Origin of the sequence: Thioalkalivibrio sp. ALgr3 (genome assembly GCF_000377325.1) — a bacterium.
Classification (GTDB): domain Bacteria; phylum Pseudomonadota; class Gammaproteobacteria; order Ectothiorhodospirales; family Ectothiorhodospiraceae; genus Thioalkalivibrio.
This window is the reverse complement of sequence record NZ_KB897976.1, coordinates 56267-506172: the sequence shown is the minus strand read 5'-3', so window position 1 is coordinate 506172 and position 449906 is coordinate 56267. Positions and strand designations below refer to the sequence as shown.

Genomic DNA, 449906 nt, shown 5'->3' with positions numbered 1-449906 from the left:
CGCCAATGGAGCCGTACTTGATGATGCCTTCTTCGGCAAACCAGACCTCGGCCGGCGGAAGTCCGGGCGCGCCCGGTTCGGACCGGGTGATCTTGCCCAGCTGCTCCTCGTAGTCCTTGCCCTGAGCCTCGTAAACCGCGCGGACAAAGCTATCGTCCACCCAGCGGTCAAAGTCCAGTTCGGGGACCGAACGCTCCCGCTGCAGCGTCGCATGGTGATACTTCAGCGCATCCACCCACTCGGGTTTCAGGGTCGGATCGACCGAGGTAATACCGCCCTCACTGAAGTAAAGGTACAGAACCTCTTTCTCGATCGTGGTCCACTCTTCCAGCTTGGTCGCCGCCCGCATGGGGTCTTCCATGATCCAGTCCTGCGCCTCCATCGTGGCTGAAATGTACGCCTCAACCACGCGCGGATGCTCTTCCGCGAAGTCGTCACGGACCACCGTGCCATGGAACGTCGGCTGGCCGACTTCGCTACCGTCGAAGACCTTACGGCCAAACCCGCGATACTCCATCACCTCGGACCACGGGGTGAAGTTCGAATGAGCATCGATATTACCGGTGCGGATATTTGCCACCCCGACCGGTGGCCCCTGGTCGCGGAGCTGGATGTCATCCAGGATACCGGCTTGGCTCAGCGCATCCAGGGTCATGCCCCAGGCGGCACTGCCGAACGGCGTCGAAAGCTGCTTACCGGCAAGCTCCGACAGGCTCTGCGCAGGGGAGTCGACAGGAACCACAATGCCATTACCCGTACCGCGGGCGTTGTACCCGGTCATGGCAACGAACAGGGATTCGGCACGACCGGTGTCCTGGAAGGTCGCTCCGTTTACGATCAACGGATAGTCGCCCATTACCCCGAATTCGAGCTGGCCTGCGATCATTCGATTAGTGATTGGCGGACCCGAGTCGAAATCGGCGTACTGCACGACAAAATCGACATCCTGGTATTCCCCATCGGTTGGCAGATGTTCCTCGAACAGTCGCAAGCGCTCGATCACGACCCCACCCGATACGGTATTGGTGACCTGGCTCTGGTGGCCGACCCGAATCTGAATCGTTTCGGCCACCGCGGCCCCGGAAAAGGCGGAAAGAGCGACCGCCGCAACAATTGGCTTCCAACGCATGGTTGTTCTCCCAAATTTAGGTGTCCGCTCATTGGCGGGTGCAACACTTGAATGGCCGGCTGATCCCGGCCGGGAGATCGCTTGTCCTGTACTGACAGGCCATAACTGATCTACAGGGGAACTAAGCAGGTTCCGTGCCCACACCATGCACTGCGAAAAGAATATTCTTTTTTATTGTATTTATTGGCTTTTTTGACACCATGCACAATCTCTGCGGATACGAGGCCCGTCGGTTCCCGCTCCACACTGGGGAATACCTGCGCCATCCGAGTGCCATGCCCCGTCCGGGCGGACCCAAAACCATGACAAGTAAGACAGCCTCCCTCCCGCCCCGCGCCGTGCGACTTCCCGCCATCCTCGTCACACTAGGCAGACGTGCTACCAACGGAAACCAACTTATGACACGATATAATGAGTACCCCACAAGAAACCCGAGCCACTCCCATGGAACCCCCAAGCCCGAATCGCCAGCCCCTTCAGGAATCGCCGCAACCCCTCTATGTACAGATCAAGGAAACCCTGCGTCAGCGGATCCTCGACGGGACATACGAGCCGCACCAGAAACTGCCCTCGGAGAGTGAACTCACGCGGCGATTCGGCGTCAGCCGCATCACCATCCGCCAGGCGCTGCGTGACCTGCACAACGAGGGGCTGATCTTCAGCTCGCAGGGCAAGGGCAGTTTTGTCAGCAAGCCAAAGGCGGTGCAGAACGTCCGCCGTCTGGAGGGTTTCGGCGAGGCCATGGCTGCGCAGGGCTACGAGGCGACGGCCCGAGTCGTATCAATCGAGGAAATGCAGCCGCCCAAGAGCGTCCGGGACGCCCTCGGCCTGTCCGGACCGCAGGCGGGCTCCGTGGTCGAAGTCAAACGCGTGCGCTATCTGAACCGGATCCCGGTCTCCCTGGAGATCAGCTATTTCCCGCTGGACGTCGGGCGACCGCTGTTCAGCCAGGATCTCTCCGGCGACATCTTCCCGTTGTTGGAGAACTTGTCGGGCACCCCCCTGGGGGCGGCCAACATTAGCATTGACGCAGGCCTGGCGAATGACGAGGTTCAAGAACTGCTGGGGATGTCGGAGGCAGGCCCAGTCTTGCAGGTGGAGCGCCTGACCCACGATCGGTCCGGACGCCCGATCGACTTCGAGTTCCTGTTCTTCGTGGGCGACGCGTTCAAATACCGCTTCGAAATCGAACGCTCGTGAACATCAGCCGGGGGAACCTCATGCCCCCGGCGCTTACTCAGGCTTCCGCGAGTTGCGAATCAGGCTCGCCGCGAAGCACACGGATCTTCTCCTGGAGCTGGGGCAGGATCTCGAACAGGTCCCCTACCAACCCGTAGTCCGCCACGCCGAAAATCGGCGCATCGGGGTCCTTGTTGATGGCGACGATGACCTTGGACCCAGTCATGCCGGCAAGGTGCTGAATGGCGCCAGAGATTCCCACCGCAATATACAGCTCGGGTGCGACCACCTTGCCGGTCTGCCCCACCTGACAGTCGTTGGGGGCATAACCGGCATCCACGGCCGCGCGCGAGGCGCCCACGGCGGCATTCAGATCGGCTGCGAGTTCCTCCAGCAAACGAAATTTCTCCACGCTGCCAAAGGCCCGCCCACCAGAAACCACCACCCCGGCGGATTCCAGTTGCGGCCGATCGGACTCGTCCAGTTGCAGGTCCACTTCGCGCGACTGGCCTCGTGACTCGCCGACTTCGACAGGTTCGATCCGGCCGTCGCCGCCATCCACTACCTCCCTGGCAAACGCGGTCGGTCGGATGGTCAACAGCTTGTGTGGCTCCAGCACCCGCAGAGTCTCGTCGGCGTTGCCTGCGTAGATCGGGTGCACGAAGGTTTCCGGGTCCCGAATCCCGGTGACATCCGACACCATCTGGATGTCCGCCAGTGCGGCGATCCGTGGCAGCAGGTTCTTCCCGAACGTAGTAGCCGGCGCCAGCACGTGGCTGTAATCGCCGACAAGCTCCGTGATCAACCCAGCCAGATCTTCTGCCAGGCCACCGCCGAGATGCGGCGCTTCCGCAGTCAGGACGCAGCGCACGGTCGCCATCGCGGCCAGCCCCTCGGCGGCCTTTCGGATCTGCGCGCCTGCCACCAGGATATCCACGGTATCGCCCAACTCCCGGGCAGCCGTCAGGGTGGCCAGAGTACTCGGCGCGACCGCATCGCCCGTGGCTTCTGCCAGGACCAGTATGGTATTGGTCATATCAGATCACTCCCGCTTCGTTGCGTAGCTTGTCCAGTAGCTCGTCCACATTCGCGACCTTTACACCCGCCTCGCGGGGAACGGGCTCGGAAACCTTGACCCGCTCCACCCGCGGACGCATATCCACGCCCAGGGCCTCGGGCGTGCGTTCCTCGATGGGGCGTTTCTTCGCCTTCATCATCGCGGGCAGCTTCACGAACCGGGGCTCGTTGAGTCGCAGGTCCGCTGTCACCACGGCAGGCAGGTCCAGTTCAACGGTCTGCTGCCCGCCATCGATCTCGCGTGCTATCCGCGCCCGGCCCTCTGCGATGCTCAACTCGGACGCGAAGGTACCCTGGGGCCAGCCGAGCAATGCAGCGGTCATCTGCCCGGTCTGGTTGGCGTCATCGTCGATCGCCTGCTTGCCAAGAAGCACCAGGTCGACGGCCTCCTCGCGCGCGACCGCGGCCAGCAACGCGGCCACATTCAGGGGTTGCGGGGATTCCGGCACATCGATCCGGATCGCGCGGTCCGCGCCCATTGCCAGGGCGCTGCGCAGAACCTCCTGGCTGGCCTCGTCACCCGCCGTCACCGCCAGCAATTCGCTGCAGATACCAGCCTCTTTCAGGCGTACGGCCTCCTCCAGCGCAATCTCGTCGAAGGGATTGGCGGACATCCGGACATTTTCCGTCTCGACACCGCTACCATCCGACTTCACGCGGATGTTCACGTTGTAATCGATCACGCGTTTCACGCCGACCAGTACTTTCATCGCATTCACTCCCGTTGACTTTGCGGCCCGGCAATCGGCCTCGATGCGGCCTACATGCCCGAATAGATCGGGCCCTCGCCGCCTTGCGGTACCTGCCACTGGATATTCTGGGTGGGGTCCTTGATGTCACAGGTCTTGCAGTGCACGCAGTTGGCTGCGTTGATCTGCAGGCGCGGCCCCTGGTCGCCATCGACAATCTCGTACACCCCGGCCGGGCAGTAGCGTGTCTCCGGCGCCCCGAATTCGGCCAGGTTCACCTGGATCGGGACATCGGGGTCACGCAACCGCAGATGGCAGGGCTGGTTCTCGTCATGGTTGGTGTTGGACAGGTGCACCGACGACAACAACGGGAACGTGAGCTCCCCGTCCGGCGCCGGATACTCGATGGGCGAGGCCTCCGACTGGCGCTGTAACTGGTCGTGATCCGCGTGCTGGGAGAACGTCCATGGCGCACGGCCACCGAACAGATACGTGTCCGCAGCGGCATATGCGAGCCCGCCCCACAGGCCCCAGCGGGCAAAGGCCGGGCGGATGTTGCGCGCACGCCAAAGCTCGGACCAGACCCAGGAATCCGCCAACTCCCGGTCCACGCCAGTAGCCGCCGCCGGCTCGGATGCGTTCGCCCAATGCTCGAACACCGCCTCCGCCGCCAGCATGCCGGACTTCATGGCGGTGTGGGTGCCCTTGATGCGCGCCACGTTCAGCAGGCCCGCGGCATCTCCCACCAGCATCCCGCCCGGGAATTCCAGCTTGGGGCAGGACTGCACCCCTCCTTCGACCAGGGCCCGCGCACCATAGGACAGGCGGCGACCGCCCTCGAGATGGCGGCGAATCTCCGGGTGGGTCTTGAACCGCTGCATCTCCTGGTAGGGCGAGAGATTCGGGTTGGTGTAATCGAGCCCGATCACGAACCCCACAGACACGCGGCGCTCGTCGAAGTGATACAGGAAGCCGCCGCCGTAGGTCCGGGCGTCCAGGGGCCAGCCGACGGTATGCACCACGGTGCCCGGCCGGTGGACGGCTTCATCCACTTCCCAGACCTCCTTGATGCCAATCCCGTAGGTCTGCGGATCGGCATCTTGATCCAGTTCATAGGCGGCAATCACCTGCTGGCTCAACGATCCACGGCAGCCCTCCGCCAGCAGGGTTCGGCCGGCCACGATCTCCACGCCGGGCTCGTGCTGCGGGCCGGGCGTACCGTCCGGCTGCAAGCCGGTGTCCGCGGTGGCAACGCCCCGCACGGAACCCTGTTCGTCATACAGGACCTCGGCCGCCGCGAAGCCCGGGTAGATATCCACTCCCAGTGCCTCCGCCTGCTCGCCCAGCCAGCGGCACAGGTTGCCCAGTGAGCCCACATAGTGGCCCTCGTTACGCAATGCAGCCGGGGTGGGCAACCGCAGGCTTCCATGCTCTCGCAGCAACAGGAAGTGATCATCCACGGCGGGCGTTTTCAACGGGGCTCCGAGATCGCGCCAGTCGGGGATCAATTCGTCCAGCGAGCGAGGATCAACCACCGCGCCGGAAAGGATATGCGCCCCGACCTCGGGCCCTTTTTCCAATACGCAGACCGAGAGATCGTCCCGGCCCTGGTCCTGCGCCAACTGGCGCAGCCGAATCGCGGCCGCGAGGCCCGCAGGACCCGCACCCACGATGACCACGTCCATCTCGATCTGCTCGCGTTCCATAATTGTCTCCCGCTCAGTCAGCGCCGAAGGACTACTGTTCGACGAAGGCCCGCTCGATCACGTATTCACCTGGCACACCCGTTTTGGGCGAGGCGGTAAACCCCATCCGATCCAGGAGGTTCGACAGATCCTCGAGCATCGCCGGGCTGCCGCAGATCATGGCGCGGTCCTGTTCCGGGTCGAGCTGCGGCAGACCGAGGTCTTCAGCCATCTTGCCGTTCTCGATGAGGTCCGTGATGCGTCCCTGGTGAACGAAGTCCTCGCGCGTGACGGTGGGGTAGTAGAGCAATTGGTCCTGCGCGAACTCGCCGAGGTATTCGTGGTTCGGGAGCTCCTCGGTCAGGTATTCCTGGTAGGCCAGTTCGCTTTTGTACCGCACACCGTGGACCAGGATCACTTTCTCGAAACGCTCGTAGGTTTCCGGGTCGCGGATGATGCTCATGTAGGGCGCAAGGCCGGTACCCGTACCGAACAAATACAGGTTCTTGCCCGGCAGCAGATCGTGTATCACCAGCGTGCCGGTGGCCTTGCGGCTTACCAGGAGCTGGTCACCCTCATTGATGTGCTGCAGGCGCGAGGTCAACGGACCATCCGGCACCTTGATGCTCAGGAACTCGAGGTATTCCTCGTGGTTCGGGCTCACGATGCTGTAGGCCCGCAGCAAGGGCTTGCCCTCCACCTCGAGGCCGATCATCACGAAATGACCGTTCTCGAACCGCAGGCCCGGGTCGCGAGTAGTCGTGAAACTGAACAACGTGTCGTTCCAGTGGTGCACGCTCAGCACCTCTTGCGGGTCACAGGCTGCCATGGGGTCTACCTCCCAGATTCCAGTCGGGTTGTCTTTCCATCATTGGTTGAATGGGCCGGGGTCCTGACGCTGATCTCCCACAGATAACGCCACGGATAGATGCCCTGTTCGTGGCCATCGGAGAACACTAAACGCACTCCACTGACCCCGAACGGAACGATGTCGACCACATCCACTTGAGTGGCATCCGTTACCGGTTCGTCCCGCCGGCGGGCCACGGTGCACTGGGCACAGCGACAAGCCAGGCGCAGTGCCTCGAACCCCTTGCAGGTGACCTCACCGGTCTGCCAATGAAACTGAACCTCACCGGTCTGCCCCTGCAGGCGGATCTCCTTCGGCGGTTGCATGCTCATTAAGCATGCCCTCCGGTGGCCATCGGGCCGCCCTCCACGGGGCAGGTTCGAGCCAGTTCGGCGAGCACGGTTTCCTCGATCACCAGGGTAGTTACCGGCGGCCACAACAGGGGGTTATCCGGGTCGTCCACCGGACGCGCGCCCATCAGCGTCGCCACGCCGGTCAGCCACGCCCCCAGGAAAGCACCGCGCATTAGCCCACTTGTAATGATAAGTCGAGACATAACGAATCAGCGCTCCAGCTCGGCCAGCTTGCCCGTGCGTTCGATCCACTCTTCCGCGTCGGGAAGCGGGTTCTTCGCAGACGTTATTACCGGCCAAATGGCCGCCAGCTCGGCATTCAAGTCGAGGAGATGTTTCTGATCCTCGGCCAACTCACCTTCTGGCTGGATCGCCTCGGGCGGACATTCCGGTACACACAGGTCACAGTCGATGCACTCCACCGGGTCGATCACCAACATGTTGGGTCCTTCGTGGAAACAGTCCGCCGGACACACTTCGACGCAATCGGTGTACTTGCACCTGATACAGTTCTCGTTCACTACGTAGGTCACGTTCGCCTCCTTTCGGCTAGACGTCGCACTCGTGGAATGCGCACGGCAAATCAGCTCGCCACACGCAGCTTCGATTGGGCCCACAGGGCAGTCTTGCGGACATCGGGGTCCGGATCGTCCAGAGCACTTTCCACATACGCCTGCGCCGTCGAATCACCGATCTCGCCCAGCGCGCCGACCGCAGCCTTGCGCAGGTTCGACACCGGGTCATCGGTGCACACGCCCACCGCCTCAACAGCCTGCGGGTCACCCAAAGTGCCCAGGGCCTCGACGGCCTTCTCACGTACCTGCCAGAAGGAATCACGTGTGCACTCAATCAGCGTCTCCAGGGCCAACCGCAGTCGCAGCTTGCCGATCATTGAGGCCGCCTCGGTGCGGACCTGCCAATTCTCGTCCTGCAGCCCGGCCAGCAAGGCATCACCAATCGAGTCCGGATCGCCGTACGACAGGGCGCTCACGGCGACACGCCGCACATCCGGGTCGGCGTCGTCGCGTGCCCGCTCGATCAGGACAGGAAGATTCGCCGGTGAACGCAGCCATCCGAGGACGGATACCGCCTCACGACGCACTCCGGCATCCGCATGCTGAAGCAAGGCCAGAGCTGGTTCGCAGCTCTCGGCAAGCCGCATGGGCTTGAGGGCCCCCAGTACCCCGACGATGACAAACGGATCGTCGCTCCCTTTCAGGGCACCGAGTAACGGCTGCGCAGCATCGGTATCCTTCAGGTCCGCGAGGGCATGTGCTGCAGCATTGCGGACCGCTTCGTCGCTGTCGCTAAGGGCTGCCAGCAAGGCGTCCGCAATGTCGGCGGATTCGAACTCGTCGACCACCTTGGCCGCCTCGCGGCGGACCGAAGGGTCGGGGTCCTTCAGGGCCATTGTCAGCAGATCAGCGGCTTCAGGTTCCGCACTGTCCACCAGGGCAAGCACACCCACTCGGCGCATTTCCACATCGTCGGAGGCCAGCTTGTCTGCAATGTCCTGCAGTTCGGGGTCGTCGTATTGGCTCATGTCGTCCACCTTCAGCTCAGCAGGTACGGGATATTCACGGTGACCGCGTCGGTCGGACAGTCCTTCTCGCACGGCATGCAGTACCAGCATTCGTCGTAATGCATATGGGCCTTGCCCGTGACTTCATCGATCAGCAGGACATCCAGCGGACAGACGTCGATGCAGACCCGGCACCCCTTGTCGGCGATGCACTTTTCTTCATCGACGACCACCGGGACAGTCGTCTTGTGGTTCGCTACAGGCATGTCACTTCCCCTTTATTCGGCGGCGATTTCGTCGGTGTTTTCGATCCGCATGGACTGGTAGGCCGACAGCTCGTCGTCATCCAGCGGGATGATGTAGGGGTCCACCGGACGCGTGCCGGTGCACATGGATCCGTCTTCGCCCTTGTACAGGCGGCTGTGACAGAACCAGTTCTGGTCGTCGCGCTCGGGGTGGTCGATGGAGTAGTGGTACAGCCCCCACCGGGACTCCTTGCGTGCCATTGAGGCGCGGGCAGCCATCTCGGCGCAGTCGACAATCGAGTGCACCTCGAGGGCCCTCAGCAGCTCGTGAGGATCCCGGGCGTGGAGCTTGGCCAGGTCTTCGCGCACCTGAAGGATTCGGCTGAGACCGATTTCCATCTTCTTGGTGATCTTGGGCGGCTGCAGGTAGTCGTTCACCAGGCGGCGCACCTTGTACTCCATCTGCTCCGGCGGAATGCCGTCCTCCGCATTCAGCGGTGCCATCACGCGTTCGAGTTCCGCCGCAATCAACGACTCGTCCAGGGGTGCGTCGGTCCAGTCACTGACGTAACGCGTCGCGCTCTCGCCGCAGATCTGGCCGTACACGAATGCGCCCAGCATGTAACTGTGCGGCACGGAACCCATGTCCCCAGCCGCATACAGGCCCGGCACGGTGGTCTCGCCGTGCTCGTTGATCCACACCCCGGAAGCCGAATGGCCGCTGCAGAAGCCGACCTCCGAGATGTGCATCTCCAGCATGTGCTCGCGATAGTTGGTACCGCGCCCGGCATGGAAGCGTTCGCGCGACGGGCGTTCGTTGGTATGCAGGACCGTCTCGATCTCCTGGATGGTCTCCTCGGCGAGGTGATCCACCTTCAGGTAGACCGGGCCCTTGCCCCCTTCCAGCTCGCGGTAGAACTCCAGCATCATCTGGCCCGACCAGTAGTCGCACTCGATGAAGCGCTCGCCCTGGGCATTCGCCGTGTAGCCGCCCAGCGGGCCGGTTACGTAGGCACAGGCCGGACCGTTGTAGTCCTTCAGCAACGGGTTGATCTGGTAACACTCCAGGTTCGCCAGGTCGGCGCCGGCGTGATAGGCCATCGCATGCCCCTCGCCCACATTGGTCGGGTTCTCGTAGGTGCCGTACAGATAACCGGAGGTCGGCAGGCCCAGGCGTCCCGCGGCGCCGGTCGCCATGATCACGGCCTTGGCGCGGATCAGCAGCGGCTCGGAGGTACGGGTGTTCACCGCGAAGGCCCCGGCGATCTTGCCGTCGCGATCCTTCAACAGGCGCGTGGCCTGATAGCGATTTTCCACCTTGACCCGGTTACGGCGCAGGCGCCGATACAGGATCTTCTTGACGTTGTGGCCCTCGGGCATGGGCAGCACGTAGCTCCCCATGTGATGGACCTTCTTCACGTCGTAATCGCCGGTCTCGTCCTTCTGGAAGTGCACACCCCAGGAGTCAAGCTTCTGGATCATGTCGTAGGAACGCTCGGCATAGGCCAGGACCGCCTTCTGATGGACGATGCCGTCATTCGCGGTCGTGATTTCCTTCACATACTGTTCCGGTGTGGCACGGCCCGGGATAATCGCGTTGTTCAGGCCATCCATCCCCATGGAGATTGCGCCGGAACGCTTCACGTTGGCCTTCTCCAGCAGCATCACATCCAGATCCGGGTTTTCCTCCTTGACCGTAACGGCCGCCAGCGGCCCTCCGGTTCCTCCGCCGATCACCAGGACATCCATCTCGATCGTTTTGATTTCGCTGACTTTCATAGGTACTCCTCGTTGGGATCCGTACGGAACTTGCAGTTGAACGTGTCTTCCCGGAACGTCAGGCACTCCACATCGAAGGTGCGACCGGAACGGTCGAGAAAGACGCGTGTAAGCTTCAGGACAGTGGCGTCGGCCGGAAGCGCAAGCGCTTCCCTAACCGCGGGTTCGGGGTGACAGGCTTCGATCTCGATACGGGCCCTGCGGACGCCCAGGCCCAGTCGATTCTTGACTACGTTCAGGGTGTCTAACGTCAGGTCGCGGCTGAAGATACGGCGCCCGATCGCCAGGGGTAGATAGCTCTCGCTCACCATCACTGGATGCGAGCGCAGATACTGCACCTGCCGAATACGGGTAACACGATCCTCCGGCGTCAGCCGCAACTCGCACGCTACGCGAACGGGCGGCGCAATTTCCCGCATCGAAAGAAGCCGCACGTCCACTTCGCCAACCTGGCTGGAAACGGTCTCGCCGAAGGACTCCATGCGCCGCAAATCCTGGCTTACCCGGGGTCGCGCGACGAAGATACCTCGGCCCTGCGCGGTAACGACCAGACCTTCTGCACGAAGCTCTCGGAGGGCGCGGCGCACGGTGATCCGGCTAACCCCAAAGGCCTCCATCAACTCCTTTTCGGTCGCTAGTCGTTCGTTCGGAGCACACGTGCCCCGCAGGATCTGGCGGCGCAGACTGTCTCTGACCCAGCCATACAGGTGCCTCGAGCCACCTGTATGGCTGACAGGGCGCGGCGACACATTACGTGCAAGCACTTGTTGGCGGTGTGTTTTCAGCATATGTTCTATCCTATCATAACAAGTTATGACGTGTAAGAGGATCCAGTCATTCGAATGCCCTAAACCTTCCCCTGCTGCTCGAACGCCCGTGTCGTCTCGGCGCGAATCAGGTCCAGACACTGTTTTTTCAGCTCAACGAAACGCGGGTCGGTCACGACCTCGTGGGTACGCGGGTGCGGAATGTCGACCCGGATATCCTCGATCAGGCGCCCTGGGCTGGCGCTCATTACGATGACCCGGTCGGCCAGGAATACGGCCTCTTCGATGTCATGCGTGACGAATACGATCGTCGTGTGGAATTCCTGACGCAGATCGACCAGGTTCTGCTGCATCATTGAACGCGTCTGGGCGTCCAGAGCGCCGAAGGGCTCGTCCATCAACAGCACGTCAGGGTAATTCGCCAGTGCCCTGGCGATCCCGACACGCTGCTGCATACCGCCGGATAGCTGTGCGGGATAGTGGTTGCCATAGGCCAACAACCCGACCATCCCGAGAAAGGTGCGCGCGATGCTGTCCGACACCGTCGCCGAGTGGCCGGCCATGCGCGGACCGAATGCCACGTTTTTGCGTACGCTCTTCCAGGGAAACAGCGAGTGCTGCTGAAAGACCATGCCGCGTTCAGGGCCGGGCCCCTGCACCCGCTTGCCATCGACCTCCACATACCCAGCCGTTGGCTCGACAAACCCCGCCACTGCGTTCATCAAAGTCGACTTCCCGCAACCCGAAGGACCCAGCAAGCAGATGAATTCACTGGGTTCAACCTCCAGGTTGGCGCCATCCACCGCTACGTTTCGACGGCCTCCGGTATTAAACTCAATGGATACATCCGAAATCCGGATGCGCCCCGCCTCCGGGCGAGTACCCGCTGCTCCAGCGTGAGCGGGCTTTCCGCGCGAGGGCCCCTCGCCAAATGCCCACAAATTACCAAGTCTCATTACGAACCCCGTTGCAAGATTGTTTTGACAGACGAACTGGACAGACTGTCTGCACGCTCAACGCTGCCAGCGCAAGAAGGGCCGCGTCCCGTATCGCACCAAAAGGGTCGACAAGGTTCCCAGCAGCCCGATGGTGACCATCCCCACGATGATCTGCGGGTACTGGATCAGCGAATACGAACTCCAGGTGAAGTAGCCGATACCGTACTGGCCACTGATGATTTCGCCGGCCAGCAGCGAGAACCACGCGATGCCCATGCCAATCGCCATACCCGCGACGATGCTGGGCAGCGCGGCCGGCAAGACCACATGAATCAGGATGGAGGTACTGGATGCACCCAGCGCTCGTGCGGCGCGCACCAATTCCTTGGGTGTCTGGTCAACGCCATGCATGGTGTTCAGCACGATCGGGAAAAACGCGCCCAGGAACGTTATGAAGATGATGCTGCTCTGCTCCGTCGGGAGCATCAGGATCGCCAGTGGAATCCAGGCCACCGCGGGAATGGGACGGAAGATCTCAACGTAGGGCGAGAATACGTCCTCTATCAGTCGGTTCCGGCCCATGAAGACGCCGAGTACCACCCCGGATACCGTGGCAAGTCCGAAGGCAATTGCGACCCGCTCAACGCTGGCCGCGATATGCCGATAAAACGTGTCGGAAGACAGCAACTCAACCAGCACCGCGCCCACGACACTCGGCGCAGGCACATTCTCGAAGTTGAGTAACAACCGGAAGTCATTGGTCGATGCCAGATGCCACAGACCGATCAGGGCCAGCACCGACAGGATTCGGATGGTGTAGCGGCCCCACCAGGTACCGCTGGATTTCTTGAACCAGGCGCCCGTACTCGCACCTTTGGCTGCCAGCCCGGCGCTCGCACCCACGTGGGCCTTGGCTGTCGTTACGTCCGTTCCGGACCGGACCGTAGCCCCAGCGGGAGCATCCGTTATGGTTGCGCCGCCTTCCGGCGCGGCTGGCCCGACCTTGGCCCGGTCGTCCGCAACAGACTCAATTTTGTCAGTCATCAACCATTCCTCGTTTCCGTGGATCCCGGCGAGAGGCTCGGGAGATCGAACACCCCACTTGTTCTGACGTGTTCTTACGTCCAATGAACCGAGCAGCATTTATGCCAACACGCCCGCCCAGAGAGGAAGATGGTGTAAGGGGCTGTTTACAGGGAAGCGCCTGCAACCCCAGGGCTAACGCAGGACAGCGAGGCATGGAAGGATGTGCATCACGTTCGGGCACGCCAGCCCCAATGCGGGGCGACAAATTCGAAAAACCGGGGGGTCCAGAGGACAAGTGACCGCCCGTGGCCGGGGCGCGGCTGACCGATCAGCACCCGAGCCCCCGGTGATCAGTGCTGCCGCAGGCCAGCCTGTCCCTCAGTCAGGTGGGCGCGCGGGGTTCCGCGCAACCCCGGTTCGACCTGCGGGGCCTGGCGGTCCATGCGCGGCAGGCAGGAGATGCGCAGATCGGGGAAGGTTACTTCCATCGCCTCGAGGATCGGGAGCAGCCGCTTTCGGTGACGCTCTCCAGGCGCAGGGTTTCCTCGACAGCGGCGGTGTCGCGGCGGTCGGGAAAGCGCTGCTCCAGGACCCAGCGGGCCATCGGTTCGGCCATCACGGGGCTGTTCATAACCTCGCCCTGCGCCACGCTACTGTTTAGCACCCAGCGCCAGGGCGCGTTCGCGGGCCGCCGCCCGCTGCTCGGGGCTATTGTCCGGATCCCCCAGCCACGGCGCCAGATGCCGCCCGGCGAGTTCGGCCAGGAACTGCAGATGGTCGTCGCGATCGTTGAGCGCGGGGATGTAATGGAAACGCTCGCCGCCGGCCTCGAGGAAGATCTCGCGGTTCTCGTCGGCGATCTCCTCCAGGGTCTCCAGGCAGTCGGCGGAGAAGCCGGGGCAGATCACGTCCACCGAACGCACGCCCTGGCCCGGGAGCGCCTCCATGGTCTTGTCGGTGTAGGGTTGCAGCCACTCCTCGCGCCCGAAACGTGACTGGAAGGTGACCTGCCACTGGCCTTCTTCCAGGCCCAGGGCCTGCGCCAGCTTGTGCCCGGTGGCATGGCACAGGCAGTGGTAGGGGTCGCCATTGAGCAGATAGCGCTTCGGCACGCCATGGAAGGACATCACCAGCCGTTCGGGCTGGCCGTGCTCCTCCCAGTGTTCGCGCACGCTGTTCGCCAGCGCCCGGATGTAGCCATCCTCGGCGTCGTAGCTGGCGACGAACTGCAGATCCGGCACCCAGCGCCAGCCCTTCAGCACCTCCGCCACGGCGTCGAAGGTCGAGCCCGTGGTCGAACCGGAATACTGCGGATACAGCGGCAGCACCACCACCCGGCGCACGCCCTGGCGCCGCAGCTCGTCCAGCCCTTCCTCGATCGACGGGTTGCCGTAACGCATGCCCAGCGCCACCGGCACGTCCTCGCCGGTCTGCTCCGCCAGGCGCGCGCGCACGCCCGCCGTCTGGCGCCGGCCGATGGCCAGCAGCGGCGAACCTTCGTCGGTCCACACGGTGGCGTATTTCGCCGCGCTGCGCCGCGGACGCACGTTGAGGATGATGCCGTTGAGGATCAGCCACCAGATCGGCCGCGGCACCTCGACCACACGGGGATCCCACAGGAACTGCTTGAGGTAGCGCCGCAGTGCCGGGGCGGTGGGTTCATCGGGGGTGCCCAGGTTGGTGAGCAGCACGCCGGCGTCGCGCGCCTGGCCGTGGCGGTAATCCGACTCTCCGAAGTACTTCATGACGTTCCTTAATGGCTGGATCCGGCGATGCATGGGAGTCCCGGCCACCGTCAAAGGTTCGACCGGAACGCATCAGGATAGCGCGTCGCCCTCGAGACGTCCCCGCAGCGGGCTGGTCCGCGGGAAATGGGCCTGCAGGAATTCCATCTGGTCCGCCAGCACCCGGCGTCCCTTCAGATAGATGTACTCGGCATGCGTGGGCGTGAACGGGATCGCCAGCAGCTGCATGCCGGCCTGTTCCGGCGTGCGGTCGGCCTTGTGGTTGTTGCAGCGCTTGCAGGCGGTGACCACGTTCTTCCACACGTCCTGCCCCTGCTGGCTGACCGGGGTCACATGATCGCGCGACAGCTCGCGGGCGGGGAAATGGCGGCCGCAGTAGAGACACAGGTGGGCGTCGCGCCGGAACAGGGTGGGATTGTTGAGCGGGGGGACGTAGTTATCACCCTGGCGGGCGCGGGTACCGTGGGTGGCGATAATGGAGTTGACCTCCACCAGGGACTGGCGGCCGGAACGCGCGTTGATGCCGCCGCGCACGCGATAAAGCGGTCGGCCGCAGGCGTAGGCCACCTGCTCGCAGTAATAAAGCCGCACGGCCTGTTCCAGGCCGATCCACTCCAGCGGCATCCCGGAGGCATCCGTGCGCAGGACCTGATGCTCGGTCGGTAACATGACCTCGCCCACCCTCAAGGAAACACGGATTTCCTCACGCGGCTCACGGTTCCGGCGACACCCGCGCCCGTGAACAAACCGGTGTTTCCTCGGCACGTTTTCGCACAATAAACGGCGTCGGCGCGCAATACAATTTCATCCACATGAATCGTCCCGTCGCCATACTCCGGCTCGGACTCCGGTTTATGCGCGACGGCGATTCCGCTACACTCACGGGCTCGTTTTTCGCTGCGGGGCGCTTTCGGCCCCGCGGCATCCGGTTTTTCCACCACCCGCGAGCGTGGTCGTGCCTCCCTTTGCCATTGGGGCCATCGGGATTGCGGGAACGCACGGCCCGGGGAGAAAGCGCATGGCAATCAGACTAACCGTACCCAAGGAGAGTGCCAGCGGCGAACGCCGTGTCGCACTGGATCCGCTGGTCACCGGCAAATTCGGCCAGCTGGGCGTAACCGTTCAGGTCGAGAAGGGCGCCGGCGAAGCCGCCGGTTTCCCCGATTCGGCCTACGAGGGCGCCACCCTGCTGGACACCGAGGCCGCCTATTCACAGTCGGACATCATGGTCCGCGTGGCGCCGCCCACGGTCGATGAGGTCAACCGACTGCCGGAAGGCTCGACGCTGGTGGGGCTGTTCCACGCCCACCGTCATCCCGACGTCGTCCGGGCCATGCAGGAGCGGCGCATCCAGAGCTTCGCGATGGAGCTGATTCCGCGCATCTCGCGCGCGCAGAGCATGGACGCGCTGTCCTCGCAGGCGGCCGTGGTCGGTTACAAGGGCGCCATCCAGGGCGCCGACCTGGCCTGCCGCTTCTTCCCGATGCTGACCACCGCGGCCGGCACCATCCGTCCGGCCAAGGTGATCGTGATCGGCGCCGGCGTGGCCGGCCTGCAGGCGATCGCCACGGCCAAGCGTCTGGGCGCGATCGTCGAGGCCTACGACGTGCGCTCGGCGACCAAGGAGCAGGTGGAATCGCTGGGCGCGAAGTTCCTCGACCTGGGCGTATCCGCCGAGGGCGAGGGCGGCTACGCCCGCGAACTGACCGCCGAGGAAAAGAAGCAGCAGCAGGATGCGCTGGGCGAATTCATCGCGCAGGCCGACGTGCTGATCACCACCGCGGCGATCCCGGGCCGCGAGTCCCCGAAGCTGGTGCCCGAAGACATGGTCAAGGGCATGAAATCCGGCGCGGTGATCGTGGACCTGGCCTCGGAAGGCGGTGGCAACTGCGTGCTGACGCAGCCCGGCGAGACCATCACCCAGCACGGCGTAATCATCCACGGCCCGCTGAATGTGCCGTCGCAGGTTCCGCTGCATGCCTCCGAGATGTATGCCAAGAACCTGCTGAATTTCCTGACCCCGATGCTTCCCGAGGGCGAATTCCAGCCCGATTGGGAAGACGAGGTCATCGCCCAGAGCGTGCTCACGCGTGACGGCGAGATCGTGCATGCCGCCACCCGTGATGCCATCCAGGGAGCTTCCTCATGATCGAGATCTCAGGTTTCGTAGCGCTGTATATCTTCATGCTCGCGGCCTTCACGGGCTTCGAGGTGATCTCCAAGGTGCCGGTCATCCTGCATACCCCGCTGATGTCCGGTTCCAACTTCGTCCACGGGATCGTCCTGGTCGGGACCATGGTCGCGCTGGGCCACGCCCAGACGCCGCTGGAGCAGGCGATCGGCTTTATCGCCGTGATCCTGGCCGCGGGTAACGCGGCCGGCGGCTACGTGGTCACCGAACGCATGCTGGAGATGTTCAAGTCCAGCAAGGACGACAAGGGAGACAAGGCATGAGTCTGATCATCAACCTCGCCTACTTCGTGGCGGCGGTGCTGTTCATCGTCGGCCTGAAGCAGATGTCGTCGCCGACCACCGCCCGGCCCGGCATCATCTGGGCCGGTGTCGGCATGCTGCTGGCCACTCTCATCACCTTCGTGCACCCGGAGATCTCCGGCGGCGTGAACTACACCCTGATCGTTCTGGGTATCGCCATCGGCGGCGCGCTGGCCTGGTGGAGCGGCAAGAAGGTCCAGATGACCGACATGCCGCAGATGATCGCGCTGTACAACGGCATGGGCGGCGGCGCCGCGGCCGGCATCGGCGCAATCTACCTGCTGCAGGCCACCCCCGAAACGGTCACCACCACCGGCCTCGCCATCGCGGTGATCGGCTCGGTGATCGGCTCGGTGGCGTTCTCCGGCTCGCTGGTGGCCTACGCCAAGCTGCAGGGCCTGATGAAGAAGACCCTGAACTTCCCCGGGCAGCAGCTGCTGAACCTGGTGATCATCGCCCTGGTGGTGATCCTCGGCTTCATGATGGCGCTGGGCGACGGCACCATCGGCGGCGGCACACTGCTGGCGTTCTTCATCCTTTCGCTGGCCTTCGGCGTGCTGATGACCCTGCCGATCGGCGGCGCCGACATGCCGGTGGTCATCTCGCTGTACAACGCCCTGACCGGCCTGGCCGTCGGCTTCAAGGGCATCGTGCTCGACAACCCGGCCCTGATGATCGCGGGTATCGTGGTCGGTGCCGCCGGCTCGCTGCTGACGCAGCTGATGGCCCAGGCCATGAACCGGCCGCTGAAGAATATCCTCTTCAGTCAGTTCGGTGGTGGTTCCGCCGCCGCGGAAGAGGAGATCGAAGGCACGATGAAGGAGATCCAGGCCAACGACGCCGGGATCATGATGGCCTACTCCAGCAAGGTGATCATCGTGCCCGGCTACGGCATGGCCGTCGCCCAGGCCCAGCACAAGATCTGGGAGCTGACCGAGCTGCTGCAGAAGCGCGGCGTGGACGTGAAGTTCGCGATCCACCCGGTGGCCGGCCGCATGCCCGGGCACATGAACGTGCTGCTGGCCGAGGCCGGCGTGCCGTACGACATCATCTATGACCTCGACGAGATCAACGACGAGTTCAAGACCGCCGATGTCGCGATGGTGATCGGGGCGAACGACGTGGTGAATCCGGTCGCCCGGACCAACCCCGATTCGCCGATCTACGGCATGCCCATCCTCAACGCCGACGAGGCGCAGAACGTTATCTGCGTCAAGCGCGGCCGCGGTTCCGGTTTCTCCGGCATCGAGAACCACCTGTTCTATGCCGAGAACAACCGCATGCTGTACGGCGACGGCCAGAAGGTCGCCGCGGAGCTGGTGGCCAGCGTCAAGGCGCTCGGCTGAAGCTCGCGGCCGGAGGGCGGCATCGCCGCCCCTCCGGGACGCCCCGGACGGACCCGGAGACCCGGCCCCTGTGGCCGGGTTTTTTGTGCCGGCACGCCGTGCGCGGCCCGCAACTTGTACACAACCCCTACAGGTCCCGCGCTCGCCCGGCGACCATGGCGCACTTGCAGCAACGTGCGCTCAAACGAGCTTACATAATCTCGATATGTCTTTGTTTTTTAAGTTTTTCTTAGAAAGATGGTCATTCCGTAACCAATTTGTCATCGTCCGCGACAGTACAAGGGTTTAGGAAGTTTCCCACCGCTTCTTCCACAGAGTTATCCACAGGTTCTGTGGAAAACCTCGCCCCACCCACGGACTCGGGAGGCGTGGCCACGTCGCGTACACTGACCCCATGCCCGACACCCCCTCATCCACACCGTCCATCGTCCGGGTCGCCATCGACCGCCCGCTGGACCGCCTGTTCGACTATCGCACGCCGCCGGATCGCGACGTGCGGCCCGGCATGCGCGTGCGGGTCCCGTTCGGCCCCACCCGCCTGACCGGGGTGGTGATCGAAACGGGGGTCACCAGCGAGATGGAACCCGAGCGCCTGCGTGCGATCAGCGAAGTGCTGGACGCCACCCCGATCCTCCCCGACTCGCTGCGTGAACTGCTCGGCTTCGGTGGCCGGTACTACCACCACCCGATCGGCGAGGTGGTGCTGGGGGCCCTGCCACCCGCCCTGCGTCGCGGCCGGCCACTCCCGCAAGCCGCCACGCCCGAACCGCTGTGGGCGGTAACCGAGCAGGGACACCGCGCCCTGGCCGACGGCGCCGTGCGCGGCGAACGCCAGCGCGCCATCCTCGCGGCGCTGGCCGACCCCGACAGCGCCCCCGGTGGTCGCCTTGATCGTCCGACCCTGGCCGGCATCCTCGGCCGCCGACCCGCCCCGCGCGAGCTGGAACGCCTCGCCGAACGCGGCTGGCTGGAGTGCCGCGCCCCGGAACACCCGACGGATGCCCCGCCGGAGGCCGATAGCGCGGCGGGGCGCCCCCTGACCCCCGAACAGCAGGCCGCGGTGGACGCGCTCACCCCCGGCGAAGCCCGACCCCTGCTGCTGGAGGGCGTGACCGGCTCCGGCAAGACCGAGGTCTACCTGCGAATGGCGGAACGGGTCGTCGCGCGTGGCGAGCAGGTCCTGGTGCTGATCCCCGAAATCGCCCTGACCCCGCAGCTGGCGGCCCGTATCCAGGCGCGTTTCCCCGGCCGGGTCGCGCTGCTGCACTCCGGCCTGGCCGAGGGCGAACGGCTGCGGGCCTGGGCCAGCGCGGCGCGCGGCGAGGCCCGGGTGGTGGTGGGCACCCGTTCGGCGCTGTTCACGCCGCTACCCGAGCCCGGCCTGATCGTGGTCGACGAGGAGCACGACGCCGCGTTCAAACAGCAGGACGGCTTTCGCTACAACGCCCGCGACCTCGCGATCAAGCGCGGCCAGCTGGAGGCCATCCCGGTGGTGCTGGGCTCGGCCACGCCGACCCTGGAGACCCTGCAGGCCGCCCGCCAGGGCCGCTACACCCACTGCCCGCTGCGCACCCGCCCCGACGGCACGGCCCCGCCGCGGATCGAGGCCGTGGACACCCGGGTCCACACCCCCGACGAGGGGCTGACCTCGCCGCTGCTGGACGCCATGCAGGCCACCCTCGCCGGCGATCAGCAATGCTTCGTCCTGCTCAACCGGCGGGGCTATGCCCGCACGCTCGCCTGCGATCACTGCGGCTGGGTGGCCGACTGCCGCCACTGCGATGCCCGCCTCACCGTGCACGCCGGCAACCCGCGGGCGGTCTGTCACCTGTGCGGGCACCACGAACCGGTCCCCGACCGCTGTCCGGACTGCGGGGCCGAACTGGCCCGCCGGGGGCTGGGCACCCAGCGCCTGGAACAGGCCCTGGCGCGGCACTTCCCGCAGACCCCGCTGATCCGGCTGGACCGCGACAGCATCCGCCACAAGGGGGCGCTGGAGGAAGCCCTGGAGCGCATCCGTTCGCTGGACGCGGCGATCGTGGTCGGCACCCAGATGCTGGCCAAGGGCCACGACTTCCCGCGCGTGGGACTGGTGGGCGTGGTGGACGTCGACCAGGGCCTGTACTCGGTGGACCTGCGCGCCGCCGAACACACCCTGCAGCTGATCGTGCAGGCCGCCGGGCGCGCCGGACGCGGCGAAGCCGGCGGACGGGTGCTCCTGCAGACAGGGCACCCGGAGCATCCTCTGATCCGCGGTCTGGACGCCGCGGACTACACCGCCATGGTGCGCCCCCTGCTGGACGAACGCGCGGAGAGCGGCTTCCCGCCCTTCGGTCATCTGGCCCTGGTGCGGGTGGAGGCCGAGGACGCGAACACCGCGGAGACCCGCGCCGGCGAGGTGGCCGCGCCCCTGCGCCGCGCGGCTGCGCCCGGCGTGCGCGTCCTGGGTCCTGCCCCGGCCCCGCGCCACCGCGTGAACCGGCGCTACCGCGAGCAGATCCTGGTGCAGTCCGGCGACCGCCGTGCCCTGCACGCGACCCTGCATCAGGCGCGCCGGGCCTGGGAGGGGCTGACCCTGCCGCGCGAGGTGCGCATCGCGCTCGACGTGGATCCGGTCAGTCTCGCCTGAAGCGGCCCTGTTCGCCTGCAAGCAGGCGAACAGGGCGGCATCCCGGGGCCCGAAAGGTTAGAATGCGCGTTTTGCCAGCACGGACCCGCGACCCTTGAAAGACACCCTGACCCAGGCCCTGGAAACCGCCCTCGCAACCCTCGTCGCCGACGGCCGCGTGCCGGCCGATCATGGCGTGTCGGTGGAGGTCAGCCGCGCGCGCGACCGCGAGCACGGCGACTTCGCCAGCAACCTCGCCATGCAGCTGGCCAAACCCGCGCGCAGCAAGCCGCGCGACCTGGCCGAGGCCCTGACCGCCGCAATGCCCGAGGTCCCCGGCCTGGCCAGCACCGAGATCGCCGGTCCCGGCTTCATCAACTTCCGCCTGGCCGCCGATGCGCGCACGCAGGTGCTGGGGCACATCGCGGAACGGGCCGGCGATTTCGGCCGCTCGAACGCCGGCGGCGGACGCCCGGTGCAGGTGGAATTCGTCTCCGCCAACCCCACCGGGCCGCTGCACGTGGGTCATGGCCGCGGGGCGGCGTTCGGCGCGACGGTCGCCGACCTGCTGGACTTCTCCGGCTACGACGTCACCCGCGAGTACTACGTCAACGACGCCGGGCGGCAGATGAACATCCTCGCGGTCAGCGTGTGGATGCGCTATCTCGAGCGCCACGGCGTGGAACTCCCGTTCCCGGCCAACGGCTACCGGGGCGACTACATCTACCCCGTCGCCGATACCCTGACCCGGCACATCGGCGATCGCGGCGTGCATCCGGCCGCGGACGTCACCCGTGACCTGCCGCCCGACGAACCCGACGGCGGCGACAAGGAGACCTACATCGACGCGCTGGTGACGCGCGCACGGGACCTTCTGGGCGAGGCGCTGTGGGACGAGTTCTTCGAAGGCGGCCTGAACGCCATCCTCGAGGACATCCGCGACGACCTGCGCGAGTTCGGGGTGGAATACCAGTGCTGGTTCTCCGAACGCAGCCTGGCCGACTCCGGCGCGATCGACGCGGCGGTGGAGGACCTGCAGGCGCGCGGCGCGCTGTATGAACAGGACGGCGCGCTGTGGTTTCGCTCCAGCGACTTTGGTGACGACAAGGACCGCGTGGTGCGCCGCGAGAACGGCGACTACACCTACTTCGCCTCCGATATCGCCTACCACCGCGAGAAGTTCCAGCGCGGCTTCGACCGGGTGATCAACATCTGGGGCGCCGACCACCACGGCTACGTCCCGCGCGTGCGCGCCGCCCTGCAGGCCCTGGGCCTGGAGGCCGACCGCCTGGACGTGCTGCTGGTGCAGTTCGCGATCCTCTACCGTGGGGGCGAACGCCTGCCGATGTCCACCCGCGCCGGGCAGTTCGTCACCCTGCGCGAGCTGCGCGACGAAGTCGGATCGGATGCAGCTCGCTTCTTCTACGTGCAGCGCCGCTGCGACCAGCACCTGGACTTCGACCTCGACCTGGCCAAGTCGCAGTCCAACGACAACCCGATGTACTACATCCAGTACGCCCACGCGCGCATCAGTAGTGTGCTGCGCACCGCGGGCGAACGCGGCCACCAGCCCGCCGCAGCACAGGCCGACGGCCTCGCCGAACGGCTCGTCGAGCCGCACGAGGACGAGCTGCTGGACCGCCTGGACCGCTTCCCCGAGGTGGTCGCGGCCGCCGCGCAGGCCTGCGAGCCGCACCAGATCGCCCAGTACCTGCGCGAACTGGCCGGTGGCTTCCACACCTATTACAACGCCGTGCCGTTCCTCAACGCCGGAGACGACGAGCTGATCCGGGCCCGCCTGGCGCTGGTGACCGGCATCAAGCAGGTGCTGGGTAACGGCCTGCGCCTGCTGGGCGTGCACGCCCCGGAGCAGATGTAACCCCATGGCCCAGGCCCGCAAGGTACGCCGCAAGCCGGCACAAAAGAAAGAACGCGGTCCGCTGCCCGGCTGGGTCTGGCTGCTCGCCGGCCTGCTGATCGGGCTGGGCGTGGCCGCGGTGCTGTACCTCCAGGGGGCGGATCGCCCCGACAGCCTGAGCGACTGGCTGAGCGAACGCGATCGCCCCGCGGCCGAACCGCGTCCGGAACCCGTGCCCGACCCCGCTTCCGAACGCGAGCCCGAGCGCGAGGAGCCGCGCTTTCGCTATTACGAACTCCTGCCCGAGGACGAAGTGACGGTGCCCGACGCGCCCGCCCGCGACGATGCGGATACCGACGCCCCGCCCGCGCCGCTGGATACACCGGATGCCGACGGGCCGGTGGTGCTGCAGACCGGCTCGTTCCGGCGCGCGGAGCAGGCCGACGAGATGCGCGCCCGGCTGACCCTGCTGGGCCTTTCCCCCGAGGTCCGCGAAGCCGAGATCGACGGCGACACCTGGTACCGCGTGTACCTCGGGCCGTACAACGATCCCGAGCGCACCCGCGAAGTCCTCGAGCGGCTGCGCTCGGAAGGCATCGAGGCCCTGCGCCTGCGCGACCGGGGCTGACCATGGAGACCGGGGAGAGCGCCGCGCCGGATCTCGACGCGCTGTCCGCCGAAGTCGACGGTCTCCAGCGCATCGCCGAACGGCGTGACCTGCAGGACCTGCTCCGCCGCGCGCGACGCCGGCGCGACCGTGGCCAGGCGTTCGACCGCCTGGCCCGCAACCTGCAGCAGCGCCTCGCGACGGAACAGCAACGCGAGGCCGCGGCCGAAGCGCGGCGGCCGCAGCCGGTGTATACCGGGGGCCTCCCGGTGCACGCGGAACGCGACCGGATCATCGAGGCGATCCGCACCCACTCCGTGATCGTGCTCTCCGGCGAGACCGGCTCCGGCAAGACCACCCAGCTGCCCAAGCTGTGCCTGGAGGCCGGACGCGGTCGCGGCGGGCTGATCGGCCACACCCAGCCGCGGCGCATCGCCGCGCGCTCGGTGGCCGCACGCATCGCCGAGGAGCTGGGCACCCCGCTGGGCGAGGAGTCCGGCGCCGCGGTGGGCTGCAAGGTCCGCTTCTCCGACCGCACCGGGCCGGACAACTTCGTCCGCCTGATGACCGACGGCATGCTGCTGGCCGAGATGGCCCACGACCCCGAGCTGCTGGCCTACGACACCGTCATCGTCGACGAGGCCCACGAGCGCAGCCTCAACATCGACTTCCTGATGGGGGTCCTGCAGCGCCTGGTGCGCAAGCGCCCGGAGCTGCGGGTGATCATCACCTCGGCCACCCTGGACCCGGAACGCCTGTCGCGATTCTTCGACGACGCCCCGATGATCGACGTGCCCGGGCGCACCTATCCGGTCGAGCTGCGCTACCGCCCGCTGGAAGCGGACACCGCGGACGCGGGCGAGGGCGAGGGCGAGGGCGAGGACGATGACGGCGGCGAACGCGACCTGTTCACCGGCATCCGCGACGCGGTGCGCGAATGCCGCCGCGCCGGCCCCGGCGACATCCTGGTGTTCCTGCCGGGCGAACGCGAGATCCGCGATGCCCACCGCGCCCTGCGCGGCGAGGAATCCGCGCCCGACACCGAGGTCCTGCCGCTGTACGCCCGGCTGTCGGCGCGCGAGCAGTCGCGGGTGTTCCAGGCGCACTCGGGCCGGCGCATCGTGCTCGCCACCAACGTCGCCGAGACCGCGCTGACCGTGCCCGGCATCCGCTACGTGATCGACTCCGGGCTGGCCCGGGTGTCGCGTTATTCGTGGCGCACGCGGGTGCAGCGGCTGAGCCTCGAACCGGTATCGCAGGCCGCCTGCGACCAGCGCGCCGGCCGCTGCGGCCGCCTCGGGCCGGGGGTCTGCATCCGCCTGTTCTCCGAGGAGGACTACCAACAGCGCCCGGCCTTCACCGACCCGGAGATCCAGCGCTCCAATCTGGCCTCGGTGATCCTGCAGATGGCCGCGCTGAAACTGGGCGACCCGCGGCGCTTCCCGTTCGTCGACCCGCCGGATTCACGCCTGATCAAGGACGGCTACCGCCTGCTGGAGGAACTGGGCGCGGTGGATGCCGACCATCGCCTGCAGGAGCGCGGCCGCCAGCTCTCGCGCATGCCGGTGGATCCGCGCCACGGGGCGATGCTGCTGGCCGGCGCCGAGCATGGCTGCGTGACCGAGACCGCCACCATCGCCGCGTTCCTGTCCCTGCAGGACCCGCGCGAGCGCCCCGCCGACGCCACGCAGGCGGCCGACACCGCGCATGCCGAGTTCCGCGTCGAGGGCTCCGACTTCATGGGCATGCTGCGGCTGTGGCAGGCCTGGCACGACGCGCGCGAGGCGCGCGGCTCGAACGCCCTGAAGCGCTGGTGCCGCGAGCACTTCCTCAACTTCATGCGCATGCGCGAATGGCAGGAACTGCGCAGCCAGCTGCTGCGCCTGGCGCGCGACATGGAACTGCACCCGGGCCGCGCGACGGCCGAACCCGAGTCCGTGCATCGCGCCCTGTTGAGCGGGCTGGTCAGCCAGATCGGGCAGAAGACCGAACGCGGCGACTACCTCGGCGCGCGCAACCGCCGCTTCCAGATCCATCCGGGCTCGGTGCTGGCGAAGAAAAAGCCCAACTGGGTGGTCAGTGCGGAGATTGCCGAGACCACCCGGGTGTATGCCCGCGAGAACGCGCGCATCGAACCCGACTGGCTGCTGGAGGTGGCCCCGCACCTGCTGCGCCATCATATCTTCGAACCCCATTTTCAGCGTCGGAGCGGGCGGGTGGGCGCCTACGACCGCATCACCCTCTACGGCCTGGTGGTCGCGGCGAAGAAGCCGGTGGACTTCGCCCGCCACGACCCCGAGGAGGCCCGGCGCATCTTCATCCGCGAGGGACTGGTCGGCGGCCAGCTGCGCACCCGTTCGCGCGGCGTGCGCGCCAACCGCGAGGCGGTGGCCGCGATCACCGAGGAGGAGGCCCGCGGCCGGCGCCGCGACCTGCTGGCCGAGGAGGACCGGCTGTTCGAGTTCTACGCCGCGCGCATCCCGGACGACGTGCGTGACGGCCCGTCGTTCGAGCGCTGGGTGCGCAAACGCGAGCAGAAGGACCCCGATTGCCTGCGCATCGACCCCGCCGAGCTGCGCAACGAACCCGAAGAATCCCTGCCGCAGGGCGCCTACCCCGACCACCTCGAACTGGAGGGCCTGCGCCTGCCGCTGCATTACCGCTTCGAGCCCGGGCAGGAAGACGACGGGGTGACCGTGGACGTCCCGGTGGCGGTACTCAACGCGGTGCCCGACTGGCTGGGCGACTGGCTGGTGCCGGGCCTGCTGGAGGAGCGGGTCACGGCGCTGCTGAAGAGCCTGCCGAAGAGCCTGCGGCGCCAGTTCGTGCCCGCCCCGGACTTCGCCCGCGCCGCGCTGGCCCGGCTGGAGCACCGCCAGGGCCCGCTGCTGCCGGCGCTGGCGGAAGAACTGGAGCGCATGACCGGCACCGCCATCCCGCCCGATGCCTGGCGCCCGGACACGCTCGAACCGCACCTGATCCTGCGCTTTCGCATCCTCGACCCGGAGGGGCACGAGCTGACCGCCGGGCGCGACCTGCCGGCGCTCAAGGCCGAACTGGGCGGCACCGCGGAGGCCACCTTCGACCCCGGCCCGACGAGCGGCCCCCAGCGCGAGGGCATCACCGAATGGGACTTCGGCGCGTTGCCGGAGAGCGTGGAGCACGAACACCAGGGCGCCCGCATGCGCGCCTTCCCGGTGCTGGTGGACCGCGGCGACAGCGTGTCGCTGGAACTGGAACCCGATCCGGCCGCGGCCGAACGCCGCCATCGCGCCGGGCTGCGCCGGCTGTTCCTGCTGGCCCTGCGCCCGGCGGTGCGCGATCTCAAACGCCAGCTGCCGGACATGGACCGGGCCAGCCTGCACTACGCCACGCTGGGACAAGGCCGGGGTGAGGGCATCGCCCTGCGCGACCAGGTGCTGGAGGCGGCGGCCGACCGGGTGTTCCTCGCCGACGCCCCGGAACAATGGCCGCGCGATGCCGAGGCCTTCGCCGAGCGACTGGAAGCCGGGCGCAGCGAACTGGGTCCGGCCGCTACCGAACTGGCCCGCCTGGCAGCCGACATCCTCGCCCGCTGGCACGACCTGCGCAGCCGGCTGCACGGCGATCTGCCGCTGTCCTGGATCGAGGCGGCGCGCGACATCCGTGACCAGCTCGACGCCCTGGTCCCGCCGGATTTCCTGCTGAGCACCCCGCCCGACGTGCTGCCCGAGTTCCCGCGCTACCTGCAGGCCATCGACCGGCGCCTGGAACGCCTGTCCCGGGCCCCGGACAAGGACCGCGCCGGCCGGGTGGCGGTGGAACCGCTGTGGCAGAAGGCCCGCGACCTGCTGGAGCGCCGTCCCGACGACCCCGACGTCCTGGCCTTTCGCTACCGCATCGAGGAGTTCCGCGTATCGCAGTTCGCCCAGGAGCTGGGCACCCGCGAAAAGGTCTCGGCACAGCGCCTGGAACGCGAGTACGACACGCTGATCAAACGCTTTGCCGGATCTTTGTAGGCAACGGGAGGGGAGCGCATGCATGTGGTGGTCATCGGAGCCGGCGTGATGGGGGTCACCACCGCGTGGTATCTGCGCGAGGCCGGACTCGATGTCACCCTCCTGGATGCCGCGACGGAACCGGCGGCCGGCGCCAGCCATGCCAACGGCGGCATGCTGCACGCCAGCCATGCCGAGCCCTGGAACACCCCCGGCGTGGGCCTCGACCTGCTGCGCTATCTGGGGCGCGAGGACTCCCCGCTGCTGATGCGCCCGCGCGCCCTGCCGGGACTGGCCGGCTGGGGTCTGCGGTTTCTGTGGCACAGCCGGCGTTCGGCCTTCCAGCGGCACGCCCTGGTCAACGCCCGCCTGGCCGCCTTCTCCCTGCGCGAGACCCGGCGCCTGAATCGGGAGCTGGCCGGCTCCGGCCTGGACTTCAACTTCCGTGAATCCGGCATCCTCAAGGTCTTCCGCGACCCGCAGAGCCAGGCCCGCAATCGGCATGCGGCCGAGGCCATGCAGGACGAGGGCGTGCGGTTCGAGGCCTGGGAAACCGAGCAGGTGATCACCCGCGAACCGGCGCTGGCCGGGGTACGGGACGAACTCTGCGGCGGGCTGTATTTCCCGGATGATGCCATCGGGGATGCGCGCCGCTTCACCACCGGACTGCTCGAGCTGGCGCGGGACCGCGGCCTGCGCTACCGGCCCGCGACACGCGTGCGGCGACTGCGCACGTTCCAGGGGCGAATCGACGCGATCGAGACCGATGAGGGACCAATCGCGGCCGATGCCTGCGTAGTCGCGAGCGGACACGAGGCCCCGGCGCTGCTGCGCCCGCTCGGGCTGCACCTGCCGGTGGCCCCGGTGAAGGGCTATTCCCTGAGCCTGACGATGGATGCCTCACGGCGACTGAACCTGCCGCTGATCGACGACGCCAACAAGGTGGTCATGACCCCGCTGGGCGATCAGCTGCGGCTGGCCGGCACCGCCGAGTTCGCCGGCACCGACGCGCGCATGGAACCCCGACGCGCAGCCAACGTGCTGGCCCAGTGCCGGCGCACGCTGACCGCGCTGCCGGCGGAGCTCGACCGCGAGACCATGGCCCCGTGGGCCGGGCTGCGCCCGATGAGCGATCGCGGTACGCCGATCCTGGGGCCCACGGCGGTACCGGGTCTGCATCTCAACACCGGCGCCGGGCATCTCGGCTGGACCTTTGCCTGCGGCGCGGCGGCGCTGGTGCGCGACGGGCTGCTGGGGCGGGCGCCCGAGGCCTCGCTGGAGGACTTCCGGCTCTGAGACGGGCGCACACGGGCCTCAGTCGCCGACCGGGGCGAACACCAGCCGCAGCCGCGCGCCACCCAGCTCCGGCGCACGCTCGATCTCCAGCTGACCACCATGATCGCTGACCAGGGTGTGGATGATGCTGAGCCCCAGGCCCTGGCCCGCCGCCTGTCCGTCCGCGTCTTCGCGCGTGTCGGCCCGCTGGCCGCGTTCCAGGACCCGCTCGCGATCGGCGGGCTCGATACCCGGCCCGTCGTCATCCACCGTCAGCACGGTTTCCCGCTCATCGCAGTGTGTGGTGATCCGCACCCGCGAGCGGGCGTGGCGCACCGCGTTGTCCAGCAGATTCCCCAGGAGTTCAAGCATCGCGCCCGAATCCATGCGCAGGGCACAGCCCTCCGCCACATCGGTCTCCAGCGACACCGCCTGGTGCTCCGCCAGCCGCCGCAGGGCGCGGCAGGTGCGCTCGATCACCGGGGCCAGGGGCTCGGGCGTCTGGAACGGCACCGGGCCCACCCGCTGGGCCTGGTTGAGCTGGTGCTGGACCATCGCCTGCAGGCGGTCGACCTGGCGCCGCAGGTCTTCGTGATCGGGGGCGTGTCCTTCCAGATTCAGGCGCAGCGAGGCGATCGGGGTCTTGAGACTGTGGGCAAGATCCGCCAGTGCGTTCTGCTGGCGCACCAGGCGCTCGCGCTCGAAGTCGATCAGGTCGTTGATGGAGCCGGTCAGCGCCCCGATCTCGCGCGGATACGGTCCCTCCAGATGCACCCGGTCACCGTGGCGCAGGGCGTCCAGCTCCGCGCGCACCCTGCGCAGCGGCCGCAGGCCCCAGAACCACAACGCCAGGATCAGGGCCACGATCAGCGACAGGGTCATGGTCAGCAGGCCCTGCCACAGGCTGTAGCGGTAGCTTTCGACCTGCTCGTCGAATGCGCTGCGATCCTCCAGCATCTGGAACACCAGCGGCACCGATTCGCCATCCAGCTGCCAGCGCACCGTCATGCTGTAGGCAAAGTATTCGTCGCGCGTCCAGTCATTCAGTTCGGTGGCCACCGCCGACGGCGAACGCCAGACGGTATCGCCGGTGGGCCCGAGGATACGCGCGTACAGCCCGCCGCCGGGCAGCTGCAGCCGGCTCTCCGGCAGCATCTGCGGCACCCGCACGTCGTCTTCCGCGAGCACCTCGACCATGCCCATCAGCAGCAGCACCTGCGCCTCCAGCCGGGTTTCGGCCGCGTCCGCGGCATTGTCGCGAAAGGCCGTTTCCAGCACCCATGCGGTCAGCACCGAAAACAGCAGCACCACCGCCACCGCCACCAGCCCCATGCGCAGGAGTAACGGCGCGCGGGCGGCGCGATCGGCCAGGGAACGCTCGGCAAGGGCCATGGAGGGGCGTGACGTAACCGTTCAGGCGTCGGCCGAAGCGGCGTCGGGCTGCAGGGCGAAGCGATAACCGCGGCCGCGCAGGGTCTCGATCACGCCCAGCCCGCCGTCCGGGTCCAGCTTGCGCCGCAGGCGCCCGATCAGCACCTCGATCACGTTGCTCTCGCGGTCATCGTCGTGCTCGTAGAGATAGTCGGCCAGGGCGTCCTTGCTCAGCACCCGGCCGGGCTGGCGGGCCAGATGCAGCAGCAGGCGGTACTCGAAGGTGGTCAGGCTGACGCCCTCGCCGTTCAGCCACACGGCATCGGAGGCAGTGTCGATCACCAGCGGGCCAAAGCGCAGCGCCTCGTGCCCCGACTGCAGGCTGCGGCGCGCCAGCGCGCGCAGGCGCGCCACCAGCTCCTCCACATGGAAGGGTTTGGTCAGGTAGTCGTCGGCGCCTGCCTCCAGACCCTCGACCTTGTCCTGCCAGCGGTCACGGGCGGTCAGCACCAGGATCGGCAGCCGCGGCTTGTGTTCGCGGGTCCGGCGGATCACGTCCAGGCCGTCCATCCCGGGCAGGCCCAGGTCCACCACGGCGATGTCACAGTTGTATTCGGTCAGCAGATACAGCCCGGTGTCGCCATCGGCGGCGGTGTCCACCCGGCAGCCCGATTCCTGCAGCTCTCCGGCCAGCTGGCCGCGCAGCGCCGAATCATCCTCCACCAGCACGATTCGCAGGTTCATCGCTGCACCTCCGTGCCCTGTTCGATCCGCAGCGTCCGGACCTCCTGATTCTCGGTCAGGATACGCACCACGAAGACCCGTACGCTGCCCTCGCCGTCATTTTCCCGGGCCGAAAGGATCCGCCCGGGATACAGCGCCTCCACCTGTTCGACCGCCTCGTCCAGCGTCCACACCGGGTTGCGATCCGCCCCGTCCTCGCGCGCACCGGCGCCCCCCGCCAGCAACAGGATCAGAAGGAACACCACGGGGGCAAGACGGGACATTCGGATTCCCCACACACTGGACAACATCAACAATCTCTCCCTGACTGAGTTCGACGGACGGTTGCAGTGCCAAGGGTATCCGCCTAGCCTGAACCGCATCTGAAATCCGCATGCGACACAGCCGAGCCACCATGTCCGAACCCAGCGATCTTCCCGTCGAACCACCGGCCGACCCCGAGGCCGAAATCCCCATCGAGGAGGAGGCCGGCCCCATCCGCTGGAGCGAGCTGATGCCCCATTTCGCCCGCGGTGTCGTGATTCGCGTGGCGCCCGAACTGGACCTGATCGAGGTGGCCCGCGCCTTCCGTGACGATGCCACCCACGAGGTCAGCGCGTGGCTGGCCAGCGGCCAGGTGGCGCGCGCCTCCGACGAGGACGCCCGCCGCTGGACCGAGGCCGATCCGGTGTTCACCGCCATCGTGGCCGCCCCGTGGGTGCTGGCCCAGGAGCGGACGACGGCGCATTAGGCGGGTCGGCCCTGATCGGCCGGAGGGCCGGCCTCCTACCCCCCGACCGTAGGAGGCCAGCCCTCTGGCCGATTGGGCTACCCCGCTCGTTCAGCCACCGAGGGCCTCGGGGTCGAACCTCACCGCAATGCCGTCCTCGTGCACACGCACGACCTGGGCACGGACCTTCGGTGGCGCGTCACCATCCCCCAGCAGGCCGAAGACCTGCAGCATCAGCTCGTCGTCCGACTCGAGCTCGAGCAAGCCCCTGAGGTCCGGTTTCTGCCCCTCCTCCCAGCGCAGGAAGGCCCCGCCACCGGAGATGTCATTGGTGGTCAGGGTCACCGGCTCGCCATCGCCCGCCGATACCACCACGTTGACCGTCATCGGTATCCGCGGATGACGTCGCCGCTCCTCGATCATGGTTCCATCCCCTTGCTGTCTTAGAAAACGCTAATCGAAAACGATTTTTTTTTGTGCTATACCGTCGAGGCAATGATCGACCCAAGGCGAGATCATGCGCAAGGCCGGGCATGAACCCGGCCGCGCCAATGAAGAGCCCGGATCGTCACACCGGGCCGGAGGATGAAGGCAGCGCATCACGGCTGTCGCCGCTAAAACAGCAAACCTTCAAGACGGAGGAGTCCGTAACAATGAAGAAATCGCGCCTTACTTTCGCGGGGCTGGTCGGGGCCGTGGCCCTTGCCATTCCGTTCGCTCAGGCCACGGCCGGCGACGAAATCACGCGTGGACAGCTGATGGCCGACACCTGCGTGAACTGCCACAGTGCCGCGTCCGCCGAGGCCGGGGGTGCCCCGGATCTCAGTAACTATCCCTCCAGCCTCATTGTCAGCCAGATGAAGGCGTTCCGCGATGGCGAACGCCCGGCCACGGTCATGGACCGTCACGCCACCGGCTACACCGATGAGGAAATCGAGGCCCTGGCCGCCTACTTCGGCCAGTGAACGGCCCAGCACACAAGAGAGGGAGAGACATCATGCAGGAATTTTCCCGCCGTAATTTCATCAAGGTCGTCGGCGCGGGGAGCGCCGTGGCCCTGACCGGCATCGGCTGTGCGCCGCACAAGACGCGTGCCCCCGAAAAGGCCCATGTCGTCGTGGTCGGTGGTGGCTCCGGTGGCGCCACCGCCGCGAAGTACCTGAAAAGGTATTCGCCGGAACTCAACGTCACCCTGGTCGAGCCCAACGCCCGCTATTACACCTGCTATGGCAGTAACTGGGTGCTGGGCGGCATCGTCGACATGGACTTCATCGAACAGACCTACGGCGCGCTGGAAAGCCGCCACGGGGTCCGGGTCGTGCAGGATCGCGTGACCGCGGTGGACGCCGACGGCCGCAACGTCCGTCTCGCCAGTGGCGAGACCCTGCAGTACGACAAGCTGGTCATGTCCCCGGGCATCGATTTCCGCTACGACCGCACCGAGGGCATCAGCGAGGCCGACGCCGAGCGCATCCCGCACGCCTGGAAGGCCGGTGACCAGACCCGTATCCTGCGCCAGCAGCTCGAAGACATGCCCAATGGCGGCACGTTCGTGATGGTGGCCCCGCCGAACCCTTTCCGCTGCCCGCCCGGGCCGTATGAGCGCGTGTCCCTGATCGCGAACTACTTCAAGCAGGAGAAGCCCCGCTCCAAGATCATCATCCTTGACCAGAAGGACGGCTTCTCCAAGCAGGGCCTGTTCGAGGAAGGCTGGGAACAGGAATACGGCGACATGATCGAATGGCGCCCGGCCTCGGACGGCGGTCTGGTCGAGGAGATCGACGTCCGCAACATGACCGCGGTGACCGAAGCCGGTTTCGAGCGGGTCGAGGCCGACGTGATGAACTTCATCCCGGCCCAGCACGCCAACCAGGTCATGCACGACGCCGGACTCACCAACGCGGAGGGCTGGTGCCCGGTGCGCCAGGACACCTTCAGGTCCGAGCGTGACGACAACATCTATGTGCTGGGCGACGCCTCCGTGGCCGGTGCGATGCCGAAGTCGGGCCATTCCGCCAACACCCAGGGCAAGATGGTCGCCGCCGCGATCAGCCACGAACTGGCCGGCCGCGATCCGATCACCCCGACCGCGGTGAACACCTGCTACAGCCTGGTCACGCCGGACTACGGCATCAGCGTGGCGGCGGTGTACCAGTTCAAGGACGGCCAGATGGCCGGCGTGGAAGGCGCCGGCGGTGTCAGCCCGACGGGTGCATCCAGCCGCTTCCGTGAGCAGGAAGCGCAGTACACCCGCGGCTGGTACGCCGGCATTACCGCGGACATCTGGGGCTGATCGGCCCGCTTCGCCTCATCACACGAACGGGAAGGATCCCGTTGACGGCGCCCTCCGGGGCGCCGTTTTTTTGCTGCCCTTCCCCCGGCCCTGGCCCCTCCTCAGGCGTTCAGATCCGGGATCAGGCGGCTGCGCAGCCGCGCAATGGTGTCCTTGAGCTGAAGCTTGCGCTTCTTCAGCCGACGGATCTCGAGAAAATCCGGGGACGGCCCGGCGTGCATGGCGGCGATCGCCGAATCCAGCGCCCGGTGCTCCGCCTCCAGTTCCGTCAGTCGTGCCCTGATCTCGCTGTCGTATTCCACGTCCGCTCCCCGGAGTCCGTCGCCTCGCGTATCATCCCAGACCGGTCCGGCCGGGGCCACAGCCCCGACCATCCCGCCACTTCGGAGACCGGAACATGGCCATACGCAACACCTCGCTGTCCATCCCCACGCCGCGCGGAGTCCGGCTGAGCGGCGTCCTGGTGGAACCCGAGTGGCCGCCGCGCGGCAAGGCCTGCATCGCCCACTGCTTTGCCTGTTCCAAGGACTTCCCCGCCACCGTGCGCCTGGCCCGCTCGCTGGCCGAGGAGGGCTACGCAACCCTGCGCTTCGACTTCGCCGGACTGGGTGAATCCGAAGGGACGTTCGCGGACTCCACCCTCCAGACCGGCCGCGAGGACCTGGAAGCCGCGCTGGACACCCTCGCCGCGCATCATCCGGACACGGAGCCCACCCTGCTGCTCGGCCACAGTTTCGGCGGAGCGCTGGCCATTCTCGTCGCTCCCGAACGCCCGGAGGTCGACGCCGTGGTCACCATCGCCGCCCCCAGCCGCCCCGGGCACGTGCGCCACCTGTTCCAGGATCACGCCGAAGAGATCGCGCGGGAGGGACACGCCCGGCTGATCATAGGGGGGCGCCCGGTCACCATTGGCCGGGCGCTGCTGGAGTCCATCGAGGAGCCCACGCTGGAGACCGCGCTGGCGCGGCTCAACCGACCGATCCTGCTGCTGCACGCCCCCGGGGATACCGTGGTCAACGTGGACCATGCCGGGCACATCTTTCGCATGGCGCAGCACCCGCGCAGCTTCGTCGCCCTCAACCGCGTCGACCACCTGCTCTCGCGCCCCGAACACACCCGCTACGTCGCCGGCCTGATCCGCGCCTGGTCCGCCAACCTGACCGATTGACGCACCCACCGCCGGATCGCGCAGGGGGCTGCGCTCCTACGAGACCTCCCCCGGCCGCAGGAGGCCAGCCCTCTGGCCGACCGGGGCTTCCCCGGCGCCGGATCGCGCAGGGGGCTGCGCTCCTACGGGGCCCGCCCGAGCCGTAGGAGGTCAGCCCTCTGGCCGATCGGGGCTTCCCCGGCGCCGGATCGCGCAGGGGGCTGCGCTCCTACGAGACCTCCCCCGGCCGTAGGAGGCCAGCCCTCTGGCCGATCGGGCCATCCCCGGCGCCGGATCGCGCAGGGGGCTGCGCTCCTACGGGGCCCGCCCCGGCCGCAGGAGGCCAGCCCTCTGGCCGACCGGGGCTACCAGTAGCTCTCGGTGGTGAGATGCCCCGGCTTGCGCCGGCGGTTCTTCTGCAGGCCGCGTTCGCGCAGCAGGGCCTGGGTGTCGGAAACCATGTCGGGGTTGCCGCAGAGCATCACCTGGGAGTGCTCCGGCGCAAAATCGATCCCCGCCTGCGCCTCCAGCTCGCCCTCCGAAAGCGCCGTGGTGATACGCCCCTGGATGGCACCGGGGTGTGCCTCACGGCTGACGAAGGGGATGTACTGAAACCGCTGCGCATCGCGCTCCGAAAAGCCCGCAATGGTGTCCTGGTAGGTAAGCTCCTCGGCGTGGCGCACCGCATGCACCAGACGGATGTTCTCGAAGCGCTCCCAGGGCTCGTCGGTCTTCAGGATGGACAGGAACGGCCCGATCCCGGTCCCCGTCGACAGCAGCCACAGGTCACGTCCGTCAGGGATCTCGTTCAGGGTGAAAAACCCCGTGGCACGCGGCATCAGCTCCACCGTGTCGCCGGGTTCGAGCTGCACCAGGCGGTTGGACAGCGGCCCGTCCGGCACGGTGATCATGTAGAAATCCAGCGGGCGCTCGTCCGGGGCGTTCACGTACGAGTACGGCCGCCCCACCAGTTCGCCGTCGATCTCCATGCGCAGACGATTGAACTGCCCGGCCACGAACGGTTCCACGTCCGCATCGATGCGCAGCGAGAACAGGCGGTCGGTCCACTGCTTGCGTTCCTGCACGGTGCCGGTCACCCAGCCCATATTCCTGACTCCTGTACTTGGTTAAAGGCAAGCATGCGGGCGGCGCCCGGGCATTTCAAGCAACCCCGGGGCGGCCCCTATAATAGCGGGCATCTCTGAAAACCACAGACAGGAGCACAACCGATGGCACGCACCCCCTCGCAGATGATCGAGCTGGGCACCGAAACCCCCAACTTCCAGCTGCCCGATGTCGTCTCCGGCGAGACCATCAGCCTGGACAGCTTCCCCGACGCCAAGGGCTACATGATCGCGTTCATCTGCAACCACTGCCCCTTCGTGCAGCTTATCCGCCACGAGTTCGCGCGCTACGGGCGTGAATACACCGAAAAGGGCATCGCAGTGATCGCCATCAACTCCAACGACATCGAGGCCGTCCCCGAAGACGCCCCCGACGCGATGCGCGACGACGCCCGGCGCTTCGGCTACAAGTTCCCCTACTGCCTCGACGAAGACCAGTCCGTGGCCAAAGCGTACCAGGCTGCCTGCACTCCGGATCTGTACCTGTTCGACGCCGAGCGCAAGCTCTACTACCGCGGCCAGTTCGACAGCACCCGCCCCGGCAGCGACCGCCCCGTCACCGGCGAAGACCTGCGCAACGCCACCGAGGCCCTGCTCGCCGGCCAGCCCGCACCCGAACCCCAGCACCCCAGCCTCGGCTGCAACATCAAGTGGAAGCCCGGCAACGAACCCGCGTATTTCGCCTGAATCCCGTCGACGAACGCCGCGATCGGCGAGAGGGCTCGCCTCCTACGGGCCGGGGGCGCCTTGTGGGAGCGCAGCCCCCTGCGCGATCCGGCCCGGGGCTGGCCCGATCGGCCAGAGAGCGGGCCTCCACGAGAGGAGGGGGAGTGCGGGAACCTTCGCCCATCTTCGGGATCGATGATACATTGGTAAAACGAATTATCGATCGATCAGGGTGCTGAAAATGGAAGCCCTCACCATCTCTCCGAAATATCAGGTCGTCATCCCCAGGGCGGTACGCGAGGCGCTGCATCTTCGTGCAGGCCAGAAGGTGCAGATTATTGCGTACGACGACCGTATCGAACTGATTCCCGAGCGGCGTATGAGCGAGATGCGGGGGTTCCTCAAGGGCATTGACCCCGATGTCCCGCGCGAGGGAGATCGCGTGTGAACGTGGTCGATTCGTCCGCGTGGCTGGAATACTTTGCCGACGGCCCCAATGCCGAAGCTTTTGCAGACGCCATCGAGACCACGCGAGAACTGATCGTCCCAACGATCAGCCTCTACGAAGTCTTCAAACGGATACTCCAGCAACGAGACGAGGCGGCAGCCTTGCAGGCAGCCGCATTGATGCAGCAGGGCGAACTCGTCGAACTCACGGGGCCTTTGGCCCTGTCCGCCGCCAATCTCGGCAACCAGCATGGTCTCCCGCTCGCCGACAGCATCATCTACGCCACCGCGCGCGCCCATCAGGCCGACCTCTGGACTCAGGACGCCGATTTCGACGGGCTTCCGGCTGTTCACTACATCCCGAAGCCTTCCCCGTAAGAGGCCAGCCCTCTGGCCGATCGGGCCTGTCCAACACCCAAATCGGCGAGAGGGCTCGCCTCCTGCGGGCCGGGGTTACCTTGTGGGAGCGCAGCCCTCTGCGCGATGCGGCGCGCGGTCAATCACGCACGTAATACCCGTGTCGCGTCGGTCCCTGCGAATCGAAACAGTGCGAAATCCGGTTGAACAGCGCGCTGTCGCCGCGTTCGTGATGTCGATAGAGCGCATGAGCCACCAGATCCGCCAGCTGGATCAAACGCGACGCTCTCGAATCAAGGAACACCGGGACTTCGGCGTAGTTGTACGTCTTTCCCCAGGCGTGTCCGTAGTGCTTGAAATCTCGCGCCAGAGACTGAATCCGCTGCTCGGTAGAGGATTTATCCAGAAGGATCAGGCCCCGCTGAGGATCGCCGTGCCGGGCGTAACAGCGCTTCAGGAACAGATCGAACCGGACCGCAATCGCGTTAAGCTCGTCCTCGAGGAAATGGGCCTTGCGCTCGAAGACACTCACGCCAGCCAGGACGAAGAAATCCTCGGCCGAATTCGCGACGCTCCCTGACTCATCCAGGTAAAGGAGATGCATGGCTTCCCTGCCCGCTTACAAAAAGGCCGCCCTGATGGCGGCCATTCAGACATTTTGAGGGAGCCGAGGGAGTAACGGAACTCCAAACATTGCAGGATAAGGCAACGCTACCCGACTCGCATAATGGATGCTGCGACCGGATCGTCCCAATGTCAAGAGCCGGACACGGGAACGAGCGAGGAGTGCGAGCCTCAACGCGATGCAGCATCGCAGGATACCCCAATCGGCCAGAGGGCTGGCCTCCTGCGGGCCGGGGTTACCTTGTGGGAGCGCAGCCCCCTGCGCGATGCGGCGCGATTTTGGGCGGGTGCGGCGGGGTCGTATACTCGCCGGACGTATACGCAACCAGCGGTGCCGCATGCCCCCGAGCAATATCGTCGAAGGCCCTCGCGTAGCCACCTGGCACTGTCCCTCCTGCCGCGAATCGGTGCCGCGACTGCTGCCCAACGGCAGCGCCAACCGCGTGACCCTGCCGCCCGAACGCACCATGCTGCCGGATGACGACATCCGCGCGGCCTGCGAACGGGTACAGGGTCTGCGCGCCCCGGAGGTATGCTACGCCTGCGACCAGGCGTTCCAGGAACTGCTGGGCACGCTGGTGCGCCCGCCGGCCGAGGAAGGAGACGCCCGGGGCGAACCCGGCCTGAACGACACCGGCGTGATCGGTGCCCTGGTCCCGCTGGCCGAACGCGGGACCCAGCTGCTTATCTTCAACGTGATCGCCGGCGAACTGCGCTGCACCGAGATCGAATACCTGACCGATTTCGACCCCGACCGCCTCACCTACCCCGGATCACGCGGGGCGATTGCCCCGCGGATCTGGGCACTGTACGAGCAGCACCTCGCCGAACTACACGGCACCCCGTCAGAGGGCGAGTGAATTGGAGCCAAGGAGCAGCTCTCAATTCCGCGACTGTGAGACATCGCCCGGAACGTCGAGACGATCAGTCTCGTCGGTCTGCGGTTACCAGCACTGGGATACGCTGCCGTCCTGCGTGGTGCGGTCTCCAGTATGGTCCAGCGAAAGATCGCCACAGCCATCATTCGCCTGGCGCCCCTGCGCATTGGCCCGGATCAAAAAGCTAGTGTCATCCGATTGCGCATCAACCCGCTCAAAGGTGTAACGGCCTTCGTCTTCGATCTCACTGCGGCAGCCACGGTTCGGGAGCGATCCCGGATAACTCATGGTGCTGGTGCGCTCGCGCTCCATTGCCTGTGCCAGCTCCGCAAGACACCCCGTCGCCTTGGCCCGCCACGAGTTATCCACGTGGTTCAAATAAGCCGGGTAACCAATCGAGACGATGATCGCCAGAATCGCGATCACGATCATCAGTTCGATCAGAGTGAAACCTTCGTTTCTGCGTAGAAGCGTCATGGATCACCCCTGCGGCGAGCTGTACACAATGACGTCACGGACAGAAGGTCTGTCGGCCCGGTCGTCATCGACAACTCGATACTCGATCCACTGTCCCACTTCTACCCGGCCCAGGCTTGTGGAACCTCCATCCTCCGTCTCAAGCCTCACGGACGTGGGGACGCGGAACCAATGGTCGTCAATCTCGATGGCATGCTCGACCACATCCACATCCGTCACCTGCCCCATATAGCCCCCCTCCATATCGGCGGCCGCCGGGAAAGCCAGCATAAGGACCAGCAGCACCCCGACCAGGGCACTTCTTGAGATCCAGACAAATGTTTTCATTGCTCCACCTCTCATGATCAGCGCAACTGAATCCAACTGCGCGGTCCCAGCCCGGCGGCGCCCGGCGCTTCGTCAATTTTCTCGTCTTCCGTCCCGCTAATGAGGCGGAAGACTTGCCCGGTCTCCGGATCACGGACCACCGTCGGCCGTCCGGCGATGCCGACACCCGGGTCCACCGCGCTCGGGGGAATCTCTTCGCCATCGTGTTCGACGAGATCCTCTTCGCCGAAGCTGCCGGAACTGCCTCCGATGTCGAAAACCGGGTCATCAGGCCGCCCCCCACTGGCCGCATCCAGGGCAAAAAGGAACGAAGTTCCACCACCGCGACACGGATCATCGAACGGGATCAGAGTAACAAATTCGACCCGACCATCGATCAGGACCGGCTGGGTAACCACCCGCTCCCCTTCGGCGTCCTCGGCATCGAGCGCCAGCTTCCAGCCTTCGTGCTCATCGGGGTCGAGCGTTTCCTCCGAGGTCACGCGCCAACGAATCCCGTCGCCGGTCATGCCATACCCCTCGATTTCCTGTGTCAGCAGATCATCGTCCGCATCCACCGGGGCATCCGTATCCTCGTGGATCCGGATCCCGTAAAAGGCCTCCGTGGCCTCCGTTTCCCCGGACACTTCATTGTCGCCCTCGGCGAAATACTGTCCGGTTCCGAACAGCACGATGGAGCCTCCTTCAGGGAAACTGCCCAGCGCCGGTTTGGCCGTAATCGGCCGATCCGCCTCGAACAGCGGACGCGGGGTGTTTCCCTGCTTGAAGGTCACGTCCCAGTGATCTGCCGAGGGGTCCTGCTGGCCGGGCGGGTCTACCTCGAAGGCCCACATGTTGCCCTTCAGATCACCGGCAAACCCCGCCTCGAGGATGTTCCCGGAGTCCGCCCGGAACGCCACCGGCGACAGACCATTGTTACCACCGGAGTCTGTTTCGATCGCCTCGTGCACCGTCCCGTCTTCGAGGTCCAGGATCATCAGCACCGCATCGCCACTATCGCTGTCATAGCCGTTCCCGAAGAGCACGCTCCATTCATCAGGGCCCGTTCGCGCGACAGTTGGCTCACCGTCAATCGTGTAACCCAGATGCTCCGAGTCGTCGGCAGTGAACTCCCAGAGAACGTCCTCATCCGGGTTCTGACCAAAGGTTTCCGGATCCGTAACATCCAGTGCGTACAGCCCCTTACCCCCTGCGCCGAGTGTCCCGATCAGGATGGTCTTCCATTCCCCGTCCACCTGAGCGTGGGTGATGTGCTGGCTGCCGTCCACGTAGTACCGGTGCTGATAGTCCGGGTCCGCCAGATCCGGCAGATGCTCCAGCAGCATGGACGGAACGTAGGCGAACAGCTCGTCGCCCGTTTCCGCATCGAATGCATGCAGCATGCCGGCGTTGGAGCCGACGTAGACGACTTCCGCCCGGTCTTCGTTGTCTTCCAGGAAGCCCGAGTACCCCGTCAGGTTGCTGTAACCCATATTCAGGTTGGGCCCCTGGTAAGTGGGATCCGAATTCACGATGTCGCCCATCACCGAACCACGATTACGATAAGGGCCACCGTTGGCGATTTCGTTCGAGTCATCCCCTGCCAGATAGTCGACCAGGCCATCTTCTTCATCCCCGAAGATCTGATCCGCATCCGGGATTTCACCCCACTCAAACGACACCGCCTCGCCCGAATCGCGGTCAAAGGTAAACACGCTCCGATCCCCGAAGCCGTTTGCCTCAACCCGCGCATCCAGCAAATCCGCAGCCGACCAGGCCTCTACGAATTCAAGCGTCTCGAAATCGGCCTCCAGCGCCACCAGATCACCCGACCAGTCCGCCGAATTGAAATGGGCCTGAAAGACCCGCGCCCCTTCATCGACACTCACCTGGGTCGACTCGGTCGCCAATGACGTACGTGATGCCCCCGCGCGATCGGATATCTCCGCCAGAACGCCCGACAGCTCCTCTGCGAATACATCGGGGTCGAGTGCGGAGAAGAAGCCGCCGCGTGAGTTCACGCCAGCATGCAAAAGGTCATCGATCTTGTCCTCGTCAGAGAACTCCCAGCGCGGGTTTTCCGCTTCCGGCCAGTCGATCTCATCGCCGGTGTGGATAGCCTCCATGGCCTCGTCCGGATCAATCGAACCGGTCACTCCCAGACCGACACCGTACGTGACCATGTGCTGCCAGAACGCCGGATTCAGCGAATCCGTCGGAACCCTGTTCTCCAGGTCCGATCGCAAATCCCTTTTCCAGTAATGCATGGCCACGTCGGCCAGCGTATTGGAAGTCCCATCGGCGAAAGGCGGTCCTGGCGTATATTGAAAGGTATCGCCATCGGGCGATTCGTGGTCCGGTCCGGGCGAGTTGTCGGCATTACCCACGGGCGGACCCGGTCGGTTCCAGAAGCCATCCGTCATCAGGATGGTGTAGCTCTGCCGGCATTCCAGATGCTCGCCCCGGGGGTCACCAGGTTCACCGGGCGTCTCGCTCCAGGGGCCCTGGTTATCGGTGCGCTCGAAATACTGTCCGGCGTCCCAGAGTGATTGACGCAAGGGCGTTCCACCCCAAGGATGGAATTCATACAGCTTCTCAAACCAATCCTCGCGGTGCTGCCCTTCAAACGGTGAGACATCCATCAGCACCGCTCCCGCATTGATGGCACCGAACCCGACCCGGAACTCACTCCCCTGTTCAGCGAAGGCCCGACCGATCCCGGCCGCGCCGGTCAACATGCGGTTGCGGTGATAGGTAAAGAAGTTGGCGAAGTTCTGGATCTCTTCGTCGTAGGTACACACGCCCTGTGCTGCATTCTGACAGTCGGACCGAGCCTCGCGACCATGCCCCTCGAACGGGCCTTCACCGGGCAGGATCTCCACGCGTTCGTAATTGTCGAGTTCGAATAATGACCCGCCTGTATGATAGTAGTACAAAGGATATTCTTCAGATGAACTCCACCAAGGTCCTACCGTATGCACCGTCGTCAGGTCACGGGTGCCGGCGCCGGTGTGGATCGGATGATAATACGCCGCTTCCGGATCAGCCGGCTCCATCTCCTGCCCGTTATGGTCCACCCACGGTCGATATGTCCTCGACGGATCATAGTACTGGGGGTTACCTGCCACACTGCGATATCTCGCCGCCTGCAAGCTATGATTGAAATTGGAAACAGACCCAGACGAATAGAGGTTGTTGCCGGGCCCGAACATTCCACTCGCTGGCGTAAAGTTGTAGTAGGGTTGCACCATGTTGTCCGGAATGGACTCCCACTGCATCGACCCGGAATCGTCGAGGATAAACAGGACGTTCGGGTCCACCGGGCTGGTGAGGAAAAGAGGAACCTGCGCGGGAGTCTGCGCCTGCGCCGGCCCTGCAATGCCTACAAATGCGGTTGCCAGGGCCAGCGTCAGGGCACTCTTGCGAAAGGTTCGCCGGGCACCAGGAGTCCGTTCCATCCCTGCTTCTCTGGTTTTCATCGCAGTCACCTCTTTTCCCTTTCTATCGTTCAATTCGTCACGCGAATGACGGCCTGGAGCACAACCCGAGTCTGATCCGTCCCACCAACACCCACGGATGTAATGCGATACGCGCTGACGGACTCCGCAGGCCCGAATTCTTCATCACAGACCTGCCCGGGCGGGCAGGAGTCCTCACCGACCAGAGACAGAAGTTCCACATGCGTGTCATGCGCCTCGGTATCACCGGGATCCAGGAGATCGAGCCACCCCTCCACATCGAGCGGTGAAAAGCTGATCGAGCCATCCGGAGACCCCGGGACCTGGTCCCGCGCAGCCGCACGCAAACCGGCTTCGGCCTGCTGGAAGGCAAGGTTGCGATCGTGCATGTTGCCGGCCATGCGTTCCTGCAGCACGGTGTTCTGCATGCCGGCGACCGCGAGTAGCGTGATCACGACCAGGAGGATCAGGCCGACGACCAGGGCGGCCCCCTGCTGGCGCCGCTTTCTGCGGCGGGCAGGTGCCATACGGGATGGGTGGCGGGATGGATGGATTTTCATATCGCGACCTCGGGATCACTCGAGCAGGTTTCGGGCAGCCACGGTGGTACTGAACGTCTGATAGAGCCGCCGGTCGGTTGCATCAAACGTTGCCTGGACCTGGGGGTCACCGTCACCCTTTCGGGGGAAGAACAGGTTCTGACGAGGCTCGTCGACGATGTTGTCTGCCTGCCCGTTGTAGACGAGCAGATGGACACGCACCGCCACGGCGTCGGCCCAGTCACCCGGATTCATATCGGTGGCCCACTCGAATCGGTCGACCTGGCGGTCGTCGTTGTCATCCAGGCCATACTCCACACTCATGTCGTATACGCCGGCGACAATCTCGACGGTTTCGTGATCGGGATCCCCATCGGCGTCCGAAGTTGTCGTCCTGCGGTAAAGGCTGTAGGTCTCGCCGTCTGGAGATTGCCCGACATAATAGGTCCTGCTGGACAGCGCGAGGATATCAATCGGGCCATCAAAAACGGTGTAGTCAATTTGCCCTGGCGGACCAATATTCCCGGGATCGACATTCTGCCCGGGGCCACGGTTTATTTGGCCCGGCCCGGCCGGTACGTTCTGGAACTGCTCGCAGTCTCCGGTGGCCGGATCGGCGATGAGAAGGATCTGACCCTGTTCGATTTCACTCTTGTCGCCTTCGTCAAGCCCAAATGAGGGTACGTCACTCCCGTCTCCCTTAAAGGGCCCCCCATCGACTTGCGCCATGGACGCAATGGTCAGGACATCTCCACGCGCGTAGTCAGTCAGGTCGTCAGAGTCGACATCGATGAACGCATCGCCCAGCTCATGAAGATCGGGGTCATAGTCGGCGCTAGCGGTATTGAGGAGGTTATTGACCGATCCGGGGCACCCACCGTACCCAGCCTCGCGCGCGTCGCGCGCGATAATATCGAGGGCAAAGCGGCCGGTTTCCTGCACGCTGGACATCGCCTCCTGTGTACGGTTGGTCTGCTGCGTGCCGATGAACACGTTGATCACGCCGGCCGTGAGCAACAGACCGAGCAGGATCGCGACCATCAGTTCGACGAGCGTAAGACCTCGCACCGAAGAGACGACCGCCGGTATCCGTTTCCCGTTGGCGTCGTTCATATCTCGGTCTCCGTGGTAAAGACTTCGGTGTAACCATCGGCCGGAGCGTCGTCGTCATCGTCGATGCGGTCTTCCTGCCAGCGAACGGTGATAGTGAACGTATCGCCACTTCGGGAAACACTGGCCTGACCGGCGGGGAGGGTACAGGCGATCGCGTTTTTCCATTGAGCAAGGTCCTGGTCAGCGAGATCGCCGGTCAGGCTCAGGTTAGGATCGCAGGCACCACCCGTCCCCTCATGATCTGCGAAGGCGGTATTGTAATCACCCGACAGAGCGGCCTGGCGGTTAGTCCGCATGCGGTCGGCGATGTCGTAGGCCAGGTTGGTGGCCTGGGAACGCATGTACGAACTGTGATTGGCCTGCAGCGCGTTGGCCTGCAGGGCAGCGAGTCCGATCAGGCCGATCGACAGGACAAGCACGGCAACGAGTACCTCGATGAGGGTGACGCCCCGGGACTTGCGGGGCGTCGGGCGTTGCTGGAATCCCGATTGGGTCATTGCGGTTTTCCCTTGCATTCTTCGGTCCTCGCGGATCAGGGGCAATCGGAGCGGACGATGCCGACCTTGCCGCCAGGTCCAATGTTCAGATCCCGTGCACGTTCGCCGGAGCAGTTCTCGGCATAGACGTAGAACATGGGATCGCTCGGATCATCCCGCCCGGGGCTTTCGCGCCCACCCAGCGGCCCGAAGGTGACGTGGCTCTGGTCCTCGATGTTGTCATCGATGACGACCCGACCGGAGATGTCCTCCCAGCGGCGCAAGGGATTGGCCATTTCGGCCGGGGCACAATCATTCCCCAGAACCACCCGCCAGCCGTCCGGGTGCCAGTCGCCGCCGGCATCGACCGGGCAGACAGAGACCTCGACCCCGCGAGTGACCGCTTCGCTGCGAGCGAAATTAAACGCTGTACTGAGTTGGTTCGCAGCCGTCGTGGCCCGGTTGTTCTGCACCAGACTCTGGAAACCGGGGACGGCGACCGTGAGCAGGATGGCCGCCACGGCGATGGTGACCATCAGCTCGATCAGGGTGAATCCGATAGCGTTACGAGACATGCCGCGGGTCCTTGTGGAATCGGTCGATTTCACTATGGGCGCAAGCCATGTGACGAGCAAGGGTTTCAGTGCCGAACGGTCGGCAAAGGCTACCGAATGGTTATGGATCGAACGGGCAGCCCTGATGGGCGACGCGAGGGCGACCGGCGCGGTTGATGACGACGGCCCGGCCTGCCGCTTCGTTGCAAACCTTCAGCGTACCCATCTGGAGGGCGCCGGAGAGGCGCCGGGTGGCCCCGAGCGCTCCGTAGGTGACGCGATGCCGCACCGGGAGATTGCCACGGATTTCTAGGCCCCCGTCGGGGTTCCCCTGCCGCCGGCGAAGGATGTCGTTCGCGCTGGCAGGCTGGGTTGCGAGACCGGGGTTGTGGAAAACCAGCCACCCGGACTCCCAACGGGCATCGTCGGAACAGTGAACGCCGTTGGCACTGGCACAGAGAGTAACCGGCGCAGCGGTCCGGACGGCCTCGCTGCGTGCATGATGGAGAGCGGTGACGAGTTCGTTGGTGGTGGCGATCAGCCGGAACCGGTCCACGAGTTGCGCAAACGACGGGATGCCCACGGTCACCAGCAGGACGAAGACCAGCAGGGCCACGAGCAGTTCAATGAGCGTGAGCCCGCGGGTCCGCGGGCGGTATGCGGTCGGGGTCACGTCGGCTCCTCCCTGAGTCCGGACATGGTTGCGGGCGTTTGGCTCGCCCAGGGTGGCAAGCTAGCGTGCGGGCGCCGTGGCTGCAAGGGCATTGTGGCGAGGCGCGGGCCCGGCGGGTTCGCGGGAACCCGGCACCCCGGGCGCTGCCTTATGGGGTAGAGCCGTGGAGTCACCCGGAGGGATGATGGCGAAGAACGTTCAGCAGATGGATCAGGCGCAGTTGCTGGAGCTGCAGCAGCAGGCCGCGCGGGAGGCGCGCCGGGACACGGTTTTCCGCGACGAGGCCCGGTCGGGCGTGCCCACGCCGGAGCTGGTGGTGATCCCGCCAGGAGAGCTCGAAATCGGTTCCGATGCGCGGGAGTTCGGCCGCCAGGAGCACGAGGGCCCGCGGCGGCTGGTGACGCTGGAGCGGCCGTTCGCGCTGGGGCGTTTTACGGTCACGCTGGAGGAGTGGCTGGCCTTCGAGGAGGCCACCGGGCACGAGCGCTGGGACTGGCTGGTGCGCCCGAAGACGCCGCGCACGCCGATGTTCAACATCAAGCCGGCGGGAGTGCGCAAGTATCTGGAGTGGCTGAGCGAGGAGACCGGGCAGCGTTACCGCCTGCCGACCGAGGCCGAGTGGGAGCATGCCTGCCGCGCGGGGACGACCACGCCGTTCGCCTTCGGCGAGGTGGTGGGCTGCCGCGACGTGCATTTCAATTCGCTGTTCCCGTACGAGGAGCGGCGCCAGCGGCGCAAGTGGTATATCCCGGCGTGCTTTCCGCTGAACCGGCCGCTGGATGTGGGCAGTTTTCAGCCGAACCTGTGGGGGCTGTACGACATGCACGGGAACGTGCAGGAGTTCACCGCGACGCCCTGGCACGACAACCACGCCAGCCTGCCGCGCGACGGGGTTTACGGGCCGGAGCCGGATAACGAGTGGCTGGTGACCAAGGGCGGCTCGTGGTTCGACCCGGCGGTGCTCACGCGCAGCGCCGCCCGCCGGCGCCGCAACGTGGACGAGATGGACACCAACCTGGGATTTCGCGTGCTGCGGGAGCTGGAGGGGTAGCGCCGGCGGTTCGTCGCTGCGCTTCCGGCGATTAAAGGCATCGTGCTCGGTCCGGCATCTACCCGCACCGGATGATGCGGACCGGGCGGGTCACTGCGAAGGATTTTCCCGTATCCGGGTCACCTCCTCGACTGACAACCCAACGATTTCGGCAATCGTGCGGTCATCCATCTCGGCAGACCGGATCAGATTGCGCGCGGTCTCGCGACGTCCTTCCTGAAGTCCTTCCTGAAGTCCTTCCTGGCGCCCTTCCTCGCGCCCTTCCTGGCGCCCTTCCTCGATCCACCGGTCGGGCCAGTGCTTGATCCGTTCGGCCAGCATGTCGTGTACCTCGTGCAAGTCCTGAAGGTCGTTGAACGGCGGCAGTTCCATCCCCGGTGCTCGATGCGGGAGCATCACCCGGCGCATCCACACCACGAACGAGCGCCGCAGCCCCGTCTGCTCCGGGGACCGCAGCCATTCCACCAGACGGCCCAGCACGTCCAGCAGGTCCTGCTCGTTGCGGTTGTGCTCCAGCCGGAACAGCGCCGCCGCCACGTTGCGCGTCTCGTCCGACCAGTCGGGCGCCTCCACGATCGCGCCCTCGTCCAGCAGCAGATAGCTCAGATCGGGCCGATAATGCTCCAGGCCACCCGGTACCCTTTCGACCAGCTCGCCCACGTTTTGTGCGGCCGTCCAGCGCGTCTCTCCATTGTAGAGCACCACCGGCAGCACCGGGGGCAGGCGGCCGCCGGGCGTCAGGGCCTTCTGCCGGATCAGGTCCTGATACAGCAGCCCGAGATACGTCATCATCCGCACCGCCATGAAACGGTCCACGCTCGACTGGAACTCCAGCAGCAGGTACACGTAAAGCCAGCCGCCGCCCCAGCGCACGCGCCAGACGATGTCGTCTTCGCGGTCGCGCAGCTCGTCGGTCACATAGGACCCGTTGACCTTCTCGAGCGTGGAGAAATCCAGCTCCCTCACCCAGTCCTCCCGGACAAAACCGGTCAGCAGGTCCCGCACCATCTCGGGATGCGAAAACAGGAGCTTGTAGCTGTTGTCGTGGTGATCCGCCATACCGACACTCCCTGTCCGGTCAGAGCCGAAGCGTAACACGGCCTCCTTACTCCGACCCCTGGCCTGTCGGCATGTTTCTCGGCGAGCCAGACAATCTCCAGCTGGAATTCGAACTCAGGCAGGCGCAGCTCGAACTTGCCGAGCGGGTGCGCCGCGAGATCGAACCGCGAGCGGCCTGAGGCGATCGCTCGGGTCAGTAGTGGTAGCGGAGCTGTGCGATAAGCACAGTGTCTTCTTCGATCTTGTAGACGATCCGATGTTCGGTGGAGATTCGGCGGGACCAGTAGCCTGAAAGGCTGTACCTGAGCGGTTCGGGTTTGCCAATGCCTTCGAAGGGGTCGCGCTGAATGGCGCGAATGAGCTCATTGATGCGCTTGACGGTCTTCCGCTCGTGGCGCTGCCAGTAGAGATAGTCTTCCCACGCATGCTCGGAGAAGAGCAGCTTCATTCCTCGATGTCCTTCTCCAGACCTCCCCCGCGTTCCAGTTCGACCACGGATTCAAGAAGCCGGCGGGCGTTCTCGGGGGCACGGAGCAGGTACGAGGTCTCCTGCAGGGCTTCATAGTCTTCCAGCGACATCATCACCACGGATGGAGCCTTGCTCCGGGTAATGATGACGGCCGAATGGTCCTCGCAGACCTTCTCCATCGTCCTGGCCAGCTGACTCCGGGCCGCCGTGTAGCTAATGGCATCCATGGTATACCTCGCCGTCATTGAACCTGTACATGTACGCAATACTGTACGCATTCTCCAGCGATGACAAGCATCCCTCCCGGAGAACGCCTGGTAGCCAGCTGACACCGCGCGCCGGCGTCGCAACGTGGGCGAGATGGACACCAATGAGCACCGGATCGCGCAGGGGGCTGCGCTCCTACAAGGCACCCCCGGGCCGCGGGGCCCGTCCTCTGGCCGAAGACGGCATGAGTGAGACCTTATTCCGGTCGGAACAGATGGATTTCGAGGCCTTCGATGTGGCGGTAGTGGCGATCGTTGGCCGTGACCAGAGGCAGGCCAAGCTGGGTGGCCGTTGCGGCAACCAGGGCATCGGCCATTTGCATGTTGTGGCTGAGCGCATACGTCTCGACCAGGAAGGTGGCACGAGTCGAAATCGCTTCGCTGACGGGCTGAATCGTGGCATCCCAGTAGCGCATGGCCTGCCGAAGCATCCGGAATTCGACCTGGTTCCGCAGGCCCTGGACCAGCTCCATGTACGTCACCGCAGACACCGCGAATCCGGGCGAACTGTCGAGCCAGTCCCCCGCTTTCCGGTTCCCGCGCAGGTTCCAGATCAGGACGTCCGTGTCCACCAGCATCAGTCGAACGCCCTCGGTTGGCGCATCCGCCGAACCTGGTCGTCTACCGATCCGGTCCGGTCACCCCAGAGTCCGAACAACGGATTGCGAGCCCCCTCTTCTTGCCCGTTTTCCTCGCGGAGGGTGAAGGGGACCAGACGCGCCCGCTTGCGGCCATGATAGGTGATCACGATCTCCTCTCCGCGATCGATCGCGGCGAGGAGTTCGCGGCTGTGGAGCCGCATGTCCTTGGTGGTGGCTTCCATCTTTGCCTCCCGGAGTTACACTTTTCAGTGTAACTCTTGGGCCTGTACTGCCCAAATCCCATGGCCCGCGCCCCATGAGCTGCGGGTGGAACAGGCCGCCCGGGGCTGCACCATCACAGCCAGCGGGCGAGCCAGAGGCGGAAGCGCAGTTCCAGGGGCGGGGCGTAGCCCTGCTTGCGGAAGACGACGTCGCCGTCGGTGTTGATGATGAAGCTGGCGGGGACGCCCTGGACGCCGTAGCGGGCGGCGAGCTGGCCCTGCGGGTCGTTGATGGTGGCCAGTTCGCGCTCGCGTTCGTTGAGGTGCGCGATGACCTCTTCGCGCTCGCCGGACTGCATGGCGACGGTCAGTACCGGATGGCTGTCCGACAGGCGTACGATCTCGCCTTCCTCCAGCCGGCAGATGGCGCACCAGCTGGCCCAGAAATGCAGCAGCACGGGTTCGTCGCCCACGTAGTCGGCGAGTGCCACGGGCGAGCCGTCGAGCAGTTCGGCCTCGAACTCGGGGGCCGGGCCTTCCACCATGTCGCGGGCCATCCATGCGCGCACCAAAAGGAAGATGGCCAGCGCGATGGCGATCTGGATGCCCCAGCCGAGCGCACGGCGGCGCGCGGTGGGTTTCGGGCGTTCGGGTTTTTCGGGCTGGGTATCGGTCAACGGATCATCTCGGCCTGGCCGGGTCGGGCGCGGGTGCCGCGCTGCTTGGGGCCCTTGCGCACGGCAATGCGTACCAGTTCGTCCTCGTCGTCCATCAGTTGTTCCCGCTGGTCTTCGCTCAGCAGCGGGTTGCGGGCCACGAAGTAGCGCAGGTTGGGGTCGCGGTCGTTCACGCAGGCGGCCACCTGCTCCGGCGTGAGGTCGGGCCGCTTGGCGCAGTTCAGGCGCACGGTCTGGTTGGGGTCCGCCAGCAGCAGGGCCACTTCGTCGGGCTGCAGATCGAGGCGGCGGGAGAAATACGCCTTGACCTGGGCATGCTGGTCGCGCACCAGGAACGGGCGCCAGCAGGGGTCGAGGTCGGCGGCCAGCGCCATTTCCATGCGCTGGTCGAAAGAGAGTTGTCGATACTGTTGCTCAAGCTCGGTCATGGCAGGGCCGAACGACACCGGAAAGGGGGCTGTCGTATTATAAGCAGACTGTAATGACGGCGAGGATTCCCATGACCGCACCGGTGGCCGAAAAACCGCTGTTCCACGTGCCGTCCACGGCGCACGTGACCGCCGGGCTGCACCACCTCGGCGAGGCCGAGCGCGCGGAGCTGGTGGAACGCATCAAGCGCCTGCTGCGCGAGCGCGACGCGGTGCTGGTGGCGCATTATTACGTAGACGAATCGCTGCAGCGCCTGGCGGACGAGACCGGCGGCTGCGTGGCGGATTCGCTGGAGATGGCGCGCTTCGGCAAGGACCATCCGGCCAGCACGCTGGTGGTGGCCGGGGTGCGTTTCATGGGCGAGACGGCCAAGATCCTCAGCCCGGAAAAGCGCGTGCTGATGCCCACGCTGGAAGCCGAGTGCTCGCTGGACCTGGGCTGCCCGGCGGACGAGTTCGCGAAATTCCGCGCGCAGCACCCGGACCACACCGTGGTGGTGTACTCGAACACCTCGGTGGACGTGAAGGCGCAGGCGGACTACGTGGTCACCTCCAGCATCGCGGTGCCGCTGGTGGAACACCTGCGCGATCAGGGGAAGAAGGTGCTGTGGGCGCCCGACAAGCACCTGGGCGACTACATCCGCCGCACCACCGGCGCCGACATGGTGCTGTGGGACGGCTCCTGCGTGGTGCACGACGAGTTTCGCTCGTGGGCGCTGGAGGATCTGCGCAGCCGTCATCCGGACGCCGCCGTGCTGGTGCATCCGGAGTCGCCGCGCGAGGTGATCCATCAGGCCGACGTGGTGGGCTCCACCAGCCAGCTGATCGCCGCGGTCAAAGACCGCGACGAGCCGGAGTTCATCGTGGCCACCGACAAGGGCATCTTCTACAAGATGCGCGAGGCGGCCCCGGACAAGACCCTGATCGAGGCCCCCACCGGCGGCGAGAGCGCGACCTGCACCAGCTGTGCCCACTGCCCGTGGATGGCGATGAACGATCTGGTCTCGCTGGCCAATACGCTGGAAGACACCGCCGAACCGGCCACCCACGAGATCTTCATCGACGAGGACGCCCGCCTGAAGGCCCTGACCGCAACGCAGCGCATGCTCGACTTCGCCGCCGAGCACCGCAAGGCCACCGCCGGCGACGCCTGACCGGGAATCGGGATGATGCCGCCTCATGCGACCGATACAACGCTTGCGGGACAGCCCCCCGCATCATCGCCACTTGAACGTGACCGTGTCCTGGCGACACTCCGGGCGCATCGCGCCATACTGATCCGCGAGTTTGGCGTACGAGAGCTCGCGCTGTTTGGCTCGCTCGCCCGAAACGAAGCCGCCCATGAAAGCGACATCGACATCCTCGTCGATTTCCCCGACCCAGCCTCAGCACAACAGTATTTCGGGCTGCAGTTCTACCTCGAGGACCTGCTCGGACGCCCTGTAGACCTGGTAACCGAACGAGCCCTGCGCCCCGAACTACGGCCGTATGTGGAACGCGAGGCCATTCATGTCTGAATCGTCACCCTCTCGGGCATGGCATCCCGTGATTGGGCTTGAGCAGTTCCCCGTCAGCGATCGTTGAGCCAGGCGGCCCACTGGGAGTGGGTGGAGGCGTCCACGCCGTCGGCCTTCGCTGCCTGCTGGAGGTGGGCCTGCAGGTCTTCCATCAGTTTCGAGTCCATCAGCTCCGGCTGCAGGGTCAGCTGGGCATGCAGCGTGGTATACACCAGCTTCAGCTCGCTCAGGGCATACTGCGACCAGTCGAATTCGGCCATCAGAGGTTCTCCGCGATGAATGATGATCCCGGCATCCTGCGGCCCCGCGCGGGCCGTCGCCAAATGAACCCGCAGGGGAGCGGAGATGTTTAAGCGCCGGGCGCGGCTGCTGGTGGCCGCCGCCGGGGATGACGGCCGCGCCGATCGCGTGGCCGAACTGGCCGCGCAGGACAGGGACGTGGCCGAATGGCTGGAGGTGCGCCCGCGCCCGGCCATGGGCGAACTCGCGCGCGAGGACCTGGAGTGGGCGGACCTGCTGGTGGCGGTGGACGCCGAGGCCGCGGAGGCCATGCCGGCCGGTCGCCCGCCCGGCTGCCGCCCGAAATACTGGCAACTCCCGCCGGCCAGCGTGCTGCACGACGACCCGGCCACATTCGACGAAGCCACCCACTCGGCACTGACCTGCATGGCCGGCGGCATGCGCATGCTCGCCCGCATGGACGCCGAGGACCCGGCCGAACCGGCATCCTGACGCCCACCAACCCGGACTACGTTCGCCTGCAAGCAGGCTCCCACATGCGTCAGGCGTTGGCGGCGGCGCGCGAGGCCTTTTTGCGCTCGTGCTCCAGCAGGAGCTTCTTGCGGATGCGGATGGCGCTCGGGGTGACCTCGACGAGTTCGTCGTCATCGATGAACTCGATCGCCTGCTCCAGCGTCATGCGCACCGGCGGGGTCAGCTGGATGTTCTCGTCGGTGCCGGCGGCGCGCACGTTGGTGAGCTGCTTGGCCTTGAGGGCGTTCACGACCAGGTCGTTCTCACGCGCGTGCAGGCCGATGACCATGCCCTCGTAGACCTCCTCGCCGGGGCCGATGAACAGCTTGCCGCGGTCCTGCAGGTTGAACAGGGCGAAGCCGATCGCCTTGCCGGGACCGTTGGCGATCAACACGCCGTTCTGGCGCGAGGCCACCGAACCGGTCGTGGACAACGGCCCGTAGTGGTCGAACACGTGGTGCAGGATGCCGGTGCCCGAGGTCGCGGTCATGAACTCGGTCTGAAAGCCGATCAGTCCGCGCGAGGGGATGGTGTAGTCCAGGCGCACCCGGCCCTTGCCGTCCGGCATCATGTTGGTGAGTTCGCCGCGGCGTTCGCCCAGCTTCTCCATCACCGTGCCCTGGTGCTCTTCCTCGATGTCCACGGTCACGGTCTCGTAGGGCTCCTGCTTGACCCCGTCGACCTCGCGGATGACCACCTCGGGGCGCGAGACGCCCAGCTCGTAGCCCTCGCGGCGCATGTTCTCGATGAGGATGCCCAGGTGCAGCTCGCCGCGACCGGAGACGCGGAACTTGTCGGGGTCCTCGGTATCTTCCACCCGCAGGGCGACGTTGTGCTTGAGCTCCTCGTCCAGGCGCTCGCGAATCACGCGGGAGGTGACGTACTTGCCCTCCTTGCCGGCCAGCGGGGAGGTGTTCACCTGGAAGGTCATGCTCACCGTGGGCTCGTCCACGGTCAGGGCCGGCAGGGCCTCGACATTGCTCGGGTCGCACAGGGTGTCGGAGATAAACAGCTTGTCCATGCCGGTGAAGGTGATGATGTCGCCGGCGTTGGCCTCGCTGACATCCACCCGGTCCAGCCCGTGGAAGCCCATGATCTGCAGCATGCGGCCGTTGCGCACGCCGCCTTCGCGGTCGATCACCTTGACCTGGGTGTTCGGGGTGATGCGCCCGCGCTTCACCCGGCCGACGCCGATCAGGCCCTGGTAGGAGTTGTAGTCCAGCGAGGAGACCTGCATCTGGAACGGGCCGTCGGCGTCCACGTCCGGCGGCGACACGTGCTCGACGATGGTCTCCAGCAGGCAGGTCATGTCGCCGTCGGTCACGTCCGAATCCATGCCGGCGAAGCCGTTGAGCGCCGAGGCATAGACGATGGGGAAGTCCAGCTGCTCGTCGCTGGCGCCCAGGCGGTCGAACAGATCGAAGACCTGATCCACGGCCCAGTCGGGGCGCGCGCCCGGGCGGTCGACCTTGTTGACCACCACGATCGGCTTGAAGCCCATCGCGAAGGCCTTCTGGGTCACGAAGCGGGTCTGCGGCATGGGGCCATCCACCGCGTCCACCAGCAGCAGCACGGAGTCGACCATCGACAGCACGCGCTCGACCTCGCCGCCGAAGTCGGCGTGCCCGGGGGTGTCGACGATGTTGATGCGGTAGTCCTGCCACTTGATGGCGGTGTTCTTCGACAGGATGGTGATCCCGCGTTCCTGCTCCAGCGCGTTGGAATCCATGACCCGCTCGCCGTGGTCGCCACGTTCGTCGAGGGTGCCGGACTGGCGCAGGAGCTGGTCGACCAGCGTGGTCTTGCCATGGTCGACGTGGGCGATGATGGCGATGTTGCGAAGCTTCTCGGTCATGGAATACGAACTCTGGGTACTGGCAAAAGGGCCGTCACTATACAGATTTATGCAGAGCAGTGCTTGGCTAGCGTTGTCGCGACAGCGTCCCTCGCATAGACTAACCAGATGACCAGGTCGTACAGGTGCCTTGATGACCACCACCGTGAACGTGCATGAAGCGAAAACTCATTTATCGCGTCTGCTGAAAAGGGCACACGACGGCGAGGAGATCATCCTGTCGCGCGCCGGGCGCCCCTATGCACGGCTGGTCCCGCTGGAGGGCACACCGCAGAAACGGCAGCCCGGCAGGGTTAAGGGCCGTGTGGAGGAATCCTTCTTCGAGCCCCTGCCCGAGGAAGAACTTCGCGCATGGGAAGAGTGATGCGAGTCCTGCTGGATACGCACGCCCTCTTGTGGTGGATGACCGACGACCCGAAGCTCTCCACCACTGCCAGAAATACCATCCAGGACGAAACACACACGGTGCTGGTGAGTGCGGCCAGCGCCTGGGAGATCGCGACCAAGTACCGCCTGGGCAAGCTCGCGATCGGAGCGGAGGTGCTCAGCGACTTCGACGAGCTGATCACCGCCGACGGGTTCTCCCATCTGGCCGTGAATTACCGACAGGCCATCCATGCCGGGTCCTACCCGCAGGAACACCGGGACCCGTTCGACCGGGTCCTCGCAGCTCAGGCCGAACTGGAACAGGTCCCGCTGGTCACCGCGGACCCGGCCCTGCAGACATTCCCGATCCGCTGCCTCTGGTAAGCGTCCGCTCCGATCAGCCCGACACCCCGCCCTGCCACGGGTCGAGCTTGTCTTCCCGCGGCGGGACCTGCAGGTGGAAGCCCTGGTCCTTCAGATTCGCGAGGACCTTCTGCGGATCTTCCTGCGCCAGGGTGCGGTCGGGGGTCAGCTCGAACTCCAGTGCGAATTCGAGGCTGCCCAGGGCCTTCATCAGGGTGTCGGGCAGATCGGAGAAGTCGTCCTTCTCCGGCAGATAGACATAGGTGTCGGCGCGCCGCGTGGCGCGATAGACGTAGCACTGCATTTCAGTCCTCCAGATAGGTGTAGCCGGTCAGGCCGTGCTCCAGTTCCGCCAGCAGCCGCCCGGCCGCCTCGCCGCGCAGGCCGGCGGCGTCGATGCGGGCGCGGAACGCGCGGCGCAGGTCGTCGGGGGCGAAATGCACGTAGGACAGCAGTTCATCCACGGTGTCGCCGCGCTCGGGGTCGACCAGACGGTAGCCGCCGTCGGCGGTGAGCTCGACGTTCACCGTGTCGGTGTCGCCGAACAGGTTGTGCAGATCGCCCAGGATCTCCTGATAGGCCCCCACCAGGAAGATGCCCAGATAATACGGCTGCGCGGGCTCCCATTCGTGCAGGGCGAGCGTGGTGTGGGTGCCTTCGCGCTCCACGTAGTACTCCACGTGGCCGTCGGAGTCGCAGGTCAGGTCCTGCAGCACCGCCCGGCGCGTGGGCGCCTGATCCAGCCGGTGCAGCGGCATGATGGGGAAGATCTGGTCGATCGCCCAGGTGTCGGGGATGGACTGGAACACGGAGAAGTTGCAGAAGACCTTGTCCGCCAGCTTGTCGGTCAGTTCGGCATGGATCTCGGCCGGCAGGGCGTCCGGGTCCGCCAGCAGTCGCTGGCACAGGGCGAAGTACAGCGCCTCCGCGCGGGCGCGGTCGGCCAGCGACAGCATGCCGCGGGCGAACTGCGCCTGCACCTCGGCCAGATGCCAGGCGGCGTCGTGGAAGACCTCGGACGGCGGACGCGCGCTGTCCTCCAGCAGCGCCCGCAGGGTCGCGATCTCGGGCGGCTCGTCGGCGGCCGGCGGCGGCACGGGGCCGTCCCCGGGGGCCGGCTCGCAGTCGATCACGTTGGTGATCAGCACCGCGTGATGCGCGGTCAGCGCGCGGCCGGATTCGCTGAACACCTCGGGCATGGGCAGGTCGTGCTCGTGGCAGATACGGCTGAGCGGGCGCAGGATGTTGAGGGCGTATTCCTCCACCGAGTAGTTGATGGAGCATTCGTTGCGCGAGCGCGAGCCCTCGTAGTCGATGCCCAGGCCGCCGCCCACGTCGACCACGCGGATACCGGCCCCGGCCTCGTGCAGCGCGGCGAAGTAACTGGCCGCCTCGCCCATGCCGTTCTGGATGTCGCGGATGTTGGCGATCTGCGACCCCATGTGGAAATGCAGCAGCTGCAGGCGATCGAGCCAGTCGAGCCCGCGCAGGCGCTCGAGGATTGCCAGCACGTCCGCCGCGGAAAGGCCGAACTTGGCCTTCTCGCCGCCGGTGTTCTGCCACTTGCCCTTGCCGATGGACGCCAGGCGCACACGCAGCCCCAGCAGCGGCGAAACGTCCATGGCTTCGGCCTGGCGGATCACCTCCTCGAGCTCCGAGGGTTTCTCGATCACGATGTACACCCGGTGGCCGAGCTGCCGCCCGATCAGGGCCAGGCGCACGTATTCGCGGTCCTTGTAGCCGTTGCAGATGATGACCGACCCCGGGCGCGACTGCGCCAGCACCGCGATCAGCTCGGGCTTGGAGCCGGCCTCCAGCCCCACCTGCGGCCGGTGGCCTTCGGCATCCGCGTGGTCGCCGGCGGCGAGGATGCGCTCGACCACCGAGCGCTGCTGGTTGACCTTGATCGGATAGATCGCGGTGAAGTCACCCTGGTAATCCAGCTCCTCGGCCGCCCGCGCGAAGGCACGCGACAGGCGCCGCACGCGACCGTCGAGGACGTCCTGAAAGCGCACCAGCACCGGCGGGCCCACGTGCTCCTCGCGCAGGCGGCAGGCCAGCGCGTGCAGATCCACACCGGGGTGTTCCGGCCAGTCCGGCCGGCGCATGCAGACATGCCCGGACGCATTGATCTCGAAGAAGTCCCCGTTCCAGTGATCGATGCCGTAGGTACGGCGCGCATCATCCAGGGTCCAGGACGTGGCAGACATGGCGGTTCCGCGGTTGGGGAGGGTCGGAGTTGCCCGCAGGATACAGGGCACTATCATGACGGCGCATCCTACCGTTCACCCATGCACAAGGGGAGCCCGCCCGATGGCACTCGACGACCACTGGTTCACCGAACCCGACAAGGACATCGCGATGTCCCTGCGCATCACGAAAAAGCTCCACGAGGAGCAGACGCCCTATCAGAAGATCGAGATCTTCGAGACCACGGGCTTCGGCAACCTGATGGTGATCGACGGCTTCGTGATGCTCACCGGCCGCGACAACTTCATCTACCACGAAATGATGTCGCATCCGGTCCTGTATTCGCACAACGCACCGAAGAACGTGGTGATCATCGGCGGCGGCGACTGCGGCACCCTGCGCGAGGTACTCAAGCACGACGAGGTGGAAAAGGCCACGCAGGTGGACATCGACGAACGCGTCACCCGCCTGTCCGAGCAGTATTTCCCCGAGCTGTGCGACGCCAACGACGACCCGCGCGCCGAACTCCTGTTCGACGACGGCATCCAGTACATCAAGGACGCGGAACCCGGCTCCATCGACGTGATCATCGTCGACTCCACCGACCCGGTCGGCCCGGCCGAGGGGCTGTTCTCCGCGGATTTCTACCGCGACTGCGTGAAGGCGCTGGGTTCCGACGGCCTGCTGGTGCAGCAGAGCGAATCGCCGCTGCTGCACACCGACAGCATCCTGCGGCCGATGCACGACAGCCTGCGCATGACCGGCTTCATCGACGCCCTCACCATGCATTTCCCGCAGCCCACCTACCCCTCCGGCTGGTGGACCTGCACCATCGCCTCCAAGGACGCCCCGGTCGCCTTCCTGCGCGAGGAAGCCGCCGAGGAGATCCCGTTCGTCACGCACTACTACAACGCGGCCATCCACCGCGCCGCCGGCGCCACCCCGGAATTCTTCCGCCGCAAGCTGTTCGCCTGATCCGGCCGCGCCGGTCCGCCACCCCGGCGCCGGGCCGGCGCGGGGTGGCGGCTTCAGCCGGGAGTAACGCCTCTGCATGCCTTCCGGCATCCGCCCGGCATCAGCAGACACCGCCTCGAAACCTCCCGCGCTCGCACACTCTCAGGGCAGCCTGATCCATCTTGATGCAACCCCGAGACGGGCTGCACCACGACGGAACATTCGCTGCGCGGATCGCCCCCCCCGTAACCCGCCTCCACGCTCCACAATCCCTCCCGGGAAGCCATGGCATGGCTCCTGCTTGCACGGGTTACGGCCGGCGCATTCCTGCGCGCCGCACCGAGATTCCAGCGAGGAGAACCATGCTGCATCGACGCTGCATCGCATTCGTTGTTCTGTTTCTTGCGCCCGTGATGGCGCTGGCCCATCCCCACCACGGGCACCACGTCCACGAACAAGCGGGCTTCGCTGCGGGTTTTCTGCACCCGTTCACCGGCCTCGATCACCTGCTGGTCCTGCTCGGAATCGGGTTCTGGATGGCCCGCTCACAGCGAATCCCGGGCACCCTGACCGTCGGCGCGGCGGTACTGGCCACTCTGGCTCTCGCCTTCGCCGTGGGGGTGGCGCAAGGACCACTGCCGACCGTCGAATTCGGCATCCTCGCCTCGCTGTTGCTGACCGGCGTGCTGGTCTTTCTGGGCACGCGTCTCCCGCTGGTGGTGACCGCCGCGATCGCGGCCGGCTTCGCCGCGCTGCACGGCTTCGCCCACGGTGCCGAAATGGCGGCCGACCTGTCCGCACTGAGATTCGCCGCCGGTTTCCTGCTGGCCAGCGCCCTGCTGCTGACCGCCGGCGCACTGGCCGCCCCCCGGATACGCGATACGGCTCTCGATCGCCCGGTGGGACAGGCAGCCGGAGGGGCCATGGTTGCCGCCAGCGTCTATCTGTTGCTGGTGGTCTAGCGGCGTGGACATGACCCCCGTGGAACTGGCTGGCGCTACAGAGACCGTCCCGGAGACCCGGGACGGATGGCTCGGGCGCCTGGAGCTGGGCTTCGCCTCGCGTGGCGGACGGACCCGGCTGGCCCGCCGCCGTCACGAGGGCCCTCTGCTGGTGCAGCGAAGCTTCTTCCCCGAAGGCGATGTCTGCCACTGCTACGTGATCCATCCCCCCGGGGGCGTCGCCGGCGGCGATCGCCTGCAGCTGGAAGCGGAGCTGGACGCCGGCAGCCGGGCGCTGCTGACCACCCCTGCCGCGGCCAAGTTCTACCGGACGCAGGCAGCCAGCGCCCGCCAGGAACAAAGCTTCACGGTGGGGCCCGACGCGAGCCTGGAGTTCCTGCCGACGGAAACCATCCTGCACGGTCGCTCCCGCGTGACGCTGCACAACCACTTCCGCCTGGGACCCGGCGCGCGCCTTTGCACCTGGGATGTCCTGTGCCTGGGACGCCCGGCGCACGGCGATTACTACGAGGGCGGAGCCTGCACCCAGGATCTGTGGATCGAACGCGAAGGCCGACCGCTGGTGCATGACCGCCTCGATCTGGCCCATGGCGACCCCCTGCTGAGCCGCCCGTGGGGCCTCGACGGCTTCCCCGTGGTGGGCCAGCTGGTGGCCACCCCGGCCCCCGAGGGACTCGAACCGGCACTGCGCGAGCATCTCGGAACGCCCGACGCCCTGCGCCTGGGCATCTCGCGAATTGGGGATGTCCTGTTCCTGCGTTGTCTGGGCCATGGCGCGGAGACCGTGCGCGCGCTGCTGCAGCGGGCCTGGGCCTTCCTGCGGGAGCCGGTCATCGGGCGCCCCCCGTGCACCCCCCGTATCTGGAACACCTGACCACCGGAAGATCCATGGAACTGACCCCACGCGAGAAAGACAAGCTGCTGCTGTTCACGGCCGCCCTGCTGGCGGAACGCCGCCAGGCGCGCGGGCTGAAGCTCAACTACCCGGAGGCCATGGCGTTGATCTCGGCCGCCATCCTCGAGGGGGCCCGCGACGGCCGTTCGGTCGCGGAGCTGATGAGCCTGGGCGGGGAGGTGCTGACCCGTGACGACGTACTCGAAGGCGTCCCGGAGATGATCCCGGAGGTACAGGTCGAGGCGACCTTCCCGGACGGGGTCAAGCTGGTCACCGTTCACGAACCCATCCGTTAAGAGGAAGTGCCCGATGATCCCCGGTGAACTCCTGCCCGCGGACGGCGACATCACCCTGAACGCCGGCCGCGAAACCGTCACCCTGGAGGTGGCCAACAGCGGCGACCGGCCCGTCCAGGTCGGTTCTCACTATCACTTCTTCGAGACCAACAACGCCCTGCGCTTCGACCGCGAGCGCGCGCGGGGCTTTCGCCTGGACATACCGGCGGGAACGGCCGTGCGTTTTGAACCGGGGCAGACCCGCAGCGTGCAGCTGGTGGCCTACGCCGGGGAGCGCCGGGTGTTCGGATTCCAGGGCCTTATCGGTGGCCCGCTGGACGGAGATGCGCAATGAGCCAGACCATTCCCCGCCGCGCCTATGCCGAGATGTTCGGCCCCACCACCGGCGATCGCCTGCGCCTCGGCGACACCGCGCTGCTGATCCAGGTGGAGCGCGACTGGACCGTCTACGGCGACGAGGTCAAGTTCGGCGGCGGCAAGGTGATCCGCGACGGCATGGGCCAGAGTCAGCGGCACGACGAAGCCGTGGTGGACACGGTGATCACCAACGCGGTCATCCTCGACTACTGGGGCGTGGTCAAGGCCGATGTCGGCCTGAAGCAGGGCCGGATCCACGCGGTGGGCAAGGCCGGCAACCCGGATACCCAGCCGGGCGTCGACATCGTGATCGGTCCGGGAACCGAGGTCATCGCCGGCGAGGGCCGGATCCTGACCGCCGGTGGCATCGATGCCCATATCCACTTCATCTGTCCGCAGCAGATCGAAGAGGCCCTGGCCTCCGGCATCACGACCATGGTGGGTGGCGGTACCGGCCCCGCCACCGGCACCAACGCCACCACCTGCACCCCCGGACCCTGGCACATCCAGCAGATGCTGAAGGCCGCCGAGGCATTCCCGATGAACCTGGGCTTTCTGGGCAAGGGGAACGCCAGCGAACCCGGCGCCCTGCACGCGCAGGTCGAGGCGGGGGCACTGGGCCTGAAGCTGCACGAGGACTGGGGCACCACCCCGGCCTCGATCGACTGCGCCCTGTCGGTCGCCGACGCGCACGACATCCAGATTTGCATCCATACCGACACCCTGAACGAATCCGGCTTTGTCGAGGACACCCTGGCGGCATTCAAGGGGCGCACCATCCACACCTATCACACCGAGGGCGCCGGCGGCGGCCATGCCCCGGACATCATCAGGGCCTGCGGCGAGGCCCACGTCCTGCCGTCCAGCACCAATCCCACGCGGCCGTTCACGGTGAACACCATCGACGAACACCTGGACATGCTGATGGTCTGCCACCACCTGGATCCGCACATCGCGGAGGACGTCGCGTTCGCCGAGAGCCGGATCCGGCGCGAGACCATCGCCGCGGAGGACATCCTGCACGACCTCGGTGCGTTCTCGGTGATCGCCTCGGACTCACAGGCGATGGGACGCGTGGGCGAGGTGATCCTGCGGACCTGGCAGACCGCCCACAAGATGAAGACCCAGCGCGGCTCGCTGGCCGGCGACCCGGCCGAGCACGACAACTTCCGCGCACGGCGCTATGTCGCCAAATACACCATCAATCCCGCGCTGGCGCACGGCATGGGCCACGAAGTGGGCTCCGTCGAACCCGGCAAACTGGCCGACCTGGTCCTGTGGGATCCGGCCTTTTTCGGCGTCAAGCCGGCGCTGATCATCAAGGGCGGGATGATCGCCTCGGCCCCGATGGGCGACCCCAACGCCTCCATCCCCACGCCACAGCCGGTGCATTACCGGCCGATGTTCGGCAGCTACGGCCCGGCCATGACCGGCACCTCCGTCAGCTTCGTCTCGCAGGCCGCCCTGACCGCCGGGATCGGCGAACAGCTGGATCTGCAGCGAAGGCTGGTTGCGGTCCGCGGCTGCCGCGGGATCGGCAAGCAGGACATGCGGCTGAACGACTGGCTGCCGAAGATGGAGGTGGACCCGGAGACCTACGAGGTCCGTGCCGACGGCGAGCTTCTGACCTGCGAACCCGCCACCGAGCTGCCGCTGAGCCAGCGTTACTTCCTGTTCTGAGGTCCCCATGATTCGCCTGATCGAACGCGCCGAGAGCGCCCCGACCACCGTGACCGGAACCCTGCATCTGCCGGTCGAGACACGGATGAAGAGCCGCTTCCGGGCCACCCTCGACACCGGCGACGAGGTCGGCGTATTCCTCGAGCGGGGCGGCATGCTGCGCGACGGGTCCGCCCTGCGCGCGGACAGCGGCGAGTGGGTCACGGTGCGTGCCGCGCCGGAACCCGTCAGCACCGTGTACTGCGAGGACCCGCTGCTGCTAGCACGCGCGGCCTACCACCTCGGCAACCGCCACATTGCCCTGCAGATCGACCCGGGCCGGCTGCGTTACCTGCACGACCACGTGCTGGACGACATGCTGCGCGGCATCGGACTCGATCCAATCTTCGAGCACGCCCCGTTCGAGCCGGAGGCCGGCGCCTACGGGCACGGACACGCCCACGGCGGTCACGGCCATGGCCATTCGCACTGATCCGGGGCTGACTGACCCGGGCCTGGCACGGCGACGTCTCTGGCAACTGGTGAGCCCCACGCTGCCGGTCGGGACCTACAGCTATTCCGGTGGCATGGAATGGGCCATCGAAGCGGGCTGGCTCGCGGACGAGGCCGCGGTGGCCGACTGGATGCAGGGCCAGATCCGCCACAGCCTGAGCCGGATCGACATCCCCCTGCTCGCACGCCTGCACCGGGCCTGGCTGGAGGACGACGACGAGGCCGTCGAACGGTTCAGTGCGTGGCTGGGCGCCAGTCGCGAGACCCGCGAACTGCGCGCCGAAGACCGTCACCTCGGGCAGGCGCTGGCGCGTCTGCTGTCCGAGCTCGATCTGAACGAGGCCGACCGGTGGCAGGGTCATCCCGACGCCACCTGGGCCACGCTGTTCGCGCTGGCGCTGGCGCGCTGGTCCATCCCGGTCGAGGAAGGAGCCGAGGCGATTCTCTGGTCCTGGTGCGAGAACCAGGTCGCGGCCGCGATCAAGCTGGTCCCGCTGGGGCAGACCGCCGGTCAGCGCCTGCTCCACCGCCTGGCCTCGACCATCGGCGGGGCTGCACGGGAGGGGCTTGCGCGGGACGACGCGGCGATTGGCGGCACGGCCCCCGGTGTCGCCATCGCCAGCGCCCTGCACGAAACCCAGTATTCACGCCTGTTTCGCAGTTAGGCCCCTTCCCCAGTCAGGAAAGCCCCTCAGGAGAACCCCATGTCACTGAATCCCCGAGTCCTGCGCGTCGGCATCGGCGGGCCGGTCGGCTCCGGCAAGACCGCCCTGCTCCAGGCCCTGTGTCAGCGCATGCGCGAGATGTACAGCATCGCCGTGGTCACCAACGACATCTACACCCGCGAGGATGCCGAGTTCCTGACCCGCCACGATGCGCTGGAGGCCGAACGCATCGTCGGGGTGGAGACCGGCGGGTGCCCGCACACGGCGATCCGCGAGGATGCCTCGATGAACCTGTCGGCCCTGGCCGACCTCGGCATCCGTTTTCCCGGCCTCGAGGTCGTATTCGTCGAGAGCGGCGGCGACAACCTGTCCGCGACGTTCAGCCCGGAGCTGTCCGATCTGACGATCTACGTGATCGACGTCTGCGCGGGCGACAAGATCCCGCGCAAAGGGGGGCCCGGCGTGACCCGTTCCGACCTGCTGGTGATCAACAAGATCGATCTCGCCGAGGGGGTCGGTGCATCGCTGGAGGTCATGGACCGCGACAGTCGGCGCATGCGCGGCGAGCGCCCGTTTGTCTTCACGAACATGCGCACGGGCGAGGGCCTGGATGAAGTCGTCCGGTTCATCATCGAGCATGGAATGCTCCCCGCCAGGGAATCGGCCTGAGCAGCGACCGCCCGGCGGACGATGCACACCCGTGCGGCAACCTCCGCCCCATCACGAGACAGATGCACCATGTGCATGCAGTCCGCCCTCCCCTCCCGACCGGAGATGACTGCGGACACCGGGCGCAAGACCCCGTTTTCCGTTCATGGCACACAGCTTGCTGCCCCGGGAATGTCCGGCGCCGGTATTACCGAGTGCCGGGTTGTTCCCTGGAAACGATCCCTAGCGGAGAACGGAGACAGTCGATGCATCCAAACACGAGCCACCCCCCGCAAATTTCGCTCGCGCGCCGGGCCACCCGCACCGCCACCGGTGTCGCACTGGCCCTGGGCCTGGCAACCGGCGGAGGCATAACCGCACAGGCCGACGAAGATCCGATCAAGGTGGGCATCCTCCACTCGCTGTCGGGCACGATGGCCATCAGCGAGACGTCCCTCCGGGACGTGGCCCTGATGACCATCGAGGACATTAACGAAAACGGCGGCCTGCTGGGCCGCGAACTCGAACCGGTGGTGATGGACCCCGGCTCCGACTGGCCCACCTACGCCGAACACGCCCGTGAGATGATCGAGCGCGAGAACGTGGACGTCATCTTCGGCTCGTGGACATCAGTGTCCCGTGAAGCGGTCCTGCCGGTCCTCGAGGAACTCAACGGGCTGATGTTCTATCCGGTCCAGTACGAGGGCGAGGAGTCCTCGCGCAACATCTTTTACACCGGCGCCGCGCCGAACCAGCAGACCCTGCCCGGCGTGGAATATCTGATGAGCGACGAGGGCGGCGGCGCCGAGCGCTTCTTCCTGGTCGGCACTGACTACGTCTTCCCGCGGACCACCAACCGCATCGTGCGTGCCTATCTGAATGCCCACGGGATTTCGGACGACGCCATCGAGGAGGTCTACTTCCCGTTCGAACATGCCGATTTCCAGACGCTGGTCAGCGACATCGACAGCTTCTCCCAGGATGGCCCCACCGCGGTGATCAACACCATCAACGGCGATTCCAACGTGGCGTTCTACCAGGAGCTGGCCAACCAGGGCATTGATCCCATCGACGTTCCGGTACTGGCGACTTCGGTGGGCGAGGAAGAACTCCGCGGCATGGACACCGACCCCCTCGCGGGCCACCTCGCCGCCTGGAACTACTTCATGTCCATCGAGACCCCGGAAAACGAACGCTTCACCGAGCGGTGGATGGAATACGTGGAACAGGAAGGCCTGTCCGGCGGTTCCGACCGGGTGACCAACGATCCGATGGAAGCCACGCACATCGGCATGCGCATGTGGGCCCAGGCGGTCCTGCAGGCAGGCACGACGGACGTCGACGCCGTTCGCCAGGCGGTGTACGGGCAGTGCGTCGATGCGCCGTCCGGGTTCGAGGTGTGCATGGACGACGAGAACCACCATCTGCACAAGCCCGTGATCATTGGCGAGATCCAGCCGGATGGTCAGTTCTTCCCGGTCTGGGAAACCGATGACGTGGTCCGCGCCGAGCCGTGGAGCGATTACGTCGAAGGTAACGAAGACCGTGTAGCGAACTGGCGCTACCCCTGGGTCTGCGGCGACTGCGAAGAACCCACCTACGACCTGCGCTTCTGAGTCCGGGTACGTCCGGCCGGCACCACACCGGTGCCGGCCTTCCCGATTGCCCCCCGCGCATCCGTGGCGGGGCACCCTGAGGAGAGAGAATCATGCGACTCACCGCACGTGTCGCCATCGGCCTGCTGTGCGCAATGCTCCTGACGCCCCTGCTGTCACCGGGCGCATCGGCGGCCATGGGAGAGGCCCGGGAACAGGCCGAACAGCTCGAAGAAGAGCAGGAAGAACAACTGGAAGCCGAGCTGGCCGAAGTCACCGACGAAGAACTGGCCGAAGATACCGCAGAACTCCTGAGGGCCATGGCCACTCAGGACATCCGGGCGCTGCAGGCCGCCATCGAGGACATCGCGGCCAGTCAGGACGCGGACACGCTGCCCGCCCTGCTGGCGCTGCGCGACCGTCGGCTGTTTTTCACCGATGACGAGACCCTGATCATCGAGGATGCCCGCGACGGGACATTCCGGGAGGCCATTACCGGTGAACCCCGGGAGGATCTGGACACAGGCGATCTGAACGAACCACGTGCGACCAACCCCATCCGCCGGATCCTGCGCCCGACCATCGGCGCATTGCAGATCTTCGCGGACGACCCGGCCGCCCGCCTCGCCGCGGCCGAAGAACTGGCGGAACGCCCCCGTCCGGAGATGCGCGATGCCATCGTCGCCGCCCTCGACGAGGAAACGGCCGCGGAAACGGAACGCCTTCTGAACATTGCCCTGGCCCAGCTGGACCTCGACAGCGAGGACGATGCCCGTCGGCTGGAAGCCGTCGAGATCGTGGCCGAGGTGCGGGCCAGCCGCCTGCGCAGCGATCTGCAGGCCCTGCTGGAACGCGACGACGACGGCCAGCCCGTCGAGACGAACCCGGAGATCCGCGAAGCCGCCGCGGCCGGGGTTCGTGCAATCGAGCAGCGTGAACGCACGGCCCGCTTCGTGTCCGACCTCGTCTATGGACTTTCGATGGGCAGCGTGCTTCTGCTGGCCGCCATGGGTCTGGCGATCATCTTCGGTCTGATGGGAGTGATCAACATGGCCCACGGCGAACTGCTGATGGTCGGGGCCTACACGACCTTCATGACCCAGGCCCTGTTCGCCCTCCTGATTCCGCAGTACTTCCATTACTACCTGATCGCGGCCGTCCCACTGGCCTTTCTGACGGCCGGTGCCGTGGGCATTGCCATGGAACGCGGCGTGATCCGTTTTCTTTACACCCGTCCGCTGGAGACGCTGCTGGCCACCTGGGGCATCAGCCTGGTCCTGATTCAGTCCGTCCGCATGATCTTCGGTGCACAGAACGTCAGCGTCGCCAGCCCGCCGTGGTTCTCCGGCAGCGTGCAGATCATGCAGGGGGTCAGTCTGTCGACCTCGCGCGTCGGGGTCATCGTGTTCGCGATCTTCGTCGTCGGGCTGGTCTGGGTGCTGATGAACCGGACGCGTCTGGGCCTCGAGGTCCGCGCGGTCATGCAGAACCGGGACATGGCCGCCTGTCTGGGCGTCCCGGCGCGCCGGGTCGACATGTGGACCTTCGGCATGGGCGCCGGCGTGGCCGGACTGGGCGGGGTCGCGCTGTCCCAGATCGTGAACGTGGGCCCCGAGATGGGACAGAACTACATCGTGGAGTCGTTCATGGTCGTCGTGCTGGGCGGCGTGGGCAGTCTGTTCGGCCCCGTGCTGAGCGCCCTCGGCATCGGCGTGACCACGAAATTCCTGGAACCGGCGGTCGGCGCCGTGCTCGGCACCATCATCGTCTTCGCCGCCATCATCCTGTTCATTCAGTGGCGTCCTCAGGGGATCTTCGCCCTGAAGGGCCGCTCGGCCGACGATTAGGAGACCGTCTTCATGCATTCGTCCAGCGCAATCTCCCGTCTCGGCCGGCTGCACAGCGGAACCGCCTGGGCCATCCTCGCGATCCTCGCGTTCCTGGCGCTGGTGGTGGTGCCGGTGCTGTACTGGTTCGTGCCACCGGATTCGCCGTTCCACATGCCGGGCTGGATGGTCACCCTCGCGGGGCGTTTCCTCGCCCTGGCCATGGTCGCCCTGGCCCTGGATCTGATCTGGGGCTACACCGGGATCCTGTCCCTGGGCCACGGGGTCTTCTTCGCCATGGGCGGCTACGTGATGGGTGCCCATCTCACGCGGGTCAGCTACGAGGACCGCCTGCCCAATTTCCTGCAGTGGCTGGATTACAGCGACTGGCCCTGGTACTGGGCCGGCTTCGATTCGTTCCTCTTTACCCTGCTGATGATTGCCCTGGTCCCGGGCGTGCTCGCCTTCGTGTTCGGCGTGCTGGCGTTCCGTTCACGGGTCCGGGGGGTGTATTTCGCCATCATCACGCAGGCGCTCACCTTCGGCGGGATGCATCTGTTCTTCCGCACCGAGACGGGCTTCGGCGGCGACACCGGCCTGACGAACTTCACCTACCTGCTGGGTCTCGACCTCGGTACCCCGCAGGCCCGGCTGGTCCTGTTCTGGGCCTCGGCCCTGGCACTGATCCTGGCCTACCTGCTGTGCCGCTGGATCGTGACCTCCAAGCTCGGGCGGGTCCTCACTGCCGTGCGGGATGCCGAGAACCGGGTGCGCTTCACCGGTTACGATCCGCTGCGCTACAAGCTGTTCGTCTGGGTGGTCTCCGCGGTCCTGTGCGGGGTCGCCGGCGCGCTCTACGTCCCGCAGACCGGCGTCATCAACCCCTCGGAAATGGTGCCCTCCGCATCCATCGAGATGGCGATCTGGGTCGCGCTGGGGGGCCGAGGAACGCTGGTCGGGGCCATCCTCGGCGCCGGCGTGGTGAACGTGGTCAAGACCTGGGCCACCAGCGCCCACCCCGATCTCTGGCTGTTCATCCTCGGCGGCATCTTCATCTTCGTCACGCTGCTGATGCCTCGCGGGGTGATCGGCCTGTTTTCGCGCCGCAAGGAGGGCAAGGCATGAACGGCGTGTCGCAAGGTCTCGAACGGTTCCGCGAGACGATGCGCCGGGACCGGGTGTTCGACCTCGTCAACAATCCCGCGGAGAACCCGGCGCTCGACGTCTCGCACGGCATGGCGCTGTACCTGGAGGGCATCACCAAGTCGTTCGACGGATTCCGCGCGCTGGATGACCTCACCCTGTACATCGGCGACGGCGAACTGCGCTGCATCATCGGCCCGAACGGGGCCGGCAAGACCACCCTGATGGACGTGATCACCGGCAAGACCCGTCCGGATGCGGGCACCGCGTGGTTCGGCAACCGGATCAATCTGCTCCGTCTGAAGGAACACGAGATCGCCGGCAAGGGGATCGGGCGGAAGTTCCAGAAGCCGACCGTCTTCGAAAACCATTCGGTGCACGAAAACCTGGAGCTGGCCCTGCACGCCGACCGCGGCCTGCTGAGCAGTCTGACCTGGAAACTGAACGGCGAACAGCGGGATCAGCTGGACGAGACACTGGAGCTGATCGGCCTGACGGAGCGGCGCGACGCCCCGGCCGGCTCGCTGTCGCACGGGCAGAAACAGTGGCTGGAAATCGGGTCGCTGCTGATGCAGAAGCCGCGCCTGCTGCTGGTGGACGAGCCGGTGGCCGGGATGACCGGCCAGGAGACCGAGGCGACCGCCGAACTGCTGACCAGCCTCGCCGGCCGCCATTCCGTGGTGGTGGTGGAACACGACATGGACTTCGTGCGGTCCATCGCCCGCCAGGTCACGGTCCTGCATCAGGGCAGCGTGCTCGCCGAGGGCCGCATGGACGAAGTTCAGGCCGATCCGCGCGTGCGCGAGGTCTACCTGGGCGAGGAGGACTGAGTCGTGGCACCGATCCATACCGGGACCATCCGCACGCCCGCGTCTCGAACATTCCACGGGAGGACCTGAACGTGCTTCGGATCGAAGGCCTCAACCAGTATTACGGCGGCAGCCACATCCTGCGCGACATCGACCTGGACATCCTTGAAGGCAGGACCAACTGCCTGATGGGCCGCAACGGGATGGGCAAGAGTACGCTCCTGAAATGCGTGATGGGCCTGCTGCCGATCGCGGGCGGAAAGATCCTGTTTCAGGGCGAGGACATCAGTCGCCGCAAGCCCCACGAACGCGGGCGGCTGGGTCTGGGCTACGTGCCCCAGGGCCGGGAGATCTTCCCGCGCCTGACGGTGGAGGAAAACCTGCAGGTCGCCCTCGCCAGCAAACGCTCCCGCGACATCCCGGAACGGGTGTATGAACTCTTCCCGGTGCTCAAGGACATGGCACGCCGCCGCGGTGGCGACCTGTCGGGCGGGCAGCAACAGCAGCTGGCGATCGGCCGTGCCCTGGTGCTGAACCCCTCCATCCTGCTGCTGGACGAACCGATCGAGGGCATCCAGCCGAACATCGTGCGCGAGATCAGCGACGTCATCCGGCTGCTCAACACCGAGATGGGCCTGACGATCCTCCTGGTCGAACAGAAGCTGCCGTTTGCCAGGGCCACCGCCGACCGCTTCGACATCATCAACAACGGCCAGATCGTGGCCGGCGGCGAGATGGGCGAACTGAGCGATGACCTGGTCCGGGAGCACCTGACCGTCTGACGCGTTCCGTTCGTTCGTCTTCAGGTGTGGCGTCCGGGCTTCAGACGGTCCAGGCGCAGACGCTGGCGGTGGTCGAACAGGCGGCTGGATGCGAACCACACCGCGCCGATGGCGCCGAAGCCGGTGCCGGCGGCGATCAGGAACATGATCAGGATCTGGTACTTGACCGCCTCCACCGGCGGGGCGCCGGCGAGGATCTGTCCGGTCATCATGCCCGGCAGGCTGACGATGCCCGCGGCGGCCATCGCGTTGATGGTGGGCATCAGTCCGGAACGCGCCGCCTCGCGGCGCATGGTGGTGACGGCCTCGCTCCACGACGCCCCCAGCGCCAGCCGGCCCTCGATGGTGCGCCGCTCGCGCCAGACGTTCTGCGTGAGCCGGTCCAGGCCCAGGGCGATGCCGGTCATGGTGTTGCCCAGCAGCATCCCCAGCAGCGGGATCGCGTACTGCGGCTCCCACCACGGGCTGGGGCCGACCATGGTGGTCAGTGCCAGCACCGTAATCGCGAACGAGGACACGAACATGGTGGCCGCGCCGATCCCGTAGCCCCAGATCCCGGCAAAACGTCGCTGCTGGCGGGCCATCACCTCGTAGCCGGCCACCGCCAGCATCACCACCGCCATCAGCGCGACCCAGCCCAGGTGGGCATGATCGAACAGGGTCTGCAGCACCAGGCCCACCAGCAACAGCTGGATCACGGTGCGCACGGCGGCGACCAGCAGGGTGCGGCCCACGCCCATGCGGGCCCACATCGTCACGCCCGCGAGCAGCACCACCAGTACCGCCGCCAGCGCGAGGTCGAACGGGCTGAGCCGGATCAGGTCCATGATGTGCCCTCCGGCCGGCCGTCACTCAGCGTCAGGATGCGCCCGCCCAGACGGTCGCGCTGCTGGGTGTCGTGGGTGACCCACAGGGCCGCGGCTTCGCGTTCGGCCATCCAGGCCCGCACCAGCCGCTCGAAGCGGCGGGTATTCTCCAGGTCGAGGTTGGCGGTGGGTTCGTCCAGCAGCAGCACGCGCGGACCGGTCAGCAGGGCCCGCAGCAGCCCCAGACGCTGCTTCTCGCCGCTGGACAGTCGTTCGACCTCCCAGTCCAGGGCGCCGTGTTCCAGCCCCAGATGCTCGAGGAAGGACTCGGCATCGTCGCGCGCCCAGTCCGCGGGCAGATGCTCGTCCACGCGATCGCCCCACCAGGCGGTCTCCGCCGGGACGTAGGCCACCTGCCGGCGCCACTCCGGGGGCGTCAGCGCGTCACGCGCCGCCCCGTCCAGCCACACCTCGCCGGTGTTCGGATCCAGGTCGGCGATCGCGCGCAGCAGCAGCGACTTCCCCGCGCCGGAGGCGCCGGTGATCTGCACCAGCTCGCCGGGCTGCACGCGCAGGTCCACCGGGCCGAGGCGGTCGGTGCGCAATTGACGAATTTCCAGCAGGGGCTGCATGACATCACTCGTGGGGACGAGCGCATGATGGTAACCGTCGGGAACCGCACGGGCCATCGCAAAAAAAGAGGGCGCCGCGAGGGCGCCCTGAAGGCCAACTTCCGGGTCCTGGGAGAGACCGTGCTGTCGGCGTCGGAGGAGACAAGTTGCGGGGCCGGCCTTCCGGCCCCGTCCAGCCTGCGTACAGGCTATGGGTTTCGCGTTACTTGTTCGTGAACTCGGGGTAGGCCTCGAGGCCGCACTCGGTCACGTCGGCACCGATCTCTTCTTCCTCTTCACCCAGGCGGATGCCCATGGCCATCTTGAGGATGAACCAGACCAGCAGGCTGGCGAGGAAGACGAAGACGAAGATCGCCGCAAGACCCGCGATCTGCGCCACGAAGGTGGCGTCCGGATTGGACAGCAGGACCGCGAGCACGCCCCAGATGCCGGCCGTACCGTGGGCCGAGATCGCACCCACCGGGTCATCGATCTTGACCTTGTCCAGCGCGACGATGGAGAAGACCACGATCACGCCACCCACGGCGCCGATGAAGGTCGCCAGCAGCGGGCTGGGCATCAGCGGTTCGGCGGTGATGGACACCAGGCCGGCAACCGCGCCGTTCAGGGCCATGGTCAGATCGGCCTTGCCGAACATCAGGCGGGTGGTGATCAGCGCGGCAATCACGCCCCCGGCCGCGGCCAGGTTGGTGTTGGTGAACACGGCCGCCACGGCATTCGCGGATTCAACGTCGGACACCTTGAGCTCGGAACCGCCGTTGAAGCCGAACCAGCCCAGCCAGAGGATCAGCACGCCCAGCGTCGCCAGCGGCATGCTGGAGCCCGGGATCGCGTTGATCTGGCCGTCCTTGCCGTACTTGCCCTTGCGCGCCCCCAGCAGCAGAACGCCCGCCAGCGCGGCCACGGCACCGGTGAAGTGGACGATGCCCGAACCGGCGTAGTCGAGATAGCCGATCTGGTCCAGCATGCCGCCGCCCCAGCTCCAGAAGCCCTGGATCGGGTAGATCACGCCGGTGAGGACCACGGCGAAGGCGAGGAAGGCCCACAGCTTCATGCGTTCGGCAACCGCCCCGGAAACAATCGACATCGCGGTGGCCACGAACACCACCTGGAAGAAGAAGTCCGCGCGGTCGGAGTAGTAGATGTCGCCACCGCTGCCCAGCACCTCGGACACGGCGTTGTCACCGGTGATAAAGAAGCCCAGGCCCGGGATCAACGAGGTGAGCCCGTCGCTGTACATGATGTTGTAGCCGATCAGCATGTACATGACCGAGGCGATGGAATAAAGGGAGATGTTCTTGGTGAGGATTTCGGCCACGCTCTTGGTCCGCACCATGCCGGCCTCGAGCATGGTAAAGCCCGCGGCCATCCACATGACCAGTGCGCCGGCCATCAGGAAGTAAAAGGTGTCAAGGGCGTAGGCCACCTCGACGACTTGCTGTTCGATATCCATTTTCGGATTACCTCATCTAATAATGACCGAGATGGGCGCTCAGAGCGCTTCGGTTCCGGTTTCACCCGTGCGGATTCGCAGGACCTGCTCGACCGGCGAGACAAAGATCTTTCCGTCCCCGATCTTGCCGGTGCTCGCGGCCTTCGAAACGGCTTCGATCACCTGGTCGACCAGGCTGTCATCCACCGCAACCTCCAGCTTGACCTTGGGCAGAAAGTCCACGACGTATTCAGCACCGCGGTACAGTTCGGTGTGGCCGCGCTGGCGACCGAAACCCTTGACTTCGGTCATGGTGATGCCCTGCACACCGATCTCGGACATCGCCTCGCGCACATCATCAAGCTTGAACGGCTTGATCACGGCAGTAATCATCTTCATGTCAGACTCCTCTCCGGCGAGCCGCTGCCCGGGGGGCAACGACCCGCAACGATGTTTTGCTTCCGGTTCAACGATCAGAAGGATTTCGACCAGCCCACCCAGGCGCGCATGTCTTCGTCATCGACATCGGCGTAGGCCAGGTTCAGGCTGAATTCGCCGAACTCGCCGGCATCGCGGGCGAGGCTGGCGGAGTAGTGGGTGTAATCGTCATTGTCGCTGTCGTCGTACGTCTGACGTCCGACCATGAAACCGGCGCTGTAGACCTCGGCGAACGGCACATCCAGGCCGCCGTAGAAATAGACGTCGTCGCTTTCGAGGAGCGACTCCGAGGCGCTGTCGGTCACTACCCACTGGATCCCGCCATAAAAGCCGATCACGTCCATGTCATAACTGACCGACCCGACCAGCTCGCCGAAATCGTAAGAGACGGAAGACGAGGACGACGTCCCATCATCTTCGTCAACAGTAGTTACAGACGCATCCGGATAGGCGTAGTAGACATAACCCACGTCATAGCCGAACCCGTTATCAAATGAATCTGCAAAACCAAGATAAAGATCCAGCTCGTAAGTGGTGTCGTCCGTTACAGTCACACGTTCGTCATCGTCGTACGCACTGCCGAAATCGACATTAGATGCCCAAGTGCCCATGTAGAAGCCTGAGGCATGCTCCCAGTCAAAACCACCCTGGATAGCGGCACCTCCGTCGGTCTCGGAAAAGCCCCGCAGTTCATAATCGGACACGATCGAGATATTGGCCGACACCTCGGCGGCCGCGCTGGAAGTAAAGACTACACCCCCGGTGGACCCGACGGCCAGGATCGCGGTGGCGACGGCGGAATAGGCGAATTTCTTCATTGATTGACTCCCTCTGCGTGTTTTCTGGATGTCGCTGCTTGTCGACACCCGTTCCTTGCAGGGGGCGTGCCAGAAACGTGAAACGGGGCAAAATCCGGTTTTATGCAACGCTGTTGCGGGCAAACCACGGGTGATTGCCACGAACGGGTGCAATCACAAAGTGCAGACGCACCAAAAGAGGGCAATACGAGCCGGGGACGCCACCGGAAAGGGCGCCGCGCGGGAAGGAGCAGTGCGGGAAATCTGTGCGGGAAACAGGAGCAGGAAGCGCGGAAGCGTCCTGGCGGTCGGTCGGGGCCTGCTCGGTCTCAGTCGGTGGCGAGCGAGCCGCGTTCGATGGTGATGCCCACCTCGCGCACCCCGGCCACCGCGCCCGGTTTGCCCAGGGTAATGCGCAGCCACGGCGAACCGAACTGCGCCATCAGGGTCTCGGCGATCTCCTCGGCGAGGGATTCGAGCAGGATGTGGGGTTCGCGGGTCACGATGGCCCGCACCGCGTTGGCCACGGCCTCGTAGTCAACCGTGTCTTCGATCTCGCCGGAGTGGGCGGCCACGCGAGTGTCCGCCGCCAGCTCGATGTCGAAGCGCAGCGGGCGCTGCATGCGCTGTTCCCAGTCGTAGACGCCGACCACGGCGGGGATTTCGAGATCGCGCAGATAGATACGGTCCATGCGGGACACCGGGGACACAGGGTTGCGAAGGGGCTTATCGTACTGCCTGCCCCCGCCCGCGTACACCGGGGCGTGCGATCGTGGCGCAACGCGCTACCATGCCCGGACAGTCCGACCGAACAGCGTCGCCAGGAGAGCCGCCGCATGTCCACCACTTCGTTTCAGCCACTGCCGTGGACCCGGACCCCCGAGGGGGCCCTGCGCCGGGTCGGCGTGGAAATCGAGATGGCGGGCGTCTCGCTGGAGACGATGGCCCGCGCCATCATCGACGAATTCGGCGGGCAAATCGAGGCCGAGCATGCCTTCGTGCTGCATGTCCGCGACAGCGACGCGGGGGATTTCCAGCTGGAGCTGGATGCCCGCGTACTCAAGGACCGCGGCTATCGCGAGCACCTGGCCCGCCTGGGGGTCGACCTGGAAGACCGCGACCAGGAAGCACTGGAGGCCTGGCTGGCCGATGCCGCCGGGCGCCTGGTCCCGCACGAGATCGTCGCGCCACCCCTGGAACCTGCGCAGCTGCCCCGACTGGACCGGGTGCGTGCCGCACTGCAACAGGAAGGCGCGCTGGGGACCGAGCGCTCGCTGCTGTACGCGTTCGGGCTGCAGCTGAACATCGAGATCCACAGCCGCGAGCCCGAATGGCTGCTGGCCGTACTGCGGGCCTTCGTGCTCATGTACGAGATCCTCGCGCAGGCGGGGGCCATCGACCTGTCGCGCCGCCTGTCGCCCTATATCCGGCCGTTCCCGGGCGCCTTCGTGCGCTACATCCTCGATCCCGATTTCACCCCGGACCGTGCATCGCTGATCGACACCTGGCTGGCGCACAACCCCACGCGCAACCGTCCGCTGGACCTGCTCCCGGTACTGGCGGAGCTGGACCCCGAACGCGTTGCGGCGGCGCCGGTGGAACACGAACTGATCAAGCCGCGTCCCGCCCTGCATTACCGGTTGCCGGACTGCCGCATCGACGACCCGGCCTGGAGCCTGGCGCACCCGCTGAACGGCTGGGTGGAAGTGGAACAGCTGGCCGCTCATCCCGAACGTCTGGAACGGCTCGCGCGGGAGTATCTGGAGCGCCCGGGCCAGGCAGTTGGCCGCTGGACCGATGAATGGATGCAGCGACTGCGTGCCTGGTTCTGAGCGCCCGCAGCGTCCGGTGATCGCCGTCACCGGCCCGGACCGTGGCGGCACGCCCGCGTGGCTGTTCACCGCCCTGGCGGTGTGGCGGGCCGGCGGCCGTCCCCTGCGCATCCGCCCCGGGCACCCCCGCCGCAACCGCCGCATCGACGCGCTGATCGTCGGCGGCGGGGCCGACGTCGACCCCGGGCTTTATGGCGAAACCCTGCCAGGGGGCCCTGACACCACTGCCATCCGCCGGGCGGAGCAACGCCTGTCGCAGCGCCTGATCGGCTACGCCTTCTATCCCGCGCTGTGGTTGCTGCGCCGGCTGTTCCAGTCGAAGAGGTCATCGCTGGACCCGGAGCGCGACCGGCTGGAGAAATCCCTGATTCACCACGCGCTGGACGAGCACCTGCCGATCCTCGGCATCTGCCGCGGGATGCAGCTGATCAACGTGGTGCGCGGCGGCAGTCTGCATCGCGACCTGGCCGCGTTCCACGCGGAGACCCCCAACGCCCGCAGCCTCTTGCCGGTCAAACAGGTACGACTGGATCCGCACTCGCGGCTGTCCGCCATCCTTGGCGATGCACCGCTGCGCGTGAACGCCCTGCACGATCAGGCCGTCGACCGCCTTGGCCACGACCTGAAGGTTGTCGGACGCGAACCCTCGCGCGTGGTCCAGGCCATCGAGGCCGGCGGCCGTGATTTCTGTATCGGCGTGCAGTGGCACCCCGAATACCTGCCGCAGAAGGCCCGCCACCAGCGCCTGTTCCGCGCGCTGGTGGCCGCGGCCCGCGAACGGATCGCTCAGACCGGGGACGGATAGGCGACGCGCAGGCCACCCAGGCCGCAATAGCCATCCGGAACCTTCGCCAGATACTGCTGGTGGTAGTCCTCGGCGAAGTAATAGGCCTCCAGCTCGCGGATCTCGGTGGTGACCGGTCCCAGTCCCGCTGCCTGCAGCGCGGCGTTGAAGCGCTCGCGGCTGGCCAGCGCGGCCTCGTAATGGACCGGATCCACGGTGTAGATCCCGGAGCGGTACTGGGTCCCGACATCATTGCCCTGACGCATCCCCTGGGTCGGGTCATGTCCCTCCCAGAAGGTGCGGAACAGGGTCTCCGTCGACACCGCGCGTGGATCGAACACCACCCGCACCAGTTCGGCATGGCCGGTCCGGCCGCTGCAGACCTCGCGGTAGGTCGGATTGGGGGTGTACCCGCCGCCGTAACCCACGCTGGTGGAATACACCCCGTCGAGCTGCCAGAACAGTCGCTCGGCGCCCCAGAAGCAGCCCATGCCGAAGTGGATGATCTCCATGCCATCGGGGTACGGCGGCGCCAGCGGGGTCCCCAGCACCGCATGGCGTTCCGGCACCGGCATGGCCTCGGCCCGTCCGGGCAGGGCGCTCTCGGGCTCCAACATCTGCGGCTGCATCCAGTCGCCGAACATCATTCGCTCCCGTGGTCGCCGGCCGGGCGCAGCCGCAGCAGCTCGCCGGGGTTATGATCGGTCAGCACCCAGATCGCGCCGTCGTGTACGCGCACGTCGCGCACCCGGCGGTTCAGATCGGGCAGTACCTCCACCTCGCTGACCAGCTCGCGATCATCGAAAGTCAGACGGCGCAGGGTACGGTGGGCCAGCCCGCCCGCCAGCAGGTCGCCGTCCCAGTCGGCAAAGGCCGGATCCCGCAGGATCGCCATACCGGAAGGCGCAATCGACGGCGTCCAGTGGTGCAACGGGGAGACCATCCCCTCCTTCTCGGTGATGCCCTCGCCGATCTGGCCGCCACCGTACTCCTCGCCATGGGTAATCACCGGCCAGCCGTAGTTGTTGCCCGGCTCGATGATGTTGACCTCGTCCCCGCCCTGCGGACCGTGCTGGTTCTCCCACAGGACGCCGGTCTCGGGGTCCATCACCATGCCCTGGGAGTTGCGCACGCCATACGCCCAGATCGCGTCGCGCCGGTCCGCATCATCCACGAACGGGTTGTCCGCCGGGATCGTACCGTCGTCATGCAGACGGATGATGGTACCGATGTGGTTGGAGGGATCCTGTGCCTGATGACGGTCCCCGCGGTCGCCGACGCTGATGAACACGTGAGCGTCGTCGTCGAACACGATGCGGCTGCCGAAATGGCGCCCGCCCCGCACGCCCGGCTCGGCGGTAAACAGGGTCTCGACGTCGTTCAGGGCCCCGTCCTCGAGACGCCCGCGCGCCAGACGCGTGGTCAGCCCGCCGTCCACGCTGGCCGCATAGGTAAAGTACAGCCAGCGGTTGTCGGCGAAATCCGGGTGCAGGGCCAGGTCCAGCAACCCGCCCTGATTGCGCGCCCGCAGGTCATCCGGCAGCCCCGGCACCAGTTCACCCCGACCGGAAAAATCCGGGCCGTCGTCGCCGGCCGGGAAATGCCGCAGCGCGCCCGGGCGCTCGCTGATCAGCGCGCCACCGTCGGGCAGGAACGCAATGGCCCAGGGATGATTGAGCCCCTCGTGCAGGATCTCCACCGACAGCCCGTCGGCCGAGGCCTCCACCGTCTCGGGCGACGGGGCCGAGGCCCCGGAGCATCCCGCGACCAGAAAACTGCCGGCCAGCATCGCGGCCAGGCTGCGACGCAGCACGTGAACCGGTTTCGTCATGACGTCTCTCCCCGTGGATGCCTGTTCTCATTGGTCCGAACGAACGCCACCGGGGTTCCGGGACGACCCCGCCACGCCCTCCGGCTGGCAGACCGGACACCACCAGGTCGCACGCCCGTGCTGCCCCAGCAGGGCCCGCCGCACGACGGCGGCACAGCGCCGGCAGGCCTCGCCTTCACGCCCGTAGACGTACAGGAAGGCATCCGGCTCCGCACGCTCCCGCGTGATCCGCGGCCCCGGGCGCAGGTTGCGCCGCAGCAGCCGCACCGCGTCGGCATACAGCGCCCGCAGCACGGGGTCACTCACCCGCCCGACCGGGGTCCGCGGGTGACAGCCATGCAGAAACAGCAATTCCGATTTGTAGACGTTGCCGATCCCCGCCGCCAGCGACTGGTCGAGCAGCACGTCCGCCAGCGGCCGGTCCGCAGCCGCATCCCGGCGAACCCGCGCTACCACCGCATCGACATCCACATCGGTAGCCAGCAGGTCCGGCCCCACCCGGGCATTAAGACGCTCGACATCCGCCGCTTCCGCTCCCACTGCGGGCATCCTGCGCCAGGCCAGTTCGCGCGGGTGGAAACACACCAGCATCCGATCTTCGAGGGTCAGCACCGCATGGGCCTGGTGCGGAGGCTTCGACCACTCCGCACCGCGGGCGTATTCGTGCCAGGTGCCCCACATCCCGAGGTGGGTGCGCAGCAGCCACGGCGTATCGTCAGGCCCGGTCAGCTCCATCAGCAGGTGCTTGCCGCGGGCGCGCAGCGCATCGGCCCGCATCGGGCCGTGCTCGCGCAGCGGCTCGCCGCGTCCGGCGCGGGTCGCCACCGCCTCCAGCGCCGCCCCTTCCAGGCGCGGGCGCAGCATGGCCGCCAGCCGGTGGATGGTATCGCCCTCGGGCATGGGTCAGTAGAGCGGAGGCTCGCCCTCGGGACGCGTGCGGAACAGGCGCAGGGTCCACAGATACTGTGCCGGGGCCTGTTCCACGCCCCGTTCGACGGCGGCGTTCATGGCCCGGGCATCGGCCGCATCGTCGCCCGAGGGGAAGTCCTCCATTGGAGGCCACAGGCGCATCACGTATTCGTCACGGGCGAGGTCGTACCAGGCGAAACTCGGCAGCACCACCGCCCGCGACATGCGCGCCAGCCGCCCCAGGGCGGTCAGCGTGGCCTTGGATACACCGAAGAAATCCACGAACACCGCGCCGTCGGCGCCCAGGTCCTCGTCCGGCAGGTAATAGAAGAACCGCCCGCGGCGCAGCTGGCGAATCGCCGGGCGCAGCCCCTGCTCGCGGGCGAAGATGTCCCCGGAGTAGCGGGTGCGGCTGCGGTGGTTGATCCACTCCAGCACGGGGTTCTTCATCGGCTTGGCGAAGGAGACCCCGTCATACATCTGGCTCATGCGCACCCCGCCGTAATCCAGCCCCAGCGAGTGCGGGGCGAGGATGATCACCGGTGTCCCGTCGGAGCGCGCGCGTTCGTAGTGCTCCAGCCCGTCCACCCGGATGCGCGAGGCATGCTCGCCGGGCTTGCCGAACCACAGCAGGCCATAGTCCAGCACGGTTTGTGCCTGGTAGCGGTAGAAGGCGGCCAGCCGCGCCTCGCGTTCGGCCGCATCCAGCTGCGGGAAGCACAGCTCGAGATTGCGTTCGGCAATCCGGCGGCTGCGCCCCGAGCGGCGGTACAGCAGGCGGCCGATGCCCCGGGCCAGCGCCTGCACCGCCGAACGCGGGATCTGCTGCAGCACCCAGGCCAGCGCCACGCCGACCCAGGTGAGCCAGTAGCGGGGGGCGAAATGCCGCGCGGTCAGCGGCGCCCGGTAGGCACCGACGTCCGCCTCCTCCCCGGGGGCATCCTCACGGCTCATGTGTCCGCATCACCCCCGGCCTCCAGCAGGCGGCGGGCGCGCTTCGCGGAGACCTCCATTTCCTTGACCGCCTGCAGGTCGCCCTTCTCCTCGGCGATGGCCATGCCCCGCTCGCAGACCTCCAGCGCACGCTGCGGGCGCTCCAGGGCGACCAGGGTCTTTGCCAGCAGTTTCCACGCCGCGGAGTAGCCCTCGTCCAGCTCCAGTGCGCGCTCGAGGTGCTCCACCGCCGCCTCCTGCTGGCCATCGGTCACCAGGGCGTTGCCCAGCGAGAAACGCAGCATCGCGGAGTCCTCGCCTCCGTCCAGCATGTTCTGGAAACGTTCGACCATCTGTGACATGGACGACCTCCTGTCCTTGAATTCGCTCCTACCCTAGCGCTGCCAGAACGCCGGGGACAGAAGCACCAGCACGGTGAAGATTTCCAGACGCCCCATCAGCATGGCGAGGATCAGCACCCATTTGCTGAAGTCGTTGATGGACTGGAAGTTCGGCCCCACCTCGCCCAGGCCGGGGCCGAGGTTGTTGAGGGTGGCCGCCACCGCCGAGAAGGCCGTGACCTGATCCAGTCCGGATGCCATCACCGCCAGCATCATCACCACGAACACCATCACATAGGCCGCGAGAAAACCCCACACCGCCTGCACCACGCGGTCCGGGGCCTCCTTGCCGTTGACCTTCACGGCGATGCGCGCATGCGGATGGATCAGGCGCTTCACCTCGCGCATGCCCTGCTTCATCAGCAGCAGCACGCGCACCACCTTGATGCCGCCACCGGTGGATCCGGTGCAGCCACCGACGAACGACAGGAAGATCAGCAGCACCGGCAGAAACCCCGGCCAGAGGTAGAAGTCGTCGGTGGCGTAACCGGTGGTGGTGCCGATGGACACCACGTGGAACGCGGCCCGGCGGAAGGCGTCCGCGCCGTCCGCGGCAAAGCCGGTCACCAGCATGTAGGCCACCACCACGGCCACCGCCGAGGCCATCAGGATCAGGTAGGTGCGCAGCTCCTCGTCACGCCGATAGGGCGCGACCGACGCACGGTGCAGGGCGAGGAAATGCACCGCGAAGTTCATCCCGGCGATCAGCATGAAGACGATCGCCACGCCCTCGATGGCGGCGGAATCGAAGTGGCCAAGGCTGGCGTCGTAGGTGGAGAACCCGCCGATCGCCACGGTGGTGAAGGAATGCGCGATCGCGTCGAAGACCTCCATCCCGGCGACCCAGTAGGCCACCGCACAGGCCACCGTCAGGCCGAGGTAGATGTACCACAGGTTGCGCGCGGTCTCGGCGATGCGCGGGGTCAGCTTGTTGTCGCGGATCGGGCCCGGGGTTTCGGCCTTGAACAGCTGCATGCCGCCCACGCCCAGCAGCGGCAGGATGGCCACTGCCAGCACGATGATGCCCATGCCGCCCATCCATTGAAGCTGCTGGCGATACCACAGCAACGCCTTCGGCATGTCGTCCAGCCCGGTCAGCACGGTGGCGCCAGTGGTGGTCAGCCCCGACATCGACTCGAAGGCCGCATCGGTGAAACTGACGTTCAGATGCGGGTCGAGCACCATCGGCGTCGCCCCGGCCAGGCCCAGACCCAGCCAGAACATCACCACCAGGATGAACCCGTCGCGCGGCTGCAGTTCGCGATGCGCGCGATACAGCGGCCCCCAGAGCATCCCGCCGACCAGCAGCAGCACGATGAACGCCTGCATGAACACGTACGCGGTGGACTCGTCGTAGATAAACCCGACCAGTGCGGGCGGCAGCATGCTCAGGCTGAACAGCGTGAGCAGGATCCCCAGCAGGCGCGCGGTGGAGGCGAGATGGAGCACGGCGGACGGCTCAGAAGAACAGCGGGCTGGGCTGGAACAGGCGCTGGACCTGCTTCACCTTGCCACGGTCGGTGAGGAACAGGATGACGTGATCCCCCGAATGGATCACCGTGTCGTGGTGCGGAATGATGACCTCGTCGTCGCGCACCACGGCGCCGACGCTGGCCCCCTCCGGCAGGTTGATTTCGTCGATCCGGCGGTCCACCACCTGCGAGGTGCGCGAATCGCCGCTGACGACCGTCTCGATCGCCTCGGCCGCGCCGCGGCGCAGGGTATGCACGGTGGCGGTCCCGCCCTCGCGCACCCGGGCCAGCAGGGCGCTCACCGTGGCCTGCTGCGGCGACAGCGCCACGTCGATGGTGCCGCTCTGCAGCAGATCCACGTAGCTCGGGCGGTTGATCAGCGACATCACCTTGCGCACGCCGTAGCGCTTGGCCAGCATCCCCGCGAAGATGTTGGCCTGATCGTCGTTGGTCACCGCACAGAAGACGTCGCTGTGCTCGACGTTGATCGCCTCGAGGAAACGGTCGTCGGCGCTGTCGCCCTGCAGTACCAGCACGTTGCCGGGCAGTTCCCGGGCGAGCTGGTCCGCCCGCTCCGCATCGCGCTCGATCACCTTCACCCGGTAGCGCTTGCTCAGCGCTTCGGCCAGCCGCCGGCCGATGTTGCCGCCGCCGGCGATCATGATCCGCTTGTAGGGCTTCTCCAGCTTGCGCAGCTCGGAGGTGACGGCACGGATGTTCTTCTTCGCCGCGACGAAGAACACCTCGTCGTCGGCTTCCACCACCGTGTTGCCGTCCGGCTGGATGGAACGGTCCTGACGGAAGATCGCCGCGACCCGGGTATGGACCCCCGGCATGTCGTAGCGCAGGTTCTTCAGCTCGTGGCCCACCAGCGGCCCGCCGTAGTAGGCGCGCACCCCCACCAGCGACACCCGTCCCTCGGCGAACTCCAGCACCTGCAGCGAGCCGGGGTGCTCGATCAGGCGCTGGATATGACTGGTGACGATCGCCTCCGGCGAGATCAGCATGTCCACCGGCATCGCGTCCTGGGCGAACAGCTCCGGGGTCTCGTGATAATCGCGGGCCCGCACCCGAGCGATCTTGGTCTCGATGTTGAACAGCGTGGAGCCGACCTGACAGGCCAGCATGTTGACCTCGTCGGAGTCGGTCACCGCCACCAGCATGGACGCGTCGCGCCCCCCGGCCGCATCCAGCACCGACGGATGGGCACCGAATCCGTGGACCGTCTTGATATCGAACTGGTCTTCCAGCTCGGCCAGGCGCTCGGCGCGGTTGTCGACGACGGTGATGTCGATCCCGTCGGCACTCAGGGCCTCGGCCAGGGAATGACCGACCTGACCGGCCCCCAGGATGATGATCTGTTTCATGCGTCAGCCGTCGGATTTCACGCGGCGCGGATCGATGCCCAGCGCCTTGAACTTGCGGTAGAGATGCGTACGCTCCAGTCCGACCCGTTCGGCCAGACGCGTCATGTTGCCCTCGGAGCGTTCCAGCTGCTGCATCAGGTATTCCCGTTCGAACTGTTCGCGCGCCTCGCGCAGGGGCAGGTCGGGGATGGTCACCACCCCCTCGGCGCTCTCTTCTTCCACCCGCCGCGGCTGCCCCGACAGGGTGCGGTCCACCTCGTCGCGGGTGATCTCGTCGCCGGAGCCCAGGATCATCAGGCGCTGGACCAGGTTGCGCAGTTCGCGCACGTTCCCCGGCCACGGATACTGCTGCAGGCATTCCAGGGCCGGTCGCTGGAACGTGCGCTGCGGCAGGCCCTCCTGCTGATGCAGCTGGCGCATATGGTAGTCCAGCAGTTCGGGGATGTCCTCGGCGTGCTCGCGCAGCGGCGGCACGTTCAGCGGCAGGACGTTGAGGCGGTAATAGAGATCCTCGCGGAACAGCCCCTGCTCCACGGCCTCGCCCAGATCGTGCTGGGTGGCCGCCACCACGCGCACGTTCACGCTGATCGGCTGGTCCCCGCCGATGCGCGTGATGCGACCGGTGTCCAGGGCATGCAGCAGGCGCGCCTGAGTCTGCAGGTCCATCTCCGCAACCTCGTCGAGGTACAGCACCCCGCCGGAGGCCTGCTCCAGCAGGCCATAGCGCACCCGCTCGCCCTGCTCGCTGCCGAACAGCTCGGCCACCGCCTCGTCGCCCGACATCGATCCCACCGAGACCACGATGAACGGGCTTTCGCGCCGCGCGCTGCGGGCGTGCAACATGCGCGCGAAGGTCTGCTTGCCGGCCCCGGGCTCGCCGGTGATCAGCACCCAGGTATCGTGCTGGGCCATGCGCTGCACCTGGTCGCGCAGGTTGACCATCACCGCACTGCTGCCGACCGGATCGGTCACCGGGGCGGCCTGGCGCCGCAGACCGGTGTTCTCCCGCTGCAGGCGCGCGGCCTCCAGTGCGTTGTTCAGGGTGATCAGCAGCTTGTCGATGGTCAGCGGCTTCTCGATGAAATCGTAGGCCCCCAGGCGGGTCGCATCCACCGCACTCTCCACGTTGCCGTGGCCGGAGATCATCACCACCGGGCACATCGCTCCCTCGTCCTCCTGCCACTCCTTGAGCAGCGAGATCCCGTCGCCGTCGGGCATCCAGACGTCCAGCAGGATCGCATCCGGCCGCCGGCTGCGCCGCTGGGCCTTGGCCTCGGCCACCGAGCCCGCCAGCGCGACCTGGTAGCCCTCGTCCTCCAGCACGTCGCGCAGCAACATGCGGATGTCGGGCTCGTCGTCGACCACGAGAATGTAGGCGTCGCTCATTGCGGCTGTTCCTCCTCGGCAGCGGACGCCCCGGACGGGCCGCCCTCGTCCACCGGGATGCGGATCACGAAGACCGCGCCGCCCGCCCCGGAATCATCATTATGGCACTCGATGATACCCCCGTGCTCCTCGACGATCTTCTGCGCCACCGCCAGTCCAAGCCCGGTTCCACGCGGCTTGTGCGTCGTGTAGGGCTCGAAGATGCGCTCCAGCAGCTCCGGCCGGATCCCGGGACCGTTATCCCGGAGACGCAGTTCGATCCAGTTTCCGGAGGCGCTTTCGACATGGTCGGTGGAGACGTACACCTCCAGGTCGTCGCCGCGCTCCTGCTCCTCGGCGGCCTCCATGGCGTTACGAACCAGGTTGTGCAGCAGCTGGCGCAGACGACCGCCGTCGGCCCGGATCATCGGCACCCCCTCGCCCAGATCCAGGCGAACCCGCGAGCTGCCGTCCGCGCCCAGATACAGCTCGGAGACGTCGCGCACCAGCTGGTTCACGTCGGTGTGGCCGAGTTCCAGTTTGGGCGCCTGGGCGTAGTCGCGGAAGGCGTTGACCAGGGTCTTCATCGCCTCCACCTGCTGGATGATGGTGCCGGTCGCACGTTCCAGCACCTCGTGATCGGCCCCTTCGAGCACCCGGCCCAGCCGGCGCGAAAGCCGTTCGGCCGACAGCTGGATGGGCGTCAGCGGGTTCTTGATCTCGTGGGCCAGGCGCCGCGCCACCTCGCCCCAGGCCGCATCGCGCTGGGCCTTCAGGAATTCCGTCATGTCATCGAACACGATCGCGTGCAGCCCGCGCCCGGATCCCGGGGTCGGCAGCCAGACCGCACGCGTCATCAGCACCTTGCGCCCGCTGCGGGTGAACACCACCACCTGGCGCGACCATTCCGCCTCGTGCCCGGCCAGCGGATCGCGGATGGCCTCGAAGAACTGGTGCACCAGCGGGCACTCGCGGCCGACCTCGGCGATGTCCCGGGTACGCGCGCCCGGCAGGTCGCATTCGAGGATCTGGCCGGCGGCGTCGTTGGCGGTGCGCAGGCGCAGGCTGCCGTCCAGCGCCAGCACGCCCGAACGCAGGTGCTTGAGCACGCTCTCGAGATAGGCCCGCTCGGCATCCAGCAGCCGGCGGTTGCGCTCGGCCTCGTTGCGCGCCTCGCTGAGGGTGCGGGTCATCGCGTTGAACGACTGCACCAGGAAACCCAGTTCGTCCGCCCGCCGCACCTCCAGCCGGGTGTTGTAGTCCCCGGCGGCGACCATGCGCGTGCCCTGCACCAGATCGGACACCGGCTGCACCAGCCGCCGTGCGACCACCAGCCCGGCCCACAGCGCGGCCATCAGCGAGATCGCCAGCGCCAGCGACATGGTGAAGATGAAGCCCTGGGTGATCGGCCCGCGCAGATAAGCGAACTCGCGGTAATCGGCAAACGCGTCCTGCACCCGCAGGGACAGGGCGCTCATGCGCGGATCCACGGGGTACACGGCCTGCAGGATGCGGTTGTCGGTGCCGGGTCGGCGCGCGGCCGTGGTCGCCACCACGCGGATCACCAGCTGATCATCGGGGCGTGGCTCCAGACGCGAGTAGGGCTGCCCCGGCCGCACGCGCATCAGGATGTCGGAGCTGGGCGGTGACGGCAGCTGGCGGATGGGGCTGTCGGTGCTCGACGCGATGATGCGGTTGTTGGCGCCCACCAGGGTCAGCTCCTGCGCTCCCAGACTGCGCCGGTAATCGTTGAGGGTCAGCCCCATCAGGCCCTCGGAGACACCTTCCAGATCTTCCATGATCTCCTGGGTCTCTTCGGCCAGCTGGCGCACGCGCAGATCCAGCGAGGAGCGCGACAGTTCCAGCGCGTCTTCCAGCGCCGAATCCACGCGCACGTCGAACCACGAGTCCACGCCTTCACTGAGAAATTCGTAGGAGAAGTAGTACACCACCGAGACCGGCAGCACCGCGACCAGCATGAACCCGCCGACCAGGCGCAGGGTCAGGCGGCTGCCCGGCACCCCGTGGCGGTACTGCCAGAACATGCGCACCACCTGATAGATAATCAGGCCGGCCAGCACGATCAGCACCGCGGCGTGGAACACCAGCAGCCAGATGAACAGCTGCTCGAAACGCGCCTGGTGCTGGGCCGCGTCCCCCATCACCAGCAGCGAGGCCAGCAGGAGGACGAACAGCAGGATCATCCCCAGCAGCCCCCAGGGCAAACCCTTCAGTCGAGCGACCATCCGTACCATTCCTGTCGGGCCGTGAGTTCGCCGCGCAGGCCGGCGTCCAGCTGCAACGGCAGCGGCAGCGCGGTGTAGTCCAGCGACAGCCGGGCGTTCAGGCGGTGGTCACCCGGGGCCTCGCGCAGCGCCTCGGGGACGTCCTCCAGCCGGATCCGCCCCAGGCGGCGGGCACTCTGCTCCAGGGCATCCCCCAGCGTGGGGCGCAGCTCCATGCGCTCGCCATCCCGCGAGGTCACCAGATAATGTCGGTTGAGGGGGTAGTAGCGCAGCTGCACGCGGTTCTCCGCGCGTACCAGCGGTCTCCCCGGCAGCATGCGGTCGGGCTCCGCCTGCGCCTCCAGCCGGAACCCCAGGGTCACGCCGTTCTCCAGCGCGTCCACCAGCACCTCGGGCAGGGCCATGTCCAGGTCCAGGCGCGCCAGCAACGTGGTGTCATCCAGCCACAGGTGACTGGCCTCGCGGATCTCGAGCGCCGGGGCCACCCCCGGCGCCAGCACCAGCACCAGCAGCCAGACGAGCCGCCGCATCAGCCCGCGACCTTCTCCAGCAGGGCATAGTAGAACCCGTCGCCACCGGCCAGCCCCGGCGGGATGGACACCCCGGAGGAACGGGACAACGCCCCGGGAATCGGGCTTTCCGCGCCCGTCTCCACGGCACGCGCGTCACCGGTCGCCTCGACGAACGGGGTCACGACTTCCTGGTTTTCCGCGTCCAGCAGGGAACAGGTCGCATACAGCAGGCGTCCGCCCGGACGCAGCAGGTCCCAGGCCGCGCGCAGCAGACGGGCCTGTTCGGCGGCCAGACGCGGGATGTCGTCCGCGCGGCGCAGGGTCTTGATGTCCGGATGCCGGCGAATCACGCCGGTGGCGGAACAGGGCACATCCAGCAGGATCGCGTCGAACGGCCGCCCGTCCCACCAGGCGTCGGTGTCGCCCAGATCGGCCGCGGTCAGCGTGGCCTCCTGCTGCAGCCGGTCCAGGTTCTCGCGCACCTGTTCCAGGCGCGTGGCGTCGCTGTCCAGGGCCACCAGATCCAGCTCGCCGCCGGCACGCTCCAGCAGATGCCCGGTCTTGCCGCCCGGAGCGGCGCAGGCATCCAGCACCCGCTCGCCCGGGCGCGGCGCCAGCAGATGCGCGGCCCACTGCGCGGAAACGTCCTGAACCGACAGCCGGCCGTCACCGAACCCCGGCAACGCGGTCACGTCGGTGGCCGCCTCGAGCGTCAGAGCACCCTCGGGAGCCTCGTGCAGCCGCGCCTCGAAGCCCGCCTCGCGCAGCGCCGCCAGCGCCTCGTCCGGGCTCCAGCGTCCGGTATTGACCCGCAGGGTCAGCGGGGCCTCGCGCAGCAGCTCGCCCAGCACGGCCTCCGCGCGCTCGGGCCACCCGGCCTCGATCGCCTCGATCAGCCACGCCGGGCAGGCATGCCGCAACACCGGGTCCTCGGCGATGCGGGCCTCCAGCGCATCGGTCTCGCGCAACGCGCGACGCAGGATCGCGTTGATCAGCCCCACGGCTCCGGGCCGATGGATGCGACGCGCGGTCTCGGCGGTCTCGCGCACCGCCGCGTGATCGCGGGTGGAGAAATGCAGGATCTCCGCCAGCCCCTGGGCCAGCAGCACGCCGATCACGCCGTCCTTGCGCCGCAGTGGCCGGTCCAGGCTTTCACGCACCAGCGCCTCCAGCTGCGGATACCAGCGCAGGGTGGTGTACACCAGGGCGCGGGTCCAGGCGGCCTCGCGCACCGGGAGATCCGCCACCGCGGGTTCCAGCACGCTGTTGAGCGAAGCCCCGTGCAGCACCACCTGTTCGGTGGCTTCCACGGCGCACTGGCGGGGGGCAGGCTGGCGGGCCATCAGGTATCACCTCCGAGTCGCTGACCGGTCAGATCACCGGTATTGGCCCAGTCGGCGGCACTCACCGGCCGCCGGCCGGGCAGCTGCACGCGCTCCAGCCGCAGGAGGCCGTCGCCGGTCATGACGTCCACGCCCTCGCCGCCCGCGGCGACGATAGTGCCCGGCGCGGCATCGGCGGGCGTCACGGTCGCCGCTTGCTCCGTCTCAACGGGCCGGGCGGCATGGATGCGCAGGACCGCCTCGCCGTCCGGCAGCCGGGTCCAGGCGACCGGCCACGGGTCGAAGGCGCGCACGCGGCGGTCCAGCTCGCGGGTCGGCTGAGCCCAGTCCAGTCGCGCCTCGTCCTTCTCGAGCTTGGCGGCATAGGTCGCCCGGGCATCGTCCTGCGGCTCGGGCACCGACTCGCCACGCGTGATCGCCGGCAGGCGCTCCACCAGCAGTTCCGCCCCCATCCGCGCGAGGGCGTCGTGGACCTCGCCGGTGGTCGCACGCGGGCCCAACGGCAGCCGCCGGCAGGCGTGGACCGGGCCGGTATCCAGCCCCGGGGCCATCTGCATCAGGCACACGCCGGTCTCGTCATCGCCGGCGAGGATCGCGCGATGGATGGGTGCCGCCCCGCGCCAGCGCGGCAGCAGCGAGGCGTGGATGTTCACCCCGCCCAGAGGCGGGATCTCCAGCACCGCGCGCGGCAGGATCAGCCCGTAGGCCGCGACCACGAGCAGGTCCGGCTGCCATTCGGCCAGCCGCGCCCGCGCCTGCGGATCCCGCAGCGATTCCGGCTGCTCCACCGGGATCCCGGCGGCCGTCGCGACCTGCTTCACCGGCCCCGGACGCAGCTTGCGGCCCCGGCCCGCCGGGCGGTCCGGCTGCGTGTAGACCGCGACCGGCGGGTGACCCGCCGCGATCAGGGCCTCCAGCGCGGGAACCGCGAAGTCGGGGGTTCCCGCGTACACGATGCGCGGCGCCGGGGCGTCCCTGTCGGCAGCCGCCATCAGACCGCGGGCGCCGCGGCCTTGCCGGAACCGCCGGCGCGCGCGCCCTGCTTCTCCAGTTTCTTGCGGATGCGACCGCGCTTGAGACTGGACAGGTAGTCCACGAACAGCTTGCCGTCGAGATGATCGATCTCGTGCTGGATGCACACCGCCAGCAGCCCGTCGGCCTCGGCCTCGAAGGGCTGGCCGTCGCGACCCAGCGCGCGGAAGCGGATCCAGTCCGCGCGCCGCACCTTCTCGTAGTAACCGGGCACCGACAGGCAGCCCTCGTCCATCTCTTCCTCGCCCCGGGTCTCGAGGATCTCCGGATTGATCAGGGCCCAGGGCTGGCTCTGGTCCTCGGAGACGTCGGCCACCAGGACACGCTTGTGAACGTTCACCTGCACCGCCGCCAGGCCGATGCCCGGTGCCGCGTACATGGTCTCGAACATGTCGTCCACCAGTGTGCGGATGGAGTCGTCCACCTCGGCGACCGGTTCGGCCTTCTGCCGCAACCGGGGATCGGGAAAGTGGAGAATTTCTCGCTTCGCCATGAAAAACCTCAATCTTTGTGCTGTACAGTCCCGTCAATTCTGCTAACGTTGGACCGCATCATCCGCCGAAGCGTCACCGAATTCGGACCGGGCCACAGGATGGCCCCGGGGAGTGCGGACCTGACAGGGGAAACCATGATGTTGAAAACCAGAGCGACCACGACCTCTTTCGTGCTGCCGGGCGTACTGTTCAGTGTAACGCTGTTTCTGGGGGGCTGCGCGGCCACCGGAGACACTGACACCGGCAGCGGCGCCGAAGATCCCGAGAACCGGACTGCCGAAACCGCCACCCCGGACAACGGGGAACGCCAGGAGACCAGCGACTCCGCCACCGAGGAAACTCCGGAGATCCGGGATTCCGCGCCGGAGCGCTACGTCGTCAAGAAGGGCGACACCCTCTGGGACATCTCCGCCATGTACCTTGACGAACCCTGGTACTGGCCGGAGATCTGGGCGGTGAATCCGGAGATCGAGAACCCGCACCTGATCTATCCGGGTGATGTCCTGAGCATCCACTACGTGGACGGCGAACCGCGCATCACGGTCGACGGCGGCCCGCGCGTGCGGCCGACCAAGCGCCTCTCGCCGGAGGTCCGCGTGGAGGAGCTCGACGACGATACCCCGCCGATCTCCACGCTGCAGTCGTTCATGTTCCAGCCGCAGGTCCTCGACGAGGAGACCCTGGAACAGGCGCCCTACATCGTGGCCGCGGACGACGATCGCGTGATCTACGGCCCGGGCGACCGGGTCTATGTCCGCAATGCCGAGGACACGGAAGAATACGAGATCTACCACATCGTCCGGCGCGACGAGATGCTGCTGGATCCGGACACCGGCGAGGAACTGGGCGTCGCCACCATCCCGGTGGGTGAAGCCGAGATCGTCGAACCCGGGCACGTGGCGCGTGCGAACATCCGCCGTGGCGAACGCGAGACCATCCGCGGCGACCGCCTGGTTCCGTTCGCGGAAGAACAGGACATGCTGTTCGAGATCGGCCGCCCGCCGGAAGGCATCGACGGTCAGGTCATCAAGCTGTTCGATGCGATCAGTCAGATCGGGCGCTACCAGGCCGCGGTCATCAACCGTGGCGCGCGGGAAGGGGTCGAGAACGGTCAGGTGTTCGCCGCCTACACCGCCGGCCGCACGGTGCGCGACCCGATCGCCGGGACCAACGAGTCCGTGGACCTGCCCGAAGAACGGGTCGGCGAGGTGATGGTCTTCAAGACCTTCGAGAAGGTCTCCTACGTGCTGGTGACCGAATCCGAGCGCACGCTGCGCGAGGGGTACACCGTCCGCCATCCGTAAGCCATGAGCACCAGGGCGGATTCCGCGATGGAACGCGAGTCCCGCAACGACGCAGCCACGGCCGGGGTCGACCCCGGGCCGTGGCTGCGTCTTTTGCATACCCCCGGACTGGGGCCACGGCGCATCCAGCGCCTGCTGGAGGCCTTCAGCTCGCCACAGGCCGCGCTGGCCGCGCCCGCCCGGCAGTGGAGGGACGCCGACGTCGGCGTGGCCCCGCCGGAAAACCCCGACGATGACCACCCCGGCGTGGCGGCCGACCTGGCCTGGGAGCGCGCGGACGAGCGTCACCGCATTCTGTGTCGCGACGATCCCGACTATCCGCCGCTGCTGACGCAACTGCCCGACCCCCCGCCGGTGCTGTTCCTCAACGGCGACCCGACCCTGCTGACCGCACCGCAGGTGGCCATCATCGGCAGCCGCGACGCGACTCCGCAGGGACTCAAGCTGGCCCGCGAGTTCGCTCGCGAGCTGGCGAGCGCCGGGGTCACCATTACCTCGGGTCTGGCGCGCGGGATCGACGGCGCCGCCCATCAGGGCGCACTGGACGCCCCGCAGGGGCGCACCACTGCCGTGGTCGCAACGGGCCCCGACCGCATCTATCCGGCCGCGCACCGGCGGCTCGGGCACCGCATCGCCGATCACGGCCTGATCGTGTCGCTGTGGCCGACCGGCACCCAGGCCCAGGCCGGACACTTCCCGCAGCGCAACCGCGTTATCAGTGGCCTGGCACTGGCCACCCTGGTGGTGGAAGCGGGCGACAACAGCGGCTCGCTGATTACCGCGCGGCTCGCCGGAGAACAGGGCCGGCAGGTCTACGCCGTCCCGGGCTCGGTGTTCAGCCCGGTCAGCCGGGGCTGCCACCGGTTGATCCGCGAAGGGGCGCAACTGGTCGAGACCGCCGGCGAGATCCTCGACGACCTGGCCGACTGGCTGGGCGTCCCGGCCGCCCCGCAAGCCCCGGGGCCGGCGCCCGCCGAGCCGGTGGATCCGGAGCACGAAAAGGTCCTGCAGGCGATGGGCTTCGACCCGGTGGACATGGAAACCCTGCGCAGCCGGACTCAATTGACCATCGACACGCTTTCATCCATTCTCGTTTTACTGGAACTCAATGGCCGCGTGGCCGCCCTCGATCACGGGCGCTATCAGCGCCTCGACGCAGGATCCCCCGAATCATGAACGAAAGCGTGCTGGACGTGCTCATGTATCTGTTCGAGCACACCCTCGACGAAGAATCCGAGGCCGAACCCGATCGCGGCGAGCTGCAGCGGCAGCTGGTCGAAGCCGGTTTTGCGTCCGGCGAGATCGAGCGCGCCCTGGGCTGGCTGGACCGGCTGATGAGCGAGGCCCCGCTGGCCAGCCGCGGCGGTGACAGTGCGGCCTGCCGCGTGTTCGCACCCGAAGAACGCCAGCGCCTGAACATGGAAAGCCGTGGCTTCCTTCTCAATCTGGAGCAGAACGGTCTGCTCAGTGCCGGCACCCGCGAACTGGTGATGGACCGCGTGATGGAACTGGACGCCGAGGAGATCGACCTCGACCAGCTGCGCTGGGTGGTACTGATGGTGCTGTTCAACCAGCCGGACGACGCCGTCGCCTACTCCCGGCTCGACGAGGTCATGCGCGACCATATCGGCCCCACCGAGATGGATTATCTGCACTGACCCCGGCGTCACCGCCTCCCACGGAACCCGCCGCCACCGAGACGGTCCCGAGTCCCCATGAGCAAGCACCTCGTCATTGTTGAGTCCCCCGCCAAGGGGAAGACCATCGAGAAATACCTCGGCCCCGAGTATCAGGTCATGGCCTCCTACGGCCATGTGCGCGATCTCGTGCCCAAGGAAGGGGCGGTGGACCCGGAGGACGGGTTCCGCATGCGCTACGACGTGATCGAGCGCAGCGAAAAGCAGATCGACGCGATCGCGAAGGCCCTGAAGAAGTCCGACGACCTGATCCTCGCGACCGACCCCGACCGCGAAGGCGAGGCGATCTCCTGGCATCTCTACGAGGTCCTGCGCGAACGCGGCCTGCTGGAAGGCCGCAACGTCTACCGCGTGGTGTTCCACGAGATCACCAAGAAGGCCATCCAGGAGGCGATCGAACAGCCGCGCGAACTCGCCCAGCCGCTGATCGACGCCCAGCAGGCGCGCCGCGCGCTGGACTACCTGGTCGGCTTCAACCTCTCGCCGCTGCTGTGGCGCAAGATCAAGCGCGGGCTGTCCGCCGGGCGCGTGCAGAGCCCGGCGCTGCGCATGATCTGCGAGCGCGAGAACGAGATCGAGGCCTTCGTCCCGCAGGAATACTGGACGCTCGACGCGAAGGCCGAACGCGAGGGCCAGCCGTTCACCGCGCGGCTGACCCACCTGGACGGCAACAAGCTCCAGCAGTTCGACCTCAACAGCGCCGAGCTCGCCCACGAGGCGCAGGGCCGCCTGAACGAGGCCGCGAACGGTGAACTGCGCGTGGCGAAGGTCGAGAAGAAACAGCGCCGCCGCAACCCGGCCGCGCCGTTCACCACCTCGACCCTGCAGCAGGAGGCCTCGCGCAAGCTGGGCTTCAATGCCAGCCGCACCATGCGCACCGCCCAGCAACTGTACGAGGGCATCGACCTGGGCTCCGGCGCGGAAGGCCTGATCACCTACATGCGAACCGACTCGGTCGCGCTGGCCGGCGAGGCGATCGGCGAGGCCCGCGGCCTGATCGAAGAGCGCTACGGGCCCGACAACCTCCCGGACAGCCCGCGCCAGTACAAGACCAAGTCGAAGAACGCGCAGGAGGCCCACGAGGCGATCCGCCCGACCTCGGTGCGACGCATCCCGGACGAGATCCGCAACCGTCTGACCAGTGACCAGGCCCGGCTGTACGACCTGATCTGGAAGCGCACCGTCGCCTGCCAGATGATCCACGCGACCTTCGATACCGTGGCCGCCGATCTGGTCCCGGGCGACAGCGAACACCGCTTCCGCGCCACCGGTTCCACCCTGCGCCACGCCGGCTTCATCGCGGTCTATCAGGAGGGCCGCGACGACAGCGCGGACGACGACGAGGACAAGCGCCTGCCGGAGATGGCCGAGGGCGACACCGTCGCGCTGCACGAGGTCACCGCCGATCAGCACTTCACCGAGCCACCGCCGCGCTACACCGAGGCCAGCCTGGTGAAGACCCTCGAGGAATACGGCATCGGCCGCCCGTCGACCTATGCCAGCATCATCTCGACCCTGCAGTCGCGCGAATACGTGGAGATGGACGGCAAGCGCTTCATCCCGACCGATACCGGCCGGATCGTGAACAGCTTCCTGACCCGGCATTTCGATCGCTACGTCGACTACGACTTCACCGCGAACCTGGAAGACGAGCTGGACGCGATCTCGCGCGGGGAAAAGGACTGGGTCCCGGTACTGGAGGACTTCTGGTACGACTTCCGCGACCGGGTCAAGGAAAAGGAAGAGAAGGTCACCCGCGCCGAGGCGGTGCAGTCGCGCGAACTGGGCACCGACCCGAAAAGCGGGCGGCCGGTCAGCGTGCGTCTGGGCCGTTTCGGGCCGATCGTGCAGATCGGCACCAAGGACGACGAGGAGAAGCCGCGCTTCGCCGGGCTGCTGCCCGGGCAGAAGATGGACAAGATCACCCTCGAAGAGGCGCTGGAGCTGTTCAAGCTGCCGCGCGAGCTGGGCGAGACCCCCGAGGGCGAACCGGTGATGGTGAACATCGGGCGCTTCGGACCATACGTGAAGTACGGTTCCAGGTACGTCTCCCTGGGCCCGGACGACGACGTCTGGACCATCGAGCTGCCGCGCGCCCTGGAACTGGTGGCGGAGAAGAAGAAAAAGGACGCCGAACGCTTCATCAAGAGCTTCGACGACGAAGGCATCCAGGTGCTGAACGGTCGCTACGGCCCCTATGTCACCGACGGCAACAAGAACGCCAAGGTGCCCAAGGAGACCGATCCCAAATCCCTGACCCTGGAGCAGTGCCAGGAACTGATCGCCAACGCCCCCGAACGCAAGGGGCGCGGTCGCAAGGGCGGCAAGGCCGCGGCCGGCAAGTCGGGTGGCGCGAAGAAGACCGCCTCGAGCGCGTCGAAGTCGACCGGGTCGAAGGCAAAGGCCACGGGGTCGAAATCCACGGGGTCGAAATCCACGGGGTCGAAATCGTCGAGTTCCAAATCTGCGGGTTCGAAGGCATCGACGGCCAAAGGTTCGGGCACAAAGGCCACGGGCACGAAGTCCGCGAGTACAACATCGAGCAAGTCGAAAACAACCGCGACAGGCAGCAAGTCCTCCGGCAAGGCCGCCACGAAAAAATCCGGTGGCAACTCGTCCGAGGGCAAATCGGGCGGCAAATCCGGGGGCGACACCGGATCCGGGGAAACCCCGGCGACCAGCGATACCGTGACCGCCAGCGGCCGTGACTCCGGCTGATATCCCGGCCCCCGGGACCCGCACGAACTCCGTGGAAGCCGTAGCGCGCATCCTGCGTGCCGGTGGCGTGGTGGCCTACCCCACCGAAGGGGTCTTCGGTCTGGGCTGTCGCCCGGACGACCCGGCCGCCGTACGCCGCATCCTGGCCCTGAAAGGCCGTCCCGACGCCAAGGGCCTGATCCTGATCAGCGACCGTCTGGAGCGCCTTGCCGGATGGCTGGCCCCCCTGGAAGCCGACGCGCGTGTCCGGGTGGAGGCCAGCTGGCCGGGGCCGGTCACCTGGCTGTGGCCGGCCGCCCCGGATTGCCCGGCCCTGCTGCGCGGCGAGCACGACACCCTGGCGGTACGCGTCACCGCGCATCCCCCGGCCCGAGAGCTGTGTGCGGCCGTGGAGAGCGCCCTGGTCTCCACCAGCGCCAATCCCGCCGGCGAGCCGCCGTGCACCGATGCCGCCTGCGTGGAACGCCGCTTCGGCGACGGGGTGGATGTCATCCTCCAGGCCGAATGTGGCGACCTGGCCGGGCCCACCGCCATCCGCGATGCCCGCACCGGCGCCTGGCTGCGCGGCGGCGACACCGAACCCGAAACGGATCATTGAGAGGAGCCCACATGGCCCGCGAAGACGACGTCTCCATCGATCGCGTAACCGAATACCTGCGGGGGCTGCAGGACCGCATCTGTGCCGGTATCGAGGAACTCGACGGCGAGGCCGGTTTCCACGAGGACGCCTGGGACCGCCCGGCCGGCGGTGGCGGGCGCACTCGGGTACTGTCCGGCGGCGCGACCTTCGAACAGGCCGGGGTCAACTTCTCGCACGTGATGGGCGACACCCTGCCGGCCTCGGCCACCGCCCACCGTCCGGAACTCGCCGGGCGCTCGTTCCAGGCCGCCGGGGTCTCGCTGGTGATCCACCCGCACAATCCCTATGTGCCCACCTCGCACGCCAACGTGCGGATCTTCGTCGCAGAAAAACCGGGCGAGGATCCGGTGTGGTGGTTCGGCGGCGGCTTCGACCTGACGCCCTACTACGGCTTCGACGAGGACTGCATCCACTGGCACCGCACCGCCGAGGCCGCCTGCCGGCCGTTCGGCGAGCACCTCTACCCCGAGCACAAGAAGTGGTGCGACGACTACTTCTTCCTCAAGCACCGCGGGGAACCGCGCGGCATCGGCGGGCTGTTCTTCGACGACTTCAACGAGGGCGGCTTCGAGCACGCCTTCGGCTACATGAAGAGCGTGGGCGATGCCTACCTCGAGGCCTATGCCCCCATCGTGCGCCGCCGCCGCGATCTCGAATGGGGCGAACGCGAACGCCAGTTCCAGCTCTACCGCCGCGGGCGCTACGTGGAGTTCAATCTGGTCTACGACCGGGGTACCCTGTTCGGCCTGCAGTCCGGCGGGCGCACCGAGTCCATCCTGATGTCGCTGCCCCCGCTGGTGCGCTGGGAATACAACTACCGGCCGGAAGCCGGCACCCCGGAGGCCGAACTCTACGAGCGCTACCTGGTGCCCCGCGACTGGCTGGCCGAGGCTGACTGAGAAAACCCGATCGAGGACGCGCACATATGACCGCCCCCATCGCCCCCTATCCCGCCAGCCGTCCACGCCGCATGCGCCGGGATGCCTTCTCCCGGCGGCTGATGCGCGAACATCGCCTGAGCGCCGACGACCTGATCCTGCCGGTGTTCGTGACCGAAGGCGAAGGGGTGCGCGAACCGGTGCCCTCGATGCCCGGCGTGGAGCGGGTCTCCATTGACCAGCTGCTGGTCGACGCTGCCACCGGCCACCGCCTGGGCATCCCGGCCCTGGCCCTGTTCCCGGTGGTCCCGGGGCAGAAGAAGAGCCTGGACGCCGCCGAGGCATGGAACCCGGAGGGCCTCGCCCAGCGCGCGGTGCGCGCGCTGAAGGCCGAACTGCCGCAACTGGGCGTGATCACCGACGTCGCCCTGGACCCGTTCACCACCCACGGCCAGGACGGCATCATCGATGACGACGGCTATGTGGTGAACGACATCACCGTGGAGGCCCTGGTGCGTCAGGCGCGTTCGCATGCCGCGGCCGGCGCCGACGTGGTCGCGCCCTCGGACATGATGGACGGACGCATCGGCGCCATCCGTAACGCGCTGGAAGACGACGGCCAGGTCCACACGCGCATCCTCGCCTACTCGGCGAAGTACGCCTCGGCGTTCTACGGCCCGTTCCGCGACGCGGTGGGCTCGGCCGGCAACCTCGGCCGCGGCAGCAAGGAGACCTACCAGATGGATCCGGCCAACGGCGAGGAGGCGCTCCACGAGGTGGCCGCCGATCTGGCGGAGGGTGCCGATATGGTGATGATCAAGCCGGGCATGCCGTATCTCGACGTGGTCCACCGCATCCGCGAGCGCTTTCAGCGCCCGACCTTTGTCTACCACGTATCCGGCGAATACGCGATGCTCAAGGCCGCCGCCGAACGCGGCTGGCTCGACGAACGCGCCTGCGTGCTGGAGGCCCTGACCGGCATGAAGCGCGCCGGCGCCGACGGCATCCTCACCTACTACGCCCGGGCGGCGGCCGAATGGCTGGCGGAGGACGCCACGTCATGAGCCGTCCCGATCGCTACGCGGTGGTGGGCAACCCGATCCATCATTCCCTGTCGCCGCGCATCCACGCCCTTTTCGCCGAACAGACCGGGCAGGCGATGACCTACGAGGCACGCCGCGGCACCCCGGGGCAGTTCGCCGAAGAGGTTGGCGGCTGGCTGGCCGGGGAACTGCGCGGCGTCAACGTGACCGTCCCGTTCAAGGAAGACGCCTGCCAGCTCGCGGCCGTCCTCTCCGACCGCGCCCGCCGCGCCGGGGCCGCCAACACCCTGTGGACCGGCGACGACGGCCGCATCCATGGCGACAACACCGACGGCGTCGGCCTGCTGCGCGATCTGGAAGACCGCCTCGGCTGCGAACTGACCGGTCGAAGCATCCTGATCCTGGGGGCCGGCGGCGCCACCCGCGGCATCCTGCAGCCGCTGCTGGAACGCCGACCCTCCAAGCTGATGATCGCCAACCGCACCCCGGCCCGGGCCGAGGGCCTCGCCCGCGACTTCGCCGATCTCGCCGGCGACACCCGCCTGGAGGCCTGCGCGCTGGACGCCCTGCCGGACGGCCCGTTCGATCTGATCCTCAACGCCACCGCCGCCGGGCTGTCCGAGGATGCGCTGGAGCTGCCCGCGGGTCTGGTCGGTCCGCGGACCACGGCCTACGACCTGGTCTACGGCCCGGCCGCGCTGCGCTTTCTCGACTGGGCCGAGGCGAACGGCTGCGCACTCAGCAGCGACGGTCTGGGCATGCTGGTGGAACAGGCCGCCGAGGCCTTCGCAATCTGGCGCGGGGTGCACCCCGAAACCGGACCGGTGCTGGCGACCCTGCGCCACGAAGCCGCCGACTGACCCGCCCCGGCCATGACCCCGCGCGAGCGCCTGTACGAGTACGCCCGCCTGACCCGGCTGGACCGGCCGGTGGGCATCTACCTGCTGCTGTGGCCGACGCTGTGGGCGTTGTGGATCGCCGCCGACGGCCTGCCGCCCTGGCATCTGCTGTTCATCTTCGTCGCCGGGGTCACCCTGATGCGCTCGGCCGGCTGCGCGATCAACGACTACGCCGACCGCCATTTCGACGCCCATGTCACGCGCACCCGCGACCGCCCGCTGGCGATCGGCAGCATCACCCCGCGCGAGGCCCTGGCGGTGTTCGCGGCGCTGTGCCTGGTGGCCTTCGTGCTGGTACTGTTCACCAACCCGCTGACCATCGCGTTCTCGGTGGTGGCGGTGCTGCTGGCGGGCACCTATCCGTTCTCCAAGCGTTTCCATCATTTCCCGCAGGTGCACCTGGGCGCGGCGTTCGCCTGGGCGGTGCCCATGGCCTTTACCGCAGTGAACAACGAACTGCCGCCGCCGGAGGCCTGGCTGCTGTTCGTGATCACCCTCGCATGGACCACGGTCTACGACACCTTCTACGGCATGGTCGACCGCGAGGACGACCTGAAGATCGGGGTGAAATCCACCGCCATCGCCTTCGGCGAGCTGGACCGCGCCATCACCGGGGCGCTCCAGGTGATGGTCTGGGTCGGCCTGTTCCTGCTGGGACGCAACCTGGAGTTCGGCGGGGTGTACATGGCCGGGCTGGCGGTGGTCGCCGCGCTGATGTTCTACCAGCAGTTCCTGATCGCCGATCGCCAGCCGGTCGACTGCCTGCGGGCGTTCAGGAACAATCATTATCTCGGCGCGGTGGTGATGCTGGCGATGATCGGCGACCACCTGTGGCGAGCGGCCGCCTGAGCCGCAAATCGCGCCCCGCGAACGACGCACCTCAGGCCCGCGCGAGCGTCAGCGCCTCCACCCGCGCCGCCCCCGCCGCATACAGGGCCTCCGCCAGCGCATCCAGCGTGGCTCCGGTGGTCGCCACGTCATCCACCAGCAGCACACGGGCCGCCGGCGGCAGCTCCGCGCCGGGTCTCAGGGCAAAGGCGCGTGCCACGTTGCGACGGCGTTCGCGCCGCCCCAGCCCCTGCTGCGACTCGGTGGCACGCACCCGGACCACCAGCCGCGACGCCAGCGGCGCCTCCAGCACCCGCGCCACTTCGCGCGCCAGTTCCAGGGCCTGATTGAAGCCACGCTCGCGGTAACGCTCGGGATGCAGCGGCACCGGGACCACACAATCCGGCCCCGGGTCCGTGCCATGTTGTGCATCCGCCAGCTCGTCGGCCGCGCGCCGGGCCAGCTCCCGGAGCACGCGTGCCGCGGTCGCGTCATCGGCATGCTTGCGCGCGAGAATCAGGCGATCCAGCGGCCAGGTATAGCGCCACGGGGCATGCAGTGCCGCCAGCCGCGGGTCGCGATCCCGACACCGGGGACACGGACCCGCCACGGTGTCCGGCTCGCCACAGCGCGGACAGGGGGCCACCACCCGTTCCAGTTCCGCCAGACAGCCCGCGCACAGGGCATCGCCCGGACCAACGCCGGCCCCGCAAAGCCCGCAGGCCGACGGAAACGGCCCCTCCAGCCAGCGCCGTACCCGCATTCCCGCTTTCCCCGTCATCCATGAAGGGCCGCGTGCCATGATGCTAAACTCCGACCTTTTACCGGCAGGATAGCTCATGGAAACGAAGACCATCTCCGGACGCCGATCGCGGCGGGCGGCATCGCTGTTCGACATCGGGAACGTCATCGTCATCAGCGTGGCCGGTATCCCCCTGTTCCTCGTCGGCGGCGACGGGGTCGGCGTGGGCTTCATCATCGCGGCGATCGTGGGGATCGTCCCGCTGATCCTCTGGTTCGGGGGCTCCATGGTCGTCTATGCCCTGAACAAGCATCACCCCGACCCGCGCGTGGGGCACCACACCCAGTGGGCCGCCTACCGGCTGTACGGCCTGATGGGCGCGCTGATCGTGGTGGCAACCTTCTTCCCGCCCGACATCGACTACTATCGCGCGTACTGGGCCGTGGCCGCGGTGATCCTGCTGCCGTGGTCGCTGTATGCCCTCTACACCATCTATCGCGAGCCATGGTCGGACATCGAAGTCCCGGCCGAGGCCGACCAGGAGCACCACCTATGAGCGAGCTGCGCCACGACTGGACCACCGAGGAAGTCGAAACCCTGCTGGATCTGCCGCTGAACGACCTGATCTTCCGCGCGCAGTCCGCCCATCGGGAACATTTCGACCCCAATGCGGTGCAGGTCAGCACGCTGCTGTCGATCAAGACCGGTGCCTGCCCGGAGGACTGCGCCTACTGCCCGCAGAGCGCCCACCACGACGTGGAACTGGAGCGCGAGCGCCTGCTGCCGGTCGACGAAGTCGTCGAGGCGGCCCGCAACGCCCGCGCCCAGGGCGCGACCCGCTTCTGCATGGGGGCCGCCTGGCGCAACCCCACCGACAAGAACCTGGAACGCGTGATCGAGATGGTGCGCGCGGTCAAGGACGAGGGGCTGGAGACCTGCATGACCCTCGGCATGCTGAAGGCCGAGCAGGCCCGCCGCCTGTCCGAAGCGGGGCTGGACTACTACAACCACAACCTCGACACCTCCCCGGAGTTCTACGGCCACATCATCTCCACCCGCACCTATCAGGACCGGCTGGAGACCCTGGAGCACGTGCGCGAGGCCGGCATGAACGTCTGCTGCGGCGGCATCCTCGGCATGGGCGAGTCGCGCCGTGACCGCGCGCGCATGCTGCAGCAGATGGCCAACCTGCCGAAGCATCCGGAATCGGTACCGATCAATCAGCTGATCCAGGTCGAGGGCACCCCGCTGCAGGACGTGGAGAACATCGATCCGCTGGAGTTCGTGCGCAGCATCGCGGTCGCGCGCATCGTGATGCCCGCCTCCTACGTGCGCCTGTCCGCCGGGCGCACCGAGATGTCCGACGAGATGCAGGCCCTGTGCTTCCTCGCCGGCGCCAATTCGCTGTTCTACGGCGACACCCTGCTGACCACGCCGAACCCGGGCGAGAATCACGACCTCGCCCTGTTCGAGCGCCTCGGCCTGCAGCCGGAAACCGCCGACGGGCACACCGGCGAGGACGCCGCCGAACCCGCCGCGCGCAGCGCGTGACCCCGGGCCCGCCGGACGGGCGGGCCTTCTCCTCCACGACGCAGCCGCAGGCACCCCGGCCGGGCATGAGCGACTCCCTGCAACGCTTCCTACAGCAGCGCCTCGAGACCGTCTGCGAGGCCGGGCTGTGGCGTCGCCTGCGCACGCTCGACGGGCCGCAGCAGCCGGAGCAGATCATCGACGGGCAGCCGGTCGTCGCCTTCTGCTCCAACGACTACCTCGGCCTGGCCGCCGACCCGGCCGTCAGCGCCGCCGCCCGCGAGGCCCTGGTCGAATACGGCACCGGCGCCGGGGCCGCCCACCTGATCAACGGCCACACCCGGGCCCATGCCGAGCTGGAACAGGCGCTGGCGCGTTTCACCGGGCGCGAGCGGGCACTGGTCTTCTCCACCGGCTACATGGCCAACCTCGCGCTGGTGCAGACGCTGGTCGGGCGCCACGACACGGTGTTCGAGGACCGCTGGAACCACGCCTCGCTGATCGACGCCGTGCGCCTGTCCGGCGCGCGCAGCCAGCGCTACCGCCACGCCGACCCCGAACATCTGCGCCAGCGCCTCGAACGGGCACCCGCCGGTGGCCACCGGCTGATCGTCACCGACGGGGTCTTCTCCATGGACGGCGACATCGCCCCGCTGCCGCAGCTGGCCGCGCTGGCCCGCGAGTTCGACGCCTGGCTGATGGTGGACGACGCCCACGGCTTCACCGTGCTGGGCGAGACCGGGGGCGGCAGCTGCCAGCATTTCGGCCTGGATACCGGCGACGTACCGATCCTGATGGGCACCCTGGGCAAGGGCTTCGGCACCGCCGGGGCCTTCGTCGCCGGCAGCGAAGCGCTGATCGAGACCCTGATCCAGACCGCCCGGCCTTATATCTACACCACGGCGATGCCCGCCGCGCTGGCCGCCGCTACCCTGGCGTCCGTGCGCATCGCCGGGGCGGCCGGCGACCGCCGCGATCATCTGGGCGCCCTGATCCGGCGGCTGGGCGCCGGACTGGATGCCCTGGGCCTGCCCCATCCACCGCCGGACACGCCCATCCAGCCGGTGATCCTCGGCGATGCGGCGCGCGCCACGGCCATCGCCGAGCGCCTGCAGCAGGCCGGCTTCCTGGTTCCCGCCATTCGCCCGCCCACGGTCCCCGAGGGCCAGGCCCGCCTGCGCATCACCCTGTCCGCCGCCCACAACGAAGCCCAGGTCGACGCCCTGCTGAACGCACTCGAGCGCGCCCTCCACGCCAGCCCCGGAGGTTGAGCCTCGTCAGGCGCCGCGGGCAACCCCCAGGTCGGCGGCCGCGCAATGCAGCCGTCGATCCCGGGTCCACAGACGCGTGCCCGGCGTCAGCAAGCCGGAAGCAAGCAGATGGGCATCGGCATACCCGATACCGCGACCCATCAATTCGCGGGCCTCGATGCACGCGAGCACCTCCTCGTCCGTTGCCCGGGTCGCGTGCGGAAGGTCGCCCAGCAGCCGCAGGATCTCGCCCCGGTTGCGCAGATTTCCGCATGCGAGCTCGCCGATCACGAAGGCATGGACCAGCACCCTCGATTCATGGAGCAGAACCTCCAGTTCCGGCTCCCCCTCGCGCAGATGATCGATCCATACCGAAGTATCGACGAGGATCATCCCGCCATCGGGCGCCGGCGGGGAACCGCCTCCAGGTCGGGTTCGCTGCCGCCCAGTTGCGCGAGGCGACGGGCGCTCTCGCGCTCCACCAGCGCCCGCAGGCCTTCCCGAACGAGGATCGTCTTCTCGCTCACCCCCGTCATGCGTCGCGCTTCTTCCAGCAACTCGTCGTCGATGTTGATCGTTGTCCGCATGGCTCCTCTCCCGCGACTCCGGCCGGACCGGCCCCGTTCGCCGATGCACTAATAATACACCATCCGATGCCGTTTTATGCATACATGCCTCGCGGGTTACTCTCACAGCTCGCCGCGTTCGGCCAGCGACACGGCGGTGTCGCCAATGATCAGGTGATCCAGCAGGCGCACGTCGATCAGCGACAGTGCCTCGCTCAGGCGCCGGGTGATGAGCGCATCCGAGCGCGAGGGCTCGGCCACGCCGGAAGGATGGTTGTGGGCGAGGATGACCGCGGCGGCGTTGTGGTGCAGTACCCGCCGCACCACCTCGCGCGGGTGCACGCTGGCGCCGTCGATGGTGCCGCGGAACAGCTCCTCGAACGCCAGCACCCGGTGGCGATTGTCGAGGAACAGCGCGCCGAAGACTTCGAACGGGTAGTCGCGCAGGCGGGCACTCAGGAACCGGCGGGTGGCCGCCGGCGAGGTCAGCGCCTCGCCGCGCTCCAGGTCCGCCTCCAGATGCCGACGGCCCATCTCCAGCACGGCCTGCAACTGGGCATACTTGGCCTGCCCCAGCCCCGGTGCCGCGCAGAACCCGGCCTCGTCGGCCTGCAGCAGCGGGCGCAGGCCCCCGAAACGGGACAGCAGGTCGCGCGCGACATCCACCGCGCTCTTGCCGGTCACGCCGGTGCGCAGGAAGATCGCCAGCAGTTCGGCATCCGACAGCGCGGCGGCACCGCGTTCCAGCAGTTTCTCGCGCGGGCGCTCGCCCGCCGGCCAGTCCGTGATGGCCATGTCCACCTCCCTGTGGTCCGTATCCGGTTCGATCCTGCCCCGCCCGGCCAGCGCGCGCAAGCCGCGACGGCGGGCCCGCTGTTAGAATCTACCGAATGAACGAAACGACCTGCAGCGACGGGGACTCCGGCGGGCCACGCATCCTGGTGGGGGTCAGCGGCGGCATCGCGGCGTACAAGGCCTGCGAGCTGGTGCGGGAACTGCGCCGCCGCGGCTGCGCGGTGCGCGTGGTGATGACCGCGGGGGCGCAGGCCTTCGTCACCCCGCTGACCTTCCAGGCCCTGTCCGGCGAGCCGGTGCGCACCCATCTGCTGGACGCCGAAGCGGAATCCGGGATGGACCACATCGCGCTGGCGCGCTGGGCCGACCACGTCGTGGTCGCCCCCGCCAGCGCCGACCTGATGGCGCGCATGGCCCAGGGGCTGGCCGACGACCTGCTGACCACCCTGCTGCTGGCCACCACCGCCCCGGTGACCCTGGCACCGGCGATGAACCACCGCATGTGGGAACACCCGGCGACCCGTGCCAACCATGCCACCCTGTGCGAGCGCGGCGTGCGGTTCGTCGGGCCGGACAGCGGCGAGCAGGCCTGTGGCGAGCAGGGCGCCGGACGCATGGCGGAACCCGCGACCATCACTTCCGCCCTGCTGGATACAACCCCCGGCCCGCTGCAGGGCCGGCGTGTCCTGATCACCGCCGGGCCGACCCGCGAACCGGTGGACCCGGTACGCTACCTCGGCAACCGCAGCTCCGGACGCATGGGGTTTGCCGTGGCCGCCGCCGCGCACGATGCCGGCGCCCGGGTCACCCTGGTGCACGGTCCCTGCGAGCTGGCGGTACCGCCCGGCGTACAGGCCCACGCGGTGGAGACGGCGGCGGAGATGCATGCGGCGGTGCTGGAGGCGCTGGAGGGCACGGAGGTGTTCATCGCCACCGCCGCGGTGGCCGACTACCGGCCCTCCGACCCGGCCGCGCAGAAGCTGAAAAAGACCCGCGAAGACCTGACGCTGGAACTGGAACGCACCCCGGACATCCTCGCCGACGTGGCCCGGCGGGTCGACGAGCTTGCAGCCCGGCCGCTGCTGGTCGGATTCGCCGCCGAGACCGACAACCTGCGGGAATACGCCCGCGACAAGCTCGTCGCCAAGGGCCTGGATCTGGTCGCCGCCAACCGCGTGGACGGCGGCCGGGGTTTCGGCCACGGCGACAACAGCCTGCTGTGCCTGTGGCCCGACGGCGAACGCGAACTGCCGCGCCAGCCCAAGGACCGCCTGGCCCGCGAACTGATCACCCTGATCGCCGAGCGCCTGCAGACGCACCCGGCCAACCCCTCTCCGACCCAAGGAAACTGACGCATGCCCGCCCCGGAAATCGATCTGAAGGTCCTTGATCCGCGCATGGGCACGGACTTCCCGCTGCCCGCGCCCGCCACCGAGGGCTCCGCCGGCGTGGACCTGCGCGCCATGCTGGAAGAACCGCTGAACCTGGCCCCGGGCGAAGCCGAGCTGCTGCCCACCGGACTGGCGGTGCACATCGCCGACCCGGGCTACGCCGGCATGATCCTCCCGCGCTCCGGGCTGGGTCACAAGAAGGGCCTGGTGCTGGGCAACCTGGTGGGGCTGATCGACGCCGACTACCAGGGCCCGCTGATGGTGTCCGCCTGGAACCGCAGTAATGCACCGATCTCCATCGACGTCGGCGACCGCATCGCGCAGCTGGTCATCGTGCCGGTACTGCAGCCGCGGTTCCGCGTGGTCGATGACTTCGAGCAAAGCGAGCGCGGCGCCGGCGGCTTCGGTTCATCCGGCCCGCGCTGATCGACACCAGCCCGCAACGCCGGGTGATAAACTCCGCCCCCGAACGTCAACCGGACCCCCAGCCATGGACACCGACACCGCCCATTCCGTCGCCCATGTCCTGATCGAGGCGCTGCCCTACATCCAGCGTTTCGCAGGCAAGACCATCGTCATCAAGTACGGCGGCAACGCCATGACCGAAGACCACCTGAAGGCGAGCTTCGCGCGCGACATCGTGCTGCTCAAGCAGGTGGGCGTGAACCCGGTGGTGGTCCACGGCGGCGGCCCGCAGATCGGTGAGCTGCTGGATCGCCTCGGCAAGAAATCGGAGTTCGTCGACGGCCTGCGGGTGACCGACCGCGAGACCATGGACGTGGTGCAGATGGTCCTGGGCGGGATCGTCAACCAGGAGATCGTTTCACTGATCAACCGCTACGGCGGTCGCGCGGTGGGCCTGACCGGCAAGGACGGGCAGATGATCCGCGCCACGCCGCTGCGCGGCGAGGACCCCGACGTGGATCTGGGCCATGTCGGTCAGGTCGAAGGCGTGGATCCGGCCATCGTCCATACCCTCGACCACAGCAGCTTCATCCCGGTGATCGCCCCCATCGGCTTCGACCGCGAGGGGCGCGCCTACAACATCAACGCCGATACCGCGGCGGAAAAGCTCGCGGTGGTACTGGATGCGGAGAAGCTGTTCCTGCTGACCAACACCCACGGGGTGCTGGACGGTACCGGCACGCTGCTGCCGAAGCTCGCCGCGCCGCAGGTGGACGAGATGATCCGTGACGGGACCATCCATGGCGGCATGATCCCCAAGATCCGCTGTGCCCTGGATGCGGTGCGCAGCGGCGTCAACGCCACCCACATCGTCGACGGCCGGGTGGAACACGCAGTCCTGCTGGAGCTGCTGACCGACGAGGGCGTGGGCACCCTGATCAGCCGCTGACCCGCTCCGCGCCCGGGCACGGCACGGTGCGGCGCGCTCAGTCCTCCTCTTCCAGGACCAGTTCGCGGTAGTCTTCGGCGTCCGCGTCGAACTGCGCGTTCATCTCGTCGATACGGGCCTGCTGGCGTTCCTGGTAGGCCCGTTCGCGCTCCAGCCGGCCCTGCACGTCCTCCAGCTCGTCGGCGTAGCGCGCCCGCAGGGCGGCGCTGTCCGGATTGCGGGCCTGCTGGCGTTCGATGCGGTCGCGTTCGCGCTCGAGGATCCGCGCCTGACGCTCACTCATGCGGATATTGTTCTCCAGCGCGGCGATGCGCCGCTCACGCAGGGACTCGATCTCGGCAAGCGAATCGTATGCGCGCTCCAGCTGACGCTTGCGGGCCGCCTGGTCGCGGGCGGCACCCTCACCCGACTCCTGCGCCTGCTCGGCGCGCCGGCGTTCCTCGGCCGCGGCCTCGCGTTCCTCGGCGGTGGGCGGGGCCGGCACCACCTCGCGCACGAAGCCCTGGCGGTCGTACACTTGCCGCTCGCGGTCGCTGGATTCCGGCCTCGGCTTGTCCGAAAAACGTACCGTGCCATCATCATCCACCCAGCGATGGATGTCGCCGGCCACCGCCGGTGCCACCGACATGGCCAGCAGCATGGCCAGGGCGCCGAGCAGCACCCCGACAGCCATCCCGTTCCCGTACATTGGTCCGCTTACTCTCATGTCCATCCTCGAGCATCTCGGGCTCGCGCTCGTGGCCCTCATCGCCAACGGCTTCTCCGCGCTGGCGGGCGGCGGCGCGGGGCTCTTGCAGCTCCCGGCCCTGATCTTCCTCGGCCTGCCCTACCCGGTGGCCCTGGCGACTCACAAGATCGCCACGGTGGCCCTGGGGGCGGGCGCCGGCCTGCGACATGTGAAGGAAAGCACATTTTCCCCGGCTCGACTAGGGGTCATCCTGGGGGCCGGCGTACCGGGCGTACTGCTGGGGGCCTGGCTGGTGCTGGAGATCCCGCCACGCGCCGGGGAGATCGCCCTTGGCCTGCTGACCGTCGCCCTGGGGTGGTATTCCTGGCGGCGCCCGCAGCTGGGACAGAAGCGCCGGGTCACCTCCGACAGCCTCAACCACGCCCTGATCGGTGCCGCCGGGCTGTTCGTGATCGGCGCGCTCAACGGCTCGCTGGCCTCCGGCACCGGGCTGATGGTCACGCTGTGGCTGGTGCGCTGGTACGGCATGAGCTACACCGAGGCCGTCGGCTACACCATGGTGCTGGTGGGGCTGGTGTGGAATGGCGCCGGCGCGCTGATGCTGGGCACCTTCGGCACGGTGCAGTGGGACTGGCTGCCGGCGCTGCTCCTCGGCAGCTTCATCGGCGGTTATCTGGGCGCCACGCTGGCGATCCGCTACGGCAACCGCCTGGTCAAACGGGCGTTCGAGGTGGTGACGGTCCTCACCGGCATCGCGCTGCTGCTGCCGGTGCCCTGATCCCCTTTTCCGTCTGCGCGTCCGCCCCGCGCGGGAGACCCCGGAACCTCAGCAGGTGTGGCCGTTGCCGGGCACGTCGCAGCGGTTGAGCAGATCGAAGTGCTCGATCCCCTCGAGGATACCGCGCGCATGCGTGGCGCGGGCGAAAAAGATCCGCTTGAAGCCACGCAGGGACTGCAGCTCGGGCTGATGGTTGCCCACCACCACCCCCAGCAGGCGCCCGCGCAGCATGTCCTCGTCGTTGCCCGAATCACCGGCGACCAGTACATGCTCCAGCGGGATGCCCCACTTGTCGGCGAAGTAGCGCACCGCCAGCCCCTTGGATGCCCGCACCGGGAGCAGGTCCAGGAAGCGTTCGTGGGAATAGATCACGTGGGCATGCAGATCGGCCCGGTACAGCCGGGTCTCGATCGCCTCCACGTCGATGCTGCCGGGCGGTTCGACGAAATAGCTGACCTTGTGCGAGCGCTGGTCGATGTCCGGCTGGGGCACCAGCCCGGGCTCGCCGTCCAGTTCCTCGCGCAGGCGATCGGGTTCCCAGCGATGGCTGATATGCCGGGCCCAGCCACGATCCGGGGTCTGTTCGGACCCGTAGTGGATCTCGCTGCCCACCGAGGTGATCCAGACGTCCGGCATCGGCACGCCGTGTTCCTCCAGCACCGCGGCGGCGGAATCGATGCGGCGCCCGGTAGCCACGCCGAAGGCCACCCGCTTGCGGTTGCGCCGCAGCCAGGCGACAAACGCCCGGGTCGCCTTCGTGTCGCCCAGCAGGGTGTTGTCGATGTCGGTGATCACCGCGCGGTCCACTTTCGCCAGGCGACCGGAGACCTGGCGCTGTTCGTGCCGCACCTGACGCACCTCGCGCGACAGCGAGCGCAGCAGGCGCACGTATTTCTCCGCGTGCCCGTCCCAGGAATAGTGCTTGCGCACGCCCTTGAGCCCGTCGCGCGAATAACGCTGCCAGCGCGGGCGATCGGCAAGGATCGCCTGGATGGAATCGGCGATCCCCTCGGGATCCAGCGGATCGATCAGCAGGCCGTTGTGGCAGCGCGAGACGATCTCGTCCGGGCCGCCATCGTTGGTGGCGACGATGGGGGCACCGCTGGCCGCCGCCTCGATCAGGGTCAGGCCGAACGGCTCGGTCAGGGCGGGATTCACGAACACCCCGCGGGTAGCCGCCACCAGGCGGTAGAGATCGGGAACATCGTCCGAGCCGTGGTGCTTGGGGTAGGCCACCTTGCCATACAGGTCGTGGCGGTCGATGCGCAGCAGCAGGTCCGTGAGGACCTCGCGCGCGCCCTTTTCCAGATCGCGGATGTCGTCACGGTTGCCGGCCACGATCAGCAGGTTGGCGTTCTCGCGCAGCCATTCGTTGCCGGCATACGCATCCACCAGACTGCGGATATTCTTGCGCTCGTCGGCGCGCGACAGCGCCATGATCAGCGGCCGGTCGGGCTTTTGCAGGAAACGCCGGATCTCGGCCCAGATCGGCGGTTTGCGTGCGCCGCGTTTCGGCGGATGGAAGCGTTCGAGGTCGGTCCCCGGCGGGATCACCTCCATGCGCTCGGGCTGATAGTTGTCGTAGGTGGCGTACTGCTCGTCCACCTCCTGACGCGTGCTGGCGATCACCCGGTGGGCGTGCGCCAGGGCCTCCTCCTCGGCATGGATGCGGGTGGAGATGTTGTAGCGCGACTCGATGTCGGCGTCCGACAGCCCGCCCTCGCGCAGGCGCTCGCGCTTGACCCGCCCGAGCGAGTGCCCGGTCTGCAGCATGGGCACGCCCAGCAGGTTGGAGAGCCGCACCGCGACATGGCCGGCATCGGCATAATGACCGTGGATCACGTCCGGGCGCAGCCCGACCCGCCGGATATGCGCCAGGGCGTTGTCGGCGAAGCAGTCAAGATACGGCCAGAGCTTTTCCTTGCGCAGGTAGCGCTTCGGCCCGCAGTCCAGGCGCACGATATGGGCACCGTCACCCAGATCCTCCACCGGTTCGGCATAGTCGTCGTCGACCCGGCTGTCGACCACCCGCCGGGTCAGCAGGTCCACCCGTCCGACCTGCGGATGCCGCGCCAGGGCACGCGCCAGTTCGACCACGTAGAGGGTCTGCCCGCCGGTGTCGGCATCCCGGCCGAGTTCCAGATTCTCGCCTCGAATGAGGCCATGCACGCTGATCAGAACAAGATAAAGGCCTTCGCCCTGGCGGGACTTGCTCTGAGTCTTCTTCATGGCGTCTCCGGTTCCGGACTGTCGAACAGCGACAGGTTTTCGGGGTTGTCGATCATCGCCTGGGACAGCAGCACCGCCGTGGCCGACCAGGTCTGGCGGTAGTTGGCCCGCCGCCCGATCAGACGGCCGTGGCGGCCGTCGTAGTATTCCGGCCAGTCGTCGCGATGCAGCCGCTCGGCCGCCACCGCATGCACGCTGCGGGCGAGGTCCGGGCGGCCCACGCGCAGTGCCGCCCCGGTAAAGGCCCACAGCAGCGCCGGCCAGTTCCCGCCGTTGTGGTAGGACCAGGGCGTGTTCTTGGGGTCCGAGCCGGTCAGCAGGCGCCATTCCTCGCCCATCATCGCGGGGTAGCAGATCTTCACCGGCATGGTGCCGATCAGGTCCTCGAAGCGCTGCTCGAAGGTCTGCATGATCAGCCGCGACTCGTGTTCGTCGGCCAGCCCGAACAGCACCGCCAGCAGGTTGCCGAAGCTGAAGAAGCGGAAATCCATGCGCCCCGGACCGAGGTTGCCGACCAGGTAACCACTCTCCGACGGGATCCAGTCCACCAGCCAGTCGGGGATGCTCTCGGGGTAGATGTTCAATGCGTTCTCCGACTCGTGGCCGAAGTGCTCGGTACGGTAGCGATGGATGGCGTTCAGGCGTTCCAGGTCCAGCCAGTAGTAGTGGCGGATGTAGTCCGCCAGCTGCCGGGTACGGATGGCCGACTGCTCGCACAACTGCTCGGAGTCCGTATCGCAGGGCTCGAGCATCGCCAGCGCGGCCTTGAGCATGCCGTAGAACAGCGCCTGGATCTCCAGCGGATGCCCGTACACCCCCATGCGCCGGTCGATCATGAAACTGCCGTCGGGCACCAGCAGGGTCGGGAAGACCTCGAAGCGGTCCTGCAGACAGATGCTGAGAATCAGGCGGATGCCACGCTGCACGTCGGGCGACTTGATGAACTCGTGGTCGCCGGTGCGGTTCTGGTAGGCACGCGCCAGCAGCACCCACCACATCATTGAATCCACCGGGGCCACCCGGCCGATCGCGCGATCGCCGAAGTCGGCGGCCAGGGTCTCGCGCCCCTTCGGATCGGTCACCACGCGGAAGCTGGCCGGCATCACCCGCGGCAGGCGCCGGTGACCCTCGATCTCCTCCTGGGTATCGCGGATGCGCAGGATCAGACCGAGGAAATCGCGCACCACCTCGGGTTCGTCGTGCAGCAGATAGACCAGCCCGGAGGGCACGAAGTCGCGGATGAAGCAGTCGGCATAGTTTTCCGCCGGGGCGCGGCTGTCGAGGCTGGCCACCGTGCCGACGGTGCGCCCCTGATAGCGCACCTCGGCATCGCGCAGCAGCTGGGCGGCCGCTTCCAGCGTGGGATTGCGGGCATCATGCGGCAGAGTCGTCATGGTCCTCAGTTTAGTTAAGCCCGGTCCGATGTGCACATCGGCGCCTGCACAATCCGCAGGAGGCCGGCCCCCTGCCGAGCGGACACCCATCGACACCCCGTAGGAGGCCGGCCCTCCGGCCGATGTCGGCGGGAGGTCGGCCTCGGCCGTCGAGGCAGCGGATGGGCCTGATCGGCGAGAGGGCTCGCCTCCTACGGCACCTCGGGATCGGGATGTACCGGCGCCGGCGGTTCGGCCGCCGGCCGGGCGAACAGGAACCCCTGGCAGTAGTCGACCCGGTCCTTCAGCCAGCCCCACTCCTCCACGGTCTCAATGCCCTCGGCCACGATACGGATGTCCAGCTCGCGCGCCAGTTCGATGATCTTGCCGAGGATCTTCTGCTGGTATTCATCGGCGTCGATGCCGCGGACCAGTTCGCGGTCGATCTTCACGAAGTCCGGTCGCAGCTGCGACAGCAGGTTGAGCGACGCATAGCCCGCGCCGAGATCGTCCAGGGCCACCCGGAAACCGGCGTTGCGATAGCGATCGATGATGCGCCGCAGGTGTTCGGTGTCGGTGATCTGGTCGCTCTCGATCACCTCGAACACGAAGCCCGCGGGGGCGGGTACATCCGGTGCGATGCCGCGGATCTCGCGCACCGTCGTTTCGAGACAGAACGCCGGGTCGTAGATCGCGGTGGGATTGAAGTTGATGAACAGCTGGTCGCGGATCCCGCGCTCGGTCGCACGGCGGATCGCATTGATGCGCGCCGCGCGATCGAGGTGGAACATCATCTCCGCCGCCCGTGCCTGATCGAACAGGATGTTCGGCGGGATCAACTCCCCCGCCGGCGAGCTGGCCCGCACCAGCGCCTCCCAGGCGAACACCTGATCCGGCCGGGCCGCGTGCACGATGGGCTGGAAATGAAAGTCCAGGGCATCACTGGCGAGGATGGCCGCCAGATCGCGCGCGTTGTGCCGGGCGATCAGCGTGGACAGCAGATGCGTGTCCTGCAGGTGCTCCACGCCGAATCGTTCGCCCTCGGGCACGAAGGTCGCGCGGCATCCGCTCTGCTCCGAATGACTCAGTGCCTCGTCGAGACGCGACAGGGTCGCCCCCAGGTCGTGCTCCGGATCCACCGCCACCGCCAGGATCCCCGAAGCCGGTTCGCTGCAGGGAAAGCGCTCCTCGATCAGCCGCTGGCGCAGAGTGGCACGGGTATGCGCCAGCACCGGCGCGAGGTAGAGAGTCCCCGCACCGGTCGGAAGGACGTTGATGCGTTCACAGTCCGGACAGCTCAATATGATCTCCTCGCCCGTGGCCATTCGCTGGTGAATCCGGCTCGCAAGATAACACTAATTTCCGCGGAGGCACTGACATGACCGACCACCCGCATCCTGACACCCCCGTCGACGAAGACGAACTGCGCCGGCGCCTCACCCCGGAGCAGTACCGCATCGCCCGCCAGGCGGGCACCGAGCCGCCGTTCACCGGCGAATACCATGACCACAAGGCCTCCGGTCGTTATCACTGCGCGGTGTGCGGCGCGACGCTGTTCGACAGCACGGCGAAATTCGATTCCGGCAGCGGGTGGCCCAGCTACACCGCGCCGGTCACCGCCGAAGCCGTTTCCGAACACCGCGACGCCTCGCTGGGCATGGAGCGGACCGAGGTGCGCTGCGCCACCTGCGACTCGCACCTGGGGCATGTCTTTCCGGACGGTCCGCCGCCCACGGGACTGCGCTACTGCATCAACTCCGCAGTCCTGGCATTCCGGCCACGCGAAGTAAACGGCCCGGAGTAGAAACCACACGCTGAAGTGTCTAAAGTGGGAGCAGTCGACCTTCCATGGAGCAGTTCGCCATGTTTTTCAAGCCCTCTCGCCTTACTCTCGCCCTGTTCTCCGCCGGCCTGCTGGCACTCTCCGGTCAGGCTGCCGCCAGCACCGGAGACACCGCAGAGCCCGGTGACATGGAACTCGATCCCGAGGCCGAGGGGTATGAACCGCCGGGACGCTCCATCTATTTCTACGTGGACGCCCTGGATCTCGAGGAGCTGGCGGCGAAATACGCCCGCGACGAGGTCCACGTCATCGACGTGCGCACGCGCTACGAATACGACACCCTGCGTATCGACGGCGCACGGCACGTGAGCATCGACGACGAGGACTTCGTCGACAAGGTGCTCGAGATCCACGAAGAGGACCCGGACAAGCCGGTCGCCTTCTATTGCCGGGGCCATACCTGCTTCATGAGCTATCAGGCCGTGGAACGCATGAAGGCCGCCGGCTTCGACGACGCCATGGCCATGGATTACGGCATCTTCGACTGGGCCGAGCATTACCCCGAGGACACCGCCCTGTTCGGGGAGGCGCCGATCGAACGGGCCGATCTGATCGACTTCAACGAATTCCGCGAGCGCCTGTTGCCGCCGATGGAGTTCTCCGAGCGCGCGCAGCGCGACAATGCCCGGGTGCTGGACATCCGGCGCCCGTTCGAACAGGACCAGGTCGGTCTGTTCCTCAATTCCGAGACCAACATCCCGGCGGGGGACACCGAAGCCCTGGAGGATTACCTGGAACAGGCCCGCGACTCCGACGCCCCGCTGCTCGTGTATGACATCACCGGGCACGAAATCAAGGCGTTCCAGTACACCCTGGAAGAATACGGGATCGAGGATTACTACTTCATGGAAGGCGGCTTCAAGGGCTTCCAGGAGGAAGTGCTGCAATAGCCCCGCTTCCGGGTAGCGCACCGATCAGGCCATCCGGTGCCCCGACGACCGGGGCCGGTCCACCGCCGACATCGGCCGGAGGGCCGGCCTCCTACCGAACGGGCACCAATCCACACCCCCCTTGTAGGAGGCGAGCCCCCTCGCCGATCCGGCCCAACCGATGCCCCGAGACCGGGGCCGACCCACCGCCGACATCGGCCGGGGGGCTGGTCTCCTGCCAATCCGCCCCGGGATCCCGGCCCGCAGAGAAGACAAACACCCCCGAAATACTGCAAACTGCGTCACATAATTGTGGCCAGTCGCCGTCCGCGACTGACGCAACGGGCCCATTACCCGATCGGACACCCACACATGAAAGGACTGCTCGGCCGCTTCCGGGACCGCACCCCCCGATGCCTGGGTCTGGCCTGCCACGACCGGGGCTTCGGGCTCGCGCGGGTCGAACCGGATGCGGCGTACTGCGACACCCCCGAAGGCCCGGACGCCCTGGAACAGACCGTCCGCCGCCATCGGCTGGGCCGCCATTCCGCGCATCTCGTCCTGGACCAGGGCACCTTCCGTCTGTTGCCCACGGAGCAGCCCGATGTCCCGGAAGCAGAACGGCGCGAAGCGATCCGCTGGCAGGTCGCGGACCTGGTCGACTTCGACGTCACCCACGCGGTCATCGATTTCTGCCCGATGGGCGACGGGGTCAGCCACCACGGCAAGCCCATGGTGTTCGCGGCCGTAGCCCCGGCGGACCACGTGCGTCAGGCCATTCACTCGGTGCGCCGGGCCGGTCTGCGCGTGGCCAGCGTCGGGGTCCCGGAACTCTCCCTGCGCAATCTTGCGGCGCGACTGCCCGAGGCGGCCAGCGGCCTGGTGCTCCTGTACGCGCGCGCCCGCTCCGCCACCATCCTGCTGGTGTACGGCACCCACCTGTTCGTGGCGCGGCACGTGGACGTGGCCATCGATGACGACGGCGCCGGCGGCCCGGACACGCTGCTGCTGGAGATCCAGCGTGCGCTGGACTACTACGACGGCCACTTCGCCCTTCCGCCGATCCGGAACCTGGCGGTGATGGGGGACATGCCGGTGGAGGACGAGGCCCTTGGTTACCTGAGCGGGCAGCTGCGGATGGAAGCCCGCTGGATCCCGCTGAGCCGCTTCGCCGAGGACCTGCCGGAAGGCGGTGCCGGCTGCGCCCGCGCACTGGGCGCGGCGTTCGGCCCACCGGAACCGTCTCCCGCCCCGCCCCCGGAAAACGCCACTGGAGGCGCCTGACATGCACCAGAGCCTCGACCTGTACCGGGAAGAACTCGACCTCCGCCGCGAATGGCCACCGCGCTGGCGCCTGCTGCTCCTGTTCGCGGTCTCGCTGCTGCTGGGTCTGTTCCTGTGGACGGTGGAATACCGGGCGGCACAGGAACGCGCCGACGCGCTGGCCGCCGCACAGGCAGAACAGCAGGCGGCCGAGGAACGCCTGATGGAACTCCGGGGCCTGCGCGACACCCCCGAGGTTCGTTCGGCACAGGCCGCCGCGGAACGGGCCGAACTTCGCCGCGAACAACTGGCGGAAGCCGAGGCGCTGCTGCAAGCCCGTCTGGACCAGGCCCGGGCCTCCGCCCCGGCGGAACCCCTGACCGGCCTGGCCCGGGCGGCGACCCGCCCCGAGGCCACGAACATCTGGATCGAGCGCATGCATATCGACGGCGATACCGGCGAACTCGCGATCGAGGGCCGCGCCCTGCGGGCCGACGACCTGCCGCCCTATCTGGAAGTACTCGGGGAAACGGGCGCACACGAGGGCGAGCCCGAGTTCGAACTGCACGGCGGGGAAGACACGCTGCGGTTCGTCTTCCGGCCGGGGAGGACACCCCGTTGAAGATGCCCGTCGCAGCCGCCCTGGAATCGCTGGACACACGCGTTCGCGCGCTCTCCGGGCGCGAACGCCTGCTGCTTTACGGTGCCGTGCTGCTGACTCCGTTCCTGCTGATCTTTCAGTTCGCGGTGGTCCCTCAGGAGCAGCGCCTGGCAGAGCTCGACGAGCGCATCGAACAGACCCGTGCCGACACCCGGACCCTGCGGGAACAGACCGCCGAGATCGCCGTGCAGGACGACCCGCTGCAGACGTTCCGGCAACGCGAACGCGAGGCGCGGGAACAGGCCGCGGAGATCGAGCGGCGCCTGCAGACCGCCGCCCGCGACCTCCTCGGCCCCGACCGCACGGCGCGCCTGCTGCGCGAACTGCTGGCAGAGCGCGGAGCGATCGAGCCGGAAACCCTGGTGCGCCGGGCCCCGGAAACCCTGGCCCGTGGCGACGAGTCCGGCATCCGGATCCGCAGCCACCGCATTGAACTGGCCATGACCGGTGACTACCTCGAACTCCTGCGCTACGTACGCCATCTGGAGGCACTGCCCATGCTGTGGCTGTGGGGCGACACCGAACTGACCCTGGTGGACGGCACGCCCCGGCTGCGCCTGGCGGTGGACGCCATGGACCTGGACGGCCTGGAGGAGACGCAATGAAGCGGAAGCGGTCTTCCCTCCTGATGCCGACGCTCCTCGCCTGCGGGCTTCTCCCGGCCTGGGGGGCCTCTTCCGTTCTGGCGGAAGAACTGGCCGACCCCACCCGACTGCCCGCGGCACTCACCGCGCCCGAGCCGGCCACCGTCCCGGGCACCGCTCCCGACGCCGCCGAAGCCCGCGAAGAACCCGACACCCGCTTCGCGGATGTCCGGGTCTCCATGGTGCGGCTGAAAGGCGAGCGCAGCGTGGCCCGGATCCACCACGCGGACGGCCGCGAACGCGAGGTGCGCGCCGGCGACACCATCGGCCGCGCCGAGATCCTGCACATCGAACCCCGGGGCATCGTGGTCCGCACCGCGGACGGCGAAGAACGCCACCTGCCCGTTACCCGCCCTGTCGAAATGGAACTCAGGAGACACCCATGATCCGGCTCCCGGCCCTGCCCTGGCTGCTGCTCACCCCCGCCATCGCCTTCCTCGCCGGCTGTGCCGCCCCCGGCGAACTCGGCTCGGACGCGCGCGATCGGACCCAGCAGAGCCTGGACGACATGGAACGTCCGGTGCCCCGGCCCATCCCCGCACCGTCCGCGGAACCGGCCGCCCGCGACACCGGAGAGCCGCCGCTGGCCGAACCCGATATCCCCCCCGACGAGCCGGTGTTCGACCTGCGCGTGGAGGATGCCGAGGCCCGCGGATTCTTCTACACCCTGGTGGAGGACACCGCCTACGGCATGGTCGTGCACCCCGATGTGGAGGGCCGCATCAGCCTGCAGCTCAACGCCGTGACCGTGCCGGAGATCCTGGAGATCGTCGAGGAGACCCACGGCTACGCGATCACCCGCCGCGGCTCCACCTTCCGCGTCGGGCCTGCCGGCCTGCAGACCCGCACCTTTTTCGTGGACTACCTGAACGTCAACCGCGAGGGTCAGACCGGCCTGCAGGTCAGCGCCGGACAGCTCGCCGCCGAGGAGGACGAACCGGAGACCTCGGGGACGACCATCCGCACCAGTTCCGAATCGCATTTCTGGGGTGACCTGCGCGATTCCCTGGAGATGCTGGTGCTGGGCGAAGAAGGCAACGACCGCGAGGGCCGCCGGGTGGTGGCCAGCCCCAACACCGGCGTGATCGCCGTGCGTGCGCGCCCGGATGAACTCCGCGACGTGGCCGGGTTCCTCGACGCCGTGCAGGAATCCGCGCAACGCCAGGTCATCCTCGAGGCCAAAGTCGTTGAAGTGGCGCTCGGGTCGGAATTCGAGGCCGGGATCAACTGGTCACGCCTCAACCAGATCGCCGGCGGCGAACTGCAGATCGGGCAGGCCAGTCCCGGATCCCTGGCGGATTCGCGACGGACTCCGATCGAGGGCGACATCGGGACCATCGGCGAGGTCACCGGAGGCGAATTCGAGGCCCTGGGCGGTATCCTGACCGCGGCCTACAGCGGTACCGGGTTCAACGCCTTCCTCGAACTGCTGGAAACCCAGGGAGACCTCACCGTCCTGTCCAGCCCGCGGGTCTCCACCGTCAACAACCAGAAGGCGGTGATCAAGGTCGGGGACGACAGCACCTACATCACCGATTTCCAGCTGCGCACCGAGAGCACGGGGACCGGCGACGCCCGCACCGACCGCCTGCTCCCGGATCCCACGTTCTCCCCGCTGTTCGATGGCGTGGCCCTGGACGTCACGCCGCAGATCGCCGGCAGCGGCGACGTCATCCTCCACGTCCGCCCGAGTGTCAGCGAGGTGCGCGAACAGGTCACCAGCTTCCGCTTCGACGGCCGGGAATACTCGTTCCCGCTGGCCAGCTCGTCCATCCGCGAATCCGACAGCGTGGTGCGCGCCGAGAACGGTCAGGTCATCGTGATCGGCGGGCTGATGCAGGACACCACCGAGGAGATCATCGCCAGCACGCCCCTGCTGGGCGACCTGCCAGTACTGGGCGGCCTGTTCCGCCACACCCGCCAGGAGCAGCGCAAGAACGAACTGGTCATCCTGCTGCGCCCCGTGGTGGTCGACGACGACGGCGAGGCCTGGGAAGACGAGATCCGGCGCAGCCGCGAACGCCTGCGCGACTGGGAAGGCGTGGACCACCGCACCCTGGAGATGTAGGACCTGGGCGCCCCCCTTCTGTTCAGCGTGCTTCAGGAGCCGGCGTAGGACCAGTTCTGGCCTTCGCCCAGTCCCTGGCATCCGCTCGCGGAAGCAGCCTCGATACTCCGAAAATAGTCTTCGCCCTCAACGATAGAAGTCGTTCCCTGACCGGTTACCGAAACCGGTCCATCCGCCATGATCACCAGGCATGAGACGTCGGAGTTATTGCCAACGAACACGTCCACGGCTCCTCCCGCATCGATGACCACATTCTCAATCTTCGACCCCTGCCCCCCGAGGGAAACCGAAACACTCCCCCCCGCCTCGATCCAGGTATCCGAGAGGGTCGAGTTGTTACCCAGAGCGACATCCACGGCCCCGCCTACATCAACCGTCAGGGACGACACCTGGTGAGACTGACCCGTACCTGACACCGTCGCGCTGTCAGGGTCCTCGATCGTGCCGTTTTCCAGCACTCCTCCATTACCCAGATTCTGGTTCGATGCGAGTTCGTCCCCGTTCGGCGCCCCGATACCGGGACCGCCAAAGGGATCGGCACAGAGTTCATGCGCGGCCGGGGCATCCGCCCAGTCGCCGGCACCCGTCCATCCTTGAATCAGGTACCGGCTACTATCTCCGCAGACGTCATCCGAAGGTTCCGTGCAGTCCCAGTGGGCGCTATCCCCCACATCAAACGGCCCATCGTCGCAATCCAGGTTCGGGTCCTGAATACGCAGGATCCCGCTCTCCGCCGCGAACAGGGCCTTTTCCCCCAGCACGCGGTCGGCGCCGGTCACCGTTCCGCCCGCCACCAGTGCGGCCACACCCGTTGCCACGACCACGGCCACCAGCAGCATCACCAGCGCCAGCCCCAGCAGGCTGCCGCGTTGCCCAGCTACGGGGCGAAACCTGCCGTCAGGGCCGCTGCCACGCATGGGTCGACGCCTCATATCCGCTGTCCATGTTGAGTTGGAGCGCGTACAAATCGGAGATACCCCAGGGGGCCTCCTCACAGGTCAGCCCGTCCGGGGAAGCCAGTCCTTCGATGAGGACACCCCGATCCCCGTCAACCTCCAGCAACAGCCCCCCGTCATCGGGTTCGAACAAAAACGTTTGTCCGCCGCGCTGCACCTCCAGCTGACCAGACTCGCATGCCGTCACATCGCCACCCCGAACCTCCCGGGCCATCCGATCCAGGGCAAAACCGGCTTCGGACCGCTGATCCTCATACTCCCGGGAAACGGAAACAGCTTCCAGCGCGCTCAGCAGAAACCGGGACGCCACCATCGCCACGAGTCCGGTGATGACCAGCACCAGCACCAGCTCGAGAAGAGAGAAGCCCCACCCCCTGAACCGACTTTTGGTGCACCCCGTCATGGGCAGCACCCACAGAGGAGCCAGCACAGAGGCCAGGGCCATGCGCATTCGCATTCCTCCCCGTTGTCGTCGTCATCCTCGTCATCGTCGTCGCCATTGTCCGGATCGTCATCGACGCCAGGGATCAGCAGGGTGAGTTCCGTTTGCCCCAAGTCGGCGGACCGCAAGTCCACCCGAAATTCATTGCCCAGATTTTCACAGCGCAGCTCCAGCGCATCGCTGACACACAAGTCCGTCAGAGCGGCATCCCCATTCACGTTGCTCTCGGCATCGTCGTCCCACCACTGTGCCGGATCCCCCACCACGCCACCCGGGCAGTCCTGCCCCGGCTGGAGAGCATCGGGATCCTCATGCCTCAAGGCCAGCAGAAGCTCGCCACAGGCCCTCCCTTCAGCGGCAAACCGCTCGGCATCGGTGGACTGGGTGGCGGCGTTCATCAGCACGATGCTCGTGGTGAGTGCGAGCATGGCCACGGCCAGGACCACCAGGCCGACCAGCACCCCGACCAGCGATGCCCCCACAACCGACGGCTTGCGGCCACTCCGGAACATTCAGCATCCCCCTCGATGGATCGCGCCCGAAGAAGCCCGCACACAGACGCCGCCTGATTCGCCACCCGCTTCCAGGGTCACGGTCACATTGTCCTCCTCGACCAGCGCGCCGAACGGGTAGCGAAAGTTGAAATCGGTCCCGGACACCGTCACCCCGTCGAGATTGCGCGGGCCGCTCAGGCTGGCGGCCAGACAGTTACGGGCGCCATCCATGGTCCACTGCCCCCCGTTGAAGCCCACCGCCACGGTCCGGTTATGTCCGCAGACCATCGCCCCGGCGCGTGCCTGGCGCAGATCGCCGACCAGCTGGTCCTCCGCGGCCTGCAGGTCGGGCGCGGGGCCCAGCAGGCCGGCCGGGATCCGCGGGATGGCCACCACGGCCAGCACGCCGAGCACCAGCAGCACGAGTACCAGCTCGAACAGGGTGAATCCGGCCATCGGGGCGGGCGGCGGACGCGGGCTCATGCAAGACTCGAATTGCGACGAATATCTCGGAATATAACAGGAGAATAGCCGACAGGCGCGCACGCCGGAGGCCACGGAGGAGGTCACTCCCGGGAGGCCGCAAGGTTGTCGCAGCGCCCGGGTTTGGGCAACCTGTCACGGATTCGCCGTCCCAACGCCGCACCGGGTGGCCTTACGAGGAAGCTCCATGCGTTTTTTCCGCAAGCCGGAATCCGGTGACCAGGACCGGCCGCCGCGCGAGTCCGACACGGCCTCCGCCACCGAGCCGGCCGCGAAGGCGCCGTCTCCCCGTCGCACCCGCAGCCTGGGCGAGACCCTGGTCGACACCGGCGTGATCACCGAGGAACAGCTGCAACAGGCCCTGGCCGAACAGCGCGACTCCGGGCGCAAGCTGGGGCGCGTGCTGACCGACATGGGACTGTGCACCCAGGAAGACATCGCCGGGGCGCTGCAGGAACAGATGCGCCGCATCCGCATCGGCGACCTGCTGATCGACTACGGATACATCGACGAGAGCCAGCTGGAACAGGCGCTCAAGCGGCAGAAGGAAACCGGGCGCAAGCTGGGCCAGGTGCTGGTGGACATGGAACTGGTCGACCGCCACCAGATCGTCGAGGTACTGGCCGACCAGCTGCAGGTCCCGCGGGTCGACCTGCGGCGCTACCAGTTCGATCCGGAAGTCGCGCGCAAGCTGCCGGAGACCCTGGCGCGACGCCTGCGTGCCCTGCCCCTGTCCGAGGGACGCGACGGCATCCTGGTGGCCATGGCCGATCCCACCGACCTGTTCGCCCAGGACGAGATCGCGCGCCAGCTCGGCCAGCAGCCGCAGATCGCCGTGGTCGCCGAGGAAGACCTGCTGGCCACCCTGGACCGGGTGTTCCGTCACAGCGAGGCAATCTCGCGGGTGGCCGAGGAGCTGTCGGAGGAACTCGCCCGCAGCGACTACGACCTCGACCAGCTGGTCGAAGCCGAAATGAAGGTGGACGCCCCGGTGGTCCGCCTGCTGCAGACCCTGTTCGAGGACGCGGTCCAGACCGGCGCCTCGGACATCCACATCGAACCCGATGATCGCGTCCTGCGGGTACGCCAGCGCATCGACGGGATCCTGCACGAACACGAGTTCAAGGAACGCCAGATCGCCGGGGCGCTGGTCTCGCGGCTGAAGATCATGGCCGGGCTCAACATCTCCGAGCGCCGCCTGCCGCAGGACGGGCGCTTCAACATCCGCGTGCGCGACCGCTCGATCGATGTCCGCGTCTCCACCCTGCCGCTGCAGAACGGCGAATCCGTGGTCATGCGCCTGCTCGACCAGTCCACCGGCGTGCTGTCGCTGGACAGCCTGGGCATGCCGGAGCACGTGCTGGAACCGCTGCGGCGCCTGCTGCGCGACCCGCACGGGGTGATCCTGGTGACCGGGCCGACCGGTTCCGGCAAGACCACCACGCTGTATTCCGCGCTGCGCGAGCTCAACGAGCCGGGGAAGAAGATCATCACCGTCGAGGACCCGGTGGAATACCGCCTCCCGCGGATCTGCCAGGTGCAGGTGAACGCGCGCATCGGACTGGACTTCCCTCGCGTGCTGCGCACCGCGCTGCGCCAGGACCCGGACATCGTGCTGGTCGGCGAGATGCGTGACCAGGAGACCGCGGAGATCGGGGTGCGCGCCGCGCTTACCGGCCATCTGGTGCTGTCCACCCTGCACACCAACGACGCCATCTCCACCCCGATACGCCTGCTGGACATGGGCGTGGAGGGTTATCTGCTGGCGCCCTCGGTGATCGGCGTGCTGGCCCAGCGCCTGGCCCGGCGGGTCTGCCCGGACTGCGCCGAGCCCCACGAACCGGACCCGCGCATGCTGGCCGCGCTGGAACCGCTGGACGACCGCCCGCAGGCCCCCGCCCACTGGCGACGCGGCACCGGCTGCAACCGCTGCAACAACACCGGGGTGTCCGGCCGCATCGGCATCTACGAACTGCTGGAGATCGACAGCGACATGGCTGCCGCACTGCGCGCCAACAACCACCAGGGCTTTGCCGACGCCGCACGCGTCGCGCCCGGTTTCCGGCCGCTGGGGCAGGTGGCGCTGGACTACGCACGCCAGGGCCTGATCCCGCTGGACGAGGTGCTGCGCATCGCCGGCGAATCCGCCCGCCTGGAGGAGGAGCCCGCCGTCCCCGAGGCCCCGGGGAGCCCCGCCGCGCCGTCCGCCGGCGCGGAGCCCGGCGACGGCTCCGGTGCCGAGCCTCCCGAACCCGCCGATCCCGGGTCCGATGCCGGGTCCGGTTCCGACGACGACCCGGGGCTCGTCCTGCCGGACGCCCCGTTGCGCGACTGATCCAGCATGCCCCTGTTCGATTACCGCATCCGCACGACGGATGGCCGCACCGAGAGCGGCCGGGCCGAGGCCGAGAACGCCGCCGCCCTGGCCCGACGGCTGAACGCCGGCGGCACACCGCCGGTGGGGATCGAACCGGTCGCCGAGTCCTCCGGCGGAGGGACCGGCGCGGGCCTGCGGTTGCGCGGCGGCCGGCCGCGCCACGAGGACCTGGAGCTGTTCTGCCGCCAGATGCACAGCCTGACCCGCGCCGGCGTGCCCATCGTCCGGGGGCTGCAGGGCATCGCCGAGACCACCCACAACGCCCGCCTTGCCAACGCCCTGCGCGGCATCGCCGAATCACTGGAGGCCGGCCGCGAACTGCACGCGGCCATGCGCGAGCACTCCGCCGTCTTCCCCGCGCTGCTGATCAACATGGTGCGTATGGGCGAGGACACCGGGCGCATGGAAGAGACCTTCGAGCAGCTCAGCTTCTACCTGGAACGCGAACGCGAGACCCGGCAGCAGATCAAGCAGGCCACCCGCTACCCGATCTTCGTGCTGACCGCCATCCTCGCCGCCATCGCGATCATCAACGTGGTGGTGATCCCCGCCTTCGCCGGCATGTTCGAGCGCTTCGACGCCGAACTGCCGCTGCCCACCCGCATCCTGATGGCGACCTCGGCGTTCACCCTGGATTACTGGGCGTGGATGCTCGGCGGCGTGGTCGCCGCGGTCCTCGGGTTCCGCCAGTACACCCGCAGCACGGGTGGCCGCCTGTGGTGGGACCGGATCAAGCTGCGCCTGCCGGTGATCGGCTCCATCCTGGAACGGGCGCTGCTGGCGCGGTTCGCCCGCGCCCTGACCATGGCCACGCGCTCCGGGGTCCCGATCCTCGAGGGCCTGGACTCCATCGGCCGCGCGGTGGACAACGCCTGGGTGGCCGATCGCGTGGGCCACATGCGCGAGGCCCTGGAGCGCGGCGAGTCCCTGGGCCAGGCGGCCGCCGGCACCGGCCTGTTCACGCCGCTGGTGCTGCAGATGATCGCCGTCGGCGAGGAGACCGGCCAGGTCGACGACATGATGGAGGAGGTCGCGCGCTTCTACGAGCAGGAGGTCGACTACGAGCTGAAGAACCTCTCCAGCGCGATCGAACCGATCCTGATCAGCATCATCGGCGCGATGGTACTGGTGCTGGCGCTGGCCATCTTCCTGCCGATGTGGGACCTGGCCGGAGCCGCCCTTTGACCGGCACTGTTGATGCGTGTCAACTCGATTTCTGGAACTGCGTCACATTCAGTGTTAGCGTTCAGATAATCGAACGGTGCGGAGACCGCCGCGCTGCCCATGCAAGGACATTTTTCCAGGGAGAAGCACCATGCATAACCCCGCCCGCCTCTCGCAGGCCCGCCACTCCGGCGGCTTCACGCTGATCGAACTGGTCATCGTGCTGATCATCGTCGGCGTACTCGCCGCCGTCGCCGCCCCGCGCTTCGTCGACTTTTCCGACGAGGCCGAGGAGCGCACCGTCCAGGCCCAGGCCAACAACCTGAGTTCGGCCAACACGATTAACGTGGCTGCCTGTGCTCTGGGTAAGGATGTCGACGATGAAGAAGATTGCGTACAGATCGGCTCTTGTGGCGATGCGACGAAACTCGTCGACTGGGATAGTGATCAATTCAGCATCGTTAGTGACGGGGGCGGAGAACCCTTCGATCTGACTGAGATTTCTGGCGACGGCGATGTGGAAGACGCAATCGAGGGCTGCGGCGTAGTTGCAGCAGACTAAGCTGCTTCGAACAGGCCACCCAAGGGTCGGCCCACCGCCGACATCGGCCGGAGGGCCGGCCTCCTACCCAAAGGGCACCCATCGACACCCCCCCTTGTAGGAGGCGAGCCCCCTCGCCGAGCAGGCCCATCCGATGCCCCGACGACCGGGGCTGGCTTACCGCCGACATCGGCCAGGGGGCTGGCCTCCTACCGATCAGGCTCCATCCGGTACCCCGACGACCGGGGGCCAGCCCACCGCCGACACGGGCACCAATCCACACCCCCGTAGGAGGCGAGCCCCTCGCCGATCAGGCCCAACCGGTGCCCCGACGACCGGGGACCGGCCCACCGCCGACATCGGCCGGAGGGCCGGCCTCCTACCGGCGGGTTTCGCCGTCGACGTCCCGGACCTCCTCGTCCAGTGACTCCAGCCGCCGCGTGGTGGCCAGCGGGGAGGTAGTGCCGCGGGCGATCAGGTAGTAGGTGGCCGGGATCACGAACAGGGTAAACACGGTCGCGAACAGCACGCCGGAGAACACCGCCACCCCGATCACGAAACGCGTCTCCTCGCCCGGGCCGGAGGCCAGGATCAGCGGGATGGAACCGGCCACGGTGGTCAGTGCGGTCATCAGCACCGGGCGCAAGCGCAGGCGTCCGGCCTCGATCACGGCATCGCGGAACTCACGCCCGCGATCGCGCAGCTGGTTGGCGAACTCCACGATCAGGATGCCGTTCTTCGCCGCCAGCCCGATCAGCATCACGATCCCGATCTGGCTGTAGATGTTCAGCGTCTGCCCGGTCAGGCTGAGCCCCAGCAAGGCGCCCACCACCGCCAGCGGCACGGTGAGCATGATCACGAACGGGTGCACGAAGCTCTCGAACTGGGCCGCCAGCACCAGGAACACCACCAGCAGCGCCAGCGCGAACACGAACAGGATCGCCTCCGAGCCCTCGCGCAGGTCCAGCGACTCGCCCTTGTAGTCGATCTGCGCCTCGTCCGGCAGCACCCGTTCCGCCGCCGCGTCGAGGGTGTCCAGCGCCTCGCCCAGGGTCAGGTCGCCGCCCACGCCGCCCTGCAGGGTCACCGCACGGCCCCGGTTGAAGCGCGACAGCGAGGCCGGCCCGGCACGTTCCTCGTAACGCACCACGCTGGACAGCGGCACCAGCTCGCCGGATTCGGCGCGCAGGTGGATGTTGTCGATGGCCTCGGTGGTGCGCCGCTGGTCGGTCAGCCCCTCCAGGATCACGTCGTATTCCTCGCCACGGTCCTGCCAGCGGGTCACCGCCCGTCCACCCAGCAGGATGTCCAGGGTACGCCCGATGTCGCGCATGGAGATGCCCAGATCCCCGGCGCGGTCGCGGTCCACGCTCAGGCTCAGCTGCGGCTGGGTCGGCTCGTAGTCCAGCCGCAGGTTGCGCAGGCCGTCCACGTCGCGCACCTCGTCCAGCACCGCGTTGCCCCATTCCTCCAGGGTGTCGAAATCGGGCCCGGCGATCACGAACTGCACGGGTGGCCCGGGCGCACCGGTACTGAGCCCCTGACGCATGAACGCGCGGACCTCCACGCCCGGCATCTCGCCGACGCTGCCCTCGATCCAGTTCATGACCTCGCGCCCGGAGGGTTCGCGGTCGTTCCAGTGCTCGAGGATCACGATCACGAAACCGTCGTTGACCGTTTCCACGCCGCCGAACCCGCGCGGCGTGCGCACCAGGGCGCGCCGGATCGGTCCGCCTTGCTCGCTCATCAGCGGCTGCAGACGCTCTTCCACCTCGGCCATCTGCCGGCTCATGTAGTCGAAACTGGCGCCCTCGGGGCCATCCACCATCACGAAGAACGCACCGCGATCTTCCTCCGGCGCGAATTCTTCGGGGAGGCTGTCGAACAGGTACCAGGCCCCGATCAGCACCCCGCCCAGCAGCGGAACTACCAGCCAGGACACGCGCAGTCCACCGGACAGCAGTTTCCCGTAACCGGTCTCGATGGCGCCGAACGCCCGCCCCACCAGACGCGCCGCACCGGTCTCGTCATCGCCCTTGTGCATCAGGCGCCCGGAGAGCACCGGCGCCAGGGTCAGCGCCACGATGCTGGAGAACACCACGGCGATCGCCATCGCGATCGCGAACTCGGCGAACAGCCGCCCGACCATGCCGTCGAGGAAGGCCAGCGGCACGAACACCGCCACCAGCACCGAGGTGGTGGCGACGATCGCGAAACCGACCTGACGTGCCCCGCGCCACGCGGCCAGCAGCCCGGGCTCGCCGCGCTCGATGCGCCGATGGATGTTCTCCAGCATGACGATGGCATCGTCCACCACCAGCCCGACCGCCAGCACCAGCGCGAGCAGGGTCAGCAGGTTCACCGAGAAGCCGAAAAGGTTGATGCCGATGAAGGCCGCGGTCAGGGCCACCGGCACGGTCACCGCCGGGATCAGCGTGGCGCGCCAGCTGCCGAGGAACAGATAGATCACCGCGACCACCGCCAGGGTCGCGACGCCCAGGGTCACGTAGACCTCCTGCAACGCCCCCTCGATGAACACCGATTCGTCGTAGGTGGGGACCAGCGAGGTCCCCTCCGGCAGGCTGCCTTCCAGGTCGGCGGCCAGTGCCTTCACCGCACTGGCGACTTCCAGCACGTTGGCGTTGGACTGGCGGATGATCCCCAGCCCGATCATGTCCTCGCCGTTGCCGCGGAACTCGGTGCGCTCGGTGTCGGCGCCGATGTTGACCGCCGCCACGTCGCCCAGCCGTACCAGCTGACCGTCCGCGCCGCGGCGCAGGACCAGGTTCTCGAAGTCCTCCGGCGAGCGATAGCTGCGTTCCACGCGTATGCGGAATTCGCGCTCGTCGGAATCCAGCCGCCCGGCCGGCAGTTCCACGTTCTCGCGCTCCAGCGCGTCCTGGATCTCGAGCACGGTCAGGTCGCGCGCCGCCAGCGCCTCGCGGTCGATCCACACGCGCATGGCGTAGCTGCGTGCACCGCCCAGACGCACCAGTGCCACGCCGTCCACCACCGACAGGCGGTCGACCAGATTGCGCTCGGCATAGTCCGCCAGCTCCAGCGCGTTCATGCGATCGCTGGAGAGGTTGAGCCAGAGTATGGGGGAGGAATCCGAATCCGCCTTGGTGATGCGCGGCGGTTCGACCTCGTCGGGCAGATTGCGCTGCGCCCGGCTGACCGCCTCGCGCACGTCGTTGGCGGCGGCGTCGATGTCGCGGTCCAGACCGAATTCGATGGTGATGCGCGAGCGCCCGTCGTCGCTGGAGGACTCCATGTAGCGGATACCCTCCACGCCGGCGATGCGGTCCTCCAGGCGCTGGGTCACCTCGCGCTCGATGATCTCCGCGCTGCCGCCGGGATAGTTGGTGTCCACCGTGACCACCGGCGGGTCGACGTCGGGGTATTCGCGCAGCGGCAGCTGATCCCAGGCAATCAGGCCGAAGGTCACCAGCAGCAGGTTGAAGACGATCGCCAGGACCGGCCGGCGATTGGCGACATCCGAGAGGATCATCCGTCGTCTCCGGACTCCAGCACGCGCACGGTCATGCCGTCACGCACCCGCGAAACGCCCTCGGAAACCACCGTGTCGCCGGTTTCCACGCCGTCCAGCACCTCCACCCATCCGGGCGCGCGGCGACCGATGCGGATGCGGTCGCGACTGACCGTTTCATCCTCCTGCAGGCGGAAGACGAAGTGCTGGTCGGCGGTCTGCACCACCGCGCCCTCGGGGACCGCCGGCGCCTGCTGCGGGTCCAGCGCCAGGCGCACCGTGGCCAACATGCCCGGGCGCAGGCGTTGTTCCGGGTTGTCGGCCACCGCGCGCACGTTCAGGGTGCGCGTGGCCGCGTCGATGCGGTTGCTCAGTGCGGTCACGTCGGCCGCGAAATCGCCGACCGCGCTGTGCCCGGTGACCGGCATGCCCAGTTCGATGGCCCCGGCAAAACGCTCCGGCACCGGGAAGTCCAGGCGCACCGTGCGGATGTCGTCCAGCTCCACCAGCGCGGTGTCCGGCGTGACCATGGCCCCGGGGCTCACCTCGCGCAGGCCCAGGGTGCCGGTGAAAGGCGCGCGGATGGTGCGGTCCTCAACCTGCGCCGTGGCCGCGGCCAGCGCGGCCCGGGCCTCGGCCAGGCGCGAGGCCTGCTGGTCGACCTCCTGGCGGGTCACGATGCCGTCCTCCACCCGGTCGCGCACCCGCGCCAGCTCGCGGCTGGCCTCCTCGACCCTCACGCGGGCCTCGTCGCGGCGCGCGCGCTCCTCTTCCGCGCGCAGCTCCACCAGGACATCGCCCGCCTCGACGCGATCACCGTCCTCGAACTCCAGTGATTCCACCCGCGCGGTCACCGGCGCGCGCACCGTGACCGACTCGCGCGCGGCGACCGTGCCCAGCGCCTCGATCACGGTCTCGAACTCGCGCGGCGCCACCTCGCTGACGCGCACCGGCGTGCGTTCGTCACGCTCGCCGGAGGCCGGCAGGGTCGCGCGCGCGGCCCCGGCATCGTCCTGCTGCTGCAGCCACCACGCCCCGCCCGCCGCCAGGGCGAGGACCAGGATGCCGCCGATGATCCCGCTTGCCTTCACCAATGGACTCCTTTCATCACGCCACCCGCGGGGCAGGGCCGCCCGGCAGGCGGGTGCCTGTACATGACCAACCGACCCGGTTCATTCGCCCGGGTTCCGCAGGGTCCCGGGGAGGGCGCCCAACGGGCGCCCGTGCGCGGCGTCGAGATCGATGACCGGCCCCTTCGGCACGATCCCCGACGGGTTCAGCATCGGGTGCGAACCGTAATAGTGCGCCTTGATGTGGTCCATGCGCACGGTATCGGCCACGCCCGGGCGCTGGTAGAGCATGCGCAGATAGGCCGACAGCGCCGGGAAGTCGCTCAGACGCTGGCGGTTGCACTTGAAGTGGCTGTAGTACACCGGATCGAAACGCACCAGCGTGGTGAACAGTCGCCAGTCGGCCTCGGTGAGACGGTCACCGACCAGGAAGGGTTCACGCGCGAGGCGTTCCTCCAGCCAGTCGAGGGTCTCGAACAGGCGGTCGAAGGCGGCATCATAGGCCTGCTGGGTGGTCGCGAAGCCGCAGCGATAGACCCCGTTGTTCACGTTCTCGTACACCCGGTCGTTGACCGTGTGGATCTCCTCGCGCAGGTCTTCCGGATAGAAATCCAGGGTGTTGCCGGTGATGTGATCGAAGGCACTGTTGAACATGCGCACCAGATCCAGCGACTCGTTGTTCGCGATGCGGTCGCGCTCGGTGTCGAACAGCACCGGCACGGTCACGATGCCGGTGTAGTGCGGATCGGTGCGGGTGTAGAGCTCGTGCATGTAACGCGAGCCGTGCACCCGGTCCCCGGTGCAGCCGTCGCAGTCATCGAACGACCAGCCGGCATCGCCCATGTAGTGGTGCACCACCGACAGCCCGATATGCGGCTCCAGCCCCTTGAGCCGGCGCAGGATCAGCGCGCGATGGGCCCACGGGCAGGCATACGACACGTACAGGTGATAGCGCCCGGATTCGGCCGGGTAGCCGCCCTCGCCCAGCGGGCCGGGGCTGCCGTCGGCGGTCACGTAGTTGCGGTACTGCTGATCCTGGCGCACGAACTCGCCGTTCTCGTCGGATTCCTCCTCCAGCCAGCCTTCGCGCAGCTCGCCGTTGATCAGCAGACTCATGGCCATTCCTCCGGATGATTCGTCCGGATGATGATCCCATCGATGCAATCGAATGAAAATCGCGGATTTTCGCGAAAATCCGACGACAAAAACGAACGGTATCGACCCTCCTCGCCGGAATCACTCGCCACTCCGGCCGGCGGCCTCCAGCAGGGCGCCGGAGAAGTCCGGCATGCCGAGATCGGGCATCCATCCCAGCGCCTCCAGCAGGGTCCACAGGCCGATCAGCAGGAACAGCGCCGCGGCGAACCAGCGCAGCGTGCGCACCGGCATGCGCTCGGCAAAGCGCCGCCCCAGCAGCAGCCCGGGCACGGTGATCAGCAGGATCCCCAGGGTCGCACCCAGCACCACCGGCACCAGGCTGCCGGAGGCCCCGGCCAGGGCGACCACGGCCAGCTGGGTCTTGTCCGCCATCTCGAACAGGAAGAAGGTGGTCGCAGCGGTGAAGAACAGACTGCGGGCGCAGGGGTTCTCCGGCACCCCGTCCTCGTCGTCCTCCGGGATCAGCACCCAGACCGCCATGGCCAGGAACGCGATCGCGACCAGCCACAGGTGCCAGTCGGCGTCGATCACCGAGAACAGCCACACCCCGGCCACGGCCGACACCAGCTGATTGGCGAACAGCCCGGCAGCCATGCCCCAGAACACCGGCCACAGGCGGTTGCAGCGCAGGCCGAACAGCGCGGCGAGGAACATCGACCGGTCGCCGATCTCGGCCACGGCCACGGCGAAGACGGAAAGGAGAAAGAGTTCCATGACGGGCGATCCGGGCCGGGCGGGCGATGACCGGTGGCATCGACCCCCGCCGCCCGGCCACGAGCACGCCCGCCGCCGTTACGGCGGGCCGGAGGTCCATGCCACAGGTCTCGTCGGGCCGGATGCGGCTGCCTGCGCCACGGCCCGTGCGGGCCAATGATGTTGACGCAGGCCCCCGTCACGCGCGGACGGGGTGACTACTCCCCTGAGCAGGTGCAGAGTCTATTCACGGCCTTGCGCCCTGTCCAGAAACCGCGCTGCCCGGTTCAACGGTAGAGGCGGACCTCCTGACGCCGGCCTTCCACGCCACGGTTGGCGCAGAACGCCTGCTCCTCGCCGTCGGCGTAGCGCACCTCCATGTTGAAGCCGGCCGCCGGGGGATGGTTGAGCGCCACGTCGCGGCGCTCGCCCGGCCGGATACGACCTTCGCGCATCTCCGTCAGGCTCTGACCGTGGCTGAAACTGAAATGGATCGCCTCGATCATCTCGTCAGTGTCGTTGTGGACCGTGACCAGCAGCATGCCCTCCGGGACCTCCGGCTCGGTGAACAGGTGCATCGCCAGCCCCCCGACGACCAGGCCGACCAGGAACAGCAGGGTGGCCGGGGCGCGCAGGAAATCGATCACGCGGTCACTCAGCTCGCGCGGATCATGCTCCTCCGGGTTCTTGCTCATGCCGGCCTCCCTCTCTAATATCAGCCAGCTCTAATATACCGGCAGAGGCGAAAGAAGAGAACCGGCACCCCCGGCCCGGTGACCGGAGCGGCACATTCCGGTATTTTTCGCCCCTTCATCCAGCAAGTTCGATCCAGCAAGGCGGTCCGCACGTGGGAAGCGACGAACGCAATCTGCAGGCTCTGGTGGCGCGACTGGCGGAACGGCTCCCCGCCGGCAGCCTGCATGGCCGCATCGGCCTGGAGAAGGAAACCCTGCGTGTCGGCGCGGACGGCGCGCCGGCGCGCACGCCGCATCCTCCGGCACTGGGTTCGGCGCTGACCCATCCGTACATCACCACCGACTACTCCGAGGCCCTGCTGGAGTTCGTGACCCCGCCGTTCGACGACGTGCGCGAGACCCTCGGCTTCCTCCACGACCTGCAGGCGTTCGCCGCGGCCAGCGTGGGCGACGAGATCCTGTGGTCCACCTCCATGCCCTGCGTAACCGCCGACGACTCGGCGATCCCGGTGGCCGACTACGGACCCTCCAATGCCGGGCGCATGAAGACCGTCTATCGCCTGGGCCTGGGCCACCGCTACGGGCGCAAGATGCAGGTGATCGCCGGGGTGCATTTCAACTACTCCCCGCGCGAGGAGTTCTGGCCGGCGCTGGCCGAGGTGCTGGGCGAGACCGACACCCGCGAATTCCGCGACGCGCGCATGATGGGGATGATCCGCAACCTGCTGCGCTTTGGCTGGATGGTGCCGTATCTGTTCGGCGCCTCGCCGGCGGTCTGCAACTCGTTTCTCGAGGGACACGGCACCACGCTGGAGGACTTCGACGACGACACCAGCTACCTGCCGCATGCCACCAGCCTGCGCATGGGCGATATCGGCTACACCAACCGCAAGGAGGCGGACACCGGCATCAAGGCGGACTACAACTCGCTGGCCGGCTACGTCGATTCGCTGCGCTGCGCGATCAACACCCCCAGCCCGGAGTGGGAGGCGCTGGGGGTCAAGGTCGACGGCGAATACCGCCAGCTCAACGCCAACATCCTGCAGATCGAGAACGAGTACTACTCCACCGTGCGGCCCAAACAGCCGCTGGAGCGCTTCGAAAAGCCCACCGACGCGCTGGAGGCCCGCGGGATCGAGTACGTGGAACTGCGCTCGGTGGACATCAACGCCCAGCACCCGCTCGGCGTGGACGAGACCCAGCTGCGCTTTCTCGAGACGTTCGCCCTCGCCTGCCTGCTGCAGCCCAGCCCCGCGTTCGGCCCGGGCGAGCTGGACGCAATCGACGCCAATCTGCTGCAGGTGGCGCACTATGGCCGGCGCCCCGGACTGGAACTCCAGCGTCCGCAGGGCGACACTCCACTGGCGGACTGGGCGCGCGAACTGCTGGCGCTAATGCGCCCGGTGGCCGCCGTACTCGACCAGGACCGCCCGGGCGACCCGTATCGCCGCGCTCTCAGCGAGCAGTGGGGCAAGGTCGAGCAGGCCGACCTGACCCCGTCGGCGCGCATGCTGGAAGACATGATGGCGCGCGAGGAGGGGTTCCACGTGCACGCCCGGCGCCTGTCGGCCCAGCACCGCGAGGCGTTCCGCTCCAACGGACCGCTGCCGCGCGCCGACATGCTGGAGGCCCTGGCGCGCCAGAGCCTGGCCGAGCAGGCGGAGATCGAAGCGGCCGACACCCTGGACTTCGACACCTTCCTGCAGCGTTACTTCGACGGCACCCTGCGCCACGCCTGACCGGCGGTTAGAATGCCCCGGCGCGGCCAGGCGTGCCTGAGCCGAACACACCCCTCGCGACCGGGAGCCCGCCGATGGCCGAATCCGACGATCGACGCCTGTCCACCCGCTGCATCCACGCCGGCGAGATCGGCGATGCCCATGGCAGCGCACTGACGCCGATCTACCCGACGACCACCTTCAAGTACCGCTCCACCGCGGCCATTCTGGACGTGGTGGAGGGCCGCACCAGCGGGAGCCTGTACACCCGCTACGGCATGAATCCGACCATCCGCAGCGTGGAATCCAAGCTCGCCAGCCTCGAAGGAGCCGAGGCCGCGCTGGTATTCAGTTCGGGCATGGCGGCGGAGACCGCGCTGTTCCTGGCCCTGGGCCGCGCGGGGGTCGTCTGCATCGGCGATGCCTACGGCGGGACCATGGAACTGCTCTCGGAGCAGCTGCCGCAGCTCGGCATCCGCACGCAGTTCCTGCTGGGCGACGAGCTCGACCGCCTGGACGCCTGCCTGGAACAGGGTGCCGGACTGGTGTTCCTGGAGACCCCGACCAATCCGGCCCTGGAGGTGTTTCCGATCTCCGAGATCGCCGCCCGGGCGCACGCCCGCGGGGCGCTGCTGGCGGTCGACAACACCTTCGCCTCGCCGGTCAACCAGAACCCGCTGGCGCTGGGTGCCGACCTGGTCAGCCACAGTGCCACCAAATACCTGGGCGGCCATTCCGACCTGACGGCCGGGGCCCTGATGGGCTCGGCGGAGCACATCGCGACCGTGGCCGGGTGGCGCAAGAACCTGGGTTCCACGCCCGCCCCGGAGACCTGCGCGCAGCTGGCCCGCAGCCTGCACACGCTGGTGGTGCGGGTCCGCCATCAGAACGCCGCGGCCCGGGCCATCGCCGAGGCGATGCAGAGCCACCCGCGGGTTACCCGCGTGCGCTACCCGGGCCTGCCGGGGGATCCCGGGCATGCGCTCGCGCGCGAACAGATGTACGGCTTCGGCGGCATGCTGACCCTCGAACTGGATGCCGACACCGAGGGCACCAGCGCGGTGGTCGACCGCCTGCGCCTGTTCGCCATCGCCCCCAGTCTGGGCGGCACCGAGAGTCTGGTGACCCAGCCGGTCACCACCACCCATCACGGCGTGTCGCCGGAGGAACGCGAACGCCGCGGGATCACCGGTTCGATGGTGCGCCTGTCGGTCGGCCTGGAAGATCCGCAGGACCTGATCGACGACCTCTGCCAGGCCCTGGGGTAACACCGGCCAGACACCCGCGCTTTCCCGTGCACTTCCCGGGGGGCGCTTTGCAGCGCGCGCGGGTTCTGGCAGTTTGGTCATTCATCCCTTCGGATCCGCATCCATCGTGAACCTGCCCCTGCCCCGACGCCTGGGAGACTGGCTGCGCAGCCTGGGCCGCCCGCCCCGGGCGGGCGACGGGCGGCGCGTGACCCTGGCGGACACCGAATGGACCGACCTGCGCCGGCGGGTCCCGTTTATCCGCACCCTGAACTCGGCGGAGGCCGAACGCCTGCGTGAACGCATCGAGGGGCTGCTGGGCAGCAAGGAGTTCGTCGGGATCGACCACGAACCGGAACCCTGGCAATGCCACGTGATCGCCGCCTACGCCGCCCTGCCGGTCCTGGAACTGGGGCTGGAACCCTACCGCGACTGGCATACCGTGCTGATCTACCCCGACACCTTCGTGCCCGATCACGAATGGGTGGACGAGGACGGCATCGTGCACCGGGGGGCGATGCCCCAGGCCGGTGAGGCCTGGGAGCGCGGCCCGGTGATCCTGTCGTGGAACGATGTGTTCGAACACGGCGCGGTGGTGGTACACGAGGTGACGCATATCCTGGACGGCGGCAACGGCGACGTGAACGGCTTCCCGCCGCTGCCGCGCGACCGCGACCCGGCCGCCTGGACCGCCGCCTTCAGCGAGGCCTGGGAATGGTTCAATACCCGGGTCGACGCCCCGGGCGTATCCGAGGACGACCTGCCGCTGGATCCCTATGCCGCCACCGCGCCCGAGGAATTCCTCGCGGTGGCCGCCGAGGCCTTCTTCTTCGAGCCCGACCGCCTGCGGCGGGACCTGCCCGCGGTCTACGAGGAAATGGCGGGTTACTTCCGCCAGCAGCCCCATCGCCGCGCAGCGGCGGTCGCGACATCCATCCCCGAACCGAGACCGACATGATGCCCCGATCCGTGAAACAGGCCGCCTCCCGCACCGGGCTCCCGGCCCTGATCCTGCTTGTATTGCTGGCGCTGGCCGCCGTCCCGGCCTCAGCGGAAGACGGCGATTCGCGCTACGTAACCCTGGACAGCCTGGTGGTCAACCTCGAGGACCCCGGCGCGGCCCGTTACCTGCAGACGAACATCCAGCTGGAGACCGCCTCACAGGAAGACGCGGACCGAGTGCGCGACCACATGCCCGCGGTCCGCGACCGGCTGATCCACGTCATGGGCGGACGCGACCCGGCTGAAGTGCGCCGCAGCGACGGCCGCGAAGCGCTGCGCGACGAAGCCGTGGAGGAGCTGCGCGAGCTCATGGAAGAGCTTGCCGGCGCCCCGCTGATCGACGCCCTGTACTTCTCCAACTTCATCATCCAGTAGGAGGCCAGCCTCTGGCCGATCCGGCGCCGGACCCCATCGGCCGGAGGGCCGGCCTCCTACGGCCATGATCCGGCCCACCGCGCAGGAGGCCAGCCCCCTGGCCGATCCGGCACCGGACAACCCCGGCGTTGTTCAATGCGGGCGATGCAGAAACGGCATGTCGCCGCGATCGGTCATGTGCCGGATCAGCGACACGCGACCCGGCTCTTCCTTTTCCAGCTCGTCCGCGCATTCCGAGGGCTGGTGCGTGACCTCGGACAGCAGGACCTCGAGTTCGCGCAGATCCACCTTCGGCCGCTGCAGGTCCTCGGGCTTCGGGTTCTCGACCTGATTCGTCTCCCAGAACATCCGCGGATGCCACATGTGGTTCTGCGCGTCCGGGTGATGGAAGAGTTCGACACAACGACGATTCAGCTCCTGTGCGTTCATCGCATGACTCCTCGTTTCGTTGCACTCACCCGTTTATATAGACCCGAAAATTTCCGAGTTCAAGGGTCGGCCTTTCACTTCTCCGCCGGGGAGCCTCCGGCATCGGGGCGTGCCGCTTCCAGGGCCTCCATGGCCTCCATCCATTCCCCTTCGTGGTCCTCCAGCCGGCGACGCAGCTCGCCCTGCTCGCGCGTCAGCGCCGCCAGGCGGTCCGCGGCCTCGGCATCACCGGTGTACAGCTCGCCGTCAGCCAGTTCGGCCTCGATCGCGTCCAGCCGCTCCTGCAGGCGCGCGCACTCCGCCTCGGCGCGGTCGGCGCGCTGCTGCAGGGGCTTGAGGGCCTCGCGGGCCCGCGCCGCCTCGCGCCGGCGATCCTTCTGCGACAACGCCGGGCCACCCCCGGCTTCATCTCCGGAAGCCACCGCCGCACCACCCGGCCCGGCCGGTTCCGGTCCCGCTTCATCCCGGCTCCGACGCTCCTGGAGTTCACGAGCATAGTCATCGAGATCGCCGTCGAATTCGCTCAGATGACCGTCCTCCACCCGCCAGAAGCGGTCGCAGACCCGCGCCAGGAGCTCGCGGTCGTGGGCCACCACCACCAGTCCCCCGGCGTAGGCCTCCAGCGCCTCGCCCAGCGCCTCGCGCATGTCCAGATCCAGGTGGTTGGTGGGTTCGTCGAGCAGCAGCAGCGATGGCGCCTGCCACATCAGCTGTGCCAGCACCAGGCGCACGCGCTCGCCCCCGGAGCACTCGCCCACCGGACGGTCGGCCCGCTCGCCGCCAAACCCCAGCCCACCGAGGAAATTGCGCAGGTCCTGTTCCGCAGCGCGCGGATCCTGCCGCTGCAGATGCGCCAGCGGCGAGGCGGCCAGGTCCAGCTGCTCGCGCTGATGCTGGGCAAAATAACCGATGCGCAGGTCCGGGGCCGGCTGCCGTTCGCCGGTATCCGGCTCCAGCTCGCCGGCCAGCAGGGCCAGCAGCGTCGATTTTCCGGCACCGTTGGGACCGAGGATCCCGACCCGGTCCTCCGGGCGCAACCGCAGGCTGGCCGGATGCAGACGCCGCGACTCGCCATGGCCCACGGTCGCGTGGTCCAGGGCCAGCAGGGAGTCGGGCAGCCGCTGCGGCGACGGGATATGCAGGTGCACCGGGCGCGCCGCCCGGATCACCGCGACGTCCTCCAGCGCCTCCAGCCGCTTGAGCCGGCTCTGGGCCTGGCGCGCCTTGCTGGCCTTGGCACGGAAACGCCGCACGAACTGCTCCAGATGGGCGCGTTCCGCGGCCACCTTCGCCGCGGCCGCCTCGCTCTGCGCCATGGCCTCGGCGCGCCGGGCCTCGGCCTGGGTGTAGCCGCCGCTGTACAGGGTCAGGGCGCCGCGTTCGATATGGGCGATATGCGTGACCACGGCGTCGAGGAAACGCCGGTCGTGGGCGATCACGATCACGGTGCCGGGGTAACGTGCCAGCCAGCCTTCCAGCCAGACGATGGTTTCCACGTCCAGGTGGTTGGTGGGTTCGTCCAGCAGCAGCAGGTCGGAGCGGGTCATCAGGGTGCGCGCCAGCCCCAGGCGCATGCGCCAGCCGCCGGAGAAATCCGACATCGGCCGGTCGCCGTCCGCGTCGGAAAACCCGAGCCCGGCCAGCAGGCGCCGGGCGCGGGCCTCGGCGGTCCAGCCGTCGATCGCATCCAGGCGCGCGTACAGCCGCGCCTGTTCCGCCCCGTCCCCGTCGTGTTCTTCCTCGAGGCGCCGCTGCAGTTCGCGCAGTTCGGCGTCACCGTCCAGCACGTACTCCACCGCCGGGCGCGCGCTGCCCGGAACCTCCTGCGGCAGATGCGCGACCACCCAGTCGTCCGGCTGCTCGATGGATCCGGCATCCAGTGACAGTTCGCCCTGCAGCGCGGCCAGCAGACTGGACTTGCCGGAACCGTTCGCGCCGGTCAGGCCGACCCGCCAGCCGGGGTGCACGGTGAGTTCCGCCCCCTGCAGCAGGATCTGGCGTCCGCGTCGCAGTTCAACGTTGTGCATGCGGATCATGGCGGCACTTCTCCCACGGTGGCCTGTACGGTGCGGCAGCATAGGGAAACGCCGTTCGATGTGCACGTGGCGTGCCGCCATCCTGAATGGCGTCGAAATCCTGCCGCTTTTTGCCGGTCGACCCGGCGGATTTTTTCCGGCCCGCCCGAAAAAAGTGCCGGCAACCCGACACCCCGCCCGCCTCGACTGGCAAAAAGCCAATCGGAAACAGCATTTTGTGAACCTGGCACGGTTCTCGCTTCTGCTTCGGCCAGGAATCATCGATCACCGCGAGGCAGCCATGAACAGCGACAACAACGCCACCAACCTGCGCCTGGTCTCCAGCAACGGCGGGGGACCGCAGCGCAACGCGCCGCTGGACGCCCTGGGATTCGTCCAGACGGTAACCGCCACGCTGGAGCTGGGCGCGGTGATCGACCGTATCAACGAGCATCTGGTCGGCCACCTGGAGCACAGCGGCTGGATCTATTCCACCGACGACGGCGAGATCCGTGAAGGCGGAGAAGCGGACCGCCATCGGATCGAATACGCCCTCAGCTACAACGGCACCGACCTCGGCTCCCTGGTGCTGATGCGCGGCCGGCGCTTCGACGACCAGGAACAGGCCCTGGTGGAATCCATCCTCGGCCTGGCGGCCCCGGCCCTGCACAACGCCTGGCGCTTTCGCCGCCTGCGGGCCAACCTGGAACGCGACGAGCTGACCGGCCTAGGCAACCGGCGGGCCTTCGAGATCCAGGGCGAGCAGTGGCTGGCCGACTGTCTGCGCCAGGAGCGCCCGATGTCGCTGCTGGCGGTGGATCTGGACCACTTCAAGCAGCTCAACGATCGCTTCGGCCATACCGTGGGCGACGAGATCCTGCGCGAGGTGGCCCGTACCCTGCGCGAATCCACCCGTCAGTCAGACCTGTCCGTGCGCATGGGGGGCGAGGAGTTCCTCGTGGTCCTGCCCGGGGCGGACCTGCGCGCCGGCATGGACTGCGCCGAACGGATCCGGCAGGCGATCGGAGGCGTGCGGGTCTGCGCGCGTGGCGAGGAGGACGCCGCCGTCGAAAGCGACGGGGTGGCCGCCGTCACCGCCTCCATCGGCGTGGCCGCGCTGGGCCGCCACACGACCCTGCAAGGCCTCTATCAGACGGCTGACGAGGCCCTTTACGCGGCCAAGACCTCGGGACGCGACCGGGTGCTGGCCCGACACTGACGGACCGGCAGCGGGTCAGCCGTCGCCGTCTCCCGGCCGGATGAAGTCCACGCAGGTCAGCGGGGTCTGCAGGATCGCCTGACGCAGGGCCTCCACCGCCTCCGGCCGCGGGAACCGGCTGCGCCAGGCCAGCGCCACGCGGCGCGACGGCACGGGCTCTTCGAAACGCCGGACCGCCAGCAGCCGCTGGGCGTAGCGGTCGGCCCCGGCGGCGGTGCACGGCAGGATGGTCACGCCCATCCCGGAGGCGACCATGTGGCGGATGGTCTCCAGCGAGGACCCCTCCAGGTTGCTCGGGGTACTGCCGTCCGCGGTGACGGTTTTTTGACACTCCGGGCAGCGTTCCAGCACCTGATCGCGGAAACAATGCCCCGCACCCAGCAGCAGCAGGGTCTCCTGCGCCATCTCCTGCAGTTCGACCGTATCCCGCTCCGCCAGCGGATGACTCCCCGGCAGAACGCCGACGAACGGCTCGTCATACAGCGGCAGGGTCACGATCCCCGGTTCCTCGAACGGCAGCGACACGATGATGACGTCCAGATCGCCCTGCTTGAGGCGTTCACGCAGCCGGCTGGTGTAGTTTTCCTCGATCACCAGCGGCATCTGCGGCGCGCGTTCGTGCAGCACCGGGATCAGCTCCGGCAGCAGGTACGGCGCGATAGTGTAGATCGCCCCGAGCCGCAGCGGCCCCACCATCGGGTCCTGACTCTGTGCCGCCACGTTGCGCAGCTGCTCCACCTCGGAAAGCACCTGGCGCGCCTGGGCGATCACCCGCTCGCCGGCCGGCGTCACGCTGATCTCGCCGTGGCCGCGTTCGAACAGCATCACGCCCAGTTCGTCCTCCAGCTTGCGCACCGCCACCGACAGCGACGGCTGCGACACGTGACAGGCCTCCGCCGCCCGGCCGAAATGCCGCGCATCGGCCACGGCCACCGCGTAGCGCAACTCACTCAGGGTCATGACTGCCGCCTCCGACTTCATCCACCGTTCGCCCGCCTTCGGGCCAGTCCAGGGTGATACGCTCCAGCGCCGCCCCGCGCAGGATCAGCCAGCCCCGCCGCCGTTCCACGCCGTCGCCGGCAAACTCGAACACGTATTCGCGCCGCAGCACCGGATTGCCCCGATGACGCACCGGCCGCAGCCGTCGCCGCACCACGCTGCTGTCGAGAAACTGTACGCCGGCGCGGTCGCATGCCTGCCGCGCGATATGCCGCGCGCGCTCGTGCGCCCGCCAGTTGGCGTTCAGGTAGGCCACCAGCGCGGCCAGGGCTAACAGGATCAACACACCGGTCATGGATCGGTATGATACGCATACTGACACCGCAAACGCCCGCCGATCCGCCGGATGTGCCGCCATCCCCGGGTCCCGGCGCCGCACAGACGAGGCCCGGCCCCGTCCAGGAAACCGCATGAACGGCAACAGCATCCCTTTCTCCGCCCTTCTGGAAGGCCTGCGGACCATCGGTCGGGAAGAGCTCCTGCCGCGTTTCGCCAGCGGCACACGGGTGGACTACAAGGCGGACGGATCGGTGATCACCCCGGCCGACCATGCCGCGGATGCCGCGGTGCGCCGTCTGTTGCGGGACTGCGGCATCGACGAACCGGTGCTCAGCGAGGAACAGGACGAACCGGAACAGCAGCGCGTGCTCGACGAAGCCCCGGCATTCTGGCTGCTGGACCCCCTGGACGGCACCAGCAATTTCGCCACCGGGCTGCCGTTTTTCGCCATCTCCCTGGCACGCATCGAGGGCCAGCGGGTAACCCACGGGGCCACCCTCGACCCGGTGCGCGGCGAACTGTTTTCCGTCACGGAGGACGGCCCGCTGCTGCTGGACGGCAGCGAGCCGGACACCGCCGCCACCGCTCCACCCGAAATCCGGCGCTGCATCGCCCTGGTCGACTACAAGCGCGTTCCCCGCACCCTGGGACGGGCGCTGCTGGACGCGGCCCCGTTCGCTTCGCAGCGCAACCTCGGCGCCTGCGCCCTGGAATGGGCATGGCTGGCGGCCGGGCGTGCGGATCTGTACCTGCACGGCGGCCAGGCGCTGTGGGACAGTACCGCCGGCACCCTGATGCTGGAACGGGCGGGCGGCGCGATGGCGGACCTGTCCGGCGCACCGGTATTCCGCCGCGATCTGGCCCGGCGCCCGGCGATCGCGGCCCGCGCCCCGCAGCTGCAGGCCGTCTGGCATGCCTGGATTACCGAACAACTGGACCCGCCCGGCTCCGGAGCGTCGGCATGATGCGGCTGTTCCGTCGCGGGGGGCCACCGGAACAGCGGCGCCCCGCGGATTTCACGCCCCGCTATCTGCCGATCGCCTGGAAGATCGTCGCGGTGATCGCCGGGCTCACCCTGACCGGGATCGGCGTGCTGGCGTGGGTGATCCTCAGCCAGGTCAGCACGGTGCTGAACAACCAGATCCAGGCCCAGGCCGAACTGACCGTCGCCCCGGTGGCCCGCACCTCGGGTGAACTGATCCTCGCCGAAGATCACCTCACGCTGGAGACCCTTCTCAACTCGCTGGTCGAGGACGGTCGGGTCGAGCACATCGCCGCCTACGCCATCGACCGCGGCCGGGTCGCCGAGGCCGGGTCTCCGCCGGCCGACGACGCCGACGGGGTCTGGCCGCTGACGGCCGGGGCCGAACCCTACCGGCAGGAAGTGCGATTCCAGGACGTCCAGGTCGGCTACATCGAGGCCCGGATCGACTCGGCACCGATGCAGGAACTGATGCGCAACACCATCAATGCGGGCGTCATCACCGCCGCGATCGTGTTCCTGCTGAGCCTGATCCTCGCCATCGACATCTCCAAGCGCCTGGTGCGCCCGCTGGAACGCCTGGCCGAATCCATGCGCGAACGCATGCAGCCCGGCCCGGACGACCAGGACGACCCGCGGGTGGTGCTGCGGCGCGACGAGATCACCCAGCTGACCGAGGCGTTCAACACCATGGCCCACGACCTGCTGCGCAAGGATCAGGTCGAGGCCGCGCTGCGACGCTATGTCTCCACCGGAGTGGCCGAGGACATCCTCGACAACCTGGACCGCGTGGAGCTGGGCGGCCGCGCGGTCGAGGGCTCGGTGCTGTTCGCCGACATCACCGGCTACACCGCGCTGTCCCAGCAGTGCACCCCGGAGGCACTCGGACGCATGCTCAACGAGTTCTTCGGCCCCATGACCGAGTGCATCGCGGAGCACGGCGGCACGGTGGACAAGTACATGGGAGACTGCACAATGGCGGTCTTCGGCGCGGCCCGGCCCGATCCCGACCATCGCATCACCGCCCTGCGTACCGGCCTGGCACTGCTGGACACCATCGCCGGCATCAATGCGGAGCGCGAGGCACGCGGCGAACGGCGGGTGGAATTCCGCATCGGCCTGTATGCCGGCGAGATGCTGGCGGGCAACATGGGGGCCCGGGAACGCATGCAGTTCACGGTGGTGGGCGAGACGGTCAATCTGGCCGCCCGCCTGGTGACCATCGCACCCCCCGGGGGCCTCGTCACCACGCGCGATTTCATGGAGCATCCCCACATGAGCCAGCACAATACCGGGAAGCTGGTGCAGGAAGACCTCGGCCAGCATGCCCTCCACGGCCTGAGCGAGCCGGTCGACGTGGTGCGGGTGCACCCCTCGCGGACCATGGCATGACCCGACGCCGGATCCGTTACATCCTGCTCGCGGTGCTGCTGGCGCTCGCCACGCTGCACGGCTGCGCCCTGCTGGAGCCGCTTCAGGACCCCGACACGCGCGTCGATCGGCTGGTGGCCGAAGGCGACTATGGCGCGGCACTGGAAACCCTCGACGCACTGCCCGACGAGGAGCGGGCAGCGCGTGAAGACCGCCGCGAGACCATCGAGGCCCGCGCGGCCGAGGCCGCGGAAAACGCCCTGCAAAAGGCCGGGGAGCTGGCGGCCGAAGGCGCCGTGGGGCGGGCCCTGGACATCCTCGAGGAGGCCGATGCCCGACTGCCGGCCAGCGAGGAACGCCAGCGCCGCATCGCCGAGCTGGAACGGGACCGCCGCACCGGTCTCAGCGCCCTGGAGCGCCGGCACCGAATGATGGAGGCACGGGCCCTGGCCGAACGCCTGCGGCTGCTGGACATCATGCAGCCACTGGCGCGTGATGACGACACCCTGCCCGAAAACATCGACGATCTGCGCCGCCGTGGCGCCCGCCTCGCCGCCGAGCTCGACCGCGATGCCCGCGACGCCGCCCCCGAGACCGCACTGGAACGTCTGCGGCTGGCGCGCGAACTCGAGCCCGATCCGGAGCGCGACCGGCGCATCGCCGAGCTGGAGGCCGAACTCCGGCCGGACCCCGAACCAGTGAATCAGGAAGACAGCACGGCGTTGCTGGATGCACTGGAACGCGCGCTGGACGAGGAGGACCTGATCGCGGCCCGGGAGCATTGCCGCAACATCGCCACCGACCGCCTGGATGACAGCGCTCGCGACCGCCACGATGCCCTGTGCGAACGCTGGGAGGAGCAACGCGACGCACGCACCGCCGAATTGCTGGAACAGGGCAGCGCGCATTACGCCGCCGGCCGCATTCACGAGGCTCTCGACACCTGGGAACGCGCCCTGGACCTCGACCCCGAACACGCCGGGCTGCGCAGCGCGCGTGAACGCGGCCGGCGCGTGCTGGAGCGTCTGGACTCCCTGCGCGGCCCGGCGGAAGGCCCGGAGACCCCGGGTGAGCCGTTGTCGCCCGCCCCGTGAACCGGCAGGCGGCGGACGAGCCTGATAGGATTCGATCACCCGAAAACAGCCCACCGGCCCGAACATGACTCCGAACGTCGAGGACCTGATCGCCAGCGAACCCCATCGCGTACTGCAGCTGGGGGACACCGAGGTCGTGCTGCTGGGCACCGCCCATGTCTCGCGGGCCAGCGCGGACCGGGTACGCAGCCTGATCGACACCGAAAGCTTCGACGCGGTCGCCATCGAGCTGTGCGAAAGCCGCCAGCGGGCCATGCTGGACCCGGATGCGCTGGGCCGCATGGATCTGTTCAGCGTGATCCGCCAGGGCCAGGCCCCGATGATCGCCGCCAGCCTCGCCCTCGGGGCCTATCAGCAGCGTCTGGCCGAGCAGTACGGGATCGAGCCGGGTGCGGAGATGCGCGCGGCCATGGACGGCGCCCTCGACCAGGGCGTACCGCTGGCACTGATCGACCGCGATCTGGGCCTGACCCTGCGGCGCACCTACCGGGCCGTGCCGTGGTGGCAGCGCATGGGTCTGGTCGGCGGCCTGCTGGGCAGCGTGCTCAGCCGCGAGAAGATCGACGAGAGCGAGATCGAGCGCCTGAAGGAAGGCGACATGCTGGAGAACACCTTCAGCGAGTTCGCCGAGCAGTCCGAAGCCCTGTACGGCACGCTGATCCACGAACGTGACCTGTACATGGCCGCGCATCTGCGGCGCATGGCCGCCAGCGGCGAGCACCGGCGCATCCTCGCGGTGGTCGGCGCCGGGCACCTGGCCGGCATCGCCGAACAGGTCGGCCAGCAGCAACAGCCGCCGGACGAGATCCTGGACGAACTCGATCAGGCCCCGCCGAAGGCCCGCTGGCCGAAGGTGGTCCCGTGGGTCGTGGTGGGGGTGATCCTCACCGGCTTCGTGATCGGATTCCTGCGCAACCCCGACATCGGGATACAGATGATCATCGACTGGGTGGTCATCAATGGCGGACTGGCCGCGGTGGGAGCGGCGATCGCCCTGGCCCATCCGCTGACCCTGCTGACCGCGGCGCTGGCCGCGCCGCTGACCTCCCTGAACCCCACCATCGGGGTCGGCTTCGTGGCTGCCGCCGCGGAGATCTTCCTGCGCAAGCCCCGAGTCTCGGATTTCGCCCGCCTGCGCCAGGACACCACCCACGCCCGGGGCTGGTGGCACAACCGGGTCTCGCGCGTGCTGCTGGTGTTCCTGCTGACGACCCTGGGCTCGGCCGCCGGCACCTACATCGGCGGGGCGCGGGTATTCAGCCACCTGTTCGGCGGCTGAAGACCCGGCTCCCCGCTCAGGCCCGCCTCGGTCGGGCCCGCATCAGTCAGGGATGCGCAATACCAGCTTGCCGCGACGCCCGCCGGCCTCGATCCGCCGGTGCGCCTCCGCGGTCTGCGCCAGCGGCAAGACGTCCTCGACGTTGACCTCCAGGGTGCCGGCCTCCAGGCGTGTCAGCCCGTCGGCCACGATCTTCGCCTGACGCGCCAGCCCCGTCCGGCTGCGCTGCAGCATCGGCGTCAGCATCAGCTCCAGATGGATAGCCGCGTTCTGCAGCCGCGCCGGGTTCCAGTCCATGCCGTCGGGCGGTGCCAGCAGGGTCACCAGGCGCCCGGCAAAGCGGATCTGCCCCAGTCCCTCGACGAAGGTGTCACCACCGACGGTATCCAGCACCAGGTCGAAATAACGTCCGTCGGTAAAGGCGGCGATATCCGTCGCGGCACGGTCACTGCGGATGTCGACGTGATCCGCTCCCAGGGCACGCATCACCTCCACACCGGCATCGCTGCGCACCAGCCCGAGCACCCGGGCACCGGCGGCCCGCGCCAGCTGCACCGCCATCTGCCCGACTCCTCCGCTGGCCGCATGCACCAGAACATAGTCGCCCTTCTGCAGGCCGCCGCGGTCGATCAGCGCCTCCCGGGCGGTGATCCACGCCAGCGGCAGCGCCGCCGCCTCGGCGTCGGAGACCGCATCGGGCACCGGCACCAGGGCGGCCTCGGGCACCACCGCCTGTTCGGCACAGGTCCCCGGGTCGGCGCCGGTGCCACCGAAACAGAACGCCACGCGCTGCCCCGGGCGAACGTTCTGTACCGCGTCGCCGCAGGCCTCGACGACCCCTACGCCGTCACAGCCGGGGGTGTTGTGCGGCGCGCCCTCGACCAGCATGCCGCCCGCACGGACCTTGGTGTCGACCGGGTTCACGCCGGCCGCCAGCAGGCGCACGCGCACCTCGTCGGGCTCGCGGATCACCGGGTCGGGGCATTCGCCCAGGTATAAAACGTCGGCAGAGCCGGGCTCGTTGAACTGGATGGCTTGCATGTCACTCCCTGATTGAAACGGTTGAACGGGTCACAGTCCGATCCCGATACCGATGCCGAAGTTCACCCGTCCGGGCGCGGCGGGAGTGCCCGCCGGCCACAGATGCAGCTGCCGGGCTTCCAGTACCGGGAAGCGGTATTCCGCCTCGCCGATCCGGCCAGTCTCGACCGCGGTGACCGGTCCGGTGGCCGTCACGCGGCGCCCGGGGCGATAATCCACCGGATCGAGGAAGCCGTCCACCACGACCCGGAAACGCCCCTGACTGGCCGCCCCGGTGCGTGGCTCCTGCCCCCGTAATGGATAGGCCAGAACCTCCAGCACGGTGGTTTCGGGGCCGTGGTCGACCTCGGCGATGACGCCGCCCCACATCTGGTCGGTCTGCGGCAGCCGCTCGGCGGTAACCGCGCGCGGCTCCACCGGTTCGGCGGGACGCGGCGCCTCCAGCGGCGTGGCCGCGCAACCCGCGAGGGCCAGCGCCAGCAGGGCCGCCAGCAGAGCCCGCGCAACGCCCGACACGCGACGGGACAAACAACGGTTACCGGATCTGTCTTCGTGCATCGGATTCACCGGAAGTGCCCGTCGTGATACGGATCGTGATGCAGCAGACGGGGGTGACGCCAGCCGGGCCCGTAGTAACCGCGGGGCTTGCCCGAGTGGTACCACGGGTCATACCACGGGTCGTACCAGGGATCGTACCGTCGATCCTGCGGCGGCGGGCGTCGTTCCCAGAGATGCACGGCCTCGGCCTCCACCTGCACGAACTCGTAGACATGCTCGCCAATGCGGCCTTCTTCGCTGCCCGCAATCCGTCCGCGCACGGTCACCTCGCGCCCCGGGGCATGGTCCCGCGGTTCGAGGAAGTCATCCACCCACACGCGAAACCGCCCGGGAGAGACATCGGTTTCCCGCGGCCGCGCATCGCGTCCGAGAGGGCGCGCGACGATCTCCAGACGGGTCCCGTCGTCGGTATTATCGACCCCCGCGACCACCCCGCCCCAGACCACGAGCGCACCTTCGGCGGCAGCCACATCGGCACGCACCGTAGCCAGATCCAGGCGCTGGTCGGGAAGCGGCCCCAGCCGCTCGGGCACCGAGGCGCAACCGACCACGCCGAGACCGACGATCAGCAGCAGTGCCAACCGCAGCACACGCCCGGAACACGGTATTCCGGGAGCAGGGCAAGCGCGGGAGCAACGGGTCATGGCAAGTTCCTCACAGTCGTTCCGGTAGACCGCCGCCGCCCCGCCCGGGTTCTCGCATGGCCATCAGCCGGCCGGCGTACCCACCTCCGGATCGGACAGGGCCTGCACCGCCAGGACCTCGTGCTGGGCGTCTTCCACCGCCTGCAGCAGCATTTCCGGCGAGACCCCGGCGATCGACCAGGCCTGCTCCTCCAGCGGCGGCGCGTCGGCCCAGTCGCGCGAATCGATCTCGGCGAGATGGGCGCCGGTGTTGGCCAGATGCACCAGGGCCACCGAGGGTCGATGGCGATCGCTGGCGGAAAGCGGATCGTGGTGCCAGGCAATGCCCTCCACCAGGGCCTCGGGCAGCCCCCAGCGCTCGGCCAGTGCCCCGCCCAGACGGGCGTGGTCGAAGCCCATCTGTTCGCGCTCGGCGGCCTGCGGCGACGGGCCCTGCGCGGTATCCAGGCTCGCCAGGAAGGCGCGGTGCGCCGCTTCGGGCGACTGCGAGAACAGCAACAGCTTGCCCAGGTCGTGCAGCAAGCCCGCCAGAAAGACCACGCCGGCCGCACGCGGGGCCACCGCCTGCGCCAGCTGCCGGGCGATGACGGCGCAGTAGGCCGAATGACGCCAGAAGGTCTCCAGCGGCAGACGCTCCTGCTCGGGGAGGGTGTTCATGGAGCGCGTCACGGCACTCGCCACCACCAGACGCTGCAGGACGTCGCGCCCCAGCATCGCCACCGCCCGCTCGATCGAATCCACCGCGCGCGACGGCGCGTAGGCCGGGCTGTTGGCCAGACGCAGCACATGAGCCACCAGACCGGGATCACGCCCGAGGGCCGCAGCGATCTGCGGCTGGGTACTTTCGTCGTCGTCCAGCAGCCGCGAGACCTCGAACACCACCTGCGGCATGGCCAGCAGCCGGTCGGCCGCCTCCACCCGGGCCTCGAGGCTCGCAAAGCCCGTCTCGTCGCTCATCGGATCTCCTCCCGTGCGGCATTACCTTTCCGCGCCGCATTTCCAGCTTAGCCCCTGCGCGGCCCCGACGCATCCCGGAACGGGCGCTCTTGTTCGCATTCCGGAGCGGGACCATACTCGAATGGCCGATTCGGCGATTCGACAAGGAGACACCCATGCAACCACTGCGAACCCTGAGTGCCGCCGTGGCGCTGGCCTCACTGTTCCCTGGCCTGGCGCTGGCCGACCTGCACACCGAATCCGTGACCTACGAGCACGACGGGCAGACCTTCGAGGGCTTCATCGCCTGGGACCCGTCGGTCGACGGTCCGCGTCCGGGCGTGCTGGTGGTCCACGAATGGTGGGGGCACAACGACTACGCCCGCAGCCGCGCCGAGCAGCTGGCCGCGGAAGGCTATACCGCCTTCTCGCTGGACATGTACGGCGACGGCCACACCGCGGACCATCCGTCCGAGGCCGGCGAGTTCGCCGGGCAGGTGCGCGAAAACCGGGACATGATGCTGGAGCGCTTCGGCGCCGCGCACGACTACCTGCGCGGCCACGATCAGACCGCGGACCAGCCGGTGGCGGCCGTGGGCTACTGCTTTGGCGGCACGGTGGCGCTGGAAGCGGCACGCGCCGGCGCCGATCTGGCCCTGGTGGCAAGCTTCCACGGCGCACTGGCCACCGAGCACCCGGCGTCGGCCGACACCCTCAAGCCCGAGGTCCTGGTCTTCAATGGTGCGGCCGACCCGATGGTGCCGAAAGAACAGGTGGATGCCTTCCGCGAGGAGATGGACAACGCCGACGCGGACTGGACCCTGGTGGATTTCGGTGGCGTGCTGCACAGCTTCACCAACCCCGACGCCGACAGCATCGCCGAGCGATTCGACATGCCGGTGGGCTATGACGAACGCGCCGACCGGGATTCCTGGCAGTACCTGCTGGGGGCCCTGGAGCGTCGTCTGAAATAGGCCCGACGCGGGCGCTGCACGAACCTCCGGGGGCTCAGAACCCCCGGAGGTAGATCAGCACGCCCAGGAAGATCACGGCCAGCACCGCGGCCACCAGCACCCCGCGGAACCATGGCCGCGACCACAGGCGATCGCTGGGGGGATCAAAGCTGGCTTTCCCGGAGCCGGTCGCGGCCGGGGCCTCCCCACCCTGCTCCGAGGCAGGCCCCTCGGCCTCCGGCGCGGCCTTCGGCCCCCCGTTGAGCTCCAGCTCCAGATCACGGATGCGCGCGCGCAGGGACTTGTTCTTGTGCATCGCCTCCGACAGCTCGCGTTCACGCTGTTCAAGGCTGTCGCGCAGCTGGGCCAGCGTACTCTCCTGATCGGAGCACTGCGTCTCCAGCTCGTGCTGCGCGGCCTCCGCCGCCGACGCGCGTTCGGTCTGCTGATTGCGTTCCCCGCGCAGGCGCTCGGCGGTCTTGTTCGCCGCATCGCGTTCCTCACGGGCCTTGTCGCGCTCGCGCTCCAGCTCGACCAGCTCGTGCTCCAGCCGGATCACCTCGCCTTCCAGCTCGGTCACCCGCTGCTGGCGGTCGTCGTCGGACGCGGCCCCGGCCTCCTCCGCCGATTGTTCCTGCGCCTGCTCCAGGGTCTCGCTGGCCTCGCTCAGGCGCTGGCGCGCCTCTTCCAGCTCCTGCTCGAGCGAACGGCTCTTTTCCTCGTATTCGTCGGCGCGCTGATAGGCAGCGGTGGCATCGTCGCGGGACTCGGCGAGGGCCTGGCGCAGCCGGTCCAGTTCGTTGTGCAGCTCGCGATCCCCGGAGGAACTCTGGCGCAGCATCAGTTCGCGCCGCAGCCGCTCGACCTCGTCACGCAGGTGGCGCAGCTCGGCCTCGGTCTCCTCGTCGGCCACGGGATGCTCTGGCAGGAGCTCGGCCACCACCTCGCGGACCCGTCCCGGCACGAACGGTTTCTTGAGCACGGCGTTCGCGCCCATGGAACGCCAGTCTTCCTCGGACTGTTCGTCGTTCTCCTGCCCCGTAACGATCCCCACGGGGAGATCCGCGGGAACGCCGTCGGCGCCGTCCCGGATGCGCATCAGGAGGTCCTGCCCGTCGAGCCTGGGCATGGAGAGATCGGTCAGCACCAGACCGATGTCGTTCTGTTCCTGCAGGCGGGCCCATGCCTCTTCGCCGTCCGCGGCCTCGTACACGGTATGGGTATCCCGGAGGATGCGCTGCAGGGCCACGCGGATCACCTTGGAATCGTCCACGACCAGAACGGCCGTACGCGGCCCGCCGGCAGACGCCCCGGGCGTTTCGCTCGTCACTGCTTCCGCCATGGTTACCCCCTGAAAACCTCGATGCCTTTCCGTGGCCTCCTGCGCCCACGGCAGCGGACGACACGTCCGTAGTTCAGATTACGGCTGATGATCGAACAATACCACCCCGCCCCGGCGGGGATCCGCGGAAGATCTTCACGTTTTGGCTCCGGACGTCTCTATACGGGGCTGGATTTCCAGTCGATCGCGTAGAGATCCCGCCGACGGTCCCGCAGATTGCGCACCGAGCCGTGGTTGCGCAGTTCCTTCAGGTTGTCGAGGTCGAGATCCACGATCAGGGTCATCTCGGTGTTCGGGGTCGCCTCGGCGGCCACCGCGTCGTGCGGGAACGCAAAGTCGGAAGGGGTGAACACCGCGGCCTGCGAGTACTGCATGTCCATGTTCTCCACCCGCGGGAGGTTACCCACCGAGCCGGACATGACCACGTAGCACTCGTTCTCGATCGCCCGGGCCTGGGCGCAGCGGCGTACCCGCAGATAGGCGTTCTTGGTGTCCGTCCAGTACGGCACGAACAGGATCTGCAGACCGTGATCGGCCATCACCCGCGGCAGCTCGGGGAACTCGACGTCGTAGCAGATCAGGATGCCGATCTTGCCGAAGTCGGTATCGAAGACATGCACCTCGTCGCCGCCCTGCAGCCCCCAGTAGCCGATCTCGTCGGGGGTCACGTGCAGCTTGTACTGGCGATCCCAGGTCCCGTCGCGGCGGCACAGGTAGGACACGTTGCGGAGCACGTCGTCGTGGTATTCGGGCATCGAACCGGCGACGATGTTGATGTTGTAGGACAGCGCGAGACGCACCATCTCCTCGCGGATGTCCTCGGTGTATTCCGCCAGGCGGCGCACGGCCTCGGCCGGATAGTCCTGGTTGAACGCGCCCATCAGCGGTCCGTTGAAGAACTCCGGGAACAACACGCAGTCGGCGCGGTAACCCGACACCGCGTCCACGAAGTACTCCACCTGCTGGAACAGGGCATCGAGGTCCGGGGTCGGCCGCATCTGCCACTGGACCACGCCAATGCGCACGTCCGAACGGCTGCCGCCGATCAGCTTTTCCTTTTCCTCGTAATAGATGTTGAGCCACTCGATCAGCGTGGCATACGCCCCGGACTTTTCGTCGTCCGGGAGGTAGTCCGTGATGATCTTGCGCACGTGGAAATCGTTCGCCAGCTGGAAGGTCAGGATCGGATCGGTGACCTCGTGGTTCTTGACCTTCTCCACGTACTGCTGCGGCGTCATCTCGTCGCGATGGACCTCGTATCCGGGGATGCGGCCGCCGGCCACGATCGCCCGCAGGTTCAGCTTTTCGCACAGCTCCTTGCGCGCGTCGTACAGGCGCCGCCCCAGGCGCAGGCCGCGGTAATCGGGGTGCACGAAGATGTCCACGCCGTAGAGCGTGTCCCCGTCCGGGTCGTGAGTGGTGAGAAAGCCGTTGCCGGTGATCTGCCAGTAGTTGTGGTGATCGCCGAAGCGCTTGTACTCGACGATCAGGCTGATGGCGGCGGCCACCACCTTCCCGTTGTCCTCGATGCAGATCTGGCCTTCGGGGAAACGCGTCACCTGGGAGCGGAACTGCGCTTCGCTCCACGCCCCGTCCAGGTCCTGGTAGACCCGCTCCATGATCTCGCGGATGTCGTCATAGTCCTCCAGCCGGGTCTGGCGCAGGGTGAGGACGTGCTGGGTGGAATCGCTTTCCTGACCTGAGGTCATGCGGGGCTCCGTTGGGATGGGGCGACGAGCGCGGGCGCCCGCCGGGACATGCCTGCAGGATACAAACATCCGGCGACGCGCGGAAACCGGGGCAGGTCTTCCACGGTATTCCACCCACGAAAAAGGCCCCGCACGGGGCGGGGCCTGATTCGGGTCGCAGGGCGGACCCTGCGGTTACGCGCTGCGCGCCTCGCGCTCGGCCGCGGCTTCCGCCTTGGCCTCGTCGCTGTCGTCGTAGCCGATATTCGGCGCGAGCCAGCGCTCGGCCTCCTCGAACGACATGCCCTTGCGCTTCGCATAGTCCTCGACCTGGTCGCGGTTGACCTTGCCGAGGCCGAAGTAACGCGACTCCGGGTGCGCGAAGTACCAGCCGGAGACGGCCGACACCGGCAGCATGGCGTAGCTCTCGGTGAGCGTCATGTCGGCGTTTTCCTCCGCCTGCAGCAGCTCCCAGAGCGTGGCCTTCTCGGTGTGCTCGGGGCAGGCCGGGTAACCGGGTGCCGGACGGATGCCCTGATACTTCTCTTCGATCAGGTCCTCGTTGGCCAGCTGCTCGTCCGCGACGTAGCCCCAGTAGTACTTGCGCACGTATTCGTGCATGCACTCGGCAAAGGCCTCGGCCAGGCGGTCCGCCAGGCTCTTCACAAGGATGGCGTGGTAGTCGTCGTTGGCCTTTTCATATTCTTCGGCCTTCGCATCCACGTCACCGCCGGCACTGACGGCGAACGCACCGATGTAGTCCGGGCCACCGGCCTCCTTCGGCATCACGAAGTCCGCCAGCGAGTGGCTGGGCTGACCGCGACGCTTCTCGGTCTGCTGGCGCAGGTGGTGCAGCTTCTTCAGCACCTGGCTGCGGTTCTCGTCGGCATAGACCTCGATGTCGTCGTCATCGACGCTGTTCGCCGGGAAGAAGCCGACCACGCCGCGGCAGGTCACCCACTTCTCGTCGATCATGCGCTGCAGCATCTCCTGGCCATCCTTGAACAGCTTGCGTGCCTCTTCCCCGACCTTCTCGTCTTCGAGAATGCGCGGGTAGGCCGCATGCAGCTGCCAGGAATGGAAGAACGGCGTCCAGTCGATGTACTCCTTGACCTTGTTCAGGTCGAAGTCATCGAAGCGCAGCAGCACCGAGCCATCGCCGTGCGGATGCAGCACGGTCGGCTCGCCCGGCAGGTCGTCGGTCTCCAGCGCCTTCGGCCTGGTCGGGGCGTAGGCGGACCAGTCGATCTCCGGCTTGTTGGAGCGGGCCTTCTCCAGCGACAGCCACTGGACCTTCTTCTTGCGCCCGGCGTTCTGCACGCGCAGCTTCTCGTATTCCTCGCGGATCTCGGCGGCGTAGTTCTCGCGCAGTTCGGGGCTGATCAGGCTCTGGGCCACGCCCACCGCACGCGAGGCGTCCTTCACCCAGACCACCGGGCCGGAGTAGTTCGGCTCGATCTTGACCGCGGTGTGGGCGCGCGAGGTGGTCGCCCCGCCAATCATCAGCGGCGTGGTCATGCCCTCGCGCTCCAGATCGGCGGCGAAGTTGGCCATCTCCTCCAGCGAGGGGGTGATCAGGCCGGACAGACCGATGACGTCGACATCATGCTCCTTGGCGGCCTTCAGGATCTCGGCACCCGGCTGCATCACGCCGATGTCGATGACCTCGAAGTTGTTGCACTGCAGGACCACGCCGACGATGTTCTTGCCGATGTCGTGCACGTCGCCCTTCACGGTGGCCATCAGGATCTTGCCGTTGTTCTCGGTACCGGTCTTCTCGGCCTCGATGTACGGGATCAGGTGCGCCACGGCCTTCTTCATAACGCGCGCGGACTTGACCACCTGCGGCAGGAACATCTTGCCCTCGCCGAACAGGTCGCCGACCACGTTCATGCCGTCCATCAGCGGGCCTTCGATCACCTGGATCGGGCGGTCGTAGGCCTGACGGGCCTCTTCGGTGTCGTCCACCACGTAGGTGTCGATACCCTTGACCAGGGAGTGCTCGAGGCGCTTGCTGACTTCCCACTCGCGCCACTCGAGGTTCTCTTCCTTCTTGCCACCGCCCTGGCCCTTGTACTCCTCGGCCAGCTCGAGCAGGCGATCGGTCGCGTCATCGCGGCGGTTCAGGACCACGTCCTCGACCGCTTCCTTAAGCTTCGCGTCGATATCGTCGTAGACCGCCAGCTGGCCGGCGTTGACGATGCCCATGTCCATGCCCGCCTTGATGGCGTGGTACAGGAACACCGCGTGGATCGCCTCGCGCACCGGCTCGTTGCCGCGGAACGAGAACGACACGTTGGACACGCCGCCGGAGACTAGGGCGTGCGGCAGGTCCTTCTTGATGCGGCGCACCGCTTCGATGAAGTCGACGCCGTAGTTGTTGTGCTCTTCGATGCCGGTCGCGATCGCGAAGATGTTCGGGTCGAAGATGATGTCCTCGGCCGGGAAGCCGACCTTCTCGGTCAGCAGCTTGTAGGCGCGGGTACAGATCTCGACGCGGCGGTCCTCGTTGTCGGCCTGGCCATCCTCGTCGAAGGCCATGACCACGATCGCGGCGCCGTAGCGGCGGCACAGTTCGGCCTGCCGGATGAAGTTCTCCTCGCCCTCCTTCATGGAGATCGAGTTGACCACCGGCTTGCCCTGCACGCATTTCAGGCCGGCCTCGACGATCTCGAACTTGGAGGAGTCAATCATCACCGGCACGCGGGCGATGTCGGGCTCGCCGGCCAGCAGATTGAGGAAGCGGACCATCGCATCCTGCGACTCCAGCATGCCCTCGTCCATGTTGATGTCGATGATCTGGGCGCCGCCCTCGACCTGGTTCAGCGCGACTTCCAGCGCGACGTCGTATTCCTCGTTCTGGATCAGGCGCAGGAACTTGCGCGAGCCGGTCACGTTGGTGCGCTCGCCGACGTTCACGAACAGCGAGTTATCGTCGATGTTGCACGGCTCCAGACCGGACAGGCGGCAGGCCGGAGAGACCTCCGGCACCTTGCGCGGCGGGAACTTCTCGACCGCCTCGCGGATCGCGCGGATATGCTCCGGCAGGGTGCCGCAGCAGCCGCCGATGATATTCAGCAGGCCTTCTTCGGCCCACGGGCCGACGTCCGCGGCCATCTGCTCCGGGGTCTCGTCGTAGTCACCGAACTCGTTGGGCAGACCGGCGTTGGGGTGCGCGGACACGTGGGTGTCGGCAATGCGCGACATCTCGGCCACGTACTGGCGCATCTCCTTGGCCCCCAGCGCGCAGTTCAGACCGATGGAGATCGGGTTCGCATGGCGCACGGAATTCCAGAAGGCCTCGGTGGTCTGGCCCGAAAGGGTACGACCGGAGGCGTCGGTGATGGTGCCGGAGATCATCACCGGGAGGTCCTTCCCGAGCTCGTCTTCCAGGGTCTTGACCGCGAAGATCGCGGCCTTGGCGTTCAGGGTGTCGAACACCGTCTCGATCAGCAGCAGGTCCACCCCGCCCTCGACCAGCGCCTCGGCGGCCTCCTTGTAGGCCTCGACCAGGGTGTCGAAATCGACGTTACGCGCGCCCGGATCGTTCACGTCCGGCGAGATGGAAGCGGTGCGGTTGGTCGGGCCGAGGATGCCGGCCACGTAGCGCGGACGATCCGGGGTCTTCTCGGTCCAGGCATCGGCGGCCTTGCGCGCGAGCTTCGCGGATTCGCGGTTCAGCTCGGGGACAAGATCCTCCATGTGGTAGTCCGCCATCGCGATGCGGGTACCGTTGAAGGTGTTCGCCTCGATGATGTCGGCGCCGGCCTCGAGGTAATCGTTGTGGATCTGCTCGATGATGTCCGGGCGGGTCAGGGAGAGCAGGTCGTTGTTGCCCTTGAGGTCGCCTTCCCAGTCCTTGAAGCGCTCGCCGCGATAGTCCGCCTCCTGCAGATCGTACAGCTGGATGGTCGTGCCCATGCCGCCATCCAGAATCAGGATGCGTTCCTTCAGGGCGTTCTCGAGATCTTGTCGCGTTGCCGTCATGTGCCGTACACCATTGGTTTCAAATGTCATTACTTTAGCATGCCGGGCATCGAACCCCGGTCATGTCCCGCCGGTGGCGGGGGCACGGCCCGGTATGCGTTGGCGCCCCGGGCCGGAGCTGTCAGGATAGCGGAATGCAGGAATCCCCGATCCGCTGGTATCTGACTGCCCCGCAGCCCTGTCCGTACATCACGGACGGGCGCGAGATGCAGTCCCTGCTGGTCGACCCCGAGGCCCGGCTGGATGCCGCCGGCTTCGGGGCCCTGCTGGCCGAGGGCTTTCGCCGCAGCGGCCGTTTTGTCTATCGCCACCACTGCCCCGCCTGCGATGCCTGCGTGCCGGTGCGCATACCGGTGGCCGCCTTCCGCCCGAACCGCAGCCAGCGCCGCTGCCTGCGCGCCAACGCCGACCTCGATATCGAATATCGCGCCCCGCCGGGGGCGGGCGACGGTCGCACCGAGGCCGACCTGGACGAACACATGCCGCTGTTCCTGCGCTATCTGCGCAACCGCCACGCGGGTGGCGGCATGGAGCAGATGAATCGCGAGGAATACGCCGGCATGCTGACGGAACGCAGCGCCCCGGTGGAGCTACTGGAGTTCCGCCGCGCCGGACAACTGCTCGGCGTCGCCATCACCGATCGTACGCCGCAGGGGCTGTCGGCCATGTATACCTTCTACGAGCCGGACCTTCCGGCCCGTGCGCTGGGCACGTTCGGCATCCTGTGCCAGATCGAGCATGCGCGGAACCTGGGGTTGCCGCATGTCTATCTCGGGTACTGGATCCCGAACGCACCCCGCATGGACTACAAGATACGATTCCGCCCCGCCGAGGGTCGACGGGGCGGAGCCTGGCGGGCCCCGGACGACGCACGCCCGCAGGACCCGCGATAACGGGCCTTCTTATTCCGGCTTGCGGAAGCGGAAGATGCCCCAGGTCAGGTACCCGGAGTTGCCCCCGTCGACCCAGTGCTGCAGGCCCTGCTTCATGCGGTCGATGTAGTCCTGCGAGATGAAGCGCTTGAGCTCCTCCTCGCGCGACTCCAGTTCCTGCTTCACCCGACCGTAGTGCGTCGAGATCTGCCCGGAATGTTCCTCGAAACCGATCTCGCGCAGCCCGGCCTTCTGCGCCGCATCGCGGTACAGGGACGGGGAGGCCAGCGAATCGAGGTGGATGCGTGCAAGGATCGGATCCAGCACGCCCTCGGGGCAGTCATCGGTCTGCATCGGATCGGTGAAGATCAGCCAGCCACCCGGCTTGAGCAGCCGCGCTGCCTCCTGGATGACCTTGTACTTGTCCTCGTTCGGGCTGTGCAGGAACGAATCCTCGGACCACACCACGTCGTAGGACTCGTCCGGCTCGTCCACCTTCTCGAAGGAGCCGTCGACCACGGTGATCTTGTGGTCCAGCTGACGCGCCCGGTTGATCTCGCGATCGCGCTCGTTTTCCTTCTCGGAGAGGTTGAGCGCGGTCACGTCACAGCGGTAGTTCTCCACCAGGTAGCGGGCCACGCCACCGTAGCCCGCGCCCATGTCGAGCACGCGCCAGTGCGGCTCCGGCTCGCCCAGCATGTCGGCCATGTGAGCCACGGTGCGCCGGCTGGCGTCACCGATCGGCTCGTCCTGGTACTCGTACAGGCCGATGTGCAGGTCTTCGCCACCCCACACCATCTTGTAGAAGGTGTCGGCATCCTCGCTGTTGTAGTAGTCGCGCGCCGTTTCAACGACGTCGGAATAGTCCTGGCTCATCGATTCTCGTCCTCGAGATAGGTCTTGTCGGCGACGTGAATGAAGAAATCCGGATCGGCTTCGCGGTAGGTCTCCTGGAAGTCCCCGTAGGTCTCGATCTGCTGGAAACCGACCTCGCGCATCAGACGGCGGACATAGGCCTTGCGCAGCGGGAACATGTTCAGGAAGTACTCGGACCCGTCGGGGAAGCGGTACTGGAAGCGGGCCAGGCCTTCGTCGACGTGGGCCGGTTCCACCTGCACGTCGTCGCCACAGTAGTAGTACGTGTGCTTGGACGAGTAACCGTGATCCAGGATGGTGTCGTAGTTGCGCTGGTCCAGGATCAGCACGCCGTCATGGTTCAGGGCGGAGTAGAACTCGGCCAGGGCCTTGCGGCGGTCGTGCTCGTTGAACAGATGGGTGAAGGAGTTGCCCAGGCAGACCACGGCGTCGTAGCGGCCGTAGATGTCGCGGTTGAGCATGCGCCAGTCGGCCTGCACCGTGCGCAGGATGTGGCCGCGCGAACGGCCGTTCTCGAAGGCCTTCACGAGCATCTCGTGGGCGCCGTCGGCGGTCACCACGTCGAAGCCGGCCTCAAGCAGCTGCACGGAATGGAAACCGGTGCCGGCGGCGACGTCGAGCACGCGCTTGGCGCCACGCTTCTTCAGTTCCTCGATGAAGAACGTGCCCTCGCTCTTGGCGCGGCTGTCCCAGTCGATCAGGTCGTCCCACTTGTCGACAAAACCGGTGGTGTATTCCTGGTGGTAGTTGTCGGTATCGCGGCGTTCAATCGGCTCGTCGCCGAAATCCTGATCGTTCTTCACGTTCGCTGACATGCTGATTCCTCTTGGCTTTGCTGCAATGAAGTGCGTCCGGCCCTCGTGGCCACGGATGCACCGGGTTACAACGCCTGCACGACCGAAGACGATCCCGCACCCCGGGTCGCTGGCATGAAACTTCTCCTGCGAGGACCGGGTACGGGCGGCCCGTCATCGCGGGCTCCCGATACGGATGCGTTGTTTCCAGCATCCGGCGCCGGCCTGGCCGGCGGTTCCTGACACCCGGAAGGATTCGGTGGTTGCCCGGGTGCCGAGCCGTGGTCTGGCGGCTTTCGCGCGCCTGGCTCGGGGATCGCAAACGGTGCCATGCGTTGCGTCGGAACGCAGGCGTTGTGTCCGAAAGTGTTTTTATACGCTAAAGGTTTTGCGCCCAAATTACAAATCGGCCACCGGCCGCACCGTCCGGCACTGCACCCGCCCGCACGGCCGCGACATCCCCGACACCTTCGCTATAATGGCCGTTTTGACGCGATTTCGAGGTCCCATGACTACCCAGGCTCCCGTGCGCCGCGCGCTGCTGTCCGTTTCCGAAAAAACCGGCGTGGTGGAACTCGCCCGCCACCTCCACGAACGCGGGACCGAACTGCTGTCCACCGGCGGCACCGCGCGTCTGCTGGGCGAGCACGGGGTCCCGGTGACCGAGGTCTCGGAACACACCGGTTTCCCCGAGATCATGGACGGTCGGGTGAAGACCCTGCACCCGCGGATCCACGGCGGGCTGCTGGGCCGGCGCGACACCGACGCCGGGGCGATGGAGACCCACGACATCCCGCCGATCGACCTGCTGGTGGTCAACCTGTACCCGTTCGAGAACACCGTGGCGCGCCCCGACGCCACACTGGAAGAGGCGATCGAGAACATCGACATCGGCGGCCCGGCGATGCTGCGCGCGGCCGCCAAGAACTACCGCGACGTGACCGTGGCCACCGATCCCGGCCAGTACCGCGCGATCGTCGAAGCCCTGGACGAACACGGCGGTATCCCGGCCGCGCTGCGCTTCCGCTTCGCGGTGGCGGCGTTCGACCACGTGGCCCGCTACGACGCGGCCATCAGCAACTATCTGTCGGCACTGGACGACGACGGCCACCGGGAAAGCTTCCCCGGCCAGCTCAACGCGACCTTCCAGCGGGTGGAGACCCTGCGCTACGGCGAGAACCCGCATCAGAACGCGGCGTTCTACCGCGACCCGCAACCCGCGCCGGGCTCGCTCGCCAGTTTCCGCCAGCACCAGGGCAAGTCGCTGTCGTACAACAATCTGGCGGACGCGGACGCAGCCTGGGAGTGCGTGCGCCAGTTCGACGAGGCGGCCTGCGTGATCGTCAAGCACGCCAACCCCTGCGGGGTCGCGGTCGCCCCGTCGCAGCTGATGAGCTACGAGCGCGCGTTCCAGACCGACCCGACCTCGGCCTTCGGCGGCATCATCGCGTTCAACCGCCCGCTGGAGGGTGACACCGCGCAGGCCATCGTCAGCCGGCAGTTCGTCGAGGTGGTGATGGCACCGGAGATCACCCCCGGGGCCCTGCGCGCGCTGTCCGCGAAGAAGAACGTGCGCGTGCTGGAGATCCCCGACGCCCCTGCGGCCCCGGGACTGGACTACAAGCGCATCGGGGGCGGGCTGCTGGTACAGGATACCGACCGCGGCTCGCTGGGCGACGTGGACCTGAAGATCGTCACCGCGCGCACCCCCACCGAGCAGGAGAACCGCGACCTGGCCTTCGCCTGGCAGGTGGGCAAGTACGTGAAATCCAATGCCATCGTGTATGCCCGTGACCAGCAGACCGTCGGCGTGGGCGCCGGTCAAATGAGCCGGGTGTATTCCGCGCGCATCGCCGGGATCAAGGCCGCCGACGAGGGCCTGCAGGTGGCCGGTTCGGTGATGGCCTCGGACGCCTTCTTCCCGTTCCGCGACGGCATCGATGCCGCCGCCAGCGCCGGCATCACCGCGGTGATCCAGCCGGGCGGCTCGATGCGCGACGAGGAGGTCATCGCCGCGGCCGACGAGCACGGCATCGCGATGGTCTTCACCGGCATGCGCCACTTCCGCCACTGATCGCGGCCGCAGGAGAACGCTCATGAACGAAACGGCCATCAACGTCCTGGTGATCGGCGGCGGCGGGCGTGAACACGCCCTCGCCTGGAAACTGGCGCAGTCCGCGCGGGTCGCGCGGGTGCTGGTCGCGCCGGGCAATGCCGGCACCGCCGGCGAACCCGGCTGCGAGAACGTCGACTGCGCCGCCACCGACATCGACGGCCTGCTAGCCGTGGCCCGGAACGAGGATGTCGCCTTCACCGTGGTCGGGCCCGAGGCACCGCTGGTTGCGGGCGTGGTGGATGCCTTCCGCGCCGCCGGCCAGCCGATCTTCGGTCCCACCGCCGACGCCGCGCGCCTGGAGGGATCGAAATCCTTCGCCAAGGATTTCATGCAGCGCCACGGCATCCCCACGGCGGCGTACGGCAGCTTCGAGGACGAGGACGCCGCGCTGGCGTTCATTGACACCCACGGCGCGCCCATCGTGGTGAAGGCCGACGGCCTGGCCGCCGGCAAGGGCGTGATCCTCGCGCAGACCACCGACGAGGCGCGCGCCGCGGTACGCGACATGCTGGCCGGCAATGCCTTCGGCGAGGCCGGGCACCGGGTGGTTGTCGAGGAATTCCTGCAGGGCGAGGAGGCCAGCTTCATCTGCATGGTGGACGGCGAGCACGTGCTGCCGCTGGCCTCCTCGCAGGACCACAAGGCGCGCGATGACGGCGACCGTGGCCCCAACACCGGGGGCATGGGTGCCTATTCGCCGGCCCCGGTGGTCACCGACACCCTGCACGACCGCATCCTGCACGAGGTCATCGAACCCGTGGTGCGCGGCATGGCCGCCGACGGCGAGGCCTATACCGGGTTCCTGTATGCCGGGATCATGGTCGATGCCGACGGCAACCCGAAGGTGCTGGAATTCAACTGCCGTTTTGGCGACCCGGAGACCCAGCCGATCCTGATGCGCCTGGAAAGCGACCTGGCGGGTCTGGTCGAGGCCGCGCTGGACGGCCGGCTCGACCAGGTGGAGGCCCGCTGGGACCCGCGCGTGGCGCTGGGCGTGGTCGCCGCCGCCGAGGGCTACCCGGACGCATACCGCAAGGGCGATGTGATCGAGGGCCTGGAGGCGGTGGAGCCGCTTCCCGACGCCCGCGTGTTCCATGCCGGCACCACCATCGACGACCATGGGCAGGTCATCACCGCCGGAGGCCGCGTGCTGTGCGTGGTTGGTCTGGGGACCGATTATGCCGACGCGCAGAAAAAGACCTACACCGCCCTCGGGGAAATCCGCTTCGAGGGTATATACTTCCGTACCGATATTGGACACCGCGCCATCGACCGCCCCGCCTGAACGGCGCCGGGGTCGATGGCGGGCGTGTCCGGCCGCAACCCCCCGGAGAAAAAAGATGTCCACCAGCGCCGACACTACGGCCCCCCCGCTCAGCCCGCTCCCGCACGATACCGAGGGCCTGAAACAGTCCATCCGCGATGCCATGGTGCGGTTCGTCGGAAAGGATCCGAAACAGGCCACCCAGCGCGACTGGCTCGATGCCACCTCGTTCGCGGTGCGCGAACGCATGATCGAACGCCGGCTGCTGACCCGCCGCCAGTTCGACGCGGAAGACGTCAAGCGGGTCTATTACCTGTCGATGGAATACCTGATCGGGCGCATGCTGGAGGCCAACCTGCGCAACACCGGCATCCTCGACGAGACCCGCGAGGCCCTCGCTCAGCTGGGACAGGACTACGACGAGATCGTTGCCTGGGAGGATGACGCCGCGCTGGGCAACGGCGGCCTCGGGCGCCTGGCCGCCTGCATCCTCGAGTCGCTGGCGACCCAGGGCTATCCGGGCTTCGGCTACGGTATCCGCTACGAGTACGGCATGTTCCGCCAGCAGTTCGAGCCCTACCGTCAGGTCGAGCACCCGGACAACTGGCTGCGCTACGGCAACCCCTGGGAGTTCCCGCGCGCGGAACGCAAATACCCGATCCGCTTCTACGGCGAGGTGGTGGAACACCACCGGAGTGACGGATCGGTACATTACTCCTGGGAAGACGGCGAACAGATCCTGGCGATGGCCTATGACTACCCCACTGCGGGTTATGGCCGGCGCAACGTCAACAACCTGCGCCTGTGGGGGGCCAAGGCGACCCGCGACTTCGACCTGCGCTATTTCAACGAGGGCGACTACATCCGCGCGGTGGCCGACAAGAGCCAGTCGGAGAGCATCTCCATGGTGCTCTACCCCAACGACGCCACCGCCATCGGCAAGGAACTGCGGCTGAAGCAGGAATACTTCTTTGTCGCCGCCTCGCTGCACGACATCCTCGATCGCCACCTGGAGCTGGGCTATACCCTGGACGACCTGCCCCACCAGGTCGCGATCCAGCTGAACGACACCCACCCGGCAATCGCGGTGGCGGAGATGATGCGCCTGCTGATGGACCGCCATGAGCTGCACTGGGCCCGTGCCTGGGAGCTGTGCCGCAAGGTATTCGCCTACACCAACCACACCCTGATGCCCGAGGCCCTGGAAACCTGGTCGGTGGACCTGATGACCCGCGTGCTGCCGCGGCACATGCAGATCATCTACCGCATCAACCACGAATTCCTCGAGATGGTGCGCCGGCGCTTCCCCGGCGACGAGGAACGCCTCAAGCGGCTGTCGCTGATCGACGAGGAAGGCGGGCGCAACGTCCGCATGGCCCATCTGGCGGTGGTCGGTTCACACCAGATCAACGGCGTCGCCGCCCTGCATACCGAGCTGCTGAAACAGACCCTGTTCGCCGATTTCTACCAGCTGTGGCCGGAACGCTTCGTCAATGTCACCAACGGCGTCACCCCCCGGCTGTGGATGATCCAGGCCAATCCGGAGCTGACCGAGTTCCTCGGCGAAAAGATCGGCCACGACTGGCAGTACGACCTTGAACGCCTGCGCGCGCTGGAGCCCTGGGTCGCGGATCCGGAGCTTCAACAGAAGTTTCAGCAGGTCAAGCGCAAGAACAAGGAGCGCCTGGCCGCGCTGGTGCGCGAACGCACCGGCATCCGCATCCGCACCGACGTCCTGTTCGACGTACAGATCAAGCGCATCCACGAATACAAGCGCCAGCTGCTCAAGCTGCTGCACGTGATCGAGCTGTACAACCGCATCCGCGACGGCGAGGACGTGCCCCCGAGGGTGGTGATCTTCGGCGGCAAGGCGGCCCCCGGCTACCAGCGCGCCAAGGACATCATCCAGGTCATCAACGAGGTCGCCGACATCATCAACCACGACCCGCAGGTGGGGGACCGCCTGAAGTGCGTGTTCATCCCCAACTACGAGGTCAGCGCCGCGACCGTGATCATCCCCGCGGCGGACCTCTCGGAGCAGATCTCCACCGCGGGCTTCGAGGCGTCGGGCACCGGCAACATGAAGCTGGCCCTGAACGGTGCGCTGACCATCGGTACGCTGGACGGTGCCAACATCGAGATCCGCGACGCGGTCGGCGAGGAGAACATCTTCATCTTCGGCATGACCGAGTCCGAGGTGGTCGCCCACCGCGCCCGCGGCGAGCCCCCCGAGGCGATGCTCGCCGGGCGCCCGGCCCTGACGCGTACGGTGGAGATGCTCGAGCAGGGCTATTTCACCTGCGACGACAACGCCACCCATGCGGAACTGGGGCACTATCTGCGCCATCAGGATCCGTTCTTCGTGCTCGCCGATTACCCCGCCTACCGCGAGGCCTGCGAGCGGGCCGACGCGCTGTATGCACAGCCGGAATGCTGGAACGCCGCGGCGCTCACCAACATCGCGCGCATGGGCTTCTTCTCCATCGACCGCACGGTGCGTGACTACGCGGAGAAGATCTGGGACGCCACGCCGGAACCGGTGGCCCCGAAACGCAACGGCGGCTGAGCACGGCCGCCGAGCGAGGCCGCCCCGGTCACTCGTCCGGGTCGGCGACCTCGGCGATCAGGTCGTGCTCGCGGGTGTCCGTGACCCGCACCTCGATGAAGTCCCCCGCCTCCACCGAGTCGGGATCGGCATCCGGCACGCGGATCACCCCGTCGATCTCCGGCGCCTCCGCGGCCGAACGCGCGACCACGACGCCGTGTTCGTCGGTGCCGTCGACCAGCACCACCGGCTGCGTGCCCACCCGACGGCGCAGGCGCTCGGCACTGATCTCCGCCTGCACCTCCATGAACCGCGCCAGGCGTTCCTGGCGCACGGGCTCGGGCACCGGGTCCGGCAGGGCATTGGCCTCGGCCCCGTCCACCGGCGAATAGGCAAAGGCCCCGACGCGGTCGAGCTGCGCCTCGCGCAGGAAGTCCAGCAGGGTCTCGAACTCGGCCTCGGTCTCGCCGGGGAAGCCCACGATGAACGTCGAGCGCAGGGTCAGGTCCGGCACCTGCGCGCGCCAGTCGGCGATCCGCTCCAGCACCTTCTCCGCCGCAGCCGGACGGCGCATCGCCTTGAGCACCCGCGGGTGGCCGTGCTGCAGCGGCATGTCGAGATAGGGCAGCAGCCCGCCCTCCTCGCCGGACCCCATCAGCGGGATCAGGCGATCCACATGCGGATAGGGATAGACGTAGTGCAGCCGCACCCAGATCCCCAGCCGCCCCAGGGCCTCGGCGAGATGCGCGATGTCGGAACGGATCGGGCGCCCGCCGTGGAAGCCGGTACGGTATTTCACGTCCACGCCGTAGGCGGAAGTGTCCTGCGAGATCACCAGGATCTCGCGCACCCCGGCCTCGGCCAGGCGCTCGGCCTCCGCCAGCACCTCGCCAATCGAGCGGCTGACCAGGTCGCCGCGCAGGCCGGGGATGATGCAGAAGCTGCAGCGGTGATTGCAGCCCTCGGAGATCTTCAGATAGGCGTAGTGGCGCGGGGTCAGACGAATGCCCTCCGGCGGCACCAGGGTCTCGAAGGTGCCCGCCGGCGGCGGCAGGTGCTCGTGCACCGCCGTCACCACGTCCTCGTAGGCGTGCGGCCCGGTCACCGCCAGCACGTCCGGGTGGCGCTCGTGGATGGTCTCGGCATCCTTGCCCAGGCAGCCGGTCACGATCACCTGCCCGTTCTCCGCCAGGGCCTCGCCGATCGCCCCCAGCGATTCTTCCACCGCTTCGTCGATGAACCCGCAGGTGTTGACCACCACCAGGTCCGCCCCGGTGTAGTCCCCGACGATCCCGTAGCCCTCGGCACGCAGCCGGGTCAGGATGCGCTCGGAATCCACCAGCGCCTTGGGACAGCCCAGGCTGACAAAGCCGACCTGCGGCACTGCGCTTGACAATGCGGACATGTTATTCACAACGCGACTCCCGTCCTTTCACGCCGGTCCCGACCCCGGGCAGCACCGGGCCCGGGCCCATTGACATACAAGGAACACTTTATTTTCAGTAATATAAAAACTCTGGGCAAAAACTGACCAATCCAGAGTCCTGCGCCGCAGCAAGCCGCTGGCGCCATCCAGTGACAGTTCGTCCACAAAGTTTTCCACAGGTTTCGGGGAAAACTCGCGCGCCCCGGCACAACGCCCCGCAAGACAACGACTTGCCCGTACCGCCCGGAGAGCAGCCCGCCGGCCCTGTTCGCCTGCGGGCAGGCTCCCGCCATCGCGAGTCGCAGCCCCCTCGCCCCGTCATTGCGAGGAGCCGAAGGCGACGTGGCAATCGGCCGAAGCGGGCTGCATGCAGGAACAGGTGGCTTCGGATGGAGATCGCCACATCGCTTCGCGACTCGCGATGACGGGAACGTGCTCGGACGCGAACCGACCGGTTTCGGGCAAAACGCACGCCCCGCCGGAACGCCCCGCAAGACAACGAGTTGTTCGCACCGCCCGACAGCACGTCCGGATCCCGGCCGCCCCCCGCGAAGACCGCCGTCGACTTGCGCCCGGCCACAGGAGGCGGCTATGCTAGCGCACTTTTCGCCCGAACACGCGTGAGTCGACCATGAAAGCCGAGATCCATCCCCAATACCGCGAAGTCAACGTGATCTGCACCTGTGGCACGAAGTTCACGACCCGTTCCACCCTGGGTCAGGACGAGATGCACCTGGACGTCTGCTCGCAGTGCCATCCGTTCTACACCGGCAAGCAGAAGATCGTCGACACCGCCGGCCAGGTGGACAAGTTCAAGCGCCGCTTCGCGTTCTGAAGTCCCGCGCGAGGTCGCATCACGCGGCCCCGCAGGCAGGCGGCGGCCCATCGGCCCCGCCGGCGTGGCCGATCCGGCGAGGGCATCCTTCGGGGTGCCCTCGTTTGCGTGCGGGCTCCGCAGGGCGGTCCGCAGGGTGTATGCTGAAGAGGTGTCATCATCCCGCATCCCCGCGGGACCTGCAGGCAGAAACCGCATGAACTGGTCACGCATGAACTCGCTGTTCCGTCCGCTGCGCCGGCGCCTGCCGGTGCTGGCCCTGATCGCCGTACTGGGCATGGCCCTGGGCCTGCCCGCCTGCACCACCAATCCGGTGACGGGACGTTCCCAGCTGATGCTGGTCTCGGAGAACCAGGCGATCGACGCCTCGCGCGAGGCGTACGTGGAGATGCTCTCCGGCGCACGCGACGAAGGCCGGATCAACGCCGACCCCGAGATGACCGAACGGGTCCACGGCATCACCGGCCGGGTCGTGGCACAGGCCATCGAGTACCGCCCCGAAACCGCGGACTGGGACTGGGAGATCGCGGTCATCGAGGCGCCGGACACCCTCAACGCGTTCGCCATGGCCGGCGGCAAGATGGCGATCTACTCGGGCATCATCGAACAGCTGGAACTGACCGACGACGAACTGGCGCAGATCATCGGCCACGAGATCGGCCATGCCCTGTCCGCCCACAGCGCCGAGAAGATGTCGGTGGCGATGGCCTCCAATCTGGCGGTCACCGGCTTCGCCATCACCGGCGACCGCTCCGAGCTGGCGCTGACCGGCGCCGCGCTGGGCGCGGTGCTGGCGGTGCAGCTGCCCCACAGCCGGCGCATGGAAACCGAAGCCGACGAGATCGGCATCGAACTGGCGGCCCGCGCCGGCTACGACCCCGACGCCGCCCCGGCGCTGTGGCGCAAGATGGCGGAACAGTCCAATGGCAGCCGCCATCCGGTGTTCCTCAGCACCCATCCGGCGCCGGAAGGGCGCCAGCGCGAGCTCGCCCGGCTGGCCGACGAGGTACGTCCGCTGTACGAGGCGGCCCGCGACCGCAACGATCTTCCGACCCACCCGATCAACTGAACCCACCGCCCGCACAAGGCCCGTCCGCAACCATGTCCGACGATTTCAACCAGCGCGCCCTCGACTACCACGCCCGCGAACCGGCCGGGAAACTGGCCATCCACGTCACCAAGCCGACCGCCACGCAGGACGACCTGTCGCTGGCCTATTCGCCCGGCGTGGCGGCCCCGGTGCGCGCCATCGCCGACAATCCCGACGAGATCTACCGCTACACCGGCAAGGGCAACCTGGTGGCGGTGATCACTGACGGCACCGCGGTACTGGGACTGGGCAACACCGGTGCGCTGGCCTCCAAGCCCGTGATGGAGGGCAAGGGCGTGCTGTTCAAGACCTTTGCCGGGATCGACGTGTTCGACATCGAGGTCGACGCCGCCCAGCCCGAGGACTTCATCAATACCGTGGCGCGGATCGCCGGCGGCTTCGGCGGCATCAACCTCGAGGACATCGCGGCGCCCCACTGCTTCGAGATCGAGCGCCGCCTGAGTGATCGCCTGGACATCCCGGTGTTCCACGACGACCAGCACGGCACGGCCATCATCACCGCGGCCGGGCTGCTCAACGCCCTGGCCATCCAGGGCAAGGACCTGGCCGACGCCCGGATCGTCTGCGTGGGCGCAGGCGCAGCCGGCATCGCCTCCATGCAGCTGCTGGTGCGCCTGGGCGCGAGCAAGCATCTCATCCACATGGTCGACCGCAATGGCGTGATCCACAGTCACCGTGAAGACCTCAATGAATACAAGCAGATCTTCGCGGTGGACACCGAGGACCGCACGCTGGAGGACGCCTGCCGCGACGCCGACGTATTCATCGGGCTGTCCGGCCCGGACATCCTGACCCCCGAGATGCTGCAAAGCATGGCACCGAATCCGGTGATCTTCGCGCTGTCCAACCCGGACCCGGAGATCCGGCCGGACCTGGCCCGCGAGACCCGGGACGACCTGATCATGGCGACCGGCCGTTCCGACTACCCCAACCAGGTCAACAACGTGCTCGGGTTCCCGTTCATCTTCCGCGGGGCGCTGGACGTGCGCGCCCGGCGCATCAACGACGCCATGCTGGTCGCGGCCACCCACGCGATCGCCGACCTGGCGCGCGAACCGGTGCCGCAGAGCGTGCTGGACGCCTACGGCCGCGACCACCTGGAGTTCGGACCGGACTACATCCTGCCCACGCCGTTCGATCCACGCCTGATCGAGACCATCCCGGAGGCGGTGGCTCGGGCGGCCCGCGACAGCGGCGTGGCGCGAACCTGAACACACAGTCCGAGGAGCGCAGGCCATGCAGAAGATCGCCATCGTCGGAGCCGGGCGGGTGGGGGAATCCACCGCGCAGTTCCTTGCCCGCCGTGACCTCGCCCGCGAGATCGCGCTGCTGGATGTCCATGAAGGGACCGCCGCCGGGGCCGCACTGGATATCCAGGAGACCGCGCCCCTGCTGGGCTTCGACACCCGCCTGACCGGTTCCCACGAGGCGGACGTCATCGCCGGTGCGGAACTGGTGATCATCACCGCCGGGCTGCCACGCAAGCCGGGCATGTCGCGCTCCGATGTCCTCGACAAGAACGTCGCGATCCTCGACGAAATCCTCGACCAGGTCCGGCGCCACGCCCCCGACAGTCGCCTGCTGGTGGTCTCCAATCCGGTGGACGTGCTCACCTGGCGCGCGGCGCAGCAGACCGGCTGGAGCCGCGACCGGATCATGGGCCAGGCGGGCGTGCTGGACACCTCGCGCATGGCGGCCTTCATCGCGCTGGAGACCGGCCTGTCGGTGCACGACATCCAGGCCCTGGTGCTGGGCGGGCATGGCGATGCCATGGTCCCGCTGCTGCGCTACTCGCATGTCAACGGCATCCCGCTGGACCGGTTCCTCGACCGCGAAACCCTCGACTCCATCGTCGAGCGCACCCGCCACGGCGGCGCCGAGATCCTCGCCCTCAAGCAGACCTCCAGCGCCTATGCGGCCCCGGCCGCGGCGATCGCCGAGATGGTCGAGGCGATCGCCCTCGACCGGCGCCGGGTCCTGCCCACGGTCGCGCTGCTGGACGGCGAATACGGCCAGCGCGATGTCGCCACCGGCGTCCCCTGCATCCTCGGCCAGGGGGGCATGGAACGCATCGTGGAACTGGATCTCCAGGCCGACGAACAGGCGGATCTCGAGCGTTCCATCGCCGGCATCCGGAAGGATCTTGAACGCCTGCAGTGAACCCGTGGCCACCCCGACCTGCACGGTCGTGGACACCAGCATCTTCGTGTTCCGCGCCTGGTTCGCGCGCGGCCTCGATCCCGACCCGCAGGGCCGGCCCGGCGGTGCGCTGCACGGCTTCGTCCACTCCCTGTGCCAGTGGCTGCCACGGCGTGCCCCGGGGCCGCTGGGCTTCTGTTTCGACACCTCGCTGCGGCGCGGTTTCCGCCACCGCCTCGACCCCGGGTACAAGGCCCATCGTCCGCCGGCACCCCCCGAACTGCGGGCTCAGTTCGAGCGGATCGGCGAGCTGCTGGACGCCCTCGGGCTGGCCCGCTTCTCACACCCCGAATACGAGGCCGACGATCTGATCGCCACCCTGGCCCGCAACGCGCGCACGGCAGGGCTGCCGGTCGCGGTGATGAGCGCCGACAAGGATCTGGCACAGACCATCCTCGGCGACCGGGACCACCTGCACGACCCGGAACGCGGCCGACCCATGGATCGCCGAGCCCTCGAGAAGCGCCTGCGCGTGCGCCCCGACCAGGTGGCCGACCTGCTGGCGCTGGCCGGTGACCGCAGCGACAACATCCCGGGGATCCACGGCCTGGGCCCACGCGGAGCGGCCCGCATCCTGCGCCGCCTGGGTGACCTGGAAAGCGTGCTTGCCGATCCCGACGCGGTTCGCCGCTGCAACCTGCGCCGCGCCACCGCCCTCGCGCAGGCGATCGCCGCCGACCCCGAACGCCTGCGTCTGTCGCGCCGGCTGACCGGTCTGGTGGATCACGTCCCGGGACTCCCCCGGGGTTCCGATCTGCTCGCCGAACTGCAGCCGCGCGGACCGGTCAGGGACATATACGCCCGGCTGCATGACCTCGGCGTGCACCCCGACTACCACGAGCGGCTGCTGCATGCCGCCGCCCCGACCCCGGAGGCCATCCCGGCATGAACCCGGTCCGCAAACAACCGCGCCTCGCGACGAGCCTTGCCACATTCCTGCTGCTGGCCGCGACGGCCGGCCTGCCCGGCACCGCAGCCGCCCATCCGCACGCCTGGATCGATCTCGAGGTCGACTTCGAGCGCGACGCCACCGGCCAGCTGGTACGCATGCATCACCTGTGGCAATTCGACCCGATGTACTCCGAATACCTCCACGAAGACGCCCTGGCCCACCAGGAGGGCGACAGCGACGCCGAGCGCCTGAACGCGCTGGCGCGCGAGATCCTCGACAATCTGGAGGAATACGACTGGTACACGCACTTCGAGGCCGAAGGCCACGCGATCGAGGTGCGGCCGGAGGGCGAGGCGCGGATGGAAAAGGACGGAGACACCCTGGAATACCGGTTCACCCTGGCGCTCGAGGGTGCACCCGACCCGGCGCGGACGCCGGTGGATTACCGCGTCTTTGATCCCACCTATTTCATCGAGATCCTGCATCCCGATGAACGCCCTCCGCGGGTGCGCGGGGCACCGGAATGCGAGGCCGAGGTCGACCGGCCACGGCCCGATCCGGCGATGGTCGCGCGCGCCATGGCGCTCGACTACGGTGCCGAACCCGAAGAAAACCTCGGCCGCCACTTTGCCGACCGTGTGACCCTGCGCTGCGACTGAGGGCATGAGCCGGATCCTGCTGTTCCACAAGCCCTGGGGCGTGCTCAGCCAGTTCACCGACCGCGAGGGCCGTCCCACCCTGGCCGATTACATCGACCTGCCCGGCGTGCACCCGGCCGGACGTCTGGACCGCGATTCCGAGGGCCTGCTGGTGCTCACCGACGATGGCGTCCTGAACGCCCGCATAACCCGCCCCGGCCCCGACTCCGCGGGCAAGACCTACTGGGTGCAGGTGGAAGGCGATCCCGACGAGGCCGCGCTGGAGGCCCTGCGCACCGGGGTCGAACTACGCGACGGACTCACCCTGCCGGCGAAGGTCGACCGTATGGACCCGCCGGACCTGCCGGAACGCGACCCGCCGGTGCGCTTTCGCCGCCACATCCCCACCCGCTGGCTCGCGATCACCCTGTACGAAGGGCGCAACCGCCAGGTCCGGCGCATGACCGCCGCGGTCGGCCATCCGACCCTGCGCCTGGTGCGCTACCGCGTCGCCTCCTGGACCATCGACGGGCTGGCCCGCGGCGAGACCCTGCTGCTTTCCGGCTGATCGGGCGGCATTGCGCGTCATGCCGCGCAAAACACGGGCACGGGGATTGCCAGCCCGCCGGACCTGACGGATGATGGTGGAATACGCGGAGGCTCAGGAGACACAGGCATGCGCATTCGTCAGCGGCTGATCGCCGGCGGCCCCGGCACGATCTTGGCCATGGTCCTGACCCTGCTGGTCGGCGGCCCCTCTGCCGCGGACTCCGGTTCCGGCGCGGAAGAAACTCGCTACGCCTTCGAGCGCGGCCTGTTCGTCACCGCCGAACGGGCGCTCAACCGCGGCAACACGGAGGCCTTCGAACGCGCGCGCGAGACCCTGGCCGATTACCCCCTGGCCCCGTATATCGACTACCGCCGCCTCGCCCGCAACCTCGGGCGTGCGGAGCCCGAAGCGGTGCGCGAATTCCTCGAGCATCACGGCGACACCCCGCTGGCCGACCGCCTGTACGCCATCTACCTGCGCCATCTCGGCGAGGAATCCGAATGGGATACCCTGCTCGCGATGGTCGACGACCAGCGTTCTTCGGGGGTAACCCAGGACTGCTATCGCCGCCAGGCCCTGCTGGAGCGAGGCGAGAACGACGCCGCCCTGGAAGACATCGAATCGATCTGGCTGCACGGCCATTCGCGGCCGTCGGCCTGCGACCCGGCCCTGGATGCCTGGCGCGCGGCCGACGGCCTGACCAGTGAACTGGCCATGCAGCGCTTCGCCCTCGCCATGGACGCCGGCCAGACCGGGCTGGCCCGCTACCTGCGCCGCTACCTCGACCGTGACGACGAAGCCTGGGCCGAACGCTGGCTCGAACTCCGGGAACGGCCGGCCCGGGTCGCGGAGGCCGACTTCGACGCCGACGACCACCCGCAGGCCGGCCCCATGGCCGAAGACGCCTGGAAGCGCTGGATCCGCTCCGATCTGGACGCCGCCCTGGACGCCTGGCAGGAGCGGCCCGCGAACGGCCCGGCGACCCTGGATAGCGAGGGCCGCAACGCGGTGGCCCACGCCCTGGGCCTGCGCCTGGCGGTGCGCTACCGCGACGAGGCCCCCGAGTTCCTCGCCGGACTGGACGAAGAGGTCTTCGACGCCCAGCTGCGCCAGTGGCAGGTACGCGTGGCCCTGCGGGCGGGGGACTGGGAAACCGTGCGCGACGCGGTCCGCGCCATGCCGCGCGAGACCCGCGAAGAGGCCCAGTGGCGCTACTGGTTCGCGCGCGCCGAAGAGGCCCTGGGCAATGCGGACAGCGCCCGCGATCACTACGAGCGGGCCGCCACCGAACGCAATTTCCACGGTTTTCTCGCCGCCGACCGGATCGGGCAGCCTTACCGTATCGGACATCGGCGCGCGGATCTGGACAACGGCCTGCGGGTGCGCGTGCGCAACCAGCCCGCGATGCTGCGGATGCGCGAACTGCTGCGCCTGGATCGCCACGCCGAGGCGCGGCGCGAATGGCAGCACGCGGTCGCGCGTATGGACAACGACGAGCGGGTGGCGGCGGCACACGAGTTCGCCGAATGGGGCTGGCACGACCGGGCGATCTTCACCGTGGCCCGCGCGCGCCAGTGGGACGATGTCGAACTGCGCTTTCCGCTGGCCTTCGACGATCTGATCGTTGCCGGCGCCCGCGATCAGGGCATTGATCCGGCCTGGGCCATGGCGGTCGCGCGCCAGGAGAGCGCTTTCCTGCATGACGTGCGTTCACACGCGGGCGCGCTGGGCATCATGCAGATCATGCCGGCCACCGGGCGCAACATCGCCTCGGCCGCCGGCGTGCAGGTGAATTCCGACTGGGACATCCTCGAGCCCGCGAACAATGCCCGCCTGGGCACCTACTATCTCGGGCGCAATCAGGAGCGCTTCGGCGGCCACGGGCTGCTGTCCACCGCCGCCTACAACGCCGGGGCCCATCGGGTCCGGCAATGGCTGCCGGAAGACGGCGAGACCCTGGATGCGGACATCTGGGCGGAACTGATCCCGTTCTCCGAGACCCGCAAGTACATCCGCCGGGTGTACGCCTACCGCATCCTGTACGCCGTGCGTCTCGGTCAGGAACCGCCGTCGATGGCCAGCCTGCTGTACCCGGTCACGGCGGAACCGCACCTGGCCGAGGCCCGTCAGGCCCATCTGCGCGAGGTGCACGGCGGGGACGACATCGCCCTGAATCGCGGCTACTGCGGCTTTCCCGGCGGCGGCGCGGACCCCTGCTGACGCCGCCTCAGCCGGTCAGGATGTCCTGACGCATGCGGCTGGCGATACCCTCGGCCAGCTGCTGCCATTCCTTCGCGTGCGCCGGATCCAGCATCTCGTCGGTGGTCGCACGGAAGTGCTCCATCCACGCCTGAAGATCGTCTTCGGTCAGCTTCAGCGGCGCGTGCTTGCCCACCATGTCGATGGTCGGTGGCTGTTCCAGGCGCCCGCCCAGGTTCTGGTACCAGAAATCGCTGATCCGCCGTACGTGATCCTCGAAATCCTCGATGCGCTCGAAGTGGTGCCCGATCCGGGGATCGGCCGACACGCGGCGATAAAACTCGTCGATCACGGCGCGGATCTGCTCCGCCCCGATCTTGTCGCATAGGGGTTCCAGTTTGCGGAAGGCCATCTCGGGACTCCTGACGTTCGGGGTGTGTAGTGGTTAACCTGTCAGCCACATCCGCCACGGGAGACAGACGCATGACGCGAAGCAGCGCACGGGACGACGACCTGACCGCCGCCCTGGCCCGGTGCATCACGGACCATACCGGAGTGCCGTTCGAGGCGACAGGCCGCAGCGCGCGCTCCGGCGGCTCCATCAACCAGGCCCTGCGTCTGGAGGGCACCGACGGCCGCCGCTTCTTCGTCAAGCTCAACCGCGGCGACCACGCCGGCATGTTCGCCGCCGAGGCCCGTGGCCTGACCGAACTGCAGCGCTGCGAGGTACTGAAGATCCCCGCGGTGATCGGCACCGGCGAGGCCGCCGGCGCCCGTTTCCTGATCATCGAGGACCTGGACCTGGGCGGCCCGCGCGACGCGGTGGCGCTGGCGCACGGCATCGCCGACATGCATTCGCACACCGCCAGCCGCTTCGGCCTCGACGAGGACAATTTCATCGGATCCACGCCACAGTCCAATCGGCCGCATGCGGACTGGGTGGATTTCTATCGCGAGGAGCGCCTGGGGTTCCAGCGCCGCCTGGCCCGCGACCGCGGGGCCCCGCGCGGGCGTCTGGACACCCTGGCCGAGCTGGAGGAGCGCCTGGACGGCTTCTTTACGGACTACCGCCCGCAGCCATCCCTGCTGCACGGCGACCTGTGGAGCGGCAACTGGGACTTCCTCGGCGACGGCCGGCCGACGCTGTTCGACCCGGCCACCTATTACGGCGACCCGGAGGCCGACCTGGCGATGATGGAACTGTTCGGCCACCCCGGGCGGGACTTCTTCGCGGCCTACGCCGAACAGCGGCCGCTGGATCCGGGCTATGCCACCCGCCGGACGCTGTACAACCTGTACCACATCCTCAACCACGACCACCTGTTCGGCGGCGGCTACGGCTCGCAGGCCGAGCGCATGGCACAGCAGCTGCTCGCCGAAGTGCGCTGACGCGGGTCAGTCGCGGTTGCCGGCCTCCGGCACGATGGACGAATAGATGGCCGAGTAGTCGGCATCGCCCAGCCCCCGATCGGCGGCCTGCTCGAGCAGATCCGCCAGCAATGGCAACCAGGGGTCGGACAGTCCCGCGTCGGCGGCTGCCTGATGGGTCAGGCGCACGTCCTTGAGCAGATGCTTGACCGGGAAGTTAGCGGTCCCGAATTCCCCGGAGCACATCTTGTCCAGCTTCTTGTCGAAGGTGGGTGCGTAGAGGGCGCTCTCGCGCAGGATCTCCATGAAGGTGTCGACCTCCACACCCTCGCGCCGCACCAGTCCCAGGCTCAGGGAGAATGCCGCCGTAAGGCTGGCGATCAGCTGGTTGAAGGCCAGTTTGAGCGCGGCGCCCTGCCCCGGGCCGCCCACGTGCCGGACCGTGCTGCCCAGCGCCTCCAGCACCGGGGCGACCCGCTCCACGTCCACCTCATGCTCGACACCGGCCATGATCAGCAGCCGGCCCTCGCGGGCCTCCGGGATGGATCCCAGCACCGGGGCCTCGACATAGCACCCTCCGGCCGTCCGCACGCGCTCGCCCAGGGCCCGGCTCTCGGCCGGCAGGATGGTGCCCATCTGGATGAAACAGCGCCCGTCGAGCGTTCCCGGGGACAGATCGGCGAGCACGGACTCGATGGCAAGGGCATCGCTGAGCATCAGAATCACCCAGTCCGCGCCCTGTACCGCGGCGTCCGGGGTGGAATACACGGTTGCCCCGGCGCGGGCCAGATCCTCGGCCCGCGTCGGGGTGCGGTTGTATGCCTGCAGCGGGAACCCCGCGTCCAGCAGCCGCAGGCCCATGGGGGTCCCCATCAGCCCGCAGCCCAGCAGTGCCACCTGTGACATCGATGCCTCCTAGCGGATCTTCTCGTCGAGGTCTTCGGTGTAGCCGAACAGCGTATGCGGCGGCGGTGCCTCGCGCTGATAACGGCTGGGCGTGACGGCCTCGGTCTGCTGCAGCGAGCGGTACAGCCCCACCATCATGATCAGCATCACGATGGAGAACGGCAGGCCGACACTGATCGCCGCCGCCTGCAGCGCGCCCAGCCCCCCGGCCACCAGCAGCACCGAGGCCACGATCCCTTCGGCCACGGCCCAGTACACGCGCTGGGTCACGGTGGGATTGCGCACGTCACCCGAGGCCAGGGTGTCGATGACCAGCGAACCGGAGTCCGAGGAGGTGACGAAGAAGGTGACGATGAGCAACGTTGCCGCAGTCATCACCGCGATCGCCATCCAGTCCAGCATCGGCAGGGCCTCGATGGTCAGGAACAGCGCGGTCTCCATCTGTTCGGACACCTGCCCGGCCACGTCGGCCACGCCGTCCAGCTGGAAGCCCATAGCCGTGCCGCCGAACACCGACAGCCAGACGAACCCGGCCGCGGTGGGCGCCAGCAGCACGCCGGTCACGAATTCGCGGATGGTGCGCCCGCGCGAGACCCGCGCGATGAACATGCCGACGTACGGCGCCCAGGAGATCCACCAGCCCCAGTAGAAGATGGTCCAGGTCGTGGCCCAGCCGGAATCCTCGATGGTATCGGCCCACAGGCTCATCGCGGGCAGGTTCTGGACATAGACCCCGGTGGATTCGACCAGGGTCCGCAGGATGAACAGTGTGGGCCCGAGCACCAGCAGCAGCGCGATCAGCACCACGCTCAGGCCGATGTTGAAGTTGGACAGCCGCTTGATCCCGCGGTCCACGCCCAGGGCCACGGAGCCCACCGCGATCAGGGTGATGATCGCGACCAGCACGACCTGGTTCAGGGTGGTTTCCTCGATGCCGAAGACGAAGTTGAGGCCCGAGTTGATCTGCATGACCCCCAGACCCAGCGAGGTCGCGACCCCGAACATGGTCCCGAACAGTGCAAGGATGTCGACCAGGTGCCCCCACGGGCCGTAGATGCGGTCGCCGATGAACGGGTACAGCGAGGAGCGGATCAGCAGCGGCAGGTTGTGTCGGTAGGCGTAGTAGGCCAGCGACAGACCCACGATGATGTAGATCGCCCAGGCGTGCAGTCCCCAGTGGAAGAAGGTGTAGCGCATCGCCTCCATCGCCGCCGCGCTGGATTCACCCTCGGCATGCGGCGGCGACATGTAGTGGTACATCGGCTCGGCGATGGAGAAGAACAGCAGCCCGATGCCCATGCCGGCGGAGAACAGCATCGCGAACCAGGACGCATAGCTGAAACGCGGGGGTTCGAACTGATCGCCCAGACGCACCCCGCCGTAACGGCTGAACATCAGGTACAGGGCAAAGATCAGGAAGATCGTCACCACCAGCATGTAGTACCAGCCGAGGTAACGGGAGATGCCGTCGCGCGTCTGCACGAACAGGCCTTCGGCCGTCTCGGAAAACGCCGCCCCGAAAAGCACGAAGGCCACGATGATGATGCTGGCGATGATGAAGACCGGACTGCAGATGACCCCGAAGCCGCGCACGCGCGTCTGGGACAGACCGGGGGTGGATGATTCATCCATGGATGACTCCCCTTGTGCATGGGTAGCGTGGCGGCCGGGTCGTGGGACGCTGACGCCGGCCCCGCACGCGGATGGAAATGCCTTGAACGGATGATCCTACGGTAGCGAATGCCCCGGGGTACTGCAAAAAAGCGGCTCCGCCGGCTCCAGCAGCAGCCCCCGGGCCTGCCCTGCGGTGCGCTCGCGCAGGATGTGCCACTGCGCCCCCGTCACCTCCGCCGGGTCGCGATGGGCTTCCAGCTCGACATACACGCGCCCCCCGGGCGCCAGCCAGCCCTCACCCGCCAGGGTGCGCAGAGCCGGGGCGAGCAGGTCGCGCTCGAACGGCGGGTCGAGGAACACCACGTGGAACGGGGCGGCGACGTCCGGGCCCGCCTCCAGCAGGCGCGCCGCATCGGCGCAGCGCACCTCCACGCCGCTGGCGCCCAGCTCTTCGACGGCCTGCTGCAGCCGCGCGACGGCACGCCGGTCGCGCTCCACCATCAGCACCGACTGCGCCCCGCGCGACGCGGCCTCGAACCCCAGGGCCCCGGTACCGGCGTACAGGTCCAGCACCCGCGCACCGGGCAGATGCGGCTGCAGCCAGTTGAACAGGGTCTCGCGCAGGGCGTCGGCGGTAGGACGCAGGCCCTGTACGTCGGCCACCGGCAGCCAGCGCCGGCGCCACGCGCCGCCGATGATGCGGACCCGGGACTCGTGGCCGCGGCGCCCCGCGGAACCCGCCCCGCGCCTACGGTTCTTCGCCACCAACGATCACCGAGACCAGGGCCTGCGGATCGACCCGTTCCCGTATGGCCCGCTGCACGTCGTCCGGCGTCACCGCTTCCATCCGTGCGGGGTAGTGCGTCAGATAATCCGCGCCGAGATCGTAGAAACCGATCAGGGCCAGATGCGACACGATCCCCGAGCTGGACGCCAGGCGCAGCGGGAAGCCGTTGACCACGTTGGCGCGCGAGGCCTCCAGCTCGGTCGGCTCCACGCCTTCGGCATGCCAGCGCCGGATCTGCTCGTGCAGGGCTTCCACCGCCTCGCCGGTCTGCTCGGTGCCGGTCTGCATCGAGACGCTGAACGGCCCCTCCGCGGCGCGCGACCCGAAACTGCTGCTAACAGAGTACGCCAGTCCGCGCTCGCTGCGCAGCTCGCGGAACAGACGCGAGGTGAAGCCACCTCCGCCCAGGACGTGGTTGCCCAGGGTCAGCGGGTAATAGGCATCGTCCCCACGCCGCAGGGCCGGTGCGCCGATGCGGATGTGCGCCTGCTCCGAGGGGAACGGGACATGCTCGGTCACCGCACCCTCCAGCGGCGGCACCGGCGGCAGCGGTTCGGCCGGTTCACCGGGACGCAGGGCCTGCGAGACCCGCGCCGCCAGAGCTTCGGCCTGCTGGCGATCCACGCCGCCGGTGATCGCCAGCACGCCGTTGCGCGCCGTGTAATACCGCTCGAAGAAGCCGTGCGCATCCTCGGCGCTCATCGCCTCCAGGCTCTCGCGATCCCCCGCCGGCCAGTTGGCGTACGGATGACCGGCGTAAACCAGCTCGTGGAAACGCCGCGCGGCCACACTGCCCGGCTCCTGACGCTCGCGTTGCAGTCCCAGCAGGGCCTGGCGCCGCGCCCGGTCGAAGTCGTCCTCGGGGAAGGCGGGTTCCGCGAGCACCGTGGTCAGGGTTTCCATCGCGGTGTCGAGCCAGTCCGTCTCGGTGAGACTGCGCAGCGAGACCACGGCCATGTCCCGCTGGGAGCTGGTACTGAAGCGGGCACCGACGGACTCGAAACGCTCGGCCAGCGCATCGGCATCCATCTCCGTCGTGCCGTGACGCAGGCTCCGGCTCGTCATGCGCGCCAGCCCCGGCAATTCGCCGTCCCTCGCCGCACCGGCATCAAAGGTCAGGCGCAGGTCCACCATGGGCAGTTCGGGCGCCTCGACGTACAGCACCTGCAGGCCCTCGTCGGTCTCCCAGCGGTCGATCTCCATCGCCGCCGCGGGCGCCGCGCACAGCGCCGCCAGCACCACTCCCGTCCAGCGAATCACAGCTCACCTCCATATTCGGCGGCCGGTTCCTCCGACTCGCGTTCATCCAGCGGCAGCGGATCCAGGATCCCCACCGTCAGGGTCTCCGGCACCAGGTATTCCTGCGCGACGCGGCGCACATCCTCCGCGGTGACCGCGCGCACCCGCTCGACGAAGGCGCCCAGCTCGCGCCAGCCGATGCCGACCGTCTCCAGCATCGCCAGCTGCGAGGCCTGCGAATGCACCGAGTCGCGGCCGTAGACCTCGGACGCCACGACCCGCGCCTGCACGCGCTCCAGCTCGTCCTCGCCCACCGGTTCGTCCCGCAGGCGCTCGATCTGCTCGCGCAGGGCGGCCTCCAGTTCCGCGAGATCGGTGTCCGCCGCCGGCACGCCGCCCAGCATGAACAGCCCGTCACGGCGGGTGAACGGGCTGTAGCTGGCCGAGGCGGAGCCGGCGATCTCGCGCCCGCGCTCCAGCTCGCGGGCCAGCCGCGAGGCCTCGCCGGAGGACAGCACCCCCTCCAGCACCAGCAGGGCATAGGCATCGCCCGGCTCTTCCAGCGAGTTCAGCGACGGCGCCTTCCAGCCCATCATCACGTAGGGCAGCTCGGCCGGCAGCTGCACCGTAACGCGCCGCTCTCCGGTCTGCGGGGGTTCACTGCGTGCCGGACGTTCCACACCGGGGCCGGCGGGGATGTCGCCGAAATGACGTTCGGCGGCGGCCACCACCGCCTCGGCGTCGACGTCCCCGACCACCGCGACCACCGCGTTGTCCGGGGTGTACCAGGTGTCGTACCAGTCCTGCAGGGCCTCCACACTGTACTCGTCGATGTCGCTCATCCAGCCGATCACCGGCTGGCCGTAGGGATCGGCATGGAAGGCCGTGGCCATGAACGCCTCGCGCAGGCGCGCGTTGGGCCGGTCCTCGACGCGCTGGCGCCGTTCTTCGCGCACCACCTCGCGCTCGGGCAGGAACTCCTCCTCGGTCAGGCGCAGGTGCTGCATGCGCTCGGCCTCCATCTCCAGCAGGGTCTCCCAGTGGTCGCTGCCCAGCAGCTGGTGATAGCCGGTGTAGTCGCGCCCGACGAACGCGTTCTCGCGACCGCCCAGGCGCGACACGACGCGCGAGAACTCACCGGGCTCGAAGGCCTCGGAGCCGCGGAACATCATGTGTTCCAGCATGTGCGAGATGCCGGTGACCCCGCCGTATTCGTCGGCCGAGCCCACGCGATACCAGATCTGGGTGGAAACCACCGGCGCCCGCCGGTCCTCCAGCACCAGGACGGTCAGACCGTTGTCCAGACGGGTCTCGACAACATTGTCGGTGATGGAACCGGATGCCGCGGCGGGAGCCGCGAACAGGGCGGTCAGGCAAAACAGCAACGGGGCCAACCCCGGGACGTGAACACGCATTTTGCGCTCCTGCCTCGTGCTAGGATTGTGCATCTCTCAACAGACCTCTCCCGGCATGTTCGGTTTCCGCAAAAAGAAAAAGTCCGAAGACTCCGCGAACGACGCGACACCGGCCGCCGAGGAAAAACCGGCGCGCGGCGGGTGGTTCCAGCGCCTGCGCCAGGGCCTGTCCAAAACCGGCCAGGTGCTCAACGCCGATCTCGGCAGCCTGTTCCGCCGGCGCATCGACGACGAGCTCTTCGAGGAACTGGAAGAGCGCCTGCTGATGGCGGATGTCGGCCTGGAAGCCACGCAGAAGATCATGGACCGAATCACCGGCGAGGTGAAGCGGCGCGAGCTCGACAACGCCGAAGCGCTGATGGACGCGCTGGAAAACGCGATGATCGAGGTGCTGGAACCGGTCTCCGAACCGCTGACCCTGCCCGATGATCCGGGGCGGCCGTTCTCCATCCTGGTGGTGGGCATCAACGGCGCGGGCAAGACCACCACCATCGGCAAGCTGGCCCATCACTTCCGCGCCGACGACTTCTCCGTGATGCTGGCCGCCGGCGACACCTTCCGCGCCGCGGCGGTGGAACAGCTGCAGAACTGGGGCGAACGCAACGAGGTGCCGGTGATCGCCCAGGGCACCGGCGCCGACTCCGCCTCGGTCGTCTACGACGGCCTTCAGGCCGCCACCTCGCGCGGCATCGACGTGATGATCGCCGACACCGCCGGGCGCCTGCACACCCAGACCAACCTCATGGACGAAGTACGCAAGGTCAAGCGGGTGATGGGCCGGCTGGATGCGCAGGCCCCGGACGAGGTCCTGCTGGTGGTGGACGGCGGCACCGGGCAGAACGCCCTGAGCCAGGCACAGCAGTTCCACGAGGCGCTGGGCCTGACCGGCATCGTCGTCACCAAGCTGGACGGTACCGCCAAGGGCGGGATGATCTTCGCCCTGGCGGAACAGCTGGGCGTTCCGGTGCGTTTCATTGGCGTGGGCGAGAAGCCCGAGGACCTGCAGCCCTTCGACGCCCGCCGCTTCGTACGGGCCCTGCTCGGCCGGGACGACGACTGACCCGTCGATGATCTTCCTGCAGCGCGTCACCAAGCGGTTCGGCTCCCACTCCGAGGCCCTCAGTCAGGTCAGCCTGAAGATCGACCCCGGGGTTATGGCGTTCATCACCGGCCCGTCCGGGGCGGGCAAGAGTACCCTGCTGCGCCTGATTGCCGGGCTGGAACGTCCGACCCGTGGCCGCCTGCGGGTCAACGGCTTTGATCTCGATCAGCTCTCCGCGCGCGACATCCCGCAGTTTCGCCGCAGCATCGGACTGGTCTTCCAGGATCACCGCCTGCTGTATGACCGCCCGGTGTACGACAACATCGCCCTGCCGCTGGAGATCATGGGGTACCGGCGACCCGAGATCCGCCGCCGGGTGCGCGCGGCGCTGGACAAGGTGGGCCTGCTGCAGCGCGAAGGGGCACGGCCACAGACCCTGTCGGCCGGGGAACAGCAGCGGGTCGGGATCGCCCGCGCGATCGTCCACCGCCCGGCCCTGCTGCTGGCGGACGAGCCCACCGGGAACCTCGACCCGGCACTGTCACGCGAGATCCTGGCCCTGTTCGCCGATTTCAACCGGATCGGCATGACCGCGCTGGTGGCCTCGCACGACCAGGAGCTGGTGGAACGCATGCCGCATCCGGTGCTGCATCTGGAGGACGGGCGCATCGAGGCCCGCGCACGCCAGGAGGCCGGCGCATGAACCGCGCCCGGGCCCTGCGCGACCGCCTGGGCGCCTGGCGCGAGGCCCACGCGGACGCCGCCCGGCGCAGCCTCGCACGGCGGCTGCAGGCCCCGATCATGTCCCTGATCAGCATCGCGGTGCTGGGGTTCATCCTGGCGCTTCCCGCATTCCTGTGGGTCCTGCTGGACAATGCGCGGGCACTCTCCGCGCACGTCGACCATGAACCGCGCATCGCGGTCTATCTGGAAGCCGGCGAATCCGGCGCACTGCAGGAGCACGCGCGGGAGCTGGAGCGGCTCGCGGATGTCGGCCGCGTGACGGCCGTCCCGGCCGAACGCGCCCTGGAGGACTATCGCGCCGACCTGGCCGATCCGGCCCTGCTCGACTGGATGGACGGCAACCCCCTGCCGGACACCCTGGACGTGGTGCCGGAGCGCAGCGACCCGGAAACGGTCACGCGTCTCGAGACGACCCTGGCGGAGCGTTTCCCCGACGCCACGCTGGTCAGTGATGACGAGTGGGTGCGCCAGCTCAACGCTCTGTACCAGCTCGGTACGCGGGTCCTCACGATCGTCGCCGGCCTGCTGGGCCTGGGTGCCCTGCTGGTGCTGGCCCTGGCCAGCGCGTCCGAACTGCGCGAGCGGCGCGAGGAGATCACCATCGCGCGGATCAGTGGCGCAACCCACCGCTTCCTGCGCCGTCCGTCGCTCTATGGGGGCGTCTATGGCGGGCTGGGCGGGGGGCTGTTCGCCGTGCTCCTGCTCTACCTCGGCACCTGGCTGGCGCGCGAGCCGCTGGAGACGGCCGCCGGGGCCTTCGATATCGACTATGCCCTGCGTTTACCGGGCCCCGAGGTTGCGTTGGGCGTGGTCATGGCGGCGGTTATCCTCGGCTGGGCGGGCGCACGTCTGGGCAGCGGACACGCCCTGCGGGATGCCCCGTGATCCCCGTGACCGACCCCGGGTTGAAATCGGCGGTGCACACCCCATATTGCGGAACTTCCGGAGGGTTTAGCACTCGAATGGCTTGAGTGCTAAGGTTGAAGCGGTTACGAACGGAGGGATGCGAATCCATGAGTCAGGCACTGATGCCCCATCGCGCGGACATGCCCGTACCGGTGGGCGATCTCAATCATTACATGCAGGCGGTATCGCAGATCGAGGTACTGAACGCCGAGCAGGAGCGCGAGCTCGCGCTGGAGCTGCACGAGCGCAACAACCTCGAGGCCGCCCGCAGCCTGATTCTGCACAACCTGCGGTTCGTGGTGCACGTGGCCCGCGGCTACAGGGGCTACGGCCTGCCGCTGGGCGATCTGATCCAGGAAGGCAACGTGGGCCTGATGAAAGCCGTGCGGCGTTTCGATCCGCACCAGGGCGTGCGCCTGGTCTCCTTCGCCGTACACTGGATCCGGGCCGAGATCCACGAGTACATCCTGCGCAACTGGCGCATCGTGAAGGTCGCGACGACCAAGGCGCAGCGCAAGCTGTTCTTCAACCTGCGCAGTGCCAAGCAGCGCCTGGGCTGGATGAACCGCGAGGAGGTGTCGGCCGTGGCCGAAGACCTCGGCGTCAGCGAGGCGGAAGTCTGGGAGATGGAAAACCGCCTGGCCAGCCAGGACACCAGCTTCGACCCGCTGCCCGAAAGCGATGACGAGGAGCGCGCAGCCCTGGCGCCGGCGCAGCGCCTGAGCCTGGAGGACATGAGCGACGATCCCGCCCGGGTGGCCGAGGAGGCCGACTGGGAGGCGCATTATCGCTCGCGCCTGGGCGAGACCCTGGAAGGCCTGGACGAGCGGTCGCGCGACATCCTGATGCGCCGCTACATGGGCGAGCAGAAGGCCACGCTCCACGAGCTGGCGGCGGAACATGGCGTCTCGGCCGAACGCATCCGGCAGATCGAGAATGCCGCAATCCGCAAGATCCGCACGGCCTTCGCCGACTGATTCGCGGATTTGCGCCCTTTCGCAGGGGCCGTGATCGAAAAAGCCCCCGGCGATTGGCGTCGCCGGGGGCTTTTGCGTTCGCGGTCTTCCGGTAGCCCCTCAGCCGAAGAGGATCACCGAGAAAAAGCTGAACCAGGAGAAAATGATCAGCGCCGCCGTGAAGGTCAGCGGGAAATTCTCGAAGGTAAACCAGTTACGCATGACGGCACCTCAACATCCATTACGTTTTCGGGGGCAAGATTAAGCCGGTTCGGCGACGGGCGCAAGGGGGTCAGCCGTCGCGCGCGCCCGAACCGGCCTCCTCCGGACGCCGGGAGGCCCGGGACTGCCCGTCGTCCTCATGCCGCTCCTTCTCCGCCCTGCGCCCGCCGGACCCGCTGGCCGGAGGCTGCGTGGGAATCCTGGGGTCATCGTCGTCCATCAGGATACGGTGGGCCGGCCCCTCGAGGTCATCGTACTGTCCGGAGCGGATCGCCCACAGCAACAGCAGTCCGACCACCAGGGCGAACAGCATGGCCAGCGGAATGAGCAGGTACAGGATGTTCATGCCTCCAGTGTACGGAGGCAGCGGCGGGCGTCAAAACCCCGCGCGGGTACCGCTCAGGTCGAGTCACGCGGGCGCGGCGGCCGCAGGCGCAGGGCGTTGCCCACCACCAGCAGCGAACTGAGCGACATCCCCAGCGCGGCCAGCCACGGGGTCAGGATGCCGGAGGCGGCCACGGGCAGGGCCACGACGTTGTAGCCGATGGCCCAGATGATGTTCTGCCGAATCACGTGCCGTGTCGCCCCGGCCCGCTCGAACACGCCGGGCAGACGGTCGAGGCGATCCGACAGCAGGACCAGGTCCGCGCGGGTGCGCGCCAGGCTGCTGCCACCGCCCATCGCCAGGGATACGTCGGCCCCGGCCAGCACCGGAGCATCGTTGACCCCCTCGCCCGCCATCAGCACGCACTCGCCACGTGCCTGACGTTCGCGCACATGGGCCAGCTTGTCGTCCGGCGACAACCCCCCGTGGGCTTCCGCGATCCCGAGCCGCTCGGCGAAACTCGCCGCCGCCTCGGGCCGGTCACCGGTCAGCAGGACGACCCGCAGGCCGCGGTCCTGCAGGGCCCGGACCGTGTCCGCGGCCTCGGCGCGCGGGGTATCCGCCAGCCAGAAGGTCGCCACCACCCGGCCGTCCACCGCCAGCCACACCGGCGAGGCCAGCGGGTCGGGCGTGGTGTTCGGGCCGGTTGGCGGGGCGACGGGCATCAGCGACGCGCCGCCGACAGCGACCGGATGCCCGTCGATCGTGCCGGTCAGACCCTCGCCGGGGTGATTCTCGACCCCGACCGCGACCGGCTGCCCGCCCGCCTCGGCGACCAGCGCGCGTGCCAGCGGGTGTTCGGAATGCCGCTCCAGAGCCGCGGCCCAGGCCAGCGCGCGCCCGGGATCGAAAGCGGGGTCATGTATCTCGGTCGTCACCCGGCGGGGCCGGCCTTCTGTGAGCGTTCCCGTCTTGTCCAGGCACACGGTGGTGACACCTGGCAGGGCCTCCAGCGCGGGGCCCCGGGTCAGCAGAACGCCGTCGCGCGTCAGGGTCCCCGTGGTCGCGGTGAGCGCCACCGGCGTCGCCAGGGCGAGGGCGCACGGGCAGGTCGCGACCAGCATGGCGACCATCACCCACAGGGCGCGGCCCGGGTCGATCAGGAAATACCAGACAAGCCCGGCCAGCAGCGTGAGGACCAGCACCGCGGCGACGAACCACCCGGTACCGGCCTCGGCCATGCGCGCGACCCGGGGCTTTTCGGTCTGCGCCCGATCCAGCAGCCGCTGGATCGCCGCCAGGGTGGTCTCCGCTCCGACCCGGCGCACCTCCACCACCAGCGGGCTCTCGACGTTCACCGTGCCTCCGACCACATCGGTACCGGCACTGGCCGGGCGCGGCTCGGGTTCCCCGGTCAGCAGGGCCCGGTTCACCGTCGATCGCCCATCCACCACCACCCCATCCGCAGGCACCGATTCACCCGGCCGCACCTGCACCCGATCGCCGGGCTCGAGCTCGGCGACCGGCACCGACTCGGCTTCGCCATGGTCGGTGACCCGACGTGCGATCGCCGGTACCAGACGGTCCATGCGATCCACCGCTTCGCTCGCATGCTGGCGCGCCATCAGCTCGAGGTAACGCGAGGTCAGCAGGAAGAAGACGAACATCACCACCGACTCGAAATAGACATGCTCGCCGGTGCCGGAGAACACCGCCCACACGCTGGCCAGGTAGGTCGCGATGATCGCGATACTGACCGGGACGTCCATGCCCAGTTGTCGGTGGCGCAGGTCCCGCCACGCGCTCTGATAGAACGGAATCGCGGAGTACAGCACCACCGGTGTGGCGAAGATCGCGGCCACCAGGCGCATGAAATCGATGATCGGCTCGTGCTGCGGATCTCCCTCGCCCAGCCACAGGGCCACGGCGAGCATCATCACCTGCATCATGCCGAGCGCGGCAACCCCCAGGCGACGCAGGGCGAGCCCGCGTTCGCGCGCCAGAGCCTGTTCGCGCGTGCCGGGGTCGTAGGGATGGGCGCGATAACCGATGTCCCGGATCGCACGCAGGATATCGGACAGCGCCAGACGCTCGGGGTCCCAGGTCACCCGGGCCCGATGCGTGGAGTAGTTGACGCGAAATTCCTCGACGCCGTCCAGTGCCTGGACGTGGCGCTCGTTCAGCCAGACGCAGGCCGCACAGGTGATGCCCTCGAGGATCAGCGACGCCTCGCGACGTTCACCGGAGGCGGCCTCGCGCGCCGTCACGAACTGGCGCTGAACCGCCGGGGCGTCAAACAGTTCGAGTTCGCGCAGCTCGTCGGGGACGATGCTGTCGCCCGATGCGGCCGGCGGCGCGGTGCGATGATGATAATACGACCCCAGGCCGCGCTCGATGATCGCGCCCGCAACGGCCTGGCAGCCGGGGCAGCAGGTGGGGCGACAGGTGCCCTCGAACTCCACCGGGTAGTCGGCACCGGGAGGCACCTCGAGACCGCAGTGAAAACAGTGCTCCTCCGGCGCCGCCTCCGACGGGGCCGGTTCGTTCACCGCATGCTGGCTCACGACAGGGTCAGACGCATGGCCTCATCGGGACCCGCGCCGTCAGCCCGAGTGACCGTGAACGCGCGTGTTCGCCTGCTGTTCGACCTGCGCCCCGTCGCGTTCGACGAAGAAGCGCAGATCCCAGCGCCCGGCCTCGGGAAGTGCCACGTCGACCTCGTAGAATCCGTCACCGCGTTCGCGCATGGCGAAGGGCTGATCCTTGCGATGGTCGGCGAGCCAGAGGAAGGTACCCGTGACCTCTGCCCCTTCCAGAGGCCGGCCCTCGGCGTCGCGGACCTCGACCCGCAGGGTCTCGGTCTCCCCCTTGCGGGGCTCTCCCAGCCACCCCTGCCGGATCTCCCAGCCACGCGAGGCCTGTTCCTCCAGTTCGCTCATGCGATGTACCGCCAGCGCCTGGTCGCGGTCCTCGAAGCCGTCGACCAGCCCCGGGAACGCCGAGGTCACACGCTCCACGGGGGCGTCCGGCTCGGGCAGCAGGGTACCGATGAAACGGTCCGGCATGCCGTTGTGGGCGAGGGTAATCAGCACGGCCTGAACCGTCGCGATGATGGTAAAGAACCCGACGATCACCATCGGGGCCCAGTGCAAACGACCCACGTGGGCCTTGCCGGCGGCTGCCTCGGCCTCCTTCTGGCTGAACACGATCCCGAGCCCGTAAGGCACAATCACGTACAGCGCCAGATGGATGGCGAAGACATCGGCCCCCTGCCAGGTAAGGATGGAAGCCGGGATGAACACGAACAGCATGACCGCCACCACGACGGCAGCCGCATGATAGGCGCGCAGGCGCGTGAAGCGGTAGATCAGGAAGAACAGCAGCGCCAGGGCGGCACTGCCCAGGCCAAGGGTAATAACCAGGTTGCTCATGATGCCTTCAACGTCCACGGGGACGGGGTTGCGTCCGGTGTTTGCGAACCCCGGCGTATCCGTTTGCCGGGGTAGAGGTCCGCCCTCCGGTCAGCGTGCGTAGCTGAACTGGGAGCCGATCGTGTAGGGGTCGATCCGACCCTGACGATCCGTAATCACGAAGTCGAACGGGATCCGGGATCCGGAGGCATCCGGCGGAACATCGTAGCGCACTCGGGCCAGCACCGTCAGGCGTTCGCCCGGCTCCAGGCGGATGTCCGACACCTGCCCCAGATCCAGCGTGGCATCGTCCAGACCAGCGATTCCCAGTTCAAAGTCGAGCACTTCCTGACTCGTATTGTTCAGGCGGATCTCGTAGGAGTTCTGGATCTGGCCGTCCGACATCTGGACGTAGAGGGGCTGGCGGACCTGATTCACGTTGGCATCCATCGGCGGACGATCCAGGATGCTCGCCACCAGGGCCCCCAGGATGACCAGCATCACCGCCCCGTAACCCACGGTCTTCAGGCGGATCGGGTGCGTCTTGCCACCTTCCAGCTCGCGTTCCGAGGTGTAGCGGATCAGGCCGCGGGGCCAGCCCTGCTTGTCCATGATCGTGTCGCAGGCGTCCACGCACAGCGCGCAGTGGATGCACTGATACTGGAGACCGTCCCGGATGTCGATCCCGGTGGGACACACCTGCACGCAATAGCCGCAATCAATGCAGTCGCCGACGCCCGCCGCCTGGCGCTCCTCGCGCGTCTGAAGCCCCTTGACCGGTTTCGCCCGCCCTGCCGAACCTTCGCCGCGGTCCTCGTCGTAGGACACGATCATGGTGTCCTTGTCGAACATCACGCTCTGGAACCGCGCGTACGGGCAGATAAAGGTGCAGACCTGCTCGCGTGCCAGCCCCGCGGCCGTGTAGGTGGTGGCCGTGAGGATACCCGCTGTCACATAGGCCGCGAAGACGGCCTCGCCGACGAAGAACTGCTGCACGATGGTGGGCGCATCCCCCCAGTAGAGGACAAACCCCAGCCCGGTCGCGAACGCAACCAGCAGCCAGGAGGCATGCGTCGCGGCATATTTCAGGATCTTTTCGCCGTTCCATGGCTGCTTCGACAGCCGGATCCGCGCCGGCCGCTCGCCCTGGATCTTCCGCTCCAGGTACATGTACACGTCGGTCCACAGGGTCTGGAAACAGAAATAGCCGCAGAACACGCGACCGGCCAGGCCGGTCACAAAGAACAGAGTGACGGCCGCTAGCATCAGGAAACCGGCCAGCCAGAAAATATCCTGGGGATATACCACGAGATCGAACAGGAAGAACTGGCGACCCGGGATATCGAAGAGGATGGCCTGGTTGGGGCCGTACTCGCGCTCCCAGCGGATCCACGGAAGCAGGAAATAGACGCTGTAGGCGACGAGCAGGATACCGGTCTTGAGGTTGCGGAACCGCCCTTTAACCGAACGCGGATGGATCGGAATACGGGCTTCGTACATCGGCTGCTGTTCCGCCATCAATGCCTCCCGGGGAACGGCCCCGGATCAGGGACGCCGCAGGTCCGGTGTCCCATGGGATTTGAATCATTAACAGCTAATGCGGGTGCGAGGTCAAGAACCTCGCACCCATGCGGTCGGATATCGACGCGGCAGAGGCAGCGGGCTTACTGCCCGCCACCGAGGGAGTGCACGTAGGCCGTCAGGATCTTGATCTCTTCATCCGACAGCCGATCCGCGAAGGCCGGCATCTCGCGCTGGGCCCCGTTGCGGATGAAACGCGCGACCTGACGCTGACGCTCGCCATCGTCGGCGGCACCGTGGACGTCCACCAGACCCCAGATGTCATTGGTCAGGTTGGGCGCGCCCTGGGATTCGATCCCCTCGCCCCCGGTACCGTGGCACTGGAAGCAGCCGCCGTCATAGCCGGTGAAGACCCGCTCGCCCGCCTCGACCGCGGCCGGATCCATATCGTAGCCGTTCATCGACAGGACGAAAGCGGAGACGTCATCCAGCTGCTCGTCCGAAAGCCTGCCCCGGTAACCGGGCATGTAACCCAGGCGCCCCTGAACCAGGGTTTCTTCGATCTGCTCGACCGTGCCGCCCCACTTCCAGTGGTCGTTCCGCAGGTTGGGATACTGGCCGATCACGCCGGCACCGCCCACCTGATGGCAGGCCGCGCACCAGGTCCCGAAGGAACCCTGCGCGTAGGCGTTCACGAAGCTCATGGCATCCGCGTCCTGCAGGATTTCGGCGTACTCCATACCCGCAACCTGCTCCAGCATGTCGCGCTGGCGCACGGCGTACTCACCGGTCTGCATGTCCCGGTAGAACAGCGCACGGGTGTTCCAGTGCGTGGTGACCTCCTCGCCGTCCTGCTCGTAGGTCACCGAGGCCAGTCCCTTGGTAAAAGTGTCGCCGATCGGCCAGGCCGGGTAGAGGACCCAGTAGACCAGGGCGAACACGACCGTGGCGTAAAAGCCCCACAGCCACCAGCGCGGCAGCGGATTGTTGTATTCGGCGAGGTCCTGGTCCCAGACGTGACCGGTGGTTTCCACCTCACCCTGACCCGGTTTGCGATTGTCCTGTGTGCTCATTGCTCGTCACTCTCGGTTTTGTCACGCCGGGACGTCGTCGGCTCCCGATGTGAATCATCATCATCCAGAGGAATGTAGCGATACGTCTCGAATTTCCGTGCACGCCGGGGGTTGGCGAACAGATAGATCACCACCCCGACGAACGTGCTCATGAACAGGATCAGGGCCAGGGTCTTGCTGTTGCCCATGTCCTGGATCCATTCCCACAAACTCAGCATGACGGAATCGAGCTCCCTGACGGCTTACCGGAATTCGGCAAAGTGGCCGTCATCGTATTCACTGAAATCGACCATGGTTCCCAGAACCTGCATGTAGGCAACAATGGCGTCCATTTCGGTAATGGTGGCGCTGTTGCCGTCAAAGTTCTCGGCCTGGGCCTGTTCGATCAGGTTTTCCTCTGCCCGGTTGATGTCGAACATGCGGGCGTGTTCTTCGCCGTACTTCTCGACGTTACGCTCGTACTCCTCTTCCGTAAGGGAGTAAGGAACGCCCACCCGCCGCAGGGCAATCATCCGGTCCTCGAGGTCGGACATGTCCAGAGGCGTCTCCGCCAGCCACGGGTAACCCGGCATGATGGATTCCGGCACCAGCGACTGCGGGTCGATCAGGTGCTGGACCTGCCACTCGTTGGAGTACTTGCCGCCCACCCGGGCCAGGTCCGGGCCGGTCCGCTTGGACCCCCACTGGAACGGGTAGTCGTACTGCGACTCGGCCGCCAGCGAGTAATTGCCGTAACGCAGCATCTCGTCACGGAAGGGCCGCACCATCTGCGAATGGCAGGCGTAGCAGCCTTCCCGGATGTAGATGTCGCGCCCCCGCTGCTCCAGCGGGGTATAGGGCCGGACGCCGTCCACCTCTTCGACGGTGTCGTCGATGTAGAACAGCGGGACGATCTCGACCAGGCCGCCGACACTGATGACGGCCAGAGTCAGGACGATCAGGAGTCCGGCGTTAGTCTCTACGCTTTCGTGCTTCATGATTCCTCTTCTCCCCTGATCAGGCCGTGCGGGCTTCGGCTTCGATGGCTTCCTGACGGGCACGGGCTTCCGCCTTGATGCCCGAGCGGACCGTCATGAAAATGTTGAACGCCATGATCACCATGCCCAGGAGGAACAGACCGCCGCCGATGGCACGCACCACGTACGGCTGATGCAGGAACACCACGGACTCGGTGAAGGTGTAGGCCAGGTTCCCGTACTGGTCGAAGGCGCGCAGCATCAGGCCCTGACCGATACCGGCCACCCACATCGCAGTGATGTAAAGCACGATGCCGACGGTGGCGAGGAAGAAGTGCACGTACACCAGCTTCAGGCTGAAGAGGTTCACGTTCCACAGCCGCGGGATCAGGTGATAGAGCGAGCCGAAGCTGATCATCGCCACCCAGCCCAGGGCACCGGAGTGCACGTGGCCCACCGTCCAGTCGGTGTAGTGGGACAGCGCGTTCACGCTCTTCAGCGACATCATCGGACCCTCGAAGGTCGACATGCCGTAGAACGCCAGCGCGGTGATCAGGAACAGCATGATCGGGTCGGTGCGCAGTTTGTCCCAGGCGCCCGACAGGGTCATGATCCCGTTGATCATGCCGCCCCAGGACGGCAGCAGCAGCAGGATGGAGAAGGTCGCCGCCAGGGTGGAGACCCAGTCCGGCAGGGCCGTCCAGTGCAGGTGGTGCGCACCCACCCACATGTACAGGAAGATCAGCGCCCAGAAGTGGATGATCGACAGCTTGTACGAGTAGATCGGACGGCCGGCCTGCTTCGGCACGAAGTAGTACATCATCCCGAGGAACGCGGCCGTCAGGAAAAAGCCCACCGCGTTATGGCCGTACCACCACTGACGCATCGCGTCCTGCACACCGGAGAACATCGGGTAGGACTGCGGGTTGAACAGGCCCACCGGCACTTCGATGTTGTTGAAGATGTGCAGCAGCGCGGTCGCAAGGATGAACGACATGAAGAACCAGTTCGCCACGTAGATGTGCGGCTGGTTGCGGCGCAGCAGCGTCATGGTGAAGACCAGGAAGTACACCACCCAGGTCACCAGGATGATCAGGTCGATCTGCCAGTTGAACTCGGCGTATTCGCGACCCTGCGTGATCCCGGCCATGTAGCTGATCACGCCCAGGATGAGCGCGAGGTTCCAGCCATAGAACGTGAAACTGGCCAGGGAGTCGTTCCACAGTCGCGCGTGACAGGTGCGCTGAACGACGTAATAGGACGTGGCGAACAGGGCGTTACCCCCGAAGCCGAAGATCACCGACGTGGTGTGCACCGGGCGGAAGCGCCCGAAGGTGATCTGCGCGATGTCGAAGTTCAGGAACGGCCATGCGAGCTGCGAGGCAATCCAGACCCCGGCGGCCATGCCGAACACGCCCCAGAGGACGGCGGCAACCGCGAACTTCTTGACGATCGCGTAGTTGTACTGCTCGGTTGAAGCGACTGACGCTGCGGGTGCGGCACCCGCGGTAGTGGCTGCTTGTGACATGACTTTTCCACCTTGCTGCGGGGAACACGAAGGTCCCGATGGATCGGGGGCTCAGAACTCTACCCCATTACCGGTCGACAAAAAAAACCAAGACCACCCCCTGCAGTCGGACATTCGTTCGAGAGCAGGGGAACTTTCTGGCCGCTGAAGGATACACCGGCGGATACCCCTGACGCGAGAGTGCACCGAGTGATTCCGCTCGGTGTTGAGGCAAATCACGCACCCGCGATTTTGACGCGGGATTTTCGAGGGAGTGCGAGCGGCGGGCTTCAGGAGACCGGCCGAATCGGGATGGTGCGCCCTTCCGGCTCGCGCGGCGGGGGCGCATCCGGCACCCAGGCGTGCCCGTACACGACCTCCCAGGTCGCCGGCAGGCGGCCTTCCACGCCGAATCGCTCGGCGTAGGCCTCGGCCACGGCCACCAGGCGCCGGGGGCCGGTAAGCCCGCGGCCACGCCCGGCCAGGGCGTTGCGCACCCCCACACCCCGCAGATCGCGCATCAGTCGGGTGAGATCGGGATAGGTCAGGGTCAGGGTTTCCTGATCCATCACCGGGTCGGCGAAGCCTGCGCGCACCAGGGCATCGCCGATGTCGTGCATGTCGATGAAGGCATTCACGTGGGCGGCCGCACCGCCGTCCACCGCGGCGAACGCCTCGCGCAGCTCGCTCAGGGTGGCCGGGCCGAAGGTGGTGAACATCCACAGGCCACCGGGCGCCAGGATCCGGCGGACCTCGGCAAACGCGCGATCCAGACTGCTGCACCACTGCAGCGCGGCGCTGGAGATCGCCAGATCCTGCGAGGCGTCGGCCAGCGGCAGGGCCTCCATGTCGGCACACAGCACCCGCGGGCGCCGCAGCCAGCGCCCGCGCCGGCGGGCCCGCTGCAGCATGGCCGGCGCGAAGTCGACCCCGGTCAGACGGGCGCTGCGATAACGGCGGGCCAGGTCGTCGAACGATTCGCCGATCCCGCAGCCCAGATCGATCACGCGTTCCGGCTGCATGCGGATCAGGTCCAGGCGTTCGAGCAGGCGCCCCTGAACCTCGCGCTGCACTGCGGCGTGCGTTTCGTAGTCGGCAGCGGCGCGGCCAAAGCCTTCACGCACCCGTGCCTTGTCGAGTTCGAAGCCGGAAGGGTCGATGTCGCTCATGCGGGGATCTCCGCCAGCGTTGCATGGATGAATTCGGCGACCGTATCGGGCGCCGCCAGCAGCAGGGCGTGCGGACCGGGCACCCGCCGGATGCGCGCCCCGGGCACCCGGGTCGCCAGATGCCGTTCCAGACCCGGCGGGATCAGGGCGTCGTCCTGGGCCAGCAGCGCGGCCAGCGGCGACCCGGCGCCCAGATCGCCACGCCGGTCCGCCTCACGCAGCGCGGCGAGCCCCGCCACCAGGGCCTCGGGTCGTGCCGCCGCCGCTTCCAGCCCGCCGCGCAGGGAACGCGCGAGCGCGGCGGGCTCCTGCGCGCCCCGCGCGCACAGCGCAGCAAACTGGCGCCGCAGGCGTCCGGTGTCGCCACCGAGCAGCCGGGCAAAACCGTCCAGCTCGCGCGGATCCATTGCCTCCGGCCAGTCCGCCGCGCGCACAAAGCGCGGACTCCCCGCCACCAGGATGCGCCCCCGCGCATCCGCGCCCGGGACGGCCAGCGCGGGCAGTGCGCCCAGCGACCACCCGACCCACACGGGACTCTCCAGATCGTCGGGCAACCCCGCCGCCAGCTGCGCGGCGACGGCATCCGGATCGGCCAGCTCGTCACCGCCGCCGGCGGCGCCATGGCCGGGCAGGTCCGGGGCATGGATCCTCCCCGCGTACCCCCGCGCCCGCAGCCCGCGGATCACGGGCTTCCAGACCGCGCCGGAGAAACCCCAGCCATGCAGCAGAACCAGCGCGGGGGCACTGCCGTCGCTCACGCGCGCCCCCTGCCCCGGCCACGTCCCGTTGCGTATGATGGGCCCGCATTCGCCAACCGGAACCGCTCCACCATGCTCAGCGCCATTGCCATCGTCCTCGCCTATCTGCTCGGGTCCGTATCCAGCGCGATCCTGGTCAGCCATGCGCTGCGGCTGCCCGATCCGCGCACCAGCGGCTCGCGCAACCCCGGCGCCACCAACGTGCTGCGCACCGGCGGCCGCACGGCGGCCCTGATCACCCTGCTGGGCGACGTGGCCAAGGGCTGGCTGCCGGTCTTCATCGTCCTGCAGTGGACGGACCTGCCGGGCTGGGCCGCGGGCGCCGTCGGCCTGGCGGCCTTCCTCGGCCACGTCCTGCCAGTGTACTACCGCTTTCAGGGCGGCAAGGGTGTCGCCACCGCGCTGGGGGTCCTGCTGGCGCTGAACCCGCTGGTCGCCCTGCTGAGCGCGCTGACCTGGCTGGCGGTCGCGGCGATCTGGCGCTATTCCTCGCTGGCGGCGCTGGTGGCCGCCGGCGCGGCGCCGCTGTACCTGGCCTTCGCCCCGGGCGAGCCGGATTTCTGGATCGTCACGCTGGTCGCGGTGATGGCCCTGATCCTGTTCATCCGCCATGACGAAAACATCCGGCGGCTGATGCGCGGCGAGGAATCCCGCATCGGCGAGAAGAAAAAGCCCGCCTCCGGGGAAGACGACACCGAAGAAGACGGCTCCGCGTAGGGCGGCTGCGGCCCGGCTTCAGCCGGTCAGCTCCGCCAGCGGCCAGCGCGCCCGGGCATGGATGACCGGGCTGCCGGCGTCGTCCACCGCCTCGGCGGCGCGCCCGGTCTGCAACCGGCGCAGGCCGGCCAGCGCGATCATCGCCCCGTTGTCGGTGCAGAATTCCGCCCGCGGAAAATGCACCGGCACGCCGCTCTCGCGCGCCATCCGTTCCAGACCCGCGCGCAGGGTCGCGTTCGCGGCCACCCCGCCGGCCACCACCAGCGCCGGGGCACGGCTCTGCTTCAGGGCGCGACGGGTCTTCTCCACCAGGGTCTCGCTGACCGCCTCCTCGAACGCCCGCGCGACATCCGCCGGGGCGTGTCCGCCCTTGCGCACGGCCGTCAGCACCGCGGTCTTCAGCCCGGAGAAGCTCATGTCCAGACCGGGCCGGTCGAGCATCGGCCGCGGCAGGCGCAGCGCATCCGCCTCTCCGTCGGCCGCCAGCCGCGCCAGCGCCGGCCCGCCCGGATAGCCCAGCCCCAGGAGTTTGGCGGTCTTGTCGAAGGCCTCGCCGGCGGCATCGTCGATGCTCTCGCCCAGCAGCTCGTAATCGCCCAGTGCACGGGCATGGATCAGCTGGGTGTGTCCGCCGGACACCAGCAGCACCAGAAACGGGAAATCGAACTCGCCCTCCAGCATCGGCGCCAGCAGATGCCCCTCGAGGTGATGCACCGGCAGGGCCGGCACACCCCAGCCCCAGGCGAGCGAACGCGCCACTGCGGCGCCGGTGAGCAGCGCCCCCAGCAGCCCCGGCCCGCCGGTGTAGGCGATGGCATCCAGCTCTTCCCCGCGCATGCCGGCCTCGTCCAGCACTGCGCGCACCAGCGGCAGCAGGCGCCGCACGTGGTCACGCGAGGCCAGCTCGGGCACCACGCCGCCGTAGACCGCGTGCAGATCGGTCTGGCTGTAGAGCCGGTGCGCGAGCAGACCCTCGCGGTCGCTGATCAGCGCCACGCCGGTCTCGTCGCAGGAGGTTTCGATGCCGAGTACGTTCATCCGGGAATCATGCCCCGCGGCGCCCCGGCGGGAAAGTACCCGCACCGGCCCCATGCCTCCGTCACAGGCGCCCCCGGCGGTCGGGAAGGCCGGCCTGCGGCAGCGACGGGCAGTCGCGGGTCAGGGCCATGACCTGAAAGCGCTCGCCCATCTCCCCCGGCAGTGTCAGCATGCGCACCGCCTGCGCCGCGCGCAGGGTGGTCTCGGCGTCTCTGGCGTCGCCCACCCGCGCATCGAAGCGCGCGGGAAGGCCGGCCGCCAGCAGGAACTCGCCCTGCGCGGCGTACACCGCGACCTCCAGCCCGGCGGCATCCGCGGCCTCCGCGACCGCGGTAAAATCCACGCTGGCGGTCAGATCCATCAGCCCCGGCTGCGCCAGCGGATCCAGCACCATCTGCTGACGGTGGTAACCCACCAGCGTCCCCTGATGCCGCTCCGGGGCATAGAAGGCGTCGCGCGGGAAGCCGTAGTCGACGATCACCACCGCGCCGCGCTCCAGATGCTCCGCCGCGGCCGCGATCCAGGCGTTCTGGGCCGGACGCCACTCCGAAGTGTAACCCTCGGGCCACGGCCCGCAGCGCGCGTGCAGCTCGTACACCGCGCTGCGCAGCGGCTCCGGCGCCGGGCGTTCGGCCAGTACCAGGCCGCCCTCGTCCGCGGACACGCCCATCTGCCCCACCGCCCCGTCGCGCCAGCGGAACAGCTCCACCGGCAGGGCATCCAGCACCTCGTTGGCCAGCACCACGCCGCGCCAGGGCTCGCCCGGCAGGGCATCCAGCCAGGTCACCCGCGCGAAGTCTTCCGCCGGCAGCACCGCCTGCAGATACTCGCGCTGGCGCTCGCGCAGATCCGGACTGACCTCCAGGATCCAGTAGCCCGCCCACGGCACTCCCGCCTCGCGCAGGGTCGCCAGCACGTCGCCCGCCAGCCTCCCGGTGCCTCCGCCGAATTCCAGGATCACGCCCTCGCCGCCGAGGTCCTGCTGCAGCACCGGCGCCAGCCATGTCGCCAGGGTCTCGCCGAACAACGGCGAGATCTCCGGCGCGGTGACGAAATCCCCGCCCGCACCCAGCTTGTGCGCCCCGTTGACGTAATATCCCAGACCCGGTGCATAAAGCGCCCGGTCCATGTATTCGACGAAAGGCAGGAACCCTCCGGCCTCGCGGATGCTCTGTTGCAGGGAGTCCACCAGCCGCGCGGAAAGGTCCGCGGCCGGGTCCCCGGGGCCTGTGCTAGATTCTGCCGGCGGCATTGGTCATTCGTTCCATGCAGGGAGTTGGCAGTGGCAGAGAGTGCCCCAGGCAAGGATTCACCGAAACCCCCGGAGGACGCCGGCGAACGCCGCGTGGTCCTGATCACCGGCGGCGCGCGGCGCATCGGCGCGGCCATCGCGCGCGAACTGCACGCCGCCGGACTCGACGTCATCGTGCACTGTCGGCGCTCGCGCGCCGAAGCCGAAGCGCTGACCGACGAACTGAACGCCCGGCGTCCCGACAGTGCCCGGCCGCTGCAGGCCGACCTGCTCGACCCGCAGGCCCCGGAGGCCCTGGCCCGGGAAGCGCATGCCTGGCGCGGCCGGCTGGACTTCCTGGTCAACAACGCCTCCACCTTCTACCCCACGCCAGTGGGCGAGATCACCATGGCGCAATGGGACGATCTGATGGGCTCCAACGTGCGCGCCCCGCTGTTCCTGACCCAGGCCTGCACCCCCGCCCTGCGGGCGAGTGGCGGTGCGGTGGTGAACATCGTCGACATCCACGCCCTGCGACCGCTGAGCGGCTACCCGGTGTATTCCGCGGCCAAGGCCGGGCTGCATGCCCTGACCCAGTCGCTGGCACGCGAGCTGGGCCCGGAGGTGCGCGTCAACGGCGTGGCACCGGGGGCGATCCTCAGTCCCGAGGACCCGGCCAACGTCGCCCCCCACGAGGCAATGGTGGAGCGCACGGCCCTCAAGCGGCCCGGCGACCCGGCGGATATCGCCCGCACCGTGCGCTTCCTGCTGCTGGAGTCCCCCTACATCACCGGCCAGGTGATCCCGGTGGATGGCGGCCGGTCGGCCTCGCAATGACACCGGAACGCGTTAGACTGGAAGAACCGAAACCCGGAGACCGCAGGCATGCTTGACCCGAAACATTTCGATGACCTCGCCCGACGCATCACCGAAAGCCTGCCGGAATCGGTGCGCAGCGTGCAGGAAGACGTCCACCGCCAGGTGCGCAGCTCGCTGCAGGCCGGTCTGGAGCGCATGGACGTGGTGACCCGCGAGGACTTCGACGTCCAGGTCGCCCTGCTGGAGCGCACCCGCGAGCGCCTCGCCGAACTGGAGGCCCGGGTGGAAGCCCTCGAGCAGGCCGCCCGACCGCAGGACACCGATTCCGACAACTGATCGCCGCATGTGGCGCCGGCCGCGGCCGCGCCATCACCAACCAGTTGCCGCCGGGCCCGGAACGCCCGGCCCGAACAGGGAGAGGCAGGGATGCCCATCGCCATTGTCACCGCGCGCGCGACCGACGGGATCCGCGCACCGGCCGTCACCATCGAGACCCACCTGGCCAACGGCCTGCCGGCCTTCCAGATCGTCGGCCTGCCCGAGGCCGCGGTGCGCGAGAGCCGCGACCGCGTGCGCGCGGCCATCCAGACCGCAGGCTTCGAGTTTCCGCGTCGGCGCATCACCGTCAACCTGGCACCCGCCGACCTGCCCAAGGAGGGCGGGCGCTTCGATCTGGGGATTGCACTGGGGATCCTGGCGGCCAGTGAACAGGTCCCGCAGAGCGCCCTGGATGCCCGCGAATTCCTCGGCGAACTGAGCCTCGACGGCCACATCCGCCCGGTGGGCGGCGCCCTGCCGGCCGGACTGGCCGCCGGCGAGGCGGGGCACCAGCTGGTCCTGAACCCCGATGACGGTCGCGAGGCCGCCCTGAGCGGCCGCGCCGACATCGTCACCGCGCGCCACCTGGGCGAGGTCTGCACGGCCCTCAACGGTGGCCCCGCCCTGCCCGCCGCCGAACCTCCGGCAGCGTGTCCGCCGGCCTACCCCGACCTGGCCGACGTACGCGGCCAGCATCGCGCACGCCGCGCGCTGGAGATCGCCGCCGCCGGCGGGCATCACCTGCTGATGGTCGGACCGCCGGGCAGCGGCAAGTCCATGCTGGCCGCCCGCATGCCCGGGCTCCTGCCGCCCATGGATGACGCCGAAGCCCTGGAAACCGCCGCGATCCACAGCCTGCGCGGTACCCGGCACCTGCACGAGGACTGGCGCAGCCGCCCGTTCCGCCAGCCGCACCACACGGCCTCGGGCGTGGCCCTGGTGGGGGGCGGCGGGACACCACGCCCGGGAGAGATCTCGCTGGCCCACAATGGAGTGCTGTTCCTGGACGAGCTGACCGAGTTCGACCGGCGGGTGCTCGACGTGTTGCGCGAGCCCCTGGAGACCGGCGTCATCCACATCTCGCGCGCCGCCCACCAGGCCGAATTCCCGGCGCATTTCCAGCTCGTCGGCGCCATGAATCCGTGCCCGCAGGGCTTCGACTGTGATCTGGGGAACGCGTGCCAGTGCACCCCGGAGCAGCGCGGGCGCCATCGCAAGCGGCTGTCGGCGCCCCTGCTGGACCGGATCGACCTCGCAATCGACGTACCGCGCATCCCGCCGGCGGAACTCGGCCGCGACACCCCCGATCCGGACGCCGAGGACAGCACCACGGTCGCCCGCCGCGTGGCCGCGGCGCGCCGGCTCCAGCTGGAACGCCAGGGCTGTCTGAACCGGATGCTGGAAGGCCGCGCCCTGCAGCAGCACGCCCGCCTGCCCGAGGAAGAACGGGCGCTGCTGGATGCCGCCGCGGAACGTTTTCGCCTGTCGGCCCGGGCCTACCACCGGATCCTGCGCGTGGCCCGCAGCCTCGCCGACCTGGCCGGGGCACCGACGATCGGCCGCGCCCAGCTGACCGAGGCCCTCAGCTTCCGCGCCCTGGACCACTGGCGCGTGGAGTAGACACAAAAAAGCCCCGCCACGACGCGTTCGTGGCGGGGCTTTTCGCAGCCCGGCCTCAGGACTCGTCGAACGTCGCGATATAGGCAGACAGATCGGCGATATCCTGATCCGACAGATTGCGCGCGTTCGGCGCCATCAGGTGGGTGTCATCCCCCACGGTCTCGCCGGCGCGGTACGCCACCAGACGACCGGCAATGAACTCCGCCGTATTCCCGGCGATGGCCGGGAAGATGCCCACGCCCTGACCCCGGGCGCCGTGGCAGGCGACGCACGTGCCGTACAGCTGGTTTTCCGCGCGCGTGGCGTCACCCGCAGCCAGATCGATGCCGTTGACGGTTTCACCATTGCCATTCGTGGCGGCTTCCTCCGCGGCGGCCTCCTCCTCGGCGGCGGCCTCTTCTTCCTCGCTCGCGGCTTCCTCACCGTTGCCGTTCTCCGCGGCACCGTTGTCCGGCGACCAGCCGTGATCCACGTCCGCCTGATCCAGCATGTAGGCGACCGCCTGGCGAACCTCGTCGTCGCTCAGGCTCGGGTCCCCGCCCTTCGCCGGCATCGCATTGAAGCCGTTGATGGAGTGATCAAAGAGGGTATCCATGCCCTTGTCACTGAAGCGCGAGGACCATTCGTCGGTGTCGTCCACGATGGGCGCACCCGAAGCACCCGTGTCGTGACACGCCGCGCAGACATTCTGGTAAATATCCCCCGGACTCAGATCGGCCGCTTCCTCGTCCGCCACGTCCACCGGACCGGCCTCGACCCGTCCCGCCGGAGTCAGGCGTTCCGTCAGCTGTTCCTCGGTAATGGTGGTGCGTTCCGCCGTGCCCATCTGGCCGAGCCAGTTCACCAGCTGGGCCACCAGGAAAATGACCGCGCCCGCCAGCGCGATTGCCGAGATGAACAACAGCACCTTGTTCCCGGCATCCATCTTGATCGGTTGATTCGCCACTTCTCTCCCTCCGAGATCCGGCCGAATGCGGCCTTGATTTTGGTTTCCCCTGGAATCCGGGCGCGGCCCTGAAAGCTGCGGCGCACGGGCGCGCACGAGGGGCGAGAGTATAGGGCATCCGGCGCAACCAGACCACAAACCAAGTACAGCACTCAAAAATCACTGGACGAAAAAAGCCGCGCCGCGTACCATTCCGCTTCGTAGCGCCCGTAGCTCAGCTGGATAGAGCGCCACCCTCCGGAGGTGGAAGTCAGAGGTTCGAATCCTCTCGGGCGCGCCATTTCCCGCAAGACCCAGGCCCTGCCATCCGATTCGGGGGTCATTGGTGAACCTCCCACGACGGCCGATGACTACATTGAAGACGGGGCAGGCAGGATGCACGGCTCCGAGCTTTTGTGCCGGAACCGGTCCTCGGCGAGCGTACGGAGCACGCAGACGGAAGGCCATCCGGCTGGCCTGACGGCCGGCCGTCAGGCGAAGAGATCTTCCGGACGTTTTGCCGTCAGAATCCGCTCGGACCAGCGCAGCAACGTCTCCGAATCCGCCTGTTCGATTCGGGCACGATACGTTTCGGCCGCCTCGGCGCCGAAACGCATCTCCACCAGGCGCAGCAGCACGGCTTCCCCGCCTTCCTTGCGGCCCTCTTCACGGCCCTCTTCACGGCCCTCTTCACGGCCCAGTTCGCGTCCTTCCCTTCGCCCCTCCTCGATCCCCTGCTGCTTCCAGTCCCGGGTCCATTCCTCCACACGTTCCGCAAGCATGCTGCGTACCTCCTGCAAGTCCGCTACCTGTTCCAAGTCTACACCCGGCACGCGCGCCGGCAGCAACACGCGCTTGATCCACGCGCATGCGTCCCGGCCGGCGCAATCGCGAGGGAACGGCGACGCGCCAAACCGCGAGTCTGTAGACTGGAACACCTTATCAACCGCCCGGACCAGCCGGGCCGCCCCCGCCCGATGCGGACATGTACATGGATCGACGCAGCTTTCTGGTCACCGCCGGCGCCACCCTCCCCGCCCTGCTGGGGGCCTGTGGCCGGCCGGAGCCGCCACTGGAGATTGCCGGCCACGTATGGCCGGGCTACGAGCCGATGTTCCTGGCCCGGGCCATGGGCTGGCTGGACCCCGACCGGGTCCTGCTGCGCGAGACCGACTCCGCCAGCGAATCCATGCGCCGACTGGCCGCGGGCGAGGTCCATGGTGCGGCGCTGACCCTGGACGAGGTGCTGCGGGTGCGCGCCGGGGGTACGGATCTTCGCATCGTGCTGGTCTTCAACATCTCCGCGGGGGCCGACATGGTGCTGGCGCGCCCCGCGATCGAAAGCCTGGAAGATCTGGCCGGGCGCCGGATCGGCGTGGAAGACTCGGCCCTGGGGGCCCTGATGCTCCACCACACCCTGGACACGGCGGGCCTCAGTCGCGACGAGGTCGAAACGATGTCGCTGACCATCAACGAGCAGGAGGCCGCCTGGGAGCAGGATGAGGTGGATGCCGTAGTGACCTATCAGCCCGTCGCCGAGCGCCTGCTGGACGACGGCGCGCACGTCCTGTTCGACAGCCGGGCGATGCCGGACACGATCTTCGATGTCCTCGCGATCGAGGCCGGCCACCTGGAACGGCTCGAACGCTCGACCCGCCACCTGATCGCGGCGCATTTCCGTGCCCTGCATCACCTGCGCACCAACCCGGTGGACGCGGGCTACCGCATGGCGGAACGCCTGGGGGTCCCCGGCCACCGCGCCATGGAAACCTTCCGCGGACTGGTGCTGCCGGATCCGGCCAGCAATCGCCGTCTGCTGGCCGGTGCCGATTCCCGGGTCCTGCAGGCGGCACGGGAGATCGCCGGCCTGATGGGAGATGCGGACGCGCCGCTGGACCGCGACTTCGGGGATGAACTGGTACGCCCCGATCTGCTGCCGCGCGAGGAGCCCCGATGAGATACGCGATCGGGATCGCAGCCCCCCTGCTGGTCGCCCTGCTGATGCTTGCAGCGACGCCGGCGGTGGCCGAACGCAGCGTGACCGTGGGGATCCTGGCCTTCGAACCGGAGGATATGGCCCGCGAGCGCTGGGAGCCACTGATCGAACACCTGGACGCGCAACTGAAAGACGTGACCGTGGACGCGGTGATCGCCGATTACTCGGCCCTGGAGGAGAATCTGCGCAACAACCGGCTGGATTTCCTGCTGACCAACCCCAGCCACTACATTCGCATCCGCAGCGACAGCCATCTTTCGGGTGCTCTGGCGACCCTGGTCCCGCTGCACGAAGGGACACCGGTACGCGGCTTTGGCGGGGTCGCCTTCACCCGTGCCGAGAACGATCATATCCGCGACTGGGACGACGTCCCCGGGCAGCGGATCGCAGCCGTCCTCCAGGACTCGCTGGGCGGCTACCAGGCCCAGGCCCGGGAACTGCGCGAACTCGGCGCGACACCGCGTGATGAGGACATCGAGTTCACCGGCATGCCGCATGACCGGGTGGTGGAGCGGGTCCTGGACGGCGAGGCGGACGTTGGATTCGTGCGGATCGGGATCCTGGAACGCCTGAAGGAAGCCGGCCAGCTCGAGCCTGAAGAACTCCGTGTCATCGGACGGCAGGACATGGTGGATTTCCCGCTGGCCCTGTCCACGCGCGTCTATCCGGAGTGGCCGTTCGTGGCCCTCGAGCAGGTCCCGCGCGATCTCAGCCACCGCATGCTGATCGCCCTGCTGGAGCTGGACGGCCACCCGGCACCCGCGCAGGCCGCAGGCATCGACGGCTTCACCGTCCCCATGGACTACGAGCCGGTGGAAGAGCTGGCGCGCGAACTCCGGCTGCCGCCGTACGATGCCTCCCCGGAGCTTACCCTGCGGGAATTCATCCAGGTCTACGGCCAGCAGGTCACCCTGACGCTGGCCGTCGGCAGCCTGATGCTCGCATTGATCCTCGGCCTGGTGCTGGTGAACCGTCGCCTGACCACGGTACGCCGGGAACTGGAAGACAAGGCGGCGGCGCTGGAGCGCAGCGAGGCCCACGCGCGCGCACTGATGCGGGCCCTGCCGGACAGCCTGTTCCGGATGGACCGCGACGGCACCTTCATCGAATGCGAGGCCGTCTCGGAAGAGATGCTGCTGATGCCACCCGAGGAGTTTCTCGGGCGGCGCCTGGACGAACTGTTCCCGCCCGCCTATGCCGAACCGGGCACCCGGGCGATCCGCGAGGCGCTGAACAGCGGCGAGGTCCGCGACTTCGAATACGACACGACCGCACTGGGCATGCCCGGCCATTTCGAGGCCCGGGTGGTCCCGCTGAACGACCGCGAAGTGCTGATGATCGTGCGCGACGTCAGCCAGCGTTTCGCGATGGAGGCTGCGCGCAGCGAGGAACGCCGCTTCCGCGAGAACCTGCTGGCCAGCCTCGGCGAAGGCGTGTTCGGCATCGACCGGGAGGGCCGTTTCACCTTCATCAACCCCACCGGATGCCGCCTGCTGGGCTTCGCCGACCAGACCGAGGCTCTCGGGCGGGATTCCCACACCACAACACATCACAGCCATCCGGACGGCTCGCTTTATCCCGCGCAGGAATGTCCGATCCACGGGGTCCTGGTCAGTGGCGAGACGGTGGAGGCCTGGGAAGACCATTTCTGGCGCCAGGACGGCGAAGCCTTCCCGGTCCTGGTCTACGCCTCGCCCATGCGCGACGACACCGGCGAACTGACCGGCGTGGTGGTGTCGTTCCAGGACATCTCGGTGCGCAAGGCGATGGAGCGGGCCCTGGCCGACAGCGAGGCCCGCTTCCGCCTGGCCCAGGAGGCCGCGCGATTCGGCATCTGGGAATGGGATCTGGCGGAAGACCGTATCCACTGGGATGCGCAGTGCTGGCGGATGCTGGGCGAGGACCCGGCGGAGGGCCGGTTGCTGGCTTACGAGGACTGGCGCCAGCGCCTGCACCCGGAGGATCTCCCCGAGGCCGAGGCGCAGGTGCAGCGCCAGCTGACCGAGGGCGGGAAGTTCTCCATCGAGTTCCGCTATCGCCTGGCGGACGGCGGCTGGCTGTGGACCCTCGGCCGGGGGCGGGTCATCGAGTGGGGTGCGCAGGGCGAACCGCGGCGGATGACGGGCATCCACGTCGATATCCAGCGGCTCAAGGAGGTCGAGGCCGAGCTGCGCCAGCGCGAGAACGAGCTGGCCGAGGCCCAGCGCATCGCCCACATGGGCAACTGGATATCCGATTTCCGCTCCGGCGAGATCCGCTGGTCGGAGGAGGTCTACCGCATCTTCGGACTGGACCACGACCAATGGGGCGCGACCGAGGCGGCCTTCATGGAACGGGTCCACCCGGACGACCGCGACACGGTCCGCGCGGCCATCGATGCCTCGGTAAGTGGCCCGGGTGTGCCCTACCGGGTGGAACACCGGATCCTGCGCCCGGACGGCGAGATCCGCACGGTCTACCAGCAGGGCGAGGTCGAATTCGACGACGAGGGCACGCCTCTGTGGATGCTGGGGACGGTGCTCGACATCACCGAACGCAAGGCCACGGAAGAAGCCCTGGCCCGGCGCCAGGCCGCCGACCGCGCGACCTCCGACATCGCCACGCGTCTGGTGACCCGACGCGACGTGGACCGGGCGATCGAGGAATCGCTGGAGGTACTGGGGGAACTGCTGGGGGCCAGCCGGTCCTGGGTCTTTCTGTTTCGCGAGGACCGAGGGATCCTCGACAACACCCATGAATGGGCCGCGCCCGGGGTGCCACACCGAAAACAGGAACTCCAGGGACTGGCCCTGGCCGACTTCCCGGACTGGCAGCGACGGATGGCCCATGAACGTCTGATCCACATACCCGATGTAGAGACACTCGGAGAAGCGGCAGACAGGGAACGGGAATGGCTCCGGGGGCTGGGGGTGCATGCGCTGATGGCCGCGCCCCTGCTGGCGGCCGGCGAACCCCAGGGGCTGCTGGGTGTGGTGGACGTACACGGAACGGCATCCTGGGGGCCGGAGGACGCCGAGACCCTGCGGCACGTGGCCGACCTGCTGGGCAACGTACTGGAACGTCACCGGGTGCAGCAGGCCCTGGAGGGACTGAACCTGGAGCTGCGCCGCTCCAACGAGGAGCTGGAGCAGTTCGCCTACGGGGTGTCCCACGACCTGCGCCAGCCGCTGCGCATGGTCAGCAGCTACCTGCAGCTGCTGGAGCGCAGCCTGGGCGAACGGCTGGATGCGGATCAGCAACGTTTCCTCGGTTACGCCACCGAGGGCGCCCGACGCATGGACCGCATGATCGTGGGCCTGCTGGAATATTCCCGGGTGGGACGCAAGACCGACCCCATGGCGCCAGTGGACACCCGCGAGGCCCTGGAAACCGCTCTGGCGTTCCTGCAGCCGGCAGTGACCGAAACATCGGCGCGCATCGACGTCGAGGGCGACTGGCCGCGCCTGGTTGCCAGCCAGGACGAGCTGGTACGCCTGCTGCAGAACCTGATCGACAATGCGCTGAAGTACGTGCCGGGCGACACGCGCCCCGAAGTCCTCATCGACGGACGCATCGACGGCGACCACTGGGAGGTCCGCGTGCGCGACAACGGGGTTGGCATCCCGCAGGATCAGGAGGATCGACTGTTCCGGGTCTTCTCGCGTCTGCACGGTCACGGCGAATATGAAGGCAGCGGCATCGGTCTGGCGCTGTGCCGCCGGATCGTGGAACATCACGGCGGCCGCATCGGCGCCGAATCGGACGGACCGGGACTCGGCAGCACCTTCTGGTTCCGGATACCCCGCCGGACTCCGGAAAACGAGCGAACTGAAGACAACGCAGGCGCATGAAGGGGCCCGTGGAGATTACCCGATGAACGAGACCGCCGAGCCGGTCACCGACGTCCTGCTGGTGGAAGACGAACCGGCGGACGTCCACCTGACGCGCATGGCCTTCGAGGAAGCCGGGGTCACCGCGCGCCTGCATCACGTGAACGACGGGCGCGAGGCCCTGCGGTTCCTGGCCGGCGAGCCACCGTACGACGAAGCCCCGCAGCCGGGCCTGATCCTGCTGGACCTGAACATGCCGCACATGGGCGGGCTGGAGTTCCTGCAGCGCCTGCGCGAGACCGATCAGGCCGAGGAAGTCCCCGTGGTGGTGTTGTCCACTTCCGATCTGGAACGCGACATTCAGGCCAGTCACCAGAACGGCGCGGCCGACTATCTGGTGAAGCCGCTGGACATGGAACAGTTCTGCGACCGGGTACAGCAACTGGCGCAGGACTGGAACCTGCCGCTGGAGAAAAACACGCCGCCTCCGATCCCCGACCCTGCGGCCGATGCGCCGACGGAAAACCGCGACGCCTCGTCGAAAGCGCCCCGGGAAGATGGCGACCATGCAACCTCCCCGGCGGGTTCCGGCGGGGATGGGGTGCCCGTGCTACTGGTGGAAGACGAACCCGGGGACGCGGATCTGGTGCGCTTCGGCCTGCGCGGCTCGGCCCGGGAACACTTCGACGTGACCCGGGTCGACCGGTTGTCGGCGGTACCGCAGGCCCTGGACGAGGTTTCGCCCGCCGTCGTTCTGCTCGACCTGTCACTGCCGGACAGCACCGGGCTGGACACCGTGCGCGCCGCACGCGAGTGGTTCCGGGACACGCCAATCATCGTGCTGACCGGTTACGACGACGAGGATTTCGCTCTCAGGACACTGGAGGCCGGGGCGGCGGACTACCTGGTCAAGGGTCGGATCGAGACCTCCACCCTGGGGCGCGCGATCCGCTATGCCCGTAGCCGCGCGAGCCTGGAGGGACGTGTCCGCGAATCCGAGGCGCGCATGGCCGCCGCACTCGAAGGGGCCCACCTGGGCCTGTGGGACTGGCGGGTCGACCGCGATTCGATGTACTACGACCGGCGGTGGGGCGAGCTCACCGGCCTGGCGGACGCGGAAGGGTACGGCCCGGTGGCGCTATGGGATCGGGTCCTGCATCCGGAGGACCGGGAGCGACGGGACACCGCGCTGCAACGACACCTGAAAGGCGAAACCTCGCGCTATTCCGCGGAGTTCCGGGTCCGCCACCCCTCCGGGTCCGAGGCCTGGCTGCTGGATGCCGGGCAAGTGATTGAACGCGACCGGGATCAGCACGCCCGGCGCATGGTGGGCGTGGTTCAGGACATCACCGAACACAAACGAATGGAGCAGCGCCTGGAGACACTGGCGCGCACCGACCCGCTGACCGGGCTGGCCAACCGCCGACTGTTCATGGACGAACTGGAGCGCGAATACGCGCGCATGCGCCGGGAACCGGGCTACGCCGCCGGCCTGCTGATGCTGGACATCGACCACTTCAAGCGTTTCAACGACCGTTACGGTCACGAGACCGGCGACCAGGTGCTGGTCGAGTTCGCCGACTGCATCGCATCCGCGCTGCGGGCCGGCGATCGCGCCGCCCGCCTGGGCGGCGAGGAGTTCGCGATCCTGCTCCACGGGGCCTCGCTGGGCGAGGCCGGGCACACCGCGGAGCGAGTACGGGCGCGGGTGGAGGCGATGGAGCCGCAGCCCGACCGCCCGAACACCACCGGGGTGACGACCAGCATCGGGGTGACCATCCTTCGCGCGGACGACAGGGGCGCCGACGATGCGCTGCGGCGGGCCGATGATGCCCTCTACGCGGCCAAATCCCGGGGACGCAACTGCGTGGTCGTCAACGGCAGCGCCAGAGAGGAAGAGCCGCCGAAAGATTGAGACAGGTCATGGCAGCCCTGCGGGGAACCGGTCTATTTTCGTAGCAGGTGCGGCATATACCACAGGGAGAGCGCCATGATTACCGAAATCCTGTTTCAGTCCCCGATCGGCATCCTGACCATTGCGACCCTGCTCGGCATCGTTGTCTTCCTCGGCTGGGTGGGCTATGTGGTCGTGCACAACGTGCGCGAGGCCGGCAAGAACAAGTAACCCGGCATCCCCGAACGACCCGACGGTCATCTGCGTCGGGTCCCGCTGAAGAAAAGGCCCCGCACCCGGGAACCCGGATGCGGGGCCTTTTGCTGCGGCACCACGGCCGAGCGGCGGGTCAGGTGTGCTGATCGCCGTGGTACAGGCGCACCACGTGCTTCGCCTCGGCGAAGAACAGCCAGCGCTCCATGCCCACGCCGATCAGGGAAGAGACCACCGCCAGCCAGGCGGTCGCGGCCGGGGCACCGGTCAGCACCGCGGCAAACACCAGGGCCGGTACGATGAAGCCCAGCAGGAACACGGCCATCTTCAACGTGTCGGTGGTGTTCTTGCCCGGGTCGTAGCCGAACTCGTCGGTCAGGAAGGTGCCGGCGGTGTGGCCGGTATCCAGCAGCCGGACGGTGGCGCGGTTAAAGGTGGTGGCGGTGTTGATGGTCGGGCCGCTCACGCGCGAGATCCAGAAGTAGTAGATCCCCTTGAGGACCGCGGCGATCAGCAGCATCACGATGGCCACGCCGGCGTGCATCGCGGTGGCGTTGTCAAAGGCGCTGGCAATGGCTGCATAGGCGACCGCGCCGGTGGCCACGCCCAGCATGATGTAATTGGCCGGGGTCAGCGCGGTGTTCCACTGGCGGATGGTCTTCAGGCAGCCGTAGATCATGCCGGTCGAGAACAGGACGATGACGCCCAGGATTGCGGCGATCAGCCCCGTGACCATGCCCAGCGGCCCGATCTCGGCCCCCTGCAACAGCACGCTGAGGCCATAGATACCGGCGAACGGGTAGAACAGCACGGCAAACACCGCCTCGCGCGAGAGCCAGGAGGTCCTGAAGCGCATGAACGAGCGCCAGGCGTTCTTCTTGTTGGCCAGGTGACCGGTCGAGAACAGCAGGCCGAAGGTGATCAGACCCAGCGCGGCCACACCGTGGGCGATCAGCTCGCCCTGGCTCATCGCCGGGCCGATACCGGCCAGGTGGAAGATGACCAGCAGGACGAACAGGCCGTAGCCTGCGCCCGAGGTGACCGTGAACAGGATGACGGAAAGTGCAGGATGCATGGTGTTTTCTCCCCGGATGCGGCGCTTTAGCGCGCCACCATCTTGTTGACCCAGTCCTTCACCGAGCTGATCAGCGTATTGGCACGCACATCGTCGGTGGGAATGGGGCGGGTGACTCGCGGCGGCAGATACGTATTGACCGGCTTGTAGCCCAGCTCGGGCATCTGCTTCACCCCGCCGCGTTCGCGCACCAGACGGCTCACCTCGGATTCTTCGTCGTCGAAGTCACCGAAGAAGCGCGCATGCGCAGGGCAGGTGATCACGCAGGCCGGCTGGCGCTCTTCCGGCGGCAGGGCCTCGTCGTAGATGCGGTCCACGCACAGGGTGCACTTCTTCATCACGCCGTCTTCGCGATCCAGCTCGCGGGCACCGTAGGGGCAGGCCCAGGCGCAGTAGTTGCAGCCCATGCACTTGTCCTGGTCGACCAGCACGATGCCGTCTTCCGGGCGCTTGTAGGAGGCGCCGGTCGGGCAGACGTTCACGCAGTCGGCATGCTCGCAGTGCATGCAGGACATCGGGATGTTGACGGTCTTGTTGTTGGGGTAGTCCCCGACCTCGTAGTGGCGGATGCGGTTGAACCACACGCCGCTGGGGTCTTCGCCGTAGGGCTGATAGTCGGTCAGCGGCCCGGTGGTGCCGCTGGTATTCCACTGCTTGCAGGCTACCGCGCAGGCATGGCAGCCCACGCAGGTATCCATGTCGATCACGAGTCCAAGACGCATGGTTGGTACTCCCTCAAATCGTTCGTGCGGGCGAACCCCGTGACGGCGCCGGGCCGCCGCGGGGCGGGCCGGCTCAGTTCTTGTCGTCGTCCAGCGAACCGCGGGTCAGCACGTCGCGGATGTCGCGGTTCAGGTGCACGGGCTTGTGCGCGTGGTAGCGCAGCTGGTCCGGCGATTCGGACATGCCCGGCGTGGCCTTGACCTTGTCGAACTGCGGCCAGGAGCCCTGCTCCTCCGGCTCGGCCGGCGTGATCCTGACCTTCAGGTCGTACCACGCGGCCTGGCCGGTGACCGGGTCGGAGTTGGTGATGTCGTCCACCGGGTCGCCCTTCTCCGGCAGCAGCTCGCTGATGAGGTGATTCATCAGGAAGCCCTTCTGCGACTCGTTGGCGTCGTCCTTCAGACCCCAGGCGCCCTTCTGCTTGCCGATCGCGTTCCAGGTCCAGACAGTGTTGGGTTCGCAACCCTCGATCAGCTTCACCTGCACGCGGATCTTGCCGTTGTGCGACTCCAGCCACACCCAGGACATGTCGGCGATGCCCATGGACTCGGCCTTCTGGCGGTTCATGTACAGGTAGTTCTGGGCGCAGATCTGGCGCAGCCAGGCGTTCTGCGAATCCCAGGAGTGGTACATGAACATCGGGCGCTGGTTGACCGCGTAGAACGGGTACTCGTCCTCGTCGATGCGGGTCTGCTCCAGCGGCTTGTGCCAGATCGGCAGCGGATCGAAGAACTCGGCCAGACGATCCTTGTGCTCCTGCTTGGTCGGCTGCGGGCCGTCATACAGGCCCTGGCCGGCCAGCTTGAAGCGCTGCTGGGTCTCGGAGTAGAGCTCGATGGTGATCGGGTCGGTCTTGCCCACCCAGCCGGCGTGCTTCGCCAGCTCCAGGTACTCCTGGTTGGCGTAGCGGTAGAACTGCTGGCTCTCCGGCAGGTGATACATGAAGAACCCCTGGTTCTCGATGTACGCCTCCCACTGCTTCGGATTCGGCTCACCGCGCAGGTGGCTCTGACCGTCCTTGCCGCGATAGCCCGACAGGAAGCCGATGCCCGGCTCCTTCTCGAAGTTGACGATGAAGTCCTTGTAGTCCTCGAACTTGCGGCTGCCGTCGTCCTTCGTGAATGCCGGGAACTTCAGGCGGCTGGCCAGCTCGACCATCACCTCCTGCCACGGACGCACGTCGCGATCCGGCTCCAGGATCGGGTGGCGGATGGAGTCCGCCGCCGCGGCCGGCTCGGAGATCGGGCGGTCGAGCATGGAGATGGTGTCGTAGCGCTCCAGATAGGTGGTATCCGGCAGCACCAGGTCGGCAAAGCTGACCATCTCGGAGTTAAAGGCGTCCGATACCACGAGATACGGGATCTTGTACTCACCGTTCTCGTCCTTGGCCCGCAGCATGTCCATCACTTCATCGGTGTTCATCGTGGAGTTCCACGACATGTTCGCCATGAAGAAGATGAGCGTGTCGATCGGGTAGGGGTCGCCCTTGACCGCGTTGGTCACGACCATGTGCATCATGCCGTGGTTGGAGATCGGCGCATCCCAGGAGAAGGCCTTGTCGATGCGCAGCGGGTTGCCGTCGTCATCGATCACCAGGTCTTCCGGCGCGGTCGGGAACCCCAGCGGCGGGCTCTTCAGCGGGGTGTTCGGCGCGCATTCCTTCGCCGGCTTGATGCCCGGCGGGACGTGCTTGGGATACGGCGGCTTGGCCAGGTGACCGCCGGGACAGTCCACCGAGCCCAGCATGATCTGCAGGAAGTGGATCGCACGGCAGGTCTGGAAACCGTTGGAGTGCGCCGAGATGCCGCGCATCGCGTGCATGGATACCGGACGCCCGACGACCTTGTCGTGCTTGCGGCCCCAGGAGTCGGTCCACTCGACGTCCAGCTCGATCGATTCCTTGAACGCGACGTGGGCCATCTCCAGCGCCAGGCGCTCGGTCTGCTCGGCCGGCACGCCGGTGATCTCGGCGGTGTTCTCCGGAGAGTACTCGTCGCTCAGGTAGCGCTCGGCCAGCAGGGTCATCACGGTCTTGACCGGGCGGCCGTCCGGGGCGGTGTACTCGCCGAACAGCGCCGGCTTGATGTCCACCTGGCTGCCGTCGACGAAGTCTTCCTTCTCCAGCTCCCAGACCAGCGGGTTGTCGTTGTCGTCGCGCAGGATCAGGCCGTCGCCCTGCTGCCCCGGGGTCTGCACCACCAGCTGGGTGGCGTTGGTGTAGCGAACCAGGAAGTCCCAGTCGAACTGGCTGTTCTTCAGCAGCACGTGCAGCATCGACAGCGCGAACAGGCCGTCGGTGCCGGGCTTGATGCCCACCCACTCGTCGGCGATCGCCTGGTAACCGGTGCGCACCGGGTTGATGGCCACGAACTTGCCACCATTGCGCTTGAGCTTCTCCAGCCCGATCTTGATCGGGTTGGAGGCATGGTCCTCGGCCACGCCCCACAGCATGTGGTACTTGGTGCGGTCCCAGTCGGGGTCGCCGAACTCCCAGAAGGCGAAGCCGGTGGTGTACAGGCCGCCGGCGGCCATGTTCACCGAGCAGAAGCCGCCGTGGGCCGCCCAGTTGTAGGTGCCGAACTGGGTCGCCCACAGGCCGGTCAGGGCCTGCATCTGGTCACGCCCGGTAAAGAACGCCAGCTTGCGCGGATCGGTCTCGCGGATCTTCTTCAGGCGCTCGGACAGGGTGTCGATGGCCTCGTCCCAGGAGATCGGCTCGAACTCGCCGGCGCCGCGCTCGGTGCCCGGCTTGCGGCGCATCGGCTGATGCAGGCGGGCCGGGGACTGCTGCTTCATGATCCCGGCGTTGCCCTTGGCGCAGAGCACGCCCTTGTTGATCGGGTGATGCCGGTTCCCCTGGATGTAGCGGACCTTGTTGTCCTCCACGGTGACCTTGATGCCACAGCGACAGGCACACATGTAACAGGTGGTGTACTTGATCTCCTGCTTGCCGTGATCTTCGAATTCGGGCAGGGCACTCATGGGCGCGACCTCGTTGACTGTCGGTTCAGTTGTCCACGGCGTATTGTGGACCCCGCCGGAAGGCTTGGCCAACGAGAAGTACTTATGCTCGAATAATCCTTATTAATTTCGGAAAGAATTTATTTATTCTCGCGCCGGAACTGGGCATTTTCCGCGCGACCCGCCGCATGGGCTACGATGTTCCCTCGCAAACATAACGCCTCGCCCGAGGCCGGGGGCCTGGATGAACGACCGCGGACTGGTGGATCCCTTTGGCCGGAAGATCGAATACGTACGCGTATCGGTCACCGACCGCTGCGACCTGCGCTGCTTCTACTGCATGCCGGAGGGCTTTCGCGACTTCGAGGTGCCCGAGCACTGGCTGACCTTCGACGAGCTCGAGCGGGTGATGGCCGCCTTCGGCCGCCTCGGCACCCGGCGGGTGCGCCTGACCGGCGGCGAGCCGCTGGTGCGTCACGGCCTCCCGGACCTGGCCACGCGCCTGAACGCCCTGCCGGGGATCGACGACCTCTCGCTGTCGACCAACGCGGTGCGCCTGGCGAAGCATGCCGACGCACTGGCCGCCGGCGGGGTCGGGCGCATCAACGTCAGCCTGGACACCCTGCGCCCCGAGGTCTTCAAGGACGTGACCGGCGGCAAGCTGGAAAAGGTGATCGACGGGCTGATGGCGGCGAAACGCGCCGGCCTCGACCCGATCAAGATCAACATGGTGGTGATGGGCGGCATCAACGATACGGAGGTCGGCGATATGGTCGACTTCTGCATCGAGCACGGTTTCACCCTGCGCTTCATCGAGACCATGCCGGTGGGGGACACCGGGCGCGCGGCGAACGAAGGCCACTACGTGAACCTGCAGGACGTGCGCCGCGACCTGGAGCAGCGTTTCGAGCTCATCCCCGGGGTGATGCCCGGCGGCGGCCCGGCGCGCTATGTGCAGGTGGCGGGCACCGACATCCGGATCGGTTTCATCACGCCGATCTCGCAGCACTTCTGCGACACCTGCAACCGGGTGCGGCTGTCGGTGGACGGCACCATCCACACCTGCCTGGGCAACGAGCACAGCCTGGCACTGCGCCCGCGGCTGCGCGACGGCTGCAGCGATGCCGAGCTGGAAGCCGCGATCCTCGAGGCGATCGCGCTCAAGCCCGAGCGCCACGAATTCAACGAGCGCCCGGAGAAGGTCATGCGCTTCATGTCCATGACCGGCGGCTGAGTCAGGCCACCCAGATCGTCTTCGCATTCACGAACTCGCGGATCCCCAGATCCGCGAGTTCGCGCCCGTAGCCGGAATCCTTCACCCCGCCGAAGGGCAGGCGCGGGTCGCTCTTCACTACGGCGTTGACGAACGCACAGCCGCATTCCAGCTGACGCGCCAGCGCCTCGCCGCGCGCACGGTCGGCGGTCCACACCGACCCGCCCAGACCGAAGCGCGAGCGGTTGGCCAGCTCCACCGCCGCTGCGGCATCCGCGGCCCGTGTGATCGCGGCCACCGGCCCGAAGGTCTCCTCGTCGAACGCCGCCATCCCCGGCTCCACGTGATCCAGCACGGTGGGGGCATAGAAGAACCCCTCCCCCTCCAGCGGCTGGCCGCCGGTGCGGCACACCGCACCTGCGGCGACACTGCGCTGCACCTGATCGTGCAGTTCGTCGCGCAGATCGCCGCGAGCCAGCGGGCCCAGATCCGTCCCGTCTTCCATGGGGTCGCCCGTCTGCAGGGCAGCCACCGCCCGGCTCAGGCGTTCCGCAAACGCCTCGGCGACCGAATCTTCAACGATGAAGCGCTTCGCCGCGATGCAGGTCTCGCCGTTGTTCTGGAACCGCCCGCGCAGGGCCTCGCGCACCACGGTGTCCAGGTCCGCGTCATGCAGGACGATGAAGGCGTCCGAACCGCCCAGCTCCAGCACCGAGGTCTTCAGGGCCTTGCCCGCGGCCGCACCCACCGCGCGCCCGGCGCGCTCCGAACCCGTCAGGCTCACGCCCTGCACCCGCGGATCGGCGATCAGATCCTCGACCGCATCGGAGCCCACCGGCAGGTTGCGGAAGACCCCGTCGGGGAACCCGGCCGCGCGGAACACCTCCTCCAGCGCCTGCGCGCAGCCGGGCACATTGGAGGCATGCTTGAGCAGCACGGTGTTGCCGGCCAGGGTCGCCGGAATGGCCTGGCGGAAGGCCTGCCAGTAGGGAAAATTCCACGGCATGACCAGCAGCACGGTGCCCAGCGGCTGCCAGGCCACGTACGAGCGGGCCGCCTCGGTGGCCACCGGCACATCCAGCAGGAAGCCCGGCCCGTGCTCGGCGTAGTATTCGCAGGCCACCGCGCATTTCTCCACCTCGGCCAGCGCCTCGACCCGCCGCTTGCCCATCTCGCGGGTCGCGGTCACCGCCAGCTCCTCCCGGCGCCCGCGCAGGACCGCGGCCAGCTCGCGCAGCAGGGCGGCCCGTTCGTGCACCGGCTGCAGGGCCCAGGCCGCGCGGGCGTCCACCGCGCCCTGCAGCGCGGCCTCCACGCCGGCGGCATCCAACCGCGGGTAACTCGCCAGCACCGTGCCGGTGGCCGGATTGACGGCAGTCAGTTCAGTCATCTTCGGGCCTCTCTCTCGGGACTCGCCGGGCCAGCGCCCGCCCGGGTGGATTGATCACGCGCCCACAGCCGAGTATAAGACGCACACATCCGTATTCGGTAAGGGCCTTCGCAATCATGTCGACTCTCTCGATTCGCAACGTCTGCCTGCTGGGCGGAACGGGCTTCGTCGGGCACCACATCGTGGCGCGGCTGATCGACCGTGGACTGAATGTACGCGTGGTGACGCGCCACCCGCACCGTCACCGCGAGCTCATGGTGAACCCCGAGGTCGACCTGATCGCCGGCAACGTCCACGACCCGGAGGACCTCGACCGGGTCCTGCGCGACCAGGATGCCGTGATCAACCTGGTCGGGATCCTCAACGAGCGCGGCCACGACGGCTCCGGCTTCCGCCGCGCTCACACCGAGCTGACGGAAAAGGCCCTGGCCGCCGCCGAACGCCAGGGCGTGCGCCGCTTTCTGCAGATGAGCGCGCTGAAGGCCGACATGCCGGACCCGCCCAGCCACTACCTGCGGACCAAGGGCGAAGCCGAGCAGGCCGCGTTCGCGGCCACGGCCTTCCCGGTGACGGTGTTCCGCCCGTCGGTGATCTTCGGCCCGGAGGACAGCTTCCTCAACCGCTTCGCCACCCTGCTGCGCTTCTCCCCGATGATGCCGCTGGCCCGCGCCGAAGCACGCTTCGCCCCGGTGTTCGTGGGCGACGTGGCCGACCACTTCGCCGCGGCCCTGAACGATCCGGGGACTTTCGGTCAGGGGTTCGAACTGTGCGGCCCGCGGGAATACAGCCTGGGCGAACTGGTGCGCTACGTCGGCCGGGTCTCCGGCCACCGGCGCCCGGTCATCGGCCTGCCGGACTGGGCGGGCCGCCTGCAGGCGAACGTCCTGGAGTACGTCCCGGGCAAGCCGCTGTCGCGCGACAACCTCGCCTCGCTGTCGATCGACAGCGTATGCACCGGGCAGACCCTGCGCTGCCCCACCCGGCTGGAGAGCATCGCACCCACCTATCTGGGCAAGGGCGGCCGCGAGGCGCGCATGCAGAAACTGCGCACCAGCTACGAGCGCGACTGAGGCGGCCGCCTCCGGGATGCACATCTATCTGGTCGGTGGCGCGGTCCGCGACCGGCTCCTGGGCCGCCCGGTCAGCGAACGCGATTACGTGGTGGTGGGCGCTACGCCCGAGGCCATGGAGGCGGCCGGCTATCGCGCCGTGGGGCGCGACTTTCCGGTGTTCCTCCATCCGCGGACGCAGGAGGAATACGCCCTCGCCCGGACCGAGCGCAAGACCGCACGCGGCTACCACGGCTTCCAGTTCAACGCCGCCCCCGATGTCCCGCTGGAACAGGACCTGGAACGGCGCGACCTCACCATCAATGCCATGGCCGAGGACGACGGCGGCGAACTGATCGACCCCTTCGGCGGCCGCGATGACCTGGCAAACCGCATCCTGCGGCATGTCTCCCCGGCATTCGCCGAAGACCCGGTACGCCTGCTGCGTCTGGCACGCTTCGCCGCCCAGCTGGCCCCGTGGGGGTTCGAGATCGCCGACGAGACCCGCGCCCTGCTGCGCGAGCTGGTCGACTCGGGAGAGATTGACGCCCTGGTACCGGAACGCGTCTGGGCCGAGTTCGAGAAGGCCCTGACCAGCCCTGCTCCGCGCCGGTTCATCGAGGTGCTGCGCGAATGCGGGGCGCTGGCGGTGCTGCTGCCGGAACTGGAACAGCTGTTCGGCGTACCCCAGCCGGCGAAATACCATCCCGAGATCGACACCGGCGTACACACCCTGATGGTGCTGGACCAGGCCACGCGCCTGAGCGACGCGCCCGAGGTCCGCTTCGCCGCGCTGACCCATGATCTGGGCAAGGCGGACACCCCGGAGGACATCCTGCCCGCGCACCACGGGCACGAGGAACGCAGCGTCACCCACATCAAGGCGCTCGCCGAACGCCTGCGCATTCCCCGGCGCTACCGCGACCTCGCGATCCGCGTAGCGCGCCATCACGGCCTCGCGCATCGCCTGTTCGAACTGCGCCCGAAGACCGTGATGAAACTGATCGAGGGCCTGGATGCCCTGCGCCGCCCGGAGAACGTCGAGCCCTTCCTGCTGGCGGTCGAGGCCGACTTCCGCGGGCGAACCGGCTGGGAGGAGCGCCCCTACCCCCAGGCCGACGCCCTGCGCCGCGCCGTGGAGGCCGCCGCGGCCGTCAGCCCGCAACCCCTGATCGAGGCCGGCCACCAGGGCCCGCAGCTGGGCGAGGCCCTGCGCCACGAGCGCATCCGCGCAATCGCCGAATCCCTGGAAGGACACTGAACCGGGCCCCACTTGCCTGCAACGCGCGGCGGCCGTACTCTTCACGGTTCGTTGCCGCACAGAGGATCCCGCAATGGATTTCGCCAAGGCCCGGATGAACATGGTGGAACAGCAGGTACGTCCCTGGGACGTGCTGGACATGCGCGTGCTGGGGGTGATGGAGACGCTGCCGCGCGAGCGCTTCATGCCCGAGCCCTACCAGGCCCTGGCCTACGCCGACACGGAGATCCCCCTGGGCCACGGCGAGGAGACCCTGCCGCCGCGCGTGATCGGACGCATGCTGCAGGCGGTCGCCCCGCAGCCCACCGACACCGTGCTGGAGATCGGCACCGGTTCCGGCTACGCCACCGCCTGCCTCGCGAGCCTGGCCGCACATGTCGACAGCGTGGAGCGCCATGACGACCTGCGCCTGGCCGCGCGCAACCGCCTGCACGACCTGAACATCACCAACGCGGCACCGCGCACCGGGACGGTAACCCCCGAATGGCGTCCGCCGCGAGAGCGCTACGACGTCATCGCCGTCAACGGCGCCATGACCGAATACAACGACTTCCTGGAACAATTCCTGGCGCTGGGCGGCCGCCTGTTCGTGGTCACCGGGGAACCGCCGATCATGGAAGCGCGCCTGGTCACCCGCACCACCGAGGACAACACCCGGCACGAGGACCTTTTCGAGACGCGGGTCCCGCCGCTGGCCGGTTTCGAGCCGCGTCCGGCCTTCGAGTTCTAGATCCCGCGAAACCCGCGGATCCACCGGGCCCGCCCGCCTTCGGCGGCGGGCTTTGCTAGTATCGAGAACTTCGCCAGCCCGGAATCGAATCGCCATGAAACGACTGCATCCCCTGATCGCCGCCGCCGGTCTCGCCCTGTTCACGGCCGCCCCCGCCCAGGGCGCGAGCCTGATGGAAGTCTACGAACAGGCCGCGCAGGAAGACGCCGAACTGCAGATCGCCGAGGCGGAATACCGCAGTGCCCTGCAGAATCGCCCGGCCGCCCGCTCCGGTCTCCTGCCCCAGCTGCGCGGCGAGATCGAAGGCGGTGCGTTCTACAACGACCCGGACGGACGCGACAGCACCGATGGGCGGCAGAGCCGTTTTGCGCTGTTGCTGGACCAGAGCATCTACGACCGGCGCAACTACGTGGAACTGAGCCAGGCCGACCTGGAGATCGCCCGGGCCGAGGCGGAACGCGATGCCGCGCGCCAGGACCTGATGCTGCGGGTGTCCGAAGCCTATTTTGACGTGCTCGTGGCCCAGGAAGGCCTGGAATTCAGCGTCGCCGAACTGGAGGCCATCGAGCGCCAGCTGGAGCAGACCGAACGCCGCTTCGACGTCGGCCTGATCGCCAGCACCGACGTAAAGGAAGCCCGCGCCCAGCGCGACCTGGCCGAGGCCCAGCGCATCGGCGCCGAAAACGAACTGGACGTGGCCCGCGAACAGCTGGCATTGATCACCAACCGCTACTGGGACGAACTCGATACCCTGGCCCCCGATGCCGAACTCCAGCTGCCGCAGCCGCGGGATGCCGAGGCGTGGGTGCAGCGTGCCCTGGAGAACAACCTGGAGCTGGCCGCGCAGCGCCTCGCCACCGAGACCGCGCGCGAGCAGATCGACCGCCAGCGGGCCGAAGGTCTTCCTCGTCTCGGCCTCAACGCCTCAGTCAGCGAAAACCGCTTTCATTCGGTGGACGAACCAGCCATGCCTCCCGGCCAGAGCTCCCAGTTCAACGACTCCACCGAAGCTCAGATCGGCATCCGTCTGGAGATCCCGCTGTACACCGGCGGCCGGGTGACCGCCCTGACCCGTCAGGCGCGCGAGGACTTCCAGGCCGCGCAGCAGGGGCAGACGCAGGTCGAGCGCATGACCCGGCGCGACACCCGCAACGCCTATCTCGCCTCGGTGGCCGCCGAATCCCGCGTGCGCGCACTGAACCGGGCACTGGAATCGACCCAGGCCGCGTTCGAGGCGGCCGAGGCCGGCTTCGAGGTCGGCACCCGCACTCAGGTGGATGTCCTGCTGGCCCTGCGCGAAGTGTTCGGCGCCGAGCGCGACTTCGCCGAGGCGCGTTACGAGTTCCTCGCCAACACCCTGCGCCTGGAACGCGCGGCGGGGCAGCTGGCCGAGGAAGACCTCGAATCCATCGACGCCATGCTGGAGTGATGAGCGGGGCTGCGCGGGCTCGCTGCGAGCGTTCCGAACGCTCGCCGCTGCTGCTGGTCGACCTGCAGGAGCGGCTGATGGCGGCGATGCCGGAAACCGATCGTGAACGCACCGTGCGCAACGCCGGGCGGCTGGTGGAAGCCGCGCGCCAGCTGGGTATTCCGGTGGAGGTGTCGCGCCAGTATCCGCAGGGGCTGGGCGACACCGTTGAACCACTGCGCTCCGCGCTCGAGGATCTCGGCGATCTGGCCACCGTGACCGACAAGACCGCCTTCTCCTGCTGCGGCGAGGCGGCCCTGGAGCAGCGCCTGGCGGGTTGCCACAGCGTGGTCATCGGCGGTGCCGAGACCCACGTGTGCGTGACCCAGACCGCGCTGGACCTGCTGGATGCCGGGGTCACGGTGTTCGTGGCGGCCGATGCGGTGTGCTCGCGCAACCCCGAGCTGCGCGGCAACGGCCTCGAGCGCCTGCGCGCGGCGGGGGCGATCATCACCAATCACGAATCCGTGCTTTTTGAATGGCTGGGCGATGCCCGCGCCGCCGAGTTCAAGTCGGTCAGCCAGCTGCTGCGCGAGGTCTGAGATGCGCGTGATCGGCAACATCCTGCTGGGCATCTGGCTCGTGCTGTACGGCCTGCGCGGGCTGCTCGGACTGCAGTTCCAGTACGATCATTACGTCATGAGTGCCCTGGCACTGACCGCCGGCGTGCTCTTCATCCTGCGTCGATAAAGGGATCCCGATCGCATGCGCCTGACCCCGGACGAATACCGCGAGCTGGACGGCCGCCGCATCACCCTGCTGGGGATGTCGGGAGTCGGCAAGACGCGGCTGTCCAACATGCTGCGCCAGGAGGACTGGTTCCATTACTCCGGCGACTATCGCATCGGCACGCGCTACCTGAACGAACCGATCCTGGACAACATCAAGTCCCAGGCGATGCAGGTCCCGTTCCTGCGCGAGCTGCTGCGTTCGGACTCCATCCAGATCATCAACAACATCACCGTCGACAACCTGCACCCGGTGTCCAGCTTCCTCGGCAAGCTGGGCAACCCGGAGCTGGGCGGGCTGCCGCTAACCGAATTCAAGCGCCGCCAGGCCCTGCACCACGAGGCCGAAGTGCAGGCGATGCTGGACGTGCCGGACTTCATCCACAAGGCGCGCACCCTGTTCGGCTACCCGCATTTTGTCAACGATGCCGGCGGTTCGGTGTGCGAGCTGGACAGCCCCGGCGTGCTCGAGACCCTGGCCGAACACACCATCATCCTCTATATCCAGGCCACGGACGAGGACGAGCGGGAGCTGATCGAACGCGCCGAGGCCAACCCCAAGCCGCTGTACTACCGCGAGGCCTTCCTCGACCAGCAGCTGGCCGAATACATGCGCATCGAGGAACTGGAGTACGTCGCCCAGATCGACCCCAATGCCTTCGTGCGCTGGGTATTCTCGCGCCTGTTCCGGGCGCGGCTGCCGCGTTACGAACAGATCGCCGAGACCTGGGGCTACACCGTCAGCACCACCGAGGTGGCCCGGGTGCGCAACGCGGCCGACTTTGACGAGCTGGTCTGCATGGCCCTGGAACGCGAGAGGCGACTGTAATGCCCCTGGTTGCACACTCCGGACTCCCCACCTTCGAACGCCTGCGCAGCGAGGGCGAATCGGTCCTGCCGAACGACTTCGCCCGCCAGCAGGAGATTCGCGCGCTGCACATCGGGCTGCTGAACATGATGCCGGATGCCGCACTGGCGGCCACCGAGCGTCAGTTCTTTCGCCTGATCGGCGAGAGCAACCAGATCGCGCAGTTCTACATCCATCCGTTCACGCTGCCGCAGCTCAAGCGCGGCCGGAAGGGGCGCGAGCACGTCGAGAACTACTACGAGGACTTCGAGAAGCTCAAGGAAGAAGGCCTGGACGCGCTGATCATCACCGGGGCCAACGTGACCCAGCCGGATCTGGCCCTGGAGCCGTTCTGGGAACCGCTGGCCGAGGTGGTGGACTGGGCCTGGCAGAACGTGACCTCCACACTGTGCTCCTGCCTCGCGACCCATGCGGTGCTGCAGTCGCACTACGACGAACACCGCCAGCACATGGGCGAGAAGCTCTGGGGCGTGTTCCCGCACCGGGTGGTCGACCGCGGGCACCCGCTGGTGACCGGGGTGAACACCCGTTTCGACGTGCCGCACTCGCGTTACAACAAGGTCACCCGCGAGCAGTTCGAACGCCACGGCCTGCGCGTGCTGGTGGAAAGCGAGGAAGCCGGCATCCATCTGGGCGCCTCGCCGGACGGTTTCCGCATGGTCTTCTTCCAGGGCCATCCGGAGTACGACTCGATCAGCCTGCTCAAGGAATACAAGCGCGAAGTGGTGCGCTATATCGAGGGCGACCGCAAGGCCTATCCGCCGCTGCCGGAGAACTACCTGATGCCGCAGGCGGCCGCGATCCTCGATGAACACCGCGAGCACGTGGAGGCGGCGCTGGAGCACTGCACCGAGATCCCGGCCCTGCCCGAGGCCCTGCTGCTGGACCGCCTGGACAACACCTGGCACGACACCGCGCTGGCAGTCATCAACAACTGGCTGGGCAACGTCTATCAGCTGACCAACCTCGACCGCCGCAAGCCCTTCCGCGACAGCGTCGACCCCGACGACCCGCTGGCCGGGCGGCGGTAGAACGTTACGCCGGAACCCGACCCCGGTCATTGCGAGGCGCCGCAGGCGCCGTGGCAATCTTTTCTGCGGAGGCACCCGAGCCGAACGCCCTGTCGGTGTCCGGAGATTGTCACGGCGCCTGCGGCGCCCCGCAATGACGGGCGACACAACGGAAGGACTGCATGACCGAGACCGATCGCGACAAACGCCGACGCCCCCTCGTCAGCCTGTACGAGACCATCGCCGGCGACGAGGATGCCCGTGCCTGCAAGGACATCCCCGAGGGGGCCTGCAACGCGCAGCCACGCAATTTCCTCGTCCACCTGGTCGCCAACACCCTGTCCAAGATCGGCGACGAACTGGCCTCCGCGCGCCTGGTCCTCGCCTGGCTGCTGAGCGCGCTGGGGGCCCCGGCCGCGTTCGCCGGTTTCCTGGTCCCCATCCGTGAATCGGGCTCGCTGCTGCCGCAGCTGTTCGTGGCCGCCTCGATCCGCCGCCGCGCCATCCGCAAGGGGTTCTGGGTACTGGGCAGCGCGCTGTCCGGGTTTGCGGTCGCGGGCATGGCCATCACCGCCCTGACCCTGGAGGGGGCCGCCGCGGGCTGGGCGATCATCGCGCTGCTGATCGTGTTCGCCCTGTCGCGCGGGATCAACTCGGTGGCATCCAAGGACGTGCTGGGCAAGACCATCGCCAAACAGCGCCGCGGCACGGTGATGGGCTACGCCGCCTCGGCGGCCGGCTTCTTCACCCTCGCCCTGGGCGGGTACCTGACGCTGGCCAGCCTGGACGATGCCGGTGCCGGCCTGTTCGTGGCCCTGCTGGCGGCGTCAGCGGGCGCCTGGTGGATCGCGGCGGCGGTGTTCGCCCGCTTGCACGAGGACCCGGGTGCCACCGAAGGGGGCGTCAACGGATTCGGGGAGGCCCTGCGCTCGCTGCGCCTGCTGTGGAGCGACCGCGCCTTCGGCCACTTCGTGCTGACCCGCGCACTGCTGATGAGCACCGCGCTGGCGCTGCCGTTCTACGTGCTGCTGGCCGAGGATGCGACCGAGGGGGCACTGGCGACCCTGGGCCTGCTGATCCTCGCCAGCGGTCTCGCCTCCGCACTCAGTGCCCCGGTGTGGGGCCGGATGTCCGACCGTTCCGCCCGCGGGGTACTGGTGGTCGCCGGACTGCTGGCGACGCTGCTGGGCTTCGTCGTCGCCCTGGGGAGCTGGTTCGCCCCGGCCGCCTCCGGCCTGCTGGACATGGGCTGGGTGCATGCGGTGCTGTTCTTCCTGCTGGGCATCAGCCACGCGGGCGTGCGTCTGGGGCGCAAGACCTATCTGGTCGACATGGCCACGCAGGAGACCCGCGCGGCCTTCACCGCGGTCAGCAACACGGTGATCGGCGTGCTGCTGCTGGTCGGGGGCCTGTTCGGCCTGGTGGCCCAGCTGGCCGGCACCGAATTCGCCATCTTCGTACTGGCGCTGATGAGTCTGGCCGGGGCCCTGAGCGCCTGGCGCATGAAGGAGGTCTGAACATGGCCCTGATCACCCTGCGCGACATCCACCTGGCCTATGGCATGGCCTCGCTGCTGGACGGCGCCGGCCTGAGCCTGGAACCCGGCGAGCGGGTGGCGATCGCCGGACGCAATGGCGAGGGCAAGTCGACCCTGCTGCGCATCCTCGCCGGCGAGGTGGAGCCGGATGCCGGCGATATCACCCGCCGCGACGGGCTGACCGTCGCGTGGCTGACCCAGGAGCTGCCGCCGGGCATCGAGGGAAGCGTGTTCGACGTGGTCGCCGAAGGCCTGGGCGAGTCCGGGCGGCTGCTGGAACGCTTTCACCACCTGAGCCAGGCGGCCGCCAGCGGCGACGCCGAGGCCCTGGAGAAGATGGGGCCGGTACAGGCACAGCTGGACGCGATCGACGGCTGGAGCTTGCAGAACCGGGTCGAAACCACCCTGTCGCGGCTGGAGCTGGACCCCGAGGCCGAGTTCGCCACCCTCTCCGGCGGGCTCCGGCGCCGGGTGTGGCTGGCCCGCGAACTGGTGCGCGATCCCGACATCCTGCTGCTGGACGAGCCCACCAACCACCTGGACGTGGCCGCGATCCGCTGGCTGGAGGGCTTTCTGACCGGCAGCCGCATGACCGTGGTGTTCATCAGCCACGACCGCCAGTTCATGGAGAACGTGGCCACCCGCATCCTGGAGCTGGACCGGGGCCAGCTGTACGAACACCCGCCGTCCATCGCCGCATTCCGCGAGCGTCAGGCCGAGCGGCTGGAGGTCGAAGCCCGCCAGCAGGCGGAATTCGACCGCAAGCTGGCACAGGAGGAGGCCTGGATCCGCCAGGGCATCAAGGCCCGGCGTACGCGCAACGAGGGCCGCGTGCGCGCATTGCAGCAGCTGCGTCAGAAACGCGCCGAACGTCGCGAGCGCGCGGGGCAGGTGCGCATGCAGCTGAGCCCGGAACAGCGCTCCGGCAAGCGGGTGATCGAGGCCGAACACGCCAGTTTCGGCCACGCCGGCAAGCCGGTGCTGCACGACGTGAACCTGCTGCTGCAGCGCGGCGACACCCTGGGCGTGATCGGCCCCAACGGGGCCGGCAAGACCACCCTGCTGCGCGGCCTGCTGGGCGATCTGCCGCCGCTGGCCGGGACGGTCAAGCTGGGCACCCAGCTGACCATCGCCTACTTCGACCAGACCCGCGCCCACCTGGACGAACAGACCACGGTGCAAGATGCCGTGGGCGAGGGCCGTGAACAGGTGACGGTCAACGGCGAGACGCGCCATGTGCTGAGCTATCTGGGCGATTTCCTGTTCCCGCCGGCGCGCGCCCGCCAGCCCGTCTCCGCGCTGTCCGGCGGCGAACGCAACCGCCTGTTGCTGGCGAAGCTGTTCCTGCGTCCGGCCAACCTGCTGGTGCTCGACGAACCCACCAACGACCTCGACGTGGAGACCCTGGAGCTGCTGGAGTCGCTGCTGATCGAATACAAGGGCAGCGCCATCGTGGTCACCCACGACCGCGCGTTTCTCGACAACGTGGCCACCAGCACCCTGGTGGTCCCCGGCGATGGCAGCATCGAGGAGTTCGTCGGCGGCTGGTCGGATCTGCCCGAGCGCGTGACCCGGCGCCTGATCGAGGGGGACCCGGCGCCGGACTCCGGGGCCGCCGCGGACGCGGCATCCCGGGCCACAACCCGGACCGCCCCGGCGCCGGAGCCCGCCGTCGCGGCCTCGGGCTCGGGCTCGGGCTCGGGCTCGGGCAAGCTCTCCTACAAGGATGCCCGCGAACTGGAGGCCCTGCCGGGCCGCATCGAGGCGCTGGAGACGGAGCAGGACTCGATCAACCAGGCCCTCTGCGACCCCGAAACTCAGCGGGACGGCGAGCGCGTGCGCGAACTGCAGGCGCGCCTGGCCGAAGTGGAACAGGAGCTGGAAGAAGCCTACCAGCGCTGGGAAGAACTGGAATCCTGAAGCTCTCGCCCGCGTCTCTCCCGGTGAAGCCCGGCCGGACCACCTGCCTTTTCGCGGCTCCGGGAGCGATGCCCCCCACGAAACACTCAACTCCGGGGCATCTTTGCCGTAACAGCAGGAGAAACGACACGACCCGCGGGTCACCCTTTCCGTGTACGCCCGTACGCGGTGGTAGCAAGCGCCCGCAGAGGCGCCGGCGGAGGAGCAACTCATGCTGGACAAGTTTTCGATCCGCGGACTGCTGACGGCCGGTTTCGGTCTGGTGGTCCTGATCCTCGTCATCAACTCGGTCATGGCCCTGCACGCGCTGCAGACCGGCGCCCGGGACGTACAGAACCTGACCGGAGAAGATTACCCGGCCGTCGCCCGGGTCAACGAAGTCCAGCAGCGGCTGCAGGAAAGCGCGGCCTTCCTGGGCTTTTACCTGATGAGCGACGAGCAGGGCCACCATGACGCCTGGCTGGAATCCATGGACGCCCTGCAGGCCGCGGCACGGGAGCTCAACAACGACCCGGTGGTGGCGGCCGACCGCGACATGGCCCGCTCGGCCGAAGCGGTCCGCGAACACGTCGACCGCTTCCACGGCCACGTCGACCGTCTGACCGAACTGGCCACCGACGACGCCGCCAACATGCCCGCGCTGGACATCGCCAACCAGCGGGCCAATCCCGCCACCCGCGCCATGGCGCAGCAGGCGTCCACGATGATCGACGCCGAGACCAACCTGCCGGAGTTCCAGCGTTCCCTGGAACGTCTGCAGCAGTTCCATAACCTGCGCATGAGCGCACTGCAGGTCACCTCGAACCTGCGCGGCTTCCTTGCCTTCCGCGACGACGCCTTCGTCCAGAACGTGAATCTCTATCGCGGGCAGCTGGAAAGCATCGTGGAGGATCTCGAAGGGCAATCCGCCACCCTGGACTTCGAACAGGAAATCGCGCTGGAAGATTTCGCCGGATCACTGGAAACCCTGCGGGGTGCGCTGGACGACATCTTCGAGGTCCACGGCTCGCCCGAGGCATTCCAGGATGCCGACATGATCCGCACCGAAATCGGCCCGCTGCTGATGGAAGCCCGCGGGGAACTGGATGGGCTCAGCGAGGCCATCACCCGGCGTGCGGAGACCCGGGCCGGTGAACTGACCACCACCATGCGCAACACCCAGGTGGCGCAGATGGTGCTGGCCATCGCGGGCATCATCCTCGGACTGGCCGGCGCGGCCACCATCATCATCACCATCCGCCGGGCCATGAACCGCTCGTCCACCGCGCTGGAGGAGATCGCCGACGGCGACGGCGACCTGACCCGCCGGCTGGAAGAGCACGGACTGAAGGAGACTGCCGCGCTGGGGCGCGCCTTCAACCGCTTCACCGACAAGATCGCCAGTGCCGTGGGCAAGGCCCGTGGCAGCACCGAGACCCTGCGTCAGGCCACCGACAACCTGAACCAGGAGGCCTACGGGGCGCGCGAGGCGGTTTCGCGCCAGCGCGACGAGACCGAACGCGTGGCCACCGCCATCAACGAGCTGCAGAGCAGCGCCGAGGAGATCGCCCGCAACACCGACGCCACCTCGCAGTCGGGCCAGGAGGCCGGTAACGCCGTACACCAGGGCATGGAGGTGATGGAACGCAACGTGGCCTCGATGTCCTCCCTGCTGGGCACGGTGGAACAGGCCGCCGACACGGTCTCGAACCTGGGCGAGGATTCCCGCCAGATCGGCACCATCCTCGAGGTGATCCGCGGAGTGGCCGAGCAAACCAACCTGCTGGCGCTGAACGCCGCGATCGAGGCGGCCCGCGCCGGCGAACATGGCCGCGGCTTCGCGGTGGTCGCCGACGAGGTGCGCAAGCTCGCCACCCGCACCCAGGAGTCCACCGACGAGATCGAGGGCATGATCTCGCGGCTGCAGAGCGCCACCAACAACGCGGTCTCGGTGATGAAGAAGGGCCAGGAAGAGGCGGAGACCACCATGGAACACACCGCCGAAGTGAACGGCGCGCTGCAGCAGATCCGCCAGTCGGTGGACACCATCTCCGAGATGACGGATCAGATCGCCGTCGCGGCGCGCGAGCAGACCACCGTGGTCGAGGACATCAACCGCACCATCGTGCAGATCTCCGACGGCGCCGACCAGTCGGCCGAGACCGCCGACCGCGTCAGCGCGGCCTCCGACGAGCTCAAGCAGGTGGAAAGCGAGATCCAGCGCGCCCTGGCGCAGTTCCGCCTCTGAACGCCGGCCCCGGGGGTAGCCGGGTCCGCCGCCGGGGCTGCCCGCGCGGACCCGAAACCGCTGCCCCGGGCGGTGCATTGTTCCCCGTCACGCCCCCGTGGCAGTCTTGTTCGATGCTGAACCTGCGACGCCCGGCACCCCCGACGGACCCCGCGGCCGATCGCGAACGCTTCCGGCGCGCGCTGCTGTGGCCCTTTGTCGGGGTGATGGCCCTGGTCCTGATCCACGCCCTGCAGGAGGTGCTGGGCGCGGATTTCTCGCGTCTGGGCATCCTGCCGCGCGACGGCGTCGGCGCGCTGGGGATCTTCACCTCGCCCCTGATCCACGGATCCTGGGGGCACCTGATGGCCAACGCCCCCACCCTCTGGGTGCTGGGCATCCTCACGCTCTACGGCTTCCCGCAGGCCACGCGCACCGCGGTCCCGCTGATCTGGATCATGGGCGGGCTGGGGGTCTGGCTGTTCGCCCGCGAGGGCCTGCACATCGGCGCCAGCGGCCTGACCCACGGCCTGATGTTCTTTGCCGTGGTCATCGGTATCCGCCGCCGCGATGCGCTGTCCATCGCGCTGACGATCATCGTGCTGTTCCTCTACGGCAGCATGTTCTGGGGGGTGTTCCCGACCACCCCCGGCGTGTCGTTCGAGGCGCACCTGTTCGGTGCGACCGTGGGCGCGGTCTGCGGCTGGTTCCTGTACCGCCGCGACCCCTTCCCGGTGGCACAGCGCTACGCCTGGGAAGAAGACCCGGACGACCCCACCGACGCCGAGACCCTGCGCAAGATCGAGCAGGGCCGCCTCGACGAGATCGAACCGCCCCGCCACCGCGACCAGCACGGCCCCGGCGGCCCTGACGGCCCCGACGATCCGCCCGACCGCCGGGATTAATCCCCGAAGGTCACCCGCAGACCCGCGCGCAGGGTCAGCCCCGGGGCGGGCTCGTAATACCGTCCGAAGTTTGCGTTGATGCGAACGTTGTCGATGTTGTCGGCATCCAGAAGATTGTTCGCGCCAACGAAGGTCTCAATGTTCGCGCCGTTGCGCGTCCACTCGCGCCCGGCCCGCAGGTTGACCGTGGTCTGCGAGCCGACGCGCTCGTCGTTGGCGTCGTCCGCATAACGCGCCCCGGCGTGCAGGGCATCCACGGTGACGAACCAGGGACCGTCGCGCCAGTCGGCCTCCAGGAACAGCTGCTCGCGCGGCAGTCCGGGCAGCCGATTGCCGTCGTGGCGCACGCCGTCGACGTCTTCGTATTCACGAAAGCGGAAATCATTGAGGGTGAAGGCGCTGCTCAGGGTCCATTGCGGCGTCGCCTGCCAGTCCAGCGCCAGCTCCAGCCCGTCGCGCGCGGTGCGCCCGGCATTGGTGTAGAAGTCCCGGTCCCCCTCGCCCTCGATCTGGAAGGGCGTGATCTCGTCGCGCACCCGTGTGCTCCAGAGCACCGCCTCCCAGCCGAACGCACCCTGTTCCCCGCGCCAGCCCAGTTCCAGGCTGCGAGCCTTCTGCGGCTCGAGGTCCGGGTTGAAGCCGCCTCCGCCCCCGGGATTGGCGAATTCGGTGAAGGTAGGGGTCTCGAAATTGGTGGCCACGTTCACCCACGCCCGCTGCCCCGGGCGGAAATGCCACACCAGCCCGGCCATCAGGCTCTCTTCGCGATAGGTCCGGCTGTCGGAACGATCCGGCTCGCCGACCTCCTCGGAAAAGTCATCATCGATGCTGAAACGAATACGATCGTGGCGCGCCCCCAGCACCAGGTTCCAGTCCTCGCCCAGCAGGGTATCGGTATGCAGGAAGGCGCCACGGGTGCGGGCGCGTTCGGTCTGTTCCAGGGCAAGATTGGTGACGGGATCATTCGGGTCCGCGGAACAGCCGGGAGCCTGGTCATCTTCCTCGGGATCACGGTCGAACAGCTGTCCGGCGGAACAGCGTCGCGTCCGCTCGTCGCGCTGTTCCTCCAGATCCACGCCCGCCAGCCAGCGCGTCGGCCCGAGATCGCCTTCCAGCTGGGCATTCAGCCCGTAGAAGTCGCGCTCGTATGCCACCCGGCTCGACCCCGGGAACGGCAGCTGCTGGGCGTAGTCGCGCTGCGTCCAGAATCCGCCGACGCGCAGATCCAGCTCACCCACCGGCTGTTCCCAGCGCAGCCCGGCGGTCAGCTGTTCGGCCTCCTGGGTCGCATCCAGCGACTCGGCGTTCGGGGCGGCCTGGCGCCGGTCCTCGCGCATCTCGTCGCGGGTCAGCCCGCCCGGGTCCTCGGTGCGCGGGGCGTCCAGGTAGCGCAGGTGGGCACGCAGCGTGCCGTCGCCCAGTTCGCTTGCCGTATGCAGGCGCAGATAGCGCTTTTCCGCCCGCGACTGGTCGCGGTAGCCATCCATGCGGAAATCATGCGCGGTCAGCGAGTAGCGGTGCTCGCCGAGGTCCGCCTCGCTGGTCGCCTCCAGCCGACGAAACCCGTGCGAGCCTGCCAGCACCCCGCCGCCATGCCCGCGGGGCTCGCTGCCGTCCCGGGTGCGAATCGAGATCACCCCGCCCGAGGCGTTGCCGTACAGCGCCGCGCTGGGCCCGCGCAGCACCTCGATGTCGCGGATGTTCAGCAGGTCGATCGCATCCACCTGCGACTGCCCGTCCGGCGTGGTCTCGGGGATCCCGTCCTGCAGGATGCGCAGCCCGCGCACGCCGAACGGCGCCCGCGAGCCGAAACCGCGTATGGAGATGCGCACATCCTGAGCGAAGTTGTGGCGGTTCTGCGCATACAGCCCGGGCACCCGGTTGAGCGCCTCGTCCAGCTGCAGCCCCTGGCGCGCCTCGGTGGCCTGACGCCCGTCCACCCGGCTGACCGAGGCCGGCAGCTCCGCCAGCGGCGTCGTCAGCCGCGGTGCCGACACCTCCACCGGATCCAGCACCACGGGCTCGTCCGCCAGCCCTGCCAGGGGCAGGAGCACGGACAACGTCCCCGCGACACGCAAAAGACAGCTCGACATGACCCCCTCCCGTTCTTGAACGTCCGTGTTACCGAGTCGTCATCGCCCGGCAACACATGCGTCATTTCCGTTCTCCAGGGAAACACTGATCAATGTACACGCTCAGACCATCAATGCCGACGATCATCGGCTGGAGGCCAGCCGCGGCGAATGGCTGAAGGTCGCTGACGAAGCGCTGCTGCTGGCCCAGCCTCAGGCGCTCACCCTGGCCAGCGGCGACGGGGCTGCGCCCTGAGTGGCTCACCGTTCTGGCGCGCACAAAAAAGGCCACCGGACGGGATGTCCGGTGGCCGAAGGTCCCCGAAGACGTTACGAGGGGATCAGAAGCTGTACTGCATGCGGGCGAGGAAGATGTCCGGACTGTCGTCGCGGAAGGCGCCTTCCGAAAGGGCGTCCACGGCATCGCTGTCATCCACATCCACCATCACGTAGTTCGCCATGAAGCGCAGATTGGGATTGACGTAATAGTTCACCCCCAGAGTGAAATTCTTCTGCTCCCCTCCCAGGATCCCGGAATCTCCCAGATCCACCGAGCTGTAACGCGCGGCGATCTCCCACGCACCGGACGAGCGCTCGGGCTCGACGGTGCGGAAACCGGTCGGACGATAGCCACGCGTCTCGCCGGTCAGGACCCAGCCGGCCTGGACATGCCAGCCATCAAAGCTGACGTCCGAACCGGAGTCACGATCCACCTCGGCCCGCATGTATTCCGCGCTGGCGTGGAACGGTCCGGTGAGAAAACCGAGCTCCAGGCCCGCCTTGGTGGTGGAGCGGGCATCGATGCTGCCCGTATCGATCAGGCGATTCCCCTCGGTCGGGCGAGATTCCGGACGATCACGAAAGCGCACGCTGCCCTCGCGCGCATTGCTGGCAATGCGTTCGTGGGACAGGGAACCACCAAGGTGGACGACCTGATCGCCGCGAACCGGATTGAAAGTCACGCGGCCGGCGGCGCCCAGCGGTGCGTCGCCATCCGGATCCCCTTCGATGGAGTGCGAGTACCCCATCACGGAATAGTGATAGTTATCACCGGACTGATCGAATCCGACACCGATGCGACGGGAATCGGTGAAAACCTGAGATGAAGCCCGCTCGATGAAAGTCATGCGATTGGAACTGGTCAGTGTTTCCATGCCCTGCGGCACCTTGAACTGACCCATCTGGAGTGTACCGGCATCCGTGTCATACGAGATCTTGAGATCGTTGTAACTGATGCTGCCACCGGCGAAATCAAACTCGATCTGATAGCCCCAGCGGCCACCCAGATCACCACTGCCACCAAGACGCGCACGCCGCACCAGGAACCCGTCCTGAAAGGCTTCCTCTCCGAGGTTGTCAGTGTTGTGCATAGCGGCGTCCAGATGCAGACGACCGCGTGGATCGAACGTCAGATCAGCCGCGGCCGGGGCGCTAACTGCAACCCCCAGGCCGAGGATGAATGCGGTATTTACGGTGTACTTAATGCCTTTCACGTTCTGTCCCTCCCGTCATTGAAATTGGCAGGAACAGAAGCTACCGGGGCCGAATGGCAGCCCCGTTACGTCCGGAAGACGCTCCGTTTACATGACACGCAGAGCGCGAGAACGGTCATGCCGACGTCATCACGGCGCCAGGCGTGACGGTCGGTGTCATCCTGAGCGTGCCGATGGCCCTGCTGTGTGCCTCGAACACCGCCCCGAACCGTCTGGTTCGGACCCTCAGCCGGACCATCGTGGCCACCATGCGCACCATCCCGGAACTGGTCTGGGCGCTGATCTTCGTCGTCGCGGTCGGGCTCGGCCCGCTGGCCGGGATCCTGGCCATCATCATGGACACCATCGGCTTTTGCGCGCGCTTCTTCTCCGAGCGCGTGGAGGAGGTCTCGAAGGGGCCGTCCGAGGCGCTGACCTCCACCGGCGGGGGCCGGCTCTCGGTGATCTTCGGCGCCATCCTCCCCGAGTCGATGGCCTCGATGACCGCGACCAGTCTGTACGGCGTGGAAAAGGCGATCCGCTCGGCCGTGGTGCTGGGTCTGGTCGGCGCCGGCGGGATCGGGGTGGAGCTTTCCACCGCGATGCGCATGTTCCAGTTCGACCAGGCACTGACCATCATCCTGGTGATCCTGGTCGTTGTTATCGGTTTCGAGCAGATCTCCTCGGCCATCCGCCGCCGCGTGATCTGACCACCGGAACACGCCCTTCCAGCCCCTCCGGTCGCAGGACCGGAGGGGCTTTCTTGTGTGTACCTCAGTCGCGCAGGTGCTCGTTGACGAAGCGGGTCACGCGGACCATGGCATCGCGCGCGGCCAGGTCATCGGCAAAGGTGCGGTTGTCGCCGTTGCGGAAGTCGAAGCCGCGACCCACGCCCGGGTACTCGATCCACGTGACGTCGCCACCACGATCCTCGAGCCCGTCGGCGGCCATCTTTGCGGTCCGGTGGCGCTGGTACTGCTCCTCGTCCCCGATCAGGATCATCACCGGGATCTCCAGCTGATTGAATTCGCTGGCATAACGATACACCTGGTGGGGTTCGCCCAGGTTGGGGTCCTGCACATGCGGGTAATAGCCCGCCCAGCAGGCCACGTCGTCCACCTGGCGTTCATGGGTCACCGCGACCTTGAGGGTCTTGTACCCGCCCCGGGTGATCGACACCAGGCAGGCGCGGTCGCCGAGGATGTCTTCCCGCGCGAGCAGCTCATCCAGACCGCGGTCCAGATCCCCTTCCAGTTCGTAGTCGTGGTCCAGCGGGTGGGTCTCGATGAAACGACCGGTATAGAGGTCCGGCGCCAGCACCACGAATCCGCGCGCGGCCAGGCGTTTCACGTGCAGCTCGGCCAGATGGTCCAGCCCGCGCCGCCCGTGCGACCACAGGATGGCCGGATAGTCCTCGCCCTCGGCCGGGCGCGCGACCATCGCCGGAACGATCACGCCGTCACGCTCGTATTCCAGGCGCTCGATCTCGACCTCGTGGTTCTCGATGTCGGGATTCAGCTGGCCTTCCTGCCACCAGCCATCGTCCCACCACCACTGGCCGTCGCCGGTCTGCGCCTCGTTGGCTGCCAGCGGCCCTGTCATCATGCCGGCCAGAAACGCGCCCGCGATACCCCGTACCATTGCTCCCTTCATGCTCTTCCCCCGCTGGTTGCAGCTCATGGTTCACTTCGCATCAAAAGATAGACGCAACGGACCGCCTTCGCCGTCCATGGCGCCCGGCCCTTGCGCCCGGGCCCGGTATCCGCTAGTATCCGCGATCTTTCGTCCCGACCCGAACATCTGGAGTAGCCCCGATGTCCCGAGTATGTCAGGTGACGGGCAAGCGCCCGGCTACCGGTAACAATGTCTCGCATTCCCAGCGGAAGACGCGGCGTCGCTTCCTGCCGAACCTGCACACCCATCGTTTCTGGGTGGAAAGCGAAAAGCGGTTCGTGAAGCTGCGCCTGAGCAGCAAGGGCATGCGCATCATCGACAAGCGCGGCATCGAGGCAGTCCTGGCCGACTGCCGGGCCCGCGGCGAAAAGGTCTAAGGAGGCAGCACGATGGCAGCCAAGAATCAGGGGCGCGAAAAGATCCGGCTGGTCTCCAGCGCCGGCACGGGTCACTTCTACACCACGTCCAAGAACAAGCGGAACATGCCCGAAAAGATGGAGATCAAGAAGTTCGATCCCGTCATCCGCCAGCACGTGATGTACAAGGAAGCCAAGATCAAGTAAGCGCGGCCCGTCGCGCGCGCATGAAAAAGCCCGGCCATGCCGGGCTTTTTTGTGGCCGGACTTCGAGCGGGGCGGGGTCAGCTGTCGCCGCCCTGCGCCTCCACCACGTCCTCGGCCCAGCGGGTCATCAGCTTGCCCCAGCGATGGGCCGTGGCCGGATCCAGCTCGATCTTGGTGTAACGTTCACCATCGCGGATAATGACCCGCAGCAGGGGCATCCCGGAGTCGTGCAGGATCTGGCGCAGCTCCACGATCTCCCCGAACGGCGCGTTGATGGAATCCATGTCGCGTTTCCTCTTGTTGCGGCCCGTGTCCCGCAGGAAGGACCGATCCACATCGTTTGCAGACAATAAGCATGCAGCCAATATTTGTCGGACGGCAACCCATTTTCGATGGCGAGGAACGCACCATCGGGTTCGAACTGTTGTTCCGGGCCGGGGCCAATGCCAGCGAGGCCAACGTGGTGGACGGCGATCTCGCGACCTCCGACCTGCTGCACAGCGCCTTCATCGACATCGGCATGGAGAACCTCGTCGGGGAACACCTCGCGTTCGTGAACCTGCCGCGCGGCTTCCTCGATCACGAGGTCCTGCAAAGCCTGCCGCCCGAACAGGTAGTGCTCGAGATCCTCGAGGACATCGTGGTGGACGACGAGGTCATCGCCGCCGTGCGCCGGCTGAAGGAACACGGCTTCCGCATCGCCCTCGACGATTACCAGTTCCGCGAACAGGACTCGCCCCTGATCGAGCTGGCGGACATCGTGAAACTGGACCTGCTGGCGTTCGATGGCGACAGCCTGCGCGCCGAGATCGAGCGCCTGCGACCCTTCAACGTGGAGCTGCTGGCGGAAAAGGTCGAGGACGCCGCTACCTACGCGACCTGCCGCGAGCTGGGCTTCCTGTACTACCAGGGCTTTTTCCTGTCCTACCCCAACGTGGTGGAGGGCCAGCGCCTGGAGCAGCTGGAAGTCGGCCTGCTGCAGCTGATCGAGAAACTGCAGGATCCGGAGATGTCGGCCGAGCAGCTGGCCGCACAGATCAATGCCCACCCCGATCTGGCCATCCATGTGCTGCGCCAGGCCAGCAGCCCGTTGCTGCGGCACCGCCGCCCGATCGAAACCCTGCGCGAGGCGATCGTGCTGCTGGGGACCGACCGCGTGCGCTCGCTGGCGATGGTTGCCGCCCTGCGCACCAGCACCCCGCAGCGCCAGGGCCTGGAACAGGTGATGATCCGGGCACGCATGGCCGCGCTGCTCGCCGCGCCTTCGGGCGTGCCGAACGAGTCCGAGCGCTACTTCACCCTCGGCCTGCTGTCGGGGCTGGACCGCGTGCTGGGCATTCCTCTGCACCGGGTACTGGGCGAGCTCAACCTGAGCCCGGCGATGGAGGATGCCCTGCTGGAGCACAGCGGGGAGCTGGGCGCCGTACCCCGGATCATCGAGACCTTCGAGGACCCGGATCGCCGGTTCCCGTTCGAGGTTTCGCCGGTGTCGCCCCAGGTCGCCGGGCGACTGTACATGGAAGCGGTACGCTGGACGGAGAGCATGCTGGTGGAGATGCAGGGAGCGAGCAGCGCATGACCATTGATCTGGACACACGCCTGACGCCCGCGGATACCGCATCCGCGGAGCCCGCGGGCCTGAGCCTGCGGCCCGCGAACGATCCGGGTATCCGCTGCGCGGGAGCGAACGGCACGACCCTGGCGATCGACCCGGGGCTGGCCTCGCTGGACCCCGCCCCGCCGGAGGAACGCTGGTTCGCCGGGCCGGCGAGCAGCGCCCCGTCCGGAGAAGGGGGCCTCTATCGGATGGTCTGCGGCGACGTCCTGTTCCTTGCGCGGGAAGGCCCCGACGACGACCTGCGCGAACGCACCCGGGACGTATACCGGGACCTGGTCGCGGCCTGCCGCGAGGCAGGTTATCCGTACCTGCTGCGCATGTGGAACTTCTTCGGCCGCATCCACGAGCCGGAGCAGGGGCTGGAACGCTATCAGGCCTTCTGCACCGGGCGCGCCGAGGCCCTGGAGGCCCTGGAAATCCCGCTGGGCGGCATGCCCGCCGCCACCGCGATCGGATCCGACCACGCCGGCCTGTTCGTGCACGCCATCGCCGCGCGCGAACCCGGGGCCCCGGTGGAGAACCCCCGCCAGGTCAGCGCGTACCACTACCCCGAACGCTACAGCCCCAAAAGCCCCAGCTTCGCCCGCGCCACCCGCATCGAGACGCCGCGCGGCCCGATGCTGCTGATCTCCGGCACCGCCAGCATCACCGGGCACGAGAGCCGGCACCCGGGTGATATCGCCGCGCAGACCCGCGAGACCCTGGCCAACCTGGACACCCTGCATGCCGAGGGCGGAACCGATCTGCCCGGGCTGCGCTGGCTGCGGGTCTACCTGCGCCACCCGGAGCATCGCGACACCGTGGAGGCGATCCTGCGCGAGCACTACGGTGAACGGACCCCGCCGGTGCAATGGGTACGCGGCGATGTCTGCCGCCAGGAGCTGCTGATCGAGATCGAGGGCGTGCATGCCTGAGCTGCCGGAGGTGGAGACCACCCGGCGCGGCCTCGAACCCCTGCTTCGCGAACGGCGCATACTGCACCTCGAGGTGCGTGACGCGCGGCTGCGCTGGCCGGTCCCGGCGGATCTCCCGGCACGGATCGCCGGCGCCACCGTGCGCGGCCTGCGGCGGCGGGCCAAATACCTGCTGCTGGATACTGATGCCACCGGGTTGCTGCTGCATCTGGGGATGTCGGGCAGCCTGCGCCACTGCGCCCCGGATACGCCGCTGCGGCGCCACGACCACCTGCGCCTGATGCTCGACAGCGGCAGCGAGATCCGCCTGCACGATCCGCGACGCTTCGGCTGCTGCCTGCCACTGGATCCCGCGCCGGACGGCGGTCCCGACAGCCATCCGCTGCTGGAGGGCCTGGGGCCGGAACCGCTGGACGCGGACATGGACGGCGACTACCTGTTCCGGCGCAGTCGCGGCCGGCGCGGGCCGGTCAAGGCCTTCCTGATGGATCAGGCCACGGTGGTCGGCGTTGGCAACATCTACGCCACCGAGGCATTGTTCCTCGCGGGCATCCGTCCGGGGCGCGCGGCGGGCCGCGTGACCCGCGCCGAATACCGCCGTCTGGCCGGCCACGTGAAGGCCGTGCTGGCCGCCGCCATCGAACGCGGCGGCACGACCCTGCGCGATTTCCTGCGCGAGGACGGCAGCCATGGCTACTTCCGTCAGGAACTGCAGGTCTACGGGCGCGCCGGGGAGCCCTGCCGGGTCTGCGGCACGCCGATCCGCACCCGCAGCGTGGGCCAGCGGGCCAGCGCCTACTGCCCGAGCTGCCAGCGCTGACCCGGGGCTCAGCGTTCGAAGACGCGCGCCTCGCCCTCGCCGCGCGGATCCGAGGCCGCCTCCAGCCGTCCGGCCTCGCGCTCCCACAGCACCGCCTGCATGTCGCCGAACGGGCGCACCTGCGGGGTCAGACGATGGCCACGCTGCACCAGCTTGCCGCGCAGCTCGGTGTCGAAGGCCCCGGTCTCGAATTCGACCCGGTCGGGCAGGTACTGGTGGTGCCAGCGCGGGGCCTCCACCACCTCGTCGATCGGCTGACCGTCGACCACGCCGAGGATGCCGTGCAGCACCATGGTGATGATGCGGCTGCCCCCCGGGGTGCCGAGGATGGCCACGCGATCGCCGGTGTCCACGAAGGTGGGGCTCATGGACGACAGCGGCCGCCGCTGCGGGGCGATGGCATTGGCCTCGAAGCCGATCAGGCCGTAGGCGTTGGGCTCGCCCGGCTTGGCGGAGAAGTCATCCATCTCGTTGTTCAGCAGGACACCGGTCCCCGGGACCACGTAGCCGGAGCCGAACGGGTAGTTCAGCGTCAGGGTCGCGGCCACGCGGTTGCCGTCGGCGTCCATCACCGAGAAATGCGTGGTCTGCGGGCTCTCCGCCGCGCCATCGGTCCCCGGACGATTCCCTGGCTCCACCACCGGCGGCAGGCCGTCGCTGGGGGTCGCCTGGTCGGGGTGGATGCCGGCGCGCAGGCCGGCCGCGTAATCGCGTGACAGCAGCCGCTGCAGCGGCATGTCGACATGATCCGGATCGCCCAGGTACTCGGCGCGGTCACGGTAGGCCCGGCGCATCGCCTCCAGGATCAGATGAATGCGGGCGTCCTCCTCCATCGCATCCAGATCGTGGAAGGACAGGATGTTGAGGATCTGGCCGATGGCCACGCCCCCGGAAGACGGCGGCGCGGCGGTCACGATCTCGGCGCCGTTCCACTCCAGGCGCACCGGATCGCGCTCCACCACCTCGTAACCCGCGAGGTCCTCGGTACTCCAGATCCCCCCGGCCTCGCGCACGCCCTCCACCAGGATCTGCGCCAGCTCGCCGGTGTAAAAGCCGTCACGGCCGTCGGCGGCGAGGCGCCGCAGGGTGTCGGCCAGATCGGGCTGCACCAGCTCCGTGCCCGCCTCCGGCGGACCGCCATCGCGCAAGAAGATCGTCCCGGCATCGGCGCCATCGCGCAGCGCCTGGTGCCGGAACTCGGCCATCTGCTGATAGCGTGGCCCGACGGTCACGCCTTCCTCCGCCAGGCCGATCGCCGGGGCCAGGCTGCGCTCCAGCGACCGTGCACCGTACTCCGTCGCGAGATGATCCAGGCCCGCCGGCATGCCCGGGATCCCGGCCGCCAGCACCCCGTCCAGCGACAGCCCGTCGATGACTTCGCCGTCCTCGTCCAGGTACATGTCGCGATCGGCCGCGGCGGGCGCGGTCTCGCGGGCGTCGAGCATCAGCGTGCGGCCGCTGTCCGCTTCGTGCAGCAGAAAGAAGCCCCCGCCGCCGAGCCCGGAGCCGTAGGGCTCCGCGACACCCAGCGCCGCGGTGATCGCCACCGCCGCGTCGAACGCATTGCCGCCGTCAGCAAGGATCGCCTCGCCGGCCGCGGTGGCGTCGGGATGGGCAGTGGCGATGGCGTGTTCGCCGGGCCTGGCGTCAGGCGTCTCGGCGGGCCCGGCAACGACCGGGGAGGCCAGCGGGGCCGCAAGCAGCCCGAACAGCGTGGCGTTCAGGAGGTAGCGACGCATGACAGGCCGCCCCGGCTATTTCGCCGCCATCAGGGCTTCGTATTTCGTCATCAGCTGCTCGCGGGTCTCCTTGTGGTCCGGATCCAGGGGGATGCAGTCCACCGGGCAGACCTGCTGGCACTGCGGCTCGTCGTAATGCCCCACGCATTCGGTGCACAGGTTGGGATCGATCTCGTAGATCTCGTCGCCCGGGTAGATGGCCTCGTTCGGGCACTCGGGTTCGCAGACGTCACAATTGATGCATTCGTCGGTGATCATCAGGGCCATGGCTTTTCCTCCTCGGGCCAGGAAGGGGTGCGAGCGGTCAGTCGGCCACCCCGGGATCCCGGGCCAGCATGCGCGCCACCCCGGGGCTCACGAATTTTGAGACATCGCCGCCCAGGCGCGCGATTTCCCGTACCAGACTGGACGAGACAAAGCTGTATTCCTCGGCGGGTGTCAGGAACAGGGTTTCGACCTCGGGCGCGAGCTGACGGTTCATGGCCGCCAGCTGGAATTCGTGCTCGAAGTCGGAAACCGCACGCAGGCCGCGCAGGATCACCGTGGCCTGCTGTTCGCGCACGAAATGGGCCAGCAGGGAGTCGAACCCGATCACCTCCACCCGCGGAACGTCCTTCAGCGCCTCGCGGGTCTGTTCCACGCGGGTCTCCAGCGGGAACGCCGGGCTCTTGCCGGGGTTCGCGGCCACCGCCACCACCACCCGGTCGAACAGGCAGGCGCCGCGACGCACGATGTCGGTGTGCCCGTGAGTAACGGGATCGAAGGTCCCGGGATAGATGGCGGTAATCGGCATGCGGCTCGCAGACAGTACGGTTCGGGGGCGCCATTACACCGCAACCCGCCGCCGGAGGGAAACTCGCGGGTCGCCGGCAGGCCGACAGGCGCGCCTCTAGCCGCTACACTGCGGCGCACACACACGCCGGGCCCACCGGGAGACACGCATGACCGACGAATACCGCCCGCCGCTGGCCGACTACTGGGACGAACTGGAATCCCGTTACGGCGGCGGCTTCAACTTCCAGCAGATCAGCCGCGAGGAACTGGATCAGCTGATCGGGCACCTGCGCCAGGCCGTGAACCAGGACCCGCAGGTGACCGAGGTGGAAAAACAGAACCTCGCCCTGGTGCTCAAGCACGCCGAGGAAAGCCGCAAGCGGCGCAAGGGCTGAGTACCCCGGGGCCCTGCCGGTTCGCGTGCGAGCACGCTCCCACAGATGGATTGATGGGGCGACGGGGCGATGCAACCGGAAAGGTGGGAGCCTGCTTGCAGGCGAACCAGGCGTGCGAGCGCGCTCCCGCAGACGGGGCGATGCAACCAGATAATGTAGGAGCCTGCTTGCAGGCGAAAGAGCCAGCCTCAGCGGTCGATCAGGCTGCGGATCACCTCGCCGGCGGCGGTCAGGCCGAACAGCGCCGGCAGATAGGAGATGGTGCCGTTGACCGAGCGCGGCCGCCCGCCCAGCGGCCCGTCCACCGGCCGGTGCTCGGTGCCCTTGCTCGGGTTCTCGATGGAGAACACCACCGGATAGTCCAGGCGCGCATCCAGCCGCCGCAGGCGCTTGCGCATCTGCCGCGCCAGCGGGCATACCCGGGTGCCGTCCAGCGGCCCCACGCGCACCGCGCGCGGGTCGATGCGGCCGCCGGCCCCCATGGCCGAGATGACCCGCACCCCGCGAGCCTGCGCGCCGGCCACCAGGGCGGCCTTGCAGGCGATGGAATCGATTGCGTCCAGCACGTAATCGGCATCCTCCGGGATCAGCTCCGCGACCGTGTCCGGGTTGAGGAACTCGCGCCGGACGGTCACCGCGATCGCCGGATCGATGTCGCGGATGCGTTCGGCCATCACGTCGGTCTTGGGATGCTGCACCGTGGAGCGCAGGGCCACCAGCTGGCGATTGAGATTGGACGGCGCGACCACATCGTGGTCGACCAGGGTCATGCGGCCGACCCCGGCACGGGCGACGGCCTCCGCGGCATAGCTGCCAACCCCGCCCAGCCCGGCAATGAAGACATGCCGGTCGCGCAGGCCGGCAGTGACATCCGCCCCCAGCAGGAGATCGGTGCGTTCGGTATAGGCGTCGTGTGGCAGTTCGTCAGTGCCGCTCATTGGTCCGGACCGTATCCAGCCGGAAAACCCGGCGTGCATTCCGGGTTGTGAGTATAGCGGTACTGACGGGGTCCGTGTTGCGCAAACGCGCCACGGCCGCGTTGACCCCGGCGATCATCGCCGGTTCGTTGCGCTCGCCGCGATGCCCGGCCAGCGGCTGGTCCGGCGCGTCGGTCTCCAGCACCAGGGCCTCCTCCGGCAGGTCGCGCACGATCCGCTGCAGGCGCCGCGCACGATCGAAGGTCACCGGCCCGCCGAACCCCAGCACGCAGCCCAGATCCACCGCCTGTCGCGCCTGCTGTTCGCTGCCGGAGAAGCTGTGCAGGATGGCGGTCACGCCCGGGTGCTGGCGCAGCCCCTTGAGGATCGCATCCACCGCGCGCCGGCAGTGCAGGATCACCGGCAGGTCGTGGTTATGCGCGATCGCCAGCTGCGCGGTGTAGAACCGCCACTGGGTATCGAAGTCGAGCCCCGCCACGAAGCCGTCGAGCCCGGTCTCGCCCACCGCCACCGCCTGCGGGTCGGCGTCCAGCGCGGCGTCCAGGGCGTCCAGATCCGCGTCGGCGTGCTGTTCGAGAAACACCGGATGCAGTCCGCGGGCCACATACAGCCCCGGCTCGCGGCGAGCCAGGGCATCCATGTCCGCCCAGCGGTCACGGGTCACGCCGGGCAGGACCATCTGCGTGACCCCGGCGGCGCGGGCGCGATCCAGCACCGCCGGGCGGTCCGGATCGAACGGATCCAGATCGAGATGGACGTGGGTGTCGAACAGTTCCACGCCGCCGCCCCCGGACTATGGGCTGGGGTAGGTGTAGCGGGCGTGGATGTCCTCGATGGCCTGCAGGATCTCGTCGGACAGGGCCACGTTCACCGAGTCGATGTTCTCGCGCAGCTGTTCCATGGTGGTCGCACCGATCAGGTTGCTGGTCACGAACGGCTGCCGGTTGACGAAGGCCAGCGCCAGCTGGGTCGGCGTCAGGCCATGGCTCTCGGCCAGCCGGGCGTATTCCTCGGTGGACGCCAGCGCCTGCGGGTTGCTGTAGCGCTGGAAGCGCTCGTACAGCGTGAGGCGCGCCCCCTCGGGCTTGCGCCCCTCGCGGTACTTGCCGGAGAGCATGCCGAAGGCCAGCGGGGAGTAGGCCAGCAGGCCCGCATCCTCGCGGATCGCCATCTCGGCGAGACCGGCCTCGAAGCTGCGGTTCAGCAGGCTGTAGGGGTTCTGGATGGAAACGATGCGCTCGGCCAGCCCGCGCTCGTGCTGGCGCAGCCATTCCATGAAACCCCAGGGCGTCTCGTTGGAGATGCCGATGTAGCGCACCCGCCCGCTGGCGACCACGTCCTTCAGCGCGGCGGCGGTCTCCTCGATCGGCGTGGCCCGGTCGTCCGGATCGTGGACGTAGCCCAGCTTGCCGAAGAAGTTGGTCGAGCGCGCCGGCCAGTGCACCTGATAGAGGTCGATGCAGTCGGTCTGCAGGCGTTCCAGGCTGGCATCCACGGCCTGTTCGACGTGCTCGCGGGTCAGCTGCGTGCCGCCGCGCAGATAGTCCATGCCCGGCCCGGCGACCTTGGAGGCCAGCACCGCGCGGTCGCGGCAGCCGCGCGAGCGCAGCCAGTTGCCGATGTAGCGCTCGGTCAGCCCCTGGGTCTCGGCCCGCGGCGGCACCGGGTACATCTCCGCGGCATCGATCAGGTTGATGCCGCGCTCCAGCGCATAGTCCAGCTGCTCGAAGGCCTCGTCCTCGGTGTTCTGTTCGCCCCAGGTCATGGTGCCCAGGCCGATCAGGCTCACGTCGATGCCGGTGCGTCCCAGCTTGCGATACTCCATGCCTCTCCCCTGCCCCGGCGGGGCGTTGTCAGGTGAACAGCGTCAGCACGCCGGTGTAGGCGTACAGACGGTTGGAAAAGATTTCACCGTTGGCGAAGAAGCCCACCAGCGGCACGTCCCCCAGGGCCCGCTGCACGGTGCCCAGCTCCACGTCCGCGTGCACGAACTGATGCCGTCCGCGCCCCAGACAGGACACGTAGATCGCCCCGCGGATCCCTTCCGGGCACTGCTCACGGATCTGCTGCAGCATGCGCTCCAGGTCCTCGTGCGCCGACTGGCCGTCGCGGCGCACGAACAGCACCCGTGACCCCTGCTCCAGGGTCTCGCCCACGGCCAGTAGCTCCTGGTCCATATCGACGCCGGTGATATTGCGCACGCGATAGTCCCCGGTATCCGATGCGGGGATGGGGAACCCGATCTGGATGTACCCCAGGGCCCGCTTCAGATCGCGCGAAAGCACGTCGCCGATGATCCGCCGGAACGCCGGCAGTGCCGGTTCGCCATTAAGACGGACGATGATGTTGCGCCAGGTCTCGGTCAGTTCGTGCTGCCCGGGCAGCGGCGTGCAGCCCTGGGTGTGGCGGGCCACCAGCGGCACGTCGTCGCGCAGCACGAGGCCGGTGATGCCCGAGCTCATCACGCCATCGGCGATCTGGACCGCGTCGTCCGCGCCGGAGTTGATCCCGCCGGTCGCGAACCATGCGGTCTCTTCGCCGATACGGGTCAGGATCCCCTCGACGTCTTCCAGGCGCGGATCGGCGTTGAGGATCAGCCGGGCCGGCGTCGCCGGGTCGACAAAGCCCTCCACGGCCCGGGACAGTTCGTCGAAGGACCGCACCGGATGCCGGATCAGGCGCACGGAGTCCGCCGGGAACTCCCCGACCATCAGAGTGACGGCGGGGTCGTCGTAGAACTCGTGCTGGCGACCCATCACCGCGATGCCCATGCCGCCGACGAAATGGTCGATCGGCCGGCGACGGCCCAGCTCGCGCAGCAGCAGCCGGGCGTTGCGGGCGATGTCATCGGAGACGTAGATGAAACCCACGCGCACCCGCCCGTCGGCCGCCGGGGCCAGCTCGCCCAGCTGGTCGGCCAGCTCGGCGGCCAGCGCCCGCGGCTCCTCGCCGGTGGCGCTGGCACAGAGGAAAGGTTGGCTCGCGCTCATAGTCCGAGATGCTCCAGCATGCTGAGGGCCTCGTTGTCCTCGACCGGGATACCGACCTCCGCCCGCATGTGTTCGTTCCCGACAAACTCCAGACGGGCGTGGTGCCGCGTGTCCAGCTCTTCCAGGAACCAGGCGATCTCCGAGGGGTGCACCACGTGCTCGCCACGCACCAGATGCCGCGCCAGCATCGCCTCCTCGCGGATGTCGAGGAACAGCGGCTGCGGCAGCTCCAGCGGCAGAACATGGGTCTGCACCAGCCATTCCACCGGGGTCGCACCCCGACCGGCCGGCAGGCGACGGCTGTCGATGCGGAAATGCCCGCCTCCTCCGGGCTGCTTGAGCAGCTCCTCCAGCCAGTCGCCGGAAAATCCCCGGTGCACGATCAGCGAGCGCCCGGTGTAGCGGGCGCGGAAACGCTCCATCTGGCGCGCCGGACGCGGGCCGAACAATCCGAACACGGCAACTCCGTAATCTCGGGAACAGGCAGGCAATCCTATCCGAAAGCGGCGGCGCGTTGAAAAAGAGCGCCCCGGCGCCGTGCGATCCGCAGCAACAAAAAGGGCCGCGACCCGAAGGTCGCGGCCCCTGCAACGGGCCCGCAGCCCGCGCCATGCACTCGCGATCAGCCGCGACGCGCCAGCATGTCGTGGATGATCGGGGCAAGGATGACTTCCATGGCCAGAGCCATCTTGCCGCCGGGCACCACGATGGTGTTGCGCCGGGACATGAACGAGTCCGGGATCATGTTCAGCAGGTAGGGGAAGTCCACGCCGAACTTCTTGGGATCGCTGAAGCGGATCACCACCATGCTCTCGTCCGGGGTGGGGATGTCCCGGGCGATGAACGGGTTGGAGGTGTCCACGGTCGGCACCCGCTGGAAGTTGATGTCGGTGCACGAGAACTGCGGGGTAATGTAGTTCACGTAATCCGGCATGCGCCGCAGGATGGTGTCCACGATCGCCTCGGCAGAGTAACCGCGCTCGAGGTTGTCACGGAAGATCTTCTGGATCCACTCGAGGTTCACGATCGGCACTACACCGATGCCCAGATCCACATACTGCGCCGCGTTGACGTTCCCGTGCTGCACCAGACCGTGCAGGCCTTCGTAGAACATCAGGTCGGAACCCGGCTCGATCTCTTCCCACGGGGTGAACTCGCCCGGACCGAGGTTGGTGCCGAGACGCTTGTTATGGTGCTCGGCTTCCTCGTCGGAATGCAGGTAGTAGCGCTTCTCGCCCTGGCCGGTCTCGCCGTAGGTCTTGAACAGATCCTCGATGCGGTCGAACAGGTTGGCCTCGGGGCCGAAGTGCGAGAAATGGTTGTTGCCCTCGTCGGCAGCCTTCTGCATGGCTTCCTTCATCGCCTTGCGGTCATAGCGATGGAAGCTGTCACCCTCGATCACCACGGGGTTGATCTGCTCGCGGCGGAAGATCGACTCGAACGAGCGCTTCACGGTGGAGGTGCCGGCACCCGAAGAACCGGTGACGGCGATCACGGGATGTTTCTGGGACATGAGAGTCTCTCCTTACGCAATCAAGCGTTACAAACGTCAGCAAATCGGGGTCAGAAGACCAGATTGATCATGAACATGGCGACCACGCCGAACAGGATCGTCATGATGCTGCCGGCCTTCATGTAGTCCTTCACCCGGTAGCCGCCGGGGCCCATGATCAGGGCGTTCACCTGGTGAGTCGGGATCAGGAACGAGTTGGAGGTGGCGATGGCCACGGTGATCGCGAACACGCGCGGGTCGGCATCCATGCCCGCGGCCTGGGCCGCGGTCGCGAAACTGATGGCCAGAGGCACCAGCAGCACGGTCGCGCCCACGTTGGACATGACCAGGGTAAAGAACGTGGCCAGCGCGAAGATCGTGGCCTGCAGCACCCAGGGTGGCACGGTACCCAGCATCTCCAGCGTGTTCTGCGCGATCCAGGCCGCGGTGCCGGTATTCTCCACCGCCATGCCCAGAGGGATCAGCGAGGCCAGCAGGAACACGGTCTTCCAGCTGATGGAATTGTAGGCGTCGTCCAGGCTCAGCACGCCGGTCAGGATCATGCCCATGGCCCCGGTCAGCAACGCAATCGACAGCTGCAGGTCGGTGAACAGGATCAGCGAAACCGCCACCGCGAGGAAGCCCAGCGCGTGCGGGACCTTGCTCGGGCGCAGCTCCTCGCGCGGGTAGTCCGAGGTGATCACGACGAAGTCGCGGTCCTTCTCCAGACGCGCCAGCGAGGTCCAGGTGGTGTGCACCACCAGGATGTCACCCGGCTCCAGCGGGATGTCACGCAGGCCCTCGCGGTAAACCTCGCCGCCGCGCTGCATGCGCATCACCGACAGCCCGTAGGTCTGACGCATGGCGACCTCGGTTACCGTCTTGCCGGCCAGGTTGGACCCCGGCGAAATCGCGACCTCGGCGATCCCGGACTGGGAAGAGTCCAGGGCGCTGGCGAACACGTCCAGGTCGCTGGACGGCGGGTGCTTCAGGTGCCGGCTCAGCTCCTCCATGCGCCGCGGGCTGGCCAGCACCGCCAGGCGCGAATTGGGCTGGATCTCGTAGCCGGTCCAGGGGGCCATGCGCAGCTCGTCGCGAGCATGCGAGCCGACGATCGCCACGCCGGTCTCGCGTTCGACATCGGCCACGGTCCGGCCCACCAGCGGATCGCTCTCGGCGATGCGCACCTCGTGGATCTCGTAGGACAGGCCGTAGACCCGCTGGAAATAGTCCCGCGTGCCTTCGGTCGCGGTCGGCTGCGCGCCCACCGACGGCAGGACGTAGCGCCCCAGCAGCACGAAATAGACGATCACCGTGGCCAGCAGCGCCAGGCCGATGGGCGTGACATCGAACAGCTCGAAACGCTCCATGTCATCCGGCAGCAGATCGTTCAGCAGGATCAACGGGCTGGAACCGACCAGGGTGATGGTTCCACCCACGATCGCGGCGAAGCCCATTGGCATCAGCAGGCGCGACAGCGGGATACCCAGACGGCTGGAGATGCGGCTCATCACCGGCATGAACAGCGCCGCCGCACCAATGTTCTGCATGAAACTGGAGATCACGCCGACCGTGCCCGACACCGTGGGGATGATGCGTTTCTCCCCGGTGCCACCCACGCGCATGATGAAACTGGCGACCTTGTGCATCACGCCGGTCTTGTCGAGCCCGGCGCCGATGATCATCACCGCGATGATCGAGATCACCGCATTGGAGGCAAATCCGCTGAACAACTCGTCCTGCGCCACCAGCTCGCCGAGCTCGGGCAGCAGCGGCACCACACCGAACACCAGCGGGATCAGCCCGATCAGGACCATCACCAGGATCGCGGCCAGATCGACCCGCACGATCTCGGAGACGAACAGGAAGATGGTGAAGGCGAGCAGGCCCAGCACCACGATCATTTCGGTGGTCAGCGTCAGATTTTCCATGAACCGCCAGTCCTGAAGGAGCAAGGCCGGCGGAATCAGTCCGCCGGCACGGGAAGAACGGGTGCATCGTCCGGTCACGACACCGCGCGGAGCACCGGGCCACGCTGGCCGGGCGGAACTCCGCAGACAACACCCATTGAAAGCGCGCGATTATTCCATCCCGGCGGGCCGGACGCAAAAACGGGCCCGTGCCGAAGGCGTGCGCAGGCCGTGTCCCCTCCGGTATGCTGGGGAAATCGATCGAGAAGGAGAAACCGCCATGGCCGAAGCGGCGTCCACCGGCAACCAGCCCCAGTTTCGCACCATCGTCGTCGCCACCGACGGCTCGGAATACAGCACCGCCGCGGAGAACGTGGCCCTGGAGCTGGCCGGCCGCTGCGGGGCACGTCTGCGGATCGTGCGCATCATCCCGACCGACACCCAGCACGACGCCCTCTCGCCGCGGCGCAGCCACGACGCCAGCGTCGCGGCCCAGGGTGACCTGGATACGCTGGAGAAACGCGCCCGCGAGGCAGGCCTGGAAGTCTCCGCCATCCTGCGCCACGGGGTCGACCGGCATCAGGAGATCGTCAGCGTGGCGGAAGAGCACGAAGCCGACCTGATCGTGATTGGCCGGCGCACCCGCGGCGAGATGGCCCGCCTCATGGTGGGCGACGCCACCGCCAAGGTGATCGGACTCGCGCCGTGTAACGTGATGGTCGTCCCGCGCGACACCGAAGCCCCGCGCCAGGGCCTGCTGGTAGGGACCGACGGTTCCGAACTGGGCGACAAGGCCGCGCGTGCGGCCGTGGAGCTCGCGCAGCACTGCAGCCTGCCGCTGACCGTGGCCTCGGTCGCCGTGCCCGGACAGAGCGAGGCCCGGCGCCAGGAGGGCGTGGACGCGATCCAGCGGCTGCAGGGCGAGGCCCGCGAAGCGGGCGTGGAAACCGATGCGCTGTTCGAGGAAGGCCGCCCGGAGGTCACCCTGATCGAGATCGCGGAGCGCCAGCATCGCGACCTGATCGTGCTGGGCAGCCATGGCCGCACCGGGCTCAAGCGGCTGCTGATGGGCTCGGTCTCCGAACGCGTCGTGGGTCAGGCGCGCTGCCCGGTCCTGGTGGTCAAGAAGAAGGGCTGAGCCGCCGCCTCACTCCGCCGGGGCGGGGGCCTCGGTGCGCCGGTAGACCAGATCCGCCACCGCGTGCCCGCGCTGCAGCCCGCGGCGCTCGAATTTGGTCTCGGGGCGCCAGGCCGGGCGTTCCGGGCGCGGCACCGGGCCGTCCGGCGCGAACCACTCGGTCGCCCCGGCCATCACCTCCTGCATGTGTTCGGCGTAGTCCGCCCAGTCGGTGGCCAGGTGCAGCCAGCCGCCGGGCCGGATCCAGCCCGCCAGCGCGCGCACGAACCCGGGCTGGATCAGGCGGCGCTTGTGATGGCGCTTCTTGTGCCAGGGGTCGGGGAAATACACCTGCACGGTGTCCAGGCTGGCCGGCGCGAAATGCGCCTCCAGCAGCTCCACCGCGTCGCGGTCGGAGACCCGCAGGTTGGTCAGCCCCCGGCGCTCGATCTCGCCCAGCAGATGCCCCACCCCGGGGCGATGCACCTCCGTGCCGATGAAATCCCGCTCCGGCGCCGCCGCGGCCTGTTCGGCCAGGCTGTCGCCGTCGCCGAAACCGATCTCCAGGGTCACCGGCGCCTCGCGACCGAAGACCGCCGCCAGATCCAGCACCCCGTCATCGGGTGCCGGATCCAGACCGAAGCGCGGCCAGAGCTCATCCAGCGCGCGCTGCTGGCCGGTGGTCAGACGCCCCTCGCGGCGCACGAACGAGCGCACCCGGCGATGGTGCGCCGGGCGCCCCCCGTCCCCGTCAGCGGGCCGGTTGTCGTGCGATTCGTGCGGGACCGTCATGAGCCGGCGAAGAACAGCCCGGTCTCCGGCGAGGAGGCCGAGGCATAGCGCCGTGCCGGCATGCGTCCGGCGCGCCAGGCCTCGCGGCCCGCCACGATCGCGTGACGCATCGCACGGGCCATGCGCACCGGATCGTCGGCCGCGGCGATGGCGGTGTTCATCAGCACTCCGTCGCAGCCCAGCTCCATCGCGATGGCCGCATCCGACGCCGTACCCACACCCGCGTCGACCAGCACCGGTACCGACGCGTTTTCCACGATCTCGCGTATGTTGTAGCGGTTCTGGATCCCCAGACCCGAGCCGATCGGCGCGGCCAGCGGCATGATCGCCCGGCAACCGATGTCCTCCAGACGCTTCGCCAGCAGCGGATCGTCGGTGGTGTACACCATCACCTCGAAGCCCTCGTTCACCAGGGTCTCGGCGGCCTTCACCGTCTCGAACACGTCCGGGTACAGGGTCTTCTCGTCGCCCAGCACCTCCAGCTTGACCAGGTTGTGCCCGTCGAGCAGCTCGCGCGCCAGCCGGCAGGTGCGCACCGCGTCTTCCGCGGAATAGCAGCCGGCGGTATTCGGCAGCAGGGTGTAGCGATCCGGCGGAACCACGTCCAGCAGGTTCGGCTCGTCGGGGTTCTGGCCAATGTTGGTGCGGCGGATGGCCACGGTCACGATCTCGGCACCGCTGGCCTCGATCGCCTCGCGAGTCTGCTCCAGATCGCGGTACTTGCCCGTACCCACCAGCAGGCGGGACTCGAAACGGCGCTCGCCGACGTGAAACGGATCGTCGGCGGATCCGGCGGCCATCTGGCTCATGCATGCTCCTCGGTTAACGGTTGCGGGTGCGGATACAACTGCGGGCAAGAATATCAGCCACCGCCGATGGCCTGAACGACCTCGACACGATCACCCTCCTGCAACCGCCGCTCGGCGTGCTCGCTGCGGGGCACCAGGGTCTCGTTCACCTCCACGGCCAGTCGCCGACCGCCAAAGCCGCGCTGCCGGATCAGGTCCGCCACCGTCGGCGGCTCCTGATCCGAAGAGATTTCGCAGGTTTCTCCGTTCAACTTGATCTGCATGGGTCATACCGTCGGTGATTCGGGCATTGAGCCGGGGCGCGTACGCGCATACAATTCGTGGCCAGGCGGGTGTAGTTCAATGGTAGAACATCAGCTTCCCAAGCTGAGAACGTGGGTTCGATTCCCATCACCCGCTCCATCCCTTGCTCGTTCCCGGCTTCGTTCTGTTGGCGGCATTCTATCAGCTTGCCGCGCAGGATCCCCGGATGCCCTTTTCCTAAAACAGAACTGGACTCTGTCCAATTCGCTGTTATATGTTGGAAGCATGAGCATCCGAATCCCCCAACCCGCTCTGCTGGGAATCGACGAAGCGCGCGCCCTGCTGCGCGATTACCGCATTTCGCCGACCGAGCAGCGGGTGGAAATCGTACGCGTACTGTTTGCCCGCAACCAGCATCTCAGCGCCGACCACATCCTCGCGCAGCTCACGCGCCAGCAGTCGCGCGTGTCCAAGGCCACGGTGTACAACGCCCTCAAGCTGTTTGCCGAGAAGGGCCTCGTGCGCGAAGTGATCGTCGACCCGTCGCGGGTCTTCTACGACTCCAACCGCGCCCCGCACCACCACCTGTTCCACGTGGACAGCGGCCAGCTCGAGGACGTGGAACCCGCCCAGGTACAGGTGAACGACCTGCCGCCGCTGCCCGAAGGTACCGACGTGCTCAGCGTGGACGTCATCGTCCGCGTCGGGTCCGGACAGAAGTCCGGCGACAGCTGATCCCCGAAAGCGGGCCCTCACCCGGGTTACGGCCCGTTGCCCGCCCGGGCATTGTTGGCGAAGCCCCGCTTCGCTATGATGTCGCGCTCAGCCGACGTAGCTCAGCAGGTAGAGCAATCGATTCGTAATCGATAGGTCGGGGGTTCAATTCCCTCCGTCGGCACCAGACCAGAGAAAAGGGCCGGCACGGCGTGTGCCGGCCCTTTTTCGTTCCAGCTTCGTTCAGCGGATGCCCGCCGGGAGGGACTACTCCCCCGCGGCACGCTCGGCGAACCGGGACAGCAGGGCATCCATGGTCGTGAAATGGCGCTGGTACCAGGGGATGATCTCGTCATCCAGTGCCGAGACCAGATCCGCGCCCTGCAGCGACCCGTCCTCCAGCCCCGCCAGCAGGGCTTCCCAGCGCGCCAGATGGGCCGCATGTTCCTGCCGGTGGTAGTCCTTCTGCGGAAAACCGACCCGCTCCATCAGCTCGTCCTCGCGCGCGAAGTGCTCGCGATTGAACTCGACGAAGGCCGCGAACGCCTCCCGTACGGCGTTGTCGTCGCCCTCCTCGCGGGCCCGGCCCACGGCTTCCAGCAACCGGGCGGCTTCGTGGTGATCGTCGTTCATGAAGGCCTGCTCCAGCTCCGGGACCTTCAGGCTGCGCTGCACTTCAGTCATGGCTCACTCCAGCATCGTCTACTCCTGCACCTGGCCCATCTCGCCTTCCACCACCAGACGCCGCCAGCGGAAGAAGCCCTCGAGGTCGACCCGGTACGGACCCGGACCCATGTCTTCGGCCACGTACACGTGGATGCCCTCGATCTGCGTCCTTGCGTACCCCTCCGTCGAGCGCGGCGCGCCCGGCTCGGCCACCGGCACGCCCGCCTGGCCACCGCAGCAGCCGTGGCGGGCGGACAGCCGCAGCGTCATCTCGGCGTCCCGGCCGGCGAGCCAGTCGCGCGCCGCGTCGCTGAGGGACACGGTGGTCACGTACCCGGCACCTCGTTGTTGGTCGGGAACCAGTGGCGCGTGCGATTCGCGATGCGCACCAGCGCCAGCATCAGCGGCACCTCCACCAGCACGCCAACCACCGTCACCAGCGCCGCACCGGACTGCAGGCCGAACATCGCGATCGCGGCCGCCACGGCCAGCTCGAAGAAGTTACTGGCGCCGATCATCGCACCGGGGGCCGCCACCGCGTGGCGCACACGCCACGCCTTCGCCCAATAATACGCAATGTAGAACACCAGGAAGGTCTGGATGATCAGCGGAACGGCGATCAGGGCGATATGTCCCGGATTCGCCAGGATGCGCTCGCCCTGAAACGCGAACAGCAGGACCAGCGTCACCAGCAACCCGATGGGCGTGACCGGGCCGATGCGTTTCATGAAGACGTTGTCGAACCACTCGATTCCCTTTCTGCGGATCAGCCAGATACGCGACAGGTAGCCGGCGGCGAACGGGATCACGATGTACAGCAGCACCGACAGCGCGACCGTGTCCCACGGCACGTAGATATCGGAGATCCCCAGCAGCAGGACCACGATGGGCGCGAAGGCGAACAGCAGGATGATGTCGTTCACCGCCACCTGCACCAGGGTGTAGGCCGCATCGCCGCGCGTGAGATAGCTCCAGACGAACACCATTGCGGTACACGGCGCGGCCCCCAGCAGGATCGCGCCGGCCAGGTACTCGCGGCCCAGATCCTCCGGGATCCAGGCGGCGTAGACCACCATGAAGAAGAACCAGGCGATCGCGAACATGGTGAACGGCTTGATCAGCCAGTTCACCGAGGTGGTGACGGTCAGGCCCTTCGGCTCGCGGCGCACGCCGAGGATGGCGGAGAAATCGATCTGCACCATCATCGGGTAGATCATCGCCCAGATGAGGATGGCCACCGGGATCGAGACCTGCGCGTACTCCCATTGCGACAGCGTCTCCGGCACCACGGGGAAGAACTGCCCCAGCGCAACGCCCGCCACGATGCACAGCGCCACCCAAACGCTCAGATAGCGCTCGAACAGGCCCATGCCTTCTTTCGTCCGGATCTCCTCGGCGGACTGGTTGCGATCGTTCATGTCAGCAGGAGGTCTCCACCCCGGAAAGCTCGCACTCGCCCTCCTCGGCCGCGCAGCAGTGCGCGGTCAGGTAGGCCACCAGATCCTGCATCGCGACCAGATCCGCCCGGTAGCGCTGGTAACGCCCCTCCTGGGTCACGGTGACGAGGCCGGCCCGGGTCAGGGTCTTGAGGTGGAACGAAAGGTTGCTACGTGGCAGCCCCAGTTTCCGGGCGATCTCGCCGGCGACCAGCCCCTCGCGTCCGTGACCAACCAGCAGACGCACGATGTCCAGACGGACACCGGAGGCCAGCGACTCGAACATGGAGGTGGCGGTCGGCTTGTCCATGTTTCAATGGTTCAACGATTGTTGAATCACTGTCAACAAGCGGGCGGACATCGGACCGGAATCCCTGATGGAACCGCCGCGCCGGAGAGGAAACGACAGGCGGGGGCAGGGGCCTCAGCGGGTGTCGCCGCGGACCACGGTGACGGGCGTGGCGGACTCGACCAGGACCCGGCCGGAGTGGCTCTCGTCGAAGCGCACGCGGATGTGGCGGTCGATCAGCAGTTCGTTGTCGACCCACTGCACCCGGTGACCCGGGGCGTTCGCGACCAGACGTATCTGCCCGTCGCACCCGGCCTGCACCACGACGACCTCGATATCCGCACCCAGGCGAAAGGAATCGCCAACCTGCAGGTCCAGGGTCTCCATCGCGGGCGGCGCGCCGGACTCAGCGGCCGCGGCCGTTCCCGCGGGAACGCCCCGAGGAGCCACCGCGCCGCGACCCGCCACGGCCGCCGCCGGGGCCGCCGCGCGGCTTGCGCTCGCGCGGTTGCGGCCGGGTCAGGTCCTGCGGCAGGGCGGCGCGGTCGATGTTCTCGGTGGGGATGCGCTCGCCCAGGTAGGACTCGATATCGGGCAGGTAGAACGCCGAGTCCTCGCAGCCGAAGCTGATCGCGTCGCCCTCGGCACCGGCGCGCGCAGTACGCCCGATGCGGTGCACGTAGTCCTCCCCGGACTGCGGCAGGTCGAAGTTGAACACATGCGTCACCTCGGGGATGTGCAGGCCGCGGGCCGCCACGTCGGTCGCCACCAGGAAGGTGTATTCACCCGCGGCGAAGCCCTCCAGCAGCTTCGAGCGCTTCTTCTGCGGCACGTCGCCCGAGAGCAACGCGGCGGCGTGGCCGTTGGCATTGAGCCAGTCGGCCACCTTCTCCGCTCCGTGTTTGGTATTGGAGAACACGATCGCCCGTTCCGGCGCCAGATCCCGCGCCAGCGCCAGCAGCAGCGGGATCTTCTCGTCGTTGGCCGGATAGTAGATGGTCTGGCGCACCCGGTCGGCAGTCAGGGTCTCCGCCTCGATCTGCACCTTCTCCGGGTTGTTCATGTGCTCGTAGGCCAGCTCCATCACCCGGAACGACAGCGTCGCCGAGAACAGCATGGACAGCCGTTCCTGCGGCGGGGCGCAGCGGCGCATCAGAAAACGCACGTCCTTGATGAAGCCCAGGTCGAACATGCGGTCGGCCTCGTCCAGCACCACCACCTCAGTGTGCTTCAGGCCGAAGACCTTCTGCTTGAAGTAGTCGATGATGCGCCCCGGGGTGCCGATCAGCACGTCGGCGCCGGCGGCCAGCGCTTCCCGCTGGCGATCGTAGTCGGTGCCGCCGTAGGCCAGTGCCAGCTTCAGGCCGGTATCGGCGCCCAGCAGTTCGGCGTCGCGGTGGATCTGCACCGCCAGCTCGCGCGTCGGGGCGAGGATCAGGGCGCGCACGTCGGTGGCGCGACGGTGTTCCGCCGGGGCCTGGCGCAGCAGCCGGTTGAAGGTCGCGATGAGGAACGCGGCGGTCTTGCCGGTTCCGGTCTGCGCCTGCCCGGCCACATCGCGCCCCGCCAGGGCCACCGGCAGCGCCTGCGCCTGGATGGGAGTACAGGTATCGAATCCGGCACGGCGCACCCCCGCGCGCACCGCCTCGGGCAGATCGAAACGGTCGAATGCGGGCTGGGCGGGGTCGTGCGCGGCGTCTGTCATGGGGCTCCCGGGCGGGCTTCGCTGTTTTACTTGAACTTTCCCGTCATCTTCGTCGATAGTACGGCGTACGCGGCCCTGAAGAAGGCCGGTGCCAACCCAACGTCATGAGGACGCGGAGTGAGCGACAAGATCATTTATACATCGGACGCGAGTTTCGACGAGGACGTCCTGAAGTCCGACCAGCCGGTCCTGGTGGACTACTGGGCGGAATGGTGCGGTCCCTGCAAGATGATCGCGCCGATTCTGGACGAAATCGCCGAAGAATACGCCGGCAAGGTCAAGGTTGCCAAACTGAACATCGACGAGAACCCGTCGACGCCGCCCAAGTTCGGTATCCGCGGCATCCCGACGCTCATGCTGTTCAAGAACGGGGACGTGGAGGCCACCAAGGTCGGCGCCCTGTCCAAGTCGCAGCTGACCGCCTTCCTCGATCAGCACACCTGAGCGGAATCGCGGTCACCTTCCGTTGCGGGGCGGGCTTGCAACAGCCGCCCGCCCCGCTTAATATTCGAGCGTTTCGTCGGCGCCGGGCCTCTCCCGGGGTCGTCCCCTGCCCCGTCATCATTGCAATCCTGCGGCCATCCCCGGCCGCCGTTCATCCACGTTGAGCACAGCGCCCCACGCATGAATCTGACCGAACTGAAGCGGATGACCGCCGCCGATCTCGTTGTCCTCGCCGAGAACCAGGGCATCGAGAACATGTCCCGCGCGCGCAAGCAGGACATCATCTTTGCCCTGCTGAAGGCGCATGCCAAAAGCGGCGAGGCCATTTACGGCGACGGCGTCCTGGAGATCCTCTCCGACGGCTTCGGCTTTTTGCGCAGCCCGGATGCCTCGTACCAGGCCGGCCCCGACGACGTCTACGTCTCGCCCAGCCAGATCCGGCGCTTCGGCCTGCGCACCGGCGACACGGTCGCCGGCAAGATCCGCCCGCCCAAGGACAACGAACGCTACTTCGCGCTGCTGAAGGTCTCGGAGATCAACTTCGAGCCGCCGGAAAACGCCAAGCACAAGGTCCTGTTCGAAAACCTCACGCCGCTGCATGCCAGCCACCGCATGCGCATGGAGCGGGGCAACGGCTCCACCGAAGACATCACCGCGCGGGTCATCGACATCGTCGCCCCGTTCGGCAAGGGCCAGCGCGGCCTGATCGTCTCGCCGCCCAAGGCCGGCAAGACCCTGATCCTGCAGAACATCGCCCAGAGCATCGCGACCAATTACCCGGAGTGCTATCTCATCGTCCTGCTGGTCGACGAACGGCCCGAGGAAGTGACCGAGATGGACCGCATGGTGCAGGGCGAGGTCGTCTCCTCCACCTTTGACGAACCGGCCCAGCGCCACGTGCAGGTGGCCGAGATGGTCATCGAGAAGGCCAAGCGCCTGGTGGAGCACCGCCGCGACGTGGTCATCCTCCTGGACTCGATCACCCGACTCGCCCGTGCCTACAACACCGTTGCCCCCAGCTCCGGCAAGGTGCTCACCGGCGGCGTCGATGCCAACGCCCTGCACCGGCCCAAGCGTTTCTTCGGCGCCGCGCGCAATGTCGAGGAAGGCGGCAGCCTCACCATCCTCGCCACGGCCCTGGTGGACACCGGCTCCAAGATGGACGAGGTGATCTACGAGGAATTCAAGGGTACCGGCAACATGGAGGTGCACCTGGAGCGGCGCATCGCCGAGAAGCGCATCTACCCGGCGATCAACGTCAACCGTTCCGGCACCCGCCGCGAGGAACTGCTGACCGACCCGGAAGAGCTGCAGAAACTGTGGATCCTGCGGAAGTTCCTGCACGGCATGGACGACATCGAGGCGATGGAATTCCTGCTCGGCCGCATGCAGTCGTCGAAGACCAACAGCGAGTTCTTCGACCAGATGAAGCGCTCCTGAGGCGACGCCCTGACGCCCCGGCCCGGGCTCAGGCGCCGGCCGCCAGCGGCGCGAACTCCAGCAGACGGTCCAGCCGGCGCCACTGGCGCCGGCCCTCGGCATCGCGCAGGATCAGATACTCCGCGCCCCGGCGGGTGCGCAGATCCAGCGGCCACACCCGCGCCACCTCGTCGAGGCCCCGGTGGCGCCAGCGGATCCGCAGCGCCTCCCCGTGCATGATGCAAAGCTCCAGCTCGGAGTAGCGCGCGCAGGGGATGGGGACGTAATCCGCGGCCATCAGCCACCTTCCCTCTGAGCGTCGACCACGGGGATATCATCCTCGGTGGTCGTCAGGTGACGGAACACGATGGGCGAGCAGCACACGCCACAGTCCTCCACCCATTCATCCTCGTCACTCATCACATCCACCGTCGTCTCGCCCGGTTCTCCGCACCAGGGACAAGCAAACGCCACGAATTCGATCGGTCGGGTCATCGCGACACCTCCTCGACATCGTTGGCAGCCTCCGGCAGAAACCCCTCCAGGACATCATTGAGAAACTGCAGACCCTCCGTGGTGGTTCGCAGGACGCCGCTTCCGGCGGGATCCATCAGGCCGCGCTGGCGCGCACGCCCCAGCCCGGGCTCCAGTGCCGCCAGGGGCAGCCCGGTCCGCTCGCGGAACCGCACCTCGGGCACGCCATCGACCAGCCGCAGGGCGTTCAGCATGAACTCGAACGGCCGCTCGCCGGGTGCCACCGGTGTATCCCGCCCGCCGGTCGGATCGGCGAGGTAGGCCTGCGGCTGGCGCGGTCGCACACGGCGGATGATGGAGCCGTCGTGGACCTGCGTCAGCTTGCCGTGGGCACCAGCACCAATGCCGAGGTAGTCCCCGAAGGTCCAGTAGTTCAGGTTGTGCCGGCACGCTTCACCCGCCCTCGCGTAAGCGGACACTTCGTAGCGAGTATAGTCCGCCTCCGCGAGACGCAAGCTTCCGGCGGCAAAAAGTTCGGCCACGGTGTCATCCTCCGGCAGCTCCGGCGGGCGCGCGGCGAACAGCGTATTGGGCTCCAGGGTGAGCTGATACCAGGAAATGTGCTCCGGCTGCTGCGCGATCGCCGCCTCCAGATCCGCCATGCCCTGCGCCACCGTCTGCCCCGGCAGACCGAACATCAGATCCAGGTTGATCCGCTCGAAACCCGCCGCCCGGGCATGTTCCACCGCCGCGGCCGCCTCCTCCGGCCCGTGGATGCGACCGAGACGCTGCAGCATCGCGCCGTCGAAGCTCTGCACCCCCAGCGACAGCCGGTTGATCCCGGCCTCACGGTAGCCCTGGAAGAAATCGCGATCGGCGGTGCCGGGATTCGCCTCCAGGGTGATCTCCACGTCCGGGCGCAGCGGCAGCAGCGACCGCAACCCGGACATCAGCTCCGCCATCGCCTCGGGCGGGAACAGGCTGGGCGTGCCGCCCCCGATGAACACGCTCTCGATGCGCCGCCCCCAGACCTCCGGCAGCTGCGCCTCCAGATCGCGCAGCAGCGCGGCCACGTAGTCGGCGAACGGGGGCTCGCCGCCGCGCGGCTCGTGGGAGTTGAAATCGCAGTACGGGCACTTGCGCACGCACCACGGCAGGTGGACGTACAGCGCCAGCGGGATCGGGGTATCGAAGCTCGGGGTCATGCCGGGAGCATAGCCCCCGGCTCAGCTCCCGGCACGTTCCCGCAGGGCCCGGGCCAGTTTCGCCAGCGCCCGGCCGCGATGACTCAGACGATTCTTCTCGCTCGGCTCCAGCTCGGCCGAGGTGCAGCCGTGCTCCGGCAGCTCGAACAGCGGGTCGTAGCCGAACCCGCCATCGCCGGACGGTGCCGTGGCGATGCGCCCGCGCCACACGCCCTCGGCGATCAGCGGGGCGGGATCGTCGGCATGGCGCAGGAACACCACCACCGCGCGGAAGCCGGCGCCGCGGCGTTCCTGCGGCACATCCGCCAGCGCGTCCAGCAGCTTCGCGTTGTTGGCGGCATCGGCGCCGTCACCGCTCTCCCCGGCATAGCGCGAGGAATAGATCCCCGGCTCGCCGCCCAGGGCATCCACCTCCAGCCCCGAGTCGTCGGCCACCGCCGCCAGCCCGGTGTGCCGGGCCGCGTTGCGTGCCTTCAGCAGCGCGTTCTCGACGAAGGTCAGGCCGGTCTCCTCGGCCTCCGGCACGCCCAGCTCGGACTGCGTTACGACCTCCATGCCCAGCGGTTCCAGCAGCGCCGCCAGCTCGCTCCGCTTGCCCGGGTTGCCGGTCGCCAGGACCACGCGCTGCGCCGCCATTCCGCTCAGCCCTCGCCCAGGACCGCGCGTTGCGCGTCGATGATGTTACTCACACCCTTCTCGCCCAGATCCAGCATGCTGTCCAGTTCGTCGCGGCGGAAGGCATGGCCCTCGGCCGTGCCCTGGATCTCGATCACCCCGCCGGCCTCGTTCATCACCAGGTTCAGGTCGGTCTCGGCCGCGGAGTCCTCGTCGTAGTCGAGGTCCAGCACCGGCGTTCCCTGGAAGATCCCCACGGACACCGCCGCGAGATGTCCGTGCAGCGGATCCTTCTTCAGCAGGCCGATCTCGCGCCCGTGCGCCACCGCGTCGCGCAGGGCCACGAAGGCACCACTGATCGAGGCCGTGCGCGTGCCGCCGTCGGCCTGGATCACGTCGCAGTCGACAATGATCTGGCGCTCGCCCAGCGCCTCCATGTCGACCACCGCACGCAGCGCGCGCCCCACCAGGCGCTGGATCTCCATGGTCCGTCCGCCCAGCTTGCCACGGGCCGCCTCGCGCGCCATGCGGTCGTGGGTGGAACGCGGGAGCATGCTGTATTCCGCCGTCACCCAGCCCTTGCCCTTGCCCTTCAGCCACGGGGGCACACGCGGCTCGATGGTGGCATTGCACAGCACCCGGGTGTCACCGAACTCCACCAGCACCGAACCTTCGGCGTGGCGGGTGAAGTGCCGGGTAAAACTGACCGGACGCATCTCGTCGGGCTGTCGGCCGCTGGGGCGCATGGCGATTCCTTGCTAGATTATTCAGCCGCGCAGTATACGGTAGACCGGGGGTCGCGGGGCCACCCCCACCCGGCCGATCCTGCCCCGCGCGCTCCGCCCCATCGGACTGACCCGCCATGCAGCGTTTCCGCATCCGCCTCGACATCTCCCCGGACATGATGGAGCAGTACTATTCCGGGCGCTCCACCACCGTATTCGCGATCTCCGAAGCGGGGGTCAGCGTGCAGTTCCCGGCGCGGCTGCTGCGCCCGTACATGACCCACGACGGAATCCACGGCCTTTTCGAACTGGTTACCGAAAATGACTACCGCCTGCGCGATTTTCGCCGCCTGGCTTGAAATCTCCCCGGAACGCCCCTACTTCGATTACTGAGTCAACAAGACACCCGATGAAGGAGGGGATTGCCATGAACATGATGCGTTACGAACCCTGGAGCCTGCTCAACCAGCTCTCGCGCGAACTGGGCCGCCTGCCCGAAGTACCCGGCGGGGACGACTCGGTGAGCGCGGCTGACTGGAGCCCCGCGGTGGATATCCGCGAGGAGGACGATGCCTACGTGCTGCATGCCGACGTACCCGGCGTGGACCCGAAGGACATCGAGCTCCACATGGAAAACGGTGTGCTGACCCTGCGTGGCGAGCGCAAGTACGAAAACGAGGAAGAAAAGGAAGGCTACAAGCGCGTGGAGCGCATGCGTGGCACCTTCTTCCGCCGCTTCTCGCTGCCGGATACCGCCGATGCGGAGAACATTTCCGCGCGCAGCCAGAACGGCGTGCTCGAAGTGCGCATTCCCAAGCAGGCGAAGGTGCAGCCGCGCCGGATCGAGATCGAGAGCTGATCCGCAGCCCGGCAGCGTCCCCGGCCACGGCCGGGGCGCGAGCCTTCCAGCGGGCGCTGCCGGCGCGAGCGGGCAGCGCCTTTTGATTGGTGCCGGTGGCACCCGAATCCCGGGTATGATGGCCCGGGATTCGGGTGGTACCCGAACGCGAACGCATACACACCGGCTTTGCCGGTCGCCGAAAGGGTTCCGACTCGAGGCAGGAGATGGAATACAAGGATTACTACAAGATCCTGGGCGTGGACCGCAACGCCAGCCAGGACGACATCAAGAAGGCCTACCGCAAGCTGGCGCGCAAGTACCACCCCGACGTCAGTGACGACCCGCAGGCCGAGACGCGCATCAAGGAAGTCAACGAGGCCTACGAGGCCCTCGGGGATCCGGAAAAGCGCAAGGCCTACGACCAGCTGGGCGCCAACTGGCGCCAGGGGCAGGACTTCCGTCCGCCGCCGGGCTGGGACGGCTGGACCGGTGCGGGTGCCGGCGGCCGCGCACGGGGCGCCGGACCGGGCGCCGGCGGGGCCGATTTCGGCGGCTTCTCCGACTTCTTCGAGTCGATCTTTGGCGGCGGCGGCATGGGCGGCGGCGGTCGCCGGCGCGGCTTCGACGTGCGTGGTGCCGACCGCGAAGGCGCGGTGGAAGTGACCCTCGAACAGGCCATGCACGGCGCCGAGCTGTCGGTGACCGACCCGCGGGGGCGCCCGCAGCGCGTGCGCATCCCCGCCGGCGCCAAGGACGGCTCGCGGGTCCGGGTACGCGGCCAGGGCGACCCCGGCGTGGGCAACGGCGCCCCGGGCGACCTGCTGCTGGAGATCCGCATCAAGCCGGATCCCAACTACCGGGTGGAAGGGCGCGACCTGTACCGCGACATCCCGATCACCCCGTGGGAGGCCGCGCTGGGCGCCACGATCGAGGCGCCCACCCCGCACGGACCGGTCAACCTGAAGGTGCCGAAGGGCTCGCAGTCGGGCAAGCAGGTGCGCCTGAAGGGCAAGGGTCTGCCCGGCAAGACCCCGGGCGATCTGTATCTGCGGCTGATGATCCACGTGCCGCCGGAAGACGAAGCCGGCGACTGGTATGAAAAGATGGCGGAGTCATCCAGCTTCAACCCGCGCGAGCTGCTGGACGGCTGATCCCCCTCGCGCGCGACGCGCGGGATTCAGCCGGGCGTGTTGCGCTCCACCCAGCGGCTGCTGCCGTCGGCCAGGCGCTCGCGCTTCCAGAACGGGGCCTCGTGCTTGAGCCGCTCCAGGATGTCGCTGCAGGCATCGCGGGCGGCCGCACGATGGGCCGACCAGGTCGCCACCAGCACCAGCGCATCGCCCGGCCGCACCTCGCCCACGCGGTGCGCAACATGCACGCCCAGCAGGGGCCAGCGCTGCTGGGCGGCCTCCACGATGCGCTCCAGCTCCTGCTCGGTCATTCCCGGGTAGTGCTCCAGAAACAGCCCGGTGACCGTGTCGTCCTCGTTGAAGTCGCGCATGCGGCCGACGAACACGCTGGCCGCCCCGCGGGCCTCGGCGGGGATGTCCTGCTCCGCCGCGCGCAGCACGTCCCAGGGGTCGAAATCCTCGGAGCGGATGGTCACGGTCATGCTCAGCCCCCGGTCACCGGCGGGAAGAAGGCCACCTCGTCGCCATCACGCACCGGGGTTTCGAGATCGGCGCGGGTCTGGTTGACCGCGCTCATCAGCCGCTGCGGCGGGGGTTCGCCATGCAGGTGCTCCCACAGGCCGGCCACGGTAGAACCCTCGGCCGGGAGTTCGGCCCGGTCGCCCTCACGGCCCAGTTCTTCGCGCAAACGCGCGAAATACAGCACTTTTACCGCCATGCAGCCCCTACACGTGTGGCTTTCAAACAAGCATTATAGCCGGATGACCGATTTCACTCATTTCGACGCCCACGGCCATGCCCACATGGTCGATGTCGGCGACAAGGCCGTCTCCCACCGCGTGGCCATCGCCGAAGGCCGCATCCGCATGCAGCCGGAGACCCTGCAGAAGGTCCGCGAAGGCAATCATTCCAAAGGGGATGTTCTGGGCATTGCCCGCATCGCCGGTATCATGGGGGCCAAGCGTACCGGGGACCTGATCCCGCTGTGCCATCCCATCGGACTCAGCCGCGTGGCGGTCGAATTCGATCTGGAAGATGACGCGGTCGTGGCCCGGGCAACCTGCGAAGTACATGCAGTCACCGGCGTGGAGATGGAGGCCCTGACTGCGGTCTCCGCCACCCTTCTGACCATCTACGATATGTGCAAGGCCGTGGACCGGGGCATGGTGCTGGAAACGGTCCGGCTTCTGGAAAAACACGGCGGTCGCAGCGGCAGCTGGAAGGCCCCCGACCCGCAAGGAGATTCCCGAACATGAAATGGATCAAGCGCCTGTTTGGCCTGATCGGCATCCTGATCCTCGTGGTGATCGTCGTCGCCGCGTATCTGCTGGTGACGTTCGACGCCAACGATTACAAGGAGCGCATCGAGGCCCAGGTGCACGAACAGACCGGGCGCGATCTGGAACTGGCCGGCGATGTCAGCCTGACGCTGTTCCCCACCCTCGGCCTGCGCCTGGAAGACGTGCGCTTCGGCAACGCCGAGGGCTTCGGCGACGAACCCTTCGCCGAGCTCGACGTGGTGGACGTGGCTGTCGCGGTCATGCCGCTGCTGCGCCGCGAGCTGGAAGTGCAACGGGTTGAAGGCGACGGCGTGCGCCTGAACCTGGCGCGCGACGAGGACGGCCGCAACAACTGGGACGACCTCGCTGCCCGCGCCGACGAGGCCCGTGACGAGGCCGTGACCGGCAACGAAGAAGAAGAACGCACCGCCACCGAATCGCGCCTGGCCATGGAACGGATCGATATCGCCGGCATCAGCCTGACCAACGCCCGCGTGGTGTGGGACGACCGCGAGACCGGGATGCGCGCGGTGCTGGACCCGTTCAGCCTGCAGGTGGGCCGCTTCCAGCCCGGCGTGGAGACCCGGCTGGAAATGTCCGCCGCGCTGGAGGCCGAGGGCGGCGCGCTGGAGCAGCCGCTCAGCACCACCATGGACCTGACCGGACTGGTCAACCTCGACCTGCTGAACAATCGCTATGCAGTGCGTCGCCTGGACCTCAACCTCGACGTGGAAGGCGGCCCGGTGCCGCAGCCGATGGCCGTCGTCTTCCGCAGCGACGTGGCGCTGGAGGTGGACGAAGACGACACCCGCCTGCGCATGGAGCGCCTGACGGTGGAGGCCTCCAGGGTAACCCTCACCGGGTTTGCCGAACTGGGCAACCTGCAGGGCGACCAGCCCCAGATGCGTGGCGAACTGCGCTCCAACACCTTCAACCTGCGCTCGGTCATGGACGACCTGGGGCTGGAAGCCCCGGCCACCGCGGATCCGGATGCCCTGCAGCGGGTCGCGTTCGACCTTTCCGCGGCCGGTACGCCGGGCAACCTGGAACTGTCGCCGTTCCTGTTCACCCTCGACGACACGACCCTCAGCGGTGACGCCACGCTGGACACCACCGGCGAGCGCCCGCATTTCGGTTTCGACCTGCGCGGCAACGAGCTCAATGTCGACCGCTACCTCCCGCCGGAGGTCGAAGAGGCGCGCACCGGCGAAGCCAACGGCGCCCCCGACGAGGAAGAAGCCGAGGAGCTGCGTATCGAACTGCCGATGGAAGCCCTGCGTTCCGTCGACGTGGACGGCAGCCTGGCCCTCGATGGTCGCCTGATCCTGATGGGCCTGGAACTGCGCGACATCGCGCTGGACATCCGGGCGCGCGGCGGCGACTGGGTGATCGACCCGCTGTCCGCCACCGGCTACGACGGCGAACTGACCAGCCGCATCCAGCTGGACGCCTCGGGCAGCCAGCCGCGCTACGGCCTCACTACCGACCTGGCCGGCCTGGATATCGGCGCCCTGCTGGACGACCTGCAGGGTGACGACGCCATGCTGCTGGGCACCGGCAACCTCGCACTCGATATCACCACGCACGGCGAGGCGCTGTCCGACCTGCGAGCCAACCTCAACGGCGATGGCGACATGCGCTTCGAGGACGGCGCGGTGCGCGGCATCAACGTCGCCGACATCATCCGCCGCGCGGAGGCCCGCATCCGCGGCCGTGAATACGAGTCGGACGAGCCGCGGCAGACGGACTTCAGCGAGATCTCCGGCAGTTTCGAGATCGACAACGGCGTGGTCTCCAACAACGACCTGGAAGGCAACTCCCCGCTGCTGCGCGTACGCGGGGAGGGCTCGGCCGACCTCAACGACGAATCGCTGGACTACCGCGTGGACACGACGCTCGTCGGCACCCTGGAAGGCCAGGGCGGACGTTCGCTGGAAGACCTGCGCGGCGTCCGCCTGCCGATCCGGATCAGCGGCACGTTCGACGACCCCAGCTTCCGCCTCGACCTCGAATCCATCCTGCGTGAACGCGCCGCCCAGGAGCTGGGCGTGGACGAGGACGAACTGCGCGACGAGGCCACCCGCCGCCTGATGGAGCGCCTCGGCGTCTCGCGCGACGAAGCGGACGAGGAAGAAGCAAACGACGAACAAGTCGAAGAAGCTGACGAAGACGAGGCAGACGAGGAAGACGAAGAGGCCGAACGCAGCCTCGAGCAGGAAGCGGAAGACCGCCTGCGGGAACTCCTCGAGTAAACCGGAGAACCCGGGGCACCCGCACTCGTTCAACCCGACCACGGACACCGACGCCCGGGCACATCGCCCCGGGCGTCGGTGCCTCCTCCCCGCCATCATGCAACCCTTTGCCCAACGCCTGCTGGACTGGTTCGACCGCAACGGTCGTCACGACCTCCCCTGGCAGCACCCGCGCACGCCCTACCGCGTATGGGTCTCCGAGATCATGCTGCAGCAGACCCGGGTCGAGACCGTCATCCCGTATTTCGAGCGCTTCACCGCGCGCTTCCCGGACGTGCAGAGCCTGGCGGCCGCCCCCGTGGACGACGTCCTCGCCCTGTGGGCGGGCCTGGGCTATTACGCCCGTGCCCGCAACCTGCACCGCTGCGCCCGGACCATCGTGGAAGACCACGACGGGCACTTCCCGCGCGAACGCGTGGCGCTGGAGGCCCTGCCCGGCATCGGCCGCTCCACCGCCGCCGCCATCCTCGCCCAGGCACACGACGCCCCCGAGGCCATCCTCGACGGCAACGCCAAGCGCGTACTCGCCCGCCACGCCGCGGTGGACGGCTGGCCCGGCAGCACCGCCAGCCAGAAAACCCTGTGGCGCGAGGCCGAGGCCCGCAACCCCGCCAGCCGCTGCGCCGACTACACCCAGGCGATCATGGATCTGGGCGCGCTGGTATGCACCCGCAGCCGCCCCGACTGCCTCGCCTGCCCGGTGGCCGAAGACTGCGGCGCCCGGCTGCAGGAACGCACCGCCGAGCTGCCGCACCCGCGGCCGAAGCGCGAACGCCCGACACGCACCCGCTGGGCCGCCCTGCTGCACGCGCCCGAAGGCATCTACCTGGAACAGCGCCCGCCCAGCGGCATCTGGGGCGGTCTGTACACCCTGCCCGAGGCCGAGGACCCGGAGCACCTGGAAGCCTGGGTGCGCACCCACTGGCCACACGCCGAGGCGCTGGAAGGCGACGCACTGAGCCACGGCTTCAGCCACTACCAGCTCGACCTGCGCGTGCAGCGCTACCGGCTCCCGGCGGGCGAGTGCGGGATCATGGATGCCCCCGGGGTGATCTGGTATAAACCGGACCAGTCGCGGCCGGCAGGCATCCCGGCCCCCATACAAGGCTTACTCCAAAGCGAAAAGGATTCCGGCCATGGCACGAACCGTTAACTGCGTAAAACTCGGCAAAGAGGCCGAAGGCCTGGACTTCCCGCCCTACCCGGGCGAGATGGGCAAGAAGATCTACCTCAACGTCTCCAAGGAAGCCTGGAACGCCTGGCTGAGCCACCAGACCATGCTCATCAACGAGTATCGCCTGACCCCGGTGGACCCCAAGGCGCGCAAGTTCCTGGAAGAGGAAATGGAGAAGTTCCTGTTCGGCGACGGCTCCGAAAAGCCCGAAGGCTTCGTCGACCCCAACCAGTCCTGAAGCCGGCGCCGGGGCGCACCCTTGACGTGAGCGCCCCGGACCGCTTTAATACTGCCCTTCGCCTCACGGCGAACCCCGCAACAAGTCAGTACTGGCCGGGTAGCTCAGTCGGTAGAGCAGGGGATTGAAAATCCCCGTGTCGGCGGTTCGATTCCGTCCCCGGCCACCATTTCCTTTCCGCAATCGTCTTCTCGCGTCCGCATGCCCCGTTCGGCGAGGGCCAGCGGTTGCATCTATCGCGCTCAATAGTGGTATCTGCAGGAGATGACGGTGATGGACGAACCGTCCACGGCATAGACCAGGCGATGGGTGTCATCAATACGGCGCGACCAGAAACCAGCCAGGTTCTCCTTGAGAGGTTCCGGCTTGCCAATGCCTTCCAGCGGTGACCGCTTCACCTCCGCGATCAACTTGTTGATCCGCTTGAGGGTCTTCCGGTCCTGAGCTTGCCAGTAGATGTAGTCATTCCATGCTTCGTCCGTCCAGCAAAGAAGCCGACTACTCATCCCCGTCTACCAGCTCACGCTCGGTGGCCTTTCCTGCCTTGTATTGCGCAATGGACTTGTTGAGATGCTCGGCATTCGCCGGGGAACGCAGAAGATGCACGGTCTCCATCAGGCTGTTGTAGTAATCCAGCGACATTACCACGGCGTCTTCCGAATCGCGGCGCGTAATCACCGTGGTGTCGGCATCATCGACCACGCCATCGAGTACGGCTTTGAGGCCGTTGCGAGCCTCAGTGAATGACACAATCTTCATGGAGCCCTCCTGTACAGTCACCCGTACAAGTATAGGGCGAGCAGCCCAAATGTACAATTTACGGGACAGGCCACGGCATCGACTCGCCGGGAAGCCCCGTTTGCACTTCTGTAGACGATGGGCCCGGGCCGCCAGCGTGGTTGACCGTCCCACGCCACCCTTCAGGCTGAAGGCCACCGCCGTTGGCAGCGGGGGCAAACCGTCCGAGGCGCGCATTCAGATCGCTGGCGCGTTGGCCAGCCCACGTCCGTCCACCATGCGCTGAGCCACAAACTCAACAGGCGAAATCGTACGGGTGTTCCGGTGGCTCGGCCGGGTGAATCCATGAGGAACGGCCCCGGCTCCACTGCCAGGCGGCCCATGCCGCGGCGCAGGCGGCAACCGAATGGTCGCTGGCATCGGCGAGATCGAGCACCCCGTTCAGACCCTGCCGATCCAGCCAGGCCAGCAGTTCCCGTCGCGCGTCCGCCGCGTGCTTCATCGCCTTCAGGCTCTCGACCGAAGCGCCGCCCAGCGCCATGGCCACCGTGGGATGTACCTCCGCCACGCGGGCATCCGGGCGCTCGGAGGCGAGCATACGGCTGACCGCGACACCGCGCAGCGTCAGGTAGCTCATGCGCGGCGCGGAAGGCGCCATCACGGTGCCGGCCGGCAGGCCGCACTCCACCGCCAGGCGGCGCAGGGACTGATCGGACGTGCGACTGCCCCCGGTGGGCGAGTACGACAGCGGTGCGTCCAGCCCCACCACCGCCGCGGCCGGCACACGGTCCAGGATCGCCTGATCGTCCGCCCCCGCAAGCAGCTCCCGCAGCCGGAGCGCCCTGCCCCGTTCAGCGAACACGGCCACGGACGTCTGCCCGGCACTCCCGGGCCCGGACAGATCCACTCCGACGATCCACTGCCCCATGCGGTCTCCTTTGGCCGGCTACGAACCCGGCGGGCTGCGAACGTTCTTCTTCGCTGTGGCACCATCGATGCCATGAGCGTTCGTCGAATCCTGCGTATGGGGCACCCCGACCTGCGTCGCGTCTGCGACCCGGTGGCCGATAGCGACTTCGGCAGCCCCGGGCTGCAGGCACTGGTGGACGACCTGGTGGATACCATGCACGCCAGCGAAGGGCTCGGCCTCGCCGCCGCCCAGATCGGCGACACCCGACGCGTGGCCGTGATCGAGATCCAGCCCGGCAACACGCGCTACCCCGATGCCGTACCCACCGGCCGCCTGGTGCTGGTGAACCCGGTAATCACCGTGCTGGACCCGACCCCGCAACGCTACTGGGAAGGCTGCCTGTCCGTGCCCGGCCTGCGCGGCGAAGTCGCCCGGCCGCGCCACATCGCCGTCGACTACCACGAGCCCGATGGCACGCCCCGCCGCCTGGAACCCGAAGGCTTCCTCGCCACCGTGTTCCAGCACGAGATCGACCACCTCGACGGCACCCTGTTCATCGACCGGGTGACCGACACCACCCGCCTCGCCTTCCTCGAGGAATACCGCGAGTTCCACGCAGAAGCATAGGGCTCACGCCCGGCGCAGGCCCGGTCAGTCGTGCACGATGATGCGGGAGCCGGCGGCGTCGATGTCCACGCGGGAACTGGAGTAGTCGCAGGCCTTCGCGATGTCCTCCAGCGCCGGCATGTCATTGAGCTCCGCCAGACGATGCAGCAGGCTGCCGCCCTCGCAGTCACGCGGCATCCCGCCGTCGTCCAGCGTGCAGCCGAACTCGTCCCCGTTCACCGACCAGTCCATGTCGGCGGGCATCTTCAGCACCACCGGTTCTTCGTGCATCACCTGGAACTTCGCCCGCATGGCGTTCCTGCCGTTTTCCCAGTCCAGGGCCGGCATGTTGTCTACGCTGCGCATGGTATGCCTCCTTCGCGATTCCGCGAGGTTGCAACGGGTTTGCCGGAGCCGTTCCCTGCCCCTCTCCTTTGACGCTAGACGCCGTCCACGAGGCGGTCAAAGGTGACCCCGGCGGCGATGGGGAAGGATTCGTGTGGTCCATTACCGTTTGGTGGACTCCTTCAACAGGTGGCACACCGCAGGGCAAGCGGCAATTGCCCCCGAAGTTCTCGCTCCCGATCAAGCTATTTGGCGGTCCAGGACGTCGGTTCAAGGGCCCGCCCACGCGCATGGAGAGCCGTAGGTCCCTGACTACGGTGAAAAACTGGAGCCCGGACCGAGCATCAGCTACACAACAGCTTGACGACTCGTACACAAATGTACGAGTCTATGGGCAAGGGATTAGTGGGCCGCAACATGAATGGAAACGAATACCTGAAGCGGCTGCAGAAGCTGGGAAAGAAAACCGGCCCGAACGACATTTGAGGACAGAGCCTTGCGCTACGCATACCCCGTACAACTCGAACGCGACGAAGGCGGCCACTACCTGGCGACGTGCCGGGACGTGCCCGAGGCCCTGACGGACGGGGAATCTCAAGAGGAGGCGCTGCGCGAAATGGGCGAGGCCCTGGGCGCGGCGCTCGCTGGCTACGTCATGGAGGGGCGCCCCATCCCCTCCCCCACCGACGCGGAACCGGGCGAGGCCATCGCGCCGGTGTCGCCCCTGATCGCCGCCAAACTCGCGCTCCGGGTCGCCATGCGGGCGGAAGGGGTCAGCAACTCGGAACTGGCACGCCGAATGGGCAGCCATGAGGGTGCGATCCGGCGGCTAATCGACGTGGATCACCGCTCCAGGATCGAGGCGGTCCACGCCGCGATCGCCAGTCTGGGTCATGGTCTCGTCGTGGAGGATGCTCGCCCCTTTAAACCCGTCGCAGCATAGAGGGTAACCGCCAGCGCCCGCCCGGGCCCGCGGGTTCAGGCCTGCGCGGCCTCGCCGATGCGACGGAGGAAGGGAGACTGTGACGGGCCGGTGACGATCAGTTCGTCCATGGCCCGGGTCATGGCCACGTAGAGCAGGCGGGCCTCTTCGGCCTCGCGCTCCTCGGCGGTGTCCATCTCGCCCAGGCCGGTCAGGGCCACCACGGGAAACTCCAGGCCCTTGCTGGAGTGCATGGTCACCATCTTGACCGTGTCGGCCGGGGTGGCCGATTTCTGGCGATTGCGGTCCCCGAGGTTTTCCAGCGGGATGCCCTCACGCTCGAACACCGCGCGGATCCTGCCGGCGGCGGGCACGCGGCGGTGCAGCACGGCCATCTCGCTCCAGGGGCGGCCCTGTTCGTGCAGCCGCTTGAAGTGCCCGGCGATGTATTCGATCTCCTGCGGCTGGGCGGGCAGGGGGATGATCGCGGGCTCCGGGCCTTCGCGGCCCGCGCTTTCCGGCGGCACCAGCGGGATGCCGTCTTCCTCGGCCTCCTGCGGGTCCAGCAGTTCGCGGGCGAAACGGGTGGCCAGGTCCAGCACCTGGCGGGTGTTGCGGTAATTCACCCGCAGGATGGTGGTGCGCCCGCGGGCCTCCACGCCCACGCTGGAAAAGCTGAACCGACTCTGGCTGCGGCCGTAGATCGACTGGGCGTCGTCGTACAGCACCAGCACCGAGTTGGTGTCCGGGTCGACCATCTGCGTGGCCAGCCGGAACCAGTGCGGCTCGAAGTCGTGGCCCTCGTCGATCATCACCGCGCCGTACTGCCCGCCGGGGATCTGCCCCTGGTCGACGCCGTCGATCACCTGCTGCACCAGCTGGTCGAAGAAGGCTCGCTTGTCCGTGTTATTCGGCGGTGGCGGCACGTTGTACGTACGCAGCTGCGCGTGGCACCAGCGGTGAAAGTTGTACACCACCACCTGATCGCCCGCGCCCTTCTCCGCCAGGATGGCCTGCAGGCGATCGGCCAGGGTGCGGTTGTAGCACAGCACCAGGATCGGCTTGCGCAGCGCCCGCGCCAGATGCAGGCAGCGGTAGACCAGGATCAGCGTCTTGCCCGCCCCGGCTGCGCCATGGATCACCCGGTGCCCGGTTCCCAGACTGCGCGCCAGCTGCTCCTGCTGCAGGTCCATCACCCGCATGAGGTCCGGGAGCACTTCGGCCGGGGATTCGGTCTCGTCCGCGTCGGACGCATCGTCGAACAGGCTGCCCTGGCGGATGCGAATCTCGGGGAACAGATGGCCGCGGATGCGGTCGATCTGCGGCAGCGACAACCGGTGCGGGAACTGCACAGTGAACATGTCCCACAGCCGCTTCTGGAAATTCTCCGGATCCTGGGACTCCGTCATCTCGTCGCGACAGATGACCCGATTGGCCGGAAGCACCTCGCCCAGCTCCTGCTGCTCGAACTGCGCGCGGGTGATATTGGCCAGCACCACCCCGTGCCCGAACGGCAGCATCAACCGACCCTGCAGGGAAGACCCCGGCGGATGCACCAGCTGCGGATCGCGCTCCAGTGGCTTGATGACCTGATAGGCATACTGGCGCGCCTGCTCCAGCGGGTTGGGCACCACCTTCAGGCCCCGGTCCGTCAGGATGGTCGCCTCCTGGCGATCGATCTGCCGGATGGTCTCCAGCCGCCAGTCCTTCACCTCCAGGATCAGCAGCCCACGCTGCGGGTGCAGCACGATGAAATCCGGATGCTCCGACCGCCCGCCCACCGGTACGTCGTACCAGCACAGGTAGTCATCCTCCAGGAAGTGCTCAAGCCGCCGCGCAAAGCGCTTCTCGCCCGACGTCATCCGCGGCAGGCAGCTGTTCAGCGAAGGTATTAACGTGGTCATTCTCCAGAACCTACTTGTACGGATAACGTTTGGATTAACCGGCCCCGCCACCGAACTCGCCCGGCTTTGCCGGCCCGGTGCTTTCCGGGGTCCGGTTGAACCCTTTGTTATGAGTCTGGTTGCAGGGCGTACCGAAGCAATGCATGCCACCCACCATAAATCCTCCCATCCGATGTTGCATAAAAGTCGCGCTCTTTAGCCTGATGATTCTCCTTAGTTAACGCCGCTCTGAAATCCCGTGAACTTAGAGTTTTCCGATCATGTGAATGAACTCCCATAAAGTCCATGAACCACGAGACCTGGTCTGAGGGCATGATGCGGACTAGCCCAATACCTTGATTTCTAGCAAAGGTCAATGCGCCGCTTTGAAACGCACGTTTTGTTACAACAACTCCCTTCACATTTTTGCCTGCAATTTGATCTAGCTTAGCTTTAAACTCTTCGATGTCATCTACTGGGATTGGGGATTCATAATCTTTGCATTCGCAAACCCAAAGTAAAGAGAAGTTTTCAGCCCCAGGCCGCCAAACCTCAATCGATATGTCTACAACAATTTCCTTCTCTCTGTCCTTTGAGTAGTAACCCTTCTTTTGGAACATTCTTGCCGATGCTGGCGCTAGACCAAGGCGGCCCTCTTCCAGTTCTCGCTTAAGAGCTTGAAAGACCTCGTCTTCAAACGCATCGCCTTTTGCAACAGTATTCACGGGTACGATTGACTCCTAACGCTTTGCTCACCGGTAAATTGCGAGCATACCGAGTAATTTATCCGTGTGCAGCAACTTGTTACACATACGCTGAATCTGTACGCGCATTAATAATCTCAATATCAGGATTGATTTTTTCCACAAGTTCAGTGATAAAACCTTTATCCTGGGTACTCATGCGGCTGCCGCAAATGATCCTACATACCGTTACGTCGACGAACTGCTTTCCGCGAGTAAATACTCGTTCCTCCGCCTCGTACTGCCAGACATCAAGTTTATGACTCAGAACATCAATTGCAGCGCCGTTGTGGAAATTATTCAGTCCAACCCTATGGAGCCCATCATATTCGATTGGTCGCACCTCATACTTGCTGGGGTCAATCTTTACACCAACAACGACTCCTCGATGTCCCTCTGAATAGTGAGACCACATCAATTCATTATTCGGGTCTCGCGATAGGGCACAGATACGCAATTTCTCCTTTTCACCTTTTAGTAGCCTGCGCATATCCTCATCAAGCGAGCCTCCACCTTGGCTATAGAGGTACTTCCCTTCCATTGGATCGTTCAGATCGAAGTACGGGGCAGCGTATAGCCGACTCTTTAAGATAATGTCCGTAAAGAACCGAAAATCTCTTATTCCTCGGTACTTATAAAGCAATCTCAATGTCTCCTAGTATGTGTAACAGTAGACTAGACAGAATCTGTCATATTGGTGATATACAGATTCTGCATATCATCCAGGCGTTCTCCTCTCGGTGGCACACCGCCACAGATAAACCATGCTTTTATCATGGTAGTGGCCGTCGCGTCGAGTGGCATGGCGCCTCACGCGCCGGGACGAGCACTTTTCGGCTCTTATTCAAGGTCTTACAGCGGCTCACCAGCCCAAGAGAGCGGAGACGGAGGGGCCGACCTTAAAGGCTTGGGGTTGGACTGATTCGGGGCGAGACGTGGAAGGCGGCTGCTCGGGCGTGACAGAGCGCGGTGCTATACAGAATCGGGATATCACCGTTACCCGGTGTGGCGTGACGGGAGCAGCGACCACATGGGGCCCGGGAATCGAGCTTCCGGCGGGAGCCGTGGCGGCGTTCCCTGGTACGATCCGGCCAGAGGTTAACGGAGAGCCGGTGTTGGAAACGCTCATAGAAGCGAATCAGGCGGTGGTGGTCTGCGGCATTCTGGAGGACGCGCAGGGGCGGATCTTTCTGGCGCGTCGTGGGGCCGATCAGGCGCTGGCGGGGTATTGGGAATTTCCCGGTGGCAAGGCGGAACCGGGTGAGAGCCTGGAGGCCGCGTTGTGCCGCGAATTTCGCGAGGAGCTGGCGCTGGAGCTGCGGGTGGGGGAAGAGATCGGTCGTACGCCGATTCCGGGTAACGGTAGCCTTGAGTTGGTGGCGCTGCGGGCGTGGACGGATGACGAGAGCCCGGTGCTGACGGTGCACGATCGCTGGTGCTGGGTGTCGCCGGCGGAGGCGCGCGGGCTCGAGCTGGCGCCCGCGGACATCCCGTTGCTCGAAACCTTTATTGCGGGACGTTCCGTATGAGCCGGGATAGCGCAGCCAAATCCCTGCCTGGGGGCGAATGGATCGGCCTGCATGAACGGCTGGATACGCCGCGGGTGCGGCAGGCGCTGGAAGCCCTAGCGCTGGAGGACTACGCCCGCTGGAGCCAGGGGCTGGAGGGCGACGACCTGGCGATGACTCTGGCCGCCGAGCTGGCCCAGCGGCTGGCGGAGCGCGCCGGCGAGCTGCGCGAGAAAGGGCATGAAGACTGGACGCAGGCCGTGCAGATCCTGGCGGATGCGTTGGCGGCAGCCGGGCATCCGCTGTCGGGCTTTGAGGAGGACCTGCCCCAACCGCCGTTTCGGCAGTTGTTGGAGGTGCGCTCTCCGACCGCCGACCAGGTGGGGCAGCAGGAGACACCGCGGCCGGATATACCGTTGGCGCTGTCCAGCCTGCTCACGGGATCCGATCGCACACCGAGTCTGGTCACGCAGATCGAGAAGGAACTGGCGAGTGCGGAGCGAGCGGATTGGTTGGTGTCCTTCATCAAGTGGAGCGGGATTCGCGCCCTGCGCGAGACACTCAAGCGCTTTACCGAGACCCCGACGGCCGATGGCTCGCCCAGGCTACGGATCGCGACGACCTCGTACCTCGGGGCCACGGATCTGAAGGCGATCGAGTTTCTGCTGGGCCTGCCGAACACCGAGATCCGGGTCTCGTACGACACCCACCGCACGCGCCTGCACGCCAAGGCCTACCTGTTCCATCGGAATACGGGGTTTGGCAGTGCCTACATCGGCTCGGCGAATGTCTCGCGCGTGGCGATGGATGAGGGGCTGGAGTGGACGGCCAAGGTCAGCGAATACGAGTTGCCGCACATGTGGCGCCAGATCGAGGCCTCGTTCGAGGCGCACTGGGCAGACCCGGCGGAGTTTGAACCGCTCACCACGGATGACCTCCCTCGCCTGCAACAGGCGCTGGAATCGGAATCCAACGCAGGGCCAGCCGCGCAGAAAGACGCCACCACGTTCTTCGATCTGCGTCCGTATGCCTTTCAGCAGGAGATCCTGGAGGATATCCAGCGCGAACGCCGTTCAGGGATCGACCGCCATCTGGTGATCGCTGCTACCGGGACCGGCAAGACCATGATCGCGGCGTTCGACTATCGCCAGTTTGCGCGCGAGCAGGCGGACAAGGGGCGGCCGTCGCTGCTGTTCATCGCCCACCGCGAGGAGATCCTGCGGCAGGCGATGGCCAGCTTCCGTCAGGTGTTGCAGGACAACGAGTTTGGCGACGTGCTGGTGGGCGGGGCGCGCCCGAGTCAGGACCGCCATCTGTTCTGCACAGTGCAAAGCTGGAACGCGCGGGACCTCGATCGCCTCGACCCGGCGCATTTCGATTACGTGGTACTGGATGAGGCGCACCACAGTAGCGCCGGGAGCTACCAACGCATCTTCGACCATGTTCGACCCAAGTGCCTGCTGGGCCTGACGGCGACCCCGGAGCGCACGGATGCCGACGACATCCGCCAGCACTTCGGCCAGCGTTACACGCACGAGATCCGCCTGCCGGACGCGATCGAGCGGCGCCTGCTGGTGCCGTTCCATTACTTCGGCGTGGCCGACCACGAATCCGTGGACCTGAGGCGAGTGAGCTGGCAGCGCGGGGGCTATGACGCCCAAGAACTCGAAGGCGTGTTCACCGGTAACCAGGCGCGGGCCGACTGGGTGTTGCGGCAGGCCCATGAACATGCGACCGACCTGAGCTCGGTTCGGGGCCTGGGGTTTTGCATCAGCCGCGCCCATGCGCGGTTCATGGCGGAGCATTTCTCGGCCAAGCAGGTGCCCAGCGCGGTGCTGACCGGCGAGAGCTCGGACCACGAGCGCGAATCGGTGCAGCGCGACCTGCGCGAGGGGCGCATCCGCTTCATCTTTACCGTGGATCTCTACAACGAAGGCGTGGATCTGCCCGAGGTGGACACCCTGTTGCTGCTGCGTCCGACCGAGAGCCTGACGGTCTACCTGCAGCAGCTCGGTCGCGGGCTGCGGCTGCACGAAGGCAAGCCGCACCTCACGGTGCTGGATTTCGTGGCCCCGCAGCACCGGCGCTTTCGCTACGCCGCTCGGTTCCGGGCGCTCAGCGCGCGGCCGGAGAAGCGGGTGGATCACCAGATCCAGGAGGGCTTCCCCTGGCTGCCCAGCGGCTGCCTGATCCACCTCGACCGGTTGGCCACCCAGCGGGTCCTCGACAACATCCGCGCGCAGATCAACCGCCAACGCCCGCAGATCGTGCGCGAGCTGAAGGGGTGTTTCCAGGAGGACATCGACTCCGCCAGCCTGCCCAAGATGCTGGACTGCCTGCATATGGACGATGCCGAAGACCTGCTGCGCAAGGATCTGCCCTCACGGCTGCGCGCGGACTGCGGAGGGGAGTCGACCGAGGCACTGAAGCCGTATGCCAACGGCCTCAAGCGTGGGCTGCAACGCCTGGTCCGCTGTGATGACCAGCAGTTGCTGGAAACCCTACAAAGCCATCTGGCCGAATCCACGGCGAACCTGGATCAGCTCAGCGAGCAAGAACGGCTGCGGCTGGCCCTGATCCACAGCACGCTTTGGGGCAAGAAGCGCCCGGGCAGCGGGGATCTCGCCTCCGTGGACGGGTTCGTTCGCGAACAGCGGCCCCTTTACCGGGACCTCCAGGAGGTCGCCGCCTGGCGGCGCGAGCGCATGGTGCCGGCCAGCGGCATCACCTTCCCGAAGCAGACGGGGCCGCTGGAGCTGCATGCGTCCTACACCCGCGAGCAGATCCTGCTGGCGCTGGGCCTCGGCAGCCTGGATAAGCCGATTACTCAGCAGGAGGGCGTGCGGCATGTGCCGGAACGGCGAGTGGATGCGCTGTTCGTGACCCTGGAGAAATCCGAGCAGGAGTTCTCCCCCACCACCATGTACGAGGACTACGCCCTCAACGAACGGCGGTTCCACTGGCAGTCGCAGTCCGGCACCTCACCCACCTCGGAGACCGGGCAGCGCTACATCCACCACGAACAGCTCGGCTACACCCCCATGCTGTTCATACGCCCGGCCAAGCGCGACGCCACCGGCCTGAGCCAACCGTTCACCTTCTGCGGCCCGGTGCGCTACCAGCGCCATGAAGGCAGCAAGCCGATGAGCATCGTCTGGGAGCTGGATTACGAACTGCCCGCCCGCCTCCTGCACCTCGCCCGCCGCACGGTCCTGTAAGCGCTCAGCGGCGGTTCAGGTGCAGAGCGCTTCCTTCAGCTGATGGAAAGCCGGGCATTACTGTTCGGCCGCTTTGCTCAGAGGGCCTCTCCGTGGTCTTCGACGTCGCGGCGCAGTTCGTCGCTGGCCTCGGTCAGGTCGACCAGATCGAAGGTGTAGAGCGTCCGCAGGTCCTCGATGCGGCCGCGCAGCCGGCCCCAGTCGCTGACGGAAACGTGCCGGGCCGGCACGATTGCCAGGTCGATGTCGGAGTTCCAGCGCGCCGTGCCGAGCGGCCAGGAGCCGAACCAGATTACCCGGGCATCATCGCCGAATTCCTCGCGCACGATGGCGGCGGCGTCATGCGCCAGCCCGGTCACCCGCTCGCGCGGCGACTGCGCCTCTTCGGCCTTCGGGATATTGGCGTAACCCGCGGTTTCCATGCTCTGGCCGTCCCCTGAGTACAGGAGAACTATAGCATCCGGGGTTGCTGACAAGCCCGACCGGCAGCTTGCAAGCCGCGGAAGTCCCGAGGGGGGCAGCAGAATACGATCTGCCCCGATCACTACAGACGGGATGCCCGGTACTTCGGCAAGTTAGTGGGTCAATCCGGTTCGAGACGTCCAGCCAGACCGTGCTCATACAGCATCCTTGCAGTTTCAATGTTGCGTTCGTCGCCGCTCGCCATGAGTTCGGCATGGACGAGCAGTCGCGGCGCGAGGTCCGGGCCTTCGGTGTGGCATTCCGGCGGCCAGAAGGTCTGATGGAGTTCGATGTCTCCATCCGGATCCTTGCGCAGGCCGAAGGCGGCCATCAGCCGGTTGGGGGTCCTGCGAGTGTGGATGGAAACCCGCTCCGGGATCAGGTATCCGGTCAGCCTTGCGGCCGCGACCTCCCCTCCCCAGACGGCGCCGTACGGTTCCAGGTCGGCGTCCTCCCACCACCTGGGCCCGGGGGCGCGGTAACGCCCGAGTAACGTCCTGGGCCGCAGTTGTTCCGGGTATGCGAGGGTCCATCGTTGAATCAGGGCATGATGGTTGTGCAGACGGCGGGTTCGCGATCCTGTTTCGAGGAGAAAGCCCTGGTCGCGCAGTGCCTGAAGACTTCGGCTGGCACTGCCGAGCGAGACGCCGGCGGCATCGGCAATCTCGCGGTAGGTCGCGTGGAGAAGACGGGGAGCGCACAGCAGGGCGAAGACGACGCGCAGGCCGGCGCTCTGGAAGGCGGCGCGGCCTGCCGGGTCGCGGTCCACTGACTCCGCGGCCACCGGTTTGTTGCCCCGGACGTAGACGTACACCGGCGGGGCATTGATGTAGGCGTTTCCGGCCAGGTCCAGATAGCCGATATCCATGCTTTTCAGGCGTTCGGCCAGGCGCGGATTCACGTACTCGCTGACGATCAGTACGGGGTATTCGGGCTCGAGGCGGGCGGCGATCCAGCTCACGCTGGCCGGGGTGAGACGGGGCACGGTGTGGACCTCGAAGCGCCGCTGGGTGCGTTCCGGGGCAACCCGCAGGTAAAGGGATGATGCACCTTCGATCTGCGGTCGCAGCCCGGTCACGCCTTCCAGGCGTTCGCATGCCTGTTCCAGAAGCCGTTGTTCCTGTGAACCATCCATGACCGGGCACCTGTTCAAAGATTAAGCTTGTTCAACATTATTGAACAAAACAAAAAAATGAACAACGCGAGGATGGCCGCTCAGTCGAAGACGACGGTCTTGTTGCCGTGGGTGAGCACGCGGCCTTCGAGGTGGTAGCGCAGGCCGCGGGCGAGGACCCAGCGTTCCACGTCGCGGCCCTTGCGGATCATGTCCTGCACGCTGTCGTCGTGGCGTACGCGGGTCACGTCCTGTTCGATGATGGGGCCGGCGTCCAGTTCTTCGGTCACGTAGTGGCTGGTGGCGCCGATGAGCTTGACCCCGCGGGTGTGCGCCTGGTGGTAGGGGCGCGCGCCGGAGAACGAGGGCAGGAAGCTGTGGTGGATGTTGATGATGCGCTGCGGGTAGCGCTCGCACATCCACGGCGGGAGGATCTGCATGTAGCGGGCGAGGACCACGGTGTCGGGCTGCAGGTCGTCGAGGCGTTCCTGCAGTTGGGCGAAGGCGGTCGCGCGGTCGTCGCGCGGGACGGGGATGTGCTCGAACGGGATGCCGTAGCAGCGCGCCAGGGGTTCGTGGTCGGTGTGGTTGGAGAGGATGGCGGGGATGTCCATGGGCAGCTCGCCGGCGTGCCAGCGGGCGAGCAGGTCGCTGAGGCAGTGGCCTTCGCGGCTGACCATGAGCACCACGCGCTGGCGGCTGCACGAGTCGGCCAGGACCCAGTCCATGCGCATGTCTTCGCCCAGATGCAGCAGGCGGTCGCGCAGTTCGCCTTCGCGCGCGGGGTCGAGGGCGAAGACCCAGCGCATGAAGAACCAGCCGGCCTCGGCGTCGGTGTGCTGGGCGGCTTCGGTGATCCAGCCGTCGGTGCCGGCAATGGCCTCGGCCACCCGGGCCACGATGCCGTGCTGGTCGGGGCAGACGATGCTGAGGCGGAAGTCGTGGCGCGCGGGCGTGGTTTCGGTCATGGTCGGGATGTTCCGGGGAGATTGAAGCGGTCAGGGTACACCGGGGCGCCCGGGAGACCGATACCCGGCAGGAATGACTACGGGCTCGACCGGACGCGCTCCCCGGCCCAGCTGGCAAAGGCGGAATACACCTCCAGGGCGTCGGGCACGGCATCGGTATCAGGAGGCATCCGTGCCCTCTACCGTAGTTGCTGGAAGAGTACGGAGTCGGCGTGCAGGAAGAAGGCCCGGTCCTGCTCGGCGTGGAAGCGCCCGGCCTGTGCTTCGTACAGGCAGACGCCATCCCGGAAGACCTCGAACCGGGTCAGCGGGGAAGTGCCCTCGCTCAGAACCAGCAGATCAACCGGGCAGGGTTCCAGGATCTCTTCCAGTTGCCGTTGCCAGCGGCCCTGGGTCATCAGGCCCGGCATCTCCGCCGGCTGAACGGCAAGGTCGATGTCGCGGCCGGTGCCGTCCCGCGCCGTGGAGCCGAACAGGACCAGCAGCTCCCAGCCATGCTCTCTGGCGAGGCGCTCGAGCTGCGAAGTTTGTTCGGGAGAAAGCATGGGGCACCGCGGCAGCGAATCCGAAAGGGTCCAGATTAGGACAACTCCAGTTCGCGGCCAAGGCCGCTCCTACCGGGGTCAGGCGGTGTCGCGCAGGCCGGGGGGGATGGAGAAGGTGATGGTCTCTTCCTGGCCGGCGACTTCGCTGACCTCGTTCACGCCGCGCTCGCGCAGGTAGTCGATGACTTCCTGCACCAGCAGTTCGGGGGCGGAGGCGCCGGCGGTCACGGCGATGCGGTCGCGGCCTTCGAGCCAGGCGGGGTCGATGTCGGCGGCGCCGTCCACCAGATACGACGGCACGCCGGCGCGCGCGCCGATCTCGGCGAGGCGGTTGGAGTTGGAGCTGTTCTTCGAGCCCACCACCAGCAGCAGGTCGCAGTCGTCGGTGAGGGTCTTCACCGCGTCCTGGCGGTTCTGCGTGGCGTAGCAGATGTCCATCTTGCGCGGCCCCTCGATGTTGGGGAAGCGCGCGGTGAGGGCATCGATGATGTCGGCGGTGTCGTCCATCGACAGCGTGGTCTGGGAGACGAACGCCAGCCGGTCGGGCTCGCTCACCTCCAGGCGTTCCACGTCTTCCACGGTTTCCACCAGCATCATGCGCCCGCCGTTCGAGGTGTCGAACTGGCCCAGGGTGCCCTCCACCTCGGGGTGGCCGGCATGCCCGATGAGGACGACTTCGCGCCCCTCGCGGGCGTGCTTCGACACCTCGAGGTGGACCTTGGTCACCAGCGGGCAGGTGGCGTCGAACACGGTCAGGCCGCGTTGCTCGGCCTCTTCCTGCACGCGGCGCGGCACGCCGTGCGCGGAGAAGATGACCACATTGCCGTCCGGGACCTCGTCCAGTTCCTCCACGAACACCACGCCGGCGTCTTCCAGGCGCCCGACCACGTGCCGGTTGTGCACCACTTCGTGGCGTACGTACAGCGGGGCGCCGTGGATCTCCAGGGCGCGTTCCACGATCTCGATGGCACGTTCGACGCCGGCGCAGAAGCCGCGGGGGTTGGCGAGCCGGACCTGCATGTTCATGGCCTGTTCTCCTCGCGGATCACTCGTCCGCCGGGTGCACTTCCAGGATCTCCACCTCGAAGGTGAAGTTCTTGCCTGCCAGCGGGTGGTTGAAGTCCACGGTCACGGTCTCCTCGCTCAATTCGCTGATGCGGCCGGGCACGGCCTCGGCCGATGGGCTGGTGAACTCGTAGATCTGTCCCTCTGCCAGCTCCGCCTCGGGCGGGAACTGGTTGCGGGGCACCGACTGGAAAGCTTCTTTCTCGGGCCAAGGGAACATGGTCCCGGCCTCGATCGCAAATTCCCGCTGATCGCCCGGCTGCAGGCCGATCAGCAGGTCTTCCAGCCCGGGCAGGATCTCGCCGGCGCCGACCTCCAGCTCGGTCGGTTCCTCGCCGGTGGAATCCACCACCAGGCCGTTTTCCAGCACCAGCCGGTAATGCATGCGTACGCGCTTTTCTTTTACTACGGTCGTCATCTTTGCTCCAGTTCGCTTGCGGACGCGGGGCGGGTCAGTCGCGGCGGGTGGCCTCGCCTTCGGTAAAGGCGGCAACGATCAGCAGCACCGCGCCCACGGTGATCGCCATGTCGGCGACGTTGAATGCGGGCCAGTGATAACCGGCCCAGTGGAAATCGAGAAAATCCACCACCTTGCCGATGCGCAGGCGGTCCACCAGGTTGCCGATGGCCCCGCCCACGATCAGCCCCAGCGAGGCGATGGTCAGCGACGCATTGCGCGGCAGACGCGCCAGCCAGACGGTGATCAGCACCCCGGCGGCGATCGCGATCCCGGACAACAGCCAGCGGCCCCAGCCGCCGGCATCGGCCAGCAGGCTGAAGGCCGCCCCCGGGTTGTACAGCAGGGTGAAGTTGAAGAACGGGGCCACTTCCACCGAGGCGAACTGGGTGAGCGCGCGCTCGGCCCAGAACTTGGTGATCTGGTCGAGGACCAGCACCACCGCGGCCAGGGCGAGCCCCGGCGCCAGTCCGGAACGCCCCGGCAGCCTCACGCGAACCGCCGGGTCTCGCCCGGCCCTTCCACGTTGGTCACGCAGCGCCCGCACAGCTCGGGATGCGCCGGGTTCTCGCCCACGTCGGGGCGCAGGTGCCAGCAGCGCACGCACTTGGCGTGTTCACTGCGGTGCACCACCACGCCGATCGCGGTGCCGTCCTCCAGGGTCGCTGCATGCGCCTCGGCCGGGGCGGGCTCGCTACTCAGGCGCACCTCCGAGGTAATGAACACGAAGCGCAGTTCGTCACCCAGGCGCTCCAGCGGGCCGCGCACCGGAGCATCGGCGGGTACGTGCAGGTCGATCTCGGCGGTCAGCGAGGCACCGATGCGCTGCTCGTTGCGGGCGGTCTCCAGCGCGCGCGCGGCGTGTGTGCGCATCTCGAGGATGCGGTCCCAGTCGGTGTTACTGAACGCGGCGTCGTCCGGCAGCGGGGCCAGGCCCTCGTACCAGGTGGCGAACAGCACCGAGTCGGCGCGCTCGCCCGGCAGCAGCTCCCAGATCTCCTCGGCGGTGAAGGTCAGGATCGGCGCGATCCACCGGGTCAGGGCCTCGGCCACGTGGTACAGCGCGGTCTGCGCGGAACGCCGCGCGTGCGAATCCCCCGGCGTGGTGTACTGGCGGTCCTTGATCACGTCGAGGTAGAAGCTGCCCAGCTCCACCGAGCAGAAATTGTGCACCCTCTGGTAGATCGGGTGGAACAGGAACTCGTCGTACGAGCGGGTGACCTGTTCCTGCACCTGCAGCGCGCGCGCCACGATCCAGCGGTCCAGCGGCAGCAGCTCGTCCAGCGGCACCGCGTGCTGCTGCGGATCGAAGCCGCTGAGGTTGCCGAGCAGGAAGCGCATGGTGTTGCGGATGCGCCGGTAGGCGTCGGCGGTGCGCTCGAGGATGTTGTCGGAGATCGCCATCTCGCCGGCGAAGTCGGTCGCGGCCACCCACAGGCGCAGGATGTCCGCCCCCAGGGTGGAGACGACTTCCTGCGGCGCGACGACATTGCCGCGCGACTTCGACATCTTCTCGCCGTTCTCGTCCACGGTGAAGCCGTGGGTCAGCACCCCGCGGTAGGGCGCCTCGCCGCGCATGGCCACGCTGGTCAGCAGGCTGGACTGGAACCAGCCACGGTGCTGGTCGGAACCCTCGAGGAACAGATCCGCCGGCAGGCCACCCAGCTCGGGGCGCTTCTCCACCACCGTGCTGTGCAGCACGCCGGAATCGAACCACACGTCCAGGGTATCGGTGAGCTTGACGTAGTCGGCGGCTTCCTCGCCGAGGAATTCTTCGGGGTCCAGGCTGAACCAGGCCTCGATGCCCTGCTCCTCGATGCGCCGGGCGACCCGCTCGGTGAGCTCCGGGGTGCGCGGGTGCACGCGCCCGGTTTTGCGGTTGAGGAAAAACGGGATGGGCACGCCCCAGTGGCGCTGACGCGAGATGCACCAGTCGGGCCGGTTGGCCACCATGCCGCGGATGCGCGCCTCGCCCCAGTCGGGCATCCAGCGCGTCGCGCCGATCGCGCGCAGGGCATCGGCGCGCAGTTCCGCGCGGTCCATGCTGATGAACCACTGCGGCGTGGCGCGGAAGATGATGGGGGTCTTGTGCCGCCAGCAGTGGGGGTAGCTGTGGTGCAGCTTGCGCGCCACGATCAGCGCGGCCTTCTCGTGCAGCACGTCGATCACGTGGCCGTTGGCCTGGTGCACGTTCTGCCCGGCGAAATACGGCGTGCCCTCCACGAACACCCCGTCGGGGCCCACCGGGTTGTCCACCGGCAGGTTGTACTGCAGGCCCACGGCGTAGTCGTCCTGGCCGTGGCCGGGGGCGGTATGCACGCAGCCGGTACCGGCCTCGGTGGTCACGTGGTCGCCGAGGATCAGCGGCACTTCGCGCTCGAGGAACGGGTGCTGCAGCATCAGGCCTTCCAGCGCGGCACCCTTCACACGGGCCAGCACACGGCCTTCGCCCAGATCGTAGCGACCCAGGCAGTCCTCCAGCAGCTCTTCCGCCAGCAGCAGGCGCTCGTGTTCCAGTTCCACCAGCGCGTAATCCAGCTCGGGGTGCACGGCCACCGCCTGGTTGGCCGGCAGGGTCCACGGCGTGGTGGTCCAGATCACCACGCTCACCGGGCCGTCGGCATCCGCACCGGAGAAACGCCGCACCAGATCCACGTCGTCCACCACGCGGAAGCGCACGTCGATCGCCTGCGAGATCTTGTCCTCGTACTCCACCTCGGCTTCGGCCAGCGCGGAGCCGCAGTCCACGCACCAGTGCACCGGCTTCTCGCCCATCTGCACATGGCCGCGTTCGTAGATGCGCGCCAGCGCGCGCACGGTATCCGCCTCGACCTGGTAGTCCATGGTCAGGTACGGGTGGTCCCAGTCGCCCAGCACGCCCAGGCGCTGGAAGTCGGCCGACTGACCGGCCACCTGTTCCGCGGCGTAGGCCCGGCAGGCCTCGCGGAACTGGGCCGCGTCCACCTCGTGGCCGGGCTTGCCGATGTTGTGCTCCACCTGCAGCTCGATCGGCAGGCCGTGGCAGTCCCAGCCGGGCACGTACGGGGCATCGAAACCCGCCAGCGTGCGGCTCTTGACGATGATGTCCTTGAGGATCTTGTTGACCGCGTGCCCCACGTGGATGGAGCCGTTGGCGTACGGCGGGCCGTCGGCCAGCACGAAGCGCGGCCGTCCGGCGCAGTGCTCGCGCAAGCGGCGGTAACGATCCTCCGCGCGCCACTGCTCCAGCCATTCCGGCTCGCGCTTTGCCAGGTTCGCCCGCATGGGGAACGCGGTCTGCGGCAGGTTGAGCGTATCCTTGTAGGGATTCGGCGGTGCCTGTTTCTTGGCCATGGCTCTTCCGGATGGGCCCCGCAGGGCCGGTTGCTGTGGAGTTGGAGGAATTCGGCGATCTGGACCGGTGTCAGCAGACGGTACGGGGCACGCGGCCCGGTTCGTCGCCCGCCAGGCATTCACGCGCCGTGTCGGCGTCCCGCGCGATCTGCGCCTTGAGGGCATCCAGCCCGTCGAAGCGCTGTTCGCCGCGAACCAGCGCGCGCGGTTCGAACGCCACGCGCGCGCCGTAGAGTTCGGGGGCGGCGTCCAGCACATGGATCTCCAGGCGCTGTTCGGTGCCCTGCACCGTGGGCCGCCAGCCGATGTTCGCCACTGTGGCCAGCGGCTCGCCGCCCGCGCCGTGCAGCCAGCCGGCATACACCCCGCGCAGCGCCAGCGGCCAGCGCCCGAGGCGCACGTTGGCCGTGGGGAAGCCGATGGTGCGCCCCAGGCGGTCGCCATGCGCCACCCGCCCGTGCAGCCGGTACGGCCGTCCCAGCAGCCGCGCCACCTCGTCGAAGCCGCCCTCGCGCGCGGCGGCGCGCACCCGGGTGCTGCTGATGCGCCCGTCGGCATCGCTGACCGTGGGCGTGGACTCCACGCTGAAGCCCAGCCGCTCCCCTTCGGCACGCATCAGCGCGCTGTCGCCCTCGCGCCCGCGGCCGAAGCGGAAGTCGTCGCCCACCAGCACGTGGCGCGCGCCCAGCCGCCGGTACAGGACCTCCTCTAGGAAGTCGCGCGCCGGCAACCCCGCCAGGCGGGCATCGAAGCGCAGCACCCAGGCGGCGTCCAGTCCGCGGCCGTCCAGCGCCACCAGACGGTCGCGCAGGCGCTGCAGCCGGCCGGGCGGCGTGGGCGCTCCGGCGTGCTCGGCGAAATATTCGCGCGGCAGCGGTTCGAAGGTCATCAGCACCGACGGGGCGGCGTGCTCGCGCGCGGCCGCCAGCAGGCGGTCCACCACCGCCTGATGCCCGCGGTGCAGACCGTCGAAGTTGCCGATGGTCACCACGGCGCCACGCACCGCGGCCAGCCCGGAATCCGCACCGTCGGACCTGCCCAGCCCTCGAATCAGCCGCATTGCCCCGTATCCAGGAAAAACGGCAAGTATAACCCGGCGTGCCCCGCGAGATCAGGCCTCGCGCAACAGGAAATGCCGCGGACGCAGGCCGGCCAGCCACAGGGTCACCCCGAGACTGGCCACCCCGGCGGCGATCAGCCCGGTCAGCGCCGTCCCGCGCTCGGGGATGGACCAGTCCGTCCACGCGTCCAGCGCCGGCGACAGCACCACCAGCACCGCCACCATCACCGCCAGGGCCGCGGGCAGCCCGTAGCGCAGCCGCCACAGGGCCGGCCCGGGGCGGTAGACCCCCTCGCGCACCAGCCCGCGATACAGCAGCCCGGCGTTGATGTAGGCCGAGGCCGAGGTCGCCAGCGCCAGCCCGGCATGCGCCCCGGGGACCCCGGACAGATACCACGGCAGCACGAACAGGCCGTTGAGCAGCATGTTCCACAGCATGGCGATGATTGCGATGCGCACCGGGGTCTTCGTGTCCTGGCGGGCGAAGAAGCCCGGCGCCAGCACCTTGATCAGGATGAAGCCCGGAAGCCCCAGCGAATAGGCGGCCAGCGCCAGTGCGGTCATGTGGGTGTCGTGCGGGGTGAACTCCTGATACTGGATCAGCGTCGCGAGGATCGGCACCGCCAGCACCACCAGCCCGGCCATCGCCGGCAGGGCCACCAGCATCGCCAGGCGCAGGGCCCAGTCCAGGGTGCGGCCGAAGGCCTCGGGCCGCTCCTCGTTGAACTGCTTCGCCAGGCGCGGAAGGATCACCGTGCCGATGGCGATGCCGAACAGCGCCAGCGGCAGCTCGACGAAGCGATCGCCGAAATACAGCCAGGAGATCGACCCGGCCACCAGGAACGACGCGATCAGGGTGTCCACCAGCAGGTTGATCTGCACCACCGAGGTCCCGAGGATCGCCGGCAGCATCAGCTTGACGATCCGGCGCACCCCCTCGTGCGCCCGGCGGAAACGCGGCCGCGGCAGCAGCCCCGCGCGCCACAGGAACGGGATCTGGAAGGCCAGCTGCAGCGCCCCGGCGATGAACACGCCCCAGGCCAGCGCGACCACCGGCTCGGCAAACATCGGCGCCAGCCACAGCGCCGCGGCGATCAGCGCGAGGTTGAGAAATACCGGGGTGAAGGCCGGCACCGCGAAGCGCCCGATGCTGTTGAGAATGCCCGCCGCCATCGCGGTCAGCGAGATGAACAGCAGGTACGGGAAGGTGATCCGCAGCATGTCCGCCGCCAGGTCCTGGCGCCCTGACTCCTGCGCCAGCCCGGGGGCGAAGATCCAGATCAGGGCCGGGGCCGCGAGGATGCCCAGCAGCGTAACGACGGCCACCGCGCCCAGCAGCGCCCCGGCGGTATGGTCCAGCAGATCGCGCAGGGCCTCGCGCCCGCGCTTCTCGCGGAATTCGGCAAACACCGGGACGAAGGCCTGGTTGAAGGCCCCCTCGGCGAACAGCCGGCGCAGGAAATTGGGGATGCGGAAGGCGACGAAGAAGGCGTCGGTGGCCGCGCTGGCCCCGAAGGTCACCGCCAGCACCATGTCGCGCAGATAGCCCATGATCCGCGAGATCATGGTCATGCCGCTGACCACAGCGGTGGATCGGAACAGTCGGTTCATGCGGAAGCCGGCACCACACAGACAATGAGCGGACCGGAGTGTAACCGACTCGCCCGTCGCCAGGCCCGGCGACGGCTGCCCCGGAGAACCGCGGGCAGCCGTCAGGAGGAAGGGAGGATTACTCGATCTTCAGGTAGGCGAAGTCTTCGTCGTTCTGCAGCTCGGTCAGGCGCACCACGCCGGAGGGCACCAGCTCGATATCCACGCCATCCATCAAATCCTCTTCCGGAAGGCCGATGTCACCGCGGGTGATGTCGCACAGCTCCAGCTGCACGTCATAGGTATTGGCCAGGGAACGCAGGCGGCTCTGCAGCCGTTCGCGCTCCTCCAGCAGCTCTTCGTCGGCCTCGAACGGGGTGTCCTCGAGGTTGTCCTCGGTGAGGAACCGGATGCCGTGCGAGACGAACACGATCCGCACATCCGCCTCGATGAACTCGCGCTCGTAGTGGGTGACCATGTTGTTGATGCTGGTGAGCATTGCCGAGAAGCGCCGCGGATCGGCGAAATCGGCGTGGTAGGCGACCTTGGCCTCGGGCTCGAAGGCGCGCGCCTGCTGCGGGACCAGGACCAGGCTGGCGGCAAACAGGGCCAGCAGCACCAGCACGAAGCCGGGGACCAGGGCGTTGTTGCGGGCGGCGGGGTATTTCATCTCCATGCTCCTTTTTATGTTGTGGTGCCTGCAATGTAGACGCACGGGCTCCGGGATTCCATTCCGGGGCGCCCGGGCCCGGCTCGCCTGCAAGCAGGCTCCCACAGCATTGCACGACCGCGCCCGTAGGAGCCTGCTTGCAGGCGAAGGCGAGCTTGACCCCGACCGGAGCCCCGAGTATGCTTTGTCGCCTTTCAGAGAACCCGGCGAATCACGCGAGGGATAGAGTTTTGGCGAATATTGCTTCTGCCCGTAAACGGGCCCGTCAGTCCATGAAGAACCGCGCCCACAACATGGCGCTGCGGTCGCGTTTCCGTACGTACATGAAGGCGGTCCTCAAGCCGCTGCGTCAGGGAGACGTCGAGGCTGCCCGCGAGGCGTATCGCCAGGCGGTCCCGATCATCGACAAGACCGCGAACAAGGGCCTGATCCACAAGAACAAGGCGGCCCGGCACAAGAGCCGCCTGAACCAGCGGATCCGCGCCCTGCAGGCGTAAGACCCTCGGGCCTGCGGGCCCGGCCGGCAGCCTGAAGACCGAACGGGCCCGCCCCTGTGCACAGGGGCGGGCCCGTTTGCGTGCGCATGTCGTGCGCGTGTCGCTACAGCAGGACCATGTTGTCGCGGTGCACCAGCTCCGGCTCGAACTGATAGCCCAGCTCCGCCTCGATCTGATCGGCGCGCAGACCGCGGATGCGCTCCACCTCGGCCGCCGAGTAGTTGACCAGTCCACGCGCAACCCCGGAGCCATCCGGGGCCACGCAGGTCACCACCTCGCCGCGGCGGAATTCCCCCTCGACCCGCGCCACGCCCACCGCCAGCAGGCTGCGGCCGGATTCGCGCAGCACCCGCGCGGCACCCTCGTCCAGATGCAGCACACCGCGCGAGTGCAGCTGGTCGGCGATCCAGCGCTTGCGCGCGGCCAGCGGCTCGCGGTCCGGCTGCAGCCAGGTCCCCACGTCTTCGCCGGCCAGGACCCGCGCCATCACGCGCTCCTCGCGCCCCGAGGCGATCACGGTATGAGTACCGGAACGCGCGGCACGCTCCGCGGCGTACAGCTTGGTGGCCATGCCGCCGCGTCCCAGCCGCCCGAACTCCGGGGCCACGAACTGCTGCAGCGTCACATCCGAGGCGCGGCCTTCGGCGATCCGCCGGGCCTGCGGGTCACGCCGCGGATCGGCGTCGAACAGGCCCTCCTGATCGGTCAGGATCAGCAACAGATCGGCCACCACCAGGTTGGCGACCAGTGCCGCCAGGGTGTCGTTGTCGCCCAGCCGGATCTCCTCGTAGGCCACGGTGTCGTTCTCGTTGACCACCGGGATGGTGCCGAGGGTCAGCAGGGCCTGCATGGTCGAACGCGCATTCAGGTAGCGCTCGCGGTCGGCCAGGTCGTCATGCGTCAGCAGGACCTGGGCGGCGTGCAGCCCGTGCGCCGCGAATTCCTGCTCGTAGGCCTGCACCAGCCCCATCTGACCGACCGCGGCCGAGGCCTGCAGCTGATGCAGCTGGTGCGGCCGCTCGCTCATGCCCAGGCGATACATGCCTTCGGCCACCGCCCCGCTGGACACCAGGATCACCTCCAGCCCCTGCTCCCGGAGTTCGGCCATCTGCCGGGCCCAGGCCTGCAGGGCCGGGCGGTCGAGGCCGGTGCCATCGGCGGTGATCAGCGCGCTGCCGATCTTCACCACCACGCGCCGCGCCTGCGGCAGGGCGCGGCTCATGCTTCGCCCTCCGGCTCGCCCTCCGCCGGGTCGAGGCGCCGGCGCTCGACTTCGCGCATCACGGCCTGCAGCAGACCGTCCACGCCGTCGCCGGTGGCGGCGGAGATGCGGTACTGCGGCACGTCGCCGCCGGGCGCCGCCTGCATGCGCTCGCCCAGCGCGTCCAGCGCCTCCGCGTCCAGCAGCTCGCACTTGTTGAGCACCAGCCAGCGCGGACGCCCCGCCAGTTCCTCGCTGTGCCGCTGCAGCTCGGTGAGCGCGGTCTGCATGTCGGCAACCGGGTCCGCCTCGGGATCCGGCGGAGCCACGTCCACCAGGTGCAGCAGCAGCTCGGTGCGCCCCAGGTGCTTGAGGAAGCGGGTGCCCAGCCCGGCACCCTCGGCCGCGCCCTCGATCAGTCCCGGTATATCGGCCATCACGAAGCTCTGCTCGGGCCCCACGCTGACCACGCCCAGTTGCGGATAAAGCGTGGTGAACGGGTAGTCGGCCACCCGCGGACGCGCGGCCGACGCGCGCGACAGCAGGGTCGACTTGCCGGCATTCGGCAGCCCCAGCAGCCCCACGTCGGCCAGCACCCGCAGCTCCAGCTGCAGGCGCCGCTGCTCGCCCGGCGTGCCCGGCTTGCTCTGGCGCGGGGCCTGGTTGGTGGAGCTCTTGTAGCGGGTGTTGCCGAGGCCGTGATAGCCGCCCTGGGCGACCAGCAGACGCTGGCCGTCGGCAATAATGTCCCCCAGCAGCTCGTCGGTCTCCGCATCACGCACCACGGTGCCCACCGGCACCGCGATCTCGAGATCTTCGCCGGACGCGCCGGTGCGGTTCTGTCCCATGCCGTTTTTCCCGCGCGGGGCGTCGAAACGCTTCTGGTAGCGGAAGTCGGCCAGGGTGTTCAGGCGCTCGGTCCCGACCAGCCACACCGAACCCCCGTCCCCGCCGTCGCCGCCATCCGGCCCGCCGAAGGGGATGTACTTCTCGCGGCGGAAGCTCACGCAGCCATTACCGCCATCGCCGGCCCTGACCACGATGTTCGCCTCGTCGATGAACTGCATCCTTCGCCTCCGGAGGGGATAGAAACAAAAAAAGCCCCGCAGAACGGGGCTTTACGGCGATCCGGACTGCGGACGGCCGGATTACTGCTGCGGCTGGACCGTCACGAAACGGCGGTTGAAACGACCGCCCTTCTTGAACACGACCTCGCCATCCACCTTGGCGAACAGCGTGTAGTCCTTGCCGCAACCCACGTTCTCGCCGGGATGATACTGCGTACCGCGCTGACGGACGAGGATGTTCCCGGCGCTCACGGTCTGGCCGCCAAACCGCTTGACGCCAAGGCGTTTACTCTCGGAATCGCGCCCGTTCTTGGAACTGCCGCCTGCCTTCTTGTGTGCCATGTTCTCGTTCTCCCGAGTACTGTCGTGCCGCAGCTCAGCCGGCGATGCCGGTGATGCGCACGGTGGTGTAGTGCTGCCGGTGGCCCGCCTGCTTCATGCTGTGCTTGCGGCGCCGGAATTTGATGATGCGGACCTTGTCGCCGCGGCCGTGGTCCTCGACTTTGGCGCTGACCTTGCCGCCATCGACCACCGGGGCCCCGACGCGGACATCGTCACCCGCACCCACCATCAGCACCTGGTCGAAATCGACCTCGGAACCGACTTCGGCGTCGAGCTTTTCGATGCGGATCACGTCACCTTCGGCGACGCGGTACTGTTTACCACCTGTTGCGATGATCGCGTACATTTCCCTGGGACTCCGTTGCGATGACCTGTATGGACCAGGTGCTGATGACTGGTCTCGCGAAAGGGCGGCAATGCTAGCAGCACCCCCGCCGGGGGTCAACGTTTCGACCACCCGTATTGCTTGACACCCCGCCACCCCCTTTCTAGCATGCCGGGCTCTTCATTTGCTGGAGGCGGCGCGCGCGTGCGGGCCTGCCGAAACCGACCCCACCCTCACCGGCCTGCCGAACCGCATGTCCATAGACGCCATCCGAGAGCTCGCTGCCGACGACATGCAGGCAGTCGACGCCTGCATCCGCGACCGGCTCAGCTCCCCCGTGGTGCTGATCAACCAGCTCGGACACTACATCATCCACAGTGGCGGCAAGCGACTGCGGCCGTTGCTGGCGACCCTGTCGGCCCGGGCCTGCGGTTACGAGGGCGACAAGCACGTCACCCTGGCGGCGCTGGTGGAGTTCATCCACACCGCGACCCTGCTGCACGACGACGTGGTGGATGCCTCGGAGATGCGCCGCGGCAACGAGACCGCGAACCACATCTTCGGCAACGAGGCCGCCGTGCTGGTGGGTGACTTCCTCTACACCCGCGCCTTCGAGATGATGGTCGAGATCGACTCGATGCGGGTGATGGAGATCCTGTCGCGCGCGACCAACGTGATCGCCGAAGGCGAAGTGATGCAGCTGATGAACTGCCACGACGCGGATGTCGACGAGGCGCGCTACATGGACGTGATCCAGTCGAAGACCGCCAAGCTGTTCGAGGCGGCCTGCCAGATCGGCGGCATCCTGGCGCAACGCGACGCCGCCGACGAGGCCGCACTGGCACGCTACGGCATGCACCTGGGCACCGCGTTCCAGCTGATCGACGACGTGCTCGACTATTCGGCCGACCCCGAGGTGACCGGCAAGCAGCTGGGCGACGATCTCGCCGAGGGCAAGCCGACCCTGCCGCTGATCCACGTGCTGCGCGAGGGCAACGACGCCGAAAAGGCCGTGGTGCGCCGGGCGATCGAACAGGGCGGGCGCGAGGAAACCGACGCGGTGATCGCGGCGATGCACTCCACCGGCGCTCTGGATTACGCCCGGGCGCGGGCGGAGGCCGAAACCGACGCGGCCATCGACGCCATCGCCGGGCTGCCGGACAACCCCCACCGCCGCGCGCTGGCGGACATCGCCCGCTTCGCCGTGGGCCGCGATCACTGACACCGCGTTCACCCGGGGCATGGACAACTCCGGATCAACACGGCACAATACTCAGCTCAGCGTCGGAGTGTAGCTCAGCTTGGTAGAGCACTGCCTTCGGGAGGCAGGGGTCGAAGGTTCGAATCCTTTCACTCCGACCATTTCCCGATTTCTTCGGTCGGGCGGTGCATCCGGCACCGCCCGGTCCTCCTTCGGCGGACGCCAGCATGACCGTTTCTTCCCGGCCCGCACGTGGCACGCTGTACATCGTTTCCGCACCCTCCGGTGCCGGCAAGACCAGCCTGGTCGGCGCACTGCTGGACAGCGTCGAGGACGTCGAGGTCTCGGTCTCGCATACCACGCGTCAGCCGCGCCCGGGCGAGGTCGACGGCGTCGACTACCACTTCGTCTCGGCGGAGACCTTCCTCGGCATGATCGAGGACGGCAAGCTGCTGGAGCACGCCAAGGTATTCGACAACTTCTACGGGACCGCACTGGCCAGCGTGAACGAACGCCTGGACGCCGGTTTCGACGTGATCCTGGAGATCGACTGGCAGGGCGCCCGGCAGGTCCGCGCCGCGGTGCCGGACTGCCGCTCGATCTTCATCCTGCCGCCTTCGCGCACCGAACTGGAACGTCGGCTGCGCGGCCGTGGTCAGGATAGTGAGGAGGTGATCGAACGCCGCCTGCGTGATGCCGAGTCGGACTGCACGCATTACCGCGAATACGACTACACCGTGGTCAACGCGGAGTTCGATCAGGCCCTGCGGGATCTTGCCAGCATCTTCCGCTCCAACCGGCTGCGTACGGTGGAGCAGGAGATCCGCTCGGCGGAGACCCTGAACAACCTGCTGGCTGGCGCCCGTGCGCCGGCCTGAACCGTTCAACCTTTTTGCACGCAACATCCGGAGCTAGCCCATGGCCCGCATAACTGTCGAGGACTGCCTCGAAAAAGTCGACAACCGGTTCGAGCTGGTGATGATGGCCGCCCGTCGCGCCCGGCACATCGCCCACGGCAAGGAACCCCGGGTCCCCGAGAACAACGACAAGCCGACGGTCATCGCCCTGCGCGAGATCGCCGCCAGCGAGGTCGGGGCCGAGGTGTTCGACGAACACGACGAGCGGCCGCAGAACCAGATGCTGGATTTCTCCACGATCCGGCACCTGGAACAGCTCGAAGCCGACGAACGGTAGGTGGAGCCCATGGCCGCTGGGCTGTCCGCGCCCGGGGCCGTCTCCTCGGCTCCTTCGGGCTCCGCACGTTTCCTGATCAGCGACCTGTGCGCTGAGCTCGAGGCGTATCTGGAGCCGGAGCAGGTCGAGGAGGTCTATCGCGCTTACCTGTTCGGCGCCGAGGCCCACGACGGCCAGACGCGCAAGACCGGCGAGCCGTACATCTACCATCCCCTGGCCGTGGCCCGCACCATGGCCGAGATGCGCATGGACCACCGCGCGATCTGCGCGGCCATCCTCCACGACGTGATGGAGGACACCCCCACCAGCAAGGACCGCATCCACGCCGAGTTCGGCGAGGAGGTCGCGGAGCTGGTCGACGGGGTCTCCAAGCTGACCCACCTGCAGTTCCAGTCGAAGGCCGAGGCGCAGGCGGAGAACTTCCGCAAGATGATGCTGGCGATCACCCGCGACATCCGGGTGATCCTGGTCAAGCTGGCCGACCGCCTGCACAACATGCGCACCCTGGGCGTGATGCGCCCGGACAAGAAACGCCGCATCGCCAACGAGACCCTGGAAATCTACGCCCCCATCGCCCAGCGCCTGGGGATGAACGCGATGCGCCGCGAGCTGGAGCACCTCGGGTTCACCGCCAAGCATCCGTGGCGCGCGGCGGTGCTGGAGAAGGCCATGCGCGAAGCCCGCGGCAACCGCCGCGAGCCGATGCGCAACATCGAGCAGGCGATCTGCTCGCGCATGGAGGCCGCGGGCATCGAGGGCCGCATCACCGGGCGCGAGAAATCGCTCTACAGCATCTACCGCAAGATGCTGTCCAAGCGAAACACCTTCGAGGACGTCTTCGACGTCTTCGCGATCCGCATCGTGGTCGACAGCATGGACACCTGCTATCGCTCGCTGGGGGTCGTGCACAACCTGTACAAGCCGGTGCCGGGGCGCTTCAAGGACTACATCGCGATCCCCAAATCCAACGGCTATCAGTCGCTGCACACCGTGCTTTTCGGCCCGCACGGCATCCCCATCGAGATCCAGATCCGCACCACCGAGATGGACCGCGTGGCGGAGAGCGGCATCGCCGCGCACTGGCAGTACAAGGCCGGCGGCGAACTGGCGCAGACCGCGCAGAGCCGCGCACGCGAATGGCTCAAGGACGTCCTCGAGATCCAGAACAGCGTGGGCAACTCCATCGAGTTCCTGGAGAACGTCAAGGTCGACCTGTTCCCCGACGAGGTCTACACCTTCACCCCGGGGGGCGACATCCTGGTGCTGCCGCGCAATGCCACGCCCATCGATTTCGCCTACGCGGTGCATTCGGACGTGGGCAACCGCTGCGTGGCGGCCAAGATCGACCGTCAGCTGGCGCCGCTGTCCAGTCGCCTGCAGAGCGGCCAGACGGTGGAGATCGTGACGGCGGAGGGCGCCCGGCCCAACCCGGCCTGGCTGTCCTTCGTGGTCACCGGCAAGGCCCGCAGCGGCATCCGTCACTGCCTGAAGTCGATGCAGACCGACGAGGCCCGCGCCCTTGGCCGGCGGCTGCTGGAAAAGGCCCTGTCCGCGCTGGACTCCAGCCTGGCGCGGGTCTCGCCGGCGCAGCTGGATCAGCTGCTGGACGCCATGCAGCTGCGGGATCTGGACGCCCTGCTGGCCGAGATCGGCCTGGGCAACCGCATGGCCGGGCTGGTGGCCCGCCAGCTGACGGGCCTGGAGACCGCCGAAACCGCGGAAGTCGAGGGCGAGACCGGCGGCGACGAGACCCCGACCCTGGCCATCCGCGGGACCGAGGGCATGGTCCTGAATTACGGGCGCTGCTGCTATCCCATCCCGGGCGACCCGATCGTGGGCCAGCTGAGTGCCGGACGCGGGCTGGTGATCCATCGCGAGAACTGCCGCAACCTGCACGAAGGCCGCGAGCGCCCCGATCGCACCATCGACCTCCAGTGGTCGCACGAGCCGGGCCTGCAGTTCACTGCCGCAATCCGCACCCGCACCGCCAACCGTCGCGGGGCACTGGCGGAGATGGCCGCGAACATCGCCGATCAGGGCTCCAACATCGAGCACATCTCGTTCAACGAGCAGGACGGGCATTCCACCGCGATGACCTTCCTGCTGACGGTGCGCGACCGCCGGCACCTGGCGCAGATCATGCGCATGCTGCGGCGCCTGCCCGACGTCCTGAAGATCTCCCGCCCGCGCGGCTGATGCGGTAAGGTGCCGGTCGCACAGTTATGGCGCACAGCAATCAGGAGACCTCATGTCCCGCGAAGTGATCCAGACCGAAACCGCCCCGGCCGCCATCGGCCCCTACTCGCAGGCGGTGCGTACCGGCGACACCCTGTACCTGTCGGGCCAGATCCCGCTGGACCCGGCCACCATGGAACTGGTGGACGGAAGCATCGAGGCCCAGATCCGCCGGGTGTTCGACAACCTCGCCGCGGTGCTGGAAGCCGCCGGCGCCGGGCTGGGCGACATCGCCAAGCTCAACATCTACCTCACCGATCTGACCCATTTCCCGCTGGTCAACGAGCTGATGAGCGAATACTTCGGCGAGCCCTACCCCGCGCGCGCGGCCATCGGCGTGGCCGCCCTGCCCAAGGGTGCCCAGGTGGAGATGGACGCCATCGCCTGGTGCCCGCGGGGCTGAGGCCCCGCGCCCCGGAGCACTGCAGATGGACCTGCAGGCCCCGCTGACCGAACTCACCGGCGTGGGACCGCGCCAGGCCGAGCGCCTGGCGCGGCTGGGCCTGCATGTCTGCGGCGACCTGCTGTTCCACCTGCCGCTGCGCTTCGAGGACCGCACCCGCATCACCCCGCTGGACCGTCTGCGCCCGGGCCGCGCCGCCCTGTTCGAAGGCGTGGTCGAGCGCAGCGAGGTGGTGATCCGCCGCCGGCGCATGCTGGTGGTCACCCTGGGGGACGGTCAGGGCCTCATTACCCTGCGCTTCTTTCACTTCGGCAACGCGCAGCAGAAACGCCTGGCGACCGGGACCCGGGTCCGCGCCTTCGGCGAACCACGGGGCGTGCCCGGGGCGCTGGAATGCGTGCACCCGGAGACCGAGATCGTCGATCCGGACGCCCCGCCGGCGCTGGAACAACGCCTGACCCCGGTCTATCCGGTCACCGACGGCGTGTCGCAGCCGCTGCTGCGCAAGCTGGTGCGCCAGGCCCTGCCCGGTATCCGGCAGCTGCCCGATCTCCTGCCGGAACTGGAGCGTGACGGCCTGCCGCCGCTGCAGCAGGCCGTGCAGGACCTCCACCAGCCGCCCCCCGACGCGCAGACCGCGACGCTGGAGCCCGGCATCGACGGGCGCTCGGCCGCGCAGACCCGGCTTGCGCTGGAGGAACTGGTCGCGCACCAGCTCGCCCGCCTGCAGCATGCCCGTTCCGAACCCGACGAACACGCCCCGGCGCTGGATCCGCCCGGCGATCTGTGGGAACGCCTGCATGCCGGACTGCCGTTCCCGCTGACCGGGGCCCAGCAGCGCGTGATCGGCGAGATCCGCGCGGATCTCGCCCGCCAGCAGCCGATGAACCGCCTGCTGCAGGGCGACGTGGGCTCGGGCAAGACGCTGGTGGCGGTGGCCGCGGCGCTGGCCGCGGTGGAGGCCGGCTACCAGGTCGCGTTCATGGCTCCTACCGAGCTGCTGGCGCGCCAGCACGCGCGCAACCTGGCCGCCTGGCTGGAGCCGATGGGGATCCGCATCGCCTGGCTGGGGGGACGCCAGGGGCGCAGCGAACGTGGCCAGCTACTGAACGAACTGGCCAGCGGGGCGCGCCCGGTGGCCGTGGGCACCCATGCGCTGTTCCAGGAGGACGTGCATTTCCATCGCCTCGGTCTGGCGGTGGTGGACGAGCAGCACCGCTTCGGCGTGCATCAGCGCATGGCGCTGCGCGAGAAGGGCAACGGCCACACCCCGCACCAGCTGATCATGACCGCCACGCCCATCCCGCGCACCCTGGCGATGACCCTGTACGCAGGGCTGGAGACCTCGATCATCGACGAACGCCCGCCGGGGCGCACGCCGGTGCGCACCGCGCTGATCAGCCACGAACGCCGCGACGAGGTGATCGAGCGCATCCGCGTGGCCTGCGGCGACGGCACTCAGGCCTACTGGGTGTGCCCGCTGGTGGAGGACTCGGAGCAGCTCGAGGCCGAATCCGCCGAGGCCACCCGCGAGCGCCTGGCCGAGGCCCTGCCGGGGCTGCGCATCGGGCTGGCACACGGCCGCATGAAGGGCGGCGAGCGCGATCAGGTGATGGAGGGGTTCCGTCGCGGTGAAGTCGATCTGCTGGTGGCGACCACGGTGATCGAGGTCGGCGTGGACGTGCCCAACGCCAGCCTGATGGTCATCGAGAATGCCGAGCGCATGGGCCTGTCGCAGCTGCACCAGCTGCGCGGGCGCGTGGGGCGCGGCAATGCCGCCAGCGCCTGCGTGCTGCTGTACCGCCCGCCGCTGGGCGACACCGCGCGCGAGCGCCTGGAGGCGATGCGGCGCACCGACGACGGCTTCGAGATCGCCGAGGTCGACCTGCGGCTGCGCGGCCCGGGCGAACTGCTGGGCACCCGCCAGACCGGCGACCGCAGCTTCCGCGTGGCCGACTGGTCGCGCGACCAGGACCTGCTGCCGCGCGCCACCCGCATCGCCGAGGGGCTGCTGCAGGATCCGCCACGCGGCGGCGCGCTGATCGAGCGCTGGCTGGGGGATGCGACCCGCTACGGCCAGGTCGGCTGACGCCGCACCGCGGGCTCAGCCTCCGGCTCAACCACCACCCAGGTGGTCCTTCAGCCGCTGCAGCTCGTCTTCCGACCAGCCTTCGGGATCCGTCACGTGGCGCCAGGCGTAGACATAGTGTTCCGGGGCATACACATGGCCGTAGCCCACCGGGGCATCATCCGCGGCGGCCACGTCGATCGCCAGCTGCAGCATGGTCACCACCGGGTACCATTGCAGCTTGTCGGTCACGTCCGGGCCACGCGGTTCTTCCATCCACTCGGGCTGGCGGTAGAAGGCCTCGGGCTCGAAGAAGGTGACGGGGTCGCTGGCATACTGCAGGTACACGATGCGCATGGCCCCCCATTCGGCACCGGGGATCTCCAGGTGCGGATCCTGGTTGGTGAAACGCACGATGGAGCTGTCGCGAAAACGCGGCAGCCACGCGGGCGAGTCCGGCTCGCGCTGCGCGGTGATCTCGCGCCAGGCCTCGGACCGGAACGGCGGCCCGCTCCACAGCGCACCGGAGAACGGATCGCCGACGATGTCGTACAGATCCGCGGCGCGCTCGGAATTCAGCGCCCCCAGGCTCAGGCCGTGGAGATACAGCTCGGGACGCTCGTCGGGCGGCAGCTCGCGCCAGTGGCCATAGACTTCCGCAAAGACCGCCTGCGCGGTCTCCAGACCGTAGGACGACTCGGACATCAGCGACAGCCAGCTCGGCAGATAGGAGTACTGCACCGCCACCGAAGCGACATCCCCGCGATGCAGGTACTCCGCCGCCTGCATCGCGTCGCGATCCACCCAGCCGCGCCCGGTGGGCGTGACCAGCACCAGCACCGAGCGGTCGAAGGCATCGGTGCGCTTGAGCTCATCCAGCGCCAGGCGGGCCCGCTCCTCGATGGTCTCCGCCGCGTTCAGCCCGACATAGACCCGCAGCGGTGCCGGGGTCGGCCGGTCGAAGAACTCGCTCATCTCGCCGCTGGTGGGGGTGAAACCGACGTACCGCCGACCGTGCTGGCCGAGGTCCTCCCAGCCGATCAGCGATGCCTCGCTGCCCGACAGCAGCGGGTCGCCCGGGTGCTCCACGTCCGCTTCCATGCGCACGTCGAACTGCTGAAAGGTCCGGTCGGCCGTGCGCAGGCCGTATTCCAGCAGCACGCCGTCGATCACCGCCCAGAACAGCGACAGCGCGACGATGACGCCGGTCACGTTGGCCAGCCGCCGCGGAATGAAACGGCGCAGACGCACGGCCACGAAGCGGAAACTGAGCAGGAACAGCCGCCCCACCGCCAGCGCTGCCGCAAACACCGCCAGGCCGATCATCCCGGTGCGGAACGGATGCGCGCTGTCCACCGGGTCCAGCTCCATCAGCTCGCGGATGGAGTTCTGCCACTGGGCCGCCTGCATCAGGAACGCGACCGCGATGATCGCGCACAGCACGGCGGCGACGCTGACCATGATCCGGTGCACCCGCTCGCCGGCCTCCGGCAGCTCGAGGTAGGCCCACAGCCAGTGCAGGAAGACCCCGAGCAGATAGCCCGCCGACAGGGAGATCCCGGACAGGATGCCCTGCATCTCCCAGGTGCGCGGGATCAGGCTGGGCGACAGCGACGCGGCGAAGAACAGCGTGCCCAGCAACAGCCCGGGCACCGACAGCGAGGCCGCCAGACGCCGCGCCCAGCCCGGCGCCAGCCAGCGGGGCAACGGGATGCGGGCGGCCAGACGGGCCACGGAATCGGGGAACGACATCACGCGTCAGCGGCGGGCGTACACCGACGGCTGTCCCGGCGGTGGTGGGTGGAAGCGCTTGTAGGCCCAGTTGTACTGCTCCGGGCAGCGCCGCACCAGGTCCTCGACGATGCGGTTGATCGCCGCGGCCGCGCGCGCGGGATCCGGGTCCCGCACCCCGGGCCCGGCCTCGATCTCGTGGTAGCGAAAGCCGCGCCCGCGCGGCAGGCGTTCGGCGAACAGGAACACCACGTGGTCGTCGCGCCCGCGCAGCAGGCGCGGCAGCAGGGTCATGGTCAGGGCCTGGCGGCCGAAGAACGGCGCGTGCACGCCCGAGGCCCCCTTCGGGCTCTGGTCGGGCAGCACGCCGATGATCTCGCCGGCATCGCGGGCCTTCTGCAGGATGCGCAGCCCGGAGCGGTCGGCCGGCGCCAGTTTCGCCCCGGTGGCGGCGCGCGCCTCGCGCACCCAGCGGTCGATCTCGGGGGTGGCGAGCGGACTGTAGAGCGAGGCCATCGGCCCGTGCATCGCCGCGTGCAGGCCTGCGAATTCCCAGGACCCCAGATGCGGCGTGGCCAGGAACAGCGCCCGCCCGGGGGCGCGCTGCTGCAATCGTGTATAGCGCGGCGGCGCCTCCGCCAGCGCCGCCAGGCGCTCGGGCGAGGCCCGCCACAGCCAGGGCGATTCGGTCAGCGAACGCGCCATGGCCTGCAGCGAACGCCGCGCGGTGCGCCGGTGCCAGGCCGGGTCCATGTCCGGGAAACACAGCGCCAGATTGATGCGCGTGAGCCGCGCCGAACGCGTGGGCAGCAGCCAGACCAGGGTGCCGAGCAGCCCGCCCAGCGCGTGATTGACCCGCAGCGGCAGGCGCCCCAGCACCCGCAGGACCATGCCGATCAGGCGGTCGCGCAGCTGCCGCCGCTCAGCCATCGGCCGGCTCCCCGCGGGGCACCGGTTCCGCGGACCGCGGCCCGTTTGAAGCGGCGGGGGCCTCGTCCGGCCCCGGAATCCCGCCCTCGGTCATCAGCGGGCGCAGGGTGGTGCGCAGGTTGCGGAACAGTTCGCCGAACTCGCCCTCCTCGCGCGCCAGCAGCGCCTTCATGTGCTCGCGCCGGGTGGGCATGGAGAAGCAGGCCGGGCAGTTGTCGAGGATCACCGGCAATCCGGCCGCCTCGGCAAAGTCGCGGGTCTGGCGCTCGCGCACGTAGACCAGCGGTCGGATCACGCGCAGGTCGCCGGCGTCGATGCGGTAATGGGCCTTCATGGTGCGCAGCTGACCACCGTGGAAGGCACTCATCAGGAAGCTCTCGGCGAGGTCGTCCAGGTGCTGGCCCAGCGCCAGCACGTTGTAGCCGTGCTCGCGCGCGGTGCGATACATCAGGCCGCGTTTCATGCGCGAGCAGAAGGAACAGAACGAGTCGTTATCCATGTGCTCGCCGGCCAGCTCGGCGATCGGCTCGGAGACGAAGTGATACGGGATCCCGTAGCCGCCGAGGTAGTCCTGCAGGCGCTCCGGGTCGAAGCCGTCGATCTCCGGGTCGATGGTCACCGCACCCACCTCGAAATGCACCGGCGCGCGACGCGCCAGCTCGTGCAGCAGCCACAGCAGGGTCAGTGAGTCCTTGCCACCGGACAGACCGACCAGCACGCGGTCGCCGTCACGGATCATGTCGAACTCGCGAATCGCCTGACCGGCCAGACGGCGGATGGAGCGGGGTACGGACGGTGTTTCCATCCCCGCAACATAGGGACGGGGCGCGGCCCGCGCAAGCCCCGGCGCCGACCGCGAGGGGATGCACCGGCGGGGGGCATTCCTTCGATTGGGGTGGTCCCGGTCCGGCCGGCGCTGCCTACGCGGCCATGTGGCGGCGCGCCTCCTCCAGGTCATACGTATTCTGCAGTCGCAGCCAGTAGCCCTCGGTGGTGCCGAAGTAGCACGACAGGCGCAGGTCGGTCTCCGCAGTTATGCCGCGGCGCCCCAGAGTGATGTCACCGATGCGCGTGGCCGGAACGCCGATCGCGTCGGCCAGGGCCCGTTTGGTCAGGCCGGCGGGCACCATGAAGTCCTCCCACAGGATCTCCCCCGGGTGCACATTGGGCAGTTTGTCGGTCATGGTCCCGCCTCCTCGAAGCTCCTGGTTACCGACCAGTGTAACGAATACCGTTCGCCTGCCGGCAGGCTCCCGCGGGCACCGCAGGAGCGGCCTTGGCCGCGAACTCCCACCACCTTGCGGTCAGCATGCCTCTGCGGCCCCGGATGCACGCGTGGGCCCGACATGGACACCGGCGCCGACCGCGAGGGGATGCACCGGGGCGGTGCGGTTGCCCTTGAGCGCGCGGGCTCCTGCACCAGCTCGATTCACCCACGCGATCGGTCACGGACACCCGGGCGCCGTGGACGGGAGGGATCGCCGTGGCACCGGGGTTGCATGGGGACCGGGACGGACACCGCGCGGAACTTCGACATGTACGACCGCAAGACCCTGACCCTCGCCGGCGAGCTCAAGCGTGCCCTGCGCAGCGAGTTCCCGGCGGTGGGTCGCCTCTCGTTCGCCGATCCGGATTTCATGGAGGTGCTGCTGGACTATGCCGGCCGCAGCCGCTCGAGCATGGTGCAGGCGGCGGCGATGACCCTGCGGGGGCATCTGAGCGCCCCGGCGGCATCCCGATCCGAGGCCGATGCGGACGCCGACAACGCGCGGGAAGAAGGTTCGGCCGCGGAGCCGGGGGAGACACCGGACACCCCGGGTACAACCGATGCCGCCGAACCCGCGAAGAAGAAGGGTCGCCGGGTCTATCGCGGGAAGGTGATCGACGACGACTGACAGCCGCGCCGTTTTTGGCCAGACTTGGGACTCGTGTAATTCGAGGCCTGCCATGGACGCGCTCTACCCCCCGACCGAACCCCATACCACCGGCACCCTGGAGGTTGGCGACGGCCACCGCCTGTACTACGAGGAATGCGGCAACCCGGAGGGCATTCCGGCGGTGTTCCTGCACGGCGGCCCCGGCTCCGGCTGCGAACCGTGGCACCGGCGGTTCTTTGATCCGGCGCGCTATCGCATCGTGCTGTTCGACCAGCGCGGCTGCGGCCGCTCCACCCCGCACGCCAGCCTGGAGGCGAACACCACCTGGCACGCGGTAGCCGACATCGAAAGGCTGCGCGAGGAACTGGGGATCGAGCGCTGGGTGGTGTTCGGCGGGTCCTGGGGCTCCACCCTGGGTCTGGCCTATGCGCAGACCCAGCCCGGCCGGGTGCTGGGCCTGGTGCTGCGCGGGATCTTCCTGTGCCGGCCGCGCGACATCCAGTGGTTCTACCAGTCGGGGGCCGACCGCCTGTTCCCCGAGGCCTGGGCGGCCTATCGCGACCACATCCCTGCGGAGGAACGCGACGACCTGGTGGCGGCCTATCATCGGCGCCTGACCGACCCGGACCCGGCGGTGCGCGAGGCGGCCGCGCAGGCGTGGTCGGCCTGGGAGGGACATGCCTCCTGCCTGATCCCCAACGACGACGTGATCGACCACTTCGAGGATCCGGAGGTGGCCCTGAGCCTGGCGCGCATCGAGTGTCACTACTTCAGCCACGACACCTTTCTGGAACCGGACCAGCTGCTGCGCGACGCCGGGCGCCTGCGCGACATCCCTGGATTCATCGTGCACGGGCGCTACGACGTGGTGTGCCCGGTGGAGCAGGCGGTGACGCTCGCCGAGGTCTGGCCCGAGGCGGATCTGCAGATCGTCCCGGATGCCGGGCATTCGGCCGCCGAGCCGGGGATCGCGCGGGCGCTGGTCGCCGCCACCGATCGCCTGACCCACCTGGCGGGCGGGCTGGAGCCGGGCAGTGGCAGGGCGCGGACATGATCAGCCTGATCCAGCGGGTCAGCCGGGCGCGGGTGGAGGTCGCCGGGGAGATCACCGGCGAGATTGGCACCGGGCTGCTGGCGCTGGTGGGGGTGGAACCGGACGACGACGAATCGGCAGTCGAGCGCATGCTCGACCGCCTGCTGGGCTATCGCGTGTTCCCGGACGAGGAGGGGCGCATGAACCGCTCGCTGGGGGAGACCGGCGGCGGGCTGCTGCTGGTGCCGCAGTTCACCCTGGCGGCGGATACCGGCAAGGGCATGCGCCCCAGCTTCACCACGGCCGCTCCCCCGGAGCGTGGCGAGGCCCTGTTCCACCACCTGCTGCAGCGGGCGCAGCAGCGCCACGAACCGGTCGCGACCGGGCGCTTCGGCGCCGACATGCAGGTGAGCCTGACCAACGACGGCCCGGTCACGTTCTGGCTGCAGGCCCGGCCCCGGGGCTGAACCGCGTTCGGACTCAGACGTCCAGCACCAGACGCGCCGGGTCCTCGATGGCCTCCTTGATCGCCACCAGGAACTGCACGGCGTCGGCGCCGTCGACCAGGCGGTGGTCGTAGGACAGCGCGACGTACATCATCGGCCGGATCACCACCTCGCCGTCCACCGCCACCGGGCGTTCCTTGATCGCGTGCATGCCGAGGATGGCGCTCTGCGGCGGATTGACGATGGGCGTGGAGAACAGCGAACCGAACACCCCGCCGTTGGTGATGGTGAAGGTGCCGCCGCGCAGCTCGTCGATATCCAGCTTGCCGCTGCCGGCACGCTCGGCGAAGTCGCGGATGCGGCGTTCGATGTCGGCAATGGAGGCGTTGCCGGTATCGCGCAGCACCGGAACCACCAGTCCGCGCGGGGACGACACCGCGATGCCGATGTCGGTGTAGTGGTGGTAGACGATCTCCTCCCCGTCCAGCGCGGCGTTGATCACCGGGAAACGCTGCAGGGCTCGGGTGGCCGCAGCCACGAACAGCCCCATGAAGCCGAGCTTGATGCCGTGGGTCTGCTCGAAGGCATCCTTGTAGCGCCCGCGCAGGGCCATGGCCTGCGACATGTCGATCTCGTTGAAGGTGGTCAGCATCGCAGTGGACTGCTTCGCCTCCAGCAGGCGTTCGGCGATGCGCGCCCGCAGGCGGCTCATAGGTACCCGCTCGGTGCCGCGCTCGCCGGCCGCACGCGGCCCGCCGACGGGCGGTTCCGCGCCAGCGGCAGCCCGCGCGCTGTCGCGTCCGGCGTCGCCGGCCTCCGGGCGACGGGGCGCGTCATCGCCCTGCCCCCCGGCTCCGGAACCGGCCGCCGCCTGTTGCGCGCGTTCCACGTCCTCGCGCTGGATACGGCCATCGGGCCCGGTGCCGCGCACCTGATCCTCGCGCAGGCCGGCCTCCTGCAGCAGGCGGCGTACCGCCGGGCTCGGCGGGGGCGGCGAGCCGGCATCCGCGGCCGGTTCGGACTCGGGGCCTTCGTCCGCTTCGTCAGCCTCGGCCGAGGCGGGGTCGGGTTCGGGCTCGACGTGCTCCCCGGCCGCCGGGGCCTCCTCGGCGGCCTGTGCCGGGGCCGGGCCCAGATGGCCGAGCACGTCATCGGCGTGCACGGTGTCGCCTTCGGCCACGGCCAGGTCGACCAGGGTTCCGTCGGCGGGGGCGTTGACTTCCAGCACGACCTTGTCGGTCTCCAGCTCGGCGATCAGTTCGTCGCGGCGTACGGCATCGCCCGGCTTCCGGTGCAGGGCGATCACCGTGGCGTCGGCCACGGATTCGGGGAGTTGCGGAACCTGGATCGGGGGCTGCTCGGCGGACATCGGGCTTCCTTGTTCGGCGGTTTTGCGGGACGGACTCAGGGTGTCGGGTGCGGCAGGTCACGACTGCCCAGCGGGCCGAAGGCGCGCTCCAGCAGTTCCTCGTGCTGCGACCGGTGGACCTCGGGATAGCCCACCGCCGGAGCCGCCGCCGGCGGGCGCGCAACCGCGTGCAGGGCATGACCGCGCTCGGCCAGCAGCGGGGCCAGGCGCGGATACACGAAGCCGAGATAGCCCTGGTTTTCCGGCTCGTCCTGGATCCAGACGAATTCCTCGGCCTGCGGATAACGCTCCAGCACCTCGCGCATGCGGTCGCAGGGGAACGGGTAACACTGCTCCAGGCGCACCACGGCGACATCCTCGCGTTCGTCGGTCTGGCGGGTGGAGACCAGATCGTAGTGGATCCGGCCGCTGGTCAGCAGGACCCGACGGACCCGCTGCGGATCGGTCACCTCCGGGTCGTCCAGCACGGTCTCGAACCGTCCTTCGGCGAGGTCCTCCAGCGAGGAAACGGCCTGACGGTGCCGCAGCAGGCTCTTGGGGGTCATGACCACCAGCGGCTTGCGGTAGGGTCGCACCATCTGCCGGCGCAGCAAATGGAAGATCTGCGCCGGCGTGGTCGGCACGCAGACCTGCATGTTCTCCTGCGCCGCCAGCTGCAGGAAGCGCTCGGGGCGCGCGGAGGAATGCTCCGGTCCCTGGCCCTCGTAGCCGTGCGGCAGGAACAGGGTCAGGCCACACAGCCGCCCCCATTTCTGCTCACCGGAGGAGATGAACTGGTCGATCACCACCTGGGCGCCGTTGACGAAGTCGCCGAACTGCGCCTCCCAGATCACCAGCGCCTCGGGGGCCGCGGTGGCGTAACCGTATTCGAACGCGAGCACGGCCTCCTCGGACAGCAGCGAATCGATGACCAGAAAGCGCGGATGGTCCGGGTCCAGGCGGCGCAGCGGGACGTAGGTGTCGCCGGTGTTGCGTTCGTGCAGCACGCTGTGACGATGGAAGAAGGTCCCGCGCCCGGAGTCCTGTCCGGACAGGCGCACGCGATAGCCGTCCTGGATCAGGCTGCCGTAGGCCAGGGTCTCCGCCGCACCCCAGTCCAGCGGCTGTTCGCCGCGCGCCATCTGGCGCCGCGCCTCGAGGATCTTGTGCACCCGCGGGTGGGGCTCGAAGCCCTCCGGCGGGGTCGACAGGTGTTCCAGCGCGGTCGCCAGGCGCTCGCGGTCGACGCCCGTGGCCACGGCCTGATCCCAGGCCTGATGCAGGTACGGGCCCCAGTTGGTGCCGCCCGCACGGGTCTCGCGGGTGCGATCGCGCAGCAGCGAGTCGGCCACCGCCTCGCCGGCATCCAGCCGGTCGCGGTAGGCGTCGAGGATCTGCTCCTGCTGCTGCGCGTCGGTCAGGCCTTCCTCGGTCAGCTGACGGGCATAGCGCTCGCGGGTGGTCGGCAGGTCGCGGATGCGGTGGTACATGCGCGGCTGGGTCGCGGCGGGTTCGTCGGCCTCGTTGTGCCCCTGACGGCGATAGCAGACCAGGTCGATGACCACGTCCTTGCCGAACCGCATGCGGTAATCCAGCGCGATCTGGGTGACGAAGACCACCGCCTCGGGGTCGTCGCCGTTCACGTGCAGGATGGGCGCATTCACCATCTTGGCGACATCGGTCGCGTAATGCGTCGAACGCGCGTCCTTCAGCGTGCTGGTAGTGAACCCGATCTGGTTGTTCACCACTACGTGCACGGTGCCCTTGGTGGAGAACCCGCGGGTCTGCGACATGTTGAGGGTCTCCATCACCACGCCCTGCCCGGCGAAGGCCGCATCGCCGTGGATCACCACCGGCATCACCCGGTTGCCCTGCCGGTCGCCCACCCGCACCTGGCGCGCGCGCACCGATCCCTCGACCACCGGGGTCACGATCTCCAGATGCGACGGGTTGAAGGCCAGCGCCAGATGCACCGGACCGCCGGGGGTCTCCACGTCGGAGGAGAAGCCCAGGTGGTATTTGACGTCGCCGGTGCCGCGGTCGTCGCGCGGACGCCCTTCGAACTCGTCGGCGAGTTCGCCCGGCGATTTGCCCAGCAGGTTCACCAGCACGTTGAGACGGCCACGATGCGCCATGCCCAGCACGAGTTCGGTCAGGCCGCGGGCGCCACCGCGCTGGACCAGGGCATTGAGCAGCGGGATCAGGCTCTCCGCGCCCTCCAGCGAGAAACGCTTCTGGCCCACGTAGCGCTTGTGCAGGTAGCGCTCCAGGCCCTCGGCGGCGGTGAGGCGCTCGAGGATCGCCAGGCGCGTGTCGTCGCCGAAACCGAAGCGCCCGTGCGCCGACTCCAGGCGCTCCTGCAGCCAGCGCTTCTCGTCGGTGGCCGTGATGTGCATGTATTCCGCGCCGATGCTGGCGCAGTAGGTCTCGCGCAGGACCTGTTCGATGGTGTCCAGCGGTGCCGGACCGTCGAGGAACAGCGAGCCGGGGTCGAAGGTCATGTCCGGACTCACGCCTTCCAGCCCGTGGTATTCGCGGCTCAGCTCGCGCGGCGCCACCGGGGCCTCGCGCTCCAGCGGGTCCAGACGCGCGCCGAAATGCCCGAGGTAACGATAGGCGTTGATGAACTGCAGCACGCGGATCTGCAGGCGCTCGTGCTCCAGGTCGGGGCGATCGGTATGCCGGCGGCGCTCCTCGCCCCGCGCCGGCGCACGCGCCTGCGGTGCCGCATCCTCCAGGGCCCGGAAATAGTCGGCCCAGGCCGCCGGGACCGAAGACGGATCCTCGCGGAAACGCTCCAGCAGCGTCTCGGCAAACGCCAGATTGTCCGGGTGGGGGTCCTGTCCGGAAACCGGTTGATCCAGCCGATGGCGGGATGACATGTCGTTCATGGTGGTCCTGTGACGTCGGGCGTGCGCGCGAAGTTCTGCAGACCTCGACTGTACCGCGTTTGCTACCATGCGCGCATGGACGTTTCTCCCCTTCTTGAAGGCCTCAATCCGGCGCAGCGCGAGGCCGTGGCCGCGCCGTCGCAACCCGTTCTGGTGCTGGCCGGTGCCGGCTCCGGCAAGACCCGCGTGCTGGTCCACCGCATCGCGTGGCTGATCGGCGTGGAGAACATCGCCCCGCACGGACTGCTGGCGGTGACCTTCACCAACAAGGCCGCCAGCGAGATGCGCGGGCGCATCGAGGAACTGCTGGACTATCCGGCCAGCGGGCTGTGGGTGGGGACCTTCCACGGTCTGGCCCACCGCCTGCTGCGTCAGCACTGGCAGGAGGCCGGACTGCCGCAGAGCTTCCAGATCCTGGATTCCGACGACCAGCTGCGCATGGTCAAGCGCGTGCTGCGCGGGCTGGAGCTGGAGGAGTCCCACTGGCCGCCGAAGCAGGCGCAGGGCTACATCAACGCGCGCAAGGACGAGGGCTCGCGCCCGGAACACCTTCCGGACACCGGCGACCCGATCGCGCGGCAGTGGGTGCGCATCTACACCGCGTATCAGCAGGCCTGCGAGCGCGCCGGGGTGGTGGACTTCGCCGAGCTGCTGCTGCGCTCGCTGGAACTGCTGCGCGACAATCCGGTGCTGCTGGAACACTACCGCACGCGCTTTCGCCACGTGCTGGTGGACGAGTTCCAGGACACCAACGACATCCAGTACGCCTGGCTGCGGCTGATCGCCGGCGGCAGCCCGGTGTTCGCGGTGGGCGACGACGACCAGTCGATCTACGGCTGGCGCGGGGCGAAGATCGAGAACATCCAGCACTTCCAGAAGGACTACCCCGGCACACGGGTCGTGCGGCTGGAACAGAACTACCGCTCCACCGCCAGCATCCTCAACGCCGCCAACGCGCTGATCCGCCACAACAGCGGCCGTCTGGGCAAGGAGCTGTGGACCGAGGACCTCGAGGGCGCGCCGGTGCGGCTGTACACCGCGCTGAACGAGCAGGAGGAGGCGCGCTTCATCGCCGAGACCATCGCCCGGCACATCGAGGACGGCGGCCAGCACCGCGAATGTGCGGTCCTGTACCGCTCCAACGCGCAGTCGCGCGTGCTGGAAGAGACCTTCATCGCACGGCGCCTGCCGTACCGGGTGTACGGCGGGCTGCGCTTCTTCGAGCGCCAGGAGATCCGCGACGCGCTGGCCTACCTGCGCCTGGCCGGCAACAGCGACGATGACCCGGCCTTCCTGCGCGCGGTCAACCAGCCGCCGCGCGGGATCGGCGAAAAGACCCTCGACGACCTGCGCGCGGTGGCCGCGGAACAGGACATCTCGTTGCTGCGCGCGGCGCAGCGGGCGGTGCAGGCGAACGCGCTGTCCGGACGCGCGCGCAACGCGGTGGCGGGATTCCTGCAGCTGATCGAACAGATCCGCGACGCCCTGTCCGGGCGCCCGCTGGGGGAACAGGTGGAACAGGCCATCGCCCTGTCCGGGCTGCGCGAGCACTACGCGAAGGAGAAGGGCGAACGCGGCGAGGCACGCCTGGAGAACCTCGACGAGCTGGTGGGTGCGGCGCGGGCCTTCGACATGGAGGAGATCCGCGAGGAGGAAACCACCGGTGACCGCCTGACCGACTTCCTGTCACACGCCGCGCTGGAGTCGGGCGAGGGGTCGGCGGACCCCGACGAGGACGCGATCCAGATGATGACCCTGCACTCGGCCAAGGGCCTGGAGTTCCCGCTGGTGTTCCTGACCGGGCTGGAGGACGGACTGTTTCCCAATGCCCGCTCGGTGGACGAGCCCGGCCGCCTGGAGGAAGAGCGCCGCCTGGCCTACGTGGGCATGACCCGCGCGGAACGCCAGCTGTACCTGACCCACGCCGAGACCCGCCGGCTGTACGGTCGCGAGGCCTCCAACCCGGCCTCGCGCTTCCTCAACGAGATCCCGGAAGACATGCTCGAGGTTCTGCGCCCGCAGTCCTCGCCCTACGCCGCCGGGCGCTTCGCCGCCGCGCGCCGGCGCACGGCTGGTATGGACGCGCAGGCGGAATCGGCCCGCGAGGAGGGCCTGGCGATCGGCACCCGGGTGCACCACGCGCGCTTCGGCGAGGGGCTGGTCACGGCCTTCGAGGGCTCGGGATCCTCGGCCCGGGTACAGGTCAACTTCGCCGACGCCGGCGCCAAGTGGCTGGTGGTCGGCTTCGCCAAGCTGGACGTGCTGGCCTGACCCGGTTCAGACGCCGTATTCGGCGCGGTAGGCGCGCAGGGCATCCAGGTGCTCCGGCGCGCGGCCGGTCTGCTCCAGCAGGGTGACCAGGTCGGTCAGCCGCGCCACGCGCACCACCTGCATGCCCAGGTCACTCTCCACTTCCTGGATGGCCGAGCGCTCGCCCGCGCCGCGCTCCTCGCGGTCCAGGGCGATGGCCACCCCCACCGGCGAGGCGCCGGCGGCGCGGATGATGTCCACCGATTCGCGGATGGCGGTGCCGGCGGTGATCACGTCGTCCACGATCAGCACGCGGCCCTCCAGCGGGGCGCCCACGATGTTGCCGCCCTCGCCGTGGTCCTTGGCCTCCTTGCGGTTGAAGGCCCAGGGGCGGTCCATGTCGTGGTCGCGGTAAAGCGCTTCGGCCACGGCCGCCGCCAGCGGGATGCCCTTGTAGGCCGGGCCGAAGATCAGATCGAAGTCGATCCCGGAATCGACAATCGCCTGCGCATAGAACTCGCCCAGGCGGGCCAGGTCGGAACCGCGGTTGAACAGCCCGGCGTTGAAGAAATAGGGGCTGGTGCGGCCCGATTTCAGCGTGAACTCGCCGAACCGCAGGACGTCGCGCTGCAGGGCGTATTCGAGGAAGGCGTGGGCGGTCATGACGGCTCCGTGGTCGATTGCGAGGGGAAACGGCCCCTATTCTGACACAGCGTCCGGGCGGGTCTTTTCGCCGGCCGCGCGCGCGGGTATCGTTGCGCGCCATGCGCATAATGTCCATGAACGCCAACGGCATCCGTGCCGCCGCCCGCAAGGGCTTCTTCGACTGGCTGCCCGCCACGGCAGCCGACGTGGTCTGCATCCAGGAGACCAAGGCCCAGATCCACCAGATCCAGGGCGAGCCCTTCCATCCGCCCGGTTATCACAGCGCCTACGTGGACGCGGTGAAACCCGGCTACAGCGGTGTGGCCATGTACAGCCGGATGCAGCCGGACGAGGTCATCACCCGGCTGGGCTTCGAGGAGGCGGACAACGAGGGGCGCTACGTGGAGATGCGCTTCGGCAACCTGTCGGTGGTGTCGCTGTACCTGCCGTCGGGCTCATCGGGCGACCACCGTCAGGATTCGAAATGGCGCTTCCTCGATTTCTTCCGCCCGTGGCTGGCGGAGCGCATGCAGGACGGACGCGAATGGGTGATCTGCGGCGACTGGAACATCGCGCACAAGGAAATCGACCTGACCAACTACCGTTCCAACCGCAAGAACTCGGGCTTTCTGCCCGAGGAACGGGCGTGGCTGGACCACCTGTTCGACGAGATCGGCATGGTGGATGTGTTCCGCCGGCTGGACGACCGCCCCGGGCAGTACACCTGGTGGTCCAACCGCGGTCAGGCCTGGGCGAAGAACGTGGGCTGGCGCATCGACTACCAGATCGCCACGCCGGGCATCGCCGCCACCGCGCGCGACCCGTTCATCTATACCGAGCAGCGCTTCTCCGATCACGCGCCGTTCTGGATCGATTATGACTACGCGCCCTGACAGCCGCACCGGGCTCCCGGTCCGGCACATGCCCCGTCGATGAGCGCCGCCGACGACGCGCAGGCCGCACCGCGCCGTGACTGGCGCGCGGCACTGGCGGTGTACCGCCATCCGCGTGTCATCGGCATGCTGTTCCTCGGCTTTGCCGCCGGGCTGCCGCTGCTGCTGACCGGCGGCACGTTCACCGCCTGGCTGCGCGACCTCGGGGTGGAGCTGTCGTCCATCGGCTTTCTCAGCTGGGTGGGCATGGCCTACAGCATCAAGGTGCTGTGGGCGCCGATCGTGGACCGCCTGGCGCTGCCGGTGCTGACGCGGCTGTTCGGCCGGCGCCGGGCGTGGATGCTGCTGGCGCAGGCCCTGATCATCATCTCGCTCACGGGCATCGCGCTCACCGACCCCACCGAGCAGCTGTGGCTGGTCGCGGTGTGGGCGGTGATCACGGCGTTCGCGGCGGCAACCCAGGACATCGCCATCGATGCCTACCGCATCGAGGCGGTGAGCAAGGAACGCCAGGGGGCGATGGCCGCGGCCTACGTGACCGGCTACCGCGTGGCCCTGCTGACCGCCGGGGCCGGGGCACTGCACATCGCCGCGGTGGGGACCTGGGGCCTGGCCTACGGCACCATGGCCGCGCTCATGCTGGTGGGCGTGATCTGCACCCTGATCGTGCGCGAGCCCGAGGTGGCCGAGCGCGACCGCAGGACCGCGCAGATCGAGCAGCGCGTGCTCGACTACATCAACAACACCTCGGACACCGGCTACTGGCGCGCCTTCAAGGCCTGGTTCATCGGCGCCTTCGTCTGCCCGTTCGTGGAGTTCTGGAAGCGCTTCGGCAAGATCGCCCTGCTGCTCATCGCGTTCATCGCGATCTTCCGCATCAGCGACATCTTCATGGGCGTGATGGCCAACCCGTTCTACCTGGACATCGGCTTCACCAAGGATCAGATCGCCAATATCGCCGCGGCCTTCGGCCTGGCGATGACCCTGGGCGGGGCCGCCGTGGGCGGACTGCTGGTCGCGCGCTTCGGCATCATGCGCATGCTGATCGCCACCGCGCTGCTGGCGCCGATCACCAACCTGACCTTCTCCTGGCTGGCCCTGCTGGGTCCGGAGCTCTACGGGCTGGTATTCGCCATCATGGCCGACAACATTACCGGGGGCATGGCGATCTCGGTGTTCATCGCCTACCTCTCCAGCCTCACCAACAGCGCCTACACCGCCACCCAGTACGCGCTGTTCAGTTCGCTGATGACCCTGCCCGGGCAGTTCCTCGCCGGCTTCACCGGAGTGATGGCGGAGTTCATGGGCTGGTTCTGGTTCTTTGTCAGCTCGGCCGCGATCGGCATCCCCGCGGTCCTGCTGGCACTGTGGATCGCGCGCGTCGCCAACCCCGACCGCTTACCCCAACCCGGGCGGGAAGAGGCCGCCGAGCGGACCGAATAGCCGACCCGCACCGGGCACCCGGCGCAGAAAAGCGGCGGCGGCCTTGCCCCCGCACCCGAAACCCGGTTGTATACGAGGTAACGGGGAGAGCAACGGGGGCGGCGACGGAATGCGCTTCTTTGAATACCAGGATCGGGCACGCCGGCGGCTGACGCTGCTGCTGGGGCTGTTCGTGCTGGTGGTGGTGCTGATGGTGGCGCTGCTCAACCTCCTGCTGCTCTACACCCTGGTCGAACCGTGGCACGAGCGGCAACAGCTCATGCCCACGGCCGCGATGCTCGCAGAGCACCGTGTTTTCCTGTTCTGGACCACCGGGCTGGCGGTGCTGGTCATCGCCGGGGCCAGCCTGTGGCGCCTGTATCAGCTGCGCCGTGCCGGTGGCGGGCGGGGCATCGCGCACGAGATGGGCGGCGAGCCGGTGGACGCCGAGCCCGAGGACCCGATGAACCGGCGGCTGCGCAACATCGTCGAGGAGATGGCGATCGCCTCCGGACTGCCGGTGCCGGCGATCTTCGTGCTGGAACGCGAGCTGGGCATCAACGCCTTCGCCGCCGGCTTCACCCCGCATGACGCGGCCATCGCGGTGACACGCGGGGCGATCGAGAGCCTCAACCGGCAGGAACTGAAGGCGGTGGTGGCGCACGAGTTCGGCCACATCCGGGCCGGCGACATGCGCCTGAATACCCAGCTGGTCGGCATCCTCTTTGGCATCGAGATGATCGCGCTGCTGGGCCTGGGCATGCTGCCCGGGCGCCGCGCACGCAACACCGAGGACCACAAACGTGGTCCGATCTGGTTCAACTTCGCGCTGGTGGCCGCCGGTGCGGTCGGCCTGCTCGGCGGGCGCCTGATCCGCGCGGCCATTGCGCGCGAACAGGAGCACCGGGCGGACGCCCACGCGGTACAGTTCACCCGCAACGCGGATGGCATGGCCGGGGCCCTGCGCAAGGTGGCCGCGCGTTACGCCGGGCTCAACGGCAGCCCGGCGATGGTCGGACACATGCTGTTCGCCAACGGCGCCATCGATCAGCTGCTGGCCACCCATCCACCGCTGGAGCAACGTCTGGAGCGACTGGGGCAGCCGCTCGACGAGGAGGCCCTGGAACGCCTGGGCCGCGAGACCACCGATCGGGTGCGACGTGCGGTGACCGAGCGCGAACGCCGACGCCGCGAGGAGGAAGCCGCCGAACAGAAACGGGAGGAGGAGGAACGCAACGGCCCCCTCGGCAACGCCTTCGCCGCCCTCCCCGGTGGCATGGCCGCCGCCCTGCTGGCCGCACTGCCGGGCGAGCTGGCGAGGTCCGCCCGCAATCTCCACTGGGTCGCCGAACTGGCGCTCTACCTGATCCTGCACCCCGACCCCGAGGTGCGCGAGGATCAGCTGCTGATGATCCTGGAGACCCGCGGTGCCAACAGCGAACAGCGGGTACGCCAGCTGCGCGCGATGATCCCGGAGCCCGCACCCGAGCACCGCCTGCCGCTGATCGAGATGGCCTTCCCCGCCCTTGCCCGGCTGGAGTATGACGAACAGAGGGCACTGGCCGCTCTGGTCGACCGCCTGATCCATGCCGACGGGCGGCTGTCACCGACGGAATACGCCCTGGGACGCATGCTGGTCGAACACCTCGACGGGCCCCATGCCCGCCGGAACGACAGGGCCCGCGGGCGCAAGGATGCCCCCGCGGAGAAGGACGCGCGCCACCGCGACAACGCCGCACGCTACCTGCTGGCGACCCTCGCGCTGCATGGCCACCCGGATGACCCCGAGGCGGCGGAGGCCGCACTGATCGCCGGCCTGGGCCGCTTCACCGGCAGCCTGCCGTTCAGCGCCCCTATCCCCGAGGAACTGCGTCAGGCCAGCCAGTCCGCGGCCTGGGCGCGCATCCTCGACCGCGCGCTGGAGCGCCTCGCCCGCCTGCCGCGCAACGACCGCGAGCGACTGCTGCAGGCCATGGACCAGACCGTTCAGCAGCGCGGCGACCCCACTGCGGAACAGCGCGAGCTGGTACGCATGATGGCCGCCTCGCTGCACCTGAACGTGCCGCTGCCGGATGCCGGCGAACTGTTCGACGCCGGCCATTGAAGGATTTCGGGCCCCGCCGCTCCGCCGGGCATCCCCCCCAACGAAAGAAGGCCCGCATCTCGCGATGCGGGCCTTCCCGTTACAGCCGCTCGCTGAAACTCGCGCGGTGCGCGATCAGAAGCTGTAGTGCATGCCGGCCATAAACACATCACCAGTATCGCCGATGACTCCCTCGTCTTCATCCATGTCCCGCGCACGCACCTGGCCGATCGCTCCGGAACCAATGTCGTCGCTTTCGCTCTCGCGATAGTACTCGGCGAAGAAGGTCAGGGCATCGTTGACGTGGTAGTCATACCCCAGGTGCGCGACGTCGCCACCCCAAGTATCCATGGTCGCCAGCATGCCCTTGAAGGTGTGCTGACCCCAGTCGTAGGACGCAAAGACGTTGAAGGAATTGTCACCGTCCACGTCATCGTCTGCGCTGTCCACGGTTTCGGCCTTGGCACCGATATACAGATCTCCCATGGTGTGCATCACGGAGAAGCCCCAGTCGCGGCGGCGTTCATCCGCATTCGCATCCTGCACACCCACGGAGAAGGTGGTATCTCCCAGAGAGTAGCTACCGGTCAACTGATAGGGATTGTCGTCATTGGCTCCGTCGGTCACGTACGCACCACCAAACGAGAATCCGTTGAAATCGGGCGAGTAGTAGAAAAGAGTATCGCTCTCACGGAACGCCGCGTAGGTGATGAAGCCCGACTGGAACGAGTTGAACATGTCCACCGGGAACGCAATGGCGTTGTAGTATGGCAGCCAGTCGCGCCCATAGGCGAAGGTGCCCGCCACGTCGGATTCAATACCGATCTTGCCGATGCGGACATCCTCGTCCTGACCATTGAACGGATCCTGGACCCGCCCGTTCGCCAGATCCAGCGGCAGCTCCAGCTGGGCAAAGGCGCTCAGTCCTTCGTTGAATTCCATGGAGCCCATGAAACCCACCCGCGTATAGGCATCGCGGAAGCCATCATAGCTGCTGTTGTTGTCCGGATCGGCGGCTTCGTACTGGAGCCGCAGGGAGCCGTAGAAATCCCAGTCGATCGGACCGGCGCCTTCTTCCTGAGCCATGGCCATGCCGGGGGCGGCCAGGGTCGCGGCCACGGCCGCGGCAAGCATCTTCCTGTTCATCATCTTCCTGTCCTCGCGCTCAATTGAATTTTTTCGGGATGTCCGGAACCGGCTCCGCCGTCCGGTCAGTGTGCGGCTTTTGCAACAGCTGCGCGCGGAACATCGCGGACGATCCATTCCACTGCACACCAGTACGGGTATATAAACGAAGTCTAATTCGTTGTAAAGGGCCCACACGCATGTATCCGGTGTGTCTGTTGTGCGCCACAAGCGGAAAGACCGCCTGCGGGTCCCGAAGTTCCGCCGAACGCACGGCGGCATGGCGCGGTCGCACGGGGTGAAGGCCACCGGGCCGTGTTTTCGTGACACGGTTTGCGCCGGAGGTATTTTTGCGCAAAAATAATGTTTGTTGACCATCACTGCCGAGAACCGCATGTCATCCGCCAGCGCCGCCACGCAAACGTCCGCAGCCCCGTCCGGGGGCGAGGACCCCGCACGCTCGGTCATCCGCCAGCTGCGGGTGATCATCCGGGCGCTGCAGGGGCATTCGCGCGCGGTGGAGCGGGCCTGCGGGATCAGTGCCTCGCAGCTGTGGGCGCTGTGGGAACTCCAGCGCACGCCGGGCCTGAACGTGAGCGACCTGTCGCGGCGGCTGTCGGTGCATGCCTCCACCACGTCCAACCTGCTGGACAAGCTGGAGCAGCAGGGCCTGGTCGAACGTCGCCGCCCGGAGCGCGACCAGCGCATCGTTCGCCTGTACGTCACCGAGACCGGGCAGGAACTGCTGGACCGCGCCCCGGCGGCCCCCCAGGGCGAGCTCAACCGGGCGCTGGAGGCGATGCCCCCCGAGGAACTGGCCGATCTGGACCAGAACCTGGCGATACTGGTGGAAACCATGCAGTCCACCGAGCAGCGCGCCGGGCTCAAGCCGTTCGAGGGCGGGGCCTGAACGGGATGCTCCGCCTCGCCGCCAGCTTCGGCCGCCTCGCGGTGCTGGCGCTGACGCTCGTCCTGCTGGCCGGCCCGGTCCTGGCCGAACCCCGCTTCGACGATCCCCCCGAGCACTCCGCCGACGGCGGGTTCACCCTGCACTGGGAGGCCCCCGGGGCGGTGGTGCTGGAACGCGCCAGCGGCCCGGATTTCGACGATGCCCGCGTGATCTACGAAGGCGGCGACACCAGCAGTGTGATCAGCGGCCTGCCGGACGGCGAATATCGTTTCCGGCTGCGCGCGGCCGACGCCGACCAGGACGACTGGAGCGACCGCATCACGGTCGAGGTCGAGCATCACAGTCTCGCCCGCGCGTTTGGTTTCTTCGCCGTCGGCGGAGCGGTGTTCCTGGTGCTGATCGTCGTGCTGCTGCGGGGCCGCCCGCGCGGCTGACCCCCTCATGCCCCGGGCCATTGGCCCGGCCAACCGGAGACCTTCATGCCCGATTTCACCATCAACATGCCGCGCCTGCAGCAGGACATCAACGACCTCGCGCAGATCGGTCGCGATGCCGACCGCGGCCTGCACCGCCGCGCATTCTCCGACGGCGACCGCGCCGGGCGCGAGTGGTTCCGCCACCGCCTGGAGGCGGCCGGTCTGGATGTCTGGCAGGACGGGGCCGCCAATCTGCACGGTCGCCTGCAGTACGACGGCCGGCGGCCGGTGGTGGCGATGGGCTCGCATCTCGACACGGTGCCCGGCGGCGGTCCGCTGGACGGCGCGCTGGGCGTGCTGATCGGGCTCGAGGTGCTGCGCACCACGCAGGAGCAGGGGATCGAGCTGCAGTACCCGCTGGAGGTGATCGACTTCACCGACGAGGAGGGCCGCTTCGGCGGGATGTTCGGCTCCCAGGCGATGGCCGGCAAACTGACCCCGGAGAGCATCAGCCATGCGCGCGACCTGGAGGGCGTGACGCTGGTGGACGCGATGGCGGCCTGGGGCCTGAACGCCGACGACGCGCTGGCCGCGCGGCGCGACCCGAACACCCTGCACGCCTTTATCGAGACCCACATCGAACAGGGGCCGGTGCTGGACCGGCGCGGCCTGAGCGTGGGGGTGGTGGAGGCCATCACCGGGCTGTTCAAGTGGGAGGTACGCCTGAAGGGCCAGCCCAACCACGCGGGCACCACGCCCATGGACATGCGCGCGGATGCCTTCCAGGGACTGGCCGAGTTCGGCGGCGAGATCGATCGCCTGCTGGAGGAACACGGCAGCCCGAACTCGCGCGCGACCATCGGCCGCGTGGAGCTGTCGCCGGGGGCGCCGAACACCGTGCCCGGAACGGCGACCTTTTCGTTCGAGGTGCGCGACACCGACGAGAAGGTGCTGACCGCCCTGGCGCATGCGGCGCGGCGCACGCTCTCCAGCCTGGCCCGGCGGCGCGACCTGATGTTCGAGTTCGACGTGCTCTCGGAGATCGACCCGGTGCGCTGCGACACCGGGATCGTGCAGACCATCGAGGGCCAGGCCGAACGCATGGGGCTGGAATACATCACCATGCCCAGCGGCGCGGCGCACGACACCCAGAGCATGAGTGCGATCACCCGCACCGGGATGATCTTCGTGCCCAGCCTGCAGGGGCGTTCCCATTCGGCCGCGGAATGGACAAACTGGGAGGACATCGAGACCGGCGCCAACCTGGCCCTGCACAGTGCGCTGGCACTGGCGGCCCCGCAGTAGCGCCGCCCCAACCGACCAAGGAGCCCGCGGCATGGCCGACGACAACGTTTCCCGCCTGACCGACTACGACTCCCTGGACCCGCTGCGCGAGCAGTACCAGGAGAGCCTGATCAGCAAGCCGGTGCTGCGCCGCGAACTGCGCGAGCACCACGTCGCCCTGCTGTGCATCGACCTGCAGTACCTGGACGCCGCGCGCGGTCACGGGGTGTTCGCGGATTCGGCCGAATCCGGCATCCCGCTGGAGGCCCAGGAGTACTATTTCCATCGCCTGGAGGAGACCGTCCTGCCGAACGTGCGCCGGCTGCAGGACGCCTTTCGCGCCGAGGAGATGGAGGTCATCCACACCCGCATCCGTTCGCTGACCCGCGACGGGCGCGACCGCAGCCCGGGCCACAAGCGTCTCGGACTGCATGCGGCCCCCGACAGCAAGGATGCCGAATTCGTCCACGAGGTCGCGCCGCAGGGCGACGAGATCGTCCTCGACAAGACCGCGAGCGGCGTGTTCAACTCGACCAATCTGCACTACATCCTGCGGAACCTGGAGATCTCCTCCCTGTTCATCGTTGGCGTGTACAGCAACGAATGCGTCTCCACCGCGGTGCGCGACGCCTGTGACCTGGGCTTCTACGTGACGCTCATCGAGGACTGCTGTGCGACGGTGACCCCCGAAATGCAACGCGCCACCATCACCACCATCAAGGACCGCTACGCCCGCGTGATGACCACGGACGAGGCGATCCGCGAGATCACGAGGGTGCAGGAGGCGTCGTGACCGCCCTCGAGGAGCCCATCCTCCCGACTTCCGTCGCCTGGGGGCTGCTGGCGGCCTTCAGCGTCCTGTGGGTCGCGCTGGGCGCCTGGCTGGGACGCCGCAACTACACCGCCGCCGACCACATGCTGGCCGGGCGCAACGTGGGGCTGGCCCTGGCCAGCGCCACCGCGATGGCCACCTGGGTCACCGCCAACACCACCATGACCGCCCCGCAGCTGGCGCTGGAGCTGGGCGTGTGGGGCATGCTGGGCTACTCGCTGGGGGCGCTGGGTCTGATCCTGTTCGCCCCGCTGGCCCGGCGCATCCGCGAACTGATGCCGCACGGCTTTACCTCCGGGGACTTCATCCGGCTGCGCTACGGGACCTTCACCTGGCGGGTGTTCCTCGGGGTCTCCCTGATCTACGCCTTCGGCTGGCTGATCTCCATGGCGATGGCCGGCGGCGTGCTGATCAACGCCCTGGCCGGGATCGACTACCGCGTGGGCATGACCGTGATCCTGACGGTGTGCGTGATCTACACCCTGCTGGGCGGACTGCGCGCGGTGATCGGCACCGACTTCATCCAGACCGTGATCATCATCGGCGGCGCTGCGTTCCTCGCCTGGATGACCATCGACCGGGTGGGTTTCGAGGCGATCCATTTCGACCTGATGGAAGAACGCCCGGAACTGCTGAGCCTGCTGTTCCCGGCGGCGATCATGTTCCTGTTCAACAACCTGCTGTTCGGCGTGGGCGAGATCTTCCATTCCAACGTGTGGTGGTCGCGCGCCTTCGCCTTCGGCCGCAACGTGGGCTTCCGTGCCTACCTGCTGGGCGGGCTGCTGTGGCTGCCGATCCCGATTGTGGCCGGCTTCGTGGCGCTGGCCACCCCGGCGCTGGGCATCAACGTGCCGGCGGCGGACATGGTCGGCCCGCTGGTGGCCGCCGAGGTGCTCGGCCTGACCGGGGCGATCGTGGTGTTCATCGTGGTGTTCGCTGCGCTGGCCTCCAGCCTCGACTCGCTGCTGGCGGCCACCTCCGACCTGGTCACCCGTGACATCTACCGCGGGCACATCCATCCGCGCGCCTCGCAACAGACTCAGCTGCGGGCGACGAAGGTGATCGTGGTGCTGCTGGGGCTGCTGACCTGGCTGGCCGCCAGCTACCGCGGCGAGGTTCCGGTGGTCGGCTCGCTCGCGGCCCTGCTGTATTTCACCGGGGCCTTCGTGGCCAGCGCGATCTGGCCCATCGTGGCCGGGCTGTACTGGCGCCGCGCCAACCCGCAGGCGGCCGCCTGGGCGATGCTGCTGGGCTCCGGGCTGGGCCTGGCCAGCTACTTCATGATCGGCTGGTACGTGGCCGCACTGGTGGGCGCGGCGGTCTCGCTGGTGGTGATGGTCGCCGGCACCTGGCTGTTCCCGCGGCCTTTCGACTGGGACCGGCTGGCGCAGGATGACCACGACGCGCCCGCCGGCCGCGACACCCCGGAGGTGGCGACATGACGATCCCGGTAACCGCACTGGCGACCATCGTGATCATCGCGACCACGGTCGCGACCCTGACCCCGATCCTGCTGATCGCCCTGTTCATCCGTGACTGGAAGAGAGGATGCCTCTGGTGAATCCCGATGACCCGCTGAATACCCTCAAGCCACGGGACGGTGCCGCCGGCACCGATCGCCCGCGCGCCCTGCTGGAGGCGGTGGAGGAAAACCCCGACCCGCTGCTCAAGCTGGCCGCCTCCCACGTGGTCTCCAGCCGGCAGTTCACGCGCGAGGAGCTGCTGCAGCTGTTCCGTCTGGCCGCGCAGTACGAGACCACGCCGGCACTGGTCCATCTGCCGCTGGCCGGCAAGATCCTGATCAGCGCGTTCTACGAGCCGTCCACCCGCACGCGGCTGTCGTTCGAGAGCGCCTGGCACCGGCTCGGGGGATCGGTGATGTCGATCACCGACCCGAAGAGCACCGGCATCGCCAAGGGCGAATCGCTGGCCGACATCGCCGAGATGTTCAACAACTACGGCGACGTGCTGGTGCTGCGCTCCTCGGACGGCGAGGCCGTGCACAACATGCTCGAGAACCTGCGCATCCCGCTGGTCAACGCCGGCAACGGGATCGACGAGCACCCGACCCAGGCGCTGGCGGACGTGTACACCCTGGCCAAGTGGCGCCCGGAAGTGTTCCTGCCCGACTGCCCGCCGGAAAAGCACATCAAGGTGGGGATCGTGGGCGTGCCCTCGCGCATGCGCACGGTGCGCAGCCTGCTGAGCATGCTGAGCCTGTTCCCCGAGGCGATCGACGAGATCGTGGTGATTTCGCGCGAGGAGGAGAACTTCGACCCCGAGCAGCGCGAGCTGCTCGAGGGCGCGGGCCTGAAGCTGCGCGTGGTGAACGACCTGGACCCGGTGCTCCCGGAACTGGACGTCGTCTACATCAACGCCATCGCCTGGGTCGGCGACACCTTCGAGTCCATGGGCGAAGGCCTGAACCTGAACCGCCAGTCGCCGCTGAAGGAGGGCGCCATCATCATGCATCCGCTGGCGCGCGGCGCGGAACTGTCGACCGATCTCGACGACACCCCGCACAACTGGTACTTCGCCCAGGCGCGCGGGGCGGTGTTCGTGCGCATGGCCCTGCTGACCACGGTGGTGCGCCGGATCAGCGCGGTGATGGACACCCCGGAAGGCTGACACACCACCTTTTCACTGGAACCGCGAGCGGCGTGGCGCGCCGGAGTGTCCCGGGCCGCGCCCCGCTCGCCCCGAACGGATAACCAAGGAGACATGCCATGTGTGGCATTGCCGGAATCTTCCACGCCGACCCGAACCGTAGGGTCGACCCGCAAACCCTGGTCAACATGGCCGCGATCCAGTACCACCGCGGCCCCGACGGCTTCGGCTACAAGACGCAGGATGATCGCGGCGTGGGCTTCAGCCACGCGCGGCTGTCGATCATCGACCTCGACGAGAACCGCGGGCGCCAGCCGTTCACCATGAGCAACGGCGAGATCATGACCGCGGTCAACGGCGAGCTGTACGACTACAAGCGCATCCGTACCGATCTGACCTCGCGCGGGGTGAAGTTCCGCACCAAGAGCGACTCCGAGATGGTGATGCACCTGTACCAGCGCGAGGGGCTGGAGGATGCGCTGAAATACTTCCGCGGCGAGTTCGCGATCTCGCTGTATGACCGCAAGCACGACCGCCTGGTGCTGGCACGCGACCGCTTCGGCATCAAGCCGCTGTACTTCACCGAGACCGCCAGCGGCAGCTTCGTGTTCGGCTCCGAGCTGAAGGTGCTGTTCGCCAACCCCGACGTGCAGCGCCGCTTCTCCGACGACGGCCTGTACCACCAGCTGATGCAGACCATGGTGCCGGGCACCACCGCCTTCGAGGGCATCCACCAGGTCAAGCCCGGCCACGTGGTCATCGTCGAGCGCGCCCACGGCAAGCTGAAGATCCGTCAGGAGAAGTACTGGGACATGGACTTCCCGCTGGCCTCCGAGCGCCCGCCGGAGAGCGAGACCGACGAGGAGTACTGGATCGAGGGGGTGCGCGACAAGCTGATGGAGGCCACCCAGCTGCGCCTGGAGGCCGACGTGCCGGTCGCCTGCTACCTCTCCGGGGGGATCGACTCCTGCATCACCCTGGGCCTGGCCTCGGCCAGCCAGCAGGCGCCGGTCAAGGCCTTCACCATCGGCTTCGACAACGACGACTACGACGAGACCGCCATCGCCCGCGAGATGGCCGAGAGCGTGGGCGCCGACCAGGACATCATGTCGCTGGACGCCGACCACCTGTATGACAACTTCGAGGAGGCGCTCTGGCACGCCGAGCGCACCATCTACAACACCCTGGCGGTGGCCAAGCTGCTGATGAGCCGGCACGTGAACCACGCCGGCTACAAGGTGGTGGTGACCGGGGAGGGCTCGGACGAGCTGTTCGGCGGCTACCCGGCGTTTCGCCGCGACATGTTCATGCACGGGCTGGACACCCTGCCGGAGGCCGACCGTGCCGCCTGGCAGCAGATGCTCAACGAATCCAACGAGCTGGTCTCCGGGGCGATGCTGGCCGAGGACGAGGTCTCCGACCCCGACTTCAACCGCATGATGGGCTTTACCCCGTCCTGCCTGCAGCCCTGGCTGGCGGCGGCCGAGCACGTGCCCGGCCTGCTGCATCCGAAGCGGCGCAAGCGCATGAAGGACTACAAGCCGGGCAAGGCCATCGCCGACGCCCTGGACGACGACATGCTGGAAGGCCGCCATCCGCTGGACAAGGCCCAGTACGTGTGGATCAAGACCATGCTGGAGGGCCAGATCCTCACCTGGGGCGGCGACCGCATGGACATGGCCAACTCCATGGAGGCGCGCCCGCCGTTCCTCGACCACCACCTGGCCGAGTTCGCCGCGCAGCTGCCGCCGAACATGCGCATCAAGGGCCGCAACGAAAAATACGTGCTGCGCGAATCGATGAAGGGCCTGCTGCCCAAGGTGCTGTACGAGCGCGAGAAATTCCCGTTCATGGCACCGCCGGCCCACACCGACCCGACCAAATGGGCGGCGATGAAGGCGCTGGCGGATCGCTACCTGTCGGAGGACAAGGTCGCCGAGGCCGGGCTGCTGGACCCCGAAGGCGTGCGCCAGGTGTTCGAGATCCACGAGTCGGAGGAAACCCCGGCGGCGACCCAGGTGCAGCTGGATGCGGTGATCAACCACATGATCGGCGTGCAGGTACTGCACGAGCAGTTCGTGGCCACCGACATCCCCGCGCTGGCGGCACAGAAGGCCCGCGAATTCGGCTGGAGCGCCTGACCCCCTAAGGGGCCGGAACGCCCGAAGGAACACCGTGAGCGAAGACACCGGGGATACCTATGCCCTGCGCCTGCAGGCGATCGCGGACACCACTCAGGAGGTGTTCGTCCTGCTCGACAGCGACGGGCGGATCGAGTACGTCAACGCCGCGCTGAAGCGTGTACTGGGTTATGAGCCCCGGGCCCTGCTGGGGCGGCCGCTGCACGAAACGCTCGCACCGGCGGAACACATGGACGCGATCCGCGCGGGTTACGAAGGGTTCCGCCGCACCGGCACCGGCCCCGTGGTGGGACGGGTGCACGAACTGGAGGCGGTGCACGCGGACGGCCATCGGGTACCCGTGGAGCTGTCGGTCTCGGCCCTGTGGCTGGACGGGGAGTGGCATGCGGTCGGCGTCATGCGCGACATTTCGGCGCGGCGGCGCGTGGAACAGGCCCTGCGTACCGAGCGCGAACGCAACGATGCCCGCGCGCGTCTGGAAGCCACCGTCTTCAATGCCACCAGCGACGGCGTCCTCATCACCGACGGGGACGAGCACATCGAGGCCGTCAACCGGGCGTTCACCCAGATCACCGGATATCCGGAGGATGAAGTCCTCGGCCGGACCCCGAGCTTCCTGAAATCCGGCCGGCAGGATGCAGCCTTCTACCGCGAAATGCGGGAGGAGCTGGAAACGGTCGGCGAGTGGAACGGGGAACTCGTCAACCGCCGCCGCGACGGCAGCGTCTACCCCCAGTGGACCCGCATCAACGTCGTTCGGGACCCGCAGGGCCGGGTCCGCCACTATGTCGCGGTCTTCTCCGACCTCACCGATCTGCGCGCCTCGCAGGAACGCATCGAACGCCTGGTCCACCGCGACCCGGTCACTGACCTGCCCAACCGCCTGCTGTTTCGCACCCGCCTGGAACAGGTGCTGGCGGCTCAGGGCCGACGAGGCGACGGAGCGGCCGTACTGCACATCGGGCTGGATGGCTTCAAGCACGTCAACGAGAGCCTCGGTCACCGGTTCGGCGACCGGCTGCTGCGGGCCATGGGCGAACGTCTGTACTCCCTGATCCGCCCCACGGAGACCCTGGCGCGACTGGGCGGGGACGAATTCGCGATCATGGTAGATGGAGAGGAACGCGCGATGCTGCTGGCCGAGGCCCTGCTGCGCCAGGTCGCGCAGACCCTTGAGCTGGACGGCGAAACCCTGTTCCTGACCACCAGCGTGGGCATCGCCTGCAGCCCGCGGGATGGCCACGATGTCGAATCGCTGATGCGCAATGCCGCCGCAGCCGTGCACGAGGCCAAGGCGGCCGGCGGCAACGCCTGGCGGGGCTATTCCCGCGAACAGACCACTCTCGCAACCGATCGCGTGCGGCTGACCGGGCGGCTGCGCGAGGCGCTCGACGCCGATGAGCTGGTCCTCCACTACCAGCCACAGGTCAGCCTTGCTGACGGCCGGATCATCGGAGTGGAAGCGCTGGTCCGCTGGCAGCATCCGGAATCCGGCCTGATCCCGCCGGATCGCTTCATTCCGGTGGCCGAACAGAGCGGGCTCATCGCCGCGCTTGGCGAACAGGTCCTGCAGAAGGCCTGTCGTCAGGCACGGGAGTGGCGGGACAATGGCGTGGACTTCGGCCACGTGGCGGTCAACATCTCCCCCGCACAGATCGGCCGCAGCACCGTCGCCGCCCAGGTGTCCGGGGCACTGGAAAAAAGCGGCCTGCCCCCGCACTGCCTGCAGGCGGAGATCACCGAGAGCGTCGCCATGGACCGACGCGGCGAGGCCCCGGCGTTCCTCCAGGCCATGCAGGAGCTGGGGGTGCGCCTGGCGATGGACGATTTCGGCACCGGTTATTCCTCTCTCGGCTACCTGCGCGACCTGCCGTTCGACACCCTCAAGGTGGATCGCGTGTTCGTGAAATCGCTGCCCGATTCGGCATCGGACGCCGCGATCGCCGAGGCGATCTGCACCCTGGGGTGCCGCCTGGGCCTGGAGGTCCTGGCCGAGGGCGTGGAAACCCCGGCGCAGGCCGACACCCTGCGCGGCTTCGGCTGCACCTCGGCCCAGGGCTTCCTGTTCTCCCGGCCGGTCCCGGCCGAACAGCTGCCCGCCACCCTCCGCCAGCTGTCGGGCCCCGCGCCACAGGAGTCGCGGGGCACCCACGACGACTAAAAGTCGTAGCGGCACCCCCCGACCAGCAGGTGCTGCGCGCCGCTCTCGTCACGCGAGCCCCCGTGCACGCAGACCCGTCAGTATCTCCCGAGACGGCGCATCCACTGGCGCAAGCGACCGGGGCCGAAGCCGTGGACCCGCTTGAACGCCTTGCGAAACGCAGGCTCGGAGGCATACCCCACCTGCTCCATGACCCCGGCGACGGATTCCCGACCATCCCGCAGCAGGCGTTCGGCGAGCACCATCCGCCACTGCGTCAGGTATTCGATGGGGGACTGGCCCACCAGCGCGTGAAAGCGCTCGGCAAAACTGCTGCGTGACATCGCGGCCTCGCCGGCCAGACCCTCCAGCGTCCAGGCCGCCTCGGGGCGGGCGTGCAGCGCATCCAGCGCACGCCGGATCCGCTCGTCGGCCAGGGCCGCCATCAGGGACCCGGCCGGCGGCTCCCCGACGCGGCAGACGTGGTGGCGGACGGCCATCACGAACAGGGTGTCGGCGAGGCGATCCAGCACGGGGCGATAGCCGGGCGGGCGCTCCATCAGTTCGATGAACATCAGCCGCGCCAGGTGCCCGAGCCGCTCCCCCGCCTCGGCGTGGCGAATGATGGCGCAGCCGGGCAAGCCGGACAGCACCGGGTTGCGGCGGCCGGAATCGAATTCGAAATGGCCGCACAAAAGCTGCGTGACCGCGGCATGCTCCGGGTCCTCGCCGGTCACCAGGTTCAGGTGGTTGGCGGGTTCCTCCCAGGAGTCGCGGCTGGACAGCAGGTGCCAGTCATCATGGGGCAGCAACAGCAGATCCCCGGCCTCCAGACGCCGCACCGGGGCATCCACCATGTGCAGGTAACAGCCGCCTTCGCCCACCAGATGGAAGCTTGCGTTCCCCGTCCCCGAGGTGCCCAGCTGCCACTCGCCGCACAGGCGGGGGTTGGTGTCGATCCGCGCCCGCAGGTTGTACGCGGCCAGCACGGTGGAGAGCACATCGTCGACGGGCATCGGGTCCATGGCGGGTTGCTCCGGATTTGCTGCACACAGGCCCAGCCTAACCCGACAGTCGCGCAGAAACCGTCAGGGGAACCACGGATGCCGGTTCCGGACGATCGAGCATAAACCCCGGCTCCGTGGATCTCCCGGTTTCCACGGCAGCGATCCAGACTGCACGCAACGGATCAACGCAGGGAGAGACCCACATGGAAACGATACGGACCCTGGCCATCGGCGCCCAGCGGGCACTGGACACCACCCGCGCGGCCGACTTCCTGGCCCCGCTGCTTCTGCGGCTCTATCTGGCGCCCGTTTTCTGGATGGCCGGGACCAACAAGCTGGACGGCCTGCTTCCGTCGGAACAGGTGGTGATGTGGTTCGGCAACCCGGACTGGGGGCTGGGGATGCCGTTCCCGTACCTGATGGTCCTGCTGTCCGCCTACGCCGAGATCCTCGGTGCGATCGCCCTGCTGCTGGGCCTGGCCACCCGCTGGGCCACCATCCCGCTGATGATCACGATGGTGGTGGCGGCCGTCACCACCCATCTGGAGCACGGCTGGCAGCGCATCTCCGACCCGATGATGTGCCTGTTCAACTGCGACGGGATCGCCGAGGCACAGCAGCGCCTCGACCGCGCGAAATCGATCCTGCAGGAACACGGCAACTACGACTGGCTCACCGAGGCCGGCAACTTCGCGATCGTCAACAACGGCATCGAGATGGCCGCGACGTATTTCGTGATGCTGCTGGCGCTGTTCTTCATCGGAGCCGGCCGCTATCTGAGTCTTGATCACTACATCCGCCGCCGGTTCATGCACCGCGGATGAGAGCGAAAGCCGCCGCGAGCGGCTATAACCATCGAGGGTCCCTGACCCGCCATCGAGAGGAAAACACCATGAAAGACGAACTGTTCTCCATGAAATCCCTGGCCGGTGCAGCCGGCGCCGCCGCAGTCGGTCTGGCCATGTCCACCACGCCCGCGTTCGCCTCGGCCGATCTGGATCACGGCTATCAGCAGGCCGGCGGGTACACCCAGCTCGCCGAGGGGGCCTGCGGGGAAGGCACCTGCGGGGCCAGCGACGACGGCGACAAGGACAGCGAAGGCGCCTGCGGCGAAGGGACCTGCGGCGGTTCGGGCGAACCCGACGACAAGGATTCGGAAGGCGCCTGCGGGGAGGGGACCTGTGGCGGCTGAACGGATCGCCCCGGTCTGCCCGGCCCGCGTCAGCGGCGCCGGGCTCGGCCTGCGGCGGGGCCTCCTGGCCCCGCTGGCCGAAGCGCCGGAGGCGAGCGACTCCCCGGGATTCTTCGAGGCCGCGCCGGAAAACTGGATGCACCTGAGCGGGCGTCTGGGCCGGATCTTCCGCGAATATACCGAAGCACACCCGTTCGCCTGTCACGGCCTGTCCCTGGACATTGGCGGACCGCGCCCCCTCGACCGGGAATTCCTGGCAGCACTGCGGCGCTTCCTCGACACCCATGGCATCGACGACTACAGCGAACACCTGTCGGCCTGCGGCGACGGCTCGGGCCATCTCTACGACCTGATGCCACTGCCGTTCACCGAAGAGGCCGTGCACCACGTGGCGGACCGCGTGCGGACGGTTCAGGATGTGCTCGGTCGGCGTATGGCCCTGGAGAACGTGTCCTACTACACGCCCCTGTGGACCGACCTCGACGAAGCGACGTTCATCCGCGCCGTGCTGGAGGAGGCCGACTGCGATCTCCTGCTGGATGTGAACAACATCGTGGTCAACAGCGTGAACCACGGCTATGACGCCGCGACCTTCCTCGATTCGCTGCCGCTGGAGCGGGTGCGCTACATCCACATCGCCGGGCACGACGACGAAGCCCCGGACCTCAAGGTCGACACCCACGGCCAGGCGGTGGGAGAGGAAGCCTGGGCCCTGCTGGCACGTGCCTTCGACCGCCTGGGACCGGTACCGACCCTGCTGGAGCGGGATTTCAACCTGCCGCCGCTGGAGGAACTGCTGGCGGAAGTCGAGGCCATCCGGCGGTTGCAACAAGCGGTGCCGCGGCAGGACCGGCTTTCCGGGGTGGAACATGCCTGACACGGACGCCCGGGCGCTCCAGGAGGCCTTCGCCCGCCACCTGCGCGATCCGGAACGATACCCGCCGCCGGAGGGGCTGGAGGACCGCCGACTGGCGATCTACCGCCGACTGTTCATCAACAATGTCGCGGGCCTGCTGGGGCGCGGCTTTCCGGTGCTGCGCAGGACGCTGACGGAAGACCCGTGGCTGGCGCTGGTGCGCGATTTCTATCGCGACCACGGGTGCCATACGCCGTATTTTCCGCAGCTGGGCAACGAATTCGTGAGCTATCTGACCGACGGACGCCCGGCTGCCGCCGGCGACCCGCCGTTCCTCGCGGAGCTGGCCCACTACGAGCGCGTGGAGACCGAGCTGTTCTACGCCGACGAGGGGCCGGCCGAAGCCTGCGACCCCGAAGGCGACGTGCTGGCCGACATCCCGGTGTTCTCGCCCGCGGCCCGCCTGCTGGCCTACGGCTTCCCGGTCCATCGCATCGGGCCGGAGTTTCGCCCGCAGGCGCCGGGCGATTCACCCACCCTGCTGCTCGCCTGTCGCGCGCCGGATGATCGCATCCGCTTCGCCGAGCTGAACCCACTGGGCGCGCGTCTGCTGTGGCGCATCATCGAAGAGCCGGCAGCGGGCCACGAACAGATCCGGCGCGTGGCCGGCGACTTCGGACTCGAGGCCACCCCCGAGCTGACGGCCAGCGGTCGCGAGCTGCTGACGCATTATCGCGGCCTCGGGGCCATCCTCGGCACGCGTCCCACCATGGACTAAGTCCAGGCCGCCACCGCGCTGCGGTAGAACCCGGGGTCGGTGGTGGTGGCCCCCTGCAGGGTGCACACGCGGGCGGCGAATTCGAGGGCACGGTGCAGGGTGCCTTCCCAGCCCCAGCCGCGGCGCAGGCCCAGGATGGCGACGCTGGCGAAGGCGTCGCCAGCGCCTACCGCGTCCTGCATGCCCTCTACCACCGGGGCGCGGGCGCGCACGGGCTGACCGGCGCGCGGATGGATCTCGGCGCCGTCGGCGCCCAGGGTGACGATCAGCGCGGACTGGATGTCGCAGGCCTGCAGGCAGTGATCGGCGCGCTCCGCCCCCGGGGTGTCCGGGAACAGCGTGGCCAGCTCGTCGGCGTTCAGCTTGACCACATCGGCACCCCGGAGCAGGTCGCGCACGTCCTGCGGGTCGTACCAGGGCTCGCGCAGGTTGGCGTCGACGAAGCGGCGTTCGCAGCGCCGGCGCAGGGCCGCCAGCAGCTCGCGGTTGCCGCTGCGCAGGGCCAGCGTGCCGTGATAGAGCAGCGGGATGCGGGCTGGCACCGCGGGATCGACCGTCGCGGGCAGGTCGTCATAGGCCTGGTCGGGCAGGATGTGATAGGCGGGCTCGCCGTCCTCCACCGTCACCTGCACCGCGCCGGTGGGGGCCTGTGGGTGCGTATACAGTGCGTCTTCCGCCAGGCCGACCTCGCGCATGGCCTCGCGCACGCGTCCCCCGGCGGCGTCGTTTCCCACACCACCGACGAACAGCACGGGTTCCCCCAGCTGGTGCAGGTTCCAGGCGACGTTGAACGGGGCTCCGCCCAGGACTTCACGGCCGTCCGGAAAACGGTCGAACAGGACTTCACCAAAGATCACGTCGGATGCTTCCGGCATTCTCGAACCCTCCGCTCAGACCGGCGCAACGGCGACGATACGGTCACGGCCCTGGCGTTTCGCGGCCAGCAGAGCCTTGTCGGCCAGCTCGAAGGCGGTACCCTCGGGCGCCTCGGCACGCAGCTCCGTCATGCCGCCGGAGATGGTGACCTTGAGGCGCTTGCTGCCGGCCCTGACCACGATGGCGGCCACTTCGCGACGCAGCTGGTCGGCCTGTTCGCGGGCGGCCTCCAGCGGCTGATGCATCACCATCACGAACTCCTCGCCGCCGTAACGGGCGACGAAGTCGGGCTCACTGACGCGTTCGGCCAGCACCTCGGCGACGGCCTTGAGGATGCGGTCGCCCGAGGTATGACCGTATTCGTCGTTGATACGCTTGAAATGATCGATGTCCCAGACGATCAGAGAGGCCGGCCCGGCATCGGCCGGGAAGGCGGCCATCCGCTGGTCGAAGGCGTGCCGGTTGAGGAGCCCCGTCAGCTTGTCGCGGGTGGCCTCGTCCCGCGCCCGGGACAGTCGGTCATGCAGCCCGGCGACCTGGTTCTCCAGCTCCTGGCTGCGCGCACGCAGGGCCCGGTTGCGCTCCAGGGCTGCCAGCAGTTCGGCCTCGCGGGTATCGCGGAAATCGCGGACCCGGTCGGCGACCCGGTCGAGGCCCTCAACGACCTCGCGGCGCATGGTGTCGATGTCGGTGATGTCGACCACGCGGCCCTTGATGCTGCTGACATCCCCGGAGATGTTCTCGTGCAGCTCGCGGATGGACGTCCGCGTGCGTTCCGAGTGGTCGTGGGCGGCCGACAGGGCCGAATCCACGTCATTCAGGCGCGAACGGATCTCGCCCATCACCTCCGAGAGCTGCTCGCGCTCGGCCAGCGCCTGGCCGCAGTTCTCCTGCAACGCGGAGAACACCCGCGCGAGACTTCGGCGCGTCAGGTCCGCGTCTCCGCGTTCGGCGGCCTGATGGACCTTTGCGAGGTCTTCGGCCAGAAACGTGAAGCCCTGCAACCCGCTCTCCAGCGCGGCCAGCAAACCGGCTTCCAGGTCCTCGCGCTGGTCCTGCTGGCGGATGGTGTCCGCCAGCCGGGCACTCATGCGATCAAGGGCCCGGGTATCCTCGGGGTTGTCTTCGATGGTGCGCGTCAGGTCATGCACCGCGCCCTCGAGATCAGGCTCGCGGGCCGACAGGACGGCCAGGGCGCGCAGGGCCACGCGCCGGAGCGAACGCATGCGCTCGCGCTCGGCATTGAGCGCCGACTCCAGTTCGATGACGTTCTTGCGCAGGTCGTTGTCGGCCATGGCTCTCCCCTGTACGGGCGCCCATTACAGCTGATGGGCGACCTGAATGCCACCGCCGAACCCCGGAAATGCGGCGCGCGGACCGGTCAGGCGGGAGCGGTCCCGGCGGCCAGACGTTCGCTCGCGGGGAGCTGGATCTCGACACCCACGGGCAGATGATCGGACAGCGCAACGTTGTAGACCCGCATGTCGGACACGTGCAGGTCCGGGGTCAGCAGGATGTGATCGAACACCCGCTGCGGGTCCCAGGCGGGATAGGTGGCGGGGCAGGCCATGGGTTCCATCAGCCCGGTACGCGCGACCAGACGGCGGATCTCGGGGCTGTCCTGCTGGCAGTTGAGATCGCCCATCACCACCGCGTGCGGCTGATCCGCGATGCGTTCGGCAACATAGTCCAGCTGCTGGCGGCGGGCGCGCCGACTCAGCGCGAGGTGCAGCAGGAACAGCACCAGTTCCTCCCCGTTGGCCAGCGCATAGCGGGCTTCCACCGCACCGCGTCCGGGCAGCGGTCCGGGCAGGCTGTGCATCTCCACACGCGCCGGCTCCACGCGCGAGAACAACGCCAGCGAATGCTTGGCGATCTGGCCCAGATCGCGGTTGATGCGGGTATAGGTGTGGGGGAAGTCGGCGCGGTCCGACAGCCAGTTGGACAGATCGACGAAGCGCGAGCGCAGGCTGCCGCCATCCAGCTCCTGCACGCCGACAATGTCGAAGTCGCGGATGAAGCGGGCCACGCGCTCCAGGTTGGTCATGCGCCCGCCGTACGGCAGCACATGCTTCCAGCTGTTGGTGACGTAGTGATGCAGGCGCGATGAATGGATGCCCACCTGGGCATTGAAACTCAGCAGACGCAATCGCTGGCCCGCAGCCTCCGGCTGCCAGACCAGACCACGGGCGGGTTCACCAGGCTCCGCGGACGCGCCGTTTTCCGTCATGGTGTCATCCTTCCTGCCCGTCATCCCTCACGGGACTCCTGTTCAGAAGGGACAGACGAGATCCCCCAGGCGTTCCGTGAGCTTGAGATTTTCAGAATAGTCGACCGGACAGTCGATGACGGTGACTCCGGGGCGCGCCAGGGCGGAACGCAGGGCCTGTTCCAGACTGTCGCCGGGCTCGATGCGCATCCCTTGGGCCCCGAACGACCGGGCAAGGGCGACGAAATCGGGGTTGCCGAAGTCCACCGAGGCCTTGCGGCCATATTCGCGCACCTGCTTCCATTCAATCAGGCCGTAGGCGCTGTCATTCCACACCAGCACCACGAAACTCTGGCCCAGGCGCACGGCGGTCTCCAGTTCCTGCACGTTCATCAGGAAGCCGGCGTCTCCGGTGACCGCCACGACCTGGCGGCCGGGGTCCAGCGCGGCGGCCGCCACCGCCCCCGGCACGGCGATGCCCATGCTCGCGAACCCGTTGGAGATCAGACAGGTGTTGGGCTGCTCGCAGCGGAACATGCGGGCCATCCACAGCTTGTGGGCACCCACGTCGGTGATCACGACGGCATCCAGCGCGGCGGCGGTGCGCAGATCCCAGATGATCTTCTGCGGCTTCATCGGGACACCGGTGTCATCCCGGTGCTCGTTCATGTCGTCGATCAGCAACTGGCGCAGGGGCCGCAGCACGGTCTCCTCGCGCGGGCTGACCCGCTCCGCGAGATCCCGCAGACAGGTTTCCAGATCGCCGATTACCTCGGCCTGGATGTCGTAGTGGCCGTCGATCTCCGCCGGCGAGGCATCCACGTGGATCAGGGTGCAGTCACCCTCCGGATGCCACAGTGACGGCGGGTATTCGACCAGGTCGTAGCCGATACACAGGACCACGTCCGCCTTGTCGAAGCCGAAGTGCACGTAGTCGCGGCTCTGCAGCCCCACGCTGCCCAGCGCCAGCGGGTGGCGGAACGGCAACACGCCCTTGGCCATGAAGGTGTTGGCCACCGGGATGTTGAGGGTCCCGGCGAAATGCGCCAGGGCCTCGCTGGCGCCCGAACGGATCACGCCGTTACCGGCCAGGATCAGGGGATGCCGGGCTTGCTCCAGCAACCGTGCTGCCGCCGCCAGCGACGCCTCTGCGGGCACCGCCGGCGCCCCCGAGTGGACCGGCAGCGGCGCCACCGGGCAGGGCTGGGATGCCACGTTTTCCGGCAGCTCGATGAAACTGGCCCCCGGCTTGCCGCCCTCGGCCCACTTGAAGGCCTTGCGCAGGACCTCGGGCAGGATCTCGGGCTCCACCACACTGGAGGCGTATTTGGTGACCGGACCGAACAGCCCCTTGAGGTCCAGGACCTGGTGGGATTCCTTGTGCAACCGGTGGGTGCTGGCCTGGCCGGCGATGGCCACCAGCGGCGCGTGGTCCATGTTGGCATCCGCCACGCCGGTGATCAGGTTGGTCGCGCCCGGCCCCAGGGTTGCCATGCAGACCCCGGCCCGGCCGGACAGGCGGCCGTGGACATCGGCCATGAAGGCCGCGCCCTGCTCGTGGCGGGTGGTGACGAACTCGATCGGCGAGTCCTCGAGGGCATCGAGGACCGCCATGTTCTCCTCGCCGGGCAGGCCGAAGACCCGTTCGACCCCTTCCTGCTCCAGACACTGTACCAGGCGCCGTGCGGTGGTCGGCGACGGATCGGACATGCGTTCCCTCGAGGGTCGGGCCGGGGCGCTCAGCCCCGGGCCTCGGCGATCAGATGATCGGCGATCTCCAGCATCTGCTCGTGACTGGTGGTCATGCTGGCCGAAACCACGGATTCGCCGTTGACCACCATCGACGGGACGCCTTCCAGACGATACTCGCGCACACGCTCGGCGGAGCGGCCGACCTGGCGCGCCACGTCTTCCGAACGCATCGCCTCGCGGAAGGCGTCGGCATCCTGATCCATCTGGTTGACGAATCGCAGGATCGCGCTCTCCGAGCGCATCTCGCGCCCCTGCTCGTGAATGGCGTCGTAGAAGGGCTGATGGATGGCATCCACGATGCCCAGTTGCTCCGCCGCGTAGTAGACCCGCGCGTGCAGGGCCCAGACATCGTTCAGCGGGGCCGGCATGTACTCGAATTCGATGTCATCGGACAGTTCGGCTTTCCACTCCTGTACCAGCGGCTCGAACGAGTAGCAGTGCGGGCAGCCGTACCAGAAGGCCTCGACGACCTTGATCCGTCCTTCGTCCAGACCGTAATCGACGGGCGAGTCCAGGCGCATGAAGTTGCGCCCCTCGGCGAAGTCGGCCAGCAGGCGGCCGGACGCCAGCAGGGCGCCCGTACCGGCCAGAGTTCCAAGAAACTGACGACGCTTCATTTACAGTTCTCCGTAGGAATGCAGACCGGACAGGAACATATTCACGCCCAGGAAGGTAAAGGTGGTCACGAACAGACCGATGACCGCCCACCAGGCCATGCCCGGACCGCGCCAGCCCTTGGTGAAGCGCATGTGCAGCCAGGCCGCGTAGGTCAGCCACAGGATCAGGCTCCACGTTTCCTTCGGGTCCCAGGTCCAGTAGCCGCCCCAGGCCTCGGCCGCCCACATGGCGCCCAGCACGGTGGCGATGGTGAAGAACGCGAAGCCGATGGCGATGGCCTTGTACATCACCCCGTCCAGCGCATCCTTGCTCGGGATGCGGGCCAGCACACGGGAGTCGGGACGGGTGCGTTCCATGCGGTGGCGCACCAGATAGGCCACGCCCAGCATCGCCGCGATCGCGAATCCGCCGTAGCCGACGAAGTTGGTGGGCACGTGGATCTTCATCCACCAGCTGTTGAGCGCCGGCACCAGCGGTTCGACCATGTGGGCGTCACGATCGAACATGTACCACAGCAGGAAGGTGGTGGAGGCCGCAACCACCAGCATCACGAAGGCACCCATGCCCCGCTGGCCGGTACGCTGTTCGTAGTACAGGTACATCAGCGCGATCATGGCCACCATCAGCACGAACACCTCGTAAAGGTTGGCGACCGGGATGTAGCCCCAGCTCGGATCGTGCAGATAGATCTCGCGCCAGCGCACCATCAGGGCCATCAGGCCCGCGCCCGCCGCGATCCAGGCGAAGGCCCCGCCAACGCGATAGGGGAAGTCGGAACGCGAGAACAGGCCCACGGCATAGGCAACCGTGGAGAGGTAGACCATCACGCTCATCCACATCACCCCGGCCTGGCCGGAACCGATGTAGTTGAGCCAGAACACGCTCTCGCCGCGCGCCAGATCATCCCCGTACAGCCAGACCCCGAACAGCGAAAGCGCCGCCACGATGACGGAGAACAGCTGCCAGGGCCGCCAGAACCAGCCCAGCCAGGCGCTCATGCCGGCCGCGAGGATCAGGCCGCCGGTGTCGTAGCGGTCCATCATGTGGCCGTACATGGCATAGGCCGTGACCGCCACCGCCAGGACCAGGGCCATGTAGGCCCAGTCCCGCAGAAGCAGCTGCCGGAAGAATCCGGGCCGTTCGAAATCCAGGGCCTCGTGGGGTACAGACATGGGGCGCTCTCCTCCGACTGCGTGCGACTTAGTCGTTCTTGTTGGTTGCAGAATCCGGCGATTCATCGTCGCCAACGTTCTTCTGCTCGATGATCCACCGTTTAAGATGCGCGAAGCGCTTCTCGAATTCCACCCGGTGACGGTTGCTCGTGCCCGCCATCACCACGTGGGTGCCGCTGCCGTCCTCGTTCGGACGTGCCACGATCCACAGACGCTGGTAGGACACGTAGAACATCAGGAAGATCCCGATGATCAGCATCAGGCTGCCGGTGTACACCGTGCTTTCGCCCGGTGCCTTCGCGATCTGCAGGCCCGAGGCCTCGCGATGGTCGAAGTCGTCCAGGCGGAAGAAATACGGCGAGCCGTAGAAGTTGAGGGCATTGATGGCCGAAACGGCATCTTCCAGCCAGCGCTGTTCCGCCTCGGTGATCGCCACCACGCCTTCTTCCTCCAGGACTTCCATGTACAGGCCCTGGAGCCCGGAGTTCAGGACCTGGAACAGCAGGCCGCCGAGCTGCTCGCGCTGGCCTTCGGGGATGCGCTGCTCGATCTCGGCGTCCACCGCAGGGTAACCGCCTTCGGCGAAGGTCTGCATGAGCATGCTGACGGTGCGCGCGATCGCCTGGCGCCCTTCTTCTCCGCCCATCATGTCCTCCGAACCCCGCGCGGCCTGCTGCGCGACGGCCATGCGGACCTCGTCATCGTGAAGCATGGTCAGATAGGTGCGGAAGCGATCCAGGGAGTCATCCGCGTCCGCCGGGATGAACAGGTAGGAAAATTCCTCGGCCGGACTCTCGCGGACACCGCTGAGGAAATATTTCGCCCCTTCCTGCGGGATCGGATTCTGATAATTGCGGTAATAGAGTCCCGCGCCGGTGCGGTCCACCAGGCGGAAATCCACGCGCGGGCCGAGGAACACGTTTTCTTCCTCGCCCTCCTCGTTGAGCAGCGCCTGGGTGTTCACCACGGAAAAGTCGATGAACTCGATCGTCAGCTCCTCGCCGCCGGGGGCCGGGATATCCATCTCGTCAAAGATCCGGCCCGGAAAATCCACGCCGCGCAGGGCGCCTGCGCCGAGCGGGATGGCCTCCATTTCGAGACGCGTACCGCCGTCGGCGAAGCTGGACTGGTAGATCGCATAGCCATTGTAGATCAGCGGGTCGTTTACGCTGATGGTGGCGCGCAAGGGTTCGTCGCGCTCCGGATCATGGATGACCAGGTCGCTCTCGTAGGACTGTTCCGCGCCGGTGGAGAAGCGTTCGATCCGGAATTCCTCCAGCTCGACCCGGAACGGCAGATCCTGCACCAGATACCCCTCGCGTACCGGCAGGAAGACCACGTTGGCCGAGGCCCCCTCGGGGATTTCCACGCTGCCGCGGAACGACGGGTTGCTGACCGGGACGCGCGAGATCTCGGGCACCTGCGACTCGGGGATGGAGCGGGTCTCGATCTCGACGTTGCCCATCCACTCGTTGACCTTGAGCAGGAACTGGCCGTCGAGCAGCGCGCCCACGCAGATCACCACGATCCCCACGTGCGTCAGCAGGTAGCCGAGGCGGTTCCAGCGCCCCTTCATCGCGGCGACGACCGTCTCGCCGTCTCGCGTCTTTTCCCGCGCCCGGAAACCCTGGGCCTTCAGAACCCGGCGGGCATGGGCGAGGAAATCCTCCTGCGACTGCCCCAGATCGCCGGTAGAGCTGGCCGGGAAGGAACGCAGGGACTTTTCCTTCACCTGCAGGTTGTAGCGGCGCAGGTCCTTGAGGATGCCCGGCGTCTGGCGGTAGACACAGAAGGCGGTGGAAACCACCAGGAAGGTCACCACCAGCAGGAACCAGGTCGCCGAATACACCTGGTAGAGCCCCATCCCGGCGAAGATCTCGTGCCAGAAGGGCCCGAACTGGATCAGGTACTCGGTGTACGGCTCGTTCTGCACCAGCACGGTGCCGATCACCGAGGCGATGGCCAGGGCCACCAGCAGGGTGATCGCGAGGTTCATCGACCCCAGGAATTCGACGATGATCCGGCTGCGGCGCGGGGTCCGGGCCTGACGGCCGGACGAGGACTCGGAGCCCGTCCGGTTGCTGCGTTCGGAGGCCCCTGCGGGCTGATGGGATTCTGCCATGTTCAAACCTGCGTTAATCGCCCCGAATGTGTCGGGACGCGGTCGGAAATTCAATTTCCACGACATTCCGCACGGACGCTGGGTTCCGGCGCTGCGTGGAGGGCGCGGGAACAGACGCCCCGCCTTCCGACTTCATTCCGGTATCCGGGTTCCCGCCCGTGCATTTTCCGGAACCCGAAACAACGAGGGGGCGGCCACAGCCGCCCCCTCGTAAACCGGACGAACCCGGAGCACCGCTGCGCACCCGGGCCGTACGTACCGTGCTCAGTTCGGCTGCAGGCCGGCCATGTACTGGGCCACGGCTTCCATGTCTTCATCCGACATGTTGCCGACGATGCCGCGCATCATCTGGCCGTTGTCGTTGCGACGTTCGCCGTCACGGAACTGCTGCAGCTGATCCAGGCTGTAGGTCGCGTGCTGACCGGCGACCTTGGGGAACATGGCCTCCGGATTGCCCTGGCCCTGGGCGCCGTGGCAGGCGATGCATGCGGCCACGCCTTCCGACGGGATGCCACCGCGATAGATCTGCTCGCCGCGGGCGACCACGTCCTCGTCGGCGGTCTCGGTGGTGATGCTCTGCTCGGCGTAATAGGCCGCCAGGTCCTTCATGTCCTGCTCGCTGAGGTCGGCGACCTCTCCGGCCATCAGGTTATCGTGGCGGAGCTCGCCATCCTGGAAGTCGCGCAGCTGCTTGGCCGTGTACTTCGGGTGCTGCCCGGCCAGCTTGGGCCACTCGGGATTGGTGCTGTTGCCGTCGGCCTGGTGGCAGGCGGCGCAGGACTGCGAGAGTTCCTGACCGCGCTGGGGATCGCCCGCCTGGGCCGCCGAGAGCGGGAGCATCAGGGAGACGGACAGGGCAGCAAAGAGAGCGGAAAGCTTGTGGTTCATGGTGGAGAATCTCCTGCTTGTATATGCGTGCCGGGCCTCGACCCGTTCCTTGTGCCCCGTGTAGAAGGGCGATCAAAATCTGGGGCGCAGTTTATAGCACAACGCCAGGGAACCCACAAAAGTTTCCCACTGTCCCGCTCAGCTCAGGATGATTTCGATCATGCAACCTCGTTTTCGTGAAACCGCCTTTTCCCGGGGTGTCTCCCGCCTCGACCAGCTCCCCGCGGACCAGGGGGTCGAGATCGCTTTCGCCGGGCGTTCCAACGCCGGCAAGTCCAGCGCCCTCAACGGTCTGTGCGGGCGCAAGGCCCTCGCACGGGTGGGACGCACTCCGGGTCGCACCCAGGAAATCAACATCTTTACGCTGCCGCCGGCGGAGGACTGGCGCCTGATCGACCTGCCGGGCTACGGCTACGCGAAGGTCTCCGCGAAACAGCGCGAACACTGGGACCGGCTGCTGGGCGGGTATCTGCGCCGACGCCAGTGCCTGGCGGGGCTGGTCCTGATCATGGACATCCGCCGTCCGCTGACCGACCTGGACTGGCAGATGCTCGAATGGACCGGCGCGAACCGGCGGCTGCACTGCGTACTGACCAAGGCCGACAAGATCTCGCGACAGGAAGCCGAGCGCCAGCTGCACGCCACCCACGCACGCCTGGAAGAGGCCGGAATCGAGGCTTCGCTGCAGACCTTCTCCGCGCTGAAGAACCAGGGCGTCGACGACCTGCGCGGGCTGCTGGCGGAATGGCTGGAGGAGGAAACGGCAGAGGACGGGGACAGCGGGGCCGAAGAAAGACCGTGAACAAAAAAGTGCCCCGATCCCGGGGAGGAGGATCGGGGCAACAGCGACCTCGACAGGGGGAGGCGAGGTCTTCCCGCTCAGGGAGAGAAGCGGGGAACGCCGGGCCACGGCGCTCACCCCTTATGACGCTTGACCGGCCGTGAAGTTCCCGGTCCTTCTACTGTCGGACGGGAATGCGTCACAACCCGGGAAAGCGCGCGCAACCGCGGCCCTCACTCGCGTTCCGCATGGGCCTGCAGGGTCGCCACCAGTTCATCCGCCGAAGTCCCGTGCGAATGGATCTCCAGCAGGTCGCCCTCCGGCCCCACCAGGTAGGTGGACGAGCTGTGATCGATCACGTAGCCCATCGCGGACTGGCTGTCGGTCTTCTCGTAGAACACCCCGTACTGCTCCACCACCGGCTCCAGCGCATCGTGCGGGCCGGTGGCCGCCTGGATCCGGGGATGGAAATGGTCGGTGTATTCCGCCAGGTGCTCGCGGTCGTCACGCTCGGGATCCACGCTGACGAACACCGCGCTGACGCGGTCCTCCAGCGACTCGGGGAGCTGCTCCAGCGCCATCCGGATCCATCCGAGGCTGACCGGGCAGGCATCCGGACAGGAGGTATAGCCGAAATAGAGCCACACATACTGTCCTTCCAGATCGCGCAGATCGAAGGCCTCCCCCTCGGTGGAGACCGGCAGCTGGAACGGGCCGCCGGTCACCCGGTCGGCCACCGGGATGTCTTCGTGAGTGGCGGCCTCGCCCGCGGGGGGCTGCCCGGGCACCAGCCATACATACAGCAGCAGCGCGGCCGCGGCGACGGCGGCCAGGGCCCACAGGAGGGTGGTCAGGGGAAGTCGGGACATCGTGCGCAATCCTCGGTGGAAGCCCGTACGTCAGTGGTCGCGGGCGGTCACGAAGCGATACTGTACCCGCGCGGCGTCGCCGTCGCCTTCCGGCAGCACGGTCGCCGCCCAGGTCATCGCCTCGGTGGTGCAGATCGGCAGGGTGGTGGTGCCAGCGTATTCACCCGGGCCCACGCGTTCCAGGCGCGGGCGCTGGAACCCCATGTACATCTCCACCCCGGCAAAATCCAGCTCGACCCACTCGGGATCGCGGCCGTCGTGCCCGACATGGCGCAGATACAGCTCCAGCTCCCGCAGCATGGGGACCGGTCGCGGGGTGATCTCGAGGGTCATCTCGCCTCCCTCGGGGTGCTGCGCGGTACAGGCCCCTTCATTGAGATCGCAGATCTCCGGGGTCACCACCACGACAGCGTCGCTGCCGCCACCGCCGGCCAGGTAGCGGTCCGCCGCCACCCAGCCGGCCGCCAGCAGCAGGCCCGCGACCAGCCACGGGGCCACGCGGTTGAACCCGCGGGCCAGTGATTCGAGATCCGCCATGCTCAGCCTCCGGCTCCGACAGGGGGCCTCAGTGGGCATCGTCCCAGTTATCACCGACGCCGATGTCCACCAGCAGCTCGACATCCAGCTCGGCCGCCCCGCCCATCGCGGCGCGGGCCCGTTCGCCCAGGGCCTCCACTGCATCGTCGGCAACCTCGAACACCAGTTCGTCATGCACCTGCATGATCATGCGGGCATCGAGCCCGTTGCCGTCCAGGTCCCGCGCCATGCGCACCATCGCACGCTTGATGATGTCGGCCGCGGTACCCTGCATCGGGGCGTTGATCGCCACGCGTTCGGCCTGCTGCCGGCGGGCCCCGTTGCGGCTGTTGATCTCGGGCAGGTAGAGCCGGCGCCCGAACAGGGTTTCCACATAGCCCTGCTCGCGCCCGCGCTCGCGCGCCCGCTCCATGTAGTCGTGCACGCCGGGATAGCGGTGGAAATAGCGGTCGATGTACTCCCGCGCCTCGGTCTGCTCGATCCCCAGGTTGCGCGCCAGCCCCCAGGCCGACATGCCGTAGATCAGGCCGAAGTTGATCGCCTTGGCCGCGCGGCGCTGCTCGCCGGTGACCGCATCCGGGTCGACCCCGAAGACCTCCGCCGCGGTGGCGCGATGGATGTCCTGGCCGTCGGCGAAGGCCTGCAGCAGGCCGGCGTCCTGCGACAGATGGGCCATGATCCGCAGCTCGATCTGCGAATAGTCGGCCGCCAGCAGGCGGTACCCCGGCTCGGCAATGAACGCCCGGCGGATGCGCCGGCCGGCCTCGGTGCGCACCGGGATGTTCTGCAGGTTGGGCTCGGAAGACGACAGGCGCCCGGTGGCCGCGCCGGCCTGGTGATACGAGGTATGCACCCGCCCGGTCTCCGGGTGGATACGCCGCGGCAGGGTCTCGGTATAGGTACTGCGCAGCTTGGACAGGCCACGGTGCTCCAGGATCAGCCGGGGCAGGGCGTAGTCGTCCGCCATCTGCTCCAGCACGTCCTCGGCGGTGGAGGGCTGGCCCTTGGGCGTGCGCCGCAGGACCGGCAGGCCCAGACGCTCGAACAGGATCTCCTGGATCTGCTTGGGCGAGCCGAGATTGAACTCGGTACCGGCCTCGTCGAAGGCCTCGCGCTCGATGCGCTCCATCTCGCTCAGCAGCTCCTGGCTCTGCTCGCCGAGCAGGTCCGGTTCCACCTTCACGCCGGCGCGCTCGATGTCCGCGAGCACCGGCACCAGCGGCATCTCGATCTCGCGGTAGACGAAGGCCGGGCCCTCGGCCTCGTTCAGGCGCGGCCGGAACAGGGCGTCCAGACGCAGGCAGATGTCCGCGTCCTCGCCGGCATAATCGGTGGCGATGCCGACGTCCACCTCGGCGAACGGGATCTGTTTCGCCCCCTTGCCGGCCACGTCTTCGTATTTCGTGGTGCGGTGATCCAGATGGCGCTCGGCCAGGGAATCCAGGTCGTGCCGGTTGGCGCCGGCGTCGAGGCAGAACGACTGCAGCATGGTGTCATCGACAATGCCGCGCAGCACGATGCCATGGTTGCCCAGCACGTTGCGGTCGTACTTGAGGTTGTGGCCGAGCTTGCCGTGTTCGGCCGATTCCAGCCACGGCCGCAGGCGCTCCAGGGTCGCCTCGCGCGGGAGCTGCGGATCGGCATCCGGACCGCTGTGGGCCAGCGGCAAGTAATAGGCGGTACCCGCCTCGAACGCGAAGGACATGCCGATCAGCTCGGCCCGCATTGCCTCCAGGCTGCTGGTCTCGGTGTCAAACGCGACCCGCGCGGCGCCCTGCAGGCGTTCCAGCAACTCCGTGAATGCCGCCTCGTCCCGCACGGTGTGGTATTCGGCCGCCTGCCCCGGATCGGCATTCCCGCCGCCACCGGAGGCATCGCCCCCGGCGTCGCCGCCTTCCAGCTCCGCCCGCCAGCGGGAGAACCCGTGGTGGCGCACCCGCTCCAGCAGCTGCTGCGAATCGGGCTCGCGCAGCTCGAGGTCATCGGGGCCCAGCGGCAGATCGACATCCCGGCGCACGGTGATCAGCTCGCGCGAGGTCGGCAGGCGATCGGCCGCAGCGCGCAGATTCTCGCCGATCTTGCCGCCGATCTCGTCGGCCCGCTCGAGGATGGTGTCGAGGTCGCCGTACTTCGCGATCCATTTGGCCGCAGTCTTGGGCCCGACCTTCTCGACCCCCGGGATGTTGTCCACGCTGTCGCCCATCAGCGCGAGGTAGTCGACGATCTGCTCCGGCTCCACGCCGAACTTTTCGCGCACGCCGGCGGGATCCAGCACCGTCCCGCTCATGGTGTTGACCAGGGTCACGCGGTCGTCCACCAGCTGGGCCAGGTCCTTGTCCCCGGTGGAGATCACCACATCCTGCCCGGCAGCCGCGGCGCGGTCGGCCAGGGTGGCGATCACGTCATCCGCCTCCACCCCTTCCACACACAGCAGCGGGAAGCCCATCAGCTGCACCAGCTCGTGCAGCGGCTCGATCTGCGCCGCCAGCTCCTCCGGCATCGGCGGCCGGGTGGCCTTGTATTCGGGGTAGATCTCGTCGCGGAAGGTGGGCCCCTTCGCGTCGAACACCACCCCCATGCGCTCGGGGGCGTAGTCCGCGCGCAGCTTGCGCAGCATGTTGGCCACGCCGTAGAGCGCCCCGGTGGGGTGGCCGTCGGGGGCGGTCAGCGGGGGCAGGGCGTGGTAGGCCCGGAACAGGTAGGAAGAACCGTCGACCAGGACGAGCGGGGCTTGCGACATCATGCGGATCCGGCTGGGCTTGCGAGGGAGGCATTCTAGCAGGCTGCGGGCCCCGGCCCGAGCAGCGCCGGCGCGATTTGTGCGGCCGTCGGGCCACGGTTAGTCTAGGCGCCCCAGAGTGCAAAGAACGCGCCCCTCATGAACGATCACGATCGAGCCGAACACCCCGGGCTGCGGCCCATCGACGATTCCTCGCTGACCCGCGAGAGCTGGAAGATCTTCCAGATCATGGCGGAGTTCGTGGAGGGCTTCGAGCGCCTGGCGCACATCAAGCCCTCGGTCAGCGTGTTCGGCTCGGCGCGCATCCCGTCCGATCACCCGGACTACCTGCTTGCGGAACAGATCTCGCGCCAGCTGTCGGACGCGGGCTTCGCGGTGGTCAGCGGCGGCGGGCCGGGCATCATGGAGGCCGCCAACAAGGGCGCGTTCGCCGGCCATTCCCCCAGCATCGGGCTCAACATCCAGCTGCCGCACGAACAGCACGCCAACCCCTACCAGGACATTGGCCTGGGGTTCCGGCACTTCTTCTCGCGCAAGGTGATGTTCGTCAAGTACGCCTCCGCCTACGTGGTACTGCCGGGCGGCTTCGGCACCCTGGACGAGCTGGCCGAGATCCTGACCCTGGTGCAGACCGGCAAGACCCGACGCATCCCGGTCGTGCTGGTGGGCAGCAAGTTCTGGGAAGGCCTGCTGCAGTGGTTCGAGGACGCGCTGGTCACCCATGGCACCATCGATGCCGAGGACCTCAATCTATACTCGGTGGTGGACACCCCCGAGGAGGTCGTGGACGTGATCTTCGAGTACTACGAGGCCCGCAGCTTCGAGCCCTCGGCGGAAGAGAAACAACGACTGATGGAGCTCTGATGATGACGAGCACCCGCGCCACGGCGCTGGCCGCTGCCCTGCTGGGCCTTGTTCTCGCCGCCGGGCCGCTGGCGGCGCAGGACTTCGAAGACGCCCCGCCACCGCCCGACATGCCCGACGAAGCCGCCGGCGACGAGCCCGCACCGCCGCCGGTGCTGGACGAGCGCGCCCGCCAGCTGCAGGAACTGGAAGAGGCGGACGTCATCATCATGGAGCGCGATGGCGAGCGGCGACGCGAATATCGCGTGGACGGTGAGCTGGTGATCGTCGAGGTCACCCCGGCCGCCGGTCCGACCTATTATCTGGTGGACGTCACCGGGGAAGGCGATCTTGAACGCCGCGACGACCTGGCCCCCGGTTTCACCCCGCCCCGCTGGAGGATCCTGGAATGGTGAGCACGCAGTCGACCGTGGAACTGCCGGTCGCGGGTGCCGCGGCGCTGGAAGCAGCCTTTGCCGCCGCCCGGGCGGCCGGCGCGCCCGTGGGGCTGCCCGCCGCCGGCGATGCCCCGCAGCTTGACGGGGATCGCGCGCACTGGACCCTGGAGCGCGGCAACGCCGCGGAGCCCGGGGCGATCGCCAGCGGTCCCGGCACGCCGGAGGCGCTGGGGCGCCTCGCGGCCCGCTGGCAGGCCTGGCATCCGGCGGAGGCCCTGCCGCAGGACGGCGTCTGGCGCCGCGGCGTACTGCAGCAGCAGCTGCGCGAACGTACCGAAGACCTGAGCGCCACCCTGGACGAACAGGCGCGCGAACAACTGAACCGCGAGCTGCATCATCAGGGGCTGTACCGGTTCGAGGACCTGCCGGTGGCCGGCAGCTTCTGGCGCTCGGTCCGGCGGCACGGCGAACACACCGGACTGGCGGATCTGACGCTCCCGCCGGCCCCCGTGCCGGCGTTCTGGCAACTGGCGCGCATCGCGCTGGCGGTGGCCGTCAGCGAGACGGGCGAGCTCGATCGCGAACGCTACCGCGCCCTGCTGGATGGCTATCACCGCGAGCGCCCGCTGAGCGCGATCGAACGCGGCGCCGCCCCGACGCTCCTGCGCATGGCCGCGCTGGACGACTGGCTGGAATGCATCGAGGCCGGCCACGCGCCCGCGGGCCCCGATCCGCGCCTGGCCGGCCTGCAGGACGCCGGCACCCGGGTGCAGTCGGTATGGGTAAGGCCCGCCGCCTGATGACCCCGCGAGCCTCCCTCGCGGGGCTTGTGGCCCTGGCCATCGCCGGGGCGCCGGGCATCGGCGTTCTGGCCTCCACCGAAGTCCACCGCTGGGTGGACGAAGACGGTGTGGTGCATTTCTCCGACGAGGCACCCGGCGACGGGCGCAGCGAACGCATCGAGGTTCAGGAGCCGATGGGCGCCGTCCCCCTGGAAAACGCCCGCGAGATCCTCGAACGCCCGATACGGCGGCCGGGAGAAGACCCGACGGACGACGAGCCGGAGGAAGATGCGGATGCGGACGAAGAGACCGACGATGAAGACGAAACTTCGATCGAGGACGTCCCGGTGCCCGTGGAACTGGTGGATTTCTGAGCCAGCCACGGGCATCGCACCACTTTGATGCACAGAATGCCCTACAATAGGGCAATGACTGCACCTCATCAGAGCGCCACCGCACAACGCCGCCGGACGAAGCGCTGCGACGCCCTCGTGGCCATTCTGGCGCACTTCATGCTTGAAGCCGGGTGATGAGCCCGCATACGCCCCCTCCGACCGCCTCGCTCCCCACCCCCCCGTGGTGGGACGACCTGTCCACGGCCGTGATGGTGACCGACGGGGATCTGCGGCTGCAGGCGATGAACGGCGCGGCCGAAGTCCTGCTGGGCCTCAGCCGCGAACGCATCCTCGGTCACCCGCTCGGCCAGTGGCTGCATCTGGACCGCAATCTGACCACCCGTCTGCGCAACGCCCTGACCCGGGACCAGCCGATCACCCTGCGTGCGCGGCGCCTGGAACCCCTGCGCGCGGAAAGCTTTCTGGCGGACGTGGTGATCACGCCGCTGCACGGCGAGGGTGACGAACCCGGACGGCTGCTGTTCGAACTCAGCGCGATCGACCGGCACGAGCGCATCTCGCGCGAGGAACAGCTGCAGAAGCAGCAGGCCATCTCGCGCGCGGTCACGCGCGGGCTGGCGCACGAGATCAAGAACCCGCTCGGCGGGCTGCGCGGCGCCGCGCAGCTGCTGGCCGGAGAACTGGACGATCCCGACCTGCGCGAATACACGCGCATCATCATCCATGAGGCCGACCGCCTGCGCTCGCTGGTGGACCGCATGCTCGGCCCCAACAACATGCCGCAGCGCGCCCCCCTTAACCTGCACGAGGTCCTCGAGCATGTGCGCGGCCTGATCAGCGTCCAGCTGCCGCTGGGCGTGAAGATCCGCGGCGACTACGACCCTTCGATCCCGGAGATCGAAGCGGATCGCGACATGCTGGTGCAGGCGCTCCTCAACCTGGTGCAGAACGCCCTGCAGGCGCTGGGCGACGAGGGCGAGATCGTGCTCAGCTCGCGCATCCTGCGCCAGTACACCGTTTCCGGCAAACGCCACCGGCTGGTCGCGCGCCTGAGCGTGCGCGACAACGGGCCGGGAATCCCCGAGGAGGTCCGCGAGCGGATCTTCTTCCCCATGGTCACCGGCCGCGACAGCGGCACCGGCCTCGGCCTGCCGATCGCGCAGAGCCTGGTCCAGCTGCATGACGGCCTGATCGAATGCCATTCACGGCCCGGCTCCACGCGCTTCGACATCCTCCTGCCCGTGGCCGGACCGCCCGCCAGCGAGAGCCCCGACGCATGAATCCGACGGTCTGGATCATCGACGACGACGATTCCATCCGCTGGGTGCTGGAACGCGCCCTGAGCCGATCCGATATCGCGGTGCGCGGGTTCGAGTCCGCCGACGCGGCATGGGCGGCCCTGGAGACGGAAGACACCCCGGATACCATCGTCGCCGACATTCGCATGCCGGGGCTCAACGGGCTCGATTTCCTGGCGCGCATGCAGAGCCGCGGTGACGCGCCGCCGGTCATCATCATGACCGCATTCTCCGATCTGGAGAGCGCGGTGGGCGCCTACCAGACCGGGGCGTTCGAATACCTGCCCAAGCCGTTCGACGTGGACGAGGCGGTGGCCCTGGTGCAGCGTGCCCTGGAGGCCCGCCGTGACAGCCTGGCGGCCGCAACGCCCGACGAGGGCAGCGCCGAGGAAACCCCCATCATCGGCGAGGCGCCGGCGATGCAGGAGATGTTCCGCGCCATCGGCCGCCTGTCACGCTCCAATATCACGGTTCTGATCAACGGCGAATCGGGGACCGGCAAGGAGCTGGTCGCACGCGCGCTGCATCAGCACAGTCCGCGGGCGGGGCAGCCGCTGATCGCCCTGAACACGGCGGCCATCCCCAAGGACCTGCTGGAAAGCGAGCTGTTCGGCCACGAGCGGGGGGCCTTTACCGGCGCCAGCCAGACCCGCAAGGGCCGCTTCGAGCAGGCCGACGGCGGAACCCTGTTCCTCGACGAGATCGGCGACATGCCGTTCGACCTGCAGACCCGCCTGCTGCGAGTGCTGGCCGACGGCACCTTCTACCGGGTGGGCGGGCATACCCCCATCCATACCGATGTGCGCATCATCGCCGCGACCCACCAGGACCTGGAAGAGCGGGTGCGCGCGGGGCAGTTCCGCGAGGACCTGTTCCACCGCCTCAACGTGATCCGCATCCATGTGCCGTCGCTGCGCGAGCGGCCGGAAGATATCCCGCTGCTGGTCAATCATTTCATGAGCGAGGTGGCCACCGAGCTGGGCGTGGAGCCCAAGGTGATGCGCCCCGAGGTGGTCGCGGAGATGCAGCGCCTGCCATGGCCGGGCAATGTGCGCCAGCTGGAAAACACCTGCCGCTGGCTGACGGTGATGGCCTCCGGACGCGAAGTGCACCTGGACGACCTTCCGGCGGAACTGCGCCGCGATGACACGCCCCGGTCCACGGGCACGCCGCAACCGGGGCCGGGACCTGCACAGGCCGTGCCGGTCGAACCCCGGGAGTGGACCGATGAACTGGCGCGCGTGGCCCGCGAGCACTGGGAACGCGGCGACCGGGACGTGCTGGGGAGCCTGCAGCCGGCGATGGAACGCACGCTGATCCGGGAGGCGCTGCGGGCCTCGGGCGGACACCGCCAGCAGGCCGCGGCCCTGCTGGGCTGGGGCCGCAACACGCTGACGCGCAAGATCCAGGAACTGGGAATGAACGAGGAACGGCCGTAACCGGCAGGCGCGAGTGCTGCCGGCACGTCAGGCGCCGCAGCCGGAGAAGCCCTCGTTCAGCTGCAGTCGTCCGGTCAGCTCGCTCACGTGGCCGATCCCGTGGCGGTCCATGTAGTCGTTGATGCCCGCGAGGATCTTCGGCAGGCACAGCGGATCGTAGAACAGACCGGTACCCACGCCCACGGTAGCAGCCCCCGCCAGCAGGAATTCCAGGGCATCCTCGGCGCGGGTGACCCCGCCCTGGCCGATGATCGGGATGCCGTGGGCCTTCGCTACCTGGTGGACCTGGTGGACCTTCAGCAGCGCCACCGGCTTGATCGCCGGGCCCGAAAGTCCGCCCTGGTTGTTGCCGATCACCGCGCGGCCGCTCTCGGCATCCACCGCCATGCCCATCAGGGTGTTGATCACGGCAAAGCCGTCGGTGCCCGCCTCGATGCAGCGCCGGGCGTTCTCGGCGATGTCGGTCTGGTTGGGCGAGAGCTTGGTGATCAGCGGTTTCTGCGTGACCGAGCGGCAGGCCTCGACCACCCGCGCGGACATGTCGGGGTCGTTGCCGAAGGCGACCCCGCCTTCCTTCACGTTGGGGCAGGAGATGTTGATCTCGATCGCGTCCACCGGGGAATCTTCGAAGGCCCGCGCGACCGCGATGTATTCCTCGATGGTGGAGCCGGAGACGTTGGCGATGAAGCGCGTCTCGTCGTAATCCAGCCCCGGCAGGATCCCGCCGACCACCTGTTCGACCCCGGGGTTCTGCAGGCCGATGGCGTTGAGCATGCCCTCCGGGGTCTCGTACACCCGGTGCGGGGGGTTGCCGGGCCGGGCGGCCCCGGTAGTGCCCTTGAGGCACACCGCACCGGCATCCCGGTTGGAAAAGCCGGCCACCCGGGTATATTCCTCGCCGAAGCCGACACAGCCGGACAGCAGCACCAGAGGCGTGTTGAAATGCAGCCCGCAGAATTCCAGGGAGAGCCGCGAATCGTCGCGCGCTTCGCTCATGTTTCACATCGTCCTGTATCAGCCCGAGATCCCGCCGAACACCGGGAACGTCATTCGTCTGGCCGCCAACACCGGGGCGGCCCTGCATCTGATCCACCCGCTGGGCTTCAGCCTGGACGAGAGCCGGCTGCGCCGCGCGGGGCTGGATTACCGGGAATGGGCCCGGGTCCGCGAGTATGACAGCCTGGCCGCCTGGCGGGAATCCGTGGCCCCGCGGCGGGTGTTCGCGATCACCACGCGCGGGAGCAGCCGCTTCGATACCCCGGCGTTCGCCGCGGGCGATGCCTTCCTGTTCGGCCCCGAGAGCCGCGGCCTGCCGCAGCAGGAACTGGACGCGATCCCGGAGGAGCGGCGCCTGCGGCTGCCGATGCAGCCCGGCAGCCGCAGCCTCAATCTCGGCAATTCCGTCGCGGCGGTGATCTACGAGGCCTGGCGGCAGCTGGACTTCGCCGGCGGCGAATGAGCCGATGGGTCAGATATTCTCGGCGACCGGGTCGCGCTCCAGCAGGCGCCGTACCGCATCGTGCACCCGCCGGCCACGATAGAGCACCGCGTGCACCTCTTCGCAGATCGGCATCTCCACGCCGGCGGCATGCGCACGCTCCACCGCCACGCGCGCGGTCTCGACGCCTTCTACCGACTGGCCCACCCGCTCGCGTGCGGTCGCCAGGTCGTACCCCTGGCCCAGCAGCAGACCGACCCGGCGGTTCCGCGACTGGTCGTCGGTGCAGGTGAGCAGCAGGTCGCCGAGGCCGGACAACCCGGTCAGGGTCTGCGGCCGCGCGCCCAGGGCCTCGCCCAGACGCTGCAGCTCGGCCAGCCCGCGGGTCAGCAGCGCGGCGCGGGCATTGGCGCCGAACCCGGCCCCGTCGGCGATCCCGGAGGCCACCGCGAGGACGTTCTTGAACGCCCCGCCCAGCTCCACGCCGATCACGTCGGGGTTGCCGTAGATGCGCATGGAACCGCCGTGGAAGGCATCCGCCAGACGTCGCCGGCGCTCCGGGTCGGCCGAGGCGGCGGTGAGGGCAGTGGGCTGACCGCGCGCGACCTCGGCGGCGAACGAAGGCCCGGATATCAGGGCCGCCGGCTGTCCGGGGCCGAGTTCCGCCTCGGCCACCTCGTGCAGCCAGGCACCGGTCGCGGTTTCCAGGCCCTTGGTGGCCCAGGCCACCGCCTGCCCCGGTGCAAGCCGGGGCCGCAGCCAGCGCAGGGTCTCGCGGAAGGCGCCCGAGGGTACGGCCACCAGCACCAGGTCGACGCCATCGACGACCTCGGTGTCGGCACTCACCCGCAGGTTGCGCGGGAAGGTCAGGCCGGGGAGATAACGGGGATTCTCGCGCTCGCGTTCCAGCCGCTCGGCAGTCTCGGCCGAACGCCCCCACAGCCGCACGTCGTCGTGCAGGCGTGCGGCATGCACCGCCAGGGCGGTCCCCCAGGAACCGGCCCCCAGTACCGCGATGCGCATGCGCCGGGCCGGCTCAGGGGTTTTCGCTGGCCGTGACGGCGGCGCCGTTGCCTCCCTGGCCCTGACCCGAACCTTCCTGCTGTTCCTTCAGGTGCTTGGCATACAGCGCGTCGAAGTTGACCGGCTGCAGCAGCAGCTGCGGGAATCCGCCCTTCAGGACCAGGTCGGCAACCGTCTCGCGGGCGAAGGGGAACAGCGCATTGGGGCAGTAGGCACCCAGCAGCTGATTGCGTTGCTCCTCGGAGAAACCGCGCACGATGAACACCCCGGCCTGCTTGATCTCGACCAGGTAGCCGGTCTCGCCGTTGGATTCGGTGGTGACCGTCAGGCCCAGCTCGACCTCGTAGACCCCTTCCTGCTCGCCCACCGGGCGCGCCTGGGTGTTGAGCTGGATGCCGGTCTCGCCCTTCCATTCCTTGAGGAAGATCTCCGGGGCGCCGGGGGCCTCGAAGGACAGGTCCTTGATGAAGACCTTCTGCATGGAGAATTCGGGGCCATCGGAGCCCTGGCCGCCCTGTGCGGCCGCGTCGGTCTGGTTTTCTTCAGCCATGGTGCGTTCGGATCCTTTCAGGTGTTCGTGGAATCGCCGGCGTCCACGCCCCCGCAGGCCTCAATCAGGCGGTCCAGCTCGCCGGACCGTTCCATGGCCTGGAGTTCATCGTAGCCGCCGATATGGGTGTCCCCCAGGAAGATCTGCGGGACGCTGGTGCGTCCGTCCGCCCGCTGTTCCATCTCGTGGCGCAGCCCGGAGTCCCGGTCGATGCGGTATTCGTCGAAGCCGAGGTCGCGCTGGTTCAGCAGGCGGCGGGCGAGGATGCAGAACGGGCAGTGCCCGGTAGAGTAGACCTCGAAGCGCATGTCACTTCTTCTTCAGCGGCATGCCCGCATTTTCCCATGCCTGGATGCCACCGGAAAGATTGACCACGTCCTCGAAGCCGGCCGCCGTCAGCTGGTTCGCAGCCATGGAGGACCGGTTACCGCTACGGCAATAGACCACCACGGGGCTGGACTTCCACGCCTCGATGTCCTGCATGCGCTTTTTCAGTTCGCCGAGGGGGATATGCTTCGCGCCACCGATGCGGCCGCCGGAGACCTCGTTGTGCTCGCGCACATCCAGCACCAGGGCATCATCCTGGTTCATTACGCGCACCGCTTCGGTGGGCGCCAGCTCGCGGTACTTGCGCGTCAGGCGCCGGAACTCGGCGTAGATGATCAGGGCAAGCACCGCGATCAGGGCGCCTGTCAGAATCGGGTTGTTGGCAAGGAATTCGGGCAGTCGTTCAAGCATGCGGGAGACCGGTCGGGATTCAGGAACGGCAGAAGACGTCCTGCATCATACCGATCAGGCGCAGGGTGCGGGAGTCCCCCACGCGGTAATAGACCCGATTGGCGTCCTTGCGCGTGGCCAGGATGCCCTTGTCACGCAGGATTCCGAGGTGCTGGGAAATATTGCTCTGCGAGGTCCCGACCTGATCCACGATTTCCTGTACGCTGACCTCCCGGTCGCCCAGAATGCACAGGATCTTGAGTCGCAGCGGATGGGACATGGCCTTGAGCGAGCGCGAGGCCCTCTCGATATCCTCGTCCTGCGACATCAGTTCGTCTTCGATGCACGGTTCGTCGCTCACGGCAGCCTCTCGTTCGGAGGGGCAAGACCCCTGCCACTGGGTGAGAATATTAGAACGCAAACGTACCCCGATATGCGGATTCACGCAATCTTGTCCCTGTCGCTTTCATGGGTTGGCCTGCTGCTGGCGGGGCTGCTGGTTGCCGTGCCGGCCACGGCGCTGGAACCCGAGGCGGAGCTGGAAAAGACCCTGGAGGCCATCCGGGACGTCGAACGTTCGCTGGAGGAACGCCGCGCGGCAGTCGCCGATCTGGAAGACCGGATCGCCGCGTCCGCCCGGGGCGCGGGCGAACAACGCGAACGACTGGATGAGCTGGAACGCCGCCGTGAGGCCCAGGAGGAGGTGATTGCCGAGCACGAGGCTCGCGTGGCCCGGCGCGAGGAACGGCTGCACGAGCAGCGACACGACGCGGCGCGACTGGTGCATGACCAGTGGCTGCAGGCGCGCCACGGGCAGCGTGACCGACCGACGGAAGACGGACAGCGGCACCACCCCGTTTACGCGTCCGCCATTCAGCAGGCGCGGGAACGGACCCTGGCAGGCCTGCACCAACGGATCGAGGAGCTGCAGGCGGCCCGTGCCGGGCTGACCGAGGAACGCGAACGGCTGGCTCGCCGCGAGACCGAGACCCGCGAAGCGATGGCCGAACTGGAGCGTCAGGAGGCAGCCCGCCGGGCGGCACTGGAGGAACTCGAGGCGGCCATGGAAGACGAGGCACTCGAGCTGGAACGCCTCGAACGCAACGCCGAGACCCTGGATCGCGTGATCACGGAGATCGAAGAGCAACGCCATGCCACCACCGCCGAAGAAGAAACGGGCGAGGAGGCGACCCCTCGGTCCCGCGCGGTCAATCCGGATGTCCCGTTCGCGGATCTGGAGGGGGAGTTGCCGCGACCGGTGGATGCGCGGGTCATCCGCGATTTCGGCAGCGAACGCCGGGGCAGCCTGCGCAGCCAGTGGAACGGGGTGGTGCTGGAGGCGCCCTCCGGCGCGCCGGTGCGGGCAGTGCATCAGGGTCGTGTGGTCTATGCGGACTGGATGCAGGGCTACGGGTTCCTGGTGATCCTGGATCACGGGGACGGTTATCTGACGCTGTACGGCAACCTCGAAGACATCCTGGCCGGGCCGGGGGAATCGGCCGATGCAGGCGAGCCGGTGGGTCGCGCCGGGGAAGGCAGTCCCGCCATCGCGCCGGGACTGTACTTCGAAGTACGGCGGGAGGGGCAGACATTGAACCCGCAGGCATGGTGGCCGTCACAGTAAGGGCGGAATGCTAGAATTGGGCGCATATCCGCAGAAAGACCTCGGACAAGGGATACTCTGATGAACAAGATTTTCCATTCCGGCTACGGCCTGCTCACCGGCCTCGTTCTGGGCATCATGCTGAGCGTGTCCGTGGGCGTGTACGCCGGGCGCGACGATGCCGCCGGTCTGTCGGCACTGCCGGTCGAGGACCTGCAGCGCTTCACCGACGTCTACATGCGCATCAAGCGCAATTACGTCGAGGAAGTCGACGACAGCGAGCTGCTGGACAACGCCATTCAGGGCATGCTGACGGGGCTCGACGAGCACTCTTCCTACCTCGACGAGGACGACTTCCGTGACATGGAAGCGGGAACCTCGGGCGAGTTCGGCGGCCTCGGGATCGAGGTCGGGATGGAAGACGGCTTCGTGAAGGTCATCGCTCCGATCGACGATACGCCGGCGGATCGTGCGGGCATCCAGGCGGGTGACCTCATCGTGCGTCTGGACGGCGACTCGGTGCGCGGCATGACCCTGTCGGATGCCGTCAGCCGGATGCGCGGCGAACAGGGTTCCGACATCACCCTGACGGTGGTGCGCGACGGCGAGGATCAGCCGCTGGAGATCACCATCACGCGCGACATCATCCAGGTGGAATCCGTCCGCTCCGAGATGCTGGAAGACGGCTACGGCTACGTACGCGTCAGCAACTTCCAGACGCGCACGGCGCGGGATCTGGTCAGCGCGATCGAGGAGCTCAAGGAGGCCAACGGCCTGAAGGGCCTGGTCCTGGACCTGCGCAACAACCCGGGCGGAATCCTCAACGGCGCCGTGGGCGTGTCCGACGCCTTCCTGGACGGAGGACGGATCGTCTACACCGAGGGCCGGCTGGACGAGGCGCAGATCGAATATGACGCCTCGCCGGGAGACGTCCTCGATGGCGTGCCGATGGTGGTACTGGTCAACCGCGGCTCGGCGTCGGCTTCGGAGATCGTCGCGGGTGCTCTGCAGGACCACGGTCGCGCGATCATCATGGGGCAGAACAGCTTCGGCAAGGGGTCGGTGCAGACCATCCTGCCGCTGTCGGAGCAGACCGGGATCAAGCTGACCACCGCACGCTACTTCACCCCGGACGGCCGGTCCATCCAGGACGAAGGGATCACCCCGGACATCGCGCTGGACGAGACCCTGCGGGTATCGCGCTCGGAAGACGACTCGCCCGCGCGGCCCGACCTGCCGGACGATGTCGATGACGAGGAAGAAGAAAGCCTGGCCGAGCGCGACTTTGGCCTGAACGAGGCCCTCAATCTCCTCAAGGGCCTGAACTTCTACAACGGACGCTAGCGGGAGGGGCTCGATGACGCGAGTGCTCGTACCTCTGGCCTCCGGCTCGGAAGAGCTGGAGGCCGTGACCATGATCGACCTGTTCCGGCGGGCCGGCTTCGAGGTCACGGTGGCCGGTCAGGAGGCCGGGCCGGTCACCTGCTCGCGCGCTACGGTGATCCAGCCGGACAGCGACCTCGAAACGGCCGTCGGCGAGGATTTCGATCTGATTGCCATTCCCGGGGGACTGCCGGGCGCGAATCACCTGCGCGATGACCCGCGGCTGATCGCGCGGCTGCAGAAACAGGCAGAAGCGGGCCGGCATCTGGCGGCCATCTGTGCGGCACCCAAGGTCCTGGCGCAGGCGGGGCTGCTGCAGGGCCGCCGAGCGACCTGCTTTACCGGCGCCCTCGACGGCACCGGAGTGGAGTCGAGCGGAGCGGCCGTGGAGATCGACGGTACCGTGATTACCGGACGTGGCCCCGGCGTGGCGATGGATTTCGCCCTGGCGGTGATCGAAGAACTGGCGGGCCGCGAAACCCGTGAAGCGGTGGAGGGTCCGCTCCTGCGGGCCTGAGGCGGACCGCCGGAACGGACGTGATGCCGGGTCGGCGAGAGGGCCGAATCGGCGAGGGGGCTCGCCTCCTACAGGGAGGTCGAACCCTGGCCCCGGCAGGAGGCCGGCCCTCCGGCCGATTTTACGTCCGGTCAATCGCCTGCGCCGGGTCGGCGAGGGGGCTCGCCTCCTACGGGCAGGTCGAACCCTGGCCCCGGTAGGAGGCCGGCCCTCCGGCCGATTTTGCCTTCGGCCAATCGCCTGCGCCGGAACGGCGCGGGGACTCGCCTCCTACAGGGAGGAGGTCGAACCCTGGCCCCGGTAGGAGGCCGGCCCTCCGGCCGATTTTGCGTTCGGCCAATGCCTGCGCCGGAACGGCGAGGGGGCTCGCCTCCTACAGGGAGGAGGTCGAACCCTGGCCCCGGCAGGAGGCCGGCCCTCCGGCCGATTTTGCGTTCGGCCAATCGCCTGCGCCGGGTCGGCGAGGGGGCTCGCCTCCTACAGGGAGGAGGTCGAACCCTGGCCCGGCAGGAGGCCGGCCCTCCGGCCGATTTTGCCTTCGGCCAATCGCCTGCGCCGGAACGGCGCGGGGACTCGCCTCCTACGCGGAGGCCGAACACGGAAATCGCCTCAGTCGGCGCGGCGCAGGAACGGGCGCTGTCCGGACTGCACGGCGCGGCGGATGAAGTCCGCACGGCCGCTTTCGCGCTGGTTGACCTCGTCCGCGCACTGCGACGGCTCGTAGGCCGCGGCCGAGAGCATCACTTCCAGTTCGGCGACGTCTACCTTCGGATCGGTCAGCTGGTCGGAGGTGACGTTCAGGTGGCGCCCCACCTCCCAGAACATGCGTGGATTCCACATCTTGGTCTGCACCCGCGGCGAGTTGAACAGTTCGACGCAGCGCTGATTGATCTGTTGCTGATCCATGGGGTACTCCGGTCACGGTTTTCAGGACGCCGGGGAATCTAGCGAAGCCGGCGTGGCAATACAAGCCATGCGGACTATTCCACGGTCACGGATTTGGCCAGATTGCGCGGCTGGTCCACGTCGGTGCCCTTGAGCACGGCGGTGTGATACGCGAGCAGCTGCAACGGGATCGCGAAGAGAACCGGAGCGATCCACGAGTTCAACGGGCCGTCGTGGGGCATGCCGACCCAGGTGTCATCCGGGCCCAGGGCGCGTGCCGCCGCCTCCTCGCCGATCACGATCAGCTCGCCGCCGCGGGCCCGTACCTCCTGCAGGTTGCTCGCGAGTTTCTCCAGCTGGGCGTCATCCGGTGCCACCGCAATGACCGGCATTTCGGCGTCCACGAGTGCCAGGGGCCCATGCTTGAGCTCGCCCGAAGGGTAAGCCTCCGCATGGATGTAGGAGATCTCCTTCAGCTTCAGGGCGCCCTCCAGCGCAATCGGGTAATGCACCCCCCGCCCCAGGAACAGCGCGTGGTGGCGCTCCACCAGATGCTCCGCCACCTGCGCGAGGCGCCCGTCCAGCTGCAGTGCGGCGTCGGCCATTGCCGGCAGGGACTGGAGCGCCCGGATACCGTCCTGGCGGTCGGCGGCCCCGAGCCGCGCGGTGCGCGCCGTATCGCCGAGCAGGAGCACCAGGACGGCCAGCGCGGCGAGCTGGGTGGTGAAGGCCTTGGTGGAGGCGACGCCGATCTCGGGGCCGGCCTGGGTCATCAGGACCAGGTCCGCGAGCCGGGCCATGGTGCTCTCGGGTACGTTGCAGATGGCCAGCCGCGCGGCGAAGGGCTCTTCGCGCGCCTGGCGCAGCACCGCCAGGGTGTCAGCGGTTTCCCCGGACTGCGACAGCACCAGCAGGAGGGTCCCGGGAGCGACCACATGCCGGCGATAGCGGTACTCGCTCGCCACCTCGACCTGTGCCGGCATGCCGAGATAATCCTCGATCCAGTACCGCGCCACCATGCCCGCGTGATAGCTGGTGCCGCAGGCGACGATCTGCACCGAGGTGACGTCGCACAACAGACGGTCGGTGTCCGGGCCGAGCAGATTCGGCAGCACGCCGTCATGACCGAACCGTCCGGCCAGGGTTTCGGCCAGCGCGCGCGGCTGCTCGTGGATCTCCTTGAGCATGAAATGGCGGTAGTCGCCGCGATCGGCGATGGTCACCTCGCAGCGGGTCTCGCGCGCCTCACGGGTGACCGTGTTGCCACGCGCATCCTCGATCTCGACGCGATCGCGTCGCAGGACCGCGATGTCGCCTTCTTCCAGATCGATGAACCGCTGGGTGACCGGCAGCAGTGCCTGCATGTCGGACGCCGCAAAGTTCTCGCCGATCCCCAGACCGATCAGCAGGGGCGACCCGTGACGGGCGACGATGACCCGGTCCGGTGCATCGGCCACGGTGACGGCCAGCGCCCACGCCCCCTGGAGTCGGGCGCAGACGCCGCGCACGGCCGCCACCGGTTCGTCCCCGGCAGCCAGCGCCTGTTCGATCAGGTGGGCGATGACCTCGCTGTCGGTGTCGGATGCACAGTTCCAGCCATCGGCCGCCAGGGCGTCCCGCAGGGCCGCATGGTTTTCGATGATGCCGTTGTGCGCAATCGCGACGCGCCGGTCGCGCGACAGGTGCGGATGCGCATTCGCCTCGGAGGGCCGCCCGTGGGTGGCCCAGCGGGTGTGGGCGAGGCCGGCATGGCCCTGGAGCCCGGCCTGCGCGACCCGCTCCTCCAGCGCGGCGACCTTGCCCTCGGTACGAACGACCTCAATGCCGGCCGTGCGGGCGACCGCGACCCCGGCGGAGTCATAGCCCCGGTACTCCAGGCGGTGCAGGCCCTCGATCAGTAGCGGAACGATGTTGCGCTCGGCAATGCCGGTAACCAGTCCGCACATGGTTCAGTCCCCGTCTTCCGTTGCCTCGGTGCCGGCTTCGCCCGATTTCGGTCTCTTCGCCGGACGCTGCCAGCCTTCCACGGTCCGTGCCGGCGCCCGCGTCAGGGCCAGCGCGCCGTCCGGCACGTCGCGGCTGATGGTCGAGCCCGCGCCCACGGTCGCGCCCGCACCGATGGAAACCGGCGCGACCAGCGCGGTGTTGGAGCCGATAAACGCGTCCGCGCCAATCTCGGTGTGATGCTTGTTGGCCCCGTCGTAATTACAGGTGATGGTGCCCGCCCCCAGGTTGGCTCCGGCACCGACCCGCGCATCGCCGACGTAGGCAAGATGGTTGGCCTTGGCACCGGACTCCAGGCGCGCGTTTTTCACCTCGACGAAATTGCCGACCCGGGCGCCCTCGCCAAGATCGGCCCCCGGACGCAGGCGCGCGAACGGGCCGGCCTCGGCCCGCTCGCCGAGCCGGGCGCCCTCGACCACCGTATACGGCTGCAGCCGCGCGCCGGAAGCGATACGACAGTCACGCAGCACGCACCCGGCACCGATTTCTACATCATCGCCGAGGATCACCGTTCCCTCCACCACGACATTCACGTCCAGCCGGCAGTCGCGGCCGAACTCCAGCGTACCGCGGCAATCGAACCGGGCCGGGTCTGCCAGTGCCAGACCCTCACGCATGGATTCATCGGCGATCTCCCGCTGGAGCAGGCGTTCCTGCACCGCAAGCTGCGCCCGGTCGTTCACGCCCAGGACCGCGTCGGGGTCCTGGCTGTCGATCAGGGCCACCGACTGGCCCTCGCCCCGGGCCACCGCGACCACATCCGTCAGGTACCACTCGCGCTCGGCATCGGCCGGGGGCTCGCACGCACCCAGCCAGCGTCTCAGCGCCACCGCATCGCCCGCCAGGACCCCGGTATTGATGCGGTTCACGGCGGCCTCCGCAGCGTCCGTCTCCTTGTCCTCCACGATCCGCTCCAGATTGCCCCGCGCGTCTTCGATCAGGCGCCCGTAGCCACGGGGATCGGCCACCCGGGTACCAAGCACCGTGAGCGTCTCCCGCGTACGCGCACAGCCTTCCAGGTCTGCCAACGGGATCCGGGGCACGTCGCCATACAGCACCAGAACCCGCGCACCGTCGGGGATCCCCTCCAGGGCGCGGGCCACCGCGTGTCCGGTGCCCCCGGGATGGCCCTGGTCCACCCAGCGCAGGTCCTCTCGCTGCGCGAAGGCCGCCTGCACCGCCTCCCGGCCGTGGCTGACCACGACATGGACGGCGCTGGCCTCCAGCCGGTCCGCGCGCTCGAGCACGTGCGCCAGCATGGGTCGGCCGCCCAGCGGCTGCAGCACCTTGGGCAGGGCCGAGCGCATCCGCGTGCCCTTGCCGGCGGCGAGTATGATCAGATGCAGTCGTTCCACAATTACCCTTCCATACCGAGATCCCGGCCGGGACCACAAACAACAAGGCCGCCCGAGAGAGGCGGCCTTGTGCTCCTTCCCTGCCGTGTCTGCCGCCGGTTCAGCGGCGGCGACGCAGCTTTTCGATCATCTGCAGCCGGGCCGCGGCTTCCGCAAGCTCGGCCTGCGCCTTGGCATAATCGAAGTCGGCCTGCTTGTCGGCCAGGGCTTCCTCCGCCCGCTTCTTGGCCTCGAGCGCCTCGGCCTCGTCCAGGTCCTTCGCGCGGACCGCGGTATCCGCGAGCACCGTGACGTGGCGCGGCTGCACCTCCATCACGCCCCCGGAGACGAACACCGGCTGGGGCTCCGCCCCTTCCTTCTCCTGGATGCGCAGTTCGCCCGGATTCAGACGAACCAGCATCTGCAGGTGACCGGCATACACGCCGACCTCGCCTTCCTCGGCCGGGGCCGCGATCATCTCGGCCGTGCCGGAGTAGATCGACTCCTCGGCACTGACCACGTCCACATGCATTGTCATTGGCATGACAGGTGCTCCTTAGCCGAGTTTGTCGGCCTTCTCGACGGCTTCCTCGATGGTACCCACCATGTAGAACGCCTGCTCGGGCAGGTGATCGTACTCACCGTCCACGATGGCCTGGAAGGCACGAATGGTGTCCTTGAGCGACACGTACTTGCCGGGGGCGCCGGTGAACACTTCCGCAACGAAGAACGGCTGCGACAGGAAGCGCTGGATCTTGCGCGCCCGGGCCACGACCAGCTTGTCGTCTTCCGACAGCTCGTCCATGCCGAGGATCGCGATGATGTCCTTCAGCTCCTTGTAGCGCTGCAACGTACCCTGCACCGCACGCGCGGTGTCGTAGTGCTGCTGGCCGATGATCTGCGGATCCAGCTGACGCGAGGTCGAGTCCAGCGGGTCCACCGCGGGGTAGATGCCCAGCTCCGCGATCTGGCGCGACAGCACGACGGTCGCGTCAAGGTGCGCAAACGTCGTGGCCGGGGACGGGTCGGTAAGGTCGTCCGCCGGGACGTAGACCGCCTGGATCGAGGTGATCGAGCCCTTCTTGGTGGAGGTGATGCGCTCCTGCAGCACACCCATTTCTTCCGCCAGCGTGGGCTGGTAACCCACCGCGGAGGGCATGCGGCCCAGCAGCGCCGAGACCTCGGTACCGGCCAGGGTGTAACGGTAGATGTTGTCGATGAACATCAGCACGTCACGGCCTTCGTCGCGGAAGTACTCCGCCATCGTCAGACCGGTCAGCGCCACGCGCAGACGGTTGCCCGGCGGCTCGTTCATCTGGCCGTAGACCAGCGCCACCTTGTCGAGCACGTTGGAGTCGTTCATCTCGTGATAGAAGTCGTTCCCTTCACGAGTACGCTCCCCGACGCCGGCAAACACCGAGTACCCGCTGTGCTCGATGGCGATGTTGCGGATGAGCTCCATCATGTTGACGGTCTTGCCCACGCCGGCGCCGCCGAACAGGCCCACCTTGCCGCCCTTGGCGAAGGGGCAGAGCAGGTCGATGACCTTGATCCCGGTTTCCAGCAGGTCCGTGGATCCCGCCTGTTCGTCAAAACTCGGGGCCTTGCGATGGATCGACCATTTTTCTTCGGTCTCCACGTCGCCGGCCTCGTCCACCGGGCGGCCCAGCACGTCCATCACCCGGCCCAGGGTGCCCTGGCCCACCGGCACGGAGATCGGGCCCCCGGTATTGGTCACGGCGGTCTGGCGCTTGAGGCCGTCGGTGCTGCCCATGGCGATGGTCCGGACGATCCCGTCGCCCAGCTGCTGCTGGACCTCGAGGGTCAGGCCGTTTTCCAGCGTCAGGGCGTCGTAGACCCTGGGCACCTCGCCGTGGGGGAACTCCACGTCCACGACGGCGCCGATGATTTCGACAATCTTTCCAGAGCTCATGCGTTCAATCCTCTAAGTCGTAATTCTTGCCGCGTCGGGCCTGCCGGAGGCGGTCGCTAGACCGCCGCGGCGCCGCTGACGATCTCGGAAATCTCCTGCGTGATCGCGGCCTGGCGTGCCTTGTTGTAGACCAGCTGGAGGTCCTTGATCATCGTGCCGGCGTTGTCGGATGCCGCCTTCATCGCCACCATCCGCGCGGCCATCTCGCAGGCCACGTTCTCGACCACGGCCTGATAGATCAGGGATTCCACGTAGCGCTCGACGAGGGTATCCAGGACCTCGTAGGGCTCCGGCTCGTAGATGTAGTCCCAGTGGTATTCCAGTTCTTCGTCCGCACTCGGCGCGGTCGGCAGCAGCTGCGTGACCTGCGGCTTCTGCGTCATGGTATTGACGAACTTGTTCTCCACCAGGACGACGCGATCGATCTTTTCCTCGCGGAAATCGTCCAGCAACACCTTCGCGGTTCCGATGAGATCGGAGAGGTGCGGGCGGTCACCGAGATCCGTGGCCTGCGCCACGATGTTGCCCCCCAGCCGCCGGAAGAACTGCAGTGCCTTGTTGCCGAACACGCAGAGATCCACCTCGACCCCTTCGTCGCGGTAGCGCCGCATTTCCGCGACCGCCTGCTTGAACAGGTTGGTGTTCAGGCCGCCACACAGCCCGCGGTCGGTGGACACCACGATCATGGCGACGCGCTTGACGTCGCGCTCCACCATGAACGGGTGACGGTACTGGGCGTTCGCCATCGCGACGTGACCAATCACGTCGCGGATCTTTTCGGCGTACGGCCGGGACTCCTGCATGCGGTCCTGGGCCTTGCGCATCTTGGACGCGGCCACCATTTCCATGGCCTTGGTGATCTTCTGAGTATTCTGGATACTCTTGATCTGCGTCCGGATCTCCTTCGTGCCCGCCATTGCGCGCTCCCGTTACCAGGTGTTCTTGGACTTGAACTCGTCCAGGGCGGCGGTCATGCGTTCCTGGATGGAGTCGTTGTAGTCGCCGCTGCTGTTGATCTCGTCGAGCAGCGCCTTCTGGTTCGAGCGCAGCCAGGCCTGGAGTTCGCGTTCGAAATCCACGACCTTGTCTTCCTCGACGTCGTCGAGGTAGCCCTGATTGGCCGCGTACAGCGAGAACGCCATCTCGCCGATGGACATCGGCTGGTACTGGCCCTGCTTCATCAGCTCGGTAACGCGCTTCCCGCGATCCAGCTGCTTGCGCGTGGTTTCGTCCAGATCGGAGGCGAACTGCGAAAACGCGGCCAGTTCGCGGTACTGGGCGAGGTCGAGACGCACGCTGCCGCCCAGCTTCTTGATGATCTTGGTCTGGGCCGAGCCACCGACACGGGAAACGGACAGACCGGCGTTGATCGCCGGGCGGATGCCCGAATTGAACAGGTCGGTTTCGAGGAAGATCTGACCGTCGGTGATCGAGATCACGTTGGTCGGCACGAACGCGGACACGTCGCCGGCCTGGGTCTCGATGATCGGCAGGGCGGTCAGCGATCCGGTCTGACCCTTGACCTCGCCATTGGTCGCACGCTCGACGTACTCCTCGTTGACGCGGGAGGCACGTTCCAGCAGACGCGAATGCAGATAGAACACGTCACCCGGATAGGCTTCGCGGCCCGGCGGACGGCGCAGCAGCAGCGACACCTGACGATACGCCCAGGCCTGCTTGGTGAGGTCGTCGTAGACGATCAGGGCGTCCTCGCCCTTGTCACGGAAGTATTCGCCCATCGCGCAGCCGGCGTAGGGGGCGATGAACTGCATCGCGGCGGATTCGGACGCGTTGGCCGCGACAACGATGGTGTTATCCATCGCGCCGGCCTGCTCGAGCTTGTTCACCACCGACGCCACCGAGGAGGCCTTCTGGCCAACGGCGACGTAGATGCACTTCACGCCGGAATCCTTCTGGTTGATGATCGCATCCACGGCCACGGCGGTCTTGCCGGTCTGGCGGTCGCCGATGATCAGCTCGCGCTGACCGCGGCCGACGGGGACCATGGCGTCGATGGCCTTGATGCCGCTCTGCAGCGGCTGGTCCACGCCCTGTCGTTCGATGACGCCGGGCGCCATGCGCTCGATCGGGCTGGTCTGACCGGTCTCGATCGCGCCCTTGCCGTCCAGCGGCTGCCCGAGCGAATCGACCACGCGGCCGAGCAGCTCGTCGCCCACCGGGACCTCGAGGATGCGGCCGGTGCACTTGACGGTGTCGCCTTCGCGCAGGTGGTTGTAATCACCGAGGATCACCACACCCACGGAGTCGCGCTCGAGGTTGAGCGCCATGCCGTAGGTTTCGCCGGGGAAGGCGAGCATTTCGCCCTGCATGACGTCGCCCAGGCCGTGAACGCGGGCGATGCCGTCCTGCAGGCTGACCACGGTGCCCTCGTTCGAGGCCTCGGAGCCCGCATCGAACTTGTCGATGCGCTGTTTGATCAGATCACTGATCTCGGAGGGATTCAGTTGCATGATAATTTCCTCTTAGCGACTCAAATTGGCAGCCAGGCGGTCCAGCTGGCCTCGCACGGAGCCGTCGATGACCAGGTCGCCGGCGCGGATGATGGCCCCTCCAAGAAGGGAGCTGTCGACCGAGGAGGTCAGATCCACTTCGCGGCCGAGACGTTCGGACAGCGCCTTGTGGATCTCTTTCTCCTGCGCCTGGGTGAGTTTGCGGAACGCAATGACCTCGGCCTCCACGCGGCTTTCGGCTTCGGCCTTCAGCGCGTTGAAGGCCTCGCTCACGGCCGGCAGCGCCGGCAGGCGACCGTTCTCGCCCAGCAGGCGGACCAGATTGGCCACACCGTCGTTGAGCTTGCCCTCGGCGATGTCCAGCACGAGCTGGGCACGCTTGTCCCGCGGCACCCGGGGATTCGAGAGGAGATCGTGCATCCGGGAATCGCCGGCGATCGCCGCCAGCAATTCCAGCTGCTCGGCCCAGCCGGCGAGGTCCTGGTCCTCGCGTGCCCGCTCGAAAGCGGCGCGGGCGTAGGGTCGGGCTACCGAAATCAGGTCTGACATAGCCTCTCCTTACAGCTTGGCAGCGAGCTTCTTGAGAAGGTCACCGTGGGCCTTGGCGTCAATCTCCTTGGCCAGGATCTGCTCGGCACCCTGCACCGCCAGGTCGGAGACCTGCTTGCGCAGTTCCTCCTTCGCGCGGTTGAGCTCCTGCTCGGCTTCGGCCTGCGCCGATTCCTTGATTCGCTCCCCTTCCTCGCGGGCGTTGGTGCGGGCTTCCTCGACGAGCTCGTTGGCACGCTTCTGAGCGGAGGCGACGATGTCGTTGGCCTGCTGCTTGGCCTCCTTGATGACCTCGGTCGCACGCTCCTGGGCCAGCTCCTGTTCCTTCTCGCCGCGTTCGGCGGCCGCGAGGCCGTCGGCGATCTTCTTGCGCCGTGCCTCCAGGGCCTGGGTCAGCGGCGGCCAGACGAATCGCATGGTGAACCATACGAAAACGCTGAAGGCCAGCAGCTGCCCGATGATGGTGAGATTGATATTCATCCTGCTACCTCAGGTTGACGAGTGGTGAGGGATCCTCGTGACTCGATCAGCCCTTAGCCGAGAACGAACAGGACGTACAGGCCGATACCCACCGAGATCATCGGCACGGCGTCGGTCAGACCCACAACGATGAAGAAGTTGGTGCGCAGCATCGGGATCAGTTCCGGCTGACGGGCAGCGCCTTCGAGGAAGCGACCCCCGAGGGTGGCGACACCAATCGCGGCGCCGATAGCGGCCATGCCCATCATCAGAGCGGCGGCGATAATAACCAGAGCGTTAGCCATTTCCATCGTAATATCTCCAGTGAAGTTGAGACGGTCGGTTGAAGTTAAGGGTTATCAGTGGTCTTCCGAGTGAGCCATGTCCAGATAGACGATGGTCAGCACCATGAAGATGAAGGCCTGCAGCGGCACCACGAGGATGTGGAAGATCGCCCAGCCGACGTGCAGCACGCCCCCGGCGAGCCCGAACATCAGTCCGGCGGAGTACATCAGGCCGATGAGGATAAAGATCATCTCGGCGGCGTACAGGTTGCCGAACAGTCGCAGGGCGAGAGAAGCCGGTTTGGCCAGGAGGTCGACGACTTCCAGCACGAAGTTGGCCACCCAGGTCAGGGGCTTCAGCGGGGCGATGGAGGTCTGGAACGGCGCACCGGTCAGCTCCTTGAAGAAACCCACCGGACCCTTGATCTTCAGCGAGTAATAGATGATGAGAATGAACACGCCCAGCGCCAGGCCGATCGTCACGTTGATGTCGGTCGTGGGCACGATCTTGAAGTACGGGATGCCCAGCAGATAGGCGAGGTGCGGGATCAGATCCACCGGCACCAGGTCCATCAGGTTGAGCAGGAAGATCCAGATGAAGATGGTCAGTGCCAGCGGCGCGATGAGGTCGTTCTTGTGCTTGAACGAACCGCGCACGTTGGTGTCGACGAATTCCATGATCCATTCGACGAAGTTCTGCCAGCCACCGGGTACACCGGCGGTGACCCGCTTGGCCGCGTAACGGAAGCTGAGGATGAACAGCAGGCCGAGCCCGATGGACCAGATCATCGAATCGACGTGGATGGCCCAGAAACCCATCTCGGCGGCCTCCGATGCGCTCATCGCGAAGCCGAGCCCGTTCTCCGGGTGATACCCGAAGGTCAGGTTCGTGAGATGGTGATTGATATGGTCGTCCATTTCTGAAGCCATGTCGCTATCTCTTCATTGCTTGGGCGGATGCCCGGTGGACCCACCACACGGGCAGAAGATGCACCGCGAGAAAGCCACCGAACAGGGCGGGCAGGTCGGGGTTCTCGTAACCCGCGAACACCGCCGCAAATGCGGCTGCGATGAGCAGCAGCCGGAATACCTGAGCCAGCATCATGCGCCCGGCCAGGTTCCGGGCAGCCGACGCACGATACGCCCCGAAGACCGCAAATACCATCACGGCGTTTCCGAGGGCGGCAATCCCGCCGCCGAGCGCCATCGAGATGGCGGCCGACGGTAACGACAGCACCAGCAAGAGCACCGTCAGGAGAAGGGTGACTGCGAGCTGCAGACCGAGCGACTGGATGGCAGGGCTGAAGCGTCGCGGTGTCATCTGGTGGATGGGCACAACCCACCCCTCTCCGGAAAATTGCGCGCAGTATAAGTGGGCCCTTAAGGGAGGTCAACGCGACCCGCGGGGGCCGACCGGGTTACTGAATATGTGACAGGATTCCGTCGAGCTCGTCGAGGGAGTTGTATTCGATCACCAGCCGGCCCTTGCCCTGACGGTTGTAACGCACCTGGACGGGAGCACCCAGGGTGTCGGCAAGGCGGCTCTCCAGTTGCCGGATCTCGGGCGGTGGCTCGGTGGAGACCGGCTCGGCATCCTTCTGCTCGAGGGTGCGGCGAACCAGCTGTTCGGTGGCGCGTACCGAGAGGCCGCGCTTGACGACGCGCTCGGCGACCTCGGGCTGGTCGTCAACCGGCAGGGCGAGGATGCAGCGGGCATGGCCCATCTCGAGGCGGCCCTCGTCGACGTGAACCTTGACCGCATCGTGGAGCTCCAGAAGCCGCAGGAGATTGGTCACCGCGGTGCGCGAGCGGCCGACGGCGGTGGCCGCGTCCTGGTGGGTCAGTTCGAATTCGCCGATCAGGCGGTGGATGGCACTGGCTTCCTCCAGCGGGTTGAGGTTTTCCCGCTGGATGTTCTCGATCAGGGCCATCGCGGCGGCCGCCTGGTCGGGGATCTCGCGGATCACTGCCGGGACCGTTTCGAGGCCGGCCTGCTGGGCGGCACGCCAGCGTCGCTCGCCGGCGATCAGCTCGTAGCCATCGTCCACCGGCCGCAGGACCACCGGCTGGACGATGCCCTGCGAGCGGATGGATTCGGTCAGTTCGGCCAGCGCTTCTTCGGATATCCGGCCCCGCGGCTGGTAACGGCCGCGGCGGATGCGTTCGACCGGCACGGATTCCAGGCGATCCTCTTCACCGGGCTCTTCGGAGGCCCCGCTGAGCAGCGCGTCGATACCACGTCCGAGTCGTCCACTGTTTCTTCTGGCCATGTGTCGAATCCTGCCGAAAGGAGCAATCAGCGGCGCAGCAGTTCGCCTGCCAGGGCGAGATAGGCAACCGCGCCGCGCGATGAAGCATCATACAACAGAGCAGGCTGACCGAAGCTGGGCGCTTCGGCCAGGCGGATGTTGCGCGGGATCACGGTATTGTAAACCCGGTCGCCGAAATACCCGGTCAGCTGCTCGGAGACGTCGCCGGCGAGACGGTTGCGGGCATCGAACATGGTGCGCAGCAGTCCGGCGATGCGCAGGCGGGGATTGGGCCCGCGCTGGATGCTCTCGATGGTGCGCATCAGCGCGGTGAGACCCTCGAGGGCGTAGTACTCGCACTGCATGGGGATGACGACGCCATCGGCGGCGACCAGACCGTTGACCGTCAGCAGATTGAGCGACGGCGGGCAATCGACCAGCACGTAGTCCCAGCGGCCGCGGGCATCCGCCAGGGCCTGTTGCAGGCGATATTCGCGGCCCTCTTCCTCCATCAGGCGCACCTCGGCCACGGTCAGGTCACCGTTGGCCGGCAGCAGATCGAAGCCGGCCTCGACGCGCTGCACGACATCATCCAGGAGTGCATCACCCAGCAGGACGTCGCAGGTGGTGCGTACGTCGGCATGCTTGTCTTCGCCGGATCCCGTAGTCGCATTGCCCTGCGGGTCCATGTCGACCACCAGCACCGAACGGCCCAGACGGGCGAGCGATGCGGCCAGGTTGACGCAGGTGGTCGTCTTGCCGACGCCGCCCTTCTGGTTGGTGATCGCGAGGGTTTCGGTCACGGCGCGGTTCTCTCGATGATGGCGATGTGACGGGGGGCGTGCTCGCCGGGAATGGTAACCGGCTCGACGGCATGATACGACCACGGTGCCGGCAACGCCTCGCGGGCGCGGTCCGCGGGGCCCAGCATCGCCAGTACCCGCCCCTGCGGGGCGACCAGATGGCCGGCGCGCTGCAGGGTCTCGGCGGGGGCCTTGAAGGCGCGCGAGACCAGGGTATCGAACGGGGTCTGCGGCGCGAACTGCTCGATCCGCAGATGCCGGGCCTCGACGTTTTCCGTCCGCAGCAGGCCGATCACGTGACGCAGGAAGCGAACGCGCTTGGCGGCACTGTCCAGCAGGCAGTAGCGCCGATTCGCGGCCGCATCGCCGTCGGGGGCGTACGCGTCCGCCAGGGCCAGGATCAGTCCCGGCAGTCCGGCGCCGGTGCCCACGTCCAGGATGCGCTCCCCGTGCAGCCACGGGCGCAGGCTGAGACTGTCGAAGACATGCCGCGACACCATCTGCTGCGGGTCGCGCACCGCGCTGAGGTTGTGCACCCGGTTCCAGCGTTCGAGCTGACTCAGCCAGGTCACCAGCGCGTCGATCGCGGGTTCCGTCAGACCCGCGGCGGGGGCGTGGCGCGCAAGCTCCGCACGCCAGGTGTCCTCATTCGCCACTGGCCCGCTGCTTCAGATGCACGGCCAGGGCGGACAGCGCGGCCGGGGTCACGCCGGGAATGCGCCCCGCCTGGGCCAGGGTGTGGGGACGAAACTCGGCGAGTTTCTGCCGCAGTTCGGCGGACAGCCCATGGACGCGGTCGTAGTCCAGGTTTTCCGGCAGCGGCGTGTTTTCCGCGCGCGCCTGGCGGCGGACCTCGGTCTGCTGACGTTCGATGTAGCCGGCATATTTCGTCTGGATCTCGACCTGCTCGCAGACGTCGGCGGGCAGGGTCGCAGCCAGCTCGGGCAGGCAGGCCATCAGGCCGGGATAATCCACGTTCGGGCGGCGCAGGAGGTCTTCCAGGGTCGCTTCGGGATCGGGTGTCTGGCCGAGGTAGGCGACCAGGGCCTCGTTGCGGCGCTGTTCGCGCGACAGTCGGGTCGCACCCAGGCGCGCGCGTTCCGCTTGGACCTGTTCGGCCCGGCGACTGAACACGGTCCAGCGTTCGTCGTCGACCAGACCCATTTCGCGACCCGCCGGCGTGAGGCGCAGATCGGCGTTGTCCTCGCGCAGCAGCAGGCGGTGTTCGGCGCGCGAGGTGAACATCCGGTAGGGCTCGCGGGTACCGCGGGTGACCAGATCGTCGATCAGCACCCCGATGTAGGCCTCGGAACGCTGCGGGACCCACGGGTCGTGCCCGGCGACGTGACGGGCGGCGTTGAGGCCGGCCACCAGCCCCTGGGCGGCCGCTTCCTCGTAGCCGGTCGTACCGTTGATCTGGCCCGCGAGGAACAGGTTGCCGACGTCGCGGGTGGCCAGCGCCGGGGTCAGGCCGCGCGGGTCGAAGAAATCGTATTCGATCGCATACCCCGGACGGGTGATGTGTGCGTGCGCGAAGCCGGGGATGCTGCGGACCAGGTCAACCTGTACCTCCCAGGGGAGGCTGGTGGAGATGCCGTTGGGATACAGCTCGTGGGTATCCAGGCCTTCGGGTTCCACAAAGATCTGGTGACTGTCCTTGTCCGCGAAGCGCACGACCTTGTCCTCGATCGACGGACAGTAGCGCGGGCCGGTGCTGTCGATGGCCCCGGAATACATCGGCGAGCGCTCGAGGTTGTCGCGGATGATCGCGTGGGTATGCTCGGTGGTCCGGGCGATGTGACAGGCACGCTGCGGCGGATGCTCGTCGCGCGAACCGATGAACGAGAAGACCGGTCGCGGATCGTCGCCGGGCTGACGTTCCAGCACGGAAAAGTCGACGCTGCGGCCGTCGATGCGTGGCGGGGTACCGGTCTTCAGCCGGCCGACATCGAAGGCCATCTCGCGCAGGCGCGCCGCCAGGCGTTCGCTCGGCGGGTCGCCGGCGCGGCCACCGGCCTGGTTCTGCTCGCCGGTATGCATCCGGCCGTTGAGGAAGGTGCCCACGGTCAGCACCACCGAGCGGGCCTCGAAACGGATCCCGCCATCGGTGATCACCGCCGCGGCACGGTCACCCTCGAGCACGACATCGGCGACGCCCTGCTGAAAGACCCGCAGGTTGGGGCACTGGTCGACGGCGCGGCGCACGGCCAGGCGATAGAGCTGGCGATCCGACTGCGCGCGGGTGGCGCGCACCGCCGGCCCCTTGCGCCGGTTCAGCACGCGGAAATGGATACCCGCGGCATCCGCGGCCCGCGCCATGACCCCGCCCAGCGCGTCGATCTCCCGGACCAGATGCCCCTTGCCAATGCCGCCGATCGCCGGGTTGCAGCTCATCTGCCCGACGGTCTCGAGGTTGTGGGTCAACAGCAGGGTTTGCGCACCGGTACGCGCGGCCGCCAGGGCTGCCTCGGTACCGGCATGCCCGCCGCCCACTACGATGACATCGAAGGATTCCGCCATGCTCCAGAACTTCCCGGCCCGGGGGTCGGGCCACTGCGTTGCAAGCGATCAGTGTAGCAGGAGCGCGCGCATCGATCAGGTCGGCACGGGGGCGCTGCGCACACAGTCGCGGCCGGCGGTCTTGGCGGCGTACAGTGCGTCATCGGCACGCTGCACCAGCGCGTCCAGCGATTCGCCGCCGTGGCGACACGCCACGCCTACCGAGGCGGTGACGGTCAGCGAATCCGCCGGAAACAGATCGACCGGTTCCGCCCCCAGACGCTCGCGGATCCGTTCCGCCAGCGCTCGCGCGTGCTCGAGGTCGCCATGCGGGAGGACCGCGAGGAATTCCTCACCGCCCCAGCGGCCGGGGGTGCCACCATCGCGCAACTCGTCCTGCAGCAGGGCAGCGAAATGTTCCAGCACCCGGTCACCGGCACGATGGCCATGGGTGTCGTTGATCCGCTTGAACCAGTCGAGATCGAACAGCAGCACACACAGGCCGGCATCCGCCCCGCCGCCGACTTCCAGCTGACGCCGGACCCGGCGCGCAAGGGCCCCGCGGTTGAACAGGCCGGTCAACGGATCACGAGTGGCCTGACGGTAGAGCCGCAGCAGCATGTGCAGCTGACTGAGAGCGGCCCATACGGCTACCCCGGCCACCAGCACCAGCAGCCAGAGATTGCCCAGGGTGTCCCAGCGACCCAGATTCCCCATGGCCGCCTCGATGGCCATGTAGACGGCGAGGATGGCGACCGAACCGAACGCACCTTCGCGCAGGGTCAGCGGGAAGATGGCCAGGGCCGCGACCGTGAGTGCGGGAAAGAAAGCGTAACCCGAGGCGAGCGCCGACCCGAGGTCGGAATTGATGATGAACCGCGCCATGGCATAGAGCGTCATCGGAATCGCCAGCAGCAGGGCGAGGCGCCACAGCGTCCCTCGGTAGCCGGTATCCTGGCGGCAACTCCACCACAGCACCAGTCCGGCGCCGGCACCGGTGAGCCGCAGGATCATCGTGAGCAGGGCGTCCGGGGTATCCAGCAGGAAGAATTCAAGCGGCAGCCACAGGGGCAGACCGATGGCCAGCAACAGCGCGAGCGGCCGGATCCGTCGGCGGATGTAGTCCGCCCGGGTTTCGCGGAAGTCGGGCGCGTGACCGCCGCCGTGGACCAGATCGGGAAGATTCATCCGGATCAGGCGTTCACGCAGGGAGGCAGGGGAGGATTCCTCGGTCGGGACTTCCGGTTCGGTCGCCATGCCGCATTCCTTCGCTCGGGATTCGGCAAGCCTGCGGCGGGATCACGGCGAATGCAAAAGTCGCAGGACGGCACTCGGATTATTTGCCGATACAGAATCCGGCGAAGATCTCGCCCAGCAGGGCCTCGTGGTCCTGGCGCCCGAGCAGGGCGTCCAGGGCCTGTTCGGCGCTGCGCAGTTCTTCCGCGGCGAGATCGCCGGGCAGTGCCGGGTCGATGCGTTCCAGGGCGCCGGCCGCCGCCGCCAGGCCGTCCAGGTGACGCGCACGCACGCTGAAGCCGCCATCCGTCTCGGGGGCCAGGCCAAGGCGCGCGGCAATCGCGTCGCGCAGCGCATCCAGTCCCTCGCCGGTGCGCGCGGAGATCGCGAGTGCGTCGGCGGAAACACAACCCTCCCGATCATCGGCAAGATCGGTCTTGTTCCACACGACCAGGCGGGGCAGATCGGCCGGCAGCTCCTGCGGTATCCGGGCGTCGGGATCGGTCAGGTCACGCAGCTCGAGGACCAGATCGGCCGTCCGTCCGGCCTCGCGGGCCCGTTCCATGCCGATCTGCTCCACCGGATCCTCGCTCCCGTGCAGGCCGGCGGTATCCACCACCTCGACCGGAATGCCGTGGATCGCGACCGGTGCCCGCAGCACGTCGCGCGTGGTCCCGGGCCGATCGGTGACAATCGCGACCTCATCCTCTGCAAGGCGGTTCATCAGACTGGACTTGCCGGCGTTGGGCGGCCCGAGCAGCGCCAGTCGCAGACCGCGGTCCAGGTAGCGGCCGGGCCGCAGGCGTTCGATCAGCTCGCGGATCTGCGCGGCGAGTTCGGCCGCCGCCGGCGCCAGCATCCCGGCCACATCCGACTCGAGATCGGTCTCGCCAAAGTCCAGTTCCGCCTCCATGTGGACCCGCAGGTCGCGGATGCGGCGCGAGACCGGCTGCAGCTCGGCGGCCAGGGCGCCGTCCAGACTGGAACGTGCGCGTCGCGCCGCGCGCTCGGTCTGGGCGTGGATGAGATCGGCGACGGCTTCCGCCTGGGCCAGGTCCATGCGGCCATTGAGGAACGCGCGTTCGGTGTATTCGCCGGGGCGCGCACGGCGCGCGCCCAGGGCCACGCAGGCGGCAACCAGCCGTTCCAGCAACACGGGGCTCCCGTGGCCCTGAAACTCCACCACGTCCTCGCCGGTGTAGGAACGCGGGCCCGGGAAGAACAGCACCAGACCGTCGTCGATCAGCGCGCCACCGGCGGGGTCCTGCAGCCGCACGTAATGGGCGTGCCGGGGCCGTGGATCAAGCCCGGCGATCCGCCGCGCCATTACCGCGGACTCGGGACCGGAAAGGCGCACCACCCCGATGCCGCCGGACCCCGGAGGGGTCGCGACCGCGACGATGGTGTCACCGTCCACGAAGGGTCACTCCTTCTGCTTGTCGGGGTCCGCGCCGGTCTCGATCTTGCGCGTGATGTACCACTGCTGCGCGATGGAGAACAGGTTGTTGGTGAACCAGTACAGCACCAGGCCCGCCGGGAAGAAGGCGAAGAACACGGTGAACACGAACGGCAGCGCCATGAAGACCTTCTGCTGCACCGGATCCATCGGCGGCGGGTTCAGCTTGTACTGCACGAACATGGACACGCCCATCAGGATCGGCAGGATGAAGAACGGATCGCGCGACGACAGGTCCTGGATCCACAGCCACCACGGGGCCTGGCGCAGTTCCACACTCTCCAGCAGCACCCAGTACAGGGCGATGAATACCGGGATCTGGACGAGTATCGGCAAACAGCCACCCAGCGGGTTGATCTTCTCCTTCTTGTACAGGTCCATCAGCGCCTGGTTCATGCGCTGCTTGTCGTCCTTGTAGCGTTCCTTCAGCTCCTGCAGCTTGGGCGCGACCTTGCGCATGCGCGCCATGGAGCGGTAGCTGGTCGCCGAGAGCTTGAAGAACGCCAGCTTGATCAGGATCGTCAGGATCACGATCGACCAGCCCCAGTTGCCCACCACTGCGTGGATCTTGTCCAGCAGCCAGAACAGCGGACTGGAGAGGAAGGTGAACACCCCGTAATCGACCGTCAGTTGCAGGCCGTCCGCGATCTCGGCCAGTTCGGCCTGGGTCTTGGGCCCCACCCACAGCCGGGTGTGGAAATCCCCGGTCTCACCGGGACCAACGCGCAGTGGCTCGGCCGAATGCAGGCCGATCAGGTATTCCTCGCCCACCTCGCCGGGCACGGAGCGGGCGTACAGGGCGTTGAGTTCCTCGGCGCCCGGGATCCAGGCCGACACGAAATAGTGCTCGATCATCGAGACCCAGCCACCCTCGATGCGATCCTCGACCGGATCGTCCGCCAGTGACTCGAAACGCTCGCGCTCGTAGCTGCCGTCGTACCAGGCCGCCCCGGTAAAGGTATACAGCCACCAGGATTCACGGTCGGGGGTCTCGCCATGACGCAGCTGGCGATACTGGCGCCCGATCCAGGGATCGGCACTGTGGTTGTGGACCTCGTATTCCACCTCGATCAGGTGGGTGCCGCGGTTGAAGACGTAGGTCTTCACGATCTCGATCTCGCCGTCTTCCGAGGTCCAGCGCATCGGCACGCGCAGCTGATCCTGGCCTTCGCCCAGCTCGAAACGATCCTGATCGACCTCGAAGTCGGCGTGATGCGAGGGCGCGCGTCCTTCGGGATCGACACCCTCAACGCGGTCGTGGGTCAGGCCGCTCTGTGCGACATAACCGCGAATGCGGTGATCCATCAGGCGCACCGGCACCAGGGGGTCGTCGCGCAGATCCTGCGGGAACTGCAGCAGATCGGCCCGCAGGATCGTGCCACCGCGGGTATCGATCAGCAGGTCATGCTTGTCGGTCACCACCTGGATCTGACGCCGCTCCGGGGCCGCGATGGGTTCCGGGGCATCGGTGGCCGGGTCGGCCTCGGGCTCGGCCGCCGCCTCCGGGGTATCCGGAACATCCTCCGGCCGCGCATCCGGATCCTCTTCCAGCTCGCGTTCGGCCGCGGTCTCGGTGGCCGGTCGGGTGCCGTAGTCATCGTTCCAGGCCATCCACATCAGGAACAGGATGAAGGCCAGGGTCAACCACAGCAGGGGACGGATGTTATCCATGGGCGCGATTACTTCCGGGAAGGAGATTGGGAGTCGGGATCCCGCGGCGGGACCGGATCATAGCCGCCCGGTGACCAGGGATGACAGCGCAGGATGCGGCGCAGGCCCAGCCAGAATCCGCGCAGCACGCCGTGGGTCTCCACGGCTTCCACCGTGTAGGCGGAACACGTCGGGAAATGGCGGCAATGCGGCGCCATGAACGGCGAGATGCCGTACTGGTAGGCCCGCACGGGCAACAGGGCGATCTTGCGCAGCAGACGGCTCATCGGATGCGGTCCAGCAAATGGTCGATCTCGCGCCGCAGGGCTTCGGCTTCCACGTCACCCGCCCCGCCGCGCGCAAGGATGATGATATCCACCGGCGGCAGGTCGGTACGTCGCTGGCGAAAGGCCTCGCGGGCGATTCGCTTGATCCGGTTGCGCCGTACCGCGCGTCGGACATGGCGCTTGCCGATCGCCAGGCCCAGCCGCGCGGGGCCGTCCTCGCTCCGCGGGCGGTAAAGCAGGGTCAGGTGGCGCCCGCGCACCCGCCGTGCGTCCTGAAAGACGTAGCGGTAGTCACCGCCGGTCAGCAGGCGCGCGGCGCGCGGAAAGCCGGCCGGCGAGGACTGCGCGGGCACTCGGGCCGAGGCCGGGCGTTACGGCGTCAGGCGCTTGCGGCCCTTGGCCCGGCGGGCATTGATGACCTTGCGACCGCCACGGGTGGCCATGCGGGCACGGAATCCGTGGGTTCGCGCGCGGACGAGACGGCTGGGCTGGAAGGTGCGCTTCATGATGATTCCGGAATGACTGGATGAAAGGCCGGTGAACCTACCCCGTGTAGCGCCACAAGTCAATCGTCCCCGGGGGATGCGGCTGGCGTGACCGGGCGCGGCGGGCGTAGACTGCACGCCTGTTTCGTATCCCTCATCGGAGAATATCGCGTGGCTTCCGACAGCCTTTGGAGGGCCTGCCTGGACCGCCTGCAGGACAAGGTCTCCGAACAGCAGCTCAATACCTGGCTGCGCCCCCTGCATGCGGATGAAAGTGGCGACACCCTGCGCCTTCTGGCCCCGAACCAGTTCGTGTTCGAGCATGTGCGCGACCATCTCCTCGGGACGATCGAAGAGGCGGTGGTGGAGATCGCCCCCGCCGGTTCCGGGGGTGACACGCCGGCCGTCCGTCTCGGGATCGGCGGCGAGGAACCGACGCCGGCAGCGGCAGGCGACGGGGCGGGCGCCAGCGGGACGCGGCCGGCCGAAGGGACCGGCACGCCGCCTCGCGCATCCGGACCGGTCAGCAACCTGAATCCGGCGTTCACCTTCGAGACCTTCGTCGAGGGTAAGTCCAACCAGCTGGCCAAGGCCGCCAGTCTGCAGGTCGCGGAAAATCCCGGGGTCGGCTACAACCCCCTGTTCATTTACGGCGGTGTCGGCCTGGGCAAGACCCATCTGATGCATGCGATCGGCAACAGTATCCTCGCACGCCAGCCCGAAGGCCGGATCATCTACCTGCATTCCGAGCGCTTCGTGGCCGACATGATCAAGGCGCTGCAGCACAACGCGATCGACGACTTCAAGCAGCACTACCGCAGTGCGGATGCGCTGCTGATCGACGACATCCAGTTCTTTGCCGGCAAGGAACGCTCGCAGGAAGAATTCTTCCACACCTTCAACGCGCTCCTGGAAGGCCAGCAGCAGATCATCCTGACCTCCGACCGTTACCCCAAGGAAGTCGAGGGGCTGGAGGAACGCCTGAAGTCGCGGTTCGGCTGGGGACTGACCATCGCGATCGAACCGCCGGAACTGGAGACCCGTGTCGCCATCCTGCAGCGCAAGGCGGAACAGGCAGGGATCGAACTGCCCAGCGAGGTGGCCTTCTTCATGGGCAAGCGGATCCGTTCGAACATCCGCGAACTGGAAGGTTCGCTGCGCCGGGTCCTGGCGAACGCCCACTTCACCGGCAAGCCGATTACGGTGGACTTCGCGAAGGAGGCGCTGCGCGACCTGCTGGCGGTGCAGAACAAGCTGATTACGCTGGAAAACATCCAGAAGACGGTGGCCGATTACTACCGCATAAAGGTTGCGGATCTGTTGTCGACGCGGCGCAGCCGCTCCATCGCGCGACCGCGTCAGGTCGCGATGGCTCTGGCCAAGGAACTGACCCAGCACAGCCTGCCGGAGATCGGTCAGGCCTTTGGCGGGCGCGATCACACCACGGTCATGCACGCCTGCCGCAAGATCGCGGAACTGCGCGAATCGGACGCGAGCCTGGACGAGGATTATTCCAATCTGCTGCGAACACTGAGCAGCTGACAGCCGGGTCGGTGAACCTGCTCTGCGGGCTGTGGACAAGACGGTGGACAACCTGTCCGGGTGACGGTGCATAAACCGTGGGCGAAAGAGCAGACGGAATCTGTCCACAGGTCACGCACAGTTGCCCCCAAGGGCTCACGGGACGGCGAAATAGTATCAAGTATTTGTTTTGAAAAAGGAAATAGTCTTTTTCCCACAGGCTGATGCGTCAGTTATTACTGCAAGTATTCATTTAGAAAGCTCTTACAACAGGACACGCCATGGAACTCTCATTCAACCGGGAAGCGATGACCGAGGCCCTGCAACGGATCGTGGGTGCGGCCGAGAAGCGGCTGACCATGCCGATCCTCGGGAATGTCCGCGTGCGGCCGGACGAGTCCGGGGGCATGCGGCTGGAAACCACGGACCTGGAACTGGCCTGGAGTGCCCATGCAGCCGGGGACATCCCGGCGGAATGCGACACCACGGTCTCGGTGCGCAAGCTGCTGGATGTGGTGAAGGCCGCACCCGTCGAGAGCGAGATCCGGGCGAGCCTGGATGCCGAACGCATGAGTGTCGGTTTTGGCGGTTCTCGGTTTTCGCTCGCCACCCTGCCCGGGGCGGATTTCCCCGACTGGGAAGCCGGCGGAATCCTGGCCGCGGTAGATGTCCCACAGAACCGCCTGCGGCGGTTGCTGGAGGCGACCATGTTCTCCATGGCGCAGCAGGATGTGCGTTACTACCTCCAGGGGCTGCTGCTCGTGGCCACCGGACACACCCTGCGCGCGGTCGCCACCGATGGCCATCGCCTCGCCCTGGCGGAGATCGAACTCGACCAGCCCGTGGAGAATCGCATCGAGCGGATCGTGCCGCGCAAGGCGGTGGCCGAGCTGAAGCGCAACCTCAACGACGACGATCAGGCGGTGCGTATCGGGTTCGCCGAGGACCAGATCGTGTTCGAGCTGGGAACGGCGGTGTTGCGTTCCAAGGTGATCGAGGGGCGCTTCCCGGATTACGAACGGGTCATCCCTGCGGATCTCCCGGCGACCCTGGTGGTTGAACGGGAAGTGCTCAAAAGGGCGCTGGCGCGGGTCTCCATCGTCGCGAGTGACAAGTACCGGGGCGTGCGGATGGTCCTGGGACCGGCGGGCTGCCAGGTGATGACCCATAACGCCGATCGCGAGGAAGCACAGGAGTCGGTGGAAGCATCCTACGACGGGCCGGAAATGGAGATCGGCTTCAACCTCGGGTACCTGCAGGACGTGCTCAACGTGATTGAAACGGATTCAGTGCGGATCGGCCTTCGGGACGGAAACTCCTCGATCCTGATCCAGGCGGAACCGCCCGGCGGCGCGCGCTACGTGGTCATGCCGATGCGTCTGTAGCTGCGGACCCGGAGTGCTGGAAGAACTGCGTATCCAGGGCGTACGCAACCTGGAGGCAACCCGGCTGCAGCTGGGTGGCGGATTCAACGTGTTCACCGGGGCCAACGGAGCCGGCAAGACATCGGTGCTGGAGGCCTGTCACCTGTTGTCGGTCGGTCGTTCGTTTCGTACGCAGCAACTGCGCCGGGTGGTGAGCGAGGGGGAACACTACCTCGGCGTGGGAGGCACGGTACGGGATCCGGTCAGCGGGACGCGCCACCGGCTCGGTGTGGAATGGCAGGGAAGCCGACGCTCGCGTCTGGACGGGGAATGGCTGCGGGGGCATGCGCGCGTGGCGGAATGGCTGCCGTCGCGGGTGCTGCACGCGGGCAGCTTCGACCTGGTGCGAGAAGGGCCGGAGGAGCGGCGACGGCTGCTGGACTGGGGATGTTTTCACGGAATTGCAGGGTATCGCGAGGCATGGCAGCGCTGGCGGCGGGCCCACGAACAGCGCAACGCGGCGTTGCGTCAGGGGCAGGGTCGCGCGGCGCGCGAATTCGAGGGGCCGCTGGTGGCGGCGGGTGAACGCGTGACCCGGGCGCGGGAGGACTATGTCGGAGAGTGGCGGGCACGGACGCTGGAAGCCGCGGGGAAGCTGGGATTCGAGAGTGACCTGGAAGGGCTGGATCTGCGGCTGCGGCCGGGATGGGAACAGCGACGTTCGCTGGAGGAGGCGGTCGAACGCAGTCGGAGCACGGATGTGGAACGGGGGTTTGCACAGGTCGGGCCGCAGAGGGCCGACCTGGTGCTCAAACTGGCCGGAAGGGACGCGACGGAGGGATCGCGCGGGGAACAGAAACGGCTGGTGACGGCACTGGTGGTGGGCCAGGGTCTGATGCTGGAGGCGCGTACGGGGCGCTCGCCGCTGCTGTTGCTGGACGACGTTCTGTCGGAACTGGATCGAGGGGTGACGGCCGGGCTGCTCGGCGGGCTGGATATGCTGGGCTGGCAGGTCCTGCTGACCGCAGTGGATCACGGCGCGGTCGGGGACCGGGTTCGGGAGCCCCGGATGTTTCACGTGGAACACGGGCGGGTGGCTGCTCCGCCCGAGTGATGTTCCACGTGGAACATTCCTCCTCCTCCTTTTCAGCCGCCGACGCGCCGACCGCCAGAATCGGCCGGCTTTGCGGTACAATGACGGGATTGTCACCTGCCGGAAGCGCATCCATGGCCGACCACGAAATCCCCGCCGATCCCGCCGCCTATGATTCCAGCCAGATCCGTGTCCTCAAGGGCCTGGACGCGGTGCGCAAGCGTCCAGGGATGTACATCGGCGATACCGATGACGGCACCGGTCTGCACCACATGGTGTTCGAGGTGGTGGACAACTCCATCGACGAGGCCCTGGCCGGACACTGTGACAGCATCGAGGTCGTGATCCACGAGGACAACGCCGTCAGCGTTGCCGACAACGGCCGCGGCATCCCCACGGATGTCCACGAGGAAGAAGGCAAGTCGGCGGCCGAAGTCATCCTTACCGTCCTCCACGCCGGCGGCAAGTTCGACAACAATTCCTACAAGGTCTCGGGTGGCCTCCACGGGGTCGGCGTGTCGGTGGTCAACGCCCTGTCGGAAGAACTTCGCCTGGAGATCCATCGCGACGGCCAGCGGCACGAACAGATCTACCACCTCGGCGTACCGGAGACCGATCTGACCGTGGCGGGGGCGACCGAACGGCACGGCACCCGCATCTGGTTCCGACCCAGCAGCGAGATCTTCTCCGACATCGAGTTCCATTACGAGATCCTCGCCAAACGCCTGCGCGAGCTTTCGTTCCTCAACTCGGGGGTGCGCATCACGCTCCGAGACCTGCGTGACAACCGCGAAGAGACCTTCGTGTTCGAAGGCGGTATCCGTGCCTTCGTCGAACACCTGAACCAGAAAAAGACCGCCCTGCATCCCACGGTCATCTACGCCGACCAGATGCGGGATGATTACGCAGTAGAGATCGCCCTGCAGTGGAATGATTCGTATCAGGAGAATATCTTCTGCTACACCAACAACATTCCGCAGCGCGACGGTGGCAGTCACATGGCCGGTTTTCGCGCCGCGCTCACCCGCACGATCAACCAGTATCTCGAGCGTGAGGGTCTGACCAAAAAGGCGAAGGTCGCCACGGCCGGCGATGACATGCGGGAGGGTCTGACCGCGGTCCTGTCGGTGAAGGTTCCCGACCCCAAATTCTCGTCGCAGACCAAGGACAAGCTGGTCTCCTCCGAGGTGAAGCCGATCGTCGATTCGGTGCTCTCCGATGCGCTGGGCGCCTTCCTGCTGGAAAATCCGCCCGAGGCCAAGGCGATCACCGACAAGGTGCTGGATGCCGCCCGCGCCCGCGAGGCCGCGCGCAAGGCACGTGAAGTCACCCGTCGCAAGGGTGCCCTGGACGTTGCCGGCCTGCCCGGCAAGCTCGCCGACTGCCAGGAAAAGGACCCGTCCCGCTCGGAACTCTACCTGGTGGAGGGGGACTCGGCCGGCGGATCGGCCAAGCAGGGCCGCGACCGCCATTTCCAGGCGATCCTTCCGCTCAAGGGCAAGATCCTCAACGTGGAGCGCGCGCGTTTCGACCGCATGCTCGGTTCCGCCGAGGTGGGTACGCTGATCACCGCCCTGGGCTGCGGCATCGGCAAGGACGAATACGACCCCGACAAGCTGCGCTATCACCGCATCATCATCATGACCGACGCGGATGTCGACGGCTCGCATATCCGCACCCTGCTGCTGACCTTCTTCTTCCGTCAGATGCCGGAGCTGATCGAGCGCGGCCACGTCTACATCGCCCAGCCGCCGCTGTACAAGATCAAGCGCGGCAAGCGCGAGCAGTACATCCGCGACGAACAGGAGATGCAGCAGATCATCCACTCCCTGGCCCTGGACGGGGCAGCGCTGCATCCCGCCGCCGAGGCCCCCGCGATCACCGGCGAGGCGTTCGAGGACCTGATCCGCGCCTACCAGGCGGCCGCCGCGGCGGTCGGGCGTCTGGGACGTCTGTATGATCCTCGCGTCCTGTGGGGCATGCTCGAAGCGCCACCCATGCCGCGCCCGCGTTCGGTGACCGAACCTGCGGTTCAGCAGTGGTTCCAGTCGATTCTCGACGGACTGTCGAGTGACAAGGCGGGTGCCACGCGCTACGAACTGGAGGCCGATCGCGACCCCGACGGTCATGACCGGCTCGCACTCCATCGTCTCGAGCACGGCGCGCGGCTGTCGCAGCACCTCACCGACGACACCCTGGCCTCGCGCGATTTCCAGGCCATCCTCGATCTCTCCGAACGCCTACAGAGCCTGCTGGACGAAGGGGCCTACATCCAGCGCGGCGAGCGACGCCACGAAATCGTCCGTTTCTCCGAAGCCATGGAATGGCTGCTGGCCGAAGGCCGGCGTGGGCTGTCCGTCCAGCGGTACAAGGGCCTCGGGGAAATGAACGCCGAGCAGCTGTGGGAGACGACCATGGACCCCGAATCCCGGCGCCTCCTGCAGGTCCGCGTGGAGGATGCGATTCGCGCGGACGAGATCTTCACCACCCTGATGGGCGACCAGGTCGAGCCGCGCCGCGACTTCATCGAGACCCGCGCGCTGAGCGCCGAAAACGTCGACATCTGAGCCGCGCGCGTCGCCCGTGCTCGCCCTGCTGCTGACCCTTGTCGGCACGATCGGCCTCGTCTGGCTGGGGCGGACGGCGGCCCGTCTCGCCCACTGTCACCGTCAGGTAACCCGTGCCTGGGAGCAGTTCGATGTCCTGGTGTGCCAGCGTAATGCGCTTTTACCGCAGGCTCTGACCGAACTCGCGGTCCCGCCGGCCCGGCGCGCCGGCCTGGACACCGTCCTGGCGGCACAGGAATCCGCCCGCCGCCACGGCGATCCTCCGCAACTTGCGACGGCCGAGCGAGACCTGCGGAAGAACTGGGACCTGCTCGTCGAGGAATTCGGCGAATCCAACCGCGATCACTCCGGCGTCCGGCGTATCGAGGCCCTGGATGCAGCGATCACGGATGCCATTCGCCGCTACAATGCGGCCCTTGGCGCCTATCGCTCGCTGTGCCGAACCCCTCCGGGCGTACTGGTCGCGCGCCTGACCGCCCGTGGTTCCTACGCCCCACTGGAGCCCTCCCACCAGCGCGAGCGTGCACATTGATCAGTGTTTCCCTGACAGTGGCATAATCCCGTTCCCAAACATCGACCCCGGGAGCCGTCGTGTCCAATCCGTTGCTGAACGTGGATTCCCTGCCCGCGTTCCGGTCCATCGAGCCGGATCATGTGATCCCGGCCATTGATCAGTTGCTCGCCGACAATCGCCGCGAGATCGATGAACTCGTCGCCCGCGCCGGTGATCGCCCCACCTGGGACAATCTGGTCGCTCCTCTCCAGGACCTGGAAAACCGCCTGGAGACCGCGTGGTCACCGGTCAGCCATCTGAATTCGGTGATGAATTCGCCGGCCCTGCGCGAGGCCTACAATGCCTGCCTGCCCAGGCTGTCGGATTACGGTTCCTGGCTGTCGCAGCACCAGGGCCTGTACCAGGCCTTCCGCGCGCTGGCCGATGGAGATGAATACCCGCGCCTTTCGCCGCAGCGGCGCAAGGTCATCGACGATGCCCTGCGTGACTTTCATCTGAGCGGTGTCGATCTGCCCGCGGAGGCGCGCGACCGTCTGCGAGCAATCGACGGGCGGCTCTCCGAGCTGACCGCCAGCTTCGAAGAGAATGTGCTGGACGCCACTCAGGCCTGGGCCCATCCGCTACACGAGGAGGGCGAACTCGCCGGCCTGTCCGATTCCGACCGCGCCCTGCTGGCCCGGAACGCCCGTGACCACGAACTGGACGCACCCTGGGCCGCCACCCTCGACTTCCCCAGCGTGCACGCCGTCCTCACTCACGCCGACGATCGCGCGCTGCGCGAACGCGTGTATCACGCCTTCGTCACCCGAGCCTCGGAGACCGGCCCGCACGACGTTGCCTACGACAACTCCGCCAACATGGTCGAAATCCTGCAGCTGCGCCAGGAAAAGGCCGAACTCACCGGTTTTCCCCGTTACGCCCATCGTTCGCTGGCGACCAAGATGGCCGAGACCCCGGAGCAGGTGGAGCAGTTTCTCGCCGATCTCGCCCGCCGCGCCCGTCCGCAGGCCGAACGCGACCGTGCCGAGCTGGAGCGCTTTGCCCGCGAGGAACTCGGCCTCGAGCAACTCGAGTCCTGGGATGTGGCCTGGGCCGCGGAGAAGATGCGCGAGCGCCGGCTCGGACTGTCGCAGGAGATGCTGAAACCGTATTTCCCCGCCACCCGGGCCGTGGACGGTCTGTTCCGTCTGGTCGAACGCCTGTTCGGGGTCCGCTTCGAGGCCGATCCGGAGATCGAGACCTGGCACGACGACGTGACCTTCTACCGCATCTTCGGCCCCGAGGGCGATGAGCGGGCCGGCTTCTACCTGGACCTCTACGCTCGCCGCAACAAGCGCGGAGGCGCCTGGATGGATGTCTGCCGCCAGCGCTATGCGCGGGCCGACGGGTTGCAACTGCCCGTGGCCTACATGACCTGCAATTCCACGCCGCCGGTGGATGACCAGCCCGCGCTGTTCACCCACGACGAGGTGATCACGCTTTTCCACGAATTCGGCCACGGTCTGCACCACATGCTGACCCGGGTCGACGAGCCCGAGATCGCCGGCATCAACGGGGTGGAATGGGATGCGGTCGAGCTGCCCAGCCAGTTCATGGAAAACTGGTGCTGGGAGCGAGAACCGCTGGACCTCTTCGCCCGGCATCACGAGACCGGCGAGCCGATGCCCGAGGACCTGTACGAACGCCTGCAGGGGACGCGTCATTTTCATGCTGCCCTGCAGCTGTTGCGCCAGGTGGAGTTCTCCCTGTTCGACATGCGCCTGCACGACCGTCCGGCCCCGACGGACCCCGCCGAGATCCAGGATCTGCTGGATGCGGTGCGCCAGGAGGTCGCGGTCTTCACTCCGCCGTCCTATAACCGTTTTCAGCACGGTTTCGCGCATATCTTCGCGGGGGGCTACGCCGCGGGTTACTACTCCTACAAGTGGGCCGAGGTGCTCTCGGCGGACGCCTTCGCCCGGTTCGAGGAGGAGGGCCTGTTCTCGCGCGAAGCCGGCGCCGATTACCTGCACGAGATCCTCGAGGCCGGGGCCTCCCGTCCTGCCGCGGATTCCTTCCGCGCGTTCCGCGGCCGCGACCCGCAGATCGATGCGCTGCTGCGCCACAGTGGACTGGAGGAGAAGGCCGCGTGAAGATCGCCAGCTGGAACGTCAATTCCCTGAAGGTGCGTCTGCCCCAGGTCCTGTCATGGCTGGGGACGTCGCACACCGACATCCTCGCCCTGCAGGAGACCAAACTGACCGACGAAGCCTTCCCCGTGGCCGCCATCCACGAGGCCGGCTATCAGGTGGTCCATTCCGGCCAGAAGACCTATAACGGCGTCGCCATCCTGTCGCGCACCGAGGCCACCGACGTGGTGACCGATCCGCCCGGGCTCGAGGACGCCCAGCGCCGCATCCTCGCCGCGACCATCGCCGGCGTGCGCGTGGTGAACCTGTACGTGGTCAATGGCGAGGCCGTGGATTCGGAAAAATACGCCTACAAGCTCGACTGGCTGTCGCGGGTCCGCAGCTGGCTGGAAGAAGAGGCCCGGCACCACGACCGGCTCGTGGTGCTCGGCGATTTCAATATCGCGCCGGACGACCGCGACGTCCACGACCCGGAGGCCTGGGAGGGCAAGGTCCTGTGTTCGGCACCCGAACGCGAAGCGTTGCAGTCCCTGCAGGCCCTGGGGCTGGAGGATACGTTCCGCGCGTTTGATCAGCCCGAAGGTGAATTCTCCTGGTTCGACTACCGTGCCGCGTCCTACCGCCGCAATCGCGGGTTGCGGATCGATCTGATCCTCGCGTCGGCGGAGCTCGGCAGGCGGCTGGCGGGGGCCGGTATCGATCGTGAGCCCCGCGCCTGGGAACGCCCCTCCGACCACGCGCCGGTGTGGGCGGAATTTAACGACGACTGACCCGCCGCCCGCGGTACCACCACCCATCACGGGGAGGACCCATGCAGTACAAGGATCTGCGCGATTTCATCGACGGCCTGGAACAGCGGGGAGAGCTCCGCCGCATCCAGCGCGAGGTCAGCCCCGACCTGGAGATGACCGAGATCAGCGACCGCGTGCTGCGTGCCGGCGGCCCCGCCCTGCTGTTCGAGAACCCGACCGGTTCCGACATCCCGGTGCTGGCCAATCTGTTCGGCACGCCGGAACGCGTGGCCCTGGGCATGGGCGAGGATTCGGTGGAGGCATTGCGCGAGGTCGGCCGCCTGCTCGCCTTTCTCAAGCAGCCCGATCCGCCCAAGGGTCTGAAGGCGGCCTGGGAGCAGCTCCCGGTGTTCCGCAAGGTCCTCGACATGGCGCCGAAGAAGGTGCGCAGTCCGGACTGCCAGCGACACGTGCTCGAGGGTGATGACGTCGACCTGAACCGACTGCCGGTGCAGACCTGCTGGCCGGGCGATGCCGGGCCCCTGATCACCTGGGGCCTGGTCGTGACCCGCGGCCCGGAGAAGACCCGACAGAACCTGGGCATCTATCGCCAGCAGGTGATCGGACGCAATCGCGTGATCATGCGCTGGCTGTCACACCGGGGTGGCGCTCTGGATTACCAGGAATGGTGCCGGGCTCACCCGGGCGAGCCGTTCCCGGTGGCCGTGACCCTGGGTGCGGATCCGGCGACGATCCTGGGGGCGGTCACCCCGGTACCGGATACCCTGTCGGAGTATGCCTTCGCCGGCCTGCTGCGCGGGCGCCGGACCGAACTGGCCACCTGCATCGGTTCCGACCTGCAGGTCCCGGCTTCCGCAGAATTCGTCCTCGAGGGCCATATCCATCCGGGCGATACCGCGCCGGAAGGCCCCTTCGGCGATCACACCGGATACTACAACGAGGTCGACGAATTCCCGGTCTTCACCATCGACCGGATTACCCACCGCGAACGGCCGATCTATCACTCGACCTACACCGGCCGCCCGCCCGACGAGCCGGCCATCCTCGGGGTCGCGCTCAACGAGGTCTTTGTCCCGATCCTGCAGAAGCAGTTTCCGGAGATCGTGGACTTCTACCTTCCCCCCGAAGGCTGTTCCTACCGCCTCGCGGTGGTCTCCATGCGCAAGCAGTACCCCGGCCACGCCAAGCGCGTGATGATGGGGGTCTGGAGTTTCCTGCGGCAGTTCATGTACACCAAGTTCGTCATCGTGGTCGACGAAGACGTGAACACCCGCGACTGGAAGGACGTGATCTGGGCGATCACCACCCGCATGGATCCGGTGCGCGATACCACGCTGGTCGAGAATACACCTATCGATTATCTGGATTTTGCCTCGCCGGTATCCGGTCTGGGATCCAAGATGGGGATGGATGCGACATCCAAATGGCCCGGCGAGACCGACCGCGAATGGGGCCGACCCATCAGCATGGATCCGGCCGTGAAGGAATGGGTGGACGCCATCTGGGACGAACTGGGGCTCTGAACCCGCGACCCGGTTACCGGACTGCAGGAGGGGGCGAGCCCGGGGACATCCGGGCCCGCTCCGTGGGTTCGGGGCTCAGTTACCCAGATGCGCGCCGTCTTCCGGCACCCGCGACCATGCGGCGATATCCGAGCCCATCGCGCGGATCGTGCGTCCCATCACCGAACAGGTACCCTTGAATCCGCCGAAGGCGCCGCCACCGGAGATGCGACGAGAAGTGAAGTCCGCGACCGCTTCACCGTCCTCGTACAGGGTCCCTTCGGCTTCGCTGAAGGCACGGTGTCCGGACCAGGCATTCCCGTCGTTGCGCGCCTGGGTGATCTCCACCATCAGGACCTGGCCGCCGTCCGCCGGGCTCGCGTCACCGCGCTCCTCGAAGCGAATGTCATGCCGTGCACCGAACTCCTGCACGAACTCCGGAAAGCGTTCTTCCAGCTCGCATTCATTGCGGATGGCCTGCGTCACCACCGCATCATCGCTGTAGGCGAAGCGCTCGGGCATCACGATGGTGACCGCCGGATCACTGACCGCCGGCGCCGCCTGCGCCTCCCCGCCCGAATCCCGGGTCTCGTTCGCGGCACAGCCACTCAGTGCCAGCAGGCCCGTTGCGGCCAGCACGCTGAGGTATTGCTTCTTTTGCATGGCTTTCTCCCCTTTGCCCATTGTGGTCTCGCGAAGTCTGCCCCAGAACCCACCCTTCATGCACCCCCCGAATCGGGGGGGGCGCGGCGAATCCGGGCGGTCGTTGCGGAATCCTTGCGGTTGCTTGCGTTCCCCGGTTCTCTGACCACAATGAACGCCTTTCCTGCATGGAGCATTCCCCAATGGCCTTTGACGTCACCATCCAGCCCAGCGGCCACCAGTTCGAAGTCGAGGACGACGAGACCGTCCTCGAGGCCGGCCTGCGTCAGGGATACGCGTTCCCTTACGGGTGCCGCAACGGTGCCTGTGGTTCCTGCAAGGGTCGGGTGCTGTCGGGCGAGGTGGATCATGGTCCCAAACTGCCACCGGGCATTACCGAGGCCGAGCTGGCCGACGGCCTGGCGCTCTTCTGCCAGGCGGTCCCGGTGGATGATCTGGAGATCGAGGTGCGCGAGATCGGCGCGGCCCGTGACATCGAGGTCAAGACGCTGCCGTGCCGCGTGGCGGCCCTCAACCGCCTGGCCGATGACGTGATGGAACTGCGTATCCAGCTCCCCGCGCGGGAACGCCTGCAGTTCCTCGCCGGGCAGTACCTCGACGTGTTGCTGAAGGGGGGTGAACGCCGCAGCTATTCCCTGGCCAACGCTCCGCACGACGACGAACAGCTGATCCTGCACGTGAAATACGTCGAGGGCGGACGCTTCTCGGCCCATGTGTTCGAAGAGATGCAGCCCAAGGCCCTGCTGCGTATCGAAGGTCCGCTGGGGCAGTTCTTCGCGGACGAGGAATCCCCGCGCCCGCGCCTGTTCGTGGGCGGGGGGACCGGCTTCGGTCCGCTGAAGGGGATGCTGGACCACCTGGCGAACGAGGGGCTGGACCGGCGGCACCACGTGTTCTGGGGCGCGCGGGAGGCGGCGGGAATCTATGCTCCCGAGTGGCTGCAGGCCATGGCGGCTGCGGAACCGGAGCACTTCCGTTTTACCCCGGTTCTGTCCGATCATCCGCAGGACGAGGCGGCGGGCTTCGCCGCGCGGGCGGGACTGCCCCACGAGGCGGTGCTGGCCGAATATCCGGATCTGTCCGGCTTCGATGTCTACATGGCGGGGCCGCCACCCATGGTGCATGCGGCCCGCGAGGCTTTCCGTGCGGCGGGTCTCCCCCCCGAGCAGCTCTACTACGACAGTTTCGAGCCGGCGGGCGGATCCTGACCGGGGCACGTGCCCCTGTTCGCCTGCGAGCAGTCTCCTGCCGGTTTCGTGGGAGCGGGACCGACCCTGTCTCAGCCGTCGCTGCCGTCCAGGCGCGCCGCGAGACGGCGTGCGGCCGCCAGCATGGACGCGTCGGTGGGATCTTCGGCCGTCTCCACCGCGGCCTTGAAGCCGAGCTCCTGCGCGATTTCGGCGATGCGCTCGCTGCCGACCACCAGCGGGGTCTTGCGCAGCCACATGCGTCCCAGCTTGCCGACCATCTCGTAGAGATTGCGCAGGCCCTCGCCCGAGGTAATGGTGATGATGTGGATCTGCCCGCGCGAGAACGCATACATCAGATCCCCGGTGTCCCCCTCCGGGCGGCCGCGCCGGTAGGCCTCGGCGAAGGTCACCGTGGCGCCGCGTTCGCGCAGAGTATCTCCCAGCAGCTCGCGCCCGCCGTCCCCGCGGAAGATCACCACCCGCTTGCCTCCCACCTCCTGCATCGCCGGCTCCGCCAGCAGCGCCTCGCTGTCAAAGCGGCGGGGCGGGGCGATGTCGGGCGCGTGGCCGAAACTGCGCAATTCCTGGGCCGTCCGGTTGCCGATCGCGGCGATGGCGGTCCCGGCGGGCCACTCACGATCCGCCAGCGCCAGGTTCATCACGCGCTGAACGGCGTTGGGGCTGATGAACACCGCAATATCGAACTGATCCAGCTCGTCCAGCACCGCGCGCAGATTGGTGGGATCGCTGGGTGCGAGGATCTCCAGCACCGGGAAGCGGATCACCCGGGCCCCTTCACTCTCCAGCGCCTCACAGAAAGGTTCCGCCTGAGCGGCGGGCCGGGTCACCAGAATGCCCCGGTCGGCGAGGGTCGGGGCCCGGCTCTGGGCGGCGGTTTCGGCTTCGGCCATGATGCGGTCCTCAGTGATCGTTCATTGCGGCGCGCAGGAGTTCCCCGGCGCCCAGTTCCAGCAGCTCGTCCGCCAGGAGGATGCCCAGTGCCTCGGCCTCGGCACGGGGCCCGCGTACCTCGCGCTGCAGCAGCTGGCTGCCATCGACCGCGCCCACCAGCCCGCGCAGCCACAGGCCACCGTCGGACTCGAGGATCGCATGGGCGGCCAGCGGTACCTGACAACCCCCCTCGAGCCGGCGGTTGAACGCGCGTTCCGCGCGTACGCGATCGCTGGTATCCGGATCATTCAGGCTGGCGATCCGTGCTTCCACCTCGTTGTCCCCGTCGCGGCATTCGATTGCGATGGCCCCCTGACCGACGGCGGGCAGGCTGACCTCGGGTTCCAGGCAGTTGCGAATGCGCGCATCGAAGCCGAGGCGCTTGAGTCCCGCCGCGGCCAGCAGGATCGCGTCGTATTCGCCGGCATCCAGCTTGCCCAGCCGCGTGTTCACGTTGCCGCGCAGGTCATGGACCTCCAGATCGGGCCGGCGGGCACGCAGCTGGCACTGGCGACGCAGGCTGGAGGAGCCGACCCGCGCGCCCTGCGGAAGCTCGTCCACGTGCCCGTAGTGATTCGACACGAACGCATCCAGCGGATCCTCGCGATCGAGGATGACGGGCAGGGCCAGGCCTTCCGGAAGCTCCATCGGGACATCCTTGACCGAATGCACCGCGATATCCGCGCGATCTTCCAGCAGCGCGTTCTCCAGCTCCTTCACGAACAGGCCCTTGCCGCCGATTTTCGCCAAAGGCGAGTCGAGCACGCGGTCGCCCTGAGTGGTCATGCCCACCAGTTCGACCGGCCGGTCGGGGTGTGCCGCGCGCAGACGCTCGGCGACGTGTTCGGCCTGCCACATGGCCAGCGGACTCTTGCGGGTGGCGATGCGTAGCGGTTTCATGCAGTGTCCCGTTCGGGGAACCCGGTGGTTTGTCCCGGGTCCATAAAAACGACGTAGTATAACGGCTCGCAACCCGCAGCCGAAAAACCGATGGACAAGTTCATGATGACACGCAACCGGATTCTCGCGGCCTTCGGCCTGGCCGCGGCCATGCTGTTCGCCGGCCCGGCTCAGGCGGAGCTGGAACGGGTGACCGACCTGCAGGCGCTCAAGGACAACGGCGAGCGCAAGCCCACCGTGGTGATGTTCACCGCCGAGAATTGCCCCTACTGCGAGCTCGCGAAGGAGGCCCATCTGGGCCCGATGAGCCGTGACGAGGCCCATTCCGACGTCAATATCCTCATGGTGGAGATGAACGGCGAAGAAGTCCGTGATTTCGATGGCGATACCATGCGTGGCTCCGAGCTGGGGAACCGGTACGGGGCCCGCGTGACCCCCACCCTGGTGGCGTTCGACGCCGAGGGCAATCCGGTCGGGCGCCCGCTGGTGGGCATTCCCAACGAGGAGCTCTACCGCAGTCAGGTGCGCATGCGCATCAACGCCGCACGCGAGGGCAGCTGACCCGCGCCACGTCCCGCCGGACCGGACCCGCGCGGATCAGGCCCGCCCGGATCACACCCGGGTGTGCCGCCGCAGAAACTCGCGCACTCGGGCCAGCTGCCGCCGGCTCACCGGTACCGGATCGCGCCCGTCACGAAACCGCAGACGATGGTCGCCGGCGTTGCGGGTCTCCAGGCCCGCCACATTCCGGGCCACCGCCAGGGCCCCGCGGTGCACGCGCAGCACCTCGTCCCCCAGGGCCTGCTCCAGATCCTGCAGCCGAGCCTCGACGAAGCCCTCGAGGTCCCGCCCGCGTGCGACTACGCAGCCATCCTCGGTGACGAAACAGTCGATCGCATCCAGCTGCACCGACTCTTCGCGCCGGCCGATGCGCAGGCGTATGGCCGGCGGCTCGTCCGGCTGCGCGGATCCGTCCGTTGCATGCCGGGCCCGTTCCAGAGCCTGCTCCAGTCGCTCCCGGCGTACGGGCTTGAGCACGTAGTCGCGCACCCCCGCTTCGAAGGCCTGCAGGCCGAAAGCCTCGTGTGCGGTGACCAGGATCACGACCAATTCGGGATGGCTCCGCGCGAGTTCGCCCGCCAGCTCGATCCCGCGCTCGCCGGGCATCTCGATGTCCAGCAGCAGCGCTCCCGGCCGGTGGGTCTGCAGAGCCGTGCGTACCTGGCCGGCGTCCGCGGCTTCCGCCACCACCCGGTGGCCCAGTTCGGTCACCAGGTTACGCAGCCGCTCGCGCGCGACCGGTTCGTCATCCGCAATCAGCAGTTCCATGGATCAGCGTCTCCCTCGTCGATCCTGCGGCGTGCGGGGTATCTGCAGCCGGACCCGGAATTCGTCTTCGTCGCGTTGCGCCTGAAGCGATGCGCGATCGCCGAAGGCGTGGCGCAGGCGCAGCCGGACCGCGTCGCTGGCGGTTCCGGTCCCGGCCGGAGCAGCCACCTCCGGCAGGCTGTTGCGGATCTCGACGGTCAGCGTATCCCGTTCCGGCTGGATCCGGATTCCCAGATGGCCCTGTCCGCGGGCCGGAGCGATCCCGTGCTGGATCGCGTTCTCCACCAGCGGCAGCAGAACCAGGGACGGGATCTGCTGTTCCAGCGCCGGGTCCTGCTCGGGCCACTCCCGGTCGATCCGGAACCGTTCGCCCAGGCGTGTCTGCTCCACCCGCAGATACCCCTCGACCACGGCCAGCTCCTCGCGCAGTGAATGGCGGTCGGCGCCATTGAACGCGGCACGAAACAGATCCGCGAGGTCCAGGGTCACCTGCTCCGCGCGCGAGGGATCCGTCCGGCACAGCCCGGCGATCGTGTTCATGCTGTTGTAGAGGAAATGCGGCCGCAGGCGTGCCCGCATGGCCTGCTCCCGCGCCTGCGCCACGGCCCGGGTCTCGCGCTGCCAGGCCGCCTGCAGATACAGGTAGTGCATCGCGACCAGGCTCAGGATCACCGCGATGCCCAGCACCGGCAGACGCAGCTCGGGATCTGCCAGCTGCACCGACTCGGCGGCGCGCTGCACCAGCGCGGTATTGACGATGGGGACCAGCGGCGGCAGGACGATCTGCAGGGTCAGCGGGCCACGGCGCAGCAGACGCTGCAGCAGACACAGGATCAGCAGACTGGTGAGCGCGACCCAGAAGATGAACAGGGCATACAGCGCCAGGGTGCCCGCCCAGTCGCCGGTCCCCGGTCGCAGCAGGGTGATCGCCAGCGCCAGCAGCACCGCCAGCATGAGCACCCGCAGCAGGGTCTCCGCGCCACAGAAATCCGGCAGCGGCGAGACGCGTTCCGCGCGGGCCTCGAGCGCCGGCGTGTTCCCGCTGGACGAACCCGGTTCCGGGCGCATGGCAGTCGCTCTCCCTGTATACTTCCCTGTCGTTCAAACCCCGTTCAGAGTGCACCATGACGCAGGATTCCCCGCAGGACAAGCCGGCCGCCGAAGCCAAGCTCTGGGGTGGCCGCTTCTCCGAGCCCACCGATGCCTTCGTGGAGCGATTTACCGCCTCGGTGGACTTCGACCGCCGCCTCTACCGCGAGGACATCCGGGGCTCGCAGGCCCACGCGCACATGCTGGCCAGGGTGGGGGTCCTGAGCGAGGACGAGGCGCGCCGGATCGTCGACGGGCTGGACGCCATCCGCGAGGAGATCGCCGCCGGCGAGTTCGACTGGCAGGTGGGCCGCGAGGATGTCCACATGAACATCGAGGCGCGCCTGATCGAGCGCATCGGCGATGTCGGCAAGAAGCTGCACACCGGCCGCTCGCGCAACGACCAGATCGCCACCGACATTCGCCTGTGGCTGCGCGCCGCGATCGACGAGATCCTCGAACTGATTCGTTCCTACCAGAGCGGCCTGGTGGATCTGGCCGAGCGCGAGGCCGACACCATCATGCCCGGGTTCACCCATCTGCAGACAGCCCAGCCGGTGACCTTCGGCCACCACATGCTGGCGTGGTACGAGATGCTCGAGCGCGATGCCGAACGGCTGCGCGACTGCCGGCGTCGGGTGAACATCCTGCCGCTGGGCGCCGCTGCCCTGGCGGGTACCCCGTACCCCCTGGACCGTGAATACGTGGCGGAACAGCTCGGATTCGACGGGGTCACGCGCAACTCGCTGGATGCGGTGTCTGATCGCGATTTTGCGATCGAATTCAGCGCGGCGGCCTCGACCCTGATGATGCATCTGTCGCGTCAGGCCGAGGAGCTGGTGCTGTGGACCAGCGCCCAGTTCGACTTCATCGAGCTGCCGGATCGCTACTGCACCGGATCCTCCATCATGCCGCAGAAGAAGAACCCGGACGTGCCGGAGCTGGTGCGCGGCAAGACCGGCCGGGTGTATGGCCATCTGACCAGCCTCCTGACCCTGATGAAGAGCCAGCCGCTGGCCTACAACAAGGACAACCAGGAGGACAAGGAACCGCTGTTCGATACCGTGGACACCCTGCTGGGCTCCCTGCGGGCGTTCGCCGACATGGTCCCCGACCTCGCCGTGCGTCGTGCGAACACCCTGGCGGCCACTACCCGCGGTTTTGCCACCGCCACCGATCTCGCCGACTACCTGGTGGAGCGGGGCGTGGCCTTCCGCGACGCCCACGAGGTGGTGGGCCGTGCGGTGCGCCTGGCGCAGGAGCGGGGTGTGGACCTGGCACAGTTGTCACTGGAGGAACTGCAGCAGCTGAGTGCCGCGGTGGGCGAGGATGTCCACGATGTGCTGACCGCCGAGGGTTCGGTGGCCGCCCGCCGGGTGACCGGCGGGACGGCGCCGGAACAGGTCCGGCGCCAGGTCGCGGCCGCGCGCGCGCGTCTGGCCGCGGCCGGGGATCAGTCCTCGACGTAGCCGTCGACCACCTCCCACATCACGTTGCCGTGCACCACCTCGTATTCCAGTAGCAGCTGGCCGAAGCGGTCGCCGCTCTCGAAATGGGCGAGCACCCAGCGCGCGTTGAGTACGTAGATCCCGTCTTCGCGGAACTCGGCGGTGTCACCGTCGCGCAGGACCTCGGGAACCAGTTGCGGATTCTCGACCAGATCCTCGGACAGCCGGCGCTCCGGGTTGGTCATCCCCAGGCGCTGCAGCTGCTGGATGTCGGCGTTGCGCAGACCGATCTCCACCGGGCGCGGCACCTCCTCGCGGGTGTATTCGGCCAGCTGCATCTGGGCCTCCAGCAGCTCGCGGTTGGCCTCGGTGACGTCGTGCTCCAGGCCTTCGGCGCGCGCGATATAGATCGCCAGGATGACGACGAAGAACGCCATCAGGCCCAGCCACATCAGGCGTTCACGGGTACGCAGGCGACCCGGATCCTCGTTGTCGGTCTCGGGGTTGCGGTTTTCATCATCCTGGGACACGGCGGTTCTCCTCGGTTGCGGGGGGCGGTAGTCCCGGGCCGAGTGGGCCCATGGGACGTACCCTCGACATGTGGCGCATGATAACCCGCAATGTCCCCGCTGCCGAGGTGCCGCCTCATGTCCGCCGCCGAGCCGAACCGCGAACGTCCTCCGGAGACCCCGCCGTCGGGCGCCGGGCTGGAATGGATCAACCGTTTCGCCGCGCTGCCGGATGCCTTCCATCACCGCCCGGAGCCGGCCCCGTTCCCCGGGGCCCGGCTGCTCGCCAGCAGCCCGGCGATGCGCGAGCATCTGGGTCTGACGCCCGAGGATCTCGCCGCCGAGCCGTGGCTCGGCATGATTACCCGCGGCGAGCCGGTGGCGGGCACGCCGCAGGTCGCCAGCGTGTACGCGGGTCACCAGTTCGGGGTCTACGTGCCGCAGCTGGGCGATGGCCGGGCCAAATTGCTGGGGGAGGTGCGCACGCCCGCCGGCGAGCACTGGGAACTGCAGAGCAAGGGCTCCGGGCCGACGGCTTTCTCGCGTCATGCCGACGGGCGCGCGGTGCTGCGCTCGTCGATCCGCGAATACCTGGTTTCCGAGCACATGGCGGCGCTGGGCATCCCCACCACGCGGGCGGTGGCCCTCTACGGGTCCTCGCTGCGGGTGTTCCGCGAGCGCATCGAGAGTGGCGCGGTGGTGTTGCGCGCGGCCCCCAGTTTCCTGCGTTTCGGGCATTTCGAATACTTCCATTATGCCGGCTATCCGGAGCGGCTGCGCCAGCTGATCGACTACGCGCTGGACCATGACTTCCCCGAGCACCGCGAGGCCGAGGACCCGGTGCGCGCGATGCTGGAGACCGTGACCGCCCGCACCGCCGAGCTGATGGCCGACTGGCAGGCAGTGGGCTTCAGCCACGGGGTGATGAACACCGACAACATGAGCCTGACCGGGCTCACCATCGACTACGGCCCGTTTGCGTTCATGGACGCCTACGACCCCGATTACATCTGCAACCACACCGACCAGGGGGGGCGTTATGCCTTCGGCCGCCAGCCGGGCGTGGCTCAGTGGAACCTGATCCGTCTCGCGGAGACCCTGGTGGGGCAGTTCCGCGCCCCCGACATCGACACCGCGGTGGAGCAGGCGAAGCCCGTCCTCGAGGCGTACCAGGAGCAGTTCCGCGCGGCCTGGTTGCGGCGCATGCGCGCCAAGCTGGGCCTGCAGCTCGAACGTGACGAGGACGAGGCCCTGATCCAGGATCTGCTCGCCCGGATGGCGGGCGAAGGCGTCGACTACACCCGGTTCTTCCGTCAGTTGCCGGAACTGGAAGACGGAGACACGCGTCAGGGATTCCTCGAGGAGCTGGAAGACCCGCGTGCCTGGGAGGCCTGGGAGGATCGCTGGCGTGCCCGTCTGAGCCACGAGACGCGCCCGACGGCGGAGCGCCATGCGGCGATGCGGGCGGTGAACCCGAAATACATCCTGCGCAACCACCTGGCGCAGGCTGCCATCGAACGTGCCGAGGAGGGTGACCTGTCGGAGGTCGAGAGACTGCAGCGCGTGCTGAGCCGGCCGTTCGACGAACAGCCGGAGGACGAGGACCTCGCCGGGCTCCCGCCGGCCTGGGCCAGCGGGAGCCAGCTCAGCTGTTCGTCCTGAGGGAAGGCGCTGCCCGGCTTCAGGCGGAGTCGGGGACCTCTTCCAGCAGCAGGCTGCGTCCGCCCATCGCGCTCGGCTTGGGCACGCCCATCAGTTCCAGCACCGTGGGGGCGACGTCAGCGAGTCCGCCGCCGGTACGCAGACGCCAGCGCTGGCTGTCGAGGATCATGCACATCACCGGGTAGATGGTGTGCTGGGTGTGCGGTGCCCCGGTGACCGGGTCGACGTATTCGTCGCAGTTGCCGTGGTCGGCGGTGACGATCACCGAATACTCCTGGGCCTCGGCCGCATCCAGCACCCGCCCGACCTCGCGGTCGAGGGTGTGGACCGCCTCGATCAGTGCCTCGCGGCGGGCGGTGTGGCCCACCATGTCACCATTGGCGAAATTCACCAGGATGAAGCCGTAACGCCCGCTTTCCATCGCCTTGATGGTCTCGTCGGCGACCTCGCGCGCGCTCATCTCCGGCTGCTCGTCATAGGTGTCCACCGCGGGCGAGGGCACCATCACCCGCTTCTCGCCCGCGTAGGATTCTTCCTTGCCGCCGTTGAAGAAGAACGTGACGTGGGCGTATTTCTCGGTCTCCGCGCAGTGGAACTGCGGGATCCCGGCGGAGGCGATGGTGGAACCCAGGGTGGTGGACGGGCGTTCCGGGGGAAACGCGATCGGCGACAGAAAGCGCGGGTCGTATTCGGTCAGGCAGGTCTCGGAGACCGGGTGGAAATCCCCGCGATCGAACCCGTCGAAATCATCCATGCCCAGGGCAGCGGTGAGCTGGCGCGGGCGGTCGTTGCGGAAGTTGAACAGCACGCATTCCGCCTCGGTGCCCATCGGTGCCCCGCCATTGATGATGCGGGGCTTGATGAATTCGTCATCCTCGCCCGCGGCCCACGCACCCTCGATCGCCTCGCGCGCGCTGCCCACCGGTTCGCCTTCGGCGTAGGCCATCGCGCGGAAGGCCTTCTCCGTACGGTTCCAGCGCTTGTCACGGTCCATGGCGTAGTAGCGTCCGCAGACCGTGGCGATGAACCCGCCGGCCTGTTCCAGTTCCGGCTCCAGGGTCTCGAGATAGTTCAGCGCCGAGCGCGGCGCGGTATCCCGGCCGTCGGTGATCATGTGCACGATCGGCCGGGCGCCTTCCTGGCGGCAGATGCCGATCAGGGCCACCAGGTGCCGGATATGCGAATGCACGCCGCCGTCGGACACCAGGCCGATCAGGTGCAGCGGCTGATCCTTGGAGGCCGCCGCCCGCGCCGCACTGACCAGGGCATCGTTCTCGAAGAAGCTGCCTTCGGAGATGGCGTCGTCGATGCGCACCAGGTCCTGATTGACGACCGTGCCCGCGCCTAGCGTCAGGTGGCCGACCTCGGAGTTGCCCATCTGCCCGTCCGGCAGGCCGACCGCCCGGCCGCAGGCATCCAGGGTGGTGTGCGTGCGGGTCGACAGATAGCGGTCGAGGTTGGGGGTGTCCGCCTCGGCGTAGGCGTTGTTGATCTTGCTGGGGTTCACGCCCACCCCGTCCATGACGATGAGGAGGACGGGGCGGCGAGGGGTGGTGCGCGGATCAGCCATCGCGGTATCGGTACCTGGGTGCGTGGGTGGGACGAATATTCAGTGAGTGCCGAATTTTACCAGCTCCGCACGCGGTTGGGAGGTCCGGGCCGCTCGCGAATCAGCGGGGATCACGCTCGGGGCGATCCCCCGATTCGTCCGGCGTGTCGTCCGCCGCATCGTCCGGCCCATCCGTGCGGTTGCCCGCGGATGCGTTGCCGCGTCGCGCGTCTTCGGCCTCGATGCGATCGAGTTCGGCATCCATCTCCGCCTCGGACAGCGGGGTGTAGCCGGTACGGGCCGCGGGGGACGGACGCGTCTCGCCGGAGGTGTCGCTCCGGGCCCTGCCCGCGGGTTCGGGCCGGGTGGTGCCGGTGCCGGAGCGCGGTGCGGGGCCGGACTCCGGTCCGCTCTGCGGTCCCGCGCCCGGGCCGCCGCCCGGTCCGCCCTCGGGGTCATCGGGCCCGTCCGGGTCGTCATCGGGGGCGGCCTTCTGTTCGGCCTTGCGCCGCTCCATGATGCGCGCAAGGATCAGGCCGACCTCGAACAGCAACCACATCGGCAGGGCCAGCAGTGTCTGCGAAATGATGTCCGGCGGGGTCAGGACCATGCCCACCAGGAACACCCCGACGATCACGTACGGGCGCTTGGCGGCCAGCTTCTCGGTGGTGGTGGCCCCCATGGTCACCAGGAGGATGGTGGCCACCGGCATCTCGAAGGCAATGCCGAAGGCGATGAACAGCAGGATGACGAAATCCAGGTAGCGCGAGATGTCCGTCATCACGTCCACGCCTTCCGGCGCGGCCGCGGTGAAGAACGCGAAGATCAGCGGAAAGACCACGAAATAGGCGAACGCCATCCCGAGGTAGAACAGGATCGTCGATGACGCGACCAGCGGCCCGGCCAGGCTCTTCTCGTGCTGATAAAGCCCCGGCGCGATGAACGCCCACAGCTGATAGAGCAGGTACGGGATGCTGATCGCCACCGCGAGCAGCAGGGTCAGCTTGAACGGGATCAGAAACGGCGCGGCCACCTCGATCGCGATCATGCTGGTGCCTTCCGGCAGATGCGCCATCAGCGGATCGGCCAGGAAGGTATAGAGCTGGTTGGCGAACGGGAACAGGATCAGGAACACCACCAGCACGGCGATGAACATCCGCAGGACCCGGTCACGCAGCTCGATCAGGTGGGAGAGCAGGGTCTCGGTGGCCTCTTCCGTGGGTTCGACCCCCGGGCTGGTCTTGCTCATGGGCGTTCGTCAGGCGTGCGGGGTGAGTGGTCGGTGTCGGTTTCCTGCGGCCCGTCGCCGCCCTGTTCTTCCGGGGATTCCGGCGCTTGCCCGGCGGGGCGCTGCGGCCGGCGCCCGGCGGTGCGCCGCCGGGGCCTATCTTCCCGCGTGCTGCGCTGTTCGCGTTCGGCCGCCAGTGCGGGATCTTCGGTGGCCAGGTCCGGGCCCATGTTGTGGCTGACGGGTACCCGCTCGAGGTCACCGCCGTCAGCGTCCCAGGCCGGTTCCTCCGGCGCGGATCCCGCCTCGCCGTCCTGCGTGCCGGCATCCTCTGCCGAATCGACGCGGGAGGTGTCGGTTTCGCGACCGGCCGGTTCCGGAGGGGTGCGACGTTCGCGAACCGCGGGACGTGCCGGCTTCGCCGGTTGCGTGTCCCCGTCGGCCGACTCGCCGGCATCCGTATCCGCATCCGCCAGGGTGTCGTCGGTGTCGCGCAGCTCGCGGTTGATCTCGCGTTCGGTCTGCTCCAGATCCTCACGCAGGCTGGTCTCGGTGTCCTCGACCATGTGCTTGAGCTCGCGGATCTCGCGGTCCTGGCTCTTGACCATCTCGCGCAGTTCCTCGGTCTGGAACTCGCGCTCCACGTCCGAGCGCACGCTCTGGACAAAGCGCCGCGTCTTGCCGACGAACCGGCCGATCTCGCGCGCAAGGCCGGGCAGGCGCTCCGGTCCCACGACCAGGAGCGCCACCACGACGATGATCAGGATTTCCCAGAAGCCGATGTCGAACATGGACTAGCGCCGCTGCCGGCCGGTCGTTGCGGACCGGAACCGGATCAGGCGTTCTTGTCCGACGAGTCGTTGTCGCCGGACTTCTCGCTGCGCTTTTTCACCTCGGCGTCGACCACGCGACCTTCGTCGTCTTCGCTCTGGTTCTCGACGCCCGGCTTTTCGCCTTCCACGCCTTCCTCGCCTTCTTCCTTCTTCTGGTTCTCGCCGTCGGGGTCCTTGACCGCCTGCCGGAAGTTCTTCAGCGCGGAGCCGACGTCACCGCCCATGTTGCGCAGTTTTTTCGTGCCGAACAGCAGGACCACGATCAGAAGGATGATCAGGAGCTGCCAGATGCTGATACCACCAATACCCATGGAGTGTCTCCGAAATAAGTTCCTTGCCGGACAGCCTGACCGGGGAGGGTTCCCGAATCAACCAGGCCGCCTATTTGTCCGAACGCTGTCCTGCGACTTCGCGGCCGGCCTTTTCGTCCACGCCGGACAGGCCGAAACGCCGGGCCAGTTCGTCGAGGACGTCGTCGGGGTGCCGGTCGCGCGCCCGCAGGACGATGAGGGTATGAAACCACAGGTCGGCCATTTCCGACACCAGCGCATCGGCGTCGTCGTCCTTGGCCGCCAGCACCGCTTCGGTGGCTTCTTCGCCCACCTTCTTGAGCATGGCATCCAGGCCGCGTGCCTGCAGCTTCGCGACGTAGGAGCGTTCGGGATCCGCGGAGCGTCGCTCGTCGATGACTTCGGCCAGCGCGGCCAGCAGGTGCTCGCGCGGATTTGCGGAGGGGTCGTTCACGCCGTCACCTCCTGCAGGGGACGCACGGGCACCCCCGCGGCTTCCATCGCGGCCTTGGCCTCGCCGACCGTGTGCTCGCCGAAGTGGAAGATGCTGGCCGCCAGCACGGCATCCGCGTGCCCGGTGGTCACGCCCTCGACCAGATGTTCCAGGCTGCCCACGCCGCCCGAGGCGATCACCGGGATGTTCACTGCGTCACTCACCGCCCGGGTCAGTTCCAGGTCGAAGCCGCTGCGGGTGCCGTCGCGGTCCATGCTGGTCAGCAGGATCTCGCCGGCGCCCAGCTCGGCCATGTGGCGCGCCCATTCGATCGCATCCAGGCCGGTCTCGCGGCGCCCGCCGTGGGTGAAGATCTCCCAGCGCGCGGGCTCGCCTTCGGCGCTGGTGCGGCGCGCGTCGATCGCCACCACGATGCACTGCGAGCCGACCCAGTCGGCGGCTTCGCGCACCAGTTCGGGCCGGTGAACCGCCGCAGTGTTGATGGACACCTTGTCCGCCCCGGCGTTCAGCAGACGGCGGATGTCGTCCACCGCGCGCACGCCGCCACCCACGGTCAGCGGGATGAAGACCTGCGAGGCGACTTCTTCGACCACGTGCAGGATGGTGCTGCGGTCGTCGGAGGAGGCGGTGATGTCGAGGAACGTCAGCTCGTCGGCCCCCTGAGCGTCGTAGCGCCGGGCGATCTCCACCGGGTCACCGGCGTCGCGGATGCCGACGAAGTTCACGCCCTTCACCACGCGGCCGGCGTCCACGTCCAGGCAGGGGATGATGCGGCGTGCCAGCATCTCAGGTGTCCTCGCCCCGGGCGGCCGCGCGCGCCTGCTCCAGGGTGAAGGCGTCCTCGTACAGGGCGCGGCCGACGATCACGCCGTCGATACCGGCATCGGCCCCGCGGGCGAGGCTGCGGATGTCGTCCAGCGAGCTGACGCCGCCGGAGGCGATCACCGGTACGCGCACGTTCTCCGCGAGCTTCGCGGTGGCCTCCACGTTGGGGCCTTCCATCATCCCGTCGCGCGCGATGTCGGTGTAGATGATCGCGGCGACGCCATCGGACTCGAAGTGCTGGGCGAGGTCGATCACGTCGTGACGCGAGAGCTTGGACCAGCCGTCCACCGCGATCTTGCCGTCGCGGGCGTCCAGGCCGACGATGATGTGACCCGGGAATTCCAGGCACAGGTCGTTGACGAAATGCGGCGCGCTGACCGCCCGCGTGCCGATGATCACGTACTGCACGCCGGCATCGAGGTAGGCCTGCACGGTGTCATCGTCGCGGATGCCGCCGCCGATCTGGATGGTCAGGTCGGGGAAGGCCTCGACGATTGCATGGATCGCCTCGGCATTGCGCGGCCGCCCCGCGAATGCCCCGTCGAGGTCCACGATGTGCAGGCGTTCGGCCCCGGCCTCGACCCAGCGTCGGGCCATTTCCACCGGCTCTTCGCCGAATACCGTCGAGTCCTCCATGCGCCCCTGGCGCAGGCGCACGCACTTGCCTTCCTTCAGGTCGATCGCGGGAATGACCAGCATCTCTCTCCGCCTCCTGTTGCGGCGTTCACGGGGCGTCCGGGGCGTCGCCGTCCCAGCGCAGAAAGTTGTTCAGCAGGCGCAGGCCGCAGGCCGCGCTCTTTTCCGGGTGACACTGCATGGTGAACAGCGAGCCGCGGGCGAGGGCCGAGGCGAAGGTTTCGCCATAATCGGTGTGCGCGGCCACGCTGGCCGCGTCGCGCGGCTGCACCCGGTAGCTGTGCACGAAATAGAACCACGGGGTCTCCGGCAGGCCGTGCCACAGCGGGTGCTCGCCGGTGGGCTGCACGCGGTTCCAGCCCATGTGTGGCACCTTGAGGCGACGCCCCTGCGCATCGCTGCGTTCCGGAAAGCGCGCGACCCCGCCGGGGATCACCCCCAGCAGGTCGACGCCGCCGCTTTCGTCCGAGTGTTCCATCAGGATCTGCTGCCCCAGGCAGAGCCCGAGGAACGGGCGTGAACCGGCCAGTTCCGGCAGCAGGCGGTTGAGACCGCGCCGGGCGAGGGCCTGCATCGCGTCGCCGGCCGCCCCCTGGCCGGGAAACACCAGCCGGTCGGCCTCGCGCAGGATCTCCGGGTCGTCGGTACGCAGGATGCGCTGGCCGGGTGCGGCCTCGTGCGTCAGGGCACGCTCCACCGAGTGGAGGTTGCCCATGCCGTAGTCGATGACGGCGACGGTTTCCATGTGGCTTCCCTGTTGCGGCGGGCCTTACAGGCTGCCCTTGGTGGAGGGCGTGATGCCGGCGCCGCGGGGGTCTTCCTCCGCGGCCTCGCGCAGCGCGCGGCCGAAGGCCTTGAAGATGGTCTCCGCCACATGATGGGCATTGTCCCCGCGCAGGCAGTCCACGTGCAGGGTGATCCACGCATGGTTGACCAGGCCCTGGAAGAATTCGTGGAACAGGTCGACATCGAACTGGCCGATGTGCGAACGGCGGAAATCGGCGTGCATCTCCAGCCCCGGGCGGCCGGAGAAGTCGATCACCACCCGTGACAGGGCCTCGTCCAGCGGCACATAGGCATGGCCGTAGCGGCGGATGCCCTTCTTGTCGCCGATCGCCTGCGCCAGTGCCTGGCCCAGGGTGATGCCGATGTCTTCCACCGTGTGGTGGTCGTCGATGTGCAGGTCGCCTTCGGCGCGCACGTCCAGATCGACCATCCCGTGACGCGCGATCTGGTCGAGCATGTGGTCGAGGAACGGGATGCCGGTCTCGGTGTGGCACTGGCCGGTGCCGTCGAGGTTCAGTTCGACGGCGATCCGGGTCTCGAGGGTGTCGCGGCGGACGGAGGCGGTACGCTGGTTCATCTTGGCTGGCTTCGACGCAGAAAGCTCCAGTGTAGCAAGGCTGGCGCCCGGCCGGTATGCCGTACTCGCGGCCCGGGACATGCAGCGCGACGTCTTTCCATCCATCGGCGCGCCGGGTACGGGTGCCCATAAAAAAGGCCGGGGCGAACCCCGGCCTTTCCGCATCCATCAAGGGAGATGGATTTACCGGACGGTAACCGACTCGGAAGCGGTGTCGCCCTGGTTGTCTTCCCAGCTGACCTCGACGGTGTCGCCGGACGAACCTTCGAATTCCAGCTCGAGGAAGGGGTTCTGCGAGATGGTCACGTTCCAGTAGGCGGTGACCATGGTATCGCCGTTGCGCTTGGCTTCGACGGTCTGAATGAAATGCTCGGGAATGATCTCGCCGGCATCATCCTCTTCCTCACCCGTGTGCATCGGGTGGGACAGCAGGGCGCGGACGTTGATCATGCCGTCCTGTTCCTGGGCGCGAATACGGATGGACATAGTTCTTTACCTCCAGACTGTTGATCGGATCGGTGAGGGTGCCGGCTTAGCCGCCGCAGCCACCCACCGTCACTTCGACGTTGCGGGACGTCATGTACCAGTTGCCGTCGGCCTTGACGGCGGCGATCACGTCCGAGGTGTCACCCAGGCGGATGCGCATGGACGCCTTGGGCTTCGCGCCGGAGGCGAAGACATAACGGCCGGTCAGGGAGCGGTTGTTGGCTTCGGCGAAGACCGCGATCTCCTCGACGTTGTCCATGTGGGCCTCGACCGAGATCGGCACCACGGCACCGTTCTCGGCGATTTCCGGGGCGCTCAGGTCGATGTCGTCGGACTGCTGCATGTCGGTGGTGCCGGCGACCGCATTCATTGCATCTTCCATGCTCTCGGTATCGAACATGTCGGCGGACCAGGCGGCGAGCAGCTTGCTCGGGGCCAGCAGGCCGGCGCCAACGGCGGCGCCCACGGTACCGGCGGCGAGAGTGCCTTTCAGGAAGACACGACGCTTGGTGCTAATCATGGAGATCTCCTCTCATCTTTTTGGATCAAATCCGGACATTCCCGGGGCGCGAGCGATCCATGTGGATGCAGGCGCCTGTGCGTTGTGACGAGGTACCGTTCGGTTCTATTCCCCGTCCCCGGATCAGCCCCCTTTGGTGTCGGGACCTTTGCTGATCCTGCAACTCCAGAGTCCCAGAATGTGGCTGAACGCTTCATGAACGGATCCGTTATCGAGCGGCTCCGGGCCGCAACGCCCCTGATCCGAGTGAAGCCAGCCCCGTATCAATGGCACACTATGCCCTCCCGATGCAATCATTTCCGGATACCGCACCCATGCCCTTCTGCAAGGCCCACCTGTTGCTGCTGATCGTGGTTGTCGTCCTCGGAGGCGCGCAGATGCTGGCCAGCTGCGGGCAGAAGGGCGATCTCTACCTCCCCGAGGACGAGCAGGAGGAAGCCCGCTAGATGGACTATTTCGATTACCGCGGGGGCACGCTGCATTGCGAGAGCGTGGACCTCGACGCCCTGGCCCGCCGGGTGGGGACCCCGGCCTACGTCTACTCCCGCGCCACCCTGGAGCGCCATTACCGCGCGTTCGCCGAGGCCCTGATCGGGATGCCGCATCAGGTCTGCTTCGCGGTCAAGGCCAACTCCAGCCTGGCGGTGCTGAACGTGCTGGCCCGCATGGGCTCGGGGTTCGACATCGTCTCCGGCGGTGAACTGGAGCGGGTGCTGCGTGCCGGCGGCGACCCCGCGCGGGTGGTGTTCTCCGGGGTCGGCAAGACCGCGGCGGAGATGCAGCGCGCGCTGGACGTGGGCATCCACTGCTTCAACCTCGAATCGGAGGGCGAGCTGGAACGCCTGGAAGCGGTCGCCGCCGAGCGCGGGGAGGTCGCCCCGGTGTCGTTGCGGGTGAACCCGGACGTCGACGCCGAGACCCATCCCTACATTGCCACCGGGCTGCGCGACAACAAGTTCGGCGTGGCGATCGAGGACGCGCCGGCGCTGTATCGCCGCATCCATGAGTCCGGGCACCTGGACGCGATCGGCGTGGATTTCCACATCGGCTCCCAGCTGACCAGCACCGAGCCGTTCGTCGACGCGCTGGAACGGGTGCTGGCGCTGGTGGACCGGCTGGCGGAAGACGGCATCGAGCTGTCGCACATCGATGTCGGCGGCGGGCTGGGCGTGCGCTACCGCGACGAGACCCCGCCGGAGCCCGACGTGTGGGCCGCGGCCCTGCGCGAAACCCTGGGCGAGCGGCCGCTGAAGGTGCTGCTGGAGCCGGGCCGGGCGATCGCCGCCAACGCCGGGGTGTTCCTGACCCGGGTGGAATACCTCAAGCACTCGGAACACCGCGATTTCGCGATCGTCGACGGCGCGATGAACGACCTGTTGCGCCCGGCGCTGTACGGCGCGTGGCAGGCGATCGACCCGGTGGTCCCGCGCGACGATACCGAAACGCGCAGCTACGACGTGGTCGGGCCGGTGTGCGAGACCGGGGATTTCCTCGGGCGCGAACGCGATCTCGCGCTGGCCCCCGACGACGTGCTGGCGGTCCGCTCCGCCGGTGCCTACGGTTACGTGATGGCGGGCAACTACAACAGCCGCCCGCGCCCGCCCGAAGTCATGGTGGACGGTGACCACTATCAGATCGTCAACCGCCGCGAGCAGGTCGATCATCTGATGATGCGCGAGAGCATGCTGCCGCGCGATCCCGACGAGGAAGATCCGCCCGGGAGGGTCGATCCGTGATCCCGCGACGGCCCGAGCCCGAGCTGATGCTGGAGCCCGGCCAGGCCCGGGCCTATGCCGAGGCGGATTTCGCGCAGCCCCACGAGGGTTTCGTGGATGCCTTCGCCGAAGTGTTCCCGGAGCCGGTGCGCGGCCCGGTACTGGATCCGGGTTGCGGCCCGGGGGATGTCAGCCTGCGCTTCGCCACGCGCCATCCCGACTGCGAGGTCGACGGGCTGGACGGTGCGCCGGCCATGCTGGCGGCCGGGGATGCGCTGCGGGTCGGCCATCCGGCCGCCGCGCGTGTCCATCTGGCCGAGGGTTGCCTGCCCGATGCGCGGGGCCCGCGCGCGCCCTACGCCACCATCATCTGCAACTCGCTGCTGCATCACCTGCATGATCCGGGTGTGCTGTGGCAGGTGATCCGTCGTGACGGCGCCCCGGGGGCGCGGGTGTTCGTGATGGATCTGCGCCGTCCCGATTCGGAGGCCGAAGTGCAACGCCTGGTGGCGGAGCACGCGGCCGACGCCCCGGAGGTCCTGCGGCGCGACTTCGAACACTCGTTGCACGCAGCGTTTACCCCCGAGGAGGTCCAGGGCCAGCTGGCCGCCGCCGGTCTCGAAGGCTTCCGCGTGCGGGTGACCAGCGATCGCCACATGGTCATCCACGGGCGGTTGCCGGAGCGCCGGGGATGAGTGCGCTCGCCTTTACCAAGATGCACGGCCTGGGCAACGACTTCGTGGTGTTCGACGGCGTGCGCCAGGCGGTCGCGCTGAGCACCGAGCAGCTGCGCCTGCTGGCCGATCGCCATTTCGGCGTGGGCTGCGACCAGATCCTGCTGGTGGAGCCGCCCGCCGATCCCGCGAGCGCGCTGTTTCGCTACCGCATCTTCAACGCCGACGGCGGCGAGGTGGAGCAGTGCGGCAATGGCGCGCGCTGCTTCGCCCGCTTCGTACGCGAACAGGGCCTGACCGACGCCCGCGAGATCCCTGTGGAGACCCTGGGCGGTCCGCTGGTGCTGCGGGTGGAGGCGGACGAACAGGTGACCGTCGACATGGGCTGCCCGGTGCTGGAACCGGCACGCATCCCGTTCGAGGCCGACTTTGAGGCCCCGGAGTACCGCCTCGAGGTCGGCGACACGGCCCTGAAGATCGGTGCGGTGTCCATGGGCAACCCGCATGCCGTGACCTTTGTCGACGACGTGGCGCAGGCACCGGTGGCGACCCTGGGGCCCGCGATCGAGTCGCATCCCCGCTTCCCGTGCCGCGTAAACGCCGGTTTTGCCACGGTACGCGATCGCGGGCATCTGGACCTGCGGGTATACGAACGCGGCGCCGGCGAGACCCTGGCCTGCGGCTCCGGCGCCGCCGCGGCGATGGTGGTGGCCCGCCTGCAGGGTCGGGTCGATGACCGGGTGCGGGTCTCGCTGCCGGGCGGGGCCCTTGTGCTAAGCTGGGAGGGCAGCCCGGAGTCGCCGGTGCGGCTGACCGGCCCCGCAACCACGGTATTCAACGGCAGGATCGATCTATGAGTACAGACCCCTCCAGTGCCTCCCCGGCGGGGGATGGCGCCGAACTCTCGGCGGCCGAGGTCGAGGCCTGGCTGCGCGAGCACCCTGATTTCTTCCTCGACCACCAGGCCCTGCTGGACGTGCTGCGCATCCCGCATCCGGCCGGCGGTGCCGAGTCCCTGGTCGAACGCCAGCTCAAGCGCCTGCGCGAACAGAACCGCCAGCTGGAGCAGCGCATGCACGAACTGGTGGAGCGTGCCCGCGACAACGAACGGGTCGGCCGCCAGCTGCACGATCTGGCCCGCACCCTGATGCGCGCGGAGAACCTGGATGCGGTGCTGGCGCTGACCCAGGATGCCCTGCGCGACGAACTCGGCGCCGAGCGGGTGAGCATCCGTCTGGCGGAGCGCGAGGTGCAGGACCTGCACGCCCTGGATACCGCCCAGCTGGCCGTGCTGGAACCGCTGTTCGCGCGCGGCCGGGCGCAGTGCGGCCGCGTGCCCCCGGACATGCTGAAGGTGCTGTTCGACGACGCGGACGACACGGTGGGTTCGGCGATCCTGATGCCGCTGCTGGCGGACGACGAACGCGTGGGCGTGCTGGGTCTGGCCAGCGCCTCGCCGGATCGCTTCCAGCCGGACATGGGGACCTACTTCGTCACCCATATCGGCGAGCTGCTGGCCGAGTCCATCCGCTGTCATGCCGACCGCAAACAGGCCGCCTGAGTCCGAGCCGCAACCCGACCCCGCCAGCGAGGCCTATCTCGCGCATCTGCGTGATGTGCGCGGGCTGTCGTCGCACACCATAGCCGCGTACCGTCGCGACCTGCGCGAACTGCGCCGGGCCTGGGACGCGCCCTGGACGGAGCTGGATGCCGCCGCGCTGCGCCGCATCGTGGCCGGGCTGGCCCGGGGCGGGCGCCATCCGCGCTCGGTCCGCCGGTTCCTCGCCGCAGTGCGCGGTTTCCTCGATTTTCAGGTGGAGCGTGGCGAGCGCGCCGCCAACCCCGCCGCCGGACTGCGGGGACCGAAGACCGACCGTCCGCTGCCCCGCGGGCTGGACGTCGATCAGGCGCAGCAGGCGCTGGATGCCCCGCCGTCCGCCGCCCCCGCGCCGGACGGGGAAGCGGACGATCCCGATTCGCCCCTGGCGCGCCGCGACCGCGCGATGCTGGAGCTGCTGTACGGCTCCGGACTGCGGCTGGCGGAACTCACCGGGCTGGACCTGCCGGACGTGGACCGGGAGGCCGGCATGGTGCGCGTACTCGGCAAGGGCCGGCGCGAGCGTCGCGTGCCCGCCGGGCGCATGGCGCTGGCCGCCCTGCGCGACTGGCTGGCGGTGCGCGGGCAGTGGGCGGATGTCGACGAACCCGCGCTGTTCGTGACCCGGCGCGGGCAGCGCATCAGCAATCGTTCGGTCCAGCGACGGGTCGCCGAGGCCGGGCGCCGGGGCGGGCTCGACGTGCATCTGCACCCGCATCGCCTGCGCCACGCCTTTGCCAGCCACCTGCTGGAATCCAGCGGCGACCTGCGCGCGGTGCAGGAACTGCTGGGGCATGCCGATCTGTCCACCACCCAGATCTACACCCATCTGGACTATCAGCACCTGGCCGAGGTCTACGATGCCGCCCATCCCCGCGCGCGGCGTCACGATCCGGCCGACGAGACGGGTTCGTAGGCGGGCGCAACCGCGTACAATCCCGGTCCGGATCCGACCACCGATTGCAGGAGACCACCGTGGAGCAGTTTCGTGGCACCACCATCGTCTGCGTGCGCCGCAATGGCGCCGTGACCCTGGGCGGCGACGGCCAGGTATCGCTGGGCAACACCGTGATGAAGGGCAACGCGCGCAAGGTGCGCCGCGTCTACCATGACCGCATCCTGGCGGGTTTCGCCGGCGGCACCGCCGACGCCTTCACCCTGTTCGAGCGCTTCGAGGGCATGCTGGAGAAGCACTCCGGCAACATCACCCGGGCCGCGGTCGAGCTGGCCAAGGACTGGCGCACCGACCGCGCGCTGCGCAAGCTGGAGGCGCTGCTGGCGGTGTCCGATCGCGAGAACTCGTTCGTGATCTCGGGCAATGGCGACGTGATCGAGCCCGAGAACGCGCTGATCGCGATCGGCTCCGGTGGCCCCTACGCCCAGGCCTCGGCCCAGGCCCTGCTGCAGAACACCGACCTGCCGGCGCGCGACGTGGTGGAGAAGAGCCTCCATACCGCCGCCGACATCTGCGTCTACACCAATCACAACATCACGCTGGAGAGCCTCGACGCCGAGTGACGCCCCGGCGTCGCCCGCAAGGCTCCCCGGCCGCGACCCTTCAGGACCGCAAGCCATGAGCGACATGACCCCCCGCGAAATCGTCCAGGAACTGGATCGCTACATCATTGGCCAGGACGGGGCCAAGCGTTCCGTGGCCGTCGCCCTGCGCAACCGCTGGCGCCGGCGACAGCTGCCCGAGGCCCTGCAGCCCGAGGTCACGCCCAAGAACATCCTGATGATCGGCCCCACCGGCGTCGGCAAGACCGAGATCGCCCGCCGCCTGGCGAAGCTGGCCAAGGCCCCGTTCATCAAGGTCGAGGCGACCAAGTTCACCGAAGTCGGCTATGTCGGGCGCGATGTGGAGTCGATCATCCGGGATCTGGCCGAAAACGCGATCAAGCAGCTGCGCGAGGAAGAGATGCAGCAGCACCGCGGCCAGGCCGAGGACGCCGCCGAGGAGCGCATCCTCGATGCCCTGCTGCCGCGGCCGCGCAACGCCGGTTTCACCGAGTCCGGCGACGACGCGGCCAACAACGAGACCCGGCAGAAGCTGCGCAAGCGCCTGCGCGAGGGCAGCCTGGACGAGCGCGAGATCGACATCGAGCTCCAGCAGCAGGGGCAGAACGTCGAACTGATGACACCGCCCGGCATGGAAGAGATGGCCAGCCAGCTGCAGTCGATGTTCCAGAACATGGGGGGCCAGAAGAGCCAGCAGCGGCGCCTGAAGATCGCCGACGCCCGGCGACTGCTGGTGGACGAGGAGGCCGCGCGCCTGGTCAACGAGGAAGAACTCAAGGTCAAGGCGATCGAGCGGGTCGAGCAGAGCGGCATTGTGTTCCTCGATGAGATCGACAAGGTTGCCAAGGGCAGCGAGAAGAGCGGCTCGGATGTCTCCCGCGAGGGCGTGCAGCGCGACCTGCTGCCGCTGATCGAGGGCACCACCGTGTCCACCAAGCTGGGCATGGTGCGCACCGACCATATCCTGTTCATCGCCTCCGGTGCGTTCCACCTGAGCAAGCCGTCGGACATGGTCCCCGAGCTCCAGGGCCGGCTCCCGATCCGGGTGGAGCTGGAACCGCTGTCGGTGGAGGCCTTCGTGCGCATCCTGACCGAGCCCACCGCGTCGCTGACCGAGCAGTACGTGGAGCTGATGAATACCGAGGGCGTCAGCGTGGAATTCCGCGACGAGGGCGTGCAGCGCCTCGCCGAGATCGCCCACGACGTCAATGCGCGCACCGAGAACATCGGCGCGCGGCGGCTGCACACCGTGCTCGAACGCCTGCTGCAGGACGTCGCCTTCCGCGCCCCCGACATCCCGGAACCGGTCGTGATCGACCGCGCGTTCGTCGACGAACGCCTGAGCGATTTGGCCGAGGACGAGGACCTGTCGCGCTACATCCTGTAGCGCCTCAACCCCGGAGCCCGTGCCGGGGTATGCCCGCCGGGGCGCGCGGGCTGGTATCCTCGCCGGCGGCAGTGATTCCGGGACCGCCCTGGCGGTCCCGGGCGTTCCCATCGTCCCGGGCAATCCGGGCGCCGCACGTCGGAGGCCGCATGAGCAGTACGCAACGACCCACGGACATCCAGCTGCACCAGAAGTCGCGCATCCTCGAGCTGCGCTATGCCGACGGCTCGCATTTCGAGCTGCCCTGCGAGTTCCTGCGGGTGTATTCGCCGTCGGCCGAGGTGCGCGGACACGGCCCCGGGCAGGAGGTCCTGCAGGTCGGCAAGGAGGACGTGAACATCACCGCGATCGAGCCGGTCGGCAACTACGCGGTCAAGCTGGTGTTCTCCGACGGCCACGATACGGGCATCTACGACTGGGATTACCTCTACAAGCTGGGTACGGAACAGGAGCGTCTGTGGCAGGATTACCTGGAACGGCTGCATCAGGCCGGTCACGAACGCCGAACCCACTGACGCAAGAAGACTCATGAACGACGACGACCCCGGCAAGACCCACTTCGGTTATCAGACCGTTTCCGAATCCGAGAAGACCGAGCGGGTCGGACAGGTGTTCCACTCCGTGGCTTCCCGCTACGACGTGATGAACGACCTGATGTCCATGGGCATCCACCGCGTGTGGAAGCGCTACACCGTGGAACGCGCCGGGGTACGGCCCGGCATGCGCATCCTCGACCTCGCTGGCGGGACCGGCGATCTGGCCAGTGCGTTCGCGCCGCGGGTCGGGCCGAAGGGACAGGTCGTGGTCTGCGATATCAACGCCTCCATGCTGGAGGCCGGGCGCGACCGGCTGATCGACGAGGGCCGGGTCGGCAACATCGAATACGTGCAGGCGGATGCCGAAGTCCTGCCGTATCCCGACGAGTCATTCGACCGCATCACCATGGCCTTCGGCCTGCGCAACGTGACCCGCAAGGAAAACGCGCTGGCGGAGATGCGCCGGGTGCTCAAGCCCGGCGGTCGGGTGCTGATCCTGGAGTTTTCGCAGCCGGTGGCGCCATTGCGGCCGGCCTACGATGTCTATTCCTTCAAACTCCTGCCGCTGATGGGCCGTCTGGTGGCCAACGATGCGGATTCCTATCGCTATCTGGCCGAATCCATCCGCATGCATCCGGATCAGGAGACCCTGGCCGGGCTGATGCGCGATGCCGGCCTGGAACGCGTCGAATACGACAACCTGACGGGCGGCATCGTCGCCCTGCACCGCGCTACCCGCCTGTAACAGCCGGAGAAGAATCGCGATGGCCGAGCCCGCCGCCCTGCCGAGCCCCGTCACCGCTCTGGTCGAGACCCTGCTGAACGAGATCCTGGCGGCCGCGCCGGAACCGGCACGCGAGCGCCTGGCCGGCCGCGCGGTGGCCATCGTGGTCGAGCCGCCGGGGGTCGCGTTCAGTCTGGTGGGTGCCGCCGACCGCCTGCAGGTGATCGGCGGGGTGGAAGAACCCGTGGATGCCCGCGTGGCCGGCTCGCCATTGTCGCTGGGGGCGGCCATGACCCGCGACGACCGCAGCGGTCTGCAGCTCGACGGAGATGCCACCGCGCTGTCCGATCTGCAGCGCGCGCTGGGCGAAGCCGAGCACGACTGGGCGGCGCTGTTCGAGCGGGTTGCCGGCGCCGGTTCGGCGGGTCCGCTGCAGGACCTGTTCCGGCGTGCGACCGGCGGCCTGCGTCATGCGGCCACGCGCTCCGCCGAGGACCTGGCCGATTATGCCCGCGACGAGGCGGGCTGGCTGCCGCCGTCCGGGGCCTTCGAGGCCTTCAGCGAGGACGTGGCCCGCCTGCGTGACGATACCGCCCGGCTGGAGGCGCGCCTGCGCCGTCTCGAATCCGGAGACGCCTGACCCCCATGCGACGCAGCTTCTACCAGGGTCTGCGGCTGTGGACCATCGCCCGGGTCCTGGTGCGCTACCGGCTGGACGTCATCCTGTTCACCCTCAAGCCGCTGCGTCCGCTGAGCTTCCTGCTCTATCTCGCGCCGTGGAACTGGTTCCGCCGCACCCGGGGCACGCGGGGTGAACGCATCCGCCGCGCGCTGGAGGACCTCGGGCCGATCTTCATCAAGTTCGGGCAGATGCTGTCGACCCGCCGCGACCTCCTCCCGGACGACATCGCGGTGGAGCTGGCGCGCCTGCAGGATCGTGTCCCGCCGTTCCCCGCCGACCGAGCGCGCGCGGTGATCGAGGCCGAGCTGGAACGCCCGGTGGACATCGCCTTTGCCGAGTTTTCCGATACCCCGCTGGCCTCGGCCTCCATCGCCCAGGTGCACGAGGCGCGGCTGCAGGACGGCCGCGAGGTGGTGGTGAAGGTCGTGCGGCCCGGCATCCTGAAGACCATCCGCGCGGACCTCGAGGTGATGCATACCATCGCCGCGCTGGCGGATCGCTACTGGAGCGAGGCTCGGCGGCTGCGCCCGCGCGAGGTGGTGGACGAGTACGAGAAGACCGTCACCGACGAGCTGGACCTGATCCGCGAGGGCGCCAACGCGGCGGCCATCCATCGCAATTTCGCGGACAGCCACCTGCTCTACATCCCGGAGATCATCTGGGACTACACGCGCCAGAGCGTGCTGGTGATGGAACGCATCGAGGGCATTCCGGTGGCCGACGTGGCCGCCCTGCGTGAACGCGGGGTGGATCTGCGGCTGCTGGCGGAGCGCGGCGTGGAGATCTTCTTCACCCAGGTGTTCAAGCACAACTTCTTCCACGCCGACATGCACCCGGGCAATATCTTCGTCGATGCCACCCATCCCGACGACCCGACGTACCGCGCGGTCGATTTCGGCATCGTCGGCTCGCTGCTGGACTCCGACCAGCGTTACCTCGCGGAGAACTTCTACGCCTTCTTCAACCGTGACTACCGGCGCGTGGCCGAGCTGCACGTGGAATCCGGCTGGGTCCCGAAGGACACCCGGGTCGACGAGTTCGAGGCGGCGATCCGGTCGGTGTGCGAGCCGATCTTCCAGAAGCCGCTGGACGAGATCTCCTTTGGCCAGGTGCTGATGCGGCTGTTCCAGACCGCGCGGCGCTTCGACATGGAGGTCCAGCCGCAGCTGGTGCTGTTGCAGAAGACCCTGCTGAACATCGAGGGCCTGGGGCGCCAGCTGTACCCGCAGCTGGACCTGTGGACCACCGCCAAGCCGTTCATCGAGCAGTGGATGCACGAGCGCATGGGGACGCGCGCCTTCTTCCGCAGCGCGCGCGAACACCTGCCGCGGCTGCTGGCCCATCTGCCGGAGCTGCCGCTGCATGTGGAGAAGGCGCTGACGGTGGAGGAGCAGCGGGCCGAACGCGATGCCGCGCTGCGCCAGCAGATCCGCGAGCTGGAGGACGGTCTCGGTCAGCAGGACCGGCGCCGGCGCGAGGGCCTGGCCGCGCTGGGGCTGCTGGTGGTGGCGGGCCTGAGCCTGCAGCTGGACGTGCCCGAGTGGCTGGGGCTGGCCTGGCCGGCCTGGCCCGCGGGGATCCTGGGGCTGGGGCTCTTGCTGTTCAGCCTGCGGCCGCTGCCGCCGCGGCCGCAGCACTGACCCGGCCGGCTCCGTTCCTGGCCCGGATTTCAGCCCAGCAGGCCGCGCAGCACGTAGAAGAACAGGATCGCCAGGATTGCGCCGGCCGGCAGGGTCACGATCCACGACATGAAGATCATGCGTACCAGGCGCAGGTCGATCGCCGCGATCCCGCGGGCCAGGCCCACGCCGAGGATCGCGCCCACCAGGGTATGGGTGGTGGAGATCGGCAGGCCGGTGCCCGAGGCCAGCACCACGGTGGCGGCCGCGGCCGCCGTCGCGGCATAACCGCGGCTGGGGGTCAGCTGGGTGATCCCGGTGCCCACCGTGGCGATCACCTTGTGGCCGTAGGTGAACAGGCCGAACACGATCCCGAAGCCGCCCAGCAGCAGCACCCACATCGGCACCAGCGTCTCCGGATCCACCTCGCCGGTCTGGATCACGTCGACCACCGCGGCCAGCGGCCCCACCGCATTGGCGACGTCATTGGAGCCCAGGGCAAAGGCCATGGCGCAGCCGGTGACCACCATCAGCACGCCGAAGACCTTCTCGACGTCACTGAAGTGCGAGCCGTTTTCGTCCGCCGGGATCTCCTCGAACCGCAGCCGGCGGATGGCCAGCATGCCGAACGCCACCACGATCAGGCTGATCAGGATCGCAAGGCCGTAACTCTGTACGGTGGTGAGATTGAGGCCGACATGGGTCAGCCCCTTGAACATGGTGACCAGCGCGGTCACGAAGGCGGTGAGGAAGATGTACAGCGGGGCCCAGCGCTTTGCGTTTTTCAGCGGGTCGACCGTGTCCAGGATCAGGAGCTGCACGCTGCGGAACAGGGCGAACGCGATCGCGCCGCCGATCATCGGCGAAAGAACCCAGGACGCCGCGATGGTGCCGACCCGTTCCCACCGCACCACCTCGAACCCGAGACCGACCACCGCAAAGCCGATGATGGCGCCGATGATGGAATGCGTGGTGGAGACCGGCCAGCCGAAATAGGACGCGACCATCAGCCACGTCCCGGCCGCCGCCAGGGCCGCGAGCATCCCGAACACCAGCAGGTCCGGACTGTCCGCCAGCAGCTCGGAATCGACCATCCCGCTGCGGATGGTCTGGGTCACCTCGCCCCCGGCCAGCCAGGCACCGGCGAACACGAAGACCCCGGCCACCACCACCGCCTGGCGGATGGTCAGGGCACGTGACCCCACCGAGGTGCCCATGGCATTGGCCACGTCGTTGGCGCCGATGCCCCAGGCCATGAACAGACCGAAGATGACCGCGAGGGCGAGCAGCACAATGCCGTATTCCATGCCGTCTCCCGAGCCTCGTCTTGTGTCGGGTGGTTACTTGGCCAGCATCAGCTGCAGGCGGCTGCCCACGCGCTGTGCCAGGTCGGCGAGATCGCCAATGGAGTCGATCACGCGATACATGAACATCACGTTCACCGGCGGCAGCTCCGTCTCCCGGGCAAACAGCATCTCGCGGACCTCGCGCTGGGCGTCATCGGCCTCGTGCTCGAGGCTGTCAAGCTTCTGCAGGATGCGGTTGACGACCTCGACCTCGTGGCCGCGGAAACCGGCTTCCACCAGTTCGTCCAGTTCGTTGACCGCGCGGCCGGCCTGGTCGACGGTGTCCACGCTGCGCTGCAGGAACCGCTGTACCGGTTCCTGCATGTCGTCGGGGAAACGCATCTGCCGGCCCAGCATGAGCCCGGCGATGTCCTTGGCCTTGTTGGCGATCTGGTCCTGGATGAGGAGGGTGTCGAGGACGTCGCGGCGCGACATGGCGAGCATCAGCCCCTTGGGAAGGTGCAGACGCAGATCCTTCTTCAGGCGGTCGGCATCGTGTTCGAGCTCGACGATGCGCTCCTGATGGGTGCGAGCCGTGTCCCAGTCTTCGCGATCCACCGCCTGAATGAACAGCGGCAGTTCCGCGATACAGGAACGGACCTTGTCCATGTGCGCCTGCAGCGGGCGCACCGGGGACCGGCCGAACAGCTCGAAGACAAAGTTCTTGGGGCTCATGGCGGCGCGAAGAGTGTCACAGACCTCTAATCTAGCGCAAACGGCCCCGCCGTGCTTACCGGGCGGCTCTGCGTTACACTCGGCTATGAGCTGGGGGTGCCCCGTTGTCGCGAGCGACGAGGGGGCTGAGAGAGTCCCCTTGAACCTGAACCGGTTAACACCGGCGGAGGGAAGCTCGGTCAACGGTCTGCTGTACCCGGGGTCCCTGCCCCCGCGATCGCCCTGCCCGCGCTCCCTTCGCCTCACGCGACAGCAGAGGTCCGATCATGAGCGCCATCCCCGAGTCGTTTGCCCGCAAGACCGCCGAGGTCTCCGCCGAAGTCACCCGCCCGTTCCCGAACTCCGAGAAGCGCTACGTCGAGGGGTCGCGCGCGGACATCCGCGTGCCGTATCGCGAGGTCGCGCAGACGCCGACGATGACCTCCGGCACGCCCGAGGAGAACCCGCCGATCCCGGTCTACGACACCTCCGGCCCCTACACCGACCCCGAGGCGAGCATCGACCTGCACCGCGGCCTGGCGGATCTGCGCGGTGGCTGGATCGACGAACGTGCGGACACCGAGTGGCTGGACGGCCCGAGCTCGGAGTACGGCCGTGCCCGCGCCGCCGATCCGGAACTGGCCAGCCTGCGCTTCGAGCACATCCGCCCGCCGCGCCGCGCGCAGGCCGGCGCGAACGTGTCGCAGCTGCACTACGCCCGCCAGGGCATCATCACCCCGGAGATGGAGTTCGTCGCGATCCGCGAGAACAACCGCCTCGAGGCGCTGCGCGCCGACCCGCGCTACCAGAAGTTGCTGCGGCAGCACGCCGGCGAGTCCTTCGGGGCCTCCATCCCCGAGGAGATTACCCCCGAGTTCGTGCGCGAGGAGATCGCCCGCGGCCGCGCGATCATCCCGGCCAACATCAACCACCCCGAGCTCGAGCCGATGATCATCGGCCGCAACTTCCGGGTGAAGGTGAACACCAACATCGGCAACTCCGCGGTCACCTCCTCGATCGAGGAGGAGGTGGAGAAGCTCGTGTGGTCCGCGCGCTGGGGCGGCGACACCCTGATGGACCTGTCCACCGGCAAGAACATCCACGAGACCCGCGAGTGGATCCTGCGCAACTCGCCGGTGCCGATCGGCACCGTGCCGATCTACCAGGCGCTGGAGAAGGTCGACGGCAAGCCCGAGGACCTGACCTGGGAGCTGTTCCGCGACACCCTGATCGAGCAGGCCGAACAGGGCGTGGACTACTTCACCATCCACGCCGGCGTGCGCCTGCAGTACGTGCCGCTGACCGCCGACCGGGTGACCGGCATCGTCTCCCGCGGCGGCTCGATCATGGCCAAGTGGTGCCTGGCGCATCACCAGGAGAACTTCCTCTACACCCACTTCGACGAGATCTGCGAGATCATGAAGGCGTTCGACGTCTCCTTCTCGCTGGGCGACGGCCTGCGCCCCGGCTGCCTGGCCGACGCCAACGACGCCGCGCAGTTCGGCGAGCTGGAGACCCTGGGCGAGCTGACCCGGAAGGCCTGGGAACACGACGTGCAGGTGATGATCGAGGGCCCCGGCCACGTCCCGCTGCAGAAGGTGAAGGAGAACGTCGACAAGGAGCTGGAGGACTGCTTCGAGGCGCCCTTCTACACCCTCGGCCCGCTGGTGACCGACATCGCCCCGGCCTACGACCACATCACCTCCGGCATCGGCGCGGCCAACATCGGCTGGTACGGCACCGCGATGCTCTGCTACGTGACACCGAAGGAACATCTGGGCCTGCCGAACAAGCAGGACGTGCGCGACGGCATCATCACCTACAAGATCGCCGCCCACGCCGCCGATCTGGCCAAGGGCTTCCCCGGCGCGCAGCTGCAGGACAACGCACTCAGCAAGGCGCGCTTCGAATTCCGCTGGGAGGACCAGTTCAACCTGGCGCTGGACCCGGAGCGCGCACGCGAATTCCACGACGAGACCCTGCCGAAGGAAGCGCACAAGGTCGCCCACTTCTGTTCCATGTGCGGCCCGAACTTCTGCTCGATGAAGATCACCCAGGACGTGCGCGACTACGCCGCGGCCCAGGGGCTTTCGGAACAGGAGGCGCTGGAAAAGGGCATGCAGGAGAAGGCGGTGGAGTTCGTCGAGAAGGGCGCGCAGATCTACCGCGAGGTGTGAGCCGCCGCGTTAGCGTACTTCGATGCGGTCGCGGCCATTCTTCTTGGCCGCGTACAGGGCCCGGTCGGCGCGGTCGAAGGTGTCGACCCGGTCCTCGCCGGGTCGGTATTCGGTCACCCCGAAGCTCGCGGTGAGCGGCCCGACCGTCTCGAAGTCGAAGGCATTGATGCGGGCCTGCAGGTCGCGGGCGGCGGCCACGGCCTGGTCGGCCCGGGTCTGCGGCAGCAGCACGAAGAATTCCTCCCCGCCGATCCGCCCCGCGGCGTCCGCCTTGCGCAGGTGTTGGCGCAACAGTTCGGCGAACTGCTGCAGCACCGCGTCGCCGACGCTGTGGCCCCAGGTGTCGTTCACCGCCTTGAAGTGGTCGATATCCATCAGGATCACCGAGAACGGCTGGCCGTAGCGCTCGGCGCGGGCGCGCTCCTCCTCGAACCGCTGTTCGATGTGCGCGCGGTTCCACAGCGAGGTCAGCGAATCGATCTGCGCGGAATGCGCCAGCTCGCACTGCTGCAGGAACGTGGCCTTGAGCGCGCGTTCCAGGATGAAGGCGGCCAGCAACCCGAACGAGAAGGCCGCCAGTATCCAGAACAGATGCAGCTGCACCAGTCCGGTCGGCATCGGCAGCTGGATCGTCGCGGCAATCACCAGGGCGACGATCGTTCCGGCCGAAATCGAGGCCTGACGCAGCGGCAGTCCCGATACCGTGAAGGTCCAGATGATGCTCAGGTAGATCTCGGGGGCGAACACCAGAAACTGCGGCGAGCCCGCGTTCAGGTACAGATTGGCGGCATTCGCGACCACCGGCGCGATCATCAGCAGTGCCCACATCCAGCGCTGCAGGGAGGCCCGCAGGCTCATCGCCGCCACCGCCAGCAGCATGCCCGGGACCAGCAGGGCATGGGCGAAGACGCGCAGGCCGGTTGCGTCGGCGTCCACCGTCTGCTCGATACCGGCGTACAGCAGATACATCGCGGCGGTCAGAAGCGCGATGTAGCGAACCTGCGGGATGCGCGCGGCCCGCAGCCAGGCCGAGAACGCGTGGCGGGTCGCCTCGTCTTCGCCGTGCAGCGGATCCAGTCGGGCCCGCAGTGGTCGTTCCGTCTCCAAATTGACCCCCCGTTGCGAGACCGGCCTCCGCCGCCGGTGTGCCACCGGGGCACCATGGGCCCGCCACCATCATGATGCGGGTATTCACCGGAAAATGTCAGCCCGGCAGGAGCGATGGCCTCGCCTGGCGGGTTGACGCTGTGGGCCCGCTTCGGTAGGAAGAATGTCCATTGTCCGTCGGGTTTTCCGTCGCGGGCAATCACTCACGGTCGAGGTCCTTCCATGTTGCGAATCCGAACCCTCCCGGTGCTGTTTCTCGTGCTGGCCGTCGCCGGTCCCGGCTCCGTGGCGCTGGCCTTCGAGCGCGGCGATCCCGGGGACGTGGCCGTGCGTTCGGCCGAGCTGCGCGAGGCGCCCGGTCATCTGAGCGCGATCCGTGGTCATCTCGATTACGGCACCCGAGTCGAGGTCAGGGACCATAGCCAGGGATTTCTGCGGGTGCGCAGCGAGGCCGGCGAGGAGGGCTGGCTGCACCCGTCCGCGCTGAGCCGGGATCCGGTGATCCTGACGGAGGACGGAGACGACGTTGAACGGGACGCGGACCGCGACGAGATCGCGCTGGCCGGGCGCGGCTTCAACGAGGAGGTGGAAGAGCGCTATCGCCGTGAGCGCGGCCTGTCCTTTGCCCCGGTCGACCGGATGGAAGCCGGGGGAGCGGATCCCGAGGATCTGAGGGCATTCATCGAGCAGGGCGAGCTGCATCTGCCGGGGGGTGAGTGATGCGGGTCTGCAACGGATCATCCCTGCTGCCGTTGGTGTTCCTGGTACTGTCGCTGGCGCTGCTGGCGGGTTGCCGCACGGTCGCTTCGGTGGGTGCCGAGCTGGGGACCCGGACCGGCGTGCTGGATGCGCGGCAGGCCGAAAGCCTGCGCCAGACCGGTGAGCTGGCGGAGCGCAGCATGGAGGACTTCACCCCGGAGCAGGAATATTTCATCGGCCGCGCCGTGGCGGCCCGGGTGCTGGAGGACTACGCGGTACACGATGATCCGGCCGCACAGGCGTACCTCAACAACCTGGGCGGGGTCCTGGCCCTGCACTCGGAGCGCCCGAGCCTCTATCAGGGGTATTCCTTCCGCCTGCTGGATTCCGACGAGCTCAATGCCTTTGCCACCCCGGGCGGGCATATCTTCATCACCCGCGGCATGGCCCGGCTGGCGGAAACCGAGGACGAACTGGCGGCCATCCTCGCGCACGAGATCGCGCACGTGCAGGAGCGTCATGGCCTGCAGGCGATCCGCAGCTCGCGCGTGACCGCGGCGCTTACCAGTGCGGCGCTGACCGGGGCGCAGCTGGCGGGGGACGATGATCTGCGCGAGCTGACGGACATCTTCGAGGACTCCATCGACGACATCACCCGGACCCTGTTCGTGAATGGCTATTCGCGCGAGTTCGAGCGCGAGGCCGATGCCGGCGCGGTGGCCATCCTTGAGCGCACGGGCTATCGCCCCGAGGCGCTGACTCGCGTGCTGGAGCGCATGGATGACGAATGGGACCCGCAGGGCCCGGGATTCGCCCGCACCCATCCATCGCCCTCCAGGCGCATCGCGGAGCTGGGGCTGGAGCCGGCGGACTCGCGCAGCGAGGCCCGGGCCGAGCGTTTCTCGCGGTTCCGCGCGGCCCTCTGACGGCGACTCCGGATGTCCGCCAGCTCCCGCTCCGGAGGCCGTTTCCGGCGGGCCCTGATGACCGGGCTGCTGGCGGTCCTGCTGGCCCTGGTGGCGGAGCAGTCGGGCTGGCTCGACGGTCCGGAGCGGGCGGCCTACGACCTGCAGGCGCGCCTGCTGGCCGGGCTGATGCCTCCGGACCAGGACGACGAGGTCGTGCTGATCCTGGTCGACGAGCAGAGCCTCGAGTGGGCGCTGGATACCCAGGGCCAGGGCTGGCCATGGCCGCGCGAGTACCCGGCGGTGATCGCCGATTTCGCCCGTCGTGCGGGGGCCGCCTCGCTGACCTTTGATGTGCTCTACACCGACGATTCCCGTTTCGGCGTGCATGATGATCGGCGGTTCGCGCGGGCCGCCGCGGATTTCGGTCCGACCGTTTTCGCCGCGCTGTACGGCGAGGAGGCCGCCCGCCACGACCGGTTTCCGCAGGACGCGCCCGTCTCGTCCGCGACGGTGGAGGTGGAAGGGGCCGGCGGCGACGATTTCCCCGCGTTTTCCCGCGCGACCTTTCCGGTGCCCGAGCTTGCGCAATCGGCGGCGCGCATGGGCAACGTGCACATCACCCCGGATCCCGACGGGGTCTACCGCCGGGTTCCGCCGGTGACCCGCTTCGACGGGGAGCTGGTGCCGGGTCTGGGGCTGGCGGCCTTTCTTGCGGGAGCGGGGGAGTCGCCCGGTCTGCGGCTGGAGGACGACGGGCGGGCGCTGCGGGTGGGTGACCGGCGTCTGCCGCTGGACCCGGAGGGTCGCCTGATCCTGCGCTTCGACCGGCCGGGTGCGGAACGTACCCGGCTGCGGGCGGCCGCGGTCATCCAGAGCGAACTGCGGCTGGCGGCCGACCCCGGGGCTGATACGCCGATTGACCCCGCAGAACTCGAAGGCCGGCACGTAATGGTGGGGCTGTCGGCGGCCGGACTGTTCGACCTGCGACCGCTGCCGCTGGATCCGCGTGCGCCCGGCGTGGAGTTCCACGCGACCATGCTGGAGAACCTGACCGCGGGGCGTTTCATGCGCGAGGTCGACGCCACCCGGGCGCAGGTGCTGGTGGGCCTGCTGGCCTTTCTTCCGGCCTTCCTCGCCGGGCTGGGGCGCAGCAGCGCGAGCACGGCCCTGGCGATTGCGTTCGCCCTGGTGGCACCGGTGCTGCTGTCCGGCTTTGCTCATGCCGGCGGGGTCTGGCTGCCGCTGGTCGTGCCGCTGGTGGCCGGGCTGACAGGGACCGTGGGGGCCGCGGTCTACAACTATGCCCGCGAGGGCCGTGAACGGCGCTTCATCAAGGCGGCCTTCGCGCAGTATCTCAGCCCGCAGGTGATCGAGCGCCTGCTGGAGGAGCCCGATCGCCTGAAGCTGGGCGGCGAGCGCCGCGAACTCACCATCTTCTTCAGTGACCTGGAGGGGTTCACCAGCCTCAGCGAACGGCTGTCACCGGATGACCTCACGCGGCTGCTCAACGAGTACCTGACCGAGATGACCGACATCCTCACGGCCTGTGGCGCCACCATCGACAAGTACGAGGGCGATGCGATCATCGCCTTCTGGAACGCGCCGGTCGATGTCCCCGACCATCCACGCCGGGCGGTGGAGGCGGCGCTCGAATGTCAGCGCCGGCTGGCGGCCATGGCGCCGCGCCTGCGCGGGCGGGCCGGACGCGATCTCGCGATGCGTATCGGCGTGAACACCGGCGAGGCGGTGGTCGGCAACATGGGTTCGCGTACCCGTTTCGACTACACCATGCTCGGTGACGCGGTGAATCTGGCCGCGCGGCTGGAAGGGGCGAACAAGGTCTTCGGCACGTACACCCTGATCGCGGAGAGCACCGTACGGAAGCTCCCCGAAACGTTGTATTGCCGCGAGCTGGGCGAGATCCGCGTGGTCGGACGGGCGCGCCCGGTGCGGGTCTACGAGCCGGTCGCGCGGCTGGCCCTGGATGCGGCTCCCGAACGCTACGAGGTCTTCGCCCGGGCGCTGCAGATGCTGCGCCAGGGTCGGGTGGAGGAGGCGCGAACGCTGTTCGCGACCATTGCCGATCAGGACCCGCCCGCGGCACGCTACGTCCAACGCTGCACGCGACTGCTGGAACAGGGCGAGGCCGGCGACGGCGTCTGGGAGCTCGACGCGAAGTAGCCGCGCCGCGTTCAGAGCCCCTGGCGCAGGGTGCCCAGCAGCTGGCTCATGCTCGCGTCGATGTCCATCTCGACGATCGTGGTGATGGATACAAAGTTCTGCATGGCATTGATGTTGGCGTCGCGCCGCGATGCCAGGCGTATCCGCTCCATCAGGGCACGGTTGACCGTGTTCAGCTCCCGGTGCAGTTCCTGCAGCCCCTCCATGTCCCAGTCCGGCGGTGCTTCGCCCTCCCGGCGGTCGAGGTACTGACGGACCAGATAGGTCCCCGCCATGCGGTACAGGGTTTCCTCGAGGGTGGCGAACGGCAGGTGGAATTCCGCCAGCGGGCGCAGCCGCGACAGGATCGGGCAGGCGCCCGAGGCCATGATCAGCCCGAACAGCGAGCGCAGGAACTCCTGGACGTCGCATTCCTTCAGATAGCTGCGTACGGGGGTGTCCACGCGGCCCCGGATGCGTTCCACCGACGGGCTGTCGGCGAAATGCCGGGCGATATCGGCGAACTCGATGGCCGCCGGGCAGTATTCCACGGTCCGCGCGTCCAGCGGACAGTTTTCGCACTGTCGGCATTCCAGGCGGGTCCAGTCCGGATGGGCCTCGTCGTTATGGCGCGCCGGGTCCCGCGAGCGGTGGATATCCACCTGGTAGCACCACTCGCTGCCGTCACTGCGTTCCAGGCGATAGGTGATTTCGCTCATCGCTTTCTCTTCCCGCCGCTTTCACCGTGTTTTTGTGAAGCCTATCACGCCTCGCCGGGCCTGCCGCTCCCGGCTTCCGCGGTTTCTTTTTCACGGAGTTTCTGATCCTGGCTAACGCCTGGCTCACGCTTCGGGGGTGTAATCCCGCACGGAGCATGACAGCATTAGCACCCGCTCCGGATCAGGGAATGGTTCCGGACGGGCCATATGGATATCCAGAGGGATGCTTCAATGCGCTTCGGAGTTGCCAGTCGCCTGCGTGGCGGCCTGATCGGGCTCGCACTCGTCACGGTCGTTGCGAGTATCGTTTCCCTCGTTTCCTTCGAACGCTTCGCGAGCAGTTTCGACGAACTGGCGGCGGAACAGGTGCCGGTGCTCATGGGGACCGGCAACCTGGTCCAGCGCAGCGAGGCGATCGTTTCCACGTCGGTCGGTCTGCTCACGGCCGGAGACCCGGCCGAGCGGGCTTCCGGTTTTGCCGAAATCGAGCGTTACAACGCCGATATCGGTGCCCTTCTGGAACAGATGCCGCGCAACCAGGTGGACCCGGCAACCCTCGAGGAACTCGATTTCCTGCGCGAAGACATGATGGGCTCGGTGCGTGCCCTGGAGGCGGTAATGGAGGAACATGCCGCTCACGAGGAGCGCACGCGGTCGGTGCTGGCCGATCTGCGCGAGGCGCGCAGCGGGCTGGGCCGTCTGCGCGATGACCCGGATTATCCGGCGAGCTGGCTGGGACGCGCCGGCATGGTGATCATGAGTCTGGCCATGGCCGCGACGGTGGACTCGCGTGAAGACCTGGCCCCGCTGCGCGAACAGGCCAGGGAACGCGTCGAGATCCTCGTCCGCGCGACGGAAGACCTGCCGCCGGCACTGCGCCCGCAGGCCCGGCAGCTGACCGCGGATCTGCGCCGGCTGGTCCACGGCGACACGGGACTGCTGGCCACGCGCGAAGGCCAGCTGCGTCAGGCGGAGGCGGTGCAGGCCGAGCTCGGTACGGTGCGCGCCCGCGCCGGCCGTCTGGTCAGCGAGCTGTCGATGCTGACCTTCGAGCTGGAAACCAGCGTGATCACGCGGCAGGAGGAGGTGCAGGAGCTCTCGGATCAGCGCATGACGGTGCTGGCCGCCACCATGGCCATCGGCCTCCTGCTGGCGGGGGCGATCATTCAGTACGTCAATCGCCGGGTCGTGCGCCGGCTGCAGTCTCTTCACCACGGCATGAACGGCTGTGTCGGGGGCGAAAACACCTCGGTTCCGGTCGAGGGCAACGACGAGATCGGCGACATCGGACGGGCCGCGAACTACTTCATCGACTCTGTGCGCCGGCGCGAGGAGATGCTGGAGAAGCTGTTCGATGCCACACCCCTGCCGCTGGTGCTGTGCGAACCGGCCATGGGGGTCATCGAGCGGCACAATCGGCGTCTGACCGACCTGTTCGGACCCGATATCGAGAATGTCGGGATGCTGTTCGAAAACGCTCGGGACTGGGAGGAGCTGCGGGAGAACCTGGCCGGCGGGGCCTTCCTGGATCATCACGAACTGCAGTTGCGGCGGGCCGACGGCAGCCCGTTCTGGGCCCTGATCTCCGCACGCCGGATCACCCTGGGCGAGCGTGAACTCCTGCTGCTCAGTGCGCTGGACATCTCGGCCCGCAAGCAGGCCGAAGCCGCGATGCGCGAGGCCAAGGAACGCGCCGAAGACGCCACGCGGGCGAAGTCCGAATTCCTGGCCAACATGAGCCACGAACTGCGCACCCCGCTGAACGCCATCATCGGCTACAGCGACATGCTGCTGGAAGAAGCCGAGGACATGGGCTTCAGCGATTTCGATGACGACCTCGAGAAGATCCGCTCCGCGGGGCGCCACCTGCTGATGCTCATCAACGACATCCTCGATATCTCCAAGATCGAGGCGGGCCGCATGCAGCTGTACCTGGAGGATCAGGAAGTCAGCCAGATCGCCTCCGAGGTCGAGGCGATGGTCACGCCGCTGGTGGGCAAGAACGGGAACCGGCTGGTTGTCGAGGGCGCCGAGGGTGCCGGCACCATGCATACCGATGTCACCAAGCTGCGTCAGTGCCTGTTCAACCTGCTCTCCAACGCCGCCAAGTTTACCGAGAACGGGGAGATTCGCCTGGAGATCGAGACGCGCCCGGACGCCTCGGACCCCGAGGCCGACCGGTTGTATTTTCACGTGAGCGACACCGGGATCGGCCTCAGCGAGGATCAGATGGCCCGGCTGTTCCGTTCGTTTTCCCAGGCGGATGCCTCCACCACCCGCAAGTACGGGGGGACCGGTCTGGGGCTCGCCATCACTCGTCACTTCGCCCGCATGATGGGCGGAGACGTCACCGTCAGCAGCGAGCCGGGTGCGGGATCCACCTTCACCGTGGAACTGCCGCGCGTTTCCAGCGAGTCGGCGCCGGAGCCGAGCGAGGGCACCGGCACCCTCCTGCTGTTCGACCAGGACGAGAACCTCTACCGCATGATCGGTGGCGGGCTGGAGGAGGAAGGCTACTCGGTGGTGTTCGCCAGCACCGTGGACGAGGCGCTGAAAAAGGTCGAGGAGGTGCACCCGGACCTGATCGCGGTGGGCTGCCAGATGGAGCAGGGCAACGGCTGGACGCTGGTGACCACGCTCAAGCAGATGCCCGGGGCTTCGGAGATCCCGCTGATCATGGTGGGTCAGCGCGAGGACGGCGACTCCGCCCATGCACTGCCCCTGGGCAACGTGGTCACAAAGCCGGTGGATACGCGTCACTTGATGCAGATCATCAACCGTCATGGCAAACCGGGCGATGGTGACCACGTTCTGGTTGTGGATGACGATCCCGACGCCCGGGCCGTCCTGGAACGCCTCCTGGACCGCGAAGGAATCGCCACCGCACCCGCGGGGGATGGCATTGAGGCGCTGGAGTCCATGGGGAAAAAACGCCCCTCGATGCTCCTGCTGGATCTGATGATGCCGAATCTGGACGGCTTCGGCGTGCTCGAGGCCATGCAGGGGGACCCCGAGCTGCGTGATGTGCCGGTGGTCGTCATCACCGCCAAGGACCTGGAGCCGGACGAGGCGCGTCAGCTTCAGGAACGAACGCTCCGGGTCCTGCGCAAGGGGCAGTACGACCGGCGGGCCCTGCTGGAGATGATCAAGAACCGGCTGGCCCGCGAGCAGGCCCCCGCCGGTGCGGCCGTCGCCGAAACCGAAACCGCCGGAACCGACGCATGAACACTCGCTCTCGGGAGGTCACGTGGCAGCAAGAGACGCGCGCGCCAGGCGCCTGAAACTGACGGCCGCCGCCTGTTGCTGCGGCGTGATACTGGCACTCGGATATCCGGCCCTCGCTGTCGCCGATCCCGAACGGGACCTGCGCGTGGCGACCCGGGCCCTGAGCTTCCTGGACCACCGGCCCAGCGGGGACATGCCCGTAGCCGTGGTTTACGCCGCCGGCGATTCCGCTTCCGAGGATCATGCCCGTCGCATGGCCGATGCGATGGGTGACGGCGGCCCGCAGGGGCGGATCCGTCTCGTGCCGACCCTGATGGCGGCCGACGAGCTGGGGGCCCTGGACCGCCAGGAAGCCGTCCTGATCGCTGACGGCCTCTCCGACGATCAGGCCATGGAGGTCTTCTCCGCTGCGAGCCGGCGCGGCCTGATCACCATCGCTTCGGACATGGCATGCGTGGATGCGGGCCATTGCGTAATGGCGGTGGCCAGCGAGCCGCGGGTCCAGATCGTCGTCAGCCGCGATGCTGCCCGGGAAAGCGATGTGGGCTTTGCGTCTTCCTTCCGCATGATGATCACCGAACGATGATGGCCGCCGCTATGAACCTTAATCCCCTGCCTTCCGGTTTCGACTTTCGCGTTCGCCCGCTCGCCATTGGCGTTGCCCTGCTGTCCGCGGGAATGGCCCCCGCGCCGGCGCTGGCCCAGGCCATCGATTACGGTGCGCTGGAAGATCTGTTCCAGGAGCCGGTGACCACCAGCGCCACCGGGTCTCCGCAGCGCAGCACCGAGGTGCCGGCGGACATGGAGATCATCTCCGCCGAAGATATCCGCCGTTCCGGCGCGACCGACATCCCGGAACTGCTGCGTCAGGTTCAGGGGGTGGATGTCTGGCGGCACAGCTTCGCCGCGGTGGACGCTACCGTGCGCGGCTATAACCGCCCGTATTCCCAGCGTCTGCTGGTGCTGATTAACGGCCGCCAGGTCTACAAGGACTACTGCGGCTACACCAGCTGGGGCGCGCTGCCGGTCAATCTGTCCGAGATCCGGCAGATCGAGGTGGTGAAGGGTCCCAACGCGGCGCTGTTCGGCTTCAATGCCGTCGGCGGTGTGGTCAACATCATCACCTACAGCCCGCTCTATGACGATCACAACAACGTGACCGTCCGCGCCGGCAATCACGGGTATCAGGAGGTTTCCCTCACCCACACGGCCCAATTCGGGGACGTCGGCGGGGCCCGGGTCTCGCTGGGTGGTTACGGCGCCGACGAGTTCGACACCGATGCGCACCCGGTGGATGAACCTTTCCGGCTGGATCGCTCGCGGCGCCGGCATGCCGCCGTCGATACCCTCTTCCAGGTCAACGACCGGACGCAGGTGGGTATCGAGGCGACCACCGTGCGTGCGGACCAGACCAACCTGCTGCCGTTCTACGGCCTGACCCAGGCCAAGTACGATAATCAGTCGCTCCGCGTGAACCTGGGCATGGATACCGACTTCGGCCTGATCGAGGCGACGGCCTACCAGAACGTCACTCACGTGGACATGAACAATGCGTTCATCGGCGACACCCAGATCGACAACCGCATTACCGTTGCACGCGTCCAGAACCTCATCAAGCCCGCCAGCGATCATACTTTTCGCATGACCGGCGAGTTTCGCCGGAACGTCCTCTACAGCCTGCCGTTCGAAGGCGGCAAGGTGAGCTACGACGTCTGGGCTGCGGGCGGCATGTGGGACTGGCAGATCACCCCGCGTCTGACCCTGAACAACGCCGTGCGCTACGACCGCCTGAGTTCGGGGCGCAGTGGCAGGCTGCCCGATACCTGGCTGTACGAGCAGGATGACTATGACGTTACGCTCAACGAGGTCAGCTGGAACAGCGGTCTGGTCTTCCGTGCCACGGACAACGACACCTTCCGCCTGCTGGCGGGCAGCGGGGTCCAGCTGCCGTCGATGATCGAGGGCAGCTTCATGTTCCTGCTCGATCCCAACGATTACGGCATCACCCAGATGGGCAACCTCGCCGGAGGGGCCGGGAGCCCCGAGGTGGAGCCCACCCGTGTCACCAATGTCGCGCTGACCTGGGATCGGGAGATCCCGCAATGGGATGCCAGCCTCAAGACCTCGGTCTTTCACACCCGCAACAAGGACCTCAAGAGCGTCCCGGGGATTCGCCCCGACACAATGGTCGATCAGGTCCCCTACGTGATGTTCACCAACGTGGGCGATTCCTCCGCCAGCGGCTTCGAGGTCGGTCTGAGCCGGACCACACGCAACTGGATCATGGAAGGCAGCTACGCCTACCTGCGCGTCAGCGATGACCTCGACGATTCCGTCTACGGTCCGGACGGGAGCCCGGTCAAGGCCATCGACTACGAGGACAGCAGCTCGCGGCACAAGATCAACGCTCGTCTGGGCTACGCGACCGGCCCGTGGGAGTTCGATCTCTACGGCAACTACGTCAGCGAATACTCTCTGCTGGAAAGCGGTGGAAGCCCGTTCGAGATGCGTGAAGTGGATGTCCCGAGCTACACCCTGTTCAGCGGGCGGATCGGGTACCAGTTCACCGACAACGCTTCGCTTGCACTGTCGGCGCAGGGCTTCAACACTTCCAGCCACCGCGAAAGCGCCGCGCCCGAAGTCGAGCGCCGCGTGCAGATGACCCTGTCGGTCAATTACTGAGAGCGAGAGCAGCCATGGGCAACCGGATCCTTCTGGTCGAAGACAACGAGATGAACCGCGACATGCTGTCGCGGCGCCTGACCCGCAAGGGCTTCGAGGTGACCACTGCCGAGGATGGTGCGACGGGGGTGCAGCTGGCGCGGGACGAACGCCCCGATCTGATCCTGATGGACATGAGCCTGCCGGTGATGGATGGCTGGGAAGCCAGCCGGACGCTCAAGGGGGAGGCGGATACGGCCGTCATCCCGATCATCGCCCTCACGGCGCATGCGATGACGGGTGATCGCGAGAAGGCCCTCGAGGCGGGATGCGATGACTTCGACACCAAGCCGGTGGAGCTCCCGCGTCTGCTGGAGAAGATCCACGCCCATCTGGATGGAACCGGGGCCTCGGCATGAGTGGCGGGTCCGGTCCGGATGTCCGCCAGGCCTCCAGCCACGCCGACGACCCGCACGAAGCGATTGCCGAGGTGGCCGCCGGACTCGATGCCGCCGACGCCTCGGTGGTCTTTCTCTTCTGTTCCGCGCGCTATGACCGCAACGCCCTGGGCCGGGCCATTGCCCGGGCGTTCGCTGGCCGCCCGGTGGTGGCCTGCACCACGGCCGGCGAGCTGAGCGGCGCCACGGGCTATGTGGCCGGCAGCGTGACCGGGGCTTCGATCCGCTCGCCGCGTCTGCGGGTGGCCACCCGCCTGATCGGGCCGCTGGACGGGTTTGACGCGACCCGGTCCACGGAAATCGTTCAGACGCTGGTGGACGAGGTGGCCACGGACGGCCTTGACCCGGAACGCCAGTTCGCACTGCTGCTGATCGACGGCCTGTCCATGCAGGAGGAGGCCGTGGCCGCCACGCTGCATGGCAGTCTTCACGGAGTGGGCCTGTTCGGTGGTTCGGCGGGTGACGAAATGCGCTTCGAGGGTACCGCGGTGTATCACGACGGGGCCTTCCACGAGGGCGCGGCGGTCGTTGCGATGTTCGATTCCGGCCATCCGTTCCATCTGTTCCGGTTTCAGCATTTCGAGCCCACCGACATCCGCATGGTTACGACCGCCGCCGATCCGGCGTCACGCACGGTCCACGAAATCGACGGCATGCCGGCGGCCGAGGCCTACGCGCGTGCGGTGGGGGTGGATCCGGCCGAGCTGGACGGCCATGTGTTCGCGCGCCACCCGGTGATGCTGCGGGTCGGCGGAGAATGGTATGTGCGCTCCATTCAGCAGGCCCTCCCCGATGGCAGTCTCACCTTCTATTGCGCGATCGATGATGGTCTGGTGCTGGCCCTGGGCCGCGGAGTGGACCTGGCCCGGAGCATCCACGAGAGCTTCGACCGCCTCCGTGAAACCCACGGCGAACCCGGTTTCCTGCTGGCCTGCGACTGCATCTTCCGGCGCATGGAACTGACCGACCTTGATGCCCTGGAGGCCGGTTCCGCGAGCCTTCGCGGCCTGCCGCTGATCGGATTCAACACCTACGGCGAGCAGTTCCGCGGACTGCATGTCAATCAGACCCTGACCGGGGTGATGCTGGGGGCCGATGAACGCTGAAGACGACAACCGCATCCGGGAGCTGGAAGCGGAACTCGAGCGCAAGGATCGCATCATCGCCGCGCTGATGCGCCGCGTGGAACGCGCGGTGGACGATGCGGGCGACAGCTTCTCGCTGTTCGAGCGCAACGCCGCGCTGGAATCCACCGCCCGCGAGCGCATGGTGCAGCTGGAGCAGGCCAATCACCGCCTGACGGACTCGGAAGAACGCTTGCGGCGGGTCTTCGACAACGTCCAGGAGATCCTCTTCGAGACCGACGGAGAGCGCCGGATCGTGATGCTCAACCCGGCCTGGGAGCGCATTACGGGGATTCCTGCCGCCCGCTGTCTGGGACGCGACTGGATCGAGATCCTGCATCCGGAGGACCGCGACAAGGGCCTGGCCCGCTGCGCGCCGTTCATGGAAGGCAGCACTGCGGACTGCACCGAGACCCTGCGCATCACCTGCGAGGACGGCAGCGTGCGCTGGATGGACGTGCGCATGGCGCGGTCGACCGACCGCGATGGCAACACGGTGGGGACCATCGGCACCATGGCCGACGTGACCCGTCAGCACGAGGCGGTGGAACAGATCCGCCAGGCGCGGGAGGCCGCCGAGGCTGCCAATCAGGCCAAGAGCGCCTTCCTCGCCAACATGAGCCATGAACTGCGCACTCCGCTGAACGCCATCATCGGTTACGCCGAAATCCTCAGCGAGGAGGCCGGGGATGCGGGTGTCGGCGAGCTCGCCGGTGACGCGGACAAGATTATCAGCGCCGGTCGCCATCTGCTGTCCCTGATCAACGATATCCTCGACATCTCCAAGATCGAGGCCGGGCGCATGGACCTCTATCTCGAGGATTTCGGCCTGGCCCCCGAGATTGATCAGGTGCTCGCGACCGTGCGCCCCCTGGTCGAGTCGCGTGGCAACGAGCTGAGGCTCGAGAACGGGACGCGACACGAGACCATCCATGCGGACCTGACCAAGCTGCGCCAGATCCTGTTCAACCTGCTGTCGAATGCCGCCAAGTTTACCGAACATGGCGAGATCCGCCTGACCGTCCGGGATGGCGAGGATGGTGCGCTCGAGTTCGAAATACGGGATACCGGGATCGGTATTACCGAGGAACAGCTCGCGCGCCTGTTCCAGCCGTTCACCCAGGCCGATGCGTCCACCACGCGCAAGTACGGCGGTACGGGCCTCGGGCTCTCCCTCAGCCGGCATTTCGCCCGGATGATGGGCGGTGATATCGATGTCAGCAGCGAACCCGGTGAGGGATCGACCTTCGTGGTGCGCCTGCCGTTGCAGGGTGAGGCACCCGACGCCGGCCGGGATGCCTCCGGCTCCGCCGCGGTGGCACCGCCGTCCGCGCGAAGCTGCCGCCCCGGGCATGTACTGGTGATCGACGACGATGCCAGCGTGCGCGACCTGATTCGACGCAGCCTTGCCACCGAAGGCTACGAAGTGACGCTGGCCACCGGAGGCGAGGAGGGGCTGCGCCTGGCCCGCGAGCAGCGCCCGGACCTGATCACCCTGGACGTGATGATGCCCGCCATGGACGGCTGGGCGGTGATGACCGCGCTGAAAAACGACCCCGACACCCGCGACATCCCGGTCATCATGCTGAGCATGCTGCGCGACCGGGATATGGGGTTCATGCTGGGGGCGGCCGACTATGTCACCAAGCCGGTCGAACGCCATTACCTGCTCGAGGCCGTCGGTCGGCAGATGCCCCCGCCCTGCGCCTGGGGCGCAACCCCGGAGACCTGCGAACGATCGCCGGGCTGCGGCTGTACCTGCACGGTCCTGGTGGTCGAGGACGATGCCGAGACCCGCGAAATGATCCGGCGCCAGCTCGACTGCGAGGGCAGCCGGGTGATCGAGGCCGAGGACGGACAGTCCGGGCTGCGCCGTCTCGAGGAACGGGACGGCCGGGTCGATCTCATTCTGCTCGACCTGATGCTCCCGGGCATGGATGGTTTCGCCTTTCTCGACCAGCTGCAGCGTCACGAGCGCTGGGGGGAGATTCCGGTGCTGGTGCTCACTGCCCGGGATCTCTCCGCCGCGGAACGCGGCCGGCTGCTGGAGCGGGTAGAGGACATCTTCCAGAAGGGGGCCGTCAGCCGTGAAGACCTGCTGGCGGCCATCCATTCCCACGTTGACCGCCATGCCTCCGCCAGCAACACGGATCTCGGGCAATGAACGCGGCGAACACCAATATCCGCCATGACCTGCGCACGCCGGTGAACCACATCATCGGTTACGCCGAGATGGTCCAGGAAGACCTGGAGGATGCCGGCATCGATGGTGGTTCGGGGCAGCAGTTGAGCGCCCTGGTGCAGAAGGCCCACGAGCTCCTCGAGCAGGTCAATCGCATTCGCACCCCGGAGGAAGGCGGGCCGCCGCTGGAAGACCAGTTTGCCGAATGGACCGACGTGCTGTCCGAGCTGACCCGGCTGCATTCCGATGTCCGCGCCGCAGTTCCGGAGGCCGGGGCGGGGAGCCTGCACGGAGATCTCGACAAGATCGGAGACGCGATCAACCATCTGGCCGATATGGTGCGTGCCGGCAACCGTACGCGTCTTGCCGATCCCGATCCAGATCCCGGCCCCGAGGTCTCCGGGCCCGGCGATGCCACGGGCGCTTCATCCGACGCCCTGCCCGGGGAAGCGCCGGAAGACGCGCCGCGGATCCTGGTGGTCGACGACAACCCTTCCAACCTCGAGATCCTCGCCCGGCGGCTGGAGCGCGAAGGGTATCGCGTGTCGGCGGTGACCAGCGGCTTCCACGCCCTGGCCCGGCTGGGTGACGAAAACTTCGACCTGATCCTGCTGGACGTGGTCATGCCGGACATGGATGGCCAGGAGGTGCTGGACCGGGTGCGCCGCAAGTACGGCCCGACCGAATTGCCAGTGATCATGGTGACCGGACTGTACAACAGCGACAGTATCGTCCAGGCGCTCAATGCCGGGGCCAATGACTACATCACCAAACCGGTGGACTTCCCCGTGGCCCTGGCGCGCATCCGCACGCATCTCCAGCTGGGCGAGCTGGCGCGTGATCTGGCCGCGGCCAACGAGCGGCTGTTCCGGTATTCCTACATGGACGGTCTGACCGCGATCCCCAATCGGCGGCATTTCGACGAACACTATGCCCGCGAGTGGGATCGTGCCCGGCGGGAGTCGCTGCCCATTGCCGTGGTCCTGATGGATATTGACTACTTCAAGCCCTTCAACGACTACTACGGCCATGAGGCCGGTGACCGGGTCCTCAAGGAAGTGGGGCGCGCCCTGGACGCGACCCCGCGGCGCAGTTCCGATCTGGTCGCCCGCTACGGCGGCGAGGAATTCGTGGCGGTGCTCCCGGGTGCGGAACAGAGCGATGCCCGCGACTTCGCCGAGCGCCTGCGGGCGTCGGTGGAGGCCCTGGGGCTGGAACACAGCCAGTCCGGTGCTGCCGCACATGTGACGCTGAGCGTGGGCGTCGCCGGGGAGCGGCCGGTCACGGGCGGTGACGAGGCGGACGACCGGCGCCGTCAGCTGCTCCTGCGCGCGGACGAGGCCCTGTACGAGGCGAAAGAAGGCGGGCGGAACCAGGTCCGCTGTGCGCCCGATCCGGCATAGGGGGAGAGGACCGGATCGGGGGGCCCGACTCGTGCCCCCTGCAAACATGCAGGTAAGTTCGC

General features: G+C 67.8%; 447 protein-coding genes, 5 tRNA genes, 2 pseudogenes and 2 riboswitches (1 of these 456 cut by a window edge). Of the genes and pseudogenes, 215 read left to right on the top strand and 239 right to left on the bottom strand.

Translation table 11 applies throughout. From position 1 onward, the window contains the following. Nucleotides 1–1129, bottom strand: the 5' portion of a protein-coding gene (locus C998_RS0102545) for an ABC transporter substrate-binding protein (protein ID WP_038036887.1). Its footprint begins 221 nt before the window's first position; 1129 of the gene's 1350 nt are visible here — the first part of the coding sequence; the start codon lies at nt 1127–1129; its stop codon lies beyond the left edge, outside the window. A gap of 444 nt (nt 1130–1573) precedes the next feature. On the opposite strand from C998_RS0102545, the gene C998_RS0102540 reads away from it, so the two are divergent. Continuing rightward, entirely contained in the window at nt 1574–2329 is a 756-nt protein-coding gene (locus tag C998_RS0102540) for a GntR family transcriptional regulator (RefSeq protein WP_018869280.1), read from the top strand. 37 nt (nt 2330–2366) lie between these two features. Here the strand turns inward: C998_RS0102540 and C998_RS0102535 are convergent, their stop codons facing one another. The 16 genes and pseudogenes from C998_RS0102535 to C998_RS0102455 all read right to left on the bottom strand — a co-directional run bounded on the left by C998_RS0102535 (nt 2367) and on the right by C998_RS0102455 (nt 15653). Then, nucleotides 2367–3344: an electron transfer flavoprotein subunit alpha/FixB family protein gene (locus tag C998_RS0102535; protein ID WP_018869279.1), complete on the bottom strand. Its 978-nt coding sequence runs from the start codon at nt 3342–3344 to the stop codon at nt 2367–2369. 1 nt (nt 3345) lies between these two features. After that, nucleotides 3346–4095: an electron transfer flavoprotein subunit beta/FixA family protein gene (locus C998_RS0102530; protein WP_018869278.1), complete on the bottom strand. Its 750-nt coding sequence runs from the start codon at nt 4093–4095 to the stop codon at nt 3346–3348. Nucleotides 4096–4145: 50 nt separating this feature from the next. Continuing rightward, nucleotides 4146–5801: an electron transfer flavoprotein-ubiquinone oxidoreductase gene (locus tag C998_RS0102525; protein ID WP_369771832.1), complete on the bottom strand. Its 1656-nt coding sequence runs from the start codon at nt 5799–5801 to the stop codon at nt 4146–4148. A gap of 10 nt (nt 5802–5811) precedes the next feature. Beyond that, the gene (locus C998_RS0102520) at nt 5812–6588 is read right to left on the bottom strand and encodes a ferredoxin--NADP reductase (protein WP_018869276.1); all 777 of its coding nucleotides are present in this window, start codon (nt 6586–6588) and stop codon (nt 5812–5814) included. Nucleotides 6589–6593: 5 nt separating this feature from the next. Further along, on the bottom strand, nt 6594–6941 hold the full coding sequence (locus C998_RS0102515; protein ID WP_018869275.1) for a gamma-butyrobetaine hydroxylase-like domain-containing protein: 348 nt from the start codon (nt 6939–6941) through the stop codon (nt 6594–6596). Beyond that, on the bottom strand, nt 6941–7165 hold the full coding sequence (locus tag C998_RS0102510; RefSeq protein ID WP_026279441.1) for a hypothetical protein: 225 nt from the start codon (nt 7163–7165) through the stop codon (nt 6941–6943). The genes C998_RS0102515 and C998_RS0102510 overlap by 1 nt, the downstream gene beginning before the upstream one ends. Before the next feature lie 6 nt (nt 7166–7171). Then, a complete protein-coding gene (fdxA, locus tag C998_RS0102505; protein ID WP_018869273.1) occupies nt 7172–7495 on the bottom strand; it encodes a ferredoxin FdxA in 324 nt (107 codons plus the stop codon). 50 nt (nt 7496–7545) lie between these two features. Next, nucleotides 7546–8505: a HEAT repeat domain-containing protein gene (locus C998_RS0102500; RefSeq protein WP_018869272.1), complete on the bottom strand. Its 960-nt coding sequence runs from the start codon at nt 8503–8505 to the stop codon at nt 7546–7548. 11 nt (nt 8506–8516) lie between these two features. Then, the gene (locus C998_RS0102495; RefSeq protein ID WP_017942684.1) at nt 8517–8750 is read right to left on the bottom strand and encodes a ferredoxin family protein; all 234 of its coding nucleotides are present in this window, start codon (nt 8748–8750) and stop codon (nt 8517–8519) included. 12 nt (nt 8751–8762) lie between these two features. Next, on the bottom strand, nt 8763–10508 hold the full coding sequence (locus C998_RS0102490) for a fumarate reductase/succinate dehydrogenase flavoprotein subunit (RefSeq protein WP_018869270.1): 1746 nt from the start codon (nt 10506–10508) through the stop codon (nt 8763–8765). Further along, the gene (locus C998_RS0102485) at nt 10505–11296 is read right to left on the bottom strand and encodes a GntR family transcriptional regulator (protein ID WP_081617405.1); all 792 of its coding nucleotides are present in this window, start codon (nt 11294–11296) and stop codon (nt 10505–10507) included. The genes C998_RS0102490 and C998_RS0102485 overlap by 4 nt, the downstream gene beginning before the upstream one ends. A gap of 59 nt (nt 11297–11355) precedes the next feature. Beyond that, complete coding sequence (locus tag C998_RS0102480; protein ID WP_026279439.1) at nt 11356–12135, bottom strand: ABC transporter ATP-binding protein; 780 nt, start codon at nt 12133–12135, stop codon at nt 11356–11358. A 153-nt stretch (nt 12136–12288) separates the two neighbouring features. After that, nucleotides 12289–13020: an ABC transporter permease gene (locus C998_RS14010; protein ID WP_196799369.1), complete on the bottom strand. Its 732-nt coding sequence runs from the start codon at nt 13018–13020 to the stop codon at nt 12289–12291. Between the two features lie 569 nt (nt 13021–13589). Then, nucleotides 13590–13861 (bottom strand): annotated as a pseudogene (locus tag C998_RS15145) (competence/damage-inducible protein A); the annotation flags it as partial. A 28-nt stretch (nt 13862–13889) separates the two neighbouring features. Next, nucleotides 13890–14984, bottom strand: coding sequence for a ferrochelatase (gene hemH, locus C998_RS0102460; protein WP_018869264.1), 1095 nt, complete (start codon nt 14982–14984; stop codon nt 13890–13892). A gap of 72 nt (nt 14985–15056) precedes the next feature. After that, nucleotides 15057–15653, bottom strand: coding sequence for an HNH endonuclease (locus C998_RS0102455; protein ID WP_018869263.1), 597 nt, complete (start codon nt 15651–15653; stop codon nt 15057–15059). A 349-nt stretch (nt 15654–16002) separates the two neighbouring features. Between C998_RS0102455 and C998_RS0102450 the strand changes: the two genes are divergently transcribed. The 8 genes from C998_RS0102450 to C998_RS0102415 all read left to right on the top strand — a co-directional run bounded on the left by C998_RS0102450 (nt 16003) and on the right by C998_RS0102415 (nt 29169). Beyond that, on the top strand, nt 16003–17133 hold the full coding sequence (locus tag C998_RS0102450) for an NAD(P) transhydrogenase subunit alpha (protein WP_018869262.1): 1131 nt from the start codon (nt 16003–16005) through the stop codon (nt 17131–17133). Beyond that, nucleotides 17130–17438, top strand: coding sequence for an NAD(P) transhydrogenase subunit alpha (locus C998_RS0102445; protein WP_018869261.1), 309 nt, complete (start codon nt 17130–17132; stop codon nt 17436–17438). The genes C998_RS0102450 and C998_RS0102445 overlap by 4 nt, the downstream gene beginning before the upstream one ends. Next, the gene (locus C998_RS0102440; RefSeq protein WP_018869260.1) at nt 17435–18823 is read left to right on the top strand and encodes an NAD(P)(+) transhydrogenase (Re/Si-specific) subunit beta; all 1389 of its coding nucleotides are present in this window, start codon (nt 17435–17437) and stop codon (nt 18821–18823) included. The genes C998_RS0102445 and C998_RS0102440 overlap by 4 nt, the downstream gene beginning before the upstream one ends. 394 nt (nt 18824–19217) lie before the next feature. Next, complete coding sequence (locus tag C998_RS0102435; protein WP_018869259.1) at nt 19218–21452, top strand: primosomal protein N'; 2235 nt, start codon at nt 19218–19220, stop codon at nt 21450–21452. A 94-nt stretch (nt 21453–21546) separates the two neighbouring features. Further along, the gene (argS, locus tag C998_RS0102430; protein ID WP_018869258.1) at nt 21547–23310 is read left to right on the top strand and encodes an arginine--tRNA ligase; all 1764 of its coding nucleotides are present in this window, start codon (nt 21547–21549) and stop codon (nt 23308–23310) included. Between the two features lie 4 nt (nt 23311–23314). Further along, the gene (locus tag C998_RS0102425; RefSeq protein ID WP_018869257.1) at nt 23315–23917 is read left to right on the top strand and encodes an SPOR domain-containing protein; all 603 of its coding nucleotides are present in this window, start codon (nt 23315–23317) and stop codon (nt 23915–23917) included. Nucleotides 23918–23919: 2 nt separating this feature from the next. Further along, a complete protein-coding gene (hrpA, locus tag C998_RS0102420; RefSeq protein ID WP_018869256.1) occupies nt 23920–27894 on the top strand; it encodes an ATP-dependent RNA helicase HrpA in 3975 nt (1324 codons plus the stop codon). 18 nt (nt 27895–27912) lie between these two features. Beyond that, nucleotides 27913–29169, top strand: coding sequence for an FAD-dependent oxidoreductase (locus C998_RS0102415; protein WP_018869255.1), 1257 nt, complete (start codon nt 27913–27915; stop codon nt 29167–29169). An 18-nt stretch (nt 29170–29187) separates the two neighbouring features. Here C998_RS0102415 and C998_RS0102410 read toward each other — a convergent pair whose 3' ends face one another. From C998_RS0102410 to C998_RS0102400, 3 genes are read right to left on the bottom strand one after another with little or no spacing between them, the layout of a single operon-like run. Next, nucleotides 29188–30540 (bottom strand): ATP-binding protein, encoded by a 1353-nt coding sequence (locus C998_RS0102410; RefSeq protein ID WP_018869254.1) that lies wholly within the window; start codon nt 30538–30540, stop codon nt 29188–29190. 21 nt (nt 30541–30561) lie between these two features. After that, the gene (locus C998_RS0102405; protein ID WP_018869253.1) at nt 30562–31263 is read right to left on the bottom strand and encodes a response regulator transcription factor; all 702 of its coding nucleotides are present in this window, start codon (nt 31261–31263) and stop codon (nt 30562–30564) included. After that, complete coding sequence (locus C998_RS0102400; protein ID WP_018869252.1) at nt 31260–31526, bottom strand: hypothetical protein; 267 nt, start codon at nt 31524–31526, stop codon at nt 31260–31262. Before C998_RS0102400 ends, C998_RS0102405 begins: the two co-directional genes overlap by 4 nt. A 131-nt stretch (nt 31527–31657) precedes the next feature. On the opposite strand from C998_RS0102400, the gene C998_RS0102395 reads away from it, so the two are divergent. Next, nucleotides 31658–31993: a DUF2288 domain-containing protein gene (locus C998_RS0102395; RefSeq protein WP_018869251.1), complete on the top strand. Its 336-nt coding sequence runs from the start codon at nt 31658–31660 to the stop codon at nt 31991–31993. A 90-nt stretch (nt 31994–32083) separates the two neighbouring features. On the opposite strand, the gene C998_RS0102390 is transcribed toward C998_RS0102395, so the two are convergent. Continuing rightward, a complete protein-coding gene (locus C998_RS0102390; protein WP_018869250.1) occupies nt 32084–32395 on the bottom strand; it encodes a PilZ domain-containing protein in 312 nt (103 codons plus the stop codon). 230 nt (nt 32396–32625) lie between these two features. On the opposite strand from C998_RS0102390, the gene C998_RS0102385 reads away from it, so the two are divergent. Together C998_RS0102385 and C998_RS0102380 are read left to right on the top strand one after the other, a co-directional pair. Next, nucleotides 32626–32937 carry a c-type cytochrome gene (locus tag C998_RS0102385; protein ID WP_018869249.1) on the top strand — a complete coding sequence of 104 codons (312 nt, stop codon included), beginning with the start codon at nt 32626–32628 and terminating at the stop codon, nt 32935–32937. Nucleotides 32938–32969: 32 nt separating this feature from the next. After that, a complete protein-coding gene (locus C998_RS0102380) occupies nt 32970–34265 on the top strand; it encodes an NAD(P)/FAD-dependent oxidoreductase (protein ID WP_018869248.1) in 1296 nt (431 codons plus the stop codon). A gap of 101 nt (nt 34266–34366) precedes the next feature. On the opposite strand, the gene C998_RS0102375 is transcribed toward C998_RS0102380, so the two are convergent. Beyond that, nucleotides 34367–34567, bottom strand: coding sequence for a YdcH family protein (locus C998_RS0102375; protein WP_018869247.1), 201 nt, complete (start codon nt 34565–34567; stop codon nt 34367–34369). A 95-nt stretch (nt 34568–34662) separates the two neighbouring features. Here C998_RS0102375 and C998_RS0102370 point away from each other — a divergent pair, with 95 nt between their 5' ends. Further along, nucleotides 34663–35433, top strand: a complete 771-nt coding sequence (locus C998_RS0102370; protein ID WP_018869246.1) for a carboxylesterase — start codon at nt 34663–34665, stop codon at nt 35431–35433. Nucleotides 35434–35777: 344 nt separating this feature from the next. Here C998_RS0102370 and C998_RS0102365 read toward each other — a convergent pair whose 3' ends face one another. After that, a complete protein-coding gene (locus C998_RS0102365; RefSeq protein WP_018869245.1) occupies nt 35778–36518 on the bottom strand; it encodes a ferredoxin--NADP reductase in 741 nt (246 codons plus the stop codon). 123 nt (nt 36519–36641) lie between these two features. Between C998_RS0102365 and C998_RS0102360 the strand changes: the two genes are divergently transcribed. From C998_RS0102360 to C998_RS0102350, 3 genes are all read left to right on the top strand, one after another. Continuing rightward, entirely contained in the window at nt 36642–37223 is a 582-nt protein-coding gene (locus C998_RS0102360; protein ID WP_018869244.1) for a thioredoxin family protein, read from the top strand. A 220-nt stretch (nt 37224–37443) separates the two neighbouring features. Then, on the top strand, nt 37444–37650 hold the full coding sequence (locus C998_RS0102355) for an AbrB/MazE/SpoVT family DNA-binding domain-containing protein (protein ID WP_018869243.1): 207 nt from the start codon (nt 37444–37446) through the stop codon (nt 37648–37650). Further along, nucleotides 37647–38027 carry a type II toxin-antitoxin system VapC family toxin gene (locus tag C998_RS0102350; protein WP_018869242.1) on the top strand — a complete coding sequence of 127 codons (381 nt, stop codon included), beginning with the start codon at nt 37647–37649 and terminating at the stop codon, nt 38025–38027. Before C998_RS0102355 ends, C998_RS0102350 begins: the two co-directional genes overlap by 4 nt. A gap of 118 nt (nt 38028–38145) precedes the next feature. On the opposite strand, the gene C998_RS0102345 is transcribed toward C998_RS0102350, so the two are convergent. Continuing rightward, nucleotides 38146–38610, bottom strand: a complete 465-nt coding sequence (locus C998_RS0102345) for a DUF3800 domain-containing protein (RefSeq protein WP_018869241.1) — start codon at nt 38608–38610, stop codon at nt 38146–38148. Between the two features lie 358 nt (nt 38611–38968). On the opposite strand from C998_RS0102345, the gene C998_RS0102340 reads away from it, so the two are divergent. Then, nucleotides 38969–39490, top strand: a complete 522-nt coding sequence (locus C998_RS0102340) for a hypothetical protein (protein ID WP_018869240.1) — start codon at nt 38969–38971, stop codon at nt 39488–39490. 84 nt (nt 39491–39574) lie between these two features. Here C998_RS0102340 and C998_RS0102335 read toward each other — a convergent pair whose 3' ends face one another. The 8 genes from C998_RS0102335 to C998_RS0102300 form a co-directional block, all read right to left on the bottom strand. Next, a complete protein-coding gene (locus C998_RS0102335) occupies nt 39575–39985 on the bottom strand; it encodes a type IV pilin protein (protein WP_018869239.1) in 411 nt (136 codons plus the stop codon). Between the two features lie 3 nt (nt 39986–39988). Further along, nucleotides 39989–40312 carry a hypothetical protein gene (locus C998_RS0102330; RefSeq protein ID WP_018869238.1) on the bottom strand — a complete coding sequence of 108 codons (324 nt, stop codon included), beginning with the start codon at nt 40310–40312 and terminating at the stop codon, nt 39989–39991. 17 nt (nt 40313–40329) lie between these two features. Then, nucleotides 40330–43770: a pilus assembly protein gene (locus C998_RS0102325; RefSeq protein ID WP_231364938.1), complete on the bottom strand. Its 3441-nt coding sequence runs from the start codon at nt 43768–43770 to the stop codon at nt 40330–40332. 29 nt (nt 43771–43799) lie between these two features. Next, on the bottom strand, nt 43800–44309 hold the full coding sequence (locus tag C998_RS0102320) for a PilX N-terminal domain-containing pilus assembly protein (RefSeq protein ID WP_156001233.1): 510 nt from the start codon (nt 44307–44309) through the stop codon (nt 43800–43802). A 15-nt stretch (nt 44310–44324) separates the two neighbouring features. Continuing rightward, on the bottom strand, nt 44325–45401 hold the full coding sequence (locus C998_RS0102315) for a PilW family protein (protein WP_018869235.1): 1077 nt from the start codon (nt 45399–45401) through the stop codon (nt 44325–44327). Continuing rightward, complete coding sequence (gene pilV / locus C998_RS0102310; RefSeq protein WP_018869234.1) at nt 45398–45898, bottom strand: type IV pilus modification protein PilV; 501 nt, start codon at nt 45896–45898, stop codon at nt 45398–45400. The genes C998_RS0102315 and pilV overlap by 4 nt, the downstream gene beginning before the upstream one ends. 35 nt (nt 45899–45933) lie before the next feature. Next, a complete protein-coding gene (locus C998_RS0102305) occupies nt 45934–46452 on the bottom strand; it encodes a GspH/FimT family pseudopilin (RefSeq protein WP_018869233.1) in 519 nt (172 codons plus the stop codon). Between the two features lie 100 nt (nt 46453–46552). Next, complete coding sequence (locus C998_RS0102300) at nt 46553–47104, bottom strand: GspH/FimT family pseudopilin (RefSeq protein ID WP_018869232.1); 552 nt, start codon at nt 47102–47104, stop codon at nt 46553–46555. Between the two features lie 184 nt (nt 47105–47288). On the opposite strand from C998_RS0102300, the gene C998_RS0102295 reads away from it, so the two are divergent. Then, nucleotides 47289–48155, top strand: a complete 867-nt coding sequence (locus C998_RS0102295; RefSeq protein ID WP_018869231.1) for a formylglycine-generating enzyme family protein — start codon at nt 47289–47291, stop codon at nt 48153–48155. 90 nt (nt 48156–48245) lie between these two features. On the opposite strand, the gene C998_RS0102290 is transcribed toward C998_RS0102295, so the two are convergent. Further along, the gene (locus C998_RS0102290) at nt 48246–49214 is read right to left on the bottom strand and encodes an Rpn family recombination-promoting nuclease/putative transposase (RefSeq protein ID WP_018869230.1); all 969 of its coding nucleotides are present in this window, start codon (nt 49212–49214) and stop codon (nt 48246–48248) included. Between the two features lie 92 nt (nt 49215–49306). Between C998_RS0102290 and C998_RS15010 the strand changes: the two are divergent. Then, nucleotides 49307–49393 (top strand): annotated as a pseudogene (locus C998_RS15010) (transcriptional regulator); the annotation flags it as partial. A 14-nt stretch (nt 49394–49407) separates the two neighbouring features. On the opposite strand, the gene C998_RS0102280 reads toward C998_RS15010, so the two are convergent. The 6 genes from C998_RS0102280 to C998_RS0102255 form a co-directional block, all read right to left on the bottom strand. Next, nucleotides 49408–49662 carry a Txe/YoeB family addiction module toxin gene (locus C998_RS0102280; protein ID WP_018869228.1) on the bottom strand — a complete coding sequence of 85 codons (255 nt, stop codon included), beginning with the start codon at nt 49660–49662 and terminating at the stop codon, nt 49408–49410. Beyond that, nucleotides 49659–49910: a type II toxin-antitoxin system Phd/YefM family antitoxin gene (locus C998_RS0102275; protein WP_026279434.1), complete on the bottom strand. Its 252-nt coding sequence runs from the start codon at nt 49908–49910 to the stop codon at nt 49659–49661. The genes C998_RS0102280 and C998_RS0102275 overlap by 4 nt, the downstream gene beginning before the upstream one ends. Before the next feature lie 236 nt (nt 49911–50146). Then, complete coding sequence (locus C998_RS0102270; protein ID WP_018869226.1) at nt 50147–50527, bottom strand: type II toxin-antitoxin system VapC family toxin; 381 nt, start codon at nt 50525–50527, stop codon at nt 50147–50149. Next, entirely contained in the window at nt 50527–50772 is a 246-nt protein-coding gene (locus C998_RS0102265; protein WP_018869225.1) for a type II toxin-antitoxin system Phd/YefM family antitoxin, read from the bottom strand. The genes C998_RS0102270 and C998_RS0102265 overlap by 1 nt, the downstream gene beginning before the upstream one ends. Before the next feature lie 113 nt (nt 50773–50885). Continuing rightward, nucleotides 50886–51428 (bottom strand): redoxin domain-containing protein, encoded by a 543-nt coding sequence (locus tag C998_RS0102260; protein ID WP_018869224.1) that lies wholly within the window; start codon nt 51426–51428, stop codon nt 50886–50888. Further along, on the bottom strand, nt 51425–51856 hold the full coding sequence (locus C998_RS0102255) for a hypothetical protein (RefSeq protein WP_024329271.1): 432 nt from the start codon (nt 51854–51856) through the stop codon (nt 51425–51427). Before C998_RS0102255 ends, C998_RS0102260 begins: the two co-directional genes overlap by 4 nt. A 71-nt stretch (nt 51857–51927) precedes the next feature. Between C998_RS0102255 and nadA the strand changes: the two genes are divergently transcribed. Beyond that, nucleotides 51928–53010, top strand: coding sequence for a quinolinate synthase NadA (nadA, locus tag C998_RS0102250; protein ID WP_018869222.1), 1083 nt, complete (start codon nt 51928–51930; stop codon nt 53008–53010). Between the two features lie 12 nt (nt 53011–53022). After that, nucleotides 53023–53373 carry a nucleotidyltransferase family protein gene (locus tag C998_RS14405; RefSeq protein WP_018869221.1) on the top strand — a complete coding sequence of 117 codons (351 nt, stop codon included), beginning with the start codon at nt 53023–53025 and terminating at the stop codon, nt 53371–53373. A gap of 53 nt (nt 53374–53426) precedes the next feature. On the opposite strand, the gene C998_RS0102240 is transcribed toward C998_RS14405, so the two are convergent. Further along, nucleotides 53427–53633: a hypothetical protein gene (locus C998_RS0102240; RefSeq protein ID WP_018869220.1), complete on the bottom strand. Its 207-nt coding sequence runs from the start codon at nt 53631–53633 to the stop codon at nt 53427–53429. Nucleotides 53634–53718: 85 nt separating this feature from the next. On the opposite strand from C998_RS0102240, the gene C998_RS0102235 reads away from it, so the two are divergent. Further along, nucleotides 53719–54105, top strand: a complete 387-nt coding sequence (locus C998_RS0102235; protein ID WP_018869219.1) for a hypothetical protein — start codon at nt 53719–53721, stop codon at nt 54103–54105. A 49-nt stretch (nt 54106–54154) separates the two neighbouring features. Here C998_RS0102235 and typA read toward each other — a convergent pair whose 3' ends face one another. Beyond that, on the bottom strand, nt 54155–55981 hold the full coding sequence (gene typA / locus C998_RS0102230; protein WP_018869218.1) for a translational GTPase TypA: 1827 nt from the start codon (nt 55979–55981) through the stop codon (nt 54155–54157). A gap of 133 nt (nt 55982–56114) precedes the next feature. Between typA and C998_RS0102225 the strand changes: the two genes are divergently transcribed. Both C998_RS0102225 and C998_RS0102220 read left to right on the top strand, forming a co-directional pair. Then, entirely contained in the window at nt 56115–56345 is a 231-nt protein-coding gene (locus C998_RS0102225) for a type II toxin-antitoxin system Phd/YefM family antitoxin (RefSeq protein ID WP_018869217.1), read from the top strand. Then, entirely contained in the window at nt 56345–56731 is a 387-nt protein-coding gene (locus C998_RS0102220; RefSeq protein ID WP_026279432.1) for a type II toxin-antitoxin system VapC family toxin, read from the top strand. The genes C998_RS0102225 and C998_RS0102220 overlap by 1 nt, the downstream gene beginning before the upstream one ends. Before the next feature lie 13 nt (nt 56732–56744). Here C998_RS0102220 and C998_RS0102215 read toward each other — a convergent pair whose 3' ends face one another. Together C998_RS0102215 and speA are read right to left on the bottom strand one after the other, a co-directional pair. Then, entirely contained in the window at nt 56745–57014 is a 270-nt protein-coding gene (locus C998_RS0102215; RefSeq protein ID WP_018869215.1) for a YcgL domain-containing protein, read from the bottom strand. Nucleotide 57015: 1 nt separating this feature from the next. Then, nucleotides 57016–58920: a biosynthetic arginine decarboxylase gene (speA, locus tag C998_RS0102210; protein ID WP_018869214.1), complete on the bottom strand. Its 1905-nt coding sequence runs from the start codon at nt 58918–58920 to the stop codon at nt 57016–57018. A gap of 103 nt (nt 58921–59023) precedes the next feature. On the opposite strand from speA, the gene speE reads away from it, so the two are divergent. From speE to urtE, 14 genes are all read left to right on the top strand, one after another. Beyond that, the gene (speE, locus tag C998_RS0102205) at nt 59024–59875 is read left to right on the top strand and encodes a polyamine aminopropyltransferase (protein WP_018869213.1); all 852 of its coding nucleotides are present in this window, start codon (nt 59024–59026) and stop codon (nt 59873–59875) included. 341 nt (nt 59876–60216) lie between these two features. Then, the gene (locus C998_RS0102200) at nt 60217–60816 is read left to right on the top strand and encodes a HupE/UreJ family protein (protein WP_018869212.1); all 600 of its coding nucleotides are present in this window, start codon (nt 60217–60219) and stop codon (nt 60814–60816) included. Nucleotides 60817–60826: 10 nt separating this feature from the next. After that, on the top strand, nt 60827–61690 hold the full coding sequence (locus C998_RS0102195) for an urease accessory protein UreD (protein WP_018869211.1): 864 nt from the start codon (nt 60827–60829) through the stop codon (nt 61688–61690). Between the two features lie 14 nt (nt 61691–61704). Further along, on the top strand, nt 61705–62007 hold the full coding sequence (gene ureA / locus C998_RS0102190; RefSeq protein ID WP_018869210.1) for an urease subunit gamma: 303 nt from the start codon (nt 61705–61707) through the stop codon (nt 62005–62007). Nucleotides 62008–62020: 13 nt separating this feature from the next. Next, nucleotides 62021–62341 carry an urease subunit beta gene (locus tag C998_RS0102185; protein WP_018869209.1) on the top strand — a complete coding sequence of 107 codons (321 nt, stop codon included), beginning with the start codon at nt 62021–62023 and terminating at the stop codon, nt 62339–62341. After that, on the top strand, nt 62338–64044 hold the full coding sequence (gene ureC, locus C998_RS0102180) for an urease subunit alpha (RefSeq protein WP_018869208.1): 1707 nt from the start codon (nt 62338–62340) through the stop codon (nt 64042–64044). The genes C998_RS0102185 and ureC overlap by 4 nt, the downstream gene beginning before the upstream one ends. Nucleotides 64045–64051: 7 nt before the next feature. Further along, nucleotides 64052–64516, top strand: coding sequence for an urease accessory protein UreE (gene ureE, locus C998_RS0102175; RefSeq protein ID WP_018869207.1), 465 nt, complete (start codon nt 64052–64054; stop codon nt 64514–64516). Continuing rightward, the gene (locus C998_RS0102170; RefSeq protein WP_018869206.1) at nt 64500–65201 is read left to right on the top strand and encodes an urease accessory protein UreF; all 702 of its coding nucleotides are present in this window, start codon (nt 64500–64502) and stop codon (nt 65199–65201) included. Before ureE ends, C998_RS0102170 begins: the two co-directional genes overlap by 17 nt. Before the next feature lie 39 nt (nt 65202–65240). Next, nucleotides 65241–65870: an urease accessory protein UreG gene (gene ureG / locus C998_RS0102165; RefSeq protein WP_018869205.1), complete on the top strand. Its 630-nt coding sequence runs from the start codon at nt 65241–65243 to the stop codon at nt 65868–65870. A gap of 245 nt (nt 65871–66115) precedes the next feature. Next, complete coding sequence (gene urtA, locus C998_RS0102160; RefSeq protein WP_018869204.1) at nt 66116–67465, top strand: urea ABC transporter substrate-binding protein; 1350 nt, start codon at nt 66116–66118, stop codon at nt 67463–67465. 92 nt (nt 67466–67557) lie between these two features. After that, a complete protein-coding gene (gene urtB, locus C998_RS0102155) occupies nt 67558–69291 on the top strand; it encodes an urea ABC transporter permease subunit UrtB (protein WP_018869203.1) in 1734 nt (577 codons plus the stop codon). 12 nt (nt 69292–69303) lie between these two features. Then, complete coding sequence (gene urtC, locus C998_RS0102150; RefSeq protein WP_018869202.1) at nt 69304–70395, top strand: urea ABC transporter permease subunit UrtC; 1092 nt, start codon at nt 69304–69306, stop codon at nt 70393–70395. Then, complete coding sequence (gene urtD / locus C998_RS0102145) at nt 70392–71243, top strand: urea ABC transporter ATP-binding protein UrtD (protein WP_018869201.1); 852 nt, start codon at nt 70392–70394, stop codon at nt 71241–71243. The genes urtC and urtD overlap by 4 nt, the downstream gene beginning before the upstream one ends. 71 nt (nt 71244–71314) lie before the next feature. Beyond that, the gene (urtE, locus tag C998_RS0102140) at nt 71315–72004 is read left to right on the top strand and encodes an urea ABC transporter ATP-binding subunit UrtE (protein ID WP_018869200.1); all 690 of its coding nucleotides are present in this window, start codon (nt 71315–71317) and stop codon (nt 72002–72004) included. Nucleotides 72005–72024: 20 nt separating this feature from the next. Here the strand turns inward: urtE and fetB are convergent, their stop codons facing one another. The 6 genes from fetB to folB form a co-directional block, all read right to left on the bottom strand. Further along, a complete protein-coding gene (gene fetB / locus C998_RS0102135) occupies nt 72025–72831 on the bottom strand; it encodes an iron export ABC transporter permease subunit FetB (RefSeq protein WP_018869199.1) in 807 nt (268 codons plus the stop codon). Further along, nucleotides 72822–73442 (bottom strand): ATP-binding cassette domain-containing protein, encoded by a 621-nt coding sequence (locus C998_RS0102130; RefSeq protein WP_018869198.1) that lies wholly within the window; start codon nt 73440–73442, stop codon nt 72822–72824. Before C998_RS0102130 ends, fetB begins: the two co-directional genes overlap by 10 nt. A 202-nt stretch (nt 73443–73644) precedes the next feature. After that, entirely contained in the window at nt 73645–74895 is a 1251-nt protein-coding gene (locus C998_RS0102125; protein ID WP_018869197.1) for an ammonium transporter, read from the bottom strand. A 39-nt stretch (nt 74896–74934) separates the two neighbouring features. Beyond that, complete coding sequence (gene glnK, locus C998_RS0102120) at nt 74935–75273, bottom strand: P-II family nitrogen regulator (protein ID WP_018869196.1); 339 nt, start codon at nt 75271–75273, stop codon at nt 74935–74937. Nucleotides 75274–75347: 74 nt separating this feature from the next. Continuing rightward, entirely contained in the window at nt 75348–76130 is a 783-nt protein-coding gene (locus C998_RS0102115; protein WP_018869195.1) for a TorF family putative porin, read from the bottom strand. A gap of 308 nt (nt 76131–76438) precedes the next feature. Continuing rightward, a complete protein-coding gene (gene folB, locus C998_RS0102110) occupies nt 76439–76801 on the bottom strand; it encodes a dihydroneopterin aldolase (protein ID WP_018869194.1) in 363 nt (120 codons plus the stop codon). A 144-nt stretch (nt 76802–76945) separates the two neighbouring features. Here folB and C998_RS0102105 point away from each other — a divergent pair, with 144 nt between their 5' ends. Both C998_RS0102105 and C998_RS0102100 read left to right on the top strand, forming a co-directional pair. Next, nucleotides 76946–77941, top strand: coding sequence for an amidoligase family protein (locus C998_RS0102105; RefSeq protein ID WP_018869193.1), 996 nt, complete (start codon nt 76946–76948; stop codon nt 77939–77941). Nucleotides 77942–77957: 16 nt separating this feature from the next. After that, nucleotides 77958–78746, top strand: a complete 789-nt coding sequence (locus C998_RS0102100; RefSeq protein ID WP_018869192.1) for a gamma-glutamyl-gamma-aminobutyrate hydrolase family protein — start codon at nt 77958–77960, stop codon at nt 78744–78746. On the opposite strand, the gene msrA is transcribed toward C998_RS0102100, so the two are convergent. From msrA to def (C998_RS0102035), 13 genes are read right to left on the bottom strand one after another with little or no spacing between them, the layout of a single operon-like run. Then, nucleotides 78728–79369 (bottom strand): peptide-methionine (S)-S-oxide reductase MsrA, encoded by a 642-nt coding sequence (gene msrA / locus C998_RS0102095; RefSeq protein WP_018869191.1) that lies wholly within the window; start codon nt 79367–79369, stop codon nt 78728–78730. The two genes, C998_RS0102100 and msrA, sit on opposite strands and share 19 nt — an antisense overlap. Next, on the bottom strand, nt 79369–80556 hold the full coding sequence (locus tag C998_RS0102090) for a PQQ-dependent sugar dehydrogenase (protein ID WP_018869190.1): 1188 nt from the start codon (nt 80554–80556) through the stop codon (nt 79369–79371). The genes msrA and C998_RS0102090 overlap by 1 nt, the downstream gene beginning before the upstream one ends. A gap of 27 nt (nt 80557–80583) precedes the next feature. Beyond that, nucleotides 80584–81456 (bottom strand): DNA-formamidopyrimidine glycosylase family protein, encoded by an 873-nt coding sequence (locus tag C998_RS0102085; protein WP_018869189.1) that lies wholly within the window; start codon nt 81454–81456, stop codon nt 80584–80586. Nucleotides 81457–81459: 3 nt separating this feature from the next. Beyond that, nucleotides 81460–82419, bottom strand: a complete 960-nt coding sequence (locus C998_RS0102080) for a lysophospholipid acyltransferase family protein (protein WP_018869188.1) — start codon at nt 82417–82419, stop codon at nt 81460–81462. Continuing rightward, a complete protein-coding gene (locus C998_RS0102075; protein WP_018869187.1) occupies nt 82416–82760 on the bottom strand; it encodes a tetratricopeptide repeat protein in 345 nt (114 codons plus the stop codon). The genes C998_RS0102080 and C998_RS0102075 overlap by 4 nt, the downstream gene beginning before the upstream one ends. Before the next feature lie 33 nt (nt 82761–82793). Next, complete coding sequence (locus tag C998_RS0102070; RefSeq protein WP_018869186.1) at nt 82794–84248, bottom strand: TrkH family potassium uptake protein; 1455 nt, start codon at nt 84246–84248, stop codon at nt 82794–82796. A gap of 10 nt (nt 84249–84258) precedes the next feature. Then, nucleotides 84259–85638 carry a Trk system potassium transporter TrkA gene (trkA, locus tag C998_RS0102065; protein ID WP_018869185.1) on the bottom strand — a complete coding sequence of 460 codons (1380 nt, stop codon included), beginning with the start codon at nt 85636–85638 and terminating at the stop codon, nt 84259–84261. Between the two features lie 3 nt (nt 85639–85641). Then, nucleotides 85642–87024, bottom strand: a complete 1383-nt coding sequence (locus C998_RS0102060; RefSeq protein ID WP_018869184.1) for a sigma-54 dependent transcriptional regulator — start codon at nt 87022–87024, stop codon at nt 85642–85644. Then, complete coding sequence (locus C998_RS0102055; RefSeq protein ID WP_018869183.1) at nt 87021–89249, bottom strand: ATP-binding protein; 2229 nt, start codon at nt 89247–89249, stop codon at nt 87021–87023. The genes C998_RS0102060 and C998_RS0102055 overlap by 4 nt, the downstream gene beginning before the upstream one ends. Next, nucleotides 89234–89779, bottom strand: coding sequence for a DUF4390 domain-containing protein (locus tag C998_RS0102050; protein ID WP_018869182.1), 546 nt, complete (start codon nt 89777–89779; stop codon nt 89234–89236). Before C998_RS0102050 ends, C998_RS0102055 begins: the two co-directional genes overlap by 16 nt. Then, complete coding sequence (rsmB, locus tag C998_RS0102045; protein WP_018869181.1) at nt 89779–91104, bottom strand: 16S rRNA (cytosine(967)-C(5))-methyltransferase RsmB; 1326 nt, start codon at nt 91102–91104, stop codon at nt 89779–89781. The genes C998_RS0102050 and rsmB overlap by 1 nt, the downstream gene beginning before the upstream one ends. Next, nucleotides 91104–92096 (bottom strand): methionyl-tRNA formyltransferase, encoded by a 993-nt coding sequence (gene fmt, locus C998_RS0102040; protein WP_018869180.1) that lies wholly within the window; start codon nt 92094–92096, stop codon nt 91104–91106. Before fmt ends, rsmB begins: the two co-directional genes overlap by 1 nt. Next, nucleotides 92096–92629 carry a peptide deformylase gene (gene def, locus C998_RS0102035; RefSeq protein ID WP_026279430.1) on the bottom strand — a complete coding sequence of 178 codons (534 nt, stop codon included), beginning with the start codon at nt 92627–92629 and terminating at the stop codon, nt 92096–92098. Before def (C998_RS0102035) ends, fmt begins: the two co-directional genes overlap by 1 nt. 138 nt (nt 92630–92767) lie before the next feature. Here def (C998_RS0102035) and C998_RS0102030 point away from each other — a divergent pair, with 138 nt between their 5' ends. From C998_RS0102030 to ubiA, 9 genes are read left to right on the top strand one after another with little or no spacing between them, the layout of a single operon-like run. Continuing rightward, nucleotides 92768–93934: a LysM peptidoglycan-binding domain-containing protein gene (locus C998_RS0102030; RefSeq protein WP_026279429.1), complete on the top strand. Its 1167-nt coding sequence runs from the start codon at nt 92768–92770 to the stop codon at nt 93932–93934. Between the two features lie 27 nt (nt 93935–93961). Next, nucleotides 93962–95110, top strand: coding sequence for a DNA-processing protein DprA (dprA, locus tag C998_RS0102025; RefSeq protein WP_018869177.1), 1149 nt, complete (start codon nt 93962–93964; stop codon nt 95108–95110). Beyond that, nucleotides 95107–95592: a DUF494 family protein gene (locus C998_RS0102020; RefSeq protein ID WP_018869176.1), complete on the top strand. Its 486-nt coding sequence runs from the start codon at nt 95107–95109 to the stop codon at nt 95590–95592. Before dprA ends, C998_RS0102020 begins: the two co-directional genes overlap by 4 nt. A 57-nt stretch (nt 95593–95649) precedes the next feature. Beyond that, nucleotides 95650–98349, top strand: coding sequence for a DNA topoisomerase I (locus tag C998_RS0102015; protein ID WP_018869175.1), 2700 nt, complete (start codon nt 95650–95652; stop codon nt 98347–98349). Between the two features lie 31 nt (nt 98350–98380). Beyond that, on the top strand, nt 98381–98947 hold the full coding sequence (locus C998_RS0102010; RefSeq protein WP_018869174.1) for an L-threonylcarbamoyladenylate synthase: 567 nt from the start codon (nt 98381–98383) through the stop codon (nt 98945–98947). An 11-nt stretch (nt 98948–98958) separates the two neighbouring features. Next, the gene (gene hemF / locus C998_RS0102005; RefSeq protein WP_018869173.1) at nt 98959–99888 is read left to right on the top strand and encodes an oxygen-dependent coproporphyrinogen oxidase; all 930 of its coding nucleotides are present in this window, start codon (nt 98959–98961) and stop codon (nt 99886–99888) included. A gap of 26 nt (nt 99889–99914) precedes the next feature. Next, nucleotides 99915–100931 carry a porphobilinogen synthase gene (gene hemB / locus C998_RS0102000; RefSeq protein ID WP_018869172.1) on the top strand — a complete coding sequence of 339 codons (1017 nt, stop codon included), beginning with the start codon at nt 99915–99917 and terminating at the stop codon, nt 100929–100931. Then, nucleotides 100928–101770, top strand: coding sequence for a shikimate dehydrogenase (aroE, locus tag C998_RS0101995; RefSeq protein ID WP_018869171.1), 843 nt, complete (start codon nt 100928–100930; stop codon nt 101768–101770). Before hemB ends, aroE begins: the two co-directional genes overlap by 4 nt. A 12-nt stretch (nt 101771–101782) precedes the next feature. Continuing rightward, nucleotides 101783–102658, top strand: a complete 876-nt coding sequence (ubiA, locus tag C998_RS0101990) for a 4-hydroxybenzoate octaprenyltransferase (RefSeq protein ID WP_018869170.1) — start codon at nt 101783–101785, stop codon at nt 102656–102658. A gap of 31 nt (nt 102659–102689) precedes the next feature. On the opposite strand, the gene C998_RS0101985 is transcribed toward ubiA, so the two are convergent. After that, on the bottom strand, nt 102690–103400 hold the full coding sequence (locus C998_RS0101985) for a ComF family protein (protein WP_018869169.1): 711 nt from the start codon (nt 103398–103400) through the stop codon (nt 102690–102692). Nucleotides 103401–103476: 76 nt separating this feature from the next. Here C998_RS0101985 and C998_RS0101980 point away from each other — a divergent pair, with 76 nt between their 5' ends. From C998_RS0101980 to bioF, 3 genes are all read left to right on the top strand, one after another. Then, a complete protein-coding gene (locus C998_RS0101980; RefSeq protein WP_018869168.1) occupies nt 103477–103935 on the top strand; it encodes a hypothetical protein in 459 nt (152 codons plus the stop codon). Further along, the gene (bioB, locus tag C998_RS0101975; protein WP_018869167.1) at nt 103932–104930 is read left to right on the top strand and encodes a biotin synthase BioB; all 999 of its coding nucleotides are present in this window, start codon (nt 103932–103934) and stop codon (nt 104928–104930) included. Before C998_RS0101980 ends, bioB begins: the two co-directional genes overlap by 4 nt. A gap of 65 nt (nt 104931–104995) precedes the next feature. Further along, nucleotides 104996–106180, top strand: coding sequence for an 8-amino-7-oxononanoate synthase (gene bioF / locus C998_RS0101970; protein ID WP_018869166.1), 1185 nt, complete (start codon nt 104996–104998; stop codon nt 106178–106180). A gap of 6 nt (nt 106181–106186) precedes the next feature. On the opposite strand, the gene C998_RS0101965 is transcribed toward bioF, so the two are convergent. The 3 genes from C998_RS0101965 to radC form a co-directional block, all read right to left on the bottom strand. Beyond that, nucleotides 106187–106552, bottom strand: a complete 366-nt coding sequence (locus C998_RS0101965; RefSeq protein WP_018869165.1) for a type II toxin-antitoxin system VapC family toxin — start codon at nt 106550–106552, stop codon at nt 106187–106189. Then, nucleotides 106549–106746 (bottom strand): type II toxin-antitoxin system VapB family antitoxin, encoded by a 198-nt coding sequence (locus C998_RS0101960; protein ID WP_018869164.1) that lies wholly within the window; start codon nt 106744–106746, stop codon nt 106549–106551. Before C998_RS0101960 ends, C998_RS0101965 begins: the two co-directional genes overlap by 4 nt. 102 nt (nt 106747–106848) lie before the next feature. Further along, on the bottom strand, nt 106849–107520 hold the full coding sequence (gene radC, locus C998_RS0101955; protein WP_018869163.1) for a DNA repair protein RadC: 672 nt from the start codon (nt 107518–107520) through the stop codon (nt 106849–106851). Between the two features lie 95 nt (nt 107521–107615). Between radC and coaBC the strand changes: the two genes are divergently transcribed. From coaBC to argB, 3 genes are all read left to right on the top strand, one after another. Then, entirely contained in the window at nt 107616–108872 is a 1257-nt protein-coding gene (gene coaBC, locus C998_RS0101950; protein WP_018869162.1) for a bifunctional phosphopantothenoylcysteine decarboxylase/phosphopantothenate--cysteine ligase CoaBC, read from the top strand. Between the two features lie 3 nt (nt 108873–108875). After that, nucleotides 108876–109337, top strand: a complete 462-nt coding sequence (dut, locus tag C998_RS0101945; RefSeq protein ID WP_018869161.1) for a dUTP diphosphatase — start codon at nt 108876–108878, stop codon at nt 109335–109337. Nucleotides 109338–109401: 64 nt separating this feature from the next. Next, a complete protein-coding gene (gene argB, locus C998_RS0101940; RefSeq protein WP_018869160.1) occupies nt 109402–110265 on the top strand; it encodes an acetylglutamate kinase in 864 nt (287 codons plus the stop codon). 37 nt (nt 110266–110302) lie between these two features. On the opposite strand, the gene C998_RS0101935 is transcribed toward argB, so the two are convergent. Further along, nucleotides 110303–110953 carry a DUF4124 domain-containing protein gene (locus C998_RS0101935; protein WP_018869159.1) on the bottom strand — a complete coding sequence of 217 codons (651 nt, stop codon included), beginning with the start codon at nt 110951–110953 and terminating at the stop codon, nt 110303–110305. A gap of 16 nt (nt 110954–110969) precedes the next feature. On the opposite strand from C998_RS0101935, the gene C998_RS0101930 reads away from it, so the two are divergent. Further along, a complete protein-coding gene (locus C998_RS0101930) occupies nt 110970–111731 on the top strand; it encodes a sulfite exporter TauE/SafE family protein (RefSeq protein ID WP_018869158.1) in 762 nt (253 codons plus the stop codon). A 48-nt stretch (nt 111732–111779) separates the two neighbouring features. On the opposite strand, the gene C998_RS0101925 is transcribed toward C998_RS0101930, so the two are convergent. From C998_RS0101925 to C998_RS0101915, 3 genes are all read right to left on the bottom strand, one after another. Continuing rightward, the gene (locus C998_RS0101925; RefSeq protein WP_018869157.1) at nt 111780–113960 is read right to left on the bottom strand and encodes an HAD-IIB family hydrolase; all 2181 of its coding nucleotides are present in this window, start codon (nt 113958–113960) and stop codon (nt 111780–111782) included. Further along, nucleotides 113957–115354, bottom strand: a complete 1398-nt coding sequence (locus C998_RS0101920) for a glycoside hydrolase 100 family protein (protein WP_018869156.1) — start codon at nt 115352–115354, stop codon at nt 113957–113959. Before C998_RS0101920 ends, C998_RS0101925 begins: the two co-directional genes overlap by 4 nt. Nucleotides 115355–115545: 191 nt before the next feature. Next, entirely contained in the window at nt 115546–116634 is a 1089-nt protein-coding gene (locus C998_RS0101915; RefSeq protein WP_026279428.1) for an EAL domain-containing protein, read from the bottom strand. Between the two features lie 77 nt (nt 116635–116711). Between C998_RS0101915 and msrB the strand changes: the two genes are divergently transcribed. From msrB to mshL, 7 genes are all read left to right on the top strand, one after another. Further along, entirely contained in the window at nt 116712–117137 is a 426-nt protein-coding gene (gene msrB, locus C998_RS0101910) for a peptide-methionine (R)-S-oxide reductase MsrB (RefSeq protein WP_018869154.1), read from the top strand. Nucleotides 117138–117181: 44 nt separating this feature from the next. Continuing rightward, entirely contained in the window at nt 117182–118066 is an 885-nt protein-coding gene (locus C998_RS0101905; RefSeq protein WP_018869153.1) for a rhodanese-like domain-containing protein, read from the top strand. A gap of 351 nt (nt 118067–118417) precedes the next feature. Next, nucleotides 118418–119329 (top strand): type IV pilus biogenesis protein PilM, encoded by a 912-nt coding sequence (gene pilM, locus C998_RS0101900; protein ID WP_018869152.1) that lies wholly within the window; start codon nt 118418–118420, stop codon nt 119327–119329. Between the two features lies 1 nt (nt 119330). Beyond that, the gene (locus C998_RS0101895; RefSeq protein ID WP_018869151.1) at nt 119331–119930 is read left to right on the top strand and encodes a hypothetical protein; all 600 of its coding nucleotides are present in this window, start codon (nt 119331–119333) and stop codon (nt 119928–119930) included. A 2-nt stretch (nt 119931–119932) separates the two neighbouring features. Further along, a complete protein-coding gene (locus C998_RS0101890) occupies nt 119933–120574 on the top strand; it encodes a hypothetical protein (RefSeq protein ID WP_038081452.1) in 642 nt (213 codons plus the stop codon). Next, nucleotides 120571–120999: a hypothetical protein gene (locus C998_RS0101885; RefSeq protein ID WP_018869149.1), complete on the top strand. Its 429-nt coding sequence runs from the start codon at nt 120571–120573 to the stop codon at nt 120997–120999. Before C998_RS0101890 ends, C998_RS0101885 begins: the two co-directional genes overlap by 4 nt. Beyond that, nucleotides 120996–122681 (top strand): pilus (MSHA type) biogenesis protein MshL, encoded by a 1686-nt coding sequence (mshL, locus tag C998_RS0101880; protein WP_018869148.1) that lies wholly within the window; start codon nt 120996–120998, stop codon nt 122679–122681. Before C998_RS0101885 ends, mshL begins: the two co-directional genes overlap by 4 nt. 32 nt (nt 122682–122713) lie before the next feature. Here mshL and C998_RS14330 read toward each other — a convergent pair whose 3' ends face one another. The 4 genes from C998_RS14330 to C998_RS0101860 are packed head-to-tail and all read right to left on the bottom strand — an operon-like array spanning nt 122714 to nt 125056. Continuing rightward, on the bottom strand, nt 122714–123598 hold the full coding sequence (locus C998_RS14330; protein WP_018869147.1) for a hypothetical protein: 885 nt from the start codon (nt 123596–123598) through the stop codon (nt 122714–122716). Beyond that, on the bottom strand, nt 123579–124088 hold the full coding sequence (locus C998_RS14000) for a hypothetical protein (RefSeq protein WP_018869146.1): 510 nt from the start codon (nt 124086–124088) through the stop codon (nt 123579–123581). The genes C998_RS14330 and C998_RS14000 overlap by 20 nt, the downstream gene beginning before the upstream one ends. Further along, a complete protein-coding gene (locus tag C998_RS0101865) occupies nt 124037–124591 on the bottom strand; it encodes a hypothetical protein (RefSeq protein WP_018869145.1) in 555 nt (184 codons plus the stop codon). The genes C998_RS14000 and C998_RS0101865 overlap by 52 nt, the downstream gene beginning before the upstream one ends. Beyond that, the gene (locus C998_RS0101860; RefSeq protein WP_026279427.1) at nt 124592–125056 is read right to left on the bottom strand and encodes a prepilin-type N-terminal cleavage/methylation domain-containing protein; all 465 of its coding nucleotides are present in this window, start codon (nt 125054–125056) and stop codon (nt 124592–124594) included. Nucleotides 125057–125243: 187 nt separating this feature from the next. Here C998_RS0101860 and C998_RS0101855 point away from each other — a divergent pair, with 187 nt between their 5' ends. From C998_RS0101855 to C998_RS15325, 3 genes are all read left to right on the top strand, one after another. Next, on the top strand, nt 125244–127391 hold the full coding sequence (locus tag C998_RS0101855; protein ID WP_018869143.1) for a GspE/PulE family protein: 2148 nt from the start codon (nt 125244–125246) through the stop codon (nt 127389–127391). A 6-nt stretch (nt 127392–127397) separates the two neighbouring features. Further along, nucleotides 127398–128618, top strand: a complete 1221-nt coding sequence (locus C998_RS0101850; protein ID WP_018869142.1) for a type II secretion system F family protein — start codon at nt 127398–127400, stop codon at nt 128616–128618. Nucleotides 128619–128748: 130 nt separating this feature from the next. Then, nucleotides 128749–129159: a type II secretion system protein gene (locus C998_RS15325; protein WP_018869141.1), complete on the top strand. Its 411-nt coding sequence runs from the start codon at nt 128749–128751 to the stop codon at nt 129157–129159. 358 nt (nt 129160–129517) lie between these two features. Here C998_RS15325 and C998_RS0101840 read toward each other — a convergent pair whose 3' ends face one another. From C998_RS0101840 to C998_RS0101820, 5 genes are all read right to left on the bottom strand, one after another. Then, a complete protein-coding gene (locus tag C998_RS0101840; protein ID WP_018869140.1) occupies nt 129518–132649 on the bottom strand; it encodes an efflux RND transporter permease subunit in 3132 nt (1043 codons plus the stop codon). Next, nucleotides 132646–133719: an efflux RND transporter periplasmic adaptor subunit gene (locus C998_RS0101835; RefSeq protein ID WP_018869139.1), complete on the bottom strand. Its 1074-nt coding sequence runs from the start codon at nt 133717–133719 to the stop codon at nt 132646–132648. The genes C998_RS0101840 and C998_RS0101835 overlap by 4 nt, the downstream gene beginning before the upstream one ends. A gap of 81 nt (nt 133720–133800) precedes the next feature. Next, nucleotides 133801–134814 (bottom strand): glutathione S-transferase family protein, encoded by a 1014-nt coding sequence (locus tag C998_RS0101830; protein WP_018869138.1) that lies wholly within the window; start codon nt 134812–134814, stop codon nt 133801–133803. Between the two features lie 120 nt (nt 134815–134934). Beyond that, complete coding sequence (locus C998_RS0101825; protein ID WP_018869137.1) at nt 134935–135570, bottom strand: TMEM165/GDT1 family protein; 636 nt, start codon at nt 135568–135570, stop codon at nt 134935–134937. A gap of 116 nt (nt 135571–135686) precedes the next feature. Next, nucleotides 135687–135786, bottom strand: a riboswitch (yybP-ykoY riboswitch). Nucleotides 135787–135836: 50 nt separating this feature from the next. Continuing rightward, a complete protein-coding gene (locus C998_RS0101820; RefSeq protein WP_018869136.1) occupies nt 135837–136244 on the bottom strand; it encodes a hypothetical protein in 408 nt (135 codons plus the stop codon). Nucleotides 136245–136396: 152 nt separating this feature from the next. On the opposite strand from C998_RS0101820, the gene gshA reads away from it, so the two are divergent. The 4 genes from gshA (at nt 136397) to fliL (ending at nt 140586) form a co-directional block, all read left to right on the top strand. Next, nucleotides 136397–137983, top strand: coding sequence for a glutamate--cysteine ligase (gene gshA / locus C998_RS0101815; RefSeq protein WP_018869135.1), 1587 nt, complete (start codon nt 136397–136399; stop codon nt 137981–137983). A 74-nt stretch (nt 137984–138057) separates the two neighbouring features. Continuing rightward, nucleotides 138058–139230 carry a PLP-dependent aspartate aminotransferase family protein gene (locus C998_RS0101810; protein WP_018869134.1) on the top strand — a complete coding sequence of 391 codons (1173 nt, stop codon included), beginning with the start codon at nt 138058–138060 and terminating at the stop codon, nt 139228–139230. Between the two features lie 106 nt (nt 139231–139336). Then, nucleotides 139337–140167 (top strand): zinc-dependent peptidase, encoded by an 831-nt coding sequence (locus tag C998_RS0101805; RefSeq protein ID WP_018869133.1) that lies wholly within the window; start codon nt 139337–139339, stop codon nt 140165–140167. Next, nucleotides 140164–140586 carry a flagellar basal body-associated protein FliL gene (fliL, locus tag C998_RS0101800; RefSeq protein WP_018869132.1) on the top strand — a complete coding sequence of 141 codons (423 nt, stop codon included), beginning with the start codon at nt 140164–140166 and terminating at the stop codon, nt 140584–140586. Before C998_RS0101805 ends, fliL begins: the two co-directional genes overlap by 4 nt. Nucleotides 140587–140718: 132 nt before the next feature. Here fliL and C998_RS0101795 read toward each other — a convergent pair whose 3' ends face one another. The 3 genes from C998_RS0101795 to C998_RS14745 all read right to left on the bottom strand — a co-directional run bounded on the left by C998_RS0101795 (nt 140719) and on the right by C998_RS14745 (nt 143265). Next, entirely contained in the window at nt 140719–141015 is a 297-nt protein-coding gene (locus C998_RS0101795) for a hypothetical protein (RefSeq protein WP_018869131.1), read from the bottom strand. 74 nt (nt 141016–141089) lie between these two features. After that, a complete protein-coding gene (locus C998_RS0101790; RefSeq protein WP_018869130.1) occupies nt 141090–143051 on the bottom strand; it encodes an ABC-F family ATP-binding cassette domain-containing protein in 1962 nt (653 codons plus the stop codon). After that, nucleotides 143029–143265 (bottom strand): hypothetical protein, encoded by a 237-nt coding sequence (locus C998_RS14745; protein WP_156001230.1) that lies wholly within the window; start codon nt 143263–143265, stop codon nt 143029–143031. The genes C998_RS0101790 and C998_RS14745 overlap by 23 nt, the downstream gene beginning before the upstream one ends. A 66-nt stretch (nt 143266–143331) precedes the next feature. On the opposite strand from C998_RS14745, the gene C998_RS0101785 reads away from it, so the two are divergent. Continuing rightward, the gene (locus tag C998_RS0101785; RefSeq protein WP_018869129.1) at nt 143332–144249 is read left to right on the top strand and encodes a GGDEF domain-containing protein; all 918 of its coding nucleotides are present in this window, start codon (nt 143332–143334) and stop codon (nt 144247–144249) included. A gap of 15 nt (nt 144250–144264) precedes the next feature. Here the strand turns inward: C998_RS0101785 and C998_RS0101780 are convergent, their stop codons facing one another. Beyond that, complete coding sequence (locus tag C998_RS0101780) at nt 144265–145209, bottom strand: hydrogen peroxide-inducible genes activator (protein ID WP_018869128.1); 945 nt, start codon at nt 145207–145209, stop codon at nt 144265–144267. Next, complete coding sequence (locus tag C998_RS0101775; RefSeq protein ID WP_018869127.1) at nt 145196–145543, bottom strand: DUF3301 domain-containing protein; 348 nt, start codon at nt 145541–145543, stop codon at nt 145196–145198. Before C998_RS0101775 ends, C998_RS0101780 begins: the two co-directional genes overlap by 14 nt. A 115-nt stretch (nt 145544–145658) precedes the next feature. Here C998_RS0101775 and C998_RS0101770 point away from each other — a divergent pair, with 115 nt between their 5' ends. From C998_RS0101770 to C998_RS0101755, 4 genes are all read left to right on the top strand, one after another. Beyond that, a complete protein-coding gene (locus C998_RS0101770; RefSeq protein WP_018869126.1) occupies nt 145659–146492 on the top strand; it encodes an inositol monophosphatase family protein in 834 nt (277 codons plus the stop codon). Next, nucleotides 146489–147901: an adenylate/guanylate cyclase domain-containing protein gene (locus C998_RS0101765; protein ID WP_018869125.1), complete on the top strand. Its 1413-nt coding sequence runs from the start codon at nt 146489–146491 to the stop codon at nt 147899–147901. Before C998_RS0101770 ends, C998_RS0101765 begins: the two co-directional genes overlap by 4 nt. After that, on the top strand, nt 147898–148974 hold the full coding sequence (locus C998_RS0101760) for a tetratricopeptide repeat protein (RefSeq protein ID WP_018869124.1): 1077 nt from the start codon (nt 147898–147900) through the stop codon (nt 148972–148974). The genes C998_RS0101765 and C998_RS0101760 overlap by 4 nt, the downstream gene beginning before the upstream one ends. A 64-nt stretch (nt 148975–149038) precedes the next feature. Then, the gene (locus tag C998_RS0101755) at nt 149039–150253 is read left to right on the top strand and encodes a TraB/GumN family protein (protein ID WP_018869123.1); all 1215 of its coding nucleotides are present in this window, start codon (nt 149039–149041) and stop codon (nt 150251–150253) included. A gap of 42 nt (nt 150254–150295) precedes the next feature. Here C998_RS0101755 and C998_RS0101750 read toward each other — a convergent pair whose 3' ends face one another. From C998_RS0101750 to C998_RS0101735, 4 genes are all read right to left on the bottom strand, one after another. Then, nucleotides 150296–151294, bottom strand: coding sequence for a zinc-binding dehydrogenase (locus tag C998_RS0101750; protein WP_018869122.1), 999 nt, complete (start codon nt 151292–151294; stop codon nt 150296–150298). 30 nt (nt 151295–151324) lie between these two features. After that, nucleotides 151325–151810 (bottom strand): Slp family lipoprotein, encoded by a 486-nt coding sequence (locus C998_RS0101745; RefSeq protein ID WP_018869121.1) that lies wholly within the window; start codon nt 151808–151810, stop codon nt 151325–151327. A 47-nt stretch (nt 151811–151857) separates the two neighbouring features. Then, on the bottom strand, nt 151858–152496 hold the full coding sequence (locus C998_RS0101740; RefSeq protein ID WP_369771831.1) for a Slp family lipoprotein: 639 nt from the start codon (nt 152494–152496) through the stop codon (nt 151858–151860). 63 nt (nt 152497–152559) lie between these two features. Continuing rightward, complete coding sequence (locus C998_RS0101735) at nt 152560–153453, bottom strand: HDOD domain-containing protein (protein ID WP_018869119.1); 894 nt, start codon at nt 153451–153453, stop codon at nt 152560–152562. 155 nt (nt 153454–153608) lie between these two features. On the opposite strand from C998_RS0101735, the gene C998_RS0101730 reads away from it, so the two are divergent. Then, the gene (locus C998_RS0101730; RefSeq protein ID WP_018869118.1) at nt 153609–154406 is read left to right on the top strand and encodes a dienelactone hydrolase family protein; all 798 of its coding nucleotides are present in this window, start codon (nt 153609–153611) and stop codon (nt 154404–154406) included. A gap of 34 nt (nt 154407–154440) precedes the next feature. On the opposite strand, the gene C998_RS0101725 is transcribed toward C998_RS0101730, so the two are convergent. The 3 genes from C998_RS0101725 to metH form a co-directional block, all read right to left on the bottom strand. Next, nucleotides 154441–155727: a response regulator gene (locus C998_RS0101725; protein WP_018869117.1), complete on the bottom strand. Its 1287-nt coding sequence runs from the start codon at nt 155725–155727 to the stop codon at nt 154441–154443. 158 nt (nt 155728–155885) lie between these two features. Beyond that, nucleotides 155886–157436, bottom strand: coding sequence for a bifunctional GNAT family N-acetyltransferase/carbon-nitrogen hydrolase family protein (locus tag C998_RS0101720; RefSeq protein WP_018869116.1), 1551 nt, complete (start codon nt 157434–157436; stop codon nt 155886–155888). 174 nt (nt 157437–157610) lie between these two features. Continuing rightward, nucleotides 157611–161402 (bottom strand): methionine synthase, encoded by a 3792-nt coding sequence (gene metH / locus C998_RS0101715; protein WP_018869115.1) that lies wholly within the window; start codon nt 161400–161402, stop codon nt 157611–157613. A gap of 134 nt (nt 161403–161536) precedes the next feature. Here metH and C998_RS0101710 point away from each other — a divergent pair, with 134 nt between their 5' ends. Continuing rightward, nucleotides 161537–162295, top strand: a complete 759-nt coding sequence (locus tag C998_RS0101710; protein WP_018869114.1) for an arginyltransferase — start codon at nt 161537–161539, stop codon at nt 162293–162295. Between the two features lie 9 nt (nt 162296–162304). Here the strand turns inward: C998_RS0101710 and C998_RS0101705 are convergent, their stop codons facing one another. Both C998_RS0101705 and C998_RS0101700 read right to left on the bottom strand, forming a co-directional pair. Continuing rightward, the gene (locus tag C998_RS0101705; protein WP_018869113.1) at nt 162305–163150 is read right to left on the bottom strand and encodes a methyltransferase domain-containing protein; all 846 of its coding nucleotides are present in this window, start codon (nt 163148–163150) and stop codon (nt 162305–162307) included. Then, the gene (locus C998_RS0101700) at nt 163147–163965 is read right to left on the bottom strand and encodes a class I SAM-dependent methyltransferase (RefSeq protein ID WP_018869112.1); all 819 of its coding nucleotides are present in this window, start codon (nt 163963–163965) and stop codon (nt 163147–163149) included. The genes C998_RS0101705 and C998_RS0101700 overlap by 4 nt, the downstream gene beginning before the upstream one ends. Before the next feature lie 487 nt (nt 163966–164452). On the opposite strand from C998_RS0101700, the gene purH reads away from it, so the two are divergent. The 3 genes from purH to C998_RS0101685 are packed head-to-tail and all read left to right on the top strand — an operon-like array spanning nt 164453 to nt 169890. Further along, nucleotides 164453–166018 carry a bifunctional phosphoribosylaminoimidazolecarboxamide formyltransferase/IMP cyclohydrolase gene (gene purH / locus C998_RS0101695; protein ID WP_026279424.1) on the top strand — a complete coding sequence of 522 codons (1566 nt, stop codon included), beginning with the start codon at nt 164453–164455 and terminating at the stop codon, nt 166016–166018. A 37-nt stretch (nt 166019–166055) separates the two neighbouring features. After that, entirely contained in the window at nt 166056–167345 is a 1290-nt protein-coding gene (purD, locus tag C998_RS0101690; RefSeq protein WP_026279423.1) for a phosphoribosylamine--glycine ligase, read from the top strand. A gap of 55 nt (nt 167346–167400) precedes the next feature. Further along, entirely contained in the window at nt 167401–169890 is a 2490-nt protein-coding gene (locus C998_RS0101685; protein WP_018869109.1) for a glycogen/starch/alpha-glucan phosphorylase, read from the top strand. A gap of 28 nt (nt 169891–169918) precedes the next feature. Here C998_RS0101685 and rimO read toward each other — a convergent pair whose 3' ends face one another. Further along, complete coding sequence (rimO, locus tag C998_RS0101680; RefSeq protein ID WP_028492201.1) at nt 169919–171274, bottom strand: 30S ribosomal protein S12 methylthiotransferase RimO; 1356 nt, start codon at nt 171272–171274, stop codon at nt 169919–169921. A 652-nt stretch (nt 171275–171926) separates the two neighbouring features. Here rimO and rpmE point away from each other — a divergent pair. The 8 genes from rpmE (at nt 171927) to C998_RS0101640 (ending at nt 179740) form a co-directional block, all read left to right on the top strand. After that, a complete protein-coding gene (gene rpmE, locus C998_RS0101675) occupies nt 171927–172130 on the top strand; it encodes a 50S ribosomal protein L31 (RefSeq protein ID WP_018869107.1) in 204 nt (67 codons plus the stop codon). A gap of 211 nt (nt 172131–172341) precedes the next feature. Continuing rightward, the gene (locus C998_RS0101670) at nt 172342–173199 is read left to right on the top strand and encodes a M48 family metallopeptidase (RefSeq protein ID WP_018869106.1); all 858 of its coding nucleotides are present in this window, start codon (nt 172342–172344) and stop codon (nt 173197–173199) included. A 32-nt stretch (nt 173200–173231) separates the two neighbouring features. Next, complete coding sequence (locus tag C998_RS0101665) at nt 173232–174452, top strand: malic enzyme-like NAD(P)-binding protein (RefSeq protein ID WP_018869105.1); 1221 nt, start codon at nt 173232–173234, stop codon at nt 174450–174452. Nucleotides 174453–174477: 25 nt separating this feature from the next. Then, the gene (gene mdh / locus C998_RS0101660) at nt 174478–175401 is read left to right on the top strand and encodes a malate dehydrogenase (protein WP_018869104.1); all 924 of its coding nucleotides are present in this window, start codon (nt 174478–174480) and stop codon (nt 175399–175401) included. Further along, nucleotides 175385–176329, top strand: a complete 945-nt coding sequence (locus C998_RS0101655; protein ID WP_018869103.1) for a 5'-3' exonuclease H3TH domain-containing protein — start codon at nt 175385–175387, stop codon at nt 176327–176329. The genes mdh and C998_RS0101655 overlap by 17 nt, the downstream gene beginning before the upstream one ends. Next, a complete protein-coding gene (locus tag C998_RS0101650; protein ID WP_018869102.1) occupies nt 176326–176991 on the top strand; it encodes a DUF1007 family protein in 666 nt (221 codons plus the stop codon). Before C998_RS0101655 ends, C998_RS0101650 begins: the two co-directional genes overlap by 4 nt. A gap of 4 nt (nt 176992–176995) precedes the next feature. Then, the gene (locus C998_RS0101645; protein ID WP_018869101.1) at nt 176996–177538 is read left to right on the top strand and encodes a pseudouridine synthase; all 543 of its coding nucleotides are present in this window, start codon (nt 176996–176998) and stop codon (nt 177536–177538) included. Nucleotides 177539–177646: 108 nt separating this feature from the next. Beyond that, nucleotides 177647–179740 (top strand): transglycosylase SLT domain-containing protein, encoded by a 2094-nt coding sequence (locus tag C998_RS0101640; RefSeq protein WP_018869100.1) that lies wholly within the window; start codon nt 177647–177649, stop codon nt 179738–179740. A 7-nt stretch (nt 179741–179747) separates the two neighbouring features. Here the strand turns inward: C998_RS0101640 and C998_RS0101635 are convergent, their stop codons facing one another. Further along, nucleotides 179748–180131, bottom strand: a complete 384-nt coding sequence (locus tag C998_RS0101635; protein WP_018869099.1) for a group III truncated hemoglobin — start codon at nt 180129–180131, stop codon at nt 179748–179750. 71 nt (nt 180132–180202) lie between these two features. Here C998_RS0101635 and C998_RS0101630 point away from each other — a divergent pair, with 71 nt between their 5' ends. Beyond that, a complete protein-coding gene (locus C998_RS0101630; protein ID WP_018869098.1) occupies nt 180203–181108 on the top strand; it encodes a fructosamine kinase family protein in 906 nt (301 codons plus the stop codon). Nucleotides 181109–181114: 6 nt separating this feature from the next. Here the strand turns inward: C998_RS0101630 and C998_RS0101625 are convergent, their stop codons facing one another. The 5 genes from C998_RS0101625 to C998_RS0101605 all read right to left on the bottom strand — a co-directional run bounded on the left by C998_RS0101625 (nt 181115) and on the right by C998_RS0101605 (nt 187048). Further along, nucleotides 181115–181993: an NAD(P)-dependent oxidoreductase gene (locus tag C998_RS0101625; RefSeq protein ID WP_018869097.1), complete on the bottom strand. Its 879-nt coding sequence runs from the start codon at nt 181991–181993 to the stop codon at nt 181115–181117. 9 nt (nt 181994–182002) lie between these two features. After that, the gene (locus C998_RS0101620) at nt 182003–183625 is read right to left on the bottom strand and encodes a BCCT family transporter (RefSeq protein ID WP_018869096.1); all 1623 of its coding nucleotides are present in this window, start codon (nt 183623–183625) and stop codon (nt 182003–182005) included. Nucleotides 183626–183721: 96 nt separating this feature from the next. Then, the gene (gene rsmD / locus C998_RS0101615; protein ID WP_019570146.1) at nt 183722–184372 is read right to left on the bottom strand and encodes a 16S rRNA (guanine(966)-N(2))-methyltransferase RsmD; all 651 of its coding nucleotides are present in this window, start codon (nt 184370–184372) and stop codon (nt 183722–183724) included. Continuing rightward, on the bottom strand, nt 184356–185597 hold the full coding sequence (locus tag C998_RS0101610; protein ID WP_231364941.1) for a pitrilysin family protein: 1242 nt from the start codon (nt 185595–185597) through the stop codon (nt 184356–184358). Before C998_RS0101610 ends, rsmD begins: the two co-directional genes overlap by 17 nt. A gap of 53 nt (nt 185598–185650) precedes the next feature. Further along, nucleotides 185651–187048 (bottom strand): pitrilysin family protein, encoded by a 1398-nt coding sequence (locus C998_RS0101605; RefSeq protein WP_051076707.1) that lies wholly within the window; start codon nt 187046–187048, stop codon nt 185651–185653. 55 nt (nt 187049–187103) lie between these two features. On the opposite strand from C998_RS0101605, the gene ftsY reads away from it, so the two are divergent. The 4 genes from ftsY (at nt 187104) to rpoH (ending at nt 190717) form a co-directional block, all read left to right on the top strand. Next, a complete protein-coding gene (gene ftsY / locus C998_RS0101600) occupies nt 187104–188108 on the top strand; it encodes a signal recognition particle-docking protein FtsY (RefSeq protein ID WP_018869092.1) in 1005 nt (334 codons plus the stop codon). A gap of 7 nt (nt 188109–188115) precedes the next feature. Next, nucleotides 188116–188793, top strand: a complete 678-nt coding sequence (gene ftsE / locus C998_RS0101595; protein ID WP_018869091.1) for a cell division ATP-binding protein FtsE — start codon at nt 188116–188118, stop codon at nt 188791–188793. Further along, a complete protein-coding gene (locus tag C998_RS0101590) occupies nt 188790–189719 on the top strand; it encodes an ABC transporter permease (RefSeq protein WP_018869090.1) in 930 nt (309 codons plus the stop codon). The genes ftsE and C998_RS0101590 overlap by 4 nt, the downstream gene beginning before the upstream one ends. A gap of 128 nt (nt 189720–189847) precedes the next feature. Further along, nucleotides 189848–190717, top strand: a complete 870-nt coding sequence (rpoH, locus tag C998_RS0101585; RefSeq protein WP_018869089.1) for an RNA polymerase sigma factor RpoH — start codon at nt 189848–189850, stop codon at nt 190715–190717. Between the two features lie 271 nt (nt 190718–190988). Here rpoH and ccoS read toward each other — a convergent pair whose 3' ends face one another. From ccoS to C998_RS0101530, 10 genes are all read right to left on the bottom strand, one after another. After that, nucleotides 190989–191264: a cbb3-type cytochrome oxidase assembly protein CcoS gene (ccoS, locus tag C998_RS0101575; protein ID WP_018869087.1), complete on the bottom strand. Its 276-nt coding sequence runs from the start codon at nt 191262–191264 to the stop codon at nt 190989–190991. Between the two features lie 53 nt (nt 191265–191317). Then, the gene (locus C998_RS0101570; RefSeq protein WP_018869086.1) at nt 191318–193807 is read right to left on the bottom strand and encodes a heavy metal translocating P-type ATPase; all 2490 of its coding nucleotides are present in this window, start codon (nt 193805–193807) and stop codon (nt 191318–191320) included. 39 nt (nt 193808–193846) lie between these two features. Continuing rightward, on the bottom strand, nt 193847–194674 hold the full coding sequence (locus C998_RS0101565) for a FixH family protein (RefSeq protein WP_019570138.1): 828 nt from the start codon (nt 194672–194674) through the stop codon (nt 193847–193849). A 90-nt stretch (nt 194675–194764) separates the two neighbouring features. Beyond that, nucleotides 194765–196171: a cytochrome c oxidase accessory protein CcoG gene (gene ccoG / locus C998_RS0101560; protein WP_018869084.1), complete on the bottom strand. Its 1407-nt coding sequence runs from the start codon at nt 196169–196171 to the stop codon at nt 194765–194767. A 146-nt stretch (nt 196172–196317) separates the two neighbouring features. Beyond that, a complete protein-coding gene (gene ccoP / locus C998_RS0101555) occupies nt 196318–197247 on the bottom strand; it encodes a cytochrome-c oxidase, cbb3-type subunit III (RefSeq protein ID WP_018869083.1) in 930 nt (309 codons plus the stop codon). Then, nucleotides 197244–197465 carry a cbb3-type cytochrome c oxidase subunit 3 gene (locus C998_RS0101550; protein WP_018869082.1) on the bottom strand — a complete coding sequence of 74 codons (222 nt, stop codon included), beginning with the start codon at nt 197463–197465 and terminating at the stop codon, nt 197244–197246. Before C998_RS0101550 ends, ccoP begins: the two co-directional genes overlap by 4 nt. 24 nt (nt 197466–197489) lie before the next feature. After that, nucleotides 197490–198224: a cytochrome-c oxidase, cbb3-type subunit II gene (ccoO, locus tag C998_RS0101545; RefSeq protein WP_018869081.1), complete on the bottom strand. Its 735-nt coding sequence runs from the start codon at nt 198222–198224 to the stop codon at nt 197490–197492. Nucleotides 198225–198243: 19 nt separating this feature from the next. Beyond that, nucleotides 198244–199731: a cytochrome-c oxidase, cbb3-type subunit I gene (gene ccoN / locus C998_RS0101540; protein WP_024329217.1), complete on the bottom strand. Its 1488-nt coding sequence runs from the start codon at nt 199729–199731 to the stop codon at nt 198244–198246. A 269-nt stretch (nt 199732–200000) separates the two neighbouring features. Continuing rightward, on the bottom strand, nt 200001–200879 hold the full coding sequence (bioC, locus tag C998_RS0101535; protein WP_018869079.1) for a malonyl-ACP O-methyltransferase BioC: 879 nt from the start codon (nt 200877–200879) through the stop codon (nt 200001–200003). Further along, nucleotides 200876–201637 (bottom strand): alpha/beta fold hydrolase, encoded by a 762-nt coding sequence (locus C998_RS0101530; RefSeq protein WP_018869078.1) that lies wholly within the window; start codon nt 201635–201637, stop codon nt 200876–200878. Before C998_RS0101530 ends, bioC begins: the two co-directional genes overlap by 4 nt. A gap of 72 nt (nt 201638–201709) precedes the next feature. Between C998_RS0101530 and plsY the strand changes: the two genes are divergently transcribed. Continuing rightward, nucleotides 201710–202354, top strand: a complete 645-nt coding sequence (gene plsY, locus C998_RS0101525) for a glycerol-3-phosphate 1-O-acyltransferase PlsY (protein ID WP_018869077.1) — start codon at nt 201710–201712, stop codon at nt 202352–202354. A gap of 18 nt (nt 202355–202372) precedes the next feature. Here the strand turns inward: plsY and tsaD are convergent, their stop codons facing one another. Both tsaD and C998_RS0101515 read right to left on the bottom strand, forming a co-directional pair. After that, the gene (gene tsaD / locus C998_RS0101520) at nt 202373–203392 is read right to left on the bottom strand and encodes a tRNA (adenosine(37)-N6)-threonylcarbamoyltransferase complex transferase subunit TsaD (protein WP_018869076.1); all 1020 of its coding nucleotides are present in this window, start codon (nt 203390–203392) and stop codon (nt 202373–202375) included. 61 nt (nt 203393–203453) lie between these two features. Further along, complete coding sequence (locus C998_RS0101515; RefSeq protein ID WP_018869075.1) at nt 203454–204644, bottom strand: class I SAM-dependent methyltransferase; 1191 nt, start codon at nt 204642–204644, stop codon at nt 203454–203456. A gap of 93 nt (nt 204645–204737) precedes the next feature. Between C998_RS0101515 and C998_RS0101510 the strand changes: the two genes are divergently transcribed. The 3 genes from C998_RS0101510 (at nt 204738) to C998_RS0101500 (ending at nt 207380) form a co-directional block, all read left to right on the top strand. Next, nucleotides 204738–205460, top strand: a complete 723-nt coding sequence (locus C998_RS0101510) for a pteridine reductase (protein ID WP_038030804.1) — start codon at nt 204738–204740, stop codon at nt 205458–205460. A gap of 48 nt (nt 205461–205508) precedes the next feature. Beyond that, entirely contained in the window at nt 205509–205778 is a 270-nt protein-coding gene (locus tag C998_RS0101505) for an accessory factor UbiK family protein (protein ID WP_018869073.1), read from the top strand. Nucleotides 205779–205868: 90 nt separating this feature from the next. Continuing rightward, nucleotides 205869–207380, top strand: coding sequence for a YifB family Mg chelatase-like AAA ATPase (locus tag C998_RS0101500; RefSeq protein ID WP_018869072.1), 1512 nt, complete (start codon nt 205869–205871; stop codon nt 207378–207380). Between the two features lie 55 nt (nt 207381–207435). Here the strand turns inward: C998_RS0101500 and C998_RS0101495 are convergent, their stop codons facing one another. Then, entirely contained in the window at nt 207436–208326 is an 891-nt protein-coding gene (locus C998_RS0101495; RefSeq protein WP_018869071.1) for a c-type cytochrome, read from the bottom strand. Nucleotides 208327–208529: 203 nt separating this feature from the next. On the opposite strand from C998_RS0101495, the gene C998_RS0101490 reads away from it, so the two are divergent. After that, a tRNA-Arg gene (locus C998_RS0101490) sits at nt 208530–208606 on the top strand. Between the two features lie 190 nt (nt 208607–208796). Here the strand turns inward: C998_RS0101490 and C998_RS0101485 are convergent. After that, the gene (locus C998_RS0101485; protein WP_018869070.1) at nt 208797–209087 is read right to left on the bottom strand and encodes a hypothetical protein; all 291 of its coding nucleotides are present in this window, start codon (nt 209085–209087) and stop codon (nt 208797–208799) included. 203 nt (nt 209088–209290) lie between these two features. Here C998_RS0101485 and C998_RS0101480 point away from each other — a divergent pair, with 203 nt between their 5' ends. The 4 genes from C998_RS0101480 to C998_RS15295 all read left to right on the top strand — a co-directional run bounded on the left by C998_RS0101480 (nt 209291) and on the right by C998_RS15295 (nt 216235). Further along, entirely contained in the window at nt 209291–210262 is a 972-nt protein-coding gene (locus C998_RS0101480) for an ABC transporter substrate-binding protein (protein WP_018869069.1), read from the top strand. Beyond that, a complete protein-coding gene (locus tag C998_RS15320; protein WP_018869068.1) occupies nt 210259–214131 on the top strand; it encodes a PAS domain-containing protein in 3873 nt (1290 codons plus the stop codon). Before C998_RS0101480 ends, C998_RS15320 begins: the two co-directional genes overlap by 4 nt. Nucleotides 214132–214153: 22 nt before the next feature. After that, a complete protein-coding gene (locus C998_RS0101470; RefSeq protein ID WP_018869067.1) occupies nt 214154–216025 on the top strand; it encodes a diguanylate cyclase domain-containing protein in 1872 nt (623 codons plus the stop codon). Nucleotides 216026–216100: 75 nt separating this feature from the next. After that, nucleotides 216101–216235: a hypothetical protein gene (locus C998_RS15295; RefSeq protein WP_018869066.1), complete on the top strand. Its 135-nt coding sequence runs from the start codon at nt 216101–216103 to the stop codon at nt 216233–216235. 118 nt (nt 216236–216353) lie between these two features. Here C998_RS15295 and C998_RS0101460 read toward each other — a convergent pair whose 3' ends face one another. The 3 genes from C998_RS0101460 to C998_RS0101450 form a co-directional block, all read right to left on the bottom strand. Then, nucleotides 216354–217292: a DmsC/YnfH family molybdoenzyme membrane anchor subunit gene (locus C998_RS0101460; protein WP_018869065.1), complete on the bottom strand. Its 939-nt coding sequence runs from the start codon at nt 217290–217292 to the stop codon at nt 216354–216356. A 26-nt stretch (nt 217293–217318) separates the two neighbouring features. Further along, a complete protein-coding gene (locus tag C998_RS0101455; protein WP_018869064.1) occupies nt 217319–218014 on the bottom strand; it encodes a 4Fe-4S dicluster domain-containing protein in 696 nt (231 codons plus the stop codon). A gap of 73 nt (nt 218015–218087) precedes the next feature. Next, nucleotides 218088–220997: a molybdopterin oxidoreductase family protein gene (locus C998_RS0101450; RefSeq protein ID WP_018869063.1), complete on the bottom strand. Its 2910-nt coding sequence runs from the start codon at nt 220995–220997 to the stop codon at nt 218088–218090. A gap of 223 nt (nt 220998–221220) precedes the next feature. Here C998_RS0101450 and moaA point away from each other — a divergent pair, with 223 nt between their 5' ends. Then, nucleotides 221221–222210 (top strand): GTP 3',8-cyclase MoaA, encoded by a 990-nt coding sequence (gene moaA, locus C998_RS0101445; protein WP_018869062.1) that lies wholly within the window; start codon nt 221221–221223, stop codon nt 222208–222210. 1 nt (nt 222211) lies between these two features. Here the strand turns inward: moaA and C998_RS0101440 are convergent, their stop codons facing one another. Further along, nucleotides 222212–223579, bottom strand: a complete 1368-nt coding sequence (locus C998_RS0101440; protein ID WP_018869061.1) for an NAD-dependent succinate-semialdehyde dehydrogenase — start codon at nt 223577–223579, stop codon at nt 222212–222214. 116 nt (nt 223580–223695) lie between these two features. Here C998_RS0101440 and C998_RS0101435 point away from each other — a divergent pair, with 116 nt between their 5' ends. From C998_RS0101435 to C998_RS0101380, 12 genes are all read left to right on the top strand, one after another. Next, the gene (locus tag C998_RS0101435) at nt 223696–224649 is read left to right on the top strand and encodes a complex I NDUFA9 subunit family protein (RefSeq protein WP_018869060.1); all 954 of its coding nucleotides are present in this window, start codon (nt 223696–223698) and stop codon (nt 224647–224649) included. A 16-nt stretch (nt 224650–224665) separates the two neighbouring features. After that, on the top strand, nt 224666–225889 hold the full coding sequence (locus tag C998_RS0101430) for a multifunctional CCA addition/repair protein (protein WP_018869059.1): 1224 nt from the start codon (nt 224666–224668) through the stop codon (nt 225887–225889). 73 nt (nt 225890–225962) lie between these two features. Further along, nucleotides 225963–226619 (top strand): protein-L-isoaspartate O-methyltransferase, encoded by a 657-nt coding sequence (locus tag C998_RS0101425; RefSeq protein ID WP_018869058.1) that lies wholly within the window; start codon nt 225963–225965, stop codon nt 226617–226619. Nucleotides 226620–226713: 94 nt separating this feature from the next. Then, entirely contained in the window at nt 226714–228048 is a 1335-nt protein-coding gene (locus tag C998_RS0101420; protein WP_018869057.1) for a TolC family outer membrane protein, read from the top strand. Further along, complete coding sequence (locus C998_RS0101415; RefSeq protein WP_018869056.1) at nt 228048–228629, top strand: isochorismatase family protein; 582 nt, start codon at nt 228048–228050, stop codon at nt 228627–228629. The genes C998_RS0101420 and C998_RS0101415 overlap by 1 nt, the downstream gene beginning before the upstream one ends. A 1-nt stretch (nt 228630) precedes the next feature. Continuing rightward, nucleotides 228631–228777 (top strand): hypothetical protein, encoded by a 147-nt coding sequence (locus C998_RS15005; protein WP_018869055.1) that lies wholly within the window; start codon nt 228631–228633, stop codon nt 228775–228777. A gap of 15 nt (nt 228778–228792) precedes the next feature. After that, the gene (locus tag C998_RS0101405; RefSeq protein WP_018869054.1) at nt 228793–229644 is read left to right on the top strand and encodes a hypothetical protein; all 852 of its coding nucleotides are present in this window, start codon (nt 228793–228795) and stop codon (nt 229642–229644) included. Next, nucleotides 229644–230714: a homoserine O-succinyltransferase gene (locus C998_RS0101400; RefSeq protein ID WP_018869053.1), complete on the top strand. Its 1071-nt coding sequence runs from the start codon at nt 229644–229646 to the stop codon at nt 230712–230714. The genes C998_RS0101405 and C998_RS0101400 overlap by 1 nt, the downstream gene beginning before the upstream one ends. A gap of 161 nt (nt 230715–230875) precedes the next feature. Then, the gene (locus tag C998_RS0101395; protein WP_018869052.1) at nt 230876–232210 is read left to right on the top strand and encodes an MFS transporter; all 1335 of its coding nucleotides are present in this window, start codon (nt 230876–230878) and stop codon (nt 232208–232210) included. 2 nt (nt 232211–232212) lie between these two features. After that, nucleotides 232213–234150: an ATP-binding cassette domain-containing protein gene (locus C998_RS0101390; protein WP_018869051.1), complete on the top strand. Its 1938-nt coding sequence runs from the start codon at nt 232213–232215 to the stop codon at nt 234148–234150. Between the two features lie 211 nt (nt 234151–234361). Beyond that, nucleotides 234362–236377, top strand: a complete 2016-nt coding sequence (locus C998_RS0101385) for a methyl-accepting chemotaxis protein (RefSeq protein ID WP_018869050.1) — start codon at nt 234362–234364, stop codon at nt 236375–236377. A 113-nt stretch (nt 236378–236490) separates the two neighbouring features. Beyond that, entirely contained in the window at nt 236491–237261 is a 771-nt protein-coding gene (locus C998_RS0101380; RefSeq protein ID WP_018869049.1) for a rhomboid family intramembrane serine protease, read from the top strand. On the opposite strand, the gene C998_RS0101375 is transcribed toward C998_RS0101380, so the two are convergent. Beyond that, nucleotides 237258–239354, bottom strand: a complete 2097-nt coding sequence (locus C998_RS0101375; protein WP_369771830.1) for a TonB-dependent receptor family protein — start codon at nt 239352–239354, stop codon at nt 237258–237260. The two genes, C998_RS0101380 and C998_RS0101375, sit on opposite strands and share 4 nt — an antisense overlap. A gap of 25 nt (nt 239355–239379) precedes the next feature. Here C998_RS0101375 and C998_RS15000 point away from each other — a divergent pair, with 25 nt between their 5' ends. Continuing rightward, entirely contained in the window at nt 239380–239589 is a 210-nt protein-coding gene (locus C998_RS15000) for a hypothetical protein (RefSeq protein WP_196799370.1), read from the top strand. 85 nt (nt 239590–239674) lie between these two features. Here the strand turns inward: C998_RS15000 and C998_RS0101365 are convergent, their stop codons facing one another. Then, on the bottom strand, nt 239675–240826 hold the full coding sequence (locus C998_RS0101365; protein ID WP_026279421.1) for an OprO/OprP family phosphate-selective porin: 1152 nt from the start codon (nt 240824–240826) through the stop codon (nt 239675–239677). Between the two features lie 143 nt (nt 240827–240969). Here C998_RS0101365 and phnE point away from each other — a divergent pair, with 143 nt between their 5' ends. Next, entirely contained in the window at nt 240970–241515 is a 546-nt protein-coding gene (gene phnE, locus C998_RS13995; RefSeq protein WP_018869045.1) for a phosphonate ABC transporter, permease protein PhnE, read from the top strand. A 64-nt stretch (nt 241516–241579) separates the two neighbouring features. On the opposite strand, the gene C998_RS0101355 is transcribed toward phnE, so the two are convergent. Next, a complete protein-coding gene (locus C998_RS0101355; protein WP_018869044.1) occupies nt 241580–242446 on the bottom strand; it encodes a dienelactone hydrolase family protein in 867 nt (288 codons plus the stop codon). A 173-nt stretch (nt 242447–242619) separates the two neighbouring features. Between C998_RS0101355 and rpmB the strand changes: the two genes are divergently transcribed. After that, nucleotides 242620–242856 carry a 50S ribosomal protein L28 gene (gene rpmB / locus C998_RS0101350; protein ID WP_024329587.1) on the top strand — a complete coding sequence of 79 codons (237 nt, stop codon included), beginning with the start codon at nt 242620–242622 and terminating at the stop codon, nt 242854–242856. Between the two features lie 12 nt (nt 242857–242868). Then, complete coding sequence (gene rpmG / locus C998_RS0101345; RefSeq protein WP_018869042.1) at nt 242869–243042, top strand: 50S ribosomal protein L33; 174 nt, start codon at nt 242869–242871, stop codon at nt 243040–243042. A 77-nt stretch (nt 243043–243119) separates the two neighbouring features. On the opposite strand, the gene C998_RS0101340 is transcribed toward rpmG, so the two are convergent. Then, nucleotides 243120–243326, bottom strand: coding sequence for a hypothetical protein (locus tag C998_RS0101340; RefSeq protein WP_018869041.1), 207 nt, complete (start codon nt 243324–243326; stop codon nt 243120–243122). 71 nt (nt 243327–243397) lie between these two features. Between C998_RS0101340 and C998_RS0101335 the strand changes: the two genes are divergently transcribed. The 3 genes from C998_RS0101335 to mutM are packed head-to-tail and all read left to right on the top strand — an operon-like array spanning nt 243398 to nt 246394. Further along, a complete protein-coding gene (locus tag C998_RS0101335; protein ID WP_018869040.1) occupies nt 243398–244621 on the top strand; it encodes an EAL and HDOD domain-containing protein in 1224 nt (407 codons plus the stop codon). Beyond that, entirely contained in the window at nt 244618–245574 is a 957-nt protein-coding gene (locus C998_RS0101330; protein WP_018869039.1) for a hypothetical protein, read from the top strand. Before C998_RS0101335 ends, C998_RS0101330 begins: the two co-directional genes overlap by 4 nt. After that, nucleotides 245567–246394 (top strand): bifunctional DNA-formamidopyrimidine glycosylase/DNA-(apurinic or apyrimidinic site) lyase, encoded by an 828-nt coding sequence (gene mutM, locus C998_RS0101325; protein WP_018869038.1) that lies wholly within the window; start codon nt 245567–245569, stop codon nt 246392–246394. The genes C998_RS0101330 and mutM overlap by 8 nt, the downstream gene beginning before the upstream one ends. 8 nt (nt 246395–246402) lie before the next feature. On the opposite strand, the gene ggt is transcribed toward mutM, so the two are convergent. From ggt to coaD, 3 genes are read right to left on the bottom strand one after another with little or no spacing between them, the layout of a single operon-like run. Next, nucleotides 246403–248133 carry a gamma-glutamyltransferase gene (gene ggt, locus C998_RS0101320; RefSeq protein ID WP_018869037.1) on the bottom strand — a complete coding sequence of 577 codons (1731 nt, stop codon included), beginning with the start codon at nt 248131–248133 and terminating at the stop codon, nt 246403–246405. Between the two features lie 15 nt (nt 248134–248148). After that, nucleotides 248149–248400, bottom strand: a complete 252-nt coding sequence (locus C998_RS0101315) for a YfhL family 4Fe-4S dicluster ferredoxin (protein ID WP_018869036.1) — start codon at nt 248398–248400, stop codon at nt 248149–248151. A gap of 37 nt (nt 248401–248437) precedes the next feature. Next, nucleotides 248438–248926, bottom strand: a complete 489-nt coding sequence (gene coaD / locus C998_RS0101310; protein WP_018869035.1) for a pantetheine-phosphate adenylyltransferase — start codon at nt 248924–248926, stop codon at nt 248438–248440. A 148-nt stretch (nt 248927–249074) separates the two neighbouring features. Here coaD and C998_RS0101305 point away from each other — a divergent pair, with 148 nt between their 5' ends. Next, entirely contained in the window at nt 249075–249302 is a 228-nt protein-coding gene (locus C998_RS0101305; RefSeq protein WP_018869034.1) for a hypothetical protein, read from the top strand. A 188-nt stretch (nt 249303–249490) separates the two neighbouring features. Here C998_RS0101305 and C998_RS0101300 read toward each other — a convergent pair whose 3' ends face one another. The 7 genes from C998_RS0101300 to C998_RS0101270 all read right to left on the bottom strand — a co-directional run bounded on the left by C998_RS0101300 (nt 249491) and on the right by C998_RS0101270 (nt 256653). Then, nucleotides 249491–250240, bottom strand: a complete 750-nt coding sequence (locus C998_RS0101300) for a ThiF family adenylyltransferase (protein ID WP_018869033.1) — start codon at nt 250238–250240, stop codon at nt 249491–249493. Continuing rightward, a complete protein-coding gene (locus tag C998_RS0101295; RefSeq protein ID WP_018869032.1) occupies nt 250227–251018 on the bottom strand; it encodes a TatD family hydrolase in 792 nt (263 codons plus the stop codon). Before C998_RS0101295 ends, C998_RS0101300 begins: the two co-directional genes overlap by 14 nt. A 15-nt stretch (nt 251019–251033) precedes the next feature. Then, nucleotides 251034–252065 (bottom strand): NADP(H)-dependent aldo-keto reductase, encoded by a 1032-nt coding sequence (locus C998_RS0101290; protein WP_018869031.1) that lies wholly within the window; start codon nt 252063–252065, stop codon nt 251034–251036. Nucleotides 252066–252093: 28 nt separating this feature from the next. Then, entirely contained in the window at nt 252094–253230 is a 1137-nt protein-coding gene (locus tag C998_RS0101285; protein ID WP_018869030.1) for an FIST C-terminal domain-containing protein, read from the bottom strand. Beyond that, a complete protein-coding gene (locus tag C998_RS0101280) occupies nt 253227–253688 on the bottom strand; it encodes a hypothetical protein (protein WP_018869029.1) in 462 nt (153 codons plus the stop codon). Before C998_RS0101280 ends, C998_RS0101285 begins: the two co-directional genes overlap by 4 nt. Before the next feature lie 164 nt (nt 253689–253852). Then, nucleotides 253853–254743 (bottom strand): phosphoribulokinase, encoded by an 891-nt coding sequence (locus C998_RS0101275; protein ID WP_018869028.1) that lies wholly within the window; start codon nt 254741–254743, stop codon nt 253853–253855. A 50-nt stretch (nt 254744–254793) separates the two neighbouring features. Further along, nucleotides 254794–256653: an SLC13 family permease gene (locus C998_RS0101270; protein ID WP_018869027.1), complete on the bottom strand. Its 1860-nt coding sequence runs from the start codon at nt 256651–256653 to the stop codon at nt 254794–254796. Between the two features lie 259 nt (nt 256654–256912). Between C998_RS0101270 and C998_RS0101265 the strand changes: the two genes are divergently transcribed. Then, entirely contained in the window at nt 256913–257770 is an 858-nt protein-coding gene (locus C998_RS0101265; protein WP_018869026.1) for a universal stress protein, read from the top strand. 9 nt (nt 257771–257779) lie between these two features. Here C998_RS0101265 and trmB read toward each other — a convergent pair whose 3' ends face one another. From trmB to thiS, 3 genes are read right to left on the bottom strand one after another with little or no spacing between them, the layout of a single operon-like run. Further along, entirely contained in the window at nt 257780–258541 is a 762-nt protein-coding gene (gene trmB, locus C998_RS0101260; protein ID WP_018869025.1) for a tRNA (guanosine(46)-N7)-methyltransferase TrmB, read from the bottom strand. After that, on the bottom strand, nt 258538–259350 hold the full coding sequence (locus C998_RS0101255; RefSeq protein WP_018869024.1) for a thiazole synthase: 813 nt from the start codon (nt 259348–259350) through the stop codon (nt 258538–258540). Before C998_RS0101255 ends, trmB begins: the two co-directional genes overlap by 4 nt. 53 nt (nt 259351–259403) lie before the next feature. Next, entirely contained in the window at nt 259404–259613 is a 210-nt protein-coding gene (thiS, locus tag C998_RS0101250) for a sulfur carrier protein ThiS (RefSeq protein WP_018869023.1), read from the bottom strand. Between the two features lie 65 nt (nt 259614–259678). Here thiS and C998_RS0101245 point away from each other — a divergent pair. The 3 genes from C998_RS0101245 (at nt 259679) to C998_RS0101235 (ending at nt 260494) form a co-directional block, all read left to right on the top strand. Then, nucleotides 259679–259752 (top strand) — tRNA-Gly (locus tag C998_RS0101245). A 126-nt stretch (nt 259753–259878) separates the two neighbouring features. After that, entirely contained in the window at nt 259879–260328 is a 450-nt protein-coding gene (locus C998_RS0101240; protein WP_018869022.1) for a Fur family transcriptional regulator, read from the top strand. A gap of 90 nt (nt 260329–260418) precedes the next feature. Then, a tRNA-Thr gene (locus C998_RS0101235) sits at nt 260419–260494 on the top strand. Between the two features lie 80 nt (nt 260495–260574). Here the strand turns inward: C998_RS0101235 and C998_RS0101230 are convergent. The 6 genes from C998_RS0101230 to rhlB all read right to left on the bottom strand — a co-directional run bounded on the left by C998_RS0101230 (nt 260575) and on the right by rhlB (nt 264403). After that, on the bottom strand, nt 260575–260991 hold the full coding sequence (locus C998_RS0101230) for a bacteriohemerythrin (RefSeq protein WP_018869021.1): 417 nt from the start codon (nt 260989–260991) through the stop codon (nt 260575–260577). An 18-nt stretch (nt 260992–261009) separates the two neighbouring features. Next, nucleotides 261010–261303 (bottom strand): CC/Se motif family (seleno)protein, encoded by a 294-nt coding sequence (locus tag C998_RS0101225; protein WP_018869020.1) that lies wholly within the window; start codon nt 261301–261303, stop codon nt 261010–261012. After that, complete coding sequence (arsB, locus tag C998_RS0101220) at nt 261300–262391, bottom strand: ACR3 family arsenite efflux transporter (protein ID WP_018869019.1); 1092 nt, start codon at nt 262389–262391, stop codon at nt 261300–261302. The genes C998_RS0101225 and arsB overlap by 4 nt, the downstream gene beginning before the upstream one ends. 1 nt (nt 262392) lies before the next feature. After that, nucleotides 262393–262719 (bottom strand): helix-turn-helix transcriptional regulator, encoded by a 327-nt coding sequence (locus C998_RS0101215; RefSeq protein ID WP_018869018.1) that lies wholly within the window; start codon nt 262717–262719, stop codon nt 262393–262395. A gap of 114 nt (nt 262720–262833) precedes the next feature. After that, on the bottom strand, nt 262834–263085 hold the full coding sequence (locus tag C998_RS0101210; protein ID WP_018869017.1) for a hypothetical protein: 252 nt from the start codon (nt 263083–263085) through the stop codon (nt 262834–262836). A 19-nt stretch (nt 263086–263104) separates the two neighbouring features. Continuing rightward, nucleotides 263105–264403 carry an ATP-dependent RNA helicase RhlB gene (gene rhlB / locus C998_RS0101205; RefSeq protein WP_018869016.1) on the bottom strand — a complete coding sequence of 433 codons (1299 nt, stop codon included), beginning with the start codon at nt 264401–264403 and terminating at the stop codon, nt 263105–263107. A 117-nt stretch (nt 264404–264520) separates the two neighbouring features. Between rhlB and trxA the strand changes: the two genes are divergently transcribed. Both trxA and rho read left to right on the top strand, forming a co-directional pair. After that, a complete protein-coding gene (trxA, locus tag C998_RS0101200) occupies nt 264521–264847 on the top strand; it encodes a thioredoxin TrxA (protein ID WP_018869015.1) in 327 nt (108 codons plus the stop codon). 180 nt (nt 264848–265027) lie between these two features. Beyond that, the gene (rho, locus tag C998_RS0101195) at nt 265028–266287 is read left to right on the top strand and encodes a transcription termination factor Rho (protein WP_018869014.1); all 1260 of its coding nucleotides are present in this window, start codon (nt 265028–265030) and stop codon (nt 266285–266287) included. 28 nt (nt 266288–266315) lie between these two features. Here the strand turns inward: rho and C998_RS0101190 are convergent, their stop codons facing one another. Genes C998_RS0101190 through rph form a run of 5 tightly spaced genes read right to left on the bottom strand, consistent with a single transcriptional unit; the run spans nt 266316 to nt 269306 of the window. Further along, nucleotides 266316–266564, bottom strand: a complete 249-nt coding sequence (locus C998_RS0101190) for a hypothetical protein (protein WP_018869013.1) — start codon at nt 266562–266564, stop codon at nt 266316–266318. Next, on the bottom strand, nt 266564–266761 hold the full coding sequence (locus tag C998_RS0101185) for a CPXCG motif-containing cysteine-rich protein (protein ID WP_018869012.1): 198 nt from the start codon (nt 266759–266761) through the stop codon (nt 266564–266566). Before C998_RS0101185 ends, C998_RS0101190 begins: the two co-directional genes overlap by 1 nt. Then, nucleotides 266758–267945, bottom strand: a complete 1188-nt coding sequence (gene hemW, locus C998_RS0101180) for a radical SAM family heme chaperone HemW (protein ID WP_018869011.1) — start codon at nt 267943–267945, stop codon at nt 266758–266760. The genes C998_RS0101185 and hemW overlap by 4 nt, the downstream gene beginning before the upstream one ends. A 21-nt stretch (nt 267946–267966) precedes the next feature. After that, nucleotides 267967–268581 (bottom strand): RdgB/HAM1 family non-canonical purine NTP pyrophosphatase, encoded by a 615-nt coding sequence (rdgB, locus tag C998_RS0101175; protein WP_018869010.1) that lies wholly within the window; start codon nt 268579–268581, stop codon nt 267967–267969. A 5-nt stretch (nt 268582–268586) separates the two neighbouring features. Then, nucleotides 268587–269306 carry a ribonuclease PH gene (gene rph, locus C998_RS0101170; RefSeq protein ID WP_018869009.1) on the bottom strand — a complete coding sequence of 240 codons (720 nt, stop codon included), beginning with the start codon at nt 269304–269306 and terminating at the stop codon, nt 268587–268589. 116 nt (nt 269307–269422) lie between these two features. Here rph and C998_RS0101165 point away from each other — a divergent pair, with 116 nt between their 5' ends. The 3 genes from C998_RS0101165 (at nt 269423) to C998_RS0101155 (ending at nt 271277) form a co-directional block, all read left to right on the top strand. Beyond that, nucleotides 269423–269644 (top strand): DUF2835 family protein, encoded by a 222-nt coding sequence (locus C998_RS0101165; protein WP_018869008.1) that lies wholly within the window; start codon nt 269423–269425, stop codon nt 269642–269644. A 68-nt stretch (nt 269645–269712) separates the two neighbouring features. Continuing rightward, entirely contained in the window at nt 269713–270144 is a 432-nt protein-coding gene (locus C998_RS0101160) for an Hsp20/alpha crystallin family protein (protein ID WP_018869007.1), read from the top strand. 206 nt (nt 270145–270350) lie between these two features. Beyond that, on the top strand, nt 270351–271277 hold the full coding sequence (locus C998_RS0101155; protein ID WP_018869006.1) for a DnaJ C-terminal domain-containing protein: 927 nt from the start codon (nt 270351–270353) through the stop codon (nt 271275–271277). 26 nt (nt 271278–271303) lie between these two features. On the opposite strand, the gene C998_RS0101150 is transcribed toward C998_RS0101155, so the two are convergent. Together C998_RS0101150 and moaD are read right to left on the bottom strand one after the other, a co-directional pair. Further along, nucleotides 271304–271738 (bottom strand): molybdenum cofactor biosynthesis protein MoaE, encoded by a 435-nt coding sequence (locus tag C998_RS0101150; RefSeq protein ID WP_018869005.1) that lies wholly within the window; start codon nt 271736–271738, stop codon nt 271304–271306. Between the two features lie 2 nt (nt 271739–271740). Next, the gene (gene moaD / locus C998_RS0101145) at nt 271741–271974 is read right to left on the bottom strand and encodes a molybdopterin converting factor subunit 1 (RefSeq protein ID WP_026279420.1); all 234 of its coding nucleotides are present in this window, start codon (nt 271972–271974) and stop codon (nt 271741–271743) included. Nucleotides 271975–272017: 43 nt separating this feature from the next. Here moaD and moaC point away from each other — a divergent pair, with 43 nt between their 5' ends. The 5 genes from moaC (at nt 272018) to C998_RS0101120 (ending at nt 276369) form a co-directional block, all read left to right on the top strand. After that, complete coding sequence (gene moaC, locus C998_RS0101140) at nt 272018–272512, top strand: cyclic pyranopterin monophosphate synthase MoaC (RefSeq protein WP_018869003.1); 495 nt, start codon at nt 272018–272020, stop codon at nt 272510–272512. After that, on the top strand, nt 272509–274788 hold the full coding sequence (locus C998_RS0101135; protein ID WP_018869002.1) for an AsmA family protein: 2280 nt from the start codon (nt 272509–272511) through the stop codon (nt 274786–274788). Before moaC ends, C998_RS0101135 begins: the two co-directional genes overlap by 4 nt. Nucleotides 274789–274885: 97 nt before the next feature. Next, entirely contained in the window at nt 274886–275941 is a 1056-nt protein-coding gene (mutY, locus tag C998_RS0101130) for an A/G-specific adenine glycosylase (RefSeq protein ID WP_018869001.1), read from the top strand. Continuing rightward, nucleotides 275925–276200 (top strand): oxidative damage protection protein, encoded by a 276-nt coding sequence (locus C998_RS0101125; RefSeq protein WP_018869000.1) that lies wholly within the window; start codon nt 275925–275927, stop codon nt 276198–276200. Before mutY ends, C998_RS0101125 begins: the two co-directional genes overlap by 17 nt. Nucleotides 276201–276293: 93 nt before the next feature. Further along, nucleotides 276294–276369 (top strand) — tRNA-Phe (locus tag C998_RS0101120). A 73-nt stretch (nt 276370–276442) separates the two neighbouring features. On the opposite strand, the gene C998_RS0101115 is transcribed toward C998_RS0101120, so the two are convergent. The 3 genes from C998_RS0101115 to C998_RS0101105 all read right to left on the bottom strand — a co-directional run bounded on the left by C998_RS0101115 (nt 276443) and on the right by C998_RS0101105 (nt 277866). Further along, complete coding sequence (locus tag C998_RS0101115; RefSeq protein ID WP_018868999.1) at nt 276443–276706, bottom strand: Txe/YoeB family addiction module toxin; 264 nt, start codon at nt 276704–276706, stop codon at nt 276443–276445. Then, entirely contained in the window at nt 276699–276959 is a 261-nt protein-coding gene (locus tag C998_RS0101110) for a type II toxin-antitoxin system Phd/YefM family antitoxin (RefSeq protein ID WP_018868998.1), read from the bottom strand. The genes C998_RS0101115 and C998_RS0101110 overlap by 8 nt, the downstream gene beginning before the upstream one ends. A gap of 274 nt (nt 276960–277233) precedes the next feature. Further along, on the bottom strand, nt 277234–277866 hold the full coding sequence (locus C998_RS0101105; protein WP_018868997.1) for a DUF429 domain-containing protein: 633 nt from the start codon (nt 277864–277866) through the stop codon (nt 277234–277236). 72 nt (nt 277867–277938) lie between these two features. On the opposite strand from C998_RS0101105, the gene def (C998_RS0101100) reads away from it, so the two are divergent. After that, entirely contained in the window at nt 277939–278475 is a 537-nt protein-coding gene (gene def / locus C998_RS0101100) for a peptide deformylase (RefSeq protein WP_026279419.1), read from the top strand. 24 nt (nt 278476–278499) lie between these two features. On the opposite strand, the gene C998_RS0101095 is transcribed toward def (C998_RS0101100), so the two are convergent. Next, complete coding sequence (locus C998_RS0101095; protein ID WP_018868995.1) at nt 278500–278820, bottom strand: hypothetical protein; 321 nt, start codon at nt 278818–278820, stop codon at nt 278500–278502. A gap of 475 nt (nt 278821–279295) precedes the next feature. On the opposite strand from C998_RS0101095, the gene C998_RS0101085 reads away from it, so the two are divergent. Beyond that, nucleotides 279296–279742, top strand: coding sequence for a type II toxin-antitoxin system HicB family antitoxin (locus C998_RS0101085; protein WP_018868994.1), 447 nt, complete (start codon nt 279296–279298; stop codon nt 279740–279742). A 35-nt stretch (nt 279743–279777) separates the two neighbouring features. Here C998_RS0101085 and C998_RS0101080 read toward each other — a convergent pair whose 3' ends face one another. From C998_RS0101080 to C998_RS14395, 3 genes are all read right to left on the bottom strand, one after another. Beyond that, nucleotides 279778–281583, bottom strand: coding sequence for a DEAD/DEAH box helicase (locus C998_RS0101080; RefSeq protein WP_018868993.1), 1806 nt, complete (start codon nt 281581–281583; stop codon nt 279778–279780). 149 nt (nt 281584–281732) lie between these two features. Beyond that, nucleotides 281733–282329, bottom strand: coding sequence for a restriction endonuclease (locus C998_RS14400; RefSeq protein ID WP_156001227.1), 597 nt, complete (start codon nt 282327–282329; stop codon nt 281733–281735). Nucleotides 282330–282408: 79 nt separating this feature from the next. Further along, nucleotides 282409–282888, bottom strand: a complete 480-nt coding sequence (locus C998_RS14395) for a hypothetical protein (protein ID WP_196799367.1) — start codon at nt 282886–282888, stop codon at nt 282409–282411. 571 nt (nt 282889–283459) lie between these two features. Between C998_RS14395 and C998_RS0101075 the strand changes: the two genes are divergently transcribed. Beyond that, on the top strand, nt 283460–283876 hold the full coding sequence (locus C998_RS0101075) for a (deoxy)nucleoside triphosphate pyrophosphohydrolase (protein WP_081617402.1): 417 nt from the start codon (nt 283460–283462) through the stop codon (nt 283874–283876). Next, the gene (locus C998_RS0101070; protein WP_018868991.1) at nt 283873–287073 is read left to right on the top strand and encodes a DEAD/DEAH box helicase; all 3201 of its coding nucleotides are present in this window, start codon (nt 283873–283875) and stop codon (nt 287071–287073) included. The genes C998_RS0101075 and C998_RS0101070 overlap by 4 nt, the downstream gene beginning before the upstream one ends. Before the next feature lie 77 nt (nt 287074–287150). On the opposite strand, the gene C998_RS0101065 is transcribed toward C998_RS0101070, so the two are convergent. The 11 genes from C998_RS0101065 to C998_RS0101015 form a co-directional block, all read right to left on the bottom strand. Then, nucleotides 287151–287495, bottom strand: a complete 345-nt coding sequence (locus tag C998_RS0101065) for a nucleotidyltransferase family protein (protein ID WP_018868990.1) — start codon at nt 287493–287495, stop codon at nt 287151–287153. A 161-nt stretch (nt 287496–287656) separates the two neighbouring features. Beyond that, nucleotides 287657–288670 (bottom strand): type IV toxin-antitoxin system AbiEi family antitoxin, encoded by a 1014-nt coding sequence (locus C998_RS0101060; protein WP_018868989.1) that lies wholly within the window; start codon nt 288668–288670, stop codon nt 287657–287659. Nucleotides 288671–288750: 80 nt separating this feature from the next. After that, a complete protein-coding gene (purU, locus tag C998_RS0101055) occupies nt 288751–289617 on the bottom strand; it encodes a formyltetrahydrofolate deformylase (RefSeq protein WP_018868988.1) in 867 nt (288 codons plus the stop codon). 179 nt (nt 289618–289796) lie between these two features. Beyond that, on the bottom strand, nt 289797–290162 hold the full coding sequence (locus C998_RS0101050; protein ID WP_018868987.1) for a nucleotidyltransferase family protein: 366 nt from the start codon (nt 290160–290162) through the stop codon (nt 289797–289799). Between the two features lie 78 nt (nt 290163–290240). Continuing rightward, nucleotides 290241–291188 (bottom strand): 4-hydroxy-3-methylbut-2-enyl diphosphate reductase, encoded by a 948-nt coding sequence (ispH, locus tag C998_RS0101045; RefSeq protein WP_018868986.1) that lies wholly within the window; start codon nt 291186–291188, stop codon nt 290241–290243. A gap of 19 nt (nt 291189–291207) precedes the next feature. Further along, a complete protein-coding gene (locus C998_RS0101040) occupies nt 291208–291645 on the bottom strand; it encodes a peptidylprolyl isomerase (RefSeq protein ID WP_018868985.1) in 438 nt (145 codons plus the stop codon). 34 nt (nt 291646–291679) lie between these two features. Then, nucleotides 291680–292177 carry a signal peptidase II gene (gene lspA / locus C998_RS0101035; RefSeq protein ID WP_018868984.1) on the bottom strand — a complete coding sequence of 166 codons (498 nt, stop codon included), beginning with the start codon at nt 292175–292177 and terminating at the stop codon, nt 291680–291682. After that, a complete protein-coding gene (gene ileS, locus C998_RS0101030; RefSeq protein ID WP_018868983.1) occupies nt 292174–295017 on the bottom strand; it encodes an isoleucine--tRNA ligase in 2844 nt (947 codons plus the stop codon). Before ileS ends, lspA begins: the two co-directional genes overlap by 4 nt. A 70-nt stretch (nt 295018–295087) precedes the next feature. Continuing rightward, nucleotides 295088–296077 carry a bifunctional riboflavin kinase/FAD synthetase gene (ribF, locus tag C998_RS0101025; protein WP_018868982.1) on the bottom strand — a complete coding sequence of 330 codons (990 nt, stop codon included), beginning with the start codon at nt 296075–296077 and terminating at the stop codon, nt 295088–295090. A gap of 51 nt (nt 296078–296128) precedes the next feature. After that, nucleotides 296129–297688 carry a murein biosynthesis integral membrane protein MurJ gene (gene murJ, locus C998_RS0101020; RefSeq protein ID WP_026279418.1) on the bottom strand — a complete coding sequence of 520 codons (1560 nt, stop codon included), beginning with the start codon at nt 297686–297688 and terminating at the stop codon, nt 296129–296131. Nucleotides 297689–297806: 118 nt separating this feature from the next. After that, nucleotides 297807–298337: a DsrE family protein gene (locus C998_RS0101015; RefSeq protein WP_018868980.1), complete on the bottom strand. Its 531-nt coding sequence runs from the start codon at nt 298335–298337 to the stop codon at nt 297807–297809. A 230-nt stretch (nt 298338–298567) separates the two neighbouring features. On the opposite strand from C998_RS0101015, the gene rpsT reads away from it, so the two are divergent. After that, on the top strand, nt 298568–298834 hold the full coding sequence (gene rpsT / locus C998_RS0101010) for a 30S ribosomal protein S20 (protein WP_026279417.1): 267 nt from the start codon (nt 298568–298570) through the stop codon (nt 298832–298834). Nucleotides 298835–298937: 103 nt separating this feature from the next. On the opposite strand, the gene proB is transcribed toward rpsT, so the two are convergent. The 4 genes from proB to rplU all read right to left on the bottom strand — a co-directional run bounded on the left by proB (nt 298938) and on the right by rplU (nt 301790). Beyond that, nucleotides 298938–300056, bottom strand: a complete 1119-nt coding sequence (gene proB, locus C998_RS0101005) for a glutamate 5-kinase (RefSeq protein WP_018868978.1) — start codon at nt 300054–300056, stop codon at nt 298938–298940. Beyond that, complete coding sequence (gene cgtA, locus C998_RS0101000) at nt 300053–301102, bottom strand: Obg family GTPase CgtA (RefSeq protein ID WP_018868977.1); 1050 nt, start codon at nt 301100–301102, stop codon at nt 300053–300055. Before cgtA ends, proB begins: the two co-directional genes overlap by 4 nt. Before the next feature lie 81 nt (nt 301103–301183). Beyond that, on the bottom strand, nt 301184–301444 hold the full coding sequence (gene rpmA / locus C998_RS0100995; protein WP_018868976.1) for a 50S ribosomal protein L27: 261 nt from the start codon (nt 301442–301444) through the stop codon (nt 301184–301186). Between the two features lie 34 nt (nt 301445–301478). Further along, a complete protein-coding gene (gene rplU / locus C998_RS0100990; protein ID WP_018868975.1) occupies nt 301479–301790 on the bottom strand; it encodes a 50S ribosomal protein L21 in 312 nt (103 codons plus the stop codon). Nucleotides 301791–302022: 232 nt separating this feature from the next. On the opposite strand from rplU, the gene ispB reads away from it, so the two are divergent. From ispB to recG, 7 genes are all read left to right on the top strand, one after another. Continuing rightward, nucleotides 302023–302991: an octaprenyl diphosphate synthase gene (ispB, locus tag C998_RS0100985; RefSeq protein ID WP_026279416.1), complete on the top strand. Its 969-nt coding sequence runs from the start codon at nt 302023–302025 to the stop codon at nt 302989–302991. A 63-nt stretch (nt 302992–303054) separates the two neighbouring features. Further along, nucleotides 303055–303131: transfer RNA gene (locus C998_RS0100980), tRNA-Pro, on the top strand. 66 nt (nt 303132–303197) lie between these two features. Continuing rightward, a complete protein-coding gene (gmk, locus tag C998_RS0100975) occupies nt 303198–303848 on the top strand; it encodes a guanylate kinase (RefSeq protein WP_026279415.1) in 651 nt (216 codons plus the stop codon). 40 nt (nt 303849–303888) lie between these two features. Further along, a complete protein-coding gene (rpoZ, locus tag C998_RS0100970; RefSeq protein ID WP_018868973.1) occupies nt 303889–304164 on the top strand; it encodes a DNA-directed RNA polymerase subunit omega in 276 nt (91 codons plus the stop codon). 9 nt (nt 304165–304173) lie between these two features. After that, nucleotides 304174–306360, top strand: coding sequence for a bifunctional GTP diphosphokinase/guanosine-3',5'-bis pyrophosphate 3'-pyrophosphohydrolase (spoT, locus tag C998_RS0100965; RefSeq protein ID WP_018868972.1), 2187 nt, complete (start codon nt 304174–304176; stop codon nt 306358–306360). Between the two features lie 52 nt (nt 306361–306412). Next, nucleotides 306413–306802, top strand: coding sequence for a RidA family protein (locus tag C998_RS0100960; protein ID WP_018868971.1), 390 nt, complete (start codon nt 306413–306415; stop codon nt 306800–306802). A 25-nt stretch (nt 306803–306827) separates the two neighbouring features. Further along, nucleotides 306828–308891, top strand: a complete 2064-nt coding sequence (gene recG, locus C998_RS0100955) for an ATP-dependent DNA helicase RecG (RefSeq protein ID WP_018868970.1) — start codon at nt 306828–306830, stop codon at nt 308889–308891. A 27-nt stretch (nt 308892–308918) separates the two neighbouring features. Here recG and C998_RS0100950 read toward each other — a convergent pair whose 3' ends face one another. The 4 genes from C998_RS0100950 to C998_RS0100935 form a co-directional block, all read right to left on the bottom strand. Continuing rightward, complete coding sequence (locus C998_RS0100950; protein ID WP_018868969.1) at nt 308919–310622, bottom strand: alpha/beta-hydrolase family protein; 1704 nt, start codon at nt 310620–310622, stop codon at nt 308919–308921. A gap of 6 nt (nt 310623–310628) precedes the next feature. After that, nucleotides 310629–311531 (bottom strand): lysophospholipid acyltransferase family protein, encoded by a 903-nt coding sequence (locus tag C998_RS0100945; RefSeq protein WP_018868968.1) that lies wholly within the window; start codon nt 311529–311531, stop codon nt 310629–310631. Then, on the bottom strand, nt 311524–312336 hold the full coding sequence (locus tag C998_RS0100940; protein ID WP_018868967.1) for a tRNA 2-thiocytidine(32) synthetase TtcA: 813 nt from the start codon (nt 312334–312336) through the stop codon (nt 311524–311526). Before C998_RS0100940 ends, C998_RS0100945 begins: the two co-directional genes overlap by 8 nt. 115 nt (nt 312337–312451) lie before the next feature. After that, the gene (locus tag C998_RS0100935) at nt 312452–312715 is read right to left on the bottom strand and encodes a HigA family addiction module antitoxin (protein WP_018868966.1); all 264 of its coding nucleotides are present in this window, start codon (nt 312713–312715) and stop codon (nt 312452–312454) included. Nucleotides 312716–313066: 351 nt separating this feature from the next. Between C998_RS0100935 and C998_RS0100930 the strand changes: the two genes are divergently transcribed. The 3 genes from C998_RS0100930 to dtd are packed head-to-tail and all read left to right on the top strand — an operon-like array spanning nt 313067 to nt 314908. After that, complete coding sequence (locus tag C998_RS0100930; protein ID WP_026279414.1) at nt 313067–313426, top strand: hypothetical protein; 360 nt, start codon at nt 313067–313069, stop codon at nt 313424–313426. Nucleotides 313427–313478: 52 nt separating this feature from the next. Beyond that, the gene (gene pip / locus C998_RS0100925) at nt 313479–314462 is read left to right on the top strand and encodes a prolyl aminopeptidase (RefSeq protein WP_018868964.1); all 984 of its coding nucleotides are present in this window, start codon (nt 313479–313481) and stop codon (nt 314460–314462) included. Continuing rightward, nucleotides 314459–314908: a D-aminoacyl-tRNA deacylase gene (gene dtd, locus C998_RS0100920; protein WP_018868963.1), complete on the top strand. Its 450-nt coding sequence runs from the start codon at nt 314459–314461 to the stop codon at nt 314906–314908. The genes pip and dtd overlap by 4 nt, the downstream gene beginning before the upstream one ends. A gap of 13 nt (nt 314909–314921) precedes the next feature. Here the strand turns inward: dtd and odhB are convergent, their stop codons facing one another. Then, the gene (odhB, locus tag C998_RS0100915; RefSeq protein ID WP_018868962.1) at nt 314922–316256 is read right to left on the bottom strand and encodes a 2-oxoglutarate dehydrogenase complex dihydrolipoyllysine-residue succinyltransferase; all 1335 of its coding nucleotides are present in this window, start codon (nt 316254–316256) and stop codon (nt 314922–314924) included. Nucleotides 316257–316291: 35 nt separating this feature from the next. Next, a complete protein-coding gene (locus C998_RS0100910) occupies nt 316292–319126 on the bottom strand; it encodes a 2-oxoglutarate dehydrogenase E1 component (RefSeq protein ID WP_018868961.1) in 2835 nt (944 codons plus the stop codon). Between the two features lie 75 nt (nt 319127–319201). Between C998_RS0100910 and uvrD the strand changes: the two genes are divergently transcribed. Next, nucleotides 319202–321397, top strand: coding sequence for a DNA helicase II (uvrD, locus tag C998_RS0100905; RefSeq protein ID WP_018868960.1), 2196 nt, complete (start codon nt 319202–319204; stop codon nt 321395–321397). Between the two features lie 6 nt (nt 321398–321403). Here uvrD and pyrE read toward each other — a convergent pair whose 3' ends face one another. After that, nucleotides 321404–322039, bottom strand: coding sequence for an orotate phosphoribosyltransferase (gene pyrE / locus C998_RS0100900; protein WP_018868959.1), 636 nt, complete (start codon nt 322037–322039; stop codon nt 321404–321406). 101 nt (nt 322040–322140) lie between these two features. On the opposite strand from pyrE, the gene C998_RS0100895 reads away from it, so the two are divergent. The 3 genes from C998_RS0100895 (at nt 322141) to C998_RS0100885 (ending at nt 326440) form a co-directional block, all read left to right on the top strand. Beyond that, entirely contained in the window at nt 322141–322914 is a 774-nt protein-coding gene (locus C998_RS0100895; RefSeq protein ID WP_255325684.1) for an exodeoxyribonuclease III, read from the top strand. Nucleotides 322915–322953: 39 nt separating this feature from the next. After that, nucleotides 322954–324357 carry an AmpG family muropeptide MFS transporter gene (locus tag C998_RS0100890; protein WP_018868957.1) on the top strand — a complete coding sequence of 468 codons (1404 nt, stop codon included), beginning with the start codon at nt 322954–322956 and terminating at the stop codon, nt 324355–324357. 109 nt (nt 324358–324466) lie between these two features. After that, a complete protein-coding gene (locus C998_RS0100885; protein ID WP_018868956.1) occupies nt 324467–326440 on the top strand; it encodes a M48 family metalloprotease in 1974 nt (657 codons plus the stop codon). Nucleotides 326441–326554: 114 nt separating this feature from the next. Here C998_RS0100885 and C998_RS0100880 read toward each other — a convergent pair whose 3' ends face one another. Then, the gene (locus C998_RS0100880; protein WP_026279413.1) at nt 326555–327568 is read right to left on the bottom strand and encodes a porin; all 1014 of its coding nucleotides are present in this window, start codon (nt 327566–327568) and stop codon (nt 326555–326557) included. A gap of 370 nt (nt 327569–327938) precedes the next feature. Between C998_RS0100880 and C998_RS0100875 the strand changes: the two genes are divergently transcribed. The 9 genes from C998_RS0100875 (at nt 327939) to C998_RS0100835 (ending at nt 337895) form a co-directional block, all read left to right on the top strand. Beyond that, nucleotides 327939–328454, top strand: a complete 516-nt coding sequence (locus C998_RS0100875) for a MarR family winged helix-turn-helix transcriptional regulator (RefSeq protein WP_026279412.1) — start codon at nt 327939–327941, stop codon at nt 328452–328454. Between the two features lie 5 nt (nt 328455–328459). Beyond that, nucleotides 328460–328888: a fibronectin type III domain-containing protein gene (locus C998_RS0100870; protein WP_018868952.1), complete on the top strand. Its 429-nt coding sequence runs from the start codon at nt 328460–328462 to the stop codon at nt 328886–328888. Nucleotides 328889–328933: 45 nt separating this feature from the next. Continuing rightward, nucleotides 328934–330175 (top strand): Zn-dependent hydrolase, encoded by a 1242-nt coding sequence (locus C998_RS0100865; RefSeq protein WP_018868951.1) that lies wholly within the window; start codon nt 328934–328936, stop codon nt 330173–330175. Between the two features lie 31 nt (nt 330176–330206). Beyond that, entirely contained in the window at nt 330207–330947 is a 741-nt protein-coding gene (locus tag C998_RS0100860; protein WP_018868950.1) for a cysteine hydrolase family protein, read from the top strand. Beyond that, the gene (locus tag C998_RS0100855; protein ID WP_018868949.1) at nt 330944–332428 is read left to right on the top strand and encodes a sodium:solute symporter family protein; all 1485 of its coding nucleotides are present in this window, start codon (nt 330944–330946) and stop codon (nt 332426–332428) included. Before C998_RS0100860 ends, C998_RS0100855 begins: the two co-directional genes overlap by 4 nt. Then, nucleotides 332425–332547 carry a hypothetical protein gene (locus C998_RS15290; protein WP_018868948.1) on the top strand — a complete coding sequence of 41 codons (123 nt, stop codon included), beginning with the start codon at nt 332425–332427 and terminating at the stop codon, nt 332545–332547. The genes C998_RS0100855 and C998_RS15290 overlap by 4 nt, the downstream gene beginning before the upstream one ends. After that, nucleotides 332535–333614 (top strand): aspartate carbamoyltransferase, encoded by a 1080-nt coding sequence (locus tag C998_RS0100845; protein ID WP_018868947.1) that lies wholly within the window; start codon nt 332535–332537, stop codon nt 333612–333614. Before C998_RS15290 ends, C998_RS0100845 begins: the two co-directional genes overlap by 13 nt. A gap of 98 nt (nt 333615–333712) precedes the next feature. Further along, nucleotides 333713–335734 carry an asparagine synthase (glutamine-hydrolyzing) gene (asnB, locus tag C998_RS0100840; RefSeq protein WP_018868946.1) on the top strand — a complete coding sequence of 674 codons (2022 nt, stop codon included), beginning with the start codon at nt 333713–333715 and terminating at the stop codon, nt 335732–335734. Between the two features lie 34 nt (nt 335735–335768). Further along, nucleotides 335769–337895, top strand: coding sequence for a bifunctional diguanylate cyclase/phosphodiesterase (locus C998_RS0100835; RefSeq protein ID WP_018868945.1), 2127 nt, complete (start codon nt 335769–335771; stop codon nt 337893–337895). Between the two features lie 77 nt (nt 337896–337972). On the opposite strand, the gene C998_RS0100830 is transcribed toward C998_RS0100835, so the two are convergent. Beyond that, nucleotides 337973–338899, bottom strand: a complete 927-nt coding sequence (locus C998_RS0100830) for an AraC family transcriptional regulator (protein ID WP_018868944.1) — start codon at nt 338897–338899, stop codon at nt 337973–337975. Between the two features lie 185 nt (nt 338900–339084). Here C998_RS0100830 and C998_RS0100825 point away from each other — a divergent pair, with 185 nt between their 5' ends. The 4 genes from C998_RS0100825 to C998_RS0100810 all read left to right on the top strand — a co-directional run bounded on the left by C998_RS0100825 (nt 339085) and on the right by C998_RS0100810 (nt 341707). After that, the gene (locus C998_RS0100825; protein WP_018868943.1) at nt 339085–339705 is read left to right on the top strand and encodes a DoxX family protein; all 621 of its coding nucleotides are present in this window, start codon (nt 339085–339087) and stop codon (nt 339703–339705) included. 68 nt (nt 339706–339773) lie between these two features. Then, nucleotides 339774–340073, top strand: a complete 300-nt coding sequence (locus C998_RS0100820) for a hypothetical protein (protein WP_018868942.1) — start codon at nt 339774–339776, stop codon at nt 340071–340073. Then, nucleotides 340063–340950, top strand: coding sequence for a DUF692 domain-containing protein (locus tag C998_RS0100815; protein ID WP_018868941.1), 888 nt, complete (start codon nt 340063–340065; stop codon nt 340948–340950). The genes C998_RS0100820 and C998_RS0100815 overlap by 11 nt, the downstream gene beginning before the upstream one ends. After that, a complete protein-coding gene (locus C998_RS0100810; RefSeq protein WP_018868940.1) occupies nt 340943–341707 on the top strand; it encodes a DUF2063 domain-containing protein in 765 nt (254 codons plus the stop codon). The genes C998_RS0100815 and C998_RS0100810 overlap by 8 nt, the downstream gene beginning before the upstream one ends. On the opposite strand, the gene C998_RS0100805 is transcribed toward C998_RS0100810, so the two are convergent. The 8 genes from C998_RS0100805 to C998_RS0100770 all read right to left on the bottom strand — a co-directional run bounded on the left by C998_RS0100805 (nt 341704) and on the right by C998_RS0100770 (nt 351344). Next, nucleotides 341704–342582 (bottom strand): PfkB family carbohydrate kinase, encoded by an 879-nt coding sequence (locus C998_RS0100805; RefSeq protein ID WP_018868939.1) that lies wholly within the window; start codon nt 342580–342582, stop codon nt 341704–341706. The genes C998_RS0100810 and C998_RS0100805 overlap by 4 nt on opposite strands. A 15-nt stretch (nt 342583–342597) precedes the next feature. Further along, the gene (locus C998_RS0100800) at nt 342598–343878 is read right to left on the bottom strand and encodes a GGDEF domain-containing protein (RefSeq protein WP_018868938.1); all 1281 of its coding nucleotides are present in this window, start codon (nt 343876–343878) and stop codon (nt 342598–342600) included. An 86-nt stretch (nt 343879–343964) separates the two neighbouring features. Beyond that, complete coding sequence (locus tag C998_RS0100795) at nt 343965–344813, bottom strand: endonuclease/exonuclease/phosphatase family protein (protein ID WP_026279410.1); 849 nt, start codon at nt 344811–344813, stop codon at nt 343965–343967. A gap of 42 nt (nt 344814–344855) precedes the next feature. Then, nucleotides 344856–346502, bottom strand: coding sequence for an acetolactate synthase large subunit (locus C998_RS0100790; protein ID WP_018868936.1), 1647 nt, complete (start codon nt 346500–346502; stop codon nt 344856–344858). 29 nt (nt 346503–346531) lie between these two features. Continuing rightward, nucleotides 346532–347161, bottom strand: coding sequence for a thiol:disulfide interchange protein DsbA/DsbL (locus C998_RS0100785; RefSeq protein ID WP_018868935.1), 630 nt, complete (start codon nt 347159–347161; stop codon nt 346532–346534). After that, a complete protein-coding gene (ccsB, locus tag C998_RS0100780; protein ID WP_018868934.1) occupies nt 347162–348334 on the bottom strand; it encodes a c-type cytochrome biogenesis protein CcsB in 1173 nt (390 codons plus the stop codon). Between the two features lie 28 nt (nt 348335–348362). After that, on the bottom strand, nt 348363–350456 hold the full coding sequence (locus C998_RS0100775) for a cytochrome c biogenesis protein ResB (protein WP_018868933.1): 2094 nt from the start codon (nt 350454–350456) through the stop codon (nt 348363–348365). 264 nt (nt 350457–350720) lie between these two features. Next, the gene (locus C998_RS0100770) at nt 350721–351344 is read right to left on the bottom strand and encodes a cytochrome c (protein WP_018868932.1); all 624 of its coding nucleotides are present in this window, start codon (nt 351342–351344) and stop codon (nt 350721–350723) included. Between the two features lie 160 nt (nt 351345–351504). On the opposite strand from C998_RS0100770, the gene yihA reads away from it, so the two are divergent. Next, nucleotides 351505–352146, top strand: a complete 642-nt coding sequence (gene yihA / locus C998_RS0100765) for a ribosome biogenesis GTP-binding protein YihA/YsxC (RefSeq protein WP_018868931.1) — start codon at nt 351505–351507, stop codon at nt 352144–352146. Between the two features lie 212 nt (nt 352147–352358). Here yihA and C998_RS0100760 read toward each other — a convergent pair whose 3' ends face one another. From C998_RS0100760 to polA, 3 genes are read right to left on the bottom strand one after another with little or no spacing between them, the layout of a single operon-like run. Continuing rightward, nucleotides 352359–352994: an SCO family protein gene (locus C998_RS0100760; RefSeq protein ID WP_018868930.1), complete on the bottom strand. Its 636-nt coding sequence runs from the start codon at nt 352992–352994 to the stop codon at nt 352359–352361. Nucleotides 352995–353024: 30 nt separating this feature from the next. Beyond that, nucleotides 353025–353531 (bottom strand): hypothetical protein, encoded by a 507-nt coding sequence (locus tag C998_RS0100755; RefSeq protein WP_018868929.1) that lies wholly within the window; start codon nt 353529–353531, stop codon nt 353025–353027. 28 nt (nt 353532–353559) lie between these two features. Continuing rightward, a complete protein-coding gene (gene polA, locus C998_RS0100750; protein ID WP_026279409.1) occupies nt 353560–356271 on the bottom strand; it encodes a DNA polymerase I in 2712 nt (903 codons plus the stop codon). 138 nt (nt 356272–356409) lie between these two features. On the opposite strand from polA, the gene C998_RS0100745 reads away from it, so the two are divergent. The 6 genes from C998_RS0100745 (at nt 356410) to ntrC (ending at nt 361387) form a co-directional block, all read left to right on the top strand. Further along, nucleotides 356410–357135, top strand: a complete 726-nt coding sequence (locus C998_RS0100745) for a TIGR00730 family Rossman fold protein (protein WP_018868927.1) — start codon at nt 356410–356412, stop codon at nt 357133–357135. Then, nucleotides 357135–357530: a DUF2782 domain-containing protein gene (locus tag C998_RS0100740; RefSeq protein ID WP_018868926.1), complete on the top strand. Its 396-nt coding sequence runs from the start codon at nt 357135–357137 to the stop codon at nt 357528–357530. Before C998_RS0100745 ends, C998_RS0100740 begins: the two co-directional genes overlap by 1 nt. Next, nucleotides 357524–358312, top strand: coding sequence for a hypothetical protein (locus C998_RS0100735; protein WP_018868925.1), 789 nt, complete (start codon nt 357524–357526; stop codon nt 358310–358312). Before C998_RS0100740 ends, C998_RS0100735 begins: the two co-directional genes overlap by 7 nt. Next, nucleotides 358312–358668, top strand: a complete 357-nt coding sequence (locus C998_RS0100730; RefSeq protein WP_231364935.1) for a DUF4124 domain-containing protein — start codon at nt 358312–358314, stop codon at nt 358666–358668. The genes C998_RS0100735 and C998_RS0100730 overlap by 1 nt, the downstream gene beginning before the upstream one ends. A gap of 155 nt (nt 358669–358823) precedes the next feature. Further along, on the top strand, nt 358824–359930 hold the full coding sequence (gene glnL, locus C998_RS0100725) for a nitrogen regulation protein NR(II) (RefSeq protein WP_018868923.1): 1107 nt from the start codon (nt 358824–358826) through the stop codon (nt 359928–359930). Beyond that, a complete protein-coding gene (ntrC, locus tag C998_RS0100720) occupies nt 359846–361387 on the top strand; it encodes a nitrogen regulation protein NR(I) (RefSeq protein ID WP_369771829.1) in 1542 nt (513 codons plus the stop codon). The genes glnL and ntrC overlap by 85 nt, the downstream gene beginning before the upstream one ends. 27 nt (nt 361388–361414) lie before the next feature. Here the strand turns inward: ntrC and C998_RS0100715 are convergent, their stop codons facing one another. Next, entirely contained in the window at nt 361415–362383 is a 969-nt protein-coding gene (locus tag C998_RS0100715) for a dihydroorotate dehydrogenase (RefSeq protein WP_018868921.1), read from the bottom strand. Here C998_RS0100715 and C998_RS0100710 point away from each other — a divergent pair. Next, nucleotides 362382–362846, top strand: a complete 465-nt coding sequence (locus C998_RS0100710) for a tRNA (cytidine(34)-2'-O)-methyltransferase (protein WP_018868920.1) — start codon at nt 362382–362384, stop codon at nt 362844–362846. The genes C998_RS0100715 and C998_RS0100710 overlap by 2 nt on opposite strands. Before the next feature lie 9 nt (nt 362847–362855). Here the strand turns inward: C998_RS0100710 and C998_RS0100705 are convergent, their stop codons facing one another. From C998_RS0100705 to C998_RS0100685, 5 genes are read right to left on the bottom strand one after another with little or no spacing between them, the layout of a single operon-like run. Continuing rightward, the gene (locus C998_RS0100705; RefSeq protein ID WP_018868919.1) at nt 362856–363848 is read right to left on the bottom strand and encodes an NAD(P)H-dependent glycerol-3-phosphate dehydrogenase; all 993 of its coding nucleotides are present in this window, start codon (nt 363846–363848) and stop codon (nt 362856–362858) included. A 13-nt stretch (nt 363849–363861) separates the two neighbouring features. Then, nucleotides 363862–364398, bottom strand: coding sequence for a protein-export chaperone SecB (secB, locus tag C998_RS0100700; RefSeq protein ID WP_018868918.1), 537 nt, complete (start codon nt 364396–364398; stop codon nt 363862–363864). Between the two features lie 17 nt (nt 364399–364415). Continuing rightward, nucleotides 364416–364706, bottom strand: coding sequence for a glutaredoxin 3 (gene grxC, locus C998_RS0100695; protein ID WP_018868917.1), 291 nt, complete (start codon nt 364704–364706; stop codon nt 364416–364418). Between the two features lies 1 nt (nt 364707). Further along, entirely contained in the window at nt 364708–365136 is a 429-nt protein-coding gene (locus C998_RS0100690; protein WP_018868916.1) for a rhodanese-like domain-containing protein, read from the bottom strand. Between the two features lie 19 nt (nt 365137–365155). Next, the gene (locus C998_RS0100685; RefSeq protein WP_051073636.1) at nt 365156–365443 is read right to left on the bottom strand and encodes a helix-turn-helix transcriptional regulator; all 288 of its coding nucleotides are present in this window, start codon (nt 365441–365443) and stop codon (nt 365156–365158) included. A 105-nt stretch (nt 365444–365548) separates the two neighbouring features. Between C998_RS0100685 and C998_RS0100680 the strand changes: the two genes are divergently transcribed. From C998_RS0100680 to C998_RS0100670, 3 genes are read left to right on the top strand one after another with little or no spacing between them, the layout of a single operon-like run. Beyond that, nucleotides 365549–366739 (top strand): murein hydrolase activator EnvC, encoded by a 1191-nt coding sequence (locus C998_RS0100680; RefSeq protein WP_026279408.1) that lies wholly within the window; start codon nt 365549–365551, stop codon nt 366737–366739. A 60-nt stretch (nt 366740–366799) separates the two neighbouring features. After that, complete coding sequence (locus tag C998_RS0100675; RefSeq protein ID WP_018868913.1) at nt 366800–368062, top strand: S41 family peptidase; 1263 nt, start codon at nt 366800–366802, stop codon at nt 368060–368062. Between the two features lie 13 nt (nt 368063–368075). Further along, nucleotides 368076–368618, top strand: coding sequence for a DJ-1 family glyoxalase III (locus tag C998_RS0100670; RefSeq protein WP_018868912.1), 543 nt, complete (start codon nt 368076–368078; stop codon nt 368616–368618). A 609-nt stretch (nt 368619–369227) separates the two neighbouring features. Here C998_RS0100670 and C998_RS0100665 read toward each other — a convergent pair. The 22 genes from C998_RS0100665 to rpmH form a co-directional block, all read right to left on the bottom strand. Continuing rightward, nucleotides 369228–369524 (bottom strand): hypothetical protein, encoded by a 297-nt coding sequence (locus C998_RS0100665; RefSeq protein WP_018868911.1) that lies wholly within the window; start codon nt 369522–369524, stop codon nt 369228–369230. A gap of 74 nt (nt 369525–369598) precedes the next feature. Further along, nucleotides 369599–371449, bottom strand: coding sequence for a glutamine--fructose-6-phosphate transaminase (isomerizing) (gene glmS, locus C998_RS0100660; RefSeq protein WP_018868910.1), 1851 nt, complete (start codon nt 371447–371449; stop codon nt 369599–369601). A gap of 3 nt (nt 371450–371452) precedes the next feature. Then, on the bottom strand, nt 371453–372862 hold the full coding sequence (glmU, locus tag C998_RS0100655) for a bifunctional UDP-N-acetylglucosamine diphosphorylase/glucosamine-1-phosphate N-acetyltransferase GlmU (protein ID WP_018868909.1): 1410 nt from the start codon (nt 372860–372862) through the stop codon (nt 371453–371455). A gap of 100 nt (nt 372863–372962) precedes the next feature. Then, nucleotides 372963–373385, bottom strand: coding sequence for a F0F1 ATP synthase subunit epsilon (locus C998_RS0100650; protein WP_024328652.1), 423 nt, complete (start codon nt 373383–373385; stop codon nt 372963–372965). Between the two features lie 12 nt (nt 373386–373397). Next, nucleotides 373398–374774: a F0F1 ATP synthase subunit beta gene (atpD, locus tag C998_RS0100645; protein ID WP_018868907.1), complete on the bottom strand. Its 1377-nt coding sequence runs from the start codon at nt 374772–374774 to the stop codon at nt 373398–373400. A gap of 56 nt (nt 374775–374830) precedes the next feature. Beyond that, nucleotides 374831–375691 carry a F0F1 ATP synthase subunit gamma gene (atpG, locus tag C998_RS0100640; protein ID WP_018868906.1) on the bottom strand — a complete coding sequence of 287 codons (861 nt, stop codon included), beginning with the start codon at nt 375689–375691 and terminating at the stop codon, nt 374831–374833. Between the two features lie 12 nt (nt 375692–375703). Next, nucleotides 375704–377245: a F0F1 ATP synthase subunit alpha gene (atpA, locus tag C998_RS0100635; RefSeq protein WP_018868905.1), complete on the bottom strand. Its 1542-nt coding sequence runs from the start codon at nt 377243–377245 to the stop codon at nt 375704–375706. A 12-nt stretch (nt 377246–377257) separates the two neighbouring features. Further along, nucleotides 377258–377794, bottom strand: a complete 537-nt coding sequence (locus tag C998_RS0100630; RefSeq protein ID WP_018868904.1) for a F0F1 ATP synthase subunit delta — start codon at nt 377792–377794, stop codon at nt 377258–377260. A 9-nt stretch (nt 377795–377803) separates the two neighbouring features. Next, complete coding sequence (locus C998_RS0100625) at nt 377804–378274, bottom strand: F0F1 ATP synthase subunit B (protein ID WP_018868903.1); 471 nt, start codon at nt 378272–378274, stop codon at nt 377804–377806. 53 nt (nt 378275–378327) lie between these two features. Further along, a complete protein-coding gene (gene atpE, locus C998_RS0100620; RefSeq protein WP_018868902.1) occupies nt 378328–378564 on the bottom strand; it encodes a F0F1 ATP synthase subunit C in 237 nt (78 codons plus the stop codon). 48 nt (nt 378565–378612) lie between these two features. Beyond that, on the bottom strand, nt 378613–379455 hold the full coding sequence (gene atpB, locus C998_RS0100615) for a F0F1 ATP synthase subunit A (RefSeq protein ID WP_018868901.1): 843 nt from the start codon (nt 379453–379455) through the stop codon (nt 378613–378615). A 16-nt stretch (nt 379456–379471) separates the two neighbouring features. Next, entirely contained in the window at nt 379472–379873 is a 402-nt protein-coding gene (locus tag C998_RS0100610) for an ATP synthase subunit I (RefSeq protein ID WP_018868900.1), read from the bottom strand. Nucleotides 379874–379955: 82 nt separating this feature from the next. Then, nucleotides 379956–380807: a ParB/RepB/Spo0J family partition protein gene (locus tag C998_RS0100605; protein WP_018868899.1), complete on the bottom strand. Its 852-nt coding sequence runs from the start codon at nt 380805–380807 to the stop codon at nt 379956–379958. A 26-nt stretch (nt 380808–380833) separates the two neighbouring features. Then, nucleotides 380834–381589 carry a ParA family protein gene (locus C998_RS0100600; RefSeq protein ID WP_018868898.1) on the bottom strand — a complete coding sequence of 252 codons (756 nt, stop codon included), beginning with the start codon at nt 381587–381589 and terminating at the stop codon, nt 380834–380836. Next, a complete protein-coding gene (gene rsmG, locus C998_RS0100595) occupies nt 381586–382245 on the bottom strand; it encodes a 16S rRNA (guanine(527)-N(7))-methyltransferase RsmG (protein ID WP_018868897.1) in 660 nt (219 codons plus the stop codon). Before rsmG ends, C998_RS0100600 begins: the two co-directional genes overlap by 4 nt. Further along, nucleotides 382235–384109, bottom strand: a complete 1875-nt coding sequence (gene mnmG / locus C998_RS0100590; protein WP_018868896.1) for a tRNA uridine-5-carboxymethylaminomethyl(34) synthesis enzyme MnmG — start codon at nt 384107–384109, stop codon at nt 382235–382237. The genes rsmG and mnmG overlap by 11 nt, the downstream gene beginning before the upstream one ends. A 75-nt stretch (nt 384110–384184) precedes the next feature. After that, the gene (locus C998_RS0100585) at nt 384185–385345 is read right to left on the bottom strand and encodes a diguanylate cyclase (protein WP_018868895.1); all 1161 of its coding nucleotides are present in this window, start codon (nt 385343–385345) and stop codon (nt 384185–384187) included. Between the two features lie 79 nt (nt 385346–385424). After that, nucleotides 385425–386741, bottom strand: a complete 1317-nt coding sequence (gene mnmE / locus C998_RS0100580; protein ID WP_018868894.1) for a tRNA uridine-5-carboxymethylaminomethyl(34) synthesis GTPase MnmE — start codon at nt 386739–386741, stop codon at nt 385425–385427. A 6-nt stretch (nt 386742–386747) separates the two neighbouring features. Further along, a complete protein-coding gene (gene yidC / locus C998_RS0100575; RefSeq protein ID WP_018868893.1) occupies nt 386748–388451 on the bottom strand; it encodes a membrane protein insertase YidC in 1704 nt (567 codons plus the stop codon). An 8-nt stretch (nt 388452–388459) separates the two neighbouring features. Then, on the bottom strand, nt 388460–388717 hold the full coding sequence (gene yidD, locus C998_RS0100570; protein WP_018868892.1) for a membrane protein insertion efficiency factor YidD: 258 nt from the start codon (nt 388715–388717) through the stop codon (nt 388460–388462). Next, nucleotides 388714–389070 (bottom strand): ribonuclease P protein component, encoded by a 357-nt coding sequence (rnpA, locus tag C998_RS0100565; RefSeq protein WP_018868891.1) that lies wholly within the window; start codon nt 389068–389070, stop codon nt 388714–388716. Before rnpA ends, yidD begins: the two co-directional genes overlap by 4 nt. Before the next feature lie 18 nt (nt 389071–389088). Further along, nucleotides 389089–389223, bottom strand: a complete 135-nt coding sequence (gene rpmH / locus C998_RS0100560; protein WP_018868890.1) for a 50S ribosomal protein L34 — start codon at nt 389221–389223, stop codon at nt 389089–389091. A 150-nt stretch (nt 389224–389373) separates the two neighbouring features. Here rpmH and dnaA point away from each other — a divergent pair, with 150 nt between their 5' ends. The 8 genes from dnaA to ubiD all read left to right on the top strand — a co-directional run bounded on the left by dnaA (nt 389374) and on the right by ubiD (nt 400665). Then, the gene (gene dnaA, locus C998_RS0100555) at nt 389374–390744 is read left to right on the top strand and encodes a chromosomal replication initiator protein DnaA (protein WP_018868889.1); all 1371 of its coding nucleotides are present in this window, start codon (nt 389374–389376) and stop codon (nt 390742–390744) included. 260 nt (nt 390745–391004) lie between these two features. Beyond that, nucleotides 391005–392108: a DNA polymerase III subunit beta gene (dnaN, locus tag C998_RS0100550; protein WP_018868888.1), complete on the top strand. Its 1104-nt coding sequence runs from the start codon at nt 391005–391007 to the stop codon at nt 392106–392108. Nucleotides 392109–392121: 13 nt separating this feature from the next. Next, nucleotides 392122–393201: a DNA replication/repair protein RecF gene (locus C998_RS0100545; RefSeq protein WP_018868887.1), complete on the top strand. Its 1080-nt coding sequence runs from the start codon at nt 392122–392124 to the stop codon at nt 393199–393201. A gap of 113 nt (nt 393202–393314) precedes the next feature. After that, nucleotides 393315–395747, top strand: coding sequence for a DNA topoisomerase (ATP-hydrolyzing) subunit B (gyrB, locus tag C998_RS0100540; protein ID WP_018868886.1), 2433 nt, complete (start codon nt 393315–393317; stop codon nt 395745–395747). A gap of 16 nt (nt 395748–395763) precedes the next feature. Continuing rightward, nucleotides 395764–396279: a hypothetical protein gene (locus C998_RS0100535; RefSeq protein WP_018868885.1), complete on the top strand. Its 516-nt coding sequence runs from the start codon at nt 395764–395766 to the stop codon at nt 396277–396279. 59 nt (nt 396280–396338) lie between these two features. Continuing rightward, the gene (locus C998_RS0100530; protein ID WP_018868884.1) at nt 396339–398393 is read left to right on the top strand and encodes a M3 family metallopeptidase; all 2055 of its coding nucleotides are present in this window, start codon (nt 396339–396341) and stop codon (nt 398391–398393) included. Further along, nucleotides 398390–399160, top strand: a complete 771-nt coding sequence (gene xth / locus C998_RS0100525) for an exodeoxyribonuclease III (protein WP_018868883.1) — start codon at nt 398390–398392, stop codon at nt 399158–399160. Before C998_RS0100530 ends, xth begins: the two co-directional genes overlap by 4 nt. 41 nt (nt 399161–399201) lie before the next feature. Further along, on the top strand, nt 399202–400665 hold the full coding sequence (gene ubiD, locus C998_RS0100520) for a 4-hydroxy-3-polyprenylbenzoate decarboxylase (RefSeq protein WP_018868882.1): 1464 nt from the start codon (nt 399202–399204) through the stop codon (nt 400663–400665). A gap of 75 nt (nt 400666–400740) precedes the next feature. Here ubiD and C998_RS0100515 read toward each other — a convergent pair whose 3' ends face one another. Beyond that, on the bottom strand, nt 400741–401307 hold the full coding sequence (locus C998_RS0100515; RefSeq protein WP_018868881.1) for a hypothetical protein: 567 nt from the start codon (nt 401305–401307) through the stop codon (nt 400741–400743). Nucleotides 401308–401489: 182 nt separating this feature from the next. Here C998_RS0100515 and C998_RS0100510 point away from each other — a divergent pair, with 182 nt between their 5' ends. After that, nucleotides 401490–402515, top strand: a complete 1026-nt coding sequence (locus C998_RS0100510; protein ID WP_018868880.1) for a CDP-6-deoxy-delta-3,4-glucoseen reductase — start codon at nt 401490–401492, stop codon at nt 402513–402515. A gap of 71 nt (nt 402516–402586) precedes the next feature. On the opposite strand, the gene C998_RS0100505 is transcribed toward C998_RS0100510, so the two are convergent. Next, complete coding sequence (locus C998_RS0100505) at nt 402587–403408, bottom strand: uroporphyrinogen-III synthase (RefSeq protein WP_018868879.1); 822 nt, start codon at nt 403406–403408, stop codon at nt 402587–402589. Between the two features lie 10 nt (nt 403409–403418). After that, entirely contained in the window at nt 403419–404348 is a 930-nt protein-coding gene (gene hemC, locus C998_RS0100500) for a hydroxymethylbilane synthase (RefSeq protein ID WP_018868878.1), read from the bottom strand. Nucleotides 404349–404438: 90 nt separating this feature from the next. Here hemC and C998_RS0100495 point away from each other — a divergent pair, with 90 nt between their 5' ends. Next, nucleotides 404439–404909 (top strand): thioredoxin fold domain-containing protein, encoded by a 471-nt coding sequence (locus C998_RS0100495; protein ID WP_018868877.1) that lies wholly within the window; start codon nt 404439–404441, stop codon nt 404907–404909. A gap of 51 nt (nt 404910–404960) precedes the next feature. Here the strand turns inward: C998_RS0100495 and C998_RS0100490 are convergent, their stop codons facing one another. Next, the gene (locus C998_RS0100490; RefSeq protein ID WP_018868876.1) at nt 404961–405677 is read right to left on the bottom strand and encodes a LytTR family DNA-binding domain-containing protein; all 717 of its coding nucleotides are present in this window, start codon (nt 405675–405677) and stop codon (nt 404961–404963) included. Between the two features lie 3 nt (nt 405678–405680). Continuing rightward, on the bottom strand, nt 405681–406745 hold the full coding sequence (locus C998_RS0100485; protein WP_018868875.1) for a sensor histidine kinase: 1065 nt from the start codon (nt 406743–406745) through the stop codon (nt 405681–405683). Between the two features lie 56 nt (nt 406746–406801). Between C998_RS0100485 and argH the strand changes: the two genes are divergently transcribed. Beyond that, nucleotides 406802–408235: an argininosuccinate lyase gene (argH, locus tag C998_RS0100480; RefSeq protein WP_018868874.1), complete on the top strand. Its 1434-nt coding sequence runs from the start codon at nt 406802–406804 to the stop codon at nt 408233–408235. Here the strand turns inward: argH and C998_RS0100475 are convergent. After that, nucleotides 408220–408744 carry a hypothetical protein gene (locus tag C998_RS0100475; RefSeq protein ID WP_018868873.1) on the bottom strand — a complete coding sequence of 175 codons (525 nt, stop codon included), beginning with the start codon at nt 408742–408744 and terminating at the stop codon, nt 408220–408222. The two genes, argH and C998_RS0100475, sit on opposite strands and share 16 nt — an antisense overlap. 117 nt (nt 408745–408861) lie before the next feature. Between C998_RS0100475 and C998_RS0100470 the strand changes: the two genes are divergently transcribed. After that, the gene (locus C998_RS0100470) at nt 408862–410385 is read left to right on the top strand and encodes a YdiU family protein (protein ID WP_018868872.1); all 1524 of its coding nucleotides are present in this window, start codon (nt 408862–408864) and stop codon (nt 410383–410385) included. A gap of 19 nt (nt 410386–410404) precedes the next feature. On the opposite strand, the gene gpmI is transcribed toward C998_RS0100470, so the two are convergent. From gpmI to soxY, 11 genes are all read right to left on the bottom strand, one after another. Next, nucleotides 410405–411955, bottom strand: a complete 1551-nt coding sequence (gpmI, locus tag C998_RS0100465; protein WP_018868871.1) for a 2,3-bisphosphoglycerate-independent phosphoglycerate mutase — start codon at nt 411953–411955, stop codon at nt 410405–410407. A 100-nt stretch (nt 411956–412055) separates the two neighbouring features. Beyond that, nucleotides 412056–413183 (bottom strand): twin-arginine translocase subunit TatC, encoded by a 1128-nt coding sequence (tatC, locus tag C998_RS0100460; protein ID WP_018868870.1) that lies wholly within the window; start codon nt 413181–413183, stop codon nt 412056–412058. Beyond that, nucleotides 413180–413953, bottom strand: coding sequence for a Sec-independent protein translocase protein TatB (tatB, locus tag C998_RS0100455; protein WP_018868869.1), 774 nt, complete (start codon nt 413951–413953; stop codon nt 413180–413182). The genes tatC and tatB overlap by 4 nt, the downstream gene beginning before the upstream one ends. A 44-nt stretch (nt 413954–413997) precedes the next feature. Beyond that, nucleotides 413998–414306 (bottom strand): twin-arginine translocase TatA/TatE family subunit, encoded by a 309-nt coding sequence (gene tatA, locus C998_RS0100450; protein ID WP_018868868.1) that lies wholly within the window; start codon nt 414304–414306, stop codon nt 413998–414000. Nucleotides 414307–414376: 70 nt separating this feature from the next. After that, entirely contained in the window at nt 414377–414739 is a 363-nt protein-coding gene (locus tag C998_RS0100445; protein WP_018868867.1) for a phosphoribosyl-ATP diphosphatase, read from the bottom strand. Further along, on the bottom strand, nt 414736–415524 hold the full coding sequence (gene hisF / locus C998_RS0100440; RefSeq protein ID WP_018868866.1) for an imidazole glycerol phosphate synthase subunit HisF: 789 nt from the start codon (nt 415522–415524) through the stop codon (nt 414736–414738). The genes C998_RS0100445 and hisF overlap by 4 nt, the downstream gene beginning before the upstream one ends. Before the next feature lies 1 nt (nt 415525). Beyond that, complete coding sequence (gene hisA / locus C998_RS0100435; RefSeq protein ID WP_018868865.1) at nt 415526–416263, bottom strand: 1-(5-phosphoribosyl)-5-[(5-phosphoribosylamino)methylideneamino]imidazole-4-carboxamide isomerase; 738 nt, start codon at nt 416261–416263, stop codon at nt 415526–415528. Between the two features lie 25 nt (nt 416264–416288). Then, nucleotides 416289–416945, bottom strand: coding sequence for an imidazole glycerol phosphate synthase subunit HisH (gene hisH, locus C998_RS0100430; RefSeq protein ID WP_018868864.1), 657 nt, complete (start codon nt 416943–416945; stop codon nt 416289–416291). A gap of 24 nt (nt 416946–416969) precedes the next feature. Further along, nucleotides 416970–417563 carry an imidazoleglycerol-phosphate dehydratase HisB gene (hisB, locus tag C998_RS0100425; RefSeq protein ID WP_018868863.1) on the bottom strand — a complete coding sequence of 198 codons (594 nt, stop codon included), beginning with the start codon at nt 417561–417563 and terminating at the stop codon, nt 416970–416972. 183 nt (nt 417564–417746) lie between these two features. Next, on the bottom strand, nt 417747–418049 hold the full coding sequence (gene soxZ, locus C998_RS0100420; protein ID WP_018868862.1) for a thiosulfate oxidation carrier complex protein SoxZ: 303 nt from the start codon (nt 418047–418049) through the stop codon (nt 417747–417749). Between the two features lie 46 nt (nt 418050–418095). Continuing rightward, nucleotides 418096–418569: a thiosulfate oxidation carrier protein SoxY gene (gene soxY, locus C998_RS0100415; protein WP_018868861.1), complete on the bottom strand. Its 474-nt coding sequence runs from the start codon at nt 418567–418569 to the stop codon at nt 418096–418098. Nucleotides 418570–418883: 314 nt separating this feature from the next. Between soxY and C998_RS14390 the strand changes: the two genes are divergently transcribed. The 12 genes from C998_RS14390 to ubiB all read left to right on the top strand — a co-directional run bounded on the left by C998_RS14390 (nt 418884) and on the right by ubiB (nt 429042). After that, a complete protein-coding gene (locus C998_RS14390; protein WP_018868860.1) occupies nt 418884–419015 on the top strand; it encodes a lipoprotein in 132 nt (43 codons plus the stop codon). Then, nucleotides 419016–420305, top strand: coding sequence for a diaminopimelate decarboxylase (gene lysA / locus C998_RS0100405; protein ID WP_018868859.1), 1290 nt, complete (start codon nt 419016–419018; stop codon nt 420303–420305). Continuing rightward, nucleotides 420302–420979: a trans-aconitate 2-methyltransferase gene (locus C998_RS0100400; RefSeq protein WP_018868858.1), complete on the top strand. Its 678-nt coding sequence runs from the start codon at nt 420302–420304 to the stop codon at nt 420977–420979. The genes lysA and C998_RS0100400 overlap by 4 nt, the downstream gene beginning before the upstream one ends. Then, on the top strand, nt 420976–421815 hold the full coding sequence (dapF, locus tag C998_RS0100395; protein ID WP_018868857.1) for a diaminopimelate epimerase: 840 nt from the start codon (nt 420976–420978) through the stop codon (nt 421813–421815). The genes C998_RS0100400 and dapF overlap by 4 nt, the downstream gene beginning before the upstream one ends. Further along, nucleotides 421812–422519 carry a DUF484 family protein gene (locus tag C998_RS0100390; RefSeq protein WP_018868856.1) on the top strand — a complete coding sequence of 236 codons (708 nt, stop codon included), beginning with the start codon at nt 421812–421814 and terminating at the stop codon, nt 422517–422519. Before dapF ends, C998_RS0100390 begins: the two co-directional genes overlap by 4 nt. Further along, nucleotides 422494–423471: a tyrosine recombinase XerC gene (locus C998_RS0100385; protein ID WP_018868855.1), complete on the top strand. Its 978-nt coding sequence runs from the start codon at nt 422494–422496 to the stop codon at nt 423469–423471. The genes C998_RS0100390 and C998_RS0100385 overlap by 26 nt, the downstream gene beginning before the upstream one ends. Nucleotides 423472–423530: 59 nt before the next feature. Continuing rightward, the gene (gene hslV / locus C998_RS0100380) at nt 423531–424073 is read left to right on the top strand and encodes an ATP-dependent protease subunit HslV (protein ID WP_019641486.1); all 543 of its coding nucleotides are present in this window, start codon (nt 423531–423533) and stop codon (nt 424071–424073) included. A gap of 55 nt (nt 424074–424128) precedes the next feature. Further along, the gene (hslU, locus tag C998_RS0100375; protein WP_018868853.1) at nt 424129–425460 is read left to right on the top strand and encodes an ATP-dependent protease ATPase subunit HslU; all 1332 of its coding nucleotides are present in this window, start codon (nt 424129–424131) and stop codon (nt 425458–425460) included. Between the two features lie 149 nt (nt 425461–425609). Beyond that, entirely contained in the window at nt 425610–425975 is a 366-nt protein-coding gene (locus C998_RS0100370) for a gamma-butyrobetaine hydroxylase-like domain-containing protein (RefSeq protein ID WP_018868852.1), read from the top strand. Between the two features lie 13 nt (nt 425976–425988). Beyond that, entirely contained in the window at nt 425989–426741 is a 753-nt protein-coding gene (gene ubiE, locus C998_RS0100365; RefSeq protein ID WP_018868851.1) for a bifunctional demethylmenaquinone methyltransferase/2-methoxy-6-polyprenyl-1,4-benzoquinol methylase UbiE, read from the top strand. A gap of 19 nt (nt 426742–426760) precedes the next feature. After that, on the top strand, nt 426761–427360 hold the full coding sequence (locus C998_RS0100360; protein WP_018868850.1) for an SCP2 domain-containing protein: 600 nt from the start codon (nt 426761–426763) through the stop codon (nt 427358–427360). Nucleotides 427361–427365: 5 nt separating this feature from the next. After that, entirely contained in the window at nt 427366–429042 is a 1677-nt protein-coding gene (gene ubiB / locus C998_RS0100355; protein WP_018868849.1) for a ubiquinone biosynthesis regulatory protein kinase UbiB, read from the top strand. Between the two features lie 29 nt (nt 429043–429071). On the opposite strand, the gene C998_RS0100350 is transcribed toward ubiB, so the two are convergent. Together C998_RS0100350 and C998_RS0100345 are read right to left on the bottom strand one after the other, a co-directional pair. Further along, complete coding sequence (locus tag C998_RS0100350; protein WP_018868848.1) at nt 429072–430328, bottom strand: inorganic phosphate transporter; 1257 nt, start codon at nt 430326–430328, stop codon at nt 429072–429074. Nucleotides 430329–430361: 33 nt separating this feature from the next. Continuing rightward, a complete protein-coding gene (locus tag C998_RS0100345; protein ID WP_018868847.1) occupies nt 430362–431042 on the bottom strand; it encodes a TIGR00153 family protein in 681 nt (226 codons plus the stop codon). Between the two features lie 82 nt (nt 431043–431124). Continuing rightward, nucleotides 431125–431231, top strand: a riboswitch (TPP riboswitch). Between the two features lie 77 nt (nt 431232–431308). Between C998_RS0100345 and thiC the strand changes: the two genes are divergently transcribed. Continuing rightward, entirely contained in the window at nt 431309–433198 is a 1890-nt protein-coding gene (thiC, locus tag C998_RS0100340; RefSeq protein WP_018868846.1) for a phosphomethylpyrimidine synthase ThiC, read from the top strand. Nucleotides 433199–433207: 9 nt separating this feature from the next. Here the strand turns inward: thiC and C998_RS0100335 are convergent, their stop codons facing one another. Next, a complete protein-coding gene (locus C998_RS0100335) occupies nt 433208–434305 on the bottom strand; it encodes a diguanylate cyclase (RefSeq protein WP_018868845.1) in 1098 nt (365 codons plus the stop codon). A 222-nt stretch (nt 434306–434527) separates the two neighbouring features. Between C998_RS0100335 and C998_RS0100330 the strand changes: the two genes are divergently transcribed. From C998_RS0100330 to C998_RS0100320, 3 genes are read left to right on the top strand one after another with little or no spacing between them, the layout of a single operon-like run. Continuing rightward, entirely contained in the window at nt 434528–435025 is a 498-nt protein-coding gene (locus C998_RS0100330; RefSeq protein WP_231364934.1) for an SH3 domain-containing protein, read from the top strand. Beyond that, nucleotides 435025–435930, top strand: coding sequence for a M48 family metalloprotease (locus C998_RS0100325; protein WP_018868843.1), 906 nt, complete (start codon nt 435025–435027; stop codon nt 435928–435930). Before C998_RS0100330 ends, C998_RS0100325 begins: the two co-directional genes overlap by 1 nt. A gap of 57 nt (nt 435931–435987) precedes the next feature. Beyond that, the gene (locus tag C998_RS0100320; protein WP_026279405.1) at nt 435988–438093 is read left to right on the top strand and encodes an adenylate/guanylate cyclase domain-containing protein; all 2106 of its coding nucleotides are present in this window, start codon (nt 435988–435990) and stop codon (nt 438091–438093) included. Between the two features lie 11 nt (nt 438094–438104). Here C998_RS0100320 and C998_RS0100315 read toward each other — a convergent pair whose 3' ends face one another. Beyond that, nucleotides 438105–438791: a hypothetical protein gene (locus tag C998_RS0100315; RefSeq protein ID WP_018868841.1), complete on the bottom strand. Its 687-nt coding sequence runs from the start codon at nt 438789–438791 to the stop codon at nt 438105–438107. A 231-nt stretch (nt 438792–439022) separates the two neighbouring features. Between C998_RS0100315 and C998_RS0100310 the strand changes: the two genes are divergently transcribed. Genes C998_RS0100310 through C998_RS0100280 form a run of 7 tightly spaced genes read left to right on the top strand, consistent with a single transcriptional unit; the run spans nt 439023 to nt 449844 of the window. Further along, the gene (locus C998_RS0100310; protein WP_018868840.1) at nt 439023–442016 is read left to right on the top strand and encodes a response regulator; all 2994 of its coding nucleotides are present in this window, start codon (nt 439023–439025) and stop codon (nt 442014–442016) included. 22 nt (nt 442017–442038) lie between these two features. Then, nucleotides 442039–442602, top strand: coding sequence for a hypothetical protein (locus C998_RS0100305; protein ID WP_231364933.1), 564 nt, complete (start codon nt 442039–442041; stop codon nt 442600–442602). Between the two features lie 11 nt (nt 442603–442613). Next, entirely contained in the window at nt 442614–444698 is a 2085-nt protein-coding gene (locus tag C998_RS0100300) for a TonB-dependent siderophore receptor (protein ID WP_231364932.1), read from the top strand. A 14-nt stretch (nt 444699–444712) separates the two neighbouring features. Continuing rightward, nucleotides 444713–445096, top strand: coding sequence for a response regulator (locus C998_RS0100295; RefSeq protein WP_018868837.1), 384 nt, complete (start codon nt 444713–444715; stop codon nt 445094–445096). After that, nucleotides 445093–446241: an FIST N-terminal domain-containing protein gene (locus tag C998_RS0100290; protein ID WP_018868836.1), complete on the top strand. Its 1149-nt coding sequence runs from the start codon at nt 445093–445095 to the stop codon at nt 446239–446241. Before C998_RS0100295 ends, C998_RS0100290 begins: the two co-directional genes overlap by 4 nt. Then, nucleotides 446231–448423, top strand: coding sequence for a response regulator (locus C998_RS0100285; RefSeq protein WP_018868835.1), 2193 nt, complete (start codon nt 446231–446233; stop codon nt 448421–448423). Before C998_RS0100290 ends, C998_RS0100285 begins: the two co-directional genes overlap by 11 nt. Next, nucleotides 448420–449844, top strand: a complete 1425-nt coding sequence (locus C998_RS0100280; protein ID WP_018868834.1) for a diguanylate cyclase — start codon at nt 448420–448422, stop codon at nt 449842–449844. The genes C998_RS0100285 and C998_RS0100280 overlap by 4 nt, the downstream gene beginning before the upstream one ends. Nucleotides 449845–449906 lie beyond the last annotated feature (62 nt).

Excerpts from the sequence above, each read along its gene's own strand:
- C998_RS0101270 (WP_018869027.1), bottom strand. The coding sequence starts at position 256,653 with ATGGAAAATCTGACGCTGACCACCGAAATGATCGTGGTGCTGGGCCTG.
- ubiD (WP_018868882.1), top strand. The coding sequence starts at position 399,202 with ATGCAGTACAAGGATCTGCGCGATTTCATCGACGGCCTGGAACAGCGG.
- C998_RS0101710 (WP_018869114.1), top strand. The coding sequence starts at position 161,537 with ATGCAGGAATCCCCGATCCGCTGGTATCTGACTGCCCCGCAGCCCTGT.
- C998_RS0101705 (WP_018869113.1), bottom strand. The coding sequence starts at position 163,150 with ATGAGCCAGGACTATTCCGACGTCGTTGAAACGGCGCGCGACTACTAC.
- msrB (WP_018869154.1), top strand. The coding sequence starts at position 116,712 with ATGACCGACCACCCGCATCCTGACACCCCCGTCGACGAAGACGAACTG.
- C998_RS0102440 (WP_018869260.1), top strand. The coding sequence starts at position 17,435 with ATGAGTCTGATCATCAACCTCGCCTACTTCGTGGCGGCGGTGCTGTTC.
- C998_RS0102305 (WP_018869233.1), bottom strand. The coding sequence starts at position 46,452 with ATGTCTCGTAACGCTATCGGATTCACCCTGATCGAGCTGATGGTCACC.
- tsaD (WP_018869076.1), bottom strand. The coding sequence starts at position 203,392 with ATGAACGTACTCGGCATCGAAACCTCCTGCGACGAGACCGGCGTGGCG.
- hrpA (WP_018869256.1), top strand. The coding sequence starts at position 23,920 with ATGGAGACCGGGGAGAGCGCCGCGCCGGATCTCGACGCGCTGTCCGCC.
- C998_RS0100875 (WP_026279412.1), top strand. The coding sequence starts at position 327,939 with ATGTCATCCGCCAGCGCCGCCACGCAAACGTCCGCAGCCCCGTCCGGG.
- C998_RS0100360 (WP_018868850.1), top strand. The coding sequence starts at position 426,761 with ATGGCCGAGCCCGCCGCCCTGCCGAGCCCCGTCACCGCTCTGGTCGAG.
- coaBC (WP_018869162.1), top strand. The coding sequence starts at position 107,616 with ATGAACGAAACGACCTGCAGCGACGGGGACTCCGGCGGGCCACGCATC.
- C998_RS14390 (WP_018868860.1), top strand. The coding sequence starts at position 418,884 with ATGCCCTTCTGCAAGGCCCACCTGTTGCTGCTGATCGTGGTTGTCGTC.
- C998_RS0101795 (WP_018869131.1), bottom strand. The coding sequence starts at position 141,015 with ATGAACGCACAGGAGCTGAATCGTCGTTGTGTCGAACTCTTCCATCAC.
- C998_RS0100345 (WP_018868847.1), bottom strand. The coding sequence starts at position 431,042 with ATGAGCCCCAAGAACTTTGTCTTCGAGCTGTTCGGCCGGTCCCCGGTG.
- C998_RS0102510 (WP_026279441.1), bottom strand. The coding sequence starts at position 7,165 with ATGTCTCGACTTATCATTACAAGTGGGCTAATGCGCGGTGCTTTCCTG.
- C998_RS0102280 (WP_018869228.1), bottom strand. The coding sequence starts at position 49,662 with ATGAAGCTGCTCTTCTCCGAGCATGCGTGGGAAGACTATCTCTACTGG.
- C998_RS0102255 (WP_024329271.1), bottom strand. The coding sequence starts at position 51,856 with ATGACCGAGCTTGAGCAACAGTATCGACAACTCTCTTTCGACCAGCGC.
- C998_RS0101725 (WP_018869117.1), bottom strand. The coding sequence starts at position 155,727 with ATGGCGGAAGCAGTGACGAGCGAAACGCCCGGGGCGTCTGCCGGCGGG.
- purU (WP_018868988.1), bottom strand. The coding sequence starts at position 289,617 with ATGACCGAAACCACGCCCGCGCGCCACGACTTCCGCCTCAGCATCGTC.
- C998_RS0101865 (WP_018869145.1), bottom strand. The coding sequence starts at position 124,591 with ATGTTCCGGAGTGGCCGCAAGCCGTCGGTTGTGGGGGCATCGCTGGTC.
- C998_RS0101885 (WP_018869149.1), top strand. The coding sequence starts at position 120,571 with ATGAAGCGGAAGCGGTCTTCCCTCCTGATGCCGACGCTCCTCGCCTGC.
- C998_RS0100950 (WP_018868969.1), bottom strand. The coding sequence starts at position 310,622 with ATGTCGTTCCCCGATTCCGTGGCCCGTCTGGCCGCCCGCATCCCGTTG.
- asnB (WP_018868946.1), top strand. The coding sequence starts at position 333,713 with ATGTGTGGCATTGCCGGAATCTTCCACGCCGACCCGAACCGTAGGGTC.
- ureA (WP_018869210.1), top strand. The coding sequence starts at position 61,705 with ATGGAACTGACCCCACGCGAGAAAGACAAGCTGCTGCTGTTCACGGCC.
- C998_RS0101335 (WP_018869040.1), top strand. The coding sequence starts at position 243,398 with ATGCAGCCAATATTTGTCGGACGGCAACCCATTTTCGATGGCGAGGAA.
- ftsE (WP_018869091.1), top strand. The coding sequence starts at position 188,116 with ATGATCTTCCTGCAGCGCGTCACCAAGCGGTTCGGCTCCCACTCCGAG.
- C998_RS0101150 (WP_018869005.1), bottom strand. The coding sequence starts at position 271,738 with ATGACCGTGACCATCCGCTCCGAGGATTTCGACCCCTGGGACGTGCTG.
- C998_RS0100940 (WP_018868967.1), bottom strand. The coding sequence starts at position 312,336 with ATGGAAACACCGTCCGTACCCCGCTCCATCCGCCGTCTGGCCGGTCAG.
- rdgB (WP_018869010.1), bottom strand. The coding sequence starts at position 268,581 with ATGGCGGCGCAGCGCGTGGTCCTGGCGACCGGCAACCCGGGCAAGCGG.
- C998_RS15290 (WP_018868948.1), top strand. The coding sequence starts at position 332,425 with ATGACGATCCCGGTAACCGCACTGGCGACCATCGTGATCATCGCGACC.
- C998_RS0101290 (WP_018869031.1), bottom strand. The coding sequence starts at position 252,065 with ATGGAGTATCGCAAGCTGGGACGCACCGGCATCGACGTGAGCCTGATC.
- hemW (WP_018869011.1), bottom strand. The coding sequence starts at position 267,945 with ATGACCCCGAGCTTCGATACCCCGATCCCGCTGGCGCTGTACGTCCAC.
- C998_RS0102415 (WP_018869255.1), top strand. The coding sequence starts at position 27,913 with ATGCATGTGGTGGTCATCGGAGCCGGCGTGATGGGGGTCACCACCGCG.
- C998_RS0101930 (WP_018869158.1), top strand. The coding sequence starts at position 110,970 with ATGTCCATCCTCGAGCATCTCGGGCTCGCGCTCGTGGCCCTCATCGCC.
- C998_RS0102080 (WP_018869188.1), bottom strand. The coding sequence starts at position 82,419 with ATGAGCCGTGAGGATGCCCCCGGGGAGGAGGCGGACGTCGGTGCCTAC.
- C998_RS0101255 (WP_018869024.1), bottom strand. The coding sequence starts at position 259,350 with ATGAGCCAGATGGCCGCCGGATCCGCCGACGATCCGTTTCACGTCGGC.
- C998_RS14405 (WP_018869221.1), top strand. The coding sequence starts at position 53,023 with ATGATGCCGCCTCATGCGACCGATACAACGCTTGCGGGACAGCCCCCC.
- hemH (WP_018869264.1), bottom strand. The coding sequence starts at position 14,984 with ATGAAGTACTTCGGAGAGTCGGATTACCGCCACGGCCAGGCGCGCGAC.
- C998_RS0102390 (WP_018869250.1), bottom strand. The coding sequence starts at position 32,395 with ATGATCGAGGAGCGGCGACGTCATCCGCGGATACCGATGACGGTCAAC.
- C998_RS0100930 (WP_026279414.1), top strand. The coding sequence starts at position 313,067 with ATGTACGACCGCAAGACCCTGACCCTCGCCGGCGAGCTCAAGCGTGCC.
- odhB (WP_018868962.1), bottom strand. The coding sequence starts at position 316,256 with ATGTCCGCCGAGCAGCCCCCGATCCAGGTTCCGCAACTCCCCGAATCC.
- C998_RS0100685 (WP_051073636.1), bottom strand. The coding sequence starts at position 365,443 with ATGTCGCAGGACGAGGATATCGAGAGGGCCTCGCGCTCGCTCAAGGCC.
- C998_RS0101185 (WP_018869012.1), bottom strand. The coding sequence starts at position 266,761 with ATGACCCGACCGATCGAATTCGTGGCGTTTGCTTGTCCCTGGTGCGGA.
- C998_RS0102540 (WP_018869280.1), top strand. The coding sequence starts at position 1,574 with ATGGAACCCCCAAGCCCGAATCGCCAGCCCCTTCAGGAATCGCCGCAA.
- glmS (WP_018868910.1), bottom strand. The coding sequence starts at position 371,449 with ATGTGCGGACTGGTTACCGGCATTGCCGAGCGCAACATCGTTCCGCTA.
- hisB (WP_018868863.1), bottom strand. The coding sequence starts at position 417,563 with ATGAACCAGCGTACCGCCTCCGTCCGCCGCGACACCCTCGAGACCCGG.
- C998_RS0101665 (WP_018869105.1), top strand. The coding sequence starts at position 173,232 with ATGTCCGACGATTTCAACCAGCGCGCCCTCGACTACCACGCCCGCGAA.
- arsB (WP_018869019.1), bottom strand. The coding sequence starts at position 262,391 with ATGAACGATCGCAACCAGTCCGCCGAGGAGATCCGGACGAAAGAAGGC.
- C998_RS0100760 (WP_018868930.1), bottom strand. The coding sequence starts at position 352,994 with ATGTCCCGACTTCCCCTGACCACCCTCCTGTGGGCCCTGGCCGCCGTC.
- C998_RS0101070 (WP_018868991.1), top strand. The coding sequence starts at position 283,873 with ATGAGCCGGGATAGCGCAGCCAAATCCCTGCCTGGGGGCGAATGGATC.
- C998_RS0101720 (WP_018869116.1), bottom strand. The coding sequence starts at position 157,436 with ATGACCTCAGGTCAGGAAAGCGATTCCACCCAGCACGTCCTCACCCTG.
- C998_RS0100315 (WP_018868841.1), bottom strand. The coding sequence starts at position 438,791 with ATGAGCGAAATCACCTATCGCCTGGAACGCAGTGACGGCAGCGAGTGG.
- radC (WP_018869163.1), bottom strand. The coding sequence starts at position 107,520 with ATGGCCATCACGGACTGGCCGGCGGGCGAGCGCCCGCGCGAGAAACTG.
- proB (WP_018868978.1), bottom strand. The coding sequence starts at position 300,056 with ATGAGCCGCGCCCTGCCGCAGGCGCGGCGCGTGGTGGTGAAGATCGGC.
- C998_RS0101400 (WP_018869053.1), top strand. The coding sequence starts at position 229,644 with ATGCCCCTGGTTGCACACTCCGGACTCCCCACCTTCGAACGCCTGCGC.
- ntrC (WP_369771829.1), top strand. The coding sequence starts at position 359,846 with ATGCCATTCACGGCCCGGCTCCACGCGCTTCGACATCCTCCTGCCCGT.
- C998_RS0100515 (WP_018868881.1), bottom strand. The coding sequence starts at position 401,307 with ATGCAAAAGAAGCAATACCTCAGCGTGCTGGCCGCAACGGGCCTGCTG.
- dut (WP_018869161.1), top strand. The coding sequence starts at position 108,876 with ATGCCCGCCCCGGAAATCGATCTGAAGGTCCTTGATCCGCGCATGGGC.
- ftsY (WP_018869092.1), top strand. The coding sequence starts at position 187,104 with ATGTTCGGTTTCCGCAAAAAGAAAAAGTCCGAAGACTCCGCGAACGAC.
- C998_RS0100670 (WP_018868912.1), top strand. The coding sequence starts at position 368,076 with ATGACGCGAGTGCTCGTACCTCTGGCCTCCGGCTCGGAAGAGCTGGAG.
- C998_RS0101775 (WP_018869127.1), bottom strand. The coding sequence starts at position 145,543 with ATGACCGGTGTGTTGATCCTGTTAGCCCTGGCCGCGCTGGTGGCCTAC.
- rpmB (WP_024329587.1), top strand. The coding sequence starts at position 242,620 with ATGTCCCGAGTATGTCAGGTGACGGGCAAGCGCCCGGCTACCGGTAAC.
- C998_RS0101760 (WP_018869124.1), top strand. The coding sequence starts at position 147,898 with ATGACCCGACGCCGGATCCGTTACATCCTGCTCGCGGTGCTGCTGGCG.
- pip (WP_018868964.1), top strand. The coding sequence starts at position 313,479 with ATGGACGCGCTCTACCCCCCGACCGAACCCCATACCACCGGCACCCTG.
- C998_RS0101770 (WP_018869126.1), top strand. The coding sequence starts at position 145,659 with ATGAACGGCAACAGCATCCCTTTCTCCGCCCTTCTGGAAGGCCTGCGG.
- C998_RS0100675 (WP_018868913.1), top strand. The coding sequence starts at position 366,800 with ATGAACAAGATTTTCCATTCCGGCTACGGCCTGCTCACCGGCCTCGTT.
- C998_RS0101160 (WP_018869007.1), top strand. The coding sequence starts at position 269,713 with ATGAACATGATGCGTTACGAACCCTGGAGCCTGCTCAACCAGCTCTCG.
- C998_RS14395 (WP_196799367.1), bottom strand. The coding sequence starts at position 282,888 with ATGGAAGGGAAGTACCTCTATAGCCAAGGTGGAGGCTCGCTTGATGAG.
- C998_RS0102075 (WP_018869187.1), bottom strand. The coding sequence starts at position 82,760 with ATGTCACAGATGGTCGAACGTTTCCAGAACATGCTGGACGGAGGCGAG.
- C998_RS0100730 (WP_231364935.1), top strand. The coding sequence starts at position 358,312 with ATGACCCCGCGAGCCTCCCTCGCGGGGCTTGTGGCCCTGGCCATCGCC.
- C998_RS0102520 (WP_018869276.1), bottom strand. The coding sequence starts at position 6,588 with ATGGCAGCCTGTGACCCGCAAGAGGTGCTGAGCGTGCACCACTGGAAC.
- C998_RS0100785 (WP_018868935.1), bottom strand. The coding sequence starts at position 347,161 with ATGAAGCGTCGTCAGTTTCTTGGAACTCTGGCCGGTACGGGCGCCCTG.
- atpD (WP_018868907.1), bottom strand. The coding sequence starts at position 374,774 with ATGAGCTCTGGAAAGATTGTCGAAATCATCGGCGCCGTCGTGGACGTG.
- C998_RS15325 (WP_018869141.1), top strand. The coding sequence starts at position 128,749 with ATGCATAACCCCGCCCGCCTCTCGCAGGCCCGCCACTCCGGCGGCTTC.
- grxC (WP_018868917.1), bottom strand. The coding sequence starts at position 364,706 with ATGCGCTTCGAGGTCTACTCTACCGGGCACTGCCCGTTCTGCATCCTC.
- C998_RS0101640 (WP_018869100.1), top strand. The coding sequence starts at position 177,647 with ATGCGCATTCGTCAGCGGCTGATCGCCGGCGGCCCCGGCACGATCTTG.
- C998_RS0100630 (WP_018868904.1), bottom strand. The coding sequence starts at position 377,794 with ATGTCAGACCTGATTTCGGTAGCCCGACCCTACGCCCGCGCCGCTTTC.
- lysA (WP_018868859.1), top strand. The coding sequence starts at position 419,016 with ATGGACTATTTCGATTACCGCGGGGGCACGCTGCATTGCGAGAGCGTG.
- C998_RS0101080 (WP_018868993.1), bottom strand. The coding sequence starts at position 281,583 with ATGACGTCGGGCGAGAAGCGCTTTGCGCGGCGGCTTGAGCACTTCCTG.
- C998_RS0102225 (WP_018869217.1), top strand. The coding sequence starts at position 56,115 with ATGACCACCACCGTGAACGTGCATGAAGCGAAAACTCATTTATCGCGT.
- C998_RS0101135 (WP_018869002.1), top strand. The coding sequence starts at position 272,509 with ATGAAATGGATCAAGCGCCTGTTTGGCCTGATCGGCATCCTGATCCTC.
- C998_RS0100290 (WP_018868836.1), top strand. The coding sequence starts at position 445,093 with ATGAGTGGCGGGTCCGGTCCGGATGTCCGCCAGGCCTCCAGCCACGCC.
- ubiE (WP_018868851.1), top strand. The coding sequence starts at position 425,989 with ATGAACGACGACGACCCCGGCAAGACCCACTTCGGTTATCAGACCGTT.
- C998_RS0102030 (WP_026279429.1), top strand. The coding sequence starts at position 92,768 with ATGTTGAAAACCAGAGCGACCACGACCTCTTTCGTGCTGCCGGGCGTA.
- ggt (WP_018869037.1), bottom strand. The coding sequence starts at position 248,133 with ATGCGTCGCTACCTCCTGAACGCCACGCTGTTCGGGCTGCTTGCGGCC.
- C998_RS0102115 (WP_018869195.1), bottom strand. The coding sequence starts at position 76,130 with ATGAAGAAATTCGCCTATTCCGCCGTCGCCACCGCGATCCTGGCCGTC.
- C998_RS0100715 (WP_018868921.1), bottom strand. The coding sequence starts at position 362,383 with ATGAGCGAAGCGCGCGACGATTCGCGGCTCTCCCTGGAATTCTGCGGG.
- C998_RS0102515 (WP_018869275.1), bottom strand. The coding sequence starts at position 6,941 with ATGAGCATGCAACCGCCGAAGGAGATCCGCCTGCAGGGGCAGACCGGT.
- ubiB (WP_018868849.1), top strand. The coding sequence starts at position 427,366 with ATGCGACGCAGCTTCTACCAGGGTCTGCGGCTGTGGACCATCGCCCGG.
- def (WP_026279430.1), bottom strand. The coding sequence starts at position 92,629 with ATGGCGAAGCGAGAAATTCTCCACTTTCCCGATCCCCGGTTGCGGCAG.
- C998_RS0102125 (WP_018869197.1), bottom strand. The coding sequence starts at position 74,895 with ATGGATATCGAACAGCAAGTCGTCGAGGTGGCCTACGCCCTTGACACC.
- C998_RS0100470 (WP_018868872.1), top strand. The coding sequence starts at position 408,862 with ATGTCCGCCGCCGAGCCGAACCGCGAACGTCCTCCGGAGACCCCGCCG.
- C998_RS0100330 (WP_231364934.1), top strand. The coding sequence starts at position 434,528 with ATGTTGCGAATCCGAACCCTCCCGGTGCTGTTTCTCGTGCTGGCCGTC.
- C998_RS0102235 (WP_018869219.1), top strand. The coding sequence starts at position 53,719 with ATGTTTAAGCGCCGGGCGCGGCTGCTGGTGGCCGCCGCCGGGGATGAC.
- C998_RS0101060 (WP_018868989.1), bottom strand. The coding sequence starts at position 288,670 with ATGGATGGTTCACAGGAACAACGGCTTCTGGAACAGGCATGCGAACGC.
- moaA (WP_018869062.1), top strand. The coding sequence starts at position 221,221 with ATGAACGACCGCGGACTGGTGGATCCCTTTGGCCGGAAGATCGAATAC.
- ileS (WP_018868983.1), bottom strand. The coding sequence starts at position 295,017 with ATGGCCAAGAAACAGGCACCGCCGAATCCCTACAAGGATACGCTCAAC.
- C998_RS0101300 (WP_018869033.1), bottom strand. The coding sequence starts at position 250,240 with ATGAGCGGCACTGACGAACTGCCACACGACGCCTATACCGAACGCACC.
- C998_RS0101780 (WP_018869128.1), bottom strand. The coding sequence starts at position 145,209 with ATGACCCTGAGTGAGTTGCGCTACGCGGTGGCCGTGGCCGATGCGCGG.
- C998_RS0101285 (WP_018869030.1), bottom strand. The coding sequence starts at position 253,230 with ATGAGCGCGAGCCAACCTTTCCTCTGTGCCAGCGCCACCGGCGAGGAG.
- C998_RS0101165 (WP_018869008.1), top strand. The coding sequence starts at position 269,423 with ATGCAGCGTTTCCGCATCCGCCTCGACATCTCCCCGGACATGATGGAG.
- C998_RS0102385 (WP_018869249.1), top strand. The coding sequence starts at position 32,626 with ATGAAGAAATCGCGCCTTACTTTCGCGGGGCTGGTCGGGGCCGTGGCC.
- C998_RS0101385 (WP_018869050.1), top strand. The coding sequence starts at position 234,362 with ATGCTGGACAAGTTTTCGATCCGCGGACTGCTGACGGCCGGTTTCGGT.
- C998_RS15320 (WP_018869068.1), top strand. The coding sequence starts at position 210,259 with ATGAGATACGCGATCGGGATCGCAGCCCCCCTGCTGGTCGCCCTGCTG.
- C998_RS0102200 (WP_018869212.1), top strand. The coding sequence starts at position 60,217 with ATGCTGCATCGACGCTGCATCGCATTCGTTGTTCTGTTTCTTGCGCCC.
- C998_RS0100390 (WP_018868856.1), top strand. The coding sequence starts at position 421,812 with ATGAGTACAGACCCCTCCAGTGCCTCCCCGGCGGGGGATGGCGCCGAA.
- C998_RS0101230 (WP_018869021.1), bottom strand. The coding sequence starts at position 260,991 with ATGACTGAAGTGCAGCGCAGCCTGAAGGTCCCGGAGCTGGAGCAGGCC.
- C998_RS0102295 (WP_018869231.1), top strand. The coding sequence starts at position 47,289 with ATGGCGAAGAACGTTCAGCAGATGGATCAGGCGCAGTTGCTGGAGCTG.
- dtd (WP_018868963.1), top strand. The coding sequence starts at position 314,459 with ATGATCAGCCTGATCCAGCGGGTCAGCCGGGCGCGGGTGGAGGTCGCC.
- C998_RS0101890 (WP_038081452.1), top strand. The coding sequence starts at position 119,933 with ATGCCCGTCGCAGCCGCCCTGGAATCGCTGGACACACGCGTTCGCGCG.
- C998_RS0101620 (WP_018869096.1), bottom strand. The coding sequence starts at position 183,625 with ATGGATGAATCATCCACCCCCGGTCTGTCCCAGACGCGCGTGCGCGGC.
- C998_RS0100880 (WP_026279413.1), bottom strand. The coding sequence starts at position 327,568 with ATGATGAACAGGAAGATGCTTGCCGCGGCCGTGGCCGCGACCCTGGCC.
- C998_RS0100295 (WP_018868837.1), top strand. The coding sequence starts at position 444,713 with ATGGGCAACCGGATCCTTCTGGTCGAAGACAACGAGATGAACCGCGAC.
- C998_RS0101830 (WP_018869138.1), bottom strand. The coding sequence starts at position 134,814 with ATGAGTCTGCTGATCAACGGCGAGCTGCGCGAAGGCTGGCTGGAGGAG.
- spoT (WP_018868972.1), top strand. The coding sequence starts at position 304,174 with ATGGCCGCTGGGCTGTCCGCGCCCGGGGCCGTCTCCTCGGCTCCTTCG.
- C998_RS0102060 (WP_018869184.1), bottom strand. The coding sequence starts at position 87,024 with ATGAGCGACGCCTACATTCTCGTGGTCGACGACGAGCCCGACATCCGC.
- C998_RS0101115 (WP_018868999.1), bottom strand. The coding sequence starts at position 276,706 with ATGAGTAGTCGGCTTCTTTGCTGGACGGACGAAGCATGGAATGACTAC.
- C998_RS0102105 (WP_018869193.1), top strand. The coding sequence starts at position 76,946 with ATGTCCACCACTTCGTTTCAGCCACTGCCGTGGACCCGGACCCCCGAG.
- C998_RS0100325 (WP_018868843.1), top strand. The coding sequence starts at position 435,025 with ATGCGGGTCTGCAACGGATCATCCCTGCTGCCGTTGGTGTTCCTGGTA.
- C998_RS0101610 (WP_231364941.1), bottom strand. The coding sequence starts at position 185,597 with ATGGAGATCGACCGCTGGGAGACCGACGAGGGCCTGCAGGTGCTGTAC.
- C998_RS0102495 (WP_017942684.1), bottom strand. The coding sequence starts at position 8,750 with ATGCCTGTAGCGAACCACAAGACGACTGTCCCGGTGGTCGTCGATGAA.
- C998_RS0101820 (WP_018869136.1), bottom strand. The coding sequence starts at position 136,244 with ATGAGCAAGAACCCGGAGGAGCATGATCCGCGCGAGCTGAGTGACCGC.
- C998_RS0101015 (WP_018868980.1), bottom strand. The coding sequence starts at position 298,337 with ATGAAATACCCCGCCGCCCGCAACAACGCCCTGGTCCCCGGCTTCGTG.
- C998_RS0100300 (WP_231364932.1), top strand. The coding sequence starts at position 442,614 with ATGAACCTTAATCCCCTGCCTTCCGGTTTCGACTTTCGCGTTCGCCCG.
- C998_RS14000 (WP_018869146.1), bottom strand. The coding sequence starts at position 124,088 with ATGCGCATGGCCCTGGCCTCTGTGCTGGCTCCTCTGTGGGTGCTGCCC.
- hslU (WP_018868853.1), top strand. The coding sequence starts at position 424,129 with ATGAGCGACATGACCCCCCGCGAAATCGTCCAGGAACTGGATCGCTAC.
- yidD (WP_018868892.1), bottom strand. The coding sequence starts at position 388,717 with ATGAGCCGTCTGCTGCGCAAGATCGCCCTGTTGCCCGTGCGGGCCTAC.
- hemB (WP_018869172.1), top strand. The coding sequence starts at position 99,915 with ATGACCGCCCCCATCGCCCCCTATCCCGCCAGCCGTCCACGCCGCATG.
- C998_RS0102365 (WP_018869245.1), bottom strand. The coding sequence starts at position 36,518 with ATGGGCTGGGTGACCGGCACCGTGCAGGAACGCAAGCAGTGGACCGAC.
- C998_RS0101565 (WP_019570138.1), bottom strand. The coding sequence starts at position 194,674 with ATGAGCAACCTGGTTATTACCCTTGGCCTGGGCAGTGCCGCCCTGGCG.
- aroE (WP_018869171.1), top strand. The coding sequence starts at position 100,928 with ATGAGCCGTCCCGATCGCTACGCGGTGGTGGGCAACCCGATCCATCAT.
- hisH (WP_018868864.1), bottom strand. The coding sequence starts at position 416,945 with ATGGAAACCGTCGCCGTCATCGACTACGGCATGGGCAACCTCCACTCG.
- C998_RS0101810 (WP_018869134.1), top strand. The coding sequence starts at position 138,058 with ATGGCCGAATCCGACGATCGACGCCTGTCCACCCGCTGCATCCACGCC.
- C998_RS0101685 (WP_018869109.1), top strand. The coding sequence starts at position 167,401 with ATGTCCACCAGCGCCGACACTACGGCCCCCCCGCTCAGCCCGCTCCCG.
- C998_RS0102185 (WP_018869209.1), top strand. The coding sequence starts at position 62,021 with ATGATCCCCGGTGAACTCCTGCCCGCGGACGGCGACATCACCCTGAAC.
- glnK (WP_018869196.1), bottom strand. The coding sequence starts at position 75,273 with ATGAAGATGATTACTGCCGTGATCAAGCCGTTCAAGCTTGATGATGTG.
- bioF (WP_018869166.1), top strand. The coding sequence starts at position 104,996 with ATGAGCGACTCCCTGCAACGCTTCCTACAGCAGCGCCTCGAGACCGTC.
- C998_RS0101450 (WP_018869063.1), bottom strand. The coding sequence starts at position 220,997 with ATGAGTGCCCTGCCCGAATTCGAAGATCACGGCAAGCAGGAGATCAAG.
- ureE (WP_018869207.1), top strand. The coding sequence starts at position 64,052 with ATGATTCGCCTGATCGAACGCGCCGAGAGCGCCCCGACCACCGTGACC.
- C998_RS0101740 (WP_369771831.1), bottom strand. The coding sequence starts at position 152,496 with ATGACCCGTTGCTCCCGCGCTTGCCCTGCTCCCGGAATACCGTGTTCC.
- def (WP_026279419.1), top strand. The coding sequence starts at position 277,939 with ATGAGCGTTCGTCGAATCCTGCGTATGGGGCACCCCGACCTGCGTCGC.
- C998_RS0100830 (WP_018868944.1), bottom strand. The coding sequence starts at position 338,899 with ATGGACCCGATGCCCGTCGACGATGTGCTCTCCACCGTGCTGGCCGCG.
- C998_RS0102215 (WP_018869215.1), bottom strand. The coding sequence starts at position 57,014 with ATGCAGTGCTACGTCTATCGCGCCACGCGGCGCGCCGACACCTATGTC.
- C998_RS0100280 (WP_018868834.1), top strand. The coding sequence starts at position 448,420 with ATGAACGCGGCGAACACCAATATCCGCCATGACCTGCGCACGCCGGTG.
- rsmB (WP_018869181.1), bottom strand. The coding sequence starts at position 91,104 with ATGGCCCGCCAGCCTGCCCCCCGCCAGTGCGCCGTGGAAGCCACCGAA.
- urtA (WP_018869204.1), top strand. The coding sequence starts at position 66,116 with ATGCATCCAAACACGAGCCACCCCCCGCAAATTTCGCTCGCGCGCCGG.
- C998_RS0101515 (WP_018869075.1), bottom strand. The coding sequence starts at position 204,644 with ATGCCGCCGGCAGAATCTAGCACAGGCCCCGGGGACCCGGCCGCGGAC.
- C998_RS0102320 (WP_156001233.1), bottom strand. The coding sequence starts at position 44,309 with ATGAAAATCCATCCATCCCGCCACCCATCCCGTATGGCACCTGCCCGC.
- C998_RS0102240 (WP_018869220.1), bottom strand. The coding sequence starts at position 53,633 with ATGGCCGAATTCGACTGGTCGCAGTATGCCCTGAGCGAGCTGAAGCTG.
- C998_RS0101375 (WP_369771830.1), bottom strand. The coding sequence starts at position 239,354 with ATGTCGAGCTGTCTTTTGCGTGTCGCGGGGACGTTGTCCGTGCTCCTG.
- C998_RS0102050 (WP_018869182.1), bottom strand. The coding sequence starts at position 89,779 with ATGCGGCGGCTCGTCTGGCTGCTGGTGCTGGTGCTGGCGCCGGGGGTG.
- C998_RS0102085 (WP_018869189.1), bottom strand. The coding sequence starts at position 81,456 with ATGCCCGAGGGCGATACCATCCACCGGCTGGCGGCCATGCTGCGCCCG.
- trkA (WP_018869185.1), bottom strand. The coding sequence starts at position 85,638 with ATGAAACAGATCATCATCCTGGGGGCCGGTCAGGTCGGTCATTCCCTG.
- C998_RS0102380 (WP_018869248.1), top strand. The coding sequence starts at position 32,970 with ATGCAGGAATTTTCCCGCCGTAATTTCATCAAGGTCGTCGGCGCGGGG.
- hemF (WP_018869173.1), top strand. The coding sequence starts at position 98,959 with ATGGCCCGCGAAGACGACGTCTCCATCGATCGCGTAACCGAATACCTG.
- C998_RS0100680 (WP_026279408.1), top strand. The coding sequence starts at position 365,549 with ATGCGGATTCACGCAATCTTGTCCCTGTCGCTTTCATGGGTTGGCCTG.
- C998_RS0100795 (WP_026279410.1), bottom strand. The coding sequence starts at position 344,813 with ATGACGGAAAACGGCGCGTCCGCGGAGCCTGGTGAACCCGCCCGTGGT.
- hisA (WP_018868865.1), bottom strand. The coding sequence starts at position 416,263 with ATGCTGGTCATTCCCGCGATCGACCTGAAGGAAGGCAAGTGCGTGCGC.
- ubiA (WP_018869170.1), top strand. The coding sequence starts at position 101,783 with ATGACCCCGCGCGAGCGCCTGTACGAGTACGCCCGCCTGACCCGGCTG.
- C998_RS0102450 (WP_018869262.1), top strand. The coding sequence starts at position 16,003 with ATGGCAATCAGACTAACCGTACCCAAGGAGAGTGCCAGCGGCGAACGC.
- msrA (WP_018869191.1), bottom strand. The coding sequence starts at position 79,369 with ATGTTCGGCGACTGGATGCAGCCGCAGATGTTGGAGCCCGAGAGCGCC.
- C998_RS0101315 (WP_018869036.1), bottom strand. The coding sequence starts at position 248,400 with ATGGCCCTGATGATCACCGACGAATGCATCAATTGTGACGTCTGCGAA.
- dprA (WP_018869177.1), top strand. The coding sequence starts at position 93,962 with ATGGAACGCGAGTCCCGCAACGACGCAGCCACGGCCGGGGTCGACCCC.
- rpoZ (WP_018868973.1), top strand. The coding sequence starts at position 303,889 with ATGGCCCGCATAACTGTCGAGGACTGCCTCGAAAAAGTCGACAACCGG.
- murJ (WP_026279418.1), bottom strand. The coding sequence starts at position 297,688 with ATGAACCGACTGTTCCGATCCACCGCTGTGGTCAGCGGCATGACCATG.
- C998_RS0102395 (WP_018869251.1), top strand. The coding sequence starts at position 31,658 with ATGTCCGAACCCAGCGATCTTCCCGTCGAACCACCGGCCGACCCCGAG.
- C998_RS0100845 (WP_018868947.1), top strand. The coding sequence starts at position 332,535 with ATGCCTCTGGTGAATCCCGATGACCCGCTGAATACCCTCAAGCCACGG.
- C998_RS0102265 (WP_018869225.1), bottom strand. The coding sequence starts at position 50,772 with ATGGAAGCCACCACCAAGGACATGCGGCTCCACAGCCGCGAACTCCTC.
- C998_RS0101855 (WP_018869143.1), top strand. The coding sequence starts at position 125,244 with ATGCGTTTTTTCCGCAAGCCGGAATCCGGTGACCAGGACCGGCCGCCG.
- C998_RS0101105 (WP_018868997.1), bottom strand. The coding sequence starts at position 277,866 with ATGGGGCAGTGGATCGTCGGAGTGGATCTGTCCGGGCCCGGGAGTGCC.
- C998_RS0100385 (WP_018868855.1), top strand. The coding sequence starts at position 422,494 with ATGCCGACCGCAAACAGGCCGCCTGAGTCCGAGCCGCAACCCGACCCC.
- C998_RS14330 (WP_018869147.1), bottom strand. The coding sequence starts at position 123,598 with ATGCGTGGCAGCGGCCCTGACGGCAGGTTTCGCCCCGTAGCTGGGCAA.
- C998_RS0101275 (WP_018869028.1), bottom strand. The coding sequence starts at position 254,743 with ATGTCCCAGAAACATCCCGTGATCGCCGTCACCGGTTCTTCGGGTGCC.
- rimO (WP_028492201.1), bottom strand. The coding sequence starts at position 171,274 with ATGTCCGCATTGTCAAGCGCAGTGCCGCAGGTCGGCTTTGTCAGCCTG.
- C998_RS0101700 (WP_018869112.1), bottom strand. The coding sequence starts at position 163,965 with ATGTCAGCGAACGTGAAGAACGATCAGGATTTCGGCGACGAGCCGATT.
- C998_RS0101095 (WP_018868995.1), bottom strand. The coding sequence starts at position 278,820 with ATGCGCAGCGTAGACAACATGCCGGCCCTGGACTGGGAAAACGGCAGG.
- C998_RS15295 (WP_018869066.1), top strand. The coding sequence starts at position 216,101 with ATGATTACCGAAATCCTGTTTCAGTCCCCGATCGGCATCCTGACCATT.
- C998_RS0101790 (WP_018869130.1), bottom strand. The coding sequence starts at position 143,051 with ATGATCCGCATGCACAACGTTGAACTGCGACGCGGACGCCAGATCCTG.
- C998_RS0101340 (WP_018869041.1), bottom strand. The coding sequence starts at position 243,326 with ATGGATTCCATCAACGCGCCGTTCGGGGAGATCGTGGAGCTGCGCCAG.
- C998_RS0102340 (WP_018869240.1), top strand. The coding sequence starts at position 38,969 with ATGCCCCCGAGCAATATCGTCGAAGGCCCTCGCGTAGCCACCTGGCAC.
- C998_RS0102270 (WP_018869226.1), bottom strand. The coding sequence starts at position 50,527 with ATGCTGGTGGACACGGACGTCCTGATCTGGAACCTGCGCGGGAACCGG.
- C998_RS0100775 (WP_018868933.1), bottom strand. The coding sequence starts at position 350,456 with ATGGCAGAATCCCATCAGCCCGCAGGGGCCTCCGAACGCAGCAACCGG.
- C998_RS0100745 (WP_018868927.1), top strand. The coding sequence starts at position 356,410 with ATGAACGATCACGATCGAGCCGAACACCCCGGGCTGCGGCCCATCGAC.
- rph (WP_018869009.1), bottom strand. The coding sequence starts at position 269,306 with ATGCGCCCCAGCGGCCGACAGCCCGACGAGATGCGTCCGGTCAGTTTT.
- gmk (WP_026279415.1), top strand. The coding sequence starts at position 303,198 with ATGACCGTTTCTTCCCGGCCCGCACGTGGCACGCTGTACATCGTTTCC.
- C998_RS0101440 (WP_018869061.1), bottom strand. The coding sequence starts at position 223,579 with ATGACTGAACTGACTGCCGTCAATCCGGCCACCGGCACGGTGCTGGCG.
- C998_RS0101625 (WP_018869097.1), bottom strand. The coding sequence starts at position 181,993 with ATGTCACAGGTGGCACTGCTGGGCTGCGGGCTGATGGGGACCCCCATG.
- mnmG (WP_018868896.1), bottom strand. The coding sequence starts at position 384,109 with ATGGCGGAATCCTTCGATGTCATCGTAGTGGGCGGCGGGCATGCCGGT.
- urtB (WP_018869203.1), top strand. The coding sequence starts at position 67,558 with ATGCGACTCACCGCACGTGTCGCCATCGGCCTGCTGTGCGCAATGCTC.
- rpmE (WP_018869107.1), top strand. The coding sequence starts at position 171,927 with ATGAAAGCCGAGATCCATCCCCAATACCGCGAAGTCAACGTGATCTGC.
- C998_RS0102090 (WP_018869190.1), bottom strand. The coding sequence starts at position 80,556 with ATGACGAAACCGGTTCACGTGCTGCGTCGCAGCCTGGCCGCGATGCTG.
- C998_RS0101850 (WP_018869142.1), top strand. The coding sequence starts at position 127,398 with ATGCCCCTGTTCGATTACCGCATCCGCACGACGGATGGCCGCACCGAG.
- ispH (WP_018868986.1), bottom strand. The coding sequence starts at position 291,188 with ATGAACATGCAGGTCCGGCTCGCCAACCCCCGCGGCTTCTGCGCCGGC.
- C998_RS0101460 (WP_018869065.1), bottom strand. The coding sequence starts at position 217,292 with ATGCATCCTGCACTTTCCGTCATCCTGTTCACGGTCACCTCGGGCGCA.
- C998_RS0100935 (WP_018868966.1), bottom strand. The coding sequence starts at position 312,715 with ATGACCGACAAACTGCCCAATGTGCACCCGGGGGAGATCCTGTGGGAG.
- mdh (WP_018869104.1), top strand. The coding sequence starts at position 174,478 with ATGCAGAAGATCGCCATCGTCGGAGCCGGGCGGGTGGGGGAATCCACC.
- C998_RS0100285 (WP_018868835.1), top strand. The coding sequence starts at position 446,231 with ATGAACGCTGAAGACGACAACCGCATCCGGGAGCTGGAAGCGGAACTC.
- ribF (WP_018868982.1), bottom strand. The coding sequence starts at position 296,077 with ATGCGGCTGATTCGAGGGCTGGGCAGGTCCGACGGTGCGGATTCCGGG.
- metH (WP_018869115.1), bottom strand. The coding sequence starts at position 161,402 with ATGACGGCAACGCGACAAGATCTCGAGAACGCCCTGAAGGAACGCATC.
- C998_RS0101905 (WP_018869153.1), top strand. The coding sequence starts at position 117,182 with ATGGAGCAGTTCGCCATGTTTTTCAAGCCCTCTCGCCTTACTCTCGCC.
- C998_RS0101985 (WP_018869169.1), bottom strand. The coding sequence starts at position 103,400 with ATGCGGGTACGGCGCTGGCTGGAGGGGCCGTTTCCGTCGGCCTGCGGG.
- C998_RS0101925 (WP_018869157.1), bottom strand. The coding sequence starts at position 113,960 with ATGAAGAAGACTCAGAGCAAGTCCCGCCAGGGCGAAGGCCTTTATCTT.
- polA (WP_026279409.1), bottom strand. The coding sequence starts at position 356,271 with ATGTCGCAAGCCCCGCTCGTCCTGGTCGACGGTTCTTCCTACCTGTTC.
- pilV (WP_018869234.1), bottom strand. The coding sequence starts at position 45,898 with ATGACCCAATCGGGATTCCAGCAACGCCCGACGCCCCGCAAGTCCCGG.
- C998_RS0102360 (WP_018869244.1), top strand. The coding sequence starts at position 36,642 with ATGGCACGCACCCCCTCGCAGATGATCGAGCTGGGCACCGAAACCCCC.
- C998_RS0102055 (WP_018869183.1), bottom strand. The coding sequence starts at position 89,249 with ATGGTCGCTCGACTGAAGGGTTTGCCCTGGGGGCTGCTGGGGATGATC.
- uvrD (WP_018868960.1), top strand. The coding sequence starts at position 319,202 with ATGGACGTTTCTCCCCTTCTTGAAGGCCTCAATCCGGCGCAGCGCGAG.
- ccoN (WP_024329217.1), bottom strand. The coding sequence starts at position 199,731 with ATGTCACAAGCAGCCACTACCGCGGGTGCCGCACCCGCAGCGTCAGTC.
- C998_RS0100755 (WP_018868929.1), bottom strand. The coding sequence starts at position 353,531 with ATGGCGGATCTCGAATCACTGGCCCGCGGGTTCAACCGCGTGGCCCCG.
- C998_RS0101110 (WP_018868998.1), bottom strand. The coding sequence starts at position 276,959 with ATGAAGATTGTGTCATTCACTGAGGCTCGCAACGGCCTCAAAGCCGTA.
- gpmI (WP_018868871.1), bottom strand. The coding sequence starts at position 411,955 with ATGGCTGATCCGCGCACCACCCCTCGCCGCCCCGTCCTCCTCATCGTC.
- rpmA (WP_018868976.1), bottom strand. The coding sequence starts at position 301,444 with ATGGCACACAAGAAGGCAGGCGGCAGTTCCAAGAACGGGCGCGATTCC.
- C998_RS0101920 (WP_018869156.1), bottom strand. The coding sequence starts at position 115,354 with ATGACGACTCTGCCGCATGATGCCCGCAATCCCACGCTGGAAGCGGCC.
- glnL (WP_018868923.1), top strand. The coding sequence starts at position 358,824 with ATGAGCCCGCATACGCCCCCTCCGACCGCCTCGCTCCCCACCCCCCCG.
- C998_RS0100320 (WP_026279405.1), top strand. The coding sequence starts at position 435,988 with ATGACCGGGCTGCTGGCGGTCCTGCTGGCCCTGGTGGCGGAGCAGTCG.
- moaC (WP_018869003.1), top strand. The coding sequence starts at position 272,018 with ATGACCGATTTCACTCATTTCGACGCCCACGGCCATGCCCACATGGTC.
- C998_RS0101190 (WP_018869013.1), bottom strand. The coding sequence starts at position 266,564 with ATGGCCGCGGATTACGTCCCCATCCCCTGCGCGCGCTACTCCGAGCTG.
- C998_RS0102425 (WP_018869257.1), top strand. The coding sequence starts at position 23,315 with ATGGCCCAGGCCCGCAAGGTACGCCGCAAGCCGGCACAAAAGAAAGAA.
- C998_RS0100825 (WP_018868943.1), top strand. The coding sequence starts at position 339,085 with ATGGAAACGATACGGACCCTGGCCATCGGCGCCCAGCGGGCACTGGAC.
- C998_RS0100960 (WP_018868971.1), top strand. The coding sequence starts at position 306,413 with ATGTCCCGCGAAGTGATCCAGACCGAAACCGCCCCGGCCGCCATCGGC.
- C998_RS0102400 (WP_018869252.1), bottom strand. The coding sequence starts at position 31,526 with ATGTCCCGTCTTGCCCCCGTGGTGTTCCTTCTGATCCTGTTGCTGGCG.
- hisF (WP_018868866.1), bottom strand. The coding sequence starts at position 415,524 with ATGCTGGCACGCCGCATCATCCCCTGCCTGGACGTGGACGCCGGCCGC.
- C998_RS0101065 (WP_018868990.1), bottom strand. The coding sequence starts at position 287,495 with ATGGAAACCGCGGGTTACGCCAATATCCCGAAGGCCGAAGAGGCGCAG.
- C998_RS0101330 (WP_018869039.1), top strand. The coding sequence starts at position 244,618 with ATGACCATTGATCTGGACACACGCCTGACGCCCGCGGATACCGCATCC.
- fliL (WP_018869132.1), top strand. The coding sequence starts at position 140,164 with ATGATGCCCCGATCCGTGAAACAGGCCGCCTCCCGCACCGGGCTCCCG.
- soxY (WP_018868861.1), bottom strand. The coding sequence starts at position 418,569 with ATGATTAGCACCAAGCGTCGTGTCTTCCTGAAAGGCACTCTCGCCGCC.
- C998_RS0101125 (WP_018869000.1), top strand. The coding sequence starts at position 275,925 with ATGGCACGAACCGTTAACTGCGTAAAACTCGGCAAAGAGGCCGAAGGC.
- C998_RS0101825 (WP_018869137.1), bottom strand. The coding sequence starts at position 135,570 with ATGGAACTCTTTCTCCTTTCCGTCTTCGCCGTGGCCGTGGCCGAGATC.
- C998_RS0101425 (WP_018869058.1), top strand. The coding sequence starts at position 225,963 with ATGGATTTCGCCAAGGCCCGGATGAACATGGTGGAACAGCAGGTACGT.
- C998_RS0100865 (WP_018868951.1), top strand. The coding sequence starts at position 328,934 with ATGCCCGATTTCACCATCAACATGCCGCGCCTGCAGCAGGACATCAAC.
- C998_RS0100945 (WP_018868968.1), bottom strand. The coding sequence starts at position 311,531 with ATGGCTGAGCGGCGGCAGCTGCGCGACCGCCTGATCGGCATGGTCCTG.
- C998_RS0102410 (WP_018869254.1), bottom strand. The coding sequence starts at position 30,540 with ATGGCCCTTGCCGAGCGTTCCCTGGCCGATCGCGCCGCCCGCGCGCCG.
- C998_RS0102020 (WP_018869176.1), top strand. The coding sequence starts at position 95,107 with ATGAACGAAAGCGTGCTGGACGTGCTCATGTATCTGTTCGAGCACACC.
- speA (WP_018869214.1), bottom strand. The coding sequence starts at position 58,920 with ATGTCTGCCACGTCCTGGACCCTGGATGATGCGCGCCGTACCTACGGC.
- C998_RS0100710 (WP_018868920.1), top strand. The coding sequence starts at position 362,382 with ATGTTTCACATCGTCCTGTATCAGCCCGAGATCCCGCCGAACACCGGG.
- C998_RS0100800 (WP_018868938.1), bottom strand. The coding sequence starts at position 343,878 with ATGGCCGACAACGACCTGCGCAAGAACGTCATCGAACTGGAGTCGGCG.
- C998_RS0101840 (WP_018869140.1), bottom strand. The coding sequence starts at position 132,649 with ATGATCCTCTCGGATGTCGCCAATCGCCGGCCGGTCCTGGCGATCGTC.
- C998_RS0101390 (WP_018869051.1), top strand. The coding sequence starts at position 232,213 with ATGGCCCTGATCACCCTGCGCGACATCCACCTGGCCTATGGCATGGCC.
- C998_RS0100485 (WP_018868875.1), bottom strand. The coding sequence starts at position 406,745 with ATGCGCCCGGAACCGGGTTCGTCCAGCGGGAACACGCCGGCGCTCGAG.
- C998_RS0100690 (WP_018868916.1), bottom strand. The coding sequence starts at position 365,136 with ATGCTTGAACGACTGCCCGAATTCCTTGCCAACAACCCGATTCTGACA.
- C998_RS0101935 (WP_018869159.1), bottom strand. The coding sequence starts at position 110,953 with ATGTACGGGAACGGGATGGCTGTCGGGGTGCTGCTCGGCGCCCTGGCC.
- C998_RS0101405 (WP_018869054.1), top strand. The coding sequence starts at position 228,793 with ATGCGCCTGACCCCGGACGAATACCGCGAGCTGGACGGCCGCCGCATC.
- thiC (WP_018868846.1), top strand. The coding sequence starts at position 431,309 with ATGAGCGCCATCCCCGAGTCGTTTGCCCGCAAGACCGCCGAGGTCTCC.
- C998_RS0101550 (WP_018869082.1), bottom strand. The coding sequence starts at position 197,465 with ATGCTGAGTTTGTGGGAATGGATCCAGGACATGGGCAACAGCAAGACC.
- C998_RS0101355 (WP_018869044.1), bottom strand. The coding sequence starts at position 242,446 with ATGGTACGGGGTATCGCGGGCGCGTTTCTGGCCGGCATGATGACAGGG.
- C998_RS0102290 (WP_018869230.1), bottom strand. The coding sequence starts at position 49,214 with ATGGCGGATCACCACGACAACAGCTACAAGCTCCTGTTTTCGCATCCC.
- C998_RS0102330 (WP_018869238.1), bottom strand. The coding sequence starts at position 40,312 with ATGAAAACATTTGTCTGGATCTCAAGAAGTGCCCTGGTCGGGGTGCTG.
- coaD (WP_018869035.1), bottom strand. The coding sequence starts at position 248,926 with ATGCCGATTACCGCCATCTATCCCGGGACCTTCGATCCCGTTACTCAC.
- C998_RS0102370 (WP_018869246.1), top strand. The coding sequence starts at position 34,663 with ATGGCCATACGCAACACCTCGCTGTCCATCCCCACGCCGCGCGGAGTC.
- C998_RS15005 (WP_018869055.1), top strand. The coding sequence starts at position 228,631 with ATGCGCGTGATCGGCAACATCCTGCTGGGCATCTGGCTCGTGCTGTAC.
- gyrB (WP_018868886.1), top strand. The coding sequence starts at position 393,315 with ATGGCCGACCACGAAATCCCCGCCGATCCCGCCGCCTATGATTCCAGC.
- C998_RS0101755 (WP_018869123.1), top strand. The coding sequence starts at position 149,039 with ATGACTCCGAACGTCGAGGACCTGATCGCCAGCGAACCCCATCGCGTA.
- pilM (WP_018869152.1), top strand. The coding sequence starts at position 118,418 with ATGAAAGGACTGCTCGGCCGCTTCCGGGACCGCACCCCCCGATGCCTG.
- trmB (WP_018869025.1), bottom strand. The coding sequence starts at position 258,541 with ATGACGGTCCCGCACGAATCGCACGACAACCGGCCCGCTGACGGGGAC.
- bioB (WP_018869167.1), top strand. The coding sequence starts at position 103,932 with ATGAGCGAGCTGCGCCACGACTGGACCACCGAGGAAGTCGAAACCCTG.
- C998_RS0100370 (WP_018868852.1), top strand. The coding sequence starts at position 425,610 with ATGAGCAGTACGCAACGACCCACGGACATCCAGCTGCACCAGAAGTCG.
- dapF (WP_018868857.1), top strand. The coding sequence starts at position 420,976 with ATGAGTGCGCTCGCCTTTACCAAGATGCACGGCCTGGGCAACGACTTC.
- C998_RS0102325 (WP_231364938.1), bottom strand. The coding sequence starts at position 43,770 with ATGAAAACCAGAGAAGCAGGGATGGAACGGACTCCTGGTGCCCGGCGA.
- C998_RS0101635 (WP_018869099.1), bottom strand. The coding sequence starts at position 180,131 with ATGGCCTTCCGCAAACTGGAACCCCTATGCGACAAGATCGGGGCGGAG.
- C998_RS0101215 (WP_018869018.1), bottom strand. The coding sequence starts at position 262,719 with ATGGACAAGCCGACCGCCACCTCCATGTTCGAGTCGCTGGCCTCCGGT.
- C998_RS0100820 (WP_018868942.1), top strand. The coding sequence starts at position 339,774 with ATGAAAGACGAACTGTTCTCCATGAAATCCCTGGCCGGTGCAGCCGGC.
- soxZ (WP_018868862.1), bottom strand. The coding sequence starts at position 418,049 with ATGTCCATCCGTATTCGCGCCCAGGAACAGGACGGCATGATCAACGTC.
- C998_RS0100495 (WP_018868877.1), top strand. The coding sequence starts at position 404,439 with ATGGACAAGTTCATGATGACACGCAACCGGATTCTCGCGGCCTTCGGC.
- C998_RS0100790 (WP_018868936.1), bottom strand. The coding sequence starts at position 346,502 with ATGTCCGATCCGTCGCCGACCACCGCACGGCGCCTGGTACAGTGTCTG.
- C998_RS0101435 (WP_018869060.1), top strand. The coding sequence starts at position 223,696 with ATGTCGACTCTCTCGATTCGCAACGTCTGCCTGCTGGGCGGAACGGGC.
- C998_RS0102195 (WP_018869211.1), top strand. The coding sequence starts at position 60,827 with ATGACCCCCGTGGAACTGGCTGGCGCTACAGAGACCGTCCCGGAGACC.
- yihA (WP_018868931.1), top strand. The coding sequence starts at position 351,505 with ATGCAACCTCGTTTTCGTGAAACCGCCTTTTCCCGGGGTGTCTCCCGC.
- ccoS (WP_018869087.1), bottom strand. The coding sequence starts at position 191,264 with ATGAACATCCTGTACCTGCTCATTCCGCTGGCCATGCTGTTCGCCCTG.
- C998_RS0101155 (WP_018869006.1), top strand. The coding sequence starts at position 270,351 with ATGGAATACAAGGATTACTACAAGATCCTGGGCGTGGACCGCAACGCC.
- ccoO (WP_018869081.1), bottom strand. The coding sequence starts at position 198,224 with ATGAAGCACGAAAGCGTAGAGACTAACGCCGGACTCCTGATCGTCCTG.
- C998_RS0102345 (WP_018869241.1), bottom strand. The coding sequence starts at position 38,610 with ATGCATCTCCTTTACCTGGATGAGTCAGGGAGCGTCGCGAATTCGGCC.
- C998_RS0102445 (WP_018869261.1), top strand. The coding sequence starts at position 17,130 with ATGATCGAGATCTCAGGTTTCGTAGCGCTGTATATCTTCATGCTCGCG.
- dnaN (WP_018868888.1), top strand. The coding sequence starts at position 391,005 with ATGGAACTCTCATTCAACCGGGAAGCGATGACCGAGGCCCTGCAACGG.
- C998_RS0100810 (WP_018868940.1), top strand. The coding sequence starts at position 340,943 with ATGCCTGACACGGACGCCCGGGCGCTCCAGGAGGCCTTCGCCCGCCAC.
- C998_RS0102015 (WP_018869175.1), top strand. The coding sequence starts at position 95,650 with ATGAGCAAGCACCTCGTCATTGTTGAGTCCCCCGCCAAGGGGAAGACC.
- C998_RS0101240 (WP_018869022.1), top strand. The coding sequence starts at position 259,879 with ATGAGCATCCGAATCCCCCAACCCGCTCTGCTGGGAATCGACGAAGCG.
- C998_RS0100910 (WP_018868961.1), bottom strand. The coding sequence starts at position 319,126 with ATGAACGACATGTCATCCCGCCATCGGCTGGATCAACCGGTTTCCGGA.
- C998_RS0101305 (WP_018869034.1), top strand. The coding sequence starts at position 249,075 with ATGACCGACGAATACCGCCCGCCGCTGGCCGACTACTGGGACGAACTG.
- hemC (WP_018868878.1), bottom strand. The coding sequence starts at position 404,348 with ATGAAACCGCTACGCATCGCCACCCGCAAGAGTCCGCTGGCCATGTGG.
- ureC (WP_018869208.1), top strand. The coding sequence starts at position 62,338 with ATGAGCCAGACCATTCCCCGCCGCGCCTATGCCGAGATGTTCGGCCCC.
- fmt (WP_018869180.1), bottom strand. The coding sequence starts at position 92,096 with ATGGCGGCTGCCGACAGGGACGCCCCGGCGCCGCGCATCGTGTACGCG.
- moaD (WP_026279420.1), bottom strand. The coding sequence starts at position 271,974 with ATGGCGGTAAAAGTGCTGTATTTCGCGCGTTTGCGCGAAGAACTGGGC.
- ispB (WP_026279416.1), top strand. The coding sequence starts at position 302,023 with ATGTCCATAGACGCCATCCGAGAGCTCGCTGCCGACGACATGCAGGCA.
- C998_RS0102530 (WP_018869278.1), bottom strand. The coding sequence starts at position 4,095 with ATGAAAGTACTGGTCGGCGTGAAACGCGTGATCGATTACAACGTGAAC.
- C998_RS0101645 (WP_018869101.1), top strand. The coding sequence starts at position 176,996 with ATGAGCCGGATCCTGCTGTTCCACAAGCCCTGGGGCGTGCTCAGCCAG.
- rhlB (WP_018869016.1), bottom strand. The coding sequence starts at position 264,403 with ATGACAGACGCCGCGCACGACCCCGCCCAGCCCGCATTCGACCGTTTC.
- C998_RS0101430 (WP_018869059.1), top strand. The coding sequence starts at position 224,666 with ATGCACATCTATCTGGTCGGTGGCGCGGTCCGCGACCGGCTCCTGGGC.
- C998_RS0100770 (WP_018868932.1), bottom strand. The coding sequence starts at position 351,344 with ATGAACCACAAGCTTTCCGCTCTCTTTGCTGCCCTGTCCGTCTCCCTG.
- C998_RS0101750 (WP_018869122.1), bottom strand. The coding sequence starts at position 151,294 with ATGCAAGCCATCCAGTTCAACGAGCCCGGCTCTGCCGACGTTTTATAC.
- C998_RS0102275 (WP_026279434.1), bottom strand. The coding sequence starts at position 49,910 with ATGGATGCCATTAGCTACACGGCGGCCCGGAGTCAGCTGGCCAGGACG.
- urtC (WP_018869202.1), top strand. The coding sequence starts at position 69,304 with ATGCATTCGTCCAGCGCAATCTCCCGTCTCGGCCGGCTGCACAGCGGA.
- speE (WP_018869213.1), top strand. The coding sequence starts at position 59,024 with ATGGCACTCGACGACCACTGGTTCACCGAACCCGACAAGGACATCGCG.
- C998_RS0101050 (WP_018868987.1), bottom strand. The coding sequence starts at position 290,162 with ATGCTTTCTCCCGAACAAACTTCGCAGCTCGAGCGCCTCGCCAGAGAG.
- C998_RS0100860 (WP_018868950.1), top strand. The coding sequence starts at position 330,207 with ATGGCCGACGACAACGTTTCCCGCCTGACCGACTACGACTCCCTGGAC.
- C998_RS0101455 (WP_018869064.1), bottom strand. The coding sequence starts at position 218,014 with ATGCGTCTTGGACTCGTGATCGACATGGATACCTGCGTGGGCTGCCAT.
- rpoH (WP_018869089.1), top strand. The coding sequence starts at position 189,848 with ATGAGTCAGGCACTGATGCCCCATCGCGCGGACATGCCCGTACCGGTG.
- cgtA (WP_018868977.1), bottom strand. The coding sequence starts at position 301,102 with ATGCAGTTCATCGACGAGGCGAACATCGTGGTCAGGGCCGGCGATGGC.
- C998_RS0100885 (WP_018868956.1), top strand. The coding sequence starts at position 324,467 with ATGCGCTTCTTTGAATACCAGGATCGGGCACGCCGGCGGCTGACGCTG.
- C998_RS0101420 (WP_018869057.1), top strand. The coding sequence starts at position 226,714 with ATGAAACGACTGCATCCCCTGATCGCCGCCGCCGGTCTCGCCCTGTTC.
- tatC (WP_018868870.1), bottom strand. The coding sequence starts at position 413,183 with ATGAGCAAGACCAGCCCGGGGGTCGAACCCACGGAAGAGGCCACCGAG.
- C998_RS0102315 (WP_018869235.1), bottom strand. The coding sequence starts at position 45,401 with ATGAACGACGCCAACGGGAAACGGATACCGGCGGTCGTCTCTTCGGTG.
- atpE (WP_018868902.1), bottom strand. The coding sequence starts at position 378,564 with ATGGAAATGGCTAACGCTCTGGTTATTATCGCCGCCGCTCTGATGATG.
- C998_RS0101670 (WP_018869106.1), top strand. The coding sequence starts at position 172,342 with ATGAACTCGCTGTTCCGTCCGCTGCGCCGGCGCCTGCCGGTGCTGGCC.
- C998_RS0101265 (WP_018869026.1), top strand. The coding sequence starts at position 256,913 with ATGGCCGAAGCGGCGTCCACCGGCAACCAGCCCCAGTTTCGCACCATC.
- argH (WP_018868874.1), top strand. The coding sequence starts at position 406,802 with ATGACGCAGGATTCCCCGCAGGACAAGCCGGCCGCCGAAGCCAAGCTC.
- C998_RS0100890 (WP_018868957.1), top strand. The coding sequence starts at position 322,954 with ATGAGCGCCGCCGACGACGCGCAGGCCGCACCGCGCCGTGACTGGCGC.
- C998_RS0100705 (WP_018868919.1), bottom strand. The coding sequence starts at position 363,848 with ATGCGCATCGCGGTACTGGGGGCCGGTTCCTGGGGGACCGCCCTGGCG.
- atpB (WP_018868901.1), bottom strand. The coding sequence starts at position 379,455 with ATGGACGACCATATCAATCACCATCTCACGAACCTGACCTTCGGGTAT.
- rpmH (WP_018868890.1), bottom strand. The coding sequence starts at position 389,223 with ATGAAGCGCACCTTCCAGCCCAGCCGTCTCGTCCGCGCGCGAACCCAC.
- rho (WP_018869014.1), top strand. The coding sequence starts at position 265,028 with ATGAATCTGACCGAACTGAAGCGGATGACCGCCGCCGATCTCGTTGTC.
- C998_RS0101730 (WP_018869118.1), top strand. The coding sequence starts at position 153,609 with ATGCAACCACTGCGAACCCTGAGTGCCGCCGTGGCGCTGGCCTCACTG.
- urtD (WP_018869201.1), top strand. The coding sequence starts at position 70,392 with ATGAACGGCGTGTCGCAAGGTCTCGAACGGTTCCGCGAGACGATGCGC.
- C998_RS0102355 (WP_018869243.1), top strand. The coding sequence starts at position 37,444 with ATGGAAGCCCTCACCATCTCTCCGAAATATCAGGTCGTCATCCCCAGG.
- argB (WP_018869160.1), top strand. The coding sequence starts at position 109,402 with ATGGACACCGACACCGCCCATTCCGTCGCCCATGTCCTGATCGAGGCG.
- C998_RS0102435 (WP_018869259.1), top strand. The coding sequence starts at position 19,218 with ATGCCCGACACCCCCTCATCCACACCGTCCATCGTCCGGGTCGCCATC.
- C998_RS0101470 (WP_018869067.1), top strand. The coding sequence starts at position 214,154 with ATGAACGAGACCGCCGAGCCGGTCACCGACGTCCTGCTGGTGGAAGAC.
- ccoP (WP_018869083.1), bottom strand. The coding sequence starts at position 197,247 with ATGAGCACACAGGACAATCGCAAACCGGGTCAGGGTGAGGTGGAAACC.
- C998_RS0101650 (WP_018869102.1), top strand. The coding sequence starts at position 176,326 with ATGAACCCGGTCCGCAAACAACCGCGCCTCGCGACGAGCCTTGCCACA.
- C998_RS0101895 (WP_018869151.1), top strand. The coding sequence starts at position 119,331 with ATGCACCAGAGCCTCGACCTGTACCGGGAAGAACTCGACCTCCGCCGC.
- C998_RS0101980 (WP_018869168.1), top strand. The coding sequence starts at position 103,477 with ATGGAAACGAAGACCATCTCCGGACGCCGATCGCGGCGGGCGGCATCG.
- tatB (WP_018868869.1), bottom strand. The coding sequence starts at position 413,953 with ATGTTCGACATCGGCTTCTGGGAAATCCTGATCATCGTCGTGGTGGCG.
- C998_RS0100650 (WP_024328652.1), bottom strand. The coding sequence starts at position 373,385 with ATGCCAATGACAATGCATGTGGACGTGGTCAGTGCCGAGGAGTCGATC.
- C998_RS0100310 (WP_018868840.1), top strand. The coding sequence starts at position 439,023 with ATGCGCTTCGGAGTTGCCAGTCGCCTGCGTGGCGGCCTGATCGGGCTC.
- C998_RS0100805 (WP_018868939.1), bottom strand. The coding sequence starts at position 342,582 with ATGCCGGAAGCATCCGACGTGATCTTTGGTGAAGTCCTGTTCGACCGT.
- folB (WP_018869194.1), bottom strand. The coding sequence starts at position 76,801 with ATGGACCGTATCTATCTGCGCGATCTCGAAATCCCCGCCGTGGTCGGC.
- yidC (WP_018868893.1), bottom strand. The coding sequence starts at position 388,451 with ATGGATAACATCCGTCCCCTGCTGTGGTTGACCCTGGCCTTCATCCTG.
- C998_RS0101210 (WP_018869017.1), bottom strand. The coding sequence starts at position 263,085 with ATGGAGACCCTGGACCTGCAGGTTGGCGATTCCTTTCGCCTGGGTGCG.
- bioC (WP_018869079.1), bottom strand. The coding sequence starts at position 200,879 with ATGAGCGACATCGACCCTTCCGGCTTCGAACTCGACAAGGCACGGGTG.
- pyrE (WP_018868959.1), bottom strand. The coding sequence starts at position 322,039 with ATGACCGCCCACGCCTTCCTCGAATACGCCCTGCAGCGCGACGTCCTG.
- ccsB (WP_018868934.1), bottom strand. The coding sequence starts at position 348,334 with ATGTCTGTACCCCACGAGGCCCTGGATTTCGAACGGCCCGGATTCTTC.
- recG (WP_018868970.1), top strand. The coding sequence starts at position 306,828 with ATGGACCTGCAGGCCCCGCTGACCGAACTCACCGGCGTGGGACCGCGC.
- C998_RS0101500 (WP_018869072.1), top strand. The coding sequence starts at position 205,869 with ATGCCCATCGCCATTGTCACCGCGCGCGCGACCGACGGGATCCGCGCA.
- C998_RS14745 (WP_156001230.1), bottom strand. The coding sequence starts at position 143,265 with ATGCTGTTTCCGATTGGCTTTTTGCCAGTCGAGGCGGGCGGGGTGTCG.
- C998_RS0101395 (WP_018869052.1), top strand. The coding sequence starts at position 230,876 with ATGACCGAGACCGATCGCGACAAACGCCGACGCCCCCTCGTCAGCCTG.
- C998_RS0102490 (WP_018869270.1), bottom strand. The coding sequence starts at position 10,508 with ATGAAAGTCAGCGAAATCAAAACGATCGAGATGGATGTCCTGGTGATC.
- C998_RS0102335 (WP_018869239.1), bottom strand. The coding sequence starts at position 39,985 with ATGACGCTTCTACGCAGAAACGAAGGTTTCACTCTGATCGAACTGATG.
- C998_RS0102170 (WP_018869206.1), top strand. The coding sequence starts at position 64,500 with ATGGCCATTCGCACTGATCCGGGGCTGACTGACCCGGGCCTGGCACGG.
- C998_RS0102485 (WP_081617405.1), bottom strand. The coding sequence starts at position 11,296 with ATGCTGAAAACACACCGCCAACAAGTGCTTGCACGTAATGTGTCGCCG.
- C998_RS0100350 (WP_018868848.1), bottom strand. The coding sequence starts at position 430,328 with ATGGAATACGGCATTGTGCTGCTCGCCCTCGCGGTCATCTTCGGTCTG.
- atpG (WP_018868906.1), bottom strand. The coding sequence starts at position 375,691 with ATGGCGGGCACGAAGGAGATCCGGACGCAGATCAAGAGTATCCAGAAT.
- C998_RS0101965 (WP_018869165.1), bottom strand. The coding sequence starts at position 106,552 with ATGATCCTCGTCGATACTTCGGTATGGATCGATCATCTGCGCGAGGGG.
- thiS (WP_018869023.1), bottom strand. The coding sequence starts at position 259,613 with ATGCAGATCAAGTTGAACGGAGAAACCTGCGAAATCTCTTCGGATCAG.
- C998_RS0100510 (WP_018868880.1), top strand. The coding sequence starts at position 401,490 with ATGGCCTTTGACGTCACCATCCAGCCCAGCGGCCACCAGTTCGAAGTC.
- fetB (WP_018869199.1), bottom strand. The coding sequence starts at position 72,831 with ATGGACCTGATCCGGCTCAGCCCGTTCGACCTCGCGCTGGCGGCGGTA.
- C998_RS0102220 (WP_026279432.1), top strand. The coding sequence starts at position 56,345 with ATGCGAGTCCTGCTGGATACGCACGCCCTCTTGTGGTGGATGACCGAC.
- C998_RS0100870 (WP_018868952.1), top strand. The coding sequence starts at position 328,460 with ATGCTCCGCCTCGCCGCCAGCTTCGGCCGCCTCGCGGTGCTGGCGCTG.
- C998_RS0101485 (WP_018869070.1), bottom strand. The coding sequence starts at position 209,087 with ATGCTTGCGGAACGTGTGGAGGAATGGACCCGGGACTGGAAGCAGCAG.
- C998_RS0102535 (WP_018869279.1), bottom strand. The coding sequence starts at position 3,344 with ATGACCAATACCATACTGGTCCTGGCAGAAGCCACGGGCGATGCGGTC.
- typA (WP_018869218.1), bottom strand. The coding sequence starts at position 55,981 with ATGACCGAGAAGCTTCGCAACATCGCCATCATCGCCCACGTCGACCAT.
- C998_RS0102455 (WP_018869263.1), bottom strand. The coding sequence starts at position 15,653 with ATGTTACCGACCGAGCATCAGGTCCTGCGCACGGATGCCTCCGGGATG.
- C998_RS0101480 (WP_018869069.1), top strand. The coding sequence starts at position 209,291 with ATGTACATGGATCGACGCAGCTTTCTGGTCACCGCCGGCGCCACCCTC.
- C998_RS0100490 (WP_018868876.1), bottom strand. The coding sequence starts at position 405,677 with ATGGAACTGCTGATTGCGGATGACGAACCGGTCGCGCGCGAGCGGCTG.
- mutM (WP_018869038.1), top strand. The coding sequence starts at position 245,567 with ATGCCTGAGCTGCCGGAGGTGGAGACCACCCGGCGCGGCCTCGAACCC.
- C998_RS0101735 (WP_018869119.1), bottom strand. The coding sequence starts at position 153,453 with ATGAGCGACGAGACGGGCTTTGCGAGCCTCGAGGCCCGGGTGGAGGCG.
- C998_RS0101630 (WP_018869098.1), top strand. The coding sequence starts at position 180,203 with ATGACGCGAAGCAGCGCACGGGACGACGACCTGACCGCCGCCCTGGCC.
- C998_RS0101590 (WP_018869090.1), top strand. The coding sequence starts at position 188,790 with ATGAACCGCGCCCGGGCCCTGCGCGACCGCCTGGGCGCCTGGCGCGAG.
- tatA (WP_018868868.1), bottom strand. The coding sequence starts at position 414,306 with ATGGGTATTGGTGGTATCAGCATCTGGCAGCTCCTGATCATCCTTCTG.
- C998_RS0101960 (WP_018869164.1), bottom strand. The coding sequence starts at position 106,746 with ATGCGGACAACGATCAACATCGACGACGAGTTGCTGGAAGAAGCGCGA.
- C998_RS0100735 (WP_018868925.1), top strand. The coding sequence starts at position 357,524 with ATGGTGAGCACGCAGTCGACCGTGGAACTGCCGGTCGCGGGTGCCGCG.
- C998_RS0101785 (WP_018869129.1), top strand. The coding sequence starts at position 143,332 with ATGAACAGCGACAACAACGCCACCAACCTGCGCCTGGTCTCCAGCAAC.
- mutY (WP_018869001.1), top strand. The coding sequence starts at position 274,886 with ATGCAACCCTTTGCCCAACGCCTGCTGGACTGGTTCGACCGCAACGGT.
- C998_RS0101765 (WP_018869125.1), top strand. The coding sequence starts at position 146,489 with ATGATGCGGCTGTTCCGTCGCGGGGGGCCACCGGAACAGCGGCGCCCC.
- purH (WP_026279424.1), top strand. The coding sequence starts at position 164,453 with ATGACTACCCAGGCTCCCGTGCGCCGCGCGCTGCTGTCCGTTTCCGAA.
- C998_RS0100740 (WP_018868926.1), top strand. The coding sequence starts at position 357,135 with ATGATGACGAGCACCCGCGCCACGGCGCTGGCCGCTGCCCTGCTGGGC.
- C998_RS0102405 (WP_018869253.1), bottom strand. The coding sequence starts at position 31,263 with ATGAACCTGCGAATCGTGCTGGTGGAGGATGATTCGGCGCTGCGCGGC.
- C998_RS0101505 (WP_018869073.1), top strand. The coding sequence starts at position 205,509 with ATGCTTGACCCGAAACATTTCGATGACCTCGCCCGACGCATCACCGAA.
- ureG (WP_018869205.1), top strand. The coding sequence starts at position 65,241 with ATGTCACTGAATCCCCGAGTCCTGCGCGTCGGCATCGGCGGGCCGGTC.
- secB (WP_018868918.1), bottom strand. The coding sequence starts at position 364,398 with ATGGCTGAAGAAAACCAGACCGACGCGGCCGCACAGGGCGGCCAGGGC.
- C998_RS0101415 (WP_018869056.1), top strand. The coding sequence starts at position 228,048 with ATGAGCGGGGCTGCGCGGGCTCGCTGCGAGCGTTCCGAACGCTCGCCG.
- rpmG (WP_018869042.1), top strand. The coding sequence starts at position 242,869 with ATGGCAGCCAAGAATCAGGGGCGCGAAAAGATCCGGCTGGTCTCCAGC.
- C998_RS0100585 (WP_018868895.1), bottom strand. The coding sequence starts at position 385,345 with ATGGCGACCGAACCGGAAGTCCCGACCGAGGAATCCTCCCCTGCCTCC.
- C998_RS0100625 (WP_018868903.1), bottom strand. The coding sequence starts at position 378,274 with ATGAATATCAATCTCACCATCATCGGGCAGCTGCTGGCCTTCAGCGTT.
- mshL (WP_018869148.1), top strand. The coding sequence starts at position 120,996 with ATGATCCGGCTCCCGGCCCTGCCCTGGCTGCTGCTCACCCCCGCCATC.
- C998_RS0101040 (WP_018868985.1), bottom strand. The coding sequence starts at position 291,645 with ATGACGACCGTAGTAAAAGAAAAGCGCGTACGCATGCATTACCGGCTG.
- C998_RS0101860 (WP_026279427.1), bottom strand. The coding sequence starts at position 125,056 with ATGAGCCCGCGTCCGCCGCCCGCCCCGATGGCCGGATTCACCCTGTTC.
- C998_RS0101380 (WP_018869049.1), top strand. The coding sequence starts at position 236,491 with ATGCTGAACCTGCGACGCCCGGCACCCCCGACGGACCCCGCGGCCGAT.
- plsY (WP_018869077.1), top strand. The coding sequence starts at position 201,710 with ATGCTCAGCGCCATTGCCATCGTCCTCGCCTATCTGCTCGGGTCCGTA.
- C998_RS0101605 (WP_051076707.1), bottom strand. The coding sequence starts at position 187,048 with ATGCGTGTTCACGTCCCGGGGTTGGCCCCGTTGCTGTTTTGCCTGACC.
- C998_RS0100895 (WP_255325684.1), top strand. The coding sequence starts at position 322,141 with ATGCGCATAATGTCCATGAACGCCAACGGCATCCGTGCCGCCGCCCGC.
- C998_RS0102500 (WP_018869272.1), bottom strand. The coding sequence starts at position 8,505 with ATGAGCCAATACGACGACCCCGAACTGCAGGACATTGCAGACAAGCTG.
- atpA (WP_018868905.1), bottom strand. The coding sequence starts at position 377,245 with ATGCAACTGAATCCCTCCGAGATCAGTGATCTGATCAAACAGCGCATC.
- C998_RS0100665 (WP_018868911.1), bottom strand. The coding sequence starts at position 369,524 with ATGGATCAGCAACAGATCAATCAGCGCTGCGTCGAACTGTTCAACTCG.
- nadA (WP_018869222.1), top strand. The coding sequence starts at position 51,928 with ATGACCGCACCGGTGGCCGAAAAACCGCTGTTCCACGTGCCGTCCACG.
- C998_RS0100605 (WP_018868899.1), bottom strand. The coding sequence starts at position 380,807 with ATGGCCAGAAGAAACAGTGGACGACTCGGACGTGGTATCGACGCGCTG.
- ccoG (WP_018869084.1), bottom strand. The coding sequence starts at position 196,171 with ATGGCGGAACAGCAGCCGATGTACGAAGCCCGTATTCCGATCCATCCG.
- C998_RS0102130 (WP_018869198.1), bottom strand. The coding sequence starts at position 73,442 with ATGCAGCCCCTGCTGGAAATTCGTCAATTGCGCACCGACCGCCTCGGC.
- rplU (WP_018868975.1), bottom strand. The coding sequence starts at position 301,790 with ATGTACGCGATCATCGCAACAGGTGGTAAACAGTACCGCGTCGCCGAA.
- C998_RS0100505 (WP_018868879.1), bottom strand. The coding sequence starts at position 403,408 with ATGGCCGAAGCCGAAACCGCCGCCCAGAGCCGGGCCCCGACCCTCGCC.